The sequence below is a fragment of the Paenibacillus sp. R14(2021) genome (assembly GCF_019431355.1).
Lineage (GTDB): Bacteria > Bacillota > Bacilli > Paenibacillales > Paenibacillaceae > Paenibacillus_Z.
In genome coordinates this window covers 1,956,516-2,417,888 of sequence record NZ_CP080269.1, presented here as the reverse complement: position 1 = coordinate 2,417,888, position 461,373 = coordinate 1,956,516, and the positions used below count along the sequence as shown (strand labels likewise).

Here is a 461,373-nt window from a genome sequence, read left to right as displayed (position 1 = left end):
GTCGCGCTTGTCGGTTCGTCCGGAGCCGGGAAGACGACGCTGTGCTCGCTGATTCCACGTTTCTACGAAGCATCTGGAGGAGAGGTGCTGCTCGATGGGGTCAACGTCCGCCGGATCGATCTGCATGCCTTGCGAAGCAGTATCGGAATCGTTCAGCAGGATGTTTACCTGTTCTCGGGAACGGTGCTGGATAATATCCGCTACGGCAATCCTTCCGCAAGCGAAGCGGACGTCGTAGCGGCTGCCAAACATGCCAATGCCCATGACTTTATTATGAGCTTGCCGAGCGGCTATGAATCCGAGATCGGGCAGCGCGGCGTCAAATTGTCGGGCGGCCAAAAGCAGCGCCTTAGCATTGCCCGTGTATTCTTGAAGAATCCGCCCGTGCTTATCCTGGATGAAGCGACCAGCGCGCTTGATAACGAGAGCGAGAGCATCGTCAAGGAATCGCTGGAAGCATTGGCAAGAGGGCGTACAACGATCGTCATCGCCCATCGACTGTCTACGATTCGCGGTGCGGGGCGGATAATCGTGCTGACGGAAGACGGCATTGCCGAGCAAGGCACGCACGAAGGGCTGCTTGCGCGCGGCGGCGCATATGCGCAGCTGTACGCCAAGCCATTCGAATACCAAGTATAAGCGTTGATTAGATCGGCTCTCCCTTGAAGAAGGGGGAGCCGTTTTTTGCGGTCACCATGGTGCTTATTGATTCCAACAGGCGGGGCCCGCTTGACGAAATCGTCAGTAAGGATTAAATTTAAACTAAGTATAAAAAATGGGGAGGGAAACGCTTTGTCCCGTCAAAGTTTGACTACGCCAAGAAAGCTAATCCTTGATATCGTGAGCAATTCGCACGATCATCCTACTGCATCAGACGTGATCGACCGAATTAAGAGCCAAGGCCAAAGCGTTGCTTACGCGACTGTATATAATTCACTACGATATCTAACCGAGCATGGACTTCTGCGCGAGCTGAGGCTTGAAGGCGATGCGAGCCGTTACGATGCCAGGATAGAGGATCACCAGCACATTGTCTGCGTCGCCTGCGGCGCGGTGAACGAGATCATGACGCCCACGCCGCAGGAGTGGATTCATCGCATTGAGGCCGAGACCGGTTATTCCATTAAGGAAGAAGAATTCTTGTTCAAGGGGGAATGTGAAGCATGCAGAACATCGAAAAATCCAGTTCATTCATAACCCCGATAAGCGACGCATCATTCACGTCTCTCTTTCCGGAGGGCGAGTTTTGTTCGCAAACGAAAAGGGTCGTCGTCGTTAGTCCGTTCCCTGCACGTCTGCAGGCGCTCGTCTCGGAGCTGATGGCCCGCTGCTATGACGTTCTCATGTTCCATAGTGCCAAGGACCCGATACTTGCCATGCTGCAGTACGATCTGATCGTTGTCGACATGACGTGGGGCACCGACGAGGAGCTTTCGGCTGAAGCAGCTGCTGCCGAGTCCTTATATTTAATCGGCGACAAGTCGATCTCTCCGATGCCGGCTGGGCATGTCATGAATTGGCCGAGCGAGCTCGAACCGGCTGTTGCCAGAATCCAAGAGCTTGCAGACCGGAGCAAACCTGCGGCTTCTTCGGAAGCGGGGGCCGACCGGCTGCGCTTCAAGGACGTCGAGATCGACCTGAAGCGGATGATCGTTCTTCACAGAGGCTCGAAGATCGAATTAACGAAGACGGAATATGACTTGCTGCGCGTCCTGCTCGCTTCGGACGGCGTGATGACGCGTCAAGCCATCATGGAAGCGATCTGGGGCGATGGTTACTTCGGAGGGAGCAATTCCATTGACGTTCATATCCGCAGCCTGAGGCAGAAGCTCGGCGACGACCCGAAAAGACCGGCTTACATTACGACCGTGCGCGGCGTTGGCTATCGGATCGGGGAATAAGGAGAAGCGCGTCCCGCGGCTATTGCCGCGGGACGCTGCAATATAATGCGCTTCATCAGATCTTCATCTTCTCTTCATCATACATTCATGATCTCTTCATCATACCTTCATGCAGGTCTTTCGCATGGATGGTATGATTTTTTTGTAGCAAATATTTAAACTAAATCTAAATATAAAATGAAGCTGGAGGAACAAAATATGCGTAAAACAATCATTATCGGAACAGGCCCAGCTGGGCTGACTGCCGCGATTTATCTAGCAAGAGCGAACTTGAATCCGCTCGTGATCGAAGGACCCGAGCCGGGCGGTCAGCTGACCACGACTACGGAAGTCGAAAACTTTCCCGGTTTCCCGGACGGCATCCTCGGTCCGGAGCTGATGGACAATATGCGTAAGCAAGCCGAACGCTTCGGAGCCGAATTCAAGACGGGGTGGGTGAACGAGGTCGATATGTCCAAGCGGCCGTTCACGCTTAAAGTCGAAGGAATGGGCGAACTGCAAGCCGAGACGTTGATAATCTCAACCGGCGCTTCGGCGAAGTACTTAGGCATTCCAGGCGAACGCGAGAATGTCGGCCGGGGCGTAAGCACCTGCGCCACTTGCGACGGGTTCTTCTACCGCGGCAAGAAAATCATCGTCGTCGGCGGCGGAGACTCGGCGATGGAGGAAGCGGGCTTCCTGACACGCTTCGCTTCGGAGGTTGTCATCGTCAACCGCCGCAGCGAGCTTCGGGCTTCGAAGATCATGCAGGACCGTGCACGCGGTAACGCCAAGATCAGCTGGGCGCTCGGCCGTACGCCGCTTGAAGTGGTTGCGGACGAAGCCGGCGTGAAGGGTCTAAAGGTATTGAACAATGAGACCGGCGAAGAAGAACTGCTCGAGACACAAGGCATATTCGTAGCGATCGGCCATACGCCGAATACGAAGTTTCTCGGCGGTCAATTGACGACGGACGATCACGGTTATCTGGCCGTCATTCCCGGCACGACTGAGACGAATATCCCCGGCGTATTCGCCTGCGGCGACGTACAGGACAACCGGTATCGCCAAGCGATCAGCGCAGCCGGAACCGGCTGCATGGCCGCACTTGATTGCGAGCGATTCCTGGAGTCTGCCGAAGTTATTTCCGCCGAAGCGTCAGCGGTTTGATTCCCTGCCTAACCATTATCTATCGAAGGAGGAGAAGTACCATGTCGAATACGGATCCCGTTATTATTTACACCAGCACGCACTGTAATTATTGCAAGCAGGTGAAGTCGTTTCTGAGCGAGAACGGCGTCGAATACGAGGAACGCAACATTGACCTTGAAGAGAAGTATGCCGAGGAGCTGTGGAATACGGGGATGCGGTCCGTCCCCGTAACTGTAATCGGTAAGACCAACATTCTAGGCTTTAACCGTACGCAGCTGACACGCGCCGTTGCTGAACGCCAAGCGTAGCCCCACTACCCAAGCCAAACCAACTCAAATACCCAATCAGGAGGTTTTACCAACAATGAATAATGCTTTAACAACCGTCTATCCTTTCGCCAAAGTAGGTATGCCCGCACCGGAATTTACACTGCCGTCCACGAAGAACCTGGAAACCCTAGAAGAAACGGTCTCGCTTGCGGATTACCGCGGCAAGTGGCTGGTATTGTTCTTCTGGCCGTATGACTTCACCTTTGTCTGCCCGACCGAGATCGTCGGCTTCAGCGACAGCTACGAGCAATTCAAGAACCTCGACTGCGAGATTGTCGGCGCTTCCGTCGACAGCGTATATACGCATCGCGCATGGATTGAAACGCCGGTTGACCGCAACGGGATCGGCGCTATCCGCTTCCCGATCGCTTCCGATTTCACGAAGGAGACCGCGCACGCCTACGGTATTTTGGACGAGTCAGGCGCTGCCCACCGCGGCCTGTTCATTATCGACCCGGAAGGGATTCTGCGCTATCAAGTGGTTACGGACATGAACGTCGGCCGGAGCGTCGAAGAGACGATGCGCGTGCTCCAAGCGCTTCAATCCGGCGGCCTGTGCCCGGTCAACTGGAAGCCCGGCGATAAGACGCTTTAATTAAATCGACCGTACAGCGAACTTTTGAGGCTGCCCAGCACATACAGCGAGAAGAATTCCGCCTTGCGAGGCGGGGGGCTTCTCGCTTTCTGCGTTTACGCGCTGATCGCTCGTACCTTCAGGGATGCTCTGCCGGCGATAACGGTGAAGGCGATTTCTTTTTGACAAGCTCCTTGCCTGTGTACTAGGATAGAAATAAAATGCGCAGCAAACATAGGAGCCCTTAGATATGCATAATAAAGCAGAGCGATTGAAAAATGCGAAGGCGGTCGCATCCAATTCCAATTCGGAATGGCAGGATCGTATTCCGGCCGGCCAAACGATGACCGAGAAATTCCCCATTCTCCACGAGGGGGAAGTGCCCGTTTACGATCTGAACGATTGGACGCTGACGATCTGCGGCGAAGTGGAGGAAGAACGCACGTTTACCTATGATGACATTCTGGCCCTCCCCGTGACGAAGACGCAGTCGGACATTCACTGCGTGACGCGGTGGACCAAGCTGGATACGGAGTGGGAGGGCGTGCTGTTCCGGGACCTGCTTGCCTTGATTAACGTCAAACCCGGCGCGAAGTACGTCATGTTTCACGCGGATCCCGACTATGAGACGAATGTACCTTTGTCCGACTTGCTCATGGACGACGTCATGCTGGCCTACCGCTATGCGGGAGAGCAGCTGACGGCGAAGCACGGCTGGCCGCTGCGGACGCTCGTCCCGCACCGGTACTTCTGGAAGAGCGCCAAATGGGTGCGCCGAATCGAATTCATGACCGAGGACCGGCCAGGCTTCTGGGAGCGCAACGGGTTCCACAACGAAGCGGATCCATTCGCCGAGCAGCGGTTCTCCGAAGAAGGCATGCATATGCCGGAAGACGAGTGGACGAAGAAGGATTTTGATTAAGCGTACAGGAGAAGACCGGTTGAATTTATTCAACGGGTCTTTTTATGCATAATTATAGAACGCGAAGAGGAGTCTGATGATATGGGGAAAATAACATTCGGCATCATCGGGCACGGCTGGCGAGCGGATTTCTATCTGCGCATTGCGCAGGAGCTGCCGGAGCGGTTCGAAGTGAGCCGCATGCTGGTGCGCCGCGAAGAGACGGCAGACGAGCTTCGTGGGCGTTGGGGCGTTGAAACCTTTCACGATCTGGATACGTTTCTCGCGGATGGAAAGCTTGACTTCGTCGTCGTATCCGTGCCGTGGGAAAGCTGCCCGGTCTACATCGAAGCGCTGACGCAGCGCGGCGTGCCGGTTCTGGCGGAGACGCCGCCGGCCCCGGATCTGGCCGGCTTGACGAAGCTGTATCAAGCCGTCGGCGGCAAGGCGAAGGTGCAGGTGGCCGAGCAGCTGCTGTTTCAGCCCATGCATGCGGCGCGGATTACGCTCGCGCGGTCAGGTAAGCTGGGACTGATTACGCAGGCGCAGGTATCTGCTGCCCACGGCTATCACGGCATCAGCCTGATGCGTCACCTGCTGGACGTAGCCTTCGAGGAAGCGGTCATTACGGGACAACGATTTGTTTCCCCGATCGTGCAGGGGCCGGGCAGGAACGGTCCGCCGAAGGAGGAAATCGTCAAGGAATCGGCGCAGGATATCGTGACGTTCCGATTCGGGGACAAGCTGGGCTTGCTGGACTTCACCGGCGATCAATATTTCTCGTTCATCCGCCGGGAGCGGGTGCTCGTGCGGGGAAGCCGCGGCGAAGTATCGAACGACGAAGCGGCATGGCTGGCGGATTTCCAAACGCCATTGCTCGCGAAGCTGCGGCGGGTCGACAACGGATTCGAAGGCAACACGCTTGGCTTCACCTACGGCGGGATTTTGCTCGGGTCCGAATGGCTGTACCGTAACCCGTTCGTTCCCGCGCGGCTGTCTGACGACGAGATCGCTATCGCGACTTCGCTTGTCAAGATGGGTGAATACGTGCAGGGGGGACCGTCATTCTACAGCTTGGCGGAAGCGTCGCAGGATCACTACTTAAATCTGCTGATGCAGCAGTCGATAGCAGAAGGCACGGCAGTCGTATCCGGAAAGCAAGCCTGGCATTAAGACGCCTGCCCGCATAGGCGGCTTGAATCGGGGAACGCTGAATCAAGAAGGAGAGCGCGTATAGCAGATCTGAACGATAAGGAGGCGGCACCGGTATGGAAACCGTTCGGAAGCTGCTCGATCATATGTATAGGTCAGATGAAGGTATGCTGGAAGCCTTGCGAGCCGGCGGCGGCACGAATGCCGAGGCGATCAGGCTGTACGCGCATGTGCTGCGCGGTGAACAAGTCTGGATGGTGCGGCTGAAGGGACAGTCCATCGAGCAGCTGGAGATCTGGCCGGAAGACAATCTCGACGACTGCGCCAAGGCGGCGAAGGCGAACCGGGCGGCCTATACAGCTTACTTCGACGCGCTGTCACCGGAGCGGCTGGACGAGATGGTCATTTACGGCTACCCCGGCCGACCCTATCAAGCGTCGATCCGGGACATACTGACGCATGTCGCGATGCACGGCCAATATCATCGCGGTCAAATCAACGCGAAGATTCGCGCGGTCGGCGGCGAGCCTGTCAGCGTCGATTATATTAAATTGTTCAGATCCGTTCTGTAAATGCAAAGAACCCTCGGCATTAACATTAGCCGAGGGTTCTTTGCATCTTGGGGTCCAGCAGCTCGCCCGAGCGAGCGAATCGCTTGCATGCTATTCTTTAGTGTCCCATCATCATCGATGCATCCGGTGCATCCGATGCATCGCCGGACGACTTGACTTCCGCTTGCTGCTTCGGCTTGCGCAGAATCAGCGACAGCGCCACGCCGACCGTTGCGATGCAGGCGGACAAGAAGAACGTATCGCCGTAGCCGGCGACGACGGCGGTCAGCGGAATCGCGTCTTTTGCCGCTCCGGCCGCATGGGCGGAGATTTGCGAGGTCAGGTAGCCCGTCAGACCTGCTACCGCAAAGGAAACGACAACCTGTTGAGCGGCCGTCGTGAGCGGCGTTACGCGGCCGACCAAGTGACGCGGCGCCGAGTTCAAGACGTGGGTGTTAAGCGGCATCATGGAGAAGCCCATGCCGAGTCCCATCAGGCTGACGCAGACGATAATGACCCACAGGCTCGTATCGGTTGAGACGCCGGACAGCATGAACATTGCGGCCGCGACGACGGCGAGGCCGATGAAAGCGAGCGGTCTCGCACCGATTTTGTCGAACAAGCGTCCGCTGATCGGCATCCCGATGCCGGCACAGAGCGCCTGCGGCATGATAATCCAGCCGGTTTCAAGCGCGGAGTAATGCTTGACGCCCTGCAAGTACAGCGGCACGATCAGCATGGTGCCGAACAAGGAAAGCTGTACGATCCACACAAGAATAATGCTTCGCGTAAAGTCGGAGGATTTGAACACCTTCAGCTCCAGCAGCGGATACTTCTGTCTCAGCTCGACGAAGATGAACGAGAGCAGCGCGATGCCGCCGACCGTAAGGCCCGTGATCGCCGATGCCGACGACCAGCTCGTGCCGCCTTCGCTTACGCCGTAGGCCAGCATGGAGAAGGCGATCGGCGCGAGGCACATCCCGATGACGTCGAGATGAGGCGCTTTTTGCCGGTTGGACTTGGGCAAATATTTAACGCCGAGAATGAAAGCAATGATGCCGATTGGCAAATTGATGATAAAGATCCAGTGCCAGCTGACGGATTCTACGAGCCAGCCGGACAAAATCGGGCCGAAGGCCGGTGCCATCAGCATCGGTATGCCGAGTATGCCCATTATAGAACCGCGGCGTTCTTGAGGCGCGAGCCTGAAAACCATGGCCATCCCGATCGGCGATACCATCCCGCCGCCGAGACCTTGAAGAATACGGAAGATGACCAGCTGTTCCGGCGTTTGCGCGATGCCGCAAAGGAGGGAGCCGATCGTAAACAGCGTAATCGTGGTCAAGAAAATTTGCTTGGAACCGAATTTATCCGTCAGCCAACCCGCGAGCGGGATAACGGCGGAAAGGGCCAATGTATAGCCGGTTACCGTCCATTGAATGGTTTTTAGGTCGGTATCGAAATACTCGACCAGCTTGGGAATCGCATTATTGACGACCGTGCTGTCCAAAATAACCATGATCATGCCGACGACAATGGCCATGAGCGGCGGCATAATGGCTTTCAGCGAGAAGTTGTCGTCGCCGGCAGCGGGTTTCGTTTGTGTTCGGGCTGACATGTTGAGGCCTGCTTTCTGCTCATCGAGCGGTAAATTTGTGGAAGTAAAGCTCCAAGAAGAGATCGATCTGCTCTTCGACGGAGGCCGTCACATGGAATTGCTTATCCTTGTGCGCCCCGTTCTTCTCGGCAAAGCTAGCCTTGATAATCGGCGAGAGAATAGCTGCGAAGATCTGCTGGATCATGAGCAGCACTCTTTCCCGTTCGGCCGGGCCGATCATTTCGGTAATCGCGGCGCTTAGCTTCTCAATGCCTTGGCTCTTGAGAAACTCGACGTACTCGGTCTGCGACTCGAAGAGCTGCTCCTGCCCAAGCACCCGCTTGATTAGCTCGGGATGCGCTTGAATCGACGAGGTGTAGTTCATTAGAAAATTCTTCAGTCTGACAAGAGGCGGCAGGTCCATTTCGTCGAAAACGGAGAAGGCTTCCTGGAACGATTGCAGCTGGATTTTGAGTGTTTCGCTGATCAGCCGTTCCTTCGAGCCGAAGTAGTAATTGATCAACGCGACGTTGGTGCCCGCAAGCGCGGCGATCTTACGAATGGTGACGTGCTCGATGCCCTCGGATTTGATCAGTTCCAGGGAGGCGGCGAGAATTTTTTCTTTCGTCGAGGGAATCACTCCGATCCAAAAGGGTAGACGAAGGGTTAAACGATGTTTTAAACAGTGTTTAATATATCGCGTCATGACTTCCCTGTCAATTGCCAAACGGCGTTCCGCGGGGAAAAAGATGATGAAAGCCTTATCATGCTTCGATTCATGAAAAAACAAACTAGAACGGCTTCAAGTTTGTCGGCGAATGGTATGTTTATTCTCCCTAGCAACCGCGTGAAGTTAGACGGCAGCCAGAGCATTGCCAGTCCACTATTGACCTGATTGCAAGCGTAGATATGGCTTTGAAACCCTTGCCAAATCAAGGTATGATAGACGCAAGGGATTAGCTGCCATTCGGGAGAGATCCCGGCAGCCCCGGCTTTGCAACTTTCATTGCGGGAGGAATTCATATGGCTGAAATTGCAATTATCGGTGCAGGACCGGCTGGAGGCAGCGCGGCACTGTTCACGGCCAAGGCAGGGAAAAGCACGCTGCTGATCGACAGCAACCAGAGCGTGACACGGAAAGCATGGATCGAGAACTATTACGGCATCCTGGAGACGACGGGACCGGATCTCGTCGATATTGGCATTGGGCAAGCCAAGAAATTCGGCGCCGAAGTGGTGCAGGCGAAAGTCACCGAGATTCAGAAGACGGATGAGGGCTTCACCATCCTTACAGAGTCCGGCGACGCCTAAACGGCTGGCGTCGTCATTGTGGCCTCTGGCCTATTCCTCGATTTCGCCGAGAAATCAGGCCTGCAGACGAAGCCGGGTACGGAGCCGCGGATCAAAACCATCCTCGACACGGATGCTGCCGGCCGTACGAACGTGGCGGGCATCTGGGCCGCGGGTACTTGCGCAGGCGTAAGCATGCATGTGGTCATCACGGCCGGTGACGGCGCGAAAGTGGCGATCAACGTCATCAGCGAGCTGAACGGGGCACGTTATGTGGATCACGATATTTTGAAATAAGCCAAACGCTCTCCTTCCATCGGGTGAATCTCGCTCTTTGGAAGGAGAGTTTTTTTGTGCTTCGAAATGGAAGGAATAGCGGGGTGGAAGTGGAATCTATACGTGGAAACGGATTCATGCCTGTCTGGGCAACATGTAACAGAACATACTTAAGGGGATAACGGGAGGCTTCTATAAACATGGGAATGGAACAAAAGCTAATGCATAGTGATCGTATTCAGCTCGCGAATGAACAACTAAAGCAATCCTCGGCAGCCCAGCAGGAGGACAGGTACAGGCTGCGTTATCATTTGATGCCGCGCGCCGGCTGGATGAACGATCCCAATGGCCTTGTCTATTTCAATGGAGAATATCATGCATTCTACCAGCATGATCCCAGCCAGCCGTATAACGGGCCGATGCACTGGGGACATGCCAAGAGTGAGGATCTGGTCCGATGGGAGCATCTGCCGGTTGCGCTTGCGCCGTCGGAGCCCTTCGACCTGGGAGAATCGGGGTACGGCTGCTGGTCCGGCAGCGCGGTAGAGGATAACGGCCGATTGCTTCTGATCTATACGGGGCATGTGGACGGCAATTCGCCGGTCGAAGTGCAATGTCTCGCGGTAAGCAGCGACGGCGTCCGCTTCGAGAAGGCAGAGGCGCCCGTTATTTCGGCACCGCCGGAGGCGGGCTTGTCCGGGTTCCGCGATCCTAAAGTATGGAGGCACGGCGACAGCTGGTATATGGTAGTCGGCAGCGGCAAGGACGGCCGGGGCCAAGTATTCCTGTACCGATCTGCCGATCTGCGCAATTGGGCGTACATGGGCATCGCCGCGCAGAGCGACGGCACGATGGGCGATATGTGGGAATGCCCGGATATGTTCGCGCTCGGTGAGCAGCAGCATGTGCTCATCGTTTCTCCCATGAATATGGGAGCCGTGAAAACAATGTATTTGGCCGGGACGATGGATTACGAGAATGGGCAATTCAAGCCTGTCCGAGCCGAACGGCTTGATTACGGATTCGATTTCTATGCGCCGCAGACGCTGCTTGATTCGATGGGCAGGCGAATTCTGTTAGGCTGGATGAACATGTGGGGCGCGACCATGCCTGAGCAAGCGGATGGCTGGATGGGGGCAATGACGGTTCCGCGCGAGCTTAAGCTCACGGAGCAAGGGGAGTTGACCATGCAGCCGGTTGCTGAGCTGGCTCGGCTAAGAGGCAGACATACTGCATTGGAGCCTCAGCTGCTGGAGCGGGATACGATTCGGCCGCTGCCGGAGCTTCGGGCCGACGCGGTTGAACTCATAGCGGTATTCGAAGTGAGCGAGGCTCGCACCGAAGAGTTCGGTCTGCGTCTTCGCTGTTCAGAGGATGAGCGTCAGTATACGGAGGTCGCTTACCGGTCCGGCAGCGGACAGCTGCTCGTGGACCGGAATCAGGCGGGGCATGGCGACGGAGGCATCAGCGAGGTTATGATCGAGCCGATGGCGGATGGCAGATTGAAGCTGCATCTGCTGCTTGACCGTACTTCCGTCGAGCTGTTCGCGAACGACGGCCGAAGAACGATAACGAACCGGATCTATCCGGACCCGGACAGCCTCGGCATAAGTCTATTCTCGCGATATGGTGAGACGAAGTTGGTCGCGTTTGATGCGTGGATCTTGCAACCGATTTGGTAGAGAGCGACGATATTCATCATTTATGCGGTTTACGGCCTGCGCGGGAGGGTGATTTTTTCCCGCCGAGGCGTGTTCCAGATGCGCGCCCGCGCTTCTTTGTTCTTGACGCTGCTCGCGGCCGAGCCATAAGATTCACGCCGTTGCCCGGCGTATCCGTCTCGGCGTTGGTCTCCGCCTCGTCGGTATCGTCTTCGTCACCATCATCATCGAAGCTCGGGAAGGTATCGGCGTTGCCGAACAGAATCGTGCCCTTGTTGTTGACGATGATGCAGGTTCCGATCCAGCAGCACATACAATCATCAGCTTCCTCGTCATAGTCTAAGCAACTCTAGCTGCTATTCTATGATATGACTGCCCGGCAATGCCCGTATTGGCACATGTCCTGCAAGCCGGAAGAATCTCTAGAGAACCAATATGCGTGCCCCGTATTCCAAATGCTCCACCATGCGGCGCTTGGCTTCGTCCCCGTCGCCGGCAACGATAAGCTCGAAAATATAGACGTGGTTGCCAAACAATGTCGATTATTTCCGGGGAAATTTTAGACGGACTTACGCGTCTAGCCTTCATCAATTGACGATAAACAGAGTCGACCGGATTGCTCGTTGGCCGCAATTTCCGGCGGTTCTCTTTGTTTACCGGTTCGCACAGAAAAAATATGCAATCTCTGGAACATATTAGTAGGCGTTGTCGTCTATCCCTATAAGCAAGAGCATGATTCAAGAGAGGACGATGCTTACCTATGAACGGCTATCCAGCACGATTGTTAAGAAGAACCGGCTTAACCGCCGCGGCGGCCGTCATTGCGGCGGGCGCATGGCTCTTCGGCGGCGCAAGCGCGCATGCTAATGAGCTCAACGTCTATGACAAAGGGCAGCATCTGCTGTTTCCGGAAGGACCGATCCATCAGCATGGCGTGTGGATGATCCCGCTGCGCGTTGTCGCGGAGCGCCTCGGCTATTCCTTTACGAAGGTGACCGTGAACGAAGTGGAGCTGGCGGGTGGTTTTGGCAGCGTGACGCTGCATCCCGGACAGGCGACAATCGTGCTGAACGGAAGCGTCAAGCAAACGATAGCCGCGGAGCCTGAATTTATTCACGGCACGCTGTTCGTGCCGCTGGATTGTATCGGTATCCTAACCGATATCGGCTACACGGTCATCACAGGCTCGAACGGTAATCCGTCCGCGATTGAGCTCCGGCCGGGGGAGAAGGACGCGAAGACGATGCTGGAGGAGCAGTATTGGACCAGCGTGAACATCGGCTACGGCAAGACGGCTTACATAGACAGCAAGGGCGAGACGAGGCTGACGATGTCCAATCTCAGGTGGTCTGATTTCGGCTATGACGAGCTGACGCCGGTGTACAAGAACAACTTTGGACAGGGGTACGCGGATCGGACAGGGAAGATCGCCGTACCTGCAACGCATTACCGGCTGAGCGGTTTCAGCGAAGGGATGGCAGCGTATATGGACCTCGTCCCGGAAGGCGATTACGGGTACCGGGTCCGGTCCGGCTATGTGAACCGCGACGGTCAAATGCTTACAGACAAGGGAGCTCCAGCGCCAATCGTGTTCGATCGCGCCTACCCGTTCTCGGATGGGCTCGCCAAAGTCGTCAAAGGGAACAAAACCTTCTACATTGATCACAACGGACAAACCGCGATTCCGCCGATCAGCGGCAGCCTGCATACGCAATCGTTCTCGAACGGCCTGGCGGCCGTCGAAATGAGCGTCCGCGTCGACGGCAAGCTGACTGCGCGAACAGGCTTTATCGATACAAGAGGGAAGCTCGTCATTGCCCCGACATTGGTGTATTCGGACAGCTTTGCGGAGAACGGGCTCGCCTTGGCGGTGAAGGGCGGCAAGTGCGGCTATATCGACAAATCCGGCAAATGGGTTATTGCGCCGCAGTTCGACAGTGCGAATGCGTTCCGCGAGAACTTCGCCGTCGTCACTGCGAACACCGCTGGCGGCATCGTACTTTCGTTAATCAATGCCGCCGGAAACAAGGTTAAGCTGCCGCCGCACGGCTCGATGTACGGCGTGTCGCAGGGGCTGATCGCATACGAGTATAAAGGGCTGTGGGGGTATATGGATACGGCGGGCCGTATTGTCGTCGAGCCGCAATTCGAGAGCGCACGGGATTTTGAAGGCGGGCTGGCAAGCGTGCAGCTGAAGGAAGACGACGGAGGCCGTTCCCGCGAGGCGCTTATTAACCGAACGGGCAAGGTCGTGTGGAAGAGCGAATTCGTGAACTAACCGGGCAGCAGGCTCCTTGTCCTGCGCAGGATTTGAACGAGAGTAACGCGATAAGTAGATTAGGGAAGGAGCTGCTGCTCCTTCCCTTTTTCATTTGACGATAACGGAGAATACGAGTGCACTTTGCCATGGATTGTCGGATCGAATGCGATTGCCCCAGATGATTTTTCTGCGAAAAATCATAGCGCTTTCAATCGGAATCGGCTATATTGAATTCGACTTGCAAGCGTAAAGGATACGCACGGGGGGATCATGCTATGAAACGGCTGCGAAACATGTCGCTGCAAAAGAAAATTCTCGTCATGATGATATTTCTCTATATTCCGCTTCCGATTATCGGCTGGGTTTGGTACGAGAAGACGTATAACGTCATCGAGCGCAACGCCGTCGATTCCAGCATTCAAATGGTAAATCAGGTCAACACGCATCTCGAGACGTATTTCACCGAGGTGCAGCGAACGATGCTGCCGATGCTTGCGAGCGACTTGACGGGCGCTTTCCTGAATAATCAAGATGACGACCCCTATAAGCGGTACGAGCTGTCATACCGGATTGACAAGGAGCTGTTCTCGAACATTCTGATGAACCGCACGGATATTTACGGAATCTCGCTCATCTCGGACCGGATCAAGGCAACCTCCAGCTCCAGCTTTACGATGGCGGAGCAGCGATATACGTCTTATCTGGCCCGGCTGAAGGCTTCGGGGAAATTCCGGATCATGGGGCTTGAAGCGACGCCGAGCAATCAGGTCGTTGCCATGGCGATGAAATTCACGCCCCCGCAGAGCAACATGAAGGAAGGGATGCTGATCGTTGACATGAAGCGCGACGAGATGGTCCAAATCATACAGGACGTCCAGCTGGGGCGGACGGGCTTCGTCTGGGTCGCCGACGCGGAGAATCAGGTTATCTACCATCCGCAGAGCGAGGGGATGCCGAAGGTCGTTCCCGCCGATTATCTGCAAGAGATGGGAACGAAGCAAAGCGGCGCGTTCACCGTACGAACGGACGAAGGCCGGAAGCTGATCGTCTTCATCCGCTCCGACCGCACCGATCTGACGCTGATCTCCGAGGTGCTGCTCTCGGAGCTGAACCAGTCGATCGTGACCGTCAGCCGCATCTCGGTCGTGGTGCTGGTGCTGCTGTTTCTGCTCTCGATGCTGGCCGCGAGCGTCGTCGTCTATTCAATGACGAAGTCAATGGTGAAGCTGCTGCGGCTGATGAAGAGCGCCGAGATGGGCGACTTCAACGCCAAGGCGCCGGACGAAGGCGGTCAGGAAATCGGCAGTCTGTTCCGCGGTTTCAATAAGATGGTCGAGGAAATCAAACGGCTCGTCGAAATCGTGCACGTATCGGAGCTGCGCGAGAAGGAGCTTGAGGTAAAGCAGAAGGAATCGCTTCTGCATGCGATGCAGGCGCAGATCAATCCGCATTTTCTGTACAATACGCTTGAATTCATTAATTCCAATGCGATCGTGGAAGGCAATGACAAGATCAGCACGATGATCGGATCGCTCGGTGACATGTTCCGCTATAACGTGCAGCATCCGAGCGGGAACGTCTTCCTTGCCGACGAAATCCGGCATATCGAAGCGTACCTCTCGATTCAGGCCGAACGCTATCCTTCGTTCACGTACGCGGTCGAGGTCGACAGGGAACTGGCGGCTTCCGTACCGGCAGTTCGGTTCGCGCTGCAGCCGATCGTGGAGAACTGCTTCAAGCATGGGTATGACCGGCATAAGCTCCGCCCCGACCATATTCGGATTTCGGGCGGACGAGCGGACGGCAGGTTCGTGCTGGAAATTACCGATACGGGCAAAGGGATGCCGGGCGAGCGGTTGGCGCGCTACAATGCCGCTTTCGCGCGTGACGATGCGGAAGCGCCGAACGGATCGGAGCAAGGCGGGGACGGACCGCCGTCCATCGGCCTGCACAACGTGCATACCCGGCTGCGGATGATATTCGGCAAGCCGTACGGGCTTCATATCGCCCGTTCGGACGAGAGCGGGACGTCGGTTCTGATTGCGCTGCCGCTGCAAGTAGCGGAAGGGGAGGTTTAATATGATCAGCAACAATTATCGCATTTTGCTCGTTGACGACGAGCAGATGATTCATCGGAGCCTACGCAAAATTCTGACCGACGCGCATCCGGGCTTCGTCATTGCCGGCGAGGCGATGGACGGGCAGGAGGCGCTCGAGATCGCGGAGCGGGAGAGGCCCCATGCGATCATCACGGACATCAGCATGCCGGTCATGGGCGGGCTGGAGCTGATCCGCGCCGTTTACGAGAGGGGCTGGCGGCCGGAGATCGTCATTTTGTCCGGCTACGGGGAGTTCGATTACGCGCGGGAAGCGCTGCGGTACGGCGTCGCCGACTATATCCTGAAGCCGATGCGCGCCGCGGCCGTGAAGGAGCTGATGCTGGGGCTGTACGCGAAGCATCGGGAGCGTGCGGATGCTTCGCATGCGAAGAGCGAGCTGATGCTCAAGTGCCTGCATGCGGCCGATCGGCTCATGGAGCGGATCTGGATGGCGGACGAGCCCGGCGTTCTGGCGTTGGCCGAGGAGCTTGCCTCCACCGTGAGCAGCTTCGGCTTGCTGACGGAGGAGCAGAAGAAAGGCGCGCTGCTCGATACCGCCGCCGCGCTGCGGCATCAATCCGAGGAGCGCGGCACGCCGCTCGCCTTCGAGCTTGCCTGGCAGGAGCAGCTGGCCGACATGACGGCGCAGTTCGGCAGCATGCTTCTGCAGGCGATCGGCCATGTGCGAAGCAGCCGCAATTGGGGCAAGCTGACCGCGATGCAGGAGGCGGCGCTGGTCATTCAGGAGCGCTATGCCGATCCGGAATTCAAGCTCGAAGAGCTGCTGTCCAAGCTCCAGATGTCCGTCACGCATTTCTACAACCTGTTCAAGCAGGAAACGGGCAAATCGTTCATCGCTTACTTGATCGACTACCGGATCGAGCAGGCCAAGGCGCTGCTTGCGGAGCGCAGGGAGCTCAAAACCTACGAGGTCGGCGAGCGCGTCGGCTACCCGGACTACCCGCATTTTACGAAGGTATTCAAGAAGGTTTCCGGCGTCACGCCCAGCGAATACCGAAAGCTGTTCTTGTAGCGTATCAGTGATGAAAAAGACAATAACGTGAAGATATCTACATCCTCAATCTCGCGAATGTCCCCTAATATTAAGCATGTAAGCGTCACCAACAAGCGGAACACATATCAGTTAGGGGGATAACCAAATGAAGCTTCGCAAAAGCACGGCACTCGTGCTCGGCTCCGTACTGCTGACGGGCGGACTCTTGGCAGACTGCTCCAGCAGCGGCAATAATGCGTCCGACAAAAGTGGAAACAGCGGGACGAATACGGCGAACGAGCAGCAAGGTAAGACAGATACCGCTGCCGCGCCTAAGGTAAACGAATTCGGCTGGACCGTTCCGGACAAGACGATCACCGTCGACTATTTCACCGCGGACAAAGACAACCCGGACAAGGTCGCGAAGAAGTTCGCCGCTCTCCACGATTACTTCCTCAAAAACTTCAACGTCGACATCAAGAAGACCCAGTATGACGTTGACGGCAAAGAGAAGCTCAACCTGATGCTGGCGTCCAACGATTATCCCGGCGTCATCTCGGCGATCGACAGCGATACGATCGACAAATGGCGCACACAGGACAAGCTGGTGGACTTAGCGCCGCTCGTGGACAAATACGGGCCGAACATCAAGAAGGAGCTGGGGGCCAAATACAACTCGTACCTCGATAAGGACGGCAAGCTATGGGGCATTCCGAGAGGCTGGGGCTACCTGCCGATTCCCGATTACAGCGCGCATATCCGCTGGGACTGGTATCAGGAGATGGGTTCGCCGAAGATCGAGACGCCGGACGATTATTACAATGTACTGAAACAAATGGTTGCCGCGCATCCGAAGAGCGCGCAGGGCCAGAAGACGTACGCGATTTCGTGGAATGAGCAGGTCAGCGTAAACAATATTCTTGGCATCTGGGGTCTGAAGGACGGCTACAAGGAGGACGCGGACCACAACCTGACGCACTGGCTGAACACGTCCGAGGGGCTCGAAGCCGTGAAGTACTATAACCGCTTCTACCGTGAAGGGCTGATGGATCCGGACAGCTTCCTGAATAAATACGACGATTGGAAGCTGAAGTTCTCGAACGAGCAGATCATTGGCCATATCGGGCCGTGGTGGCAGTCCTGGAATGCCGGTCACGAGGTGTGGAAGACGACGATGAAGGGCTGGACGGACAACCAGCGCTATGTCCAAATCGCCTTGAAAGCGCCGAACGCGGAGACGGCCTACTTGTCGCCGAAAGATACGACGGGCTGGAACTACACCGTCATTACGGATAAGGAAGCGCATCCGGAGGATATCATTAAATTCCTGGATTTCGAAATATCGCCGATGGGCACGCGCCTTACCGGCTGGGGCATTCCGAACTTGCCGGATTCGCTCTGGACCTTGGGAACAGGCGGCAAATGGTCCTTCGTCGAAGCGCAGAAGCAGAAGCTGTTCGCGGGCACGTTCGACTACGACAAGGCTGACGAGGTAACAGGCCAGAACCAGCTGTGGCTGGACCACCCGCAGGGCTTGATGAGCGACGACAACAAGAGCACTGCCTGGTACGACCAGAACTTCAATGACGAAGACAAATGGAAAGCGCTCATGAACGCGAATCTCATGGATACGATCTATGACAACACGGCAAGACGCATCGTGTTCACGGCGGACAACCCGCTGACAATCGTCAACCAGCAAATCGAGGACCTCATCAAGACGGGCTTCGCGAAGGCGGTTATGAGCAAGACGGAGGAAGCCGCCGTGCAGGCGTTTAACGATATGCGCGACAAGGCGCTGAAGCTGGGCTTGAAGGACATCGAGACATTCCGCACGGGGGCGTATAAAGACAATTTGGCGAAATTGAAATAGGCGGCGGGCGGGGGATCGTTCCTGATGTGGACGGTCCCCCGATCGATTCAAGCCGACTGGAATTGGAGGCTGACGCAATGGCTGCATATTGGAAAAGAATGCGGCGCGAACGGCAAATCTGGCTGCTATGTCTGCCGATGATTGCCTGGGTGCTTATTTTCTCGTACTACCCGATGTACGGACTGTTGATCTCTTTTCAAAATTACAGCCCTGGACAATCCATGTTCTCGCACTGGATCGGATTCGATCATTTCGTTCGTTTCTTCCATGAGCCGGACTTTCTGCAAATCATGCGCAATACGCTCGTCATCAGCTTCTTAAATCTGCTGGTAGGCTTTCCGGCGCCGATCATCCTGGCTCTGCTGCTTCATGAAGTGAAGGGGCGCGTATTCAAGAAGACCATTCAATCGCTGTCGTACATTCCCTACTTTATTTCATGGGTGGTTGTCGCCAACATCCTCATTACGCTGCTGGGAAGCGACGGGATTCTGAACGATATATTGATGCGGCTTGGGTTTATCGATGCACCGCTGGAATTCTTGACGAACGGTAACTATTTCTGGGGCATTCTGGTCAGCAGCAACGTGTGGAAGGACATGGGCTTCTCCGCCATTATTTATTTGTCGGCGATTGCCGGCATCGACAAAGAGCAGTACGAGGCAGGCCGCGTGGACGGACTTGGCCGATTCGGGCTCATCCGCCATATTACGCTGCCGGGTATTCGCGGGACGGCCGTGCTCCTGCTCATTCTAGCGATCGGCGGCGTGCTGAATGCCGGATTCGAGCAGCAGCTATTGATCGGCAACCCGCTCACGCAGGATCATTACGAGGTGATCGATACCTACGTGTACCGCTTCGGCGTTCAGCTCGGCAACTATTCGTACGGAACGGCGGTCGGACTCATGAAGAGCTTTATCGGTCTGGTGCTCGTGTATATCGCGAATCGCTTGTCCAAACGCTATATGCAATCATCCATTTTCTAAGAGAAGGGGAGGGACTACGAGATGGAAACCGGATCGATGCGAACCTCACTGGCAAGCCGCGCGGCCGATGTCGCAATCATTACGGTGCTGCTGCTGCTTGGCTTCGTTGTTGTCTATCCGTTTATTAATCTGCTCGCGCTGTCCTTCAACGACGGCAGCGATGCGGCGCGGGGCGGGATTTACTTCTTCCCGAGGAAGGTTTCGTACGCGGCCTACGGGATGCTCTTCGAGAACAAGAAGCTGCTTGACGGTCTGGGCTGGTCCGTGCTGCGCGTCGTGGTCGGCACATGCACCTGCCTGTTCATGACGGGGCTCTTGTCGTACATCATCAGCATCCGGACGTTCTCCGGGCGCAAATTCATGCGAATCCTGTTCTTCATCACGATGTATTTCAGCGGAGGCATCATTCCGACTTACCTGCTGATGAATAATCTTCATCTGACGAATTCGTTCCAAGTGTACTGGATTCCCGGCTTGATCAACGCGTATTTCATGCTGCTTATGGCGTCCTACATCTCCGACCTGCCCGAGGCGCTGTTCGAGTCCGCGCGAATGGACGGAGCCAGCGAGCTGCGCATCTATTGGCGGATCGTCATTCCGGTGGCGATGCCGGTATTCGCGGCCGTATCGATCTATGCGGCGGTGGGGCACTGGAATTCATGGTTCGACGTGATCCTGTACAATTTCAACGGCAAGTTCGATACGCTTCAGGTCTACTTGCGGCGGCTGCTCCTCGAGGTGGAGGCGACGCAGCAAATCCGCGACCAGCAGCTTCTGATGCATAAGTTCCAAGGCTTATCGCCGATGACGCTGCGAGCGGCGACCACGATCGTCGTCACCGTCCCGATCCTGTGCGTCTATCCGTTTCTGCAAAAATATTTTATCGGCGGCATCACGCTGGGTTCCGTCAAAGGTTAATCACTGAAGTCACAGAAGGAGGCATGTCTGTCCATGTCCAAGCTAACGAGTCCTTTCAAGCTGCAATCCTCTTCCCGTTCACTCGAAGCGGCGGCCCGGTGGGCTGCTGAGCAAGCGCTCGCTTACGCCTCGGAGGGTGACCCCGTCGGTCCCTGGTATGAAGCGGCGCTTCCGAGGCGCGAAGCATTCTGCATGCGCGACGTGGCCCATATGAGTGCAGGCGCGGCCGTTCTCGGCTTAGGCGCGCATACGAAGAACATGCTGCTGCATTTCGCTTCCCAGATTAGCGCGTCCAAGGACTGGTGCACGTACTGGGAGATCACGAAGGACGGGCTTCCATGTCCGGATGATTATACGAGCGACGATGATTTCTGGTATAATCTGCCCGCAAACTTCGATATCATCGACTGCTGCTACCGGCAGTTCCTGTGGAGCGGCGACCGCGACTACCTGCAGGACGAGCGGTTTCTGCATTTCTACGAGCGGAGCTTGAACGATTACGTACGGCGCTGGGACCGCGACGGCGACGGCATTCCCGACCATGTGCAGGGCGAAGGCCGCCGGGGCATCGCGTCCTACGTGGAGGATTCGCTCACGCCGAAGGTCGGCGGGGATCTGATCGCTGCTCAATACGCCGCTTATTCCGCATACAGCGCAATCGCCCGGCTTCGCGGGGAGAACGATACGGCTGCGCATTACGGCGGTTTGGCCGAGCGGCTGCGGCTCATCTACGACGAGCAGTGGTGGGGCGAGCCAAATCAGCGTTTCAACGCAGCGATTTTGCAAGATGGCAACTATTATACGGCCTACTATCTGTCCGCGCATTATATGCCGATCTACTTCGGCCTTATTGCCTCTGGCGAGAAACGGGCGCTAGCGGTGAATGACATTAAGCGGAACGGTGTCTCGAACGTGGAGGAGCTCTCGCATTTGCCGGACGTGTATTACAAGACGGGCGAGAAGGATGCGGCATATGAGGCGTTACTCCAGCTCTGCAATGAGCAAACCGCACGCCGGGAATATCCGGAGGTGTCCTATTCCGTGATTGGCAATATCGTCACGGGACTGCTCGGCGTGAAACCGTTGGCTGACCGGGGATTTATCGAAATCGCGCCACAGCTGCCGAGCGGCTTGGAATGGGTCCGGGCGGAAGGGATCGCGGTGCTGGACAATCAGATCGCCATCGAGATCGGAGATGGTATGGCGAAGGTTACCAACGAGCATGGGCCGGAGATTCAGGTGCGTGCGGGTGACCGATTGCTTGCGATTGGCGAAGGCGCAGCGGCTGCGATGCGGCTGCCATAAGGAAGAAGGAGCCTCGCGGGGGATGCCCTGCGAGGCTCTTTGCGTTCGCTGCTGCGCGATTCCGGCAGCTGTCTATCTGCTGCGTAAAGCGAAACGGGCGGCTGCTTCATACATCGGCTGCCGATGCATGTGGGTGCGATACAGAACGAACTCGTCGACGTGCCAGCTTGGCGGCTTGTCTTCACGTCCTTCAGCCTGCTGCGGCATCGATTTGCCGGAGGGGTCGGGAGCGGGAATGCCTGCCGGCTGGCTGTTGAACCGGCCGCCTTGCAGCAGCGCGGGCAGTACGAATGCTTCTTCGCCTAGGTAGCTGCGGGCGATCGTTAAGTGCGGGCTGTATGGACGCGCTTCGGCAGCGAAGCCGAGCGGAGCCGTGGCTTGGGCGACCAGCCTCTGCAGGCGGTGCAGCTGCGTCGTTTCGCCGCCGAGGTCGGTCCAGAACACGCGCGGCTGCTGAGGCCTCCCGAAGGTTCCCGTGCCTTGAAGCGATAATTTGAAAGGCTGAACCCCGCCGGACTCGGCTGCGGCTGTCAAGGCGGCAATGAGCTCGGGGATCCGGCCGGGTGCCGTGTCACCAAGAAACTGCAGCGTCACGTGAAGGTCCGCTTCGTGCGTCCATTTGCGAAACGGAAACGAAGGGCGCAGACCAGCTGTCCAGGCGGCAACCGTCTGCTTCAACGCATCCGGCAGCGGAACGGCAATGAACAGGCGCTGGGCTGCCTCTGTCGATTCGGTCTTCGGTGTACGCATTGATCGTTTCTCCTCCTTCCCGGGTATGATTTGCCCTCTAATCTCGATTAATCCCAATAACGACGGTGTGTATACATGCAACCGAATGATAGCTGTATTCGTCTAAATTATGGAATTAATATAGCAGCGAGTATAGAGGGGGAGCGTATGCGGAATCTACTCGGGTATGTCTGTGTAATTGTCGTGCTGCTTCTTGGCGCCCTGTTTCTGTATCATAACCGGAAGCCTTCTGACGCGCGAGGCTTTGATGCGATTGTCCCGGGCGATGTGGCCAAGATTGAGTATCGGGACGACGGAAGCGGCTTGTTTTACGAGAGCAGTGACAAGTCGGAGATTGCTCCGTTCCTCCAGCTGCTGCGAACAACCGACTATCGTGAGATCAAGCCGGATCCTTGGACGGGAAGCGGCTATTTCCGATTGTATGATCAAGGCAGCCATAGAGTGGCGGGGGTGTCGTTCGGTCCGCGGCAAGCCATAGTCATCAACGACGTTTATTATGAGATGACGACCGATGTGAATGATCGCTTAGTGGCTTTCTTACGCGAATTTGTCAATGACAGGCACGTGGTTATGGGGAAATAATCCATGGCTGCGATCGAGGAGGGTTCAAGTTGTATGATCCCAGCCACGACATGCATGAAGTTTTCGCCAACTGAAACGAAGAAACTTTCTCGAAAATGACGGTTATCCGCTCGTGTTGGCAGTGGAACAAGTCGGTCCTGAAGTGACTCCTTGAAGTTAGACATTTTTAATTTAGGCAACCTGCTGGGCTGTATTTTACCTAGCTCATGCCTTTAATTTTGACTTGATTCGTTTATTATCGTAGTAATTCATACTATGCAAGCTTGCTTGAGGCTCTCCCGAGTCTCCTTTTTTTGGGGTTATTCCATGAAGTATTAGTGGGATTTTGAGGAAAAAGCCTGGGTTTTACCCGGTTTAGTTACTTTTTCTCTTGTTTTCTCGTTATTCCTTTGGTTGCCAATTGCCTTTTCTTTGAAGTATGATAGCGCTTTCAGGGATAACAGGATTATCCTGGAAAATATATAGAAGGAAGTGGGGTGGTGGCAGATAAGCAGTCAAAGATTTGCCGTCTAAGCGAGCACGAGTCGGAACAGCCCGTACAAGTCATTCAATTCGAGCGGGTAAACGTAAAGAAAAAGGAGACGGTAAGGTTGAAACTCAAATTGACAGAGCAAGAGTTGGCGAGCGGCCAATTGAACCCAGAACTGCTCGAACTGGCGGCTGAGCAGGTTCGCGTTAACGGTTATATCGTATTTGACAAAGTCATAAGCGAGGAGAAAATTACCCGGATTCGCCAAGCTTTCGATCCGATCTTCGATTCCTACATTGAGAAGCGCGGCTACAACACGGGAACGAACCGCGCGCAGATGTTCCTGCCGTTCATGGAGCCATTCATAGACAACGATGTCATTGCGCACCCGATTACGATGAGCGTCATCGACAAAGTATTGGGCCAAGGCCATCACTGCTCGTATTTCGCCTCCGATACGCCGATGCCAGGTTCGGACTATCAAGCCGTGCATTGCGACATTATGCCGCTATTCCCGGAGTTGACGGTCCCTCTGCCGGCATTTAGCCTTGTCGTGAATATTCCGCTTGTCGATGTAACGGAAGAGAATGGACCGCTCGAAATATGGCCGGGCGGAACGCATCTAAATCCGGACAACGCGAACCACGATACGCTTGACGGCAGTGTCAACCCGAACCTTCACATCGTCCGAGCGGCGGAGGGCATGCTTTCGGAGAAAGTATTCATGTCCGCAGGTTCCATTGTGATCCGCGATATCCGCATGTGGCACCGCGGCACGCCGAATCGTTCGAATTACCGCCGTACAAATCTTGCCATGATTTTCAACCGCTATTGGTACGGATCAAGCTCCCAAACGCCGATTCCGCAAGAAACCTACGATTCGTTGTCTGGTAAAGGAAAAGAAATTTTTCGCGGCGCTCGTATTGGTCAACCTGCGGCAATGCCTTGGGACTGAACGGCTTCTCTGCCAAAACAGGCATTTGGGGTGAACCCCCTTAAATGCCTGTTTTTCTTCATTTATCGAATCGTTTCACTGAAAACGTATATTGGAGTCGTTTCAGTTGAGAAATCCGCTCGATCGGAAATAAAAATAGTCTGATTTTCGGGGAATGAAAGCCTTTTCATATCTGGGAAATTATGCTATCATGTGTTTGTGAAACGTTTCTATAAATGAAATCGATTAAGGTGGTATCGGATACCCTTCTACGAAATATGAATGGATAATGATACGAAGAATTCGCTAAAAAGTCGAATTTAATACGATCTAGTGAAACGTTTCAACTGGCTAACTAAGGTGGAATTCATGATGGCTGCTACGATCAAAGATGTTGCGAAAATGGCCGGAGTTGCCGTGTCGACGGTTTCTTACGCCCTGAATAACTCTCCGAAAATCAGTGAAGGGACCCGGAGAAAAGTCATGCAGGCGGCCGAAGCTTTGAATTACCGGCCAAGCGGAGCGGCGCGGAATTTAAAGAAACGGAAAAGCGAAACGATCGGTTTGTTTTTGAACGATCTGGGCGGTCCTTTCTACAGTCAGGTTATCGAAGGCGTACAGGAGGTCGTTGCCTCCCATAATTACAATCTGATTGTATGCAGTACATATGGCGGCGAGAACAGCTCCGCGCACCGGTTTCTAAGAGAGAAGTTCGTGGATGGGGCCATTATAATGGGCACCTCCATACCGGATAGTCTCGTTCATCAGGTTGCTGCTGAATCGTTCCCGATCGTCGTTCTTGACAGGGAGCTTAAAGGGGATTACGTGCACAGCGTCCTCATCACGAACGAACAGGGGGCTTATGACGCCGTTTCGCATCTCATTAAATTGGGACGCCACAAAATTGAGTATCTCAGCGGGCCGCAAGCGAACAACGACAATATGCAGCGTTATGAAGGCTATAAGCGGGCGCTGATGGAACATAGTCTCCCCGTACCGTCGAGGGTCACCATGCAGGGCCGTTATTTGGAAGCCGGCGGCTATCAAGCCGTGAAGGTGATGATGGCAGGCAATCGGATGCCTGATGCGATATTCGCCGCCAACGATGAAATGGCTATCGGCGCTATCCGGGCTTTGCGCGAAGGTGGCATACGGGTGCCGGAGGATGTTGCGATCGTCGGCTTTGACAACATTAATCTTGCTCCGTTTGTCCGGCCTGCCCTAACAACGATAGGCCATTCTAAATATGAAATGGGCGCGATCGCAACGCAGCTTGTGTTCGATGTGCAGAAGGAAGGGAATTCCATCCTGCTGCCAACGCAGTTGGTTATCCGTCAATCCTGCGGTTTCAACACCATGTACGAAAATGAAGAATGGGAAGCGACCATACTCAATGAAGGGAGGCGAAAACAAATCTAAACGGACGAATCCGTAAGCCGGTATTTGCTTGTAAGCATGAATGCATCACCAAATTCACATTCCTGAGCTGGGGGAATCTCGAATGAAAAAGTCGATGAATATGCTGCTTTTGATGAGTCTTGCTTTAACGTTCATGCTCGCGGGCTGCGGAAGCAGTAACGCGAACAAGCCTGCAGATACAAACACGGGAAATACAGTGAAAACGAATAATGCAACACAGACGAATGCAAATAAGCAAGAAGAGCCGGCGGCTGAAGAACCGGCGCCGGCAGCGAACGAATTGGTCACCATTAAATATGCGACTTGGGCAGACCCGATAATGGAAAAGAAACGGATTGCGGCATTCGAAGCTGCTCATCCGAACATCAAAGTGGAAATCGACCCGTCCATTGTGTGGCCGTGGGACGAGAAGCTGGCAGCTGCAGCTGCTGCTGACAAATTGCCCGATGTATCTTTTCTCTTCAATGTGCCGCTTGCGGTCGGTAACGGGTGGGTTGAGGATTTGACGACGTACTTGTCCGAAGACCCGGACTATAATCCGGACAACATCTACGGCAACCTGAGCGACACCGGCAAATACGGCGGCAAGCAATTTGCACTGCCGCACGGCTTGTTCGCACAAGGCATCTACATTAATCTGGATTTGTTTGCGAAAGAAAACATTCCGGTGCCGTCCGCAAATTGGACGCTCGCGGAGTTCGAGGATATTTCAAGAAAGCTGACCAAGTTCAACGATCATCAGTTCGGTATTGACGGTGCAGCCGGCATGGCTGATGTGCTCATACCGCAATTCGATCCCTCCCTGGGCTGGGGCACATGGGACGGCACGAAATTCAATTTCACAAACGCGGCGTACGCGGACGCGGTCAACTGGTCGGTTAATTTCGGCAAAAAGGATAAGTCCTCGACGGAAAGCTATCCGAAAGCGGAGCGCGATAAATGGTTCGGTAAAGACAAGAGCGGCTGGTCGGTTGGCAAAGTAGGCATGGTGTTCGATGCGACCTGGAGTCTGGCCGGCTACAAGAGGGATCTGAAATTTAAATGGGATTTCCTTCCGCTTCCAGCTGTCAACGGTCAAAGAACGCCGCTGGTTACCGACTATGCCGGCGTCATGAAAAGCTCCAAGCATAAGAAAGAAGCATTCGAATTCTTGAAATGGATGACGTACTCCAAGGACGGCTGGATGGCGCGCATTCGAGACGAAGCGCCAATCGCTTCCATGCCGCTCGTGAACGACCGTGATGTATGGAGTGCCTACCTCTCCAGCGAGCATATTACGCCTGGCGTCAAGGAAATCGTGAAAACGATTCCAAACGGCTTCATTGACAGCTTCAAATGGTTGCCCGGTTATGCGGAGTTCCTTGCGAAAGTAAGAGATCCGTATGGAGATAAGTTTGCCAAAGGCGAAGCAAGGCCGGAAGATGTAGCTGCGGAATTCCAGCAAAAATCAACGGATATCTACAATGCGGCCATGGCTAAGATTACGGAAGCGACGAAGTAAACCAGGCATTCACGATATCCCCTCCCCGCCCGCGGGGAGGGGATACCGTTCAACTAGGAGTGAGAGTATGAAGCGCAAAGCATTTCTAACAATGTTGACGATCATGCTGCTTTTGACAATTGTGCCTGCGATGCAGGCAAGCCGCGCCGATGCTGCAGATGGGGCGCCCGTGGATAAGGGGAGCGACACCGACGATATTCTTGACAGCCTATTCGGAGACCCAACCAAAACCACGGACGGCATGTCAACGCCCGCACAGGGGGAAGAGGAACAAAGCGAGGAAACGGATACGCCGATTAAACGGGTAGTGGAAGATTCCTACTCCGACGTGCTGGGTCAATGGCATGCAGACGGAATCAAGGATGCAATAGGGACGGAGATCATTATCCATCCCGCAGACTTCTCGGTTCCGGGCGGAAAGACTAAGCTTGCTTCTGATTCCAAGGGATATGACGAACCGGTATTTTCTTGGGATGACAGCATTCCGTCGATCGATCTGAACGTGAATGCGCCTCAGGACGGTCTTTATACCATGCAGGTCGATTATTACTCCTTATCCGATAAGATTATTCCGATCGAGCGGGCCATTCAAGTCAATGGCAAGTATCCGTTTTTTGAAGCAAGGCGTTTCGTGCTGCCTAAGCTTTGGACGGATGAAACCGCAACATTTGCGCAAGATGCGCTTGGCAATGAACTGCCGTCCTCCCAGAAGCAAATCAAAGCATGGCAATCGATGCCGCTGTTGGATGCCAGTTATTTTACCGCCGAGCCGTTACGTTTGCATCTCAAGCAAGGTGCAAACAGCATCAAGCTCATCCATGTGAGAGAATCCGCGCTGATCGGGAGAATTGCGATCCGTGCTCCCGAAGCGCTGCCGTCATACGAGCAGTATCGGAGATCCAATGACGTTCCGCAGGCGGAACGCGCGTTAATCACCGTTGAAGCCGAGCATCCGCTCGCCAAATCAGAGCCATCCATCCGTGCGATTCCAAGCGGGGATACGACGGTACAGCCGCACCGGCTGGGTAAGATCACCCTGAATACGTTAGGCGGCGAAAGCGCTGCCAATGAACAGGCGTGGCAGCTGGGAGGCCAGCGCGTTACCTGGCAAGTGCAGGTGGAGCAAACCGGCAGCTATCAGCTGGCCTATAAGTATTTGCAGAACAAGAAAACGAATATGCCGGTATTTCGCACGTTGTTGATCGACGGCAAAGTGCCGTTCGCGGAAGTGCAAAGCTATCCGTTCACCTATACCAGCGACTGGCGAAATGAAGTATTTTCCAGCCAAGACGGGAAGCCGTTTCAATTTGCGCTCGGTCAAGGGCAGCACACCATTACGCTTGCGGCGAGCCCGGCGCCGTACGGATCGGTCGTGCAAACCATCCGCAGCATCATGTGGGATATCAATACGCTGACCCTTGAAATCAAGATGGCGACAGGCAATACCATGGATGCGAACCGCGATTGGGATGTTGAGGGGCAGATGCCGAATCTGGCCGATCAGCTCAAAGGCTACGCAGCCGCTCTAAGGAAGCAATACGATTTGCTGAAAGCGCTCTCGGGCAAGAAACCGGACGAGGCGGCCAACATGGTCGTCTCCGCGGAAATTCTGGAACGCTTGGCGGCATCGCCGGAGAAAATTCCCTACCAATACAACCGGCTGTCGGAAGGCTCCGGCTCCGTGCTGCAAATGCTTGGCGTTGTAAATGCGAAGCTGCCGAACCAGCCGCTGCAGATCGACCGGTTCTATGTGTATGCGGACAGCAAGCTGCCTGGAACGAAGACCGGCTTCTTCCGTTCGTTGATGGAAAACGTCCAGCTCTTCTTCCAATCCTTCACGAAGGATTACTCGAAGGTCGCGGCATCAGACGACGAAGATACGTTGCAGATTTGGGTAAACCGCTCGCGTCAGAACGTGTCGCTGATGCAGCAGCTGGCTAATCAGGAGTTTACGAAGAAGACCGGCATCAAAGTAGCGCTGTCGCTGATGCCGGATGAACAGAAGCTGAACCTTGCCGCGGCTGCCGGGAGATCGCCTGATGCTGCGCTCGGCGTGAGCAACTATATCCCATTCAGACTGGCCGCGCGCGGGGCGCTGGCGGATATGAACCAGTTTGAAGGCTACGAGGACGTTCATAAACAATTTTCGCCGGGGGCGTTTGCCTCCGTTATGTTTGACAATAAAGTATACGCTTTGCCGGAGACGCAGAACTTCTGGGTGCTGTTCTACCGGAAGGATATCCTGGATGGGCTGAACATTCCGGTGCCGGACACCATGGAAGAGGTCAAAGCGATCCTGCCGGAGCTGCAGCGGTTCGGGATGAATTTCTACAGTCCGCTATCTGCTACGGGCGGGTTCAAACCGTACACGTACACGATTCCGTTTATTAACCAAAACGGCGGCAAGCTGTATTCGGATGACGGTCTGCGCACGGAGCTCGACACCGATGAGTCGCTTGCCGGATTCAAGCAAATGACCGATCTGTTCACGGTTTACAGCGTACCGATGCAGGTGCCGAGCTTCTACAATCAATTCCGAGACGGCAGCTTGCCGATCGGCATCGCGGATTTCCCGACTTACGTGCAGCTGACGGCCGCGGCGCCCGAGCTGGCCGGCTGGTGGAAGATCGCGCCGTATCCGGGCGTGAAGAACAAAGAAGGCGAAGTCGTTCGCTCTGCTCCGGGGACCGGGGCGACGGGAATTATTTTCAAGTCCAGCAAGAAGAAGGAGCAGGCCTGGGCGTTTCTGCAATGGTGGACGTCGATGGAGACGCAGGTCCGCTTCGGCAACGACATGGAGTCCATCTACGGTCCAACCTACAAGTGGAATACGGCGAACCTGGCGGCCTTCGAGCAGCTGTCATGGCCGAAGGAAGATATCGAGGTCATCAAGGAACAGTGGAAATGGCTATGGGACGTGCCGCGTTACTTGGGCGATTACATGGTCGAACGCGAGATCAGCGACGCGTGGAATAAGATTGTCTTCGACGGGTACAACGCAAGGCGCGCGCTTGAGGATGCGGTCATTAACAGCAACCGCGAAATTAAAAAGCAGCTTACGGATTTCGGCTACATGAAGGATGGCAAAGCCGTCAAGATCCTTCCGGTTCCGGATGTGCAGCGCTTGGTCAAGGAAGGTGATCGGCAGTGAAACCGGCGACGGTCAAAGCTATCAAAAATGAGCTGAGCGCGTATGCATTCATCAGTCCGTTTCTCATCATATTCGCACTGTTTATCATCATTCCGGTCGCTGCCGCAATCGGGCTGTCCTTTACCTACTTCAATACCATCCAGGCACCGCGATTTATCGGCTTCGAGAATTTCGTCAATTTAATAACGCAGGATAACGCGTTTATGATGTACATCCTGCCCAATACGTTCAAGTTCGCGCTGCTGGTCGGTCCGGGCGGCTACGCCCTGTCCTTCTGGCTCGCCTGGCTGCTCGCGCAGATTCCGCGCAAATCGCGTACCCTTCTGACGCTGGCGATTTATTCGCCGTCACTGACCGCCGCGGTTGCGATGGCCGTCATCTGGCTTGTGATATTCAGCGGCAACGCTTCCGGTTATCTCAACCATTTCCTCATGAATCTGGCTTTTATCAACGAGCCGGTTCAATGGACGCAGTCCCCGCATTACTTGATGCCGATCATGGTTGTCGTCACGCTGTGGAACAGTATGGGCGTCGGCTTCCTGGCGATGCTTGCAGGCATCCTGAACATCAATTCGGAGATGTATGAGGCCGGCTATATCGACGGCATCAAAAACCGCCTTCAAGAGGTGTGGTACATTACCATTCCGAGCATGAAGCCGCAAATGCTGTTCGGGGCGGTGATGGCCGTCGTCGGTACGTTCCAGGCCGGCGCCATCGGCGTTCAGCTGTCCGGAGCGAATCCGACGCCTCAAAATGCCGGGCAGCTGATGATCAATCATATCGAGGACTACGGCTTCTTGCGTTATGAAATGGGATATGCCTCGGCCGTATCCGTAGTGCTGCTGATTATCGTGTATGGCTTCTCGAAATTGTGCTGGCGATTGTTCGGTGACAAAGACTAAACGCCGGCATTCATACCATCGGGAGAAGGAGATTGGGCAATGGCTTCTTTTCAAAGCAACAAGATTAACCCTGACCGTTTCAGCTGGGGGCAGCTCAAGTTTTTCGCCTTCTTGGGCGCCCTGTCCGTTTTCATGATCTTACCGATCGTGTTCATCTTCTCTCAGGCACTAAAGCCGATCGATGAGCTGTTTCTGTATCCGCCGAAGTTTCTCGTGCAGCACCCGACGTTCGAGAATTTCACGATGCTGTTCAAAGCGACGGACGTTACCGTCATTCCGAAGAGCAAATATTTGTTCAACAGTCTCATCGTAACAGGGGCTGTCGTATTTCTATCCATCGCCATCAGCGCCATGACGGGCTTCGCCTTGTCAAAGAAGGAGTTCAAGCTGAAGAAGGCCGTCTTCGAGGTCAATATCATTGCCCTCATGTTCGTTCCGGCAGCCGTGACGATTCCGCGGTACTTGGTTGTCCAGAAGCTGGGGCTGACGGACAATTTCCTGGGGCATATTCTGCCGATGCTTGCGCTGCCGGTCAGCGTATTCCTAGTCAAGCAGTTCGTGGATCAAATTCCGGATGCGCTGCTGGAAGCGGCACGGCTTGACGGCGCCAACGACTATTACGTGTTTCGTAAAGTCGTCGTGCCGATGATTCTGCCGGCACTGGCAACCGTCGCGATCCTGTCGTTTCAATTGGCATGGAACAATACGGAGACTTCCTCGCTCTATATGAATAAGGAAACGATGAAGACCTTTGCTTTCTACATGAGCACGCTGACTACGACGACGGCGATGGAAAACAATATTGCCGGCCAGGGACTTGCGGCCGCAGCCGCACTGCTTATGTTTATTCCCAATCTCGTTATATTCATTTTCATGCAAAGCAAAGTCATGGACACGATGGCGCATTCCGGGCTGAAGTGAGGGGGAGAACAATGCGAATCATGAAACGGGTTTTATTTCTCCTCCTCATTGCGCTGATGCTGAACGGCAGCACCGCGTATGCCGATGTCCCTTACAATACGTTTACGATTACCGATGACGGCCATGGCGTCATGATGCAGAATGCCTATGTGCCGCTCGGCGTCATGGACGGGAACAGCATTTTCGAGGGAGATTCGGAGAAAGCCGGATCGAAGCCGGAGCTTAAAGGGCCGGAAGATCTGTTTGTCGACAGCGACGACAACATCTATATCGCCGATACGGGAAATGCAAGGATCGTCGTCCTGGATTCCTGGGGCAACTATCTGCGTACGGTCGGGGAAGGCAAGCTGTCGCGGCCCACCGGCATCTATGTGTCGGAGAGCAAGGAGCTCTATGTTGCGGATTTCGGCAAGCAAAGCGTCTTTATCTTCGATAAGAGCGGTGCGCTGAAGAAAACGATCGGCAAGCCGAAGACGCAGCTGTACGGCAAAGATACGCCGTTTAAGCCGAAGAAGATTATCGCGGATAAACGCGGCAGCATTTACATCATCGGTGAAGGCCTCGTTCAAGGCCTCGTGCGGCTGAGCCCCGAAGGGGATTTTCTCGGATACTTCGGGGGAAACCGTGCAGGCTTCGATATCGTCCGAACGCTGCAGCGGATTTTCTATACGAAGAAGCAGTTAAGCAAGATTACGCGGGAACTGCCGCTCTCTCCGACGAACGTAGCGGTAGACAGCGAAGGGCTTATTTATACCAGTACCGTGGGCATCAACGGCCAGGCCATCAAGAAGCTAAACGTGGCGGGCAAGAATTTGCTTTCGAACGTGTGGTCCTTCGATCAAATTTCGGACATCACCGTAGATGCGATGGGCAATTTCTATGCGGTCGACGCCGTTCGCGGCCGGGTTCTGGAGTATAACCGGGACGGAGCGCTCATGTTTATTTTCAGTTATAAGGACACGGGCTACCAGCGCCTTGGCTTGCTGCAGTCGCCAACCGGCGTGGCCGTCAGCTCTGATGGCAGGCTGTTCGTGCTGAGCGGGGAACGGGCGAACGTTCAAGTGTTCAAGCCGACCGCGTTTACGCTGCTTGTCCATAAAGCGCTTTCGCTGTACCTCGACGGCAAATACGCGGAGAGCCGCGAGCCTTGGCATGAGGTGCTGCGGCAGAACAGTCTCTTCTCGCTTGCCCATACCGGCATCGGTCTTGCTTATTTTAAAGAAGGCCAGTACAAGGAGGCATTTGAAGAGTTCCAGTTCTCCAAGAACAAGAAGGAATACTCGAACGCTTATTGGGAAATCCGCAGAGAGTGGATCATGAAGCATGCGGCGGATGTGGCATTAACCGGCTTTATTCTGATCCTGCTTCTTGCCGCAGTGCGCTGGTCATACCGGCGATTCGGCTTCGGCCGCCAAATCGTGCATCGCATGAAGACGCTGAAGGAGCGCCGACTGGTCTTGCAGCTCCTGCACGCGTTCCGAATGCTTCGCCATCCCGTCGACGGTTATTACGAGCTGGAGCATAACGGCAAGGCTTCGGTGCTTTCGGCGACGATCCTGCTGGTCCTGCTGCTGTGCATCCGCATCTTCAGCCTGTACACGACCAACTTCCTGTTCGCGTCCGGGGACCCGAAGCGAATCAACCTGCTGTCGGAGCTGCTGATCTTTCTAATACCGTTGTTCGCATGGATGATTTCCAATTACTTGGTCAGCGTCATCAATGACGGCGAGGGCAGTTTCAAGAACATTTACAAAGGCACCGTCTACGCACTATCTCCCTATTTGGTGTTCGGCATTCCGATCGCCTTGCTTTCGCGGACATTGACGTTGATGGAGTCTGTGGTGTATACGTATGCGAACAATTTGGTCGTGCTGTGGTGCTGTCTGCTGATATTCATCATGGTCAAAGAAGTTCACGGATACGAGATCAAGGACACCGTCAAGAACATCATCATGACGATCATCGGCATGCTCATTATGGCGTTTGTCGCATTTATTCTGTTTGGTCTTTCCAATCAAGTCTGGGAGTTCGTCTACTCGCTGTACCAAGAGGTGAATTTGCGTGTCAGATAACAAGAAGACGGCAGTCCTGATCGCGGCTTCTCTTCTCGCTGTTTTCGGTATGTTCCGGTTCGTATACGGCGAAGAGGGACAGCCTGAGCCTTCGGCTTCGACTATCGAAGCTGCGAGTATTCTTAATCCGAAAGAAGGCACTTTTCCTTACCGTTCCAATAATTACACCATGCCGGAGCAGCAGGCGGCAGCGGTTCCCGTTCGGCCGATTCCTTCCGATTTCAAGCTGATCGGGGAGGGCGGCAAACTGGCGCTCTATATGTCCGAGAAAACGCTTGCGATGATGATCAAGAACAAGGCAACCGGCTATGTATGGTCTTCGGCTCCGAAGGAGGCAGATATCGAATCCGGCGGGCTGAATGGGGATTGGAAGACGGCGGTGAAGTCCCCGCTGCTCATTACGTATTACGATGAGAATAACATGCTCATTACCGGCAGCTACTTGTCGCTGGGCGGCAAAGTGGTTGCGGTCGAAGCCATTCCCCAAGGCTTGCGCCTCAAGCTGAACCTGACCAATATCCAAGCAGGGATGACACTTGAGGTGAAGCTGGACGGCGATTCGCTCGTCGTTTCGGTACCTCAGCCGTCCATGTGGGAGAAAGGCAAGAGCAAGCTTGCCTCGATCCAGCCTTATCCGTTCCTCGGTGCCGTGCATAAGGCCGATATTCCGGGCTATCTCTTCATTCCAGACCGGAGCGGCGCATTGATTCGGTTCAATAAAGCGCATACGCGCTTCGACGAGCCCTATGTCGGCAAGATTTACGGCATGGATATCGCCTCCGACAATATGGAGAGTTATTCGGGAGAAACGCCTGTGCCCGTATTCGGGGTTGTTCATGGGCCCGGTCAGAACGGGCTGCTCGGTATCGTGGAGGACGGCAGGTATAATGCCGAAATTACGGCTTATCCAAGCGGCCTGAATACGGATTTCTACTGGATATCGCCGAAGTTTACGATTCGTTACGGGTACTTCCAGCCGACCAGCAAGACGATGGGCGGCTATAATACCTTCCAGAAGGAAGCGATCGCGAGCGATCGGCAAGTACGTTATCTGTTCCTCGGCGGCGATCAGGCCGACTATGTCGGTATGGCCAAGTCATACCGTTCGTACCTGCAGGATAAAAGCGAGCTGGTCCGGACGACGAAGCCGGGCTCCGACATTCCGCTGCAGGTCCAGCTGTTCGGCGGCGAAACTGAGCCGGGCCTGCTGCATGCAAGCGTAGTTGCCATGACGACGTTCAATCAAGCCCGAACGATCATCGACCGGCTTGCAGCCCAAGGCATAACGCATGTGACGGCCGAGTATAAAGGCTGGTCGGACGGCGGAGCGAACGGTACGCGTCCGGCGGAATTCCCGGTCGAGTCCAAGCTTGGCGGACAAAGCGGCTTGAAAAAGCTGCAGCAGTACTTGACCAGCAGACGCATTCCGCTTTATTTGGCTAACGATTACATGAATGCTTTCGAAGGAACGGATCTGCTCAGCTTCCGCAAGGATGCGGTAAGGTCACTCAGCAACGAGATCGTCGAATATCCGTTCTTTGGCTGGAGTTCGGATGAAGCTTTCGAGGATATCATGACCCGGTTCATCAGCCCCGGCAAAGCGCGCGAAATCGGAGAAGCGGATACGAAGAAGCTTCGGAAGATAGGGATCGACGGGCTTGCGCTGGAAGGGATCGGACAGTTCCTGTTCTCCGACTATAATGCCAAGCATGCGTTTACGCGCGAGCAGGCTGCCGGCGAGTACCGCAAGCTCGCAGAGAAGATGTCCGGAAGCTTGAACCGTAATTTGGCCATGTATATGCCGAACGATTACATGTGGAAGTATACGAACGCGATATTCGGCATGTCGCTCGGCTCCTCTCAGTACATGTACGAGACGGACACCGTTCCATTCCTGCAGGTGCTGCTTCACGGCATCGTGGATTACTACGCGCGTCCCGTCAATTTCAATTCCAGTCCGCGCGAGGATATGCTCCGCATGGTGGAATTCGGCGCCTATCCTTCGGTGTTGATGACGCATGAGCCGTATTCCAAGCTGAGAGATACGCCGTCGACGGACTTGCTCGCCACGCAGTATACGGATTTGGAACAGCCGGCGATTGAGCTTTACGCCATGTCGAACGAAGCGCTGAAGCATGTGCAGGATGCGACGATCGAATCACGCGAAGTTCCGGCTTACGGCATCGTGAGGGTGACGTATTCGAACGGTGTGCAAATCATCGTCAACTATACGTCAAGCGACTACACGCTGGACGGCGTTATCGTCAAAGCGAAAAGCTTCGCGGTCAACGGAGGAGAGTAGATTGAAAATGTCCAAACGAATGAGGGAAGCGGTAACCGGCTACGTGCTTGTGCTTCCTTGGATCATCGGCTTCCTCTTGTTTATGGCGTACCCGATTTACTTCTCGCTATACATGAGCTTCAATCGGGTCACGATTACTTCAACGGGCATCGAAACCCAGTATATTCACGGGGACAATTACAAATACGCCTTCTTGTCCGATCCGGAGTTCGTCGAGAAGCTGCTGCTGTTCATTAAATCGGTTATCGGCATGATCCCGATCATTATCGTGTTCGCCATGCTTGTCGCGCTGCTCATCAATCAGCCGATCAAGATGAAAGGCTTCTTCCGGGCGATCTTCTTCTTGCCTGTCGTTATTACGAGCGGCGAGGTTGTCAACGAGCTGTTCAGCCAAGGTGCGACGTCGATACCGCTCGTAGAGAAGTACGGCATCGTGCAGATCATACAGGATAACCTGAGCCCCGCATGGTCGACGCCGATCATTGGCCTTATCCAGCAGCTGATCCTCATTCTGTGGTTCTCCGGCGTGCAAATTCTGATCTTCCTTGCCGGGCTGCAGAAGGTCAACAAGCAGGTGTTCGAAGCGGCATCCATCGACGGAGCATCGCCGTGGGTCATCTTCTGGAAAATCACGCTGCCCGCCATCAAGCCGTTCATCGCGGTAAATTTGATTTACACGACCGTCGATTTGTTCACGAACTCGTTCAGCGACGTCATCGTGCTGATCAAGGAAAATATGTTTCGGCTCGATACCGGCTTCGGCTATGCAACGGCTCTGTCCTGGATTTACTTCGGCGTCATCTTCGTCATGCTGCTGCTCATTCTGCTCATGTTCAGAAATGTCGATGATGTGCCCATGAAACGGAGGAAAGCTAGTGGAACACGTTAAACAGCTGCTGAACAAGGCGCTGCTCATCCGTCTCTTCTACCGCGGCAAACGTATTCTTCTCGGCAGGCAAGGCAACGACGGCATTATTTTTAAGCTGTTCGTCTACGGCCTGTTGATCAGCGTCGGCTTCGTCTACCTGTATCCGATCTTGTACTTGGTCTCCCAGAGCTTCAAGAGCCTGCCGGATTTGCTTGATCCGACGGTGCTCTGGATCCCGCAGAAGCTGTATGTTCAAAATTTCGTTCAAGCCTATAAGGTGCTCGACTTCATGACTTCGTTCTGGACGTCGGTCATGAATTCGGCGCTCCCGGCCATCGGCCAGACCGTCTCTTGCGCGATCATAGGCTATGGCTTGGCGAAATTCCGTTTTCCGGGCAAGCCGGTCATTTTCGGCCTTATGATGATTACCTTCATCATTCCGACGCAGGTGGTCATGATTCCGCTCTTCCTGCTCTTCCAGGAATACGGCATGCTTGGCTCTTCGCTCCCCTTTATCGTGCCGGCTCTACTGGGTCAAGGCATCAAAGGCGTGCTGTTTATCCTGATTTATACGCAGTTCTTCCGCACGATTCCGCTATCGCTGGAGGAAGCGGCGCAAATGGACGGCGCGGGCTTTATCCGCACGTTTTTCCGGATTATATTGCCGATCTCCGCTCCGGCGCTAGTCGTCGTGTTTCTGTTCTCGATGGTGTGGCATTGGAATGAGACCTATTTGACCTCGCTATATTTGGGCGAGAATTTAACGACGCTGCCGCTGAAGCTGAAAACCTTCAACGACACCTATTCGAGGATGTACTCGTCCGTTACGACGGCCGGGAAACAGCAGAATATTAACGAATCCATTCGGATGGCGGGGACGCTGCTCATTGTATTGCCGCTCCTCATCCTCTATCTGTTCGCGCAGAAGCGCTTTACGGAGGTTGTGGATAAGACAGGTATTACGGGGGAATAAGCCAAGGCTGCTCACCCATTAATTCTCCTATAAGGTGGTAATCAACATGTCAAAGAGACTGAAAGTTGCTGTAATCGGCGCCGGAGGAATTTTCCAATGGGCGCACTCGGAGCCGCTCAAGACGCATCCCGAGCTTGAAATCGCCGCAATCGTCGATCTTGATCTGGCTAAGGCGGAGGCCGCTGCCAAGCAGCACGGCATCCCGCTGGCGTTCAGAGACTACCGCGACGTGCTGGAAATGGAAGACATCGATATTATCGATATTTGTACGCCGAACCTGTTCCACTCCGAAATCGCGGTTGCGGCGCTGGAAGCCGGCAAACATGTCTTCTGCGAGAAGCCGGATGCGGTAAGCCCTGAAGAGGCGGTCAAAATGCAGCGGGCAGCGGAGAAGAGCGGCAAAGTGCTGATGGTTATGCGCAACAACCGGTTCCGCCCCGCTTCCAGGTTCATTAAGCAGTGGATTGAAGAAGGCGGAATGGGCGAAGCCTATGCGGGCCGCTGCGGCTGGACCCGCCGGCGGGGTATTCCGGGCAAAGGCGGCTGGTTTACGACGAAAGAGCTGTCCGGAGGAGGCCCGCTGATCGATCTCGGCGTCCATTTTATCGACTTGGCAATTTGGTTCATGGGCAATCCCAAACCGGTTTCCGTGACGGGCGCAACCTACACGAAATTCGCAGACAGTGACGACATTGCGGGCTCGGAGCATAGCAAGTTCGGCGAGAAGTCGGAGGATGAGGGCATATTCGACGTGGAAGACTTGGCGATCGGCTTCATCCGGTTCGATAACGGCGCTTCGCTGCAGATCGAATTCAGCTGGGCTTCCAATATCGACGAAGAGGCTAATTTCGTAGAGCTGCGGGGCACGAAAGCCGGCTTTAATTTCCGCAATGGCAAGCTTGGCATCTACGGCGAATCAAGCGGCGTCGTTACGGATCTGTTTCCGCATCTGGGCGAAGATACCGGCGGACACGGCGAGAACCTGTACCACTTCGTGGAAGTCGTAACAGGCCGCGCGAAGCCGATATTCACGATCGACCAGGGCGTGGATATGATCAACATCTTAACTGCAATCTATGAATCCGCCCGCACCGGCTCCGAAGTTAAACTGTAAGGGAACGCGCAATTGAAGTACCGGGGATGTAGCGAGGAATCCAATCACAACGATAATCGGGAGGCAGAACAAATGAAATATTCCATTCCGTCTTATTCGTTTCACGGGTTGCACAGCGAAGGCAAGATTGATCTCTTCGGGTATTTCGAAACGGTCAAATACCGTTATCATTTGGATTCGGCGGATATATGGAACATGATGTTCGTGAGCTTCGAGGAGGACTACCTGAGGAAATTGAGAGAAGCGCTCGATGAGAAAGGCATGTACGTGGCCAACCTGTGCGTGGATTATGCTGAGGTATGGGATACCGATCCGCAGCAGCGTGAAATATTCTATCAAAACGGGCTTAAAAATCTCAGAGCCGCAGCTGTTCTGGGCGCGCAAACCGTTCGGATCGATATGGGCGGGCGCGAGCTGGAAATGACGGAGGAGCAGTTCGACTATACGGTCAAGCGTTACAAGGAGTATGCGGCCTACGCGGCGGAGCACGGGTTTATGGTCGGTCCCGAAAATCATTGGGGATCTTCGAGAGTGCCTGCCAATATCAGAAAAGTATACGAAGCGGTGGATCATCCGAATTTCGGCATCCTGCTGCACTTTGACAACTGGGATGTCGACAAGGAGAACGGCGACCGGCTTTGTGCGAAATACGCCTTCCATACGCATTTGGCGGCATGGGTTATTCCAGATTGCGAAGAGAAGCTGTCGATCCTGCAGGAGGCGGGCTACAAGGGACATCTGGGCATCGAGCACCACTCCTCCAAGAACGAGTATTCGCAGGTGGCGTGGCAGTTCGCGACAGCGCGCAATACATGGAACTTGATGCAGTCGAAGTCGAAATAGGCGGGAATTACGATCAAATCCGGGGAGTGTGGCGTGTGAAGAAGATCAGAATCGGCATTATCGGAGCAGGTTTAATCGGTCGGCAGCATTTGGAGAACTATGCGAAACTCGAGGGCGCGGAAGTCGTAGCGCTATGCGATACCAACCAAGAGCAGCTGCGGAAAACGGCGGAGCAGTTCGGCGTCCCGCATACGTATACGGATTTTCGCGAGCTAATACAGCGCGAAGATCTGGACGGCGTGGACGTATGCTTGCATAACAACCTCCATGCTCCGATTACGATTGCAGCGCTGGAAGCAGGGAAGCATGTCTATTGCGAGAAGCCGATCGCGGGCTCCTATGCGGACGGCCAGCGGATGCTCGACGCGGCAAAGCAGCATGGCAAAATGCTGCATGTTCAGCTCAGCTTTCTCTATCATATCGAGACGCTAGCGGCGAAAACATTAATCGAAGAAGGCAAGCTCGGCAAGCTCTATCATGCACGTTCGACCGGCCATCGCAGACGCGGCCGCCCATTCGTGGACGGCTACGCGACGAAGGAATTCAATCGCAAGGCTGATGCATCCGGCGGCGCGTTGTTCGATATGGGCGTATACCGCATCTCGCAGCTACTCTATCTGATGGGCATGCCGAAAGTGAAAACGATTTCCGGCAAGACGTACCAAGAGGTAGCGATGGACGAGAAGCGCAGAGAAATCAGCGGCTTCGACGTCGAAGAGCTGGGCGTGGGCTTTGTCCGGTTCGAAGGCGGGCTAACGCTCGATATCATTGAAGCCTGGGCGATTCATCTGAACGGCTTTGAAGGCAGCAGCCTCGTCGGCAATACCGGCGGGGTCCGGTTCCCGGGTCATACGAGCCAGGGGGAAACGCCGTTCAGTTACCACACGCAGCTGAGCGATATGGATATGGATGCGACCTTTGATCTCGGGTATGCGAACTACCGCTGGCATGCGCTTCGCGAGAATACCGACGCCTACGATTCGTCGCAGCATCACTGGATTGCCGCGCTTCAAGGCAGAGTGGAGCTGCTGCCGACGGCAGAAATCGCGCTGCAAACGATACTGGTCAGCGAAGGCATCTACTTGTCCGATCAATTGGACCGGGAAGTAACGGTAGACGAAGTGATTGCATCGTCCAAATCGCTTGCCATTAAACTATAACGGCCAGCCACCGTCAGGAGAAAGGGATTCCTATGATTGAAATCATCCATAAGCAAATCGTGATCGACGGCAAGCCCCAACTGATCTTTTGCGGCGAATTGCACTATTACCGGCTTCCTCGGACGGAGTGGCAGGACCGTATCAATAAGCTGAAGGATACCGGGTGCAATGCGGTTGCTTCTTACGTTCCTTGGCTCTGTCATGAGCCGATTGAAGGGCAGTTCGATTTGGACGGCCATACCCGGCCGGAGCTTGATCTCGCCGGATTCATTGATCTCTGCCAGGCCAACGGGCTTTATTTCTTCGTCCGCCCGGGTCCGTTCATCATGGCGGAAATGAAGAACGAAGGCATTCCTTACTGGGTGTATGAGAAGCATCCGGAGGTGATCCCCCTGGGCTGGGACGGCGCCGCGGCGACGACGCGCACGCTCGATTATTTGGCGCCGGGCTTTCTTGCGGCTGCGCGCAGCTGGTATGCTGCAGTCATGGCGGTCGTTGCGCCCCGGCTGCATGGCAAAGGCGGAACGGTAATCGGCGTACAACTCGACAATGAGATCGGCATGCTATCCTGGGTCAGCAATTGTCCGGATTTAACGGAACATGTTGTTGCCGATTTCGCTGATTGGCTGGGCAGAACCTATGAGTCCGAAGTGCTGAAGGAGCGGTACCCATTCAGCTTGGAGGATGGTAATGTTCGCATTGAAGCAATACGTTCGCCCGGGGAAAGCTATGCCGCGGAGCTGCTGCATGATTTGGGTTATTACATGCGTAACCGGTTTGCCCGTTACGCGGCGACGCTTCGCTCCTATGCGGAGGAGTTCGGCGTTCGCGATGTGCCGTTCTTCATTAACATTCACGGAACCGGCGGTGGCAGGGGATTTACATATCCGATCGGTATCAGCCAGCTCTATGAAGCCTATACGCAGGCTCCCGGGTATGTGTCCGGCTCGGATATCTATCTTGGCGACTTGACGATAAGCAATTTCCAGGACTTATACCTGATCAACGGCTTCATGGATGCCGTCCATTTGCCGGACCAGCCGCTGACGTCGCTTGAATTCGAATGCGGCGACGGCAATTACGGCAACAACCTATCGGGCCGCTACGATGTGTCGGCAGCGGATTTTAAGACGCGCATGTGCATTGCGCAGGGCAACCGGATGATCAACTACTATTTGATGACCGGCGGATTCAACTATCGAATGGACATCAAAACCGGGGACGGCAATGACCGTGTCTCTTTTACCGGCGAACGTCACGGCTTCGCAGCCCCGATCAGTCCCGAAGGCGAGCTCAACTATACCTATCCGCGCATGACGCGCGCCATCAAGACGATGATGGCCGCGGGCGATAAGCTTGCGGTCATGAAAGAAGAACTCGACGACGTTGCGTTCGCATTTATCCCCGACTACTACATGACGGAGTATCGCTATCCGAAGAGCGGGAAGGTTGGCGAGATACTGGCGAACATTGAAGAAAACCGAGCAAACGGCGGATGGGAAATCATGGGCCGATCCATGCTGCTTGCAGGTTATCGGTTCGGTTCGGTGGATATTCAGCATAAGCCGCTCGATCCGGCAGCGACGCCGGTATTGGCTCTGCCTTGCGCACTTTATTTAAGCGCAGACATTCAGCGTAAGCTGGCGGACTATATAATTGAAGGAGGCGGTCTGCTGCTGTACGGCCAAGTGCCGCAATATGATATGGAAGGCAAACCATGCACGATTCTTAGCGATGTGCTTGGCATCCGGGTACAAGGGACGGTACAGAACAGTCACAACATGTCGCCGGCCGTCGTTGCCGCAGGCTGGGCTTCCGGCCGTCCGGAAGTGCACACGGCTGCCGCCCAGCTGCTGGAGTCAGGTCGGAATGAAGTGATCCTGCATATGTATGAAACGGGCGCGGCGTGCGGCGTTGAAGCAAGCGTCGGCAGCGGCCGTGCCATTTTTATTACGGCCGCATACAGCTGCGACGTAGCTTTGTTCCGAGAGGCGCTTGAGCGGTTAGGCGCCAAAGCCGGCTTGACGCATGATCATCGTGATCTGGGGCTGTTCACGACTTCGACCGTGAATAACGCCGGAGAACGATTCATTCATGTGCTTAATCTGGACGGCTTCGATAAGGAGTTCCATCTGACCGAGCATGGCGTTAAGCTGTTCGGCGGGCGGCCATTGACGATGTCCGGCAAGGACGGCGCGATGCTGCCGGTCGGCGTTGCGTTCGGCGATATTCGCATCGCTTACGCAACCGCAGAAATCACGTCTGTATCGGGCGACGCAATCTCGTTCCGATTGACGCAGCCGGAGGATGTCATCGCGTTTGAAACAACGCGCGTCATCACCCCAAGTGCGGATTACACGGTTGAAGATAAAGGCGGCATGAAGTTTGTCATGTCGCGTAAGCATGCTAAGGTGGATGACAGGCTGAAGGTCCGTTTTCAACCGTAATTCCTATCTATATAAGTTGATCTATGGATTTTGGGCTACGTCCGCAAACATAACCGAAAAGCATCGCATGGAGTAGGTTTTTCCAAACTCACGGCCGATGTAGTCTCCTATGAATCGATGTGTCCAACTAAACTTTGCTATAAAGCCGACTCAGTATGGATTAGTAGGCGAAGCAAATGCAAATAAGAAAAAACAAGTCAACGATTAGCTGACTTGTTTTTTCGTTTCTCTTAATTAAAGTCAATAAAGTGGATTTACTGTTCTTCCCTGCTGAAAAAGCTGGAATGGGAATTAAAAAAGATGACCGGCTGCCTTGTTCATGCGGCTTTTTCGCGCCATGCGATCCGTGTCAGCGTTCTACCATGGCGTCGGCGTACGGCGCGCGCCTCTCCAATTGAGCGCGTTCGTCAGCAGGAGCAGGACGAAGTACAGGCAGAGCGAACCGGCGATGGAGCTGACGGCGCTCCCGAGCAGCGGCACGCCATGGGCGATCAGGTAGTCGAAGGCCGAGCGTCCGCAAAGCGCCATGAGCACCATGCAGAAACCGATTTTGATATAAGGGGACATTTTCCAATAGAAGCCGATTGTGCTTGAAATAGACAAGAAGTTCAACAGCGCCTGCACGACGATGCCAATGCCGATGCCGAACGTAACGCCGGCGATGCCGAATTGGCTGCCGAAGACGAAGATCGAGGCCGCCCTGAGCGCGGTGGCTGCGACATAGTTCCATAACGTTGCACTCGCACGGCCAAGACCGAGCAGAATGGCATGCAGCGGCGCGTCGAAGTAGTGGAGGAAAAATAGCGGCGCCAATATTTTCAGCAATAGGCCGGCTTCCGGGGCGTTGTAGACGAGCGTGGTGAGGGGAACGGCCCAGACATACAGAATTACAGTTGCCGGAGCGCCGACCAGAAGCCCGAGGCCAAGCGCCTGGTTCATCCGTTCATGCATGAGCATACTGTTCTTGTTTGCCGATGCTTCGCCGATCGCGGGCACGAGCGCGGTAGACAAGGATTGCGTAATAAAGCTCGGCATAAAGAGCAGCGGAAACGCGTACCCGGCCAGCAGGCCGAATTGTTTCGTGGCTGCTGCCGTGCTGATGCCGGCCAGCGCGAGGCTCGTCGTAATAAGCAGCGGCTGAAACGCGCCGTATACCGATTGGATGACGCCTTGTCCGGTAGTCGGCAGGCCGATCCGCAGCAGCTCGGAGAGCGTGCTTCTTCCTTGCTTTAGATGGCTTGCCCATGTATCGCCCGGCATCTTGGTCTCTCCGCGCAGCTTGTAGCTGACGAGCAGAAAAGAAAGGCTGATCGCTTCGCTGACGACGGAGGCGGCCATCGCTCCGGCGGCTGCATAAGCAACGCCGTATGGCATCAGCAAATGGACCAATGCGAGTACGCAGGCAATTTGCACCGTATGCTCGAGCACGTCGGATGCAGCGATGGTCTTCATCTGCTGCATGCCGCGAAAATACCCTTTCAGCACGGCGGAGACGGCAATGATCGGCGCAATCGGAGTAATCGCGAGCATGGCGTAATAGGCGCGCTGGTCGCTCAGCAGGAGAGAGGCAATCCACTGGGAGCCGAGCAGCGAGGCGGTCGTAAGCAGCACGCTCAGGAAGCCGGTGACAACGAGCGAGACGTGCAGAATACGCCTTACTTTCATCCGCTCGCCGCGGGCGCTGGCCTCCGCTACCAGCTTGGAGATCGCAACCGGTAAGCCAAGCTCCGTGATGGTAATGACGAGCGGCACGAGCGGGTGGGCCATCATGAGGATGCCGATGCCCTCGGCACCGAGGACGCGCGCGACATACATGCCGCTGATAAAGCCGAGAATCCGGTTAATAAACGCAGCGACAGATAAGACTAGCGTACCCCTCATGAACGAATGTTCCGGCGAAGCCATATCTCACTTCCTCCTGATCTTGATCTTGGCATACTTAAATGTATTCATCATTCGGAAAAGCATGCGAACGAGCTTGGGATTGCAACTTGCCATGCTGCGTACCACCTGGATGATGATGGTATTCATAATACGAAGATCGACTACATTTTATAATTATTGAGCTAACGACATGGTCAGGCTGGCATTTCAGCAGCATCTGACGAATTATACGGCTTTATGCGCACGTGACTTCGCCGGCCAAGCAGGTCATCACAGAACATCTCGAGTACGCGCGGCAAAATATCGTCAACGTCATAGCTTCTGCCGGCGGAGAACAGACACAGGCTGCTGAGGATACGTGGCAGGCGGCGACTGTCGCTTGCTTCGCCGTGCAATGAAAGCTGGCGGAACGCGTGTTAACGTTGACGGATAAGTGAGCGTTTGCAATTATAAAACTGTGAAGGAATAATTATTCGATGTTAAATGGTCGCATTGCCATTATTACAGGATCGACAAGAGAGATCGGCCAAGCGACCGAATAGTCGGTTGTACAAATAGGCAGCCGATGGCTGCAGGTAAAGCTCCCGCCCGGCGCAGTCATCCGCCTGAAGGTTGTCATGACCGCTATGCCAACAAACCAACTTATGGCGATCCGTGGACGCCGCAGGCGGCGGAGCCGCTTATTAACGGACGGACGCAATACTAGCAGGAAGCGATATCCCTTCATAGCGGCAGAGTATAGGATGCACGGCATCCGATTCTGCCGCTGTCCGTTGCAATTCCAAATGAATTAAATGGGGGAATGAACGGTGAGAGACACTTTCGCTTCGAATCTTCCGAATCATGAGGTCTTAGATTGGTTTACGATCCAGTCGGCAGTTCCGCTGGGCGGGAGACTCAATAAGCACTGGCTTGTGAACTTGAAGGGCGAGCGCTTTGTTTTGCGCCAATGGTCGAACGGAACACCGCTTGAGGATGTCGAGTACGAGGTGAATTTGCTCGCAAGCATCGCGCAGCTGGGATGGCCGGTTGCGGCCGTCATCGAAGGACCGGTCATGCTCGCGGGGAATATATGGGGGCTCTTTCCATTTCTTCACGGCGAACCGCCGTCAGCAGCGGACGCGAAGACTGAACAGCGTGCAAGGGGGCGCCTTATGGCTCAATTTCACTATGAGCTGAGCAAGCTCAGTGGAATCGGACAGCGCAAGGATTGGCGGCGATGTGAAGAAATTCTCATTGATTACGAGCTAGATCGATTACTGTCGGCGCATGAACAGAGGAGACCCGAGGAAGTACGCATCTTGCGGTGGCATCTGGAGCGTGCCCGTAAGCGGGTGGAGAGGCTTGAGCTTCATTCCCGGCCGGGTATCGTGATCCATGGTGATTTTACACCGTGGAACTTACGCTTCCATGAAGGTAAGCTGTCCGGCCTGCTCGACTTCGAGCTTGCGCATTGGGATCATAGAGTCGGCGAATTTGCGCTCTCTTGGCGGGGGAAATACGACGAAGTCGTACTCGGTTATGACGAAGTATCACCCCTCGATCCTGCGGAGTGGGAACTCATCACTCCGATGTGGTGGGCAGGACTCATTGAAGGCGCCTGCAGGCATCTGAAGGAAGGCAAGCAAGACGACGGCTGGATCATCAAGAAATTGTTGGAGCGCTCGCCCTTGATGGGACAGGATGCCGTTCCATTTCGTTAATCGGCGGCTGCACTGCTGGAAGCTCCAACATGCAGGCCGCTATCCTTCATTTCTATTACGGGAGCGTGAGCACGGAAGATGACGACTAAGGCTTTGCAGCGGCTGCGGGTAAGCGGGAACAAACGATATTTGGTACAGGAGGACGGCACGCCCTTCTTCTGGCTGGGCGATACCGCATGGGAGCTGTTTCACAAATTAAGCCGCGAGGAAGCGGATCACTATTTGCGAACGAGGGCGGAGCAGCGGTTCAATGTGGTGCAGGCCGTCGCGCTGTCGGAATTCGACGGTGTCGCGACCGGATCCCATTACGGGCGGAGGCCGCTGAAGCAAAACGCGCTGGGCTTGTACGACCCGGCGCTGCCCGATGTTGATGCGGACGACAATTACTGGACGCATGTCGATTATATCGTGGACCGTGCCGCCGAATACGGGCTCTACATCGCGTTCCTTCCGACTTGGGGCGACAAGTACAATAAGGAATTATTCGGTAAGGGACCGGAAATCTTCAACGGCGACAATGCGCGGGTCTACGGACGATGGCTCGGCGAGCGCTACGGCAGCAGGTCCAATATCATTTGGGTGCTCGGCGGAGACCGCTCCCTAATTACGCGGAATCATTTTGAAGTCAACAATTCGCTCGCGGCGGGGATTCGGGAAGCCGTCGGCGATTTGCAGCTGATTACGTTTCACCCAAGCGGCAACACGTCTTCCTCGCGTCATATGCACGACGAGCCGTGGCTGGATTTCAACATGATTCAATCCGGGCATCACGAGCAGGTGCGCGAGAACTACAAGCATGTGAGCGCGGATTACGGCAGGCTGCCCGTCAAGCCGACGCTGGACGCGGAGCCTTGCTACGAGGACCACCCCGTTAATTTCAATCCGCTCAAAGGATATTTCGATCAAGCGGATGTGCGCCAAGGGGCTTATTATGCGGTATTCTCCGGCGCGTTCGGGCATACCTATGGCCATCACAGTATCTGGTCGATGACGACGGAGCCCGCGCCGTATTTCATCATGACCTGGCAGGATGCGCTGCATCGCCCGGGGGCATCGCAAATGTGGCATATTCGGCAATTAATCGAAGATCGTTCGTTCCTCGACCGGGTGCCGGACCAAAGCTTGATTGCAAGCCAATTCGAAGGCGCCAACTACATGGTTGCGACCCGCGGCGAGCATTATGGCTTGATCTACAGCCCGAACGGCATTCCGTTCCGGGCATCGCTCGGCAAATGGACGGGAGACGTCGTCCATGCATCCTGGTTCGATCCGCGCACCGGCGAATACAGCCGCATCGGCGAATTTCCGAACAGCGGAGAAGCCGCGTTCACGCCGCCGTCGAGCGGCCGGGGCAGCGACTGGGTGCTGGTGCTGCAGGCTGCGGAATAACGATATTAGGCGCGGCGCATTGCCGCGCGTTTTCAATTCATAGGTCATCATGACGCCCGGGTGTGAACGCTGTTCGCGCCTTGACGAACAATCGAACGATGGTCCCTTTACTTGTTATTAGTGAAAATTTGGGAACCAAGGTCAACTGGTCCGGTTCGGAAATTACGGTCGCAAAAAGCGATATGCAGGTAATCTAAAAACTGAAGAGCAATGCAGCGGTGAAAAACGGTAAAACGGTGCTGTTTGATGTCAAATCATATATAAAGGATAATCACACGATGGTTGATGTTAGGACTGTGCGAACAATCAAGGTCTTTAGATCGTTCATACGTTTAGGGGTATTGGGCGTGGAATTGTTCAGCATGTCACATAGGGCTACTAAGTCTTCTAGCTTGGATAGAATTTTCCAATTGTCGTTTAGAGCGGCTCCTGCCTCCTTATAGGCTTGGATAAAATGGGTTTCGTACGCGGACCCCGCTTCTTCATATCGTAACATTCCACCGATATCCGCATATCGACTCCAAGAAAACGCATCTTCCCAGTCTAGAACAGCTGAGACTGAGAAACCTTTTGCTTTTTGTTGAACCAATATGTTTAGACCGTTGTAATCGGAATGAAGGAGGACAGGAGGTTCGACGTTTTCGTTCAATAAAGAACTACATGTTTGGCAAAACGACCAAACCTTGCGTGTATACTCTTCCCCAAGCCAAAGACCGCAATTAGCGTGTAAACATTCGTCGATGTACGAGAGAAAACGTTCACCGTTCATGTTAAGATGGTCCCTGACTTTAAGGTTTTCCCCGAAAAATCCCGAATCCGTAAATGTAAACGCATGTATGTTAGCAAGCACTTTGCCAGCTGCTGCGGCAGCTGAAGTGATATCCTGAAGACTACCTGTTTTGATCACATCCCATAGCAGAACCCCCTCTTTCCACTCTAAGATGGACCAAGGCTTATCTATCAAACTGCAACTTGTATCAGCGAATATGAAATTGGCTATCGGTACACGTCCGTCTACTAATCGTGCGATGTCTATCTCCTTGTCTGCAACCCCCTTGTCACCCCTATATAAGCGAAGAACTAATGGTTCCGTAGAGCCATCCAGATAGATTTTGTAGTTGGAATTACTCAGTCCGACGCCAATTCGTTCAAAATATACGACTCGTTTATTCGGAAAAGCTGGTTTGACTAGCTCATTAATTTGTTTAGCATTCAAAGAAGAGGGCTGCTCAATTCGTTCCCAACTGTCTTTCATAGCTTCCTCCATTTTTCTTTAATCAATTATTTTTCACCTAAGTCAATTATACACCAAATGGAAAATGGAGGGAGAAGAGTTCAACATTAAGGCCACCATTGTAGGTCACAAATCGGTTTCATTAATCGTCGACAAAGGATCGCAGCCAGGAGGCCGAGCCGTTTCGGGAGCTCATGCTCTTTTTAAGAGTGCACAAATACACCACCAAAATAAAAAGTGGTCAATCAGTAATAACTGGCTCATAATACGACAGGTACGATAGTTCATTACAACCATGGGGGCAGCCGGTCAGGACGATCGGCATTACCTTTAAATCGGGGTGAACAAAATTAAAGGCGAATCAAAGCAGTTTATACTTCTAGTTGTCTTTATTTATTCTGATTTTGTTCTCAGGAGTATGTATTCTAATTTTCTATTTGTATCATTATTTAATAAAACCTGATTTAGGTGGTATCCATCCACAAGTCCAGAAGGTGCTTATACGTTTTCCGTGTGCCCAATCCTACGGATTTGCCTGCTAACTTCAAAGAGACGATACAGGAGCACACGGCATTCCTACCAGACTTGTCTTTTGTTCACTGTGCAGGGAAAGACCCTGCAGGATTGTGCACTAAATGTCGGGAAGGGAATTACCTTCTCTGCTATGCTTTGATTAACGAGGGGAGGCGATATCAGGGATATGCTGGCGCAACTGAACAAAGCTTTAAGCTATATTGAGGAGAATCTTACTGATCGTGTGGACTATCAGGAGGCAGCGAAAATTGCCTGCTGTTCGGAATATCATTTTACACGGATGTTCTCATTCCTTGCAGGCATTACTCTGTCGGAATACATCCGCCGAAGACGCCTAACTTTAGCAGCACTCGAGCTAAGCCACAGTGACATCAAGATCGTTGATGCTGCGATGAAATACGGATATACCTCGCCGGATTCCTTTACCAGGGCTTTCCAAAACATGCATGGGATTACTCCCTCGGAAGCCCGGATCCATGGACAGTCCCTCAAAGCCTTCCCGCGGATGACGTTTCAGCTGACTATCAAAGGAGGAAGTGAAATGAACTACCGAATTGAAGACAAAGAGGCTTTTCGCATAGTGGGGATTAAAAAAAGAGTGCCAATTGTATTTCAGGGGGTGAATCCGGAGATTGCGTCGATGTTTGAAGGACTCACGCCAGAAATGATTGATAAGATTAAGGGCTTTTCGAATGTTCAGCCTTCAGGATTAATCAGTGCTTCCACGAATTTCAGTGAAGGGCGGATGGGGGAGAAAGGAGAGCTCGATCATTACATTGGGGCGGCCACAACGAAAGAAGCAAGTGATGGCTTCGCCCATCTGGAGGTTCCAGCCTCTTAACCGACGGAAGTAAAACCGGTGAAACTCGAGCTTTCAGTGGCTCCTGAAGTTGAGCTTGGCAAGCAAATACTTCCGACACTTAAAGCTACCAATGCGTACGGCTCCGTCTACGCGCTCAATTTGAAAGACGTTGCCTTTAGCTTCAAAAACGGCAAAGTCGTACAAACTGCCGCTGGCGACTTAAAGGCAAACGAGCTCGGCGATGAAGAAATGACGGCGGCATTCGGCGGACTAAGAGCAGTAGCCCAACTGAAGATTACCGATACGATAGCGCCGGTAACAACGGCGGTGGCATCGCCAAACTTGGGTAATGGTTGGTCGAACACCGATGTGTCGGTCCAGCTGAACGCTACGGATGATGGGTCCGGTGTCGATAATACGCAATACCGGATCAATGACGGCGAGTGGCAAACCTATGCTGGAACGATCGTCATTTCAACCGATGGCGAGAATGTGATCGAGTATCGGAGCACGGACAAAGCAGGCAATACGGAAAAGCCGAAGAATCTGGTCGTTAAACTGGATAAAACGGCACCTGTGGTGAAATTAATACCGGATAAAAAAGAACTGTGGCCGGCCAATCATAAAATGGTCACCGTAACGATCGGCACGTCCGGCACGGTGGACCCGTTATCCGGCATTCAGTCCATCATCTTGAAATCCATTACCTCTAATGAAGCGGAAAACGGCACTGGCGACGGCAACACGTCGCAAGATATTCAAAATGCGAATTTTGGAACATCGGATTTTACGTTTGATTTGAGGGCGGAACGATCCGGAAACGGCAAGGGACGTGTATACACGATAACTTACATCGTTACCGATAAAGCAGGCAACAAAACAACGGCTGCCACGACGGTAACTGTACCGCAAACAGAAGGTTCCGAAAAACCTCCGCTATCAATGTGAAGTGACCCCAAAAAGTTAGATACTATGTAATTAGGCAGCCTTTAAGGCATGAGTACGGTATTCACCGGACTCATGCCTTTTAGTTTTAATTTGATTCGCTTGTGATTGTAGTAGAGGGGGCAGCATCGACTTCCGTTTGAGTAGCCCCCAACGATTTCCCACAGCTCCAAGGAACGGATCCCACTCCACGGCAAGTGCGGTTATAGTTTCTGACCAGTGGCCGACGTATCACGAAACCCGCAACCCGTGTCATATAAGGTGTCCAATGACACAAATGTACCTACATAAACCAGAGCGAAAAAGCTTGAGAAATCAAGCTTTTATTTTTTATGTAGGTGAATTTGTGTCATAGAAAAATGCACAAATTTCCCTACATTCTAGACACAGACCTCTATAGTGCTGGCTGTTTGTTTGGTTAGCGGCGCTTCTATGAAGCGCGGTGAATAAAAATACCGAGAAAGCGAAGAAAAGCGGCGTATCACACGGGATTTTCTGCCGTGGGACACCGGATCAATGTAGGCAAATTTGTGTCATTAGACATCTCCAAAAAGTAGTATGCACATTTGATGTCGGGTGACAAGAACATTATCTCATTAATCGCCGCGAAAATCGCGGCTTTTTGTATTTATGGGATCAAGTTCTTGTCAAAACCAAATGACAAGAGCTTGATCCCATTTCCGAAATTGACAAGAACGTGATCTCATTCCCGATGAAAGGCAGGGAATCGCATATTGAAGGCAGCCAGCATTGGCAGCCCGCAAGGCGGCGTAATCTATCCGCTTCTAGCCAACATCTATCTCAACTACCTCGATACGATATGGGATAAACGGTTTTCTCATCTCGGAAAGCTGGTAAGGTATGCCGACGATCTTGTCATTCTATGCCGATACAAACCGCAGGCGCTCAAGGCGATTCGTACCCTTAAAGCGATCTTTGGGAAACTGGAATTGAGCATGAACACGTCCAAATCAAAGCTAGTGTGTCTGTGGAAAAACCAGGACGGGTTCGATTTCCTTGGCTTTCATCATCGAAAGATGCCTTATCTCCATAAAAACGGGACAAAGTACCGACTGCGAAGCTTTCCATCGAAGAAAGCAATGAAGAAGATGCGCACTCGTGTGAAGGAAGAAACGGCATCTAGAGGGCGGCTACAATGGACGCTCAAATTGATGGTTGAGTTACTCAATCCCGTGATCCAAGGATGGCGCAATTACTACGCGCATCTGGATGTGGATCGAGGAATGGCAAACCGTTTCCTTGCCAAGGTCGACTGGTACGTCCTTAGGAGACGTAGACTTTTCTGGAACAACAAACACAGAAAGCGTAAGCAGAATTGGTCAGAGATGCACTGACTGCTTTAATGTACAGGGTTGAAAACATTATGCACATGGAAAAACCGTACTGCTCTGGATGAAGAACGTCGGAAAGCCGTATGCGGGAAAACTGCACGTACGATTTGATGAGGAGGGGCTGGGATCCCCAGCCCTTTACTCTTTAGCGCAACAAATTAGGTTGTCCTGAATTTCCTCTGAACACAATATGGAAATCTCATTATAGTTTCTGTGACCCCATCCCCATTTTCTTCAATAAATCAATGAGCTGCTCTTTCTCTTCGTTGCTCAAGTGGGAAAAATTTTGAGAGATCGTATCCATATGTTTTGGGAAAAATTCATTAAATAGTGCTTTTCCTTGTGCAGTTAGTACGGCATCATTTGCTCTTCCGTCTTGGGGGTTCGGCTGTCGTTCGACGAGTCCTTGCTTGACTAATTTGTTAACGACGAAGGTAATGCTTCCGCTCGGAATGGAAAATTTCTCACTGATTTTTTGAAGGGGATGAGGACCTTTATTATAAAGCAATTCCAGAATCCGAAAGGTTTCAGGATTAAGATTGTGCTTGGCGACATCTTTCTCGAGGTTGTTATGTAAAGCTTGGAAAGCGTTCCCGAAAATACGTAACAATCTTAAGTCCAATTTATGTTGTTCCTCGTTAAAATTCATAAAGCCTTGTCCTCCTTTTCAGGCTGAAGAGTCATCGTTCTCGAGATTAAGGATGACTACATGCTAACAATAGGAGGAATGGGTGTCAATTTCAGAACACCATTGACAATAAAAAATATTGTAATTATATTATATTTATATCCTAGTTATACAATAAATAAGGATCATCTTTATTGGAGAGGAGTGAATGGAGAGGAGTGAATACCGCGAAATTTCTCAAACAGCTGTTAAGTCGACGTCGTTCATATAGTCAAGAAGATTCGTAAGGAAACGTGAGTGCATCACTTAAATTAATTACAAATGGAGGAACTACAATGTTAAAAATTGCTGTTATTCTTGGAAGTACACGACCGGGACGCAATGGAGAAGCAGTAGCCCGCTGGGTGACAGACGTAGCGAAGAAACGAAACGATGCTTATTTCGAGCTTGTTGATCTTGCCGATTACAATCTGCCGTTATTGGACGAGCCGATCCCTGCATCAATGGGGCAGTATAGCAAGCCGCATACGATTGCTTGGTCAGAGAAAATCAATTCTTTTGACGGATTTGTATTCGTTACACCGGAATATAATCATGCAACCTCAGGCGCTTTAAAGAATGCCATCGATTTTCTATTTCATGAATGGAAGGATAAAGCGGCAGGCTTTGTCGGCTATGGCGGTAGCGGCGGGGCACGTGCAATCGAAAATCTCAGACTCATCGTCGGAGAACTTCATATGGCCGATGTGCGCGCACAAGTGGGACTTTCACTGATGATGGATTTTGAAAACTTCAGCCTCTTCAAGCCTGCTCCTCACCAGGAGGCTGCAGTCAATACGATGCTCGACCAAGTTATCGCTTGGAGCGGTGCATTGAAAACATTGCGTTAATCGATCATGTTAGCAAAGAATAAAGGAAGCGTTGAATAAATTGGAAAAAGCGGAGAGAGTACACAGGGTGTACCATACGAGCCAAAAACAAACAGAAGTCAGGAAGAGCATCCTATGGATTTATTACGTCTTTTTCTTCTCCCTCCTGAATGAATCCGTGTTTAATGTATCTATTCCTAATATCGCCAAGCAGTTCACGCTGAACCCATCCGAAGTCAGTTGGGTCGTAACTGTCTTTTTCATCGCCTTGGGAGTGGGGATGGTCGTTTACGGAAAACTGTCCGATATCTTCAGCATTAGGACACTGATGACGATCGGTATCGTTCTTTACAGCGCAGGTTCGATAATCGGCTTTGCCTTTCAAGCTTGGTACCCTGCTGTCATCGCGGCCAGGACGATTCAAGGATCCGGCTGCGCGGCGATTCCGTCGCTTGTCTTTGTAATCGTTGCCCGATATTTTTCGGCGGTAGAGCGGGGTAAGATATTCGGCATCATCACTTCGACAGGATCCTTCGCGATCGGAATCGGGCCGGTACTTGGCGGTTTTATCACCCATTCGTTCCAATGGGCTTATCTATTTTTCCTTCCTCTTCCCATCGCGGCGGCTATCCCTTTCTTCCTGAAATATTTTCCGAAGGAGGGACGCAAAGCAGGGAGTTTAGACATCTTAGGTGGGGTGTTGCTCAGCATTACCGTATCCGCGCTGATTCTTTTTACGACGGAAGGAGATTGGTTTTATTTGGCCGGAGCTATAGTCGGATTATACCTTTTCATTGTTCAAATCCGCCGGGCAATGGAACCGTTCGTGGATCCTTCCTTGTTCGCGAATTCGCGATATCGGAGCGGTCTCGTGATCGGATTTTTCATTTTCGGATCCGTGCTTTCCGTTTTGTTCGTCATTCCGATCATGCTGAATAAAACGTACGGTTTCGACGCGAACGTCATCGGTTTCGTCTTGTTTCCCGGAGCTTTCAGCGCTGTTATATTCGGCAAAGTCGCCGGTAATCTGACGGTCAAAAAAGGGAGCAACTTCGTTAATTATTTAGGGTTAGGTTTGCTCTCGTTTAGTTTTGTGGCGTTATCTTGTGTCATCGGGCTTTGGGTAGGGTATATGGGCGCAGCTCTTATCTTGATGTACATCGGATTTTCATTCGTACAGACGGCGTTGGCGGAGAGCGTGACGAAGATTTTGCCCGTTCATCAAATCGGCGTCGGGATGGGTTTTTTTAATATGACATCCACCATATCGGGTGCCATCATTACGGCTCTTGTCGCCAAAACGCTGGAAGAAAAGCTGCTCGCGTTTAGGTTGCATCCGTTTATCACGGATTCAAATGCTTATATGTACGGCAATTTGATACTCATTTTCAGTATTATTATTGCGACTAGCGTTCTGTTGTATTTCAACACCTTCGGCAGAAAATCGTTTTTAATAACAGTAAACAAAGGGGAATGACAATGAACGATCAAAAATTATTAAACCAACTTGAAGTGATTCGAGCGATGACGGTTAAATCCATTGAATCCATTACCGACGAAATAGCGGACGATATGCCGACGGGGTATAGAAACACCGTCCGTTGGCATCTCGGACATATCGCCGCTTTTACCGATGTTTTTCTTAGCAATTTCATTGGATTGCCCCCTTATTTGTCCGAAGAGCATATCGCCATGTTCAAATCCGGGACGAAGCCTGCCGATTGGCAAGCGTCGCCTCCAAGCTTGGAGCAGTTGGTTTCCTTGCTGAAAGGACAAATGGAGCATATTAAATCGCAGCTCGGAACGCGGAATCTCGAAGAGAAAACGAACAAGCCGTTGAGCCTGTTTGGCGCGGAAATGGACTCGATCGCAGAGATCTTGAATTTCAGCTTTTATCATGAAGGACAACATCTCGGGTATATCAAATGCCGTACGAATTCGAGTCCGTTAAAACGCGCATAAATTAACTCAGTGAATTACTAGTGTAAGAATCATATTTTATTAAATATTTATTAGGAGTCATGAAAACATGAAGTGGACTACACGTATTGTACAGGGATTGTTAGTTCTTGCTTTTATTATGTTCGGCTTTATGAAACTTACAGGGAATGCACAGCAAGTTGAACTGTTTACTGAAGACTTTGGATATTCAAAAGGCTTTATGTATCTTGTCGGAGCCTGTGAGGTTTTGGGAGCAATCGGTTTAGCAGTTGGATTTAGAAAGCCCAAAATCACTTTGCTTGCATCGTTTGGGTTCGTATTATTGATGGCAGGTGCAGTGTTCTCCCATCTACATGCAGGTCAAGGTATGTCTGAAGCAACTCCAGCAATTATTCTCTTTCTTTTAAGCTTATTTGTTTTGATTAGAAGTAGATCGACTATCAAATCAGTTTAATAAGATTTGGTTCCTTGTATTATATTAGATTCCGCAAGTTGCTAAGAGAGAACATACATTGTATAAAACCCGCGCTTAGTGCGGGTTTTTGTTTTAAGCATGTAATTTCGAATACATAAGCGTGCAATCTTCTCCGCAATATTCGTTTTCTCTGCTTTAAGAGTGAAGTTAGAAATGTACTATCGGGGAACGATAATTGAACAAGAAACATGGGGAACGATAATTGAACAAGAAACATAATGAGGCATGCGAAATTCGGCTACATTTTCCAATGCAAAGGGCTAATTATCACAAAAAATAATTTTGCCGATCGCGGGCGGGGCACTCAATTAAACAACTTTATTTTCACGATTTGGGTTGTGGCTTGACCTGTACATCGACCTCATTAAACAACTTTATATTTTCTTTGCATTATTCACCTCTTGAAAATTCTTTGATTTTACTGACCCCTAGTAAAGAACTGTTTTTTCTCTAATCAGACCAACTCATAATTGAAATAAAAACAGAGGAGGTCTGCAGAATTTGCGGCCGCTATTCAGTAGCAGCAGAACTCGACTCGCAGATATCTTACGCACGTTTGATGTGAGAGAAATCAATCTGGCATATCCCAAGAATAATAATTGTTCGCCGACACAACTCGTTTCGGCATTTGTTGAGCCGCAACAGAGTAGTGGTTGTAAGCGATGGATTTTATGAATGGAAAAATCAGATGGATAAGGTGAAGCAGCCGTACGGTTCCTCTTCCTCGTAATCAATACCGGGGACTGCAGTACCGCTGCAACTTGGCGGCGCGCTGAAGGAATGGGTGGAGGCACCAAGCATTTAGCCCTATCGTAAGATCGATGGGCGAGATATTGTAACCTCCACGATGAAAACTCTCGAGAGGTACACGCCTACGGAAGACGCCCTACAGGATTGTCTTGCGTCCTTCGAAGGTGAGTGCTTTGCCGAGTCTATGCGCTATGTGCGCAGCTACCCTGAACAGCTATCCATCCCTGCTACCCACGATCGATACGCCAGTGCTGATCATTAACGGAGCTCGTGACCGCGTAGTACCGCCTGTCAACGCGGAATATCTCCATGAGCACCTGCCGAAGAGCAAACTAAATCTAATCGATACGGGGCATTCTATCTGGGAAGACCCTGCTAATACTTATGCAGATCCGGTCACGAACTGGTGGGCTGACGGCGGCTACATGAAAAGTTGATTCTGACAACTGATCCAATATTCACATAGTCACTCACATTCGTACAAAGTTTTATCAGATCTGTGGATCTTTTGTAAAAAGCGGAGTTAACTTCTTTAAATATGATCATTATAAAAAAAACATGCATCAGTGAGAAGAGGAGAATTGAATCCATGAAAATTTCTAACCAAGTAGCTTTAGTCACCGGTGCCAATCGCGGTCTTGGAAAGCAGTTGGCTCAGGAGCTTTTATACAGAGGTGCAAAAGTGTATGCCGGAGCCAGAAATCCGTCTTCCGTTGATTTACCAGGTGCAGTTCCTTTGCAACTTGATATTACTGATTTGAACTCGATTGTTGCAGCCGTGAAGGCTGCAGGAGACGTCACTGTTCTGATCAACAATGCCGGTTCTGACACGGACGCTTCCTTTCTAACGGGTGAGCTTGAAGAAATTCGCATGGTATTCGATACGCACGTTTTTGGAACGTTAGCGACGATTCGAGCGTTCGCTCCATTGATCGAAAAGAACGGCGGCGGCACCATTCTTAATATTTTGTCCGTGCTTTCGTGGTTTAGCAGCGAAAGACATGGCCCTTATTCCTCTGCAAAATCAGCTGAATGGAGTTTAACCAATTCCTTACGTTTGAGTTTAGCGCCTAAAAACATCAAAGTAGCAGGTTTACATGTTGGTTACATGGATACGGACATGGTGGCTAACATCCAAGCTCCTAAGTCCAATCCAAAGGATATAGCGCGAATCGCCGTAGACGGAATCGAAGCTGAGAGCTATGAAATTCTCGCCGATGAAATGAGCCAAAACGTACAAAAAGGGCTTGCCGGAGGAGTGGCAACGTTGTATCCCAAATTATTCTAATAGCAGCCGTTTCCAGAAAAAAGACGGAGACTATGAGGTTCGACATAAATTGATTTATTGATGGCCTCTCTTCGGGATGGACATCGAACGGGAGACGAATATTGGTTGGATCACGAAGAAATCCTCCTAAACGCTGGAGCAGACCATCCGGTTCAGTCACAATCCGGAACGGATCCTTGGTTCAGCAAAGGATAACTCCCATGATTTTACGGTTGGAAATACCCATACTTTGAGTATATCTATATACTTGCATATGGCAGACACGGTCAACATGCAAAAATAGGTGATCATGACAAGGGTTATAGCATTTCCGACGAATTTACCGAAAACGATTCGATGCACTTCCTTAATAATGTTGGTTGCGCGTAAAAACAGTGTGGAGAAGATGAGTGAGGATGAAGTATCACTCGAACAATATTTTTACTCACAAAGCAAAGAAGCGCTTGATAAACTACATAAAAAGCTTGCCGCAGAAGGATATCAAGTTAGTGAGCAATTTCTTCTGGGTACAAGGGTAAAACGGAGTGGTCTTTCTTTACAACAAAAGAAGTAAAAAGAAGTAAAATATCTCAGAAGGACATGAAAGCTGAAAAATCCGCAAAGCAATTCGGAGTAAATTATGACGGCAATGGTTTTTCATTGGAGGATTAAAGAGACCTTTACTCTAAACATTCCTGTTGAGCCTAAGAAATGGGCTTTGTAAAAAAGGGAGCGCCTCGGTATGATGGGTTTGTCCACAACACATCAAGGAGGCGCTCTTACTATGAAGTTTAAGCAATCAGACGTACAAAATCAACGGATTGAACGAATTACCACCTCGCATCTCGTCGTAGGTATCGACATGGCCAAAGAAACGCATGTCGCGCAAGCTACGAATTTCCGAGGGATTGTAATTTCCAAACGGCATCTGTCATTCTCAAATAGCATGGAAGGCTTTGAAAAATTGAATCGCTGGATGACGGAGTTACAGCAGAAACACCGATTAATGAAGCTCATCATCGGCATGGAGCCAACCGGCCATTACTGGTTTAATCTAGCCAATGGTTAGCAGATCAGGGATTACACGTGGTCATGGTTAACCCTGCTACAACCAAGCGAAACAAAGAAAACCGAGATAACAGTCCATCAAAAAATGATCCCAAAGATGCTCTTGTCATAGCAGACGCTGTCAGTCGGGGCTTCTACTACGAGTACACGCGTCAACCACTTGAGTTTCAACGATTACGGACGATGATGAGTGATCGGGAGTTCTGGGTGACGAACAGTATTCGGCTGCAGAGTCGGATCGTACGTTGGCTAGATATTCGTTTTCCCGGAATATCCTTCTGTGTTCAAAGACTGGACCTGTAAGCGTTCATTGGCGACTCTCAAGACCTTCCCTTGTCCACGAGATTTGGAGACCTATACGGTACAGGACATCATCGATGCTTGGCGAGTCCATATGCAGCGCGCTGGTGGTTATACGGGGATAGAGAAGGCAGCGCAGCTCATTGCACAAGCGAAACGCAGTGTGGGAGAGCGAACTGCTGAAGAAGAAGCGAAAGCAGATTTAAAACGGCTCATTGAAGAATTCGAGCGTATTACCACCATGCTTGAACAGATTGAAAAGGACATTGAAGCGCTGTTTTCTGAGATTCCTATGGCGCAGCAACTTCGCACCATAAAAGGTCTCGGGACGATATTTACGGCCGCCATTTTAGCAGGCACTGGAGATTTAAGGCAGTATGCGCATGGACGCCAGGTATTACGAAAGGCTGGCCTGAATTTGGCCGAAAGTACATCTGGAAAGCGAAAAGGACGCATTGTTCTTTCGAAGCGAGGAGACTCTGCCTTGCGAAAATATCTTTATCTCGCGACGGTTCAACTCGTATGGAATAACCCCGTGTTCCGCCATCTGCATGAGCAGAATGTGCAAGAAAAGAAGATGAAAAAGCAGCAATCCATATTTAAGTTAATTGGAAAGCTCGCCCGAATTCTAGTCGGTATTGTTCAACGAGGAGAAAAGTTCATGCCAGAGAAAACCGTCCTGACTTGGACAGAAGCAGCTTAAGTTATGAAGATGCATCACGTATATTGACTCATTCGCGGGATTTCACAAAGAAAGCACGGAGGACCGAGTTCGTTTCCCATAAGGGCTCTAACCCATCCGCTAAACGCTATCGGTCTCCACACCTTGGACAGGTATAACGAAGGAATGTAAGGGCATTGACCCGTTGAGTCGTGGGAGGGTGAACCTCTAAGGTTAATGTGGAGTATGCGTGCATTAGAAGCTACTTGGGGAATAATTCCTGAGCATTCCTCTATTCCCGCATACCCAAGACCAAGCTCACCAGCATGAATGTCTTACATTCCTTTGAATTCTCCTGAATCCAAGGTGATGAAATCCTGCGAATGAGTGAGTATATGTGAGGTAAACCATTAAAACCGAGGGACGGGAAACGATAGCTCAACACAACAACACAACAACATGAAGGCTGCTGACCTAATGGATACGGCAGCCTTCATTACGCTGGACGAGACTTTTGTGTTTAATATTCCAATTAAGATTCTAATCAGGAAAAATTCTATAATAACCCCTAACACAAAACTATAATTCTATAGGGTGTGGTTTGGGCGGGGATACTTTTTGTGGCAGGACCGTAAATAACAATTAGATCTCGGTTCGCGGGGGTTCTTGAAAAGAGTTGCCCATTTGTTAATACGATTTGAGTATATGGAGTAATATTTAATCGTAATTGTCCATCGCTACTCATCAACTCACTATTAAAATAATCTACTTTTACATTCTGATATGGGTTATCTTTTACCATGACAAGTGCTTGATATTGTGGAGGGTAAATAAGAAGAGCAGGTGCATTTCCATCATAATATCCAGTCACGCGATCTCCTACTGCCACCATTACATGGTCTACAAAGTAAGTGGTGGGTGACACCACGAAATTTACTAATGCTCCCGATCCGTTTTCTACAGATATTAATTTATAACAGCCTTCTCCTTCACCATTTTGACCTGTAAAAAAATCACTAATCATAGTGACAGTCCCGTAAAAAGAATAAAAATTTGTCATACAATACCTCCATTGCATAAAGCGAGCTTTATATTTCGACATGATTAAAGGCTAATTAACTTTGTTCCAAGTATCGCTGTCGTCAATCTTATGGAGATAAATTAAGGGCCATTCCATGTTAAAAGGTCTCGACATGTCCTAATGTATCCGAATTAGAAATGCCAATAATAGTCCCTATTCGTAAAGTCAAATAACCTGTGTTTACAGTATGTAGGTTAATGACTATATGATTGTGCAGGTGCCCATAAAGGATATGAAGATACTTTATTTTCTCAAGACGCCCGACGCAGGCAATGGCTGAAAGGGTAATGCAGGCTGGTAGCGAATACTCCCTATATAAAAGAAATCACGACTTGCAGCAGCCATGCTCATCGAAAGAAGGGATGCTATGAGGATCAAAGCGGTTGTGTTCGATTTCGACGGCACGCTGGCCGACACGCTGCCGGTATGCTTCTATGCCTTTCGTCGCCTATTCAGTGAGATCGATCGCAGGGAACTGACCGACGACGAGATCGTTGGCATGTTCGGGCCGTCGGAGACGGGCATCATACAGGAGAACCTCGCCAACCAAGCTGCAGCGGAAGCGGCGATTGCGCAGTTTTATCAACATTATGATGCGATGCATGACGAGCTGGTGACACCAAACCCGGATATTCAGCGTTTGCTGATGCGTTTGAGAGGCGAAGGTATCGGGCTAGGCGTCGTCACGGGCAAGGCACGGCGAAGCTTGGACATCTCGATGCGCAAGCTGGGTATGGACAACGTGTTCGACATTATCGTCACGGGCGATGACGTCGAGCTGCCGAAGCCGCACCCGGAAGGGATCTTCAAAGCATTGGCGGCGCTCGGTTCGCAGCCGGACGAAGCGCTGTTTATCGGCGACAGTCATGCGGATATCAAGGCGGGCAAGGCGGCAGGTGTTCTGACAATCGGCGTTCACTGGCTGCCGACGGTGCAGTCGCAGGCCTTTGAACCGCAGCCGGATTATCTGTTCCGCTCGACGCGCGAGCTGGAAGCGCTGCTTGCACTGAAGCAGGACTAATTCGCATCGAGCGGACGGTGCACCAAGTCTAAAAGTCACAGCGTAGAGGGGATTAGACATGTTGTTTCGTTTCTTAAAGAGGAATACAAGTCCCAAACCAGCTTTGAGTTCGAAGTCCAAACGCATTCCTTTACAGGAACAAATAAAGAATTTCTCTGAACTAGGTCTGGAGCTGAATCCGTCGATCACGTTCGATTCGCTGCTGGAGATATTTACCGAAGAAGAATATGAACACGAGCCGTATCAGTTATTGGCGCTGGCTATGGGTGGGGAGATCGAACGGAATGGAGACTATACCGATATCTCCGAACCCGGACATCATACACCGCTTTAACGGCCTTCTCGTCCAACAGCGGTCGGATAAGCAGCTTGCGGTCTCGGTGCTGGGACAGGATATTCTGATCGGAAGCTTTGATGACCGTCAGCTTTACCAAATGAATCAATACGTAAAATACCCGTTCGAACGTTCTTTTGACGTTTACTAGCTGACGTCTCATGGACATCTCGTACTAATAATCAGGAGCTTCCGCATCGTAATTAATCTCCCGAGGGTCATTACCGCATGCTCATTGTTTGCTTGGATATTGTGGTATAATTGCCCTGTTTGGACTTGCTTAAATTGGAGGGTAACAACCATGAAAATAACCATTATCCGTGCCGAGATGACGCATGATAAGGAGAACGGCTACCGCGGGGCCGTGCAGTTCGAGGCGGAAGGGCACAAGCATCCGTACGAAATCACGCTGCAGCTGAACAGCTTGCGGGGAACGACGTGGGATTACAGCCTGCGTTTTGCCAAGGATCCGGGCTCGGAGGATCAGATCAACGAGATGGAAGCCGCAATCGAGAGCGATGACGATCTGTTCGACAGCCTCATCGACGCAGCGGCCGAAACGCTGCCGGAAGACATCGAGGAAGGGGAATAAACAATGCTGACGATGAATTTGACGGGCCGAACGGCCCTAGTAACGGGAGCGACGGGCGAATTGGGACGCGTCATGGTCCGCACGCTAGCGGCATGCGGCGCCGACGTCGCCATTCATTACAACAGCAATGAAACGCGCGCACAGGAGCTGGCGGATGAAATTCGGGCTGCCGGCCGACGTGCCGTTATCGTGCAGGCGGATATTACGAAGCTGGATTCTATTATGGCGATGCGGGATCAAGTGACGGCGGAGCTCGGCCATGTTCATATCGTCGTGGCGAATGCCGTCATCCAGTACCAATGGACATCCGTGCTGGAGCAGTCCGAGGACGACTATCGTAGTCAATTCGAATCATGCGTCCTGCAGAGTGTTCACTTAGCCAAGGCGTTCGTACCTGCCATGATCGAGAAGGGCGAGGGCCGCATGATCGGCATTAATACCGAATGCGCCATGCAGAACTTCCCGAACCAATCCGCATACGTGGCGGGTAAACGCGGCATGGATGGCGTCTATCGCATTCTGGCCAAAGAAGTCGGGAAGCATCAGATCACGGTCAACCAGATCGCGCCAGGCTGGACCATATCGGAGCGCGACCGTGCGAACGGAACGGAGCGCAACGCGGATTACGAACGCAGCGTCCCGCTGGGCCGCCGAGGCACCGATCAAGATATCGCGAATGCGGTCGCATATTTGGCTTCGGACTTAGCGGGCTTCATTACGGGCGCGTACATACCGGTTAGCGGCGGCAATGTCATGCCTACGATCTAATTTATTTCTAGTCTACTTATGTACGAAAAAGAGGCTCCCCTAAAGCTTAAGGGAGTCTCTTTTTCGTACGGACGTTATACGGCTGCTGGTGTAATGCTTCTTTTACTTAACTCGCAAATCTCGCTCGCATTCAGTCGCAATCTTGCAGTATGAATGTCGTTATTATTGTATTCATAATATTTTCCATATCAGGTAAAGTGAAAGGGAGAATGGAATCTTGATTTTTTAAGCAAAATTCACTATCGTTTGAAGAGCGATGATGGGATAAATGGAAGTAGATCGATAGAACAAGTCGTACAAGGAAGGTGACTTATCCATGGAAGCGGTACTCGTGATGCAGGAGCTTGAATCGCTCGGCAAAGAACGACTCAAGAAAATGTACGGATCCAATGGTGCGCATGAGCCGCTGTTTGGCGTGGCAACTGGCGAAATGAAGCCGATGGCCAAGAAGATCAAACGAGATCAGCCTTTGGCCGAGCAGCTGTACGCGACGGGAAACTACGACGCCATGTACTTTGCCGGCGTTATTGCAGATCCCAAAGCGATGACGGCAGCGGATTTCGAGCGCTGGATCGATGCGGCTTATTTCTACATGCTGTCCGATTATGTGGTCGCAGTAACGCTGGCAGAAGCGGATATTGCGCAAGAAGTCGCCGACAACTGGATCGCAAGCGGCGAAGAGCTTCGGATGTCCGCGGGCTGGAGCTGCTATTGCTGGCTGCTAGGCAGTCGGCCGGACAGTGAATTCTCCGCAGGCAAGCTTGCGACTATGCTTGATCAGGTCAAAGATTCGATTCACGATGCGCCTGAACGAGCCAAATACGCGATGAATCTTTTTATGTATACCGTGGGGTTGTCGTTTCTGCCGCTCCATGATCAGGCGGTTGAGACAGCGAAGGCTGTCGGCCCTGTCGAAGTCGGTCGAGACAAGGGAAAGAGCAAGTTCATAAATGCTGGCGTTAATATTCAGAAGGAAATAGACAAGGGCAGGATCGGCTTTAAACGCAAATATGTAAGATGTTAAACACAACCGAGAAAGCAGCGTGCATTCGTATTCTATAATCGAGCTCGCTGCTTTTTTGAGTCCGCTGCGTCATTATTCAATCATTTGAACGGTTGTATGAGTGGATTTTGAATCGTTTTTTAATTGGAAAATTATATATTGTTTTCCGTACGTTCCCATGTTACAAATGAACATGGGTAAATATCGCAAACGTCATTCGGATGACAGGGAGGATTATGAACAAGCTGCCTCAGGAGGTCATGGAAGCACTCGCGCAGAACGGTCTGGCCAATCAGGATATGGTGTATGGAATGGTGTGCGACCGAAGCATTGCCGGCGGCTACCGCGACACGTACGTGCTGCTCAGCCGGGAGAATCTAATCGTGCTGGCAGGTACCGAACCGGTCAAGGAGAAGGTATTCAAGGGCTTCGCCGGATCGGCTAAGCAAGGTGCAGATCCGCCGGCGGAGCGGAGGAGCAGGCTGCAGGTGGAGACATTTTCAATCGATCAGATTGAAACCGTTTCCATCGTCAATCTAGTCGCCTCCGGTATGATCGTCGTCCACGAAGCGGAGCCGCGTGCGGTAGCGGCGTTCACGAACGGCCATATGACGAAAGCCGCTAAGCTCGCGTCGATCTTCGAGAAGCTCAAGAAGCAGGAGCCAATCGATGACGACGAGCTGTTCATTGAACACGAGGGCATCTGCCCGAAATGCGGCATGGTCTATCCCGAGGAAGGCCGCGCGGTTTGTCCCAAATGTATGAAAAAGCATGCCATCTTCTTCCGGCTTCTTGCTTTCGCCGGCCAGTACAAGGGAACGCTTGCCATCATCGTCAGCTTCATGCTGCTGAATTCGGCAACGGGACTCGTTATTCCGTACTTGCAAGGAACAGTACTGTTCGATCAGGCGCTTGGCGGTAGCGGCAGGTTCGCCGGCCAAATCGGACTTGTGATCGCCCTGATCGTCGTCTTTCGCACGCTGTCGCTGCTGTGCGGGATCGTATTCGGCGTCTACAACGCGAAGATGTCAGCCTACGTGGTGTTTGACTTGAAGTCGAACGTATTTGCCGCCATGCAGCGGCTGTCGCTTCAGTTCTTCCAGAAGAAGCAGACGGGACAGCTGATGACGCGGGTGAACAACGACGCAAACGAGCTGCAATATTTCTTTGTGGATGGGGTTTCCTACTTTATCGTCAACGCGATGAATATTATCGGGATTGCAATCGTCCTGCTAGTGATGGACTGGAAGCTGACGCTGCTCTGTTTCTTCCCGCTCCTCTTCGTCGTCGCAACGCTGCGCAGGGTGTTTCCGAAGCTGTGGCGGCTGTCGTGGCAGCGGCATCGGGGCATGAGTACGCTAAATTCAATCATCAGCGATACAATTCGCGGCACGCGCGTCGTCAAGGCGTTCGGCAAAGAAAAGAACGAGATCGAGCGGTTCCAGAAATCGAACCTGACCTTCTCCGGCGCGGAGCAATCGTTTAACAAAATGATCGGCACCGTGTTCCCGGCACTGACCATCCTAACGCAAATCAGCGGTTTGATCGTCTGGGCATTCGGGGGCTGGAAAGTCATGCACGGCAGCCTGACGCTGGGCAAAGTAATCACGTTCTCAAGCTATATGTACATGCTCTATGGACCGATTCAGTTTATGAACAATATCGCGAACTGGTGGTCCTACTGCATGTCGGCGGCGCAGCGCATCTTCGAGATTCAGGATGCGGTGCCGGATGTGGCGGAGAAGCCTAATGCGGTGGAGATAGAAGCCTTGAAGGGCGACATCGAGGTGAAGAACGTCGTATTCGGCTACGAGCCGAACAAGGCGATACTCCGAGACGTATCGCTGCAGGTAAAGGCGGGACAGATGATCGGTATCGTCGGCCAGTCGGGTGCGGGAAAATCGACGTTCGTGAACCTGATCTCGCGACTCTACGACGTGAACGAAGGTGAAATTCGCATCGACGGCATTAACGTGAAGGAGCTGACTACGCGCTCCCTGCGGCGAAATATCGGCATTGTTTCGCAGGATGTCTACGTGTTCATGGGAACGATATCAGAGAATATTGCTTACGCCGACCCGGATTGCAGCCTCGCGGATATTATTAACGCCGCGAAGATCGCGAACGCGCATGATTTCATCGAGAAGCTGCCGGACGGCTATGATACGATCGTCGGCACGGGCGGACATAATTTATCCGGCGGCGAGAAGCAGCGGATCTCGATTGCCCGCGCGCTGCTGCACAATCCGCGCATTCTCATTCTGGACGAAGCAACCGCTTCGCTCGATACGGAGACGGAGCTGCAAATCCAGGAGGCGCTGGAGAAGCTTGCGAAAGGGCGGACGACAATCGCGATCGCCCACCGGCTGTCGACGCTGCGAAACGCCGATCATATGCTGGTCATGGAGGCTGGCAAAGTCGTTGAAGCGGGCACGCACGAACAATTGATGCAGGCGGAGGGCGTCTACTTCGGACTTGTGAAGAAGCACGACGAAGCGCTCAAGCTGAAGGGAGTCGGATGATGCAGCAGCAGGAAGAGAAGAAGGAAACGGCCGATCTGACCGATGCCGCGATGATCCGCTATTTGACCGCCGGAGAGGCGGTCTTTGCAAGGACGGCAGGCGGTCTGCTGTCGGTGAAGACGGGAGAGGCGTCATTTCCGGTCGTCTATCTGCACTGCTCGTTTCCGCACAGCAACCGCCGTGTCTACATCTCGGTGCGGACGGCAGATAATCAAGAGGTTGGCATGATCAGGTCGCTTGACGACTTTCCGGAGGAGACGACGGCACTGCTCGAGGAGCATACCCGCATCCGTTACTTTGCTCCGTCGATTACGAGGATCGTGAATATCCGCGAGGAGTTCGGCTACACGTACTGGGAGACCGAGACGACCGCAGGTCCTTGCCGGTTCACGGTGCGCAGCGGCGGCCATGTGAAGATTGTAGCGGACGTCAAGCTGCTCGTCCTCGACGTGGATGGAAACCGGTTCATGATCGAAGACGTGAGCCGTCTGAGCGACAGGGAATACAAACTAGTCGAGATGTGCCTGTAGGGGTGGGGGAACGCAGCGAATGAACCTGAATTTTGAGCTTGGCGAACAGAATCGGCAAGCGGCGCAGCAAGCGGCAGGAGAGGAAATCGACTACTGCGTGCCCGTCGATTTGTCGCTGGACGGCCGGCGCACGGAAGGGTTTCTCGTCATTGGAAAACGGGATTGGGCAATCGTGGAGAACGGCCGGATGATCGACAGCGGCTTGATCGCGGGTGGAACGGACTACCGGATCGTCCCGTTAGTCGGGAACGTTATATTAGAGGCCAATTACAGGGGCATGGCGCAGATCATTGCCCGCGTATCGATGCAGCATGCGGCTCGGCTCGCCTATATCGCGCAAATCTTGAACTATATCGCGAAGGACGACCCGATTCGAATTTATAACAACGAAGCGGAGCCTGTTTGCGTCAAGTGCGGCGGCCCGCTTATTCCGGGTACGCGGGTCTGCCCCAAATGCGTAAGCAAAGCGGCGGCGCTGAAGCGGCTGCTTGAGGTATCAAGAGCCCACTGGAGGCTGCTCGGCATCGGGCTGCTTATCCTGTTCGCCGCCTCCGGCGTCGCGCTGACAGGTCCTTATTTTCAAAAAATACTCGTCAATTCCGCGCTGAAGCCGCCTGAAGGGCAAAGCCCGGATATGCGCATCTTCGTCTTCGCCATTACGGGTCTGCTGCTGGGGCTTGTAATGGGGGAGCTGCTCAACATTTTCAAAGGCCGGATTATGGCTAGCGTCAGCTCTCGCATCGCTGCCGATCTGCGCAAGCTTGTCTACGAGCGCATTCAGCGGCTGTCGCTTGGCTTCCTCACCTCGCAGCGGGCTGGGGACATCATGAACCGGATTACGTCGGACACGGATAAAATCCGCAATCTGATTCAAGAGATCTTTACGACGGCGATTTATCAGCTCATTATTCTTGTATCCGTCGCGGTTCTGCTCTTCCAAACGGACTGGCGCCTTGCCTTGATGATCGTGCTGCCCTCGCCGTTCGTCGCCTATTTGCAGCTGTACATCTGGCGGCGGGTGCTGCATAAGCTGTTTCATCTTCAGTGGCGTGTCAATGACAGGGCCAATTCGTTCCTGCATGACGTGCTGAGCGGTATTCGTGTCGTGAAGTCGTTTGGCAAGGAAGACCGCGAAATCAAGCGATTCCGGCAATATAACGGTGATTTCGCTGCTGCGGCGATTAAGAGCGAGAAGGTGTTCAGCTACTTGGCGCCCATATCGTTCTATCTGATGCAGTTCGGCCAATATCTAGTGCTGCTCGTCGGCTGCCGCATGATCGTCAGCGGCAAGCTCGATATCGGAGAGCTGATTCAGTTTACCGGCTATGCGACGATGATCTACGGTCCGCTTGCCTGGCTGATGAATATGCCTAGATGGATCGCGAACGCGGTCGTCGCCATTGACAGGGTGTTCACGATCATCGATGAGCAGCCGGAAATCGTCGACCGCGAGAATGCCGAAGCACATCGCATTCGCGGCGATATTCAATTTCGCGATGTGACGTTCGGTTATAAGTCGTATGAGCCCGTGCTGAAGAACATCGCGTTCGAGGTGAAGCAGGGGGAAATGATCGGGCTGGTCGGCCACTCCGGCTCGGGCAAGTCGACGCTGATCAATCTCGTGTCGCGTTTCTACGATGTGAACGAGGGCGCGATTACGATCGACGGCATCGATATTCGGGGAATCAAGCAGGAGGAGCTGCGCTCGCAAATCGGCGTCGTACTGCAGGAAACGTTCCTGTTCAGCGGAACGATCCTCGATAATATCCGCTATTCCAAGCCGGAAGCGACGCATGAGGAAGTTATCGAAGCGGCCAAAACAGGCGGCGCGCATGATTTCATCGTTGCTTTCCCGGACGGCTACGAAACGAAGCTCGAGGAGAACGGGAACAACCTGTCCGGCGGCGAGCGGCAGCGGATCGCCATCGCAAGGGCGGTGCTGAACGATCCGCGCATGCTCATTCTGGATGAAGCGACCGCATCGCTTGATATCGACGCGGAGAAGGCGATTCAGGAAGCGCTTCAGCGGGTGACGCGTGGGAGGACGACGATCGCGATCGCGCACCGGCTGTCGACCCTTCGCAACGCCGACCGATTGCTTGTGCTGGAGAAGGGGCAAATCGCCGAGGTTGGCACGCACAGCGAGCTGATTGCGAAGCAGGGTATTTATTATAAGCTCATCATGGCGCAGCGCGACATGGCGAAGCCGAAGACCGAAGACGCGGTGCAGACCGCTACCGTATAATTCATTCGAAATGATAGAGAGAGAATCCCGGTAGACAGTCGCTGTCGACCGGGATTTTTTATGTGAAAATAAGCAGATCCCATTCAGAAGGATCTGCTTCACAAGCCAATGCAGGCTGCTTACATATTGGCCCGCTGCGCGACCGGCTGCGTCCGGTAGACGGCTCTGCGTTCCAAACGGGTGACGAGGCGGTATACGATATCGGCAAGCAGAATGCCGCTCGCCGCATCCAGCACGGTATGCTGCTTGATGAAGAACGTCGATACGATAATCAGTGTGGACATGCCGTAAATCAGTGTTTGATTAATACGGTTGCGGAACTTGCTTCCGTATAAGGCTTTCATGACCATGAAGCTTGAGAAGCAGTGGATGCTTGGGAAACAATTAAACGGCTGGTCGCGGTGATAGACGAATGCGAGCAGTCGCGTAAAGGGGTCATCTCCCGTTAACAAAGGCCGCGGAACCGTCGTCTGGAACACGAGATAAACGCCATAGCAAATCAGCGCGCAAACGACGTACGTAATGAGTGATCTCCGATAAACGGAAGGATCCTTGATGAAGAAATAGATGAGGCAGGCGTAGATATAGAAGATCCAAACGGAATAAGGCAGCACGAATATTTTGACGAGCGGAATCGCTCGATCCAAGTCCGTCATGAGGCTGTATACTTGCTGATTCGGATTATTTGTCCATGCGTAAAGCCAGCCCATCACAGGGAAAATAAGCATGCTGATCAATGGAAAAAATCGTTTCATGGGCTCCTCCCTCCCGAGAAAATACGAACCTAAGACTAGCAAGTCGTCTCGCAATCCTGTAATAATAAGTTATTGTGTACAAGAGTGCAAGCACCAAAGTCATACAAACTAGGCGAGGCGGCGAAAGCATGGCGAAAATTGCTGTTGTAGATGATGATGCGCATATTCGGGAGCTCGTAAAGCTCTATCTGCGCGATGAAGGTTTCGAGATTATCGAGTTCGCGAACGGCGAAGCGGCCTGGAGCTATATATCGGATCATTCGGTCGATATGGTGATTATGGATATCATGATGCCGCGCATGGATGGCTGGGAGCTGTGCCGAAGGCTGCGCGCATCGGGCGATATGCCGATACTCATGATTACGGCCAAAGGAGAATCCGAAGAGAAAATCAAAGGGTTTCAGCTCGGCACGGACGATTACTTGACGAAGCCGTTCGATCCCATGGAGCTTGTCGTTCGCGTCAAGGCGCTCCTGAAGCGATACCGGATTACTGCTTCCCAGAAAATCGCAGTCGGCGGCATCATTCTTGACCGGCTTGCTTATCAGATCATTCATAAGGATTCAGACGAAGTGGTGACGATCCCGCTGAAGGAATTCGAGCTGTTATATAAGCTGGCGAGCCATCCCGGGCAGCTCTTCACGCGGGCGGCGCTGATCGAGCAGATCTGGGGCTTTGAATACGAAGGCGACGAGCGGACGGTAGACGTTCATATCAAAAGATTACGTGAGCGCTTTGCAGCTTATGAAGAAAAGTTTCGAATCGTGACTCTCCGCGGACTCGGCTACCGGCTGGAGGTGCTCCATGACTAAGTCGCTGTACGTCAGGACGGTGCTTATTTTCATTGCGGCCGTCATGATCAGCCTCATCATGGCGTTCATTCTTGCGATCCATATGTACAGCAGCAACGTAAAGTCAATGGCGGAAGGGCAGATGATCGCCCTCGGCAAGAAAATGATCTCGGGCATGAACGAGGCGCCGCCCAGCAGCCTGCCTAACATCATCCGCAATATCGTGGATCTACCCGGCACGCGGGTCAAAATCCTCGACGAGAACGGCAAAACGATCGCTTACGGCGACGGAGGCAGCGGCAAGGAAACACCGATCTTACAAAAGCAGCTGGCGCTTGTGATTCAAGGCGGCGTCTACCGGGGCAAGGTCGCCTATAACAAAGAGCATTCCGGTCCGCCATCATTCCTGATCGGTTTGCCTTTCCAGATGGAAGGCAAGCCGTACGCGCTCTATATTTCGCCGGAAATCAACAAGCTGCTGGACGAGTTTCGCAAATTCACGCTAACCGTTCTTACGAGCGTACTAATTACCGGCAGTTTGCTCATCCTGCTGGCTGCCCGTTACATCGTAAAGCCGGTGCAGCGGCTGACGGAAGCGGCAAAACGGATGGCCAAGGGAGACTTCGGCATCGTGCTGCAATCCCGCCGCAGGGACGAGCTCGGCGCATTGACGGCAGGCTTTAACGAGATGGCGAGGTCGCTGCGCATGCTGGATAAGCTGCGGTCGGATTTTGTCAATAACGTCGCGCATGAAATCCAATCGCCGCTGACGTCCATTACCGGTTTCTCCAAGGCGCTGCGGACGAAGCAGATGTCGGAGGAAGAGCGCCGCCAGTACTTGACCATTATCGAGGAAGAGAGCCAGCGCTTGTCCAGGCTCAGCACCAATCTGCTCCAATTGTCGGTGCTCCAGCAGAATTCCAAGCTCCATCATCCCGCATATTTGCGGCTGGATGAGCAGCTTCGCCGCAGCATCATCGCCAGCGAACCGCAGTGGAGCGCCAAGGGGATCCAGCCGGAGCTTGAGCTGGAGGCTGTCACGGCATACGGGGATGCGGATAGTCTGGAACAGGTGTGGCATAATTTGATAAACAACAGCATTAAATTCTCGCCTGCCGGAGGCAGGATCGAAATTACGATGTCACGCGAAGACGGCTTCGCAATCGTGGGCATCACCGATTACGGGCATGGGATAGAGCCGGACGAGCTTCCGCATATTTTCACGCCGTTCTACAAAGCGGACAAGTCGCGCGACTACGCCGTCAAGGGCAACGGCCTTGGGCTGTCCATCGTGAAGGAAATCGTGGACATGCACCGCGGAACCATCGAGGCGAAGAGCCGCCCAGGCGTGCAAACCGTGTTCACCGTTCGCATTCCGGTTCAGCCGGTCGAAGAGATTGTATAATTTTGTAATGTTCAGTTCACGGTGAGTTCAAAAAACTCCGGTATAGTTCCTCTAGATAAAGAAGAGGAGAGAGATGCAGCATGAATGGTTTGACTCGATTTAGTTTGAAAAACAGCGTGGCTGTCATTATTCTGTGCGTGCTTGTCCTTGGCGTCGGATTTTATTCGTCGACGAAGATCAAGCAGCAGACATTCCCGGATGTGACTTTCCCAGCAATCTTCATCCAAACGGTGTACCCGGGAGCTTCGACGGAAGAAGTCGAATCCGAAGTCACGAAGCCCGTGGAGCAGAGCCTGCTTGGGTTTAAAGGCTATGATTCATTTACGAGCACAAGCTCGGAGAACTCGGCCAGCATCTTTATGATGTACCCGTTCGGCACCAAGATGGACGATAAAATCAGTGACGCGGAGGGCGCGATCGCGAAGCTGAATCTGCCGGACAAAGCCAAGGTTACGGTTCAGCGGCTGTCCTTCGGCCAAGCGCCGATCTATGAAGCGGCCGTATTCTCAAGCAAAGCAGATACCGCCGCGCTGCAGAAAACGCTCGAAGAGCAGGTCGTGCCGAAGCTGGAGAAGGTAAACGGCGTCAGCTCGGTGACGCTCAAGGGCGCCGTCTCCCAAGAACTGAAAATCGTCGTCGATAAGGATAAAGCGGCGCAGCATGGCATCTCGCTGAGCGCGATCCAGGGCGCGATCCAATCGCTCGATTACGCGCTGCCGCTTGGTTCGGTCAGCCAAGACGACAACACGATTCCAATCCGTCTCGTGGGCAAGATCGGTTCGCTGGATCAAATCAAGAGCCTGGAAATCGGCGGCGGCGCAGGGGCAGCCCAAAGCGCGGCGTTTGGCGGCGGGCAAGGTGCTGCCGGGCAGGGACAAGGATTTGGAGGCAAGGCTGGTCAAGGCGCCGGCGCGGGAGCCGCGGCCTCCGCCGGGCAGAGTATCCAGCCAGCGGCTAAAGTGAAGCTGTCCGATATCGCGGAAGTCACGACCGTCTCTTCGCAGGACGAAATTACGCGCTATAACGGCCAAGCCAGCTTCATCATCGGCGTCGTAAAGACGCAGGACGCCAATACGGCGGACGTGTCCGACGACGTGAAAGACGTGCTTGCCGGTTTCCAGAAGACTGCCGATCTGGATGTGCGCTTGATTCAAGACCAAGGTGCGGATATTAAGCATTCCGTCTCCTCGCTGATTGAAGAAGGCTTGTACGGCGCGCTCTTCTGCGTCATCATTATCTACCTGTTCTTGCGTAATATCCGCGCGACGCTCATTTCTATCATCTCGCTGCCGATTTCGATTTTCGCAACGATCGCACTGATGAATGAGATGGGCTACACGCTGAACATTATGACGCTCGGCGGGATCGCCGTTTCTATCGGACGAATCGTCGACGACAGTATCGTCGTAATCGAGAACATTTACAGATGGCGCCAAGAGAAGGGCAGCGAAATGAACGGCAAAGAACTGGCGTTCCGCGCGACCAGGGAAGTTATCAGTGCGGTCGGTTCTTCCACGATCGCGACGGTTGTCGTGTTCCTGCCGCTTGCGTTCGTTACCGGCATTATCGGCGAATTCTTCCGCCCGTTTGCCATCTCCGTCGTCATTTCAATTCTGTGCTCGCTCCTTGTAGCGATGATGCTCATTCCCGTGCTCGGGGCTAAGTTCTTCAACCGCATTAAGCCGCATAAGGAAGGCGGCCGTTTCATCGCTTCCTACGAACGTCTGATTCGCGGCGCCTTGAAGCGCAAAGCTTGGGTCCTTACGCTGGCGATCGTGCTGCTGCTCGCTTCGTTCGGCACGATTCCGCTGCTTGGCGTAGCGTTCCTGCCGGCAGGCTCCATCGCTTCCATCGCGGTTGACGTGAAGCTTCCGGCCAAGAGCGCGCTCGAGCAGACGAATGCAGTCAGCGAGAAAGTGGAAAGCTACCTGAAAACGCTGAAGGACGTCGACAATTACCAGGCGGTCATCGGCGGCATTGAAAATCCGTTCGTCCAGATCGCGGCCACGAATACCGCGACGTTCAAGGTGCAGTTCAAGGAAGACGCCGACATCGATACGAATGCCGTCATCGACAAGGTTGGCGCGGATCTGAAGGGCATCGTGACGAAGGAAGCGCCGGATGCGACGGTCAACGTCAAGGAAGGCGAACAGAACGGACCGCCTGCGGGCAACGAGGTGCAGGTAAGCTTGTACTCCGATGATCTGAACGCTCTATCCAAAGCGGCCGTCCAAGTTGAGAATTTGATGAAAGCAAACGGCGACGTCAAGGACGTTTCGAATAACTTGAAGGACGTCACGCCGAAATGGGTGCTATCGCTCAATCAGACGGCGAAGGATCTGAACGTTTCTTCGTTCCAAGTGGTTGCTGCCGTGAACGAGCGGCTGCGTCCGGTCGACGTTGGCTCCTACACGCTCGACAGCAAGAACTGGGATATTACGATGGCGTATAAACAGCAGATTACGTCCCAAGCGGAATTAGAGGACATTACGATCCCTACGGCCGCGGGCGTGAAGAAGCTGAGCGACCTGGTCGACGTATCCGTGGCCAATGCGCCCGTGTCGATTAACCACGAAGATGGCAAGACGTACGCGCAGGTCAGCAGTAACGTCAAGGATACAAGCAAGACCGGCGCCGTGACGAAGCGCATCACGTCCGATATCGACAGCCTGTCCCTGCCTCCGAACGTAGATGTGAAAATCGGCGGCGGCTCCGATATGATTAACAGCGGCTTCCAAAGCATCGGTATTGCGATGGGCGCAGCAATCGGACTCGTATTCCTTGTCATGAGCATGACCTTCGGCGGTCTGCGGACGCCGCTTATTATTCTGTCCTCGCTGCTCTTCGTACCGGTCGGTTCGCTTGGCGCGCTGCTCGTTACCGGTAACGCGCTCTCCATGAGTGCGATGATCGGGATGCTGATGCTGGTCGGTATCGTCGTGACGAACGCCGTCGTGCTGCTCGATCGAGTCGAGAAGAACTTCCATTCGGGCATCGAGCTGCGCGAAGCAATTGTCGAAGCTTCCAAGACAAGGCTGAGACCGATCTTGATGACGGCTTGCGCAACGGTTCTGGCACTGCTGCCGCTGGCCCTGTCGAAGTCGTCGACGAGTCTCATCTCCGGCGGCTTGGCCATTACGGTTATCGGCGGTCTCGTCACATCGACGCTGCTTACATTGGTCGTCGTTCCGGTTATTTACGAATTGACGGGCAAGAAGCGCAAGCCGAAGGCAGAAGTGAATTTCTAAGGTTGAACGGACGAATGGAATCGATTATCTGTTAGAAGAAGGACCTCACACTCCACGTCTTGCGGAAGTGAGGTCCTTTTCGTTTATAAGTAGAGATGGTGCCATTTATAAAAAAAACCAATTATTGCATGAGAATTAACGATTAACTATAATGAACTTATTTTATATTCACTGTTGGATGACCATTGAAGATGAATGGAGTGTCATTGACATGAAAGTACATTCACAACAGCCGGCTGATTTCATCGTTCAGAGGAACGATTCGCCGAAGCAGCTAAATTGGGGGCGAGTGAAGCAGTTTGCGGTTGCTCTCGAAACCTCAGGCATGACTGATGGGGATATGGCTGCAATAGCATCCCCGAGCGGTCCTAGGGTGCGCTTCTACACGGGAATATCGGCTGAAATGAAAGCGTTGTCTCTGATCGCTGAATTTCAAACGGATGCGAGGGATACGCCGCTGACGTTATCCATTCCTTGGTCACGCATCGGGAATACGGACCATTCGGTTCTGCTGCAATATGCAGGTTATGCTGTGCGGTTATACGTGGACGGTATCATGGTCGACGAGGATTGGCCGATGGGAGAAGTCGACCTGACCGAGGCTGTTATCCAGGTGAATGCCGGCATCGGCAGCGTAACGATCTGGAAGGAAACGGTCATGCCGGAAGAAGGGCTTCCCGAGCTTGCGGATCAATATCTGGGCGAAGAACCGGCAACCGTCCAGTATTGGCGTCCGCGCGGATTCAATACGGGCGTCGGCGACTGTATGCCGTATTTCGACGGAACAACGTTTAGACTCTATTATCTCTACGACCGCCGCGGCCATGCCAGCAAATGGGGGCTAGGCGCCCATCAATGGTCGCAAATCGCAACGAAGGATTTCCGGACATGGGAGCACCATCCTATTGCAGTCGGCATCACGGATGAAGAAGAAGGGTCGATCTGCACCGGCTCCGTTTTCTTCAAGGATGGCACCTACTATGCGTTCTATGCCGTCCGCGCCGTTGATGGATCTCCGGCCCGCCTGACGTATGCGGTCAGCGAAGACGGTATCCGCTTTGCGAAGACCGACGCCGATATTCGGCTGTCGGAGCGCTTCACGCTTGCGTCTGTCCGCGATCCGCATGTATGGCAGGATAAACAAGGATCGTATCATATGCTCGTCACGACAAGTCTCGTTGATGCGAACAGGCCGCGAGGCTGCCTCGTGCATCTCGCTTCGAACAACCTGACCGAATGGGAAGAGATTGGGCCGTTCATCATCCCGGGGTATCACGATGAACCGGAGTGTCCGGATTTCTTCGAATGGAATGGATGGTATTATCTTATCTTCAGCAATGACGGGCTGGCCCGTTACCGTTATTCGCGAACGATGGAGGGGCCATGGCTGCGGCCGGAGATGGACGTCCTCGACTGCGTGCAGTGGCGAGTGCCCAAGACGGCACCATTCCCGGAAGGGCGGCGGATTGCTGCCGGCTTCTTGTCTTCACCGGGCGTATACGCCGGAGAGCTCGTCTTTCGCGAGTTGGTGCAGCAAGCGGACGGTTCACTGGGGCTTGCATTCGTACCCGAGCTGAGGGAGGAGGCAGGTCCGGCCAACTCGTTTGACGCTTGCACGTTGGATGATTTTAATGGCTTCATCTCTCGAAATGTCGGGGCTTTTGGCTCGGGTTACGTGCTTACGTTTGATGTCACCGCTCAGTATGCGAACATGTATCTCGGTTTCTCTGTATCGGGCTCGGAGAGCTTCGCGGACGGGTACGATGTCAGGTTCGAGCCGTCGGCCCGCAAGGTCGGCATTCACCGTATCCATGCGCGTTCGCTGCTGGAGGACGAATCCTCGTCCATCTATCACGTAGCAGGGCTGTCCGAGAAGGTTTCCGTCGAAGCTGTCATCAAGAAGGGATGGATCGACCTGTGCGTCAATGGCAGCCGGACGCTTATTTCCAGAATCGACGGGGCACATCAACAGCTTCGGTTATTCGCTCAGTTCGGCTCGGCAGCCTTTGAAAACATGATCATCCGGCAGGTCGAGGAATAAGGAAAGAGGGCTTTTGCATGCCTATTAACCAACTGCGGGAAATTCGGGGTTAATGGGTAAACACAGTTTTCTTGGCAAAAGCGATTTTACATATTCAAAAAGGCGTGCCCGTTTTAATTGGGCACGCCTTCTATTCATTCTATCCCCGCAGCCGCTTCGCGAAGCTGACTGCCGGCAACCGGCTTCTGCCGATGCAGAACCGCATGCACGATGAACGTGGCAGTCGACAATGCGGCGGTCAGTACCGCCAGCCAAGCCACCGGCGTCAATCCGCCGCTATCGTAGAGACTGCCCATGACATAAGGGCCGATGACGCGGCCCGCGGATCCGATGCCGCCCGCAAGTCCAAGGTAGAACGGCGCTTGCTTGCCGCCGTTCTCGCTAAGGAACGCCGGAATAGCCGGGGCGATCAGCATCTCGCCGAAAGTCGTAAGCAGCATGCCGAGCACCATGCCGGGGAAGCTGTGCATCGCCAGAATCGCGGCATAACCGGCAAGATAGAGCAAGGCGCTCGCCGTTAGCTGCGACGTTATCGTTTTGGCCGCATTGCGCTTGATGAAGTTCGTGAGCGGCTGGGCAATGAAGATCAGAATGCCGTTGAATGTCCAGAGGAAGCCGAACATCTGCTTCGACATGCCATGCTCGATAATAAACGGCGACACGCCGGTGTTCCAGATGCTGTTGCCGAGATTAATGAGCATGCCGCCAAGCGCCATGAACAAGTAGAGGCGAACATCCTTGAGCAGCGTCCAAATCCCCGTATCCTGAGGAGCGAGTTTCTTCATGCGCACGGCCGCGCCGCTGTCGCTGCCGGTACCGACGCGTTTCAGATAGAAGAGGAAGAACACAGCGAATACGCCCGACGTCAAGCCGTTCATCACAAAGCTCAGCTGGTACGAGAAATCAGCCAGAAATCCGCTGAGCGCCGTACCGATGGCAACGCCGATATTGTTGGCAATATACACGACGTTGAACAGCTCGCCGCGCCGGTCGGCAAATCGGAAACCGATGAATGCTTGTATCGCAGGAAACGACAGGGCATTGAACAGCCCGATAAGTCCCATCATCACGATAAATACAGGCCAAGACTGGCTAAGCAGCGGCAGCAGCAGCAGCCCGCATGCATTGAGCGCCAACGCGCCGATAATCAGCTTCTTTACGCCGAGGCGATGATAGAGGCTGCCGCCCAGCAGTTGACCCATGATGCCGCCGAGCGATTGAATGAGAATGACGAGACCCGCGTCCGTCATGCTGCGTCCGAGCTCATCGAACACAAACATTGTGACGAGCGGCCACATCAATGCGCTGCCGATTGCATTGATCAGGCTGGCAAGCAAAAAGACTTTGATTTCTTTCGGATATGAAGCAAGCATTCGCATTATTGTAAGCTCCCGGTCGTTGTTCTTAATGGCAAGCTTTCATTATAACGCATTACATGCATGGAAAGGGATGTAGATCATTTCCAGCAGCTATGATTTTTTCAGAAGCTCAATCAGGCGAAGCTCGCCACTGCGTAGGCGAAACGCCGATATATTTCTTGAATACGGTGGCAAAATGCTGGCTGGTCTTATAGCCGAGATCCATGGCAACATTCGTGACGTTCGCTCCCGGCTGGCGGAGCAGCTCGCAAGCCCGGTTCATCCGCAGCCTGTCGATATAATTCGCCGGCGATTGCCCGTGCAAGTCTTGAAACAGCCGGTAGAAATGCGACTCGCTTACGCCTGCCTTGGCCGCCAGCTCCTTGTTCGCCCAGCGCCGCGCAGGCTCCGCTTCGATCGCACCCGTGAGTGCGAGCACCGCTTCATGCAGATCGACCGGTATTTGCCGCGCAACAGGCGGATAGAGCAGATGGAGCAGCAGGTCAAGCACATAATGGCGCACCCGGAACGCATCCGCTTCCGTACCCTGCGCAAGCAGCCCCCGGAGCTTCAGAAACTGCTCGCGAACGCGGACATCCGCTGAGACGATGCGAGGGAGGCAAGCGAGCGAGGCTTGCATCCGCTGCCGGTCCTCGTCGGCGAAGCCAAGCCAGTCCCGCCGTTCGGAAGGGGAGATGACGATCATCCACCAGATGCTGCATGGCTCGATAAAATTAAGCCGCGCTCGATGCCATTCCCCCGGCCGCGTATGAAAAAATTGACCCGTATGCGACGGATAGACGCCGTCTTCGACCTCCCACGTCACTTTGCCGTTCTCGACGTACACGAATTCATAGCAGCGCTCATGCCGATGATCGTAGAGCGGAGAGGCTTCCTGAAAGCGGTCAAAGCCGAGCATGATCAGCTCGGGTACTTGCCTGCCGAATGAGGCTGCATGCTCCTGATGGTATTCCCAGCGAACAGAATGATTTTTGCTGCGAGGAGGCACTTGGGATCAACGCCTTTCCGTGTGTCTAATTGTCTAGATGTGTCTAATCCTATTTGATAGATATACGGAAGTCAACGCTGCCACGTCTGTTCTACAATGGGGATAGTTGAAGCAACGAAACTAATGAAATATGTGAGAAGGCGGCGATGAGATGAGTGTAATTCCGTATCAGGTGACTGAAGAAGATAAGCGCCGATTCCAAGAGGACGGCTATTGGATCAGCCCGAAGCTGCTGGACGATGACACGATCGCGCGTCTGCGCGAAGCACATGAACGCATCTGGAACAGCAAGTACGACGGCTTCGGCCTGCCGATGCATCACTTTACGATGCCGGCGAACCCGCACGCGCTGCGCAAGTTCGATAACGGCTGGTGGATCAACGACGAGGTACACAGCGTCGTGACCGACCGGAACCTCGGCCATATGGCCGCCGAGCTGCTGAACGAAGACTCGATCCGGTTGTGGCATGATCAAGTGATCTACAAGCCCGGAACGAATGGGCAGGAGACGAGCGCGGGCAATGTAGGCTGGCATCAGGATTATGGCTATTGGCGGGTCAGCAGCACGACGAATATGGTTACGGTATGGATCGCACTGCAGGATACCGATCTGAACAACGGCGGCATGATGACGATTCTGGGCTCGCACAAATGGGGAGCGGTGGAAGGCAGCGACACGTTCTTCGAGCAGGACATGGGCAAGCTAAGGGCCAAATTCGCCACGCGGGATTGGGTCGAGGAGCCGTGCATCCTGAAAGCCGGCCAGGCGAGCTTCCATCATGCGCTGACATTCCACGGTTCGGGCACGAACTATTCCAGCGATCCACGCCTGTCGGTCGTCGCGCACCTCATGCCGGGCGACACCTACTTCCGGGAAGTGAGACAGCGGCATGACAACCTGAAATTGCTGGGGGCGCGTCCGCAGCCGGGGATGCGATTCGACCGGGAGGAATATTTTCCGACACTGTACACCCGATAACAGTTAACTTGCATCAAGAGACAATAAATTGTCCTTAACAAAACAGCGGCAGCCAGGGATAAGAAATAAGGTCCCGGGCTGTCGCTGTTTTGTAGAGTGATTTTGATGCTGAGACGACTCGAATAAGAACATAAGATAGAGCAACATCGAACGCAGGGCAGAGGAATATCGAGGCTTCGCCCGTCCGCTGTCGCAACTGGTGCTTATTGCTTCATTAGATACGCGCTGACATTATTGCCGCCGTACCCGTGCGCGGTGATCAGCACTTCCTTGACCGGGATGTTGGCCTCCGTCTCAAGCTGCACGTTCAAGCTCTCGTAACCCTTCATATTCGTCCGGTAAATACCAGGAATGAACTGGTGCTCGAAGCTTAGAAGCGATGCGGCCATTTGCACGAGGCCGCTGGATGCGAACGAATGCCCGATGATGCCTTTGATCGTCGTAACCTTGACTTCGTTCGCGTAGAGCTCTTGCGCATTGCGGTATTCAATGGCATCATTGGTTCGGCTTCCGAGCGCTTGACTGTTGATGTAATCCGGTTTTCTCCCTGCTGCCGCTTCTGCCATTGTCGCATGAATCGCTTGTCCCGAATCGTCCATGCCATTAATGTTCCTGCCGTCGTTGTTGCTATGGATCGCATCGATGAAGCCGTAGATCCGGGCGCCTCGTCGCAGGGCTTCGCTTTCATGCTCGATCATGATCGTGCAGGCGCCTTCCGATATGACGAAGCCCTTACTGTCCGTCGAGAAAGGCAGCGCACATGCTTCAATGTCATTTCCGAGCGGCAAGCTTCTTGTTTTGCTGAAGCAGTGCACAATCGATGTGCAAATCGCCCGATCGGTTCCGCCTACCACAGCGCGGTCGATCATCCCCGCTTTCATATAGACGATGGCGTCCTGGAGCGCTTCGAGCCCAGACGTACAGCCCGTAACGACCGTTTTGGTAATCCCCGGAAGATCAAAATAATGGCTGACCGCGGAAGAAGCGCTGTGATAATTAACGAGTCCGCACACATGGGTAGGGATGTCTCTGAAACGGGAATCCCGGGTCAGAAGGGCGGTTGCTTCCAAATCATGCGTGCCGCCAAGGCTCGTGCCGAAGAACAAGCCGCACCGCCGCGGATCCACGATCCGTCCGCTCAGAGCGAGCGCTTCTTGCGTAGATGCAAGCGCGAGCTTCACGAACCTCGGCAGAAAAGCATACTCTCGTTCGTCCCATTCCCCAAGGCTCCCCTTCACCAAACCAAGCGCGACGTTCTTGCCTCTCGGCGCATAGCCGGAATACAGCTCGAAAGCGGTCTTCCCCGTTAGAAGCGTATCCAGCAAATGCATATTGTTCTCGCCTCCTGCAGCTTTGACGCCAAATCCCGTAATTGCAATTCGGTCCGACATCGTTCTTTTGTCTCCTTTAAAATTGTATTTTTTACCTAACAAATAAAATTTCGGAAGATTTTGAAGATACAGTTAATAAAAAATAGGTCAAAGGTTGCGGGTCATTTCGGATGATTGTCTTTGTTTCCAAGACCGGCTGGCGGGAGATGGAGGGAAGGCGAAGGAGTTGTTCAAATTTCGACAAATTTATACAAGGAATGGAAGATGCTTCTTAATGAGGGCGATCCTAATCTTAACTGGCAGGTGTATCATGACGAATCGTTATAAGCTGCTGCCGCTTGTGATTCTGCTTCTCGCAATATCGGGATGCGGACGATCTGAAGCCAAGCTGACCGAAACCGAGCGAAGTATCGCTGCTGCTGCGGGCATCAACGAACAGGCGGCGCTCGAAATGAAACAATTTGCGAGGAAGGAAACGATCCAGCGATTGAAAGCTTCTGAGTACGCGTACGATCCGAAGCAAGAATTCGACGGCATAACCGTGGAGCTATCCGAAGACAAAGCCGACAAAGCGATTCAAGCATTCATAGACAAACCGGTACAAGGGCTGCTGCTGTTCAGAAGCGAGCGGAATTATGGCATAGACGCGGATGAACTGACGCTCATAAAGAGCGAGGATCAGTATGATATTTTACGAAGCCGCGGTACGGACGGGGCAAACTACGATATTTTGAATGCGGATGTCATCAGCAAGCTTCAAGAATGGGAGAAGGCGTACCTTTTCCGCATCACAGGGGCGGGACATGATTGGGTGGAGGCCAAGTTTACCGGCAAGCATCACCAATTAGCTAAGCTTGCGGACGAGGTGTATGCGTTCTGCCCCGACGTGGTCGACCAAGGCACAGAAACGGTCAGTGCACTGCGGTGGGAGATGGAGACCAGCGGTACGCTCTATCTCTGGTGGGATTGACTGCATGCGGACCTGACCTACTGGCGCCGGATGCCGAGGGAGATGGAATGGTTAATCGGTACGATAAGCTGGCGCAAAGGCGAGGTGTAGGCAGATGAAGGTAATGCTGTACCTTCTAGTCGGGGCATTCGTCGTCTTCTTCTTCGGTTCGATGCTGTATTCGGGAGATAAGAAGGTTGACGAGTTTGTCCGATTTGGAATGTACGTAGTTGGGGCGGGGACTGCATGGTTCGCTTTTCAAAAGCTGGTTTATATCAAACTCAGGCAGCGCATCTGGAAACGGACATCCGGATTGCTGCTTATGAATTTAGTGGATTGCGGTTTGATTACAATACTACTCGCGGTGGTGCTCGTCATGCGTAAAGAAGGCGATCGACCGGATTTCTATTTCGGTCTTGTCTTCTACGGCGGGATTTGCCTGTTTGCGATGTATCGCGCGATTACCGAAAATCGGTACCAGCGGGAGCGGGAAGCGCGGAAGCAGCTTCATATGGATGAGCCTAAACGTTAAAACTGCAGCGAAAGACCTGGATTTCGAATCAATCGGAAGCCAGGTTTTTGTTTTTGTCCGAAACAAACATTATATCTTTGTTTTTGTTTGAATTTATATATTCAAAAATAAACAAACATGATAGACTGAGTGATAAGCAATTATTAAACCTATTCGGAGGTAAACAGATGGTTCAGAGTTTATGGCAAAATGAGCAGGCAGCAGAACTGGAGGGCGGTCTTGCGCAGCTCGTCTACCGTTCGAACATCATCGGGAGCGATCGCCGCGTGTGCAACTGGGGCGGCGGCAACACGTCCAGCAAGACGACGGTTACGGATTTCCGCGGCCGCGAAATCGAGGTTATGTATGTCAAGGGAAGCGGATCTGACCTTGCCACGATGAAAGCCGCCAATTTCACCGGGCTCCGCTTGGAAGATATCCGCCCGTTGTTCGAGCGCGATGCGATGTCCGACGAGGAAATGGTTGGTTACCTGACGCACTGCATGATCGACAGCAAGCACCCACGCGCTTCCATCGAGACGCTGCTGCACGCGTTCCTTCCGTTCAAGCATGTGGATCATACGCACCCGGATTCCATCATCAGCCTCTGCTGCGCGGATAACGGCAGGCAGCTGGCGAAGGAGATTTTCGGCGACCGCTTCGTATGGGTGCCTTATGTACGCCCGGGCTTCACCCTGTCCAAAATGATCGCGCAAGGCGTGCTGGACAATCCGAACGCTGAGCTTGTGCTCATGGAGAAGCACGGTCTCGTTACTTGGGGCGACACGAGCGAGGAAGCCTATGCCCAAACAATCCGAATCATCTCGGAAGCGGAAGCGTTCATCGAGGCCCGCGTGAATGAAGCGAAGCTGTTCGGCGGCGTGAAGCATGCGGCGCTTGAAGCAGACGTTCGCCGAAGCATCGCCTCGCAAGTCATGCCGACGATCCGCGGGGCCGTAAGTGACGCGAAGAAAATGATCCTGACGTTCGACGACGAGGCGGACGTACTGGCCTTCGTCGGCGGGGCCGAGTCCGCCGCGTTGTCCCAAGTCGGCGCAGCCTGCCCGGACCACCTGGTGCACACGAAGGTCGTCCCGCTGTTCATTGATTGGACGCCGGATGCATCCGATATCGAGGGCTTGAAGGCCATTCTGAAAGAAAGCATCGCCGCGTATAAGAAACAATACGAAGCCTACTTCGAGCGCAACAAGAACGAAGGCGACGTCATGTTCGAAGCCGCTCCGCGGGTGATCCTTATTCCGGGAATCGGCATGATCAACACGGGCAAAAGCTGGTCCAATTCCAAAGTCAGCGGCGCGCTGTATCACCGCGCGATCGCCGTCATGCGCGGCGCAACGGCACTCGGCGAATTCGTCTCGCTGAGCGAGAACGAATCCTACAATGTGGAATACTGGCCGCTTGAGCTGTACAAATTGTCGCTTGCGCCAGCTGAAGCGGAATTCTCCCGCAAAGTCGCGTTCATTACAGGCGGCGCAGGCGGTATCGGCAGCGAAACCGCCCGCAGGCTCGTATCGGAAGGCGCGCATGTCGTGCTCGCCGACCTGAATCTGGAAGGTGCGGAGCGCGTCGCCGCCGAAATTAATGAGAAGTTCGGCGAAGGCCGCGCCGTCGCAGTGAGGATGGACGTCACGAGCGAGGAAGCGGTTATGAACGCCATCAGCCAGACATCGCTCGCTTACGGCGGTTTGGATATCGTCGTCAACAATGCGGGACTCGCAACATCGAGTCCGTTTGACCAAACGTCTCTGAAAGAATGGAATTTGAACATTAACGTGCTTGGAACGGGCTATTTCCTGGTGGCGCGCGAGGCGTTCAAGCTGATGAAGGAGCAGTCCGTGGGCGGCAATATGGTGTTTATCGGCTCCAAGAATTCCGTATATGCAGGAAAGAGCGCGTCGGCGTACAGCGCGGCCAAGGCACTGGAAGCACATCTTGCGCGCTGCATTGCGGCTGAAGGCGGCGAATTCGGCATCCGCGTCAATACGATTTTGCCGGATGCGATTCTGCAAGGCTCCGCGATCTGGAACGGCAGCTGGCGCAACGAGCGCGCGGCCGCTTACGGCATCGAGCCGGATCAGCTGGAGGAGTACTACCGCAAGCGCACGACGCTGCTCGTGAACATCTATCCGCACGACATTGCCGAGGGCGTAGCCTTCTTCGCTTCGTCGAAGGCGGACAAAACGACGGGCTGCATGCTGACGATCGACGGCGGCGTACCTGCTGCTTTCACAAGATAAGAGAGGATGGTGCGGAGCATGAATCAAGCAAGAGGCGAGAAGCATTGGATGATTCCGGACGGTTATATTCCGCCGACCAGCGCGGGAACGGGAACGCTAGCAAGCCATGAATCCATCTGCGTGCTTAATTGTGCATCGGAGGATGCACAGCTGCTCATTACGATTTTTTTCGAGGACCGGGCACCGATCGAAGGGATCGCGTACGTCGTGCCGGGCAGAAGAACGAAGCATATCCGTACCTCCACATTGGAGGCAAATGGGGAGTCGATTCCGGTCGGCGTCCCCTACGCCATCGAGGTAGCGAGCGACCTGCCGGTCATCGTGCAGTACAGCCGCTTGGATGCGACGCAAGCCGAGAATGCACTCATGTCCGTTATGGCTTACCCAATCAAATAACCGATAAAGGAGCATGAACATGGAGCAAAGTATTGCAGCGAATTACGAAGCAGCCAAGGCGTTGTACGCCCGTCACGGCATTAATGTGGATGCGGTGCTGGAGAAGCTTGCGGATATCAAAATCTCGATGCACTGCTGGCAGGGAGACGACGTCCGCGGATTTCTGAATAAAGATCAAGCGCTTACAGGCGGGATCTCGGTTACGGGCAACTATCCCGGCGCGGCGGGAACGCCTGCGGAGCTCCGCTCGGATTTGGAGAAAGCGCTCTCGCTCATCCCGGGCAAGCATAAGGTTAATCTGCATGCCATCTACGCGGATACGGAGGAGAAGGTAGAGCTGGACGCGATCGAGCCGAAGCATTTCGAGCGCTGGGTCGAGTGGGCCAAGGAGCAGGGGCTGGGCCTTGATTTCAACCCGACCTGCTTCTCGCACGAGAAATCCAAGGATGGCTTCACGCTGAGTCACCCCAATCCGGACATCCGCCAGTTCTGGATTGACCATTGCAAGGCGTCCCGGCGGATCGGCGCGTATTTCGGCGAGGAGCTGGGCCAAACCTGCGTTACGAACGTCTGGGTGCCGGACGGCTTCAAGGATACGCCGGTCGACCGTCTAGCCCCGCGTAAGCGTCTGAAGGCTGCGCTTGACGAAGTGTTCGCGGAAGAGCTGAACCCGGCTCACAACCTCGATGCGATCGAGAGCAAGCTGTTCGGCCTCGGCTCCGAAGCGTATGTTGTCGGTTCCCATGAGTTCTACATGGGCTACGGCATTCAAAACAATAAGCTGATCTGTCTGGATGCGGGCCATTTCCATCCGACGGAAGTCATCTCCAATAAGCTCTCATCGCTAGCTTTGTTTGCCGACGGCATTCTGCTTCACGTCAGCCGCCCGATGCGCTGGGACAGCGACCACGTCGTGACGCTCGACGACGAGCTGATCGATATCGGACGCGAGCTCGTCCGCGGTGATCTGCTGGGCAAAACGCATATCGGCCTCGATTTCTTCGATGCCAGCATCAACCGCGTAGCCGCTTGGGTCATCGGTACGCGCAATACGATCAAGGCGCTGCTTCGCGGCCTGCTGGATCCCGTCGAGGCGCTTCGCCAAGCTGAGCTTGCAGGCGACTACACGACACGCCTTGCACTGACGGAAGAGTTCAAGTCTTATCCATTCGGCGCCGTATGGGATTACTACTGCGCGAAGCAAGGCGTGCCGGTTCGCGAGGCATGGCTGGCCGAAGTGAAGGCGTACGAGAACGACGTGCTGCTACAGCGTGGGTCCGAAGCGGCAGTGGTGAAGAATGCCTAGTATTCTGGCGTATGATTTCGGCGCAAGCAGCGGCAGGGCGCTGCTTGGCCGTTTGAACGACCGGAAAATTGAAGTCGAAGAGATCCACCGCTTCGGGAATGATCCCGTCGCGGTGGGCGATCGGCTGCAGTGGGATATCCTGCGCTTGTTTCACGAAATCAAGCAAGGACTGCTGAAGGCTAAGATTGCCGGGGAGACGCCGACAAGCCTCGCGATCGATTCCTGGGCGGTAGACTTCGGCCTGATCGGCGGGAATGGCGAGCTGCTCGGGAATCCGTACCATTATCGCGATCATCATACGGACGGCGTCATGGAACGCACGATGGAGCGGCTGACGGCCGGCAAGATTTTCGGCCGGAGCGGAATCCAGTTTCTCCCGTTCAACACGATTTACCAGCTTGCCGCACTGAAGGAAGCGGGTTCGCCGCTGCTGGAGCAGGCGAAGCATTTTCTCATGATTCCGGATTTGCTGCGTTACTTCTTAACGGGCGAGATGCACAATGAATTCTCCAATGCGACGACTACGCAGCTGTACAATCCGCTGCAGGGCGGCTGGGATGCGGAGCTGATCCGCGATATCGGCTTGCCGCCTTCATTGTTCGGCAGCATCGTGCAGCCGGGAACGCAGGTCGGGCGCTTACGCGCGTCGCTGACGGAAGAGCTGGGCATCGGCAGCATACCGGTTTACGCGGTAGCAGAGCACGATACCGGTTCGGCGGTGGCGGCGGTACCGGCGCTGGAACGGGATTTTGCCTACCTGAGCTGCGGCACGTGGTCGCTGATGGGCACGGAAGTGGATCAGCCGGTCATGACGGAGCTCGCCCAGTCGCTTAATTTCACGAATGAAGGCGGCGTTTACGGCACGTACCGGCTGCTCAAGAACATTATGGGGCTCTGGATTTTGCAGGAAAGCCGCAGAACGTGGGAGCGCGCGGGACTCGCATATAGCTTCCCAGAGCTCGTCGCGCTTGCGGAGCAGGCTCCCGCGTTCCAATCGTTCGTCGATCCCGATCACCCGATGTTCCTTCGTGCCGGAGATATGCCTTCCCGCATTGCGCAGTATTGCGAGAGAACGGGGCAGCGGGCGCCGGTGACGCTGGGCGGATTCGTCCGCTGCATTCTCGAAAGTCTTGCGCTCAAATACCGATATGTGCTTGAATTAACAGAGCGGTTGTCGGGCAAAAGCTTTAGCGGCCTTCATATGGTCGGCGGCGGCATACAGAACGTGCTGCTGTGCCAATGGACGGCGAATGCGATTGGTAAACCCGTGTGGGCTGGTCCCGTGGAAGGAAGCGCGCTCGGCAATTTGGCCGTGCAATGGATTGCGCAGGTCGAGCTATCGGATATTTGGGAAGCGCGCCGAGTCATTCGCGAGTCGTTCCCGGTTCACGTCTATGAGTCGCAGGACGGATCGCAGTGGGAAGAGGCATACGGGAGATTTCTCGCGGTTATGAAATAGAAGCAGGTTGCGGAAAGAGGTTGGCTATGCTGGTTGCGGAGCGCTATGAGAGAATAGTTGAGCTGGTGAACGAACGAGGCAGCATTCGGGTCACGGAGCTGAGCGAACTGTGCCAAGTCACGGAGGAGACGATCCGCCGTGACTTGGACCGGCTTGAACAAGCCGGTCGTCTGCGCCGTTCTCATGGCGGCGCGGTCAGCGTGAAGGATGCGCAGATGCAGCCGGAAATTCCGTACGCGGAGCGGGAAATCACGCATGCGGAGGAGAAGCGAAGAATCGCCGAGGAAGCAGTGAAGCTGATTCAGCCGAAGGACCGCATCCTCCTTGATGCGAGCACGACCGCCTGGTACATGGCAGCGATTATGCCGGACCTGCCGCTGACGGTGCTGACGAATTCCATTAAAGTCGCGATGGAGCTGAGCGGCAAGGAACGCATCGAGGTCATTTCTACCGGCGGCATTCTTGCGCAGCGGTCGCTCTCCTTCGTAGGTCCATTAGCGGAGCGTTCTCTTGATGCGTATCACGTCGACAAAGTGTTCTTCTCCTGCAAAGGCGTGCATCTGGAGCGGGGCATCAGCGAGTCCAACGAGCTGCAAGCACGCATAAAGCAGAAAATGCTCGGCATGGCGGACGACGTCATCCTCTTGGCCGATTCCAGCAAATTCGGTGTTCAAGCTTTCACGCATGTAGCGGAGCTTGGCGACGTGCATACAATAATTACTGACCGGCGCGCGGCGCGGGAGACGCTTGCTGCTTTGCGGGAGCGGACCCTTTCGGTGCACACGGTTTGAGCTGACGGTTGGAATATATGCGGCTTACACGGAAGAACGGCATGACAGCCGCCCGTAGTCGCTTTTTTTGTTGCCAACATGTCTGATAACCTGATAAAATAATCATCATAGACCATCTGAGAAAGAGGTGAAGGGTACTGTGAAAGTGTCCTTATTTATTACTTGCTTGAGTGATGCCATCTACCCCCGCGTCGGGGAAGCCATGGTCCGTTTGCTAGCCAAATACGGCATCACGCTGGCGTTTCCGACCGTGCAGACCTGCTGCGGCCAACCCGCGTTCAACAGCGGCTACTGGGATGAAGCGCGTGCGACGGCTCGCACGATTATCGCAGCGTTCGAGGACTCCGATTTTGTCATTTCGCCTTCGGGCTCCTGTACCGGCATGATCCATCATTATCCCAAGCTGTTCGAGAACGACCCTGTTATGCTGGCGAAAGCACTTAAGCTGCAGGAGAAATCATACGAGTTCACGCAGTTCCTCGTGCAGGTACTCGACATTACGGATGTAGGCGCTTACTTCCCGCACAAAGTGACGTATCATCCGTCCTGCCACGGCAGCAGGCTGCTCGGCGTGAAGGAAGAACCGCTGCTGCTTATGGAGCAGGTGGAGGGGATGGAGCTGGTTCCGCTTCCATTTGCCAACGATTGCTGCGGCTTCGGGGGAACGTTTGCGGTGAAAATGTCCGATATTTCCGGCGCGATGGTGACGGAGAAGACGGATCACGTCCTGGAGACGGAAGCCGAGGTGCTGGTCGGCCTCGATATGGCCTGCCTCATGAACATTGCGGGCAATCTTCGGTATCGCGACAAGCCGGTGCGCGTGATGCATCTGGCGGAACTCTTGTATGAAGGGGTGAAAGGCGCATGAGCGGAACGGGAACTGCGGCTGGCGGCGCAACGGTCAAGGCGCGCGCGGAGCTGGCGCTGAACAATGATTTTCTGCGCAAGGCGGTCAAATTCACGACGGAGCGGCTGCGCAGCGGCAAGGAGAACGCGGCGGCCGATCATGGCAATTGGGACGAATGGCGCGAGCAGGGACGGCAAATCCGCCTGCATACCATCGCGCATCTCGATTATTATTTGAACCTGTTCGCGGACAATGCGCGGGCGAATGGCGTGAACGTGCATTTTGCCGACACGGCTGCGGAGGCCGTGCAGATCTCGCTCGATATTGCGAAGCGGGTGGAAGCGAAGTCGGTCGTGAAATCCAAGTCGATGGTCACCGAGGAGCTGCACTTGAATCATGCGCTTGAATCGATCGACGTCGAAGCGATTGAGACGGATCTCGGTGAATACATTATTCAACTGGCTGGCGAGACGCCTTCGCATATCATCATTCCGGCGATTCACAAGAACCGTTATCAGATCGCCGAACTACTCTCCGCCGACGCAGGCGAGACACTTGCGCCGGATACGCAAATCTTGGCGGGGTTCGTGCGCCGGAAGCTGCGGGAGAAATTTCTGGAGGCGGACATCGGCATGACGGGCTGCAACTTCGCCATCGCCGAGACGGGATCTATGGTGCTGTTCGAGAATGAGGGCAACGCGCGTATGGTGACAACCGTGCCGAAGACGCAAATTACGCTGATGGGCATGGAGCGGATCATTCCGTCTTGGACGGATCTTGAGGTCATGGCAACACTGCTGCCTCGCTCGGCAACGGGCCAGAAGCTGACGGTATACATGTCCGGCATCACAGGGCCAAGACGCGAGGCCGATGCGGACGGACCGGATGAAATGCATATAATCATTGTCGATAACGGACGCTCGCTGCAGCTTGGCGATCCGGAGTTTCAGGAGCTGCTCAACTGCATTCGCTGCGGCGCATGCCTTAACGCCTGTCCGGTGTACCGTCATATCGGCGGCCATGCCTACGGCGGCACGTACAGCGGTCCGATCGGTGCGGTGCTTACGCCTGCGCTGAAGAAGAACGTCGCCGAGTGGGATGACATCGCGAATGCGTCGAGCTTGTGCGGCGCCTGCTATGAGGCGTGTCCGGTCAAGATCCCGCTGCACGAAATGCTGATCTACCTGCGCCGCCGGAAGCTCGAAGCAGGACGAGGCGATAAGCTGGAGGCGCTCGGGATGAAGGGGTTCGCTGCGGTGATGTCGAACGCGAAGCGGTACAAGGCGGCCATCAAGATCGGGCAAATCGGGCAAAAGCTCGTCGTTCGTGACGGAGGCATCCGTCTCAAGGTTGGACCGCTGAAGGGCTGGAACACGTACCGGGTGGCACCGAGTTTGCCGAAGGAGACGTTCCGCAAGCAATGGAAGACGATGGAGGAAGAGCTCCGTCACGGCCTGCAGGAGATGGATCCTGCGATGAAGAGCCGCATGGAAGGGATTGTCCGCGATCGCGGCGGAAACGGCAAAGGCAAAGGAGGTCACGGGCATCATGGCTAAATCAGAGGAGCATCAGGCGTGGCTGGCCGAGATGGAAGCGAAGTCGCGCGCGAAGCAGGTCAGCTTCATTGACGGCATCTCCAGCAAATTGAAACGTCCGCGCGTACCTGCGCCGCCGGCGCATCCTTACCGAGGCGCGCCGGCGTTTTGGAACGAATTCGAGTGGCCGGTCGAGGAGCGGATCGCCAAATTCATGGCGAATTTCCGCGCGGTTGGCGGTCATTCGGAGCGGCTCGCTACGATGGAGGACGCGCGTACATTCATAGCAGGCAAAGCGGCGGATATGAGCGCGAGGTTCGTGATTCGGCAGAATCAGCCGGAGCTGAACGCGCTTGATCTGGAAGGCGCCATTCCGGGCGCTGCGTTCACGGTCTGGAACAGCGACCCGAATGAGCACTGGAAGGCGCGTGCCGCGGAAGCGGATTTCGGCATCGTGGTTGCGGACTACGCAGCGGCGTACACCGGCTCGGTCACGGTGCTGTCCGGCAAGGACAAAGGGCGATCCGTCAGCCTGCTGCCGACAGTGCTGATGGTCATCATCCCGGTGGAGCGCCTGCATACGCGGCTTGGCGAGATTTTGGTCAACTTCGACCAGGTTGGGCGCGAGCAGCTGCCGGCAGGCATTCACTTCATCTCCGGACCGAGCCGCTCGGCGGATATCGAGAACGACCTGACGATCGGCGTGCACGGTCCGGGCGTTGTGTATGCGCTCGTTGTCGGGTAGGCGGCAGACGGCGCGTGTGACGTTCCAGCCTTTCTAAGCGCTTCTCCCGGTTAGAGGAGCCGCCCGATGCGGAAACAGTTTCGCCGATTGCCGATTTCTGTTATATTGTAAGGCATAATTGACGGAGCGAAGCTGACTTCCGAAGTCATGCCTGCGCTGCGACCGGCCCTGAACGTGAGGGAGGTTGAGCCGAAGAAAGGAATAGAGGGATGGAAGTCACCCGTTTGTCCAAAAGAAACCACTACGAGGAAATCGCCGAGCAGCTTAAGCGGCTCATTACGGACGGTAAGGTGAAGGTCGGCGACAAGCTGCCGTCGACGAAGGAGATGTCGGAGCAGTTCGGCGTCGGCCGTTCCACGATGCGCGAGGCGCTAAGCGCCTTGAAGGCGATGGGCTTTATTGAAATTCGGCAGGGCGGGGGATGCACCGTCATTAGCAGCGCGCCGATCGAGGTCGAGCTGCCCGAGCTGCAGTCGCTTCGCATGAACCGCGAAACGCTGCTCGAACTGCTGGAGGCGCGGCAATCGCTGGAGGTTGCGAATGCGTCCATCGCCGCGGACAAAGCCACGGACGAGGATATTGCGATGCTTCGCGGCTTGGTGCACGAGATGGAAGCGTCAGTCGGCGACGATGCGGAGGGAGAGCGGACCGATCTGCTTTTTCATTTATCCTTGGCCAAAGCGACGCGCAACTCCATTCTGATACGTCTGTTCGAGTCCATTATCGGGCAGCTCGAGACGGCCATCCGCGAAATCCGGCGCGTCGAAATCTACGCGAACCGATCTGTTGCCGAGCGGCTGTACCGTGAGCATCTGGCGATATTTGAAGCCGTCGCCGCGCGGGATGCCGAGTTGGCAGGCCAGCGGATGAAGGCGCATTTAGCGCATGTCGTGAGCAACTTGATGTCCGTGTTGTAAAGACTGAGCCGGTTGTGGAAGCTGATGGCGATGGATAGCCGTGGCGCATCGGCCATAAGGTGCGCAACAAACCCAACAAACCCAACAAGCCCAACAATCCCCAACAAGCCCAATAAGCCCAACAAGCCCAACTAGGCCAACTAGTCGATTTAGCCGATTTAGTTATAAAACGAATAGCGTCCTGAAGCACAGGCTACTCTCCCGGTATGATCCCGGGCGGGCAGCCTATTTTATTTTTTGGAGGTCATAGAATGAAACAAGCAGAACACGTCAATCAGCGTTTCGAACAAGCCTATGCGGAGATGATGAAGCAGGCCATGATGCAAAGTTCCGAGGAACGCAAACGACGGCTGAAGGAACAGGATCAGGCTGCGAAATTGTTTTTAGAAAAGGTATGGTGGCCTGCCGTTGGCCAGTTAAATGATCTGCATCCGGAATACGAGCTTAAGGATATAAGGGGTGGTACGCGTTTTGCAGATTTTGCGTATCTGCCGAAGCACCCGCTAAAACTGATTGTCGAAGTGGATGGATTTGGCCCGCACTGGCGCGATATTAGCCGATGGAAGTTCGCGGATGATCTGTTTCGTCAGAATCATCTACTCATTGACGGCTGGCAGCTCCTGCGATTCGCGTTTGATGAAATGAATGAAAAGCCAGGGCGTTGTCAGCAGACGCTGCTGATGGGACTCGCAAAGTGGGGAGGAATGCTTCAGACGGAGGGTTCAATCTTAAATGTCTATGAACGGGCAATTTTGCAATTGATGCAGGAACGCTTGGACGAGATGTCATTAATTGAAATCACGAGAGCACTCGGCATACATAAGCAAACGGCAGCGGCAAATCTACGGTCGCTGGCCGATAAAGGCCTTCTGCACACCACGATTGCTAAATCGGGCAGAATTATGCGTTATCGATTATTTATCCAAATTGACCAAATGGGGTAGGAGGCGGATGTTGAGAAAAGGGTGAGTGCGCGTTAAAGGGTGACCTAGTAGCCTACATTGGTGGTCAAACGAGTAAAAACGGCTAAAAGGGTGATCCAGTAGCCTACATTGGTGGTCAAACGAATAAAAGCGGTTAAAAGGGTGATCCAGTAGCCTACATTGGTGGTCAAACGAATAAAAGCGGTTAAAAGGGTGATCTAGTAGCCTACATTGGTGGTCAAACGAGTAAAAACGGCTAAAAGGGTGATCCAGTAGCCTACATTGGTGGTAAAACGAGTAAAAACGGCTAAAAGGGTGATCCAGTAGCCTACATTGGTGGTCAAACGAATAAAAGCGGTTAAAAGGGTGATCCAGTAGCCTACATTGGTGGTCAAACGAATAAAAGCGGTTAAAAGGGTGATCTAGTAGCCTACATTGGTGGTCAAACGAGTAAAAACGGTTAAAAGGGTGATGCAGCAGCCTACATTGGTGGTAAAACGAGTAAAAACGGCTAAAAGGGTGATCCAGTAGCCTACATTGGCGATCAAACGAGTGAAAGCGGGTAAAAGGGTGATCCAGTAGCCTACATTGGTGGTCAAACGAATAAAAGCGGTTAAAAGGGTGATCTAGTAGCCTACATTGGTGGTAAAACGAGTAAAACCGGTTAAAAGGGTGATGCAGCAGCCTACATTTTCTCTTCTACCTCAGATAGGGTATACTTGTGCAAGAAACTCGGCTCGCGCGCAGCTCGCGAGCACGGCTTGCTCCGCTTCGCGCCGACCTAGCCGGCTCCGCGCGGTGGCGCAATCCGCTCCGCGCGGAGCCCAGGCGGCCGACGCGCACGCAGTCCGCACAGCGCAAGCCCTGTCCGCTCCGTGCTCAGCCTGCTTCACCCGGCGGGGCCCAGCTCGCCGAGCGGCACAGCCTGGGTCAGCCCGCTCGGCGCAAGCCCAGCCCGCTCGCGCCCAGCCTGTTTGTGCCCGGCGGCGCCCAGCTCGCAGCGGCACAGCCTGCGCTCGCCCGCGCGGCCATCACAACCTAAACGCAACTGAGGTGAAGCAGCATTGACGGACTTCGTCCTTTCGAACTTATTTTCCATTATAACGGTCATTAATATTCCACTCGCCATCGCGGTGATGTTCATGGAGCGGCGAAACGTCGGCGTGACGTGGGCTTGGCTGATGGTGCTGCTGTTTCTGCCGGCGGTCGGCTTCGTGGTCTATCTGGTGCTCGGCCAAAATTTGAGCAAGAAGAAGCTCTACAAGCTGAACAAACGAACCAAGGAAACGATGGCGGCACTCATTGAACAGCAGCGCAGGGAGTTTCGCGACCATCAAATTGTGTTTAATGATGATGCAGCGGAAAATTACGCGGACCTCATCTATATGAATTTGACGAGCGGCTTTGCCCTGTATACGCAAAACAACAACGTGGCGATTTTTACGAACGGACCAGACAAATTCGCGTCGCTGCTCGACGATATTGAGCATGCTTCGCATCATATTCATCTGATGTACTACATGGTTCACAACGATAAGATCGGCAACAAGCTCATCGATGCCTTAACAGTAAAGGCCAAGCAGGGCGTCAAGGTGCGGTTCCTCGTCGACGATATCGGCAGCTCCGCGTTGTCACGGGATTTCTTCCAACCGCTACTTCAGGCGGGGGGCGAGGTCGCGTACTTCTTCCCGTCCAAGATTCCGTACTTGAACATTCGCGTCAATTACCGCAACCACCGCAAGCTTGCTGTAATCGACGGCCAAATCGGCTACATCGGCGGCTTCAATGTCGGCGACGAATATATGGGCAGGAACGCCAGGTTCGGCTTCTGGCGCGACACCCATCTGCGCATTACCGGCTACGCCGTCCTGCAGATGCAGGCGCATTATATGATGGACTGGAATCTGGCATCGCATTCGCCGATGAGCCGGGAGGTGCTCGGATTGTATCCGCCGACGGCCAATTGCGGAACGACCGGCATCCAAATCGTCTCGAGCGGGCCAAACCAGACGACGGAGCAGATCAAGAATGCGTATATCAAAATGATTTTCTCCGCGAAGAAGTCGATTTATTTACAAACGCCGTATTTTATCCCGGATGAGAGCTTGCTGAACGCTATTAAGCTGGCGGTGCTGTCGGGAATCGATGTGCGCATCATGCTGCCCAGCAAGCCGGATCACAAAATGGTCTATTGGGCAACCTTCTCTTATTTGGGCGAGCTGCTCGCCGATGGAATGAAATGCTACTTGTACGAAAAAGGCTTCCTCCACGCGAAATCGATGGTCGTGGACGGCCATATTGCTTCGGTCGGGACAGCGAATGTCGACATCCGGAGCTTTAAGCTGAACTTTGAAGTGAATGCGATTTTGTACGATACGGAAACCGCCGAACGGCTGCAGCGTATATTTGAAGATGATATGTTGGATTGCACGGAGCTGACGTATGAGGACTACAAGCAGCGCTCCATGCTGGAGCGATTCAGGGAATCGTGCGTGCGTCTGCTTTCGCCGATCTTATAGAGAAATCAGGATGCATAGGAGGGTGACCTAACGATGATGGACAAGCAGATGGTCATGGAATGGGCCAAGATGCTCATGAGCTACAAATTTGCGCTGGATGAAGTGAGCACGAAGCTGACGATATTGAACGAAGAGCTGCAATTTATCCAAAATTACAATCCCATCGAGCATGTGAAGACGCGCATCAAATCGCCCGAAAGCATCGTGGAGAAGCTGCAGCGCAAAGGTGTGGAAGTATCGAAGGAAAATGCGGCTGCCCATATCCGCGACATTGCTGGCGTCAGGGTCATTTGCTCGTTCACAACGGATGTTTACCGCGTGTATGACATGATTCGCAGCCAAGGCGACGTGAAGGTACTGGAAGTAAAGGATTATATCAAGGAGCCCAAGCCGAACGGCTATCAGAGCCTTCATCTGATCATCTCGATACCGATCTTCCTGTCCGACCGGACGGAGCATGTGAACGTGGAGATCCAGCTGCGCACAATCGCGATGGATTTCTGGGCGAGCCTGGAGCATAAAATTTATTATCAATTTCATGACGACATGCCGGCTTCGATTCGCGAGCAATTGAAAGCGACCGCCGATATGATCGGGATGCTCGATCGCCGAATGCTGGGGTTGAAGGAAGAAGTCCAGAAGTTCAGCGACAGCAGCGAGGCTGCCAAAACGCTGGCGCTTCCGATGTTACCGACATTGAGCTGAGCGCACGGGAATAGGTAGAGTATGTAATTTGATATGAAAAACCACTAATTTTTATATGAAAATATCAAAAATTGTGGACTGGATTTGAAATGATCATTTGTTTACAATAACAAGTGATCATTTTTATTTGTTCAATATTGAAAGCGCTTCCAATTCACAAACAACAATCGCTTGCCGATAAGGAAGGACGCCCGCTTATGTTTAACTTTTTGATCCGCGGCATCAACGACCTGAAGCTCAGAACGAAGCTGGTGCTCTCTTTTATTTTCGTCGCTTTTGTCCCCGTCATTATGGTCGGCGCGTTTCTAACATCCGAGCTTCGGAATATGGCGCTTCACAATGCGCTGGAACAGACGGCAAGCAACGTGGAGCGGGTGAAGAAACGAACGGCAGAGGTCATCAACGTGTCTACGGATATTTCTTACCGGATGTCCAATGACAGCAGGCTGGATCTGCTTGCGAACCGGCAGTACGAGTCGGTCATCGAGGTTGTCCGGGCTTACAAGGAATACCCCGATATTAAAGACTATATCCGCTTGTATAAGGATATCGCCAACATTCGTCTGTACGTGAACAACCAGACGCTGCTTAACAACTGGGAGTTTCTGCAGCCGTCCCCGGAAATCATCGCGTCCGAATGGTACCAGACTGCGCTGAAGAGCAGCGGATTGACCGCCTGGTACTACATGGAGGACGAGCGCGACCATACCAATTATTTGAGCCTGGTGCGCAAAATCGATTTTCTGACCCAACATACGAACGGCGTGCTCGTCATCAATGTGAATGCGGACAAGCTGAACGCCATTCTCAGCCAGGAATCGTTCGAGACGTTGATCGTGGACGGGAATGACAATATCGTAGCGGCTAACCGGCCCCATCTCGAAGGCAAATCGCTGGCGGGCATCAGCTTCGATCCCAATGTTATCGATAAGCAGAGCGGCAGCTACCAAGCAGTCGTAGACGGCAACTCCTCGCAAATACAGATTGAGCCGCTGATCCCTGACTCCAGCCTGAACGGCATCCGGATCATATCGGTCTTCTCGATCGCGAGCATCGTGAAGGAAGCGAACGGCATAATCACGCTTGCGCTCACGGTCATTCTCATCAGTCTGGCGGTTGCGATCGCGCTTATTTACGCGTTCTCGGCGCTGCTGTCCAAGCGGATGCTGCGTCTCAGCAAGCAGATCACGAAGGTCGCGACGGGCAATTTGGACGTATCCATGGATATCGACGGGAGGGATGAGATCGGGCAGCTATCCAGGCAGTTCAACAGCATGGTCGCCAGCATCAACGAGCTCCTCGCCGAGGTGCAGGACACGAACAAGCAGAAGGTCGAGCTCCAATCGAAGCAGAATGAGATCAAATTCAAGATGATGGCAAGCCAGATCAATCCGCATTTTCTGTTCAATGCGCTGGAATCCATTCGAATGAAAGCGCATTTGAATGGCGAACGCGAAATATCGAACGTCGTCAGGCTGCTCGGCAAAATGATGCGCAAAACGCTCGAGGTCGGCAGCCGCACGGTCCTGCTCCGCCACGAGATCGATATGGTCCGCTGTTATTTGGACATTCAGAAGTTTCGCTACGAGGACCGGATGCAGTATGAGCTGCTAGTCGATCCCGAGATCGAGCAGGTGCCGATTCTGCCGCTTATTATTCAGCCGATCGTCGAGAACGCGGTCATTCACGGCCTTGAAAACAGGGAGGCCGGCGGGCGGGTTCGGATTACCGCAAGCCTCGTCGGACGGCAGATCCAAATCGAAGTGGCCGATAATGGCGACGGAATGCCTGCCGAGAAGCTCACATTTCTATATCAATCGATCGAAGAGGCTGAGGAGCGTGAAGGCAACCGGATTGGACTGCGCAATGTTCATATGCGCCTCAAGCTGATGTACGGTCAAGAATACGGGCTGCGTATTTGGAGCGAGCCGGGCTTTGGTACGAAAGTACAATTCATGATACCGATGGGAGATGGCGGCTATGTTTAAAGTGTTGATTACGGATGATGAACCGACGATTCGCGAAGGGCTGCGCACGCTGATCGACTGGGAGTCGCTTGGCTTCACGGTCGTCGATACGGCTGCGAACGGCAACGACGCGCTGCGTAAGATCGACATCCACCGCCCGGAGCTCCTTATTGTCGATATTCGCATGCCCGGCATGACCGGTCTGGAGCTCATCGAGCTCGTCAGGCAGAAGAACGAAGAGGTCCTTGTGCTTATTCTCAGCGGCTATGCGGACTTCGATTACGCGAAGAAGGCGATGGGACTGAATACCGAGGGCTACCTGCTGAAGCCGGTGGACGAGGATGAATTGATTGCCCACTTGGCGAAGCTCAATGCCGTGCTTACCCGGGAGCAGCAGAAGAAGATGGAGCACGGCTCCAGGCAGGATTGGGACAGGGAGAAGCTGGTACGGAGCGTGCTCTCGTCAGAAGGCGGACAGCGGAATGCTGCGGTTACGTCGACCGAGCTTGCGGCAGCAGGGATGCTGTGGGACAGCTACAGCGTTGTCCTGATTCAATTGCACGGGAGGGAGCATGGTATCGAGCCCGGTTATGTCAGTGTGATCCGGGACCGTATCGCGTCCGCATTCGGCGCGAAGAACAGAGCGGTCGTATTCATGCTGGATACCGCGATCGGCCTGCTGCTCAAGGACAAGCTGCAATCGGAGGGGATGGTCAAGCGGCTGTACGACGAAATCGCCGCCTTCATACCGGATCAGCAGATGGATATCGCTGCCGCATGCGGTTCCGCCGTATCCAGCTTCGGTGATATTCGGCGTTCCTTCGAAGAAGCGGCGCTGCTTCTGAGCCGAAGCTTCTTCTATGCCGGCGGGCAGCTCATCATGGCAGCAAGCGCACAATTGCATCACGGCTCGGAGAGTGCTTCCGATTCCGGGGAAGCAGCCGTGCCGGACAGCAACGAGCTCGCGGCGAAGCTGTATTTTGCCATTGATGTCGGAAATACCGATACGGTGAAGCAGCTCGTCACGAGCATGGGTAGAAAACTCCTCCGAAGCGGAGCGTCCGAGGAGGCCGTAAAGTCCACCTTCGCGGGGATTGTAACGGCCGTGATGAACAAGATGCCGCAGGGCAGCGACGAATGCAGGTCGGGGAGTCAACTATCGGCCGGGATACATGCAATCTATACGCAAAACCGCTACGACGTGCTCGAAGAACATATTTATGCGATTTTGTCGGCGGCTGTTAAAAGCTGTTCCACGGGCGGCACGGATAAGCAGATCAACAAAATGATCGATCTGATCCATCGCAGCTACGACGAGAATTTGAAGCTGGAGACCTTGGCGGAAGTATTCAATTACAACAGCGCCTACTTGGGCAAGCTCTTCAAGAGCGTGACCGGCGAGTACTTCAATACGTACCTGGACCAAGTGCGGATCGAGAAAGCGAAGACGCTGCTGGAGCAAGGCTTCAAGGTCTATCAAGTCGCGGAGAAAGTCGGCTATGCCAACGTGGATTATTTCCATAGCAAATTCCGCAAATATGTCGGAAGTTCGCCGTCCACATACCGCAAAAAATAGAGATGGAACTGAATTTCATTGCGGACGAGTGCAATTTTTGCATGATTTTACCCTCAATTGTAGTGGTATTGGAAGCGCTTTATTTTCGTTATCATAAGACCATACAGCAAGGAGGTATGACCAAATGAAAGCCGTTACAACGATGAAGTCCAAAACGTCGGCGAGACCCAAATCACGCTTCTGGCACATCTTCGCCCAGCAAAAGTATTTGTACTTGATGTCGCTGCCTTTCGTGCTCTGGGTGTTCGTTTTCAGTTATTTGCCGCTCTGGGGCTGGATGATGGCCTTTCAGAAATTCAAGCCCGCGAAGTCGTTCCTGCATCAGGACTGGGTCGGCATGAAGTACTTCAAGGAATTGTTTCATGACGATCAATTCTTCCAGGCGCTCCGCAATACGCTGGCCATGAGCGTAATGGGATTGATTGCCGGGTTCGTGATTCCGATTGTGTTCGCCGTTCTGCTGAACGAGGTTCGGCTCGGGCTGCTGAAGCGGTTCGTGCAGACGATCTCTTACCTGCCGCATTTCGTTTCTTGGGTCGTCGCAGCCGGTATCGTCACGAAGATGCTCTCAACGGACAACGGCGCCGTGAATGAATTGCTGGTCGGCCTTCATCTCATCGATGCGCCCATTCAGTTTGCGGGCAAAGGCAATCTGTTCTGGGGAATTGTTACCGCGTCCGACGTGTGGAAGGAAACGGGATGGAACACGATTATTTATCTGGCGGCAATCGCGGGCATTGGCCCCGAGCTGTATGAAGCAGCCAGGGTGGACGGAGCGAGCAGACTGCAGCAGGTGTGGAACATCACGCTGCCGGGCATTCGTTCAACGATTATCATCTTGGTCATTATCTCGATCGGTCATCTCATCAGTATCGGGTTCGAGAAGCAGTTCCTGCTCGGCAACAATTTGGTCCGCGATTACTCGCAAACGTTAGACTTGTATGCGCTTAATTACGGGCTTGGCATGGGACGCTACTCCTTCGGTACGGCGATCAACATATTCAATTCCGTCGTTAGTGTCATCTTGTTGTTCACGGCTAACGGCATTTTCAAAAAAATCACCAAAGAAAGCATTATTTAAAGGGAGGGTGCCAGATGAAAGCCGGATTAATTGCAAAAGGCACGCCCTGGTCTGACCGCGCCTTCGATATTGTCGTCTACGTCGTCATTACTATTGCAACCATCGTAACGCTCTACCCGTTCTTGAACGTGCTGGCGATCTCGCTGAACGATTCCACGGACAGCGTTCGCGGGGGCATAACGATCTTCCCTAGACAGTTCACGCTCAAAAATTACGAAACGATCTTCGCATTCTCCGGCCTTATTACCGGCTTGAAAATATCGATTCTGCGTACGATCACCGGCACGATTCTTGGCTTGATCAGCGCATCCATGCTGGCCTTTACGCTCAGCAGGGTTGATTTTCAGGGCAGGAAATTCGTCTCTACGTTCCTGGCGCTCACCATGTATGTTTCAGGGGGATTGATTCCCTCCTACATCCTGATCAAGGATTTGCACATGATGGGGACCTTCGCCGTCTACGTGCTGCCGGGTCTAGTCAGCGCCTTCAACGTTTTCGTTATCCGTTCCTTCATCGACGGCATTCCGTATGCGCTTCAGGAATCCGCCAAGCTGGACGGCGCCAACGACTTTACGATTTACTGGCGGGTCATTCTGCCGCTGACGAAGCCGGCGCTTGCGACCATCGCGCTCTTCCTGGCGGTCGGGCAGTGGAATTCCTGGTTTGATACGTATCTGTACAACGGATCCCAGGATCATCTGACGACCTTGCAGTACGAGCTCATGAAGGTCATTCAGAGCACGACGACGAACGCCGATAACTTCCGCGGCCGCAACATGGTCCAAGTGATGGCATCGATCTCGCCGGAATCGGTGAAGATGGCCATTACGATCATCGTGACCGTGCCGATCCTGGTTGTCTATCCGTTCCTGCAGCGGTACTTCGTGAAGGGTATGACGCTGGGTGCTGTGAAGAGCTAAGTGCTTGCATCTGCGGTCGATGTGGGTCTTCACTCGCTGTTGTATTTCGAATTTCTGATTATGTAAGACATGTAGAGGTTGAAATTCGAATACAAAGGCGACCACTAACGTTGTTCCGACTCCACATCGACGCTCCGATTGCTTATTCACTTGCTATGTTTGTAAAGAACAATCAACGGTATCTACAGGTTTCCTGTTTATACAATATAAATTACAGATCGAAATGGGAGGGTTTGCGGTATGCAACAACGTTTCTCGAAGAAAGCATCGATTGTACTTTCATTGGTTTTGCTCTCGGGTATGCTCGCAGCTTGCGGCGGTAATGACGGAGCGAATAATGCTGCTAATGCGAATAATGCCGGCAACGGCGGTAATGCTGCAACAACGGAAGGCACGAATAACGGCGGCAATACTGCGGAACCGGCAGCAGATGATTTGTCACCGATTACATTCTCTTTCTTCGGCGAAGACCCGAACCCGAACTGGAATAAGATGCAGGACGATGTGTCCAAGGAAATTACGAAGAAAACCGGCGTAACGCTGGATGCCGAGTTCGCCGTGGGCGATCCTGCGCAGAAAGTGGCTTTGATCGCGACAAGCGGCGAATACCCGGACATCATTTCGGCGAAGGGCGACATCGGTAAATTGGTGGATGCCGGCGCTGTTATCGACCTCACGGACCTCATCGACAAGTATGCGCCGCATATCAAGAAAGTGCTCGGCGACTATATGGTTCGCGCTAAATATACGAACGACGACCAAGCGATTTATGCCATCCCGACATGGGCGGCTGCCGATGAGCAGCGTTTTGTTGCAGGCGGCGGCTTCGAGCTTCAGCACCGTGTCGTGAAGGAAGCCGGCTATCCGGAAATCCGCACGGTGCAAGATTACGAGAAGGTCATCAAGTCGTACCTGGAGAAGCATCCGACGGACGATAACGGCAACAAAAACATCGGACTTTCCTTGAACGCTGATGACTGGCATATGTATATCTCCGTGACGAACCCGGCTTTCTTGACGACAGGCGGCTCCGATGACGGCGAGTACTTCGTCAATCAAGAGACGAACGAAGTGACCTATCACTTCCGCCGTCCGGAAGAGAAAGAATATTTCAAATGGCTGAATCACATGAACGATATCGGCCTGCTAGACAAGGAAAGCTTCGTTCAGAAGTACGACCAATACAAATCCAAAGTCGCAACCGGCCGTGTCCTTGGTCTGATCGATCAAGACTGGGATTACAACGATGCACAGCAAGCGCTGAAAACAGCAGGCAAGTTCGACGAGACGTACGGTCACTATCCGGTGACACTCACAAAGGACTACAAAGACACGTCGTTCTGGCCGACAGGCTTCATGGGCGGCTACGGGATCTCGATTTCCAGCACATGTAAAGATCCGGTTCGCGCGATTAAATTCCTGGACTTCCTCGCTTCCGACGAAGGTCAAATCCTGAATAACTGGGGTATCGAAGGCAAGCACTATACGATGGAGAACGGCAAACGCGTCGTACCGAAAGAAGTACAAGACCGTATCAACAACGACAATACGGCATTCACGAAGGAATCCGGCATTGGCTTCTATTGGAACATGATGGCGCATTACGGTGACGGCGCGAAAGATCCATCCGGCAACTACTACACGAAGAACTTCCCTGAGCAGCTGGTAACCGGCTACAGCGACGTCGAGAAAGAAACGTTGGCAGCGTACAAAGCAACAACGTGGAAGGACCTGTTCCCGAAAGAAGACGAGTTCAAGGTTAAATCTTACGGCGCAGCATGGAACATCTCCATCCCGGGTGAAGACGAAGTATCGATTCTGGGCACGAAGATGAGAGATATTACATGGAAACGCATTCCGGAAGCGATCTTGGCGAAGCCTGCTGATTTCGATAAGGTATGGGATGCATACATGAAAGATCTCGACAAAGCCGGCGTTGAGAAAATGGAAGACGGCTACGAGAAATACGTGAAAGACCGCGTAGAGCTGTGGAGTGCGAGTAAATAAAGAAGTAAGCCCGGACCTCAGGTCCGGGCTTTTTTCTCCCTTAAGGATTAGTTCGCTGCCCAATGAAGCAAATCTGCCAAGTTGATGGCTTGGAAAGCAAATGCGATGCATGGGGTGGACTTGTTTATTGGGATGCCGGCCTGGAGCGGTACTCCCTCGGGGTCAAGCCGGTATGCTTGCGGAACACGCGGTTGAAGAAACTCACGTCGCCGAAGCCGGTTTCGAGCGCGATATCAAGCACCTTTTTGTCCGTGGAGAGAAGCAGGGTAGACGCATGCCGAATTTGCACGGTATGCTTATAATCAAGCAGGCTCATGCCGGCTGCTTCCTTAAACTTGGCCGTAAACGACGAGACGCTCATGCCGCTTAGCTGGCTCAACTGCTGCAAGGTGAGCGGCTGGTGATAATGCCGCTCGACGAAATGAATGATGGAATCCATCCAGGCGCGCTCGCTGACACTGGGCTGCTTGACGGCTTCGCGGTTCTCTTGATGGTAGCGGCTGAGCCAGACGAGGCACTCGATCAGGCGGGTTTTGATCAGGAGCTGATACCCGTCGCGGCGCTCTGTGAACTCCTCATAAATCGCCGCCAAATGCGATTGGATCTGAAGCTTCTGCACGGGCAGCAGCGGATGATAGGGAACGAAAGAGTGGCTTTTGCGCAGGAAAGGCAGGAGGTAGAAGAAGTTGACGAAGGACGGCAGCTGCTGGAGCACATCCATTTCACGCTGCAGGAAGGCGGCCTCGAACAGGACGTTGTAGACGACGGTATCCTTCTCGGGGGCGCATCTATAGCTGTGGTATACGTTGGGCTCGAGCACGAATACGTCGCCGGCGGCAAGCTGGTAGGTATGACCGGACATATCATGTTCGGCGCTGCCTTCCACGACAAACACAAGCTCGATAAAATCATGGGTATGCGAAGGAATGTATTCGCCCCGCTTAATGGTGTAGCGGTCGATGAAGAAAGGAAAGTCTTCCTGCTTAAAGAACATATCGCCTTTGAAAACTGTCATAGGTCCAGCATCCTTCCCCTGCTCACAGAGCAATCAGGATGATTATGACATGGCTCAGGGCGACTGTCCATGCTCGGCGCAGGAATTATACATGGAGAATCGAGAGGAGCTTGAATATGACCGATCAACACTTGAAACCGCAGATCAAAGCCTATTTGGAACGAATCGGATACACGGGACCGCTCGACGGAAGCGCTGAGGCGCTCGCTGGTTTGCAGGAGGCTCATTTGCTTGCAGTGCCTTATGAGAACCTGGATATATTGAACGGCGTGCCGTTGTCACTGAATGTAGATGCCTTATGGGACAAAATCGTCCTGCGCCGCCGCGGCGGCTACTGCTTCGAGCTTAATGCGCTGTTCGGCTGGCTGCTGAGAGAGTTAGGTTACGAAGTAACGGATCTGGTTGCGCGGTTCTGGAGGGATGAGGTTGTTTTTCCGCCGATGAGGCGGCATCATGTGCTGAAGGTTGAAGCGGAGGACGCCGCTTATCTATGCGACGTCGGCGTCGGCGGCGTCGTGCCGCGGCGGTCGCTTGTGCTGGAGGCGGATATCGAGCAGAAGCGAGGGGACGAGACCTACTGCTTCCGGCGGGATGCGCAGTTCGGTTGGTTTCTGTGCGAGCTGAAGAAGGGCGAGTGGAAGCAGGTGTATTCGTTTACGGAGGAGCAGCAGTTTGCGAGGGATTATGCGTTCGCCAGCTATTGGTGCCAGTACGCGCCGGAGTCGCCGTTCCGCGAGGAAGCGAAGCTGTCGCTGTGCACGCCGGAAGGACGCCATACCGCGGCCGGCAGGGAGATTCGGATCTTCAAGAACGGCGAAGCGACGGTGCTGACGCCGGCCACGCAGGCGGAATTCGATGCCGCGGCGGAGAAATATTTTGGCATCGTCATTCCGGCGGCAGCCGCTAACGAAGAAGAAGCGCAAGGCGAGGGCCGAGTTTAAGCCTTCACTTTGCGCATCGCGATGAACAGACGGAAGCAGAGAATTACGAATGCACACGAGCAGATGATCAGAACCAGCGTAAGCCCGTTGTGATGGATGTAGGTTTTGACCGTCTGCCATTGATCGCCGAGCAGATAGCCGATATAGATGAAGAGCGTGCTCCACACGAGCGCCCCGGAATAGGCATAGAGCATGAACGTCCGCTTCTTCAGACGCGAAATCCCTGCCATATAGGCTGTCAAATGCCGCAGTCCGGGGACGAAGAAGCCGGCAAATAACAGGACGTTTCCGTAACGGTTCATCCAGGACTGCGCGCGTTCGATTTTGGCAGCGGAGAGTCGGATGCGCGGTCCGTATTTCAAGAGGAAAGGAAGTCCCAAGCGGAAGCCGATGACATAGCTGGCGCTGATGCCGACTGCTGCGCCGAGGAAGGCGCACAGGATAACGAACGGGACAAGCAGCGTGCCGTTGCCCACGAGATAGCCTGAATAGGTAAGGAGTGCTTCATCGGGAACGGGAACGCCGACGATGCCTAGCGCGAGTGCTAGCGTCAATCCAACGTAACCGTATCGGCTAATAAGCATTTCTAAGAGGTGTTCCAAATCAGCGGCCTACTTTCTGAGGTAGTGAACTGAATATATCGTATGTAAAGGTGGAAGACAAGCCGGAAGCGGCAGAATTGTTATATGAAAATGATGAGTTTTTATATTTCTTCCCACATCGGAATGGACTATACTAGGGACGAAATCAATTTATAGAAAAAGGTGGCAACCAAAGTGACCCAAAAACTGCGTTGGGGCGTAATCGGCTGTGCCGGCATCGCGATTCGTTCCGTTATTCCAGGCATTCAGGCTTCTGATACCGGAGAATTGACAGCGATTGCAAGCCGCGGAATCGCCAAGGCCGAGGAGACTGCGGCTAAACTTGGCATTGCTAAAGCCTACGGCAGCTACGAAGAAATTCTAGCTGATCCAGATATCGATGCGATCTATATTCCGCTGCCGAATCATCTGCATATGGAATGGTCGATCCGCGCTATGGAAGCAGGCAAGCATGTACTGTGCGAGAAGCCAGTCGCAATGAATGCGCAGGAAGCGCAGCGGATGGCCGATACTGCGGCTCGGACAGGCAAGCATCTGGCTGAAGCGTTCATGTACCGCCATCATCCTCGTTACGCAGAGATCAAAGCGATCATCGACTCGGGCGAAATCGGCGAGCTGCGCGCGCTTCACGGCACGTTTACATTCAATAACGCCAGCGATGCAGCGAATGTGCGTTACCGCAGAGAATGGGGCGGCGGTTCCCTCTATGACGTCGGCTGCTATCCCATCAGCGCCGCAAGATTAATTCTTGGCGCCGAGCCGGAAGCGGCGACCGTGCATGCGCTGATCTCGCCGGAGCACGACAACGTTGATATGATGGCGACCGGTATTCTTGAATTCCCGGGCAGCGTAGCGCTTTCCTTCGATTGCGGCATGTGGGCGGATTTCCGCAATACGCTTGAAATTCTCGGTACGAACGGACGTATCGAGGTGCCTAATGCTTTTGTCGGCGATGCCGCGTATTACGTCTTCACGAAAGATGGCAAGCGCGAAGTAAAACAGCCGGAGCTGAATCAATACGCACTGCAAGCGGATGCGTTTGCCCGCAGCGTATGGGGCGAGCAGGCCGAACGGTTTACGCCAGCCGATGCCGTAGCGAATATGAAGGTCATCGATGCATGCTTGGAATCCGCGTATTCCCGTCAACGCATTACACTTTAAGAATAAAGGATGGTGTACCAGCACGATGAAACATATTCAACTTCCCGGACTAAAGCAAGGCGTTTCCCAGCTCATCATGGGGTCTGACTATTTTGCGCCTGAAGTATATGAACTGGTATGCACGAATTTGGATGCGTTTACCGCTATTGGCGGCAATACGATCGACACGGCTTACATCTATTACGGCGGCAAGAGCGAGCAGGCCATCGGCATGTGGATGGAGGAACGCAAGAACCGCGAGTCTATCAATGTATGGACCAAAGGCGGTCACCCGTCTAACGGCGTGCCGCAGGTGAATAAGCAGGCGATCTACGACGAGCTGATGGTCAGTCTTGAGCGTCTTCGCACGGATTACATCGATGTTTATGCGCTGCACCGCGACGACACGAACGTGCCGGTCGGCGAAATCGTCGATATCTTGAACGAGCATATCGATGCCGGACGCATCCGCGCATTCGGCGGCTCCAACTGGACGACCGCACGATTGCAGGAAGCGAATGCGTACGCGGCTGCAAACGGGCTGCGCGGCTTCGAGTTCAGCAGTCCGAACCTGAGCCTCGCGAAAGCGCAGGAGCCATACTGGGCAGATTGCATCAGCATCGATGGCGAGGGGCTGGCGTGGCATGAAGCTAGCGGCCTGCCGCTATTCTCTTGGTCCTCTCAGGCGCGCGGCTTCTTCACGGGAAGATTTACGCAGGAGGACCGCTCGGATGCCGATCTGGTCCGTGTATTCTACAATGACGACAATTGGGAGCGGTACCGCCGCGCCGAGCAGCTCGGCCAAGAGAAAGGCGCCTCCACGATCCAAATCGCGCTCGCATACGTGCTCAATCAATCCTTCCCTACGGCAGCGATTATCGGTCCGCGCAACGAAGCGGAGATGAAGTCGTGTCTGGAAGCTACTACTATTTCGCTCACACCGGAGGAAATCAAATGGCTGGACCTCAGAACACCTTAATTAAACTATGGCCAGAAGGCGCGCCGAATGCGGCGGGGATGACAGATGAAGACCGTCCGGCGCTTACCCCGTATTTGGTTGAAGGAAGCAAGGGAGCGGTCATCGTTTGCCCGGGCGGCGGCTACGGCATGCGCGCGGATCACGAAGGCGATCCCATTGCGCTATGGCTGAACAGCCTCGGCATCTCAGCATTCGTGCTTCGTTACCGCGTTGCGCCTTACGGCTACCCGAACGCGCTGCTGGATGCGCAGCGGGCGATTCGCTACGTGCGGCTGCATGCAGGCGAATGGGACATCGACGCAGGCAAAATCGGCATACTCGGTTTCTCGGCCGGTGGTCACCTCGTGTCAACGGCGGGCACGCATTACGATGCCGGGCGTCCCGATGCGGACGACCCGATCGAGCGCATGTCGAGTCGCCCGGACCTGCTCGTGCTCTGTTATCCGGTCATTACGATGCAATCCGCGTACACGCATGAAGGCTCGCGCGAAAATTTGCTCGGCAAGCATCCGGAGCCGGCAATGATCGAGCTGATGAGCAGCGAGCTGCAGGTGACGTCGGATACGCCGCCGACCTTTATCTGGCATACATCGGATGACGGCGCTGTGCCTGTCGAGAACGCGATGCTCTTCGCTTCGGCGCTTCGCCGCTCTGGCGTGCCGTTCGATCTGCACATCTACGAGAAGGGCCATCATGGCATGGGGCTGGCCGAGAGCGACCCTCACGTGGCGTCCTGGTCGACGGTTTGCGGCCTGTGGCTGCGGCGGTATGGGTTCTAATCTTCGAAGCTAGCAATACCTCTCTGGGACGGAAGCTGCTGTCAGGAACTTGGCAGCGCTTTCGGTTCGGGAGGTTTTTTTGCGCGGCAGAGATGTTTCTTGCGAATACGATGTGGTAATCTTATGTAGGAGTCTGACGGAAATAACGAGCATGAAGTCCTTATTCTAGTTGAGGGAGAGTTGAAATTATAATGAGCAGCAATCAAGCGTATCAAGGCACGTATCAAGGCGAACCGGCGGTATGGCTGAAATTTGGCCGTTACGAAGCTGTTATGCTACCGGAGGTTGGCGGCAATCTGATCGCATTCCGCGACGTGGAGAAGGGTTATCAGCTTCTGCATGAGCCGACCCAAGAGGAGATGGAATCGTTCAAAGCAAGACCATTCATTCATGGGATTCCGGTGCTGTTCCCGCCGAACCGCTTTGATAATGGCAAATTCCCGTGGAACGGACGCACGCTGGAGTTCCCGGTCAACGAGCCGACGACCGGTAATCACCTGCACGGTTTCGTGCACAGCGAGACGTGGACGGTGGAGGAATTCGGCAGCACGGCTAACGAAAGCTATGTGACCGTCGCGCTTAAAGTGGACGAGCAGAGCGCCGTATACCGCTATCTGCCGTTCGACTTCACGCTTCGCCTGCGTTATGCGATCAGCGAGAACGGCTTGGAGCAGCAATTTACGGTCATTAATGACGGCAAAGAAACGATGCCGTGCTTGTATGCGTTCCATACGTCGGTTAACGCGCCGTTCGTACCGGGCAATTCCGCGAAGGATTACCGCCTCAAGCTGACGATCGGTGATCGCTGGGAGCTGAGCGAGCGCATGCTGCCTACGGGCGGGTACCAGCCGCTGACGCCGGACGAGCAGCTGATGAAGGGCGAAGGCGTGTATCCGTTCTTCACTTCGCTTGACAATCATTACACGGCGGTGCCGCAGAACGGCCGCAACCGGATGGAGCTGACCGATACGCAAGCGGGCTTGACGCTCGTGTACGATGCGGGTACGTCGTACAAGCAATGGATGATCTGGAACAATGGCGCGACGGAAGGCTTCTTCTGTCCGGAGCCGCAGATCAGCCTCGTGAACGCGCCGAACACGGAGCTTCCTGCAGATGAGATCGGTTTATTCAGCCTCGCGCCGGGCGAAATTTGGCAAGAGCGCGCACGCATCTACGTGAAGTAGAGCGATAGGCAATGACAAAAGTCCGCAGCCGTGCGGCCAGCTTCCCTTAAGGAGGCCGGCCGCGGGCTGCGGACTTTTGTTTGTAAGGCGATTCGTATATGGCGGAACGCTGCAAGCTAGGTGACTGGTCTGGTCATTGACCGACCCGTGCGAAGTTCGAGTTAAGGTCTGTCTGGCTCTGCTTACGTCTTCTGAATCTTGCTTGGGTTGTTGATTTTGTACGGAACGGGGTGCTTGGTCAATTTCTTCGCGACGATCTTCGCTTCGAATGCAATCGCATCGCCGACCTCAAGCTCGAACTTCTTGAGCGTCGTGCTGTTGCTGGACCAAGCGAGGCCAACGTCGATAACAGGCTCGCCGACGATCGCCACCTGCTCGTAGATGATAACCTCGTCCTCCTCGTCGGAGAAATGGTTCGGTACCGTCGTGAATTCCTGCACGACTGCTGTGAGTTTGACCTTCTCTTCCGGGAGCTGCAGCTTGGATGACTTTTTCTTCTTCTCTTCTTTTGGGAGAGGAGGGGATTGCTCCTTTTTCGCTACAGGCGCTGGTGCTTCTGCGGCCAACTTCGGCGCAGCTTCGGCATCAGCTGCGTTGTCTTGCTGCGGCTCGGAAGCTTCGAAAGCTTCAGCCGTCTGCGGTACGGCCGGTTCAGCTGCTTCAGCGACGTCGGCCGCATCAGTCGCCGTGTCAGTCGCTTCAGCCGCCGCTGCCGACTTCTGGCCGTAGTTGGCTGCCTGCATCTCCTTCAGCAGCGAAGGATGAATGCAATGCCGCTGCTTGTTGCCGAGCTCGATGACCGCGGTCATGTCGTCTACGAGGCCGATGATTGTGCATGGCAGGGTGCTTCCGTTCTTCTTATACACAAACGATTTCGATTTCAACGCTTTGTCGGACAACAAGCTCCACTGCTTGCATTGTTCGATTAACGCCGCTTCATCCGCAAACGGGTGATAGGCGGCCGGTTCGATCGTTGCTAGATGTTCCACCTGGGTTTCCAGCCTTTCCGTGTCATTTAAAATCAGTTTACCATGTTTTGTTCGCGGTGCGAATGGATGGGAGGTGTGTCATAGCTGGCTTTTCCATTCCAATTGTCCTTTGCGGACCATGGACGGCGCCATATTGCGTACTTTCTTGAACACCCGGCCGAAGTACGTCATGTTGGAGAAACCGACAAGATCGGCGATTTCGGTAATGGGATAGTCGGTATCGCGCAGCAGCCGTTCCGCTTCCTGGACGCGGAGCATGTGCATGTATTCAATTAAGGTTTTACCGGTTACCTGCTTGAAGATTTTGCAAAAATGATTCGGGCTCAAGTTCACCAGGCGAGCGGCTTCCCCGACGCTGATCGTTTCCTGATACCGCTCGCGCAGCGTCTGGAGCAGACTCGAGAAATCGTACGGCTTCTGGATGCGAGGCAGCGATTGGGATGTGCACTGCTGGGCGAAGCGGAAGTAGAGGCCGAAGATCCGAAGCAGCTCGGCCTTCACGAGCAGCTCGTAGCCGGGCATTTTGTTCTTGAATTCCACAAGCAGGCGCGAGAATGAAGCATTCATCTCATCGATGAAAGGATCGGACTGCCGCATAAGGCTCGGCCATTTCATGTGCTGGTTCAGATAGGGAACGAAATAGTGGTGTTCCGTTATGTCGAGGCCGCTTCCGCGCACCAAAGCTTCATTGAAGACGATGCAGATGAGCTCCGTATCGGGGACGAGTCTGACCGCACCATGCAGCTGTTTCGAATTGACGAAAGCAAGCTCTCCCTTATTCAGCTGCTCGTACGAGCCGTCGATTTGCACTCTTGCCTGTCCTTCCTTGACGTAAATCCATTCAATGTGATCATGCCAATGGGGGTGGATGCCTCCGACCATGAATACATTGATGGGAAACGTGCGATCGGGGATCTGCGTATTTTCTTTGAGCGGACTGACCGTCATGGGAGTGCCTCCTCATAAGTACGATTTTACGTCAAAGATGAATGAATTCTCGAATGGTACCGTTTTATTCAAGATAGAATCATAAGATTGTACGAATATAACACAATTTCGTCCCTAGTCTCAACGGCAATCTTTCAGTACGATAAGGGCAGTGCAAAATTGAACTGAAGGGTGAGAATGCAGCACATGCAAGCTATTCGAATCGGTACACTCGTAGGCGGCAGTTCAGCAGCCAAAATCATTCCCCAAATTATCCCGCACGGCTTCGAGTCGTTCGGATTGACGTTCTGGCAAACCACGGGCGAGACGAATTTGTTCGAGCTGGCGAAGTCGGTAAGAGAGCAAATCGCGGACCACGACGTCGTCATCTCGCATCTGGGCATCTTCGGCAACCCGCTTACGGGTGCCGGCGACAATGCGGACACGCTCGCCAGCTGGGAGCGGCTGATCGATGCGGCGGAAGCGTTCGGCACGAAGCTGGTGTCCGGCTTCTCGGGGCGGATGCCCGGCAGCATCGACGAATCCATGACGCGCTTCGGCGAGGTCTTCGGCGAGCTGGCGAAACGCGCGGAATCACGCGGCATTCGGCTTGCGTTCGAGAACTGCGACATGGGCGGCACTTGGAGCAGCGGCGACTGGAACATCGCGCATAACCCAACCGCATGGGAAATGATGTTCAACGCGGTGCCGATGGATAACGTCGGCCTGCAGTGGGAGCCCTGCCATCAGATGGTCAGCCTCATCGATCCGATTCCGCAGCTTCGCAAATGGGTCGGCAAAATTTTCAACGTGCACGGCAAAGACGCCACCATTGCATGGGATATCGTGAAGGAATATGGCATTCACGGACCGCGCGAATTCGTGTGGCACCGGACGCCTGGCTTCGGCGATACGAACTGGACCGACATCATTACGATTTTGCGTCAAGCGGGTTATGCGGGCAGCATTGATATCGAGGGCTGGCATGATCCGGTCTACCGCGGCGAGCTCGAGATGACAGGACAAGTACACGGATTGAATTACTTGAAACACTGCCGCGGCGGGAATTTCGTCCCGAACCCGGTCGAATAACAGACAAGGGAGCGAAGGATCATGACGCATAAAATCGTCGTCGCCGGCTGCGGCGGCATGTCGAATACATGGCTGGATTACGCAGTCCAGCGCGGTAATGCCGAGATCGTCGGCCTTGTCGACATCTATGAGGAAAGCGCTAAAGCCATGGCGGCGAAGCGCGGCCTGCAAGTGCCGACGTTCACGGATCTTGGAGCTGCACTGGTAGCAACGGACGCGAATCTCGTATTCGACGTCACGATCCCAGCCAGTCACAAGCAAATTGTCACGGCAGCTATGAACGCCGGCTGCAATGTATTCGGCGAGAAGCCGATGGCGGAGTCCTATGCGGATGCGCAGGAAATCGTCGCGCTGAGCCAGGCGACGGGCAAGCGATACTCCGTCATGCAGAACCGCCGCTATTTGAAGCAGATCCGTTCGTTCCGCGACATGCTGGCATCCGGCGCGGTCGGCACGGTTGGCGCGATCCACGCGGACTTCTTCCTCGGCGCGCATTTTGGCGGGTTCCGCGATGCCATGGACAGCCCGCTTATTATTGACATGGCGATCCATACGTTCGACCAAGCGCGGTTCATCAGCGGCGCGGATCCCGTATCCGTCTACTGCCACGAGTTTAACCCGCCGGGGTCGTGGTACAAAGGCAATGCGTCTGCAGTGTGCATTTACGAAATGAGCGACGGCTCTGTCTTCACCTACCGGGGCTCCTGGTGCGCGGACGGGCTGAACACCTCGTGGGAAGCGGATTGGCGCGTGAACGGAAGCAGGGGCAGCGCCCGCTGGGATGGCGCGTCCCTGCCGTACGGCGAAGTGGTCAATCCGGAGAAGCCGGAGGGCTTCATCCGCGAGCTGCTGCGCATCGAAGGCGAGTCGAAGTGGGAAGGGCAGGAAGGCCACTGGGGCTGCCTGGACGAGATGTTCACAGCACTGGAGGAAGGCCGTCCTGCGGAGACGGACAGCCTGGACAATATCAAGAGCGTAGCCATGGTTTTCGGCGCTATCGAGAGCGCACGGACGGGGCAGAAGGTCAAGCTGTAAACGAACAGGCAGCGTGTATATGTGCCTGCAATGAAGAAGAATCCGCGCGGGACGCGGATTCTTCTTCTGTTATGAACACTGCTCCTTCGAGCTCCGTTCAGAGCGGGCAAGTCTTGACGCTTCTGCGCTTCTATTCTAATGTTTAAGGGATAGCATGCGAACCCATGGAGAGTGAAGGAACCAATGGCAGTGAAAAAGCCTTATTCAAAGGAAATCAAGGATTACGGCAAACGCGTCAACACGCTCGTGGACGAGTTCGAGAAACAAATTCACGAGCACCTGAACGAGGAATATAACCAATCGACTACCTTCGCGAATAGGCTGGCCGATCGTATCGCTTCGTTCGGCGGCAGCTGGCGATTCATCCTGATTTTTTGCGGCATCCTGCTGTTATGGATCGTCGTCAATACCTTATCATTCACGAAGATCTTGCATTTCGACGAACCGCCCTTCATTTTGCTAAACCTTGTCTTGTCTTTTCTAGCAGGCTTTCAGGCCCCTATTATTATGATGAGCCAGAATCGGCAAGCCACAAGGGACAAAAGGGAATCCATAATCGACTACGCCATCAACTACAAGGCGGAACAAGAAATCGTCGACATACAGGCGCATCTGCACCGGCTGGAGGCCGGTTTTGGTATGTTCAGGCAAGAAGTGCAAACTGAACTCGCGGAGATCAAATCCTTGCTGCTAGAGAACTCGAGTAATAACTTGAAAGACGAATAGAATAGGTTCAATCTCTTACGCCATGCGCGATTAGCACTGTCTTTACTTCCTCGCTGCCCATTACATGATCAGGCAGCTTCGCCCCGGCCTCGATGAGGTTTCGCGTTACCGCTGCGTAGTCTCCGGCAGGATGCCGGAGATGTTGAGACCCCCAGATGCAGCTGCCGAGCGGCGTTCCGCCAAACTCATTGATGGCATGAACGGACGCGCCGTGCTGGAGCAGCAAGGCAACGATTTCTAGATTTCCTTGACTGGCTGCCATATGCAGGGCGGTCGCTGATTGCGGGCGGCGCCGTGCATCGACGGGGAATCCAACTTCCAGCATGATACGAACCGCGTCCAGCCGCCGATCGTCCGCCGCATCCACGATCACACTAGCATCGACGGGCTGCAGCGATGCAGCAAGATTCGGATGCTCAGCAGCAATCGCGTGGACGGCAGCCGTGTCGGCCTGGTAGCATGCCAGCAAGAACTGCTGCTCGGTCGAGCTGTAGCGCAGCATTAAAGCTAAGATTTCATCGCGTTGCAGGCGCTGTGCGAGAAACAAAGGACGCGTTCCAGCACCGATTTTGTAGAGATAGATATGTCCGCCGTCCGAATCGCCTGACGTGAATACGCCTTGCCCCACTTGGGCGTTCAGCACATCGGGATCGCTTGCCAAGAGACGCGATACGGCTTCGACGTCGTTCAGGATGCAGGCGATAAAGATATCCGTCTCGGCGCCGCGCTCTATGAGGTACCTGCACTTGTCCGGGTCATCTACCGCCCATTGTGCCGGCGTGCTGCCATGATCAATATCGCGTCGATCGATATCCGCGCCATGAGTAAGAAGGAAATCGATGATCCGGCGTTCTTTGGCAAAATGAAGAGGAACCTGACCGTCAGGCCCGCGCAGATTAACGACGGCAGGGTCCGCTTCCACCATCTCCGACAGCAGGTCCATCATGTCTAATGCAGCGGCCGCGTGAGTATCGACTTGCGCTCCGCGTTCGATCAGGTAAGGCGCAAGATCGCGTTGGTCATTGTGCAAGACGCCGAAACCTCCAGCCCACCACTGACTTTTCGCGTTGATATCCGCCCCGTTCGCAAGCAAGACATCGACCATCTCGCGACTTCCTCTAGAAGCTGCCACTACAATTGCCGGACTATCGAAAGCAAAGCAGGGGACATTGACGAAGGATGCCAGCCAAGCGTGCGTATGAAACAGTTGCGCTGCAGACGCTGCTTGGTCATCGCGAATCGCCTGCGTGATTTCCTTAATGACTGCTTTCTCCTGCTCGTTCAGTGACGCGAGCAAATCATCCCACTTGTTCTCGTTCATAGTCATTACCTCCAAATAAATGGTGTCCACTGCTGCTTTATCTGCGGGTTTGAACTATTTCGGCAGCGAGCGCTGATCTCCTCTTCCTATCGTTCTCTGACTGGAAGTATGTACATTGTAGGAGCTTCGCAACTTTCCAGTTTATGACATCGTTATAACGTATAGGAATGCGGACCAAGAGCTTGTTCGTAATGGGAGGGATGATGCAGGTTCTTGGGCATATGGGTTCGTTATCTGGGAGGGGACTACCTATATCATCAGCAATTCTGTCGTTCCGAAGGAAGAGATTGGACGAGAGCTCGGACAGGTGAAAAGAAACATGGTGAATTTTGATGCAACACCGCCGCCTGATGTTCATCCGAATGTCGAACAGGATGGGGACAGTAACAGCTTGAAAGCTGGCGATAAGATTTATGAGCGCAATGGCATAGATAAGAAGAGTGAGATCGTGGTGACTGATAATGGGTTGTATGTGAGAGCTTTGAATAAAGCTGGGCGATGAGCGGTTGGGATTAGCAGTGGCAGGAGATTGTTAATGAAGACGCTTCCCCTGGTGGGAGAAGCGTCTTTGCGCTGCATAGCTGTTCGCGGCATCTTATCGATAACGTCTTTTTAGTTCCAGGTATTCTTTTTCAATTTTATCTATTTCATTTGATAAATTGATGTTAGTTAAATTAAGATCCTTGAAGTAGGCTTCTAATCTTTCCTTGTGTTCTTCAATTACCTTTTTTTCGAATTGCAATAGGTATTCAAAATCACTATAAATGTTGTTTAATTGTCTAGTTTCAAAGTATATGTTGTCATTTACATGTGATGCCTTTTCAAAAAATTCATCCTGCTTTCCAAGCCACTCAAGTACTGCGGCTTGCATTTTATCATATTCCTTCTCTGCATAAAAACGTTTAGTTAATCGCCATGTATCCAGCGTGGCGTGCATGATGTCATCTGCTAACTTCCTTCTTCTTGGATACGTGTTAATCAATTCACGATTGTATGGGTAGCTAATTGAAATTCGAATACCGTAAAGCGTGATACCGCCTGTAATTAAAGTAGCCACAAACGCCAAGGCATCCCAATTAGCGCTTATTTTACCTAACGAGAACTTAAGTAAATCTTCAATTAGCTTTAATGATAATAAGATTGCAACGAATAGGATTAATAACACAGATAGGATTCGGACCCACTTCATAATTCGTTCTTCCAAAGGAATTTTCATGGTTGTCTCCGCTGATATTTTTTACTAATTCCTTTCGACGTTATGGAAGGAACATCCTGCAAAATCACAAATCGAACTCATCGGAATGCAACAGACACTGTGTCACTCCAATTGGAGTGGCCTTTTTTGTTGATGAAACCATCAACGAACGCAAGGCGAAGCGCTTCCATAAAAACGTTGATTTTTTATAAAAAGGGGTTAACGAATTGAAAAGATTTACGAGAATCGTTTTTGTATGCTAAATCTAGTAACACATACCATCTATCGATATGAGGGGGATTCACAAGAATGAAGAAATCACTTACGCTCATCGTCTTGTCTGTACTGGTACTGCTCCTTGCCGCATGCGGCAGCAGCACCAAGAACAATACGGAGCCGGCCAGCACGACGACGAATAACGCGAAAACGGACACGGACAGCGGCGGAAGCACGGATAGCAGCGCCAAAGGCAGCATCGGCATCTCCATGCCGACCAAGTCCTCCGAGCGCTGGGTAGGCGATGGCGCCAACATGAAAAAGGAATTCGAGACGCTCGGTTACAGCGTCGACCTCCAGTATGCGGAGGATGTGATCGAGAATCAAGTCTCCCAGATCGAGAACATGATTACTAAAGGCGCGAAGGTTCTGGTCATCGCAGCCATCGACGGCGAGTCACTGACGGACGTGCTTCAGAAGGCAGCCGACCAGAAGATTCAAGTCATCGCATACGACCGTCTGATCAAGAACACAGAGCATGTCACCTACTACGCCACGTTTGATAACTTCAAGGTCGGCGTGCTGCAGGCGTCATACCTGGAGAAGAAGCTGGGCCTGAAGGACGGCAAAGGACCATTCAATATCGAGCTGTTCGCCGGCTCTCCCGACGATAACAATGCTTACTTCTTCTTCGACGGCGCTATGTCCGTGCTTCAGCCGTACATCGACAACGGCAAGCTGGTCGTGAAGAGCGGCCAGACCAAGATGGAACAAGTAGCCACGCTTCGCTGGGATGGCGCGACGGCGCAAGCCCGCATGGATAATCTGCTGAGCGCGAACTACGCGAGCGACACGGTCCACGCGGTACTGTCTCCGTACGACGGTATCAGCATCGGCATCATCTCTTCCTTGAAAGGCGTAGGCTACGGATCTGCCGACAAGCCAATGCCAGTCATCAGCGGCCAGGATGCCGAGGTGGCATCGGTTAAATCCATTATTGCCGGCGAGCAAACCTCGACGATCTTCAAGGATACGCGCGAGCTGGCGAAAGTCGCGGTCGGCATGGCGGAGGCGATCATTGAAGGCAAGGAAGCGAAAGTCAACGATACGAAAACGTACAATAACGGCGTGAAAATCGTACCTTCGTTCCTGCTCGAGCCAGTGTCGGTCGACAAGGAGAACTACAAGCAAGTACTCGTCGATTCCGGCTATTACACAGAAGACGAATTGAAATAAGCCAGCGGTAAGCCGACTTGGCAAACCCTGATTTAGCGACGGCGCGGCGGCGCCGTTGCTAAATCATTTCAGGTTCCCGGCCGCTGTAGATTTTATATTAGTAAGGGCGTGTGATGGCTTTGACGGAGATCATATTGGAAATGAGAGGAATCACCAAAACCTTTCCGGGCGTTAAGGCGCTCGAAAACGTAAATTTCAAAGTGCGAGAAGGCGAAATTCATGCGTTGATGGGTGAGAACGGAGCGGGCAAATCCACATTGATGAAGGTGCTCTCCGGCGTATATCCGCACGGCTCTTATGAGGGCGACATTTTATTCAAGGGCAAAGCCTGCGAATTTAAAAATATTCGGAACAGCGAGCAGTTGGGCATTGTCATTATTCATCAGGAGCTGGCGCTTATTCCGCAGCTTTCCGTGGCGGAAAATATTTTTCTCGGCAACGAACAGGCAAGCGGGGGCATCATCGACTGGAACCAGACGATCTTGCGTACCCGGGAGCTGCTGGACATGGTAGGGTTGACTGAATCGCCAAACACGCAGGCCGGAACGATGGGCGTGGGCAAGCAGCAGTTGGTCGAGATCGCCAAGGCGCTGTCGAAGAAAGTGAAGCTGCTGATTCTGGATGAGCCCACGGCGGCGCTGAATGAAGAAGACAGCGAGAATCTGCTGCAATTAATGCTTTCGTTCAAGGCGCAGGGGATTACGTCGATTCTCATTTCGCATAAGCTGAACGAAATTATGAAGGTAGCCGACTCGATCACGATTCTGCGGGACGGCAAATCGATCGAGACTCTGAACGTGAAGGAAGACCGGATCACAGAGGACCGGATTATTAAAGGGATGGTGGGCCGCGACTTGACGCACCGCTATCCAGAACGCGTGCCGGCGATCGGCGACGTGCTGTTCGAGGTCAGAAACTGGCAAGTCTATCATCCCATGCAGGCGGATCGCAAAGTCATCGACAATGTGAACTTCAACGTCAGGCAAGGCGAAATCGTGGGAATTGCAGGCTTGATGGGGGCCGGACGCACGGAGCTTGCGATGAGTGTGTTCGGACAGGCGTACGGCAAAAAAATCAGCGGCCAATTGTTCAAGAACGGCCGCGAAATCAAGCTGCCCAGCATCGGCGATGCGATCGATCAGGGCATCGCGTACGTGACGGAGGACCGCAAGGAATACGGCCTGATCCTAATGGAGGACATCAAGCGCAATACAACGCTCGCGAACCTGGACGGCATTGCCAAGTGGTTCGTCGTGAATGACTACAGGGAGCATCACGAGGCGGAGAGCTTCCGGAAGAAGCTGAATATCAAGACGCCGAGCATTCATCAGAAGACGGGCAATCTGAGCGGTGGCAACCAGCAGAAGGTCGTGCTGAGCAAATGGATCTTTACGGGGCCGGATTTACTTATCTTGGACGAGCCGACACGCGGCATCGACGTCGGGGCCAAGTATGAAATCTATACGATCATCCACCAATTGGCCGCGCAAGGCAAAGGCATTCTGATGATCTCCTCCGAGCTGCCAGAGCTCCTAGGCATGTGCGATCGCATCTATGTTATGAGCGAGGGCAGCTTCACGGGCGAAGTTTCGAGAAAAGAAGCGAATCAGGAAACACTGATGAAATATATGACAACAAGCAGGAGGTAGCCTGGCATGGAAATGGCAGTTAAATTAGTCCGCAGCAATTTTCGGCAATACGGCATGTTCGTTGCATTAGTCTTGATCATGCTTCTCTTTCAATTCCTCTCGGATGGGATTTTGTTGAAACCGCTTAACATTACGAACCTCATTTTGCAGAACAGCTACATTCTGATTCTCGCGATCGGCATGCTGCTCGTCATTATTACAGGCCATATCGATCTGTCCGTCGGATCAGTTGCCGCCTTCGTCGGCGCAGTATCCTCGATCATGATGGTTAAGCACGGGATGTCGTTTGTGCTGGCCATGGTCCTGTCGCTGCTGTTCGGCGCGATCGTCGGCGCTTGGCAGGGATTCTGGGTCGCCTACGTGCGGATTCCGTCTTTTATCGTCACGCTGGCAGGCATGCTGCTGTTCCGCGGACTGACGATGCTGGTCCTAAACGGCAAGTCGGTCGCGCCTTTCCCCGATGCTTTCCGCTCAATCAGTACGGGATTCCTCCCGGATATCCCAGGACATTGGAATATGCATGCGCTGACGCTGCTCATCGGCGTTGTATTGTCCGTGCTCGTTGTCATGATGGATTGGCGTTCGCGCATCGTACAGCAGCGGTATAATCTAGAGGTTGTGCCCATATCGTTCTTCGTGCTGAAGCTGGCGGCGATTGCAGTCGTAATTAACCTGCTTTCGTACGTGCTCGCATCGTACAAAGGGCTGCCGAACATCCTCGTCTTGCTCTTCGTACTGGTCGCGCTGTATACGTTCATCATGCGCAAGACGGTCATGGGCCGCCATATATATGCGCTCGGAGGCAACGAGAAAGCCGCTAGGCTATCCGGCGTCAAGACGAAGAAAATGACGTTCCTCGTATTCGTCAATATGGGCGTGCTTGCGGCATTAGCCGGTCTCGTATTCGCAGCAAGATTGAACGCGGCAACGCCGAAGGCCGGCGTCAATTTCGAGCTAGACGCGATCGCGGCTGCATTCATTGGCGGGGCATCCGCGACCGGCGGCGTCGGCACGGTCATCGGGGCGATCGTCGGGGGCCTTGTCATGGGCGTTATGAACAACGGGATGTCGCTGATCGGACTTGGGATTGACTACCAGCAGGGGATCAAGGGGCTAGTGCTTCTTCTCGCCGTGGCATTCGACTTGTACAACAAGAACAAGTCGGCGTAAATCGATATCCATTCACATAAAACTTGTAGCGCGGAGCGGCACAACCCCTTGTGTCCCTTCGCGCTACTTGCTATGTTTGATGGGAACGAGTTTACGAGGCTGCGAGATTAATAGGGGGTACGGGCTTGAAGAAGCTGCTGATGGTGTACATCGTGCTGATTGGAACGCTGATGGTCTACTTGTACATGGCTTTCGTCCGGGGCGATGACAGCGGATTGTTGAACGAATCGGAAGGCTTGCATGGCTCGATGGATCAGAAATATGTCATGGTCAATTTCTTGACGGGGATCGACTATTGGAAGAATGGGCTCAAAGGGTTCGAGGATGCGGCGGAGGCGCTCGGCGTATCGGTCGAATACCGCGGTTCCACGCAGTACGACGTGCAGGAAGAAGTCATGGTGCTCGAGCAAGTCATCGCGCGGAATCCCGCTGGCATCGCCGTCAGCGCGATTAATTCGGAAGCGCTTAACGCGGCGATTAACAAGGCGGTAGATGCCGGCATTCCAGTCGTTATGTTCGATTCGGACGCGCCGGACAGCAAGGCATATTCGTTTCTCGGCACCGATAATTACAAGGCCGGTGTGACCGCCGCGCACAAGATGGCCGAGCTGACGGGCGGAATCGGCAAAATCGGCATCATAACGCATCCCAATCAATTGAATTTACAGGAACGCACGCGAGGATTCGAGGAAACGATCCGTGCCTCATATCCGGACTTGAAGCTGGCGGGAGTCGAGGACGGGAAGGGCGATCAATTGGTGTCTGAACAGAAAGCCGTCCAGCTGCTTGCGCGTAATCCGGATCTCAAGGGTATCTTCGTGACGGAAGCCAATGGAGGCGTCGGAGCGGGCAATGCCATTCTTCGAGGGGCCAAGCTGAATCAGGTGCGCGTCATCAGCTTCGATACGGACAAAGGGACGCTGGATATGGTAAAGAGCGGCACGATTGCGGCCACGATCGCCCAAGGTACGTGGAACATGGGGTACTGGTCGCTGATGCAGCTCTTCCATCTGCGCAACGATATCGTCGAGCCGAAGGCCAATTGGCGCGGGTCGAATATTTCTCCCGTACCGGTCTACGTGGACACGGGCGTAACGGTCGTTACAAAAGCCGATGTCGATCACTACTATGCCAAATAACGTGCCTGCATATCCGGCCCCAAGGTGAAGGTGAAGAAGGATGGTCATGAAACAGCTGCAGCGATGGTTTCAGCTTAATAATTGGTCGATTCGATACAAGCTCATTTTTCATTTTCTGCTGATCAGCATCGTTCCGTCTATGGGCATCGGTCTTCTAATGGGCTGGACGGCGAACGGCATCGTCGAGAAGCAGGTCAACAGCCATACGACGCAGCTGATTGACAGCGTTAACAAATCGCTGGATACCTACGCTGGCAACATTCAGAATATCTCGTACTTTATTGCGATGGATCCCGAAATCCAGTCCTTTCTGCGCGAGGGCGAATCCGCGATTGACGATGACGGCGAGCGGTATCGCATGTCCAAATTTCTGCAGAGCTTCACGACGCTGTATTCGGAAGTGGCCGGCATTATCGTCGTGCGAGCGAACGGGGATTATTTCAGTAATGAAATGTATGCGAGGACGGGCAAGAGCCTGACGGAGGAAAGCTGGTACCAGGAAGCCGTCCAAGCGAAGGGTATATTCAAAATCATCGGACATCCCGCCGGGCGTAATGTAACGACGCACGCGAATTACAAGGAGAGCGAGGTCGTCTCCGTCGTGCGGGCGATCCAGAATCCGGACACGCAGCGTACCGAAGGCGTCGTCTTGATCGATCTCAAGCTGCGGGTTATTGCCGAAACGGTCCGCGACGTGAGACTCGGCAAATCAGGTTTCCTCATGGTCGTCAACGACGAAGGGGAACGGATCTACATGCCGCGCAACGCGAATCTTGGATCGGCGGATCTGAAGCAGCTTAGCGGCCAGTCGTCCGGGACGTTCTCGCAGACGGTGAACGGCAGGCGCTTGCAGTTCACCTATCAGAAGTCTCCCTTTACGAACTGGACGACGGTCGGCGTATTCGCCGTATCGGACAGCGCTCAGGAAATCAAAGATATTAATTTGTATTTGGTCGCGTTCGTGTCTATCGTGTGCATGCTTGGCATCGCCGCTTCTTATTATTTGTCGCATTCGATCTCGCGGCCGATTTCACAATTGACCTCGTTCATGCGCAAGGTCGAGGAAGGCAATATGACCATTCGAATTCCCGTCGAACGCGAGGACGAGATGGGCGTGCTGGGTCGCAGCTTCAACAAGATGCTGTCGCAAATCACGCGGCTCATCTCGCAGGTCCGCGAGGAGCAGCAGCTGAAGAGGGAGGCGGAGCTGCGAAGCTTGCAGGCCCATATCCAGCCGCACTTCCTGTACAATACGCTCGACACGATTCAATGGCTCGCCCGTAAGGACGGTGCGCAAGAAGCGACGGAGATGGTGGAGACGCTGTCCAAGCTGTTTCGTCTCGGCCTTAGCAAAGGACAGGAATTTATCTCGCTTGCGGACGAGATCGAACATATTCGGAGCTATCTCAAAATTCAACAAACCCGCTACAAGGAGAAGTTGAATTACAGGATTGATATGGACGAGAACTGCGGCGACATGCCGGTGCTCAAGCTCATTCTGCAGCCGATCGTCGAGAACGCGATCTACCACGGCATCAAGGAACGAAGAGGGCCGGGGCTGGTCGAGGTTCGCGCGTCCGTAGCCGGCGGCATGCTGAACTTGACCGTCCGGGATGACGGCGCGGGCATGAAGGAAGAGCGTCTGGAAGCGCTGCGCGCGACGCTTGAGGCCGTATCGGCGCCTGCGGTCGCTGCAGGCAGCTCCGAAGCAACGGAGGCCGGTCGGCGCTTGAACGGCTTAAGCGCAAGCTATGGCTTGTGGAACGTGCAGGAACGGATCAGGCTGAGCTTCGGCGAAAGCTATGGCATCACGTTGGAGAGCAAGGAGAAGGCCGGCACGATCGTAACGATCAAACATCCCATTCAATTGCGGAAGGAGGAGACAGCGCATGGCAAGGACTTGGAAAGTAGTCATAGCGGATGACGAGCGGATCATTCGCGAAGGCATTCGCAGCTCGATTCCGTGGGAGGCGCTGAATCTGGAGGTCGCGGGGGAGGCCGAGGACGGCGAAGAAGCGCTGGAGCTGGCAATCGCGCATCACGTGCATCTCATCTTGGTGGATTTGAGCATGCCGATCATGAACGGACTGACCTTGATCAAGCGCCTGCGCGAGCAGCTGCCCAAGTGCAAAATCGTGATCATTACCGGGCATGATGAATTTGCCTATGCGCAGGAGGCGATTAAGCTTGAGGTCGATGATTACGTCTTGAAGCCGGTCAACCCCGGAGCACTGGAAGCACTGCTGCGTAAGCTCGTCCAGAAGCTGGAAGCGACGATGATCAACGACGATCTGCTGCACATGGCTTCCAAGCAAATCGAGAAGAATTTCGATCTGCTGCGCGAGCGCTTCTGTTTGGAGTGGCTGAAGGGCGAGCTGGAGGAGGAAGAAATTACGGGACAGCTTTCCTTTCTGCAGATGCCCGTCGAGCCGCCGGACATTGTGGGCGTGATCCGTTGGACCGAGCAGTCGAAAGGGAAGACGTTCTACAACGAGAAAGACCGGCAGCTGCTTCTGTTTGCGATCGAGAATATCGCAGAGGAGCTGCTGCGCGGCTTCCCGCTCGTGCATTTCAGGGATGAGGTCGGGCTGATCGTGCTGTTCATCTGGGGAGACGCAAGAGAAGCCGTCTTGAAGGAAATCGAGATCTCGGTCGCAAGATATCTTCGGATCACGATTGCGGCCAGCTACGATTCGGAAACCGGGGAGGGCATCGCATCGCGCTATGCCGAGGCGAAAGCGTGCGTGAACCGGGAGACGCGGCTCACGCCGTTCGTCCGCCGGACGAAAGAGGTGATCGCCGAGCGCTACGCCGACCAGAGCTTGTCGCTTGAAGGCGTAGCGGGCGAGATGAACGTATCCGCCGTGTATTTAAGCCGGCTGTTTAAACAGGAAATGGGTGCCGCGTTTATTCGATATTTGACACAAACGCGAATGAAAGAAGCCATCCGGCTGCTCAGCGAGACGGACCTCGCCATTCACGAAATTGCGGAGCGGACGGGCTATGAATCGCAGCACTATTTCAGTACGGCGTTTAAGAAAGCGACTGGACTGCCTCCGAACCAGTATAGGAAGAAGGTTAATTGAGGTCATTAGCGGATTTGGCGGAATATCGCTCACTCGGCGAAATAAGGGGAAGCAGGAGTAACGTAAAAAGGTGCCTCGATGGGCACCTTTTTGCGTTGAACCGCTTGCGTATACGAGCTTCGCTTTCAGTTATACTAAATAGCCGTCATAACGTTTTTCTCTCCAAAGCTCCCAATGTTTTTCTGACGCAAGCACCTGATGCGTATCGCTAACCTGATGAATCACAGCATCGGCATAATTAATATCATGCTTATTATAACGCTGGCGAACTCTCGTCTTTTCACGTATTGGATCGTGTGTTGGAATGGAAGATAGCAATGACCTCGTGTAAGGATGAACCGGGTTTTCATAGATATCCTTTACATTCCCGAGCTCAACAATATGACCCAGGTGCATAACGGCTACTCTGTCCGAAATGGATCGTACCATGGATAAATCGTGAGCAATGAACATATACGTGAGCTTGTATTGCTGCTGCAGTTTTTTCATGAGATTAATGACTTGCGCTTGAATAGATACATCCAAAGCCGAAATAATTTCATCAGCAATGATAAACTTAGGCTCCATGACTAAGGCTCTTGAAATGCCGATTCGCTGCCGCTGTCCGCCGGAGAATTGATGCGGATAACGATTGATGACGGAACCGGACAATCCAACGCTTTCCAAAACATCGATAACGCGCTGTTTTCTTTCCTCAGGCGTCCGGCTCAGCCCATTTACATCTAATCCGAATGCAACGATATCCAAAATGGTTTTCCTTGGATTCAAGGAGGCCATGGGATCCTGGAAGATCATCTGCATGTTTCTTCTTAGGAATTTTTCTTTATCCTTTTTCAGCGGACCGGATATCTTCTCGCCAAGAAAGGTGACTTCGCCCTGCTGATAGTCATAGATGCGGATCAATGCACGCCCGAGCGTGCTTTTGCCGCTTCCGCTTTCACCGACAATACTGAAGGTTTCGCCCTCATAAATTTCAAAAGACACACCGTTTACGGCGCGCACGGTCGTTTTCCGATCCACTCGAAAATGCTGATGTAAATCTTTAACGGATAGTATTACCTTACGGCTCATTTCTCCATCCCCTTTAATAATGCTAGCCTTTTCGCGAGGATTTCCGGTCGTTCTACTCTAGGGGCGCGTTCATCTAACAGCCAACTTTTGACGCGGTGCGTCGGTGTCACTTGAAAGTAGGGAGGCTCTTCTACGAAATCAATCTCCAGTGCGTAGTCGCTTCGGTAGGCAAATGCATCGCCAGGGGGCGGCTCCATAAGAATCGGCGGTGCCCCTGGTATCGAATATAGCGCTTCGTCAAGGTCGTCCGTTAGCGTAGGAAGCGATGAGAGCAGGCCCCACGTATAGGGATGCTGGGGGTTATAGAAGATTTCATTGACATGGCCTTCTTCTACAATTTGTCCTGCATACATAACCGCAACGCGATCGGCAACATTAGCGACAACGCCCAAATCATGCGTGATGAAAATGATGGCTACCCCGGTGCGCTGCTGAATGTCTTTAATCAAATCAATGATTTGAGCCTGAATCGTGACATCCAGCGCAGTCGTCGGTTCATCCGCAATCAATACATCCGGTTCGCATGCGAGTGCAATTGCAATCACGATCCGCTGCCTCATCCCGCCGGATAATTGATGGGGGTATTGTTTGATGCGTTTCGTGGGATTGTCGATGCCGACAAGCGCTAACAATTTCAGGGTCTGGGCAAGGGCATCTTTCTTGTTCGACACGACGCGGTGAATCAACATGCTCTCCATGATTTGCTTGCCCACCGTCATTGTCGGATTGAGACTTGTCATCGGGTCTTGGAAAATAATCGCAACTTTACTCCCGCGAATCGATGTCTCAAATTCCTTATCGCTCAGTTTGGTTAAGTCAACGATTCTTCCATCCTGATTGAAGAGAATGCTGCCCTCGATTATCGCATTTTTGCCAGCGAGCCCCAGGATGGATTTGGTTGTTACCGACTTCCCGCTGCCGCTTTCCCCTACGATCGCAAGCGTTTCCCCGCGCTTTAAATGAAAGGAGACGTCGCGAATAACATGGTTATACCCTTGCTGCATGTTAAATGTAATCGTTAAGTTCTGCACTTCCAGTACGTTGTTGTTATCCATATCATCACCTAAATATGTTTCATTTTTGTATCTAAAGCGTCGCGAAGCCCATCGGAAATCAAGTTGAAGCTAAGCATCAACAGCGAAAGTACGATGACAGGAGAAACGATAAGATAGGGCTGGGTCAACAGGCTCTGGTATCCTGTACTGATCAGAACGCCAAGCGAGGCTTGGGGCGGTTGAAGTCCTAAACCGACAAACGCTAGGAAGGATTCGTAAAAGATCGCGCTCGGGATCGAGAACATCGACATCACTAGAATTTGCCCAGCAATATTCGGCAGTAATTCCTTGACGATAATCTTGAAATGGGAAGCGCCTAATGTTTTTGCAGCCAGCACGAACTCTTGCTCTTTAAGTGCCATTACTTGTGAACGGACCACGCTGCTCATTCCGATCCAGCCCGTTATCATTATCGCGAGTATGATGGTGACGATCCCCGGTTTTAAAATAATCGCAAAGATGATGACGACAACCAAATTAGGGATGCCGTTGATAATCTCCACAAATCGCTGCATGACCATATCCATTTTTCCGCCAAAATAACCCGAGATAAGACCGAACGAAATGCCGATCAACACGTCGACCGCTACTGCGATGACAGCGATCAAAAACGAGATCTGGGTTCCTTTCCAAACCCGGGTCCACAAATCGCGGCCTAAGCTATCGCTGCCGAACCAATAGTAGACGTTCTCCAAGGCCGGCGTATCATACATATTGGTCCCGCTTATCTTCCCATCGAAAATACCGATGTTTTCCAATACCGGCGCTCTCGGAGGCAGATTCAATTGACGCTTCTCGACATGATCATACGCTCTGCCGCTGAGAAGGGGACCGATCAGGGCCAGCACAAAGATAATGGCAATGACAACAACGCCAAAAACCGCGCCTTTGTTCTTGCGAAAACGCACAAAAGCATCTTTGGAAAAGCTGCGCGCCTCAATCTGCGCGATGTCTTGTTCGAGCTGTTTACGACGTTTAGCTAATTTGAATAGATTCGTTCCAGTAATCAAGATGAACCTCCTTTTGCAACGCGGATCTTCGGGTTGATGACGCCATATAAAATATCAACGATTAAGTTCATGGCAATATACAATGCGCTGTACACGAAAGCGATCATGACAATGACGTTATAATCCTTGACTTGAATGGCATTAACCAATAGACTCCCGATGCCCGGAATGCCGTACACTTTCTCAATAACGAGCGATCCCGTCATAAGGTTAACGAGCAGCGGCCCGGCAATCGTAATGACAGAGATGAGCGCATTTCGTAGTCCATGTTTAAAGATAATCTGTTTGGATCGTACGCCTTTGGCACGAGCAAGCTGAATGTATTCCGAGTTCAGTACCTCGATGAGCTCCGATCGCAGAAAACGCGCGACTTGCGCAATGACAAACATCGACAAGGCGATTGTAGGAAGAATGGAGGAACTGTACGGTTTATCAATGGAATAACTAATGTCCGTCCATCCTAATCGATAGCCGACAAAGTAGCTGAGCAGCAGAGCGAACACATAAGAAGGGACGCTTACGCCAATGACGGAGACGATCGTAGCGGCGTTATCCTTCCACGTATTGTGTGCGATTACGCCAATGATGCCGAGAATCATCCCCAGAAAACTACCGATAACCATGGTCTGCAAGCCAATTCGCATGGATACGCCGAGTTCCGACCATACCAGCCCAGCAACAGGCTGGTTCTTGATAATCGAATAGGAAATGCCGAAATCGCCCTTTAAGGCGTTGACGAAAAATATGGCAGCCTTTTCAAAGAAAGGCTTATTTAATCCATAGTGCTCGCGCAATATCGCAATTTGGTCAACCGATAATCGTTCATCATTAAACGGCGACCCCGGTAAAAACTCCAGGAGCAGGAAAAGAACAAATAAAATGACCACTAATGTGACGATCGCCCAAAATATTCGCTTGAAAATATACGTTGTCATGATCATACCCCTTGGTAGACAAAAGAGCGCATAGCGCTCTTTTGTCTCTTACTATGCAATTGGAATCTGTCGATTTCTAATGATGTTTGGACGGCGTTGCTAATTATTTTGAATTGAAATATTTCGATAGGAGATGAGTCCTCCAACTACAAAGTATTCCACGCCTTTGACTTTCGGATTAATGAGAAGCGCTTCTCCTGCTTGATAAACCGGCAATGCACCGCCGTCGTCACCAAGAAGCAGCTTCTCCGCTTCTTTGAACGAGCTCCAACGACCAGCTTCATCGTTCGTGAACGCGCCTCCGGGAGCTGTTTTCTTCACGATTTCGTCATAGGCCGGGCTGTTGTATTTTGGATAATTGAAGCTGGATTTCGACTGGAACAAGGTACCGAGATAATCGTAGGGATCGCCATAGTTTGGGCCCCATCTTGTCAATCCAAGCTGATAATCGCCGGCTTTCATGCGCTTCAGGCGTTCAGCTTTCGTAACGGTAACCAGTTCAATGGAAATGCCGTCCAAAGCTTGCAGGTCTGCTTGAATGGATTCTGCGGTCCGTTTCACTTCGTTCGAATCTTCAATCAGCAATTGCAGCGAGATTTGATCGACGCCGAGTTCTTTTTTAGCCAGTGCTAAATATTCTTTCGCTTTGTCGACATTATAGGTTTGGAACCTTGGCGAAGTATCACGGAAGTCTTTCCCGTCTGCATCCGTAGCCAACCCTTTTGGAACGATGTAGTCTGCCGCAACGGAGCCGTCTTTCAAGATATCGTTTGCAATATGCTCGCGATCGATGGCGTAGCCTAATGCCAGCCTTAGATTTTTATTCTTGAGCGATTCGAATTGATTGTTTGGCGAGAGATACCAAACATAGCCGGATAGAACATTGGTATACGCTTTATTCGTGGCATATCTGGAAACAAGCTCCGATGAGATTTTGGTTGCATCCAGATCGCCTTTTTCAAATTCCAAGGCTGCTACCGAATAGTCCTGACGCTTAACAAAATCGATTTCATCGACCTTGATATCTTTTGCATCATAATAATTAGGGTTTTTCACGATTTTCCAACTATTGAGCTTATTCCATTCGGAGAAGATAAAAGGTCCGTTCGACAATAAGTTTTGCGGAGTCTCCGCGTATTTATCGCTTTGTGCGGTCACGAACTTCTCGTTTAAAGGATTGAAAATAGGAATCGGCAAAAACTTGATAAAAAATGGCACTGCCGTTTCAAGCGTAACTTCCAATGTGTAATCGTCGAGCGCTTTAACGCCCAGTTGTTCTAATGGCAGTTTGCCAGCGTTAACCGCAGCTGCGTTCTTAATTCCTGAATCGACGACGCTTCCCGCATACTCGCTTGCTGTTGCAGGATCAACGGCTCTGCGCCAGGCATAGACGAAATCCTTTGCGGTGACAGGATCGCCATTCGACCATTTAGCGTCTTTTCTTAAATTAAACGTATATACGGTGCCTTTGTCGTTCTTTTTCCAATCGGTTGCAATTCTCGGAACGATATTTCCGCTTTTGTCGTAGTCAACGAGTCCATCTGTAAACGTTTCAATCATTTCCAGCGAAAAGCCATCCGAAGCGCGACTGGTGTCCAAGCTGATAATGTCCACGTCTTTCGCGAATGTCACTACATTTTTATGACCTTCGGAAGCCTCGTTGCTTTGCGGATCGTTAGCGTTTTTGGTAGAATCGCAGGCTGTAAACAGAAGCAATGACGACAATGCAAGACCCATAAACTTGACTTTATTATTCATGTGTGATCTCCTTATGAAATGCTGAAAATTAGTATACACATAAATATTATAGGTGTAAATTATATAATATTCAGTGTAAATTAATCCTATAAGATTAATGAGTAAAATGTCTAGTATTATTTTTTTTTATGATATAATGCGAGCATAGAATAGCGAAGGAGGCAGAATGATGGCAGCAAATAACGGAGAATGGAAGACAGCTACGGTTGCAGGCGGTTGTTTCTGGGGCGTAGAGGAATATTATCGTCGGTTGAAAGGAATCGTGGATACTGAGGTTGGTCTTGCAAACGATGATGAGACTGTGGATCCGAACGACATTGATAACATGATTGAAGCGGTTAAGCTAACCTACGATCCTGCTGTCATTTCGCTTGAACACATTATTGACCATCTCTTTCGGATCGTAGATCCTACTTCTTACGATAAGCAGGGTCCGGATCAAGGTGCTCATTATCGAACAGGGGTATTCTATGACAATTCTTCCGATAAATTGTTGATTGAAAATACGATTGCCGAAAAATCGGTCCATTATAAGCAGCCGATCTATCTGCAAGCTAGAAACCTTCACCATTTTCAAGTTGCGGATGAGAAACATCAAGCGTATCTTGCCAACAACCCAAGCGCTCACTGCCACGTTGACTTCAGTCTGATCAAGGATGATGAGAAGAAGTAACTGGCCTCACCGGAGCGATTTCGAATTATGATCAGGTCAACCAGAGGTTTCTGGTTGGCCTTTTTGGGTTTATGTGCAGCATAGTTCCGACATCTGGTATTATTATTGGTAGGTTTTGGTCTAATACGCAGTATAAGGAGGGAATGCACTGAAGAAATCGTTGATATTCTGTCTGGTTAGGCGGCGCAATCCTTGCTGGACTCTACTATTTTAATGAAATTGCAGATCATAATCATTTTTATGGCGATCCTAGTCCTGTACCTATGTTCATTTACGCCGGTATCTCTGGAATAGGTTTCTGGGCAGCTATAATTTCATTCACTTTATACTTATTTAAGCGCTTTGGCGTACGACGGATAAGAGTGCACGTTGAACGACGGTGTCGAGGAGAGCTTCTTTGGCGTATTTCAACTCATGTATAAGGAGGAGGAAGGATGAAGAAACGAATCTGGCTGATAGTTTGTACAGCAGCGCTGTTAACGTTTAATTCGAATGCTTACGCGGCGAAACCGATTGCAATTCATGTGAAGGGAAAAGATATCCAGTCGACTGCTGCACCTATTATTGAGAAGGGGCGTGCGCTTGTACCTCTCCGAGTCGTTGCAGAAGCGTTAGGGGTAACGGTAGTCTGGGATGCCAAACAGCAAACTGCTTCGATCAGTAAATATACGAAATCGGTTAAATTAATGCTCGGACAAAAAGAAGTTCTTATCACGGACGGGTTAAATGAGTATACACTTCCGTTAGAGACAACATTAAGGCTGTTTAATGGCAAGGTCTATGTTCCATTACGATTACTGTCAGAAGTCTTTGGATATAAAGTCGCTATGGGAAAAGGCGTTGTCTCAATCGCCTCGCCACTGAATGATTCGCAGCGCAGCATACTTGACAAAGGCGACCTATTGAGTGCCCGAAAGATGGTAATGAACATGGTTTGGAATCAAGTGTTCTATGCCCATAAACCATTGCAGACGACGCATGCTATCGAAAACTATAGCAGAACGTTTATCTTCCCGGAAGGGAAAGCTTTGCGCTTCTACATGATTGACAGCGATGAGACTGTATCGCTTTTTGAACTGAGGGATGATTATCTCGTGGCTATTTGGCAGGCGCACATGGATATCTATGCGGGTGGAGATGGGGTCATGAAGTTCGCAGCTAGTACGCTGTTTGATGAGACAGGACCCAAGCCCACAATCGGCTCGGATTTTATTTTCTATAGCAATGGTTCTTCTGGAGATAGTTCTGATGAAAGCAGTGGCAGCATTGATGCGAACGGCCAAGTTACAACGCTCGGCTACATTCACAAAGTAGGCGGAGAAGTGACGAATTCAGATGGAACGGTCTCTCTCACACTGCCACATGAGACTCGGCTGGACTAGGTATAAGAATATGATAAAAAATAGGGAAAAACCCTGAAACGCATAATCAACTACATTGGTGAGAACAACAACTCAACGCCATTTCTACATGAGTTTGAGCATGCGTTAAGCGAAGGTAGCTCGATTGCGACTAAACATGAGTCTGGATGTGTCTTTTATCCATAGTGATTTCGGTGCACTTGATTTTTCTGAGGATTGGTTGAAAGGGTTTATGAATGAATCTAGAAAAACCAACCTTTTGTAGTCGTTATATCTAAGTTATTTTTATATGTCTCGAAGCTTACATAATCTTTTCCAGCCAGTATAATAGGGGTAGATGTACAAGAAAGGATGCTGATCCATAATGAAGTTTAACGAATATCGCTACGAACGACCAGATGTGGACCAATATAAACAGGCATTCACAGCTCTGCTTGGGCAATTAAATGACACCGCTGCATGGAAAGAGCAGCGAGCTGCCGTTATCGCCATGAATAAGCTTCGCAGCGAATTTGATACGATGCAAACTTTGGTCAGCATCCGGCATTCCGTCGATACGACCGATGCGTTCTATAAAGCCGAACAGGATTTCATGGACGAGACCGGGCCTGTCGTGCAGGAATACACAACGGAGTATTACAAAGCGCTTGTCCATTCCAAATTCAGAGCCGAGTTCGAGAAGGAATGGGGCGCGCAGCTGCTGCAGCTTGCTGAAATCTCGCTTCGCACGTTTAACCCGGACATCATCGAAGATTTACAACTGGAGAATAAGCTGTCCACGGAATATTCGCAGCTGATTGCTTCCGCCAAAATCCAATTCGAAGGCGAAGACCGCACCCTGCCGCAGCTGACGCCATTCGAGCTGTCAACGGACCGTACGATGCGCAAGCGCGCCTCGGAAGCCAGATATGGCTTTATGTCCGAGCATGAGTCTGCCTTCGACCGGATTTATGACGATCTCGTCAAGGTTCGCGTCCGCATTGCGAAGAAGCTGGGCTACAGCAGCTTTGTTGAACTTGGTTATGACCGCATGATGCGGACGGACTACAACGCCGAAATGGTGGCCAACTTCCGCAAACAAGTACTGGAGCATATCGTCCCTGCCGCTCAGAAGCTGAAGAAAAGACAAGCCGATAGGCTGGGTCTGGATCAGTTAAACTATTACGATGAAAACTTTAGCTTCGAAACCGGCAACGCGACGCCTAAAGGCGATCCCGATTGGATTGTCGCGAACGGAGCGAAGATGTACAAGGAGCTCTCACCCGAATCGGATGAATTCTTCACCTTTATGCAGGATAACGGCCTCATGGACCTGGTCAGCAAGAAAGGCAAGGAAGGCGGGGGCTACTGCACCTTTATCAGCGATTACAAAGCGCCGTTTATTTTCTCGAATTTCAATGGTACATCTGGCGATATTGATGTGTTGACCCATGAAGTGGGCCATGCCTTCCAGGTATTCCAGAGCCGTAATCTGGATGTGCCGGAATATGCCTTCCCTACCTACGAAGCATGCGAGATTCATTCGATGAGCATGGAGTTTATTTGCTGGCCATGGATGGAGCTGTTCTTCCAGGAGGATACCGCGAAGTACCGGTTCAATCATTTGGCGGACAGCCTGTTGTTTATTCCTTACGGCGTCGCGGTCGATGAATTCCAGCACTACGTCTATGATCACCCGGAGGCGACTCCTGCAGAGCGCAAGGGAGCATGGCGGGAGATTGAGAAAAAATATTTGCCTCACCGCAGCTATGACGGCAACTCGTACTTGGAACAGGGCGGATTCTGGCAAAAGCAGTCCCATATCTTCCGGTCGCCTTTCTATTACATCGACTATACGTTAGCCCAAATCTGTGCTTTCCAGTTCTGGAAACGTTCGAATGAAGATTTCCAATCCGCATGGAGCGATTATTTGCGACTGTGCAAGGCGGGTGGAAGCCAATCTTTCCTTAAGCTGGTCGAGCTTGCCGGACTCATCTCGCCGTTCGAGGATGGCTGCATTGGCTCCGTCATTGGAAACATCGAAGGCTGGCTGAACGGTATCGACGATAAAGCACTGTAAATAGTTAGGCAGCCTGAAGGGCATGAGTTTGGTATCTTATCGACTCATGCCTTTTGTATGGCGGCTACACTATCATTGTTTACTATGCGTCTTCGTCCGGCGTGTAAGCCAAGATATCGCCTGGCTGGCAATCCAGTGCCTTGCAGATCGCTTCCAAGGTAGAATATTACAACAGAGTTCAAAAGTAATATTTTAGATAGCCCCAAAGAAGTAAAATCGGAATTGCTGCAAGAAAACAAGCCATAGCCGTATTTTCCCTCTGTTTTTTATCGTTCCGATCCTCAATGCGGTCATTAGCTCTTTGACGGTCCCCAGATATCATCGCTCCACTTGTAATTACTGTGAAAACGATTAGGGCCAAACCAATGTAACCAGATACTCGTTGAATGACATCATGATTTGTAAAGAACTTCAGAACGAATAGAATGAATGAAAGCAAGACACCGGATAGGAATGAGTATTTAGCTAATTTCAAGATTTGCAGACCTCCATTAAGGGCTCCCAATAATTTATTACTTGTACGGAATGTAAGGAATTGGGTTTCATTTGTCTAAAACACTGTATTTTCACTAGATAACGGTATGATCAGTTCCGCCTCAGGCGATTCGGACGTGACTGTTAACTGTCGGCCTTCCGGCCAATGATAACGAACGGACTTGGATACGGGATCGATCTCGACCGTGTACAGCGTACCGAATGAATCTGAATACTGCCTGTTAAACAAAGGTTCTTGCAAGAAGTCCGCCGGAGATATGTTTCCCGCCATTTGAAATAGATGGTCAAACCTTTCCAACGTACGGATCTCTCCGTGGCGACTTCGACCACAGTTTCGGAAGCCGTGAGGCGGCTCCGCTCCATACCGCATCGCCTTGCTCAGAATATCTCTCTTCTAGACCTCGAGGGACATTACGCCGTCGTGTATGCCTCGCCGGAAGGAGTGACCGTGGAGCACGGACTTATCTGCTGCACGAATCATCAACGAGAGAGACCGGAATCCCAGTACGATTTTGTACAGAATCGTCTCAGTTTATCGATGTAACGGCTCTCCCCCGTCGCTAGGAACAGGTTCCAGCTGAAAAAACCTAAGCCTACGGCCGCGCAGGTTTCCAAGTAACCGTTAATCCTTCGCCCAAGTGCGATCCAGAACCGCATATCAATTAATTGTCATGTAAGCTGTCCGTCGATCTGATCGGGACGCATCCGAGCGTTACAACCCACGCGAACCGGGCTGCGATCAGGCGGGGACCGATGCTGTACTGCCTGGAGTCTATGGATAACGAGCGTTATGACGAAGGCGTCGTCCATTATGCGCGCGAAGCGTTGGATAAACAAGTGCGCCTGAACCGTAAGCTCCCTCAAGTGCCTGTATTCGAGACGCAGTACGATCCTGCTTTCTTCGATGGCGCCGTGATCATCCGAACGGAAGATGCAGCAGGACTTCCGCTTACAGCTATTCCGTATCCGTATTGGAATAACCGTTCACGGGGTACGATGGATATTTGGATTGCGTATGACTATGCGGCGAGCAAGGAAGGTTGGGACAACAAGCTCTATCGGAAAATCAAGCAAGATTAAGAAGAAGGCAATAGGTATAAGGCAGCGGTCCTAAGGGGCTTGCTGTCTTTTTTGATTTTATTTTCAAGCTATCGTTGCGTATATATGATAGGCGCGACGTGATACAACGCCAAAATGTGAGCCTTCGTAAATGAAAGAGTTGAAGACTGGCGGAGAGCGTTAAGCTAATAGGCAGCAGAGTTTTATTGCAAAAGGTATTTACGGGTTTACATGTGTTCAGTATCATTGGAAGCGAATGGAAAAGGGTAGAGACTGGGGGTTACTGTATGCAGAAAGCAAGTAGAAATAAAATGTTGTTCGTCATTTCACTATTGATCGTCTTTTCCGTATGGGTTGTCAATGAAAACTTCAAGTTAAAAGAAAAAGTGGATACTGTAAAGCATAGGCTGACACTTTCTCAAATCCAGTGGGATCTTGCCCAATTAGACGGGGCGATAGCTAATCAGATTGAAGCTCAATGGTCGCAGCCTTCCTATGTGAAGTCTCTATCACAGCCTAATTGATTATCCACATGATGATAGGATCGAACCGCTAAATAAATTAGATCAAAGCAAAATCGATAAATTTATTCAATTAAGAGAGGCATTACGAGATGTAGAATGGGGAATTGGATTTTCGAATTCAGGGAACTGGGAGTCTTTTGTCGAGAAGTTAAAGAAGTTATTACCCCAGATTTGAATGTTTGGATCCACTAACTTACAACTATAGTGAACTTGAAGAATGCGCGCACATCGAAGGTATAGGTGTTAAGGAAGTTAATAAACATCTTATGAAAGAAAGTAGGAGATAGAAATGATTAAAGGTAAAGTTATATTGTTAAACGGTGTCTCAAGTTCGGGTAAATCTACAATAGCAAAAATGTTATCGGAAAAATTACCAAATTATTTTGTATTGGGATTTGACGATCTAGGCTATTTAATATCAAAAATGCGTAACAATAAAAAAGAACCATCGACATGGGCCATTATAAACAAACAAAATTATGACCTGCATTTTACAACATTTATATTGCACAGACTGACAAAAGTTATCTCTGAATATTCTTTTAATATAATTATTGATACTGTTTTGGATTCGGAAAGCGATACTGAGGATTTTTTAGAGCAGTTCAAGGATGAAGATGTATTGTATGTCGGTGTACATTGTCCGCTCGAAGAATTGGAAAGACGTGAACGCATCCGTGGTGACAGGAATATCGGTATAGCAAAGGAACAATTAAATATTGTGCATAAGAGCATCATATACGGCGTTGAGGTCAATACATACGAAAATTCAACGGAAGAATGCGTATCAAAAATATTGAATGCATTACAAGTTAAATAAATTGACGAGTTGAGGTCGTAGATTATCAACCTGTGGCGATTTTGCAAAAAAAGCAAAGAAGCTTCCAATAACTTTTATTGTCAATGCAAGAAAACTATAGTATCTGTTGGGGAGGATTAGGGTGACAACTGCAGGCATTCTAGGCGTTGTTCATGACAACAATTTAAGACAACAGCATCATTTGACGTTGGAAGTCATAAAAGAATTAATTATCGAATTTCAACCAGAAGTGATATGCGGCGAAGTGCTCCCTAGCAGCTGGGATAAGTATAAAACGGATCCCGAAGAACGAGGCTATTGGGGCGAGCCTGCAAGTGAATATTGGAATTTGATTTTTCCTCTGTGTGAAGAAATGAACTATCATTTCGTACCCATTGACTGGGTAGAGCTTGATGTTTGGCTGGATTTTGATCCTTTTCATCCGTACGACGATCAGCAGAGACACGCGCTCAATATGGAGCTAGAACAGTGGTTTCAAAGGCAGCTGGACACATGCCGTACAAGTGTAATCCCGTTTAATTCCGTCGAATTTGACGCTGTCACGAAACAGAAGTACGAATGGTTAGAACGAATTAATCCTCAAGCGCATGTATTTAGATGGGTATGCAGACACCTTATTATGATTCAGCGCATCAAAAACGCCATGAAGGAACACAATGGAAAACGAGTATTGATTATTGTAGGCGCAGACCATAATCATGTGTTGCATGAAGGGTTAAGCGCAGAGAAGAATATTGAACTTGTCTATCCATTGAGGAAATAAATACGTCTGAAGGCTGCCGAGAACAGGGTTCCGGCAGCCTTCATTATGTCGGGGAAGGGGAAGTATAGGCAGAGATTAATATGAAATCAAATTTGAATAAGTTTCACTTTTTGGAAATCGGCAACTTATTTATTATAGTGGGGAGGCTGTAATCAGGAGGACATGCAATGGTTGAACGAATTGTTCTACTTTCATTACTTACACTGCTTATTCACGCAGCAGACACATTATCTTACGCGGTGAGAATGGCTGGCATTCGAACAGGGAAATTGGCGATATCCCTCTCATTAACAGGCATGATTGTACTTATTTCAAGAACGTCGAATATTGCACAAGGAACAATGACCGGGAAAATCGTAGATTTCGCTAAAGAACATGATGGGCTGAATCTACTAGCGAGTTTCCGAATTATTCTGCTCGGTGCATCGGCAGGAACGCTGATAGCTATAGCAGCTTTCCCAACTGTTGTTGCAATCTCCAGCCGAATGGTTGCTCATTTGGAACAGACGGGTTCAATTCCAAGAATGTTTAAGAAATTGGTTGGTTGCAATAGGTGCTTTAAAGTCTTTCATTATTTTCGACGCCCGAAATGGGAAATGGTTAGAAGGCTTCGAGTTAACGGTATGCCAATAATAATGATGCTTATGAACTGCTGTGTAACGGCCATCTATACGGCAGGTGTCTTGGCTGCTTTATATGCATCAAGCCTGCCAGGGGCGTACAGTACAGGGGCTTCACAAGCATCTGGTTTAATTAATGGATTGGCTACAATTCTGCTTACGTTATTAATTGATCCGCGTGTGGCAGTAATGACGGAAAAGGTGCTTAGAAGAGAAGCAAAACAAACGGCAATTAACAGTGTTTTTGGCGCATTAATGGCATCCAGGTTTTGTGGAACCTTAGCGGCACAATTGATTCTTCTGCCAGCCGCGTATTGGATTAAAGTAATCGTTCCCTATTTATAATCAGCTTGGCTATTGGTGAGCGTTTGTACGAAGGGTTAATGTTGTGAAAGCCGGAGGTAATGTGGCAATGAAGAACAAAGCGGTTATTCTGGGAACCAACTACTATATTGGACTCAGTGTCATTCGTTGTTTGGGAATGAAGGGTATCCATACTGTGGCGATGGACTATGAGCAAGTCAATACCTACGCCGCAAAATCCAAATATTTGACGGAGCGACATATCATGCCGCATTACCGGAACGAAGAAGAAGCAGCGCTTCGCTATCTCATCGATTACGGCAGGCGCCAGCTGACCAAGCCTGTTTTATTCCCTTGTGCGGACCCTTACGTAGAATTTATCGATCGGCATCTCGATGTCCTGCGGGCGTACTATCTCATTAACATGACGGAGCAGGGGTTCTGGAGCAGCGTGATGGACAAAGGCAATCTTCACAGGCTTGCGGTCCAGCACGGCGTTCGGGTGCCCGAGACAGCATATCCTGGAGAACCGGGCTTCGAGACGAACGTTTTGAATGAAATCGGATTTCCATGCATCGTCAAGCCGGCGGATTCGGCGATGTTCGTTAAGGCTTTCCGAGTGAAAATGTTCAAATGCCATACGTTCGAGGAGCTAGACGAGGCGATTAAGAAAGCCAAGAGCGCCGGATTAGAAGTAGTCGTTCAGCGAATCGTACCGGGCTTCGACGATCACATGTACACCTTTGATGCGTATGTAAATCAATCGGGAAAGGTAACCCACTGGATGACCTGCCAAAAGCTGCGTCAGTTTCCCATTAACTTCGGAGCGTCAACGTTTACGCGCCAAAAGCATGTGCCAGAACTATTCGAGATCGGTGCTCCATTTCTGGAAGCGATCGGTTACCTTGGGTTCGGAGAAGTCGAATTTAAGAAGGACGCGTCGAACGGGCAGTTTTATTTGATCGAAATCAATGTCAGAACGACGACGCTCAACGTGCTGTTGAACAAATGCGGCATTAATTTTCCGCTCCTCGCCTACATGGAGCTTACGGGCAGCGAGATCGGAGCGAAGGCCGTTCAGCAGGATACGGGGATCGTCTTCAATTACTTGTACGAGGACCTCTTGTCTGCGAGAGATTATGTCCGCACAAAACAGCTTAGCCGGAGGCAGGTGCTGCGTTCTTATTTCGTTCGACAGGCGCCTGCGATTTGGAGTATGGATGATCCGGCGCCGGCATTTCATTTCCTGCTAATGCTTATCCGTAAGCTGAAACGCAGACTCATCAGCTGAAGAAGAGTGTTCTATGGATAGAAGAAATAAGCGTACCTTGCAGCAGGCAACCTAAAATATTGGCAGCCTGCTCTTTGGCGTGGAAGGAAATGGTGAATACGGAACGAAAAGAAGCTATAGGATAGAATACCAGCGCAGCTTTGGACAACTTCGGATATTCAATATCAAGGGAGAGTGACGGAGTATGCATGCAAGGTATGTTTGTCTCGTGCTTCTGATGATTGCTGTTGGGCTTGCATTAACGGGCTGTGTGCCTGGCGACGGCGTCAATACTGATCAGCATCTGGCCGGCTTCTTCTGGGGAATTTGGCATGGCTGGATTGCGCCGGTATCCCTTGTGATCGGTTTATTCAAGCATACGATTCGTGTGTATGAGATACATAACTCCGGATGGTGGTACGACTTAGGCTTCTACATTGCGGTCATTAGCGGATTCGGCGGAATCTCGCTCAGCAGGCGGAAAAAAAGTGCCGCGCATCATCAATAAAGAATTGTCCTAAATGACATTTGAATATTTTCAAGAAAAATAAGCGATAAGGAGGTGCTGACCATGAATTACGATTTCACAAGTGAATTGGAGGCCTGATGATGTCAGTCATCGTATTTCGACGCTCGTTAAGCATATCGAAGGGAATATGCCTGAATGGAATATTGAAGCAAGCCGTTTCTAGGAATCGTGAGGCCGAATCAGTGCGCCGCGCATTACTCGGAGCATATGGGTCAAATTTTCTATATTGCAAAGCAATGCTTGAAGGAGAGGTATAGCTCCTCTTCCTTGTAGATATGGAGGCAGCCAGAAGGCTGTCTTTTTACATGTATTGCACCCGTAAGCGCAACAATTACGCACCAATTGCGTCAATTATTGGGAAAGATCCCCAGCATCATGTGAGGAGGTAAAGATGGCTTATACACGCTTGATTGTTCTGGTGATGGCGTTTGAGGTGCTGATCACGGTTATCGTTGGTTTTGGCATTTATTATGGATTTTCCGTCTTTCCGTTTATGTCTTCCTCCGTAACGCCAGCCGGAGCAGCTGTTCAAACGAGTGGAATTCACGCCACCATTCCCTTATATATGCCGTCGCTTATGGATTTGAAAATCCCGTACACCTATCTTCAGGCTGGCGCACAGGCTTGGGGGATTGCAGCTTTCTTGGTATCTGCGGCTGTAATGGGTCTGCAAAGCTTTATTCGAGGTATGTATCTGGGCGGTCTTCGTGGATGGATTGTGGATCGCAAGCGAGTATCGCTGCTGGCATGCGGACGCAGGTATTTCAGCACTATGCTGGTCTGGTCTATTTTTCAAAGCCTGTTTGGCTGGCTGACTGTTTTATTCACAGCAGCTTTTCTCCCGATGGGGCTGATCCTGATGATTGCGTTATTGTTTTATTCGCTTACGCCGTACTTAATCGTCCTGCAAAATAGTACGTTTACGGAGGCACTAGCCAAGGCGCCTCGATTGTTCAAACGCTATTTCGGCTCGCTGCTGCCGCTTGCATTGTTTGCCATGCTTTGCACGCTGGTGATCAGTTCTTTCCGGTCGCTGGCGGCACCGTGGAGCTACGGGATGCCGCTGCTTGCTCACGCTTGCGTGGGAACCTTCCTGATTGGCGCGGTGATGAGGCGTTTGAACGAGAAGCTGGCCTTGGATGGCGAGCAGGTTCCTGACCTGACCTTCAGCGAGATCCGTGACCGAAGAGCCATCCATGTGATCGTTGTGCTGCTCGTCCCGGTCATCGCATGGGCTGGTGTATATTCGGCAACCGGCAGACACTTAGGCTTGATTGATATTGGACATGAAACGCGGCTGGACGGGATCTCGTACCATACGGATTTCTCCGACGTGTTCTACGCGTCAGAGCAGAGGTACACGGCTTACGAATGGCAGTCGGGAGAATACCGTATAGCCATCAAGCTGCCAGACTTGTCCGGCGGAGAGAGGCCTGACGAGCTGCGTGGGATCGCGGAGATTACGTGGCAGTTGGACCAAGATATTCGTACCGTGTACAACAATTCTGTTCAAACGGAAGTAAAGCCGATTGGACACAAGAGCCGAATGATGTATAGACTCGTACGAGAGACGGCTCAGGATGGCAGCAGCTATTTCTCCAGCATGGGCGGCGGGACCACTTCGATTCTGCCGGGGAGCGAACGGCCGCGTGAGCCCTTGTCCGTTCAAATGATGGTAAGCGGAGACGGCAGCCAAGTCTTCGTCTTGCAATACCCGGCGCGTTTTGATAGTTCGCAGGTATTCCGCGTCTCGGGGAACGGGCAGTATTTCATACCGGCAACAAGCCAGATGAATCCGATGGATTTTCACGCGTACTGGTTTACCGCGGGTAAGCGCTCAGAGAAGCTGTTCGAATTGCTTGCTGCCAAGAACCAACTGAATTTCGTATCGACAATGAACCGAGCGTACTTCGCGCTTGCCTGCGCCATGCAGGAAGGAGATGGACGCATGGTTGCCAATCTGCTGCAGACGATGCGGCAGGCAGGCATAAGTGTGAAAGCGCCTGACTGGGACGAACAGAAGTGGACGGACAACTTGCACGGCAGATATAAGGGAGCAAGCTTACAGCAGACGTTGGAGCTGTTGTCGAAAGCCGGCATTCAGAGAGGCTATGAAAGCACGGAGCTATTGGATCGAAGCGATGAGCAGTACGGGGTGTACCGGTTCGATGTCCCATTCTTTCACGGCAGCATATCCGTTACGTATAAGGAAGTGAAGGCAGACGGCAAGCTGTTATCCATTGAAGTGACGGCGTAGTGTAGGAGGACATTCTCCTGTGCTAGGGTCTTGAAGTGCGGTTGGTTAAGTTCTATTCAGGTTTAACAAGGAGGCACATATGCGCGATATCAACTATAGCGACTATTTCTGGCAGGATGATGCGATTCGATTGCGAGCGATACAGCCAGAAGATTGGGAAGGCCATTATTTGAACCGGTTTGATACGGCAGCACGGCGCTTGGTGGATTGCCTGGTTGAATTGCCGCCAACAATAGCGGAAGCCAAGTCATTCGCCGAAACCTTCACAGACTTCTCGTCGAACCGGCTTATGTTTACCATCGACAACCTGCAGGGCGATAATGTCGGCGGCATTAACCTAAATAGTATAGATGAACGAAACGGCACGTTCAGCATCGGTATTCAAATCGACCGGGATCACCGAGGCATGGGCTACGGTACGAGGGCTGTACATATCCTCTTACGCTACGCTTTCTTCGAGCGCCGGCTTCATAAATTCAACGATCATGTACTAGAGGGAAACGAAGCCTCTGCTGCCATGCTGCGTAAAGTCGGGTGCAGGCAAGAGGGGGTTCGACGTCAGGTGTATTATATGAATGGCCGCTACATGGATTCCGTCCTGTTCGGGTTAACCAAGGATGAATACGTGGAACACCTCTCGAAGCTCAATTGAAGGTCGACGGCACGATCGGCAGTTTTGTTCGAGCGGTTTGGGCCCAATCGGTGAAGCCGAATTCTATAAAGCCTACCGGCGACCGAACAGTGATTAGGATTTGGATGAAGTGATTATTTTTGTTTGCTTTTCGCGGCAGGGAATCGAAGTTCAGAGGACGAATCAATGAATAGTCTGATATTCATTCCATTGGTCATGGGAGGGAATCACTTGCGAATTTCGCATGTACGCTTATTGGTGCCGGACGTAACAGCCTGTTTCTTGTTTTACCGCGATTGCATGAGACTTGAGGTTCGTTATGGCAATGAAGAGACGCCGTATGCCGAGTTTCAAACGGGCGATGTCAGTCTTGCGCTCGAGCCGCTGCTCGTGAACGCGGGAGAGGAAACGCTGCGCAGGCCGGTTGCATTCAGCGCCGAGGACCGGGCCGCGATTATTTTCAGCGTGAACGACGTGGATGCCGCGTATGAGGAATTGAAGGGCAGGGCGGTTACTTTGGTGAAAGAACCGCATGACACGCCGGAATGGGGCCACCGCGTCGCGTATGTGCGCGATCCTGCCGGGAATTTGATCGAGCTGAACGGCGGTATTTCCTAGTCTAGAAAGAGGAGACCCTACATGCAAGGTTACAACGTGCTTCTAGTCTACAACAACGAGATGGATCGGCTGCTCATGTGCAAGCGGCTCAAGGAACCCTATCTCGGATTAAGCAATCTGGTAGGCGGCAAAATCGAGAGCGGCGAGTCCGGCATGGAAGCCGCGTACAGAGAACTCTACGAAGAAACGAGCATTACGAGAGGCGCAATTACGCTCCATCACCTCATGGATTTCAAATACTATCTGCAGGATTGCTATGTAGAAGTTTATGCCGGCAAGCTGAACGGCGACGCAGCCGTCTCAGGGGATGAGAATGAATTATACTGGTCGGACTTGGACCGAAATTTCTTCGACATGACCTTATATGCAGGCGAGGGCAATATTGGGCATATGATTGAACAAGTGAAGATGAGCCTGCCGTTCTTGTTCGAACGGCAGGAAGCATAAAAAAATGATCCCCAAAGAGCGAATGGCTCTGAGGGGATCATCTTTTTTTGGTCATTATTTGACGGACAACAGGCTCGCAAGCCGCTCATGCAAAACTAAGGAAGGCCGAAGCCCCTCGATGAGAGGGATCCGGTTTTTGTGTTGTACCTTGACTTAGATTAGATGACGTTCGGAACGTCGACTTGAGGCTCGACATCCGCTTCATAGTCCACGCCGTCCGTCTCGAAACCGAACAGCTGGAAGAACTCCTTGCGGTAACCGGCAAGGTCAGTCAGCTGCTCGATATTCTCGGTCGTCACGGCCTCCCAGAGGCTCGCCACTTCAGCCTGTACGTCCTCGCGAAGCTCCCAGTCGTCGATTCGAATGCGTCCTTCGGCATCAACAGGCACTTCGCCGCCCGCGTACAGCCGCTCCGAGAAGAGGCGATAGGTCTGCTCGATGCAGCCTTCATGAATGCCTTTCTCCTTCATGACCTTATAGAGCGCGGAAATATAGAGCGGTACGACAGGGATCGCGGAGCTGGACTGCGTAACGAGCGCTTTGCTGACTGTGACGAAAGCACGTCCGCCGTTCGAGGAGAGCTGCTCGTTAAGTGATTTCGCGGTCGCTTCCAGATGGTCCTTGGCTTGACCGATCGTACCTTCGCGATAAATCGCCTGCGTAATTTGCGAGCCGATGTAGGAATACGAAATCGTCGTCGCGCCGTCTGCAAGCACGCCGCCCTCGCGGAGCGCGTCAATCCACTGCTGCCAGTCGTCGCCGCCCATAACAGCAACGGTTTCTTTCGTTTCCTGTTCCGTAGCGGGTTCAATCGAGATGCTCGTTACTTCGCCGCTGTGGAAATTGACGGTCTTGTTCGTGTACGTGCCGCCGAGCGGCTTAAGCACGGAATTCGATGTTTCGCCGGTAACGGGATCGGTTCTGCGCGCCGAAGCGACGCTATAGACGACCAAATCCACTTGTCCAAGCTCTTTGCGGATCAGCTCGATTGCTTTTGCCTTCGTTTCCGCGGAGAAGGCATCGCCTGTCACGCTGTACGACTTCAATCCTGCCTGCTGCGCGGCTTGCTCGAAGGCTGCGGAGTTATACCAGCCTGCCGAAGAGGTACGTCCGGCCTTGCTCTCGCTATGGCGGTAGATACCAACCGTATTGGCGCCTGCGCCGAATGCAGCCACGATGCGGGATGCCAGGCCGTAGCCTGCGGAAGCGCCGATTACGAGCACATTGCGCGGGCCTTGGATGGACGGATGCTCCTTGACGTAATTAATTTGCTCTTGTACCTGCGCGGCACAGCCTGTCGGATGTGCAGTCGTACAAATAAATCCGCGTGTTCTAGGTTTAATGATCATGATCGTTCATTCATTTCCTCTCCTGCGATAATCAAGGCAGCTTGCCCTTTGCTTAATGTTAAGATAGTACCCTGAATGCGGCCAAACCGCAACCTGGGCCATGTAAAAAGCCCGCGTTTCCGCGGGCTGAAGCGTATCATGTACGACGGCTAAGGCCGTTCTAAAGCGAAGATATCGCCGAGCTTGGCGTAGCTGGTGCCGGCAAGCCGGCTGACAGGGCGAAGCTTCTCCGCATCCACATGGCCGGCAGCATCATAGAGCTCGTCGGCGATATGGAACTGGACGACTCTGCCGATAATCAGATCGCAGCCGGGGCCATCGCCGGTTCCGCCCAGCGGAAGGATCTGTTCAACAACGCATTCCATGCGGATGCTGGCTTCGGCTAATCCGGGAACGCCTACTTTGCTGCTTGGCACGAGCGTCAAACCTGTGTATTCGACTTCGCTTGCTTCCGGTCCGAGCGAGGCGGCTGTCTGATTCATCTGCCGGACGTTGTGTTCGTTCGGGATGTGCACGACGAGCTCACCGGATGCCTCAGCGTTCCGTGCCGTATCTTTCATCGCGCCGTTCCTGCGCTGAACCGATACGGAGATCATCGGCGGATTGGAGGTTACGATGTTGAAGTAGCTGAACGGCGCCGCGTTGACGATGCCGGATGCAGTCTGTGTCGTTACCCAAGCAATCGGGCGCGGAATTATGCTGCCGATCATGAACTTGTAATTGTCGCGCTCCTGCTGCGTTAAAGGGTCGATCGAAATCATCTGCCTCACCATCTTCGCTTAGGATTGGAAAGCTGCCTTGAACCAAGCTGCCGCTTGATGAACCTCGGATGCGGACAGCTTGTGTCCGAAGCTCTCCCAGTGCACGGTCACGGAGGCTCCGGCTCCTTCGAGCAGTGACTGCAGCTCGTCTGTTTCAGCGGCTGAGCAGATCGGATCGTTCGTGCCTGCCCCGATGAAGATCGGCTTGCCCGTCAAGTCCGGCAGCGCGAGTCCGCGCAGCGGAACCATAGGGTGATGCAGAATCGCGCCTTGCAGGGCATCCGCGTAGTGGAACAGCAGGCTTCCTGCGATATTGGCACCGTTGGAATAGCCGACTGCAACGACATTTTGCCGATCGAAGCCGTATTTAACGGCAGCTTCGTCAAGGAAATCGTTCAGCTCCGTCGTCCGGAACTTCAAATCCGCTTCGTCGAAGATGCCTTCAGCGAGTCTGCGGAAGAAGCGGGGCATGCCGTTCTCGAGCACATTGCCTCTAACGCTAAGCACAGACGAAGAAGGAGAGATGATTTCGGCTAGCGACAGCAGGTCGTGCTCCGTACCGCCCGTACCGTGGAGCAGGAGTAATACCGGTGCGCTCGGATCGTTGCCTTCTTGGAAAATATGTTTCATAATTACGCCTCCTAATGATGGTTGGATGACGGGAACCGCTGCGTCCGCCGAAGACGATGGCCTGCGAACATTTTCCTCTAGATAGAGTATAGCCCAGGCTTGCATCAATTATCGTTCCTTGCCAAGATTAGCTCGTCACGAAGAATGCAGGTTGGGGATGCAGGAAGCAGCGAATAAGCTGACTGGCAGGTTCCCGTATGAGTTTCTTTTGTTTAATCATCTTTAATTCAAGATATTAGAGCAGAACCTGCGTACCGACAACAAACCAATGTGATCTAAAATATCTTTAATTAAAGATAATAATACGTGCAGATCAACGTGATGTCAATGGGACGATAGAAATTATCCGTTTCTACGGCAAAAGCAGCTATTCTCGAGCTTCCGCCCAGGCAATAGCTGCTTCTCTTCGTTTCGAGCCTTAGGATTTCTTCGTAACGACCGGCATCATCATGCCGTTGTCCATGCCCATCATACTGACGCTTCCATCTGTCTCGGCGCCGTCATACAAGTAAACTTCCGTTCCGAAGGCTGGTGCCGCATAGGGCAAGTGCGTACGGCCTCGGGCCAGAATTTGGCGGTAGTTGCCGGAGTCGCCTTCATAGCCGTCATGATCCCACGGTACCCACGAACGGGCATTGCAGTAATGGCAGACGTAGGAGCGCCTGAAGCGATCGGTTGTTTTGTTCGGGTACGAGCGATGGAATAGATGGGAATGGAAGAATAGGACATCGCCCGGCTGCATCGGTACCGAGATCGGAGCAGGATATTTGGCCACGATGCGCGAGAGCGTGTTGACCTCGTCGTCGAGATGGCTGACGTTCTGCACGCCGTTCAAATTCGAGAAAGCGTCCAGCGCATGCACGTTGCCGCCGCCGATTCCTGCGGGCGGATAGACCGGCTCATGATTGGAGCCGGGAACGACCCACAGGCAGCCGTTGTCTTCGTCGACTTCCTCGAGCGCGATCCAGGCGCCGATCAGCGTATCGGGATGCGTCTTGATGTAGCAGGAATCCTGGTGCCAGCCTTGTCCACCGCGGCCGGGCGGATTCAGGAACATCATGGACTGAACGGCATAGACATCCGGACCGATAAGCGCCTCGGTGACGTCAAGCACGCGGGGATGCAGCAAGCCGCGTTCGGCAGCCGCATTCAAACGGGAGAGCATGTGGATACGCGTTGCGGCGTTAAATTCTTCTTTCAGCGGATCCGTGCTGGTTGGTTTATAGGATTGTTCGGGTTTTGCACGTCCGAGACGTGTTTCTTCCGCGAGCGTGTAGAGCTCGGCGATGTCTTCTTTTGACAATAAGCCTCTAACGACTAGAAATCCGTTTCGCTGGTAGTGAACATAATCCTCGACGCTGACCAAATAACGGTCTTCTCTCGCGCGGGACTTAGGCGTATAGTACGTTGCCATATGAATTCTGCCTCCATAGTAGAAGTAGTTATGCTTCTATTTTGACGTATTTCAGGCAGCGTTTACAATGGATGGAAAGCGATAAACGATGTTACTTTTTGATTTCCGGATTGACGAAAACATGCCGGTTGACGAACGTGCGCCCCGGGTCGGTGCCGATCGACGTGTAACGGAAAATAGGTTCCTTGCAGCGCTCCATATATTCGGTCGCCGTCATGCCGCGGACGCGTTTGTACATTTTGGAGAAATGATGCTCGTCTCCGAAGCCGCAGCGGTACGCAATTTGCTTGACGGTGCCTTGGCCGCGCATCATCAGTTCTTCCGCGAGCCGGAGCCTGCGTTCGACGAGCATCCGCTTGGGCGACATGCCGACGGCGGCGACAAAGATTCGCGTGAAATGCTCATGCGTCCAGCCCGTTTGCTGGGCGACCTGCTCGATCGTAATGGACTCCGTCAGATGCTCTTCCATATACGTGATGGCGCGCACCACTTGAATCGGATAGCCGCTCACCGCAAATTCCGGCGTATGGTCCGCATAGGCAGCGAGCTCGCCAAGCGCCGCGGCCGTTAGGTCGGACAGCCGCTGTTTCCAATGATGCGATTGATAGCCCGCGACAACGACAAGCTGCTGCATAATGCCTGCAACGAGACTGCTGTGGCGGGCCGGTATGACATGAATCGCGGACTGCGTCAGCGAAGCGTAGCGTTCATCGGGGCGGCGGAGCGCCTCGAAGTTGAAATGAACGAATAGATGACGGGTCGTATGCTCCCGGTCGAACAAATAACGGTGGCTGACGCCGGGGCGCGTAAAGACGAAGCAAGGCGAACTGAGCTCATGTGCCGTCCCTTCCACCTCATAGACGGTGCCCGTGGCCTCGGGAAAATAGACAAGCTCGAAATCGTCGATGCTCCGCGTATCCAGCATCGAGCCCGGATTGACGATCACATCGCCGACGCTGTGCACGTACGGTGATTCGTTCAGGTACGCATTCATCTTGGCGATCTTCCTTTCCCCGTTCGATTACGAGCACTGCAGGCGCCGATCGTTGGCGTCATGCGCCTTTTCCTAATTATAGCAGTTCTATCAGCATCATCAACGTGGTGAATCGCTAGATGGCGACGGTTAATCTCTGCCGAGCTGTTCAAAATCATTCAAATGCTGACCGAGAAGATCAAGAACAGCATAGAGTTGCTCTTGTTTCTCGCGATACGAAAACACATTATGTAAATATATGCTACGATAATGGCGTTGGCTAGGTATCGTGTAAAGGAGAGCTTAGATGATGAGTATGAAGTATTCCATTTGCTTCATTTTTTACATACAAGAATGTCCAGACTCACGCAGAAAAGAATCAACGAACTGGAGAATGTTTGCAAGGAAAGTATGTTTGGGGCAGTGACATGATACTAGTGGATGAATGCAGTCGTAACCGCATTGAAGAAGTAGTTGAACATGTTTTTTGGAATTATAGCGTTCTAAAGTTCTAAAGAAGATACGAAGAATATACACGCTAGTTAGGATAACAAGGCAGTAGAGAAGACCTTATTGCTTATCCCAAATATATCGAAAGTGATGAGAAGTTAAAAGAGATGATCACGTTGCTTAAGCAGGTAATTGAATTTCTGGAAAAAGGAGAGACGTATTACATATAGGTCTCACATTTGTAAACCTAATATAAATAAAGCATTCATCGGAAGGGAAGTTCAAATGATGAAAAGTCGGTGGATAATGGGTGCTGTGCTATCTTTGTGTCTGCTGCTAGCCTCCTGCGACGACAACAAAGCACCGGCAGAGCCAGCCGCTGTTCCGATAACCGCGCCAACGGCGGCAATAGACTCGTCTTCGAACGACGCTCCAATCACCTACGAAGTAACCCGAAAAGATGCATCAGAGAAGGCCGATCTCCTCACGAAAACTTACGGCGCGAACAGTGTGCAGTACGCCATGATCGATCATGGCCGCATCGTCGTATCCGGTCAATCCGGCAAGAATGATGAGCAGGGACAGAAGCCGCTAACGAAAGACACGATGTACGGGATCGGCTCGACGAGTAAAATGTTTACTACCGTTGCCGTCATGCAGCTGGTCGACCAAGGGAAAATCGATCTCGATACGCCAGTCGTCCAGTATATCCCCGAGTTTACGATGAAGGATGAACGCTACAAGCAGATTACGCCGCGTATGCTGCTGAATCATTCTTCCGGTTTGAACGGATCGTCGGGGACAGACGCCGTTTTATTTGAAGATAATGATACTTACGCCCACGATACACTGCTGAAACAACTGAACGGACAGACCCTGAAAGCAGACCCGGGCGCTTATTCGGTTTATTGTAATGACGGATTTACGTTGGCCGAGATTCTGGTTGAGAGAGTCAGCGGCATGGACTTTACCGCTTATATCCATCGCTATATTACGGAGCCTCTGGGTATGGCTAATACGGTGACGCCGCTTGATTCTCCGAACGCAGCGAAGATGGCGGGACTCTATTATCCTACGTACCAAGGACAACTTCCCAACCAGACGTTCAACTTGATTGGAACGGGCGGCATTTATTCCACGGCGGAAGATTTGGTTCAATTCTCGCAAATTTTCACAGGGGAAGCGGAAAAAGTCTTGTCCGGCAAATCGGCTGCAGCCATGGCGCAAGACGAGTACAAGACGCCATTGTGGCCGGACGATGCGGACAATTCATTCGAATACGGTCTCGGCTGGGACAGCGTCAATCTGTACCCCTTCGGCGAATACGGAATGAAGGCGCTGACCAAAACCGGAGACACGCTGCTCTATCACTCATCGCTTGTTGTGCTTCCCGAGCAGGACATGGCGGCAGCTGTCGTCACTTCGGGCGGAAGCAGCACGTACGACCAGCTTCTGGCAAACGAAATTCTACTTCAGGTGATGAAGGAGAAGGGGACAATAGCCGCATTCAAGCCTGAGAAGTCGTACGGCGCACCGGTAAAGTCCAATATGCCGGAGGCCGTATTGAGGTATGCTGGTATTTATGGTGCGTCGGACACAACGATAAACATCGCTATTACCGAAGGCGGTGTCATGTCCATCACTTCGGAGCAATCCGAAATTCCAGTCCAGATCTACCAGTATTCGGCGGACGGCACGTTCCGGAGTGCGGATGGGAATGCGATGATCAGCTTCGTGACGGAGGAGAACGGCCGGAGCTATTTATGGATTCGTCAATACACTTCGTTGCCGGGACTTGGGCAGACGGCTGTGTCAGAGTACTCCGCCGAAAAGCTCCAGCCGCAAGATCTTCCGACAATGACAAAAGAAGCATGGATGCAGCGCGACGGCAAGAAGTATTATCTGCTGAATGAAAAGTATACGTCGCTTATTTATTTGGTGTTGCCGCCCAGCCTATTGAATGTGTCAAAACAATTGCCGGGTTACGTGTTGGATAAGCGAATAACAGGCCCGAATACGGCCGTCTCCGAATTGCAAATACCCGGAATGAACGGGCGGGATCTCTCAGGTTTAACGTTCTTTAAACAGGACGGGGTTGAGTACCTGGATAAAGGCGGAAGAATCTTAGTGAGCGAGGACGCCGTGAAGCCCATCAACGTCGCTAAGAAGTTAATCGTCACCATTCCGCCGAGCGGATTCGCCGAGTGGTATACGATAAGCGACAAAGACGGGGGCAAGATCGTTAAGGTGAACATGTCCTCGGACGCCTCCTTCGCCGTCTATAATGAGAAGGGAACATGCATCTACTTCAGTGTCATCGGAGACAAGAATCAAGTGGAACTGCCCCCTGGAGGATCTATTGTTTTCGCCGGGGATACCGGCACGAAGTTCGAGATTTCCGCGCAGTAACGTCGCACTTAACGCTATCGGATAAAGTTAGCGATACGTACAGTGGCAGTCTAAGACCTTATTCTCCAGGTCACGGTTTGCAACTGTGTCTTTATTAGGGTTTGCAGGAACGGCCTCCCTATACAATAATGAAAGCGAGAACTAGTAGAGGATGTGGAATTAGGGACTTTACACCATTGTCCCGGTTTATCGATCATATCACCGCCTGGCGCATTTCGTGGCGGAATAGGTAACCTCACGAAGGCGGTCGCCCCAGAGTAATTGACTGCCTATGTTCAACGGGGAATGATAGCATTTAATAAAAGAGTAGCAGTCTAGGACTTTATTTCTCGTCCATGTCTGCTGCTGTTTCGTTATTTGGATAAATGTATGTTATAGGAGGCGGTTCATGGAACACAATTACGAAGGTTTTCTCATAAGCGACGATAAAGCATTGCTGAAGATAGACGCGATCTGCGGCTTCTTATCTAGGAGCTACTGGGCGAATCAGCGTCCTGTTGAAACGATCCTGAAGTCCATCGCGAATTCGGAATGCTTCGGGATTTATGATGGTGATCGGCAGGTTGGCTTCGCCCGTATCGTCACGGACGGAGCAACGGTGTACTACCTGTGCGATGTTTACGTTGATGAAGCGTACCGGGGAACGGGCGTCGGGAAGAAGCTGATCGAAATTATCACGGAACACTATGAAGGCATGCTGGGGTTGCTAGGGACGCGGGATGCGCATGGATTATATGAGAAATACGGCTTCACGCGTAATGCGGAGCGGTTCATGCTGCGAAAGCCTCGTTAATAGGGGAGAGAGCAGGTGGTAAACGCAGACTTGCAGAGGCGAATATCGCGGCAGCTGCTTATAGCGGTCTCGCGGTAACCGATGAAAGCCCCATAGCCGCTCCGTCCGGCGAGGTGGTAGACTTGAAGGATGCATGTTCCCTTTCATAATAGGGCAGTCATGCAATGAAACGGACAGAAAGCAGCGTGACGCCCTTGAACCGAGACGACCAATTGACCGTACAAGAAGTGCTGGAGAGGCCTGTTTTTCGAGGCGCTTATCTTGCGGCAGGCAAAGCGGGACTGCACCGGCTTGTGCGCTGGGTGCACATCATCGAGGTCATTCATTTCGACCAACTGCTGCAGGGCGGGGAAATGATCCTCACGACGGGGGCCGCGTTCAAGAACGATACGGCGGCCTTCATGACGTACCTAAACCAGCTGGTTCATAATCAGGTGGCTTGTCTATGCATCGAGATGGGTCATCATCTAAATACGATCCCGCCTGAATGGCTGAATGCCGCGGAAGCCGTGGACCTGCCGGTCATCGTGTTTCCGCACAGCGTTCGGTTTATCGATATTACGCAGGATATCCATGCTTACCGGATTAACCAGCATCATCTGGCGTTGAAGGAATTGGAGAAGACCTCCCGCGCGTTCCATCGCATGACGCTGACCGCCCAAGGCGTGCATCAGGTATTGAATCTGCTGCATAGCAGCACGCAAGCGGCAGTTATCTATATGCCGCAGGACGGGCAGATCAAGTTCGTTCCGTCCGTATCCGAGCAGGATGCCGGCAGCTGGCTTGCTTTTCTGGCGGAGCAGCTGAGCTTGCAGCCGGGCCAGCCTGGCGAGGGGGATGGGGCTGCCCCTTTCATCGCCGCACGGAACGGGAACACCGTGATCATTCAGCCTATCGGCGCCATGGGCAAGACCTGGGCGCATCTTGTCCTGTCGCTCAGCCGGAAGCCGCAGGAATACGAATACCTGCTCATGGACTCGGCTTCCCTGTCGATCGCGCAGGATTTGCTGCGCAAGCGCTATGTCGAAGAGCGCAAATTGTATTCGCAGACGCTCTGGATGGATGAACTGCTGCATATGCGGATGCGGGACGAGGAGCAGGTCAAGCTGCTCATCGGTCACGCCTATAAGCAGCTGAACGAGCTGCCGTATCATGTCGTCGTCATCGCATTCGAGCAGAGCGAGAGCGCCGGGATGTCGGACGACGGCGCGGAGTCTGCGGGCATTCATCTCTCGCTCGCGGTACGCACGGTCTTCGAGCAGTCGACGTTCCATCCCTTAATTACGCTCAAGAACAACCGCCTCGTCATCGTCGCCTTCGATAAAGCGCCGAAGAGGCCGGTCAAAGAAAGGCTGCAGCAGGCCTTTCAAGCGCTGCAGCTGCTCAAAACGGGAGAGGACATCAAGCTGACAATCGGAATCGGCCAGGCGGGCCGCGGCTTCATGCAAGCGCATGTCGGCTACCAAGAGGCGCTGCAGGCGCTGTCGCTGTCGCCGATCTTGCGAACGAGCCCGCTGTTCTTCGACGATATCGGCGTGTTTAACCTGTTATTTCATATTGCCGACAAGCAAATATTAACAACCTTCGTACGCACGTATTTAGGTCCTATTCTCGATCATGACCAAGCGAAAGGCAGCGATCTGGTGCATACGCTGAAGGTATACCTCGACAACGACGGGTCGAAGCGGGCAGCGGCCGAGCAGCTGTTCATCGTTAGGCAGTCGCTGTACTACCGGCTGGACAAAATCGAAGAGCTGGTTGGCGCCGATTACATGCTGCCCGAGAAACGGTTGGCGCTGCAGGTTGCCATTCGCGCTTATCAGCTGCTTCACCCCGACACTGACATGTAAAAAGTTTGTCAGGATTTCTGACATAGTGTCTAATGGAACTGCTCCGAAATCGTCTTATAGTTGTCTCATCAACGACTAAGAATCCCGTTAAGGGGATCGAGGAGAGGCTGAGGACAATGCATATCGGGGTACCTAAGGAAATCAAAAATAACGAGTTTCGCGTCGGTATGACGCCAGGCTCCGTGCATGCGTATACGAAAGCGGGCCATGACGTTCGGGTAGAGACCATGGCAGGACACGGCATCGGGTTCGCGGATGCGGATTACACGGCTGCTGGCGCAACGATCGTGGCGACCGCGGCCGAAGCATGGGCCGCCGAGATGGTCGTCAAAGTCAAAGAGCCGCTTCCCGCAGAATACGGTTATTTCCATGAAGGGCTGATTCTGTATACGTACTTGCATCTTGCGCCTGAGGCGGAGCTGACCGAGGCATTAGTAAGCAAGCGGGTCACCGCAATCGCGTACGAAACGATCCAGCTGAGCAACGGCAGTCTTCCGCTGCTGACGCCGATGAGCGAAGTCGCCGGCCGGATGTCCGTGCAGATCGGTGCGCATTTCCTTGAGAAGGCGCATGGCGGCAAGGGCGTGCTGCTTGGCGGCGTTCCGGGCGTAGAGCCCGGCAAGGTGGCGATTATCGGAGGCGGTATCGTCGGCGCCAACGCGGCGAAGATGGCGGTTGGACTCGGCGGCGAGGTGACGATCGTCGATCTGAACCCCGACCGGCTGCGTCAGCTGGACGATCTATTTCAAGGCCGCGTGAAGACGGTTATTTCCAGTCCCTACAACATTGCCGAGGTCGTGCGCCGTGCCGATCTCGTTATCGGCGCCGTCCTCATTCCGGGTGCCCGTGCGCCGAGGCTCGTGACCGAAGAGATGGTGAAATCGATGAGTCCCGGCGGGGTCATTGTCGATGTGGCGATCGATCAGGGCGGTTCGATCGAGACGATCGACCGTATCACGACGCATGATGATCCAACCTACGTGAAGCACGGCATCATTCATTACGCGGTCGCGAACATGCCTGGAGCCGTAGCGCGCACGTCTACGCTGGCGCTCACGAATGCAACCACGCCTTACGGCTTGCAAATCGCGGACAAAGGCGAGCGCGCAGCCCTGCACAATCAGGCGATTGCCAAAGGAATCAACGTCATTGCCGGGCATGTGACGTATCAAGCCGTTGCCGAAGCGCATGGCTATGCTTATACGGATGTTTACGCGCTCCTGCGTTAGGTCATCCTGGGTTCTCGGACTTCCGCCGATGGCGGAAGTTCTTTTTTTCGCGCGCGAGTGGACGGGGATTCGCTTGAATCACCGAACGATTTGCCCGCCGGCGAATACTGTAATAGAACAGGCCGGAAGGGGGAACAGCATGTGGCAACCATTACGTTGGCAGCGGTCGGAGACTTGCTGATGAGGGGTGTAATTATCGAGTCCGCGAGGCGGACGAATCGAGCTGGTAAGAATGAAGGCTACGCGTTCGGACCGATTTTTGCGAAAGCTGCACCTTATTTGAAGAGGCCGGACGTGACGATAGGAAATCTGGAGACAACCTTATCAGGCAAGCGATGGTTCGAGCAAGGCGCTGGGAAACGTTACAAATACGAACGGGTGAGCCGCTTCGGTAACCCGATGTTCAATTGCCCGGATGAGCTGGCGCTGACGCTGAAGCGTATCGGCTTCGACGTTCTGACGACGGCGAACAATCACTGCATGGACGGCGGTACCGCCGGCTTGAAGCGGACGCTGGGCGTTCTTGACAGATATGGCCTTAGGCACACGGGCACGGCACGTTCGCCCGAGGAATCGAGGCGGCTTCTTATCGTTCGCGCCAAGGGAATCAAGCTGGGCATTCTCGCCTACACGTACGGGACTAATTCGCTTCCGGTACCGGAGCCGTGGCTCGTGAACGGAATCAAGCCTAATCAAATCATTGCGGATATGAAGCGATTGAAGGCGAGGACGGATGCTATTATCGTATGTATGCATTTCGGACAGGAATATAAGCGCATCCCGAACGACAGGCAGCGGAGCTTGGTCCGGCTGCTGCTGGAGCATGGCGCCAATGCGGTGATTGGCGCGCATCCCCATGTGATTCAGCCCGTCGTGAAGAGCAGGACGAAAGACAATTACGGCCAGGTTCGCACACGCGTCGCCGCCTATTCACTTGGCAATTTCGTCTCTGACCGGCTCTACGGAAACGCGCTTACGATCCGCGGCATGATCTTGACGCTGACCATTCGGAAGGACCGCAGCGGGAAGACCGATATTACGGGAGTCCATGTCCGTCGTACGATCGTTAAGCAGACCATGAGAAATGGCAGACCTGTATTCCGCATTGTCCCGCAGTAACGGCAGGCCTTCTATGGGACTGTCTAGTTGATCATGGGATTAATTTGCCGAAATTCCCCGGAGAACTGTGTCACAATGGCTTGAATTTCCTCGATTTTGTCCGGTTTTAAGATGCTGATCAACTTCGGGATAAACTGTTCGATATCATCGGTGGAGAAGGTGCCTTCATCTTGTTTTCTGAAGTTTCCCTCAAGGATGAATCTAGCTTCTTCCTCGTTGCCCTCTTGAACCCGTTGTAATATAAAATTCAAAAACATGTCTTGTCCTTGCTTGTCCATTCGTTTGGCCTCCTAAAGAGAATAAATATAACACCTTTTGGTTTTGTTTTTCATTATAACACCAATAGGTGTTATGTCAACTTGTCTTTATGGTGCTGATGGAACGTGCTATAGGCGTATTTCAAGTTCAATTTCATCATGAATGGGAATATCGTGATTTCCAATATGCGGGATGGTTGGCTTTAGCTTTCTGGCTTCATCCACTGTGTTTGGGTATACGGCGGTTATTCGATAGCCTTGCTTTTGATAAAACCTTAATGCGTTTATATTATCATTTGTTGTGATGAGCCAAATGCGATTCACGCCCAATGGCTGAACGGTCTGCGCTACAGCAGTCATTAATTTACTCCCGATCCCTAAGCCTTCTACGGTCGCATTCAAACTGATCAATTCACATTCTTCATCGCGTACATGATAAGCAACCGCTCCAACCCGTACACCTTCACACCAGGCTATGAGGGCAGCTGTATCCTGAACGTGGTACGTTTGGCCTTTGGATATGACGATTTCGCCTCCCCATTCTCTAAGCCATAGTTCTCTCAACCATTCCTTGTCATCGTCGGTCACTGAAGCGAGTATGCTAACTTCGTTCATTTTGTCCATCCATGTCGATCCCCTTTGCTTGTAGATTTACAGCTTGATTGCAACGATTTGATGCTTGACGAAACTAAACGTCGTTCGGCTTCCTCATTTTTTATTCACCGTCGTGTTATCGTATTCCTCGCTTACAAAATATCGGAACCAATCCTAGTTGACTTATGAAGCTGCGCGTCCGGGTCCGCATGACACCATTGACAATGTCGAAGGCGGCGTGTGACAATTAGAGCAGGATTGCAAACAACATATCGAAACGAGTGGGTCGCGATGAAGTATTGGCGAAAGCATGATACCGGACAATCGCATATTCCCCTGATCAAAAAGGGACCGCGTGGAAGCTAACAGCTTCTGCTCGGTCCCTTTCTTATGTTAAAGCAAGAAAGGGGATTCATGGAAATGGTTGTTGCACAGCATCAAGAGAGGAGGGTTGACATGACACCTGTCATCCTGGACGGAGAGAAGTTAACACCGGAATTGGTTATGGAGGTGGCTTATGAACATCGCGAGGTGATGCTCTGTCATGATGCCCGCGAGCGCGTGAAGCAGTGCCGCGAGATGGTGGAGGAGCTTGTTGCGGGCGGTAAGGTCGTGTATGGCGTCAGCACGGGATTCGGTAAATTCAGCGACGTGCACATCTCGCCGCAAGATACGGCAAAGCTGCAAGTCAACCTCATACGCAGCCATGCCTGTGCCGTCGGAAGCCCGCTGCCTGAAGAAACCGTACGGGCGCTCATGCTGCTTCGCGCGAATGCGCTTGCCAAAGGCTATTCCGGCATTCGCCTGGTAACGCTCAGCCTGCTCATCGATTGTATCAATCACGGTGTGCATCCGGTCATTCCCGAGCAAGGATCGCTCGGCGCGAGCGGAGATTTGGCGCCTTTGTCCCATCTTGCCCTTGTGCTGATGGGCGAAGGCGAAGCATTCTATCAAGGTGAACGGCTTTCTGGCGCCGAGGCGCTCGCCAAGGCGGGGCTCGAGCCGATCACTCTGCAGGCCAAAGAAGGGCTCGCGCTCATCAACGGCACGCAAATCATGACCTCGCTCGGCACACTAACCTTTGTTAAAGCGCGGAGATTAGCACGGATCGCGGATGTCATCGCTTCGCTTACGCTGGAGAGCCTGCGGGGAATCCCGGATGCCTTCGCTGAGGAAGTGCATCTTGCCCGACCGTACCCCGAACAAATCGGCGTAGCGAAGAATCTACGCGCCCTGCTGAAGGGCAGCCGATTAACGACGCGTCAAGGCGAAATTCGGGTACAGGATGCATACTCACTCCGCTGCTTGCCGCAGGTTCATGGCGCGACTCGCCAAGTTCTGGCTTATGCAGAGGACAAATTGACGATTGAAATCAATGCCGCGACGGATAATCCGCTCTTGTTCTTAGAGGATGGGAAGGTCATCTCTGGCGGTAATTTCCATGGTCAGCCGATTGCGTTTGCAATGGATTTTCTGAAGATTGGCATGAGCGAGCTTGCGAATATATCGGAACGGCGCACTGAACGCCTCGTGAATCCCGCGCTGTCCGGCGGTTTGCCCTCTTTCCTCAGCCATAATCCGGGCATCGGCTCAGGTCTCATGATCACGCAGTATGTAAGTGCCTCGCTCGTATCGGAGAACAAAGTGCTTGCGCATCCTGCGAGTGTAGATTCCATTCCGTCTTCGGCCAATCAGGAGGATCATGTGTCCATGGGCACGACTGCCGCAAGACATGCGGTTCAGGTGATCGATAACGTCTCCAAAGTGCTGGCGATCGAATTGCTGTGCGCGGCAGAAGCGGCCGAATTTATCGGCGTCGACGGGCTTGCGCCCGCAACCCGCGTGCTCTACGAAAGCCTGCGTGCCATCGTTCAGCCGGTTATTGAAGATCGTTCCACGTCCGGCGATATCGAGCGAATTGCGGCCGCCTTGCTGTCCGGCGATTGGCTGGATGCGATCGAAGCCGTTTCCGGTCCTTTGTATTAAACCCAACACTCCCTAGGAGGAATTTACAATGACGACGAAGCATGATGCCGAACCCAAACGCAACATTCGCGCCCCGCGCGGTACGACCTTATCCTGCAAAGGCTGGGTGCAGGAAGCTGCATTAAGAATGCTGATGAACAACCTGGACCCCGATGTCGCGGAGCGCCCGGAAGAGCTGGTCGTCTATGGCGGAATCGGGAAAGCGGCACGCAACTGGCCGTCCTACGACGCAATCGTACGCGAGCTGCAGCGGCTGGAAGACAACGAAACGCTGCTGATTCAATCCGGCAAGCCGGTCGGCGTATTCAGAACGCATGAACGTGCGCCGCGCGTACTGCTCTCCAATTCCGTGCTCGTGCCGAAATGGGCGACGTGGGAGTACTTCCGCGAGCTGGAGCAAAAGGGGCTGATGATGTACGGTCAAATGACTGCGGGCAGCTGGATCTATATCGGGACGCAAGGCATCCTGCAGGGGACATACGAAACGTTCGCCGAAGCCGCTCGCCAGCATGCCGGCGGAACGCTGAGAGGCACGCTGACATTGACAGCCGGCCTCGGCGGGATGGGCGGCGCGCAGCCGCTCGCGGTCACGATGAACGAAGGCGTCGTCATTGCGGTCGAAGTCGACCGGACACGAATCGAACGGCGTATTCAAACCCGCTACTGCGATGTGCTGGCCGAAACGCTCGATGAAGCGCTCGTCTTGGCGGAACAAGCCATTGCCGAGCAGCGGGCGCTTGCCATTGGGTTATTAGGCAATGCGGCTGATGTCTATCCGGAGTTCGTGCGCCGGGGCATCAAGCCGGATTTCGTAACGGACCAAACGTCCGCGCATGATCCGCTCGTCGGCTACATTCCGGCCGGCTTCGACTTGGAAGAAGCGGCCGGCTTGCGCACATACGACCCTGAGCGGTACATTCGCTTATCCAAGGCAAGCATGGCCGTACATGTTCAAGCCATGCTGGATTTGCAGAAAATGGGCGCGGTCGTATTCGATTACGGCAACAACATTCGTCAGGTCGCATTCGACGAAGGCGTAACGCAAGCCTTCGATTTCCCTGGCTTCGTGCCTGCTTATATCCGTCCCTTGTTCTGCGAAGGCAAGGGTCCGTTCCGGTGGGCAGCGCTATCCGGCGATCCGGAAGATATTCGCAAGACGGATGAGCTCGTCCTCCGGATGTTCCCGGAGAATGATCATCTTCGCCGTTGGATCGAGATGGCGAGCGAGCGCGTTGCTTTTCAGGGCCTTCCTGCGCGTATTTGCTGGCTGGGCTATGGCGAGCGGGAGAAGTTCGGTCTTGCGCTCAATGAAATGGTGAAGAGCGGCGAGCTCAAAGCACCGATCGTGATCGGCCGCGACCATCTGGACTGCGGCTCAGTGGCATCGCCGAACCGGGAGACGGAAGCGATGAAGGACGGCTCCGACGCGGTAGGCGACTGGGCGATTCTGAACGCGCTGATCAACGCGTCAGCGGGCGCATCTTGGGTATCCGTTCATCATGGAGGCGGCGTCGGCATGGGCTACTCCCTGCATGCAGGAATGGTTGTCGTGGCGGATGGCACCGACGAAGCGGCTGAACACCTGCGCAGCGTCTTGACCTCCGACCCGGGCATGGGCATCATCCGTCACGTAGACGCCGGGTACGATGAGGCGATCGACAGCGCGCAGAAGCACGGCATCCGCATACCTATGCGCGAGGAAGGCTAGGTGACCCTCATCGAACAGATGGATTTGTTATTGACGGGTATCGGTTGTTTGGCTACGCCTGCGGGGGACGTGCTGCGCAGCGGGAAAGAGATGCAGGAAATTCAAGAGATTAAGGATGCCGCAATCGCGATTCAAGGCGGCCGGATTGCGCTGTTCGGTGCAGAAGCGGATGTGCGGAACAAGCTGAAGGGCGCGGCCATAACGGAGACGCTGGACGCCGGGGGCCGCTTGGTTACGCCGGGCCTCATTGATCCGCATACGCATCTGGTGCACGGCGGGTCTCGCGAGCACGAGCTTGCGCTCAAACGCTCCGGTGTTCCTTATTTGACGATTCTTGCTCAGGGGGGCGGCATTCTAAGCACCGTGCAAGCTACCCGAGCGTCCAGTGAGCAGGCGCTGTACGAGAAAGCGTATCGCAGCCTCGATACGATGCTGATGCAAGGCGTCACGACGGTGGAGGCCAAAAGCGGCTACGGCCTTTCCTTGGAAGAGGAGTTGAAGCAGCTGCGCGCGGCGAAGCGGCTGAACGAAACTCATCCGGTTGACGTCGTGTCGACGTTCATGGGCGCTCATGCCGTGCCGTCCGAGTATAAAGGCCGGACGGACGCATACGTCGATCTCGTCTGCGCCATGCTTCCCGAGGTGGCGCAAGAAGGGCTTGCCGAGTTTTGCGACGTGTTCTGCGAGCAGGGGGTCTTTACGGTGGCGCAGTCGCGCCGGATCCTGCTCGAAGGCAGGCGGCTCGGCTTGATGCCGAAGATTCACGCCGACGAGATCGAGCCGCTGGGCGGCGCGGAATTAGCCGGCGAAGTCGGCGCCATATCTGCCGAGCATCTGCTCGCCGCTTCAGATGAAGGCTTGCGCCAGCTTGCGAAGGGCGGAGTCATACCGGTGCTTCTGCCGGGCACGTCCTTTAATCTGGGGATGAACAAACATGCGCGCGCCAGGGAAATGATTGACACCTATAACCTGCCGGTGGCGCTGTCTACGGATTACAACCCGGGTTCTTGTCCAACAGAATCCATGCAGCTGATCATCATGCTGGCTTCGTTGAATTTGAAAATGACGCCGGAAGAAATTTTGACAGCCTGCACGATCAATGCCGCGAACGCAATCGGACGAGGGCGGCAAATCGGTTCGATTGAAATCGGCAAACGAGCGGATCTATCGCTGTTCGACGCACCGAACCTGGCGTATTTACCGTACCACTTTGGCATCAATCATACATTTGGGGTTATTAAGAACGGCCAGCCCCTCGTATGGGACCGACAGATGATATATGCGCAAGCTGGGAAGGGGGAATCCGTGTCATGAACGAGAAGCAATCATTCCTAAAGCCCCCGGAACAGGCTGGTTTCCGAGATCATTTGGAAACCAAGGTTGCGCATTGGATTCGCCAATGGGATGGGCACGAGCAGTTGCTTGCAGGCATTGTCGGCGTGCCGCTCTCCAAGCCTTCGATTTCGATATCCAGCGCATCGACCACGCCTGCGGCAATCCGTACGGCATTCAAGTCGTTCACGACCTATTCCATGGAATACGGCGTAGATCTGCAGGAGATGGCCGTCCGCGATCTTGGCGACATCCACATGCACGTGACGGACATCGCGGAATGCCATCGGCGGATCGAGGAAAGCCTGAACGTGCTGTATCACGAACAGCCGTCGCTCGTTCCGATTATTCTGGGCGGGGATCATTCCATTACCTATCCGTCGATCCAAGCATTCTCGCGGCGTTATGAGGGAAAGAAAGTCGGGATCATCCACTTTGATGCGCATCACGATGTCCGGAATTTCGAAGACGGCGGCGTTACCAACGGCACGCCTTTCCGCGGAATATTGGAATCGGACCTTGTTGAAGGGCAGCACATCGTGCAAATCGGCATTCGCGGGTTTATGAATTCGAAGCCCTATCACGATTATGTGAAGAGCAAAGGCGTTCATGTGTACTCCGCGAGGGACGTAAGGCGGATGGGGATTGATCCTATTCTTGACCAGGCGATTGCGCTTGCTGGCAGCGGAACGGAAGCGATCTACGTCAGCTTCGATGTGGATGTCATCGATCAAGCTTTCGCTCCCGGCTGTCCGGCTGTCGGAACAGGAGGTATGCACCCTTGGGATGCGCTTGATGCGCTGCATCGTCTTGGCGCTCTGCCGCAGGTGAAAGGGATTGATTTTGTTTGCATCGATCCGTCCGTGGATGTGCGCAACGTGACGTCCCGGCTCGCGGTTCAGTTCATGCTCAGCTTCTTGGCCGGAATGGCGATTAGACCAGCTTGATTGTTATTGGTTTAATGTATGACAACTGGTTTGCCAAGACATTCGCATTAAAGAAGGATGGAATTCTGACCATCTATACCCCGCATGATATGGTTACGAAATGATTATCAGATAGATTGATTGATAAAAAATCAATGAAACAATCCATCCGATCGATCCGACAATTTTGGAAATTGAAATAGAAACGCTTGAAATACTTAATAAGGAGCCAAGCAACGGCTCCTATTTTTTTTCGACATTTTTCGGGTTTCAATTTTTTTGACTGACGAGTTTTCTGTTTTGTTAGCACTAAGGGGGAATATTAACATTCATATATCGGAAAAAGGCAGCCGGAGTGATACTGGTACCTTCAATCAACGGGGCCGGGCTATGTTTAAATGAAACCTGCTTTTGTGTGCTTCATATGGTCAACGTTTGCTAGTCTTTAGCCAGGTTTCGAAACTTGTTGTACCGCGAATGCTGGGATGCTCCATAGTTAAAGCTCCGGCTCGAAGTGCTCGGCCGAGTTTGCCTGGCAGAGGAACAGGCACAAGAAGCGCGCGTCGTCCGGTTAACAAGCGCCATGTAAGGGCTAACTCACGGGCCTCAATAATCTCTGGACCGGTGATACTAATTCGACCATTAAGTGGCCCAGATTCAACAACGTCGGAAATTGCTTGGGCGACCTCATCAACTGCGACGGTTTGCATCGGCATACGAATAGCTGGCAATATCCTCAAGTTGCCGGCTTTTGCAAGCAAGCCAGCGAAAAATTCATGGAACTGAGTCGCTTGCACGATACTCCATGGTACTGAGCCCTGTTCGGCTACACGTTCTTGCTCCGCCTTAACACGGTAATAGCATCGGCACACGCTCGCAGCCCACAATCGACACGCATATATGATGGCTGACACCTGCATTTTTTTCAGCCGCAAGCAGTCGACGTGAACCATCAACTAAGGTATCGGCTGCTTTCGATGTCGCATTATTGCTCGCATCAATAACCGTATCACAACCTTCCAAAGCGAAGTCCAGCCCTTCACCCGTCGTAAGGTCGACTCGGTACTTTGGCGAGGTTCGGCTGAGCACCCGCACCTCGTGCTTTTGCAATCGTAACTTATCAACAACTCGCCTTCCCAACGTTCCTGTTCCTCCAACTACAGCAATTCTCATAACAATCCCCCTATAATTAAAATTTAAATACCCTTGCACTTGAAACGAAATAAGCATTTGATTTGTGACATGGCCCAACCACATTATTTCGAGCTATATTCGTAAATCTCTAATCTGTCGAAACAAATCAGCTGCTTGTCCACGCAATCTTTCAATTGCTCCTTTACCCGTGCAAAAAGCGGTGGTCCTGTCTGGAGACTAATACTAGGCTGCCGTCACTTCGGCGGCTAGTTCGTCTTCTATCTGCAGGCAAAGAGGAATCTGATCATGAACAAGGATATTGGTATGACAAGGGGGGAATAGATGGTTCGGCTCGAGCCTGCCATATGCTTCTGGCGCGAAGTCATTGGAATTTACACGAATCAAGCTTATACCGAACAATATAGGGAAGATCGAAGGAAGTTCGTGCAATCCTTCAGTACGAAAAACCGTTCATAAAGCTTCTCTTGCGCGACAGCATGAACAATTCGGTTTTTTTTGATAAACTAGGATCAACAACATCATTTGGAGGCATCCATTCATGAGTCAACGCTATCGCATTACGAGAGAGTTTAAAGAAGGCGGGGATACGGGGCAAACGATCACGCTAGAGGAATGTAAGACATATTTCAGCACGAAGCCGGATTTCACGTATTCGTCGGTGTACACCGTGACAGGTTCTACCACCATGTCGATCGAGGGCGAGTTCTTCATGTGGAGCTTTGGCGAGACGCAAATTCCATTCCGATATTTTCAAGGTGATGTCTATGTTTCCGGCACGAATGAAGCCGTGATTCCCAAGATGCTTGAGGTAGCGAGCGATTTGGAAGCAGACGTGCAAGAAGGGTAATCGAAGACATATGCGGGCATGCATGCCGCGAAGGAGCGTGAAGCGATGGAGAACAATCGAAACTGGGCAGGCAACTACAGCTACGGCACCTCGGAACGCCATGTACCTGCAACGATCGAGCAAGTTCAAGATAGAGTAGCTCGCAGCAATCGCATCAAGGTGCTTGGCACGCGCCATTCTTTCAATAGTATCGCCGATTCGGCAGATAGCCATATCTTGCTTCAGAAGCTTAACCGCGTCATCGCCCTGGACAGCACGAACCATAAAGTAACCGCCGAGGCGGGGATTCGGTACGGCGAATTGTGCGAGTATCTTGACGACAATGGCTATGCGCTGCACAATTTGGCGTCTCTTCCTCATATTACGATTGCCGGAGCTATTGCGACGGCAACGCATGGCTCCGGAGATCAAAATGGTAATTTGGCAACGGCGGTTCATTCCCTTGAGATGGTTATGGCGGATGGCAGTATGAAGGTTTTCTCTCGCGACGATCAAGACGGGCTCGCTGCCGGCGCGATTGTTAGTCTTGGCGGATTGGGCGTCGTCACGCGCATCACGCTGGATGTGATCCCGGCTTTTCAAGTGAGCCAGCTCGTATATGACAACCTGCCGCTGTCGCAGCTTAGAGATCACCTGGATGACATTTTCTCCTATGCCTACAGCGTCAGTCTGTTTACGGATTGGAAGCAACCGGCTTTCAATCAAGTCTGGATTAAGCGGATAGCTGCGGATCTGGCAGCGACCGAAGCGGAGCCGGCGTTTTTCGGCGCGACATTAGCGGACGCCAATCGGCATCCGGTGCCGGGCTATACCGCGGAGAATTGCAGCCAGCAGATGGGCGTTCCGGGACCGTGGCATGAACGTTTGCCGCATTTTCGCATGGATTTTACGCCGAGCGCCGGAGAAGAGCTGCAAAGCGAATATTTTGTTCCCCGCCATGCGGCGTATGCAGCCTTATGTGCACTCGAACGGCTGCGAGAGCGGATATCGCCGCTCCTGTACGTCTCCGAGATTCGCTCCATCGCGGCAGATGATTTGTGGATGAGTCCTTGTTATAAGCAGGATTCCATTGCGATTCATTTTACGTGGAAGCCGGATTGGGAAGCCGTGAAGCAGGTGCTGCCGCTTATCGAGGAGGAGCTTGCTCCCTTCGATGCCCGTCCTCATTGGGGCAAGCTATTTACGATGACGCGCGAACGGATACAATCGCTCTACGAGAAGCTGCCCGAGTTCCAACAGCTACTCCTCCGCTGTGATCCGCAAGGTAAATTCCGCAACGCTTTCTTGGATACCTATATTATGTAGGATTTACTCTATATCGGCATTTCTTCGTCGCAGCGAGACCATGGAGGCATGCTGATGCTGGACAAAACAATTCCCTATTATAACGTCATTATGAAACGGCCGTCTGGTCTGCCGCTTCCTCGCTTTGACTTGCCGGCAGGCTTCTCCTTTGCCTGGTATGCGGCGGGTATGGAGCGGGACTGGGCGGTCATTGAAGCCTCCGTCGGTGAATTTGAAACGGCTGGCGAGGGCCTAGACTATTTCCTCCAAGAATACCTGCCTTACGTGGATGAACTGAAGCAGCGGTTATTGTTTGTCATCAATGCAGACGGGGAACCGGTGGGCACGATAACGGGCTGGTGGAATTATTCCGGGGAACGAAGGGACGCGGCGATCCATTGGTTTGCCGTACGTGAAGCCGATCAGGGTCAGGGGCTCGGGAAGGCCTTGGTTGCCGCATGCCTCCGAAATCTGCTGGCGCTTGACGGGGACCAGGCGATCTATCTGCACACGCAAACGTGGAGCGGCAAAGCCGTCGCTTTGTATAGGAAGCTTGGTTTTCAGATCGAGGAGCATGAGACATTCGCCCATTACCGCAACGATTACGCACAGGCGCTTCCTCTGCTGCTGGCTGCTCTAAATCGGAATTAAACCTGCATTAGAGGATTATGCAAAGCGCATGTTGAACTACATCTAGCAGGAAAAGCATTCGGGAGGTCAAGGTCTAATCATGTCGAAACAGCCGTCTCAAGCACACGGGGCAAGGGGCTCCCGCAATCCATCGTCCGGCACGGAACGCGAATCAAGCAAACCGGCTGCAAAAACCGATTCCTCCGGCGGCAGAATTCAAACCGGGCAAGGCCCCTTGTCTGCCGGTTCGATCATTCAGATGCAGCGGACCATGGGCAACCGGGCGCTAGGTCAGTGGCTGCAGAGTGGTCAAAGTGAGCGCGCCTCCGGCTCGGCTGCCCCGATTCAACGGAAAGAGAACCGGACCGGTATGCCGGATCATCTCAAATCCGGGGTAGAGCAGCTCAGCGGGATGTCGATGGACGATGTGAAGGTTCATTACAATTCGCAGAAGCCGGCCGAAGTGGAGGCGCATGCTTACGCGCAGGGAACGGATATTTTTGTCGGTCCCGGGCAGGAGAAGCATCTCCCGCATGAGGCCTGGCATGTTGTCCAGCAGCAAGAGGGACGCGTCGCCCCGACCATGGAGCATAACGGCGAAGCGATCAATGACGACGAATCGCTGGAATCGGAAGCCGATCAAATGGGGGCGAAGGCGCTGCAAGCGGACAGCGATACGTAGTCCGAAGAAGAACAGGGTACATACGCAATGAGTAGAGCTGCCGGCTCATAAGCCGGCAGCTCTTTGTTGTTCAATCCGACAGGCCGCCTGCTCTAAACTTCGATCTCAAAGATGGAATCAATGATTAGTGGCAGGCCGTCTCGAACGGAGATAGCGCCAAAGACAGAGCGGGCATGAATGCCCTTGTCTCCGAATACGTCCAGCATCAAGTCGGAGCATCCGTTAAGCACTTTGTGATGCTCGTCGAATTCGGGTGTCGCATGGACGAACCCTTGGAGTTTAACGACCCTCTTCACATTGTCGAGCGTGCCTAAGGCCGATTCCAGCACAGCCAATATTTCAATGCCGGTTAGCCTGGCGAACTGATAGCCCCCATCGGTCGTATAGTCCCTGCCCAGCTTTCCACGGAATCCCCCTGCTGGCCCTTTCCCCGAAACGAATAGAAGATTGTTTACTCTAACGCAGTTTGCGTATTTCGCCGCCGGCTCGCTGGCGCGGGGCAGGACAATCTGCAGGGCTGCTAATCTGGCTGCTGCGGTTTGTTCCGTCAACTTTTTCTCCTCCATTTTTTTCCTCGACTCCTCTTGTCGTTGCCCACATCGTATCGGATAATTGACATGATAATAAGGATCAGTTCATGACCATAATTAGAGGTCAGATTCGGAGGAGACACTATCGATCTCTCACCTGTATTTCATGCTAACGAACCCATGTATATGCAGCTGTACCGCTATATTAGAGCCTTAATTCAAGAGGGTTCGCTGGCGCATGGCGGCAAACTGCCCTCGATCCGCGCACTGATGCGCGAGTTGCAAATTAGCAAGACGACCGTAGAAACCGCCTATCATATGCTGCTTGAGGAAGGGTATGTCCAAAGCAAAGAAAGGTCAGGATTGACCGTCCTGAACCCGCAGCCGGGGCAAGCTCCGAATCCGCCGGGGAAACGATTTAACGACGAAAGGGTTCATACGGCGCTTGCGCAAGCATCCATAGGGGAGAGTGACAAGGAGGCCCTTGTTGATTTCAGCCTGCTGACGATCGATGGAGACTCGTTCCCCATTCGCCAATGGAAGTCCATCCTTGGCGAGGCGTTATCGAACCACAGCCAATCTGTTCATCAATATGGCGAGGCATATGGCGAACTCCCGCTGCGGGAAAGTCTGGCCGCTTATTTGCGGCACTCCCGCGGCGTGATGTGCGCACCGGAACAAATTATCGTAGGGACGGGCTTTTCCTCCAGCCTTCATTTGTTATCGAGATTACTAGGGGAGAATTGCCGCGTAGGCATCGAGGAACCCAGCATCGCCCAAGTCCGGCATATGTTTAATCAGCATCGGTTTCAAATCGTTCCGTTCTCAGTGGAAGCGCTGGAAACAGGGAGGCTGGATACGGACAAGCTTCAGATTCTCTATGCGACGCCGTCTCACCGTCCCGCGGGCGAACCCATGCCGTATGGGCTTAGGCGGCAGCTGCTCCAGTGGGCTTACGAGAACAAGGGGTATATTATCGAGGATGATTATGATGGGGAGCTACGCCTATCCGGCAAGCCGATTCCATCGCTTCAAGGATTGGATGCGCATGGCGCGGTTATCTATATCGGCAGCTTCTCGAAAGTGTTCACGCCGGCTGTGCGGATGAACTATATGGTGCTGCCTTCCGACCTCTTGGAGAAGCTGCATACGCTCAAGCCGCTAGTATCCAGTCCTTCACGGATTGAGCAATGGGCGATGGAGCTGTTTATTTCGCGCGGCCATTGGTATCGTCATTTAAGAAGGATGCGTAAGGTATATCGATTGAAGCAGGATGTGCTCGTGCAGCTCTTGCGCAGCGAGATGCCGGAGTCCGTACGAATCGAGGTTAGCAGTTCGGGCTTGCACCTAGAACTAACCGTTGAGACTGAAGTCGATGCAGCAGCTTTGATCGAATTGGCACGGCAAGCTGGCGTACTTGTGTATGGCAGTCAAGACTCCGGTGTGGACGCAACCGGCAAGGAAGCTCGGATCTACCTAGGCTTCGGCGGTATCAAAGTGAATGAAATGGAGCAGGGGATCAGGCTGCTGAAGCATGCTTGGTCAACCGTGCTTGGCGGGCGTTAAAGCATAATGCTCTTCTTGCATGCACGAATGAAATCTTCTGTAACTTCGGATGATCTGGAAACGTTCGGGAAGTGATGAAGGACACATCACGTATAAGGGAGTATTACTGGAGTTGAGAAATCAAACAGCGGCAGATCGTGGCATGTTTAAAAGTCACAGTCTGCCGCTGTTTGAATCTTATTGCTTCAATATTTTCCGATTGGATCATCCAGCTATAATCTTAAAGATCAAGGGTTGAAAATCAATCCGCAGGGAGCTATAGTAGGTGATAGAAGGTTTACTATACAGAAGTTGGTTTTATATAATAAACCAACTGCGATGGGGCGATGGATTGTCAGAGGAACGCAAATACTGGGTGCCTGCCCTGGAGAAGGCTGATAAAGTGCTTGCCGTGCTTGCTTCAGAGCCGGCCAGCCTTAAATTAATCGACCTGTCCAGAAGGCTGGAAATAAACAAGAGCTCCATGTTTTCGCTCTTGAATACGATGGAAGCGCTGCAATGGGTGAAGCGCGGTACAGGCGATACGTATTCGCTCGGCCATGCTTTCGCCGCATACGGCTCGTCGTACGTGAAGCATTACGATCTGAACCAATCCTTCCATGAGGAGGCCGCCTCAGCGCGCGATCGGCTGCAGGAGACGGTTCAATTGGCGAAGCTGGAAGGCAATCAGGTGCGCTACTTGGGCAAAGTGGAAGCGATCTCACCGGTCCGACTGCAATCCGAGCCTGGGATGCTGCTGCCGGCGCATGCGACGGCGCTCGGCAAGGCCATGCTGGCGCAGCTGAGCGAAGAAGAGCTGCTGAAGCTGTACCCGGAAGCGGAGCTGGCGAAATTGACGCCGCTTACGATCGACAACCGGGAAGCGCTCTTCCGGCAGCTGCGGATGATTCGCGAGCAAGGCTATGCCGAAGACGATCAGGAATCCGTCATGGGCTTCCGCTGCGCAGCCGCCGCAATTCACGGCGGGGAAGGTCATACGGCGGCGGTTAGCTGCTCCATGCTGCTGCATCAATGGGAAGTGAAGGCCGGAGAAGCTAGGGCGGAAATGATCGCGCTGGCGCGCCGCTTATCGGCGCAGCGTTCATAATGAAGAGGAGATGAGAGACATGCGGTTAAAGGATAAAGTCATTCTAATTACAGGATCCGGTTCCGGCATCGGCAAGAGCACGGCGCTGTTATTCGCAAGCGAAGGTGCGAAGCTGATCATTAACGACCTGTCCGAACAGCATGGTACGGATACGGTGAAGGAAATCGAAGCAGCTGGCGGCGAAGCGATATTCATCCGTGCGGACGTGACGAAGCCGGAAGAAGTTTCGGCCATGGTGGATGCCATTATCGCGCATTACGGCGTCATAGACGTGCTGTTCAACAATGCCGGCATCAGCGGCGTAGGGGTGCTGCACGAGATCGAGCCGGAGGCATGGGACCGCGTCATCAACGTCAACATCCGCGGCGTATTCCTGCCGAGCAAATACGTCATTCCGCATATGATGGAACGCCGTCAAGGCTCCGTCATCAACATGTCCTCCTGCATCGCGGAGATCGGCCTTGCACGCCGCGCATCCTATGCCGCGACGAAGGGTGCAGTCCTTGCGCTTACGAAATCGATGCAGGTGGATTACGCGCCTTACAACATTCGGGTAAACGCGCTTCTTCCTGGGACGATCATGACACCGTTCGTGGAGAATTATTTGAAGACCTCCTATGCCGATCCCGCGCAGGCTATCGAAGGGCTGAAGAAACGCCAGCTGAGCGAAGAGCTCGGTTTGCCGGAAGACGTGGCCAAGGCGGCGTTGTTCCTGGCATCGGATGAATCAACGTTCGTCATGGGCTCCCCGTTCTATGTGGACGGCGGCGTCGTATTCGGGAAGAACGCATAAACGTCTTTATACAAAAATTATTATTCTGGAGGTTGTAAACGAAGATGAAGCTGATCAGTATTTCCAAACAAGGACGCAATGTGCTGGGCGTAGTAACGGAGAATGGCGTCATTGACGTCGAGCTGGCTTTGACCCTTGAAGCAGGACGTGCAAATACGGAAGTGCCGTCTGAGGTAATGACGGTCATCGAAGGCGGAGAAGCTGCGCTTGGCGCGCTCCACGGATTTATCGGCTCGCTGCCGGCAACGGGCTCGGAAGCGTATATGACGAGCGAGAATGACATCGAGTGGGGTCCGTGCGTCACGGCGCCGAACAAAATCATCTGCGTCGGCCTCAATTACCGCAAGCATGCGGAAGAAACGAATGCACCGATTCCCGCGTATCCAATTCTATTTAACAAGTTCAACAATACGCTTACGGCCCATTTGAAGGACATCGCCGTCCCGAAGGTAACGGAGAAGCTGGATTACGAAGCGGAACTCGTCATCGTCATCGGCAAGAAGACGAAATACGTAGCGAAGGAAGACGCGCTGAACCATGTCTTCGGTTACTGCGCGGTGAACGACCTATCCGCGCGCGACCTGCAGCTGCGTACGCAGCAATGGCTGCTCGGCAAGTCCTGCGATGACTTCAGCCCGCTTGGCCCGTACCTGGTAACGGCGGATGAAGTCGGCAATCCGAACGACCTGTGGATCAAGTCCATCGTCAACGGCGAAGTTCGTCAAAACTCCAATACGTCGGATATGATTTTCCCATGCGACGAGATCGTCAGCTACGTATCCCAGCATATGACGCTCGTTCCGGGCGATGTGATTTTGACTGGCACGCCGGAAGGCGTCGTGCTTGGGCTGCCGGAAGACCAGCAGGTATATCTCAAGCCCGGCGATGAAGTCACGATCGAGATCGAGAAGCTCGGCAAGCTGACCAATCGTTTTGTCGCGGATCTCTCATAAATAAACACTGCTCGCCCGCCGCATGCTTCTAATAGAAACAGGCGGCGGGCGATTTTCGCGTGCAGAAGGACCATTACCTGCCTCTAGCTGGGGCGAGTAAGCGGCTGACCTCGTGATAAGGAAAGGGAAGGTGGCAAGGATGGCAAGAAGAATTGATGCTCATCAGCATTACTGGAAACTGGACCGCGGCGATTATGGCTGGCTGACGCCGGAGGCCGGACCGATTCTATACCGGGATTATGCGCCTGCCGATTTGGAGCCTGAGCTCGAACGCAGCGGCATGCAGCAAACGATCGTCGTGCAAGCGGCAGCAACCCATGCCGAAACGAAATTCATGCTGGAGCTTAGCCGTCAAACAGCCTCCATTGCGGGGGTTGTAGGTTGGCTGGATTTTCAAAATCCCAACTGGAAGAGCGTGCTTGAGGAATTCCGACTCTATCCCAAATTCGCCGGCGTTCGGGTCATGATTCAAGAGATGAAGGATGCGTTCGAGGTGCTGCACCCGCAGACGGTAGAAGCCCTGCAATATTTGGCGGAGATAAGGCTGCCTGTGGACCTGCTTATCGTGTCTCATCAATTGGAGGCAACGATCGAACTGCTGAAGCAGGTGCCGAATCTCCATGCCGTGATCGACCATATCGGCAAGCCGCGGATCGGCGAAGGCCTCTTCGAGCCGTGGGCGAGTCAAATGCAGGCGATCGCCGAGCAGTTCCCCGGCATTTATTGCAAGCTGTCCGGCATGCTGACGGAAGCCGATCACGCGTCGTGGACGCCGGAGCAGTTTACCGCTTACGTGCGCCATGTCGTCGGCAGCTTCGGCACTGGCCGCGTCATGTTCGGCAGCGACTGGCCGGTATGTCTCCTGGCGGGAAGCTATACGGACGTATGCGAGGTGCTGGAGGCGGCGCTTCCGGGAGGGCTGACGACTGCGGAGCTGGATGCCGTCTATGGCGGTAATGCGGCGGAATTCTATCAGCTGCAAGCAGAGTAGTAGTGTTGCTTTCTCTCAATCGAATGAAGCGGCAATCGGAACAGACTTCGGTCCAAGCGTTGGACTGGAGTCTGTTTTTTTTGTGCGGTCATGGTCAGCGAGTCGACGAAATTTTTCCAGTTCGTTACATCTCAAGACCGTTGACAACATTCATCCGATTCCGTATAGTCGAAATGGACTATATGATGTCAAATCGTTTTCGAAAGGAGCAAAGGGCAATGGCCAAACGAAAAGTATCGAATATGCTGGCTCTTGCCGTCTTGTCTCTGCTGAACGAGAAACCGATGCATCCGTATGAAATGTCCGCCACGATGAAGCAGAGGGGGATTCCCGACGTCATCAAGCTGAATAACGGCTCGCTCTATTCGGTGGTGGAGGCGCTGCTGAAGCAGCAATGGATTATGCCGCTGGAGACGCAGCGGGAAGGGCGGCATCCGGAACGGACGATTTATGCGCCGACGGAAGCGGGACGTACGGAGTTTCAGGCATGGATTCGCGAGCTGATCGGCGAGCCCGTGAAGGAATATCCTCATTTTCCGGCGGCGTTGTCCTTCGTGGGGCATATTTCGCCGCTTGAAACCGCTGATTTGCTGAAACAGCGAATCGAATCCGTACAACAGAACATCACGGAACGCCGTGCGGGCATGACGTATGCGACCGGACTCGGTCTGTCGCGCATTTTTGTCATGGAGGCGGAGTATATTCTGAACCAGCTGGAGGCTGAGCTGCACTGGCTGCGCGCGTTCCGGGACGACATCAAGAACGGAAGTCTGACCACGGAGCAGAATGGGGAAACGGTATGGCATTTCGCCGTGCCTGAAGGCATGGAGCTGCAAGAGAATGGAAATGAAACGGGAGGGATAGACAGACAATGAGTGCACAACGTAACAATGTAGGCATCGTGGTCGCCGGATTGCTGCTCGGCATTCTGATGGCATCCATGGATAACACGATCGTTGCGACCGCAATGGGAACCATTGTCGGCGAGCTCGGAGGCATGGATAAATTCGTCTGGGTAACATCGGCATATATGGTAGCCGAGATGGCCGGCATGCCAATCTTCGGCAAGCTGTCCGATATGTACGGCCGCAAGAAGTTTTTTGTATTCGGCATACTGACGTTCATGCTGGGCTCGATTCTATGCGGAACGGCGCATTCCATCGTCGAGCTTAGCATCTACCGCGCGATTCAAGGGATCGGGGGCGGCGCGCTTGTGCCGATTGCATTCACGATTATGTTCGATGCCGTTCCGGTGGAGAGCCGCGGCAAGCTGGGCGGACTGTTCGGCGCGGTGTTCGGCATGTCGAGTATTTTTGGACCGCTGCTTGGCGCGTACATTACCGACTATATCAAGTGGGAATGGATTTTCTACATTAATCTGCCGCTTGGTCTGATTGCCTTCGTGATGATTGCTTTCTTCTATAAAGAGTCGGTTCAGCATACGAAGCAGCGGATCGATTGGGGCGGTGCTGCGGCGCTGGTTGCCGGCGTCGTATGCCTCATGTTCGCGCTTGAGCTGGGCGGCAAGCAGTTCGCATGGGATTCTGGCATGATAATAGGCTTGTTTGCGGGGTTCGTCGTGCTGCTGATCGCGTTTATCTTCATTGAGCGAACGGTGAAGGAACCTATTATCTCGTTCGGCATGTTCCGCAAACGCCTCTACTGGACCAGCAACGTTATTGCCATGTTCAGCGGTGCCGCGTTCATTACGGCCTCGGTATACATCCCAATCTTCATTCAAGGCGTTCTTGGCGGGAAAGCGACAAACTCCGGCCTCGTGCTGCTGCCGATGATGCTCGGTTCCGTCGTTACGGCGACGATGGGCGGCTTCCTCATGACGAAGACGACGTTCCGTGTGCTCATGATTCCAACGCTGGCCTTGCTGGCGGTAGGCAATATTCTATTATCGACGCTCGGCGTCAGCTCTCATAAATTCACGATTATCGTCTTCATGATCCTGGTTGGCCTTGGCATCGGCGCCTCCTTCTCCGTGCTCAGCAACGCGGCGATCTTCTCCTTCTCGCCGCGGGAACGCGGCGCGGCAAGCGCAACGCTGAACTTCCTTCGCTCGCTTGGCATGACGATCGGAATTACCGTATTCGGCATTATCCAGAGCCATGCCATGACGAATAAGTTTGGGTCGCTGTTTACCGAAGCCGAACGCAGCCAGCTTCCGCAGGGGTTGGATCTGAGCGATCCTCGCGCCATTCTGACGCCGGAGCTGCGCAAAGCGATCCCGCAGCCCGTACTGGAGAAAATCACGTCAGGCTTGTCCTTCTCCATCACGCACGCGTTCGCTTGGGCGATCATCCCGTCCGTGCTCGCGCTGCTCTTCTCCTTCTTCATGGGCCGCGAGAAGCTGACCGAGATGGAACACAGCGGGGATTATACCAGTTCGCATTAATAATACCGCATGACAATCATCCGGCTGCCAAGCCTAACCGCTTGGCGGCTTTTTTGTATACAGGGTACCTAATCATGAAAATCGCTTGAATCGACGTCTCGAACCGACAGGATTAGCACGCCGCCTTTGGTACATTTGAACCAGAGGAGGAGATGTCATGTCAACGAATCCGATCATCGCGGGCGAGCCCGCAAACCCGGGACTTCCCGCACAGCCGCGCTTGCTGCTCCCGAATTCGCCGAATTGGAATTCGTTCAAGGTTGCGGCCGTTCTGGCGCTCGCCTGCGCAGGCGCTTTTCTCGGTGCATGGTATCTTCCGCGCGGCTATAATTTGGCCGCCGTACTAGCCATGGAAGCGATCATCGTCTTCGCCATCGGCAAAGGCAAAATGAACCACCCGCTCGGCATCCTCATTAATGAGCGGAATTTAATGAGCCTCTCTCGGCTCCAAATGACGATGTGGACGGTGCTCTTTACTTCCGTATATTTCACGCTTCTCGTCTCTTATCTTGCGGAGCATCCCGGGGAACAGCTTCATTTGACCTATGATTCTACCATTCTCGCATTGATGGGTGTAAGCGCGTTCTCCACGGTATTCAGTCCTATGATTCAAGGCGCGAAGAAGAATCGGACGATCGAACGAGACCTGAAGGAGCAGCTGATACAAAGCGCTGCCGACGTTTACAACATGCAGCCTGCGGAAATCGCTTCCTGCGTGCAGGGGACGCTTTATGCCAATCCTTCGTTCAAGGACGCGCAGTTCAGCGATATATTCGAAGGGGAAGAAATGCAGAACCACGCCTATATCGATGTTGCGAAAGTACAGCTGTTCATGTTCAGCGCAACCGTGTACTTAGCTTATGGCGCTATGCTGTTTACACTGATCATCACGAAAGATCCCGGAGAGATTACCAAATTCCCGGAACTGCCAAGCGAGGTCATAGGTCTGCTGGGCATTAGCAACGGCGGTTATTTGACAAGCAAAGTCATTAATTTCACCAAATCCACGCCGTAATCCGCCGAATGTCATAGGCGGATAAGAATATGTTTTTCCAAAATAGAGTCTTTCTTCCCGGGCTTTCCTCCGCAGGAAGAGAGACTCTATTTACTTTTTCGATTGGAAGACCTTAACAATACCTACACAATAGATTAACGGCCACTTAACAATAAGGCGGGGGTCGATTAACGACCGCTTAACAATGGGTTTATATAATCGATCTTGTACATAGCGAAGTGCGTTAAGAAACCATATCAGAAGGGTGATAAAGACAAATGTCCATGAAAAAAACGCTTTTGATTTCTGCGCTGGCAGCTGCGCTAAGCACGTCCGCAACGGGTGTCGTTTCGGCAGCATCTGCACAAAACGTGGTAGCAACTTCTTCGTTCAATCTGATGGTTAACGACGCATCCATCTCCGTAGGTTCGATTCAAAAGAACGGCACGACTTTTGTATCACTGCGTGACTTGGGCAAGGCAGCAGGCGTATTGTTTGTTGTTAACGTGAAGGCAGGCGTTACCGCTTATTTTCACGGCCATTCCGTTGAGCTGCACAAAGGTTCGAAAGAAGCTTTGGTAGACGGCGAGCAAACGGCAATGCAACATCCAATCGAAATCGTAGGAGCTTCTTACTATATCTCGGTTGAAGACTTCATTGCACTCTTCGATGTGGACGCGGCGAAAGACGCTCAAGGCCAAGTATGGATCGATGCAGTCGAGAAGGTCCACGCGGACAACGTAAGCTGGATCGACGCTGGTCACCTGCTTGCTTCGACGCTGACGGAAGACGGCCGCACGGACTACATCGTTGATGCCAAAACAGGCGCGTTCCAACAGCTGATGACTTCCTCGACGGCTTCCGAGCTGACGGTATCCCCGAACGGTACGAAAGCAGCTTACACCGACGAAGACGGTCTGGTTTACGTAATTGACCTGACAAGCAAGAAGTTTGATACGAAGACGGTTTCGACGGACAACTCCATCAAGCCCGAGCTTGTATGGTCCCCCGACAGCAGCTCGATCTTCTTCCTGCAAGGCGACAAAGGTACTGTGATCCAGAAGCTGAACATCGCTGACGGTACACTGACGAAAGTGCTTGACGACAAGCTGGATTACAAAACAAACCTGAGCGTATCCGCTGACGGCACGAAGTTCTACTATGTCGTGACGAAGCCGGGTGCAGTAACGGCTGATGCCACGAAGCCAGTGGAATCCGATGACGTGGCGATCGATATCAAGGGCACCGAGCCGCAAGTCTATTTCTTCGATGCTTCGGTGAAAGACGCAGTTCCAGTGAAACTGACGACTTCGACGGATGACAAAGTATTCGTAGGCGCAGCGGCTGACGGCAGCCAAGCTTACTACGTAAGCGTAGAAGACAACAAGCCTTCTTCCCTCGTTGCAGTTGCGAAAGACAAGAAGCTGACGACAATTATCGGCGACAAAGACGTGCTGCAAGCTACAATGGCAGGCGGCAAAATCTACGCGCTGACAGATGCGGGCGACAAAACAGGCGTGTACGAAGTTGATGCAGCTGCCGGTACTTCCAAATCGCTTGGCGACCTGGAAGGTAATGTGTCTGAAGTTGTAGCAGCAGCGGGCGCGCCGATCGCATTCGTAATTGACGATGCGACATATGTAGCTAATGGCGAAGTTCTCAAAAAAGTAACGAACTAATCTACTATAATCGTAAAATTCGAGAGGAGATTTACAACACAATGAAAACAAAATGGATCAGAAACATCGGTTTGGCAGTCATGGCTCTTTCCCTCACATTCGGAAGCGTATCTGCAGTTAGCGCATCCAGCAAACTTAGCGGCCGTATCGTAGTCAACGGTTCGTCGGCACTGCTTCCTTTGACGCTTCAAGCGGCAAATGAATTCAAGAAGCTGAACCCGAAAGTTAGAATTTCGGCATCTGCAGCCGGCTCCGTAACTGGACCGCAATCCGTACGTAAAGGCATTGCCGACATCGGCGCATGCGACTGGGATGCTTCCACAGACGTACCTGGCTTCAAGAAATTCGACGGCCAAGTCGCAAACAAAGTAGCGGTTATTCCTTTCGCGGCTGTTGCGAACAGCAACGTTGGCGTAAGCAGCCTGAGCACAGCTCAACTGCAAGGCATCTTCTCCGGTAAAATCACGAACTGGAAAGAAGTTGGCGGTTCCGATGCTGACATCGTCGTCGTTAACCGTGCATTCGGTTCCGGCACGCGCGTTAACTTCCAAGTCAAAGCATTGAACGGTACAGACTTCATGACGAAAGGCTCCAACTACAAAGAAGTTAAATCGAGCGGCGATATGAAAACAGCGATCGAAACGACGCCAAACGCAATCGGTTATATCGACCTTGTGTATGTAACTGCGAAAATGAAAGCTATGAAAATCAACAATGTTGCTCCATCTGAAGCAAACGTTATTAACGGTTCGTACAAAGTATGGGCTTACGGCTACTACATGACAAAAGGCCAACCTTCTGGCGTCGTTAAAGCATTCATCGATTATGTACAAAGCACGAAGTTCCAAACAGGTTCCCTGAAAAAACTTAAATTCATCCCGCTGTCCGCAATGAAAAACGCGTAAGACCTAACCGGACCAGCAAGTTACAAGTGAAGCCAGCTTCTGCATATTAAGCGGGAAGCTGGCTTCTCTCTTTTTGAAATGAGAGGAGAAGGGTCGTTATGAGTATGATGGAAGCACAAACTTCCGGGAGAGCTTACTCCGGCGAAGAGCTTGGAAGAAGCCTGGAAGCTTCGTCCGGCAAAATCTTCAGCCGCAAAGCAAGACTCTCGTTCTACAACCGCACGTTCAAAATAATTTGCATCGCCAGCGCGGTATTCGTTTGTTTAATCTTGTTCTCGATCTTGTTTCTAATGGGCCGCACGGGCGTGCTCACCTTCGAAACCGTATCGGTGAAAGATTTCTTCTTGTCCACTGACTGGGTGCCGGAGAACGAGCAGTACGGCGCGTTCGTGTTTATTTTCGGTACGTTTGCTTTGACGCTGCTAACCATGGTGATTTCGGTTCCGCTATCTGTCCTTATTGCTGTTTTTCTATCGGAAATGACGCCTACATGGCTGAAGACCGCTCTGCGTCCTATTCTTGATCTGCTCGTGGGTATTCCTTCCGTCGTATACGGTTTTCTCGGCTTGACGGTGTTGATTCCGATGCTGCGTGCAACGACGGGCACGAACATGGGTGATGGCATCCTGGCAGCCGCTATCGTGCTGACCATCATGGTACTGCCCACAATCAGCCGCATCACAGACGATTCCATCGTCGCAGTTCCTAAGAAATTTCGCGATGCTTCCTACGCGCTCGGTTCGACCCGTTTTCAAACGATTGTCCGTGTTGTGCTTCCTGCGGCTAAGAGCGGCATTATGTACGCCGTTATTCTCGGCATGGCCCGCGCGATCGGCGAAACAATGGCCGTCGTTATGGTTATCGGAAACACGCCGCAGCTGGCTGATGCGCTGTTCAAGCCAACTTCGGTACTGACGAGTAACATCGTCATGCAAATTGCGAATGTCCCGTTTGATTCCACTTGGAACTACGCGTTATATATGATGGGCTTCATCCTGCTGATTATCTCGTTGATTATGATCGTAATCGTCCGCATGATTCAAGGAAGAGGGGTAAAATAATGAGCGTAAATAAATCTGCAGCCCCTGCAATGAATCCATTTGCTTCTCGCAAAAGCCTGAACAGGTTTAACAATCGCCTGTTTACGGGTATTGTTTGGCTGATCGGCATCTGTACGATTTTATTCATTTGCGGGTTGCTGTTTATGATCCTCAAAAAAGGACTGCCGCAGCTGGATTGGGGATTCCTCTACGGCTTGCCGAGCGAAATGGACGAAGGCGGCGGGATCGGTCCCGTGCTGTTCAACTCGTTCTACGTTCTATTCATCTCGCTCGTTATTTCGATTCCGCTCGGTATGGCGGCAGGCATCTATTTGGCCGAATTCGCGCCGAATAACAAATTCATTACGTTCATTCGCATCTGCGTGGAAGGCTTGGCATCTGTGCCTTCTATTATATTCGGTCTCTTCGGTATCGCATTATTCGTCGAAGCGATGGATGTTGGACTTACAATCATCGGCGGAGCCGTCAGCTTGGCATTTCTGAACTTGCCGGTGCTTACCCGCGTTACGGAGGAAGCGATTCGTTCGGTGCCGCAGGAGATGAAAAGTGCATCCTTCGCCTTAGGGAGCACCCATCTGCAAACGATCCGCCGCGTACTTGTTCCTGTCGCGCTCAATGGGATTATCACGGGGATCTGTCTCGTTGCAGGCCGTGCTTTCGGTGAAAGTGCCGTCATTATCTTGACCGCGGGCGTCTCTTCTTCCGGTGTCATGTGGGACTTCAATCTGTTGTCCCCAGGCGCAACGCTGGCCGTTCACCTCTGGTACGTTCAGTCGGAAGCCATTGTGCCCGATGCGCAGCTGATCGCCGAGAAAGCAGCGGCTGTACTGGTCTTTGTCGTCCTGCTCATCAACATCGTGTTCCGGGTACCGCTCTGGGTTAATGCACGTAGAACACGCTAAACACAGCAATTCCGGATCGGAAATAAATTTTACGCTGCGTTTACAAAACAAACATATGACTTTGACAATTTAGGGCTACGATTAACCATAAGATTGACTCGGACGTATGTCCACCTATATGGAGGAGAACGATATGCAATCCATCGCTTCGCAAACCTTGATCGATATTCATAAATTAAATTTGTTTTACGGAAACTTTCATGCCCTCAAAAATGTAACGATGGATATTCCGGAGAAAGCAATTACCGCTTTCATCGGACCCTCCGGCTGCGGCAAATCAACGCTGCTTCGTACGCTGAACCGCATGAACGATATGATTCCGAACACGCGCATCGAAGGCAAGGTCCTCATCGGCGGCGCTGACATTTACTCCAAAGAGGTCGATGTGGAGACGCTTCGGAAGAAGGTCGGCATGGTCTTCCAGCAGCCGAATCCGTTCCCGAAATCGATCTACGACAATGTGGCCTACGGTCCGCGTCTGCATGGCATTCGCAGCAAACAGAAGCTGGATGAAATCGTTGAAACCAGCCTTCGTTCCGCAGTGCTGTGGGATGAAGTCAAGGATTATTTGAAGCGTTCCGCGCTCAGCCTGTCCGGTGGACAACAGCAGCGCTTGTGCATCGCTCGCGCGATTGCCGTAAATCCGGATGTCCTTCTCATGGATGAAGCGACTTCAGCTCTCGACCCGATCTCGACGCTCAAAATCGAGGAATTGGCACAGGAACTGAAGGACAAATACACGATTGTAATGGTTACGCACAATATGCACCAGGCAGCACGTGTTTCCAATCAGACTGTGTTCTTCCTAAATGGCGAAGTGGTGGAGTTCTCCGATACGGAGAAGCTGTTCTCGAACCCGCGCGACCAGCGTACCGAAGATTATATCAGCGGCCGGTTTGGCTAATCACCTGACATTTATGTGGAGAGGGAGAACGATGAAGGCATGATGACGAAGAGGAAAGAGTTTGACCATGGCCTTGAAGAACTGAACGAACTGATCGTTGATATGGGACGGCGGGTCGAAACGGCAATAGCCAATTCGATGGAGGCACTCGAGAAAGTCGATGCCGACGAAGCGAGACGGATCGTAAAGGAAGACAAGGAGCTTAATAGAATTGAAGAAAAAATTTCAGAGCTCGGAGCAACGCTTATCGCAACGCAGCAGCCGGTAGCGAAGGACCTGCGCCGCATCCTCGTCGCTTTCAAGATCGCAAGTGACTTGGAGCGGATGGGTGATTTGGCAGTCGACGTCGCCAAAGTCGTTATCCGACTGGAAGGCCAAACGCTCATCAAGCCGCTCATCGATCTGCCGCGCATGTCGCAAATCGTGCAGATGATGACTTACGAATCCATTCAATCGTTCGTTCAAGAGAACGTGAACATGGCGTACAAAATGGCCAAGGACGATGATTTGGTCGATGCGCTTTATGCCCAAATTATCCGGGAGCTCTTCTCGCTTATGATGGAGAACCCGACAACGATTTCCCAGGCTAACCTGCTCAGCTTCGTAGGCCGTTATATCGAGCGTTTCGCTGATCATGCGACCAACATTGGCGAGTCCGTTGTGTACCTGGTAACGGGTGCGCGCCCAGATTTGAACTCGTAGGACTTGACCAAGAGTAATAGCATGCCCAAAGAGCAGTCAATCGAAGCATATCGATTGACTGCTCTTTGCTTTGTTACACCTGCTGCTTATTCCATTCGTCCTCACGGAGCAGCGAGGCAACGCGCTGTACGACTTGCGAATTCCAATAGTCGCTGCGCCAAGCCGCTGTCCACTGCCAAGGCACAGACTGTCCAGGCAGCGGGATGAAGGTGACGCCTTCAGGAGCGCGTGCAGAAGTCCTAACCGGCAAAATGGCGAGCATGGAGCCGTCTGCAACCGCATTGAATACGAGATCGATTCGATCTGCCGCCCACGCCCGGGATAGGGTAACCTTCTCATGCGTTTCCCAATTGAGGATGCTTTCTTGGAGAGGGAGGTCGACCAGCTCGACGAGGGATTGACCTGCCAGCTTATAAGCCGGAATAGTCGGACCGGCAGCAAGTGCGTGGCCTGCACTCATGAAGAGTGCTAATCGGTCATCCGAAATGACTTCAAGCTGCAAGGCTGCTGCGGGGGTTATCAATCCACCGGCAGGCAGGCGCGGGTTACCGCTGATCATGAAATCGATAGATCCGGTCTGAAGCTGCTCAAGCAGTGCGGCATGCTGGCCGGTGATCAGCTTTAACTGCATGCCTGAAGACTGCGATGCTTGCGCGATCCAGTCGGTTCTGAACAATAGGGAGGAAGCAGTGTCGGTAATGCCGACCACTAAGCGATGCTCACCCGTTTGCCGGAAAGCTTGAAACCGTGACTGGGCTTCCTTGTAGATGCGGTCGATTTCCGCAGCGTACCGGTAGAGCAGCTGGCCGGATTCCGTAAGCAGCACTTTACCGGTTTTAATTTCGAACAGAGGTGCGCCCCATTCTTCTTCTAGCTTGCGCATATGAAAGCTGACAGTCGGCTGCTTGACGCCGATTTCCTCCGCGACAGTGGTGACTTTCTTCAGCTCGGAGAGCAGCACTAGGATTTGTAGTCTTAATATACTCATGACTTAAAATTCCCTTCAGGGTGATTTTATACAATAATTTTATATTACCTATATCATTTATTCAATAAATCTATGAAGTTTTAGCATTCCGTTAACACTAAGAAAATATCAAATTAATAAGGTCAACGTACAATAGGTCTTGTAAACAAATTAACCGCACGGATAGCGGAAGGAGAAACGAACTGAAATGAAAAAAGCATTACTCGTTGTAGTAGCACTCGTGTTGACGATCGGTCTGGCGGCTTGCGGCTCAAACAAAGGGGACAGCAGCAACACTACAAATAACGGTAAGACAAACAACGGCACTACAGCTAACGCAGGCGGTAACGCAGGCGGCGATGCGCTTAGCGGTTCGCTCCTGGCAGCAGGCTCCACGGCGCTTCAACCACTCGTTGATCAAGTATCCAAGAAATTCATGGAAGACTCGAAATACAGCGGCATCACAGTTCAAGTACAAGGCGGCGGAAGCGGTACTGGCTTGACGCAAGTACAAGGCGGCCAAGCAGACATCGGTAACTCCGATATCTTCGCTGAAGAGAAATTCACGGACGCTGACGCTGACAAAGCGAAAGAACTTGTTGACCACCAAGTGGCAGTCGTTGCAATGGCAACTGTCGTAAACAAAAGTGTTACTATCGACAACCTGACAAAAGAACAATTGGTTGCTATCTTCACAGGTAAAGTGAAGAACTGGAAAGAAGTTGGCGGCGAAGACGAGAAGATCACGATCATCAACCGTCCAGGCAGCTCCGGTACGCGCAAAACGTTTGAAAAATACGCACTTGGCACGAAATCCGAAGATGTACCAGGATCCATTCAAGAAGATTCGTCAGGTACGGTTAAGAAATACGTAACAGATACACCTGGAGCAATTGGTTACTTGGCACTGTCCTACCTGGATGACACAGTTAAAACGATTAAGTATAACGGTGTAGAACCAAAAGAAGAAAACATCGTGACTGGCGACTACCCAGTATGGGCTTACGAGCACATGTACACGAAAGGCGAACCAAACGCAGCAGCTAAAGCATTCCTTGACTACATGGTGAGCGACGAAGTACAAAACGCTGATGTTGTAGAGCTTGGTTATATCCCAGTTGGCAAAATGCAAGTAAAACGCGATGCTGCAGGCACTGTATCGAAATAAGCGATACGCCTAAAGCCGAAATAAATAAGCAGTCTTAAGAGGTGGATGAGTCCGCCTCTTCTTGACTGTCTAAGAACAGCATGATTGAAGGAGAGAAGAAGCGATGGAGCAGCCCGCTGTGAATGATAAACAACTCGTTCATCCAAGAACGACGCGTACCCTGGCCAAACCGCATGTCATGGAGGAATGGGTAGGCAAAGTATTTACGACGCTGTGTATTCTAGTACTCGTCGTTACGATCGGCGCAATCGTCTATTTCGTGTCTTCACGCGGTTTGACGACGTTCTTTGGAGATGGTGTCAGCCTCGGCGGGCTGCTCAGCGGACTCAAATGGGATCCTGAAGCAGATATTCCGCTGTATGGCGCACTGCCATTCATCTTCGGCTCGTTCAGCACCTCGCTGCTCGCCGCTCTTATCGCGGCGCCTCTTGGCTGCTGCGCGGCTGTATTTATGACGCAAATCATGCCTGGAATCGGTAGACGCATCCTCCAGCCGGTTATCGAATTGCTTGCGGGCATTCCGTCCGTTGTGTTCGGTTTTGTTGGTCTAAGCGTAGTCGTACCTGCGCTCCGCGCGATCTTCCCAGGACAAGGGATCGGGATCGCGGCAGGCGCAATTGTCTTGTCGATGATGATTCTGCCGACGATCACGACGATCGCGACCGATGCGCTCTCCGGCTTGCAGCGCGGCTTGAAGGAAGCGTCGTTTGCGCTCGGTGCTACGCGCTGGCAGACGATCTACCGCATCGTCATTCCGACTACGCTGCCTTCGCTGCTGACGGGTGTCGTGCTCGGCATGTCCCGTGCATTCGGTGAAGCATTGGCGGTTCAGATGGTTATCGGAAACTCGCCGCATATTCCGCACTCCTTGTTCGAATCGGCTTCGACGCTGACCAGCGTCATTACGCTTGACATGGGCAATACGGTCATGGGCTCGACGCATAACAACGTGCTCTGGTCGCTTGCGCTGATCTTGCTTGCCATGACGTTTGTCTTCGTCTTTATTGTCCGCTTCTTGGAAAGGAGAAATAACCGATGACAGCCAAAACCGCAGATCGCATCGCAACTGCCGTCATTATCGCCATATCCGGATTCATTGTTTTGCTGCTCGCAGGGCTGCTTGGTTACATTATTGTCCGCGGACTGCCGCACATCAGCTTCCATTTCCTAACCTCTGGACCGCAAACGATAAAAGCGGGAGGCGGTATTGGGCCGCAGCTGTTCAACTCCTTGTTCTTATTATTGTTAACATTGATTATTACCATCCCGCTCGGACTTGGCGCCGGCATCTACATGAGCGAATACGCCAAACCGGGAAGATTAACCGATTCCATTCGACTCATCGTCGAGGTACTCTCTTCCTTCCCGTCTATTGTCGTCGGTTTGTTCGGATTGCTTGTGATTGTCAACGTATTCGGTCTTGGATTCTCGCTCTTCTCCGGCGCGCTTGCGCTGACCGTATTCAATCTTCCGCTTATGGTGCGGATTACGGAGCAATCGCTTAAGGGCGTCCCCCGCGAGCAGAAGGAAGCGAGCCTCGCGCTCGGCTTGTCGCGCTGGAAGACAATTACTTCCGTCATGATGCCAATCGCAATGCCGACGATCGTGACAGGCACCATCCTTGCTTCGGGCCGCGTATTCGGTGAAGCAGCGGCACTGCTGTTTACGGCAGGAATGAGCTCGCCGAGACTGGATTTCACGAACTGGAATCCGCTCAGTCCTTTCTCGCCGCTTAATCCGTTCCGCCCTGCGGAGACGCTGGCGGTTCATATCTGGAAGATCAACAGTGAAGGCTTGGCTCCGGATGCAGCTCAAATCGGCGCAGGCGCTTCCGCTATACTTATCATTATGGTGCTGCTTTTCAACTTCACGGCCAGATGGTTTGGCGGGTATCTGCACCGTAAATTTACGGCAACCAAATAAGGGGAGTGACTAAAGCATGCAAACAACAGGACTAGCAGCCAAAGACCTCAGCGTATTCTATGGGGAGAAGGAAGCCATCAAGAGCGTATCGCTTCAGTTTGCTCCCCGGGAGGTTACCGCGCTCATCGGCCCGTCGGGCTGCGGGAAGTCTACCTTCCTGCGCAGCTTGAACCGCATGAACGATACGATTGGCGGCGTGCGTACGAAGGGTGAAATTTGGATCGACGGCGAGAACGTCAATGACGCCGGCGTAGACGTTGTTCTGCTTCGCCAGAAGATCGGCATGGTCTGGCAGCGTCCCAATCCGTTTCACAAGTCGATTTACGAGAATATTGCGTTCGGCCCCCGTTATCACGGGATTCGCAAGAAGCAGCAGCTCGACGAAATCGTGGAGGAGTGTCTCCGCAAGTCCGCGCTATGGGAAGAGACGAAGGATCGTCTGCATCAGTCGGCACTTGCCCTCTCCGGCGGACAACAGCAGCGTCTATGCATCGCCCGTTCCATCGCTGTAAAGCCGAAGGTCATTCTCATGGATGAGCCGGCATCGGCGCTTGATCCGGTATCGACCGCCAAGGTCGAGGAGCTGATCGCCGAGCTGAAGCAGGATTACAGCATCGTGATCGTGACGCACAACATGCATCAGGCTGCGCGCGTATCGGACAGAACCGCATTCTTCTACATGGGCAAAGTCGTCGAGCACGACAAAACCGAAAAAATCTTTACGAATCCTTCCGAGAAGGCGACGGACGATTATATTTCCGGCCGCTTTGGTTAAGGAACGAGGAGAGGGGCGCTTGCGTGTTGAAACGGAAAGAGCTGGATGAAGGCCTGGAGCAGCTGAAGAGCATGCTCATTGAAATGGGCAACCGCGTAGATAACGTACTTGGGGAAGCCATGTCGGCGCTGGAGAAATTGGACACCACCGCAGCCAGACGCATTATTGCGGCAGATATCGAGCTGAACCGGATTGAAGAAAGCATCGACCTGCTCGGTGCACGGATGATCGCGACGCAGCAGCCGGTTGCCAAAGATTTGCGCAGAATTCTAATCGCCTTCAAAATGGCGAGCGATCTGGAGCGTATGGGCGATCTATCCGTTGATATCGCGAAAGTCGTCGTCCGTTTGGATGGCCAGACACATATGAAGCCGCTTGTGGATCTGCCTCAGATGGCTGATATCGCAAGGCAGATGATTCGCGAATCTATCGAGTCGTATGTGCATGAGAACGTGAACCTGGCGTACAAAATGGCAAAAGACGATGATCAGGTAGATGCTTTGTTCAGTCAGGTGGTCGGTGACTTGTTCGCGCTCATGATGGACAATCCCAAATCGATCACGCAAGCGAGCCAGATCAGCTTCGTTGGCAGATATATCGAGCGCATTGCCGATTATGCCACCAATATTGGCGAGAGCGTCGTCTTTCTCGTAACCGGCAAGCGTGCCGAATTAAATGACTAAGTAAAGTGAGATCCGGTGTGCGGCGTATGGAGCTGTACGCTGGATTTTTTTACATAAATTTAACAATGCTCCAATGCTCTCTTCACAATCATCTCCTACAATAGAACGATAAGAGAGTCAAAACGACTGACGCCTAAGAGGGATTCTTGTGGATGAGATGGGATATGGACTATTAGACCGTACAATGATCCATCGGTTGACAGAGCAATGGCATTACGGCGGCATCGGCGTCATCGTCGTGCATGTGTCAGGAAACACATCGGCCTCCGTGCTTGAGGCATTGACAGAGTGGATGAATGAGCAGCGGCGTCTCGTCTGGCGGTATAGGATGGAGAACGACTTCTTCTACTTCCTTCAACGGGGCAAATCCGAAGATAAGCTGGACAAGCTGATCAAGCGAGCGGTGGACGCACTTCGATCGAAGCTGAAGCGCATTTACGCGGGCGAAGAAGAGCTTTCCGCCACTCATGCAGACCGCAGCGCTTTTGCGATTGGACATGCATCGGCATATCCTTCGAGTATCGGCCGCTCAGCGGAAGCGACAATTTACTATGCGATCAAGGATGCCATATCCGCGGTGATGCGGTATCGGATTCGCCAGGAGGATGCAGCGGCGGTGCTCGATTCACCGGCTGGCGCGGAGACGGACACGTGGGGCGGTCTAGCCTTGGACGAATCGCGAATATCCGGAACTGGCGGACAAGGACGGCAGATTGCACAGCCTGCAGCCGTTCCAAGCAGCGCGAAGACGCCTTTCCCCATTGGGATGCTGGCCAAATCGATTCCGACGCTGTCGCCGTCCGAGCGCGTGTCGGACCTCGCACGAATGTTCGAATCCAACCCGCATGTGCAGGGGGCGATCATCGCAAGCGAAGGCCGTCCCATCGGCTTGATCATGAAGGAAAACATGAACCAGCTGCTAGCTGGACAATTCGGACTTCCGTTATATTGGAATCGATCCGTATCGAAAATTATGGACGAAGAAGCGCTTGTCGTCGAAGCGGACCTGCCGGTGGAACATGTAGCGCAGCTGGCGATGGCCCGGGATATTTCGCGCTTGTATCATGTCGTCATCATTACCCGGGGAGGGAAGCTGATCGGCGCCGCTTCCATTCGTGCCATATTGGAGTGCATGACACAGCTGCGCACGGAGGAAGCCAGAACGGCCAACCCGCTGACCGGATTACCGGGGAATGCAGCCATACTCCGCGAGATGCAGAGCCGGATCGATACAGGCAAGAAATTCGCGATTATCTATGCCGATTTGGACTATTTCAAGTGGTTTAATGACTGCTTCGGCTTCAGCCGGGGGGATGAGCTCATTCGGTTCTTGTCTGCGGTACTGCAAGAAGTGGCCAGCCTTTCGGGAGCGAAGGACGATTTTATCGGCCATATCGGCGGCGACGACTTCATCGTCCTCTCGGATGCGGAGGACGCCGAGCAATTGTGCCGTCATATGATTACACGATTTAACGACGGCGCCAGGGCATATTACGGCGGTGTTGACGTATCAAGTGTCATGGATCGAAGCGGTAATACGGTTATACAGGATGGCGTGACACTGTCCTTGTCGCTGCTCACCTGGGACGGACTGCAAGTGGTAACGACAGCTGACATATCGGAGGCGGCTGCACGCCTCAAGAAACAGGCCAAATCCATTACAGGCAGCGCCTATGTTGCAGGAGACGTATTTGAAAAGCATCTGGGAGAGGGAAAAACAACGTGAACCTGAGAAGAGACAGCAATGGCATGGCTATCATTTATTTTGCCTGGCATGGAAGAGCCCAAGAGACAGCAGAGGTAAAAGGGCGGCTGCGGGCGAATTGGCGCCGATTTGCAGAGCAGGTCCTGGGCGAGAATAAGGTGGTTGGATTAAACGGGCTGTCCCGCATGTGGATGCGGGACGATCTTTTCGTTTGTCTGACGCTGCCATCTCAGCGGGAAGAGATGCTCGAGGAGCAGCTGCTGGAGATCAGCAGCCGGCTGCAGCACGACTGGGAGCCTCGGTTCATGGACGCGGCATTCGGCGGGCCTGTGCCTGAGCTGTACCTGCATGCGGGTGTGTCTTTCTTGGACGACGGCATTGTTTCAGAAGAAGAGCGCTTATACGACGGTATGAAGCGGGCGATCGTGCATGGACAATCGAACGGAGCCGCCAAGCGAAGCTTGAAGCGACGAGAACTGGAGCAGATCTTGCGCGAACGGCGCATTCAGCCGATGTATCAGCCGATTATGTCGCTGTCGCCGGATTCCCATTCCATATTCGGTTATGAGGCATTATCTCGAATTCCGGGCAGCCGTTGGTTTGACGGCCCGCTTGGTTTGTTTCAATTTGCCGATGAAGAAGGACTGACGTATGCGCTTGACCGATTGGCGCGCGAGCGGGCAATCGAAGGATCGACGGGTCTGCTGAAGGGACAGAAGCTGTTTATTAACATAACGGCGCGGATCATGAACGACCCATCGTTCTCCTCTGGGCAGACCTTGCTGCTGCTGCAGAGATTTGGCCTGTCGCCGCATCATGTCGTATTCGAAATTACGGAGCGGACCTCCATCGAGGACTTTGGTTCTGCCAAACGCATTCTGCAGCATTACCGTAATCAAGGGTATCAAATTGCCATTGACGACGCGGGGGCCGGCTATTCTTCCCTGCAGTCGATCGTCGAGCTGAAGCCGGACTTTATTAAAATCGACCGTTCCCTCACGAACGGGATTCACTTGGATGGGATGAAAGCGCATCTCGTGCAGACGTTTGCCGATTTGGCTGCCAAAATGGACATCAAGCTCATTGCCGAAGGCATCGAGGAAGAGGAAGAGCTTCAATTTATCCGCAGTCTCGGCGTTCAATACGCACAAGGCTACTTGCTTGGGCGGCCGCAGCCGTTCGACGAATAATAGAACAGCAGGCAATGCTACCGCGCAGCGCTTACGCAGCAGCAGCTTTCCCGATATTCGCAGCCGCGGATAAGTGGGAAAGCTTGTTTGCTTTATGCTATGATAGTGACTAGGAAAATAAGGTGAGGTGTGCCTTTCATATGGATAAATGGGTGTTAATTGACGGTAACAGTATCATCTACAGGGCGTTCTTTGCCATGCCGCCGCTGACGAATTCGGCTGGACTGCATACGAATGCGGTATACGGATTTACGACGATGCTGCTGAAGCTGCTGGAAGAAGAGAAGCCGACGCATATGCTGGTTGCTTTTGACGCCGGCAAGGTGACGTTCCGCCACGAAGGGTACACGGAATATAAGGGCGGACGCCAGAAGACGCCGCCGGAGCTGTCGGAGCAATTCCCTGTGCTGAAGGAACTGCTGAAGTCCTTTGGCATCGCGCAGTATGAGCTGGCGGGCTATGAGGCGGACGATATAATTGGCACGCTCAGCCGACTTGCGGACGAGAGCGGCGTCGAGACCGTCGTCGTCTCGGGCGACAAGGATATGCTGCAGCTGGCATCGGACCATGTTACGATCGCGCTGACCCGCAAGGGCGTCAGCGAGGTGGATCGCTATGATCCGGCTGAAATCAACGAACGATACGGGCTAACGCCGCTGCAAATCATCGACCTAAAGGGTCTGATGGGCGATACGTCCGATAATATACCGGGCATTCCGGGCGTCGGGGAGAAAACCGCGCTGAAGCTGCTGCACGACTACGGCTCCGTCGAGGGTGTTCTTGCGAATACGGCTGAGCTGAAAGGCAAGATGAAAGAAAAAGTAGAAATGCATCAAGACGATGCGGTCATGAGCAAGAAGCTGGCGACCATCTTCCGCGAAGTGCCGCTGGAAAACAAAACGGACGAGCTGCTGTACAACGGTTACGATGCGAATTCATTATCGGACATGTTCCGCAAGCTGGAGTTCAAATCGCTCATCGAGCGCTTGGCGCTGCCGGAAGCGGGGGGAGCAGGAGAAGTTGCCGCCTTGGCCGTACCGACATATAAAGTCGTATCTGCAGGTTCACTCGATGCAGGCGCGCTGACAGAGCTGTTGACTCAATCGGAGAGTCTCTATATTGAGGCGATCGGAGAGAATCCGCACATTGCCAGGCTGGTCGGCCTGGCCGTTGCGGGCGGTGACCGCATCGTTACGCTGACCTATGACGAACTGATGGATAAGGCTGTCTCCGCGCCGGTACGAGCATGGCTGGAGGACGAGCAGGCGCCGAAGCGGGGCTACGACCTGCACAAAGCGGAGCTTGCACTGAGCTGGCTTGGCATCGAGCTGCGCGGCGTCGTATTCGATGCGCTGCTCGCGGCGTATCTGCTGGATCCGACGGAGTCCAGCCAAACGCTTGCCTCGCTGATCCAGCGTCAAGGCCTCGCCTCGATCCAGACGGATGAAGCCGTTTACGGCAAGGGAGCGAAGCTGCAGGTGCCAGCAGGCGAGGTGCTCGCTAACCATCTGGCTGCCAAGGCCGATGCCGTGCGCAGGCTCGTGCCGCTGCTGTCGGCGGAGCTTGCGCAGGGGCATATGACAAAGCTGAACGAGGAGCTCGAACAGCCGCTTGCCGTCGTCCTTGCAGGGATGGAGAAGCAGGGCATTAAGGTGAATCCGGCCGTGCTTGAAGATCTGGGCACTGAGCTTGAGAAGGGTATCTCTCAATATATGAGCGACATCTATACCTATGCCGGCATGGAGTTCAACATCAATTCGCCGAAGCAGCTGGGCGACGTGCTGTTTGAGAAGCTGGGTCTTCCGGTTATTAAGAAGACGAAGACGGGTTATTCCACCGATGCGGAAGTGCTGGAGAAGCTGGAGCCATACCACGAGATTGTGAAGCTGATTCTGCACTACCGTCAGCTGGCCAAGCTGCAGTCCACGTACGTTGAGGGACTACTGAAGGAGATTCGCCGCGACACGGGCAAGGTTCATACCTACTATAGGCAGACGATTGCCGCGACGGGCCGGTTGTCGAGCCAATTCCCGAATCTGCAGAACATCCCGATCCGGCTGGAGGAAGGCCGCCGTATCCGCAAGGCGTTCGTTCCTTCGGAGCCGGGCTGGACCATCCTCGCGGCGGACTATTCGCAGATCGAGCTTCGCGTGCTGGCGCATATATCCGGCGACGAGAAGATGAAGGAAGCATTTATCGCGGATACAGACATCCATACGAAGACCGCTATGGACGTGTTTGGTGTTGCGGCTGAGGAAGTCGACGCCAACATGCGCCGCCAAGCAAAGGCTGTCAATTTCGGCATCGTGTACGGTATCAGCGATTTCGGTTTATCGAACAACCTGAGCATCTCGCGGAAAGACGCGGCGCGTTTCATCGAGCAGTACTTTACCGCATTCCAAGGGGTTCGCGCTTATATGGATACCATCGTGGCGCAGGCGCGCAAGGATGGTTATGTGACGACACTGCTTGAACGCCGCAGGTATCTGCCTGATATCAAGGCGTCGAACTTCAATCTTCGCTCGTTCGCCGAACGGACGGCGATGAACACGCCGATTCAAGGCACGGCAGCCGATATTATCAAGCTTGCCATGGTGAAGATGGACCGCGCGCTGCGCGAACGCGGGCTTCGAAGCCGCATGCTGCTTCAGGTACACGATGAGCTCGTCTTCGAGGTGCCGGCCGATGAGCTGGAGCTGATGAAGACACTGCTGCCCGAAGTGATGGAGAGCGCGCTTGCGCTGGATGTTCCGCTGAAGGCTGACGTCAGCTACGGTGACAATTGGTATGAGGCGAAGTAAGACAAAGCCGCCCTGCATGCGCTATAATGAAGGCTGAACATGGCAGGGGGGAATTAGGAAATGCCTGAATTACCGGAAGTTGAAACCGTTCGGCGAACGCTGAATGAGCTTGTTGCAGGCAAACGGATCGAGCGGGTAACCGTGTCGCTTCCGCGAATTATACAACGGCCAGCGGAGCCGGAAGCTTTCGCAGCCGCGCTGGCGGGACACACTATTCAAACCGTGGAGCGCAGAGGCAAATTTCTGCGCATCCTGCTGGACGGCCTCGTGCTCGTCTCCCATCTTCGGATGGAAGGGCGATACGGCGTTTACGCCAAGGATGAGCCAGTAGAATTGCATACGCACGTGAGATTTCACTTCGACGACGGCACGGAGCTGCGTTATAAGGATGTGCGCCAATTCGGAACGATGCATCTCTTCGCGCCAGGCGACGATCTTGTGCAAGCGCCGCTGAAGAAGCTCGGTCTCGAGCCGCTGGATGAGACCTTCACACTGGCGGCTTTCAAGCGTGTCGTCGCGCATCGCACGACCAAGATCAAGCCGCTGCTGCTGAACCAGGAATATGTGGTCGGGCTCGGCAATATTTATGTAGATGAGGCGCTCTTTACGGCCGGCATACATCCGGAGCGAACGGCAAACTCGTTGAAAGCGCCGGAATGGAGCAGGCTGTACGACGCGATTCGTTCTACGCTGGGCCGCGCGGTAGATGTCGGCGGCTCCTCGATCAAGTCTTACGTCAACGGACAGGGCGAGATGGGGATGTTTCAGCATCAGCTGCTGGTCTACGGCAGGGGCAGCGAGCCTTGCAGCCGATGCGGCCGCATTATTGAGAAAACGGTCGTGGGCGGACGCGGCACGCATATTTGCCTAGCCTGTCAGCCCCTTCCGAAGCTCCGCAGCGGCCAAGCCACGCGCCAAATAAGGCACGAGTAGTGAGAACCCGCATATGATGTACCATTCATGTTTCTAGGCGAGTGCACAGATTGCTGCATTATCGTCATCATGGGAGGGACATCAGGTTGCTCATTCATGCTGCATCATTGCTGCTGCTTGCTTTTGCCGTTAGTTTGGATGGTTTCGGCGTCGGTGTGACATATGGCCTTAGGCGGATTCGTATTCCGCTGCTGTCGATTATTATCATTGCGTTCTGCTCAGGTCTTGTTGTTTGGCTGTCCATGCAAATCGGCGCGGTGCTGTCCGGTTATATGCCGCCCATCACGGCGAAGTGGATCGGTGCCGTGCTTCTCATGCTCATCGGCGCCTACGCGTTATTCCAGCTATGGCAGCGCAGGCATGCCGAGGCGGAAGCCGAACCTGCTGAGCCGCCGGTTGAAGCGGAAGGGGAAGCTGGAGCGACTGCAGCTGAGCCGCTTACCGCTAAGCCTACGGCGTCGACGATCGTCATCCTGGAGCTGAAACGGCTCGGGATCGTCATCCAAATTTTGCGCACGCCGCAAATGGCCGACGTCGACCGTTCCGGCATTATCTCTTCGTCGGAGGCGATCCTGCTCGGTTTTGCGCTGTCGCTCGACAGCTTCGGTGCAGGGCTGGGTGCCGCGATGGTCGGTTTCAATCCGCTGCTAACGGCGCTTGTCATTTCTACGTCGAGCGGAGTGTTCCTGCTTGCGGGCATGCGTCTTGGGTTCAGGTTCGCGGCTTGGCGCGGGATGCGGACGTTATCGGTGCTGCCGGGCATTATGCTGATCATTATGGGTCTTATACGGCTTATGTAGCGCGCGTATTGGATGCGGGCTGTTCGGAAATGCTTACCATGAATGCTTGTTACTATTGAGGTGAAAGCTTGTGAAACTGGGATTGACCGGCGGGATCGCTTGCGGCAAGAGCACTGTATCTGCCATGCTTGTATCGCGCGGCGCCAAGCTTGTCGATGCCGACCAGGCAGCCCGGGAAGTCGTGCTTCCCGGCCAGCCTGCGCTGGCGGCGATTGTCGCCGAGTTTGGACAAGCCGTATTAAATGAGGACGGGACGATGAATCGGGCGGAGGTCGGCAAGCTGGTGTTCGGCAACCGCGAACGGCTGACGACATTGGAATCGATTCTGCATCCCGCGATTCGCAGCCATATGTGGGCCCAGATTCTTGCCTATGAAGCGGAAGATCGAGCGCAGCTGATCGTTGCGGATATTCCCTTGCTGTATGAAGCGGGACAAGACCAAGCCTATGAGGCTGTCATGGTTGTATATGCGCCGCGAGCTGTTCAGATCGAACGGCTGATGACGCGCAACGCGCTGACGGAGGAGCAGGCGGAGCAGCGAATCCGCTTGCAGATGGATATCGAAGAGAAACGAAGCCGCGCGGATTACGTGATTGATAACAGCGGCACGCTGGAGGAGACGAGCCAGCAGGTTGACCGGTTTTGGCAGGAGCAGGGATTGCCATGAAGAAGAGCAAGAAGAAGCGGCGAGCGCGCAAGCGTGTTTTTCTTATCCTCATTCTGGCCTTTCTCGTCTTGCTGTTCGTAAGGTCGGAGTGGATGAGCCGCTGGCTGTACCCGCTGCAATTCAGTGAGGATATTGCCATCAGCGCAGAAAATTATCAGCTCGACGCCCATCTGGTTGCAGCCATTATACGCGTAGAAACAAATTTCAAGCCCGGCGCCGTATCGAAGAAAGGCGCGGTTGGGGTCATGCAGCTGATGCCGGATACCGCTAATTGGATCATTCAGAAGGGCGGCTTCACGAACATCACGACCGAGGCGATTTCGCAAAGGCCGGATGTCAGCATTGAGATCGGGTCCTGGTATTTGAAGGCGCTGAACGATCAGTTCGGCGGAAATATGTACAAGGTCATCGCGGCTTATAACGCGGGGCCGGGCACCGTGAAGCGCTGGTTGTCCGACGGCACGTGGGACGGGAAACCGGATACGGTGGATCAGGTGCCTTATGGCGAAACAAGGCACTATATACAGCGGGTTATTTATTATTATAATAAGTACAAGGCCTTATATCCGGACCTGGCGCATGCATAGAAAAAAAACTTTGGCCGACTGCTTGTAGGCAGCCAGCCAAAGCTTGATGAAGCCCTAAAAATTAACGACCTGCGAGAGATTGCTCTGCGATTTGGACCAATTTACGAGTGATACTGCCCCCGATGGAACCGGCATCTTTTGTAGAGATGTTGCCATAGTATCCATCTTGCGGAAGGGAAATACCAAGCTCTTGAGCGACCTCGTATTTCATTTGGTCTAATGCAGCGCTAGCTTGTGGGACTACAAGTTGATTGCTTCCACTATTGTTCGCCATTTGTCGTTCACCTCCTTGCGGTTGGTAACTGTATTATTTGCGGTATTTCTTTTTTCATTACAGGTAACGAATGGGAATCAGGGGATTTGGAGAACAGCGCGTTCACAAAGTAATTAGACGGAGGACTATAAACCGATGAAATGTCCGTATTGCGACTATGCTGGGACGAAAGTGCTCGATTCCAGACCCGCTAACGAAAATAAATCGATACGCCGCCGCCGTGAATGCGAGAAATGCACACGGCGGTTCACCACTTTCGAAATGGTGGAGGAAACGCCGCTAATCGTCATTAAGAAAGACGGCAGCCGGGAGGAGTTCAGCCGCGACAAAATTTTGCGCGGTCTCATCCGGGCTTGCGAGAAGCGTCCCGTATCGGTGGATCAGCTAGAGATTATCGTATCCGAAGCGGAGAAAGAGCTGCGGACAACGGCCCAGGCCGAGGTCGAGAGCCGAGAAATCGGTGAATTGGTCATGTCGCAGCTGTATCCCGTCGATGAAGTGGCTTATGTCCGCTTCGCTTCGGTATACCGGCAGTTCAAGGATATTGACATGTTCATGAAAGAGCTGAACAGCATGCTGTCCAAGGATAATTAAACCCGAAAAACGGCTGAAATGCCGTTTTTTTATTTTCAATGCTGGTTAGGGTACTATTAGAAAAATAAGCTAAGAATAGGCTTGTATTACATGTGATGTCCGTGTTATAATCTTATTTGTCGTCACCGTAGTAACTGAATAAAACCAGCAATTGATTTAGTATGGGGAATTAGCTCAGCTGGGAGAGCGCGTCGCTGGCAGCGACGAGGTCAGGGGTTCGAGCCCCCTATTCTCCACCATAACAACACATCCAACACATCCAACGCAACCGAGCAGGGTTGCGTTTTTTATTTTTTTGGTGGAAGCCCCCAAGAGGGAGAACCCTGGGGTTCAGTCCGCGCGGATGGAGCGGGTGCCGAAGGAGCAGAGCGTCTGAGTCTCCGCTTTAAAAAATCCTCGGTCGAGTTAGCAGCTTCAACATACAATTGAGATCTATACATCCCCTCCTAGGCTCACCAAACACAACGCTAAACATGCCAACCAATGCGAACGCGGAAAACGTTACCTATACGGCTGTTGACACGACAGACAACGTGACGGTAACCCAGATTGCGCAAGTTACGTTTACTCCCGGTGCGGCGAGTGCAGGACAATCGACGCTGACACTTCGCCAGTCAGTGTCACAGCGAATGGCGCAGCAAGCACGTTGACGGTGACGATCAAGGAAGCGAATAATAACCCGATCCCAGGACATGCGGTAACCCTCTCACAGGACAGCGGAAACTCGACCATTACGGCAGCGAACGGTGGAGTAACTGATACGAGTGGTCAAGTAACCTTACCATACCTGTCATCGATCAGAACGGCGTATCACTGGACCCGGATAAAATCGACACCACAAAGGCATCCGTCATGCTTGAAGTTTTGCCTAAGAACGGAGTGGCGTGCGTCAGCATACCGGCTAGCATTTTAACCAGCTTAGAGGGTAAGAACCTGAAAGCCGATGATATCAGCTTCAAGGTTACACTAACCGACAAGTCCGATGATAAGAATATTCAGGTGGCATTTGCCAATGGCTTGCCAAGAGGTAAAGTGCTGGGCGCGATCGTGGATTTCAGCATAGAGATTGTAAACACGAAGACAGGGCAAATGATCGGAACAGCAGATAAGTTCACTAAGGCGCTGGCTGGAGTAATTCCAATGCCGAAGAACATGACCAACCTTCCGGAGCAATGGGGCGCGTTCCGCTTTAACGAAACGACGAAGAATTTTGAGTTTGTTGCTGCCAAAACGGTACAGATTGACGGTGTGTGGTATGTAATGATTAGCTCATATTCCAACAGCGTGTACGCGGTGGCAGAAAATTCGGTAAGCTTTGACGATGTACAAGGCCATTGGGGTAAGCAGTTCGTCATCTCGCTGCGGCAAAAAGTCTAGTTAACGGTATTGGCCATGGGCAATATGCACCTGACAAATCCGTAACTAGAGCCGAGTTTACGGTAATGCTCGTTCGAACTCTTGCACGCGGAACTGCTGTTACCGGCAGTGCAGCACCTTACGAAGATGTGAAGCAAGGCGCATGGTACTTTGGTGAAGTGGCAATAAGGAAGGAGCTTGGTCTGCTCAGTTTGCTGAAGGGAAACACCTTCAAGCCTAACCAACCGCTGACACGCGAGGAAATGGCGAGCATGCTGGCGGCCGTTGTTACGCTTGAAAAGCTGCCGATGACGAAAGAGCTTGTTAGTTTGGATGGTTATAAGGATGTAGCCAGCATTGATCCGGCTTACCTAGAAGCCATTCGCACGATGGTCAAACTTCAAATCATGACAGGCATCAATGTTGATAAGTTTAGTCCGAAAGGCACAACTACACGCGTGCAAGCTTCGACCGTGTTCATCCGAACCTTGCAAAAGCTTGGAAAGATAGATTAAAGGTCACGGCGGGAGCGCATCATCGGCAGCGACGAGGTCAGGGGATGCGATAACTGATTTTGCGATCTCGCATGCTGAGCTTGGCGGCGAAGCGGTCAGCATGAATACGTAAAATCCAGCTCAGCGACGTTAAAGTGAACTGGAGGGACGTCATTGACTTTTCGCGCAAATAAGAAGGGGCTGACCGAGCATACGACCGACCTGCCGGAAGCAAGGTCTGTCCGGCTGTGGATGACGAAGACGACCAGCACAACCGACATTGCGGCCCGGATCTACCGGGACACCGCTTTCCTCATCCAGCAGCAGCAGTAACTCGAATTGTGTTCAAAAGGAGACAGCTTCATCGCGAGCCACTGAAAAAACCTGTTTGATCAAACAAAGGCACAGCCCTCAGAATATTGAGGAGGCTGTGCCTCTTTTTTATATTAAAGCATCATGGAGAGCGGCTGAGCGCATGAAACGGAGGAAAGGCTAAGCATCAGCTTTCCTTGCCACTTCCCGGAGAGCAAACAGACCAGAAGAAGCAAGCCGCGCCATAGGGTGTCGGTATGTTAAATCCTAATGTTGATAGTTGAGCAAAGAAGTTTATTGTACTTATACAACATTTTACAAAATACATCTACGATTCAAGTATGTAATTTACTTTACATACCTTTTTTTTAGTTATGGGTATATTTAATTTATAAATTTATCCGGTTCACTTATAGTTCGAAGTAAATAGTACAAAGTTAATCTGCAAAACAAAAAAAAGTGAAGGTGAAAAATATGGTGAATTATAAGGCTTGGACATTTCTGATCGGGGCTAATCTGTTTTGGGCCGGTAATATCATTTTTGGAAAATTGATTGTAGATGAATTTCCTGCTGAATGGACAGTTTTTCTAAGGTGGGTTGTTGGACTAATTCTTCTTATTCCCATTGCCCAATTTATTGAGAAGCCTTCATGGTATCAAATCTGGAGGAATAACTGGGTGTTGATCATTCTGCTAGCTGCTTTATCCATTGTGCTCTACACCTATCTCTCTTATGCTTCATTGCAGTTCACATCTGCGACGAATAGTGCTTTATTTACTACCCTTGCACCTGGTTTGATTATGCTCTTTTCGTTGATTTTCCTGAGAGAAAAAGTAAGTGCCTTCCAGTTCATTGGATTAATCATCTCGTTTATTGGTGTTATGATTGTGTTAACGAGAGGTAACCTGCTGCAGTTGTTTCACACTCCGTATAACGAGGGCGATGCAATCATGCTATTCGCTGTCTTATGTTGGGCTGCTTATTCATTGCTTCTAAAAAAAGCAAAAGGTATTCCGCCTGTGACATTGGTTGCGATGATTGCGCTGGTCGGTGCTATTCTAATGATTCCTTTTTTATTTTTCCATCCGATTCACTCCGACAAAATCACTTCTTTGGGGATCGTAGGAGTTATATACATGGGGGTGTTCCCGTCAGTCGGTTCGTTTATATTTTGGAATCAAGGTGTTAAGAAGCTAGGTGCGAGCAAGGCCGGCATAACGATGAATCTGATTCCTGTCTTTACAGCAATTATTTCGGTTATCTTGGGACATGCTTTGGAGATGTCGCAGATGCTCGGGGGAGTCATGACGATTTCCGGTATGTTATTGATTGCAATAAAACGAAAAAAGGTATCTCCCGTCGCTCAACAGCTAGGCCTGAAGGAAACAATTTAAAATCCGTGACCAACTTCAATAATCACTTTTTATAAAAACTGAAGATCCTTGCCCACGGTTTAGGTTAGCGGCATGGACTATACGATGTCATTAACGAAGGAGATGAGCGGGTTTGAAAAATAATTTCATCGAATACTGTCTTAACAAAAAAGGAGCGATAAAGGATTATCCCTTGGGATCCGATCCACTCGCGATAAAAATTGAAGGTAAAATATTCGCTCTTTTTTATGAGGGAAAAGGGTTCTTGAACCTAAAATGCGATCCGGTGATTTCACAAAACTTGAGAGAACAGCATGAGGACGTTCGACCGGGGTATCATATGAACAAACATCACTGGAATTCGATTATTCTCGAGGGTTCTTTGCCAGAGTCGGATATCTTTGAAATGATTGACCACTCTTACAATTTGGTTGTTAAAAGCCTTCCTAAGAATATCCGGGAGTCTATTTAGATTAATATCGCGAGAAATCGATTGAGCTATTTCATTTCCTCTTCATCACCATGATTAAGTGCAGCTCAATGCGTAGGCGATTGCAAGTCTGAAGTGATGCGCTTGCAGGCTCATATAGCCTTTCATATATAAAAACGACCGGAGGCGCTCACTTCCGGTTTTTATATGCCTAAATTTGATGTTGAAAGCGGCCCCGCAAAAATTTCCTTTGATAAAACCGAATGAGGTACCATATAGAAACAAAAAAATTGTATTTAAAATGAAGGTGCCCCCTAAAGGCGTCCCTTATTCAATCACAATCGGACCCAAGGCCGAGGTCCATTCATCCCACAGTCCGGAATACCCGTAGACGGATGCTGAAATCGAAATGATTCACAACGATAGGGGCGTGTCTAATTGAAATTTTATTTATCTAAAAAGAGCGACTGCGTCTGCAGCCGCCCTTTGTTAAGGTTATTCGGATCGGGTTAGCATCGCGGCATCTACCTGAACAGACTTACGAGACGTTTTGATTACTCCATCCTTCACAAGCCCACTCATGACTCCACTGACGGCTTCCCGAGTTACACCAAGCATGTTGGCTATCTCTTGGTGCGTAAGAGGGAGATCGATTAAAGCATAACCATCTACGATGATACCAAATTTTGAACTAAGCATCGTCAACAGATGAATCACCCGTTCGCGGAGACCGTTAAATGCAATTTGTTCTAACTGTTCTTCTCTTTCCTTCAACCGTTCACTGACCGCTTTTAGAAACTTCAACGCCAGATTCGGTCTGCTTATCATTAGCCGGTCGAATTGTGCTTCGGATATTGAGCAAACCAGAGTTGGTTCTATGGCTTCAATGTAAACATCCTTAGTGCCAAAAGAAAAGGAATTGATTTCTCCAAACATGTTCCCATGAGTCAATATACCTAGAGTGAACTGTTTCCCACTGTCATTTAATTTATATACTTTTAGCTTGCCTTTTTTGACGAAAGAAAGACCTTCGAGAATAGTATCAGGTGTTTGAACCAATGCGTCTTTCGGTACCCAATTGAAATGGCGAATGGTATTTAGTAAATCAATTTCCTTCATTTCTTCATTGGTCATTTCTTCAAAAATGCTGATTTGAGATAAATACCATAATTTATTCATTTGGTATTCCTCCATTTAATAATCCTCCATTTTAGGGAAAATGATGTCCATCTTATAGAAGTCTTTGTCCATTCATCATGCTTTAAAAGACTAATGATGTCAAAATGTATCCTAGGCTTCTCAATTATAAAGACGTTTCGGTAACATGCTTAAAGCAAAAGTTATACATTTCAGTCACTTTGCACGGCAGCTGCGCGCAATGTTTGAGTTTATGTTCGCCTGAATTTCCAATTCTTATCCGCCTTCAATATTGGTTTCACCTATCGCTCCTTTATTTTTTAGTCTTTCATCGTAACAATGTAGCAAATATAAATTAATGATTCTGTAATATAGTTTACAGATGTCAATTGGTTATGTAGTTATGATCAACACGTACCGATCCTAAAATCATCCAATCCTCTATTATTCGGGTCCCGGCATCACCAAAGTTATCGAGCGAATTTTCTTCTGCCACCGTTATTTACATTACATTGTTCTACCGTCATTCACAATTTCAGGAGAACGGTAAACTACATTACAGAATTCCGATTTTTTTAGAATTACAATCTAGCTATCATTCGATATTGGCGGTTTCAGAACAATGAGCAACCAAAATTTAACCGAACACCTGGAAGCGGCGACATAGTAGTTTAAGGCCACTCCGAATGAATGGATGCAACAGCTTTTTTAGCTCTCGTAAAATCTCCGCGTATACGGCTTGAAGAGGTCAATGCGTTGGCGGAGCGTGTGGCTGAAGCGGATGTATGAGGTAGACACTGGAGGCTATCGACCGCGAATGGCGTGATTGACTCCGGAGAGATTGCCGCTTATTGGGATAGAGGACCGGTACGGCGAATGCCATCCGGTCCTCAGTAAAAACTTGCAATAAAATCATCATGCAATTAAAGCGAGGTCGTTCTCTATGAAGAAAATGTTATGGGTCATCTTCATGATGTCCACCGGAACTTCCTTTACGTCGCCTTTATTTCCGCTGTATCAGGAGCAGTACCGATTAAGCAGTCTGCAAATCACCATTTTATTCGCTATGTATGCGGTCTTGTTGCTGCCCACTTTGCTCATTGTCGGCTCCAGAGGAAGCGGTTGGGGATTGAAGCGGGTTCTTCGTATCAGCATCCTGTTGTCGATTCTGGCCACCCTTCTCTTTATGGCAAGCCAGCAGGCCTGGCTCGTTTACGGGGCGAGAATGCTGGAAGGAATCGCTTATGGAAGCTTTACGGGCACCGCAGTTGCGTTCTTGCTGAAGCAAACGTCCAAAGAGAAAGCGGGCAAAGCGATTCTGTTATCGGGTATGGCCGTTTCCGTTGGTTTCGGTCTAGGACCTGCCTTGGCCGGTTTGGTCATCGAGTATCTGCATCTGATGCCGCTGCGCGCGCCGTTTTGGCTTTTGACCGTTCTGCTGCTGAGCGCTTGGTTCGGCCTGGAAACGTTGCAGGACGAGGATTTTCAAGCCCGGAAGGAACGCCGTCGAGCGGCGACGGCATCGATCTCGCTCGGGGTGTCTAACGACATTAAGCCTCATTTCTGGTCGTTCAGTGCGCTGCCCGTTTTCACGCTGTTTACCTTGAACGGAACCATTCTCTCTCTGATTCCCTCGTTCGTGAAAAACGTGATTCACACTTCCAACCTTGCCGTGTCCGGTCTACTGATTCTGCTGCTTATGGGTGGCGGCACGATGATGCAAATGCTGCCTTTGTTCAAACAGCCGGTCGTACGCCTAAGGATCGGTATCGCTTTATTGGCTTGCGGAGCCTGGCTTGTCGTTCTCTCCGGGACGTCGGGAAGCATAAGCCTAATGTGGATCGGTGTGCTCGTTCAGGCGCTGGGCAGCGGTTGGACGTTCCAGATGAGCCTGCGACTGGCCGGCGAGCTTCCGAATGCATCGGAGCGGCCTAAGGTGATAACGACTTATTACTTTGCGGGTTACATCGGATTTATTGTTCCCATCGTGGGAGTCGGTCTCCTAAGCTACTTATTTGACTTGTACGTGTCCCTGATCGTCCTGAATGTTCTCGCTTCCCTGGTGGTTCTCTACATGTTGGGTTACTCCGTAAGGTTTGCTCGGTACTATGCTGCCAGAAACGGAACGCAAACTCAGGCGGAAGATCTTCCATCCAAGACGGGTTCGCAGGCCTTACAATCCTAACGGATGGGGCTATTTCGTCGGAACGTTCGAACGAACATGAAATCGTAGTTATGATCAAGCTTACAAACATACTGAGGAGTGGTTATCATGTACAAAACAATTGTAATCGGTACTGGCCCAGCCGGATTAACTGCAGCGATCTACCTGGCAAGGGCGAATCTGGAGCCTCTTGTTATCGAAGGTACCCAACCTGGCGGACAACTGACTACGACTACAGAAGTTGAAAACTTCCCCGGCTTTCCAGACGGCATTTTGGGAACGGATCTGATGGATAATATGCGAAAACAAGCGGAGCGATTCGGAGCCAAGTTTAAATCCGGTCGGGTGAGCCGAGTAGATCTGCAGAGCCGTCCGTTTCGTTTGTTCTTGGAAAGCGGTGAGACGCTTATCTCCGAGAGTGTCATCCTCTCGACAGGGGCGACCGCGAATTTACTTCACATACCGAACGAGCATGAATATGTCGGAAGAGGCGTGAGCACTTGCGCTACATGCGACGGCTTCTTCTTTCGAGGCAAAAAGGTAATCGTTGTAGGCGGAGGCGATTCCGCGATGGAAGAAGCGCATTTCTTGACGAGGTTCGCCAAAGAAGTCCGTGTCGTGCACAGAAGAAACCAACTGAAAGCTTCTCAAATCATGCAGGATCGAGCACGGCAAAATGAAAAAATCGAATGGAGTTTAGATCGAACACCTCTCGAGGTTATCCCGGGCGAGAAGGGAGTGTCAGGACTTAAGGTGCGCGATAACCAAACCGGCGACGAAGAAATCTTCGAAGCGGACGGAATTTTCGTTGCGATTGGCCATCATCCGAATACCGAGTTTCTTGACGGACAGCTTCTGACCGATAGACAAGGATACTTGATTGTAAAGCCCAGAACATCGGAAACCAGTATTCCAGGCGTATTCGCTTGCGGTGACGTACAGGATCCTCATTACCGGCAAGCGATTACTTCGGCCGGAAGTGGAGCAATTGCTGCGATGGACTGCGAACGATTTTTAGAAGAAATCTCCGATAGGTTGATCAGGAAATAGACGGGCATTATGCATGGATACGCTATGGACTAATTAAATAAGCAAAAGAATATTTTTTCCATTCTTGCTTGGAGGTGCCACATGGACGATGTTTTGCTGGACTCTCAATCTTTGTTTCTTCAGTTGTTCAGTATGTACAAAGGTGATCAGGAGTGGGAGAAAGGCAAGGCGCTGTTCGTTTCCATGAATTGCCGTGATCCGGAAACCGCGAATCATTCCCTGGTTGTTGCATTTATTGCCTACCACTTAACCATAAACATTCGTCTTCCCTCCTGTAATGCAGAACGGATGTTTCTCGCAGGTTTGCTGCATGACATAGGAAAGTTGTCAATGCCGGATAGTATTTTGAAATCATCACAACGTCTGAACGTTGAAGAAAGAACGTTGGTTGTTGAACATGTGAAGGTCGGGCATGACGCGTTAAAACAACTTGACTTCGGTTCGGATATCCTTCATTTTTGCTACTCACACCATGAAAGACTTGATGGCAGCGGCTACCCTCATGGCTCCGCGAATCAAAGTGAAATTGGGTGTATTGCGGCTATCTCCGATATCTATTCAGCATTAAGGTTGCCGCGAAGATACCGCTCAAATTGTCTAAGCGACAAAGAGATTATTGAATTTTTGCTTCAATACGATGATCAATTCAATAGAAATTACACATGCCTTCTCAAGTCCTTTCTCAATAATCGCTCAGATATCCCGAAGGAACGTAAGGTACTTATCGGCAATTCCAAGTAGGAGGCGATAGTAATGGGATCCGAGCTCAAGTCAATTGTTGAAAAAATTGAATCACTTAAAGAATCTCTCAACAACGCCGCGGCTCAAAACAGATTTAATTTAACAGACCATGCTTTGTTACAACTCTCTCAAAAACTAGATGAATTAATTATGGAATATCATCGGATACTTAAGTAAGCGTTATAAACCGCCATACTTGAGGTTATTACATACCGCTTAATGTGATTTTAATACGATTCTAGGGCAATTTTGGCATCTAGAGGATTAAAGCAGATTTGATGACTGTGTGGATTTTCTCCAGCCAGCCAGGACAAATTAAAATTGCATGATACTCAATGGTACTTGATGGTTTAGTTTACAAATTACCATGCCAACAGAATCGGCATCTGTCATCTATTTTACAGAACTCCGATTTCTTTAGAATTATAATCAAACTATGTGAGGAGCCAAGAAGGTGATTCACATTTGGGCCATGTCTTTGTCGATGGACCGCAGGATAGAGGCGGGTTGCGTTATTGCATGAACTCGGCAGCGCTTCTTATACCGAAGGAGGATCTGAAGAAGGTCCGCAGTATCCCAAAAATAATGAAGAGGGTGCGTGAAGAAATGGAAGCACGATTGAATTTAAAACACAAAATCGGTCAAGGGATTTCGCCGCAACAGTTCATTGATGGAATGAAGAATCGGAACATGGAAAACAGCAAAATCATGAATACCAAAGAAAAATTCATCTCCATCTACGATAATTTCACATGGGCGCAAGAAGATCAGAAATTATTCTTTACCAGTTTAGACAGTCGCTCCGACCTGCACTGTTTGATTCTATGCACAGATTGGTGCCCGGACGTCATCTGGAACGTTCCCTTACTGTTTCGAGTGATGGAGCAGAGCCGCATTTCCACTGAAGTGTTGCTCATGGAAGAGCATTTGGAGACCATGGACCTCTTTCTCACGGATGGCGGACGTAATCAACCGATCACGGTTTTCTTGAATGCGTCGGGAGATGTTCTAGGCAGATGGGGGGCGCGTCCAGCTTATATTCAAGCTGTGATGGATCAGTTTAAAAAGAACAATCCGAACAAACAGGCAGCCGATTATAAGGAAAAATTGAACCAAACATATGCGAAGATCGGTGAGCTCTATCAAGTTAGCAACGAATATCAGGAAGTTATCCTTCATGAATTAAGAGATTTATTTACTACCTTTCCTTTGTGAATCGAAATAGCAGCATAAAAAGAATGAGCCCTCATCATCTGAGAGGCTCATTCTTTATTGTAAATATATAACTTTGAGGTCCCGCTCGAATCGTGCCAGGAACAGAAGATCGAATGAAAATAGAATATGCTTGGTCAGTTATATTTGGAGCATTAAAATCGGATCCCGAAAAGGGAAGGCGAGAAGCGAAACTGACAATAAAATTATTGCTTATAACGAAGGATGATTTCTAATGCTTCTGTTGGCTCCATTCTTGTTCTGTGATTGAAATCGGAAACGCCCGCGACGATTCGACCATTCATATCGATGATGTACGTTGCAGGAACGGGTAGTTCAAATGAATCATCTTCATTGAATTGAGGAAGCATATTTACATTCTCCCGCATGAACTCGGGCAAAGTGATCTTTAAATTATAGGCTTCAGCCACTTTGTTATGACGATCACTCAATACAGAATAGCTCAACTCATGCTTTTCCTTTAGCGTTAGGGAATGATCGGGTGTTTGTGGACTGACGGCGATGAGCGTTGCACCTGCCAAATTGATGAGGCCCATAATACGCTCATAGGCTTTTAATTGCAGATTGCAGAAGGGACACCACTGACCTCTGTAAAAAATAAGAATTACCGGTCCTTTAATTAATTGCTCCGATAACGTAATCCAATTGCCAGTTGCATCTTCCAGCGTGAAATCTGGCGCAACATCACCAATGTTTAATCCCTTTCCAGCATCCTGGCTGCGAAGATACAATAAGTACTTTTCAAACGTTGCAGCTGCGTTCGGGTTGCTTGAATTGATTTTAGCTTGTGCTTCCAATTCCATTTTTAAAGTTAACCCCATCTTTTTTCACTCCTTCGAAATGTTGAATCCGACAACAATATATCATTTATAAATTCGTGCTTATGTAAAGAAGTTTACAGATGTTTAGTACATTCTGTTGCCATGTCATTTATAAATTTGACAGAACCAATGGACGCCGCGGAACAACAATACGACTTTAAGCGCAAATCAAGTTTGGACTGATGATATAGGAGTTGCAGAAAACCGGCACTGCTTCCGGACTGATGACCGGTCAAAAAGCTCGGGATTTTAAATTACCCAATGCTTTGGGCCAAAATATCGTGTACGATGAACTCGCTAAAGGGCTGGTTATTCTCATTTTTTATCCTGGTGGCTTTGCCCGCATACTTGTAAAATGTTTAAACGAAGCCAACCGCACATGGCAAACAAGGTACACACGGATTGTACACAAAAACAAACGACTTTTGGCGCGGCTAAAGACGAGCCAGACGTTCGATATTAAAGCGACCTGTGGTTTCCGCGCGACGACGCTCGTTTTTGACAGTTTGGTTTCGTTCAATTTGGTCATTATTCTTCGTTCCCTTCATTAGGTTTGAGGTTCGCAAATTTCCGAAGTATGAGACTATATCAATTCAAGTATGTAATTGACTTTACATAACTTTTTTTTGTAATGATTATAATAAAATTATGTGCATAAAGGACGACGCCCCTTTCAATAAACGGGGTCCCATGGACATAGGAACTTGGAAAATTGAAAATCAAAAAATACGGTAAGGAGAGGTATCATGAAAACCTTGGAGAAAGATTTATTTACAGCACTACGCGAACGGCGCTCGATTTATGGAATTAGCAAAGAATCACCAATTTCGGATCAAAGAATCCAAGAAATAATCGAGGAAACCGTTAAACATACACCATCGGCGTTCAACAATCAAACGACCCGAGTTGTTCTGCTCTTGGGTGAACAACATAACAAGTTATGGGATATTACGAACGAAGTTCTCAAAACAGTGGTTTCGGCCGAACGATTTTCTTCCACCCATGAGAAATTGAACGGATTTCGGAACGGATACGGTACAGTGCTTTTCTTTGAAGATCAGTCGGTTATTGATATATTTATGGAAAAATTCCCATCTTACCAAGAACACTTCCCGATTTGGTCACATCACACAAGTGGAATGCATCAATTGGTGATCTGGATGGCGCTGGAGGCTGAAGGGCTGGGTGCAAACCTGCAGCATTACAATCCATTGATTGATGAACGGGTAAAAGCAGAATGGAAGTTGCCGGAAAGCTGGAAACTGATCGCCCAAATGCCGTTCGGTAAACCGTCTGCCCCAGCAGGTGAAAAGAAATTTAATCCGGTACAAGAACGTATAAAAGTTTTTAAATAAAATTAACCCCCCCAAGGCCCGGTCATTTCTGGCTTCGGATGTGGGATTTAAATGGAAATTTTCGACATATGTCCTTAAAGTAAAAGCAAAGACCACCGGAAATCCAGTGGTCTTTGCTTTTTCAATGTGTAGAGTTTCGAAGAGTATTTTCTTCAAGTATTGTAACCGCAAGTTGAACTGGTATTCGAGATATCTTTACGTCACACTCCTTAGAAAGCTCGCTCATCGGCAAAATCGGACATTGTTACTACTGTAAACGACATTACAGAATTCCATTTTTTTAAAGATTATAATCAAGCTATCACATCATATTGGAGGTTTTTGAACGATGAGCAACCAAAATTTAACCGAACAGCTGGAAGCGGCTGCGCAGCAGTTTAAGGCCAATGCGCCGATTGAAGCGCAGATCAAGATCGGTCAGATGATTGAGGAACTTCAGAAATCGGGGATCGCTTCCGGGAAGCAACTAGGCGAAAAAGCGGTGGACTTTAAATTAACAAACGCACTAGGCCAGGATGTAATTTTATATGAAGAGCTCGCGAAAGGGCCGGTTGTGCTGGTATTCTATCGCGGTGGATGGTGTCCTTTTTGTAATATGCAATTAAAGGCTTACCAGCAGATATTGCCTGAAATCAAGGCGATTGGAGCGCAGCTTATAGCGATTAGCCCGCAAAAGCCGGATCATTCGTTATCCCTTCAGGAAAAGGAAGGATTGGAATTCCAAGTCCTTAGCGATCCGAACGGCTTGGTAACGGCCAAGTACAATCTGCTCTTCGATGTTCCGCAGGGAGTAAGGGAACTCATGGAAGGTATCGGAGTCGATCTTGTGGAGTACAACAATACCTCGAAATGGGTTTTGCCGGTTCCGGCTACGTTCATGATTGATGAGAGCGCCATTATTCGATCCTCCTATGTCAATCCGAATTTCATGCAGCGTCAAAGCCCGGAGGAAATTTTGCGAGAGCTGAAAAAGCTATAACGATTTTTGCGGCTATTGTACATGGGGCAGCTATGCATCTATATTAAATGTTAGTTAAGAAGGAGAATATATCATGACAATGACAATGACAATGACCAAGGAAGAAATTTTAAAAGCTTACCAGTTCAGACATGCTTGCAAGGCATTTGATACCAACAAAAAGATTTCGGATGAAGATTTTCACTTTATTTTGGAGACAGGAAGATTGTCCCCAAGTTCATTTGGCTTCGAGCCGTGGAAGTTTGTCGTGATCCAGAATGCAGCTCTTCGCGAAAAATTAAAACCTGTATCCGGCGGTGCCACGGGACAACTGCCAACTGCCAGCCATTTTGTAGTTATATTGGCCAGAAGAGAAGAAGGCTTACGGCCTGACTCGGTTCACGTGAACAAAATGTGGAAAGACATTCACCATATGCCTGAAGAAGTTGTGAAAGATTGGTACGATTTCTACAAATCTTTCGTCGAAACAGAACTCGAAGATAATGACCGTCTCATTTTTGAATGGTCAATCAGACAAACCTATATAGCACTGGGAAACATGATGACAGCCGCGGCTCAAATCGGTATTGATTCCTGTCCGATCGAAGGGTTTGATAGAAAGCAGGTGACCGCTATTTTACAAAATGAGGGTATCATTAACGGCGACGATTTCGGTGTAGCCTGTATGGCCGCTTTCGGATATCGTGAAAAGGATCCCAAACGTCCACAAACAAGACAACATCTCGATGAGATTGTTGAATGGCGATAAATTTAAGATGATATTTCTCAGCATCAGGGGACATATTCACTAACAGGTACTCAAGTTTAAGAAGGGGTTGCTGCGGGTGCGGCAACTCCTTTTTTATAGTGCTAACGGGTAGGATTCTTTGGGGAATTGCGAAAAGAACGTTTAGTACAAGATGTAACGGCCGCTCACAAGAAATGTCTGCGCCTTTGGGATTTCATCAATTTAAGAAAAGGGAGCGTTTGATTTAATATGGCACAAGTTCTATATATTACTGCTAATCCAAAATCAATTGAAAGCTCAGTTGGTCATCGAGTAGGACAAGCTTTTCTTAAAGCTTATTGCGAAACTCATGCAAACGATGAGATTCAGGAAATAAATTTATATGAAGAGGAATTTCCAATCGTGGATCGCGATATCCTTAACAGTTGGGAGAAAATGCGTCGAAGGGGAATGCCATTTTCAGAGTTGAGTCAAGTCGAACAGCAAAAAATGAATGCTTTAAATCAATTTATAGATCGAGTAACGAGCGCTGATAAATACGTATTTGTATCTCCTATGTGGAACTGGAGCATTCCACCACGATTAAAAGCATTTATCGATTCCATTGTGGTGGCCGGAAAAACATTTCATTACACCGAAAATGGTCCTGTCGGACATTTAATAGGTAAAAAAGCCATTCATATTCAAGTTAGCGGCGGTATTTACTCGCAAGGACCTTTAACGAAAATGGATCATAGTCACCCGTATTTAAAACAAGTGCTTAACATCATAGGTATTCATAATGTAGAAGTACTATATGTGGAAGGACATGATTTTGACCGAGAGCGAGCAGATGAAATTATTCGCAAGGGTATATCGGATGCAGAAAAGCATGCGATGACTTTTTAGTCACGATGTCGATTTCACCCCCCAGCTCGTGGCGCTGTTTCCAAACTTACCTACAGCATCTGTTTGAACAGTTGCCACAGCTTGCTGATCACCATCTTTTCCACTCATTTGCCGTTTATTCTCGAAATAACTTGAGCTAGCTGCCCTCCCTTACATAAAGGAGGGCTCTTTGGCATACCTAGCTTCTTTATCCGTATCTATCGCGCGAACGCTATATCCAACGGCCCGACTGAACGAGTACAGATCAATGCTCGCCGTCCTTGATCAGTCATTTTTATTGTGATTCCACCTATGTATAAAAAAAGATCTTTTTACAAAAAATAACACAGTGGCATAAAGAACATTTGGAGGCTTTATCCAGAAGGGGTTTATTCGTAATGAAAACAGAATTTAAAAACCTCGATCAATTATTAAAATTATCCGGACAATCGAGTGACTTTAAGACAACAGTGATTTTACTTGGTAAACAAGAAGTGAGTATTTTCTATTATAGTACCTTAATCGATGCGAAATGGATGCAGCAGCATTTGATTCTTGTGATGCAAAATCGCTCATTGGATTCCGAAATCAAAGTAATCGAGGATATAAAGGCCTGGATTCCCATTAATGATATAGAGATTACCGACGAGTTGACAAATATTCAATCCAAACTGCTGAAAGGTTATGCGATCGTTCAACTTCATGAGAACGATCAAAAGTGTGCATTGGTTAATTTAGCCGATAATCATGGATTGCGAGAAAACAATGATACGGAGAACGAGTTTAGCGTCGTCGGCCCTAAAGTCGGTTTCGTAGAGGACCTGGATACAAACATCGGTTTGCTCAGAAAACTACTCAATATTCCAAACTTGATCATAAAAGAAATTATCGTTGGAACAATTTCAAAAACAAAAGTCGCAATCATTTATATCGATGGGGTGACAAATGAACAGCATGTTCAAACTGTTGAGCAAAGGCTTACTGATATTGATCTCGATGTCGTGTTTGATTCGTCCATACTGGACCAAATGCTGTCAGACAATTCTTTGACACCATTTCCATTATTTGTATCCACGGAACGCAGGGACCGAGTGGTGTATTCACTTATTAGCGGGCAAGTCGCGGTCATAAGCGACGGATCACCTTATTTTGTTACGGGACCCTCTACGTTGTTTGATTTTTTTATTTCCGCGGAAGATTATTTTTTGCCATGGATATTAGGTTCTTTTTTTCGATTGATTCGAATCTTTGGTGTCATTTTTTCGCTGTTTTCCACGTCAATGTATGTTGCGATAACCACATTCCATTATGAAGTCATTCCAAAAGATTTGCTTGGCCCCCTTATTTTTTCCAGACAAAACGTTCCATTTCCGCCCTTCTTTGAAGTGCTTTTTTTAGAAATAACCATTGAATTTCTTCGGGAAGCAGGGGCCAGATTACCTACAAAAATTGGCCAAACTCTAGGTATTGTCGGAGGAATTGTTATCGGTCAAGCTGCGGTCCAAGCAGCTTTAACAAGTAATATTTTACTAATTCTTGTCGCGTTATCAGCTTTAGCTTCATTTACGACACCGATATATAAGATGTCAAACACGATACGTTTTTTACGCTTTCCTATCATCATGCTGTCAGCGATATGGGGGGGGATTGGCATATTTATAGGGGTGGGTTTTCTGTTCGTCCATATTATTCGTTTAAAATCACTAGGCGCTCCTTACGTTGTTCCGATTTTTCCTTTAAGGACTACGGAGCTTAAAGACAGTTTTATACGTTCATCCTTTCAAATTCTGAATAAAAGACCTCAACATTTAAGACCAAAATCTTCAGTTAAGTATTTGCCTAATAACCCAGTTAAACAGAAAAATGACTTAGATGAAGAATAAATGATGAAAGAGGACCATTATGTATAGGAGGAAAATTTATCTGGTTATCATTTTGTGTACAGTTTTATCGGCTTGTTCCGATCAAAAAATTGTGAATCAGATTTGTCTTATCCATGCAATTAGCTTTGATACCGTTGCGAATGGCAAAAAAACCGCTGCTCTAATTTCTCACTTTAAAGAACAGGGAAAAACAGAACTAGAAGTTTTACATACGGAATCCAACTCTTATATTTCTCTGCCACGACTAAATACGCGGACAAATGATCCCCTTGAAAGGGGACAGGCAAGGTTGGTGTTATTCGGAAAAACGAGTGCAGAAAAAGGGACTGGGACTGTAATTCATCATTTACTCCGCGATCCTAAAATTTCATCGCGGCTTCAGCTTGGAGTCGTGGAGCGGGACGCTTCGGAACTGTTGGAAATCACTACAAAAACCCAAGAACCGTTTTTTTTATCGGATATGATTGAGCAAAACATGAGAAGCGGGAATTTACCGTTAATGAACCTTCATGAATCCTTGTTTAATTATTATGGTGAAGGACGAGACATGTTTTTACCGTATTTTAAAATTGGGCGAGAAGGAGCTGCGGGAAGCGGCGGTCACGGAGAAGTAAAAATCGATGGTCTGGCTTTATTTAGAAGTGATCGAATGATAACCGAAATTAGCATGAAGGACGCTTTCTTATTAAAAATGCTTATTCAGAACTCGAAGAATGGAAACTACAGGGTTCCACTTGCAGGAAAAGCATCAAACAATCAGGGTGAAGATTTTATTTTATTGAGAAGCATGCATTCAAAGGCAAACTACATTGTGAACAACGTTCATCCAATCCCTTCTATTTCAATTCGGTTGAAATTGGTGACGGAACTTCAGAATGTCCCGGATTGGGTGGATTTGAGATCAGAAGAGCAGCTTACACAACTTGAAAAAACGATGGGTTCTTATTTAAAAAAAGAAATTGAAAAATTCCTTTCACTATTGAAGAAAAATAAGGTTGATCCGGTCGGCCTGGGCGACTTAGTAAGAAGTCGGTCTAAGGAATGGAGTGCCCAAGATTTTGAAAAAATTTATCAAGAAATAAAAACAACAGTAAACGTTCAGGTTAAAATCGGAAATGCTGGTAATGCTTGAATGATGTCTGGAAGTACAGTTTAGTGAGGTGTTTCGTATATGAAAAATGCTGTTGACGAAAAATACTTAATATCTCCCTTCTTAATCGTTCCTCTAATGTATGTCAGTATGGTCGGGGTCGGAGTTCTGAATTTCCAACGAGAAGTGGCCGAACATGCCGGATATAATGCTTATATTTCTGTTGTTTTAGTAGGGATTAGCATTCAATTAATCGTATGGATGATTTATAAAATTTTACGTTCCAATCAAGAAGGTCTAGATGTAACTGCAATCAACAAGACTTGTTTCGGGAAAATTGCAGGGAACATAATCAATTTCGCAATCGTTCTTTATTTTTTTTTCGGAGCTTATATTGAATTCGAAGCCTATATTGAAGTTATTCAAGTCTGGGTGTTTCCATCGATAAAAATTTTACTCATAAGCACCATTTTGGTGTCGTTTATATACTATACCGTTTCAGGCGGGTTTCGGGCCGTTACCGGACTAAGTTTTTTGGGATTCCTAATGGCGCTTATTTTTATAATTCCTGAGAATTTGTCAGTTTTGCCGTATACGCATCCGTTAAACTTGTTCCCTCTTTTTAACCATTCAATAACCGACATATTGCTCTCTTCTAAAAGCATGCTATATCAATTCCTGGGATTTGAAGCTCTTCTATTCTTTTACCCATTCATTAAATCACCGGCAAAGTCTCAAAAATGGGCACATTTGATGGTACTTTTCGTTACATTATTGTATTTGATGATAATAATTATAACGTTTATGTATTTCAGTGAAGGGCAGCTGCGCGAAATCTCTTGGCCAACGCTTAATATGCTCAAGATAATTGAGGGACCTGTGTTCCAGAGAGTAGAATATCTAGCGATTTCCTTGTGGTTGCTAAAAAATTTATCAGGCATATCTTTAAGCTTATGGAGTGCATGCCGTGGAATGAAAACCGTTTTTCAGATCAAACCGCGCGTGAGCTTGCTTGCTTTTCTGGTCGGATTTCTGATATTAGAATATTTTCTAAAGGACCATACCATATTTCGATGGACTTCCGAGGTTTATTCAGACGTCGGACTTTATTTTATTTATGGATATATCCCGATTCTGTTCGTAGTCACGCAGGTAAGGAAAAATTGGAATAAGGGGTAGTAGCACAGCTGATACCATCCGCAAACGAACTATGGCCCGTAAGATGGACACTTTGAAAAAAGTAACCGTCTTGTGGGTCATTTGTGTTTTAATCGAACTTTTAGGAATTGAACGAGGCTTGAACGCAATCCTAATGTGCTTCGTGTGAACACCAAAAAACGATGCACCCTCATGCATCGCTTTCTTTAGCCTGATTTTCAGGCGACAATATAATATTTGACAACCGACCATTTTACTTTCCGCAACGATTTCATCAGCTCCGGCGAAGCGTTCAGGTTGGACCTCACGAGCTGATACGGGGTGAGCGCGATCCATTGGTTGAGCGAGATGTCTTCAAAGCGCGGCGCTTTGAACATTTCCAGGAACCAGAGGGTATCCGTGCCCGTGTTCTGTACGTAATGCCCCATTGCGAACGGCACGTATCCGACGTCGCCGGCACGATAGTTGAATGTTCTGGCAACCCCGTTCCCGCCGAATACCGTCATGCGGCCTTGGCCGGAGAGATAATACTGCCATTCGTCGTTATTGGGATGCCAATGCAGCTCGCGCATCGCGCCGGGCTTGATCTCGACGAGCGCCGCTGCGATTGTTTTGGCGATAGGGAAATTGCTGGAGTCGGCTATTCGGACAGTGCCTCCGGGCGTGACGAGCGGTTCCTGCGAAAGAAGAGAGTGCTTGAACGAGAGCGGTATGGTGCCATAGGGCGATTGAACCTCCTGGCTTTCGATCGAGCCCGGCACTTGGTCCTGATAAATGTACACCTGCTCTGTGGGAATGCCGTTGAATGCAGAGATCGGAACACCGAAGTTCGCCGCAAGAACGTCCTTCGGCGTATGGGCGAACCAATCCGATATGGACAAGGTGTTCAGGTCGGAGAAGCTGCCGTCGTCGAATACGAGCAGAAATTCGCAGCCGTCGCTAAGAGTTTCGGTAATTCCATCCATTGCCGATACCCGGCGGAGGATAGGGAGGGTAGCTGTTTGCATGCTGTTCTCTGTGGCCGTAGGACTTATTCGGGTAAGGAGCACTATTGAAGGAAGGAGCGCTCCCTTGCGCAGGAGCGGTCATCGTAGCATGGCCTTGTTTATAGCCTGCGTACTGCGGAGCGGCAGCCGCTCCGGCGACTTGACCAGGCTTGCAGCCGAGAGGTGGTCCGATAACGACCGTATTCGTAATCGGCGCGACGGCTTCTTTCCATGTTACCTCGTCGAGGCAGTACGTATGCGCGTAGACGCTTGCCGGCGTTAAGCGGAGAAGATCGGAGCCTGGAATAAACTCCGGCGTCGGCGCGTCGAATATAGCCAGCAGATGCGTGTTGTCGACTGATGCGATTTCGTAGTGCCACCAGCCTTGAGGGACATTCGCCACTTGGCCGGGCTGGATCGCGAAGTTCAACAATTGCTTCGTAAACGGATTGATAAGGGAAACCACGGCCGCACCTGTAATGCAATAGACGAGCTCGGAAGCATTCTGGTGGATATGAGGCTCAATGACATTGCCCGTGCTTAGGAAGATGTCGAGCAGCGACACGTTGCCAAGGGTGTTCAGCTGTGCGATGCCAAGTGCGTTTATCAGATTGCGCGAATCCTTCGTGAAGAAATTGTTGTTCTTCAAATCGTAGGTGAACTGCACATTCGGCGACGAATAATCCATATATGAAACCGCCATATTGTTCTCCTGCCCTTCTATCTATTTAGGCGTTTGTCGTCGATTCTTGAAAAACAACGATCTCGTGGCATACCCTAAGCGTATTAATGAAGACGGCGAACTAGTACTCGAAACATCTCGAACAAGCTTGTAAAATGCAAAAAAAACATGAACGGACGGGCCGCTCACAGCGGCGGGATCCTTGTACAGGTCGTAGCCATCATGTGACAAGCTGCGCGTCGAATTAAGACATGTGGCCCAATGAATTCGGGAATTCTAACGCATTAAGCCAGCAAGGAGCGTCCGACAGCGAATGTGCGAGCGAAAAGGCGGCAGCAGGGTCTTGAACTCTGCGCCGCATTTTCACCTGGCTGGAAGGTCATGTAGAATTTGTCATTTTTGTACGCTATAATGGAGGGTATTCCTTAGACTATTAGTTGTAGGTGATGACGGTTGTATCTTTTCGATTACATTGTCAATCTATCCATTTTCTCCCTATTTGTTAACGCTCCTATGGTCATTCGCTCGTTCATGAATCTCAAGCCCCTGCAGCATCAGCGTATTTGGGCGGGTCTCTATGCTGGTGTCGTTTCTGTGCTTCTGGTTTTATTGTCCGTTAAGCAGCAAGGCTATGTATACGATCTGCGTTATGCGCCTGTTATTTTGATGTATGCTTATCTGGGACCGATTTCAGGTTTAATTACCGGCGGTTTTGCCTTGGTCATGAGGTTGTACTCAAGCGGAAATTGGCTTCCCGCCATCGGCGGCTGGGCCTTGATCATGTTGGTATGCTCCATTGTGCATGTCTATTTTAAGCGGCTTGGATTTACCCCGCTTAAGCGAAGCATCGCCTATTCTGGTGTTTATACGGTTCTTTATCTGGTCACTGTCGTTGTTTTTCACATTCTAGTGGATCGGCCATTCTTTCATTTTCAATATTTATTATTCGTGGTATTAGGCGTTATCCTAGGCGGAGTACTTATCGAGACCAACGAAAGACTCCTCAGAATCATTGCCGATCGAGAGCGTATGGAGAAGACGCTTGCTGCAAGCGAGTCCCAATATCGGTTAATTGCCGATCATACGTCCGACCTGATCATGGTGATGGACAAAAATAACATGATTCGTTATTGTTCGCCTTCCCATGAGCATGTTCTAGGCTATCCCAGCGAGGAATTAGGTTGTACGGCGCTGTATAGAATCGTATACCATGAGGACGCGCAGATTATTAAGGATACGATGAACAGCATGTTTAAGCGGAATAAGTCTCACGCCATGGAGCTCCGATTTCAACATAAGGATGGGCGTTTGATTGCATTTGATTCCCTGTGCAAGCCGGTTGAAGGCGAGCATGGAGAGATCGAGCATATCGTCATGATCAGCCGCGATATTTCCGAGCGCAAAAAAGCGGAAGAAATATTGCTGCAATCGGAGAAGCTGTCGGTCGTGGGGGAGCTGGCAGCCGGCATCGCGCATGAAATCCGTAATCCGCTCACGACGATCAAAGGGTTTCTTCAATTGTATAAAGCGGAGGATCCTTCCATGAAGTATAACGACATTCTTCTCGAAGAGCTGGAACGGATTGAAATCATTACGAGCGAGCTTCTGACCATGGCGAAGCCGCAGGCTGCTGCGCAATACATGACGGATGTGAAGGAATTGATCGAGCATACGGTTGCATTTCTAACGCCGCAGGCGCTGATGAACAATATTGTATTCAAACGCAATTACGGCGAGGACTCCTTACTGATTACTTGCGTTAGAACTCAAATGCAGCAGGTATTCCTCAATATTCTGAAGAATGCGATCGAAGCCATGCCAAATGGGGGAGAGATTGATATTTACCTTCGCCAGGAACCGAGCGGCGAGTGCTTGATCGCCATCCGGGACCAGGGCTGCGGCATACCGGATGAACTGTTTCATCGCTTAGGGCAGCCCTTCTACAGCTTGAAAGAGAAGGGTACGGGACTCGGACTGATGATCAGCCATAAAATCATCAAGCAATATCATGGCAGCATCGCGTATAAGAGCAAGCTCAATGAAGGAACGTTGGTCGAAATTCGACTTCCGCTGCACAGCCGAGCATAAGCAGTAAACATGGACAATTTTGATCCGGAGCGATGTCTGATATTTTTCGAAGGGATACTAGGTCAGTTCGAAGAAGGGGAAATTGTCAACAGCGGAACGTATGAAGAGACAATGCCGCACGAGACGCTGTTTATCGTTCCGGGCATGGTGCAGGACTAGGCCTGCCCATCAGCGCAAGCCGGACAATACCAGGACTCCTCTAGAAAAGAAGGAGAGCACACTTCCCCCAGCGGGGAAAGTCTGCTCTCTTTTTATTAGCTCACCATTTCGGCTCGGTTTTGGGATGCAATCTAAAATATTTGTAGTAGAAGGGCTGCTTCTTCTTCTCGGAAAGCAGCTTCTTCGCAAGCATCAAGACTTGTGCGGATCTTTCCTTTTCGATGTCGTTCGCGATTTTATTGAATACCAAAACGTGCACTCCGATCTGTTGTGATTAGAACAATGTTCCAGCCAAATTCAGTATCCGCATCGTATCATAAAACAGAGTAATTTGTCGAATTTTGGCGATGAACTATCCTATGCCGTATGAGTATGCATCACTGAATTCGGTGGCTCAGCGGTTCATACTCCGTTCATAATCATGCTTTACCATTCCTATTTAGTCAGTCATGTAGGAGGAATAACGATGGACCATGGATACAGAAAGGAACAACAGGCCGGCCAAGGAGAATGGGCCGTAGAAGCCCGCGGGCTCGTCAAGGCGTTCGGCGACAACCGCGCGGTGGATGGCGTGGATTTGAATGTACCGACAGGTTCGATCTATGGGGTGCTTGGACCGAACGGAGCGGGCAAGACCACGACGATCCGCATGCTGGCGACGCTGCTTCGGCCGGACGCCGGTTCGGCGCGCATCTTCGGGCATGACGTGGCGAAGGAGTCGCAGATCGTCCGCCAACTGATCGGCGTGACCGGTCAGTATGCTTCGGTTGACGAGTCGCTGAGCGCGACCGAGAATCTCGTCATCTTCTCCCGGCTGCTTGGCCTCGGACGCGCAGAGGCGAAGCGCAAGGCAGCGGAGCTGCTGGAGGAGTTCGGCTTGGCGGAGGCCGCGAAACGTCCGCTTAAGCATTTCTCCGGCGGGATGCGCCGCCGATTGGATTTGGCAGCGAGCCTGATCGCACAGCCGCCGCTCATCTTCCTGGACGAACCGACGACGGGCCTAGATCCGCGTACGCGTGCGCAAATGTGGGATACGATTCGCCGCTTGGTGAAGACGGGATCGACCGTTCTGCTAACGACGCAATATCTCGATGAGGCAGATCAGCTGGCAGACCGGGTCGCGGTGATCGATCAGGGCCGTGTCGTCGCGGAGGGCACGGTGGATGAATTGAAGGCTTCCGTCGGCTCCTCGTCGCTGCACTTGAGAGTCCAGCAGCCGCAGCATATCGAAGACGCACGGCGAATTATTGAGTCGGTGCTCCGCGTTCAGTCCAATGTATCGTCGGAAGCCGGGAAGATTACGGCGCCGATGACGAACGTTGATTTGGTCACGGACCTGCTTGTCGCTCTTCGTGAGGCGGGAATTCCATTGGACGAAATGAGCGTCCAGAAACCAACGCTCGACGAGGTGTTTCTGACGATAACCGGCCACGGCGTTAAGGACGAGGCGAATGGATCGCGCAATACCAAGGAGGTTACCGCATGAGAAGCATATCCATAATGCCGGGTGCGGACCGCAAGCTGAGGAATTACACGAGCTTCGGCCAGACCATACGCAATTCGCTCACGATGGCCTATCGGGGCATTCTCAAGATTCGGCGTACGCCAGAGCAGCTGTTCGACGTTACACTGCAGCCGATTATTTTCACGCTTATGTTCACGTACATCTTCGGCGGCGCCATCTCGGGAGATGTGCTGAGCTACTTGCCCGTCATCATTCCCGGTATCCTGGTGCAGACCGTCATTACGACTTCGATCGTTACGGGCGTCCAATTGCGCGAGGATATGGATAAAGGCGTATTCGACCGCTTCAAGTCGCTGCCGATCGCACGGATCGCACCGCTCGCGGGGGCGCTGCTCGCGGATACGGTCAGGTATACCATTGCGACGGTGCTTACCTTTACGATGGGCTTTATTATGGGTTACCGGCCCGAGGGCGGCTTCGTTCATGTCGTTATTGCGGGGTTGATCGTCATCGCCTGCGCGTGGGCAATCAGCTGGATCTTCGCCTTCTTCGGCGTCATTGGCCGCACCGCGGCAAGCGTGCAGGGGATATCGATGCTGGTGCTGTTTCCGCTGACGTTCCTCTCCAACGCGTTCGTGCCTGTCGATACGATGCCGAACTGGCTGCAGTGGTTCGTCAAAATCAACCCGATCTCGCATCTCGTCACGGCCGTTCGGGATTTGGCCAACGCTGGAACCGTAGGCTGGGATCTCGCTATCTCCCTCATCGGCGCGGCCGTCATCGTTGCAATCTTTGCACCAATTACAGTGCGCGCGTATATGCGTCGTACGTAACGGGGAACCTTGCTGTCCAAGCTTGCATGAAGCGTGCACCATGCATAGATTGTACCAGGAATCGTTTCACCTATGCCTTCACAGGAACGGGAATCAGTTGCATCTCTGGACAATGTATTCAAAGGAACGGTAAGCGCAAACAGCTCGGCGCAGCAAACGGTATTCAGCATGGCCGGCTTGAGCAGCGGCTCGCACACCATCAAGGTAATCAAAGGCACGGGAACGACCTTTACGTTCGATTATTTTTAGAATCATTCCGTAATGCATAGCTAAAACAGAACCCGGATATGGGATTTCCGCCTTGGCGGCTTCCTTCGTCCGGGTTCTATTTATAGGATCCGCTGTATCAAACTCTGCCCCCAGAATGGATACTTTCTTCTCCGAATTCTGCACCCAATTGTGAATTCTGTGAAAATGTTAATCCTGCGCGCATAAGGAGCTGTGCTATAATGTTGCCTTGAAGATGAATTCTGGTAGATTACACCAACTTTATGTGCGGGAGGTACGCATGATTAGTGAAGTCAAGCCAGTGTATAGGCTTATCATTACCATGGCTGTCGCATTGCTGCTGCTGTGCAGCGGACCGTTAGCCAATGTCTCCGCAGGGGAAGCAGAGTCCGCGAACGATATAACGATAAAGCTTGAAGGCAAGACCGTGAAGCTGTCCTTACCGGCTGTAACGAAGAATGGAAGAGTGTATGTGCCTGCGGCCCGCATGGCGGAGAAATTCGGCGCGGCGTCCAGCTGGGACAATGATAAAGAGGAAGTTACGATCCATACGGCGTTCGATGATACGCTCGTACTGGGCAACGGCGTGCCGGTCGTTTATTTTAACGAAGGACGTTATGTGATGGACGCGGCTCCTTTTCTAGAGAACGGCAGCCTATATGCGCCGCTGCGTCAATTATCTGAGATGCTGCATGCGAGCTTGAAGCTGAGCGCTGACGGCTCCGTGGTCGAGCTTAATGAGGTTCAGCCGGCCGTCACTTCGGACGGTTACGGCTTGGCTGAAATCAGCACGGCCGCCGGAATCAGCCGGGCTGAGCTGCTGAAGCGCAATGGGCTGGACAGCAAGGGCACTCTGCAGGCGGGAACGAAGCTCAAGATCGTCATTCCTTCGTTCTTCGATAACGCCGCCAAGCCGTTCACAGAAGCCGACCTCATGCTGCTTGCCAAAATCACGATGGTTGAAGCGGGCTACGAGTCCTACGAGGGGCGGCTTGCCTTGGCGAATGTGATCTTGAACCGGGTGAAGGATCCAAGCTTCCCGGATTCGATACATGATGTCATCTATTCCGGGAAGCAGTTCCCGCCGGCCCATAACGGCCTCTTGGATAGGACCAAACCCAATGCAGGCTCGCTGCGCGCCGCCAAGGATGCCTTGAATGGCAAGAATAATGTCGGGAATGCAGTGTATTTCTTCAATCCCGAGGTTTCCAAAGGCTCGTTCTGGTCCAGCTTGGATGTTATTGCTACGATAGGTCATCATCGGTTTGCCAGATAAAAAAAGTCCGTTATGGCGAATGCCATAACGGACTTTTTTCGAGCTTACCGGTGCGTGGATTTGCTCGGTAGAGGTAACAGCTCTTGCTGTATGCCCCCTACCACCGCACCGGATCAGCCGCCGTAATAAGCGCGAAGCACATCGGCGATGCCGAGCGGATTGCGCCGAAGATCCTTGGCGCTGAAGAACACATCGCCCGCCACTTCGGGATGCTGCTTATTATCGTCGAGCTGACGGGTAATTTCATGAGCATCTTGCCAGCCGGCTTCATTCGTTCCCAGCTTGTACGGTGAATGCCCGATGTAGAGCGAGACACCCGTCCCTCTCACTTCGTTCGACCACCAGCTGGTCAGCGTGTCGTATCTCGCGGCGGGGAAGGAGAGACTCCAGTAGATTTGGGGAATGACGTAGTCCAGCCAGCCGCTCTTGATCCATGTCCGCACGTCGGCATACATGTTATCGTACGCGGTCACACCGGCTTTCGTGGCCGAACCGGTGGGATCGACCGATTGATTGCGCCATACGCCGAACGGGCTGATGCCGAATTTCACGGCAGGCTTGGCGTCATGGATGGCGCTGCCCAGCTGCTGCACGAACAAATTGATGTTGTTTCTGCGCCAATCGGCCTTGTTCTTGAACAGGCCGTAAGTGAGGAATGCGGCATTATCGTCGAACGTGCCTCCTGATGGATAGAAATAATCGTCCAGATGAACGCCGTCGATGTCGTAGCGCGACACAACCTCCATCACGGCATCAATAATATGCTGACGCGCCTCGGGAATGCCGGGATTGATATAGATCGTACCGCCCGAATTCACGATCCATTCGGGATGCTGCTTCGCCACATGGTTGGCGGCAAGGGTGTCGATCTTGGCATCCGTATTCGCACGGAACGGATTAAACCAGGCGTGGAACTGCATGCCCCGCTTATGCGTCTCCTCGATCATGAATGCAAGGGGATCATAGCCAGGGTCTTTTCCCTGCGTGCCTGTCAGCACTTTGGACCACGGGACGAGCTGCGATGGGTAGAGCGCGTCGCCAGCCGGACGAACCTGTACGAATACAGCGTTCAGTCCCATATGCTGCAATTCGTCCAGCAGCTTCGTAAATTCCTGCTTCTGCTGATCCTGCTTGCCGTAAGACGCGGCAGTAGGCCAATCGAGATTGAATACGGTGGATACCCAAGCGCCGCGAAGCCCGCTGCTTGCACCGGGACCGCTTCCCGGATGGCTCCCGCCGTTTCCTTCGCCTGTGCCCGGCGAAGTGCCGCCGCTTCCGGGATTGCTGCCCGGGCTGCCGTCCGGTTCTGTCGGAGGCGCATAACCTGGGGACGTCAGGGAAATCGTACGGTCCGACTGGCTCCAGTCCACCAGCAGCCCCAGCTGCTCGCCGACGAAACGGAGCGGTACCATAATGCGGCCCTGTGTATTCTGAACGGATGCCTCAAGCGCAACCGAACTGCCGTTGACAAGCCCGTTCTTCGCACCTGCTTTCAATTCGATCGTCACGGACGAATCGTCAATCGTTACCGTCCTCGTTTGCGGCGTCCAAGCAACGGAAGCGCCTATGCCTTCGCTTATGACGCGAAGAGGCACCATGGTTACGTTCACCTTTGGTACGATGAACGGCGAGACGTCGCTCGCCAGTTTCCGGCCGTCCAAGTAAATGCCGATGCTTCGGTCCGCCGCATGCGCCGGCTGCGCAAGCGCAGTCAGCACGTACACAAGCAGCATCATCGTGAGGGCGGCCCATTTGCCCAATCTCATTCTGCAACATCCTTCCGCTAGCTGGTTCTCGGTAAAAGCTACCACTATTAGACGCGAAGAGAGACGGGTTTGTTGCTGGGCGAACGCAAAAAAAGAGAGCCGTCCGCGTTCGTGCGCGATCGACTCTGGCCGTATAGGGCTGTTGTGAATAATGCTGCAGCTATAATGCCTAACCTGACACGCTGCCTCAGCCTGTGCCCCACAGTGGCGCGGCGGGGACCCGCCGTCTAACGCAGGAGCTCGATAAACTTGCTGGCTGCGCCGGAAAGCGGCATGTTGCGCATCGTCATGAATCCGACTTGGGAAGGCGGCAGCTTGACGTCCAACTGAATTTCGAAGAGGGCGCCGCTCTCTAACTCCTTGCTGACGAATTCTCGGGTCACGTACGAGATGCCGAGTCCTTTTTTCGCGAATTCGATTAACAGATCGACGCTTCCGACCTCGATTTCGGGTTTGATTTCATGTCCGAAGCTTTGGAACAGCTCCGTGATGGCCATCCGTACCCGGCTGTTGCGTGAGAACAGAATAATGGGGTACTGGAGCAGCAGCTCGATCGACAGAATTTCGTCCTTCAGCTCGGAATAACGGGCTCCCGCCACGAAACAATCCTGCAGCTGAATGCCCCGCATCACTTTGAGCTGGGAATCGACGATGGGCATGCGGACGACGCCGACATCGATGCGTCCTTCCTTCAGGAAGGAAATGGTCTCCGGCGTCGTGCCGTGATTCAGATGCAGCTTAATGCCGGGATGCTTCTGATGATAGTCTTCCAAGAACGGAAGCAGATAATGCTTGAACAACGAATCACTGCCGCCGATTCTAAGCTCGCCGCTGTCCAGATTTTTGAGCGCGGCCATCTTTTCTTCCGCAAGCGTGATATAGATCTGCGACTGCTCGATATAGGAGTAGAGCACGGCCCCCTCCTGGGTAAGCGAGACGCCTTTGGAATTCCGATAAAACAAGGTAATGCCGAAGCTGTCCTCCAATTGCTTGATCGCATGACTGACGCTGGGTTGTGTGAGATAGAGCGCTTTGGCAGCCTGCGTCAGGCTTCCCGTTTTTGCAGCCCAATAGAACACCTTGTAAAGTTCGTAATTGTTGGTCATAGACATGGTCTATAGCTCCTGTGAAATATATTAATTACTCGTATAGATGATAATCGTATTATAGTGGAAATACGAAAGAGAAACCAGAGCTTACGGTTATGGAGACAGCGTGCTGATCACTCAGCGGCAGCTGCCATGCCGGAACATCAAGAGAAGCTCTGCTGGAAGGAGAAGAACAGCATGGAGGCAACCTCATTTGTTTTATTTGGTGCGACAGGGGATTTAGCGAAACGCAAAATCTACCCTGCCTTGTATAATTTGTTCATAGACGGCAAGCTTCCGCAATCCTTTTCCGTATTCGGACTTGGACGAAGAGAGCTCACGGACGAAGCCTTTCAGGCAAATGTCGAACAGTCTCTTCGTATCTTTTCCAGACGCCAAGGGAACGATGCCGATTCGGTGAAACAGTTCTTGCGTGTATTCCGCTATAGCGTGCTGGACGTTGGCCGCAAAGAGGATTACAAAACGCTGCTGAGCCGCATCGAAAAGCGTGAAGCTGAGCTGAGCGCAGCGCCTAACCGCCTGTTTTACTTATCCGTTGGACCTGAATTCTTCGAGCCGATCGCGGCCAACATCCAAGAAAGCGGCCTTGGCTCAGCGGATGCCTGGAAACGCCTCGTCATCGAGAAGCCGTTCGGCCATGATTTGCAATCGGCCCGGGATTTGAACTGGAAGCTGAGCAAATCGTTCGAAGAGCATGAAATTTTCCGTATCGATCATTATCTCGGCAAGCCGATGGTGCAGAAGCTCGAAGTGCTGCAGCAGACCAATCCGGTGCTTCAAGCGTTGTGGACCAACCGTTACATCGCGAACGTTCAGATTACGGCGAACGAAACGGTCGGCGTTGAAGAACGGGCGGGTTACTATGATCACGTCGGCGCTGTTAGAGACATGTTCCAGAACCATATGCTTCAACTAATGATGATGCTGGCGATCCACCTGCCGAGCAACAGCGGTTCGGATAAAGTCCGTCTTAAGAAGAAGAAGGTCATGGAGTCCGTAGAGCCGCTGCAGAAGGAGGACGTCGTATCGCAAGTCATCCGCGGTCAGTACGAAGCCGGCGTAATCGGCGGCAAGCCGGTTGTCGGTTACCGATCCGAAGCGGGCATTGCGGAAACGTCGATGAACGACACGTTCATTGCTGCTAAGCTGCAAATCGACGATTACTTCTGGCGCGGCGTTCCTTTCTATATTCGTACCGGCAAGCGCATGAACGAGAAATCGACGCGCATCGTCATCGAGTTCAAAGAACCGCTGCAGCAAGCGTCCACGTACGACGACACGAAGGTGCCTAACCTGCTTGTCTTCGAAATCAGTCCGAATGAAGGCATTTCGCTTCAATTAAACACGCGCGATCCGGAGCATAAAGGTGAATTCAAGCCGATCCACATCGACTTCCACGCGGATAAGAACGACAACGTGCCTGAAGCCTACGAGAACTTGATTCATGATGCGCTCAACGGCGATCCGACGTTCTTCGCGCACTGGGACGAAGTGGAATTGTCCTGGCAGTGGGTTCAACCGATCTTGAACGCATTCCAAGAGAATCTCGTTCCGCTTCGTTCCTATAAAGCAGGATCTTACGGTCCGGCCGAATCCGACGAGCTCTTGGCAAGAGACGGCTACCACTGGTGGTTCGACGCCAATCCTGTACAAGAAAATGAAACAAAAGAAGGAGAACATTATGCCTACCACACAAACAATTGATCAATTAGCTGTCGACACGATCCGAACATTATCCATCGATGCCATTAACGCGGCCAACTCCGGCCATCCGGGACTGCCGATGGGCGCGGCGCCAATGGCGTACGCCCTCTGGTCCAAATTGCTGAACCATAACCCGGGCCATGCCAAATGGTTCAACCGCGACCGCTTCGTATTGTCCGCAGGTCACGGCTCCGCACTTCTTTACAGCCTGCTGCACTTATCCGGCTACAACGTTTCGATCGATGACTTGAAGCAATTCCGTAAGCTGAACAGCAAGACGCCAGGACATCCGGAATTCGGCCACACAGACGGCGTAGACGCAACGACCGGACCGCTGGGTCAAGGGATTGCGATGGCAGTCGGCATGGCGATGGCAGAAGCGCATTTGGCTTCCAAATTCAATCAGGACGGTTTCCCAGTCGTTGATCATTATACGTATGCGCTTGTCGGCGACGGCTGCTTGATGGAAGGGATCTCTTATGAGGCGATGTCCATGGCTGGCCATATGAAGCTTGGTAAATTGGTTGTTCTGTACGATTCCAACGACATCTCGCTGGACGGCGCGCTGAACCTCTCCTTCGGCGAGAACATGCAGAAGCGTGCAGAATCGGCAAACTGGGAGTACCTGCGCGTCGAGGACGGCAACGACATCGAAGGAATCGCCAAAGCAATCGAAGCCGCAAAACGCAACGAATCGCAGCCGACGATCATCGAAATCCGCACGATTATCGGTTACGGCAGCAAGGTAGCCGGAACGAACAAAGCGCACGGCAATCCGCTGGGCAAAGAAGAAGCAATAGCGACGAAGAAAGCCTACGGCTGGGAATACGAAGAAGAGTTCACCGTACCGGCAGACGTAAGATCGCATTTCGAGCAGCTGAAAGCGAACGGCGCGGCCAAAGAAGAAGCTTGGAACCAATTGATCGCTTCTTATACAGCGAAGCATCCGGCGCTCGGCTCCGAGCTTGAGCAAGTGATCGGCGGGTCCGTTACGATCGATGCCAAGGACATCCTTACCTTCGATCCGTCCAAGACGGTATCGACGCGTATTGCAAGCGGCGAAGCGATCAATCATTACGTGAAATCAGTATCGTCGATTTTCGGCGGAAGCGCGGACTTGTCGCACTCCACGATGACGGACATTAGCGGAGAGCAGACCTTCGCCGTTGAATCCTATGCGGGCCGCAACATTTACTTCGGCGTTCGCGAACATGCCATGGGAGCAGCCGGCAATGGTATGGCGCTGCACGGCGGCGTTAAGCCTTTCGTCAGCACGTTCTTCGTATTCAGCGACTACCTGCGTCCGTCGATTCGACTGGCTGCGCTGCAGAAGCTGCCTGTCACTTACGTATTTACGCATGACTCTATCGCCGTCGGCGAAGATGGACCTACTCATGAGCCTGTCGAGCATCTGACTGCGCTTCGCACCATTCCGGGACTAACCGTTATTCGTCCTACCGATGCCAATGAAACGGCGAGCGCCTGGGCATATGCCCTGCAGCAAAACGAAGGTCCTGTAGCGCTTGTGCTGAGCAGACAAAACCTGCCTGTCTATGAAGCGACCAAAGGTAACGTTGAAGCGGTGGCCAAAGGCGCCTACGTCTTGACCGAGACGAACAGTCAGCCTGACGTTATTCTGATCGGAACGGGTTCCGAGGTTTCACTGGCCGTCAGCGCCAAAGCAGAGCTAGAGCGCGACAACCTCTCTGTCCGTGTCGTTGCGATGCCAAGCCGTGAGCTGTTCAATCGTCAGCCTGAAGCTTACAAGCAAAGCATTCTTCCATCAGCCATCACGAAGCGCGTAGCGATCGAAGCCGGCATCTCGCTTGGCTGGGAGCGTTACACGGGAGCCGAAGGCAGAATCATATCCATCGATACATTCGGCGCATCGGGTCCTGGCGGCGCAGTTCTGGAATACTTTGGATTCTCTGTGAAAAATGTTGTCGGCGTGACGAAAGATTTACTGAAATAATACACACATTAAACAAGAATGAGAGTAGACTCGGGAAGGATGCGCCTGCCGTAAGATGCAACTTGCGGCAGATCCTCCTGCAAGCGGCTCTTCATATAAACAAAAACAAAATAACACCAAAAAACGGAGGTAATAACCATGAAATTTTTTATCGATACAGCTAACCTGTCCGACATTAAGAAAGCTTACAAAATCGGCGTCCTGTCCGGCGTTACGACAAATCCGTCCCTGGTAGCCAAAGAAGGCGTGAAGTTCGAAGACCGCATCGCCGAAATTCTGCGCGAAGTGCCTGAGGTTGAATCTGTATCGGCGGAAGTTACGCCGGATGCCCTCACGGCTGAAGACATGATTGCACAAGCAAACGAACTGATCAAAATCAACAACAACGACAAAAACATCACGATCAAGCTGCCGATGACGCTGGCTGGTCTTGAAGCTTGCCGTTACCTGACGAAGAAAGGCGTAAAAACGAACGTAACACTCATCTTCTCCGTGAACCAGGCGCTTCTCGCCGCACGTGCCGGCGCTACTTATGTTTCTCCGTTCCTCGGCCGCTTGGACGACATTTCGGAAGACGGTGTTCTGCTTGTTGCGAAAGTCGCTGAGTTGTTCCGCACACATAACCTGGATACGCAAATCATCGCGGCATCCGTTCGCCACCCGGATCATGTAACTCGCGTAGCTATGGCCGGCGCGCATATCGCAACGATTCCGTTCTCGGTCATCGAACAAATCTCGAAGCACCCGCTGACGGATCAAGGCATGGACAAATTCGCTGCCGACTGGAAAAAAACAGCGCAACTTTAAGTTGCGCTTCACCATACACAGGTTCAAAGGAGAAATGAAGCCATGACGATTTCATTCGATTATTCCAACGCATTGTCGTTTATCCAGCAGCATGAAGTAGATTATTTCGGCGAGTTCGTGAATACGGCTCACCGGATGCTGCACGAGAAGCAAGGCCCGGGTTCCGATTACCTCGGCTGGGTAGATCTGCCGTTTAACTACGATAAAGAAGAGTTTGCGAGAATTAAAGAAGCCGCAGCGCGCATTCGCAGCAACTCCCAAGCCCTCGTCGTCATCGGCATTGGCGGCTCGTATCTCGGTGCAAGATCGGCAATCGAAGCGTTGTCCCATACATTCCACAACCAAATGAGCGGCACGACGCAAGTGTATTTTGCCGGCCAAAATATCAGCTCTACGTACATTACGCATCTGCTTGAGCTGCTCGAAGGCAAAGATATTTCCCTTAACGTTATCTCCAAATCGGGCACGACGACAGAACCTGCGGTCGCTTTCCGTATTCTGCGCGATTATATGGAGAAGAAATACGGTAAAGAGGAAGCGCGCAAACGGATTTACGCAACGACCGACCAAGCGAAGGGCGCGCTGAAGAAGCTTGCCGACGAAGAAGGCTACGAAACTTTCGTTATTCCAGATGATGTCGGTGGACGTTATTCCGTGCTGACGGCCGTTGGGCTTCTGCCAATCGCGGCTGCAGGACTTAACATCGACCAAATGATGGCAGGCGCTGCAGCTGCCGCGAAGAAATACAACAATCCGGACCTTGCCACCAACGAGAGCTACCAATATGCGGCTGTCCGCAACGCCTTGTACCGCAAAGGCAAAACAATCGAGCTGCTCGCTAACTTCGAGCCGTCGCTGCATTTCGTATCCGAGTGGTGGAAGCAATTGTTCGGCGAAAGCGAAGGGAAGGACCAGAAGGGCCTTTACCCGGCTTCGGTTGATTTTACGACTGATCTGCACTCCATGGGTCAATACGTTCAAGAAGGCCGCCGCGATCTGCTTGAAACTGTACTTGCGGTGAAGAAAGCCCGCATTGAACTGAACATCCAAGAGGATGCTGGCAACCTGGACGGCCTCAATTTCCTTGCAGGCATGACGATGGACGAAGTAAACAAGAAGGCGGCGGAAGGCACGCGTCTTGCACACGTCGACGGCGGCGTACCGAACCTGATTGTCGAGCTGGATGAGCTTAATGAATTCACGTACGGCGAAATGGTGTACTTCTTCGAGAAAGCATGCGGCATCAGCGGCTTGCTGCTCGGCGTGAACCCGTTCGATCAACCGGGCGTCGAAGCGTATAAAGTCAACATGTTCGCACTGCTCGGCAAGCCCGGCTTCGAAGCGCAGAAAGCAGAACTCTTGAAACGATTGTCAGCAACAGCAAAGTAATGACACGGAGGTAATGACAATGAAAAAACAACAAATCGGTGTGGTCGGTCTGGCCGTTATGGGTAAGAACCTGGCCCTGAATATTGAAAGCAAAGGGTTCTCGGTATCGGTTTATAACCGTTCCGCCGAAAAAACAAACGAACTGCTCGAAGAAGCGAAAGGCAAAGATTTCGTAGGCACGTTCAGCGTGGAAGAATTCGTTCAATCGCTGGAAACGCCCCGCAAAATTCTAATCATGGTTAAAGCAGGCGCGCCAACGGATGACACGATCAACCAGCTCGTGCCTTACCTGGACAAAGGCGACATCTTGATCGACGGCGGCAACGCGTACTTCCCTGATACACAGCGCAGAAACAAAGACCTTCAGGCGCAAGGCTTCCGCTTCATCGGAGCCGGCGTATCGGGCGGCGAAGAAGGCGCGCTGAACGGCCCTTCGATCATGCCGGGCGGGCAGCGCGATGCATACGAGCTGGTGGAACCGATCCTGACGGCAATCTCCGCTAAAGTTAACGGCGATGCTTGCTCCACGTACATCGGCGCAGACGGCGCTGGCCACTACGTCAAAATGGTGCATAACGGCATTGAGTATGGCGACATGCAGCTGATCGGCGAAGCCTATCACCTGCTGAAGGACGTGCTGAACGTCAGTACAAGCGAGCTGCATGACATCTTCACCGAGTGGAACAACGGCGAGCTGGACAGCTACCTGATCGAGATCACGGCCGACATCTTCGGCAAGACCGATCCGGAAACAGGCAAACCGATGGTAGACGTCATCCTTGACTCCGCTGGGCAGAAGGGTACAGGCAAATGGACGAGCCAAAGCGCACTGGATCTGGGCGTACCGCTGTCCATCATCACGGAATCCGTGTTCGCACGGTTTATCTCCGCGATGAAAGAAGAGCGCGTTGCTGCAAGCAAGCTGCTTAGCGGTCCTGCGACTTCGAGCTACGAAGGCGATCGTAAAGAATTCATCGAAGCTGTTCGCAAAGCATTGTTCGCAAGTAAAATTGCTTCTTACGCACAAGGCTTCGCACAAATGCGCGCAGCCTCCGACGCTTACGATTGGAACCTGGACTACGGCAGCATCGCAATGATCTTCCGCGGCGGCTGCATCATCCGCGCAGGCTTCCTGCAAAACATCAAGGATGCGTACGACCGTAACCCTGAGCTGAAAAACCTCTTCTTGGACGAACACTTCAGCACGATCGTTCAAAACTACCAGGATGCGTGGAGAAACGTCATCTCCGTTGCAGTAAGCAGAGGCATTCCGGTTCCTGGCTTCGCCTCCGCGCTGGCTTACTATGACAGCTACCGCTCCGAGCGCCTGCCGGCAAACCTGCTTCAAGCGCAGCGCGACTATTTCGGCGCACATACGTTCCAACGTGTGGATAAACCAGGAAGCTTCCACTTCCAATGGATGCAGGAATAACGCAATCCCCGTTCACTCGCATACAGCTATCATTTCTTCTGTAACGACCAAGGTTTATACGTACAAGGCGCCTGAGCAATCAGGCGTCTTTTTTGTACCTGCATATTCCCCTTCCGCGAAAGAAGTGATATGGTGTGAAGTATCGAAATCGCTTTCACCGGAAAGGTAGGTTGACTCGTCTTGCGTCTGAAGTTACTACCCTTCAACACGCTTCGCAATCAAATGCTGTTCGGGTTCCTGCTCGTCATGATGATCATTCTGGTGCTGGTCGGCGGCGTGACGTTCACCTCGGTATCGACGTTGCTCAAGAACAACGCGGAGAAGCATATCCAACAAACCGCGGTTCAGGCCAACGGCCGTCTTGAGAGTATTCTCGATCAGATCGATTCCTTAACGACGCTCGTGTCGACGAACGGATATGTGCAGCAGCTGCTGCTGAAGGAAATGAACGGGCATCCGTCAACGTTCACGGAACGGCAGGCGCTTCCGCCGATCATCAATCTCGTCCAGATGTATACGGACGGCATCAAATCAGTCGAGCTGTATAATAAGGACCGTGCGAGGCTCTATCCGCTGGATGACGGCAATCTCGGCGACAAGGTCAGCGAAGCATGGATCGAGCAGGCAGAGGCGCAGAAGGGCAGCATTGTCTGGTTCGGCATTGATCCGGCCGATTCGACGTCTCTCCTTGCCATTCGGCGAATCAGTCTTGTGGACAAGTATTTCTCGACCGGCGGCTATCTGCTCATTCGCGCCGACCGCAGCAAATTCGCGCTTAAAGGGCCTTTGTCAGGCGAGGGAGAATCGGAGACGATGCTGCTGCTCAGCAAAGACGGTCAATTGATCGCCTCCAACGACGACGCCATTTCGCAAGCCGAAGCGGCGGGATTGACCGTGGGACGCGATCAGACGGCGACGATCGGGAAGAGGTCGTTCATCGTCGTCAAGCAGCGGTCGCGCGTCACGGGCTGGACGCTGCTTATTCTAACGCCCGTCGATGCCATTACGAAGGGGATTTCGGTCGTTCGGACGACGATCGTCGTGTCGGCTTGCCTTGGCACGTTCCTGTTCGTGCTGCTCTCCTTCTTTCTCTCGACGATCATAACGCGGCCGATCTTCCGGCTGATCAAGACGATGCGAGGCACGCGAATGGGGATTCTGAAGCCGACGGATACGGTGTCCTCCACAATCGAGATTAAAGAATTGAATTACTCTTACAACCAGATGGTCGACAATATTAACGGATTGATCAAGCTTGTCTACGAGAAGGAGCTCTCGCAGAGTCGTACGGAATTGAAAGCGCTTCAAGCGCAGATCAATCCGCATTTCCTGTTCAATACGCTGGACGCGCTGTACTGGTCGCTGCTGGACAAGGATGAAGAACAGCTCGCGGCCTACGTCGTCGCCATGTCGGACTTGTTCCGCTATACGATAACCGGTCCGAATAAGGACGAATGGGTCGGCCTTCGCGATGAGTTGGAGCATATCGAACGCTATCTGCTCATCATGAAGATGCGCTTCGAGAATCGCTTGACCTGGCGCATCGAAGCCGCGCCGGTATTCGCGGATATCCGGCTCCCGAAGCTGCTGCTGCAGCCGCTTGTGGAGAATGCGATTCTGCACGGCGTTGAGAGCAAGATCGAACCGGGCCGGGTCACGCTGGAAGTCTCGCGCACCGAGGAGAAAATCACGATCGCGGTAGAGGACGACGGAGCAGGCATGGACGAGGACAAGCTGCGCGCGCTCATCGAAGGCTTGGAGAGCGGCACCGTGTCCTCTTCCAAAAATTCCGGCGTCGGCATCGCCAACGTGCAGCGGAGACTCCGGCTCTATTTTGCAGAAGAGGGCGTTCAGGCTCCTCGCATCGACATTGCAAGCGAGAAGGGACACGGGACACGGATCAGTATCTCGATTCCGACGAACAGGAGGGAGAACCTATGAGAATTCGTACGATTCTGATCGTCGACGATGAGCCGAGATCAAGAGAAGGCATGAAGAAAATGCTGGCAGCCTGGGCGGCTGGCCAATACGAGCTCTTGACTGCCGACAATGGCGCCGGTGCCCTGCGTATACTGGGAGAAACTACAGTCGATCTCATGATTACGGATATTCGAATGCCGGAGATTAATGGGCTTAACCTGGTTACCCGGATGAAAGAAACGCCCATGCAGCGTCAGCCTGCCGTGATTCTGATCTCCGGCCATGCCGAATTCGAATATGCCCAGCAGGCGATTCAGCTGTCGGTAGTCAATTATCTGCTCAAGCCCGTCAGCAAGGAGAAGTTAATCGCGGCGGTAGAAGAGGCGCTCAAGTCCGGCGAAGAGCGCGGCAGGATCGAGCTGCTGCAGAAAATGGCCGATCCGAGGCTTATGGACGTTACGGACGGCGAAGCCGCTTTCAGCGACCCCGTGCGTCAAGCGATTGTATATGTAGAAACGCATTTCGGCGCAGCGGTCAGCTTGAAGGAGGTCGCCGAGCATGTTCATCTTAACGGGAGCTATTTCAGCGCATTATTCAAAGAGCAGAGCGGCATGACCTTCAGCGAATACGTAGCCCGGCGGAAATTGCAGAAAGCGAAGGAGCTGCTGCTGAAGACGAAGCTGCCGATTGCCGAGATCGCAGAGCGCATCGGTTACCAGACCGCGAAATATTTCAATAAAGTGTTCAAGGAATACGAAGCCAGAAGTCCCGGGCAATATCGATCGGAAATGAACGGGGTACGCGAGGAAATCTAAAAATGGGAGAACTTTACCCAAACGTCGTACCCTTATCCGATTCGAGTACGGATGATAGACTACTTACAGTAGGAAAGCGCATACATGTTTCGCGCAGGTTTAAGGGGGAATTGATCCATGAAGAGCAAGGTTTTATCGACGGGGACCCTGCTTGCCGCTTTACTACTCGCTGCAACCGCTTGCGGAAGCAGTAATTCCGTATCGTCGAATCATGAATCCGATGGGGAAGCCGTAAGCGCCGATTTCGGCTCCGCAGAGAAAATCACGCTCAGAATGATGCATCTGTGGCCGGACAGCAATTCAGCTCAGAATAAAATGGTGCTGGAAATCATCAAGGAGTACGAAACGGCGAATCCGGACACGACAATCACCACGGAAGTGCTGGAGAACGAGCAGTACAAGAACAAGCTGAAGGTGCTGTCCGCTTCCAACAATCTGCCGGATGTCGGCTTCACTTGGGCAGCGGGCTTCATGGACCCTTACGTGAACGGCGGCATGTTCGCGCCGGTTGACGATCTGCTGCAGGGCGAGCTGAAAGATAAATTCGTAGCCGGCACGACGGAAGCCTTCTCTTTCAGCGGCAAAACCTTCGCGCTTCCGGTCGAGCTGAACATTGTGCCTGTCTACTATAACAAAGCGATTTTTGCCAGGTACGGCTTAAAGCCCCCGCAAACGACTGACGATCTGAAGAACATCATCAGAACGCTGAACGACAACAATGTGACGCCGATTACGCTCGGCGGCAAGGATGCTTGGCCGTCCTCATTCTGGTACATGTACTTGGCAGACCGCATTGGGGGTCCGGACGTGCTGGACAAAGCAGTCGCGAGCAGCAGCTTTACCGATCCTTCCCTGCTTGCAGCTGCGAAAGAAGCCCAAGAACTGGTCAACTTGAACGCTTTCGTCAAAGGCTACAACGGCCTATCCAATGACGAAGCGAAGGCGCTGTTCATGAACGAGAAGGCGGCGATGTTCGCAATGGGTACGTGGGAAGTGCCGAACTACACGACGGTTCAAGGCGTCCCGCAAACGTTTAAGGACAAGATCGGTTATTTCAAGTTCCCGGCTGCCGCAGGCGGCAAAGGCAGCGTAGACGATTGGGTAGGCGGGCCGGGGGTCGGCTTGTTCGTCTCCCAGAACTCCAAGCAGATCGACGAAGCGAAGAAATTCGTCAGCTTCTTCGTCCAGAAATGGGGCGAGCATTCCATTACGGATGCAGGCGTCATTCCGGCTACCAAAATCGACACCTCCGCAATCAAGCTGCCGCAAATGTTTATCGATCTGCTGAATGAGCTGAACAAAGCGAGCAAGGTCACCTTATATCTCGACACCCAAATGAAACCGGGCGCCTCTTATGCTCACCATAATCTGGTGCAGGCGCTGCTCGGCAAAGCCGCTACGCCGGAGGAGTTCATCAAGAAACAGGACGACGCGCTTAAAGCAGGCAAGTAATCCGACCAATTGAATGCCAAGGAGAGAGAAGCGATGTCCAATTCCGCCAATGCCAAGAAGCGCGCGGTGCAGAATGAACCATTAGTTACGCACATCTATACAGCTGATCCTTCCGCCCATGTCTTTGAAGGCAAGCTCTACGTGTATCCCTCGCATGACATCGACCATGACGGTCCAACCAACGATAACGGAGACCAGTATGCCATGGAAGACTATCATGTCTTATCCTTGGACGGCATAGATTCGCCCTGCATCGATCATGGCGAAGCGCTCCATGTGAAGGACGTGCCCTGGGCGTCGAAGCAGATGTGGGCGCCGGACGCCGCGTATCGCGGCAATACGTACTATTTGTTCTTCCCGGCAAGGGACAAGGACGGGATATTCCGGATCGGTGTCGCCAAAGGCGAGTCTCCGGCCGGTCCGTTCCAAGCGGAAGCGAATTATATGCCGGGAAGCTTCAGTATCGATCCGGCGGTATTCGTTGACGACGATAACAAGGCCTATATGTATTTCGGCGGCTTATGGGGCGGTCAGCTGGAGAAATGGCAGACCGGCGTCTTTCTACCGGATGCCGAGGGTCCGGATGCGGCGGAGCCGGCGCTTGGTCCCCGCGTTGCGGAGCTTAGCGACGATATGCTGACGTTTGCGGAATCGCCTGTGGAAATTTCAATCGTGGGCGGGGATGGCAGTCCGATTCTGGCAGGAGACGAGGACCGCAGATATTTCGAAGGCCCGTGGATGCATAAGTATAACGGTCTTTATTATCTGTCTTACTCCACGGGTACGACGCACAAGCTCGTTTACGCGGTAAGCGAGCATCCGCAGGGGCCGTTCGTCTTTAAAGGGACGATTCTGACGCCGGTTCTCGGATGGACCACGCATCATTCCATCGTGCAGTTTCAGGATAAATGGTACTTGTTCTACCACGATGCCTCCTTGTCCGGTGGCGTTGATCACAAGCGCAGCGTCAAATTCACCGAGCTTCACTATAACGAGGACGGCACGATTCAGACGATCGATTCGTATCTGTAAGCGAATTATAACGCAGCCGCGAAGGCTGCGTTTTTGTTTCGCGGAAACAACTCTAAACAGTAAAAAACCCGGGCGCGGCGGTTGACCGGGCTCGGGCTTACACGTCAATTACGCGGTTCGGCGTATTCAAGAACGGTGAGCTGTCCTTATTTGTCGATATAGGAATCGATGGTATTCAAGACTTTGATTAATTGCCAATGGCAAAATATAATCTCTTGATCATGATGGCTGACTGCATTGTACGTGTTCGTCTGCTGGTACACTTTAAACCCTCTGTAATTTTCATAAATCGTTCGCACGTTCGCCAGCTCCCTCTCTTCATAAGTAAACAATCAAGCGAGCCTGATGAAGGGGTTCATCGTATGTCTCGTCGATTTCCATTCCATCTCCTGCTGCCATACGGTCAGGAAGATATGGTTAACGCCCTCTGAAATCACTAAAATAGGTTTGTCGTAGACAGTTGTTAACGGGAGTTTATAAGGAACGGGCTCAGCTTCAATGATGCTTCTCGCAGCCTGCAGCAGGCTAATCGATAATCGGATACGTCCAAATACACGAAATTGGTTGCAGCATTCCGTGAATTCCGCGTCAAACCATTCCAGTGCCTCCACTTGCTGCACGGAAAAGGTGACGGATTCCCCCATGTCGTTTTGCAGCTTTAGCCGATCCAGGTGGACATTGTCCTTGTTTAATTCGAATGCGGCCATGTCGATCGCTTTCCTTCTTGTACAGGTAGGAACCAAACGGGAGATCTGTGCATCAAAAGTCGCCTGGGCATCAAATTCTTTTTTAATCATTTGTAAAGTCGATTTCTCCTTTTGATAGCATCATGTTTTTTATTTATCTGAATAATAAAATTGTATAGGGAAGTAATTAAAAAGTAAGTCGAACTGAAGAGGCGAGTAATAGTAGGTTTTGTCGAAAATTTTATATATTACATTGCTATTCATGTAAATAATTTACAATCCCTTTATTATTCCGCTTCTACGGAGGAGAGGGAAATTATGGATTATTATTGACATTGCCTTGCTAAGACAAGCGCCGCCATGGTATAGTTTTGAAATCGAATGTGAGGGAGGTGAGGTAGGTGAATCACGAATGGCTTAACAACCGCATTAGCCAGCTGCCGATTGCTATGGCTGGCATTACGCATGCATTTTCCGCGAACGGGATCCGTCTGTCCGATTTCGACCATACGTTTCAACCATTCGCGAGAAGACGCCTACCTTAACCACACGGATTGCTTGGTCATTCCTAAGGGTCGCGGGCTTGTTGCCGCGGCTCTTTTTTGTGCAGGAAGTTAGGGTCTTTATCAGCCAGGAGGCTCTTAAAGATGATTATTGTTAACATGCAAGAGGTAAAAAAATACTACGCGGCGAACCTAATTCTGGACGGTGTGACCCTTCAAATTCAGGAGGGAGAGAAGATCGGGCTGATCGGCCGCAACGGAAGCGGCAAATCAACGCTGCTGCGATTGATCGCTGGGCACGACCAGGTCGATGACGGCATGCTTGCGATCAAGAAAGAGCTGCACATCGGTTACTTACCGCAGATTCCTGCCGAGTTCGAGGATCTGTCCGTCTATGAAGTCTTATCCTACGGTTATCGGGCGTTGACAGCTGTGATGCAGGAGATGTCCCAGCTTGAAGCGCGGATGTCAGGAACGGAAGCAGCCGGCAGCCCCGAGCTCATGGAGCAGCTGCTCCGAATGTATGCGGCTCTGCAAGAACGGTATGAACGCGGCGGCGGCTATGATATGGATACATCGATCGATCAGGCGGCGAGCGGCCTGCAAATCGACCGGAGCGGGGATGAGCGCCGGTTCGGCAGCTTATCCGGCGGCGAGAAGACGCGCGTCGTGCTGGCGTCGCAGCTGGTGGTCCGTCCGGCGCTGCTGCTCTTGGACGAACCGACCAATCATCTGGACTTGAACGGCATCGAGTGGCTGGAGAAATTCCTTCAGCGCTACGAAGGCGCCTGCGTGATCGTGTCGCATGACCGGTATTTTCTGGATGCGGTCGGTACGAAAATGATCGAGCTCGAGGACGGCGAGGCGCATACGTATCTCGCCAATTACAGCGGCTACCTAAAGGAGAAGGAGGAGCGGCTGCTGCAGCAGTTCGCCCAGTACCAGGAGCAGCAGAAGGTCATCAAGAAGATGAAGGAGACGATCCGTCAGCTGGAGGAATGGGGGCGCATCGGAGGCAACGAGAAGTTTTTCAAGCGTGCCGCTTCGATTCGCAAGGCGCTGGAACGGATGGAGCGGGTCAAACGTCCGGTCCTGGAGCAGAAAACAGCCGATTTCGCGTTATCGCTGAACGACCGATCTGGTAAGAGGGTCATTACCTTTGAGGGCGTGACGAAGCGTTTCGGAGATCGGCAAATATTGAACGGGGCGGAAGGGAGCTTGTTGTTCGGCGAGAAAGTCGTGCTGCTCGGCGGCAACGGCTCCGGGAAGACGACGCTATTCAAGCTGCTGCTTGGCGCTCTCGAACCGGATGCAGGCGAGATCGCGCTCGGCGCCCGCGTGGAAGTCGGCTATTTGGCGCAGCAGGAGCCGGTGCAGGATCATCAAACGACGGTGCTGGACTATTTTCGTACGGAAGGCGAATATGAGGAAGGCGAAGCCCGGCATGTGCTCGCCGCGTATCTGTTCTATGGCGCGGACGTCTTCAAACCGCTGGCGCGTCTTTCCGGCGGGGAATGGACGCGGCTGCGGCTGGCGCTGCTCGTGAGGCGCAAGCCGAATCTGCTGCTGCTCGACGAGCCGACCAATCATCTTGACGCAGCTTCGCGCGAGGCGCTGGAGGAGGCGCTGCAGGACTATCCGGGCACGATTCTGGCGATCTCGCATGACCGTTATTTCATCAATCGCCTGGCGAAGCGCGTGTGGGAGTTGTCGGAAGGCAGCATCTCGGCTTATCTCGGTAATTACGACGCCTACAGAGCGAAGGATACTGAGCACTCGTCTCAGAGAACTGCGTCGCCAAACAAGCCAAAGAAAGAAGCAAGGGCAGGAGCCGATCGGGATCAACCTCAAAGCAGGGCGGCGAATCGCAGTATGGAGGAGCGCGCGAACAAGCGGACGGCGGAACAGCTCGAACGGGACATCGCAAGCGTTGAAGCCCAGCTGCTCCTAGCGGATGAACGGTTAAACGGGCTGGTTTCAACCGGCGGCGATACGGCTCAGCTTGAGGCGGGCTGGCAGGCGCGGGAAGCGCTGCAGGTGCGGCTGAATACGCTCATGGCGGCTTGGATGGAGCTTGCGGAGTAATAAGTAATTGCATCAACTCGGCGATGAACAAACAGGGAGGTCATTCTTATGAAACGAAATCGACTGGGACAATCGGACCTGTACGTCAGCGAGATCGGTCTCGGCTGCATGTCGCTCGGAACGGACGAGGCGAAAGCGGTCTCCATTATTAACGAAGCCTTGGAGCACGGCATCAATTTCCTCGACACCGCTGATCTGTATGATGAAGGCCGGAACGAGGAGCTGGTCCGCCAAGCGATACGACATCGACGCGCGGACGTCATCGTTGCCACCAAGGTCGGGAACCGCAGGGAGCCGGGCAAGCAGGGTTGGACCTGGGATCCATCGAAGGCGTATATACAAGCAGCCGTCAAAGAAAGCCTGAGAAGGCTCGGAACGGACTATATCGATCTGTACCAGCTGCACGGGGGAACCATCGAAGATCCGATCGGCGAAACCATTGAAGCGTTCGAGGAGCTGAAGCGGGAAGGACTGATCCGGCATTACGGGATATCGTCCATCCGTCCGAACGTGATCCGCGAATATGTCAGCCGTTCCGGCATCATAAGCGTAATGAACCCCTACAGCATGCTCGACAGGCGTGCTGAGGAGGAGGTTCTCCCGTTGATTGCGAGTCGGGAAATCGGCTTGATCGCGCGCGGACCGCTTGCCGGCGGCATTCTTACGGAAGGCGGAGAGCTCAAGGCGAATCGGGACTACCTGGATTACGGCCAGGAGGAGCTGCCTGCCCTGCGCCGGCATCTGCTGGAGCTCGCCGGAGATACGCGCACACTGGCGCAGACGGCAATTCGCTATGCGCTGAGCGATCCTGCCGTGAGCATGGTCATTCCGGGCGCAAGCAGCTTGGAGCAGCTCAGGAGCAATGTATCGGCCGCAGGTGCAGTGCTTTCAGACGGCGAACGGGATGCAATCCGCGCCGCAACCAGAGCGAACCAGTACGCATCGCACCGGTAAGCGGAAACGAATAAGCGGCAGCCGAAATTATTTTTAAAAAAATGTTTACCTCGCGACGGTTATTTGATACTATTATCGCAATATTCAAATGCGATGAAGAGAAGAGTAGGTAAATGGATTCTTTCGCAGAGAGCTCCGGCAGCTGAAAAGGAGCAAAGAGTGCTTTACCGAAAAAAGGCTCAGAGCAGCACATCAGGAACCCATGTAACGTGGAACAGGTGTGCCGGGAGCTCCTGTTACAGAGCTAGAGTATACGCATTGCCAGCCAATGCCGTACTCGAAGAGGTTGATATGGCGACATGTCAGCGAATCCGGGTGGTACCACGAGCATACAATCTCGTCCCTGAGACTGATTTCAGTCTTGGGGGTGGGATTTTTTTATTGCCGCTGACGTCGCAGGACGGCAAGCGGCATCCTGTAAACCATTACAGCCTGCTCTGAATAGTTTAGGGTAGACCATGTAAACCAGATGCGCACGATGACTGATTTCCCACTATTATGCCATGATGAAAGGATATGAATTTCGGATGACAGCAAAATTGAAGGTCGGCATTGTCGGAGGTACAGGTATGGTTGGTCAGCGGTTCGTACAGCTGCTGGATCAGCATCCTTGGTTCGAGGTAACAACGATTGCGGCTAGCGCAGGTTCGGCCGGCAAAACATACGAAGAGGCCGTGCAGGGCCGTTGGAAGCTGAGTTCGCCTATTCCCGAAGCGGTGAAAGGGATCATCGTTCAGGATGCTTCGAAGGTCGAGGCGGTAGCAGCTCAGGTCGATTTTATTTTCTGCGCGGTGGATATGGGCAAGTACGAAGTTCAAGCACTGGAAGATGCATACGCCAAGACGGGAACGCCCGTCGTCTCGAATAATTCGGCGCACCGCTGGACGCCTGATATCCCGATGGTCATTCCGGAAATCAATCCCGGGCATCTGGAAGTCATTGCCGCGCAGCGTAAGCGGCTTGGCACCTCGACGGGCTTTATCGCCGTGAAGCCGAACTGCTCCATTCAGAGCTATGTACCTGCGCTTCATGCGCTGCAGGCGTACAACCCGACCCAAGTGGTTGCATCGACATATCAAGCGATCTCCGGCGCCGGCAAGAACTTTACCGACTGGCCGGAAATGCTGGACAATGTCATTCCTTATATCGGCGGCGAGGAAGAGAAGAGCGAGCAGGAGCCGCTGCGCATTTGGGGCAGCGTCGTGAACAATGAAATCGTGAAAGCCAGCGCGCCGTTAATTACGACGCAGTGCATTCGCGTTCCGGTCACGGACGGCCATTTGGCTACCGTATTCGTCTCGTTCGAGAACAAACCTTCGAAGGAAGAAGTGCTGCATCATTGGCTGACCTTCAAAGGACGTCCGCAGGAGCTTGGCCTGCCAAGCGCTCCGAAGCAGTTCATCACGTATTTCGAAGAAGAGAACAGACCGCAGACGAAGCTGGACCGCGATATTGAGCGAGGCATGGGCGTATCGGTGGGTAGATTGCGCGAGGATTCGATTTACGATTATAAATTCGTCGGTCTCTCGCATAACACGCTGCGGGGCGCGGCTGGCGGGGCTGTATTGATCGCCGAGCTGCTTAAAGCTGAAGGCTATATTCAAGCGAAGTAGAAGAATAACGAGAATGGATCTGAACAAACAAGCTGCCGTGAAAAATCACGGCAGCTTGTTGTTGTTCAGCGAAATATTATTGCTGTGGAGCGGGCGCGTATTTTGCGATGGCAAGAAGGGCATTGCTTACTTCTTCGGCAGCGTTGCCGCGCGTCAGTTCAGCCTTCGGCTCGAATTTGCCTTCCGCGCTCAATTTCACAACGCCAAGGGAAAGCGCCGTTTGAACAGATCCGGAGTACAGCGTGTTGATTTGGTCTGCATCCTTGATGTCTGCAACAACCGGCTTAACCATCGGCAGCTTGCCGTTTGTTTGCAGGGATTTAATAAGCACATGCGTGAACGCTTCGCGCTTCAGCTTGCTGCTTGGGTCGATTTCGAAGCTCTTCAGGTCAACCGTAATGCCCAGTTCTTTGGCGATCAGCTGGACGCCTTGGTCTGCCGTGATGATTTCGTTCGCATCGGCGGAATGAGCTTTCAAGTACGATACGGCTTTGTTGATTGCATCCGTCGCATCTGCACGGGAGATTTCGCCTTTCGGATTGAAAGTGCCGTCTTCGCCAAGCTTAACGATGCCGTAGCTGATTGCACGTTGGATGGAACCGGAGTACACGACGTTGATTTGGTCCTGGTCCTTGATTTCAACAACGACCGGGTTGATCATCGGCAGCTTGCCTGCCGTTTCAATCGCATGCACGAGCAGGTCGGTGAAGGCTTCACGCGAAAGTGCTGCCTCAGGAGCAAGCTCGGCATCCAGCACCGGTGCAACGCCTACAGCGTCTTTAATCAATTGAACGGCTTGCGTGCCGGTAACTGTTGCGCTATCCGCAGGTGCTGGATGTGCTTTGATGTATTCCAGCGCATTGTAGATTTCTTCAGCTGCAGCGGAACGCGTGATTTGGGCTTTCGGATTCACTTTGCCGTCTGCGCTTAATTGAAGGACGCCGTAATTGAGGGCGCGTTGGATGGAGCCTGTGTAGTCAACGTTGATTTGATCTTGGTCCTTGATATCGACGACAACCGGTTTAACCATCGGCAGCTTGCCGCTCGCTTCGATGGCATGAATGAGCATATGCGTAAATTCTTCGAGGCTCAATTGTTTGTTCGGATCAAGATCCTTAGGAAGGTCAAGATTATTGACGGCAGCGATGATGAACGCGTTCGCGTACCAAGCGTTGTCTTTGGCATTCGTGAAGTAATCGGACGCTTTCGGTTCTTTAAAGAAGCGTACCAAATCAAGGTTCAGGTTCAATGCGTTCACGATGAGCTGTACGCCTTGTGCAGCCGTAACGGTTGCATGCGGAGCGAAGTGCTCGGCCGAAACGCCTTTTACAAGGCCTCTGTCGTGCAGCGAGATGATTTTATCCTTTGCCGCGTCGCCGTTCAGATCGGTGAAGGAGCCGGCAGCAGCGAAGCTTTGGCTTGCAAATGTAAGGGATAGAGCCGCAGTTGCGGTAAGTGTAAGCATTTTGAATGTTTTTTTCATTTTCTTTCACCTCATGGAGTTGTTTTGTAGTTATTCATTCATGAAGGTAGACGGGCCTATTTTATTAAAGGTTGCATAATATTGCTAATCTTTTTATTTTTGGCTATGAACCATTCATTGTAATCGTATTTATTATTGTTTATTTTATTGCGATTCAACGAAAGAAGGCCGCCTCAGCGTCAAATATGCTGAAGCGGCCTTATTGTTTACTTGAAAGCTATACCGTTATCTCCGCGAAACGGATGCATACCGGCTTGGATGCAGCAAATTCGCTTCCCGTCGGCTGCAGCTTCCCGCTTGCGGCATCGCGGCTGAAGGTCACGATGTTGTTTCCGTCACGGTTTGCAACGAGGACGAACCTTCCGTCCGGTGAAATCGCGAAGTTACGCGGGTGGCCGCCGAGTGTTGGCGCGTACTCCACCGGCGTAATCATTCCGGTTGCCGCATCGATGGCGCAGACCGCCAGGCTGTCATGCCCCCGATTGGAGCCGTAGAGGAATTTGCCATCCGGCGAGATGTGGATATCCGCGGTGGCATTGTCTCCCTCATAAGAATCCGGCAGCGTAGAGATCGTCTGAACGACGCTGAGGCTGCCTTCCTCCGCATCGTAAGCGTAGACCGTAAACGTGCTGTTCAATTCGTTAATGCCATAGCCGTAAGGAAGGTCCGGATGGAAGACGAAATGGCGCGGTCCCGAACCGGGGGCGATGCTCGTCTCGCTCTGAATACGCATGCTCTTATTCGGAAGATCCAGCCGATAAACGAACAGCTTGTCGAGTCCAAGGTCGGACGCAACGGCGTAGCGGCCTGCACGGTCCGGGATGACCGAATGGGCCCTGGCTTGGCTCTGAGCCGGGAGGATGCTGGATCCCTCGTGCCGGTGAATGTCTGCTGTAGGACCGATTCGTCCGTCATCCAGCAGGGGAGAGAGGCTGATCATACCGCCGTGATAGCTTGCCGTCATAGCGAAGCGGCGGGAAGGATCAAGCGAGATATGGCATGTCGTGGCAGGGAGCGTAATTTCTTCGTTCAAGCGCTCCAGAATGCCTGAAGCAGGGTCGAACCGGTACGCAGCAGCGGCTCCGCAGCGACGTCCCTCGGTGTCCGTGCCTTCGAGAATGGTGTACAGCGTTCGGTTAGCTTCGTTCGGAACGAGAAACGTGGGGTTCTGCAAGCCCTCCGCTTGACTTAGGAGCTTCAATGCACCTGTCTGATCGTCAAACGCGCAAGCATATAGTCCAGGCCCGTCCGCGTTCGCATAAGAGCCGATAAAAGCAAAGGTTGTCGTTGTCACCATCGTTAAATACCTCCAGATTCGCATGTCGTTCTAAGCATGCATTTTATCATTTTTCATAAGAAAAGGCATCTATTCGTCTCTATTATGCTAGAATACGACTAGTAAAACTTGGGGAGGAATGCTTCATGCTTGCAGCAATACTTGTCGGACTTGTAGCTTTGGAGCATTTGTACATTCTGGTGTTGGAGATGTTTCTGTGGACGACGCCGCGCGGAATGAAGTCATTCGGGATGACAAAGGAAGGGGCTGCAGCCACTAAATCGCTGGCCGCAAACCAAGGCTTGTATAACGGATTTTTGGCAGCCGGACTTGTTTGGGGGCTTGTGCATCCGAATGGTCAAACAGGACAATCCATCGATATCTTTTTCTTGATTTGCGTTCTCGTTGCAGCCCTGTATGGCGGAGCGACGGCGAAGCGTTCTATATGGCTCGTTCAAGGACTGCCCGCATTGATCGCGTTGGTGCTTGTATTGGCGCTTTAAAGATGAGGGAGCGAGCAGTAAAATGAAAATCGGGACAAACCTTCCTCGTCCATGCGGACGAGAAGGTTTGCCCCGATTGCGTTGCCGATTATTTCTTCGTGATCAATTCAAGCTCGACCGGAATGGATTTTTCGACATTCTCGCCTTTGCTGACTTTAACGGCGGTTTCGATGGCTTGCTTACCGATCAGCTCAGGTTTCTGGGCGACAGTTGCCGCCATTTTGCCAGCATTGACGGCTGCCACGGCGTCGTCCGTTGCGTCGAAGCCGACGACGATGACGTTTTTCTTGCCCGCAGCGTCAAGCGCTTGAAGCGCTCCCAGCGCCATTTCGTCGTTATGGGCGAACACGGCTTGAACGTCGCTGTTGCCTTGCAAAATGTTTTCCATTACGGATAATCCTTTCGCGCGGTTGAAATCGGCCGGCTGCGAAGCGACGACTTTGACACCTGATTTGCCGTCGACTGCTTTATGGAAGCCGTCGCCGCGGTCGCGGGCCGCGGAAGTACCTGCCTGGCCTTGCAGCTCGACAATGTTTCCTTTGCCGCCGAGCTCCTTCAGTATATATTCACCAGCCAGTTCGCCGCCCTTCACGTTATCGGACGCGATGTGCGTGACAACGGTTCCGCCGTTTGCCGCGCGGTCAACCGTAATGACCGGAATACCTGCATCGTTAGCCGATTGAACAGCGGAGACGACTGCGTCGCTGTCCGTCGGGTTAATGAGAATGACGCTGACTTTCTTCGAGATCAAGTCCTCGATGCCGCTGATCTGCTTGGCGGTGTCGTCCTGGGAATCCACGACGATCAGATCTGCGCCTGCCTCCTTAGCCGCTTTCTCGGCACCATCCTTCAGCGTGACGAAGAACGGGTTGTTGAGCGTCGAGAGCGATATCCCGATGGTAAGCTTGCCGTTGTTGCCTGCATTGTTTGCAGGGGCGTTACTGCCTGTATCGGTATTGCCATTGTTTTTTGTATTTCCGGACGAGCATGCAGCAAGGACGAGCATGGCTGCAAGCAGAAGCATCATGGTTCCGAGAATGTGTTTTTTCATGTGTGTAGTCTCCCTTGATATGTTTTTATTTATGGCCTTTCGACCGGTCAAACAAGACTGCGATAAGAATAACGACCCCTTTGACAACTTGTTGGTAGAAGGATGATACATTGAGCAAATTAAGTCCATTGTCGAGCACACCGATAATAATGGCACCGATTAGCGTACCGACAATCCACCCTTTGCCTCCTGATAGGCTCGTACCGCCCAGAACGACCGCCGCAATTGCGTCAAGCTCGTAGGAAACGCCGGCAGTAGGCTGAGCTGAGTTCAGCCGGGACGTTAGAATCATGCCGCTGATGGCAGCAAGTAGTCCGCTGATGGCATACACCCATATTTTGACCCTCGATGTGCTTATTCCTGAAAGCCACGTCGCCTCCTCGTTACTTCCGACCGCATAAACCCGCCGTCCGAAAGTCGTATGTCTCAAAATGATGTATGAAACTGCAAATGCAAGCGCCATCCAAATGATCGGCATCGGAATTTGCAGAAAATACCCTTTCCCCAGGAAACCGAAGCTTTCGCTCAAGCCGGTTACCGGTCTCCCGTTGGTGTAGACGAGCGTTAATCCGCGGAACACGGTTAAAGTACCCAGCGTGACGATGAAGGGAGCCAACCTTCCATGTGCGACCAAAATGCCGTTAATGGCTCCCATGACAAGACCGGCAGCGAGTCCGACGACGACGGATACGAACGTGCCAGAACCTGCGGCCATCATTCCCGCCGTCAGCGCGCTGGACAGTGCCAGAATGGACCCGACGGACAGATCAATGCCCCCGGTCAGAATGACGAAGGTCATCCCGAAGGCCATCAAGGCATTAATGGAAATTTGCCGGAACACGTTGAATAGGTTGTGCACCGTAAAGAAATTATCCGTCGCGATCGAAAGCGCGATAATAATAAGAACCAACCCGATTAACGACCCGAGTCCTTGGAGCTTGACTCGTTTTCCTTTACGAGCGCCGACTGCGTTAGCTTGCATGACGATCTCCTCCCCCTGTTGCGCTTAACATGATTTTTTCTTGTGTTGCCTCTTCACGGCTATATTGTCCCGAAATTTTTCCTTCATGCATGACGAGAATGCGATCACTCATGCCGAGTACCTCGGGAAGCTCGGAGGAGATCATCAAGATCGCGACGCCTGAAGCGGCCAGCTTGTTCATCAAGTCGTAAATTTCCTTCTTCGCGCCGATGTCGACGCCCCTTGTCGGCTCGTCCAGTATGAATACCTGCGGATTCGTGGCCAGCCATTTACCAATAACGACTTTCTGCTGGTTGCCTCCGCTTAGAGAGCCGACGGGCTGTGCGCCGCTTGAGGCTTTGATCAATAGCGATTTGATCATTGTGTCAGCCAATTCGCGTTCCTTAGAACCCTTCAGAAAGCCCATGCTGCCCGAAACCCGCTGCAGGTTCGGCATCGACAGGTTATCGCTGATCGACATCGGAAGGAGCAGTCCTTCATCCTTACGGTCCTCCGTCACGAGCGCCATACCGGCGCGGATAGCATCCATCGGCTTGCGGATGGAAACGGGCTTGCCGTCAATGGATATCGTTCCGGCATCGATGGCATCAACGCCGAACAGCGCCTTAGCCAGTTCCGTCCGCCCTGCGCCCATGAGACCTGCGAAGCCGACGATTTCGCCTGCGCGAACGGAGAAGGAGATATTATGAAGCACGCCTTTGCGCGAAAGTCCTTCAACCTTCAGCTTCTCTTCGCCAATCGTCAGCTCGACCTTTGGAAATCGGTCTTTAATCTCGCGTCCAACCATCATGCGAACGATCTGATCCATGCCGGTTTCTGCAGTTCGTTCTGTCCCGACGTAGTGGCCGTCCCGCATAACCGTAATCCGATCGCAAATTCGGAAAATTTCCTCCATGCGGTGCGAAATGTAGATCATGCCGACGCCGCTTTGCTTCAGGTTCGTGATGACGGTGAACAGCGCGTCGATCTCGCGGTCAGTCAGCGCCGCAGTCGGCTCGTCCAATACCAATATTTGCGTATTCATCGATAACGCCTTGGCGATTTCGACCATCTGCTGCTGGCCTACGGACAGCTCCCCGACGACTTTATCGGGATCGATGGCAAGCCCGAGCTGCGAGAGGTAACGGTTCGCTTCCTTCTTCATTTTGCGCCAATTGATCAGCTTCGGACCGAAGGTGAATTCGCGTCCAAGGAAGATGTTCTCCATAACCGTCAAATGCGGAATCAGATTCAGCTCCTGGTGAATCATGACGATGCCGAGCGCCTGTGCGGCGGAAGGATTCGAAATGTTTTGCTCGGTGCCTTTGACCGAGATCGTTCCCGTGTCCTTGGAATAAATGCCGTTCAATATTTTCATTAACGTCGATTTGCCTGCGCCGTTCTCACCCATCAGGGCATGCACTTCGCCCGTATCCAGCGAGAACTGTACTTCCTTCAGCACGCTTACTTCGGAGAAGCTCTTGCTAATTCCCTTCATTTCAAGCAGTTGCGCCGTCATGGAATGACCTCCTTTGTGTCGTTAGAATGTGACGCCAGCGTGCAGGATTATATTCGCGTAAGGCGTAAATTCGCCCGTACGGATGACCGCTTTGGCCTCGCGGGTTAATGCCTTGAACGCCTCATGGCTAATGCTGTCCGCCGCTGCTCCGGCAAGCAAGCGTTCCGTTGGTTCGAGCAACCCGGGGCTGACGTGCTTCATCTCAGAGGCAATCGTATATTTCTCGACCTGCATTTCCGTCAAGACCGTCTCCAGTGTTTCTAGAAAGCTGGGCACGCCGCACTTCAAGGCCAAATCGATTCGTTTCACGCCGGGCAGAATCGGAAGGCCGCTGTCCGCGATAACAATCATATCCGTATGGCCCAGCTCGCTGATCACGCGCGAAATTTCACTGTTGATAATGCCGATTTTCTTCATTGCTGCTCGCCTCCTGCCGAATACTGACGGCTGAACTGCTGTACCTCGTCAGCCGTTGGCATGCCGGTTTGCGCACCGAATTTGGTCACGGCGACGGCGGATGCGAGGGAGGCATACGCAACGGCTTGATCCAGGCTGCCGCCGCTCGCGATGGACAGCGCGAGCCCGGCATTATAGCAATCGCCGGCTCCAGTCGTGTCAACGACAGGCACCCGGTAGCTGTTAATAAAGCGCATGGTGCCGTCCGCACCGAGAAAAGCGGAACCATCGGCGCCTAGCGTTGTGACAACATGGGCGGCTCCCATGTCTTTCATGCGGCGCATGGCTGCTTCGAGGTGAATGCCCACTGTGTTCATGCCCGTGTATTCCGCAAGCTCCGTCCGATTAGGCGTCAAATAATCGATGCAACTGAACAGTTCATCGGGAAGCGGTTGGGCGGGAGCCGGATTAAGCACGACGGTCTTGCCGAGCTGCTTCGCTTTCTTGGCGGCATGGACGACGGTTTCAATCGGAATTTCGAGCTGAAGCAGTACGATGTCCGCCTCCCGCAGCTTCGCTTCGTTACGGTCGATGTCTGCCGGCTCGACCAAATAATTGGCGCCCGGCACGACGACGATGCTGTTGTCGCCCTCGGCCACGTAGATGGATGCGATTCCCGTTGCCGATCCGGCAGCGCGCTTAACGCCCGAGATGTCTACGCCGTCTTGTTGCAGCGAGCGGAGCAAATCGTCGCCGAACGAATCATCGCCCACAGCGCCGATCATCGCGGTCTCGGCTCCCAGTCGGGCAGCGGCGACCGCTTGATTCGCGCCTTTGCCCCCCGGAATGAAGCGGACGCTGCGGCCAAGCAGCGTTTCCCCAACCTGCGGGTAGCGGTCTGTTTCTACGACGATGTCCATATTCAAGCTGCCGATCACAACGAGCTTAGGTTTGTTCATGAGTGCTTGTCCTCCTTGAAGTCGAATCCCGGATAATGAGCTTCACGTCAAGCTCGTACAGCTTATCTTCATCCAGCTTGCCTTCGATCTTCTTAATCAATAAGCGGGATATGGTCGCGCCCATATCGTAGATCGGCTGCGCGACCGTGGTCAGCTCCGGCGACGTAATCTCCGTCGTCTGGATGCCGTCGAAACCGCAGACGGCGACTTGTTCCCCGACCGATATTCCCATGCGGTTCAGCGCTTTGAGCGAACCGATGGCCATTTGATCATTGCCTGCGAATATACCGTCGATATCGGGATGCCTGCTCATGAGCTCTTCGGTCGCCTTGATGCCCTCGGCAATTCGAAAGTTGCCGGGTTCGAGCAGGGATGGCGAGTACCAATCGGCATCAGCCAAAGCTTGCTCGTAGCCGATCAGCCGTTCCTTAGCCGTCACCAAATGCTGGGGGCCGTAAATATGCGCGATCTTTCTACAGCCGATTTCGAGCAGATGGCGGACGGCCATCACCGCGCCTTCCCGGTTCTTGGCTCTGACGATGCTCGATGTGGCCTCCGAAGGGCCGCGGTCGAGACAGACGAAAGGAATGCCGAGCTTCGTCAGCATATCCGCTTCGTCACGCTCGAAGGTGTAGGATGCGAAGATGATGCCGTCGATGTACTTATTTTTGAGCGTTTCGATATATTTTTTTTCTTTGAACCCCTGGTCATCCGAATTACCGAAAATAACGGTGTAGCCGTACATCGCCGCCACATCTTCCACGGCGCGGGCCAAGTCGGAGAAGAACAGGTTGGATATATCGGGCAGCAAGAGCGCGATCGTATTCGTTTTCTTGCCGGCCAGGCCGCGCGCGACATGATTCGGAACATAGTTCAGCTTGGAGATGGCGGAGCGGATGGTTTGCTCTGTTTCGGCGTTTACGTAGCCGCTTTTGTTAAGGTAGCGTGAGATGGTGGCAACGGAAACGCCTGCCAGCTTAGCTACGTCGCGAATCGTAGCGATGGAGAATCAACCTCCTTTATCATGTGGTAACGGTAACACATGAATAATATTCCTATATGAAATGCCCTTTATTTATTTGGTTTGAGTTTTAAATTAACAATGTGGTACCGGTTACATGTTGAAATATATCACGGCATGTATGGAAAGGCAATAGCTTGTTTCGTGCTGTAAAACATTACTAGATACTCGCTGTCCGATTTGGCTGGAAGAGCTATGGGTAATAAGATGGACATTTTAAGGCGCTTTAATTCTTCTCGTTGTTCGAAGTCGTATTGCAGATAGGGGGATTGAACTGCGGATGGCAGCATAAATCGAAGAGGCAATGGGGATGCATGCCTGGCATGAATGCATGGAGGAATAAAGTCTGGACAATGAAAGGAGGCAGCCCCGAGATGGGCTGCCTCCTTTCCGATTATTGCGTTATCGACAGCTCGTGAAGCAGGTTCTCGCTGCTTCGTTCGAGCTGCATGGGAAACAGCTCGACTTTACCCGGCGCAAGCAGGCCGAGCTCGGTGTAAACTGCTTCCGAAGCGTAAATTTTATCCCAGTCTTGAAGCGAGAGCGACAGCTGTTCGCGGCTGTCGAGACCCATGGAATGGCTGCGAATTTGATGAATGCCGGCTTCGCGGACGCGGTTTGCCATCCACTCGCCGCCGATTTTGCCGAGGCAGACGAAAGCGACTTTGGCGCCTTCTCGCAGTCTGGCAATCTCCAGCAGCAAATGCGTGTCGACAGAAGCTCCGATTACCCATATCTTGCGTTCACTGCGGGCGAATAGCGCTTTGACCTCTTCTGCATGGTTCAGTGTCGTTACGATGGCATGAACCCCTTGGACGGCTGCTCCTAGCGCCTGCTCATTCCCGACCAAATCCTCAAGGAAGAGGGTAGTGACGATGCCGCCAGCAGCCTGCTCGATGGACTGACGGTAGAAGGGATGGTCATGGCCTCTGCATTCCACAAGGAGAATGCGCAGCTGATCGGAAGGCTGCGGTTCACTTAGAAGGACATAGGCGAGACTGGCCTTGAGGAACGGCTTTGGTTCCTGTCCAAGCAGCTTGGCCTCGCGTAGTGTCTGCTCCAGCAGTTGTTGGAGCGGCTGGCGTTCCTTGCGCAGCAGCTGCGTTTCGCTGCCATCGGTTACCTGCGTGCCTCGTCCTTTCTGAATCGTAACAAGTCCCTCGTCGCGCAATTGCGAATACACCCAATTGATGGTATTGCGATTCAAGCCGAGCTGCTCCGCCAGTTGGCTGGCCGCAGGCAGCATATCGCCTGGTTTGATCTGTCCGATGCCTATGAGCCATTTCAGCTGCTCTTTGATTTGCGTGTTCACATTGAAAGTCAGATCGGGATCGACTTGCAGGAGCATTGGTTTATCTGACATGAAGATGCCTCATTTCATAGTTATCTAGCTCTATTATAGCGTTAAGGGGAAGTCAGGCAAAGATTAGCGATCAATAATCCACTGATAATATTTGCGTATTGACAGCCTATGAATTAAATAATATAACTAAATAACTAGTTAAATATGAATTATGAGGTGATTGGGTTTTGAAAGATTCAACAAGCGCGGGCTACTGGAAGAAGATGAAGGGCCAAGGGCGGAGTCCGCTGAAAGTCGTTCCTCGGAACGCAGGCATCGGAGCAGCAGGCGGGTTCATTGCAATCGCAATATTGGCGCTCTTGACGAATCTCACTTCTGCAGCTTGGATGATGGCCCCGTTCGGCGCAAGCTGCGTGCTTGCGTTTGGCCTCTGGGATGCGCCATTGTCGCAGCCTCGCAATATTATCGGGGGCCATTTGATTTCGACACTGGCCGGCTTGACGCTCTTCCATCTGTTCGGGCATGGAACTTGGGTCATGGCCGCGGGTGTAGGGCTGGCAATCGGCCTGATGATGCTGACCCGAACCACGCACCCGCCGGCCGGCGCCGATCCGCTTGTCGTTATATTGGCGGGAAGCAGCTGGACATTTCTCGTCTCTCCCGTGTTGATTGGTTCCGTCGTCATTGTGCTGGTCGCGCTGTTCGTCAACAATTTGGATCAGAAGCGCAAGTATCCGACTTTTTGGCTCTGATAATCATTCCTATATTCCTGGGGCGATAAAATGACGGCTTCAGGGGGCTCGTTTGGAGGAGATGATGCGCTTACGGGGGCTTATCTTCAATCTCTTGCTTGCAACCGTGTGCTTACCCAGCGCAGGCTGTTTACGATCAATCGCCGGTAAGACGCGGGTTGAAATGAAGCCGCGCAGTGTCCAGGCTGCAGATAGACGACTCTCCCGAGTCCGTAAGGATGCTCCCAGGCTGCCGGATATCGAGCGCCCTCATAGTCGAATTCCAGCAAAATACGGCGCGGCGTGAAGGTGTCCAATTCGAACCGATAGGGCTCTTCCTCCACAGTAAAGTCGCTGACGCCTTCCAGCAGCGGATGGTCGAATGCCGCTCTCACATAGGTTAACGGCTGGTAAGGCGGATGACCGATGAATTTGGCTCCGATCACCTGTGCCAGTTCATAGCTGACTTGCAGGGAAATGCCGTTATGGATCACGAGCAGACCTCCGCCCTGGGAGACAAAGCGCAGCAATCCAGCCGTTTGCTCCGGCGTCAGCTTGCTTTCCCAGCAGTCCGCGTAGGACAAGAGGGCGTCATAATCGCGCTCATGCAGCGACGCAAGGGCATCATAGTCCTCTGAGACAAATATATCGAAGGCGCTGCCCAGCATAGCGTCGAGCTGTTCCTTGACAGGCGCGAGCGGATGCCAGAGGGCGCGCGCATTGTCGCCGAGCAAGAGGAGCCTGGGGCGAATGCTTGCTTGCCCCTTCATTGGCGATTCCGATGTTTCCGAATCGATGGTATCTTGCATGACACATGTATCCTCTCGGTATAGAATGGAGTGGAAGCAAGCTTCATTAGGATTATAATTGGCGGGGGAGTGGAAAAGAAGCGTAAGTTTGCTCCGGCTGTTAGCCGATTCGATTCGTTAACCTCATACAAACAACCCGGAGCACTGATGCGTCCGGGTTGTTTGCTGTTCGCTGCAAAGCTAGCGATTATACGGAACCATATACCTTCATGCCTCGCGGCTGGCTGCCCCGATCGTCCGGCTCGAGCGTAATGCCGACGGCGTCGAAATCAAGCCCGTCTCCCTTGATCGGCATGGCCAGCAGACCAATGCCGCGATCGCTTGCGCCGATGCGGAAGGTGCCTGCGCTGCTTCGCTTGCCGTCCTTGATCAGCCATACCTGGTAAGCCTCGCTGCCGGTCGTCGCCGCGGCTCCGAAGATGTAAGTGACGAATTGCTTGCTGTGCCCGTTATCCACGATACAGGCTACGCCTGATGAATCGGTGGCTTCAGGCGTCTTGGACTGCAGCTTCACCAGGTGGGTGATTTGAGCTGCCGAGACGGACAAGGCCTCTTCGATCGGCAGCGGCGCATGGTTCTGCTCGCTCCGAAGCTGGATATTCCAGAGCGATAGCAGCAAAATGACTGCGGCAGCGGCCGAGAATAAGGCGGCCGCCGACTTGCGCCCGAACCATGGGCGGCGTGCAACGGCCGCGGCCTCTGCCGCTGGCAGCGGACGGCTATTGCTGCCGTTATCCGCACGCTTAACTTCCGCAGTTAATGCGGCATCCATGACTTGCTGCTTCAAATCGACAGGCGGTTCCATCAGTTCCATATGTGCAGGAAGTGCCTCCCAAACGAATCGCAGCTCTTCAAGCTCCTGCTGGCAGCTGGCGCAATGGGGGAGATGACGTTCGAAAACAAATTTATCTTCTTCGCTGCATAAGCCAGCCAAGTAGTCCAGACTGTGTTCGCAAGCCGGCAGCCGTCCACGTTCCGTCATCCCGTTCCCTCACCTTCAGCACATAGATGTCTGCGCAAGATTTTCAAAGCTTGATGAAGCCGATTCTTAACCGTGCCCAGCGGTTGATTATAAATCGCCGCGAGTTCGCTTAACGTATAGCCCTGCCAATAGAAATGCTCCAGCAGCAGAATCTGCTGCTTATTCAAGTGGCGGTAGGCGGTTCGAATTTGTTCTTTGACGAATTGATGCTCCACCAGAACGTCCGGGGACAAGTTACGCTGGTCCGGAATACGTTCGAGATCCTCCCGGAGAAAATGGACGATGCCTACATTGTCCCGCCGCCGCTTCCGCAGCAGGTCCGTGGTTAAATTACGCACAATGGTCAGCAGCCAGCTGGTAAACTTGCCCTTGGCGGGGTCATAGTCCGATTCCGTCGTCCACAGCCTGAGAAAGACAGACTGTACGATATCTCTGGCTGCCGGTTCTTCCTTCAGCGACTTCCACGCGAAGGAATACACGAGACTCGCATACCGGTCGTAGAGGGCGGAGAGCGCGGCATGCTGTTTGCCTTTGATGAGCAGCATCAGTTCGTAATCCGACAGGTTCTGCATTCCGACACCCTCCAGACAGGCATGTAATATGATTCTCATTGTATCAGAAGCAGCGGGGGCCAGCTGATATTTCTTGCGGGAGCCAGCACTATTTTGTAACCGTAACGGTACCCTTCATCGCCGGATGCGGAGAGCAAATATAGCTGAAGCTTCCCGCAGTCTCAAACTTCACTGTCTTGGAAGCGTCCTTTGCCAGCAGATCCGTGTCGAATACTTGATCAACGGAGGTCGCGGAATGCTTCACATCGTCTCGGTTAATGAAGGTCACGCTGTCACCGGCTTTAATATCAAGCGTGGCAGGCGAGAAAGCGAAGTCGACGATTTCAACGACATAGGTTTTCGGCTTCGCTGCCTTGTCGTCCGCGCCGGCGGCAGGTGAAGCGGGCGGCTTGCTGCCTTGAACAGGCTTAGCTCCGCTGTGCCCGGCCGATGTATGCGGCTTGACTGCACCCGTGCTTCCGGACTTGACGTCATCATTGTCGCTTTTTTTGCCTCCGCCTTTCGTATCCTTGCCCGTGTCTCCTGCGGGTTTGTCGTCCGTATGCGTGTCTTCCTTGACTGGGGAAGATGAAGCGCCGTTGCCCCCGGTTGGTCTGGAATCGTCGGGTTTCGAGGTTGGATCATCGGATGCGGCATCAGGGTCGCCGGCCGGTTTGACGTTATCGGATGCGTCATCCGCCTTTTTACCGCCGGCATTAACGCTTGTATTGGTGCCTGGATCGGCATTGGCTGCTTGCGAATTATTCGGTTCATTCTGTTTTGGTTCATTGCCTGCCGTATTGCCCGAAGTATCGGCTGTATTACCGCAAGCCGAGAGCAGCAGCATGAGTACAAGGAGGAGGAAGCCGAACCCGCGCAGCCGCAGTCGTGAAGCCGGTTGTTGTCGTTGTGCGCTCATTCTAGTCACTCTCCTATTTAACAATAATTTGACCTGTCATGAATTTCTTGTGCGGCACGCAGAAATAATCGTAAACACCAGGTTTGCTAAGCGTGATGGTGTAGCTGTCACCTTTGGACAAGAGCGGTGTGGCGAAGCTGCCGTCCACATCGACGGCGTTATGCTGCATATCGTCGAAATTGGTGAACACGATGCTTGAACCGGCTTCGACCGTCAGCGGTCCGGTCCCGAACGAGTATTCTTTAATGTCTACGTGGTAGGTTTTGGCCACCGGCGCGGTTGTGCCTGAGAAGGTCGCAGGATTCACAACGAACCAGACTTGGTTCACGTCTTGGCCAAGCGTATCGCCGTGGGCTTTGTCCTTGACGAAGTAATAGAGCGGATAGCCCTTGAACGTAGATTGCTGACTGCCGTCCGAGCGGGTAATCGTTCCCCAATCGGCAGCGGCTATGCCCGTCGGAACGGAAGTGCCTGCCGCATGGTAGGCTGGCCAATTGGCCAAGCATGTTCCTTCGCATACGCTCTTGCCGACGGTATCCTTGTCAAAATAGTATAGCGTCCGGCCGTTCGCATCCGTTAAGTAATTGCCGAGCGCAGCGGATGTGCCGAGCATCGCGGCGTAATCCGATTTGGCCGCGAACCATACGCCGCCGACACCTTCGCCGAGCGTATCTCCGGGCTTTTGGTCCTTCACGAAGTAATAGAGCGGCCAGCTCTTGTACGTTGTCTGTTCCGTGCCATCCGGGCGCTTCAGCACGCCGAAATCACCTGCATTAAGCGCCGCCGGAATTTGCAAATCCGTCGCATGGTAGATCGGCCATGCCTTCAGGCAGTCGCCCGTGCAGCTGTTCAAATCCGCTGCGTCTTTCGTAAAGAAGTACAGCGTGCGACCTTGTTTGTCTGTGAACAATGTACCGAGCTTAGCATCCTTATGAAGTCGAAGGCGTTCGCCGGTAGGTAGAACTGCGGAAGCCGGGATAACACCTCTCTCCTGCAGTTTTCCGAAGAAGCTTGCACCGTCCTTCGCGGATGCTGCCAATGCTTCAATTAGCGCCGTAGCGATATGCGCGTTCGTAATGGCGGTGGCGCCGGCAATTTGATCAAGTCCCTTGCCTGCGGCAAACGATTCGGTCGCAGCATACGTGAAATCCGTACCGGAGCGGAAGCCGAGCGCTTCAAGCAGCACTTTGTACAGCTGTTGGGAGCTGATCGGCTCAAGCGGAAGGAATTTGCCATTGCCCATGCCGTTCCAGCCGAGCTCCGGATGATCCTTCAAGTAGCCGAGCACGGCTTGATTGCCTGCGCCGACGGAAGCGGCGTCTGCAAAATTAGCCGAGCCTTTATAGGCCATGGCTTCCGTTAGATAACCTTGCAGACGCAGCGAGATGATCGCGGCTTGCAAGCGCGTCGCGGATTTGCTCAAGTAACTTTCCGATACGCCGCTTCCGTCGCCGAGCAGCAATCCCAGTTTCGCAGCGGTCTGCCCATCCGTGGTGACGGAGGCAGCATTATCCTCCGCGGCTGCGTTAATCGAAGGGATCAGCAAGGCGGCGCATAATAGCAGCAGGATCAAATAAAGGCCAAAACGTCGTTTTTTCATGTTCGTTCCTCCTTGTAATGGGTCATCCTTTAGAGGTAACGAACAAAAGCCGCAGGCGGTTTGATGGTTTTAAGAAAATTTTGGGCGAACTGTTTGCCGGCTGCTCAAATGACAAGGATTAACAATCAGCGGGCGGCTTGACCTGAAGTATAGTTCAGGTTGTACGATACGTTCTGCAAGGCCGCAGCGCGAATGGTTATCCGGGACGAGGAGGTCAATCGTGGAACATACCTATGCAATCGCGGATATTTCCGAGAAAACGGGTCTCAGCATTGATGTTATCCGTTATTACGAGAAGATTGGCGTACTGCCTGCCATTCAGCGCAAGGAGAACGGGCGCCGGGTGTATTCGCAGTCAGATCTCAACCGGTTCACGTTCATTACGCATCTGAAAAGGACGCAAATGCCGCTGAAGGAAATCGAGCGGTACATCCGCTGCTATAATGAGGGGCAATTCGAAGCCTGTTACGGCGTGCTGCATGAGCATAAGCTCAGAATCGAGCAGGAAATCAAGGATCTGAACAGCTCGCTAGAGACGCTGGTTTACAAGCTGGGCAATTTCCAGACGTTAATCAATAAGAAGGAGTAAGGAGGAGGGGTATCGTGCCGCATACGAGATCATATGAAACGACATTGCAAGCCCCCATTCCATCGGGCTATGGGAAAGAAACAACAGCGCGGGAAGCGCTAGGAGGAAGGGACTTGCACGGAAGAACCGCCATCGTAACCGGAGGCTATTCCGGTCTTGGTCTTGAGACGGTCCGTGTTCTGGCTGAAGCCGGTGCGGCGGTCATCGTGCCTGCGCGCACGCCGGACAAGGCAGCAGAGGCATTAGCAGGTATTCCGCGAGTAGAGCTGGAGTCGATGGATCTCCTGGATCCCTCTTCGATTGATGCCTTCGCGGCGCGTTTTATGAAATCGGGGAGACCGCTTGATATCCTCGTGAACGGAGCAGGCATCATGGCTGTTCCCTTCGTCAAGGACGTCCGCGGCTATGAATCGCAGTTTGCGGTCAATCATCTAGGACATTTTCAATTGACGGCTAGACTCTGGCCTGCTCTGAAGCAGGCTGGTGCGGCCCGCGTCGTGTCCGTTTCTTCGCGCGCGCTCCGCTTTGGCGGCGTTGATTTGGAGGATCCGAACTTTGAACGTCGGGTTTATGAGAAATGGCTCGCCTACGGTCAATCCAAGTCGGCGAACGCGTTGTTTGCGGTCGAGCTGGACCGGCGCGGTTATGCCTTCGGCGTTCGCGCGTTCTCGGTTCATCCCGGCGTCATCGTGACGGACTTGAGCCGTCATTTGTCGGATGACGAGATGCGCGCAATGGGCGCGCTGGACGAACAAGGGCGCCGCACCGCGTTCGATAATAGGCGCGAATTCAAGACGGTCGAGCAGGGAGCTGCAACCAGCGTATGGTGCGCGGCAAACATGCAGCTGGATGGACGCGGCGGCGTGTATTGCGAGGATGTCGATATCGCAGGGCCCGTATCTGCGGATGAGCCGCAGGGCGGCGGCGTATCGCCCTGGGCGACAGATCCTGACCTGGCAAGCCGATTGTGGCGGCTGAGCGAGGAAATGACCGGCGTGAAATTTTTGTAATAGGATAATGAATTGACAGTGGAGGTTGATCATGACAAACCTAAGCCAACCAACAGCTCAACTGCCCATCTCGTCGGGTTTTGGACCCAGAACAACAGCGCAGGAGGCGCTGGGCGCACAAGATCTGACCGGCAAGATTGCAATCATTACCGGAGGTTATTCCGGTCTCGGCCTCGAAACGGCCAAAGTTCTGGCTTCTGCGGGAGCAACGGTCATTGTTCCTGCTCGAACGCTTGAGAAGGCCCAAGCGGCTTTGAGCGCTATTCGCGGCATCGAGCTTGAAAGCATGGACCTCATGGATCCGGCATCGATCACTGCCTTCGCCAATCGTTTCCTGGACTCAAAGCGGCCTTTGCATATGCTGATCCATGCCGCGGGGACTATGGCGAATCCGCTCGGCAGAGATTCGCGCGGCTATGAATCTCAGCTGTCCACGAACCATCTGGGACATTTCCAACTAGCGGCACTGCTCTGGCCGGCATTGAAAGGCGCGAGTGGCGCAAGAATCGTTGCTGTCTCTTCGCGCGGACATCAAATCAGCGGCATCGATTTTGAAGACCTGAACTTTGAGAGCCGTCCCTATGACAAGTGGGTTGCATACGGCCAGTCCAAGACGGCCAATGCCTTGTTTGCCGTAGCAATGGACAAGCGGGGAAGAGCGCATGGCGTTCGAAGCTTCTCCGTTCACCCTGGCTCTATCGTAACGGATTTGTCGCGGAACTTGTCCGACGATGAGATGCGTGCCATGGGTGCGTTGAACGAGCAAGGGGAACGGGCATTTGCCGAATTCAACGACGAGTTCAAAACCGTCGAAGAAGGAGCGGCAACAATCGTATGGTGCGCAGCCAACCGTCAACTGGATGGTATGGGCGGCGTATACTGCGAGAACGCGGACATCGCCGTACCGACAGAGAATTTCTACTCGCCGGGCGTATTTTCTTGGGCGACCGATGCAGAGCAGGCAGAGCGGCTCTGGCATATAAGCGAGCAGCTTACCGGATTGAAATTCAACGTCTAAGCGGTATTAAACAATCATGACCGTTCCGCAATAAACTAACCTACCGCTCAGATACCGCGTCGTTCTTGCGCCTATGTCAAGAGATGGCGCCGAACCCAGTTGTCAAGGATTCGGAATTGCTTGAGGGTAATAGCAGTGAGGAAGAGGAGCAGCCCTTAGCGGGCCGCTCCTTCTTAGTGTGTGATGCTGGCAATCGAAATGAGAGCAACTGCAGGCCGCATTAATATTGCCCCGCACGGTTTCGCTTTAAGCGGACGCTGTAAATATAATGCTTCGCATATGCCAATCCGAGCGAGCCGTCTACGGACGTTTGAATCCCGAAGTAGTGTTCGCGCATAAAGTGATCTATGGCTTCGCGAAATGCGTTCGCTTCATAAGACGGCATGCCGAACGCGGCTTCAAGCTGCGTCATCGGGTAAGCGGGCTCCAGCACGCGCAGCTCATGATGGGCTTCCCCCGGAATAGAATAGAAATGATACGTTATGCCGTTTCGCTCAAATTCAAGCATATACGCGCCATCGAAAGGGACGATACGAGTGGTATTGGTAATTTGAACGAAAGGAAAAGGGCCGGCGGCTGCCATGAAGGCGGACCATTGCCGATTGATTTTGTCCAAATACACGGGCGTAAACCTCCAGGAATGAAGAAGTAACGCTAGTGTTTCCTGAATCGCAGGATGGCAGAGGCTGCGGCAGTGGTAAACATTTCAATAGGGTATTTACAAACCGCTGGTCGGTATGTACAATGGAGGCAATAGATACATCTGAAAGGTGACATTCCGAATCGAGAAACGACAGGGGGACAAGAATATGACGGGTTGGCTAGTTGTTCATTTCATTGGCGTGCTGCTGTTTCTGGGCAATATCATTACGGCGGCTTTCTGGAAGGTGCGTGCGGAAATCGGGAAGAATCCGACGGTCATTCACAGTACCGTCCGAAATGTCATGGTCGCGGATTATGTCTTCACGGTTCCAGGCTTGCTGCTCATTATCGTTTCCGGTGTGTCCATGGCGGTCCAAGCCAAGCTGCCCATGTATGGTTTGAATTGGCTGACAGTTTCGCTGCTATTGTTTGCCGTTACGGGCTTGATCTGGCTGACGCTGCTTATCCCGTTGCAGCGGGCGATGATCCGCCACAGTGCTGCTTCGGTCGAGAAGGGCGCAGTTACGAGCGCTTACCGCCGCGCATCGAGACTATGGGATATATTTGGCATTGCTGCTACGCTGCTGCCGCTCGTTATTTTGTATTTCATGGTATCGAAAAACTTCTGAGCTTGCTTGAAAATTGAATTTCGAACATAAGCTGTACCATGTTTGTATTCAAGTTACCAATGGCCGGCCCTCTGAGAAGAGGGCCATTTTGTATAACAAGATCTATTATTCGGTTGTACTCTTCCATTCATTTCGGTAACTGTAATCCCAGCCATTACCAATTACCGGTGTTTGCTGGGGGTAGCTGCTCGGCGTCGAATGGCGCTGCTGGTAGCCGACGGCGGCGCTCATGCTGTATGACTTCGCTGGCGCAGCTGTTGACGCACCGGCGACTGAGGCGGGTTTGCATTCGGCGGGCGGACTAATAATGACAGTGCCGTGGATCGGGGCAAGCGTATCCTCGACTTTGTCTTCGTTCAGGCAATAGGCGTAAGCAAATACGTTAGCGGGCGTCAATCGGAGAATGTCGGAACCGAAAATCACATTCGCTACCTGCGCATCGAAAATGGCTAGGAAATGGGTATGGTCAACCGTGGCGATATCATAATGCCACCAGCCTTGCGGGACGTTCACGACTTGCCCGGGCTTTGCAGGGAAATGCGTCAGCTGATTGGTAAACGGATTAAGGATGGACACGACGCCGGCTCCAGAAATGCAGTAAATAAGCTCGGAGCAGTTCGGATGATAATGCGGTTCGACGAGGCTGCCCGCGCTTAAGAAAACATCGAGCAATGAGTAATTGCCGAGTGTATTTAATTGGTTGATGTTAAGTACGTTAATATAATTTCTTGCGTCTTTCTTAAAGAACAGATTGTTCTTCAAATCACTCGTAAACTGAACCGTCGGCGAAGCGAAGTTCATGGTTGAGGGGGCCACATTGTTCCCTGCCTTTCATGTCGTAGGCTTTAGTCTATGCCATATCGTATGAAGCCGCTCAGGCAGGCGTGAGAGCTAATTTCTCGCCATAATAACGAACAATCCCGCTCATACTAGGAAATGGACGCAGCGGTCAAGTCAGCCCTGCAGAAAGAGGCGCACGATGAAACTCTTGCAAACCAATAAACGCGCTGCCCGTTGGATGCGGCTGGCGGCGATTATCATTGGAATCAGCGTTTTTCAGATTGGGTCGATACCGGCAATCGAAGCGGAGCCTCGCTTTCATCCAGATGAACAGGCGGCTTTCATTCGAGGCGGAGCGTTATGGGACAAAACGAACGAACGAGAACGCCAGCTAACCGAAGCAGGAATCACAGCTCGTAATCCGGCTTGGTCTTCGGACGGCCGCTATATTGCCTATACCCGCGGAGAAGACGAGCGGGGGCTGTGGCTGCTTGAGCGGCAATCGGGGAAGAGCCATCTGGCAGCCCCAGACGGCGGTAGACAGTTCCAATGGTCGCCGCTTCACAATCAGCTGGCTTACAGCAAGGAGGAGAAGCTGTTTGTCGTCGGGGTTGAAGAGGGGGCGGAGCCGATTGAGGTTGCATCAGCTATAGGGAGCTTCAGCTGGCTGCCGGACGGAAGCGGGTTTCTTGTCTCGTCCGCGGCGGAGCTGCTTCCTGACGGCTGGACACCTGTCGTGATCAGCCGCATTCTACTGCAGCCCGGGTCGGCCGATCCTGTTCAATCCGAACAGCTTCACGTGCTACCCAAACAGATCAACGAACTGATTGTCGTTGGAACAAGCCGTTTCAAGTGGTCGGCTTCAGGGCGCTGGATTGCATTTCTTGCGATGCCGACAGCCTCCTTATCGGCGGATAGCAACACATTATGCGTGCTGTCCGCCGACGGTAAACAGTTAATTACGTTAGACCAGATGGCTAAGAACGAGCAATGGTTTCAATGGTCTCCGGCTGGCGATCGATTGGCGAGCGAACGGCTTGCCTACATCGGCGGAATAGGAAGGGAGGCGGTCTCGAATAAACAATTGATCGTAACCGCCATTCCTGAACTGCGAAAGGTTAACTATACACCGGCAGGGTTCGTGGATCAGAGCTTGGCATGGTACGGCAATCGGGAAATAATCGTCTCAAGGGCTAAGGCGCAGGCATGGTCCAGCAATCCGCAGTTAAGATCGAGGCCATTTTTAACAATTGTCCATACAGGAAGCGAAGGACAGCGGCGGATCACGAAGCCGGCCGCAGGCTGGGGGGATTACAATCCCGTTTCATTGTCGGCGTCTTCCTTATCTTGGGTCCGATCGAATCGTGAATCTGCCGATGTCATGTTGGCTGCTGCTTCGGGCGGCTTGCATGCCGTGCCTTGGATTAAGAAAATCGACCTGGGGACCAATTTCTATGAACAGTGGAATTGGGAACCTGTTCTTCAATTTTATGTTAAACCGCAGAAATAGGCATAAATTCCTCTCCTTCCTGAATCCGAGGTCGGAGGGGAATTGGTTTATCTGAGTAAATCCGTCATTTTTTATACGGGAATGTCTTGATTAATATATGGGAATGTCTTAAATTTAGGTAAGATGGACAAGGCAGGTGATCGTTTGATTAAGGCTCTGAAGGACTACCGGGAAAGAGCGGCAGAGCTGGGTGGGGAAACGGAAAGATTGGTTCTTGATTTAGTGACGGAAATCGAAGATCTGCGTAGTGAATTGGCTGGTCAGAAGCTGCCTGCGCTTCTTGGAAGTACGGAGGTGGCGGAACGGCTCGGCATCGATTCCCGAAACATGCACCATAAGAAACGAACGAAATTTTTCCCGCAGCCCGCAGTGACTGTCGGTACCAGGCCTTTCTGGCTGGAACGGGATATCGTTGAATATAAAGTGAAATCCGATGATTGGCGGAAAAACGATTGACTCGCGTGATTACTACAAATTAGCTTTACTCTGTCGGGACGGTGGAATCTTGAGTTTCTTTTCCTTTATGTTTTTTTCAACGCTGGAAGGCTTGGCGATTTATGCGATGGCGCTTTATATTTTTAGATACGACTTCAGGCGTTTCATCTGGCATTCGCTTGTGATCATCGAGCTTATTAATCTTCAAAACTTCCTGACAAGAGAAGAAATTGCATCTTTATCCTACATAGCGCCTATCGTCAATTTGATTATCACCGTACTCTTCTTAAAGATCATCGCGCGAATTCCGTTGATCGGAGCATTGATTATGACCGCAGTCGGATATGCGGGGTTCATACTCATCCAAGCGACGCTTATCAATTCACTCTTCTCGATGCAGATTATTCAAACCAATCCCTCCAAGGCGCATCTCGTGCAGCTGTTGACAGGAGTAATCGGCACTTTCGTCGGTTGGTTTATATATAAGCAGGGCTACGGCTATACGAAAGATTTCGAGAAGCTTCGTTTTGAATGGGAGCACATGCTTGTTTTTGTTATGATTATCGCGTTCATGGTTTTTCTGGGCGTTATGATGTACTTCTTGAACGTGGTAGGCAGCTTGATTGGTTTTTTTGTTTCACTTGTCATTCTATTATTGTATGCTCTGAGGAAAGAGAGGGAGCCGGATTGATAGAAACGTTGTCGTTGAAGATCGCAACCGTCATCAAAGCAAAGGCTCCGGATCATCCAGCAAGCGTAAATGTTTTGAAATATTCGGTCTCGTTCTTGCTCAATACGGTTTCCATTGTGCTCCTCGCGATTGTGACTGCTTTCATCACAGGGAAAGTCGAGGAGACGTTCATTGCGCTAATTTCCTTTGCTTTGCTGCGGCAAGTTTCAGGCGGATATCATCTGAAATCAGGCATGCTTTGCATCACGGTCTCAACGGGTGTCATCATTCTGCTATCTTTTTCCACATTTTCAACCGCAGTTAATCACCTCTTACTCGCGCTGGCTTTTATACTTTCGCTGATTTATGCGCCGGCTCAAATTGAGAAACAGACCCGTATCCCGTTAAGGCTGCGGGAAAAGGTTATCTGGGGCCGCCCAGCCTATTATTTTATCCTCAAGGTAATCTCTCTTCTCCTCATTTTACTTGGTTACTTTTATGGAAACTCAGTCATTGCCGCTTCGTTTTTCGTACAGGCAGTATTGTTAATTCATAAAAGGAGGTGAGAAAACAATGAAGAAAAATTTCTTTTTCGTCCTGGCAACTGCATTAGCTTCGCTTGCGGTCGTAGTCGTGACAACGGCTAGCTGGGCATTCATCCACCAAGAACCTACACCTGAGGAACTGAAGTAATTATTGCAGGAGTTGGTTAGTATGGAATGCAATTATCTTTCTCTCTCGAAGGATAAAGACGGCAAATTGGGTCTCATGCAGGTTGAAATCAACCAGATCCTGTTTGCGCTCTACGACGGTATCGATAACAGAATCATTGTCCACACCATTGAAGGTACCTTTTACACGATGGGCACCTTGAAGTTTTTCACGGAATCGCTGAATGCGACCGGATACCATTTCAGAATTTGCGACCGAAACAGCACCGTTAACGTCGACAGAATCGTTTATCTGGAACCAAACAGCAAAATGGCTTTCTTCGAATGGCCGACAACGAGCAAATCGAAGAGATGCGCCATCTCCGGCGAGAATTTCAGGAAGCTTATCAAAGAATTGCCTGGAACACACACATCCTTGGCTTTCGGCTGACAGCGGTACATATTCATACGTGTTTCATAGAGGACTGCGCCCGTCTCGGGTGCAGTCCTTTTTAATGGACTCTGTTCCTATAAGAAAGGAGCTGCCGAATAATCAGCAGCTTCTTAAAGTAAGGTGCTGGTGAATCAGGATAAAAGTATAATCGTCAGTACCTGGAGGGTAGGAATATTGAGAGTTATGTGCCATAAAGTAGTAATATTCTTGGGGAAACAATGGTGATTGGAAGGTGACTTGACCGAAATGCACGGCCGATGACGGAAGGCAGCCCATGTGAGTTGTCCGACAAGTGCCCCGGCTCGGCAGCCAATATCGGCCGGACGATGCTTCCGTGCTGCATAATAAATCCTACCCCGAAACTGTGCTCTCCCCCGAGCTCAAGGGTGTAGAAGCCGTCAAACAGGAAGAGGAGGTGCCGCTATGAGCGCACGAACGGAAGAATCGGCTTCAGCCGCCCGATTTTTCACAGAATCGGACACGAGGGCGGACTCGTTTGTTTTTCCGCTCCCGGAGCCGTGGTGGAGCAGACCATACGAGTATGCGTGGTGCGCATCGTTTGCGAAACCGGATGACGTCGTACTGGATGCAGCCTGCGGGATTTCACATCCGTTTAAATTTCATTTAGCTTCGGTGTGCAAGGAAACGCACGCATGCGACTGGGATGGACGAATTATGTCCGATCCGGACGTTTATATGGATATCATCCGTGATTTCGGGAAGGGAGCGGCGGAATCCTTGATGCGAAGCGGCTGCTTAAATCGGGTGCGCCGGACGCAGGCAAGCATTTCCGCCATGCCGTATTCGGTTCGTTACTTTGATACGATATTTTGCATTTCGGTGCTTGAGCATTTGAATACCTCCGATCTGCGGGCGGCACTGCATGAGTTTTACCGAACATTGAAGCCTAGCGGCAAGGTTGTGTTGACCTTCGATTATCCGACGGTCAATTTGGAGCAATTTCGAGAGCTTGCGGATCAAGCTGGCTTCGAAATCGTTGGCGGCTATAGCGATACGCTGCCTGCGGATGCCATTAAATCGGATTTGTGGGGGAGGCTGTACTGCTACAGGGCGGTGCTGCAGAGACGATTGAACGTGTAAAAGGGTGCATCCAATGGCGGGAAAAGGAAGGAGTTACCCATGACGTTCGATTACATCCGTTATTGGGAGAAGCATTACAAGAACGGCGGTACGTCTGGCCAATGGTCTTACGGGCCACTAGCGATCTTTAAGGCGGAGGTCATCAATGGAGTGATTGAACGGTACGGCATACAGCGCGTCATGGAATTTGGCTGCGGGGACTGTTTATCTCGGACTCGATATTTCATCGACGGCGGTGCAGCTGTGCGCAGAGAAGTATAAGCAGGATGCAAGCAAGAGCTTCATGCTCTATAGGCCCAGAGCATTCTTCAACCGCGGCTTTCTGGAAGTGGAGCTGACCATTTGCTTGGATGTCCTCTATCACATTACGGAGGAAGACGATTTTCTAGCGACGCTGCACGATATTTTTAGTACGGGGCCGAACGTAGTCGTGCTATATACGCGGATAGCGCGCGGGACGGAGCCTCAAGTCGTGGAAACGATCAAGGACCGTGACATTTTCCGCTATTTGGCTGCGTTTCCTGCTTATTATGTTAACGAAATCATTCCCCAACGGCATAAGGAGCTGTCTTCCGCAGCGTTTATTATTCTTAGGCGCGGTGAGGCCTGAAGCTGTACCGTTGACATTCAAGCATCCTGCCGTAAGCTGCTAGAGCACCTCGTCGAAGATGACGGCGTGCTCTCTTTGCGCCGTCTAGCATGCAAGCGTGCTGAAGTAAACACGCAATACATTACCCAGGAAATAATACGAATCGTATTTGCTTGGCAGCAATAAACTGTGCTAATATTAGCACACTATGTACGACAGAGAGGCTTCGTGAGGGTATGGCGCAATTAAAACGATTCGGCTGGGGGCTTCAAGCGCTTATCGTGCTTGCATCTAATGCCAATCAATGCTCAAGCGCGGAAATCGCGGAGCAAATCCAATGCGAGCCGACGGCGCTTCGGAAGGTGTTGGCGCAGCTCGTTGAAGCCGGTATCATCGAGGTGAGGCAGGGCCGTTCAGGCGGTTACCAGCTTACGCGCGCACCGGTACGAATTACGCTGTTCGAGATTTATACATCCCTGCATGAAGAGCAGCCCCAATGGGACCGCATGCTGGATACGACAGGCAATCACTCGTTCGGCCAGATGGTGAATGAATCCTTCCAGAAAATCATGACGGATATCAATTCGCAAGTCAGGCTTGTCCTTGGAAACTACACCGTAGCGGATCTACTGAACCGCTAATTTTTTCGCCATAAATGTGCAAAAGTTTGCTCAAATTATGAGTTGTGCAGCAAACGGATGCAGCCAATCTAGAAAGGGAAGAGAGGGAAGTCAAATGAGTGGACGCAGGCACTTGTCCATCCGGTCTGTCATCACAATGCTTGCGATTACGCTTGCGGGAGCAGTGTTGTTCAAGCTTATCCATATTCCGCTGCCGTGGCTGCTCGGTCCCATGTTCGGGGCGTTAATCGGCATCAATGCCATTCCGCAGCGAATCGCTTGGCCGAGTCCGCTCCGAAGCACGGGGATGATCATCGTGGGCTATACGATCGGGCTCTCCTTGACAGCCGCAGCATTGCAGGAGATGGCGGGTCAATTGCCTTATATGCTGCTCATGACCGTCATCTTGCTCTTGTACTGCGGCGGCATCGCATACCTCGTGTCCAAAGTATCCGGCATGGGCTTCAAAACCGCGCTGATGGGCAGCGTTCCGGGGGGGTTATCGCAGATTCTCATCTTGGCGGAGGAGACGGAAGGCATTAACATCACGGCCGTGACCGTGACGCAGGTCATAAGGCTGATGATGATCGTGATTTGCGTGCCGCTTATCGTCTTCAGTCCTATACTCGGGCAGGTACAAGACGCTGCTGCCGTTGCGGCAGCAGCCGTTCATGCCGGTACGCCTGGCTGGGGCGGACTCTTTCCGAATCTGCTGCTCTTCATACCGGTCTGTATCGCGGGCGCATTCGTCGGTCAGCGCATCAAGCTTCCGACTGCGTATTTGCTCGGTCCGGCGCTGGGGACAACGGCACTGCAGCTAGCTGGCGTACATGGGCCGGCGCTGCCAGTCGCGATCATTAATATCGCGCAGCTGATGATCGGCACTTACGTCGGACTCATGCTGCGGCCGGCGCAGCTGCCCAATAAAGTCCGCACGCTGACGCTAGCGGTGATTAGCGGCTTGCTTCTCATTATCGGCGCACTAGGCTTCAGCCTGCTGCTGACGGTATTGGAGCCCTCGATCTCCCAATCCACCGGGCTGCTGAGTCTGGCACCCGGAGGCATGGATCAGATGGGTATCATCGCACACGCGATTCATGCGGATTTGTCGATCGTCGCCGGCTATCAGCTGTTTCGGATGTTCTTTATATTCTTTGTCGTTCCGCCGCTCCTGCGATTGATTTTCCGGATTAAACCCGGAGAAACGAAGCGGCGGGGAGCTGCCTAAAACTTGATTTGTAGGGAATTCCCAGATACTTTATCGGCGTGGAGATGACCGCGGAGCGGGGATAGGCACGAGGCGTTACTGTTCTCAAGCATCACTCACAAAGCTGCTAATAATGAAGGGTATGTATAAGTCCAATAAGCTACCAATTGCCTTCCAAATTTGAAAACCGATGGTCCGTATGTATAATGAAGAGAAGATTATTATACGGGGGCATAGCAGATGAGACAGGAAGAACGGCGCCAGCAAACTATCCGGCAGCTGCTCGACGCAACGAAAGCGCTTATACAAGAGAAAGGCTGTCATGAGATTACGATGAAGGATATTATGGAACGGTCGGAGCTGTCCAAAGGCGCGATTTTCCATTATGTGAAGAGTAAATTCGAACTGTTCGCTTGGGTGCTGGGAGAAAGCTTGGAGGAAACGAACAGCCGATTCGCCAGCGAGGTCGAGCGGCGCGGCGCGACGTTCGAGCAGCCCATGCAGATGATTGCACGCGGATTTGCGGATCTGGAAGCTGCCGGCAATCCGACTAACAAAGTGCTCATGTACTTGCTGGGCAAGGAGGATGAGCCTGCTGTGGCGGAGGTGCTGCAGCAGTTTTACGAGCGTTCCGTCCAATTCTCCAGGCATTGGATCGTGACCGGCCAGCAGCACGGCGTGATCGCGGATGCCGTCGACGCGGACAAAATGGCGGAGCTGTTCGTTGTACTCGCGCTCGGATTGCGCACAAGGTCGTCAATTCCAAATACGGCTCCGACGTTCACGGCGCAGGATTTTACTGCTTTCGTGAGCGGCAGCTTAAGAAGCGTAAAGTAAAGGCACGTACAACCCGGCGCCGCGATAATCGATTACAATCTGAGTTCCATCGTTACATGAGAAATGCGAAAATTGCAGCTAAGTCCCGTGCCATTGAAACGCAGCCGATCCGGCTGCGTTTTTTATTTTTCCATTCCTGGAAAGACTGATTAAGGATTGACGTGTCCTTGGATCAGCTATTGCACTAGATATATGTATGCGATATATTGGATACATATATTTCAGAAGATGATGTTTATATCCATGAAGCAGCGGGAGGAGCAGTTTATATGACGGAAAACAAAGATTTGAGGATTCGCAGCAAGGTGATCAGCGAAGGCGCGAACCGCGCGCCGAACCGTGCGATGCTGCGCGCCGTCGGGTTTCAGGACGAGGATTTCAAGAAGCCGATGATCGGGATCGCAAGTACGTGGAGCGAAGTCACGCCGTGCAACATGCATATCGACCGGCTGGCTGTCGCGGCCAAGGAAGGTGCGAAGCAGAATGGCGGAGCACCGCTTATTTTCAACACGATTACGGTATCGGACGGCATTTCCATGGGTCACGAAGGGATGACATTCTCGCTGCCAAGCCGCGAGACGATTGCCGATTCTATCGAAATCGTGACCGGTGCGGAGCGGTTCGACGGGCTGGTTGCCGTCGGCGGCTGCGACAAGAACACGCCTGCTTGTCTAATGGCGATCGGGCGAATGAATTTACCTGCCGTGTACGTTTACGGCGGAACGATACTGCCGGGCAAGCTGGACGGCAAGGACGTCGATATCGTCAGCGCCTTCGAGGCTGTAGGCAGCTATCACGACGGCCGGATAACGGAGGAAGAGCTGCATAAAGTGGAATGCAGTGCCTGTCCGGGACCCGGTGCTTGCGGCGGAATGTATACGGCGAATACGATGGCGGCCGCCGCGGAAGCCATGGGAATGACCCTGCCCGGATCCTCTTCGACGGCAGCAGTCTCGGCGCGGAAGGCAGAGGAGTGCAAGGAGGCGGGCCAGCAGGTGCTTGAGCTGCTCAAGCAGGGAATCTACCCGCGCGATATTATGACGAAGGAGGCCTTCGAAAATGCCATTACCGTCGTCATGGCGCTTGGCGGCTCCACGAACGCGTTCCTTCATCTCATTGCGATCGCGCATTCCGTCGAAGTCGAGCTGACCTACGACGATTTTGAAAGAATCCGGCAGCGTGTTCCGCATTTGGCGGATTTGAAGCCGAGCGGCAAGTACGTAATGGAGGACTTGAATCAAATCGGCGGTGTTCAGGGCGTGATGAAGCAGCTGCTGACGGCGGGACTGCTTCATGGAGACTGCTTGACGGTGACAGGCCGTTCTTTGGCGGAAACACTGGCGGATTCGGCGCCTCTCGCGGCGGACCAGACCATTATCCGTCCGATGGACAACCCGCTTAAGCCGCAGGGACCCTTGATTGTGCTTCGCGGCAATCTGGCGCCCGAGGGTGCAATTGCGAAGATGTCCGGGATCAAGAAGCAGCGGTTCACCGGGCCGGCACGCGTTTACGACAGCGAGACAGAAGCGACGGAAGCGATTATGAGGGATGAAATCCAAGCCGGCGATGTGCTCGTTATTCGTTACTGCGGGCCGCAGGGAGGACCAGGCATGCCGGAAATGCTGTCGGTGACCGCCTTGATTGTAGGCAAGGGACTCGGCGGCGATGTTGCGCTCATTACCGACGGCCGATTCTCCGGCGGCTCACATGGCTTCGTTGTCGGCCATGCAGCACCGGAAGCGCAGGCAGGAGGTCCGATTGCCCTGCTGCGCAGCGGCGACCTGGTTACCATCGACAGCGGGACACAGGAGATTTCCTTCGATGTGTCGGAGGCCGAGCTTGCGGTGCGCAGGGCAGGATGGACGGCGCCGCCGCTCAAGGTGAAGAGCGGTGTGCTCGCTAAATACGCGCGGTTGGTCTCTTCTGCTTCAAGAGGCGCGGTAACGGATCTGTTCTAATCAAAGCGAAGGCTGAAGAAGCAAACCACCCGCAGCTCCTGAGAGCCGCGGGCGGTTTGCTTCTTCATATATTCGCGCAATCGACTGCTGCGGCTTGGCGTGAACCGCAGCCAGTGACAATCATCACCGCTTGACTACAGCGCTTCTTGTGCGTTATCATTCGTTATACGAACGTAGAATGAAAAGGAAGCGAAGAGGAGGTGACAGTATTGAAGCGAGTTCCAAGAACAAGCCGCGATTATCAAGCCGCGGAGCGCAGAGACCAAATTTTGCAGGGCTCGAAGGAAATGTTCGCCGAACATGGGTTTCACGGCACGTCGATGCGCATGATCAATAAGCATGTCGGGATCACGGACGGATTGCTTTATCATTATTTTCCCGGCGGCAAACAGGAAATTCTTGAGACGATATTTAACGAAGCCCAGGAAGCCCGAGTAGCCGTCTTGGACAAGCTCATTGCATCCATCGGACCAGACCTGCCGCTCGAAACAGCGTTGACGCAGTTTCTGTTCGGCATGTTCAAGACGCTTACGGGAGACAGGGAGTTTATTAAGATTATGTTCCGCGATTCGGAATCTATTCTGTCGGACAATAAGAACTTTATGCTCGAGATCATACAGCAGCGGCACAAATCATTGACGGCCGTGCTGGAGAAACGCGCGGCATCTGGCGAAATTCACATGATGGACTTCGGTCTTGCAGCGCATCAAATTTTGTCCGTCGGACTCGTTTCTGTGCTGTGCGAAGTTTCCTTTATTAATTTGATTGGAACCAAAGATGAGACTGAAACCTACATTCGCAATATGGTCGCTTTCACCGTTGCACAATGGCGAAAGTGATTTCTTTTTATCCATTTCATTCACCAAACGTTGAATTAATTAAATGAAGGAAGTGTAAATTTCATGTTTCATTTTTTCAGGCAGCGACATCCGTTTTTGACGCTCATCATCGTTTTTGTCGTCATCCTGGTTCTCGGTTGGGCGCAGCTTGGATCATCCGTGAATCCTGTGCCCAAGGATCTGCCGGTCATTCTCGTGCAGCTGGACAGCGGCGCGAATACGCCGGACGGGCAAGAGATGAATTTCGGTAAATTAATCAGCGATAAAATAACGGCTGCCGAAGGCCCGAACGGCGTTCAATCGCCGCTTCTCTGGAATGAGGCTAAATCGGAGGAGGATGCCATTGCGGCCATGAATAATGAGGCAGCCTATGCAGCGCTGCTAATTCCGGCAGATTTCTCTCGGAAGCTGACAAGCTTGCTGTCGCCGAACCCGGAGCCCGCGAAGGTGACGCTGTTCATCAATCAAGGGATGAATTACAACGGTTCGACCATCACGAATCAAGTCATGACGCAAATTATGAGCGGGGTCAACTCGCAGATCCGCAATCAGATCCTGAATTTCGCAAGCGGACACGGGGGCACGTTAACGGTCAATCAGACGAAGGCACTGGCGCTGCCGGTGATGGTAGACAGCCGTAACGTGAATGCAGTAGGCACGGACAGCGCGAACGGCAACGCACCGGTCGTTCTGACGCAGCTGATCTGGTTTGGCGCGATGGTGGCGACGATGATGCTCTTCATTGCAGCTGGAAAAGCGACGCAGCACGGGCTGCGCATGCATCGGCTCGAAATCCGTCTCTCTCAAATCGCGATGGGCGCGGTAGCGACAGGCGTTGCTTCACTCAGCGTGGTCTATATTTCAGGCAAATGGATAGGGCTCTACATACCGGATTATTCGGATATCGGTTGGTTCCTGTTCTTTGCCGGATTCGTGTTCTTCCTGATCCAAACGACCCTTGTCAGCTGGATCGGCTTCGCTGGCGTACCGCTTATCGTGCTCGTCTTCTTCTTCGGTGCACCGATATTATCGATTCCGCCGCAGATGCTTCCGCAGTTCAGCCATCATTTCCTGTACTCGTGGCTTCCGATGCGATTCTCGGTCGAAGGCTTGCGCGACCTGTTCTATTTCAGCGGCTATCGCAATTTGAGTGCGCCGGCTTGGACGCTTGCGGTGATCGGCGCCGTCTGCATCGGTCTCATTGTGTTATCGGTGCTCAAGAAGCACAGCGCCGATTTGCCGGACAAAGAAACCGCATCCGCTTCCAGCGTCGCCCAATAGTCGCGAAATTTGACATGAAGGGGGCTCATCCTCTATTCTGACGAAGAGGTGATCGATAATGGGAGTTACATCTGGCAAAATATTCGTCAATTTACCCGTAAAAGATTTGAGCAAGTCTGTCGCATTTTTCAATTCTGTCGGTTTTGGATTTAACGACCAATTTACCGACGCGAATGCGGCCTGCATGGTGATCAGCGAGCATATCTACGTGATGCTGCTGTCCGAAGACTATTTCCGCACGTTTACGAAGAAACCGGTAGCCGACGCGGCTGCAAGCACGGAAGTTATTTTGGCCTTATCCGCAGCAAGCAAAGAAAGCGTGGATGAAATCGTCTATAAGGCGCTTTCGAACGGCGGTAAAATCTCCAATGATCCAATTGATCATGGCTTCATGTACGCTTGGAGCTTTCAAGATATCGACGGGCATCTATGGGAAGTTCTTTACATGGACGACAGCGCAGTGAATCAAGGCTAATCGCCGATTGAGTTGTCTGCTGCTAAACAAAGAGCGCATCAAGGCGTAATAGCAGGCAATATCAAGCCCCTGCAGACGGTTGCTCCGTTTGCAGGGGTTTTTCTGCGTTTATGTTCCTGCCCCCATTCGTGGTAAACTAAGGGAAAACGCAAGCAAGGGGGCTGCAGCATGAAATTCATCCGATACGTACTTCCGGCAGCGTTAGCCCTGTTCGTCGCGGGCTGTTCCACTCACACTTCTACCACGGCCTCCACGTCCAAGGTGGACAACTCTGAGGTGGAATGGGCATTCACCCAGGCGGAACAGCAACCGGATCAGCTGTTGATCGGGGTCATCGACGGCGCAGCGGACACGCTGGATATCGCGATATACAGTTTGACGAAGCCGGATATCGTGGATGCCATTAAACAGGCCAAGAAGCGGGGTGTCTCGGTCCGGATCATTACGGACCGTATTCAAGCGAGAGGCAAGAGCCAGAAGGAAGCGCTCAAGCTGCTGGGCAGCGCAGGTGTTCCGCTCAAGATAAACAAGCACAGCGGATTGATGCATCTCAAAATAACGATCGCGGACGGGAAGACGGCCACGACCGGCTCGTTTAATTATTCCAAGGCTGCGAGCACGGACAACGACGAGGTGCTCATGTTGCTGCATAACAGCGATATAGCCGCATCGTTCGAAAAACAATTTCAAGCGATGTGGGACGATACGGCTGCGTTCGAGGCCATCACGCCGATTATCGCCGAGGACGCAGTTGAGGTGAACGCCGCGAACGAGGGAGACAAAGCTGCGCCCGAGGAAGGTGCGGATTTGCCGGACGCATCCGTCAAATCCAGCACGTCTGGTGCATCCGGCTCGAAGGTGATCTACAGGAGCTGCGCAGAGGCGAAGGCCGCAGGGAAAGCGCCGCTCCGCAAGGGTGACCCAGGCTATAACGCCAAGATGGACGGAGACGGAGACGGAATCGCCTGCGAGAGATGAGTACGGAAGCTTGAAATGGAAGCGAAGGAAGCCCGCTGCATGCACGGGCTTTTTTGCTGTTTAGGCATCCGAACGAGTTCGGTGCGAATAGTAAACCGCAATAAACGACAAATATAGCCTTTTTATGAAGGAAAATGAGGGTTTTTGTCGAATTGGCAAGGGATAAAACTCCTTTACAGGAGCTGCAAATCAGGGAGTGAATGCAAATCAACTCGATTCCATTCATATTTGGCAAGGCAAGGACTTTAAATAACAAGCTGCGCACGCTCGGATTCGTTATCGTGCTCATTGTCGGGGCGGCATGTACGGCGATGTTCTCTTATATTGAATTGAATCATCAGGAGAAGAATATCCACCGGCAATTGGCGCAAACGCTTGTGCTGCAGCAGCAGTTTATAGATAAATGGATGAGTGATCGCATGTCCGACATTCGGCTGCTTGCGAATCTGCCAGAGACGAAGCATGGGCAGCAAGCGAAATTAGAGCAAATCATCGCACTGGCTAAGCGCAATCACAGCGAGTTTCGATCGGTCAACGTCATCGGCAAGAACGGCTTCAATGAAATTGGCATTTCCATACAGGACCGCCCTTATTTCCGCGCAGCGCAGCAAGGGAAGGAATCCGTATCCGATGTGCTTTTCTCGCGCGTCGACGGCAAGCGTATCATCGTCTTCTCTACGCCGATCGAGAACGAAGATCACTCATTCGGCGGAATCGTGATGGGCACGGTGGAGCTGACGACCATCGAGCGGTTCATGCAGCAGTTCTCGTACGGCGAGGATGGTCAGACCTACCTGGTCAGTAAGGACGGCCAATTGATTACTGGTGCGGGAAGCGGGACAGCGCAGCCGGCTAAGGTGAAGCCGTGGCTTCTTGAACGCGCGGCAGCCGGCTCCATATCTACGGATGCCTATGTCAACTACGCCGGCGTGACTGTGTACGGCGGCTATCGATGGGCGAACAACGGCAATTGGCTCCTTATCGGCGAAGCTGCCCGGCAGGATGTTCTGGCATCGCTGTACACCGAGTTGAAATACGCGGGTTTGTTCACTCTGCTGTCGGTGCTGGCAGCGATCCTCTTGATGCTACGCATCTCGAAACGGATCTCGCACGCGCTGCATCAGCTTCTGACGGGGGTTCGTATGATCAAGGACGGCGGTTATCATTACCGGATCGATCAGCGCACCCTGATGTCCTCCACATTGGAATTTCAGCAGCTGTGCCGGCTGTTCAATTCCATGGCGGACACGATCATGGAGCATACCGAAGCGCTGAGCAAAGAACGGAATTTTGCCGCTTCTATTATTGATACGGCTGCTTCCCTGATCGTGGTGCTCGATAAGGACGGGGGCATCCTGCAGTTTAATCGCAGCTGCGAGCTTGTCACCGGCTACACCTTCGATGAGCTGCAGCATGCTTCGATCTACAACTTTCTCATCCCGGAAGAAGAAGTGCAGAGCGTGAGCGGGCACTTTCAAGACCTGCTTGAGGCTGGGGGCAGTTACCGCAACGAGAACCACTGGCGCACGCGGTCCGGCGAGCTTCGTCTCATCGCTTGGAACAACTCGATTCATCTGGAAGCAAGCGGCGGAATCAAACATATTATCAGTATCGGTATCGATATCACGGAGCAGCGTCAAATCGAACAATCGCTTATCGATAACGAAGAACGGTTTCGGCTGCTCGTCGGCTCCATGGATGAGGTCGTATCCACGTTCGATTCCGATTTGAAGCTGATGGGCGTGTACGGCAGAGCTATGGACGGGTTTCTCAACGAATCGCAGGAGCTCTATTCCGGCAAGACGATTCACCAACTGCTCAATCCCGTCAATGCCCGCATGCACGAGAACGCGCAGCGCATAGCATTGGAAGGCAAGAACACGGTGCTTGATTGGTCGATCCAATCGCCGACAGGCGCTGCGTATTATCATCAAACCTCATACTCGACGCTTCGGAATAACGGAGGTGTCGTCAAAGGTGTTGTCTCTGTCAGCCGCGACATTACGCAGCTGAAGGCGGCAGAGGAGGCATACCGGGAATCCCAGGAGCGAATCGCGAATATCTTGGAAAGCATTACGGATGCCTTCATGGCGCTTGATAACGACTGGCTGTTTACGTACGTCAACAGCGAAGCGGAAGTCATTCTCGGCAGGGAAAGACCGCAAATCATGGGCAGGGCGCTGGCGGAGGTTTATCCGAGTATGCTGAATAGCCATATGCATGCTTGTTTCCGCAGGGCCGTGAAGGAACAGGTCCCGATATCTACGGAAGAGTATATGCCGCATCTGAACGCCTGGTATGAAGTGCATATCTATCCGTCCAAAGACGGTCTATCGGTCTATTTGCAAAATGTAACGGTGCGCAAGGAGCTGGAATACTTGGCTGCCATGAGCCAATCCAGGCTGAGCACGATCATCGAGACGGTACCGAACGGAATCGTCGTCGTTGAAGAGAACGGCATGATCTCCATGGCGAATCGGATGGCCGAAGAGATATTCGGGATGAATAAAGGGGATATTGAGAACCGGCCTTATGACGATGCCGCATGGGAGATTTATGATTTTGACGGGAAGCGCATGCAAGCCGAGGATTATCCCGTTACGATTGCGATTCGAACGCGGGACCGGGTATCGAATTCGGAATTCATCGTCAAGCGTCCGAACGGCACCCGCGTCATGATCTCGTGCAATTGCTCGCCGACCTTCGATCGCGAAGGCAGGATGCGAAGCGTGCTCATCTCGTTGTCGGATATTACGAGCCGGATTGCGATTCAGAACGAGCTTAAAGCAGCCAACAATGAGCTGATGAAGCTGTCCTCGCTGGATGGACTGACAGGCGTCTTCAATCGAAGATACTTCAACGAGCAGCTGCACGAGTATTGGCAGCTCCATGCGCATAAGCAGCAGCCGTTATCGCTGATCATGTTCGATATCGATTACTTTAAGTCCTATAACGACAGCTACGGTCATCTTAGAGGCGATACAGCCTTGAAATCAGTCGCTGCGTACGCGCGGTCCTCCTTGGTGGATCCGGAGGGGTTCGTCGCCCGTTACGGCGGCGAGGAATTCGGCATCGTGCTGCCGAATACGACGCTTCTGGAAGCAGCTGCGCTTGGGGAAGCCATACGAGCCGGAGTCGAGAACAAGTGCATCCCTCACAGCAAGTCTAAAGTCAGCTCGTATTTGACGGTCAGCTTTGGCGTCGCATCGGTTATTCCGGAGCCAGAAGTCAGCGAAGAAGCGCTTGTGTCTGCCGCCGACATCATGCTGTATCAGGCAAAGCGGACGCGCAATACGGTCGCGGTCCACAGCGGCGAAGGGATATTGGAATTAACGGAATTATCGGGATCATAAGGTTTAGCGCGTGCCGCGCAAGCGATCGGTTTAGATACTGACGCTTGCGCGGCTTATTTTATTGCTGCGGTTGTAATACTTACGCCATGTTCGCTTTCCGGCTTTTCCGCAATAATGAAGAAGCTCCAGTTGGAATGCCGGCTTACGCAAGCAGGGATGTCGATCATCCCGCAGCTTCGGGCACGCTGTGTCCCGGTGTACTGTCAGTTCGGGTTCCCTGCAGCTCCTTATCAGGGTTCGAATCCCGTCGCCTTCACTGCGACCCGCTCATGGTAGAGCACTCGACATTGGATCGAGCACCAAACAATTAAACGCGAGTCTGCACGAAGCACCCAGCCTGTCTTCCGGGCACCGGGCAAGAGCTTTGCAGCTGGGCAGATACCGGCCGGCCGAGCTTCGTAAGGAGCTGCAGCAGGATTCATGCCAGAAAGCCCGCTTGCATGACAAGCGCGCATTCGGCACTTGACCGCTTGCCGCCCAAACGAGGCCATCCCGCCTGAAGCGCAGCTCCGTTCGCAGCCCGCGGGGTTCCGCGCAGACTTGCAGCGTCATTTATCTTCTTTAGGAGGTTGATATACATGTTTAAGAAAATAACGATTCAGAACGATCAGCGCGGTATGCTTTTCCGCCGAGGGAGCTATATCCGATGCTTACAGCCGGGTACGTACCGATTGTCGTCTTTCTCGGTCGATAAAGTAGAGGTACTGAATGTTACCAAGCCATTTGCCGTGCAGGGGAAGGACCTGCATATTTTTCTGCAAGATCAGGCGCTGCTGCGGGAGCTGGCGGTTATCGATGTGCGGGACTACGAGTATGTGCTCTGGTACGAGGATGGCAAATATGCCGGGTTCCTCAAGCCCGGAAAATACGCGTTCTGGACTGTCTTCGCGAAGCAAGAATTCGTGCGCGCGGATGTACGCGAGCCGGAATTGTCAGCGTCACTTGACCGTTCTATCATTCCGAAGCTTGGCACGCATGTTCAGATCTGCGACGTTGGCGAGCAGGAAATCGGGTTATTGTATTTTAATCATGAGCTTCAGCGGCAGCTCCAGCCAGGACGTTATTACTTCTGGCGCGGCCCATCAGCTGTCGTCGTGAAGACCATCGACATGCGGAGGCAGCAGCTCGACATGACAGGTCAAGAAATGCTGACGGAGGATAAAATACCGCTGCGTCTTAATTTTGTCTGCCAGTATCAGGTGACGAATCCGCTGCAGACGATCACGATTGCCCAGATGAAAGACCAGCTCTATATTTTGCTGCAGCTGATCTTAAGGGAGTATGTCGGGACGATGAAGCTCGATGAGCTGCTGCGCGTGAAACGGGAGGTCGGCGACTACGTATTGAATCGGCTTCGCGAGAAGGAAGCGGAGTTTGGCGTGACTTTCAGCTCTGCGGGCGTGAAGGACGTCATTTTGCCGGGAGACGTGAAGGACATTCTGAACACGGTGCTGCTTGCGGAGAAGAAGGCGCAAGCGAATCTCATCACAAGAAGGGAAGAGACGGCCTCGACACGCAGCCTGTTAAACACGGCGAAGCTAATGGAGGAGAATGGAACGCTGTTCCGCCTAAAGGAGCTTGAATACTTAGAGAAGATGTGCGAGAAGATCGGTACGGTTTCGTTGATGGGCGGAGGAGGAGGGCTGCTCGAGCATATGAGCCTGCTGCTGAAATCCGGACAGGATCGCACATAGATAAAACAAAGGTCCGCTACATGCGTAAGGCAGCATGTCCAGCGGACCTTTGTTTTTATTAGACGCCATAGGAGACTTTACGAACCAGCTGCTCGATCCGCTCGGCCATGCCTGTATCGTCGAATTGGGCGTGGATATCCGGCTTAAACAGCTGAAGCTTCTTGATTTGATAATAATCTCCGATTGCGTTTCGAAGCGTCAGGTTATTTTTCATCAAATAGTGAGGATCGAGCAGGTTGCGGAACAGCAGTTCATCCTGCAGGACAATGAGCGTCGCATTAGTAAGATGCAAATATCCTTCTTCCATGCCCCGTTCGTAGAAAACACGCAGCCGCTCGTTCCGTTGGCTGATCGCCGAATCGATGTCTGCCATCAGCTGTGGATAAACTTCGCGGAAATCGTGAAATAAGATCTCGGTTCCGTAATTTGCGATCAACAGCGTTTGGATGAAGGAGGTTTTGAAGCCCTGGATGATCGCATCGCTGCTTCCTGTGCCGAGCGTTCCTTCGGTGCCGACAATATACGTCATGAAAATCCGAGCCAAATGCTCGATAATCTCGTCGCGAGAGGTGAAATATTTATAAAGCGTTGCTTTTGAAATGTCCATCGTCTTCGCGATGTCGTCCATGCGAAGTCCCTGAAAGCCGCTTAATTTAACCGGATGAAGCAGCTTTGCCACGTACTTGGATTTGATGGAGTCGTCGGTATAGCGGCAGTTTTGCGATTCATTGGTCGTGTCCATAAGCGTCGTCACACTCTCTTTCTATAACCATCAGTATACACAACTGAGCCATGAAAATAAACTAAATAGCCGAACTAAACTAAATTCATTGAAATGAGTTTACTTAATCTATTTTTTGGGTTATGATCAGTTCACTAAAGTGAGGTACCATCATTAAAGGAGAGACGAACTATTTATGAGTACGACGAACGTAGCGAACATCCGTTTCTGGCCCGTCATGACCGCGATCTTTTTTGGCGCATTTTTAAGCATTCTGGGGATCAGCACCATTAACGTGGCTTTGACTATTTTCATGCAGGATTTCCATTCGCAGATCAGCACGGTGCAGTGGACGCTGACCGGGTTCATGCTGTCGCTCGGCATTGTTGCCCCGCTGACCGGTTACTTGGGCGATAAATTCGGTTATAAAACCGTTTATTTGTACGCCATGATCGGGTTTGTTCTATTTTCCCTGCTGTGCGGATTTGCATGGGGAATTGAATCGCTGATTGTATTCCGGATTATTCAAGGCTTGTTTACCGGACTAATTCTCCCAACGACAATGACGATCATTTTCCAAGTGATTCCGAAAGAAAGACAGCCGTTTGCCGTCAGCATCTGGGGTTTGTCCGCCATGCTAGCCCCTGCGTTCGGACCTACGATCAGCGGCTTGCTCATTCAGCAGCTTAGCTGGCGCTGGCTGTTCTTCATCAACGTGCCGATCGGCATTATCGCGATTCTCTTCATTGCCGTGATGATTCCCGCTTACCGGATTGGCAGCGCCAAGAAGCTCGATATTCTGGGCTTGCTTTCCGTCGTCATCAGCAGCGCTTCGCTGCTTGTCGCGCTGAGCCAGGGCCGCCTATGGGGCTGGGATTCCGCCAGAACGCTCAGCTTGTTCATCATCGGGGGTATTTTCCTGATCGGCTTCATTATATGGGAGCTTCGAGCGAAGGAGCCGCTGCTGAATCTGCGCGTATTCGGCAACTTCCGCTTCTCCATTACGTTGGTCGCGAATACGATCATTACGATCAGCTTGTATTCCGGTACGCTGCTTGTGCCTTTGTTCCTGCAAAACGTTCAGCAAATGTCGCCGGTTAAGACAGGACTTATCCTGCTGCCGGCATCTCTAATCATGGCGCTGGCCATGCCCATCGCGGGCAAAATCTACCCGCGCGTCGGCGCGAAATGGATGACGATCGTGGGGCTTGCGCTCATTATTTACGGCAGCTTTGAAATGACGCACATGAAAACGGACAGTACGGACTTCTATATTATCTTGTGGATGTCAGTCCGCAACCTGGGCGTATCGTTTGCGGCTGCTGCGACAAGCACGGCGGGCATGGAGGAAATCGGGCCTTCGATGGTCGGTCATGCGTCGTCTGTGACCAACTGGGTGCGTAATGTCGGCGGTTCGTTCGCAATCGCGCTCTTCACCTCGCTGCTGGCATCGCATACGATCACGCATATCGCAGAGCTGACGAAGAGCGGTGCTGACAATCCGAAGCTTATCCCGCTGTCTTCCTTCACGATGAGCGTGAACGATGTGTTCCTGGTCGCCACTTACATTGCGGTTGCCGCCATCCCGTTCACACTGTTGATTCGCAGGAAAGGGAAAGCCGCCAAAGCGGCAGCAGTCGCTGCTTAAGCATCCTTAGGGTAAACAAAAGGCGTATGGAATGGAGTGATCCCTTTCATACGCCTCTTTTTGTCAGAAATGCGGCACATCCCTGTTCTTGAAGGCGCGGGGATTCATGCCGTAACGCTTGCGAAACTGGCCGGCAAAATGATTATAGTTCTGGAAGCCGACATCCAGCGCCACTTCAGCCGCCTGCCGGTCCGTATGCTCCAGCAGCAGCGCTGCTTGGCGAATGCGCATATCGTTAAGTGAATCGACGATGGAGGTGCCGGTCGATTCCTTGTAGAGATGCGACAGCCTGGAAGGGGACAGACCGACTGTTCGGGCCAGCTCATCGATTCGAACCGGCTCCTGCATGCGCGAGGACAGCAGATGCTGGATTTCATCGATGCGCGGATCGAGCGGCTTCGACAAACGGCGAGCCAGCAGCAGGAGAATTTCGCGCAGGGTGTTCTCGCACAGCTCGCTCCAATAGGCGCTCCGCTCGATGGAGTCGGCAACGATTCGCCGGAATGCACGGTGGATGCGCTTGCGGGCAGAATCGTTGTCGATCGTATGGACGAGCAGCTTCTCTACGGGCAACAGACTGGTCTCGGTTACGCGCGAGGTGAAATGCACCCACATAAACTGCCAATGGGTCCCGTTCGTACCGTATTGATGGGCAACGCCGGGCTGCAGCAGCGTCACGTCCCCTTTCCGGCAGAATCGTTCCTGTCCGTCGACCAGGAAGCAGCCGCTTCCGTCAAGCGTGTAGGTAATGAGCCAGTCGCTCATGCCGGACGGTCTCTTGGCAGCATAATTATCCGTCTCATAGAAATGACCGGCGATTACCGCCGTTTCGCCCCGTTCTTTAATGACCGAAGGCAGCTGTCTATCCGATGCGCTCATCGCGAATCCCCCTCGCCAGGTGCTTATAAGAACAATGGAATATAGCAGGATTGTTATTGTTTTTAGCATGATTCTTACTTCAGCAGTGTAGCATTCCTGCTTACAATAAAGCTATAGCGAACGATTGATAGGGGGAAGAACGAATGGCAAAGACATTGCGGGTGCTGACGGAAGAACAGAAGCGGCAGTTTGATACGGAAGGGTATTTGATCGTAAAAGGATTGTTCCAGCAGGAGGATCTGACGGCAATTGGAGATACGTTCGAGCAGATGAGCTATGAGACAATTCCCGGCTATTTCGAGCCGAATTTGAAGGGGGACTCCCTGGATCCGCTGAGGCGCTATCCGCGCGTAATGCATCCGCACCGATTCAACGAAACGGCGAAGAAATATATGCTGCATCAGCCGGTGCTTGCCGTGTTGGCGGATTTGTACGGCGAAGAAGCCTACGCGGCGCAAAGCATGTTCTATTACAAGCCGCCAGGCTCCAGAGGCCAGGCGCTGCATCAGGATAACTTCTATTTGAAAGTCGAGCCGGGCAACTGCATCGCAGCCTGGACGGCGATCGATGCCGCGCACGAGGATAATGGCAGCCTGCTCGTGGTGCCGAAGACGCAGGCGCATGAAATCACTTGTCCTGAGCATGCCGATACGACGGAATCCTTCACGAATCATTTTGTAAAGCCGCCCAAGGACGGCGTTGTCATGCCTGTCGTTATGGATAAAGGCGACGTGCTGTTCTTCAATGGCAACCTGATCCACGGCTCCTACCGGAACAAAACGAAGGATCAGTTCCGCCGGGCGTTCATCTGTCATTATGCCAACGCTTCGGCTGCCAGCATCAATGTGCACTACAATCCGCTCTACAAAGCGGACGGCACGGAAGTGGAGCTTGCGGGCAATCCCGACGGCGGTCCTTGCGGCATTGAAGTCGGGGAGTTCACCTATCACTAATCATGCTTGCCCTCGTTCATAACCGCAGCCGCCTTGAGCGGACTGCGGTTTTTTGAGGTCTGCCGAAAATAAGCATACTTTATCGGTGAAGAAGGTAAGCGCTTCCGCCGCCGCCGCGCGATAATACGAGTAGTAGCAGCGCAAAACTTAAGTAGATGCTTACGAAGCGAGTTTTGCTATCGCAAAACTTAAGCCGATGCTTACGAAGCGAGTTTTGCTATCGCAAAACTTAAGCCGATGCTTACGAAGCGAGTTTTGCTATCACAAAACTTTCAGGAGGTTTTTTCAATGTCGACTTTTCATGGGAAGTTACCGGAGGCGGACGTGGAGTTTTATGAGGAGAACGGGTATGCGATCTATAGGAATCAGCTCTTCAGCGCGGAGAAGCAGGCGGAGCTGACAGCGATTTTCGAAGAGCAGTGGGAACTGGTAGGCCGAAGGCTGAACAGCGAGCTGGATACGCCGCATTTTCGCGACGAGCGGCTGCTGAAGTTTCTGCTCAGCGATGAGGTGTTAGATCTGGTCGAGCCTATTCTCGGCCCTAATATCGGACTGTGGTCAAGCCATTTCATCTGCAAGGAGCCGCACATCGGCAAGCAGACCCCCTGGCATGAAGATTCCGCGTACTGGAACGGCCGGCTCAGTCGATTCGATAAAATCGCGACCGTTTGGCTCGCGATCGACCGAAGCTCGCAAGAGAACGGCTGCATGCGCGTCATACCGGGCACGCATAAGAACGGTTTCTCGCATTATGAGGCGGTTAGCGAGGACGACAATATTTTCGCCACCCAAATTAAGAATATCGATGCAACCAAAGCCGTTTATTTCGAATTGGAGCCGGGCCAATGCTCGATCCACGATTCTCGCATCATTCACGGTGCAGCAGCCAATTCGAGCCCTAATCGCCGATGCGGCTATACGATGCGTTATTTTGCCACGGACGCGAAGGTGTTTCCGGAGAAGAACCCGGGCTTCAAGGTCTGGCTGGCACGCGGGAAAGATATCGCAGGAAACAATTTCGTTAACGTATAGTTGACGTATAATAGTAAGAAAAGATGATAGCCTAGCGAAGGAGGCGGATCAATACGCATGGGCGCCGATAAAGAACCGCAAAGGCTGTTGAACGACAGCTATATGACGCTAGCGTCACCCGTCCGTCTCTTCCGGCATCGGATCGACGGTCGGATCGACACGCATTGGCACGAATTTTTTGAAATGGGCTTTGTCGTTGCCGGGAGCGGGACACATATTCTAAATGGGGTTGCCATGCCGCTTTCGCGGGGGAGTGTCTTCCTGCTGACGCCTGCCGATTTTCACAGCCTGGAGCCGCATCCCGGCGAAACGCTGCAGTTGTATGATTTGATCTTCAATGATCCGTTTATTCGTGAACCGCTGCTGGAGCTTTTGTTCGATTACCGGATGGTTTACGCCGCAGATTATGGGCTCGAGGACACCGAATACGCGGAGCGTGAATTCGCGCTCATCTGGCAGGAGGCTGAACATAGGGAGCCGGGAAGCGAGCTTCTCATTCAGGGCAGCGTCGAACGTCTGCTCGTTGAATTGTCCCGCAAGTGCCGTGCGGCGCAAAACTCAGCGTACCGAGCAACAGTGACCGGGCAGGCAATTCCCTCGGCGGTGCGCAAGGCGCTCATTTACATCCAGCATCATTTCCGCGAAACACTCTCGCTTCAGGAAACAGCCGCGTACTGCGGCTTGTCCGCCAACTACTTCAGCGAATGCTTCCGCAAAGGTACAGGCGCCACGTTCCAGTCATACGTGCAGGAGCTGCGGCTTCAGTTCGCGCGGTCATTACTGAGAACGACCCGGCTGCCGGTGACGGAAATCTGCTTTGCCTCCGGCTTCAACACGCTGCCGCACTTCGAACGGGTGTTCAAGAAACGGTTCCGTCTGCCGCCTAGGGATTATCGCATCAGCTAGAACCGCAGTCGCCTTGAGCGGACTGCGGTTTTTTTGCGATGTTCGGCTTCTTGGGGAGAGACCGGGGAGCATCGCATTTTAATCGTAAAATCGCTATACTGATAGGAGACTTGCTAGATTCGGAGCATCAACTTAAATCGAACATTCACGGGGGACATTCATGCGTAAATTACCGGCTCCTCTCAGAGTGCTGCTTATTCTGCTGCTGTTTACTTTCTTGCAGGCTTACGTCGGGTGGCATCTGCAGTTCTACCTCGAAGAAGCCACGGGAACCGGCATACTGGGAGCGGTTTTCTGGCCGCTCTATGTCCTGATTGCCTTCGGCTATTTGTTCGCAAGACTGCTTCGCAGGGTGCTGCCGGGTTTCTTGGTGACCGGACTCAAGAAGGCTGGCGCCTTATGGATCGCGGTCTTCGAGTACAGCGTGCTCATGCTGCCGCCGGCTGATCTGCTCGTATGGCTGCTGCGGGCGGCGTCTGTGCCGAAGGATACAGCGATTATGTGCGTCGGAAGCGCGGTTATTCTGCTGCTTGCTGCTATTATGCTGCGAGGCTCTTGGAATGCATGGAGCCCCGTCATTCGGAACTATGAGATTACGATCGATAAGGCAGCCGGCGAGCTGCAGCAGCTCCATATCGTCGTCGCATCGGACCTGCATTTGGGCACGACGGTCGGCCGCAAGCATTTGAACCGGCTCGTGGAGCGCGTAAATGGCCTGCAGGCCGACATCATGCTGCTTCCCGGCGACGTGCTGGATGACGACGTCGAGCCGTTCATCCGTCATGATTTCGGCAGTCAATTGGCCCAAATCCAAACCCGTTTCGGTACCTATGCCATCCTCGGCAACCACGAGTATTACGGGGGCGGCATTGAAACATATGTGAAGCGCATGCGAGAGCTCGGTCTTCCCGTGCTGCTGGACGAGACGCTTCTCATCGATGGCAGCTTCTACCTCATCGGGCGCAAAGACAAGACTGACCGCAACCGCGCTTCGGCGGCAGAGCTGAGCGCAGGCTTGGATGGGGCCAAGCCGATGATCATGCTGGACCATCAGCCGGGCGCGCTGCGCGAAATCGCTGAAGCCGGCATTGACCTGTCGCTGCATGGCCACACGCACCGCGGTCAAATGGCGCCTAATCATCTGGTGACCAAGCGAATTTTTGAGCTGGATTGGGGTTATCTGCGCAAGGGAAGCCTTCACGCGATCGTCTCCTCCGGGTACGGGACATGGGGACCGCCGATCCGAATCGGCAGCCGCAGCGAGATTTTGTCCATCATCGTGCGGTTTAACTGCCAGTAAAGACAACAAATGCGTATTGGTCGGAAGTCTGTTACGTCGTATAATTAATAGATTGATCGTTGTATACCGTTGTATGTTTAGGACGCATCCACTAGGGGAGCTGCTAATGGAACTTGAATGGATTGGACCGGAAGCGCCGCTGCCCCTGCCGCCTGCGCGCGAGCCAAGGTGGAGACGGTTCGCGGGCTGGCTGGCGAATCGCGGCAAGGCGACGCTTCATTTCGATACACCGCTTTGGCGCGCTGCCATCGCGGGGCTTTGGCTGATGAGCTGCGCGGTGCTCATCGTCACCGCGCTCGGCATGCCGACAGGGCTCGGAGCCGCTGTCGATGTCGTCATCGCCGCTCTGATCGGGACGCTCGCGATGACGATTGCCGGCTTCGCTGCGGCTTATATACTGGCACTTTGTTATGTGCCGATTCCTCGCCTAAGCACGGGCGTACTGACCTTCACGGGCTTAGTCAGCTGGTACGTGTTCGACGAAACGGACGTCGGTGATTCGTTGTCGATCGTGCTCGCGTCGGCTGTTGCCGCGATTGGTTTGATCGGCGGGCTATTCGTCGGCCTTCTCATTCATCGGCGCGTTTCCGCATGGGTCAAAATCACACTCATTGCCGCCATAACGATAGCTGCACTTAGCTTTAACAATTGGCCCATTAATGCATACGGCGATGTTCCGGCCGATGCAGTGCCGGCTGCGGCCGAACCGGAAGTTCCTTTGCTGCAGGCCGATAATCCGGCCGATACCGGGCTGTATCGGGTGCAATCCTTCACCTACGGCAGCGGGGGAGATACCAAACGGAATGAATTCTCGTCAGGAGCGGCGGTCACATCCCAATCGGTGGATGCTTCAGCGTATATCCACCGGTGGAAATGGCTGCGAAGCTTGTTCTGGGGCTTCGACGAAACGGCACTGCCGATTAACGGGCGAGTTTGGATGCCGGAAGGCGAAGGCATCTTCCCGCTCGTGCTGATGGTGCATGGGAATCATCTCATGGAGCAGTTTTCGGACGAAGGGTATGCGTATTTGGGCGAAATGCTTGCAAGCCGCGGCTTCATCGCCGTATCCGTGGACGCAAACTTCTTGAACTATTCCTTCTGGGGGAACATTCCGGATAACGACATGAAGGTTCGCGCCTGGATCTTGTTGAAGCATTTGCAGCAGATCGCCGACTATAACACACGTGCGGGCAACCCGTTCTACGGGCATGTGAATTTGGAGCAGGTCGCGCTAATGGGCCATTCACGCGGCGGGCAGGCCGTGGCGATGGCGGCGGACCGAACCAAATGGTTCGCGGACGACAAAACGCTCGCAAGTCTGTCCGGCATAGGCATTCAAGCAGTCATTGCCATTGCGCCGACGGATACGACAGTGGACAAGAAGAAAGCGGAGCTGAAGAACACCTACTACTTGTCCCTGCAAGGTGCAAGCGACGGCGACGTGGATACGTTTAACGGGGAACGGCAGTATATCCGTACGACCTTCTCGCCGGATTCCGGCCGCTTCAAATCTACGCTCTATATTGGAGAGGCGAATCACAGCCGCTTTAATACGTCATGGGGCACGATGGACGACAGCCTGCCGGGAGGATTGCTGCTCAGCAGCAGCGAAATGATGGACGCCGCGGATCAGCGGCAGATCGCCAAAGTGTACGTCTCTGCTTTCCTGGAAACCGCGTTTCACGGCAAGCAGGCATACGCCAAGCTGTTCGAAGACTATCGCACCGGCGCTGCCTGGCTGCCGAACGCGACATACATCAACCGCTATGAAGACGGCAGCTTCCTGCCGATTGCAAGACTCGACGAGGATTATGACAAGACGACCCTTAGCAACGGGGCGACAGCCAAGGCGGATAAGCTCCAATGGTCCGAGGCTTCCGCCGAAGACCGCGACGGCAAGGACAAGGGCACGCGCGGCGCCGTGCTGCAGTGGAAGCAGGGTGACGGCAGCTACACGCTGCAGCTGCCTGCTTCGATGGATGAGCTGCATCGCGGGACCTCGGCCAATTCGCAGCAATTTGTCTTCAATATGACGAATTTGGAGCGGGAATTGCCCGGCTTCGACAGCGATGATGACGAAGGCATGGCGATTCCGCTGCCTGAAGTCGAGATCGAGCTCCAAAGCCGAAACGGCGCTTCCGTGCGTCTGCCGCTTGCTCAGTTCAAATCCGTAACGCCTCTGCCGTATACGCATTTCACGCTTTTTCCTTGGATGGAGAAGCGCGTGATGAACGGCAAGTATAAGGAGCCGACGGAGCCGGTATTCCAGACCTACAGCCTGCCGTTCAAAGCGTTTCAAGCAGGCAGCGCGGAATTTGATCCGGCGCAGCTATCGCGCGTGACGTTCTACTTCATGAGCGACCAAGGCAAAGTGATGCTCGATGACATCGGCATCGCGAACGTGCTTGCGAATTAACGCGATCCATGATTTTCAAAATCGAGGAGGAGTAAGAATGCTGATCGGCATACCGCATGTGCTTTCCCCCGAACTACTCAAGTTATTGATGGAAATGGGACATGGCGACGAAATCGTGCTGGCGGATGCGAACTTTCCGGCGGCCAGCCACGCACAGAGGCTCGTTCGCAGCGACGGCCATGCCATCCCGGAGCTGCTTGACGCGATGCTGAAGCTGTTTCCGCTTGATTCCTATGTCGACAAGCCAGCCGCATTGATGCAGGTGGTCGCAGGCGACTCGGTGGAGACGCCGATTTGGGATACGTACGCAGCCATCATCCAAGAACGCTCTGGCGTGGCAGATCCGTTTGAAACCGTGGAGCGGTTTGCGTTCTATGAGCGGGCTCGTCGAGCTTATGCGATTATCGCGACAGGGGAGCGTGCGCCTTACGCGAATGTGATTTTGAAGAAAGGCGTTATCACCTGATCGCACCATGAGTGGCGCAGGCAGGCCGCATCCGATACGCAGTCGGGTGCGGCTGTTTTTTTGCAGCGCCAGAATATACGGGAGCATCCTACAAAAGTCCATATCATGGCTAAAAGCATCCATGCCATGCAGCGTGACTAAGACCTATACTTGTAGTCAACAATCGTAACGATGCAGCAATTTCAAGAGCGTCGTTTATTCCATAAGGGGGATTATCCGTCATGTCGATCGCGTATCACGCCGCAACCGGCCTATTTCATTTACAAACACGCACAATGAGCTATATGTTCCAAGCCCTTGAAGGTTATCCAGCCCATCTCTATTGGGGACGCAAAATCAGTGAAGGAAATGCAGCCCGCCTGCTGAAGCGCGTTGAACGCTGTTCGTTCAGCCCAAATCCGGTGCCCGAAGACCGAACAATCTCGCTTGACACGCTGCCGCAGGAATATCCGGGCTTCGGCTCCAGCGACTTCCGCACGCCTGCTTATGCCGTGCAGCTTGCCAACGGCACAACGGTGACGGAGCTGCTGTATGCTTCCCATGAGATTCGTGCAGGCAAGCCTGCGCTGGAAGGGCTCCCGGCCGTATACGCTGATAAGGGCAGCGAAGCGGAGACGCTCATTGTTACGCTTGAGGACAAGCTGTCCGGCTTGAAGGCGGAATTATCCTATACCGTATTCGAAGCCTTCGATGCAGTCATCCGGTCCGTTCGTTTTATTAACAACAGCGAAGACGTAATGCTATTGAACCGCGCGCTAAGCTTCAGCGTGGACCTCCCGAACGATCAGTTCGACATGCTGCAGCTGTCAGGCGCATGGGCGCGCGAGCGTTACGTGCACAAGCGCGAGCTTGTTCCGGGTCTGCAGGCGATCGAAAGCCGCCGCGGTTCCAGCAGTCACAATAACAACCCGTTCTTCGCGCTTCTTGCGAAAGGCGCAACCGAGGATCACGGCGACGTCTACGGCTTCAGCCTCGTCTATAGCGGCAGCTTCGCGGGCGGCGTAGAGGTTGATCAGTACCATACGGCGCGCGCCTACCTCGGGATCAACCCGTTCGATTTCTCGTGGCGCCTGGAAGCCGGCGAAGCGTTTCAGACGCCGGAAGCCGTTATGGTGTACTCGGCGGAAGGACTTGGCGGCATGTCGCATACGTATCATGAGCTGTACCGCACCCGTCTATGCCGCGGCGCGTTCCGCGATGCCGTGCGTCCGATTCTGGTCAACAACTGGGAAGCGACTTACTTCAATTTCAATGCAGACAAAATCGAAGCCATTGCCAAAGCGGGCAGTGAGCTCGGTTTGGAGCTGTTCGTGCTTGATGACGGCTGGTTCGGTCACCGCGACAGCGACAACAGCTCGCTCGGCGATTGGGTCGTCGACAAGAAGAAGCTTCCGAATGGGCTTGAGGATCTTGCGGAACGCGTTCGCAGCCAAGGGCTGGAATTTGGCCTCTGGTTCGAACCGGAAATGGTATCGCCGGACAGCGATTTGTACCGCGCGCATCCGGATTGGTGCCTGCACGTGCCGGGGCGCCGCCGTTCCGAGGGCCGCCAGCAGCTGATTCTCGATCTGTCCCGCAAAGACGTGCAGAATTATATCGTGGATGCGCTGAGCAGTATTCTTGGCAGTGCGCCGATTACCTATGTGAAGTGGGATATGAACCGGAACATGAGTGAAATCGGTTCCGCCCTGCTGCCTGCGAACCGTCAGCGGGAAACGGCTCACCGATACATGCTGGGACTCTACAATGTGCTCGAGCGGATTACGTCGGCATTCCCGCAAATTCTGTTCGAGAGCTGCTCCGGCGGCGGCGGACGCTTTGATCCGGGCATGCTCTACTACATGCCGCAAACGTGGACAAGCGACAATTCCGATGCCATCAGCAGGCTGAAGATCCAATACGGCACAAGCATTGTTTATCCGATCAGCACAATGGGCGCCCATGTATCAGCCGTGCCGAATCATCAAGTAGGGCGGAGCACCCCGCTGAAAACACGCGGTGACGTGGCGATGTCGGGCAATTTCGGCTATGAGCTGGATCTGACCGTATTCACCGAAGCGGAGAAAGAAGAAGTGAAGCGTCAAGTTGCAATGGTCAAGGAAGTTCGCGAGCTGGTGCAGTACGGCAAGTTTTACCGTCTGCTCAGCCCATTCGAGGGGAACGAGACGGCTTGGATGTTCGTCTCGCCGGATCAACGCGAGGCGCTGGTCGTGCATGTCGCCGTTCTGAACGAAGCGAATGCGCCGCTTGGACGTCTCAAGCTGAAAGGACTGAACAGCGGCTTGAACTACGAGTGGGTTGGCACGGGCGAACGGGTCGGCGGCGACGAGCTGATGTATGCCGGCGTTGCGAAGGAAAGAGCGCACGGCGATTACTTCAGCACGGTTCACCGCTTCATCGCGAAGTAGAAGCATGGGTTAGATAAACCTATTTCATAGGGACATTCGAACGGACAACCTGCCCCCCTTCCGAATATGCTGTACTGCAGCGTATTTTGAAGGGAGAGTGAGGTCGGTGCCGCATACCATTTACTGCAGCGTTTCGGCGATTTTCGGTTCCATACTGACCTTTTCTTTCGGGATGTGGCCTGAGTCTCTGACCTTACTGATTGTTGCCATGGGCATCGATTACGTGACAGGAATCACGGCTGCAATACGGGAGAAGCAGGGATTAAGCAGCACGATCGGATCGTGGGGACTCGCGCGCAAAGGCATGATGCTGCTTGTCATACTGCTGGCGCATCGTATAGATATTTTACTCGAATTGAGCAATATCGCGATGGGAGGAGCCGTGTACTTCTATTTGGCTAATGAACTGCTGTCCATTACGGAGAATTTAGGCCGTATTGGCGTTCCTATGCCCGATCGGCTCCGCGATCTGATACAAGTGCTTAAGAATAAGAAATAGCCGATGTATAGCTGCATGACTTAAGGGTCATCCTGAACGGGATGGCCCTTTTACTTCGTTTATGTACGGTACAGTACCATTGCGTTTTGTTAACTGCCTTGTTATAATAGGAACAAATGTTCTTATTTTTTGCGGTCTGGAGGGAATGCGCATGGTCTTGGACGTGGAAGAGGATTTGGATCCGGGAACGGCAGTTTCACCGCCCGTCCAGATGGGCAAGGAGCTGGAGCTTGTTAAGCGCTATGCGCTCCTTGGCATCGTGAACGTCATCCTTGAGCATGATATTCGTATCGTAGGGGCGACGGCCACGAAGCTGCCTCGTCTGTATGAATCCATGCTGCGCGGCCTCCAAGACCGGGTGCTGCTGGAGCTCGCCGCCATGCGCAAGCAATTCCGAGATAGCGGGATCGGCGTATACGAGGAGCACAGGGACAAGGTGCAGCTAACGGTAAGCTATCGGTGCATGGGGTACCAGCGCACGTTCTCAATGCCTTGGGCGTTTGTGAAGGCCGAAGCGGAGCGTGTACTGAAAACATATTTGACCAAATAACGTTCATTGATTTGTCAAAAAAAGAAAAAAGTTTATTTGTTCGCGAAGTTTAAGGTTGAGAATATCGGACGATCTTAGGTAATATAAGGAGTAGACATTTGACGAAAAGGGGAGCAAGATCAATGCATAAGTGGATTATGTTTGTCGTTTTCGCAGCAGCTTCGCTTTTGGGCGTATACTTGCTGACTACTCAGCTTCCGGGCAAGCCGGTTGATGAAGCCGCGTCGCTGCCGCCCGGCGTTACCTTGATGAAAGTGGAAGCTTCTGCCGACTTTGTATTTGACCAGAAGGAATACAAAGTGAAGAAAGGCGAGAAAGTAAAGCTGAAGCTGATTAACAAAAGCGGCGTTCACGGCCTTGCTATTCCTGAATTGGGCATCGAGTTGAAAGACGATAAGCTCGAGCAAGAAGTTACTTTCGATAAGCCGGGCACGTACGAGATGCATTGCGCCGTCATGTGCGGAGTTGGCCATGCGAATATGAAATCTGTACTGATTGTTGAATAAGAAAACAAAAGGAGCCCGCTGACGGCTCCTTTTTTAAATAGCAGCGCCATCGCTGACGGATTGGCTAGTAGGACCGACGGCGGTTTCTAGCAATAGCCCAGTCGCATATAAATCCGAGCAGCGCCCATGTAGCTACCGTGAGCACATACATGAGATATACGTTCACTTGATGAATATCGACGATCAGATCTGCAATCCAAGCAGGCACGCTGAACATAAAGAACACCATATTGTGCGGATCATAGCCCGTGGAGTTATATAGACAGAGCACCAGGCCGATCAATGTTGCCGTAATCGTAACCGGATAACGCATGGCTGTATCCCCTTTACTGAATGTTTGCCGAGTGGCGGCACCTTGGGTTATTATGTGACAAAAGGGTTATCCCCATCCCAACCACAATTTATGAAGGAGCGAATTTATCTTGATTACGCATATCGTCCTATTTAAACTGAAAGACGGCAGTCCGGAAAGCGTGGCCCACACGGCTCAAGTGCTAAGAGACATGGAAGGCAAAATCGATGAATTGAAGTACATCGAAGTGGGAACCGACATCGTTCATTCCGACCGTTCGTATCATATTGCGCTCGTCACTCGTTTCGAATCGATGGAAGCTTTGGCAGCGTACCAAGTTCACCCGGTACATAAAGTGGTTATTGCGCATATGACCGAAGTTCGCGAAGCATCTGCAAGCGTAGATTACGAATCGTAAGGGCGGCTGCGGATATGGGCGATGTGTTTGAAATGATGACGTATCTGCTGGTCGTCATCTTTAGTTTAGTCGTGATGACGGTCTGGCTGAAGCTTAAAGCACGTAAGAACAAACGGTCTTAACCGGAAACTGAGGTCATGCAAGATGTATTATGTGAATCGCGAGCAGTTATCTGTTCGTCTTACCGTTATTCCCGAGGTTGTTGAAGCGCTCCAATGGCTGCAGGCCAATTGGAACGGCAGTCTGATTCAAAGCATGGCGCAGGAGCGGGCGCTCCATCTGGCGATCGAAGCCGTAACCGATATCGGCAGCTGCTTAATCGACGGGTTTATTATGCGCGATGCCAGCAGCTATGAGGATATTATTACAATTATCGCCGGTGAGAAGGTGTTCCCTGAGGACTTGCAGGAGCCGCTTCTTGAACTGGTGCGGCTGCGCAGGCCGCTGGTTCAGGATTATTTCGAATGGGACAGGGGGCAGCTTCATCCGTCCGCTGCACAATTGCCCGCCGTTCTCACCGCATTCCGACAAGCAGTTGAATCGTATTTGATTCAAGAGCTTGGCGCTTAGCAGGGCAAGCTTGATGTCGATTTACGAAACGCTGAAAATGCGTTACAATTGACGACAAAAGCGGTCCTGGCGGCTGAAGGTGGTGAAGGCAATGGAACAGGATGGAAAGCCGTTTATGCAAAGAGAACAAGCGGCAAGGCAGGAAGGCTCTACCCGTCAGACGGTATTGACGCTGCTGAAGACGAACGGTCAGATGAATGCGGGCGAGCTGGCAAAACAGCTGCAGATTACGGAAATGGCAGTGCGCCGCCATCTTAACACGCTGGAACGCGACGGCCTGATCGCACCGACAATCGTACGTCAAGCGATGGGGAGACCGACGCATATGTTTAGTTTGACGGAGCAGGCCGAGCTGTTGTTTCCTAAGAATTATCATGTTCTTGCGCTGGATTTGCTGGAAGAGCTTGAGGATCCGGGGACGATTGACCGGTTGTTTGAAGGCCGCAAGCGCAAGTTGATTGAACGGTACGCGCATCGCATGGAAGGGAAATCACTGCAGGAGAAAGTATCGGAGCTTGCAGCGATCCAAAATGACGGCGGCTATATGGTTCAGGTGGAGAGCAGCGGAAACGATCTCGTTCTACATGAATACAATTGTCCGATCGCGCAGGTGGCGAACCGATATCAGCAGGCTTGTCAGTGCGAGCTGTCGCTGTTTCAGCAGCTGCTTGAAGCGAAAGTGGAACGAACGGAATGCCTGGCGAAGGGCGGGGGCAAATGCAGCTACCGCATTGCCGGCCTTTGAATAGATGGCGAATGAAGACATGGGCAGAGTGCCCGTGTCTTTTTTTGTTTTTTATTCAGTTTGTGTCAAGTCAAGCCCATGCTGTTTATACTACTAGTAAGAATTGGGCGATCGCCCGATCTTCCAGCAAGCGGAAACGGAGGTGTTTCTCAGATGGCAATTTGGTTTGAGGGAGCCGCGGCGGCTGCATTTGTCGTGTTAGTTATCGGCATATTAGGCTGGCTGCGCGCCATGGATCGAAGAATGGGAAAGCTGATGCAGCTCGCGGAATCGCTTGAACGCAGGGCCGAAACAGCCGCAGCTCAGGTCAGTGATTTACTTGATCCGGCAACGGAGACGGTTCGAACGGTTCAGAAGCAGCTGGAAAGCTTCGCGAAATGGACAGAAGCGACTCAGCGAATCGGCGAATCGGCCAACCAATTGTCATTCGCCGTGAATCGGGTGGCTGGCGAGCTGACGGACACGGTAGACCGCTACTCCAAAACATCGGGCGATAAAGTCAAGCATGGCATCACCGATGCACTGGGATGGGCTGAAGTAGGTTACGCAGTATGGCAATTTTGGAAAGACAAGCGGAAAGACAGCCATGAAACTGCATCTTCGGACTACCAACCAGGGCACGATAACAAATACCAACCGACTGGGCAGCCGTTCATGAAGGGCTGAATGGCTCGAACAGTTGAAATTTAAAAGCTGGCAGCGTGCAGGCCTCGGAGCAGGTATGGCTTTTCGCTGCAGCACAAACAAAGGAGTGTTTAATAAATGGCAAAGAGCAAAGCAAGCAAAGGATTTCTGTATGGTGCAATCGCTGGCGGTGTGCTAGGTTCCGTTACCGCGCTGCTTCTCGCTCCAAAATCAGGACGTGAGCTGCGCAAGGACATCGCTGATGGCGCGCATATGGTGTCGGATCATACGGTTCGCATCGCGGGTCAAGTGGGCGATTCCACGGCGCGTCTTGCGAAACAAGTCGGCGAAAGCGCATCGACCGCTGCATCCAAAGCAAAAGAAACAGCGACGAATGTGGTGGATTCGGTACGCAGCTGGCGCTCCAGCGGAAGCGATCAATTAGAAGACGTTAACGAGCGCATGATTGATATCGTCGAAAACGTCAAAGACAGCGGCGAGGAATTGATGGAGAAGCGTGAAAGCGAGCTTCATACGATTGGCAGCTAAGAAGTTGACGTGCAAAAGGCTTCACTTCCGGATTATGCCGGGAGTGAAGCCTTTTTTTCCTTAGGGTGACATTAGTGCGAAAGAGCGGTCGGATTCGCTTCGTCCTTCGCGTTCTTGGAGCGCTGCTTCAGCTTGACGTTGCCAATTAGCGCAGCAAGCAAAGCGCCTACAATAATGAAGACCAAACCGTAAAGGAATACGCCGTGCAGCGAGTCGACCAAGGTGGATTTCAGCACAGGCAGCATCGAGTCGACCGCTTCTTTCGGCATTTGCTTTAAGGCGTTCGCGTCTAGAAGCGAATTGTACAGCGCCTGCGGATCGGTATGGATGAGCCCGGTCATTTTCGTTTTGAAATCTGCTGCGTCAGCAGGCATGGCATTCACGATCGGCGTTAACTTGTCGTCCAGCTCATGGCTTGACGAGTGATTCATAATCGCGCCGAGAATGGTAATGCCGAACGTGCCGCCGATGGAGCGGAAGAATTGGCTGGACGACGTGACGACGCCAAGCTCTTCTTTGTTGAAGTTTTCCTGCAGCACGAGCGTGAGAAGCGGCATAACGAGGCCGATGCCGAGTCCGAGAACAACCATATAAATGGAAGCGAACGTACGCGTCGTACCGCCATCCATCGTTGAGAGCATGTAGAAGCTGACGGCTGCAATAAGCATGCCGATGATCATCTGGCGCCTTGCGCCCAGCTTATAAACAAACTGTCCGCCGATGACGCTGGCAGCAATCAAAGCGACCATCATCGGCATCATGACCGTACCGGATGCCGTTGCGCTTATGCCAACGATGCCTTGCATGAACAGCGGCACGAAGACGACCGCGCCGAACATGCCAAGGCTCATGAAGAAGCCGATGCCGTTAACCGTCGTGAACATCCGTTTTTTAAATAGATACATGGGCAGAATGGCTTCGCTTGTTCTCGCTTCGATCCGAACGAAGGCCGCTAAGGAAGCGATGGCGAGTACGAGCATGCCGATGATTTGCCAAGAGCCCCATGCATAATTTTTGCCGCCGAGGGAGAGGGCGAGCAGCAGACTGACGACGCCGACGATCATCGTGATGATACCGGCGAAGTCGATTTTCACCGCACCTTGGGAACGGTGCTTCGGCAACCCGCCCATAATGAACGCCAGTGCGAGGAAGCCGACCGGCAAATTAATATAGAAAACCCAGTGCCAGTTCCAGTGGTCAACGATCCAGCCGCCGATTTGCGGTCCGATGACGGAGGAAAGGCCGAAGATGCCGCCAAAAACGCCCTGCCACTTGGCACGTTCTTTACCGGTGAAAATATCCCCGATAATAATCATGGCCATCGGCATCATGACGCCGCCTCCAATGCCTTGAATACCTCGGAAAATAATGAGCTGCTCCATCGTCTGGGCAACTCCGCACAAGGCAGAGCCTGCAATGAAAATAACGATACCGGTCACATAAATGAGCTTGCGGCCGAATAAATCCGGTAATTTGCCGGCAATCGGCACGATGGTTGTCGAGGTCAGCATGTAGGCGGTGGTAACCCAGGTGATGAGACTCAGTCCGCCTAATTGACCAATGATCTTGGGCATGGCTGTACCGACGATCGTATTATCCAGAGCGGCGAACAGCATGGCGATCATGAGTCCAATGACTAAGATGCCCTTGCTCTTGCTATCAGGGGCGGCTGTTTCTTTCATTGCTGCTGCGGGTGAAGACATTGCGAATCACTCCTTAACATTCAGTTCTTGTTGGAATTAGGGATGTCGTCCATTTGGGTGACGGCATTCGTAATGCGCTCAAACGTAAGAATAAACGCCTCTGCTTCGCTCTGCTCCAGCGTTTGAAGAAGATGATCCAGAATAGACGTGTAGGTCTGCCGGACCTTGCCGAAAGCGACATCGCCTTTGTCCGTCAGTTTCAGCAGCATGACGCGGCGATCGTGCTCGTCGGGAATCCGGCTGACGAAGCCGTGCTGAACCAGCCGATCCAGCATGACGGTAATCGCGCTCGGCTTGACTTCCATTCGTTCGGCCAGCATAGAGGCGGTCGGGCGTTCTTCTTCGCGTATAAGCTTCATCAGATAACATTGCGGTCCCGTCAAACCGTCTTCTAAGCTTTGGCTGACGAGCATGCCGATCTTGCGGTTCGTGACGGAAATCGCCGTTTGAAACCGTTCGGAATAGGTTTTATTGGGTGTATCGGTCAAGAGGTATACCTCCTTTTTGTTTGAAATAAGTTTCACTATTTAATAGTTAAACAATTTAAGTAAATGATAATAAAAAATCCGCCTCTCGTCAAGACGGATAAATTGGGATAGCAAGTATCTAGTGCAAACCTTGAGCCTGCGCGCGGTATTCGGAAGGCGAGTAGCCGTATGTTTTGCGGAACTGCTTGGAGAAGTACAGCGCGTCAGCATAGCCGACGGATGAGGCCACTTGGTCGATGGAAAGCCGGTTCTGTTCGTTCAGCAGCTCCTTGGCCCGATCCATTCGGACCTTCAGCAGAAACTGCATCGGCGATACGCCCGTGAATTGCTTGAACATTTTGGACAGATGCGTACGATGATAGCCGAGGTTTCGCGACAGCTCTTCAATGGAAATCTGCTGGGCATATTGGTAGGACAGCCAGCGGACGGCATGCTTGATTTGGCGCTCGATATCGGGGAGGATGGCCAGTGAATTGAAGGCCAGCTTGCCTGCATTCAGCTGTCCTAGCTCCTTCAAGAAGACGCGCAGATGGCCGCCGGCCTCGAGGTCCGCAAGCTCCGGGAACGGATTCAGCTCAAGTGCCGCTCTCATTTTACGGTAAAGCGAGGTTAAGGGGCGGATATCGTCGGCATGAACGATGGGATTGGCAGCAGATAAGCCTAGGCTTGAGAGCAGATGCTCCGCGGCATGGCCCTTGAAGGCAACCCAAACATAATGCCATGGCTCCGAGATGTCCGCAAAATAGGAGAAGAGGTCATCCGGGAAGATGATGAAGGTGTCGCCCCGTGAGCAAGCGAAGCGCTGTCCATTAATCTCGAAGCTGCCTTGCCCCGAGAGAACCGTATGGACGAGGTAATAATTGTGGACGGCCGGACCGATGCCGTGACCGGGTACTGGCATGCCTTCCCCGCTGAACATGACGGACAGCTCGCCCTGGGCCGGCTGCGAATTGTTCATAACGGCGTATTTATAATGGTCGCTTGTCCGTTTCATACCGCGGATTCCTTTGGCTGACTGCTTCATGACCTAGGCCTGCTTTCTCTCGTTTTTGTGCATTTTTATTGTAAGGGAAATAACTACAAATGTACATATATATCATGCTTTATTTCCTACTCAAACCGCCTTTTTCTACTCTATATTAGTAGATAGAAGAAGACATTAATCCGCTTACATGCGGACTTATCTCAAGGAGGCTTACCATGCCGAAGATTACATTCATCGGAGCAGGAAGTACCGTATTCGCAAAGAACGTGCTGGGCGATTGCTTGCATACGCCGGCGCTGCAAGGGTTCGAGCTTGCGCTTTACGACATCAACCCGGAGCGCCTGTCCGAATCGGAAACGATGCTGAATCATATCAAGAACACTTGCGGCAGCACCTCTGTCATCAAAGCCTATTCGGACCGCAAGGAAGCGCTGCGCGGCGCCAAATATGTGGTAAACGCCATTCAAGTCGGCGGCTACGATCCTTGCACGATTACGGATTTCGAAATTCCGAAGAAGTACGGTCTGCGCCAAACGATCGCGGATACGGTCGGCATCGGAGGGATTTTCCGTAACCTTCGGACGATTCCGGTCATGCTCGATTTCGCCAGAGATATGCAGGAAGTTTGTCCGGATGCGCTGTTCCTCAACTACACGAATCCAATGGCGGTGCTGACGAATGTGATGAATACGCACGGCGGCATTAACACGGTCGGTCTCTGCCACAGCGTGCAGGGCTGCGTATCGGATCTCTTCAGAAGCCTCGGCATGGATGCAACGGGCGTGAAATCCAAAATCGCCGGCATCAATCATATGGCTTGGCTGCTTGAAGTATCGAAGGATGGCGTCGACCTGTATCCGGAAGTGAAGCGCCGGGCGCGCGAGAAGCAAAGCGAGAAGCATCATGACATGGTCCGTTTCGAAATGATGCTGAACTTCGGCTACTATATCACGGAATCTTCCGAGCACAATGCCGAATATCACCCGTACTTCATCAAACGCAGCTATCCGGAGCTGATCGAGCGGTTCAACATTCCGCTGGACGAATATCCGCGCCGCTGCATCGAGCAAATCGGCAATTGGCAGAAGATGAAGCAGGAGCTCGTCCACAATCCGACGCTGGAGCACAAGCGCACGCATGAATATGCATCGTTTATCTTCGAGGCGATCGAGACGAACGTTCCGTTCAAGATCGGCGGCAATGTAATGAATACGGGCGGCCTGATTTCGAACCTGCCGCGCGAAGCTTGCGTCGAGGTCAGCTGCCTCGTAGACCGGAACGGCGTAACGCCAACCTACGTCGGCGACCTGCCGCCGCAGTGCGCCGCGCTGAACCGCACGAACATCAACACGCAGCTGCTTACGATCGAAGCTGCGATTACGGGCAAGCGCGAGCATATCTACCACGCGGCTATGCTGGATCCGCATACCGGCGCGGAGCTGTCGATGGATGATATTAAATCGATGTGCGACGACCTGATCGAAGCGCACGGCAGCTGGCTGCCGGCATACAAATAAGCAGCGAAAACTGCGAACAACGTCCCATGTCCATGCTGGTTGCGACCGGCTCAGGGCATGGGCGTTTTTTTGTCGATTCTTGAACCTTGTCTCATTATGCGCTAAGATGTAGGTACCTTTTCGTCTAGCGATTCATATTGTATTGAAGTCCTGTCAAAATGTTCAAGAAAGCGGTGTGTCTGTGCAGCAACCGATCGCAATTTTGGATTCTGGCGTAGGCGGTTTAACCGTTGTTAAGGAAGTCATGCGTCAGCTTCCCCGGGAAAAAATCATCTATTTCGGCGATACCGCCCGCACGCCGTACGGCCCGCGGCCCGCTGAAGAAGTGACTCGGTTTACTAGGCAAATCGTTGATTATTTAATTCAATTTCGTCCTAAAATGATTGTCATTGCATGCAATACGGCAACAGCTGTTGCGCTTGACGATATTCGCTCCAGAGTGGCCGTTCCGGTCGTCGGCGTCATTCACCCGGGAGCCCGTGCAGCGAACGGACGCACCCAAACCGGCATCATCGGCGTCATCGGCACGGATGGAACGATCAAAAGCGGCGCATATGAGCAAGCGCTTAAGCAGCTATCGCCATCGATCGATGTGATCAGCTTAGCATGCCCGCGTTTTGTCCTGCTGGTGGAGCAGGGGAATTTTCGCTCGCCGGAAACGCAGGAGGTGGTGGAAACCTCGCTCAAGCCGCTCCAATCGCGCAATATCGATACGCTGATCCTCGGCTGCACCCATTATCCGTTTCTATCCGAAACGATCGGCTCAGTCATGGGCAAGGAGGTTGCACTGATCAGCTCTGCGGACGAAACCGCCCGCGAAATCAGTACCATCCTGCATGACCGCAATCGCTTGATGCGGGATGGCGAGCTGCCGGTTCATCAATTCTTCTGCAGCGGCGACCCTCGAATGTTCCGCATGATTGCCCAGCAGTGGCTGGGGGAACAAATTGAGCTGACGCCTGTCGTATGGCAGGTACCCAAAATTGTATAACAGCTGTCTCTGACCGCCTTCGTCCTAGCGACGAGGCGGTTCTTTACGCTTCTTGAGCATGCGGCATCATGCGCCGGCATAGCATGTAGCATGTAACGAGAGTATGTGACAGAGGTGATGACATGCTGCCTTATGTGGTGCAGACGGGAGATACGCTGCTGCGAATCGCGCGTACGTTCAATGTGAATAAGGAGTCGCTGCTTGCCGCGAATCCGGGCTTGTCGGCAATTGAACCCTTGATGAGCGGTCTGCTGCTATCGGTTCCCGTGCAGACGGCTTTCATTTATCGCGCCCAACAGGGCGATACGCTATTACAAATCGCGGGTAAATTCGGTGTTTCGCTTCTATCCCTTATGAAAGCGAACAGCCATCTGGATTTGAAGCAGCTGCAGCCGGGCTATCTGCTCACAATGCCTTGCATCTGCAGCGGCAGAATCGTCGACGGGCGGGCGGAATACGGCCACCGCGAGCTGCAAGGCGATATCGAAGCGCTATTGAAAGCTTATCCGTTTCTGCAAGCGGAGACGATCGGCACGAGCATCATGGGAAAGCCGCTGCATGCGCTGCGGCTCGGCGAAGGCCAGGCCAAGCTGCATGTGAATGCGGGGATGCACGCCAATGAATGGATTACGGCGCCGCTGCTGATGAGCTTTCTGGAGGATGCCGCGAGAGCGGCATCGCTTGGGGAGAAGCTGTGCGGCGTCGATATGCGGGCGCTGCTGCAGCAGGTAACGCTGTGGGCGGTTCCGCTCGTCAACCCCGACGGCGCGGAGCTGGTGCAGGAAGGTTTGCGGCCTGACCATCCGTATTACCGGGAGCTGCTGCATTGGAACCAGGGCTCACATCGTTTCCGGCGATGGAAGGCGAACGCGAGAGGCGTTGATCTGAACGATCAATTCCCGGCATTCTGGGAGGAGGAGTGCGCGAGGCGGGATGCGGACGGCCCCGGCCCCCGCGATTATCCCGGACCGTCGCCGCTATCGGAGCCGGAAGCGCAGGCGCTTGCCGAATTCACGCAGGCGCAGCAATTTAACCTGGTCGTCGCGCTGCATTCGCAGGGACAGGAGATTTATTGGAATTACCGCGGCTACGAACCGCCGCAAGCGGAGCGGATCGCCCGCAAGCTCGGAAGAGCGGCTGGATATAAGCCGGTCAAGCTGCAGGGCAGCGATGCCGGATATAAGGATTGGTTTATTTTGCAGTTCCGAAAGCCCGGCTATACGATCGAGGTCGGTTACGGCGTAAATCCGCTGCCTGTCGATGCGTTCCCCGATCTGTACGACGAAGTGAGGCCGCTGCTTATTTCCGCCATGGAGGCGGCTCACTCGCTTATGGTATAATAAGCGGGTAAAGGAGGCGGACTGCTATGCGTAAACTGCTCTCGCTCCGCCATTGGCGGATGGTGTTTGTCCGGATTTTCCGTTTGCTCGCCGCAAAGGAAGTCCGGCTGCTGGACAAGCTGCTTTATGTCGTCCCCGTGCTGCTGTATTGGGTCCTGCCGGATGTACTGCCTTTTCTGCCGATCGACGATATCGCGGTCACGATGCTTGCCGCGGAGGGGTATACCTGGTATATGGAGCGTAAATACGGCAAGCTTCTGAGGTAGCGGTTGAACTCTGGCCTCGCTTTCTATACAATAAGATAGAAAAAGTTGATGAATAAGCGATAAGCCATTCGAGCCCGATGGCTGCATCCATAAAGGAGATGAAGAAGCAATGAAAGTTAAAATTTCACGCAATGCCGCTAAAATGCTTCGCGAAGAATTGGACAAACCCGAGAACGAAGGGAAGTTTTTGCGCGTCATGATTACGCAAAACCACGGCGATCACGTCCACTACGGCATGGAAATCAGCGAAGCCGGTCCCAATGACGAAATCATTGAAACGGATAAGGATATCAAAGTTGTCCTGGAGAAGGGCGAAGAGCATCTTGATGGTGTCAGAATCGACTATTTCTACGTTCCGCAGGAAGGTTTTATGATCTCGAACCCGACCAAGGGCAACCACGGGGACCACTAAGAGAAACGGTTTGGGGAGAGGAAAATGGCGAACGACATCCGCATTTGCGACAAATGCAAGCATATTCGTACGAAGACGATGGTGCCGAAGCTTCAGCAGCTGGCACCTGAAGCGGACATTAAAGTCGCGTGCAAATCGTATTGTGGTCCATGCTCTCGATATGCGTTCATTTTCATAAACGGCCGTTATATTACGGCGCCGACGGAAGATGAAGCCATCGAAAAAGCCCGCAAATATGTGAAATAAACGAAGACCCCCGGCCGCTGGCCGGGGGTCTTCGTTTATTTGTCCGGATGCAGAATCGGTACGAGATCATGCTCCACAACAAGATCGGAAGCATGCAGCTCTTGGCGCGCTGCCTCCGCGCCGGCTTGACAGCCGCTTGTATCGGGGAGCAGTTCTCCGCTCGCGAAGCGGTAACATTTGCTATGCTCGGGAAGACCGTCCTCTGCGGGCAGATACAGCACCTTCCCGTCCGTGAAGGCTCCGTTCCGGAAGATGACCTCCTTGCCGCCGAGCGGCCGGGCCGTTACGAGCGGCGTGCCGATCATGACGTTATCGCTGCTTGGGATGCCAAGCAGATGAAGCACGGTCGGCGTCATGTCAAGCTGGCCGCCGACGTCGCCGTACGTGCCTGCACGCGCGCCGTCCGGCAAGTGGATGATGAACGGAACGCCCTTCAACAGACGGAATTGCTCCGTTTCGTTCGGCTTATGTCCGAGGAAGGTCTCGAATGGCGCCCATTCCTTAATGGAATTGTCATGGTCGCCATAGAACAGGAAGATCGACTTATCCCACAAACCGGCTGCTTTAAGCTCGTTAATCAGCTGGCCGACCGCAGCATCCACGTAGTGAACGGCTTCTAGATAATCGCCGAATATCGTACCCTTGAAGGCACCGACATCAAGCGTCTGTTCACTTGCCGGCAGCGTATACGGATGATGACTGGACAGTGAAATCAGGAACGAGTAGAAAGGCTGCTTCAGCTTCGTCATCATGTGGACGGATTGCTTGAAGAACGATTTGTCGCCCAGCGACCAGCCGAGCGGTTCGTCGATCGTAAATGCCGACTTGCTGTAGAAATGATCGTAGCCAAGCGTATCGTACATGATGTTCCTGTTCCAGAAGCCGCCGTCGTACGCGTGAAATACATTAGCCGTATACCCGTTATCCTTCAGCGTGCGGGCCATGCTGTCGTAGCTGTGCTGCGCAAAGCGGGTGAAGACGGACCCCGTCGGCAGCGGCTGCAGCGAAGCGTTCGCCGCCAAGTCGGCGTCCGAGGTGCGGCCCTGCGCCGTCTGATGATAGAAATTGCGGAAATACAAGGAGGATGCCAGCAGCTTGTTCATATTCGGCGTCACCTCCTGACCGCCGATTTTCTGCTCGATGACGAAGTTTTGGAACGCCTCGAGCTGGATTAAGATCACGTTCATTCCCTTGTATTGGCCGAAGAGCGGGTCGGCTTCCAGCTGCTTGCGCACCTTGCCCCGGTCTTCGAACCACTGCTTCGCTTCGGCAAGCTGCGCCTCGGATACGGAACTGCTATGCAGCCAGTGCTCATTCGCGTAACAATAGAGATCGTACACGTGAAAACCGAGCTCACCCGTGACATTGTAGAGCGACAAGCTCCACCAGTTGCGGGCGAACAGATTTGCGGCCCAGGTTGTCTTTGCTTTATGGATCGGAACGTAAGCTAGCGTATATCCGGTGGCAAACACAATGATGCCGAGAATCAGCCGTCTTGCAAACGTTTGGCTGCGGCGGGCAGAGGGCAAGCGTTCCATCCGCCGGCGCTTTCGTCGCATCCGCAAGAAGAGATAACAAGCGAAGGGCAGCAGAAGCAGCAAATCCGCCCCGAACCACAGGTCTTTCCATGCGAGGAGCGCATCGATGCTTTCGCCGAGCGCGCGGACTTGTCCTGCCTGCATGAGGACCGGGATAGTGATAAGGTCGCGAAAGTAACGAAAATAAATCAAGTCGCTGTAAATGATAGCAGTCAATACAAGATTCAGAAAGATCAGCGCAACCAGACGGCCGTTCCTTGGCAGCCAAAGCGTCCAGAACGACAGCAGGGCCAGCGTGCCGGCAGCAATCATGCGGTCGTCTTGATTCATATCCATATAAGGAACATGGATCAGCTGGTCGAACAAGTCGAGTTTGAACAGCATGAGCGCGATAAATAACGGCATATCGAGCCATAGCAGGATGTCAGCACGAAACGGCGCCCGAAGACGGCGCCGTTTCGTGAGTTGATCCGGAAGTGTCATGGATAAGTATTCCTTTCCAGGTTATGTTCAAGAAATTTACATCTTATCCAAAATATAGATGATTCGGCTTGCTAGATAAAGACTGGCAGCTTCTAGGGCTTCCGAACGGGAGGAAGCGGCCCGAAGAACTGATAGAACGTGCATTCGAGACGGCCGTTGAACAGCTTGCGCCGCTTGTCGGCTTGACGGCCGATCGTCTCCTCGAATGTCCGTGACTGCGTCAGCGCGAACATGGACCATGTCGGCAGATAGAGCGCGCTCAGACCAAGCTGTCTGACTGCTTTCTCGGCATCCGTCTCGTCGCCGAGCCTCGTTCCGTAGGGCGGGTTCGTGATGATGCAGCCGTAGTCGCCTTCCGGCTTGATGCGGGACACCGGCATCTGCGTCAGCTTGATTTCGCGGGCAAATCCAGCTTTCTTGACCGCAGCCGCGGCAACCTCAAGCGCGGCAGGATCAATATCGGAGCCTGAAATTTGCAGCGGAATATCATCCTTGACGGAGTCGATTGCTTCCTCGCGCGCCTGCTCCCAGAGATAGTCCGGTACGAGCGGCCAGCCCTCGCTGTTGAACGTCCGGCGAAGCCCAGGAGCGATATTCCAGCCGATCATCGCAGCTTCGATCGGAATCGTGCCGGAGCCGCAGAACGGGTCGTAGAGCGGCCGTTCCGGGCGCCATCTGCTGAGCAGCACCATCGCGGCGGCCATCGTTTCCTTGAGCGGCGCTTCCGTAACGAGCTTGCGATAGCCGCGTTTATGCAGGCCTGGGCCGGTCGTATCCAGGGTGATCATGGCGATATCGTTCAAGAGCCATACTTCAATGACGTACCGCTCCGCGTCCTCTGCAAACCACTCCGTGCCGTAGACGGTTTTCATTTTCTCGACGACGGCTTTCTTGACAATGCTTTGGCAGGCGGGCACGCTGCTCAGCTGCGATTTATGCGACCGGCCTTCCACCGGGAATTCGCCGTCTTCGGGAATCCAATCCGGCCAATTAATCGCCTTTGTTCCCTCGAACAGCTCTTCGAATGTGGTTGCGGGAAACTCCGCCATTTTGATAAGGACGCGGTCCGACGTTCGCAGCCATAGGTTGGCGCGGCAAATATCGGCGGGCCCGCCTCTAAAAACGACCCGGCCGTTCTCGACCTTCTGGTCGGTATAGCCAAGCTCCATTAATTCACGCGAGACGACCGCTTCGAGCCCCATAGGTGCCGTTGCGATCAGCTGCAGATTGTCCATGTATATAATCCTCCGCTTCAAGACGTTTGCTTGTTTTCGTTCTACAAAAAACATACAATCAAGTATAGGTCATCATAGGGATTAATTACAAACATTACATTCGCGGATCACGCGAAGAAGGAGCCGATCATGTCAACAGAAACTGCCACAGAGCAATATGTAGAACGTTTACTGGGAGACGATTCGGATTTGGCGCGCGTCCATGCAACGATCGGGGCGAATGACATGCCGCAAATTTCCATTGCCGCCGGTTACGGCAAGCTGCTGACCATGCTCGTTCAGCTGTCAGGTGCGAACAATGTGCTGGAGATCGGCGCATTGGGCGGCTACAGCGGCATCTGCTTAGCCAGAGGCTTGAAAGAAAGCGGCCGGCTAACCTCGCTTGAGCTGTTGCAGCAGTACGCGGATATCGCGAAGGGCAGTCTGGAAGCGGCGGGACTCGGCGATAAAGTGGAGTACCGGGTCGGCGATGCCAAAGCAAGCTTGGCTGTGCTGGCAGAGGAAGGACGTAAATTCGATTTCTTCTTCATCGACGCGGACAAGGAGAGCTATCCGGTTTATTTGGAGTGGGCGATCAAGCTGGGCAATCCAGGCGCGATCATTATTGGAGATAATGCGCTGCTTCACGGCAAGACGATCGATCCTGACAAAAACGGTCCATCCGTTATCGCCATGCGCAAGTTCAACGAAGCCATGGTGAGCGACGAACGGCTGATGGGCACGCTGCTGCCGGCTTATGATGGTCTGGCGATTGCAATGATTCGATAGCCTTCTTGCCTATGTAAGAACATAAGTGCTGGATAGCCCCTTCAATGGCGGCGGTCCGGCACTTTTTTGCGTTCCAGCAATTGCTGCTCACGGCTGAATTCCGGTAGTCCGCTTAGACACCAGCGTTTGCCTCACCCATACCGAATTCACGATAAACAAGACGGCAGAGATGAGGAAGACGCCGCCGATGCTCGTCCAGCCGGAAATGATGCCGCCGATGATGGGACCGACCATATTGCCTAGCGCCAGCATGCTGCTGTTCAAGCTGAAGGACCTGCCTTCCATGCCGTCCGGCGTGAAGCGCCTGACGAGCGAGTTGACGGACGGGATTAAACCGCCTATGAAGCAACCTTGCAGCAGCCTGAGCAGGAGCAGCTGCCAGACGGACGTCACGAATGCCTGCGGAATGAACATGAAGGCTACGCCGATCAGCGAGATGCTGAGCACCTTCTCTTGTCCGATCCGGTCGCTGAGCCGGCCGAGCAGCGGCGCGGCAATCATGTTTGTCAGGCCGGAGGCAGAGCTGACGAAGCCGGCCCAGAAGGCGAGATTGACCGCGGTGCCGTGCAGCTGCTGCACGTAGAGCGGCAGGAGCGGCATAGGACCAATCATCGCGAACTGGAGCAGGAAGGTTACAGCGAATAGGGACATGAGCTGCGGAACGCGGCTAAGCTGGCGGAAGCCGTCGATGATCGACATATTGCCCTGCGATGCGGCGGCGGCACGATCGAACCGTTCCCGTACGACGAAGAAGGCTAGCAAGGATGCAGCGAACAGCAGAGAGCCTGTTAAATAGAAAATTGGCCTATAGCCGAACGCATCTGCCAGCAAGCCGCCGAGGAACGGGCCGAGAATCGTGCCCGCGATCCCGCCCGACTGCAGCGTACCCATGGCAAAGCCCATCCGCTCCTTCGGCGTTGCCACGGAGACGAGGGATACGGCGGCGGGATTGAAGCCCGATATCGTCCCGTTCACCAATCGAAGCAGGAGCAGATGCCAGGGCGATGTGGCAAAACCCATCAGCACCATGACGATGGCCATGCCGAAGCCGGAGCGGAGCAGCATCATCTTGCGTCCATAACGGTCCGAGAGCTTTCCCCAAAGCGGTTGAAACAGAAACGAAGTCACGAAATTTCCGGCGAAAATAACCCCCGCCCACGTTGCGATCGCATGAGGATCCGTCAGTCCAATCCGCTCGCTTTGCAAATACAGCGACATGAAGGGGATAATCATGGTCATGCCCCCCATGACCAGAAACTGGCCAACCCAGAGCACGGCAAGATTTTTCTTCCATTGTTCCATTTGAATCTCCTGTTAATCGGCCTGGTTTGTACACGATAGAATAAGTATACCACTAGAGCTTCCCCTGTCCTACCCGGGAGGACGCGCGGATTTGAGCCGGACATTGTCATATGTTTGTCAATGATGAATTACGAGGGCGGTTGTTACACCTCTGCAAAAAGGGCATAATGATAACGTAGGGAAAACGATAGAAATGGGGAACTTCAATGAGCTACAACGACTTATTCATCCGGGCTTGCCGGGGAGAACACGTCGATCGCTTACCCGTTTGGTATATGCGACAAGCAGGACGGTACGATCCCGACTACCGTAAAATAAAAGAAAACTACTCGCTGCTCGAAATTTGCCGTCAGCCGGAGCTGGCTGCGGAAGTTACGATGATGCCGGTCAAGAAGCTCGGCGTCGATGCGGCGATTCTTTATTCCGATATTATGAATCCCGTGGCATCCATTGGGATTGATTTTGACATTGTGGCCAATGTCGGGCCTGTGATTCATAATCCGGTCCATACGGCAGCGGATGTTGCCAAGCTGAAGCCGATTGACGTCGAAGGTGATCTATCTCATGTGCTTGAAACGATCCGCATCCTGGACCGTGAGCTGGACGTACCGCTCATTACCTTTGCCGGCGCGCCTTTCACAATCGCAAGCTATTTGATTGAAGGCAGACCCTCGAAGTCGTATATTAAAACGAAAACGATGATGTACGCTGAGCCCAAGGTATGGTTCTCGCTGATGGACAAGCTGGGTGACATGGTCATCGCTTATTTGCGTGCGCATATGGCGGTGGGCGGCAAGGCGTTCCAGCTCTTCGACAGCTGGGTCGGCGCGCTCGCGCCGCATGACTTCCGCACGTATGTGCTGCCGACGATTGAGCGGATTTTCGACGAGCTGTCGGATTTGCCGCAGCCGAAAATCTACTTCCCGGGCGTGGCTTCGGGCGAGCTGCTGCCTGCACTTCGTAACGTGAAGGCGAACGTGATCGGTCTGGACTGGCGCGTATCGATTGCTGAGGGACGCAGCAGATTGGGCGGCGGCTTCGGCGTGCAGGGCAACCTCGATCCTTACGTGCTGACGGCACCGATTGAAGTCGTGAAGGCACATGCCAAAGCGATTATCGATGACGGCATCCAGGAGCCAGGCTTTGTTTTCAATCTGGGACACGGCTTATTCCCGGAAGCCTCGCTTGACAAGCTGCGCGAGCTGACGGCATTCGTACACGACTATTCCGCGGAAGCGATCGCAGCGGCGAAACCAAGCAAGCAGGAGGAAGTCGCGCATGGCTAATTCCAAAATCGGTGTACTCGTCATGTCTTACGGCACGCCGGAGAGCATGGACGGGATCGTAGAATATTACACGCATATCCGCAGGGGCCATGCGCCGACGCCGGAGCAGCTGGCCGAGCTGAGGGGCCGGTACGAAGCCGTTGCAGGGGGCGTGTTTCCGCTTCGCGAGAACACGAACCGTCAGGCCGAGGGTTTGCAGAAAGCGCTCGATGCCATGGCCCCGGGCCGATATGTCGTCTATCAAGGACTAAAGCATGCCCGGCCGTATATCGAAGACGGCGTGGAAGCGATGGCTGCGGACGGCGTTAAGCAGGCTGTCGGCATCGTGCTTGCACCGCACTACTCCACGATGAGCGTTGGGAGCTACATGCAGCGCGCGCGGGAGAAGGCGGAAGAGCTGAGCATCAAGTTCGCGTCCGTTGACAGCTACCATCTGCACCCTAAGCTGATTGAAGCGCTGGAGTCGCGGGTGAACTCGGCGTTCGCGGAACTGAGAGAAGCGGTAGGAGAGGACCAGCCGCTGAAAGCCTTATTCAGCGCGCACAGTCTGCCGGTTCGCATTCGCGAAGTGAACGATCCTTACGAGGAGCAGCTGCTCGCTACGTCAAGCCTGGTTGCGGAACGCGCCGGCGTGACGGACTGGGCATTTACGTGGCAGAGCGCAGGACGTACGCGCGAGCCGTGGCTCGGTCCCGACATCCTGGAAACAATGAAGGAAGTGGCGGAGGCCGGCTACAAGGGCGTGCTTTCGGCACCGATCGGATTTGTCTCGGAGCATCTCGAGGTGCTCTACGATATTGATATTGAAGCGCAGGCCGCCGCGAAGGAACTCGGCATGAAGCTGGTTCGCATCGACATGCTGGGCACGGATCCGCTCTACATGGAGACGTTGGCGGATTCCGTCGAGCAGGTCAGCCGCGCGGTATACATCTAAGATGGTTCACATGGGAAGAGGAGATGACCGATATGCGGAGTAGGGATCAGCTAGATCGTTTTGTCGTTATCGGCGGCGGGATCAGCGGACTAAGCTCCGCTTTTTATTTGTTGAAGGAGGCGGCGCAGCGCGGACGCGAAGCACACGTCACGATCGTTGATCCGTCCGAGCGAATCGGGGGCAAAATCAATACGTTAAGGAAAGCAGGCTTCGTCATTGAGCGGGGCCCGGATTCCTTCTTAGCCCGCAAGACGCCGATCATTGACCTAGCGTTCGATCTTGGCATCGAAAGCGAGCTGACCGGCACCAATCCAGCCGCCAAGAAAACCTACATTCTTCACCATGGCAAGCTGCATCCGATGCCGCCGGGTCTCGTGCTTGGCGTGCCGACGGAGATTGCGCCGTTTGCGCTGACGAATCTGTTATCCTGGGGCGGCAAGCTGCGGGCTATGATGGACTTCGTCCTGCCTGCCAGCAAGGCGCAAGGGGATGAATCCATCGGGGATTTCTTGGCGCGCCGCGTCGGAGCGGAAGTGATGGAGCGCGTGGCGGAGCCGCTTCTGGCGGGCATCTATGCCGGGGAGCTGCGGAAGCTTAGCCTTCAGGCAACCTTCCCGCAGTTCCGGGAAGCGGAGCGCAGGCACGGCAGCCTTATTCGGGGCATGCGCGCGAATAAACGCAAGAGCGCGTCTGCTCCGCCCGCGCCGAGCAGACTGCCCGCTAACCTGCGAAGCAGCATGTTCTTGACGTTTAAGGGCGGGCTCGCGACCATGCTGGATGCGCTGAACGAGGCGCTATCGGGTGTGGAGCGCAGAATGGGACGCAAAGCGGTTGCGTTCCGGCAGAACGATCCGCAAGAGGACGGGCCGGATTCGGCGCCTTATGAGGTGCTGCTAAGCGACGGAGAAATTCTGGAGGCGGACGGGATCGTTATTACGGCACCGGCCTTCGAAGCCGCGGACCTGCTGGAGCCGCATATTTCCGTGGCTGCGCTGCGGGCGGTCTCGTACGTATCGGTTGCGAATGTCGTGATGGCGTTCGACAAAGCGGAGCTTGGGATTCAGTTCGACGGGTCCGGATTCGTAGTTCCCCGTTCCGAAGGCACGACCATTACGGCGTGTACGTGGACCTCGGCCAAATGGCTGCATTCCAGCCCGGGCGATAAGGTGCTGTTACGCTGCTACGTGGGGCGTGCCGGCGACGAGGCAGTCGTTGACCTCCCTGACGACGAGCTGCATGAAGCGGTTCGGCGGGATATCCGCCAAGTGATGGGCATTACGGCGGAGCCGCTCTTTACCGAGATTACGAGGCTGCACCATTCCATGCCGCAGTATCCCGTCGGCCACGTGCAGGAGACGGCGAATATGCGAGCCAAGCTGCGCACGGCTATGCCGGGCGTTTGGGTAACGGGGGCGGCGTTTGACGGCGTCGGGCTTCCCGATTGCATCCGTCAAGGCAAAGAAGCGGCAGCGATTGTATACCGCGCGATTGAATAATCGTATTAGCAATACAGCAAAAGAGCGACCAATCAGGCCCTGTGCCTGCATTGGTCGCTCTTTTTTGTCGCTATCGTTAATCCAGCGGCGGCCCCATTGCGCCTTCACGCTCGGCTTGCTTGCGATGCGCGAGACGGCTGCTTGCCGAAGCAGCGATCGCGCCGACGATATCGTCGAGGAACGTATGACAGGCTGCATCTTCCTTATCGTTCAACTTCTTTAAGATGCCCGGCTTTAATTTATCGACATACCCGAAATTCGTAAATCCGATGCTGCCATAGACGTTTACGATGGACAACGCTAAGATCTCATCGCAGCCATATAGCCCTTCGTCGTTCTCGATCACTTCCTGCAGCGGCGACAGCAGCTTGCCTTCTTCTGCCAGCATATCCAGCTGAATGCCGGTCAGAACCGCATTCTGCACCTCGCGCTTGCTGAGCACGGCTTCGACGTACTGCTCGCATTCCTCCATCGTCAAGTCCGGAAAGTATTCTTTCTGCAGAAATATAACGAGTTCGGCGATTTGAGACGTGGTCACGCCGCGTTTCGCCAGCCATTCCTTGGTGGCCTCTGCGATTTTGGTGCTGTTCAAATGATAGGATTTGGACTTGGTCATGGTGGCACCTCTTGTCTTAATTTAGTGGACAAAACCTGGTCTAATTGAAAGGGACAGCTCGTATACATAGTACTACAAAAGCAGAACTTGTACCAAAACCGCGACAAGCCTGCATGTCTGCACGACAGCCGACTATTTATCCAATGGGGAGGAAGAAGGAAATGACTCATTATCGCCTGTTTCGCCGGGCAGCACTCGCCGGAGCGTTAGCGCTGCCTATTCTGACGACCGGCTGCGGATTGTTTTCGCAGCCTGCAAGCCAATCCATAGACCCGCCGCAAAACAGCACCGAGAACGTTAGCACGAACGTGGATCCGGGACAAGCAACCGCGCAAGGCGATCAATCCCAGATGACCCTGTATCTCCGGGACCGCAACGGACTGCTGGCGCCGGTAACGGTCATGGCCGCGCTCGGTCAGGACGAGAAGCCTGGACAGAAGGCACTCGAAATGATGGTCGACGGCGGCGCTTACGCAAGCGAAATCCCGGATGGCTTCCAAGCCGTGCTGCCGAAAGGGACAACCGTGAAGCAGCTGACGATCAGCCCGGACACGAAGACGGCCGTCGTTGATTTCTCCAAGCAGTTCGCGGATTACAATGCGGCGGACGAGCGCAAAATCGTTGAAGCCGTCACGTGGACGCTGACCGGACTGCCGGACGTGCGGAACGTGAAGATCTGGATGGAAGGCCAGGCGCTGGCGGAGATGCCGGTCGACGGCATGCCGATCGACAATAACCTCACCCGTGCCGTTGGTATCAATCTAGAAGCGGTCGACGGCGTGGAGTACAGCCAATCCACACCGGTTACGATTTATTTCTCGGCGCTCACGCCGGATAATGTCCCTTATTATGTGCCGGTGACAAGGTTGGTTAACCGTTCCAATAACAGGGCGAAGACCGCCATCGAGCAGTTGATCAGCGGCCCGATTAACGATCTTCCGCTCAAGGCGGTCATGACGCCGGATGTGGTCGTGAAGGACGTCACGAAGAAGAATGATGTCGTTACGGTTAATCTGCAGGATGACAGCTACCAAGCCGGCCAGCAGGAGCCTGCGGAGATGCTGGATGCGATCGTGCTCGCGCTGACCGAGAATACAGGGCTTAGCAAGGTGCAGATCAAGCTGAACGGCAAAACCGATTTCGTGGATACGAACAATCAATCGTACAGCAAGCCGGTCAGCCGGCCAGAGCATGTCAACGCGTTCAAATCCTAAACGATAACCGGGAAACCGCTTCTATAAGCGCAGGCCATGCGCGAGCAGGAGCGGTTTTTTGCTGCAAGCATTCGCTGGAGATGTTTTTCGGTCTTCATTTTGGTAAAATAGGCTAGATTGACGACAGGAGGCTTATCAAAATGAGAATTGACGGACGGCAGGCGGACGAGCTTCGCCCGGTCACGATTACGCTGCAACCTAACAAATATGCTGAGGGCTCTGTGCTCATTGAATTCGGCGATACGAAAGTGCTTTGCACCGCTTCCATTGAAGAGCGGGTGCCGCCTTTTATGAAAGGACAAGGCAAGGGCTGGATCAACGCGGAGTACGCGATGCTTCCCCGAGCTACTCAAGTCCGCAACATGCGTGAATCCGCGAAAGGCAAGCTGACGGGCCGCACGATGGAAATCCAGCGCTTGATCGGCCGCGCGCTGCGCTCAGTCGTGGATTTGCAAGCGCTCGGCGAACGGACCCTCACACTGGACTGCGATGTACTGCAGGCGGACGGCGGCACACGGACGACGTCGATTACAGGCGCGTTCGTGGCGCTCGCGCTCGCGGTTGACAAGTTGAACCGCAATCAGGCATTCGCCAAATATCCCATCACGGATTTCCTGGCTTCGGTAAGCGTTGGCGTTATTCAGGAGCGGACGCTGCTCGACCTGAACTATGAAGAGGACTCTAAGGCGAAGGTCGACATGAACGTGGTCATGACAGGCGCTCGCAAATTCGTTGAAGTGCAAGGAACCGGGGAAGAAGCGCCGTTCTCGCGTGAAGAGTTTAACGAGCTGCTTGCCATTGCGGAAGAAGGTATCGCAAGCTTAATCGCGAAGCAGCGGGATGCGCTTGGCGACAAAGGTAGCAGAATCGGAACGGCGCAGGCATGAAGCGGGGCGATACCATCGTCGTAGCGACGAAGAATGCCGGCAAAGTGCGCGAGTTTGCGCATGCTTTCGGCAAACTCGGCATGGAGGTTGTCAGCATGTTCGACTATCCGGACCTGCCGGATGTTGTGGAGGACGGGACCACGTTCGCGGAGAATGCTCGCAAGAAGGCAAGAACCGTAGCCGAAGCGCTCGGCTTGCCGGTACTGGCGGATGATTCCGGTTTGGAAACCGCAGCGCTCGGCGGCGAACCGGGCGTGTATTCCGCCCGCTATTCGGGTGAAGGCGCGACGGATGCGCGAAATAATGAGAAGTTGTTGACCGAGCTCGCCAGCGTCACGAATAACGGGTCGGAAGCCGAAGCTCTCGCGGACGGCACTAAGCTGCTCAGCGAGGCGCAGTTCGTATGCGCGCTTGCCTTGTACGACCCGTCAGATGCCTCCTTCATGGAAAGCACGGGCTATGTCCGCGGATTTATTATGGACAAGCCTCGAGGCAGCAGCGGCTTTGGCTATGATCCGCTTTTTTGGCTGAATTCGCATCATAAGGGAATGGCCGAGCTGTCGATTGAAGAGAAGCAGGCGATCAGCCACCGCGGACAAGCGTTAGCGGAGCTGCTCAGTCAGCTGGCATCCCGTTCGTAAGGAAGCCCGCAATCGTCGTAATCGATAGAACGAAGATTAGGTAACAAACGTGAACGAGAAAACCCCTGCTATCAAGCAGCTGCCGGCGAGCAACATCGCCGCTTAGCTGCATTGAGAATCAGGGGTTTTATTTGTTCCAGCCTGCAGGCGGAGGAAGTGACGGCTAACGGATTACAATTTTATAGTCACGCAGCCACATATCCATTTGAAGCAGGTAGGCAAATAGCTGCGGACCGGACATGAGCTGGCCGAACCATGGCAGATTGGAGCTGGCAGCTTCGGATTCCGCCAGCTGCCGGATTTTTTTGACGTTGATCAGCGGGAGCAGCGGCGAACTGCCTTCTTCGATGACCTCCAGCAGCTGTTTGCGCACGGCGTTCAAGTAATTCGGGTTATGTGTCTTCGGGTATGGGCTCTTCTTGCGGTAGAGCACATCGTGGGGCAGCACGCCCTCCAGCGCTTTGCGGAGAATGCCCTTCTCCCTGTCGCCTGCCGTCTTGATTGCCCAAGGAATATTGTAGACATACTCGATCAGCCGGTGATCGCAGAACGGAACCCGTACTTCAAGGCCGACCGCCATGCTCATACGGTCCTTGCGGTCCAGCAGCGTCGGCATGAAGCGGGTAATGTTCAAGTAAGACATCTGTCTCATCTTGCGCGTCGCCTCGTCTTCGCCGGCCAGATGGGGAACCTCGGCAACGGCGTCGAGATAGCGGTCGCCGATATATTCCATCGGTCTGATCCATGCCGCAACATCCTGCGACAGCAAATCCGCGCGCATGCCCGCAGCCAGCGACCAAGGGAATGTGCCGGCATTCAGCGCATCCTCCCGGTGAAACCAAGGATAGCCGCCGAAGATTTCGTCCGCCGCCTCTCCGGAAATCGCAACCGTAGCTTCCTTCTTAATTTCCCTGCAGAACAGCAGCAGCGAAGAATCCACGTCCGCCATGCCCGGCAGGTCTCTTGCCGTCATGGCTTCATGCAGAGAGGCAACAAGCTCCGGTGTATCGAACACCATGGCATGATGAACCGTGCCAAGATGGGTTGTCATCCGCTCGATCCAAGGGGCGTCCGCATTCGGCTGAAACGCATGACTTTTGAAATGCTTGTCGTTATCGACGTAATCAACGGAGAAGGTATGAATCATACCTTGCCCGGTTTCGTTATAGTAATTGACGGCAAGCGCTGTAAGTGCGCTGGAATCCAGGCCCCCGGAGAGCAGCGTGCACAGCGGCACATCGGAAACTAGCTGCCGCTCCACGGTATCCTTGAGCAGATCGCCGACCGTACGTGCGGTCTGCACGACATCCTCGGTGTGCGGGCGGCTCTCCAGCTTCCAATAATGCGAGACGTTCAAGCCGGAACGGTTGACAATCGCACACTGTCCCGGCAGCAGTTCGGTAATATCCCGGTAGACGCCGACGCCCGGCGTTCTGGCCGGACCGAGAATGAAGATTTCGGCAAGCCCTTCCGGGCCGACCTCCGGTTTGACCGCGGGATGGGCAAGGAGCGCCTTCGGCTCAGAGCCGAAGATGAAACGACCCAGCTGTTTGGAGAAGAAGAACGGCTTGACGCCGACGCGGTCTCTGGCAATGAACAGCTGCTCTTCGCGGGAATCCCACAGCGCGAAAGCGAAGATGCCGTTGAATTTCTCCACGCAGGACGGTCCCCATTCCATATAGGCAACCAACAAAACCTCGGTGTCGCAGGTCGTGGTGAACGTTCTCCCCCGGCTCTCCAGTTCTTTTTTCAGCTCTAACGCATTATACAGCTCCCCGTTATACACCAGGACATACATATCATCTTCGGCTGTACGAACCATCGGTTGTGCTCCGTTTGCGGGATCTATGACGGAGAGTCTCCGGTGGCCGAGTGCACAATGCGGCGAGATCCAGGTACCGGACGCGTCCGGGCCGCGGTTCGCGAGCGTGCCGGTCATTTTCTCCAGGATGATGGATTGTTGCGTCAGGTCAGCGGTCCAATCGATCCAGCCCGTGAATCCACACATGGTTCTCATTCCTTTCTGCTTACCAAGGGTAAAAACAGCGATACTAGGATGGTTATGCGGAAAATTTGGATAAAATGTCTGTCCCAAGGGGGATGCTAGGGCGATGAAGGAGGGAGTTTTTGAATGATGGCAAATGAACATGAGGAGTCCTATTACGCACGCAAAACGTATTATGTATCCGTCCAAGCCGGCTCTATATTGGAGGACCCTACGGTCACAGCCTATGAGCTTGTCATCACGGCGAACGAAGAAGAGCTGAGCAGGCTGCAGGAGCTGATGGAGGAGCTGTCCTCCATGGACGAAGCCCAAACGATACACTTTGCCAAGACGCCTTACAGTCCGGCTTCCGATCATGAGATCAATGCGGGCGTCGACGGCCTGCTGGTCGATATTTACCGGCTGCTTTACGAGCTTGGAACAGACGAAACGAAGCACCATGTTGCTACGATGGGGCTGTTTCCCGAGGGGAGCTTGAGATGATCGTGATTCAAGCGCATGTGAGGCGTGCGACGGATCGCGACGGCATTCACTGTGCGGAGGTCGAAGTGCAGACGAACGATACGCAGACACCGGAGCTGCTCGCTTATTTCGGCCAATCCCTAGACAACGATTACGATATGATCGCTGTCGTCAATAACGATGCCAGCAGTGAAATCGATTGGTATGACAACAATATGCACCAGGCATTTACGGATATCAGTGACGATCTGTTCGATACGCCAACGATGAAGACGGACTGGGGCGAGCGCGAATCGTTTAAGGAGCAGGTGCTTTCTTACCCGGGTATTCGGGCCGATATCAGAAGATTAATGGATTGGTCGTAATTTTCTGACGATTATGATCGCATCTGCGGCTTACCGTGGTACAATGTGAGCATACCTGACAAGGTGGTTGGTGATGACTTGCTGAGGAAGCGAGGGCGGCTATGGGAACGACACTATTGCGCAATGCGACTATTGTCACGATGAATGAACGGGATGATATTCTGACCGGCGACGTGCTGCTTCGAGATGATATCATCGCAGCTGTCGGCGGCCAAGCAGCGGATTACGATCTGTCGACGACCCGCATCATCGAAGCGCGGGGCAAGCTGCTGCTTCCGGGGTTTGTTCAAACGCATATCCATCTTTGTCAGACGTTGTTTCGGGGCCAAGCGGACGATATGGCGTTGATGGACTGGCTGCGGACACGCGTCTGGCCGCTTGAAGCGGCGCATGACGAGGAGTCCGTCTACTATTCGGCCTTGCTCGGAATCGGTGAGCTGCTGCGCAGCGGAACAACGACGATACTGGATATGGAGACAGTGAACCATACCGATTTTGCTTTCCAGGCGATGGCCGCAGGCGGAATCAGGGCGGTCTCCGGCAAGGTCATGATGGACGCAGGCGGCGATGTGCCGGCCGGCCTTCATGAGGATACGGACCGCTCTATTGCCGAGAGCACGGCGCTGCTGGAGAAATGGCACGGTTATGACAGCGGACGAATTCAGTATGCGTTTTGTCCGCGCTTTGTCGTGTCCTGCACGGAACGTCTGTTGACCGAAGTGCGGGATCTTGCGGCTAAAAATCAGGTGCTCGTTCATACGCATGCCGCGGAGAATCGAGAAGAGATCGAGCTCGTCATGTCCCAGCGGGGCATGCGCAATGTTGTTTATTTGGACCATATCGGCTTGACGTCGCCAAGGCTCGTCTTGGCCCACTGTATTTGGCTGGATGAACAAGAGCAAGAGATTCTAAGACGTACCGGTACCAAAATGACCCATTGTCCAAGCTCCAACCTGAAGCTGGCTTCCGGCATCGCTTTAGTTCCCGAGCTGCTGGAGCAGGGCATCGGCATGGGGATCGGGGCTGACGGCGCGCCGTGCAACAATACACTGGATATGTTCCAGGAGATGCGATTGACCGCGCTGCTTCACAAGGCTCGCTGCGGGCCGGAGTCCATGAATGCTCGGACCGTGCTGCGCATGGCGACGATCGGGGGGGCGCGGACGCTGGGACTAGACCATCTGGTCGGCAGCATTGAACCAGGGAAGAAGGCGGATCTGCAGCTGCTCGACCTGAATGATTTTCATACGTTTCCGTCTTACGACGCGGATCCTTACTCCAGAGTCGTTTATGCGGCTTCCAGAGGAAATGTCTCGCATGTGTGGGTGGACGGGAAGCCCGTCGTCGAGAAGGGTAAAGTCAAGACCGTCGACAAAACGGAGGTGCTTCGCGAAGCGGACCGCTCCATCGCGCGTCTGCTGAAGAGGCTATAGATTACAGGAAAGGCCGGGCTATTGCTGTCATGAGACATGACGCATGCCCGGCCTTTTGCCTATTCCTATTCGTTATCCATTCACGATTTCGCCGCCGTTCACGTGCAGCACTTGCCCGCTCATATACGAGGAATCTTCACAGGCCAGATAAACGTATGCCGGTGCGAGCTCTTCCGGCTGTCCTGCCCGTTTCATCGGCGTGTCAGAACCGAATGCAGCGACAGTCTGCTCATCGAAGGTCGAAGGGATAAGCGGCGTCCAGATCGGACCGGGCGCAACTGCATTGACTCGAATGCCTTGTCCGACTAGGTTCATAGAGAGGGAGCGGGTGAATGCGACTTGGGCTCCCTTCGTTGACGAATAGTCCAGCAGCATTGGACTTCCATGGTAGGCCGTGATGGAAGTCGTGTTGATGATGACGGCGCCTTGCTTCAAATGCGGCATGGCCGCCTGCGTAAGATAGAACATCCCGAACACATTGGTCTTGAACGTTCGCTCCAGCTGTTGTGGTGTAATCTGTTCAATCTTATCCTTGGGATGCTGCTCTGCCGCGTTGTTCACGAGGATATCGACGCCGCCGAGCTGGGCGACAGTGTCCTGCACGGCTTTACCGCAGAAAACGGGATCGCCGATATCGCCGGCCATTGTAAGGCATTTGCGCCCCAAGCCTTCGATAAGCGTTTTGATTTCGATGGCATCCTCATGTTCGTTCAAGTAGAGGACGGTTACGTCGGCGCCTTCCTTGGCGTAGATGAGAGAGACCGCGCGGCCGATGCCGCTGTCGCCGCCGCTGACGATCGCGACCTTACCGGCCAGCTTACCGGCCGGCTTGTAGGCAGCGGATTGGAACTGCGGCCGCGGGTTCATCACGTTTTCTATACCGGGTTGACGATTCTGATGCTGCGGCGGAAATGATGCCGGCCGCGATTGCTCTTGTGGCGTCATGGGCAAACCACTCCTTTCCAAGGATTAGCTTGCCTAGTTAGGCATCGGTTTACGCACGGGGAACGGAAATTTTCGAACAGCCAATTGAAGAAGGCAGCAACCGTTTGGAGCGGTGCTGCCTTCGATCGGAAATCAGTTATGCTTGGCGCTGCCGTTTGATACGGCGAGCAGCTTGTCGGTAAACTGATGCAGTTGGTGCAGCAGGACGCCGTTCTGCTGATCCAGCAGCTTGACTGCACCGTCGCCGAGCAAACCTGTGCGGTCAAGCATTGCCGTTTGTTTCAAATACAGCGCGCCGCCGTCCGGAAATACGCCGAACGAACCCAGCGGGAGCTGCAGATTAAAGGCTGCAAGCAGCGGATGGAGCTGGGCAGCTTGTGCTTCGTTCGTTTGTCCGGCGAGCACGGCGAACGCTTGGTACAAATAAACGCCCGCCTGATTGAGCTCCTCTAGACCTGGCAGGAAGCTCATTTCCAAATCGATGACCGAGCTGCGCTCGCCGATCTCGCTGAACCGGATAATAAGCGAAGTGTACGGCTCTTCCTCCGTCGGAGCGAGCAGCTTGGCTGGAATGGAGATCGATTCGTAATAGCGAAGCGCCCTTCTCAAAAAATCATTGCAAATGGAATCTTCTTGGATCAGCATGCCGTATCCATCTCCCTTGCTAGGTGTGGAGCTTCTTCGCGATCATTTCCTTCGTCGGTTTCTGCTTTGGACTGTCCACGCGCAGGCCGATGCTCTCAATGATAGACCGGCTTTCGGGATCGTCCCCGCGCACGCCAGTCTCGAACAGCATGCCGGCGAGATCCGTTACGATCTGCGTATAACACTGCGCCGTGCTGTTGAAGCCCTTTTCTTCAAGCAGCGACTGCCTGACGGTATCTTTGCCTTTGCCTTCGTTCTCGGGCTTGGCCATCGCCTCGTCAACCTTCAGCGCTTTGTCGACGAACGTTTCTTTGCGTTTGTATTTCTTATAAAATTTCACGATAGCCGCGACGCCGCCGACGATGGCGGCGAGCGCAAGCAAAATCGGGCCTGCTGGCGATGCAGCCGCGATGAGCATCGCGGCGCCGCCCATGACCATGAGCGCGCCTTTGGCAGCCGTATATTTGTTCTTGTCCTTGTTCATTTCCTGCGTGCTACCGCCTAGGTGGGCGGCTTGCTCTTGTTCGGCGGCATGCTCGCCGGTGCTGCTCTTCATGCGATCTTCGATGTCATGCAAATTGGCTGCGTTCTTCTTATTCTCGTAATAACCTGCCACGCCGCTAACCATGTAGGCGGCGCCTCCGACGATGCCTGCCGCGCCTGCTGCGACGGTCGCGCTGGCGTTCAGTCCCATGCCGGCCACGGTCCGCACGCTGTTCACCGTACCCGCGCCGAAACGAGTCAGGTCGGCTGCCCCGCCTGCACCTTCGCCGACGACGAGCTGGGCTTTGTCCGTCGTGCCGAGTGATTCATCGTAGTTCTGCGTGGCATTGTAGATTTGCGAGACGGAGGCGGCTCCGCTCAGAACGCCTGACGCCGGGGCGAAGCCTTCAGCGATCGGGAGTGCCTTGTGGGCGCCGAAAGCGTTGCTGATGGTTGCCGAGCCGCCGACGCCGCCGGACGTCGCGGAGGTACCGATTGCCGTGTAGCTGGCGTAATCGCGGTCTTGGTCGGCATTGTAATTGGTGGTATCTTTCTTCTTTGCTTCACGGGAGACGACGGAGAAACGGTCCCAATCCATGGACTTGCTGATGATGCCGCTGAACATCGTCTTTTTGACATTATCGACGTTCACGGAGTTTTTCGGACCGACCATGACTTGAATAGCGCCCATTTTCTGCTCTGGAGTCAGGCTGTCGAAGTAATTGAAGAGGGATGCTTTCTTGTCTTTGCCGGCCAGCTCTTTCAGCCAGCTGTAAATTTCGCCATAGCTTCCTTTACCTCTAAGATTCCCAGGAATAGCAGGCGCAGTTCTTGCTGAGGCAGGTCCGGCGGCAGCTGCGGCGGCGGGCGGTGCAGCGGGTGCCGAAACAGCCACCGGCGCTGCTGGTGCCGCCGGCGCGAGCGGCGCGGCTTCATGTTCGGCAGGCGCAGCGGCTGCGGGTGCCGGAGCGGCGGCCGGCGCTGCTGGGGGAGGACCACCCGAGACGGTTCCGCCGCGGGCACGGCCGCTGAATCCGTTCATTTGCATCACGGCTTGGTTGCCGGCCGCCCGCTGGAGCTGCAGCGCGCTTGAAGAAGCAATTGAGCGCTTGGCATGGAGCTGCATCGGCATAGATGCACGGCTGATGTCATGAGGGTTGATTTTGTCGGCTGTGGATGATGCAGGCTTGCGTGATGGACGCTGGGACTCAGCAAAGGTACTCATAATCGACATCCTCCGACAATATATTCGCAATATTGGTATGATAGTCCCATATTACCATATATTTCGAGCTAGGACGTACGACATTTTGCAGAATTTAGCCGAGAGCGACACGCTCGCAGAGCGGTTTACGCGTTATGAAAAAAGACGGGAATCGAATTCGCGCTTCTTGGGCGAATTCGATTCTGGTCTATTATTTTCAGCTCGCAGATTCGCCGTTTAAGTAGATCGTTGTCGAATCCGGATTATCGTGTCCCATGATTTGGGCCAATCGGTCCTGCGGCATTTGTTTGGCCGTCACATAGCCGAACCTGTGGCGCAGATCGTGAGCGCTTAGTCCCTCGATGCTAGCCGCGCTCATGTATTTTTGAATTAAGTGGCGCAATGCGCGCTCCGTTAAGCGTTCCCCGGTTTTCTCGGAAGGAAACAGATAATGGCTGCCTGGAGGGAGAATAGCCATATAGGTTTCCAACGAAGTTCTGCACAAGGCATTTAATGGCACTTCCCGCTGTTTATTTCGTTTACCGGACCGAACAGTGAGCTGTCCGCATCGATTGTCGAAACTGATGTCGTCGGGAATAAGGTCGCATACTTCCATGGTCCGCAAACCGGTGTGGAACATCACGATGAGAATCGTCAGATCCCTCAGGGATCCGCCATGTTCGGCTGCGGCGATCAGCGCGGATTCTTCCGTATCCGTCATCTGACGGGGACTTGACTTTACTTCCGGAACCAATTTGACGGGTTTGGAAGGATCGGATGGAATGAGGGACGAAGACTCCGCCCAGTCAAAAAAACGTTTCAGCGCAATCAGTCGCCGATTAATGGTCGCCGGCTTTAATGCCATGTTATTTTGCGCGGCATCCCGATATAGGGACAACTTTTGCGTGGTGACGGCCTCGATCTCGAAGGCAGCCGCTTCTTCTTGCTGCTCCCACCAACGTATAAATTGTCTAAGATCGCTTGCGTATTCTTTTAACGTTTTGGGATTCAGACCTTCATGGTCGAGAGCTTGAATGAATGCCTGTATGTACTGCGCGCCCTGAGCCGATATGCTGAGCGTCTCCTTCACTTGAGAACAGCCTCCTGTCTTGACTTACATTAGCGGACATGATATTCTTATTGTAGACGATACATTAGCGGACATCAAGAGCGATTTGATAACGCCTGTTAACGCCTAATGACAGCGATAAGAACGGCATTGCACGTGCACGACAATAGATTTTTTGGAGGAATTATATGCAAACAGGCATCGTGAAGTGGTTTAACGCTGAGAAGGGCTTCGGCTTTATTCAAATCGACAACGGAGATGACGTATTCGTTCATTTCAGCGCGATCGAAGGCGAAGGATACAAGTCGCTGGATGAAGGTCAACGCGTTCAGTTCAATATAGCCCAAGGCAATCGCGGACCGCAGGCCGAGAACGTTTCGAAACTTTATTAATCTTTTTAAGCTGCTCCTGAATATGACAGGAGCAGCTTTTTTTGAAAATAGGACAGCATCATGAAAAGGGGAAAAGCATGCACTCACTGCAAGAATACACCCGCTGGAAGAAAGACATGGATCGTCAAGGGAAATCGGACGTGAGGAAAAGTGTCTGGCAGCTGGTCAACAGTATTATCCCTTTTATCTTGTTGTGGGGCGCCGCTTATCTAAGTTTGACGATCTCGTTCTGGATGACGCTGGCTTTTGCCGTTCCGGCTGCAGGTTTCATGATTCGGATCTTCATCATTTTTCATGATTGCTGTCACCAGTCTTTTTTTGCCGGCAAGAAGACGAATGCGATCATCGGAGCGATCACGGGCATTTTAACGTTCTTCCCATATGCCAAATGGAAACACGATCATTCCATTCACCATGCGACCAGCGGGAATTTAGGACGAAGAGGCATTGGCGACATATGGACGCTGACTACGAGGGAATATGGAGGACTGTCGCCGTGGAGACGATTAGGGTATCGCTTATACCGCAATCCGTTCGTCATGCTCGGTCTCGGACCTGTATATATCTTCTTGATCGATAACCGGTTAAATCGGAAGAATGCCAGAAGCAAAGAGCGGGTAAATACGCTCATAACGAACGCGTCCTTAGCGGTATTAATGGGCGTGCTCTGCTTGACGCTGGGGTGGAAAGAGGCTGTGCTCGTTGAAGGACCGATTCTCTACCTATCCGGCGTTGCGGGCATATGGCTGTTCTATGTACAGCATCAATTCGAGAATACCTATTACGAGCAAGCGAAGGAGTGGGATTTCGTCAGCGCGGCGATGCATGGAAGCTCCTACTACAAGCTGCCAAGATTCCTGCAATGGATGACCGGCAATATCGGCTTTCACCATATCCATCATCTGGACCCTCTGGTGACGAACTATAATTTACAGCTGTTTCATGAAAGCAATGCGGCGTTTCGAAACGTGCCGGCCGTTGGATTTCGATTGAGTCTGCAGGCGCTCCGATACCGGCTGTGGGATGAAGGAAACAGAAGGTATGTCGGATTCAGGGACGCAGAAGGGTAACGGGGAGAGCATGCTGATTTATTTCTAAACATACAAAAAGAGCCTCAAATCCCAATGACACCAAGAGATTTGAGGCTCTTCCTATGTATAAGTCTGTTCCATTTTGGACGATATGGCGTCCCAGGAGGGATTCGAACCCCCGACAACACGCTTAGAAGGCGTGTGCTCTATCCAACTGAGCTACTGGGACACGTAGGAAATAATATATCATGAGGTTTAAGATAATGCAACCTTAATTTTCATTGTATTTGTTACCTCTGTCTGACTGCCAGTCTATGAAACGAAATGCAGGTTTCAAAACACCCTATTTCGGCCAAAATGGAAAAGGACGGCATGGAGTGTTATAATCGAACTCTACCTGCACATAAGCCTGCAAGCAGGTTGACAGATAAGGCGGTGATTCTATTACAATGACCCATTCCTCACAAGATGAACATAGAGAAAATGTGTATTTGTTTCCAAGCATGCTCGATCAATATCAGAATCAGTTAACGCGGATGCTGGAGTCCGAGCAGTACGGCGAGGCAAAGGAGCTTCTTCGGTTTCTGCTTCTTTGTCAAGGCGAAGAGAAGCGGCATTACGAAGAGTGGGGCAATTTACTGACATGGCTCGACGTTGCATTTCCTACATATGACAATGAAATGAACGGTGTACCTGCTTCAACCCACATAGAAGAGCAAGTGCTGGGCGAGGACGATTTCCGACAGGAAGCAATCAATCCTCCTGAATATGATGATGCCTACGTGCAGCAGGTTTTATATATCATGCAGCATCATCCTGTTGCCGACCAGCAAATATTGGCACTAGAGCGCGCGGCTTACTTAAAGCACCCGGATGTCGATGAAACCATCTTGCGATGGCTTTCGGGAAGCGATCTGCATCCCGCACTTCAGTTCAAGGCACTGCAATGCTTGAAGAAAAGAGGCGTAACGGGACAGATCAGACTGGAGCGGATGGGCGAATATGTGGATTTGGATATCGAATCGACACCGCTTTCCATGGATGAATTCCCGGTAGTCGTTGCCAGAGTGGTGGAGCGGGTGGAGGCCGTCACGGAGGTGATCGAGGCATCGCTTCCGCATTTTGCACGCGAATTGTGGAAAGAGTGCCTGCAGTGCATCTATGGTACGACTGCTTATACCCGCCTGCAAAGCGACGATGAGGAGACCGTTGACTGCTATTCCGCAGCTCTGCACCAGGTACTTGAATTGTCCTTATACGGCCGCGTCAACGACGATGATTTGCGCGATACATATGGCATAACGGACGCGCTGCGCTTTCGTTATGAACAAGCTTGCCGCTCCCTTCGCCAGATTGCACAGTTTAGTTTCGAGGACGACGGGAACAAGCCTTGATATTCATTTGATTGTAGAGTATAATAGAATGGTTTATTACGGGTAAGATCTGACGCAGAAGCGTTATTTAATTTGGAGGGGAAAGCATAACATGACAGCAACTTGGGAAAAAATAGACAAGAATCTTGTCTCCATCACCGTTGAGGTTGAGGCTGGACAAGTTAATGAAGCGATCGACAAAGCATTTAAGAAGGTCGTTCAGAAAGTAAACGTGCCTGGTTTCCGTAAAGGCAAAGTACCGCGGGGTATTTTTGAATCGCGCTTTGGCGTTGAAAGCCTGTACCAAGACGCAATCGACATCCTGCTTCCTGATTCCTACGCAGAAGCGCTGAAGGAAACCGGCGTATTCGCTGTAGATCGTCCTGAAATCGACGTTGAGCAATTCGCAAAAGGCCAAACGTTCAAGTACACGGCGAAAGTCATCGTTAAGCCTGAAGTTGAGCTTGGCGAGTACAAAGGCCTTGAAGTTCCTGCAGTTGAATCCGCAGTAACGGATGAAGAAGTAGATGCAGAGCTTAACCGTCTTCAACAACGTCACGCTGAACTCACTGTGATCGAAGAAGGCGCAGCTGAGAACGGCGACGTTACCGTTATTGACTTTGATGGTTCCGTTGACGGCGTGCCATTCGAAGGCGGCAAAGGCGAGCGCCACTCCTTGGAGCTCGGCTCCGGTTCGTTTATCCCAGGCTTCGAAGAGCAAGTAGTCGGCATGCAAATCGGCGATTTCAAGGACGTTGAAGTAACGTTCCCTGAGAGCTACCACGCGGAGAACCTGGCCGGCAAAGCTGCTGTATTCAAAGTGAAGCTGCACGAAATCAAACGTAAAAACCTGCCGGCGCTTGACGACGAGTTCGCAAAAGACGTCAGCGAGTTTGATACGCTTGAGGAATACAAGCAAGATCTGAAGGCTAAACTGACGGAGCGCAAAACAAAAGAAGGCGAATCCGCTCGTGAAGCGGCTATCGTAGATAAAGCGTCTGAAGTTGCGGTCGTTGACATTCCGGAAGCGATGATTGAATCCGAAACAACCTTCATGCTGCGCGATTTCGAGAACCGTCTGCGTGCGCAAGGCATGAACCTTGAGCTGTACTTCCAATTCTCCGGTCAAGACGAAGCAGCGCTTCGCGGTCAAATGCGCGGCGACGCTGAGAAGCGCGTTCGCAACAACCTGGTTCTGGAGCAAATCGCGAAGAACGAAGGCATTGTTGTCGGCGATGAGGATCTGAATGAAGAGCTTGAGAACCTGTCCAAACAATACAACCGTCCTGCTGAAGAGCTTCGTACGATTTTCGAAAGCAACGGTAATCTTGACAATATCAAGGAAGATCTTGTTCTTCGCAAGACGATTAAATTCTTGCTCGAGAACAGCAAGCCTGCACCTGTAGTTGCATAAAATCATTTACCCGATAAGGCACGTACCCACGTGCCTTATTTTATCCTCATCGGTTGTTGAACCGGTGCGGCGACAGTCACGTACATATGTATTTGCCCGTATCGTATAATGTAGTATTCAGAAAAATGACATTGCATTCGGAACATGTTAGAATAAGTATTGATTTACAAGTCGATAACGAAAGAAGGTTGGTCGCATGAATCTGGTACCAATGGTCGTTGAGCAAACGAATCGGGGAGAGCGTTCTTACGATATTTACTCCCGTTTATTGAAGGATCGGATTATCTTTCTAGGAAGTGCGATCGACGACGATGTTGCCAATGCCGTCATTGCGCAGCTGCTGTTTCTGGCGGCGGATGATCCGGAGAAGGACATTCATCTGTACATTAACTCACCGGGCGGTTCTGTAACTGCAGGAATGGGTATTTTCGATACGATGCAGTTCATTAAGCCGGATGTATCGACGATCTGTGTCGGTCTGGCTGCCAGCATGGGTTCGCTGCTTCTAACGGCGGGCGCCAAGGGCAAACGCTTCGCGCTGCCGAACAGCGAGGTTATGATCCATCAGCCGCTTGGAGGTGTGCGCGGTCAGGCTTCCGATATTGCCATTCATGCGGACTGGATTTTGAAGACGAAGAAGAAGCTGAACCAAATTTTGTCTGACCGTACGGGCCAGCCTTATGAGCGAATCGACCGCGATACGGACCGCGACAACTTTATGAGCGCCGAAGAAGCACTAAGCTACGGCTTGATCGATAAAGTTGTAACATCCCTGTAGGTCCTATATAGTCAGCCGAACCAACAAGAAGGGGTGAAAACTCATGTTTAAATTCAACGACGAAAAAGGCCAGCTGAAATGTTCATTCTGCGGCAAGTCGCAAGATCAGGTACGCAAGCTTGTTGCCGGACCGGGCGTTTATATATGTGATGAATGTATCGAGCTTTGCACGGAAATCGTTGAGGAAGAGCTCGGCCATGAAGAAGAGCTGGATCTGAAAGACATTCCGAAACCGCGCGATATCCGTAACATCCTTGATCAATACGTAATCGGCCAAGAGCAAGCGAAGAAATCGTTGTCCGTAGCGGTATATAACCACTACAAACGCGTCAATTCGCAGAACAAGCTTGAAGATGTCGAGCTCCAGAAGAGTAATATTCTGCTCGTAGGTCCTACGGGTTCGGGTAAAACCCTGCTGGCGCAAACGATGGCCAAAATCCTGAACGTGCCATTCGCGATTGCGGATGCTACATCGCTGACGGAAGCCGGTTATGTGGGTGAAGATGTTGAGAATATTTTGCTGAAGCTTATCCAAGCGGCAGATTACGATGTAGAGAAAGCCGAGCGCGGCATTATCTACATTGATGAGATCGATAAAGTAGCGCGCAAATCCGAGAATCCGTCCATTACTCGCGACGTATCCGGCGAAGGCGTGCAGCAGGCATTGCTCAAAATTCTTGAAGGTACGGTTGCATCCGTTCCTCCGCAAGGCGGCCGCAAGCATCCGCACCAAGAATTCATCCAAATCGATACGACGAATATCTTGTTCATCTGCGGAGGCGCATTCGATGGCCTGGAGCAGCTGATCAAGCGCCGGATCGGCAAGAAAGTCATCGGCTTTAATACGGCCGGCGACAGCCAGAAAGACCTTAAAGCAGGCGAATACCTGTCGATGGTGCTTCCGGAAGATCTGCTGAAATTCGGGCTTATCCCTGAGTTCGTAGGCCGTTTGCCGGTCATCTCGACGCTTGAGCCGCTTGATGAGAGCGCGCTTGTCCGTATCCTCTCCGAGCCGAAGAATGCGCTCGTGAAGCAGTACCAGAAGCTGCTTGAGATGGACAATGTGAAGCTTGAATTCGAAGCTGGAGCGCTTGATGCGATTGCCAAAGAAGCGATCAAGCGGAACACGGGCGCACGTGGTCTGCGTGCAATAATCGAGGGTCTGATGCTCGACGTGATGTACGAGGTTCCTTCCCGCGACGACGTCAGCAACTGCCTCATTACGGAGAAGGTCGTTCAAGACCGGATCATGCCTGAGCTTGTTTCCAAGAAAGGCAAGAAGAAGGAAGAAAGCGCCTGATCCACTAAATAAGACCTCAAATGCTTCCACCTCTGTCTGCCGCGATCAGTTTGACGCGGTATGCAGGGGTGGACTTTGACGTTCATGGGAGAGGTTACCTGATGTATTTGCGCAAGGATACGGTTCCGGTCAAGGTAGGTCCGCTCACGATCGGCGGCAATAATGAAGTCATCATACAGAGCATGTGCACCACCAAGACGGCAGACGTTGAAGCGACGGTCGCAGAAATTCTAAGATTGGAAGAAGCAGGCTGCCAGATTGTCCGTGTTACGGTCAACAACAAAGAAGCCGCCGAAGCCATTAAAGAGATCAAGAAACGGATTCATATTCCGCTCGTTGCGGATATTCATTTTGACTATCGGCTAGCCCTGGCGGCTATTGAGAATGGCGTCGATAAAGTCCGGATTAATCCCGGTAATATCGGCCGCAGAGAGAAAGTCGAAGCTGTCGTCAAAGCGTGCAAGGAGCATAACATTCCGATCCGAATTGGCGTCAATGCTGGCTCGCTGGAAAATCATCTGCTCGAGAAGTACGGTTATCCGACGCCGGAAGCGATGGTAGAGAGCGCTCTGTTCCATATCGGAATTCTTGAAGAGCTTAATTTCCATGACATTATCGTTTCGCTTAAGGCATCCGACGTTCCGATGGCGATCGAAGCCTATCGTATGGCAGCAGAAGTGATTCGATATCCGCTTCACCTGGGCATCACAGAGGCTGGAACGCTTCATACCGGAACGATTAAGAGCTCGGCAGGTATTGGCGCGCTGCTTGCGATGGGTATAGGCAATACAGTGCGTATCAGCTTAAGCGCCGATCCGGTCGAGGAAGTGAAGGTTGCGCGCGAGCTGCTCAAGACGTTTGGTCTCATTACCAACGCGGCAACGCTCGTGTCCTGCCCGACCTGCGGTCGTCTAGACATCGACCTCTTCTCAATTGCCAACGAAGTCGAGGAATATATCAGCAAGATTAAGGTGCCGATTAAAGTTTCCGTGCTTGGGTGCGCCGTGAACGGTCCCGGCGAAGCGCGTGAAGCGGATATCGGAATTGCGGGAGCTCGAGGCGAAGGCATGCTGTTCCGCTATGGAGAAATGATCCGTAAAGTGCCTGAAGCCGAGCTGCTTTCTGAGTTGAAGAAAGAAATAGACGAGATCGTACGTGTATTCGAGGCAACGGGCGAAATTCCGGGGCGCAAGCATCAGCCCGGTGCGCACGTATCGGCATAGGAACAAACTTTAGCTGAATAGAGCGATTATTCCATCCGGCCAGGGGCAATACTGAACAGTATACGCCCCGTAAAGCCGGATTTTTTATGTGCAGAATGTACGGTATAAGCCGTCGGATTCTGTAATGAGAGGAGTAATTGCAATGAGTTTGAGTGTGATTCTGATGTTTATTCAAGTGTTCTTCGCGATTGTGATCGGGCTGTACTTCTGGAATTTGCTGCGCAATCAGAAGACAAACCGGACGGCCGTAGACAGAGAGTCCCGCAAGGAAATGGATAAGCTGCGCAAACTGCGCTCCGTTTCCCTGACGAAGCCGCTGTCCGAGAAGACGCGTCCACAGACGATCAATGATATCGTCGGCCAGCGTGATGGCCTGCGGGCGCTCAAGGCGGCGCTCTGCAGCGCAAACCCGCAGCATGTAATCATTTACGGTCCTCCCGGCGTTGGGAAAACCGCTGCTGCCCGCGTCGTGCTGGAGGAGGCGAAGAAGAATCCGTCATCGCCTTTCCTGATGGATGCCAAGTTCACTGAAATCGATGCAACGACCGCCCGTTTCGACGAAAGAGGAATCGCGGACCCGCTGATCGGCTCTGTTCATGACCCGATCTACCAAGGGGCGGGAGCGATGGGGGTTGCTGGCATTCCGCAGCCAAAGCCCGGTGCCGTGACCAAGGCCCATGGAGGCATGCTGTTTATTGATGAGATTGGTGAATTGCATCCCATTCAGATGAATAAATTGTTAAAGGTGCTGGAAGACCGCAAGGTGTACCTTGAAAGCGCATATTACAACTCGGAAGACAACAATATTCCGATGTATATCCATGATATTTTTCAGAACGGCTTGCCAGCGGATTTCCGGCTCGTTGGCGCGACGACGCGTTCGCCGCAGGAACTTCCACCAGCCCTTCGTTCACGCTGCATGGAAATCTATTTCCGTCCGCTGCTGCCGGATGAAATCTCGCAGATCGCCGTCAACGCGCTTAAGAAGATCGGCCTTCCTCCATCGCAGGAAGCCATTGATGTCGTTACCCGCTATGCAACGAACGGGCGCGAAGCAGTCAACGTCATTCAATTGGCAGCAGGCCTGGCGCTTTCTGAGAAACGGGACACCCTCACGGCGGCGGATATCGAGTGGGTTGTAAACAGCAGCCAAATTCCGCCGCGTCCTGACCGTAAAGTGCCTGCCGCGCCGCAGATCGGATTTGTAAACGGACTTGCGGTATATGGGCCGAATATGGGGACGCTGCTTGAAATCGAGGTCAGCGCGATCGGAGCGCGGGCTGGCAAAGGCGTTTATACGATTACAGGCGTCGTCGACGAGGAAGAGCTGGGCGGAGGAAGCAGCCGGACGCTGAGACGCAAGAGCATGGCTAAGGGCTCGATTGAGAATGTGCTCACCGTGCTGCGCAGGATGGGTATGAAGCCCGAGAATTATGACTTGCATATTAACTTTCCCGGCGGCACGCCGATTGACGGACCGTCTGCAGGCATCGCGATGGCGACCGCCATCGCTTCTGCCATTAAAGCAGAGCCGATTAGCAACAAGCTGGCGATGACAGGCGAGATGGGCATCCACGGCAACGTGAAGCCTGTTGGCGGCGTGCTGGCTAAGGTAGAGGCGGCGTTCCAGGCAGGGGCCGATACGGTCATTATTCCGCGTGAGAACTGGCAGGCGATATTCGCCGATCTGCAAGGCGTTCAGGTGATTCCGGTCGATCATGTGGAGGAAGTGTTCCGCCACGTATTCGGAGCCGACGACCTTACGGTACCTGCCGCCGCACCGGCGCCGGCTGCCGATGTTTTTATCGCCAAGGGGCTGCCTTATTTGCAGGCGGATTCCGTTGAGTGATAATATGGAGAAAGGCGCTAAGACTTAAGGCCGAAGTTTTCGGTCACGATATGGTGAGCGTGGAACTTCAAAGACGGAGGTGCTGGAATGGGACCTGCTAAATGGAAAGGTCGTCGATTGCCCCTTTTACCGCTTAGGGGGCTTCTTGTATACCCCAGCATGGTGCTGCATTTGGATGTAGGCAGAGAGAAATCCGTGCGCGCGTTAGACCGCGCCATGCTGGACGATCATATGATTTTGCTGTGCTCGCAGTCGGAAGTGAATATTGAAGAGCCGTCGCAGGAGGATATTTACCGCGTCGGCACGGTTGCCCGCGTAAGGCAAATGCTCAAACTTCCGAACGGAACGATTCGCGTGCTCGTCGAAGGCGTAACCCGTGCGGAGATCGTCGATTATTTGCCGAACGACGACTATTATGAAGTGTCGATCCGCGAGCTGCCGGAATCGGAATCAACGGACTCCGAAATCGATGCGCTAATGCGAACGGTGCTGAACCAGTTCGAGCATTATATTAATTTGTCGAAAAAGGTGACACCGGAGACACTCGCCGCGGTATCCGATATCGACGAGCCGGGCCGGCTGGCGGATGTCATTTCGAGCCATCTATCGCTCAAGATCAAGGATAAGCAGGATATCTTGGAGACGGTTGATGTCAGGGAGCGTCTAGAGCGACTGCTCGATATTTTGAACAACGAGCGGGAAGTGCTGGAGCTTGAGCGCAAGATCAGCCAGCGCGTCAAGAAGCAAATGGAGAAAACCCAGAAGGAATACTATTTGCGCGAGCAAATGAAAGCCATTCAGAAGGAACTGGGCGAGAAAGAAGGACGAGCGGGCGAGGTGGAAGAACTCCGCACGCAAATGGCTGAATCCGGCATACCTGATAAGGTCAGAGAGAAGGTCGAGAAAGAAATTGACCGTCTTGAGAAGATGCCGTCCACGTCAGCGGAAGGCGGCGTCATTCGCAATTATATCGATTGGCTACTTTCCCTTCCTTGGAACAAGCAGACCGATGATGACCTCAACGTATCGAAGGCCGAGAGCATATTGAACGAGGACCATTATGGTCTGGAGAAGCCGAAAGAACGCGTACTTGAATATTTGGCCGTTCAACAGCTCGTGAAGAAACTGAAAGGCCCTATTCTCTGTCTCGTCGGACCTCCGGGTGTCGGTAAGACGTCTATGGCGCGATCCATCGCCAAATCGATGGGCCGGGAGTTTGTTCGCATCTCGCTTGGCGGCGTCCGTGACGAAGCCGAGATACGCGGCCACCGCCGTACGTATGTAGGCGCAATGCCTGGCCGTATTATTCAAGGCATGAAGACAGCAGGATCATTAAATCCCGTCTTCCTGCTCGATGAGATCGACAAAATGGCGATGGACTTTCGCGGCGATCCGGCCTCCGCGCTGCTTGAGGTGCTGGATCCGGAGCAGAACAACACGTTCAGCGATCATTTTATCGAAGTGCCGTTCGACTTATCTAACGTCATGTTCATTACGACGGCCAATGCGATTCACAATATTCCGCGGCCGCTGCTCGATCGGATGGAAGTGCTGTACATTCCCGGCTACACGGAGCTCGAGAAGCTTCAAATTGCTACAAGGTACCTGCTTCCTAAGCAGAAGCGGGAGCACGGCATTCAAGAGGGCCGGATGTTAATCAGTGAAAACAGCCTGCTGCAGGTCGTTCGCGAATACACGCGTGAGTCCGGTGTTCGTAATTTAGAGCAGCAAATTGCGGCGATTTGTCGAAAAGCCGCAAGGGCAATTGTAAGCGAAGAGAATGCGGAGACTGCAGAGCCTATTGAAGTCGATGCATCCAAAGTGAAGGAATGGCTCGGACCGCCGAAATTCCGCTATGGCATGGCGGAGGTCGAGGATCAGATCGGTGCTGTAACCGGACTTGCATGGACCGAAGTAGGCGGCGATACGCTGGTTATCGAAGTAACGGTGCTGCCGGGTAGCGGGAAGCTGACTCTGACCGGTAAACTAGGAGATGTCATGAAGGAATCTGCACAGGCTGCGTTCAGCTACACGCGGTCACGTGCAAACGAGCTAGGTATCGATCCTCAGTTCCATGAGAAGAATGACATCCACATTCATATTCCCGAGGGAGCGATTCCGAAGGACGGTCCTTCAGCAGGCATAACGATGGCGACGGCGCTTATATCCGCGTTAACGAACAGGTATGTATCGAAAGAAGTTGCGATGACGGGCGAAATCACGCTTCGTGGACGCGTGCTGCCAATTGGCGGCTTGAAAGAGAAATCGCTTGCCGCGCATCGTGCCGGCATTAAGAAAGTGCTTCTGCCGAAAGACAACGAACGCGACCTGCGCGACATTCCGGACAGCATTAGGAACGAGATGGAGTTTGTTCCGGTCAGTTCGATGGACGAGGTCCTTCAGCACGCGCTTACTCAAGCACAAGTGCATTCACCGGTAGAAACGCATTAGAAAGCAGGTTACTTAGACGTGAAGATTACCAATGTAGAATTTGTTATCAGTGCTGTACAGCCCCATCAATATCCTGACGATGCCTTGCCAGAGTTTGCTCTGGCAGGGCGTTCTAATGTCGGCAAATCATCGCTCATCAATCGTATGATTATGCGCAAAGGACTTGCTAGAACGAGCTCGCAGCCCGGCAAAACACAGCAGCTCAATTATTATCGCGTTAACGGTCAAGTGTATCTGGTCGACTTTCCAGGCTATGGCTACGCGAAGGTATCCAAGGTACAGCGCCAGCAGTTCGGAACAATGATTGAGACCTTCCTAAGCGACAGAGAGCCGCTGAAGATGGTGCTGCTCATCATTGATATTCGGCATGCTCCGTCCAAGGACGATGTACTCATGTACGATTGGCTGAAGCATTTTGAAATTCCGGTTTGCGTCGTTACGACGAAGGCAGACAAAGTGCCGCGCAGTCAATGGGATAAGCAGATCAAGCTCGTCAAGCAAACCTTAGGCTTCCAGACCGGTGACCATCATGTCCTGTTCTCATCAGAGACGGGGCTTGGCCGTGATGAGCTATGGGCCGTTATTAACAGCATGATTGAGGAAACAAGTGAAGAAGCGGAAGAAACAGCAGAAGTTTCAATCGAATAGCGAGGATTACGCACAATTTCACGGACTCATCGTAAAATCTCCTTAATTATTCAGAAATATGCGAGAATATCGCGGCTGGACGGCAGGAAGAAACAGCCGCGATGCGGTATAATAGACGTAAGCAATCGTTTTACAAACGCGTTACTTTAAAGAATTGAGGAGATTTTTATGGCTCAGCGGATAGCCACAGAGTATGTCAATGCTTCTCTGCAATTAACGGCTGAAGAGATGGCGGGATTTGTCCGGTTCTTCGAAGACCAGCATGTCAAGCATCAGGTGCGGGTGTTGGAGAACGGCAATCACGAGATGGTTCTCGAGGACGACGCAGGACGAGAAGAGGTCCGCTTAACTTTCGAGCGTCAGCAAGATCAGTTTGTTTGCCTGCTTTCCTGCCGAATGCTGCATCCGAAACTGACGAACGCAATGCGCAAGGCCGTGGCAGCATTTCGCGGCGATGCCGTCGTCAATCGTATTTATCCCAATTACACGATGACATATCATTACGTACAAGGCAACGTTCGCAAAATTGTTGAAATCAAGAACAATGAAGCGAGAGTGATTTTCGAATTCAAGGATACGATCGGTCAGCTCGAAGCTGCATTCCGTGTTATGGATATCGAGAATGAGATCGCGATCGTTCACGGCGCGGTTGATCAACTGCTGGATTTGCGTAATCAATGCAGCAACCAAGCACAAATTGCTATGATTGATGCACGTTTAGCCGCTTATACGAAGCAGCTGTTTAGGTTGGAAGCATAAGTCTTCAATGAAGGATATAATTGTCCAGAGCCGCATATACTGCGGCTTTTTTTATTTTAAACACAACAATTGGACGAACACATAAGCCTTTGTTCCAACATACGTTGGTAACTGGAGTTTGCAGTGTGTTCTCAAATCAAATTTGCCTAAAAAAAACTATTGCATTTATCCGCAATAGATGGTATTTTTATTTTCGTTGCAATGAATATTAGGAACCAGGATTCACTCAGGACATGGTAATGTTGCGAGAGGAAAGTCCCTCGGGCAGTGAATGACGTAGGTCCTAGCGGATGAAATTACAAAACATTTTATTCCTAGGAAGGGGGAACCGAGAGATGGAATATTCAACTTTCGGAAGACACGTTGCTGTTGACACTTGGGGTGTGGATTTTGACCTGCTCAACAACTCCGAATTTTTACAAGCCCAAATGGTAGAGGCGGCTGAAGCTTGCGGCGCTACCGTACTCTCCGTACAAGCCAAACAATTTGAACCACAAGGTGCGACGGTGCTCGTTATGCTGTCAGAAAGTCATCTTTCCATTCACACGTATCCTGAGAGAGGCTTCGCTGCTCTTGATTGTTACACTTGTGGAGAAACAGTGGATCCGCAGCTTGCGATCGACTACATGATGTCTGTATTGAAACCGAAAATGACACATGCTAAGAAGCTTGTCCGCGGCATGGGAGAATTACAAGTCGTTGAAGCAGATATGAAGCAAGCCGAGCTTGTGTAACATTTTTTTATAGGATGAGATAAAGGCCGCGAGTGCAATCGCGGCTTTTTTGTTACGATGAAACAGGGATGAGTATTTCAAATAATTTTCATAATTGCGGGGGTACAGGTTGTCGAACTGTGCTATACTAATTGTGAAAATCACGTTGAAGGGCAGGTGAACGCACATGCACATTATGGTTGTCGGACTTAATTATCGGACAGCTCCAGTTGAGGTTAGAGAACGGTTTACATTCGCTGACCGCGACTTGCCTGAGGCTTTGAAGCAATTGAAGCAAACCAAAAGCATTATGGAATGTGTCATCGTAGCGACCTGTAACCGTACAGAGCTTTATGCAGTTGTGGACCGACCACACTTGTGCGGTCACTACATTCGCAGTTTTATGGAGAAATGGTTTAAAACCCCGAGAGAGGATTTCACCTCGGATTTATATATGCATGAAGATGAGAAGGCAATCGAGCATTTGTTCCGAGTAACGAGCGGTTTGGATTCCATGGTCATCGGCGAGACGCAGATTCTGGGTCAAGTCAAAGATGCTTTCCTCCTAGCGCAGGAGCAGAAGACGACGGGAACGCTCTTTAACTCCATCTTCAAGCAGTCGGTTACGCTTGCGAAAAAAGCTCACTCCGATACAGCAGTCGGCGAAGCTGCAGTATCTGTCAGCTACGCGGCCGTGGAGCTCGGCAAGCGCATCTTCGGCCAATTTGGCGGCAAGACCGTCATGATTGTCGGTGCCGGCAAAATGAGCGAGCTGACGGCTAAGCATCTTTACTCGAGCGGCGTTAAGAAGGTTTTCGTCGTGAACCGCACGTATGACCGTGCCGTTCAGCTGGCAGACAAGTTTAATGGCACTCCGCTTGATATGAAAGAAGCTGTCGCGAGGCTGCACGAGACGGATATTGTCATCAGCTCAACGGGTTCGGATGGCTATGTTCTGACGCGTGAACAGGTTACTGCAGCGATGCAAAAACGTAAATCGCGGCCATTGTTCATGATTGATATCGCGGTTCCGCGAGATTTGGATCCGGCGATTGCTTCGGTCGAGAATGTATTCCTCTATGACATTGATGATTTAGAAGGCATTGTCGAGAGCAACATGGAGCAGCGCCGCCAGGAAGCAGCCAAGATTGAAGTGCTAATCGAGGCCGAGGTCGAAGCATACCGTCAATGGTACAAAACGCTCGGCGTCGCTCCGCTTATTCAGGCGCTTCAGACGAAAGCAGCTGCCATTCACGCAGAAACGATGGACAGTTTAACGAATAAGCTGCCTGATCTGGGCGATCGCGAGCTGAAGATCATTCACAAACTGACGAAGAGCATCGTTAATCAAATGATGCACGACCCCATTCTTCGGGTGAAGGAAATGGCTGGGGAGAAGCATGCGGATCAAGCGATGGATATGTTTGTGAAATTGTTCGCGCTTGAAGAAGAGCTTGAGCGGACGGCGGAAAAGGCCGAGAAATCGAAGCCGGTTATCGAGAAATCATCGCCGGCAGACACCTTAGCTAAGCTTGGCCAAGGTGCGATTGCGGCCGTTACGACCTAAATCAGCCAACGTTTGCGGAGGCGCCAATGGTTACACACAACTGGTTTTATGATGGAATGATGTACGTATACGCCCTGAGCCTCCTCTTTTACTTCTCGGATTTCGTGGATCGAAACCGGGAAGCGAAGCAGGTGGGAACAGGGCTCCTTGTTTTCGTCTGGATCCTTCAAACAGGCTTTCTAATTCATCGGATTATCTCCCATTTGGACATGACCGTATTGAATTTGTTTGAATATTTATTCGTTTTCTCTTGGCTGCTTATCACGGTTTCTTTAGTGATGAGCCGTTTTTTTCGAATGGAGTTTATCGTCTTCTTCGTGAACGTGTTCGGCTTTGCGATCTTGACGGTCAATTTGTTTCGGATCGGCAGCGGTGCTTCGTTGGCGCGCTGGGAGCTTGCCCATGACATGCTTTATGTCCATATTGGGCTTATGCTTCTTGCTTATACGGCTTTTACGGTCAGTGCGATTTTCTCGGGGATGTATATGTTTCTGTTCGCGCGTCTCAAGGGCAAGCAATGGACGAAGCGGATGCAGCGCCTGCCGAGCCTGGATGCGGCCGACCGTTTTATGTTTCGTGTCTCATTGATTGGAACACCGCTGCTCTTGCTGTCGTTAACGGTTGCGGTTACGTCCATCCTCATCGAAGGGCGATACGGGCTGCTGTTAGATTGGAAGGTGTTGACGTCGTTCGTCGCGTTGGCTCTCTATATATGGAACGTCATGAAGCACCAATGGTTTGACGGTACGGGCTGGAAGTTCGCGCGGTTTAATCTCATTAGCTATACCGTTCTGCTGTTGAATGTATTTATTAATCAGGCATCCAATTTCCATGGGTGGTCGTAGATACCGCGGACCTATTGCGAGGAGGAAGAAGCATTGCCCGGCTATTATCCTATGATGATGAAGCTCGCAGGCAAACGCTGTATCGTGGTCGGCGGCGGTACGGTCGCAGAGCGAAAGGTGCTCGGATTAATAGAAGGCGGAGCGGACACAGTCATTGTCATTGCACCTGCCTCGACCGAACGGCTTCAGGCACTTACCGGAAGCGGGTGTATTGCCTATGTACAAAGGGAATACAGAGAAAGTGACCTTGAAGGTGCCTTCTTGCTCATCGCCGCAACGAACGATCGTCAACTTAATGCGCGAATCGCAGCTGCTGCAGATGAACGTGGAATTCCCGTTAACACGGCAGATCGGTCGGAGCTAGGCAGTTTCATAACGCCTGCTGTCGTGAAACGAGGGGATTTAACTATCGCTTTGTCGACAGGCGGAGCCAGCCCTGCCTTGACGGCGCTGCTGAAACGAAGACTTGCAGAGCAATACGGACCCGAATACGAGGGGTTTCTTGAACGGCTGCATGCGCTTCGCAAACGAGTACTTGAAATCATAACAGAGCCAGGCTTGCGTACTGCGGTGCTGCGGCTTGCGGCCGAAGAACTGCCTCTGTTCACAGAAACGGCGGATAAGCAAGCACGTGCGAAGGATTCTTGGCCCTATGCCGATATGAGCGAATACCAGCTAGAAGAATGGATGAATAGGCTGCTGCAGGCGGCTGAGAGGGGATGTTAAACCATGGCATACATTATTAATGGGCGCCGGACCATCGTTGTCGGAACGAGACAGAGTGCGCTAGCGCTGACGCAAACCGGGCAAGTCATCGATCAATTGAAAGCGCTGAGCCAAGAGCATGGATTAACGTATGACTTCGAAATTCGAAAGATCGTGACAAAAGGCGACCAAATCCTGGATGTAACCTTGTCCAAGGTAGGCGGGAAAGGTCTTTTTGTCAAAGAAATCGAACAAGCACTGATCGATGGAGAAATCGACCTCGCTGTACATAGCATGAAAGACATGCCTTACGAGCTGCCTGAAGGCCTCATGAATGGCGCCGTGCCGAAGCGCGTCGACCCGAGAGACTGCCTCGTGACGGCTGGCGGGCTCTCATTCGAGAATCTCCCGCAAGGAGCGAAAGTAGGAACGAGCAGCCTGCGCCGTGCCAGCCAATTGAAATATGCCCGTCCGGATCTGCAAATTGAATCCATCCGGGGAAACATTGATTCCCGAATTAAGAAGCTGGAGAGCGAAGGCTTCGATGCCATCGTGCTGGCGGCGGCGGGTCTGCATCGGATGAGCTGGGAGTCCAAGATTTCGACGTTTCTGTCAGAAGAGGTTTGTGTCCCTGCGGTAGGCCAAGGCGCGCTAGGCATCGAATGCCGGGAGAACGATAAAGAGGTTCGTCACCTGCTGTCGCTCTTTAACGACGAGCTGACCGCGCTGACCGTGTCTGCCGAGCGAAGCTTCCTAGGTGCACTAAACGGCGGCTGCCAAATTCCGATCGGAGCGCATGCCGTCGTTGTGGAACAAGATGGCGAGGGTACAATAACGATGTCGTTGACAGGCATCGTCGGCTCGCCCGATGGAACGATCCTTCTGAAAGAAACGATGCGTGGAACTGATCCCGAAGCGCTGGGTGTTGAAGTTGCGAATTTGCTGAAAGCCAAGGGAGCTGACCGTATTTTATCGGAAGTAAGGGGATGATCGGTTTGCTTACGGAGAAAAGCAAAGGGAAAGTTTATTTGGTAGGGGCGGGTCCCGGCGATCCGAAGCTGATTACCGTTCGGGGCAGGGAATGCATTGGACTCTGCGATGTGATTGTTTATGATAGGCTTGCAAGTCCGAGGCTGCTTCGTTACTTGAAGCCAGGCGCTAAAAAAATATACGTCGGCAAGCTGCCCGACCGTCATACAATGAAACAAGAAGACATTAATCAACTGCTTGTCGATCTCGCCTTGGAGGGTAAAATCGTCACGCGGCTTAAAGGCGGCGATCCGACGATCTTCGGCCGAGTCGGCGAGGAAGCCGAGCTGTTGCAGCAGCACGGTATTGAATTTGACATCGTACCGGGCATTACCTCAGCCATTGCCGTGCCTGCTTATGCCGGCATTCCTGTGACGCATAGAGATTTGGCCTCTTCCTTATCCATCATTACCGGCCATGAGAGTCCGGACAAGCTGGACCAGTCTATTCACTGGGACAAGGTGACGCTCGCTACAGGAACGCTTGTATTCCTCATGGGGGTCGCCAAAATCGGCTATATCGCGGAACAGCTGGTCAAGCACGGCAAGCCGGCTTCGACGCCGGTGGCACTCATTCGCTGGGGTACGCGCGTCGAGCAGCGGACGATCACGGGGACGCTCGAGACAATCGAAGCAATCGTGAAGGCGGCGAAGTTTAAACCGCCTGCGGTTATCGTTGTCGGCGATGTCGTTCTGCAGCGCGAGAAGCTGCAGTGGTATGAGAACAAGCCGCTGTTCGGTACGCGCGTGCTGGTGACGAGAGCGAGGGCGCAGAGCAGCGACCTGGTGGAACGGATTGAGGAGTTTGGAGGCGAGCCTTGCGAATTTCCTGTCATTGAGACGCGTGAACCTCAGAATCTCGAGACACTCGCGCTGCTGCAGGCGGCGATGGCAGATGCGCCTTCATACGATTGGATCATGTTCACCAGCGTGAACGGTGTCGACTATTTCTTCGATTGGCTGAAGAAGCTGCGAATCGATATTCGTCAATTCCACCGTGCACGCATCGCCGCAGTCGGGCCGAAGACGGCTGAAGCGCTCGAGAAACACGGCATTCTTGTCGATATGCTTCCGGTCAAGTTTCAGGCCGAAGACCTGCTGGACAGCTTAGCGGAGAATCTGGTGCCAGGACAACGGGTCCTGCTGCCGCGGGGGGATCTGGCCCGTGAAGTGCTGCCGCGGACGTTGAAAGACAAAGGTCTGCAGCCGGTCGAAATCGATGTATATGAAACTGTTATCGCCCAAGACCAGGACGAAGATGTGCTTGACCTGCTGCGAAGCGGCGGCATACATGTCATTACCTTCGCAAGCTCGTCGACCGTTACTAATTTCCTTGAATTGCTGCGCCGCATGGGCGTAGAGAAACCACTTGACCTGCTGCAAGGCATTGATATTGCATGCATCGGTCCTGTGACGGCTCGCACAGCAGCTGACGCCGGACTGAACGTTACGATACAACCGGAAGATGCAACGATTGACGGACTCATTGAAGCTATTGCCGAATCCCGCTTGAAGCATCGCACGAAATAGGAGGCGTTTTGATTATGGCATTTCCGATTACGAGAAATCGCAGGCTTCGGAGAACGGCTGCGCTGCGGAGCTTAGTGCGCGAAACCCAGCTGACTGTAGACGATTTTATTTACCCGCTCTTTGTGACGCACGGCAAAGGCGTCAAAGAAGAAATTTCATCGATGCCCGGCGTTTACCATCTGTCGCTTGATCTTTTGAGAGCTGAAATCGACGCTGTCACGGCTTCAGGCGTGAAGGCCGTGCTGCTATTCGGGGTACCAGATTCCAAGGATGCAACGGGTTCATCGGCATACGATGCGAACGGCATCGTACAGCAGGCGACTCGTGCCGTGAAAGAATGGGCGCCTGAGCTGCTCGTCGTTGCGGATACGTGCCTGTGCCAATTTACCGATCACGGCCATTGCGGTATGATTCATCATGATCCGCGTACCGGTAATGCGGAGATCGACAATGATTCTTCCCTGGAGCTGCTGGTCAAAACGGCGGTTTCGCAAGCGGAAGCCGGTGCGGATATCATCGCACCTTCCAATATGATGGACGGGTTCGTCGGCGCAATCCGCGAAGGGCTTGACGCAGCGGGCTTTGAAATGGTGCCCATCATGTCCTACTCCGTCAAGTTCGCTTCTGCCTTCTACGGTCCATTCCGTGAGGCCGCGCATTCCACGCCGCAGTTCGGTGACCGCAAAACGTATCAAATGGATCCTGCAAATGCACGCGAAGCGATGCGCGAAGCGGAAGCGGATGTCATTGAAGGCGCCGATTTCCTCATGGTGAAGCCTGCGCTTGCTTATATGGACATCATTCGCATGCTGAAGGAGCATTTTGACTTGCCTGTAGCGGCTTATAACGTCAGCGCCGAATATTCCATGGTCAAGGCGGCTGCGGCAAACGGCTGGATTGATGAGCGTGCTGTCGTTCTTGAATCGTTGACCGGCATGAAACGCGCTGGTGCAGACCTCATCATCACCTATCATGCGCTGGATGCGGCCCGCTGGCTTAGAGGCGAGTAACGAAGCAGCTCTATCCCGAATAGGATTACAAAAGAACAGACTGGCGGTGTTACTTATGATAGATAAGAATCGTAAACGGACGGACGAACGATCCAGAGCGGCATTTGCAAAAGCGAAAACCGTAATTCCGGGCGGTGTCAATTCCCCGGTTCGCGCGTTTAAATCCGTTGGCTTGACGCCTGTATATATGGATCGCGGGGAAGGTTACCGCGTCTTCGATATCGATGGAAACAGCTATATCGATTATGTCGCTTCATGGGGCCCTCTCATCATGGGTCATGCGCACCCGGAGGTCATCGAAGCGGTGAAGAAAACGGCAGAGAAGGGGACAAGCTTCGGCGCGCCGACAGAGCTCGAGACGCTGATGGCCGAGCTTGTCTGCGAGCGCGTGCCGTCTGTTGAAGTGGTGCGGATGGTGAACTCCGGCACGGAAGCGACGATGAGTGCGCTGCGTCTTGCACGCGGCTATACGAAGCGGAGCAAGATTTTGAAATTCGAGGGGTCCTATCACGGTCATGCCGACAGCCTGCTCATTAAAGCCGGCTCGGGTGTCGCGACGCTTGGACTTCCCGATAGCCCTGGCGTGCCCGAAAGTGTAGCCTCGCACACGATTACAGTGCCATACAATGACTTGGATTCCGTAAAGCTCGCTTTCGAGCAGTTCGGCGAAGAAATCGCCTGCATTATCGTGGAGCCCGTTGCCGGTAATATGGGCGTCGTTCCGCCGCTGCCCGGCTTCCTTCAGGGACTTCGCGATGTGACGTCGCAATACGGCAGCCTGTTGATCTTCGACGAGGTCATGACCGGTTTCCGCGTCAACTATCACTGTGCGCAGGGACTTTTCGGTATTACGCCGGACCTGACCTGCCTCGGCAAGGTCATCGGCGGCGGCCTGCCTGTCGGTGCATACGGCGGCAAACGCGAAATCATGGAAATGATGGCGCCAAGCGGCCCGATCTATCAAGCGGGCACCTTGTCAGGCAATCCGCTTGCCATGGCAGCCGGCTACACGACCCTCAGCCTGCTTACGCCTGACATTTATGAGCAGATGGAGCGGATGTCCGTACGTCTTCAGCTTGGCTTTGAAGCGAACGCAGCGAAGCATGGCATTCCTAGCACGATCAACCGTGTGGGCTCCATGGTATGTCCGTTCTTCACGGAAACCCATGTCATCAACTATGATACGGCAAAAACAGCCGATCTGGAGCGGTTTAAAGCTTATTTTGGCGCTATGCTCGATTTAGGTATCAGCATTGCACCTTCGCAATTCGAAGGGATGTTCGTCTCCGGCATTCACGACGAGGCAGCGATTGATGCAACAATCGATGCGCATGACGAGGCGCTTCGCCGGTTATAGAACAGAACGTTCAGCAATCGATGATTTGAGGGGATGCGTGAATATGAATCTTCAACTTGAAGATTTGCGTTATGAGCGAAGCGGAGAGTGGCTCTTGCTGTCGGCTGAGAAGCTCTTCACGATTGCGAATAACGCTGGCAGGACATCTTCTCCGATAGAGGCCGGGAGCCATCCGCACCAAGTGCGGATTTGGCTGCTGGCCCTTGGTTTATTTCCGGAGAAATGGTTAAATCGGTTGTTCTCGGTCGGCGGCATTCAAATGGAGGGGCCTTACATCCGCCTGCAAACCTTCCTGCCCGGAGATTCGGTACGGGATGCGGCTTATCGGATGGCGCTTTCGGAGTCTCCAGGAGGCAATAAGCTTCAAGATACTTCCAGGGCATCAGTGCTATACGCCGACGATTGGTGCATGGTGATGAACAAGCCGGCGGGCATGCCCGTCCATCCGGCTGCGCCGGGACAACGAGGAACCTTGGACGAGCATGCAGCAAGGTTCAGCCTGCAGTCGAAAGATCCTCAGCCTGCGAAACACATTCATCGGCTGGACGACGATACGGCGGGGCCGGTGCTTTATGCGCGCAATGAGCTTGCACAGCTGCGGCTTGATGAAGCGATGCGCGGCAAAACCATCGGGAGACAATATGCCGCCATTGTTCAAGGCAGAATAAAGCCATCAAGCGGAATCGTTCATGTCCCTATTGGTAAAGACCGCCATCATCGATCCCGGCGCAGAGTGTCGCCGGAAGGCGACCAAGCCGTTACGCATTACGAAACGATTGAAGTCTATCAAGATGCGTCTCTAGTCCGCTTATGGCTGGAGACGGGAAGAACCCATCAAATACGTGTTCATATGAGCTATCTTGGTCATCCGCTGGTTGGCGATACGTTGTACGGCGGCCGTGATACGCGCTTGACGCATCAAGCGCTTCGAGGTGAGCAGTTAACGTTCCAACATCCTTGGACAGGCAAAGCGATGATCGTAGAGGCTCCTGAGCCGTCCTGGTTCCGTGAAGCCCGCGAACGGCGAGCTTCTCTGTGAAAATCGTAGTCATGCCTCTCCGCCCCATGCCATATAGATAAATAGGCAAGATGAAACAGCTGACGCTTAATGTCCGGCGCTGCAGGTTTCATCCCTTAGAAATACAAGAATGCAGATGGAAGCTTATCTTAACTTGGATGTGAAGAAAGCTGCAAACAAGCTTTTTTGAGAGGGGAAGGGAGGACGACAAGCGTGCCAAGCCAGTCAAACGGTTTGCGATTTGACATTTACGAACGGGTTCATTTGCCAGATGATGTGGCGGCGATCGACGAGCTCGACGAAATTGAGCTGGTCCCCCGCATAGGAATCGTGCAGCAAGAAGATCAAGTTTTACTGAAGGGCCACTTGCTGCTTACCGGCGTATACCGTGCGCCTGATGAACCGTTGGAGGAACAATCGCTGGAGCACTGGATTCCGGTAGAGATTACGCTGCCGCTGAATCGGATTCACCGGTTGGATGACATTTCCGTAGAAATTGATAACTTCGATGTGGATGTGCTGTCCGCACGAACCATCAACATTACAGGTGTGCTCTCCTTGTTCGGCATCGAAATCGAGCAGCCAAACCCGCCGCAGGAGGATTGGCAGCGGGAAGAACCGTTTACTGTCGTACATCGTAGAGAAGAGGAAGCTGTGCAGCCGTATTATCAGACCTACCGGCAGCAGCCGCAGTTTGCGGGCGAGAACCAGCATCGGCAAGCGGCCGAGCTGGAGCAGCAGGCCTTGTCCGCGGCACAGCTGCAGGCGGAGGAAGAGCATCAGATGCAGGCTCGCGCTGCGCAGCTTAGAGAACAGGCCTTACTTGAAGCCGCTCAACAGGAGGCGGTGCGTCAAGAAGCTGCTAGGCAAGAGGAAGCGCGTCTGCAGGCAGTTCGTCAGGATGCAATCCTGCTGGAGGCGATTCAACAGGAGGCACAGCAGTTAGAGCTTGTACGCGAAGCGGAGGAATTAGAGTCCGCCCAGAAACAGCCTGCTATTGAGCAGTCGGGAATCGTCGCCAACGAGCCCGAACCGTCCCAAACGGAGCCGATCATACGACAGCCTGCTACTGTGCAGTCGGCAATCGTCGCCAATGAGCCCGAACCGTCCCAAACGGAGCCGATCATACGACAGCCTGCTATTGAGCAGTCGGCAATTGTCGCCAATGAGCCCGAACCGTCCCAAATGGAGCCGGCCATACGACAGCCTGCTGCGCCGCCAGCGGCTAGCTTCACGGAACCTGCGCAATCGTTCAGCGAGGCAACGGCCTCCGACGCGGAAGCCGCCAGCAAGCCGATGCGCGTCGCGGTTGCGGGCAAGCCTGCCGAAGAGGATGCGGCTAAGCAGGGAGCAGGCAATGTCGGCTTCCGGTCGCTGCTGCAATCGAGCCAGCGTGAGCAGGAAGCTAGAGCTGCTGCAGAGCAGGTGGCGGAGCGCGCGGCAGCGGAAGCACGCAAATCGAGCGGTGACGAGATCGAGTGGAAAAATCTGTTCTACGGCAGGCCGAGCGAGGATCGATCGTTCCGCAAGCTTCGGATGTGCATCGTCCAGCGCGAAGAGACGCTTGATGTTATTGCGGGCCGTTATCAGTTGCAGGCACGGGAAATCGCCTTGTATAACCGGCTTTCCGACCAAAGCGTAAGCGAAGGGCAAGTGCTTTACATTCCATAAAAGTGAGAATAAGCCTGCTGCGGGTCTTTCCATGACCTGTCGGCAGGCTTTTTGCGCTGAGGCAGTTCCTTCTAAGGCATAGGCGGCTGACCTTCTGGGATTGACGGCAGTAAATAAGAACGTGTATGATAGTAAAAATAGGGTAATACTTTATTGTAAAATACGTTGATGGGGAAGAGTGGCAGGAATACCTTCAGAGAGCGGAACCGTTACGCTGTGAGGTTCTGCAGGATATGTACTGTGACTGGTCGCCCTGGAGTAGCTGGAATGAAACGATTGTTGTTTAGTTGCAGCCGGTTGCAGCCGTTATCTGTATTGAGTTGTCGAACCGGCGCATGCTGTCGATTCGGAACAAAGGTGGTACCGCGGAAGCCAAACCTTTCGTCCTTTGCTGATAAGGGCGAGAGGTTTATTTTTTTCGTTTATAAGGCGATTAATTACCGGCGGCGCGAGCAACCGTGTATCGACCGGATGAGGAAATATAATTGGAGGTAGGAACGATCATGTCGCAGAAACAAACTATGACCGAAATGCCGACGACCTATGATCCTAAGGCGGCGGAAACCAAATGGTATCCCTATTGGATGGAAGGCAAGTATTTTGAAGCGGGCAAGCGTCCTGACGCGCAGACGTATACCATCGTCATCCCGCCGCCGAACGTTACCGGTATGCTGCATATCGGGCATGCACTCGATTTTACGCTGCAGGATATTCTGATTCGAACGAAGCGGATGCAGGGCTTCGATACGCTGTGGCTTCCAGGCTCCGACCATGCGGGCATTGCAACCCAAACGAAGGTCGAGCAGAAGCTTCGCGAAGAAGGCGTATCCCGTTATGATCTGGGACGCGAGAAGTTTCTCGAGAAGGTATGGGATTGGAAGGAGCACTACAACGGAACGATTCGCGAGCAATGGGCCAAAATGGGCTTCTCACTCGACTATTCCCGCGAACGGTTCACGCTGGATGAAGGATTGTCCCGTGCGGTTCGTGAAGTCTTCGTTCGTCTCTACGAGAAAGGCTTAATCTACCGCGGCAAGAAGATTATCAACTGGGATCCAGCTGCGCGTACGGCTTTGTCGGATATCGAAGTTGAGCATAAAGAAGTGAACGGCCATCTGTACCACCTGGAGTATCCGCTGAAAAACGGCCAAGGCGTCATTACCGTGGCGACGACGCGTCCGGAAACGATGCTTGGAGATACGGCGGTTGCGGTTCATCCCGAGGATGAGCGCTACAAGCATCTGATCGGCGAGATGATCGTGCTTCCGATCATTGGAAGAGAGATTCCGATCATCGCGGATGAGTATGTCGAGAAGGAATTCGGGTCCGGCGCCGTTAAGATTACGCCGGCGCATGATCCGAACGACTTTGAAGTCGGCCTGCGTCATGATCTCCCGCAAATCGTAGTGATGGACGAGAGCGGCACGATGAATGCGGAAGCAGGTCCGTACAACGGCTTGGACCGCGCCGATTGCCGCAAGCGGATCGTAGCGGATATGCAGGCTAGCGGAGTTTGCGTCAAGATTGAAGACCATGTTCATCAAGTCGGCCACAGCGAGCGCAGCGGCGCCGTTGTCGAACCGTATTTGTCTACGCAGTGGTTCGTCGATATGAAGCCTCTCGCAGATGCCGCGATTGAAGCGCAGCGCAGCGGCAATGGCGTTAATTTCGTGCCGGACCGCTTCGAGAAAATTTATTTGCAATGGATCGAAAATGTACGCGATTGGTGCATTTCCCGTCAGCTGTGGTGGGGCCATCGCATTCCGGCCTGGTACTGCGAATCCTGCGGCGCGATGCATGTCGCCCTCGAGGATCAGAGCGCCTGTTCCGGCTGCGGCAGCACCTCGCTCCGTCAAGACGAAGACGTGCTCGATACATGGTTCAGCTCCGCGCTGTGGCCATTCTCGACGCTGGGCTGGCCGGAACAAACGGCGGATTTAAAACGCTTTTACCCGACCAACGTGCTCGTAACGGGCTACGATATTATCTACTTCTGGGTAGCGCGTATGATCTTCACGGCGCTGGAGTTCACGGAAGAGAAGCCGTTTAAGGATGTGCTGATGCACGGCCTTGTTCGCGACGAGAACGGCAAGAAAATGTCCAAATCGCTCGGGAACGGCGTAGATCCGCTCGAAGTCATCGAGAAGTACGGTGCGGACGCGATGCGCTTCATGATTTCGACAAGCAGCACGCCGGGCCAGGATCTTCGTTTCCGCTGGGAACGTGTCGAGCAGGCGCGCAACTTCGCTAACAAGATTTGGAACGCTTCCCGTTTCGCGCTCATGAATTTAGAGGGCGTTACGGCAGCGGATATCGATATTAACGTGAAGCTCGGTACGGCGGACCGCTGGATTCTGCACCGCTTGAACGCGGCGGTAGCCGATGTAACCCGATTGATCGACAGCTATGATTTCGGCGAAACGGGCCGCGTGCTGTACAATTTCATCTGGGACGATCTATGCGACTGGTACATTGAATTTGCGAAGCTGAATCTCAATGGCCAAGATGAAGCGGCTAAACGCGCCACACAGTCTGTTCTTGCCTATGTTTTGGACCGCACGCAGCGTCTGATCCATCCATTCATGCCGTTCATCAGCGAAGAAATTTGGCAGCATTTGCCGCATGAAGGCGAGACGATCACATTAGCGCCTTGGCCGGTATATGATGCGGCTTTCGAAGCGCCTGATGCTGTCGCGGAGATGGAGCTCCTAATGGAGATGATTCGTTCCGTTCGGAATATCCGCGCAGAGGTTAATGTACCGATGAGCAAGAAGGTTGAACTGCAGATCAAGCCTTCGAGCCCGAGTGAAGCAGCGATACTTGCTCGCAACGAAGAGTTCATCGTTCGTTTCTGCGGCACGTCGAAGCTCGAGATCAGCCTAGAGCTGACGCCGCCCGACAAAGCGATGACGGCGATTGTTACTGGTGCCGAGATGTACCTTCCGCTTGCCGGGCTGATTGACATCGGCCAGGAAATCGCGCGTCTGGAGAAGGAAATTCAGCATCTGGACAACGAAGTGCTTCGTATTGAGAAGAAACTGGGTAATGAAGGCTTCGTGGCGAAAGCACCGGCGAAAGTCATTGAGGAAGAACGCGCGAAGATGGCTGATTATGCCGAGAAGCGCGATAAAGTTAAAGCGCGGATCGCGGAACTGAGAGGCTGAGGAACATGAGCATGACGAATAACGATAACAACGTTCAGCCGCTCGCAACGTATGAAGAAGCACGTCAGTGGATTGAAGGGCTGGTTTCATTCGGCATTCGTCCCGGCATGGAACGGATCGAGAGGCTCATGGAGCTTACGGGGCATCCGGAACGCCGCCTGAAATTTATTCATATCGCTGGCACGAACGGGAAAGGCTCCGTCTGCGCCTATCTGACAAGTGTGCTGCTGCGCTGCGGCTACGATGTGGGGACGTTCACATCCCCCTATATTACGAAATTCACGAACCGCTTCCAATATAACGGTACTGATATTCCAGAAGAGACGCTGCTTGCGCTGGCTAATCGCTTGAAACCGTTGGTTGAAGAAATTGCTGACAGCGAGCTGGGCTCACCTTCCATGTTTGAAGTATCCACTGCGATCGCCATCCTTTATTACGGCACCGTGTCCTATCCAGATTTTGTCGTGTGGGAAACCGGTCTTGGCGGCCGCATGGACGTAACGAACATTGTGACGCCGATTGTTTCGGTCATTACGAACGTCGGTCACGACCATATGGATATTCTCGGCGATACCATCGAAGCCATAACGACAGAGAAGGCCGGAATCATTAAGCCTGGCGTTCCCGTTATTAGCGCGGTTGCTCAGCCTGAAGCTGCGGCAATTATCCGGGATACAGCGAAAGCGAAGAAAAGTTCCCTTTATCTTTTGGGCAAGCAATTCTCGGAGACGGCCCTGAAGGTCAGTGAAAACGAGCAATCCTTCCGGTTTGACGGCTTATTCCGCTCGATTGATGAGCTGCCGATCACGCTGAATGGCGCCCATCAGCGCACGAATGCCGCTGTTGCGGTCATGACGCTTGAGGTGATGCGGCAGTACTATGCGTTAATTCTAGAAGACGAGGACCTTCGTGAAGGCCTGCGCAGCGCGGCATGGCCTGGACGACTCGAGATGGTCAGCCAGTCGCCTCGCATTCTTATCGACGGTGCCCATAATCCTGAAGGTGCGCAATCGCTTGCGTTAGCCTTGACCGAAACGTACCGGTACGAGCGGCTTCATCTCATGGTAGGGATGCTGACGAACAAGAATCATCGTGACACATTGCGGCATATACTACCTCTAGTGGATACGCTTGTCGTGACTGAGCCGGACTTCCGCAAAGCAATGCCGTCTGCCGAGCTGGCGGAGCTTGTTCAAGACCTGCGTGAGTCTGCCGGTCGTTCTTTCGAGCTTATCGTTGAACCGAATTGGAGGCAGGCCCTCGAGCGGCTGCAAACATTGACTGAAGAAGCTGATTTGGCGGTCGTGACAGGTACACTCTATCTGATTGCGGACGTCCGCTCCCAATTGCTTTATAATAAGGATTCTGAAAAAGGTTGGTGAACCGTCTTTGAATACAGCAGAACACGTTCATTTCATCGGAATTGGCGGTTACGGCATGAGCGCAATCGCGCGTGTCATGCTGGAGATGGGCTATAAGGTGACCGGATCTGACGTTGCCCGTCAGGAGTTAACGGAGAAGCTGGCGGCTAAAGGCGCCCGTATTTTCATCGGTCATGAACCAGAGCATGTGAAGGGTGCCGACTTGGTCGTTTATTCGACGGCGCTGTCGCGGGACAATGTGGAACGTAGAGCGGCGGAAGAACTCAATATTCCGATTCTTCACCGTGCGCAAATGCTGGCAAGGCTGATGAACAACGGGAAAGGCGTAGCGGTGGCGGGCGCTCACGGCAAGACGACGACATCATCGATGATTGCGCTTGTTATGGAGACGTGCAAGCTCGATCCGACGTATATCATCGGCGGCGAAATTGTAAATGTCGGCACGAACGCGAAAGCGGGCAAAGGCGAATATGTCGTAGCTGAAGCGGACGAGAGCGACGGTTCGTTCCTGCAATACCACCCAGCTATTGCGATCGTGACCAATATCGAACCCGATCATCTCGAAAACTACGACGGTGATTTTAATAAATTAAAAGCTGCTTACGTGCAATTCTTAAGTCAGGTCAAGCAAGGCGGCAACGCAATTGTATGTGCCGACGATGAGAATATTCAAGGCATGCTGCCGGAGCTCGTATCCGGTCCGCTTGGCACAAGCGGCGTACTTACGTACGGCATCGACAACGAGGCTGTTTATCAGGCGAATAATATTAAGCTTGGCGACCGCAAGGTTTCCTTCGATATGAAGAAGCACGGACACCTGCTGGGCCGCATCGAACTGTCAGTTCCGGGCCGTCATAACGTGTACAACGCAATGGCGACCGTGATTACTTGCTTGGAGGCAGGCGTGCCATTTGTGTCCATTGCGGAGGCGATTGTTGATTTCCGCGGCGCGAAGCGCAGATTCCAAGTACTCGGAGAGGTCAATGACATTCTCGTTATCGATGATTACGCGCATCATCCCACGGAAATCCAGGCTACGATCAGTGCAGCCAAGTCGACGGGCAAACGAATCATTGCCGTCTTCCAGCCGCAGCGCTATACGCGGACCTTCTTCCTGCTGGAGCAGTTCAGCCGCGCTTTCGCCGAGGCAGACGAAGTGCTGATTACGGATATTTACTCGCCCGCCGGCGAGCAGCAGATCGAAGGGGTCAACTCCAAGAAGCTAGTGGAATTGATTATTAAGAATAGCAATGCCAACACGACTTATTACCCTTCGAAAGAAGAGGTTCTGACGGTCCTGACAGGCCGCGTAGCCCCGGGCGATCTCGTCATTACGATGGGAGCAGGCGATATTTGGAAGGTTGCTGATTCGCTCGCGAAGACGCTCCGGGCAAAAGCATAATTAGCGGTTACTCGGTTTGTGCTTATGCATTCAACAGGTCTTCCAATTCCAAAACGACTAGAAAAGGCCGCTTCCCGTTAGTTGCTCGGGACAGCGGCCTTTTGGCTGTAACGACAGGAATCAGAGAAAGCCGGGAGGTCCGAGAATCCCCACCATCTTTGAATGATTCGCGTGTTTCGTTCGTCATGATAACACCAAACAAGCCGACTCGTAGGAGCCGGCTTGTTTGTGATCTAGTATTGCCCGAATTTTTTTTACACAAGCGTTGCCAGATACTCATCGAGCTGCGCAAAGGTGCCTGCGAAGCCCTGCTGTACATTAGAACGATTGCTGTCGAACGTGTGAAGTTCTTCAACAGAGGCGTTAACGGGAATGCCGCGCATGGTCAGCTTCGTCTTGCCGTCCATTTCTTCGAATAGGAGCGTATTCATGACCTCGAGCGGCCATAAAGGACTAGCCGGGTGGCGCAGCGTGTTTCCTTGTGCATCCGAGAAAGAACTGATGAACACGAGACGCTCCGGCGCTGCGATTTCATGATAAACGAATTTACCCCACATTTCATGGCCATCTGGCGTCTTCATGCTGTAATGGAATAGTCCGCCGGGGCGAAGCTCGACTTTGGCTGCCTCCATCGTTAATCCTTTCGGTCCCCACCATTTCAGCAGATGCTCCGCTTCGGTAAATACCTTGAATACGAGCTCGCGTGGGGCGTTAAGCGTACGAGTAAGGACAAGTTCTTCCACATTTCCAGGTTGTTGCTGTGTCATTGTTAAATTCCTCCTTAGGTTGGTGAGATGCCGATACGGCGCCTCCTAATCGCCTTCCGGCTTGTCGTTCTTCTCTTGCAGGGCGTACAAGTAATCTTCCAGCTGATCGAGGCGAACCTCCCAGGAGCGGCGAAAGGAAGCCAGCCAAGCGTCCAACTCTTGAAGCGGACGCGTCTCCAGCTTGTAAAAGCGCCGGTTGGCAGAGGGCTGTACCTCAACGAGTCCGGCGTCATGGAGCACGCGCAGATGCTTGGAGACCTGCGGCTGCTGCAAACGAAGCCGTTCGGCGATATCGCCGACAGGCAGGGGACCATCCCGAAGAAGCTCTACGATATGCAGCCGGTTGGGTTCGGCAAGCGCGCTTAAAGTCGTTGGATTCATGCATTGAATATACCTCTTTGGGAATATTCCTGTCAAGGAATATTAGGTGACTGCGTAAACAAGACTCCGCTAGGTCATAATTCTCTCAACTATCTCATAGACTTTTACTAGAGTACGCGGACAAGGAGTGATCGCAATGGCGGCTAAAGGACGTATCACATACCGTTTCGATAAACAGAGCGGGGCTCGCGTGGAAGAGCAGGAAGGCAATCAGCGAGCAGCCGAGACGAATATCGGTTCATATTTTCAGGAGGAACTGAAGTTCACATCCGAAATCGGGACGTGGAACAGCCCTTTTCAAAATGATGCTCGCGCCTTGGAGCAGCTTATTCGAGAAGCGGACGGTCAACTGCTTAAGCAAGAGGAAAAAAAAGCGGTTAAACCGCAGGCTGTGCCGATCGTGCACGAAGAGGTGCGTGATAAGTTGGAGGCAGAAACCGCGATTCTTCTCGGAGATGAAGAAGCGTTTGAAGATGATATAGTGCCTGCAGCGCCTAGACGTGCAGGAACACCTCGCGTTATTGACATGTATCCGATTCTAGAAGTCGAAGAAGAGCTTTACCGAAACGACCAGCAGAACATAAAAAGGACTGCCTTCGGATCTTATCTATCAGGTTCGGGTCAGCGGCCGGCACGCGGACCTTCATGGTTCAAGGTGTTCGCATCGGTTGCTGGAGCGATCGCAACGGGTGCGTTATTCGGTTATTTCGTGCTGGCATTGTTTACGGGATCGCCGACGGATTCCTCTGACGTCTCGCCATCGAACACGGCTGTAAGCGGCAGTCCCTCGAGCGGTGACAAGACGGCATCGAACGGTAAGGATAACGCTGCTAACGCCGATAAAGATTCGGGAGCTGCTGCCGGAACCAAAGGAAATGAAGGAAAGGCTGCTAACGTCGGCAGTGGACAGTCGGCTTCCGCCGTGGTGAACGTCAACGTGCCTGCAGCCTCATTCTATATGCTGCAATACGGCGTATTCAGCAGCAAGGAGGGGTTAGACGCTGCTGCATCAGAGCTTCGTGCCAAAGGGCTTGCAGCCGCGTCGCTGACTTCACCGACTGATTACCGGATCTATGTGGGCATGTCCGCGGACAAAGACGGGGCACAGCGGCTCGGCCAAGCACTCAGCGGCATGGACGTATATGTGAAACAAATCGACGTACCGGCGGTTACTGCTATTGCCTATAAGGGCAGCGCCTCGGAGGTGCAGACATTCTTTGGCGATACGGCGGCCCTCGTGGCGAAACTAAGCCAGTTAACCGAAGAGAGCATGGACGGCGCCTCAGGTTCGGATGTAAATTGGAAAGAATTACATCAGCAGTGGACAGAATCCGGAGCACGTGTGGAAACAGGAATGACGGATAAAGTGAACAAAGCGGCGCTCTTGAAGCTTATGCAAGCGGTCAATTCAGCCGTGTCGGCTGCTTCCGAATATGCGAAGAAGCCGTCGGATGCCTATCTGTGGTCCATGCAGACATCATTGATGGAAGCAGTCTTCGTGCAGAAAGGCTGGTTTGCATCCATGGAATCATTGTAAAGCGTTCCTTAGGCGCGTATAATAAAGTGTGCGTGTCAAAAAATGGCGAGGGACGTTGGAAGATGAAGAAAAACTTCTGGATTTTGCTGCTGTTCATTCTGATCGGCCTGCTGGCCGGCGCGCTTATATCTCATTGGCTGGCTCCTGTCCCAGGGCTGTCATTTTTGACGCATACCTCAACAATTACTTGGTCGCCCGCTGCAGATTTACTTGTCCTCAGTTACGCATTCACGCTGCGGATACATATCAGTCTCCTTAGTATTGCAGGTTTCATTATAGCGATTTGGCTGTACCGCAAACTTTAGGGAGCTCTAACCTTGCGTGAAGGAGCTTTGTACAACGATGGGTACTTTCCTCCCAAATAACTCAGCACATATCCGCCAGCTCGTGCTGGCTTCGTCTTCTCCCCGCCGGCGGGAATTGGTCGCGTCACTCGGCCTTTCCTTGCCGGTTCTCATTTTGTCCAGCGATACGGACGAAGGTACGCCATCCCATTATACGCCGGTGCAAATCGTCGAACAGCTCGGTCTGCGCAAGGCCAAAGCGACAGCCGCGATGCTGCTGGGCGAAGAAGCGTCCGTCTCTCTAATTATCGGCGCTGACACAATCGTCGTGCTGGATGGCGAGGTACTCGGCAAGCCGAAGGATCGAAGAGATGCCATTCGCATGCTTACGCTGCTGCAGGGCAAAGCGCATGAAGTGTATACGGGCATCGCTTGCGTGGACCCTTCCGCCGGCCGTGAGCTTGCTTCGCATCGCATGACTAAGGTTGTCATGAAGCCGCTGACCGCTGCAATGATCGAACGTTATGTAGATTCAGGCGAACCGATGGACAAAGCCGGCAGCTACGGGATTCAAGGCCGCGGGGCGGTGCTTGTCGATCGGATTGACGGCTGCTACTTCAACGTTGTCGGTCTATCGCTTACGCTCTTTTCGGACATGCTTGCCGAATTCGGCATCGAGGTTATTTGATCCGATTTGTATGTACCATTATCGCTCATTCTTATTTGACATCCGGAAAGCAGGGAAGGACATGGAGGCAGAAAAGCCCTATGTGCTGAAGAATATCCCTAACGAAGACCGACCTAGAGAACGCCTGATGACCGTTGGGGCTGAGGCACTCAGTCACGCAGAATTGCTAGCGATCTTGCTGCGCACGGGAACGAGACGGGAGTCTGCTGTTCTCCTGGCATCGCGTATTCTTCATCAATGCGGCAGCCTTCGAGGGCTTGTTGATATGAGCATTGACGAAATGACCCGAATCCGTGGCATCGGCACAGCGAAAGCGGCGCAGCTTCGCGCCGGAATCGAGCTTGGCCGCCGCTTGGCCCGCAGCCAGCAGGGAGAGCTTCCGACAATACGCAAGCCTGCGGATGCAGCGGATTTGATGATGGAAGAGCTGCGCTATTTGAAGCAGGAACACTTCGTCTGTTTGTTTTTGAATACGAAGAATCAGGTTATTGGTACAGAGACATTATCGATCGGTACTTTGAACGCAACGCTCGTTCATCCGCGCGAGGTGTTTCGGGCAGCCATCAAATGCAGCAGCTCTTCACTGATCTGCATGCATAACCACCCAAGCGGCGATCCGACGCCGAGTCCGGAAGATATTGCGCTTACACGTCGTTTAATGGAGGCGGGCGAGCTGGTCGGCATCGATGTGCTTGATCATTTGGTAATAGGTGACAATCGCTTTATAAGTTTGAAGGAGCAAGGTCACATGTAATATAATAAGAGGGATTGTCTTACGAAAGAAAGGAAGATACAAACATGTTTGGTGGTTTTACGAAAGATTTAGGAATTGACCTTGGCACTGCTAACACACTCGTCTATGTAAAAGGAAAAGGGATTGTCGTGAGAGAGCCTTCGGTGGTTGCTCTTCGTACGGATACGAAAAAAATCGAAGCTGTAGGCGAACACGCGAAGAAAATGATCGGTCGGACGCCTGGCAATATTCGTGCCATTCGCCCAATGAAAGACGGCGTTATCGCGGATTTCGACACAACGGCTACCATGATCAAATATTTCATTCGTCAAGCGCAGAAGAGCCGCGGCTTGTTCACGCGCCACCCGAACGTCATGGTTTGCGTGCCGTCGGGCATCACGGCTGTTGAACAGCGCGCGGTTAAGGATGCGACCGTTCAAGCAGGCGCGCGCGAAGCGTTTACTATTGAGGAGCCGTTCGCGGCGGCGATCGGCGCTGACTTGCCGGTATGGGAGCCGACCGGAAGCATGGTTGTCGATATCGGCGGAGGCACGACGGAGGTTGCGGTTATTTCGCTCGGAGGGATCGTCACAAGCCGTTCCATTCGGATTGCCGGCGACGAGATGGATGAGGCGATCATTCATTATATTAAACGGATGTACAACCTGATGATCGGTGAGCGCACGGCAGAACAGCTGAAAATGGAAATCGGATCGGCGCTTGCGCTAGACCGCGCGGAGTCTATCGAAATTCGCGGCCGTGATCTCGTATCGGGCTTGCCGAAGACGCTTCCGATCTCCTCGGAGGAAATCTGCGATGCGCTTGCAGATACCGTCAATGCGATTGTAGATGCGGTAAAGATTACATTGGAGAAATGCCCGCCTGAGTTGTCCGCGGATATTATGGACCGCGGCATCGTGCTGACCGGCGGCGGGGCACTGCTTAAGAACCTGGACAAGCTGCTCGCGAGAGAAACCGGCATGCCGGTTATCGTGGCGGAGAACCCGCTGGATTGCGTGGCAATCGGCACCGGACGTGCGCTTGACAACATCGACCTGTTCAAAACTCGCGGAGGCCCGGTTTCCCGTTCCAAGAAATAATCCGGCAAGTAAAGGATTGGGGAATTCGGATGAGCGGAAATGGCGGGTGAAATGTAGTGTTTAACTGGATGCGCAACAGACGGATGTTTGTGCTCATGATCGTATTTATACTATTCGTTGCCGTAATGGGCTTCTCGATCGGCGACCGGAAGAAGCTGACGTGGCCGGAGTACTTCGCGCTTGACACCACGGGCTTCTTCCAGCAGTGGCTGTACAGGCCGGCCGGCTATATTTCGGACATGTTCAAGGATTTCTCCCACATGCGCGAGGTTTACAAGGAAAATGAACAGCTGCGGATCGCGGCGGCTGCTTACGCAAGAGACAGCATTAAATATAATTTCATGGAATCTGAGCTGAAGCAGCTTCAGGACGACTTGCATTTTACCGAGCGTCAGAAGCAGCTGAACAATTACAAGTACTTGATTGCGCAGGTCGTGGCGGTTAACAACGATCCCTACGACGAAACGATTCGTATCAATCTCGGTTCCAGAGACGGCATCAAGCCGAACATGGTCGTCGTGACGAACAAAGGCCTCGTCGGCCTGACGAGCCGAGTAGATCCTTTCTTCTCCTCGGTTATGCCGATTACGAAGCTGAATGTGAATTCGACGGATACGAAGCAAATTGCTGCGACCGTGCTTGGCAAGGAGAAGGAGTCCTTCGGTATCGTTGACAACTACGACACGGAAACAGGCAAGCTGTCCATGTCCAAGATTTCCGAGACCGATCCGCTCAAGAAAGGTGACACGATCATCACCTCCGGTCTAGGCAACGTGTTTCCGAGAGGCATGGTCATCGGCACCGTCGATTCCAGTCAGGTGGGGGACTTCGGTCTCACGTACACGGCAACGATCACGCCGGCTGCGGATTTCGACCATCTAACGGAAGTATTTGTCGTACAAACGCCTGAATCGGAAACGGGAGAAGTCACGCCATGAGCCTGCAGCGCATAATAGGGGTCATGCTGCTGTTCTTCCTTACAGAAGGCACGGTCTTCTACTGGCTGCTGCCGGATTCCATGGTCGGCCGGATCGTACCTCATTTTACGCTGGCGTTTGTCTTGTTTGCCGCCTTGTATCGTGGAAGGCATACGGCGCTTGTGCTGGGGATGGCGTTCGGCCTGCTGCAGGATCTCGCCTTTTACGGCCGTATTATCGGCGTGCATTCGTTCGCGATGGGACTAGTCGGCTATCTGACGGGCCTCCTCCTGGAACGCAAGCGCAGTACTTTGTTGATGGCGTTGTTCGTAATCAGCGTCTCTACTCTAGTGAATGACACGGTCGTTTATATTATTTATCGCGTATTCCGGCTCACCAATCAGAGCTTTCAATGGGCCTTATCGCAGCATATGATTCCGAGTCTGTTTCTTCAGCTTTTATTCGCACTGGCGATGTATATCCCGGTGAGACGTTGGTTTGAAGGCAGTTTGAAGCCCAAAACCGAAGAGGAAGAAGATTAACGCCGAACTCATGCAGGAATCGAAGCCTGTATGAAAGAATCGTATATAGAGAGGGGTGGGACGAGCGTGACCGAGAAGCAGCATATTACGATAAAAGGCGTCAAGGAAGGACTTATTTTCCTTCTCGACGACAATTGCGAATTTTCCGCATTGCTGGAAGAGCTGCAATATAAATTGGAAAAATCGCATCAACAGCTGCTGTCTGGTCCCATCGTTCACGTTCAAGTGAAGCTCGGCACCCGCCAATTGAATGAAGAAGAGAAGGATCGGATCAAATCGGCCATCCGTCAGCAGGGCAATTTGCTTGTGCAGTCCATTGAAAGTGAAGTACGTAACGAAACTAAGCCGGAAGACGGCAACAATATGAAAGTGCTCTCAGGCATCATTCGCTCCGGTCAGACACTTGAGCATGACGGAAATCTATTGTTATTGGGTGATCTCAATCCCGGCGGGACGCTGCTGTGCACTGGTGATATCTATGTGCTTGGCGCGCTTCGCGGATTGGCGCATGCCGGTTATAAAGGAAAGGAAGATGCTGTTATCGCCGCATCTCTCCTAAGACCGACCCAGCTTCGCATCCAGGAAGTGATCAGCCGTCCGCCTGATGAATGGATGACAGGGGATGCGATGATGGAGTTTGCGTACCTGAGCGAAGGCGTCATGAAAATCGATAAGATCACGCAGCTGCAGCGGCTACGTAAGCTGCCGGCTGTGTTTAGAGCTTGAGCGGGGAGTGTGTGGTCATGGGAGAAGCGATCGTTGTTACATCGGGTAAAGGCGGCGTCGGCAAGACGACGTCCTCGGCCAATATCGGCACGGCGCTGGCATTGCTGGGAAAAAAAATATGCATGGTTGATACCGATATCGGTTTGCGCAATTTAGACGTGGTCATGGGGCTGGAAAACCGCATCATCTATGATCTGATCGATGTTGCGGAAGGACGGTGCCGGCTCAATCAGGCGCTCGTCAAGGATAAGCGTTTCGAAGAGCTCTATATGCTGCCCGCCGCACAGACGAAGGACAAGAGCGACATCACGCCGGAGAAGGTCAAGGATATCGTGCTGGAGCTCAAGAAGGAATTCGATTATGTTATCATCGATTGTCCTGCCGGGATCGAACAGGGCTTCCGAAACGCCATAGCAGGTGCCGACCGCGCCATCGTCGTTACGACGCCGGAGAATGCGGCGGTCCGTGACGCTGACCGCGTTATCGGTCTGCTGGAGCAGGCGCAAGTACCGGCCAGACTCGTCATCAACCGGATTCGCGCTAACATGGTTCGAACGGGAGAAATGCTCGACATTGATGAAATTTGTCAAGTGCTTGCAATCGACCTGCTGGGCATTGTGCCGGATGACGAGAAGGTCATCCGCTCGGCGAATGCAGGCGAGCCGACTGTCATGGATCCATCGTCGCGTGCAGCGATCGCATATCGCAACATTGCGCGCAGGATGCTCGGCGATATGGTTCCGCTAATGCCGCTTGAAGAGAAATCGGGTGTAATCAAGCGGTTCCGCAAGTTCCTTGGAATAGGATGATTACGAAGTGTTCAATAAACTGAAAAAAATAGATGCCGGGATGATGATCATCCTTATGGCATTCACGGCGGTCAGTACGCTGCTCGTTCATAGCGCGACCTACGGTAACCCGGATTATGCCAATTACGATCTGAAGACGCTGATTTTCTATGGCATGGGCTTTTTCGTGGCCATTGTGTCCGCCCTCATTGATTACCGGCTGTTCCTGAAAGCGTGGTATGTTCTCTACGGCATCGGAATCGTGCTTCTCGTCGTCGTTTATTTCACGGCACCGGAAATCAACGGTGCCCGAAGCTGGTTCGAGCTGTTCGGCGGCTTGCTGCAGTTCCAGCCTGCGGAGATGGTTAAGATTATCTTGATCATTACGGTGGCCTACCTGATGGGCAGAAGGCAGGGCGATCCATTACGGGTGCGCAGCGATCTGTTTGTCGTGGCGGTGTTCTCGTTCGTTCCTTTCGCCCTCGTAATGATTCAGCCGGATCTCGGGAATGCCATTATCTATCTTGTGATTGTGCTCGGCATGCTGTGGATTGGGAACGTGAGGTACACGCATGTGCTGCTGGGACTGACGATTATCGTAGGCGGGCTGCTGCTATTCATATTCATGTTCAATACCTACAATAAACAAATTCATGATTATTTGTACGATCACAGCAAGGTGCACTGGTACGAGCGAATTAACGGCTTCATCAACCCAGAAACGGCTTCCGAGAAGGAAGTATATCAAGCCAGCAAGGCGAAGATCGCCATCGGTTCCGGCGGCTTGACCGGTGACGGTTATATGAAGGGCGAATCCAAGAACCGGAAGTTCATTCCATACCCATACTCGGATGCGATCTTTGTCGTGATCGGAGAGGAGTTCGGCTTCCAGGGCGCTGCGGTCGTGCTGATGCTGTATTTCCTCTTGATTTACAGGATGATTATTATTGCCTTCCAGTGTTATGACTTGCGGGGATCGTTCATCATCATCGGAATTGTTTCCATGTACGTCTTCCAAGTCTTCCAAAACATCGGCATGATGATTGGCTTGATGCCCATTACGGGAATTACGCTGCCTTTCATCAGCTACGGAGGTACCTCGCTTCTTCTTAACATGCTCTGTATCGGCCTTGTGTTCAGCGTCAAGGTGCATCAAGAGAAATACGAAATGGCAGCTTAGCCGTCCGGTCGATACCGGCGGCTTTTTTTTTGGATCTAGTCTGTTCCCTCTCCAGCGTTGGATAGAGCTGCCAGTCTCCCACTCATAACCCGTCCAGCCATCTCATATACTGGAGTGAACAAGCTGTATTGGTGGAGGGGATGGGCGATGGATACGCGAGACAGTATCCGCGGGCGCAGGCAGGAGCGGATACGCCGAATTATGGAGCTTAACGCTAAGCAGGCGCTGGAGCAGGTAAACAAGCCTCAGCTGCAATCACAGGCCGTTCAATCGGAAGCGCAGGGAAGGCATCCGCTTCCACACACACAGGTGAGTCAAGCCTTGCCGCAGCAGGCGAGCATGAACAGGTCAGCCTCATCTATGCCTGAATTATTGCCTTCTTTGTCAGCGCAGCAGCTGGGGGAGGAAGATCCTGAACGGCTCTGGAAATCGAATCCTAACCCGTGGGAAACGGCCGGTTGGCGAATTGCTCCGCTTCCAAGTAAGGAAAGGCGGGACGGCAAGCTGAATGGCCCGAAGCAGCCGGAACGGGATTATCCGTTTATTGCCAGAGGCTTATTCATACAAACGGTTATTTCAGCTGCAATTTTCTGCATCGTGTTTGGCATGTTCAAGCTGGATGTCCCCGCAGCTAAGCAAGGACGGGAAGTTGTAACGATCGCACTGACGGAGCAAATGGATTTTGATGCCGCGGCTGCGTTGTACAAGAAGTGGTTCGCGGGAGCGCCGTCATTCATTCCGCTCTTCGGCAATCATGGCGACGAGGAGTCGCAGCTTGCTGCAGGAGCTGTAGAGCTCCCGATTGTGTCTCCGCTTCCGGACGGCGCAGTCGTGCAATCGTTTGCGGCAACGCTAAGCGGCGTCGAAATGGCGGGCGAGCCGGGCCAGGCGGTGCTTGCAGCAGAGACGGGCCGCGTCATCGTGGTCTCGAAGGACGACGATAACATGGAGACCGTCGTAGTCCAGCATGCGAATGATCGTGTGACGATATACGGCCATCTCGCCAAGGTGATCGTAGCGGCGAATGATTGGGTCGAAGCGGGTAAATCGCTCGGTACATTGGCAGCAGCTGATGTCGATAAACAGAGCCTGTTATTTTTTGCGGTGAAGGAGAAAGGCCGATACGTCAATCCAGCGGACGTCGTCCCGCTTGATTAAACTTGGCGGCATCCGGTGGTCTATTCATCCGCTCTTCGTGCTCGTCATGCTCGCTTCTGTCCTGACAGGGTATTTCGTAGAGCTAATGACCTTGTTCGCAATTGTCATCGTCCATGAGCTAGGACATGTCGTCGCTGCTAGAGGTTACGGCTGGACGGTTCGCGAGGTGAAGCTGCTGCCTTTCGGCGGGGTGGCTGAGGTTGAGGACGGGAGCGGACTGCCGGCGAAGGAGGAGGCACTCGTAGCTATCGCGGGTCCCCTCCAAAATGCGTGGATGGCCGGAGCGGCTTGGCTCCTCGGCCAGCTTGGGATATGGAGCCATGAGTGGGCGGCGTATGTATGTCAGGCGAATATCATGATTGGCCTTTTCAATATGCTTCCAATTCTGCCGCTGGATGGCGGGAAGCTGATGCAGGCGGCCCTCAGCAGGACGCTAACCTTTCATGGGACATTGATATGGGGGACTAGAATGAGTCTCCTATTCAGTTCGATGATGATCGCGTATGCGTTCGTGCCGGCCATAATCAGCAGAAACGCGATTCATCTGCAGCTGAATCTCGCAGCTGTGGGATTCTTCCTCCTGTTCAGCAATTGGACAGCTTATCGCAATATCCCGTTCTTGTTCCTGCGTTTCTTGACGAATCGGGCGGTTTCGTCCTCTAGATCGGTGACTCAGGGCGTCTGGGCGCTGCCGATTATCGTTCCCAAGGGCTACGCCATTCTGGATGCACTGCGGCTGTTTAAGCGGGACAGCTACCACTTGATTGTCGTGATGGAAGAGAAGGGGGAAGTGCTCGCGGTATTGCCGGAGCAGCGGCTCGTTAACGGATTTCTGTCGGATGGCAAGGCCGATCGTGCAGTCTTAGAGCTTTTCATGTAAAATGTGTATCAGTGGGGACCGACTGGGACAGGAGGTCAAGATATGAAGAAAATGCTGGTGCACGGTCAAATAGATATGCTGCAAATCGCAATCGTGAACGATAGAACGCTTTATGAGTTTTATATGGAGAAGAAGGACAATGCAGGTCAGCTGGCGGGAAGTATTTACAAAGGCCGCGTCGTCAACGTGCTGCCGGGCATGCAGGCGGCTTTCGTCGACATCGGGCTGGCCAAAAACGCTTTTCTATACATCGATGATGTACTGCATCCGCACTTGGAGCGCCAAGCTAAGGAAAAGCCCCAAATCGGAACGCTGCTGAAAGCTGGTCAAGAGCTGCTCGTGCAGGTAATGAAAGAGCCGTTTGGGGGCAAGGGCGCCCGGGTAACGACTCATTTCTCACTGCCAGGCAGATTTCTCGTTTATATGCCGATTGCGGATTACGTCGGCGTTTCAAAGAAAGTTAGCACGGAATCGGTCCGCTCACGCATGCGCGTCATCGGCGAAGCGATTCGGCATCCGGGAGAAGGTGTCATTTTGCGGACAGCAGCCGAAGGCGAGAGTCACGAAGCGCTTCAGCAGGACGTGCAGCTTCTCCGCGAGCTCTGGCATGCCATCGAGCATAAAGGCTTGGAAGCGCCCGCGCCTTCACTCCTCCACAGGGACGCGGATCTCGTGCACCGGCTCGTACGGGATTTGCTGACAACGGAGATGGACGAAATCTGGATCGATGACCCCGCGGTCTATCAGAAGACGGAAGTCATGATGAGCAGCGTTGCGCCCGGCATGCTGCCGAGGCTGCGTTTATTCGATCCGCAGCAGAGCAGGGGCGTATCCTTGTTTCAGCAGTATCAGATCCGCGAGCAGCTGCATGTGGCTTGCCAGCGGCGTTACCGCCTGAAGTCCGGAGGCGATTTGGTTTGGGACCAAACGGAAGCGCTGACCGTTATCGATGTGAATACAGGCAAATACATCGGAACTTCTGATTTGGAAGACACGGTCTTTCGGACTAACCTGGAGGCAGCGGAGCAGATCGCAAGGCTGCTGCGTCTTCGCGACGCAGGCGGAATTATCATCGTCGATTTTATCGATATGGAAGAGGAAGGGCACCGGGAACAAGTGATGCAGCTGCTGGAGAGCCATGTTCGTTCTGATCGGACGAAATGTCAGGTTGTCGGCTGGACAAGACTTGGGCTGCTGGAAATGACACGCAAGAAAGTGCGCGAGCAAACGACAGCGCCTGTTAAGGATACGTTAAAAAATCCAGCTAACCCAATAGTATAGAATGACCAAGGTGAACAAGACGGTCGGCGGGATGACGATAATGGTAACCTTGGTGTAGTCCTTCCAGCTCACTTTGACTTTGTTTTTGCGCAGGACATGCAGCCAGATTAGAGAAGCAAGCGTACCAACAGGCAGAAGCAATGAGCCGATGTCGCTTCCGATGACATTTGCCAAGTAGGCGATTTTGAGCGTGAGCGGGTCTAGATTCATATCCGTCAATGTTAAGGTGCCGATCATTAGTGCAGGATGGTTATTGAAGAGCGTCGACATGGCACTTTGAATCATGCCCAGAATAAGGCTTGCGTTCAGCAAGCTGCCGCTTACGATCGGTTCGAAGACGTGGACAAGCCACGATGTAAAGCCGATATTATGGATCCCATAAATGATGACATACATGCCGAAGGCGAAGACGAGAATATGCCACGGCGTCTTTTTGATCATATCAACTGGCGGAATGCGCAGGTAATACCAGCGCCATCCTAGCAGGATTGCAGATCCCACAACCGAAACAAGCCAGATCGGGATAGCAAAATAAGAAGCGACGAACAAGCAGACGCGCATGAAAAATACGAAGAGCAGCACCTTTTGCATGAAGCGGGTCCTCGCTATCGGCGTGGAGAATGTAAGCCGGCTCACCGTCGGCGCATGCTTCAGCGGATGCTGCGACGTGTCCAGGCTCTTCATCCACAGCTTTCCGTTCATGGCGGGAAGCTTCTTCGGCAGGGATCGGTAACTGACCAGGAAAATGAGGAAAACCATGAACAAAAGTCCAAGGCTTGCGGGCACGAACATCATAAGCGTATGCATATAAAGCGTCATATGGACGATTTTGAGCGCGATTAAATTAACGATATTGCTTACCCCAATCGGTGCGCTCGACGCGGTTGCGACAAGGGCGCCCGAGAGCAGATAGGGAATCTTCTGATGCGGCTTGAGGCCTAAGTTTTGCAGCAAAATAAGCAGAATGGGCGTTGTAATGAGAATGCTGCCGTCATTGTTGAAGAAGAGCGTCATCAGAAAGCAGATCAGGTTGACATACCAAAAAAGTCGGATGCCTGAGCCTTTGGCCCGAGCAGCTAGTCCTTCCGCCGCCCAAATAAAAAAACCGAAGCTTTCCAGCACGACGGCCATGACGATGGTGGCCATGATCGTAATCGCCGCCCCGCTCACGGTTTTGGAGATTTGACCAAAATCATCCAGTGTGACGGTTCCGCTAAGCAGCACGAGCACAGCTCCGGCCATAGCCGGGATCGCTTCGTTGATTTCCTTCGGCCTCCATAGGATGAGAACGACAGTCATGACAAATGAGAAGATGGTTAACGTAGTCGCTAAAGTGCCATACATGGTTCCTATTCACCCCTTGCTGTGGCTTTAAGGCATTACAGTTGAATGTTGGTTATCGGCGGAGGCTCGGTCATGACTTCCGGCTGCGCCTTCTCCTGAAAGTCATATGCTGCTTCATGATTGGGCACGGGCGGCTGCAGCAAATAAAAGAGCAGCGATCCCGAAAAAGCAATAATAAGTAGAACAAGCAAATTGTTTCGCCTCCCTCGGCAAATATATCAAGCTTCCAAATGTCTCTGGCCTCTATTTATACTCCAGCATATGAGAGTTTTATAGATTTGGTATGGATGATGAACCAACAAAGTGAAGAAATAGATTGATATTGGGCAATATGTGTGCTATTCTATTATGGTGTCTGCGATTGAGTTATCTTTTGCAGGTAAATACCGCACCGAACAGGTACATAAGCTCGTACGGCTTTGCTGTCGCGGCACCTGCATCAGGCGAGTCTTCAATATAAGGAGGTGCAACACATGTTTGCGATTATTGAAACTGGTGGAAAACAATACAAAGTGCAAGAAGGCGACGTTCTTTACATCGAGAAATTGGATGCTGCTGAAGGCGGGAGCGTAACATTCGACCGCGTATTGGCTGTTTCCAAAGGCGCAGAGCTCGTAACTGGCGCTCCGCTTGTTTCCGGCGCTACTGTAACGGCTACAGTTGAAAAACACGGCAGAGGTCAAAAAATCATCGTTTATAAATATAAAGCGAAGAAAAACTACCGCCGTAAGCAAGGTCACCGTCAACCGTACTCCAAAGTAACGATTGGCAAAATCCAAGCTTAAGAGGTCAACGATGATTACGGTCACTATTGAGCGGCAATCAGCTGTTGATTCACGGATCGTATCGTTTGTAATCGAAGGACATGCTAAGTTTGCCAAGCCCGGCAAAGACATTGTATGCGCGGGCGTATCGTCTGTTTCAGTCGGTACGGTGAACGCGATCGAGGCACTGGCGGGCGTCGTGCTCCCGGCTTCGATGAAGAGCGGATGGCTCCGGTCGGAAATCCCAGTAGCTGATGACGCGGTCTCGAACGAGAAAGTGCAGCTTCTTCTGGAAAGCATGATCGTGATGCTTCAGTCGATTGCAGATGCATACGGAAAGTATGTTGGAATTCGTCAACAATTTCGTGAGTAAAGGAGGGAACATCCATGTTGAAACTGAATCTTCAGCTCTTCGCTTCGAAGAAAGGCGTAGGTTCCACAAAGAACGGACGTGACAGCCAATCCAAACGTCTCGGCGCTAAACGCGCTGACGGTCAAACGGTAACGGCGGGAAGCATCCTTGTTCGTCAACGCGGAACGAAAGTTCACCCGGGCAACAACGTTGGTATCGGTAAAGACGATACGCTCTTCGCGAAAATTGAAGGCGTCGTGAAATACGAACGTTGGGGACGCGACCGTAAGAAAGTCAGCGTTTACCCGGTTGCAGCAGCTGCTGTCGCTGCAGCGGAATAAGAAAAACTCCCCGGTCTGCCTGCAGACCGGGGTTTTCTTTTTTTTATAACGATACCTAAGCTCGGATGAACTTTCATCTTTCTCGTGCTATACTGTTTAAGGCTAGGAAAGAATAGGAAAGTAGGCTCGCAGATGAATCGCACCAGTTATTATGCTGCTTCATCCATCATTGTACCTGCAGCTGCAGTTCTTATTTGGCCTTCACAGCAGGGGCTGCTTGTCCTCTTCGTTATTTGGACCGTGCTAGCGGCATGGTTATGGTTCCGCAGCATACAGAACGAGCAGCAGCGTCGCTATTTACGCTTGGAACAGACGATGCAGGAGACGGCAATAACGACACTGAATCATCACCGCCATGATTGGATGAATGATCTTCAGGTTCTGTACGGTTATATTCGGATGGGTAAAATGGATAAGACGATTCCGTACGTGGAACAGATAAGAGAACGGATGATGAGCGAAAGCAAAATCGCGAAGCTTGGCGATCCTGCGCTCATTATGTTTTTGCAGTCCTTTCGAACGCAATGTAACACAATGGTCATTGATATGGACATCGACGGCGACGTGAATCTGGCCGATCTGCCGCTGGATGGCAGAAGGGCGGCGGAGACCGTCATGGCGCTGATTCAAGCCTATCGGTTTGCAACGGCGCCGAACTATGGTGAACCGGCAAAGCTGCTAATCGATCTATCAAGGGATGAGGACGAGCTTCATATTTCGTTTCATTTTGATGGGGACTTGAAGTCGCCTGAAGAGTGGAAGACGAATTGCGAGCGTGCGCTTCAGGGCTCGCCGCTGTTCCTGGCGGATACGGATTACGATGAAGGCAGCTTAGCGCTTGAGGCGAAGCTTGGGAAATAGACGGAGGCTGACAAGACATGTTTGTCGATAAGGCGAAAATATTTGTAAAAGGCGGCGACGGCGGCAACGGAATCGTGTCGTACCGCAGGGAGAAATACGTACCGCAGGGCGGACCAGCCGGCGGCGACGGCGGAAAGGGCGGCGACGTCATTTTTCGCGTCGATGAAGGCCTTCGCACGTTGATGGACTTCAGGTATCAGAAACACTTTAAGGGCGAACGAGGCGAGCGCGGCAAAGTCAAGACGATGCACGGCGCGAACGCGGAGAACACGGTCATTCGTATTCCGCCTGGAACGGTTATCCTAGACGAAGATTCACAGGAAATTATTGCGGACATGACGCAACAGGGCTCGGAAATCGTCGTTGCGAGAGGCGGACGCGGCGGACGGGGCAACACTCGTTTCGCATCGGCAAGCAATCCGGCTCCAGACTTTGCCGAGAACGGCGAAGAGGGTCAGGAACGCTGGATCGTGCTTGAGTTGAAAGTAATGGCAGACGTGGGTCTTGTCGGATTCCCAAGCGTGGGCAAATCGACGCTGCTCTCCATTGTATCGGCGGCGCAGCCGAAGATCGGCGCGTACCACTTCACGACGTTGTCACCGAACCTTGGAGTCGTCGACGTTGGTGATGGCCGAAGCTTCGTCATGGCGGACCTTCCAGGTCTGATCGAGGGTGCGCATGAAGGCGTCGGACTCGGACATGATTTCTTGCGGCATGTCGAACGCACGCGCATTATACTGCATGTGCTGGATATGTCCGGCTCGGAAGGGCGCGACCCTTATGACGACTGGGTGAAGATCAATCAGGAGCTGGAGCTCTATAACCCGATTCTGGCGGAGCGCCCGCAGATTATTGTCGCGAACAAGATGGACATGCCGGAAGCGGAAGAGCAGCTTGCGCTGTTCCGTGAACAGCTGGAAGCTAGGGAAGAAGAAGTCAAGCATGAGGTCGTCGCCATGTCTTCGCTGACGAAGAAGGGCGTTCAGGAGCTGCTCTACAAGGCAGCCGATCTGCTGGCGACCGTACCGGAGACGCGCATGATTGAGGAAGTCAGGGACGTCGCGGAACGTAAAGTGTACACGCTGGATAAAGAGGAAGACCGCTCGTTCAAGGTTGGCAGGGAGAACGAAGGCTTCTACGTCGAAAGCGCCTATATCGAGAAGTTCATGAAGCGCGTCAACTTGAACAACTCTTACGATGCGATTATGCGGTTCGCAAGAACGCTGCGGTTGATGGGTGTCGATGCTGAGCTTCGCAGCATTGGTGCCAAGGACGGCGATATTGTACGAATCGGGGACTTCACGTTCGAATTCTTCGAAGGAAGCGATTTTTATTATCACGATTAATAGGAGGGACAACTGCCGCGGCAGTGTTTGCAGAACGCTCTGCAAATACGGCTTGCGGCAGTTTTTCCTTTGAAGCGGGATGAGCTGCGCGCGGCGGTTGAAGGTTGTCCATGGATTTGCCTATTGCCAGAGCCGTTGTAATTGGTTATAATGTCCTCTATAAGAGAACAGATGTCTTTCTAAGGAGGACGGCTAAGTCAGTGGAAGAACGCTATTATGTCGTCCGTGAGGACATGCTGCCGGAAGCAATCGTGAAGACGATTCAGGTGAAAGAAATGCTCCGGCGCGGGGAAGCATCCACCGTTCATGAAGCTGCAGAACGCGTCGGATTAAGCCGAAGCGCTTTCTATAAGTATAAAGACGGCGTATTTACGCAGAACAACCTCCAAAGAGAAACGATTACGACCATTTCTATGGATTTGGATCATCGGTCGGGCATACTCTCGAAGGTGCTGGGACTCGTAGCCGGCTCTGAAGGAAACGTACTTACGATTCATCAGACGATCCCGCTGCAAGGGCTGGCGAATGTCGTTATTTCTGTCGATACATCATTAATCAGCGGCGCACTGTCTGAGCTCATGGATGCGCTTCGCAGACAGGACGGCGTACGCAAGGCGTCCATTATCGGGCAAGGATAGATTATATATTGGAGGTTATTGCATGAAGCCGATTAAAGTAGGATTGCTTGGATTAGGTACTGTAGGAACAGGTGTTGTTCGCCTTATTGAGGGACATCAGACTGATTTGGAGAGTCAAGTGGGGTCTCCGATTGTGATCGAAAAGGTGCTCGTTCAAAATAAAAGCAAAGTGCGCGCGGTGAGCGTATCCCCGGACAAATTAACGGAGGATGCTTGGGAAATCATCAATAACCCGGATATTGATGTGATCGTCGAAGTGATGGGCGGCATCGAAATCACAAAAAATTATATTCTTGAAGCCTTGTCCCGCGGCAAGCATATCGTTACGGCGAATAAGGATTTGATGGCGCTGCATGGTCCTGAAATTTTGGCGAAGGCGCAAGAGCATGGCTGCGACGTCATGTATGAAGCCAGCGTAGCCGGCGGCATTCCGATTATACGTACACTGGTTGAAGGCTTCTCTTCGGACCGTATTACGAAGATTATGGGGATCGTAAACGGCACAACGAACTATATTCTTACCAAAATGAGCAAAGAAGGCGCAGCGTACGGCGACGTACTGAAGGAGGCTCAGGATCTTGGTTATGCCGAAGCAGATCCGACGTCCGACGTGGAAGGCTTGGACGCGGCGCGCAAAATGACCATTCTCGCAACGCTCGGCTTCCGCGCGAACGTAGCGCTTGAGGATGTCGATGTCAGAGGCATTTCGTCGATCAGCCGCGAGGATATTCTCTATGCGAAGCGTCTGGGATACGAAGTGAAATTGCTCGGCATCGCGGAGCGTCAAGACGATTATATCAGCGTCAGCGTGCAGCCGACGATGGTGAAGCTGTCCCACCCGATCGCATCCGTGAACGGCGTGTTTAATGCGGTCTATGTCTACGGCGAAGCCGTCGGCGAGACCATGTTCTACGGCGCAGGCGCAGGCGAGCTGCCGACGGCGACCTCCATAGTGGCGGACCTGGTCGCTGTCGTGAAGAACCTGAAGCTGGGCGTAAATGGCAAGCAAGAGAAACTGGCTTACAAGGAGAAGAAGCTCAAGACCGACGAGCAGATCGCTTCGAAGTATTTCCTGCTGCTGCATGTGGATGACCGCGCAGGTGTGCTTGCCCGTATTACGCAGGCGTTCGCGGAGTATGAAGTCAGCCTGGAGTCCGTGCTGCAGCAGCCGAATCCGGACATTCCTGAGGCAGAAATTATTATCATCACGCATGACGCCAACAAGGCAGCCGTTAAGCGCGTATTGAAGTCGCTGGACAGCATGGATGTCGTGAAAGCAGTCAAGAGCGTGTACCGTGTAGAAGGCTAGAACGTTGGAGGGTGCTGTAAAATGATAAACGGCCAGGTATTGGTAAAGGTTCCGGCCAGCACGGCGAATCTCGGTCCGGGCTTTGATACGCTTGGCATGGCGCTGTCGCTTTACGCTTGGATTGAAATGGAAGCCGCGGATGGCGAGACCGTCTTCGAACTATACGGGGACGGTATGAAGGGCTTGCCCGAGGATAAGTCCAATTTGCTTTATCAAGTAGCGCAGATGGTCTTCGAGGAGGCCGGCGTGCATATACCGGAGCTTCGCATCGCGATGTATAGCGACATTCCGTTGACGCGGGGACTCGGAAGCAGTGCTTCCGCCATCGTCGGCGCGCTTGTTGCGGCGAATGCGCTGGCAGGCAGTCCGCTTAGCGAGGAGAAGCTGTTTCACATGGCTTCTGAATTGGAGGGTCATCCCGACAATGTAGGCGCCTCTCTATTCGGCGGCATCGTCGTATCCGCTTGGGACGGCAGCAGGGCCGAGAAAGTGCGGATTGCGCCGCATGCGGATCTTGAGGTGCTGGTCGCGATTCCGACTTTTCAGTTGGCAACGGAGAAAGCGCGTCATGCGCTTCCATCCATGATTGAGATGAAGGATGCGGTCTACAATGTGGCAAGCAGCTCCCTCTTGGTGGCTGCATTGGCCAGTGGCAGCCTGGAGCTAATCGAGTTCGCGATGCGGGACAAGCTGCATCAGCCTTATCGCGCGCCGCTCATCCCGGGCATGTCTGAAATTTTGGATAAGGCAACGGAGCACGGGGCGCTTGGAGCCGCGCTCAGCGGCGCAGGTCCGACGCTGCTTACGCTTGTCGACCGAAGAAGCACACGGAAAGCAGAGCTGGAAGCTTTCCTGATTGATACGCTGCAGCAGCACGGCATTCAAGCCGAGACAAGGTGGCTGATGCCGGATTTGAACGGACCCGAGCTGTCGATCGGGCAGACGGACAGATCCATTCCTTTCATGGAACGAATTAAAGGAGAAGTCAGGGCATGATAAGTGTAGCATGTTTGCCGAAAGGCTCCACATCCGATGAAGCGGCGAGATACTTATTAAACAACCAAGGCGCCGAAATTCAGTATCAATACCACCGCATGATTGCCGACGTGTTTCTGTCGACGGCCGAAGGCAAAACGTCGTATGCCATCATTCCGATTGAGAATACCATTGACGGCTCCGTCAGCTTACATACTGATTGGTTGGTCGATGAAGTGAATTTGCCGATTCAGGCGGAATGGGTCTATCCTTCCATTCAGCATTTGATCGGTGCTGCCTCCGAGCTTTCGGGAGCAGACGGATCACTAACGTTCGACCGGATTGTGAAAGTGATGAGCCATCCTGTCGCAATGGCCCAGTGCACGCAGTATCTCAAAAGCCGTCTTCCTCACGCCGAACTAGAGCATGTGGGCAGCACGTCCGAGGCTGTACGGATCGTTCGCGACAACCCCGGACGGGGCTGGGCGGCAATCGGTCAAATCTCGGCGGCGGCGGATAACGCTCTTGACGTGCTGGAAACCGCCATTACCGATCATGACAACAATTACACGCGGTTTCTGCTTATCGGGAACGAACCGTTCACGCTGCGCGAATCGGCCAAGCATAAGACGAGCATTCTCATAACGCTGCCCGAAGATTACCCGGGGGCGCTGCATCAGGTGCTGTCCGCCTTTTCCTGGCGGCGCATCAACTTATCTCGCATCGAATCGCGGCCGACGAAGAAGAAGCTGGGCAATTACTATTTTCTCATCGATATCGAAATGTCCATGGAAACGGTGCTGCTCCCATCCGCCATTGCCGAAATTGAAGCGATTGGGTGTCAAGTCCGTGTGCTGGGCAGTTACCCTAGCTTTACGTACGAGGCTCGTTAAGCGGCAACAATCCTAACCGGAGGTGCTGGAAAAGTCATGGCGGAACAAGTGATTTATCTCAACGGGGATTACGTCAGTAAAGAAGATGCCAAGGTTTCCGTATTCGATCATGGGTTTCTTTACGGAGACGGCATCTTCGAAGGTATTCGGATCTATAGCGGCAATATCTTTAAATGCAAAGAGCATTTGGAGCGGCTTTACGATTCAGCAAAGTCGATCATGCTGGACATTCCGCTCTCCTATGCCGAAATGGAGCAAGCACTCGTGGAAACCATCCGCCGCAACGGACTACGTGACGGATATATACGCCTCGTCGTATCACGCGGTCCCGGCAACCTGGGGCTAGATCCAAAACGCTGCCCCGCGGCATGGGTCATTATCATCGTCGAGCAGTTGGCAATCTATTCGCCCGAAGCCTACCGTGAAGGTTTGGTCTCGGTGTCGGTATCTCAGCGCCGTAACATCCCGGATGCGCTGAATCCGAAAATCAAGTCGCTGAATTACTTAAATAATATCCTGGTCAAAATTCAAGCGAACCTGGCCGGAGTCGGCGAGGCGATCATGCTGAATTCGCAGGGGTACGTGGCTGAAGGCTCCAGCGATAATATTTTTATCATCAAACGGGGTATCGTCTATACACCGCCTTGTTACATTGGCGCACTGGAAGGCATTACGCGTGCGACAATCATCGAGCTTTGCGCGAAACTTGGCTACACGATGAAGGAAGAGCCGTTTACGATGCATGACGTGTATGTGGCGGACGAGGTCTTCTTCACCGGTACAGCAGCCGAGGTCATCGCGGTCCGCGAGGTCGACGGCCGGACGATCGGCAGCGGCAAGGCCGGCCCGATTACGACGCATTTGCTGGAAGAATTCAGGAAAACAGTGGCTGTGGACGGCGTAAAGGTATACGAATAAACCGCGTAAAACGGAAATTGGAGTTCTGCTTGGGCATCGTACCCAGGGGACTCCAATTTTTTTTTATGAAGAAGGGTGACACTCGCCCATATCATGCATAGGATGTAGGGATTGATAACGGGCGTTTACTGCGTCTTCCCCAGACGTAAACGTGACAGGAGGTTATTGGCGGGTGAAAATCCATATTGTAAAAAAAGGCGACACGCTGTACTTGATTGCGCAGAAGTACAATGTTTCGCAGGAAGAAATTTTGCAGCTTAACCCTACCATTACAAATCCAGACCAGATTGAAATCGGCATGAAAATTAAAGTGCCGGCGTCTAACGGAGGGAACATGGAAATTATGCATCAGCATGTCGTACAGCAGGGCGATACGCTTTGGAAGCTGTCCAAAGCATGGGGAGTGCCGCTCGGAGATATGATTAAGGCGAATCCGCAGCTTAAAAATCCGAACGTGCTGCTTACCGGCGAAATTGTCAACGTGCCGAAACCAAGCTCACCGAGCTCAATGCCTGACATGAATGACGGTCAAGGCCATCACGAGGGGGGCGGCCACCACAAGCTGCACCCGACATCGGTGATGCAGAGCGTTCATGGCCTGATGGGTAAAATGTCGACGGCACCGCTGCCGCTTATTCCTGGCAAGAAGCCGACAGGTCCGAAAGCGAATACTGCGCCTGTACCGACACCAATGCCTATGCCGGAGTTTGAACTGCCGGTTGAGGAAGAAATTCCAGCTCCAGAGCCGACACCTGTACCGACGCCGCTTCCAGCACCTGCTCCGGAAGTCGTTCAGAAGCCTGCGGCGGTAGTGGAGAAGAAATACCCCGTTCACCAACATACCTATGAGCAAAACATCGATTTGTTTATACAATATGGCGTACCGGCAACGGAAGTCATGTCTTTGCATGACATGCCTTCGCCGGTTCACAGCGGCTACGGGTTCAGCCAGCCGACGGCAGTATCGCCGGTTCACAGCGGCTACGGCTACAGTCAGCCGACGGCGGTGTCGCCGGCAATGACGGGCGACTATGGAATGCCAACAGCGGTATCCCCGGCAATGACGGGCGGCTATGGAATGCCGACCGCGGTGTCGCCGGCAATGACGGGAGGTTACGGTATGCCGACGGCGGTATCCCCGGCAATGACGGGAGGTTATGGTATGCCGACGGCGGTATCCCCAGCAATGACGGGAGGTTATGGTATGCCGACGGCGGTATCTCCGGCAATGGCGGGCGACTACGGCATGCCGACAGCGGTATCTCCGGCAATGACAGGCGGCTACGGCATGCCGACGGCAGTGTCACCGGCAATGACGGGAGGCGGCTACGGGTATCCGCAGACGAATCCTACCGCGGTTAGTCCAGCCGAATCGACGGCCGGCTTGCCGTGGGGGGCTCCAAACTATGGCTGGGGATCGCCGATGGTAAGTCCAATCAGCGACGAAGACTGCGGACCTGATTGGGTATCGCCGGAGAGCATGGGTCCAATGGGCGGCTACGGCTACAATCCGTCGATGGTATCGCCGGAGAGCATGGGTCCAATGGGCGGCTATGGCTATAATCCGTCGATGGTATCGCCAGAGAGCATGGGTCCAATGGGCGGCTACGGCTACAACCCGTCGATGGTATCGCCGGAGAGCATGGGACCGATGGGCGGCTATGGCTATAATCCGTCAATGGTATCGCCAGAGAGTATGGGTCCGATGGGTGGCTACGGCTACAATCCTTCGATGGTATCGCCAGAGAGCATGGGTCCAATGGGTGGCTACGGCTACAATCCTTCGATGGTATCGCCGGCAAATGTTGGCCCGCAGTTCAGCTATGGCTACATGGGCAACGGTCAAGTATCGCCAGTAAGCACAGCGGCAATGCCAGGCAAGAAACCGTGCAAGTGCGGCTGCCAAGATAAGCGCGAGGATGAAGAAGAAGTACAGGAAGACGAAGAAAGCTTCGAGCTTCCGGAGCCGAGCAAGGCAGCGGCACCTCGCAAACCGGTAAAGAAAGTCGTCGTCCGGCAAACGCGTACCGTTAAGCAGAAACGGCGCGGCAGCCTGCCGTGGATTAACGGTTAATACACAGCTCCGTTCGCCATCGGATATCGATGCGGACGGAGCTTTTATTATGCAGAGGAAGCCATGCATATTTCTCCATTGTAAGAGACACAATAGCAGAAAAGGTAATAGGGGGGAGTCCAGCATGGCGGCATTCAGCCTATGGCGAAAGGTAAGACAGAAACTGCGGCGCAGCCGGCGTCCGATGTGGCAGCTTGGGTGTCTTCTAATCATGTTGGCGGCTATTGCTGCTAATATGAATCCGGCGAATGCAGCTGCGCGCAGCATCGATGCGGCAGTTCAAACGTACGACGCACTTCAAGGCAAGCCTGAAAGCGGCGCACGAAGCGTGATCGCCGCTTTGAGCGACCAGCGCGCGAAGGTAACGGTCAAGCTGCGCCGTATTTACATCTGCGGCATTGAAGCGGAGAACATCGGCGTCTTAAGTGCCAAAGACACGCTGGATATGATGAGGAAGCATCCGGAGTGGACGGCCGTGCTTGACGAGCAGGGTGGAGTCGTCATGGAGCAGCGTATCGACGATTTGTCGGAAGCTTGTAAGCGCAGCGCATATTTCGGATTGGACAAGGAGGGGAACCTGTCCTTGTTTGACGGCTCGCCGAAGCGCGAAAAGGTGCTGCGCACCTTCTTTCAGCTGGATGTGAACTACATGGAGAGCAGCCTGCCGCAAGAGCGGATCGATGAGCTCATGAGAGGCATCCGCATCTCGGACAAGGATGAATTCAACAGCGTGCTGTCGACGTTCGGCGATTACGCGCTGGATCGGACCGAGAAAGTCATGAAGCGCACGTTGTAACAAGCGCCGAGATAACATCTCGAATAGAAAGCTTCAGAGAGACGGCTTGCGCGCAGGCTGTCTCTTTTTGCGTTAGCCTGTACCTCAGGACAAAACGCGTGTTCTCATACGCCGCATCATTTGCTATAATGGGTGGAAGCCGATTTTTGACGATTACAGATTTTGGATGAGGAGAGAAGAGGCTTTGCGGGTACTAGGAATCGATCCGGGCATCGCGATCGTAGGCTTTGGATTCATTGACAAAATCGGGAGCAAGCTCGTTCCCGTCCAATACGGATGCATTACGACTGAAGCAAAGACGCCGCAGGAAGAACGGCTGAAGCAGGTTTACGAATCGGCCTGTGCCTTGATGGACCGATACAAGCCGGATACGGTTGCCGTGGAGAAGCTGTTCTTTAACCGCAACGTGACGACGGCTTTCTCCGTCGGCCAGGCACGGGGTGTTATCATTTTGGCGGCGGCGCAGCGCGGACTTCCGGTGACGGAATATACGCCCCTTCAAGTGAAGCAGGCCGTCGTCGGCTACGGGAAGGCGGAGAAGCGGCAGGTACAGGAAATGGTTCGAATGTTTCTGAAGCTGAGCGCGATTCCGAAACCGGACGATGTCGCCGATGCGCTCGCCGTAGCCATTTGTCATGCGCATTCATCCGTTCTAACGCAAAAAATAAATGAGGTGAACCGTTCGTGATCGATTACGTTAAGGGCCGAGTTGTCCATTTGGATACGGAATACGTGGTGGTAGACGTTCGGGACATCGGCTATCAGGTGTTTACGCCCAATCCGTATGCGTTTGCCAAAAGCGAAGAAATCATTACGATTTATACCCATCATCATGTCCGCGAGGATGCCACGCTGCTGTTCGGCTTTGCCAGCCGCGAGGAGCAGGCGATGTTCCGCAAGCTGCTTGACGTCTCGGGCATCGGACCGCGCGTTGCGCTCGGCATTCTTGCCGGCGGCAAGCCTGAGACGATTGCAGCCGCGATCCAGCAGGAGAATCTGACGTTCCTGACGAAGCTGCCCGGCATCGGCAAGAAAACCGCGCAGCGGATGGTGCTGGATTTGAAAGACAAGCTGGACGCCATTCCGGGCGGTTTCAGCTTTGCGGCAGCAGGCATCGTCTTGGAGGATGCTGGAAGCAAAGATATGTTCGCGGAAGGCGGACTGAACTGGCGGGAGGCGCGCGAAGCGCTTATGGCGCTTGGCTATACGGCTGCTGAGCTCGACCGTGCTTGGCAGGGAATGAAAGCAACGGAAGTTCCGAATGAAACAGTGGACGCCTTGATGAAGAGGGCGTTGCAGCAATTGTTTAAAGGCTAGCGGGAGAGGGGTAAGCGTGAATGGACGATCGGATTATTTCCGCCAACCTCATGATGGAAGATCAAGCGGTGGAGCTCAGTTTGCGTCCCCGCTATCTATCCGAATATATCGGTCAATCCCAGGTGAAAGAGAACCTGAAAGTATTTATCGAGGCGGCGAAGCTTCGTAAGGAAGCGCTGGACCACGTTCTGCTGTACGGTCCTCCGGGACTCGGCAAGACGACGCTGTCCAATATTATTGCGAATGAGCTGGGCGTGAATTTGCGCACGACAAGCGGCCCTGCGATTGAACGGCCAGGCGATCTTGCTGCATTGTTGACGAATTTGCAGGAAGGCGACGTCCTGTTCATTGATGAGATTCATCGGCTGCACAGGACGGTGGAGGAAGTGCTGTATCCGGCCATGGAGGACTTCGCGCTGGATATTATGATCGGTAAAGGCCCGAGCGCGCGCTCCGTGCGGCTTGAGCTGCCGCCGTTCACGCTGATCGGCGCCACGACCCGCGCTGGGCTGCTCTCAGCGCCGCTGCGCGACCGATTCGGCGTCGTCAGCCGGCTGGAGTTCTATTCCGTGGATGAGCTGTCTTACATTGTATCTCGCGCTTCGGAAATCCTCGGAGTCAGCGTCATCGGAGAGGCTGCGCGAGAGATTGCCATGCGCTCGCGGGGCACGCCGCGTATCGCGAACCGGCTGCTCAAGCGCGTGCGAGATTTCGCTCAGGTGCGCGGTGACGGCATCGTAACGCATGAACTGGCTCGGTCCGCGCTTGGCTTGATCCAAGTAGATCCGCTTGGTCTGGACAGCATCGACCATAAGATGCTTAGGGCGATGATTACGATCTATCGGGGCGGTCCTGTCGGACTTGATACCATCGCGGCGACCATCGGCGAAGAAGGGCAAACGATTGAAGATGTATATGAACCGTACTTGATGCAGATTGGATTTCTGCAGCGGACACCGCGCGGACGAATGGTCACGCCGCTTGCTTATCGGCATTTGGGACTACCCGTGCCTCAAGAGCAGGGGGCTGCAGCTGAGGCCGAGAGTGCGGAAGAAGGAGGCGGCATCGTCTGATGGCTGCAAAGCGGAAACAGGATGAAGAAGAGAGGCGCGAGAAGCTGATTGTGCTGTACGACGGCACGTGCAATTTATGCTTAGCCAGCGTGCGCCGGTTGAAAGAGCTGCAATCAACCGCTGTACTGCGGTTTATTCCCGTACAATCTTTAGAGGAAACGTATGAGACGATTCCCGTTCTTTCGGCTGTAACCAATGACCAGCTTCTGACGAAAATGCATGTCGTGGAAATGGACGGCACCCTCCATGCCGGAGCTGCCGGCGTCGTTCGCATTTTGCGTACGGTTAGAGGGCTGAAATGGCTGGCTCCCCTGTATCGGGTTCCCGGATTACGCGGGGCAGCTGACGCGTTATACCGGTTCATAGCGGCTAGACGCTATGATTGGTTCGGCAAGACGGACGAGAATTGTCATGAAGGTGTATGCACCTTGCCCGGAGCGAAAAAGCAATAGGAGGACGATCGAGCCGATGAATGGCGTAAGCGTTCAGGATAATGAGACGAAGTTGCGTGCGCCGGGTTTGTTCCGGCTGCCGAAGATGCTGCGAACGATTACGATTTTGGCGGTTGGCGTTACGGCTTTGTCCGTGTGGACGTCGCTTCCCTCGGAAGGCGCTGCCGTTCCGAGCATGGATACGATCCGAGTCGGCATTTTTCTCAATACGAGCAAATACAGCTTGAATACAACTGCGGCGACGTTCAGCTCCGCGGCATCCTTGCAGGTCGGCATTCGTCAGCCTGCCGGCGTTGTGCCAATATTTCAGACAGGCGCCGGGGAGACGATCCGGTTTACGCTGGATGACTATAAGCCGAAGCTGATGGAGACCGGCGATTACATGGCGGCGCTCTCCGTCATGAAGCGGCTGAAGGCGCTTGGCGCTTCCGGCATGATGACGACGGCCTATGACCCGCGAGGGAAAATCTATGCGGTCGCGGAAGGCTCTTATCCGACGGCTGCCGCAGCGAAGACGGCCGGCGACCGCTGGGCCAAGGACAGTGTAATCGCGGGCTTGATCGGCAAATCGGGCAAGATGGATCTTACCGGGCCGCTCCATTTGGACACAGGCGCTGTCTATCCGTCGAGCAGCGATGCGGTCGCCGCTGCGCAAGCCTTGAATGCTTCCGGCGTCGAGGCTTACGCGGCATTGAAGCAGACCGGCGCCGCTGCGGCGGTGTATACGGTAGTGGTCGGAGCGGAGAGTGATCAGACGGCGCTTAACGCGGTGAAGACCCAGGCGCAGCAAGCGAGCACAGGACTATCGCTCCGCCCAAGCGATGAAGGCACTGCTTACTTTCTCTTCCGCGATGACTACTCGACTGCGGAATCCGCTTCGAAGCCGCCGGTTACGCTATACTCCGTACCGCTTTCAGGAGCCAAGCTCTGGCTGTCGACGACAGCCGCGTCTGGGATCAAGCTGACCGAGCGTTACAATCGAAGTTACCGCGGCGCGTTCGAGGTCAGCGCGCTTGGCAGCAAGATGGCGGTCATTAACGAGCTCCCGTTCGAGCAGTATGTTTACTCCGTCGTCGGCGGCGAAATGCCGTCTTCTTGGCCGGCAGAAGCGTTGAAATCCCAAGCCGTTGCTGCGCGGACCTATGCCTTGTACCAAGGCTTCGGATTTCAAATTGCGCATGTCGTCGATACGACGCTCAGCCAAGCATACGGCGGCATAGGTGCGGAGAAGCCGGCTACGATCGCGGCGGTTGAAGCCACGCGCGGCGAAGTGGCCATGTATAACGGCAAAGTGATTAATACTGTCTTCGCCTCAAGTGCTGGCGGTTACACAGCAGCTGCCGAAGAGATCTGGGGAAGCGCCGTCGATTATTTGAAGAGCGTGTCAAGTCCGGACGAGTCGTCGGAGAAGGGGCTGTATAAATGGTTCCGCGTCGTCCTTCCGAACAGCCGTGTCGGCTATATTCGCGAGGATCTGCTGGAGGATACCGCACAGAAGAATGAAGTTGGACAAGCCATTCTGCGCGTGAAGACGGACGGCTCGAAGGTGCGGCCCATACCGCTTGTGCAGGACAATGTTCAAGTGGTCGATACCGTTAACCGCGGGACGCTCGTTGTCATGCTGGAGAAAGTGACGCAGTCTAATGAAATGTCCTGGGTTAGAGGCGCGTATTCGCCTGAAGCGCTGCTTGCGTTGACGCAGGGCAAGCTGACGAAGCCGATCGCCGGCCCGATCGCAACGCTTGAGATCAGCCAGTCGGGGCCGTCCGGACGGCCAACTGAAATTAAAGTTAATGGACAGAAGCTGGGCGTTAAGACGCCTGACGGCTTCCGGGCGGCATTCGGCGGGCTGCCTAGCACTTTGTTTACGATCGATGAGACAGCGCGGGTAACGATTGCCGGTGCCAATGGCGCCTCGAGAGAGCGGCCAGCCGACAGCAGCGCGATGTACGTGCTCGGCGGTGACGGTCAGAGCAAGGAATTAAAAGATGCCAACTTCTTTATTATGGATGGCAGCGGCAATGTCCGGGCAGCTACGAAGGCGCCATCGTTCCGCTTTGTCGGGCATGGCAACGGACATGGTGTGGGTTTATCGCAGTATGGAGCAAGAGGACTGTCAGAACTTGGGTATGACTACAAATATATTTTGCAATACTACTATAAAGACGCGAAGATCGTTAAGGAATGACAACTTATGAATGTAAATGATTTTGATTTTGAACTGCCGGAGCATCTCATTGCGCAGACGCCGTTAGCGGATCGTACTTCGTCGAGGCTGCTGACGTTGAGTAAGGAAAACGGCAAAGTGGAGCACCATGGCTTCACGAAGCTCGCGGACCTGCTGCAAGCCGGTGATACGTTGATATTGAATGATACACGCGTAATGCCGGCTAGATTGCTCGGCGTGAAATCCGATACGGGCGCGAAAGTAGAGCTGCTGCTGCTGAAGCAGCTGGCTGACGACCGATGGGAGACGCTGGTGAAGCCGGGCAAACGGCTTAAGATCGGCGCCCAGCTGGCTTTTGGCGACGATGGCACAGGCGAGCCTTTGCTCCGGGCTACGGTAGTCGGCGAAGGCGAGATGGGCGCGCGGGAAATCGCGTTTCATTATGCCGGGATATTCAATGAGCTGCTCGACAGGCTTGGCGAGATGCCGCTGCCGCCTTATATTAAAGAGCGATTGGACGACCGCGAGCGTTACCAGACCGTATATGCGAAGCATGAAGGCTCCGCGGCTGCCCCAACGGCAGGGCTTCATTTCACGAAGCCGTTCCTGGAACAGCTGGCAGCGAAAGGCGTTCGCATCGGTTACATTACGCTGCATGTGGGCTTAGGTACGTTTCGGCCAATGTCGGTCGATACGGTGGAAGAGCATACGATGCATACCGAGTATTATGAGCTGAGCGAAGAAACGGCCGCGCTGCTGCGGGATGCGAAGTCGCGCGGCGGCCGCATTATTGCCGTAGGAACAACTTCTGCGCGAACGCTTGAAACCGTTGCGACCCGGTTTGCGTATGAAGAGGTGCAAGCCTGCAGCGGCTGGACGGATATTTTCATATTTCCGGGCTACGAATTTAAGCTGGTGAACGCCCTGCTTACGAATTTTCATCTGCCAAAATCTACGCTTGTCATGCTTGTCAGCGCATTGGCGGGACAACCGGCGATCATGCGGGCGTACAAGGAAGCCGTAGAACGCGAATACCGCTTCTTCAGCTTCGGAGACGCAATGTTCATTTACTAGGAATAGAAAGAGGAAGAGTGCAAAGTGGCAATCACATACGAATTGATTAAGACCTGCAAGCAGACCGGCGCCAGATTGGGCCGCGTTCATACGCCGCATGGCGTCATTGAAACCCCGGCGTTTATGCCGGTTGGCACACAGGCAACGGTGAAGACCGTCAGCCCTGAAGAGCTGAAGACGATGGATGCTCATATTATTTTGAGCAATACCTATCATTTGTTTATTCGCCCTGGACATGAGATCGTCCGCCAAGCGGGCGGCCTGCATAAGTTCATGAACTGGGATCGTCCGATTCTGACGGACAGCGGCGGTTTCCAAGTATTCAGCTTGAGCAACATGCGTAAGATCAAAGAAGAAGGCGTTGAATTCCGCAACCACTTGAACGGTGACAAAATGTTCATCTCGCCGGAGAAAGCGATGGAAATCCAAAATGCGCTGGGCTCCGATATTATGATGGCCTTCGACGAGTGCGCGCCGTATCCTGCCGAATATGATTACGTGAAACAATCGCTCGAGCGGACGACACGCTGGGCAGAGCGCTGCCTGGCTTCGCATGCAAGACCGCATGATCAAGCCTTGTTCGCAATTGTGCAGGGCGGCATGTATGAAGACCTGCGCCGTCAAAGCGCGACCGAGTTGACTTCCATGGATTTCCCGGGGTATGCTATTGGTGGTCTCAGCGTCGGAGAACCGAAGGATTTGATGTACAATGTACTGGATTGTACGGTTCCGCTGCTGCCGGCGAACAAGCCTCGCTACTTGATGGGGGTCGGTTCACCGGATGCGCTGCTGGATGGGGCGATTCGCGGCATTGATATGTTTGACTGTGTCCTTCCGACACGTATTGCCCGCAATGGCACGACGATGACCAGCTCAGGCAGACTTGTGATCCGGAATGCGAAGTTTGCGGATGATTTTGGTCCGCTGGATCCGGAATGCAGCTGTTACACCTGCACCAACTACTCGCGTGCTTATCTTCGTCACTTGATTAAGGCAGACGAAACATTCGGCATTCGCTTAACAACGATTCATAACCTGCATTTCCTGCTTGAATTAATGAGAGGCGTTCGTCAAGCCATTATGGAAGACCGCCTGCTTGATTTCCGGAATGAATTCTTTGCGAAATACGGGTTGTTCGAGAATAGTAAAGGATTTTAAGGAAAGGGGTGAATTGAAATGTCAGGAGCAGCATCTATCCTTCCGTTTATTTTGATGTTCGCGGTATTCTATTTCTTGCTGATTCGTCCGCAGCAGCGTAAATCGAAACAGCGTAATTCCATGCTGAGCGGGATCAAGAAAGGCGACAAAATCGTAACGATCGGCGGTATGCACGGTACGATCGTTGAGCTTACCGACGATTCCGTCGTACTTCGCGTCAACGATTCTACTAAGATTACGTTTGACCGCAGTGCGATCAATACGGTGTCTTCCTCAAGTGCAGCCGTATCGTCGGCAACGCCAGTCATGGTGAAAGACGAGAAGGCGGAAGAAATCAAAGGCTAATCGCCTGAGATCAAAACAGCATGGAAGCCGGACAAGCAGAAGACCGAAATCTTCTGCTTGTCCGGCTTCTTTTATTTGCGAATTAAAGAACCGGCATTCATAGCTTCCATCATCGCGGCGAATACTATACGATGACAATGGAGCTGGAGGTGGAGCCGATATGGCTGGATGGCTGGAAATTACACTTCGGACGTTAACGGCGGTTATTTTTTTACTGTTGATGACGAAGCTGCTGGGCAAGAGGCAGGTAACGGAGTTGTCCGTATTTGAGTATATTACGGGTATTACGATTGGTAATTTGGCTGGTTATATTTCCTTGGATACGGATGCGAAATGGTACTTGGGCATGGTCTCCTTAGGCGTGTGGGTCGCGATCTCGCTCGGTATTGAGCTGCTGCAAATGAAGAGCAAGCGGGTGCGGAACTGGATTGACGGCAAGCCGACGGTTCTGATACAGAAGGGGAAAGTGCTGGAGCGCAATATGAAGAAGGAGCGTATTACGACGGACGAGCTGCTTCAGCAGCTCAGGAAGAAGGACGTGTTCAAGCCGGCTGACGTGGAGTTTGCGATTATGGAAGCAAGCGGAGCAATCAACGTGATGCTTAAGTCGGAGCATCAACCGCTTACGCCGAATCAGCTAGGTATTAAGGTTGCAACGGAGCATGAGCCGCAAACCGTTATCATGGACGGGAAAGTGCTGCTGGAGCCGCTGTCCTCAACAGGTTACAACGAGCAGTGGCTGACGAAAGAGTTGAAGAAATCGAACGTAAAGGTCGAGGAAGTGTTTTTAGCGCAAATCGATAACTTTGGTTCCCTCTATATCGATCTCTATGATGACAAGATAAAGCAGCCAAAGAGCCAGAATCAGGCTGCGCTGCTTGCAGCTCTGAAGAAATGCGAGGCGGACATGGAGATGTACGGTCTGCTAACGGACGACGAGAAGGAGAAGCAGCAGTATGCGGCTTGCTCCAAGACGCTGCAGCAGCTCATTGATGATGTACGGCCGCTTATCTATCAATAATAAAACGACCGTTATTCAACAGGCAGTGATGCCTGAGAACAACGGTCGTTTTCGTTTTGTTTATGCCTATTTCGCGTCCTCGCGCAGGTAATTGACGGGTGCTTGCGGAATGACATTTCCGCGTCGTCCCCGAAGGGACCACTGTATTGTACTGAGCCGGATGCCGACTGTGGAAGCGATCGTTGCGAGAACAAGTCCGCCGCACATGTCGATCAGCCAGTGGATGCCGAGATAGAAGATCGTGAAGATAATAACGACGGCGCTGATACAGCAGAACCAGGCCCATTTTTTGATGCCGGAACGTACCGCCAGAATTGCGAGCGTAACGGAAATAGAGGTATGCAGACTCGGGAAGCAATTGTCGAGACCAGAGAGGGCCCGATATTGATTCTCGAAATCCGGGAACACCTTCAGCATCAGGAAGCTGACATGCTGCGGATCATGGTACCAAACCTCGCTCACGGGAAGGAACAAGTAGAATGGTATGGCGATCAGATAGTTCATCATAATGGCGTAGCACGTCGCGTAGAACATGACCTTATTTTCGCTGCGCTTTGTATAAATACCGATGGAAGCAATGAGCAAGGCCTGAAAGACGACAACGTACATGAATGCGAGAATAGGCGTAAGCCATTCGCTCTGGAACGTATGCTGCAGATTCGCGACGAAGTTGCCTTCGATGGATTGGAATAGGTTGGCGTAATCATAGGTGTTGGTTATGTTTTTCTCGATAGACAGCTCAAACTTATTACAGAAAAGAATTAGAATCAAAGCTGCAAAATGGAACAGATATTTGCGGCTGAAAATCATCTCTTTTACAAATAAACCGCCGATTTTGAATGGATTGTAAGCAGCTCCGTACCAAATCAGCACAATGACGGTTAAAGTCGTATAAATCGCAACCGTCGTCATGTTGTCAAACAAAGTCATGATCCTTTATTTCCTCCTAAATGATGCTGCATGGTTTTGGCACGCCTTAGTATAACACACTTTGAAGGGAGGATTACAAATTCCAGGCATGCCGAATCCAATTAGGAGCGCTTCGTATTTACGCCAACCATGCCGCCGAAGGCGCCGCATAAGAAAGTTTCGACCAGCATGGTCAATGTTCTGCCGCTGAAGCCTGTATTGCTGGCAAGAAAGCCGATGAGCAGGACAAGAATGCCGTACGCGATGCCGAGCATGCCGCCGAAATACCAGCCGCGCTGACTCGAACGACGCCCCGAAACAAATCCGCCCGCAAGCGAGGCGCAGCCATGTACCATCATGCTGTACATCGGAAGCTCCGTTTCCTGCATACTTCCCCACCTTAGAAACGCAGCTAAGAGCAGCGCTCCGGCCGCCAGCCAAAAAGAGGCGTAAAGCATGCCTGAGAGAAGCGGCGAAGTAACGTGAACCTTGGGGACATTTTTGATCGCGTTAATCGGTTTCATGGGATCCCTCCAATTATTCGTTTCATGTTCATGATTATTACAACATATGGTCAAGCTGGCGGGATTAGTACAAGTTGGACGCCCCTCGCTAGGGTCCGTTATAATATGAAGACACATAAGGGAGGAGCTCAGCCATGCATGACATACTCGTTGTCAGCGAGAAAGCAAACTGGCAAATTATATTGACGGTCATTATTTTTCTCATTACTTACGCTGTTGTCATAACGGAGCGAATGAATCGAGCAGTCGTCGCGCTAAGCGGGGCCGCAGTGATGATGATTTTCGGAATCGTGGATGCGCGTACGGCTTTCTCGGAGCACGTGGAGTGGGGAACGATTTTTCTTCTGATCGGAATGATGATTCTGGTTGGAATTACGAATAAAACAGGCATTTTTCAATATGCTGCCGTTAAAGCGGCGCAAGCAGCTAAAGGTGATCCCAAGCGAATACTGGTGGCGCTGGGGCTGCTGACCGCGGTCGCCTCCGCTTTCCTGGACAACGTGACGACGGTATTGCTCGTCGTACCCGTGACGCTCTCGATTACCCGAATGCTGAGATTAAACCCGGTACCGTACCTGATTACTGAAATCATGTCCTCCAATATCGGAGGGACGGCAACATTAATCGGAGACCCGCCTAATATTATGATCGGTTCGGCCAATCCTGGGCTGACGTTTAATGATTTTCTGGTTAATTTGTCTCCGATTATCATCATCGTCATGCTGGTGACGATTCTCCTGCTCGTCTGGTATTATCGCAAGCAGCTCGTTGCCCAAGAAGCGGACAAAGCCGAATTAATGGCGCTCGATGCGAAATCGTATATCAAGCAGCCCGCCCTCATGCGCAAGTCCATTGCTGTCCTACTGTTAACCATTACCGGATTTGTCTTGCATTCCGTACTCCACGTGGAGGCCGCCGTTGTTGCGCTTTCCGGTGCCATGCTGCTCATGCTGATCGGCGTTAAGAAGGAGCAGGCAGAGGAAGCGTTCGACGCCGTAGAATGGGAGACGATTTTTTTCTTTATCGGATTATTTATCTTGGTCGGTGGATTAGTTGAAACCGGTGTGATCGAGAATTTGGCGGCTCGGACGCTGGAAATCACTTCCGGCGATATCCCCTATACCGCTATGCTCATCCTGTGGGTATCCGGCATCGCCTCCGCGACCATTGACAACATTCCATTCGTGGCTGCGATGATTCCGCTTATCCAGGACATGGGCAAGGAAATAAATGCAGCAGGGAATCCGGAGCTGATGAATTCGCTATGGTGGTCGCTGTCGCTTGGCGCGTGCTTGGGAGGCAATGGAACATTGATTGGCGCAACCGCGAACGTCATCGTGGCCGGCATGGCGGCGAGAGAGAATAAAGGGTTCAGCTACATGGAGTTTTTGAAAATCGGAGCACCGCTCACGCTGCTCGCACTCATGCTGTCCACCGTTTACGTGTATCTGTTCCTGTTACCATAAATTCGAATGAAGCCCTTCGTATGACGTCTTGTCCAGCAGGTGACAATAGGTGTACCTTACGTTGGGAGGGTGGTTCTGATGGAATACGGCGTTTACATGTTCCGTACGCTTCTCATCTATTTTGTCGTGTTTGTCATTATGCGGCTGATGGGCAAACGGGAAATCGGGAAGCTGTCCGTGTTCGATTTGGTCATCTCCGTCATGATCGCGGAAATCGCGGTTTTCGTGATCGAGGATACGAAGCGGCCGCTCCTTGAAGGCATCGTGCCCATGGCGGTTCTGCTTGTCGTTCAAATTCTTATTGCGATGGTTTCGCTTAAGAGCCGCAGGCTGCGCGTATGGTTTGACGGGAAGCCGACGGTCTTGGTTGAACGGGGAAAGCTCAACCGCGAGGCAATGCGCAAGCAAAGGTACAACTTAGACGACCTGCTTTTGCAATTCAGGGAAAACAAAACGAATATCGCCGATGTAGAATTCGCGATCCTGGAGACAAGCGGGAAGCTCTCCATCATTCAGAAGGACAAGAAGCAGGAAGATTTGGCGCAGGGCAGCAGCCGCTCATTAGAGCATAGGAGTGAGGGACTTCCGGGGGTTTTTCCCCGCAACTACCGGTTTGAATCTCTGCCGGTCGCGCTCATTATGGACGGGGAAATCCAGAAGGCGAATTTGGAACAGTTGGGAAAGGACCGTTTTTGGCTCAATAATCAACTGAAGCAGCACGGCATTCAAGATGTTAAGCAAGTGTTTCTGTGCACGATCGATCACCGCGGCAAACTCTATATGGACGCGAGGCGCGGAAGAGGCCCGTATAAATAGTAAGCTATGGAGGAAGGCATCGATCCATCACGGACCGATGCTTTTCTATTAGGGGCGAAACCATTTGCCGACCAAGGGCAGTCTTGCTGCATCGTAACGGTCGATAATGCGAAGCAGCACCATCAGAATCAAGTAGATGACGATGCCGGCGAAGCAAGCGGTCATTAAGTTTAGCCATAAAGCCGGCAGCGCTTTAAGATTCATAACGAACAATGATGCAGCACCCATGATGAGCATGGCTGCGCCAACCTTCAAGAAGTCGAGCGCATTCATTCGGAAGCCAACGAACCTTGCAACGCTGACCCAGTGGAGCACGGTTACGAGCACGATATTAACGTTGATAGCGATTAAGGCGCCGTAAATGCCGAGCGAAGGCATGGATGCGAGATTGATGATTAGCACCAGCTTCACGACGGCGCCGAGGAACGTGTTCATCAGCGCGGTAGAGGGCTTGTCAAGCGCCTGAAGAGCAGCCTGAAGCGGCGCCTGCATATAGATGAACAGGCCGGCAGGCGCCATCCACTGCAGCATCGGAGCGATTTCAACATGGTTATAGAGAACGCGGCAGATGGGTTCAGCGAACAGAAGCATGAAGACGACAAACGGCGCACCGGTCACGAGCGCGAGACGCATCGATTGATGAAGCCGCTTATGGATCGTAATCCGGTCGCCTTTGGCGGCCGCTTCGGACAAGGACGGCACAAGAGAAACGGCGAGCGAATAAGTCAAGGCGGTCGGAAGCAGCAGAATGGGAATAATCATCCCCTGCAGCGCTCCGTATTGAGCCGTAGCCGCTCCCGTGGCGATGCCAGCGGCTAGAAGCGCCCGGGCCGTAAGAATTGATTCCAGCAAATAAGAGAACGAACCGATCATCCGGCTTGCCGTTACCGGTACAGAGAGGCTGATCAGCTTGCGCATGACCGGAATACGGGCTGCTAAGGGAGTGAACGGGTTAGCGCCTGAATCCGTTACAGTTGAGGTTGACCCAACACTTTGAGTGCAGCTCGTATCGGGGTAGGCTGCCTCAGCCAGCTTTCTGCGATCGCTTGCAAATTGGAGCAACAGTACGGCAAGTCCGGCGATTTCGCCGGCAACAACGCCGAGCATCGCGCCGGCTGCTCCCCAAGCGAGTCCGAACGGCAGCAGCCACTGCGCGAACAGGAGGGCGAAAATAATCCGAACGACGGTTTCCAGCGTCTGCGACATCGCCGTTGGAATCATATTGTGCTTTCCTTGAAAATAACCCCGATAAACCGACGAGATGCCGATAATAAGCAGAAGCGGGCTCATCATACGAAAGGTTTGGAAAACGCGCGGATCGGTCATCAGATGCGTCGTTATCCAAGGCGTCAGCCAAACGAATAAGACGGTAAGCGCCAAGGATAAAGCGAATGTGAGCACCATGGCTGCTCGGAAGATTTGTTTCACGCGCTTCGCATTGCCTTGTGACTCGGCTTCGGCAATCCATTTGGCGACGGCAAGCGGAATGCCTCCCGTTATAAGTGTTAGCAGCACAATAAGGAAGGGATAGCCAAGCTGGTAAATCCCGACCCCTTCGGCCCCGATAATGCGGGGGAGCGCGATTCTGGGAACAAAAGCGAGGATGCGGTTCACGATGCCTGCCACCAGTAGAATTAATGCGCCTTTCATGAACGTTTGCTTGATCACGTCAGTTCCTCTCCCTTTGCCGCGAACATGTCCTATTCGTAATACTTATGCGCGGCATGTCCGCTTCCATGCTGTCAAATTTTTGTTTGGTCGTTTAAGCGGCAGGAATACGTTAGTGAAGAGGCGAATGAAAGTAACAGCAGCCGGAGATGGAGGAGGTCACGAAGATGACAAGCGAAGACGAGCCAATGACAGACGAACAATGGACCGCAACGATCGAACAGCTCTGCACCAGCAAAGCGGAAGAGTTCCGGTTAATCGGTTACGAGCATGTAACCGGGAACGAGGTCTGGCAGTGCGTGAATGATAAGTATGCCAAGACAGGCCAGCCGGCCAGGCATCAGGTGGTTAACGATATTTTGTCGCTGAAAGTGACAAAATTTATGAATTTTTTAACGCTGAGCGCGTATAAAGGAACCCATTTTTAAAAGATGGGCTCTTTTTTTTGACTCGATTTTGAGCCATCGGTATAATAGGAATATTGAACACAGTATTTAAGGGGGAACTGAGGGTATTATGAATCGTCGACTGTTAGCGTTTATACTCATCATCGCCGTGTCAATCGGCGTCGTTGCGGGCTTCTCGAAGTGGGTCGTTAACGATGTAAAGCTTGGCCTGGACTTGAAAGGCGGATTTGAGATTCTGTATGAAGCTCAGCCGATCGAAGCCGGAGGCAAAGTAACGAAGGAATCGTTGATCGAAACAGCCAAGAGCCTGGAGAGCCGTGCGAATGCTACAGGTGTCACAGAGCCGGAAGTAACAACGGAAGGCACGAACCGCATCCGGGTTAAGATCGCGGGTGTGACCGATGAGAACAAAGTTCGTGATGTCCTCAAGAAGCCTGCTGAGCTTACGTTCCGCAGCGCGCGGGGCTGCGCAGCCGACAAGGGCTATTGCAAGATCGAGCTTCACGGCAGCGACTTCAAGCAAAACGGTGCCGACGTTCGCCAAACGAACTTGAACGAATACGAAATTACGATCAAAATGAAAAGCGCGAGCAAATTCGCTGAAATCACGCGCGAAATCGCTAAACTGAGCGCATCGGGCACGAACCAGCTTGCGATCTACCTCGATGAAAAAATGCTATCCGCGCCGAATGTCTCGGGGGAGATCCCCAGCACGGACGCTTCCATTACGGGATCGTTCACGCGCGAAGAAGCATACGATCTTAAAAACACGATCAACCTCGGGGCACTGCCTTTGAAGCTGACGGAGAAATACTCCCAAAGCGTAGGCGCTACGCTGGGTAAGCTTTCCCTGCAGGAAACAGTGGATGCGGGAATCATCGGCACGGTGCTGATTCTGATCTTCATGATGGTTTTCTACCGTCTGCCGGGCGTTATCGCAAGCTTCTCGATCGCCGTTTATATCTGGCTGCTTCTGCTAGGGTTTAACTTGATTCATGCCACGCTCACGCTGCCTGGTATTGCGGCCTTCATTCTCGGTATCGGGATAGCCGTCGATGCCAATATCATTATGGCGGAACGGATCAGGGAAGAGCTGCGCAGCGGCAAGAGCATTATGTCTTCGCAGAAAGCGGGCTCCAAGAGCTCCTTCCGCACGATTATCGATGCGCACGTAACGACTGCAATCGCAGCGCTTGTGCTGTTCTTTATCGGGGTGGGATCGGTTAAAGGCTTCGCGGTCATCCTGCTTCTAAGTATCATCATCAGTATTTTGACGAACGTTTTCTTCTCGCGCCTGCTCCTCTCGCTGATTGTCCGAAGCGGCTTAGTTAAGAAGAAATCCTACCTCGGAGTGAAGGAGAGTGAAGTGCGTGCGCTATAGTGGGTTCGGTAATATTTCCGAGGGCAAGTTCAGTTTCGTTAAGAAAGCCCGTTACTTCTTTATTTTCTCGATCATCATTACAGCTCTCGGCATCCTGACGCTGGGAATTTTCGGATTGAACTATGGCGTCGACTTCAAGGCCGGCTCCAGCGTCGATATTTCCCTGAAGAAGGATTTGTCCAGCAAGAAGGCTGACATCGAGCAATTCCTGAAGGACAATGATTTCGGTTCCCCTGGCCTTACAGTAGGGGCCAGCCGAGTAACGCTTCGGTTCGATGACGTATTGTCTGACCAGAAAGAAAGAGCCTTGAAACAGGGCTTTACGGAGAAGTTCGACAAGAACGCTTCCATGGAAGTCAACACGGTCGACGTTGAGATTGCGAAGGAGCTCCAGACCAATGCGCTGAAAGCGGTCCTCGTTGCAAGCATCGGGATCGTCATCTATGTGAGTATTCGATTTGAGTGGCGCTTTGCCGTTGCCGCGATCGTGGCTTTGCTGCATGATGCGTTCATCGTTATCAGCTTGTTCTCAATCTTCCGATTGGAAGTGAACCTGCCGTTTATCGTGGCGGTATTGACCATTATCGGTTATTCCATCAACGATACAATCGTTATCTTCGACCGCATTCGAGAAAACCTTCGGTTTGCGAAGCTTAAGACGCATGAAGATATCGAGAAAGTGGTCAACGAGAGTATTTGGCAGACCTTAACACGTTCCGTTAACACGGTTATGACTGTAATCGTGGCTGCGCTCTGCTTGCTGATCTTCGGCAGCGTATCGATTAAGCTGTTCTCGCTTGCGATCCTGTTCGGTCTCATAAGCGGTGCGTATTCCTCGATCTTCATCGCGAGCCCGCTCTGGCTGTTGCTGAAGAGCAAACAAAAACCGAAGACCAATGTCAAGTCTTCGGCTGCTTCGTAGTAGAATAAGCTATAGTAAGATAGCCATGAAGTATCGCAAAAACTTAGCCTATGCTTTCGGAGTGAGTTTTTGCTCGCAGGCAGTCAATCAAAGAAGTATCGCAAAAACTTAGCTTATGCTTTCGAAGTGAGTTTTTTGCTCGCAGGCAGTCAATCATGAAGTATCGCAAAAACTTAGCCTATGCTTTCGAAGTGAGTTTTTGCTCGCAGGCAGTCATTCAAGAAGTATCGCAAAAACTTTTAGGAGGCGTCCATGACAGCGAACCAACGTTACGCCAAAGCGGAGTCTGCAGCATGGACCGGGCTTATCGGTAATGCCTGCATCGCAGCGGTTAAAGGCGGAGTCGGGATGTTAACGGGCAGCAAATCGCTGCTCGCCGATGCCTGCCGATCGGCTTCTGTTGCTGCCGCATCGTTCGTCTCCTTAACCGGCGTTCGCCGATGCAGGCAGCTTGGGTCACCGCACGCGCCTGTGCCGGCATCGCGGGGCCGCTCGGAAGCCGCGACAGGAGTAATGGCTTCGATTCTTCTTATGATCGTCGGCCTTGAAATCGGGATTTCCGCTATCAAGTCCATAGCGGACGGCATTGAGGAAGGCCCAAGCTGGCCGGCTGCCGTTGTCGTGTTTGCAGCGTTTCTGTTAAGGGAGCTTCGTTTTCCGGTTAAAGAACGGGGCGCAGATCTTTATGCATCGCTTGCCGCCCTCGTAGGTACGGGCGGCGCCATGCTGGGCAAGCCGCTTGATCTGCCGGTCTTATATTATTTTGATCCAGCAGCATCGCTAATCATTGTTGTTATCGTCTTCTCCAGCGGGTACCGCGTCGCATCGGCATCGGTCATGCGCAGCCGGTATCTCGAAGTGGAAGCCGGTGATCTGTCCGAGCTAAAAGCGGTCGTGCAGCGCATGGAAGGCGTCATCAACGTCGAAGTGCTGCGGGCGCGGGAACATGGGCATTATGCGGTGGCAGAGGTTGTCATCAGCGTTAACCCTCGTATATCCGTATTGGAAGGCAATGAAATCGCGAAACGGGTCAAATATTTCATCATGAAGCGGTTTAACCATATGACGGAAGTGACTGTGCACGTAGAGCCTTACGATCCCGGCTATCCGTACAAAACAAATCATGAAGCCAATCATGAACAACTTTCAACGCTACTGCAATAGCAGCAGCGTTCATTTTTTTGATAAGGAGGTGTCCGGTAATTGATGCAGTCGAAAACACGCTGGAGCCTCGCGTCGCTCGGCATTGAAGGCGAAGCACGCGCCGCCGCGCTCGCGCGTTCACTGTCGCTGACGCCGCTCATTGCAAGGCTGCTCGTACAGCGGGGCTATGACCGGATTGAAACGGCACGCCAGTTTTTAAACGGCGGCTTGGAATGCCTGCATGATCCATTTCTTCTGAAGGGCATGCATGAGGCCGTTGAGCGGATCAGGCTTGCCAAGGAACGCGGAGAGCGTGTGCGGATATATGGCGATTACGACGCAGACGGCGTTTCTTCCACAACGCTGATGACGTATCTTTTTGCCAAGCTGGAGCTGGATTTCGACTATTACATTCCGCACCGTACGCGGGAAGGATATGGCTTGAACAAAGCGGCTCTGCAAGCTGCGGCAGATGCAGGCTTCACGTTGATTGTGACCGTGGATACGGGAATCAGCGCGGTTGAAGAAATCGCTTTTGCCGCTGAGCTTGGTGTTGATGTGGTTGTCACGGATCACCATGAACCTCCGCACGAGCTTCCCGCAGCCTATGCAATCGTTAACCCGAAGCAGGAGGATTGTACATATCCGTTCAAAGGCTTGGCTGGCGTCGGGGTAGCCTTCAAGCTGGCAACGGCTTTGCTCGGAGAACCGCCGATTGCTTGGACGGACGTTGTGGCGCTTGGGACCATCGCCGATTTAATGCCTCTGACCGATGAGAATCGGGTGCTGGTCCGTTTCGGCCTCGAGCAGCTGCGGCAAACGGACAAACCGGGCTTTCGCGCCTTGGCAGAGGTGGCGGGTATCGACATGCCAGCTATGCTGGCGTCGAACGTCGCATTTGGAATGGCGCCTCGGATTAATGCAGCGGGACGGCTGGACCATGCGAACCTCGCCGTTGATCTCTTGACTGCCTCGAACGACGAGAAGGCGGCCGCAGGAGCGTTGCAGCTCGATGCGCTGAACCGGGAACGTCAGCAAATCGTAGACACCATCGTGGAGGAAGCCCAGACAATGTGGGCTTCCAAATGCCTGGCCGCACAAGAAGCAGGAAGGCCCGAGCCATCCGTTATCGTTCTCGCCGGAGAAGGCTGGAATCCAGGCGTCGTCGGTATTGTCGCCTCGAAGTTTATCGAGAAATTCTATAAGCCGACATTAATTCTGGGCATGGATCCAGGCAGCGGCAAGTGCAAAGGCTCCGCCCGCTCAATTGAAGGATACGACCTGCATGCGGCACTGACGGCTTGCGATGCGATGCTGGATCATTACGGCGGACATCAGGCGGCGGCAGGCATGACGCTCCATCGCGATCAGCTTGCTGCATTCGAAGAGAAGCTGTCGCAGCTGGCGGACGAGTGGTTGACGGAGGAAGACTGGATTCCGAAGACGACGGTCGATCTGACCTGCAAAATGGAGGATGCTACGCTTAAAGTCAGAGAGCAGCTGGCGCAGCTTGAGCCTTTCGGCATCGGCAACTCGGCGCCAAAGCTGCTGCTAACCGGCATTACGCTCGCCGAACGCAAAACGATGGGCAAGGAAAACAAGCATCTCAAGCTGTCGCTAAGCGGCCAAGGCAAACTGCTCGACGCTGTCAGCTTCGGAAGCGGCCATCTGGCGGAACGCATGTCGCATGGCGCCTCGATTGAACTTGTGGGCGAACTGGCCGTTAATGAATGGAACGGACAGCGCAAGGCGCAGTTCATGGTGAATGATTTACGCATTCCCCATATTCAGCTTTTCGATAAACGAAGGGAAGCCGGCGGCGAATCGTTTCGAACGCTGCAAGCGCTGCTCAAGCAGCCTGGGCTTCGGCAAGGCATCCTGCTTGTCCCGGATTCCGCCTGGCAGGAGGCCGTGGAGCAGAACGGAGAGCTCGCGCTTCCTGGCGAGATTACCCTCTTGACATACACAGCCTTGATCGGTCAAAGTGTACAGGGCTCCAACTTAATTCTATTCGGCAAGCCCCCTTCAACGGAGATGCTGTCCGATGCACTCACAGCGTGTCAAGGACTGGAGGCCGTATACCTCTTGTATGGCAGCAGCAAGGAAGATGGTGAGTTCCCAACGCGGGAGCAATTCGGCGCGCTTTATCAGCAGCTGAGACGCGAATGTCCAATTCCCGAAGAGGGCTGCAACGAGACGCTCTCATTGAAGCTGCATCGTTCTTCCGAAACGATAGGGCTTATGCTCGACGTATTCAAGGAGCTCGAGTTTATTCAATCATTTGACGGCATGATTATCTTAAATTCTGTAACGGGCAAGAAAGAGCTCTCGCACTCGCAAGCTTACCGAAAAGGACAACGAACCGCAGAATCCAATGCGCTGTTCAGCGCACCGGTCAAAGTGCTCTCCGACTGGATAACCGTTCAATCGACGCTCGGCCAACAACAACCAAACGAAGGAGCAAAATAACGATGAACTATAAAGACTATATCCGCATTATCCCAGATTTCCCGCAGCCGGGAATCCGCTTCAAAGACATCACGACGCTGACGAATAACGGTGCGGTTTACGCCTCGGCGATTCAGGAGATCAAGCAAGCAATTGCGGACAAGCAAATCGATCTGATTGCCGGTCCAGAAGCGCGCGGCTTTATTATCGGTGCGCCTCTTGCGATCTCGCTCGGCGTCGGATTCGTCCCGATCCGAAAGAGCGGCAAGCTGCCTGGTGAAGTCGTTGAAGCAAACTATGACTTGGAATATGGCAAAGACAAATTGTGCATCCATAAGGACGCTATCCAACCTGGCCAAAAAGTGCTGATCGCCGACGATCTCCTTGCAACAGGCGGAACGATCGCGACGACGATCAATCTCATTCGCCAGCTTGGCGGCGAAGTCATCGGATCTGCGTTCTTGATCGAGCTTGGCTACTTGGACGGCCGCAGCAAATTGGACGGCATCGACGTCTTCTCGCTCGTCACTTATTAAGCATAACCGCAAGCGCCGGACGCGGGAGCATGGGCTCCTGTCTTCCGGCGCTTGTGTGTAGCCGGAGCTGCTCGATGATCTGCTGCTAGGACGTTCGCAGCAGGAGGTTGACGGAAAGGCTCGAAAACAGGCATAATAGTAGGAAAAACTCGGGCTACACCGATTGTCTGCAGGTATTCAAATGATTTGGAGAGCATAGCGTGCCAGCAGCGCGGGCTTTTCCGGAAAGGGACATTCATGGGCATAGAGCAGCTACTCGATAAAGCGTCAACCTATATGAAGGAACAAGATCTGAAACGGATCACGGAAGCTTACGAATTTGCAGATCAAGCCCATCACGGGCAGGTGCGCAAGTCGGGAGAGCCGTATATTTTGCATCCGGTAGCCGTAGCGGAAATTCTCGTCAACATGCAGATGGATGTGTTGTCGATTATTGCCGCACTCCTTCACGATGTGGTTGAAGATACAACTGTCCCGTTGGAAGCCGTACGGTCCCGGTTCGGAGAAGCGTGCGCAGCCGTCGTCGACGGTCTGACCAAGCTGGAGAAAATTCAGTTTCGTTCCAAAGAAGAGCAGCAGAACGAGAATTACCGCAAAATGTTCGTTGCGATGGCACAGGACATCCGTGTAATTTTAATCAAGCTGGCTGACCGGCTTCATAATATGCGTACGTTGAAATATCAATCCGAAGAAGCTCAGCGCCGTATTGCCTATGAAACGCTTGAGATATTTTGTCCTATTGCGCATCGGCTCGGTATTTCCGCTATTAAGTGGGAGATGGAAGACATCGCCCTTCGGTACTTGAACCCGCAGCAGTATTACCGCATTGCGAATCTCATGAAGAAGAAACGCGCGGAGCGGGAGCAATACATCACCGACGTGATTGGACGGATTACGGAAAAGCTGGACGATATGGGCATTGAAGGCGACATTTCCGGCCGGCCGAAGCATATCTATAGCATTTATAAGAAAATGACGGCGCGCAGCAAGCAGTTTAACGAGATTTACGATTTGCTGGCGATCCGGATCATCGTCGAAAATATCAAGGACTGCTATGCGACACTGGGCATCATCCATACGCTGTGGAAACCGATGCCGGGCAGGTTCAAGGACTACGTCGCGATGCCGAAAGCGAATATGTATCAATCCCTCCATACGACGGTCATCGGGCCTACGGGCGAGCCGACCGAAGTGCAGATACGGACATGGGAGATGCACCGTACCTCGGAGTTCGGGATCGCTGCGCACTGGGCGTACAAAGAGGGCGGCGTCGTGCCGGCAGGCTCATTCGAGGACAAAATGACATTGTTCCGCGAAATTATCGAGCTGCAGCACGAAGCCAGCGATGCTTCCGAATTTGTCGAATCGCTGAAGATGGATTTCTTCTCCGATCTTGTTTTTGTATTTACGCCGAAAGGCGAAGTGTTCGAGCTTCCCGCTGGCGCGGTACCGCTTGATTTTGCCTATCGGATTCATACGGAAGTCGGTAACCGTACGATCGGCTCCAAGGTGAACGGGCGTATTGTTCCGCTGGATTACAAGCTCAAAACGGGCGATATCGTTGAAATCCTCACCTCGAAGCATTCCTATGGACCGAGCCAGGACTGGATCAAAATTGCGCAGTCGTCGCATGCACGCAGCAAGATCAAACAGTGGTTCAAGAAGGAACGCCGTGAAGAGAACGTCATCAAAGGCCGTGATCTCATCGAGCGTGAGCTGAAGCGTCTGGGGCTGGAGCCGCCGAGCTTCATGTCGGATACGCAGCTGCAGGAAGCCGCGTATAAGTTTACGTTCAATGACATCGAAGATATGCTGTCGGCTGTTGGATTCGGCGGCATTACCGCAGCCCAGATCTGCACGAAGCTGACGGAGAAAATGCGCAAGGAAGCCGAAGAAGCGAGTCAAATCGAGCTCTCCCATGAAATGAAGGAAGTTAAATCATCGACTACGCTTCGCAAAACGCGGCCGACGCACGGCGTATCGGTTAAAGGCGTTGACAATCTCCTCGTGCGCTTCGCGCGCTGCTGCAACCCGGTTCCTGGGGATGAGATCGTCGGCTACATTACGCGTGGCCGCGGAGTTTCCGTGCATCGTATGGACTGTACGAATCTCTCGGCCAGCTCCGAAGGCGAAGAAGCTGCGCGTGTGATCGAAGTGCACTGGGAAGAATCCGTCGAAGCGAATTACAGTGTCGATATTGAAATTACCGGTCATGATCGCCCCGGCATGCTCAATGAAGTGCTGCAGGCGGTTTCGGAGAGCAAAACAAACATACTGGCAGTTTCCGCTCGTTCGGATAAAAACAAAATGGCCATGATCCATATGACGGTGCTTATTCGGCACATCGAGCATTTGCAATCTGTCGTCGAACGTGTCAAACGTGTTAAAGATGTGTATTCCGTTCAGCGGATTATGCAATAACAACTTTCTTCGGGTAAGGAGTCTTTAGGGCAAATGAAGGTCGTCGTTCAACGCAGTAAGCGAGCATCTGTAGTGATAGACGATGCTGCAGTCGGTGCAATTGAGAAGGGACTCGTGCTGCTGGTCGGCATCACCCATACGGATACGGAATCGGATATTCGGTGGATGGCGGAAAAAATCGCGGGATTGCGAATTTTCGAAGATGACGGCGGGAAAATGAATCTCTCCGTTCAGGATATCGGCGGTTCCATCCTTTCGGTCTCGCAGTTTACGCTCTACGGTGACTGCCGAAAAGGCCGGCGCCCGAACTTTGTGGCGGCAGCAAGGCCCGAGCAGGCCGAAGGGCTGTATGATGCTTTCAATGCAGCGCTGCGGGCCAACGGCTTGCATGTAGAGACAGGCAAATTCGGCGCCATGATGGACGTATCGCTCATCAATTGGGGACCTGTGACGCTTATTATCGAAAGTCAGTCGTAACGAAGGACGGCATCTTTGATGCTGTCTTTTTTGTGTTAGAACGGCGAGAAGCGGGCAACACTAGACATATCTAACCCGCGCAGCCCGTCTGCGTCTGACATCGTGGAGGTCGATTACCCGAATGCACCAGTCTCGCAAAGAGCAAGGCGTTATCCGTACGTCCCATCGTTTGCTGCACGCCGAACGGCAGGAGGCTTTATTATTTGCTTTGGATGAGGGGGGGGACGACCCCCTAAATCCCCCTAGAAGGGGGACCCCAAGGGCCCCGGCCCTCTGGACACCCGGACAGTAGAACGAGTTGGGTGGCAGAGTGCGTTTGAGCTGCTGCTTGCCCGGCTCGTTTTCGTCCCTGTGGGACACACTTTACATTTGGAGCTGGGATGCGTGACCAGGCACTGCTTCGCAGTCGCGGTCACGTAACGGCCCGCGTGCGCTTGCGGGCAAGGGATTATAGTGCGTGACCAGGCACTGCTTCGCAGTCGCGGTCACGTAACGGCCCGCGTGCGCTTGCGGGCAAGGGATTATAGTTCGTGACCAGGCACTGCTTCGCAGTCGCGGTCACGTAACGGCCCGCGTGCGCTTGCGGGCAAGGGATTATAGTGCGTGACCAGGCACTGCTTCGCAGTTGCGGTCACGTATGGCCCGCGTGTGCCTGCGGGAGAAGTTGGTTGGAGGGATTTGGTTGTGACCGGGCACTGCTTCGGGTTGCGGTCACGTATGGCCCGCATGTGCCTGCGGGGAAGTGCTAGCGGACGACAAGAAATCGCTTTATTTTTTGTAATAAAACTGTAACTTATTTTCAATGATTCTCTAACATGGTCTGCCTATAATAAAAGTTGACCCCCTTTTTTGAATATATTATTGACGGACCTACAACTTGTTTGTAGGTTTTTTTCTGTCCTCTAAGCTCAAACTATAGCCATATCGAAATCGGTTAAGGTTGAGCGGGAGGAATGAAGCATGCGCAAATGGGTTGTTTTTATCGTCGTGGCCACTTCGATTACATTATTTGATATTTGGATGGACATATGGCTGGGAGAATCACTGCATACTTCCTTGCACCATATGCTGCGTCTGTTCCGCTCCATGTCTACACTTGAGGTTCTGTATTTAGTAATCATACTCGTGCCGTTCTTCTTTGGTCCTCTAATTCACCGAATGATCCAGCCTGGCGCCCAGCCTTCGCTTGCCGCAAGCGCTGCTGGGACACATTCTGGCAATGAACATTCCGGAAACTCTGCGCAGCGAAATCCCTTTGACTCTAATTCGAGGAATCAGACTGACTCGAATTCGATTGAGAGTCAGCGCTCTTCTTCGACTGATTCTGAACAAACTCCGAATCCTGACCGTTCGACGCAGCCGCAGAACTCTCCTGATTCGCCGGATTCTGCTGGTTCTGCTCAGCCTGAGAGTCAGTCGAATCCTGATCATTCGACGCAGCCGCAGAACTCTCCTGATTCGCCGGATCCTGCTGGTTCTGCTTCGCCTGAGGATCAGTCGAATCCTGATCGTTCGACGCAGTCGCAGAACTCTCCTGACTCACCGGAGCCTTCTGGTTCTGATTCGCCTGAGGGTCAGTCGAATCCTGATCGTTCGACGCAGTCGCAGAACTCTCCTGGCTCACCGGAGCCTGCTGATTCTTCTCCGCCTGAGGGTCAGTCGAATCCTGATCATTCGACGCAGTCGCAGAACTCTCCTGGCTCACCGGAGCCTGCTGATTCTTCTCCGCCTGAGGGTCAGTCGAATCCTGATCGTTCGACACAGCCTCAGAACTCTCCTGATTCACCGGAGCCTGCTGGTTCTGCTCCGCCTGAGGGTCAGTCGAATCCTGACCGTTCGACGCAGCCGCAGAACTCTCCTGATTCGCCGGATCCTGCTGGTTCTGCTTCGCCTGAGGATCAGTCGAATCCTGACCGTTCGACGCAGTCGCAGAACTCTCCTGGCTCACCGGAGCCTGCTGGTTCTGCTTTGCCTGAGGGTCAGTCGAATCTTGACCGTTCGACGCAGCCTCAGAACTCTCCTGGTTCGCCGGAGCCTGCTGGTTCTGCTCAGCCTGAGGGTCAGTCGAATCCTGACCGTTCGACGCAGCAACAGGGCTCTCCTGGCTCATCGGAGCCTGCTGACTCTGCTCCGCCTGAGGGTCAGTCGAATCCTGACCGTTCGACGCAGCAGCAGGGCTCTCCTGGCTCATCGGAGCCTGCTGACTCTGCTCCGCCTGAGGGTCAGTCGACTCCTGATCGTTTGACGCTGCCGTTTGATTCCCCGGTTCCGCCTTCGCAGAGCTCTGCGGCTGCCCTTGAGATATCGTCCCAGACGCGTCAGTTGACGCAGTCTGTTTCTGAACAGGCTGATGAATCCCGCCCTGTTGGCCCGATTGGGGTTCAGCTTTCGTCTGATTCTGAGTCTGCTCCGGTAGGTTCGCCTGCTGAGGTTCAGGCGAGCTCGACTTCGACGCGGTATCAGATGCCGAAGCCGGTTGCATTGGAGAACCAACATTTTCAGACGCCGACCCCGCTGTTGGAGCTGCATTCGCTGCAGATCCCGCGCCCGGCACAGATCCCGTTGCTGCAGAATTTGAGTTCGCCGAATAATTTGAATTTGCCTTCTGAACAGAACCAGCCGTTTTCCCCTGATCCTGCTGATCTTGTTCCTCCTGAGGGATTGTCATCATTTCCATCGGCGTCACGTCAACCTCTGCTTTAAGCGCGGCCGCAGCTTTCTTGCGTACTTTAAGGATCAGCAGAATGAGCAGCGGAATTCCGGCCTGGAACGGAAGGTGGAAGTATGGAGGGATGATGACTAGGCCTTCCTGCAGATGCTCGCTGATATTGCTCGCATTGATGATGGACGAGAGCAGGATGCAAAGCCCGATCGCATAAGCGAGCCTGGCATAGGATTCTTTGAATAAATCGGCTGCTGCGATGACCGCGGCAAAGTAAAACGTTCCAATTTTGAAGAAGCAGGTTACGATCATGGTTAGAAGCACAATTAGATCAAGACGCTGCAAAAACTCCGCAATGTTGATCTTGCTGATCGTCGTAAATAACGGAAACGTCGAGCGGCTGACGATATCCGTACCCAGAACGCCGATATTCAGAGAGGCCATGACGCTCAATATAATACCGCTCATGAGCATGCCGGCGAGTCCGGTGCGGATCGTTTTCCCGGATTTGGCGACGAAGGGCATCAGCATCAGGAAGGCGATCATTTCGCCGAACGGAAACGTGTATGTGAGCGGGAATACCGTGGACAAGACCGGCTTAATCCCTCGTCCAAGCAACGGCAGTAATTGATTGATGTCGAAGAGATCGGAGATGAAGATGAGGATGATGCAAAGCACGATCAGCACCATCGTGACGCCGAAGAAGAATTGTACGGTGCGCGCAAATACTTCTATCCCCCTTGAAACGGCATAGGCAATGCACACCATCATCATGGCCTGAATGGGCAGCAGTGGTGTTTGATCGTATGCGACGGAAGTCAGCAGCTCGCCGAAATCACGTAGATTACGGGACGATATATAGGCAAAATAAACGACATAAGCAAAGCCCAGCAGCCAGCCGACCCATTTGCCAAGCGCAGCGCGCATCATTTTTGTATAGACGACCGTCGGGAACATGCGGTAGAGCGAACCGTAAACAAGTCCGAATACAAGCATGCCGAGCAGCATCGCCATTAAGATGGCCATCCACGAATCCTGTCCCGCCTTAATGCCGATCGCGATGACGAGGGCGTTTCCAAATTCGTACATGACCACCCAAGTGAACAGTTCGCTTAAGCTGATTGTGTTTTTTTGCATACGTTCAGCCCTCCTTAGATTCATTTATTCTCGATTTTCAGAAATGTCGTGGAACGCATGCCTGTCCGAAGAATGGCCGAATCCACCGAATAGTCTACAACGGCGCTAGCGTATTTACGGTCCCAATCAACCTTCAAGGTGTTCCAGGCTTTTGGATATTTCCTGGAAAGCACGAGGCCAAAGCCGATGGAATCCATTTGCCTCTTCTGTGTTTCCTCCACAATGGCCCTCATCTCGTCCTTGATCGACTGATTCCATTTTGCCTGCAGCATGCCGATCGTGTCCGGCCTGTCGATGGGCAGCTTGCAGGTCATTTCGCTGATCACCCCTTCTTCCACGACATGAACGCGAAAATGCGGCTTGCCGCTTACGAGCTTGACCGTTATTTTCGTTTTGGACCGAAGCGTTTCGATGGAGACGCCGTTCTTTCGCTCCTCACAGTCAAGCATCGTGATCGTACTGTTCATTTGGTTGTTTAACCGAACCAGACCGCGTGCTTTGTTACCGTCGATCCAGCGTACGAGTTTCTCGTTCTTAAAGAGGCCGATGCCGCTGATTTCCATTGTTGCCGCCGGACGCGTCGTCTCCAGATTGGATTTCTTCGTTTCCATCGACTGATCGCCTTGAATCCGGATTCCGTTCAACGTTGGATTTTTGCCCGGGCTGATCAAATCCCGAATGATGTCGTCGATTTGCCAATCCAAATTATGAGACCAAACCTTCGTCGTTCTCTTCATTTCGCCGATTGCGGCATTGGCTTGAATAGGCTCGAGCGGCACGACCGCCGAAATAATATCCTGTGCTTTTCCGTTTCGGGCGATAAGCATGTTAGCCGTCATTCTCGTCTCATGCGACCGCTCAAAGAAATCAAAAACCTCGTTAATCCCTTCCCGTGCGACTTCTTCGCCTAGCACAACCAAGCGGACATGCGAGAAGAACAGCTGCCGCGGAACTTTCTTCGATGCGCTGCGGATCGCTTCGAAGATCGAGGAGCCCTTCGACGTATAGACCGTCGTCGTCGTTTCAAGCCCTGCTGGACCGCCGCTGACGCTTGAGATTTCCGTTGGATTCACGACCTGGAAGGACAGCACATATTGCGACGGGTCGTCTGCACGGTCGATGCCGATTGCGGTAATGATCGCAAGCTCCGTAATTTCTCGGTTGTTCCAGCAGCCCGTCAGCAGAATAACCGCCGATAACGAAACGATAAGCAGCCGGATCAGCCTCATGACAGCTTCCCTCGCTGTTTCGGCTGATTGAATCCTGCGAAGGAGGACTCACCTTTCAGGTGCTTGCGCTTGTTGAAGGGGAGTCGAACCAGGATATCCTTGTGCTGCTTCAGCTTAAACGGCGTAAACGGCGCGAGAAAGTGCTCTCCGATCGAACGGAGGCTGTTCAAATGGATGACAAGAACGATGATACCGAGCGAAATGCCGTAAAAGCCGAGAAATCCAGCAAGCAGCACGAACGAGAATCGCAGCAGCCGCGCAGAAATCGCAAGACTATAAGAGGGTGTCGAGAAGCTGGCGATCCCTGTTACTGCAACCACGATGACCATGAAATGAGAGACGATGCCCGCTTGAACCGCAGCCTCGCCCAGCACGAGAGCGCCGACGATTGATACAGCCTGACCAACGGTCCGTGGAAGACGGATTCCGGCTTCCCGCAGGATCTCAAAGCAGATCTCCATGACGAGCGCTTCCACGAGCGCAGGAAAAGGGACGCTCTCGCGGCTGCCCGCCAAGCTGATCAGCAGCGATGTCGGAATCATCTCCTGATGGAAGGTAATGAGCCCCACGTAGAAGGAAGGACCTAGCAGGGCAATGACGAACGACGTATATCGAAGCAGGCGCAGAAAAATTCCGATATCATACCGTTGGTAGTAATCCTCGGCAGACGTGAAGAATTGGGCAAGCACGGTCGGGACAATCAGGGCGAAGGGAGTACCGTCAATCAGAAGCGCAATGCGGCCTTCCAGAAGATTTCCAGCTACGACGTCAGGTCGTTCCGTATTGTAAACGGTAGGGAAAGGTGAATAGGAGGGATCCTCCAATACTTCCTCGATGTAGCCGGATTCCAAGACGGACTCGAGCGTGTTCTCTGCCAGGCGGCGCTTGACCTCGGCGACGACCTCTTCCTTCGCAACGTCTTTCATGTACATGAGAATAACGGACGTATTCGTGACGCTTCCCATCGAAATTTCTTCCAGCCACAGTTGTTTGTTGCGAATTCGGCGACGGACGAGCGCGATATTGGTACACAGCGATTCCGTGAAGCTGTCTTTCGGTCCCCGGATGACGACCTGCGTGCTCGCTTCCTGGATATCACGCATTTGGCCGCCTTTCGTACAGCAGCTCAATGCGAGCGGCACGCCGTCCAGCAGGAGAATGGAATTGCCGGCGAGCAGGGAGGCAATGACTTCATCGAATTGTTTCAATTCGAAAATCGAACCAAGCGTCAGCTTGTTCTTCATCTCCGACCAGGCTTGCAACATCTGCGAAGACACTGGTATCGTGCCGTTAGATGGCGAGTCACCGGGCTGCGGCTCCGATTGATGCGGGGCTTGTCCGTTCTCAGATTGGCTGGCTGCTTTTTGACCGTTATTCCGAGTCTCGCCCAGAAGCGTCCACAACACATTTTCGGATACGGATTGTATATCGCTGATGCCTTCTAAAAAGATCAACGAAGCGTTGACTGGGTTAGGGCAGGCATAAATAAAGTTGCGAACGATAATATCCGGACTGGAACCTAATTCGTTCAAAATTCCGGTTACATTGTCGGAAACAACGGAAAACAGCATTTCTTGCTGCTCCCCAGAACTGGATGAACTGGAGCTTGATTTGGCGTTTTCATTCGAATTCGAATTCGAATTCGGGCCTCCGTTGAATCCGATGATCGGCGGTGCATACATAGAAGCGTCCACTCCAGTCTTGAGAGATTTCCTTGTATTTTCTCCTTTTGGTAAATTTGTTATGCGGCATTCGAGTGATGAGCACGTATATTGACAGAATGAAATGAGAATGGTATTATATGTGATAATGTGTCGATCCGTTGAAGGGACCGATTCGTTCTATTCGCACCGATTCAGAGATGGATTCCTCGGCTGCAAGAATCCTTGGCGTGCTTGAACGAACAGACTTCCTGGAGGACATGCAGTGAACCTGCAAGCATTCTCTTTTAGCGAGAGAAGTTCTTGCTCACTAGCTGTATTGCGTAGCCCGGGCGTTAACCGGTTAAAGCGAAATAACGGCTGACAGCCGTTGCTTCGGAATGTGGGTGGTACCACGATTGACTTGTAACTTACAAGCTCTCGTCCCTTTTGCCTTGTTGGAGGCAGAGGGCGAGAGCTTTTTTATTCTCCGCGAAGCAGGGGCGAAGGAGAATTGCAAAAAACTTGGATGATGCTTCCGAAGTGAGTTTTTGCTCCCGAAGAAGCGTCTCAAGAAGCTATCGCAAAAAACTTAAGCTGATGCTTTCGAAGCGAGTTTTTTGCTCCCGAAGAAGCGTCTCAAGAAGCTATCGCAAAAAACTTTTAGGAGGAATCATCATGGCTTTTCAAAAGCCTCCGGGCACGCAGGATTTTTTGCCTGGCGCCGTGGAGAAATGGCAGTATGTTGAGCGGGTTGCGCGCGAGATTTGCCGGCGGTTTAATTTTCGCGAGATTCGCACGCCGATCTTTGAAATGACGGAGCTGTACAAACGGGGCGTCGGCGAGACGACGGATATCGTCGAGAAAGAGATGTATACGTTCACGGATCGCGGCGACCGCAGCTTGACGCTCCGTCCGGAAGGCACCGCGGGGGCTGTCCGCGCTTATGTCGAGAACAAGCTTTATGGCGAGCCGGATCTCACGAAGCTGTATTACATCGGACCGATGTTCCGCTACGAGCGCCAGCAGGCCGGCCGGTATCGGCAATTCCATCAGTTTGGCATCGAGGCGCTGGGCGCGGTTGATCCGGCGCTGGATGCCGAAGTTATCGCGCTTGGCTACACCTTTTATTCGGAAGTTGGCCTGACCAACGTGCGCGTCGAGATCAATTCTGTCGGTACGCCGGCGGTACGTGCCCTGTTCCGGGACCGCCTGCTGGGATTCTTGGAGCCGAAGCGGGAACTTCTGTGCAAGGACTGCCAATCGCGAATGACGCGAAATCCGCTTCGTGTGCTGGACTGTAAAGTGGATCAGCACCACTTTGAAGACGCGCCTTCAATTTTGGAAAGTCTTGACGAAGAGTGCCGGACGCATTTTGAAGCGCTGCAGGCGCACCTCACGGGGATGAATATTCCGTACACGATCAACCCGCGACTTGTGCGCGGTTTGGACTATTACACGCACACGGCGTTCGAGTACAAAGCCGAGGGCATTGGTGCGATTGACACGATCGGCGGCGGCGGCCGTTACAACGGCTTGGTTGCTGACATCGGCGGTCCGGATCAGCCGGGGGTAGGTCTCGGTCTAGGCCTTGAGCGTACCGTCATGCTGCTGGAAAGCCAAGGCGTACAGCTGGATAATCTGCATCAAGTCGATGTGTACATGGTAGGCTTGGGCGAAGCGGCTGACCGTGAAGTCACGCGCCTTCTCCATGGTCTGCGCCTGCGCGGCATCGCAGCGGAGCGTGATTACCAGGGCCGCAAGATGAAAGCGCAAATGAAATCAGCCGACCGCTTGCAGGTTAAATTCACCGCAATTCTAGGTGACGACGAGCTGCTGCGCGGTGAAATCGCCTTGAAAAACATGGCGACGGGCGAACAGCGTTTTGTGGCGCTGGACGGTTTGGCAGACGCGATTTTGAATAACTAAGTTTTCTCGTTTATTACCTAAATATAAGGAGTCGAACATTCATTATGACGATGCTCAAAACGCATGCTTGCGGAACACTGACGAAAGCGGAAGTAGGACAAACGGTTACGTTGAACGGCTGGGTACAGCGCCGCCGCGACCTTGGCGGGGTTCTGTTTATCGACCTGCGCGACCGTACAGGTATTGTACAAATCGTGTTTAACCCGGATTTCTCCGGCGATGCGCTGTCGATTGCAGACCGTGCCCGCAACGAATACGTGCTTGCCGTCCGCGGTCAAGTCGTTGAACGCGATCAAGAAACGGTCAACAACAACATAGCTACAGGACAAATCGAAATCCGCGTAACCGAAATCGAAATTCTGAACGCGGCCAAAACACCTCCGTTCCCGATCGAAGACGGCGTAGAAGTCGATGAGTCGCTTCGCCTGAAATACCGCTATTTGGATCTGCGTCGTCCAGAGATGCAGAAGACGCTTCTTCTTCGTTCGAAAGCGGCAAAAGTATTCCGCGACTACCTCGACGGCCAAGGCTTCATCGATGTGGAAACGCCGATCCTGACGAAGAGCACGCCGGAAGGCGCACGCGACTATCTCGTGCCTAGCCGCGTTCACCCGGGCGAATTTTTCGCGCTGCCGCAATCGCCGCAAATTTTCAAGCAGCTGCTGATGGTCAGCGGCATTGAGCGTTACTACCAAATCGCGCGCTGCTTCCGCGACGAGGATCTTCGCGCAGACCGCCAGCCTGAGTTTACGCAAGTGGACATCGAGACCTCTTTCTTGTCACAGGACCAGCTGCTGGATATCTTGGAAGAGCTCGTCGTGAAGCTGTTCCAGGAAACGGTCGGCATTGAAATTCCAAGACCGTTCCAACGCATCACGCATGCGGATGCCATGAACAAATACGGCTCCGATAAACCTGATCTTCGTTTCGGCATGGAAATGGAAGACATCACGGACATCGTATCGACGAGCGACGTGAAAGTATTCGCTTCCGTATCTGCCAGCGGCGGCGTCGTTAAAGCGCTGAACGCGAAAGGCTGCGCGAGCTGGAGCCGCAAGGAGCTTGACGATCTGCAGCCGTTCGCGGCGCGCTACGGCGGCAAAGGCCTTGCATGGGTAACTGTGAAAGAAGGCGAATGGCGCGGCCCGATCGTGAAGTTCTTTAAGCCGGAAGAAATCGCGGCGATGACCGAGCGTCTGGGCGTGGAAGAAGGCGACTTGCTGCTGTTCTCCGCCGACAAGAAGAAAGTCGTTGCGGATGTTCTCGGCAACCTTCGTCTGAAGATCGGCAAGCAGCTCGGCTTGATCGACGAATCCAAGTTCAAGCTGGAATGGGTCGTTGACTTCCCGCTGCTTGGCTACGACGAGGAAGCGAAGCGTTATGTGGCGGAACATCATCCGTTCACGCGTCCAAACGATGATGACGTTGAGCTGTTCGATACGAACCCAGGCGAGATTCGCGCGCAAGCGTACGACCTTGTCTTGAACGGCTACGAAGTAGGCGGCGGCTCCATGCGGATTTACAGACGTGACGTGCAGGAGAAAATGTTCAAGGCGCTTGGCTTCTCATTGGAAGAAGCGCATGAGAAGTTCGGCTTCCTGCTGGACGCGTTCGATTACGGCACGCCTCCGCACGGCGGCTTCGCCTTCGGATTTGACCGCCTGATTATGCTCCTTGCGGGCCGTACGAACCTTCGCGAGACGATCGCGTTCCCGAAAACGGCGAGCGCTACGGATTTGCTGAGCGATGCTCCATCCGAAGTGGATATTTCGCAGCTCCAGCAACTGCATATCCGTACGATTCAGAAAGCTGCGAAGCAGCCTGAAGCGGCGGCGGCAGGCGGAGCACCGACACAGCAAAACTAAACCTTCACCCGGCTTTCGTTCGCTTACAGCAAGCGGGCGGAAGCCGGATTCATTATCCATTACCTTTAGGAGGCACGAATAGATGCTGCATCAATTTTCCCGCACGGAGCTTGCGATCGGCCCGGAAGGACTCGAGCTTATGAAGAAAAGCACCGTAGCGGTGCTGGGCATCGGAGGCGTCGGCGCCATAGCGGCCGAGGCGCTTGCACGTACAGGCGTGGGACGGCTTATTTTGATCGATAAGGACGTCGTTGACATCACCAATATTAACCGTCAGGTGCATGCGCTCACGACGACGGTCGGCCAGCCGAAGGCAGACCTGATGCGGGACCGGATCAAGCTGATCAATCCGGATTGCGACGTCATTTCGCTGCGGATGTTCTATACGGAAGAGACGTATGAGAAGTTGTTCGAATACGAGCTTGATTATGTGGTGGATGCGTCAGATACAATTATTTACAAGGTGCACCTCATCAAGCAATGCTTAGACCGCAAAATTCCGATCATCTCGAGCATGGGCGCGGCTAACAAGATGGACCCTTCCAGATTCCAGGTCGCTGACATTTCCAAGACGTCCATGGATCCCGTTGCGCGGGTCGTTCGCCAGAAGCTTCGCAAAGATGGCATTAAGCGGGGCGTGAAGGTTGTATTCTCCACGGAAGAACCGATGAAGCCGCGTGAAGATGTAACGCAGCGCATCGTGCCGGAGAATGCGCCCGAAATCCGTAAGGCCAAGCAGCCGCCTGCAAGCAATGCCTATGTTCCGCCGGTGGCAGGATTAATCATGGTGAGCGTGGTCGTTAAAGATTTACTTGATTCAGGAGGTCAACCGATATGAACGCAGAACTCGTAAACAAGCTCAGACTCTCGCTGGATATGCGGATCGCAGTACTCGAATCACCGGACGATACGTATAAAGAACAGCTGGGTGTAGAAGGCGGCGAGCCATTCAGTGAAATGGACGCGGGCACGTATGATTTTGTCATGCTGTTCGCGAAGGACATCGCCAGCTTGACCGAGCACGCGCCTAAAGCGCTGAAGGCCGTTAAGAAGGACGGTCTGCTCTGGATTTGCTATCCGAAGGGCACAGCCAAGATCAGAACGGACCTGAACCGCGACCGCGGCTGGAAAGTCGTGAAGGAAGAAGGCTGGGAAGGCGTTTCGCTCGTATCCGTCGACGATACTTGGTCGGCTATGCGTTTCCGTCCTGTCGGCATGGTGCAGGCAGGCGCTAGGGCGAGCCGCGCAGCGGACGTAAGCCGCACCGTAGGGACATCGTCGGTGAAGGAGCTTGTCATTCCGGACGACGTGAAGGCTGCGCTCGGCAAGAAGCCTGAAGCGGAGGCATTCTTCGAAGCGCTTGCGCCATCGCACCGTAAGGAGTACATCCGCTGGATCAACGAAGCCAAGCAGGAAGTCACGCGCGCCAAACGGATCGGTGAGATGACGACGAAGCTGCAGCAGCACTTAAAGCGTCCGTCGGATAAGCCGCAAGCCTAATCGATATAGAAGCGTTATTGAAAGAATCCGCCAAAAGGTATGCAGGGAACTGCAGCCGTTTGGCGGATTTTTTTGTGCGGAAAGCAACGAATTTTGTCCCAATCAACAAAAGTTGCCTTTGACAAACTTTTTTGGTGGTGTACAATGAAAACAGGCAACAATAGATGTAGCCCTGCATACATGTAGGAAGTAGATTAATACGACAGATCAGAACGTTACGACATCAACGAAGAGGTGAACGGCTATGAGTAATCAATCAGCACCGCTGGTAAAGGAAAGCGGCTGGCGCCATCCAAGGAACCAGAACTCGCTGCCTGAAGTATATCGTTCCATGAAAATACCGAAGGGCGGATCGTGGTTTCGCAAGTTTCTTGCATTTGCAGGGCCAGGCTATCTGGTCGCTGTAGGCTATATGGACCCAGGTAACTGGGCAACCGATCTGGCGGGCGGCTCCCAGTTTGGCTACACGCTCTTATCCGTTATTTTATTATCGAATCTGATGGCTATATTGCTTCAAGCATTAGCCGGCAAGCTCGGCATAGTGACGGGACGCGATCTCGCGCAAGCCTGCAGGGATCACTTCAGCAAGCCTGTCGCGATGGGATTATGGGTACTCTGCGAGCTCGCAATCGCCGCATGCGATCTGGCTGAAGTCATCGGGTCTGCCATTGCGCTTAATTTATTGTTCGGCATACCGCTGTTAGCCGGGGTCATATTAACAACATTGGACGTACTCCTCGTGCTGCTGCTTCAAAATAAAGGCTTTCGTTTTATAGAATCGCTTGTTATTGTGCTGATTGTCACCATCGGAGGCTGTTTACTGATCGAAATTTTCTGGTCGCAGCCGCAGGTGAGCGCGGTAATGAAAGGCTTCATTCCAAGCGGGGAAATTGTTACAAACCCAACAATGCTTTATATTGCAATCGGCATTCTAGGCGCAACGGTTATGCCGCATAATCTGTATCTGCACTCCTCGATCGTGCAAACGCGGCAGTTCGAACAGACGGAGCTCGGCAAGCGCCAAGCGATTAAATACGCGACATGGGATTCAACGATTGCGCTGTTCTTTGCTCTATTTATAAACGCGGCGATTTTGATTATCGCGGCCGCGACGTTCCATACTTCGGGGCATACGAATGTTGCCGAAATCGGAGAAGCCTATCATTTGCTCGCGCCTGCGCTCGGTACGACTGCGGCAAGTATTTTGTTCGGCGTCGCGCTGCTGGCATCGGGGCAGAACTCCACCTTGACCGGAACACTGGCAGGACAAATCGTCATGGAAGGCTTCTTGAACATCCGTCTGGCGCCATGGCTGAGACGGTTAATTACAAGATTAATCGCTGTTGTGCCTGCGGTTATCGTCACCTGGCTTTACGGTGCGAACGGAACGACTCAGCTGCTCATTCTCAGTCAGGTTATCCTGTCGCTGCAGCTTTCATTCGCGGTCGTCCCGCTGGTGAAATTCACGAGCGACAAGAAGAAAATGGGTGCTTTCGCGAACCCGCTGTGGCTTAAAGTATTGGCTTGGACGGTTGCGGTCGTCATTGCCGGCTTAAATATTTACCTGTTGTATCAAACGTTCACAGGTATATAACAGGACAGTCAAAGGTCTTCTCCGACAGGAGAGGGCCTTTGCTGCGTTAATCGACGAACGAATAGCGAACGTGTGTGCTTGTATGATATGATAGGAGAGAAAGGAACGTGTTCAGGATGGATTTGTTTACATACAGCCAAGAGGAAGAAGCGCCGCGGGCGAAGCTGCTTGCGGATCGGATGCGGCCTCAAACAATAGATGAGTATATTGGCCAGCGCGACATTGTCGGACCAGGCAAGCTGCTGCGCAGGGCGATCGAAGGGGATCAAGTATCCTCTATTTTGCTATACGGTCCTCCAGGCTGCGGCAAAACGACGCTCGCACACATTATTTCTAAGCGTACGCAGGGGGATTTTGTGAAATTAAATGCAGTCGATGCGTCTGTGAAGGACGTGCGGGCCGTAATCGATCAGGCGCGCATGACCAAATCGATGTACGGCCGCAAAACGATTCTGTTCCTTGACGAGGTACATCGATTCAACGCCTCCCGTCAGGACGCACTGCTGCCAGCGGTCGAACAGGGCATTATTGTGTTTATCGGGGCAACAACGGAGAATCCATTTCATTATGTGAACGGGGCGCTGCTCTCGAGGTCAACGTTATTTCAATTGGAAGCGCTGACGCGTGACGATGCACTTGAGGCGATGCAGCGCGCGGTCTCTGATCAAACGCGAGGTCTCGGGTTTATGAGGCTCCGGGTCGAGGAAGAAGCGCTGCAGCACATCGCGAATATGGCGGGGGGCGATATTCGGCGCGCCCTTAATGCACTCGAACTAGCCGCCGTAACGACACCCTCCGAGCCAGATGGATCCGTAGCCATTACGCTTGCGGTCGCGGAGGAATCGATTCGCAAACCGACGATCAGGGCAGATGAGTCGACGCAGTACGATGTGCTCTCCGCATTTCACAAGAGCGTAAGAGGTTCAAGTGACGCAGCATTGTTCTGGTTTTTGTACGCTGTAGAGAAGCTTGGAATGGATCCGATGACGTTTTTGCGGCGTCTGATCGTAGCTTGCAGCGAAGATATTGGGCTTGCCAACCCGCAGGCGATGGTTCAGGCCGTGACGGCCATGGACGCTTATCATAAGATCGGCTGGCCGGAGGCTAAGTATAATATCGCGCAGGCGATTCTGTTTGCCGTCGAGAGTCCCAAATCCAATGCGGCGGCTCTGGCGATCGGGAGCGTTATGCAGACCATCGAGGGCATTGGCTCCGCCGAGGTGCCGCTTCATCTTAGGGATACGCATTACAGCGGGGCTGAGAGGCTGGGCCATGTCGGTTACCAATATCCCCATGACTTCCCTGGACATTATGTGAAGCAGGCGTATCTGCCTGAGCGAATCGCGTCCAAGAAGTTTTATAAGGCAACGGAGCAGGGCATGGAGGACAAGATACGTCAGAACCAAGAACGCCGAAAATAACCGTTTTTCGGCCTCGTTCCCCAAAAACCGTAGCTTGAGCTAGGAAATAGCGCATAAAGGCCGACCTTCTTGGAATAAACATGAGTAAAACCGGAATACGGGCCAGAGGGTGGGAGGACGGCATTTGACGGAAAGAGATGTCTTCGTCTAATGTATTATAAGAGAAGTTTATTATTTTCATTCCCTGAAGGAGGTGCACCTGTTGGTCGTCAATGCGGCATTAGGCGCGAACGGCAAACAGGGAATCGTTGAATAGTGACCCGTTACCCATATCTTTAAGCTTGGTTTTAATACTGGTGCTCGTCTTTTTGAACGGCTTTTTCGTTGCTGCTGAATTCGCGATGGTGAAAGTAAGAAGCAGCCGGATCGATACTCTTGTTCAAGACGGCAATCGCCGGGCCCGCTTTGCTTCCAAGCTGACCACGAATTTGGATGCCTATTTGTCAGCTTGTCAACTTGGAATTACACTGGCTTCGCTCGGTCTAGGCTGGGTAGGTGAGCCGACGGTCGCACATGTCATTGAACCGGTGCTGGAGAAGATGCATTTCGGGCCGATGGCGATTTCTACGATTGCCTTTATCATTGCGTTTTCATTTATCACGATTTTGCATATTGTACTCGGCGAGCTTGCCCCTAAGACCTATGCAATTCGCAAGGCGGAGGCAGTAACGTTATGGACGGCCATACCGCTGATCGGGTTTCACAAATTGATGTATCCGTTTATTTTCCTGCTGAACGGAACAGCAAATTTAATGCTTAAGAGCGTCGGAATCGAACCGGCTGCGGAGCATGAATCGGCGCATACCGAAGAAGAAATCCGAATTCTGATGAAAGAAAGCCACAAGTCCGGACTTATTGATAATACCGAACTTACATTGGTCGATAATATATTTGATTTTGCTGAAACTCATGCCAGAGAAATTATGATTCCGCGTACCGAGATGACCTGCTTATATTCGAATCTGTCCTTTGAGGAGAATCAGGCGATTGCCCTCAAAGAAATGCATACGCGTTATCCGGTCTGCGATAATGACAAGGATAACATTATAGGATTCATTCATATCAAGGATCTCCTCAAAGTTACGCAGCAGGGTCTGCATGATTTGAGACAGATTATGCGTCCCATGACAACGGTGCCCGATTCCATGCATATCAGCACGCTGCTGAAGCTTATGCAGAAGAAGAAGACGCAGATTGCCATTCTGATCGATGAATACGGCGGTACGTCCGGTCTTGTCACATTGGAAGATATTATGGAAGAAATTGTCGGGGAAATTCAGGATGAGTTCGACGAAGAACGCGCGGATATTGAAGTGAAGGAAGACGGCACACATTCCTTAAACGGCATGATGCTGATCCAAGAGGTTAACAGCTATTTCGGAACCGATATCGGCAGCGACGACTATGACACGATCGGCGGCTGGATGTATGCGCAGATTGAGAATCCGCCTACCCGAGGACAGCGAATCGTGCATCCGATCGGCTTTGAGTTCATCATTGAAGAAACGGACCACTTGCGAATCTCGAGGATTCAGATTCGCAAACGCAGTGTACACGAAGAAGAACTGCTAGAGGAAGTAATCCAAGCGGAAACGGGCTGACGGCCGTTGGCGCTTCGCATCCCAGAAGCACTCGATCCCTGATCGGGTGCTTCTCTTGCTATAACAAAACAAGCATGCCGGACTCCAAACGGAATCAGGCATGCTTGTTTTGTTGAAATCTTGCATGGATCTGTCACTTCTTCACAACGTCAATTGTACCTCCGCCTAAGCAAATCTCTCCGTCATAGAAAACAACGGCTTGACCCGGCGTAATGGCTTTCTGCTTCTGAAGGAACACGACATCTGCTGTCGTTCCGTCCGCCCTAAAGGTTACTTTCACTTGCTGATCGGCTTGACGGTAGCGGAATTTCGCCATACACGTGAATTCGCCCTCCGGTTTGACGGGCGAGATCCAGTTAATGCCAGACGCCGTTAAACCTTCGGAATACAAGCTCTCGTGTGCATCGCCTTGGACGACGTAAAGGATATTATCCTCTAAGTTCTTGTCGGCTACAAACCAAGGCTCGCCGTTGCCGGAGCCGCCGATGCCAAGTCCTTGCCGCTGACCGAGCGTGTAATACATAAGACCGTCATGCCGGCCCTTGGTTTCTCCCGAGGCAATATCGACCATGGGTCCGGGCTGTGCAGGAAGATACCCGCTTAGAAACTCTTTGAAGTTGCGCTCGCCGATGAAGCAGACGCCAGTGCTGTCCTTCTTCTTCGCCGTCGCAAGGCCGAACTCTTCGGCTATGCGCCTTACCTCCGGTTTGGGCAGATGCCCGATCGGGAACATTGCCTTCGCCAGCTGTTCTTGACTCAAGGCATGAAGAAAATAGGTTTGATCCTTGCCGGAATCGACACCGCGAAGCAGCTTGGATTCGCCATCTGCACTGCGCTCCAGGCGGGCATAATGACCAGTTGCCAAATAATCCGCGCCAAGCTCCAACGCTTTCTGCAGAAACTCACCAAATTTGATTTCGCGGTTGCACATGACATCGGGATTCGGCGTCCGGCCATTCCGGTATTCATCAAGAAAATAAGCGAATACTTTGTCGAAATACGCTTTCTCGAAGTTGACCGTATAATAAGGGATGCCGATCTGATCGCACACGCGCCTTACATCTTCCGCGTCTTCTTCCGCTGTGCAATGTCCGAACTCGTCGGTATCGTCCCAATTTTTCATGAAAATGCCGATTACATCGTAGCCTTGCTGTTTCAGGAGCAGAGCTGTTACCGATGAATCGACGCCGCCGGACATGCCGACGACGACTCGTATATTGGAATTGCTCATCTTATTGTCCACCACCTTGTAGATCAGGCTCGTCCTGTTACCGATAGGGCAGGAGAGCACTTAAGATTATATTGTATCACACTTATGTACTGGAGTTCATTCATCATTTTCATGAAACTTTCATGCTTTCTTCAACAATTCGATGCGCGGGTATGTTAACATAGATGTGAAATGGGAATACCATGAATTGTATCTTTACAAGTCAGCGATCATTATATATGATATCGTTTCGTCGGAGAAGAGGTGTTTGAGCTGAAAATATCAACGAAAGGCCGTTACGGCCTGACCATTATGATGGAATTGTCTTCCAAATTCGGCGAAGGACCAACATCGCTGAAAAGTATTGCGGAGCGCAATCAATTATCGGAGCATTATTTGGAGCAGCTCATCGCGCCGCTTCGGAATGCAGGACTTGTGAAGAGTATTCGCGGCGCTTACGGCGGGTACATTCTTTCGAAGGATCCACAGGAAATAACGTCGGGCGATGTTATTCGCATTTTGGAAGGCCCGATCTCGCCGGTTGATTTTACGGAGGAAGATGATCCTGCCAAGAGAAATCTGTGGCTCAGAATCCGCGACAGCATTGCGGATGTACTGGATTCAACGACACTTGCGGATCTGGTATCGTACAAGGAAGAGAGTCAACAAGACTCTTACATGTTTTATATATAAGGATGAATGTCAATGGAACGAATTTATTATGATCACGCGGCTTCTTCGCCTATGCATCCCGATGTCGCAGCAGCGATGCTGGAAGTGATGACAGGCATCGTAGGCAATGCATCCAGCGTTCACGGTTACGGTCGGAGCGCGCGTCAACTGCTCAATCAATCGAGGGATCGGATTGCCGAGGGCATCGGATGTACGGCGAGTGAGCTTGTTTTTACGAGCGGAGGCACGGAGAGCGATAACGCAGCCTTGTTCGGCGCGGCGAGAGCTGCCCGCAAGCGCGGCAAATCTCATATTATAACGACGGCTATCGAGCATCACGCGGTACTTCATACCTGTGAAGCACTGGAGCTTGAAGGATTTCAAGTTACTTTCCTTCCGGTAAATGAGCAGGGTGTCGTGTCGGCTGCGGATATCGAGAACGCGATAAAGGATGATACGGCGCTCATCAGCGTCATGTACGTTAACAACGAGACCGGTACGATCCAGCCAGTTGCGGAAATTGGCGAGATTGCCCGGTCTAAAGGTATTTTATTCCATGTGGATGCTGTTCAGGCTCTTGGTTCACTGCCTATTGATTTGAGACAATTGCCAGTTGACCTAATGAGCTTCTCCGCGCATAAAATCAACGGACCCCAAGGGGTCGGAGCGCTGTTTGTGCGCAAAGGGATTTCCATAACTACACTGCTTCATGGCGGTTTGCAAGAACGTAAGAGGCGTCCAGGGACGGAAAATGTCGCCGGCATTGTTGGATTTGCGAAATCGTTTGAACTTTCTGTGAATTCAATGGTAATTCGGAAACTTTCTTTGGACAAGCTTCGTTATACATGGATAGAACGGATGAAAAGCATTTTCGGAGAGGATCGTGTACTGCTGAACAGCCATGCGGAGCAATGCGTGCCGCACATCGTAAATCTCAGCTTTCTCGGAATCAGTTCCGAAACAATGCTTATGAATTTGGATTTGGCGGGCATCGCCGCTTCAAGCGGGTCCGCATGCACGGCTGGGGCGCTGGAGCCTTCTCATGTCCTGCAGGCAATGGGGCTGCCGCAAGAGCGGTTAGCATCATCGGTTCGGTTTAGCTTCGGTTTGGGGAATACTATGGAGGAACTCGAATCGGCTGCAAAAAAAGTTGAAACCTTTATGAGCCGCGTTCGTACTAATGCCTAGGAGGCTCCGCCAGACTGTGTTGAGACTACAGCATGTGATTGGATTGCCTGTTATTGAGATGAACGCCGGCAAGCATGTCGGTCATGTGAAGGATGCCTGGTTTGACGAACACTGGCAGCTCGGCGGCATCATATTGGATGCCGGCAGACGGTTCTTGACCTCGATGAAGTCAGTGTTGTGGAGCGATGTTCTTGTTTGCGGAGAAGATGCTGTCATTATTATGAATGAAGCGTCAGTGAAGCGGTCGAAGCAAGCCGAAATTCAGCGGTCTTTTCATACCGGATTGATTCGTTTAAAGGATTTGCCAGTCGTCACTGCAGATGGTGAGCAGCTTGGACGCGTATCGGATGTTTATTTTGATGAAATACAGGGTACACAAATAGTAGGCTATGAGCTGACGGATGGTTTCATAGCGGATATCATGGAAGGCCGCAAGTGGCTTCCTGCTCCGCTGCAGGCTGACGAAGTCATGCTCGGAAAAGATGTCATAATAGTACCGGCCGGCAGTGAGGATACACTCTCACCGGTCGTTGTTTCTGAGACGGATATAGGGAGAAATGAGCTATGAAATGCCCAAACTGCAGTTCAAAGGATATCGGAAAAATCGGTTCACACCAATACTACTGTTGGGGCTGTTTCATCGAATTGACAGTCAACGGCGAGAAGATGTCGGTCTACCAAGTGGAAGAAGACGGTACGCTGAGCTCGCTTGACGATTTGTTCTTTGAAGATGAAATGCCGCAAGTGCACGCCAACTAAAAGCGTTGAAAGGACGGCCTTACTGGGCCGTCTTTTTTGCGTTTACGGGATGATTCCGAGTACTTGTACATATACTGTAATACTAGCTATATCGGATGCGGCCTTCGGATATTGAAGGGCTGATACGTCGTAAAACAAGGGGGGTGAAGCCGTGGAACGGTTTACGAACAACCGTGTGTTTACATGGCTTGTCTATCTCATATTGGGACTGCTGGCGCTGTACCTGCTCCTGCTGCTCAAGCCGATTATGATCCATATTTATGTGTTCCTGCGCGCCGTACTTGCTCCGTTCTTCATCGCCATGATCATTTCGTACGTGCTGAATCCGATTGTCAGTCTGCTTAACGAACGCAAAGTGCCGAGGACGATGGCGGTGCTGCTTATTTATGCGGTATTTATCGCGGCGCTGACCGTCGTGCTGATGAATGCGATTCCCATGTTTCTCGAGCAGCTGCAGGAGCTTAACAGACATATGCCGGACTTTACGATGAGGGCGCAAAGCATCGTAAATGACTTGAACAATACGTCATTCCTGCCTGAGAGTATCCGGAATGGCATCGATAAATCACTGCTTAAGCTGGAAAAGCAGGGTTCTGACGCGATCTTTGGATTTATCAACAATATCGGTGCGATGATCAATGTAGTATTTATCGCATTCATTATTCCGTTCTTGGCGTTTTATATTTTGAAGGATTTCGACGTGTTCGAACGCACGCTTCTGACCTATGTGCCGAAGCCGCATCGCAAGCACGCAGTTAGACTGCTGAAGGATATCGATAACGCGCTTGGCAGTTACATCCGCGGCCAATTTCTCGTGTGCGTTATCGTCGGCACGCTTGCTTACATCGGCTATCTGATTATCGGCATGCCTTACCCGCTGCTCCTTGCGAGCGTCGTTGCCGTGACCAACATCATCCCTTACCTGGGACCGTTCTTCGGCGCCGCCCCAGCGCTTCTCATGGCATCGACCGTTTCGCTCAAAATGATGCTGCTTGTCGTCATCGTCAACACCGTTTGCCAGATTCTTGAGGGCAACGTCGTTTCCCCTCAGGTGGTCGGACGGACGCTGCACATGCATCCGCTGTCGATAATTTTCGCGCTGCTGGTCGGAGGCGAGTTAGCAGGCATTGTAGGCATGATTTTGGCCGTGCCGATCTTTGCGGCATTAAAGGTTATTTTTCAGCATATCTTTGCTTATTATGTTAGGCGAAAGACGATTTGACAACGCAAGGGGATTGCTGATATTCTAACTCTATATACGTCAATTGCATGAATGGAAAATCGTTGATGAAACCGAAGTAAGTCATAGACCGCCGTACAGAGAAAGAATTCCTTCGCGCAAGCGGATTGGTTTGCGTGTACAACCGCGAGGTTGGACATCCAGCATTCCACTATCCATACACCGCGTCGGCTGTGAGAATTCTAGAGGCGAAGGATGATTGAAAGCTGGTTTCGGAGTGTGAATAAACTTCACCGGTTGGACCCGTTAACGTCCGCTTAAGGAGATTGTTATGCAGTGCGGCGTCTGCTAGTCCAAGCAGGCAGCTAACGTCATGACAATAACCAGGGTGGTACCGCGAAATGATTCGTCCCTGTTTTCAGGGGCGTTTTTTTTGTTTTTATTTGAACCTATGGAGGCTGAATCGTAATGAAAGCAAGTGAAATTCGTTCCAAGTGGCTCGCTTTTTTCGAAAGCAAAGGGCACAAAATCGAACCGAGTGCTTCCCTCGTTCCGCATAACGATCCGTCCCTGCTGTGGATCAATGCCGGCATGGCTCCGCTGAAGCCTTATTTTGACGGGCGCATCATTCCGGAGAATCCGCGTATTGCGAACTCACAAAAATGCATTCGTACCAATGATATTGAGAATGTCGGCAAAACGCGCCGTCATCATACGATGTTCGAAATGCTCGGAAACTTCTCCATTGGCGACTATTTCAAAGAAGAAGTCATTACGTGGGCATGGGAATTTCTGACGAGTCCGCAGTGGATCGGCTTTGATCCAGAGCGCCTGTCCGTTACGGTATACCCTGAAGACGAAGAGGCATACCGGTTCTGGAATGAGAAGATCGGCCTGCCGGAGGCACGTATTTATAAGCTTGAAGAGAACTTCTGGGATATCGGCGAAGGCCCTTGCGGACCTTGTACGGAAATATTCTACGACCGCGGCGACGCATTCGGAGACTTGAATGACCCAGAATGCTGGCCTGGTGGTGAAAATGAAAGGTTCTTGGAAGTATGGAACCTCGTCTTTTCGCAATATAATCATAATAAAGACGGCAGTTATACCCCGCTGCCTAATAAAAACATCGATACGGGCGCCGGCTTGGAGCGGTTTACTTCCATTTTGCAGAACGTCGACTCCAACTTCGACACGGATTTGTTTCGTCCGATCATTGATCGTACTTGCGAAATCGCCGGCGTAACCTACCACACGAATGCGGATCATGACGTTGCACTTAAAGTCATTGCTGATCACATTCGTACGGTAGCCTTCTCAGTAGGCGACGGCGTTATGCCTTCCAACGAGGGACGCGGCTATGTCATCCGCAGGCTCCTCCGCCGCGCTGTCCGCTACGGCAAGACGCTCGGCGTGGACCGTCCATTCCTGTTCGAGCTCGTGCAGGTGGTTGCAAGCATCATGGGCGCCTACTACACGGAAATCGTGGAGAAGCGCGAATTTATCGAAAAAGTCATCCGTACGGAGGAAGAACGTTTCCACGAGACGCTGTCGGAAGGACTCTCGCTGCTAGGCGAACTGGTTAAGGCAGCTAAGGGGTCCGGTCAGACGCTGATCAGCGGCGCCGATGCGTTCAAGCTGTACGACACCTACGGCTTCCCGTTCGACTTGACGGAAGACTACGCGGTCGAGAATGGCATGACTGTAGACCGTGAAGGGTTCGATGCGTCCATGGAGGAGCAGCGGACTCGCGCACGCGCGGCACGTCAAGATACGGGCGGCATGAATGTGCAGGGAGGTCCGCTCGCTGACTTCACGACGAAGTCGGAGTTCGTAGGCTACCAAGACCTGAAGCTCGAAGGCGCGCAAGTGCTGGCGATCGTAAACGGCGATTCCATGGCTGAATCCGCCTCGGTAGGCAGCCGGGTATTGGTAATCTTGGATCGGACGCCTTTCTATGCGGAAAGCGGCGGTCAAGTCGGCGACAGCGGCACGTTAAGCGGCCAAGGCTTCACGCTGACAGTTGATAACGTAACGAAAGCACCTCACGGTCAGCCGGTCCATCATGCCGTCGTTTCTAGCGGCACGGTTAAAGTTGGCGACAGCGTGGAAGCGGCTGTTACGACCCAAACCCGCGAGGACACGATCAAGAACCATACCGCGACGCATCTGCTTCACCGCGCGCTCAAGGACGTGCTTGGCGAGCATGTCAACCAAGCAGGCTCTTTGGTCGAGCCGGACCGCTTGCGGTTTGACTTCTCGCATTTCGGCAGCATCAGCCAAGAGGAGCTAACGGAAATCGAGCGCCGCGTCAATGCGCAAATTTGGCTTGGGACGACGCTGCAGATCGATTACAAATCGCTTGCAGAAGCGAAAGCGATGGGCGCTATGGCACTGTTTGGCGAGAAGTACGGCGATGTCGTGCGCGTCGTGCGCGTCGGCGATTACAGCCTTGAGCTCTGCGGAGGATGCCACGTCGCGAACACGGCCCAAATCGGCTTGTTCAAGCTCGTCAGCGAGAGCGGCATCGGATCCGGCGTCCGCCGGATCGAAGCGGTAACTGGCCGCAACGCGTACTTGTACATGGAAGGTCAGCTTGATTTGCTCAAGCAGGCAGCTTCGCTGCTGAAAACCAACTTGAACGACGTGCCTAAACGCATCGATGCGCTGCATGCGCAGGTAAAGGAGCTTGTCCGCGACAATGAGTCGCTGCAAAGCAAGCTGAGCCGGATCGAAGCAGGGTCGCTGGAATCGCAAGCAAAGAGCGTTGGAGGCGTTACATTGTTGGCTGCAGAGGTCAACGCGCCATCCATGGATGCGCTGCGCGGCATTGTCGATGAGTTGAAAACGAAACTGACGAGCGCGGTTATCGTGCTTGGCGCGGCAGCCGAGGATAAAGTGAATTTGGTTGCGGCTGTATCGCCTGACCTTGTGAAGCAAGGCTTTAATGCCGGGAAAATCATTAAAGAAGCGGCTGCTGCTTGCGGCGGCGGCGGCGGCGGTCGTCCTGATATGGCACAAGCCGGCGGCAAGGACCCATCTAAACTGGGTGCTGCGCTCCAAATTGCCGAAGAACTGGTTCTCTCACAGGCAAATGTGATATGATAAGCGTATAAAACGGCTGTTAAGCGGCTTGGAAAGCGAGGTGCTGGCGATGAATTCGATGGACAAGACAATGAAATTCGATGTGAAGGCGGAAGGTGAGGCTTCTTCGCAGGAAATCATGCTGTCGGTCTATGACGCACTGCTTGAGAAGGACTATAATCCTATAAACCAGATTGTCGGTTATCTATTGTCCGGAGATCCCGCATACATTCCGCGGCATAACAATGCTCGAAGCTTAATTCGCAGGAAAGAACGAGACGAGTTGATTGAAGAGCTGGTACGTTCTTACTTAAGTCAGCACCGTAAATAAATTCGGTTGTAGGAAATGAGGCAGCCCGTCGTATGCGTCTAATGGGTTTGGATTACGGTGATCGCCGAATCGGCGTTGCCGTCAGCGATGCATTCGGCTGGACCGCGCAAGGCATTGGAGTCGTGGAGAAACGTCGTGACAACGGCGAAGACGAAGCGATAGCCAAGCTAATGCAGGAACATGAAGTATCCGAGATTGTAGTCGGTTTACCGAAGAACATGAATGGCACCATCGGACCGCGTGGCGAAATTTGCATCGCATTCGCAGAACATTTACAGCAGAAGCTAAATGTACCCGTACACCTTTGGGACGAACGGCTGACAACCGTTGCCGCTGAGCGTACGCTCAAGGAGGCTGAAGTCAGCCGTAAGAAGCGAAAGCTAGTGGTGGACAAAATGGCGGCAACGCTCATTTTGCAAAATTATCTCGATTCTAAAACGAAAAGGTGAGGGTAACGATGACAAAGGACAATATGCAGTACGAAGAGCCAGAAATCATCTACATTCCGGATGAAGAAGGCAACGAAGAAGAATTCGAGGTTGTCATGAAGTTTGAGGTAGACGGTTCCGATCAGAAATATATGATGGTCGTCCCGCTGAACGTCGATTCCGAAGACGAGCAGGATGAGGATGCAGATGAAGTGTATGCGTTTCGCTATGAAGAAGACGGCGATGATTTGAAGCTGTACACCATCGAAGACGAAGAAGAATGGAACATGGTTGAAGAAACCTTTAACACGCTTCTTGCTGAAATCGAGGAGAACGACTAAGTTAGAGCCAGCCATAAGTACCGAAGGGAGACTTTTCATTGCCAGAAGTAAAACGAATTTCCGTATTGAACCCCATCTACGGCACTGAAGTCGACCTCATCGGAGAAGACGGCGGAACAGAGCCTTTCCAAATTGTAGCTGAGTTTCAACTGGGAGAGCATGCATACGCGGGTCTGCAGTCGCAGAGCATGCAGCAGGAGGACGAAATCGCCTTTTTTCGGATCGCCTTGAACAGTGGTTCCGAACCTGAACTTGAGTCCATCGAAGATGACGAGGAATGGGAAGCCGTTTCTGAAGCGTATGATGACCTCTTGTTTGAAGGCGAAGAACAGCCTTAATGCACCTAGTATTAAACAGGGTGGCTTTCAGCCCTGTTTTATTTAAAGGAGTACGGGATGGGGCGGCGCTGACCGCCCTTTTTCCGCGCTAATACGCACACGTATCAGAAACGGAGGATACTCTCTTGAGTCCATCAGAGCACCAGCCGGGTGGCGAATGGCCGGCAAACGACGAAATGCTTTCTACTGGTCCGAGGCGGGGCCGCATTACGTTTTGGGTCATTTTCACGATTTTGGGACTTATGATTGTTTGTGCAGGCAGTGTATTCTTGTACATTTGGAATGGACTGCGGCCAGCGCCTGCAGGCGATATTGTGCAGGTGGAATTGAAGAAGGGAGCCTCGCCTTTTCAATTTGCCGAGGTGCTTGAGGATCAAGGGATTGTCCGCAATGCTTTTATTTTTAAATATTATTTGCGGTTAAAGCACGAAGGTCCGCGGTTTCAGGCGGGCGTATACGAGTTAAAGCAGGGCATGGATAAGCAGGCGATTATTGCCAAGCTGAATGCCGGCGAGACATTGAAGCAGGAAACGATTCGGTTCACGATTCCGGAAGGGTTCACCGTGAATCAAATTGTGGACACGCTGAGCAAAGACGGGTACGTCGATAAAGCGGCGTTTCTCGCTTTGGCAGATAAAGATCAAGTCTGGCCGGATACGGATGCATCGAAGCATATTCCGAAGGACGGCAAGTATATTCATCGCTTGGAAGGCTATATGTTCCCGGATACGTATGAGCTAGTCAAAGGCAGCAAGCCGGAAGACATCATTGCGCGCATGCTGCAGGAGCTTGACCGTAAGATGGACAGTTTGCCCGAGAATTGGGAAGACTCGCTTGCTGCGAACGGCGTTGATTTTCATGGTATGATGACGATCGCATCGTTAGTGGAACGTGAAGTCGTCGTGGATGAAGAACGTCCCATCGTAGCAGGGATCATATATAACCGTTTGAAGAAAGGCATGCCGCTTCAAATCGACGCAACCGTCCAGTACTTGCTGGATAAGCAAAAGGAGCGTCTGATGGCGTCGGATTTGCAGGTGGACAGCCCATTCAACACGTACAAGACCAAGGGACTTCCGCCGGGGCCGATTGCCTCGCCGAGCTTGAAGTCGATTGAAGCTTCGCTTTTTCCGAAGCAGACGAAGTATTATTACTATGTGACGAAAAAAGACGGCAGCCATGAGCATCTGTTTGCAGAGACGCTCAAAGGACATAATCAAAATATCGCGAAAAGCAATGCCACCGCAAAGCAATAGGAGGATTCACTAATGGCAACAAAGCCGGAGCTGCTCATCGATGCAGCTTCTCTTGCTGATATGGAACGGTTGATCGCCGCTGGCGCTGACGCTTTTATTCTAGGTGAGGCCAAGTACGGCATGCGTCTGCCGGGCGACTTCAATATCGAACAGATGGCTGAAGCCGTCAAGCTTGCGCACGCGCACGGAGCTTCGGTATATGCAGCTGTTAACAATGTAATGGATAATGCCGCGGTCGAGACGCTGCCCGCTTATATCCGGGCACTGGCTGATGCCGGTGTAGATGCCATCGTTTTCGGCGATCCCGCCGTGCTTATGGCGGCCCGGACCGCTGCGCCGGACATGAAGCTTCACTGGAACGCGGAGATGACATCGACCAATTTCGCTACTGCGAACTATTGGGGCCGCCGCGGGGCTTCCAGAGTCGTGCTGGCACGGGAGCTCAATTTGGAGCAGATTATCGATGCCAAGGCGAATACGTCGATGGCGATCCAAGTTCAGGTCCATGGCATGACGAATATTTATCATTCCAAGCGTCCGCTCGTCCAAAACTATTTTGAACATCAGAATAAGGATGGCAAGCTGTCGGAGGTTCCGGTGCACGGCAAACGCGAGGAAGGTCTTTATTTGATCGAGTCTGAGCGTCCCGAGGAGCGGTTTCCGATCTACGAGGATTTGAACGGCACGCATATTATGAGCTCGGACGATCTCTGCATGCTGGAGAACTTGCACGAGCTGATGGAAGTTAATATCGATAGCTTTCGGATTGAAGGGCTGTTAAAATCAATAGCATACAATGAAACGGTCGTACGTGCGTATCGGGCTGCAATCGATGCCTACTACGCTGATCCCGGTCATTATGTCTTTAATGACGAATGGCTGGAAGCGATCGTTCACGTTCAAGATGAGGCGCGCGAGCTGTCCTATGGATTTTTCTATAAAGAACAAGTGTATTAATGTCACCCTTGTAAGATTATGGAGGTGAGTATGGTGACAACGCAAACTGCCCCGCGCTTTAAGGGGAAACGAAACCGGCTCGATAAACCGGAGCTTTTGGCTCCTGCCGGTAATTTGGAAAAACTGAAATTTGCCGTGCATTACGGTGCGGATGCCGTCTACATCGGAGGACAGAAGTACGGTCTTCGTTCCAACGCGGACAACTTCAGCTTCGAGGAGATGAAGGAAGGCGTCGAATTCGCCAAGCAATATGGTGCCAAAGTATTCGTTGCGACGAACATTTATGCACATAACGAAGATATCTCCGGTTTGGAAGATTATCTACGGGAATTGGAGAACGCCGGGATTGCAGCGATTATTGCGGCGGATCCCATTATCATCGAAACTGCACAGCGGGTTGCGCCTAAGCTGGAAGTGCATCTAAGCACCCAGCAATCGACGATGAATTGGCAAGCTGTCCAGTTCTGGAAGGAAGAGGGCCTGCCGCGCGTCGTATTGGCTCGCGAAGCCAGTATTGAAGAAATCGCTCAAATTAAAGAGCATGTAGATATCGAGATCGAGGCATTTATTCACGGCGCCATGTGTTCTTCGTTCTCGGGACGCTGCGTGCTGTCAAACCATTTTACCGACCGGGATTCCAACCGCGGCGGATGCTGCCAGTCCTGCAGATGGAAATACGATATTTATGAGGACGATCTGCAAATGGTGAGCCCGGAAGCGGATAAATTCACGATGGGTTCCAAAGACTTGGGCATGCTCGAGCATATTCCGGATCTCATCGACGTCGGCGTAGACAGCTTCAAAATCGAAGGCCGGATGAAAAGCCTTCATTATGTAGCTACCGTCGTGAATGCATATCGCCAAGCAATCGATTCCTACATGGCCGATCCGGAGAATTACGAATTGAAGCAGGTGTGGCTGGACGATATTCAGAAAGCCGCGAATCGCCCGCTTAATACCGGATTCTTCTACGATACGCCGGGAGCCGAGGATCACATCTACGAGCCGGAGGATAAGGCGGCACCTTATGATTTCGCCGGTGTTGTTGTATCTTACGACGCGGAAGCGGGAACTGCAGTCATTCAGCAGCGGAACCATTTCAAGCCTGGCCAAGAGGTTGAATTTTTTGGGCCGAACGGCACGTTCTTCAAGCAAATCGTACCAGAAATCAAGGATGACAATGGCAGCGTGCTTGATGCCGCGAGACATCCGCTTCAACGAATCGTTATGAAAACAGACCAGCCCGTAAGAGCTATGGACATGATGCGCAAACGGGTGCGCTAAGTCTGCAGTCCCAAATAATCCTAATCGAGTTTAATCGATTAGGATTATTTTTTTGTGAATTTATTGCGAAGCGCGCTAACAAATCGATTTCCAAAAACCGATATTAAGTGTGTTGCAATTTTTTGTCGAAATTTGCTTTGAAATGCAGCTTTAGGCTTGAATCATAAGCATACGACACATTACCCGCAAACGAACCAACTCCGCATTTGGAATTCTATCCCTAGATCAGGTGGTGTCAAGCAATGAAGTTCAACTTGAAAAAAGACAAATTGAAGCCGCAGTCAGCCGGAGAAGGCCTGAATGCAAACGTAAAATCGCTGTACTCCTCATCCTTGAACGGGATGAAGAACGTGAAAATGACGAATCCCATTAAATCCGTAGGTCTCATGCTGTTTCTCATCATCTTCTGTGCGATTCTAGTCTGCGTGCTTGTCGTAGGGCTGTTCTCCTACTCGACTTCCAAGAGCATCATTAAAACGAAAGTGGCTGATTCAAGCGCGGTAGCCATCGGGCAATCGAAGGGCAAGTTGGATTTGATGTTCAAAAACTACGAGGCGCTCTCCATGCAGGTGCTGCTGGATAAGAACGTTCAAGATAACTTGCTTCAATATTCCCAAGCGAAAGACGATTACGATAAGTTCGACATTATGAAGAAGCTAAGCGATACGATTCAATCGTACGTGCTCGGCAACTCCACGATCGTCGGTGCAGCGATTATTCCGATTGCCGGCGACTCCACGGCAATTACGGTTGGGAGTACAAGTATGAGCTCCGAGGATGCTCAGAAATCCGATTGGATGAAATCGATCAAAGATGCCTCAGGACGTTTGGTGTGGCTGCCGTCGAAGGTCAAAGGCTACGGCGGATCTTCATCGGACCCGACAATTGCAATGGGCCGTGTCATGAAGAATACGGTAACAAATGAAGGTAATTTCGTGCTTCTGGTCGAAATCCATTTGAGCGAAATTGGGAAACAGCTAAGCGATTTGCAGCTCGGTAACGGCAGCGATATTACGATTGTCGATAACGCCAACAAAATCATGTTCAGCAAGGACGAGAAGCTGCTAACGCAGAACTCGCCGATCACGCTTCCGACGGAAGGGAAGGCGGCTAAATCCGGTTCCCTGACGACACAATCCAATGGCGTAGAAGTGCTGGCGATGTACAAACAGTTCGATACGACTGGCTGGAAGCTGGTTGGTGCCGTTCCTGTAGCAGAGCTGGTTAAGGATGCGAAGCAAATCCGCAACGCTACTTATATTATTGCTGCTATTGCGGCGCTGCTTGCGATCGGTATTGGACTGCTTGTCATCCGGATGGTTGCGATTCCGCTCGTGAATCTTCGCAACCTGATGAATGAAGGCGAACGCGGCAATCTGACCGTTCGTTCCACGATTAATAAGAAGGACGAAATTGGTCAGCTCGCGCAAAGCTTTAACCAGATGATGACGCAGATTACGGTGCTCGTGCAGCAATCCAACCAATCTGCGCAAGACGTGCTTGGCACTGCCGGCGAGTTGTCTGACGCCTCCAAAAAAACAGCGATTTCCGCGAAGGAAATTGCGGTTGCTACCGAAGAAATCGCAAACGGGGCAACGAGTCTAGCGGTTGAAGCGGAGAAGGGCAGCGATTTGACAAGCGAGATCAGCCAGCAGATGCTGCAGGTTATGAATGCGAACCAAGAAATGGGCTCCGCTGCGGCCGAAGTCGAGAAAGCAAGCCGTCAAGGTACGACCTATATGAACAGCTTGATCGAGAAGACAGGCATGACGGAAGAAATGACGCGTTCCATGGTCGAGAAGGTTGATCGACTCAAGGAAAGCACGCGTTCGATTCGCAAAATTTTGGATGTTCTGAACAACATGACGAAGCAAACGAACATTCTCTCGTTGAACGCTACGATCGAAGCGGCGCGCGCGGGTGCAGCCGGCAAAGGTTTCATGGTTGTTGCAGACGAAATTCGTAAGCTGGCGGATCAATCCCGTCAATCCATCGATGTTGTCGGACAAATTACCGAAACGATCCAGAAGGAAATTGACGAGACTGTCAATGTGCTCTCCAATGCATATCCGATCTTCCAGGAACAAATTCAGTCCGTTAAAGAAGCAAATCAAATCTTCTTGACCGTACAAGGACAAATGGGTGATTTCGTGGGCCGTCTCAATACTGTGACGGAATCCATCAGCGTATTGGAACGCTCGCAAGTCGTATTGTCCGAAGCGATGGGCAATGTGAGTGCGGTCGCACAGGAATCTTCGGCAACGTCCGAAGAAGTAGCATCCCTTAGCAATGAGCAAACGAACATCAGCGAAGGCTTGGTTCGTCTGTCGGACAAGCTGGAGATGGTATCCAGCGGCTTGAAAGAAACACTCAGCCGTTTCCGTACCTAATCATCAAGAATAAAAAACATCCGGTGCCCCTAAGGCGTCGGATGTTTTGTTTTTGTCTGACTGCTATGGATCCTAATAAAGGAGGCGTGCAGCTTCAGCTGCACGCCTCTTCGTAGATCGAATTATTCTCGGCTTTGCGTAAAGATCATGATGTACTTAATAAGCTCAAGCAGCGAAATCAATGCAGCCGCGACATAAGTCAGCGCTGCGGCATTCAATACTTTGGCGACGCCGCGTTCTTCTTCATTCGAGATAAATCCTTCAGCTACCATGATTTCACGAGCGCGGTTGCTGGCATTGAATTCTACCGGCAGTGTTACAAGCTGGAAGGCTACCGCACAGGAGAAGAAAATAATGCCGAGTCCGATCAATCCGGTTGCGTGGAACAAGAAGCCCGCAAGCAGAAGGAATGGTGCGAACCCAGAAGCGAAATTCACGACCGGGAAGATCCGGTGGCGAAGCGCCAGCATCGGATAATGTACTTTATGCTGGATCGCATGGCCGACCTCGTGACACGCGACGGAAATGGCCGATATGGAGTTCTCGTAGTAAACGTGCTCCGACAGCCTTACGACGCGATGAATGGGGTCGTAGTGGTCTGAGAGCGTGCCAGGCACGGCTTCAACGGGTACATCGTGCAAATCGTTTCGGTCAAGCATCATGCGAGCGGCTTGATAGCCGGTTAGACCGCTCATCGTCTGCACTTCCGCCCAGCGGTTGAACGTGCCCCGAACTCTGAACTGCGCCCAGAGCGATAGTAGAAAGGCGATAATGATTAGGAAATCCATTGGGTGAAAAAACATAGCGGTCCCTCCATTTTGATTATTGCATTGCCCTTACATAAATCCGCCCTTATTCAATAGCAGCATTAAAGCTTCGACGCATGCAGCTGTCTGAGGAACAAGCCGTTTAAAGACCTGTTTGGCCTGCTGAGGCTTTAATTGATTGAGGACCGGTTCAATGGCCTTCACTTCGCGCTGCAGCTGTTCTAAATGAATCTGAAGCTCCATGAGTTGACCGGATACTTGTTCCTCAGACGATACTTTGCTCCAACCGGTCATGCTGGCTTTTATTTCTTCGAGCGAATATTTATCTTTCTTCATTTGAACTATACGTTTGAGCCGCAGTAAGGTTTCATCGCTGTATAAGCGATAATTTTTCGGTGAACGCTTCTCTGGTTCGATCAATCCGGTCGACGTATAGAAGTCAATAGTACGCGGACTGACACCTGCTAACTTGGACAACTCACCAATCCGATAAAGCAGCGTTTCGGACAATGAAATCACCTCTTTCATTAATAAAGCAATTGTGTAACGACAACCATGAAAGCAAATAAAAACTCCCTAGTACCTATGATACAAATCCTGAACCATACAGTCAAACGTAATGCTTTGCCATTCCTTCATTTTACAAACCTAACATAAGACTTTGTGATCATTTTGTGAGCGGCTTGCAAAGTGCTGTGAAATGAATGCTGGGGCTGGGCGAGTTGGATGAAAACGCGAAGAATCGGACGTCGAATCGGTGGTTTTGAGGCACAAATTGTGAAAAAACTTAACATTACCATGTTTTAAGGACATGAATGTTAGATTATTTGAAGAGAAATGCAAAAACTATATTGTCAAATCAGGCACTTCTGACTATAATGACATTAAGTCTTTCCTAGCACGTCAAGAAACATTACATTGGGGAGTGGTCGTAGTGGTCAAAAAGTTGATTTTGTCTTTAGGTGCTCTATCGTTGTTATTTCCTGCAATGGTTTTTGCGGACGACCCATCAGCAGCAACGCTAAACATGGGGCTTAACTCGATTTGGGTACTCGTTGCAGCCATTTTGGTTATCTTGATGCAAGGCGGATTTATCCTTCTGGAATCCGGTTCGACACGGATGAAAAATGCGGGTCATATCGCAGGTAAAACCATTTTCACATTAGGTCTTTGTACCTTGATTTACTGGGCTGTAGGTTATGCTTTCGCCTTCGGTGCCGAAAACACGGGTACGGCAATCAGCCACGTGATCGGCTCTGGCGACTTCTTGTTCTCGCCTGCTAAAGCAGCCGGTGACGGCGTAGGTCTTCCACCGACGATTTTCTTTACATTCCAATTGGCTTTCGCAGCTGTATCGCTTTCCATCGCCTGGGGCGGTTTTGCAGAGCGCGCTAAGCTTTCCGCTTACCTCGTATTCACGGTATTGTTCACAGCACTAATTTATCCAGTTATTTCCCACTGGATTTGGAGTGCAGACGGTTGGTTGTTCACAAAAGGTGCGCAAGACTATGCAGGTTCGACGGTTGTTCACTTGACAGGTGCAATTGCGGCATTCGCAGCAACGGTATTGTTGAAACCGCGTATCGGCCGCTTCAATAAAGACGGCTCTGCAAACGAGATTCTCGGTCATAACCAAGTATTCGGTGCATTGTCCGTTCTGATTCTGTGGGTAGGTTGGTTTGGATTCAACGCAGGCAGCGCACTTGGCGTAGGCGACGGTTTCTTCGGTTACGTTGCGTTCAACACGCAGCTTGGCGCAGCAGGCGGCGCGGTTGCAGCGCTTCTGATCTCTTGGCTCGTAAACGGCAAAGCTGACATCACGACAACGTTGAACGGTGCGCTTGCCGGTCTAGTAGCCATCACAGCAACTTGTGCATTCGTAGAGCCTTGGGCTGCGGTAGTCATTGGTCTGCTTGCAGGTGTACTCGTATTCTTCAGCACGAAATTTTTCGAGAAAATTAAAGTCGACGACCCGATCTATGCGCTTTCGGTACACGGCGCTGCAGGCGTATGGGGTACACTAGCTAACGGAATCTTCGCAACAGATGAGCTGGCTGCGAAATTGAATGTTGGTAAAGGCGGTCTGATCGACACGGGCAGCTGGCACCAATTGTGGGTACAGCTTGAATCCGTAGTCGTTTGCGGCGGTTACGTGCTTGTGGCTTCCTTCATCCTGCTTGGCATTATGAAAGTGGTTATGGGTCTTCGCGTAACGGAAGAACAAGAGATCATCGGTCTTGACCTTTCCGAGCACGGAACGTTCGGCTACCCGGAGCAAATGAAAAAAGCACAACAAAACATGTAATAATCGGTGTTCGATATCCTAACACAGAGGTGAGCACAGCATGAGCGACCCGGTCCGTGCGAAGCTGCTTACAGACGTCGGCACTTGCGCCGATGTTGCAGCGCTACGCGGCTTGCGGGATCAAATCCACGCGCATATGAAAGCTCTGCTCTCCGAGCAACCGATTGAACAATTTTATACGGATCTGAATGAGGTGCATGACGCATTAATTCGGCGTGCTATCGCCCTCTCAGAAGAGCAAATGGCACGGATGGGGCTTGGTTCCCCACCCGTGCCTTATACGTATCTATTGTTCGGCAGCGGAGGCAGACAGGAACAAACGTTGTCCAGCGATCAGGACAGCGGCTTGATTTACGGCGATCCCCAGGATGAGACAAAGCGTCAGGAAACGTCTCATTATTATCGCAAGCTCTCGATGACGATTGTACAAACGCTGCAGGCAGTCGGTTATCCGCCGTGCGAGGGTGAAGTCATCAGCTCCAATCCCGTGTGGTGCCAATCATTATCGGAGTGGAAAGCGAAGCTGAACCTCTGGTTCAGCGATCCGGATTGGGAAAGGGTTCGTTATTTGCTCATCGTGGCAGACTGTAGATTGATTTCGGGTCAAGCATCGATGCTGCAGGAGCTGAAGGGTCATTTTTTCTCGGATATGCTCGAAAATCAACTCATCGTGCAGCACATGCTGAATAATACGATGCGCCACAAAGTATTAGTGGGGGTATTTGGTCAGCTGTTCAAGGAACAATACGGTGAGGACGCGGGAAGTCTTGATTTGAAATACGGCGCTTATATTCCCATGGTGAACGCCATTCGGTTGTTAAGCATACAAGCCGGCATCCGGGAAACGTCAACGTTAATGCGGATCCAGCAGCTGACGGTTAGTGGAGTTTTCACCGAAAGAGACGGTCTTGCCTATGCGGACGCTTTCCGGCTGATTCTTCGCTTAAGGCTGATGACAACGGCCAAGAACGACGAGGGGTTCTATTCCAACAATGGAAAGCTGCCGAACGCCAAGCTGACAAAGGAATTAATCGATGAGCTTAAGAACGGCCTTCGCGTCGTGAAGAAGCTTCAGAAACGGGTTCAAAGCAAACCATGGGCAGGCTCTAGGTAAGACGGAGGGGAAAACCATGAAAGAGCAAAAAGGCGTGGGCCGAATGTGGCATCTCTACAAAATGGGCGGGCTAACACCTGCGATTGCATCTATGATGGGCGCGCAGAACGCACAGCAAATGGCTTTCATCCGTTCCATGTCCAAAGAACAGCGTAAGGATTCCATTATGGAACAGCCGCTGCAGGAAATGGAAGTTGTCGTATTCGATTTAGAGACTACGGGGTTCTACCCAACGAACGGGGACGAAATCATCTCCTTCGGCGCTGTCTTGCTTAAGGGCGACCGATTGGTAGAGGATCAAACTTTCTACAGCCTCGTGAATCCGAAACGGAAAGTGCCGAAGCATATTACGGAATTGACGGGCATTACGAATGAGATGACGGAGGATGCCCCGGATTTGATGCAGGTGCTGCATGATTTTATGGAATTCGTGGGCAAACGTATGCTGATCGCCCATGCCAGCGGACATGACAAGCAATTTCTGAATACAGCCCTGTGGCGTACATCCAAAGTGAATTTAACGCATCGTGTTCTCGATACGATGATGGTCGCGAAATGGCTGGAGCCAGAACGGACCAATTATAATTTGGACGATCTGCTCGAACTGAGCGGTATCCCGATCACGCAGCGGCATCATGCGCTTGCAGATTCGCTGATGACAGCGAAGCTGTGGTTGAATTACTTGAAGCGGATGCTTCATCGCAATGTGGTCACGCTGGGCGATTTATACGCATATTTAAGCAAGCATTAGCGGAGTAAAGCCTCCGTCCTGGTACCAATAAGGCTGCAAGTTAACACTGCTTCCTCCAGGCTGAGGCGACAGAATCCAATAGGAAATCCCTTCAGCGCTGTAGACCATGCCCTTCAAATCCGAAGGACTAGGGACAGGGGTGGAATGCGGATGAGAGTGAAAGAAGCCGACAAGCGATTGTCGGTTTTTTTGTATGTCATACAGCGCGCGCACCCATTCCGAGGGGTCAAATACAAATTGCTTGCTTGGATCCGCTGCGGCGTTAGCGATCGAGATAACACCCGACACATGGAGTTCGAAGCCGGCATCTGCTTGTACACTGGAAACGGGGGCGAATTGACCGGATAGAGCGCCGCATATTTCATTGGGAAGAGCTTCTAGACAAAGTGTCGTTAGCTGAAGAAAAGATGCTGGTGTCAATACAACACGGTTGGGAGTGGTACTCTTACCTGGTACGTGCATCGTACAGCCTCACTTTACTGCTTAGGATAGGGAATCACACTGCCTACCTATTATAGCGTGAAAGTCATGGCGAAACGACGGCCTAGGAAGCGTCTCCGGCCTGCTTGGACGGATGCACGAGAAAAATAATAAGGAGCAATGCGCCAAGAGAGAGTGCCGATACGACGCCGTACAGAAGCGTATCCGAATTTTTGGCAAGCCAGCCGAACAGCGGGGGGCCAAATGCGACTCCAAGAAATCGAAGGCTGTTGTATAAGGAAGTCACCATGCCGCGTTGCTGGCGTTCCACGGAGCCAGTAATGAGCGTATTTAAACAGGGGAGCAGCAGGCCGGTGCCAACACTGCTGAGCGCGGCAAAGCCGATCAAAACATACAAGTTCTGATGCAAGAAGGCTGCTGCGGCAAGCGCGCCGCTCATGACAGCCAAACCGATGATCATTAAGGCGCGCATGAGGATACCGTTGTTCTTGATACGGCGGCCGGTTACATAGGCGGTGATGACGAGGAATAGCAGCGGAATCGCCAGTATAGCTCCTTTGGCGACGCCGTCAATCTTGTACGGCGGGTCCTCCAAGAGGTTAGACAGATGGAATAAGACGCCGAATAGGATGAAGAGGCCCAGTGAGCCCGATAAGTACGCAGCCAGCAGCCAGCGCCCCTTCTCACGAAACACCTTGAAAATGTCTTTTACGTATTGTTTTATGGGAAGCGACGGTTGCGTCTCATCTTTGGGAGGTTCTTTGATCAACCACAGCATAGCGGCGAATGAGGCTGCACAGAATAGCGGAAATGCAAATAATGGCGCATACCAGATAATAAGTGCGAGTAGTGAGCCGATTACGGGGCTTACCACTTTGCCTGCGCCGTTCGAGGCTTCAATAATTCCGAGGGCTTCGCTCTCGTTACCGTCCTTGTACATATCGCCGACCAGTGCCATTGCGATCGAAGAGGTTCCGGCAGCGCCTATCCCCTGCAGTGCCCTTGAGGCGATCAGGAATCCGTAATGATGCATGACGGCCGCGAATCCTGCGGCAATGCCGGCTAACCCATAGAGGGCAAGAGAAGGCAGGATGACAGCTTTGCGCGAGTAACGATCGGATAAATAACCGGAGACAGGGATAATGAGACCGGCTGCGACCGAAAATAGCGTAATGACGAGGCTTGCCTGAAAGCTGGAAATGCCGAGCTCTCGCTCCATATCCGGCAGGATCGGAACTAGCATAGAGTTTCCAAGCACGAGTACAAGTGGAACCGAGGCGAGAGCGCTGTATGCCAGCCACTTGCCTTTAGCCTTTTTCTGATTCTGCGCTTGTTTAGCGTTCGATACGCTGCCGGATTCTGTGGTGCGCAGCTTTCCTGGACGGCTTGCCGAACGCCGGGATTTGGTCGTCTGATGATTCATGTGGTCAGCTCCCATGCTATTAAGATGACCGCACGGGTCTCGAAGAGTAATGTACCCATGAACTTGAGCTTCCATTCTCAGACATGGTAACATGTAAGCAGGACCACACGAATTTCGACAATTGATTATGAAAGAAGGCGTATCATGAAACGTTCCATCGTTCTTCTTGTCATCGTGCTGATTTTGGCAGGTGCCGCGGTTTACCAAAATAAAGGAAAACATAGTGAAGTGTCCGCCGCTTCGTCCGACATGCTGCCGAAGCCGGGCTATACAGCCCCGACGCTTAATTTACCTGACTTAAAGGATCAGAATGTCGCCATCGGAGGAAAACGGGAGAAGCTGCTGCTCGTTAATTTCTGGGCTTCATGGTGTTATCCCTGCGAGATGGAAGCGCCCGATATGCAGGCCTTGTCCCAAGAATACGGCGATAAGCTTGAGATCTACGGTATTAATGCCACAAGCGTAGATAAAGAACGGCAGGCAAGAGCGTTCGTTGACGAGCAGAAGCTGACGTTCCCGATTCTCATGGACCGCGACGGTGATGCTCAGAAGCTGTACAAGATCAACTCGTTTCCGATCAGCTTGCTGGTGGACAGCAACGGCGTCGTGAGAGAGCGGATTGAAGGCGTGATCAGCAAATCGAAATGGCAAGGCATTATCGACAAGTGGATTACGGCTGATGTGCAAGAGAAGTCCGGCTTGTAGCTCATAACGAATTAAGGAGATTGAAAATGATAGCAAAACGCCAGCGCCCGAAAGTTACGGGTGCTGGCGTTTTGTTCGTTAATGGTTGACGAGTCCGAGCTGTTCGCGGGGTTCGTCCTGCATGCTGATCTTCAAGCTGTTCAGGAGCGCGTAGCGAATGCTGTCGACCAGCGCCTCCCAGCTTGCTTCAATGACGTTGCTCGAAACGCCCACGGTATTCCATGTATTCTTGAAGTCCGTCGACTCCATTAATACGCGGACCTTGGCGGCGGTGGCGTCTTTCTCGTCGATGACGCGAACCTTGTAATCCGACAAGTGGAAGTCGTTGATCACCGGATAGAACTGCTCAAGCGCTTTGCGAAGTGCGTTGTTCAGCGCATTGACCGGACCATTGCCTTCTGCGGCCATGTAGATGGTTTGTCCATCGACATTTACTTTGACGATCGCTTCGGCGTTCATGCTGCTGCCGTTTGTTTTCTCCACAATCATCTTCAAGGATTCGAGTCTGAAGATCTCCTTCATTTCGCCGAAGGCATCGCGGAGCAGCAGTTCGAGGGAAGCATCGGCACCTTCGAATTGATAGCCTTGATGCTCCAGATCCTTGATTTGCTCCATGATCTGTTTGGTTTTCTCGTTGTTAGCATTGATATCAAGGCCAAGCTCCTGCGCTTTGGAAATGATATTGCTTTGCCCGGCAAGCTCGGACACGAGGATACGCTGCTTGTTGCCGACCAGTTCAGGGCGAATATGCTCGTAAGTTTTGGAATCTTTCATGATGGCAGAGACGTGGATGCCGCCTTTGTGTGCGAATGCCGCGTTGCCGACATAAGGCTGAGCGACCGGCATATGCACGTTAGCAATCTCGCTTACATAACGTGCCGTTTGGGTGAGTGACTGCAGCTGCTCGTCGCTGACGCAGCGGTAATCCATCTTGATTTGCAGCGTGGGAAGAATCGAGCAAAGATTCGCGTTGCCGCAGCGTTCGCCATAGCCATTGATGGTGCCCTGCACCTGTCGGACGCCGGCTTGTACCGCGGCAAGCGTGTTTGCAACCGCCAGCTCGCAGTCGTTATGTGTATGAATGCCAAGCGGAGCGTGCAGCTCGGAAGATACGCGAGAGACGATCTCATGGATTTCAGAAGGCAGCGTGCCGCCGTTCGTATCGCAGAGGACGATCCAATCCGCGCCGGCATCCTGTGCTTTGCGAAGCACGGACAGCGCGTATTCCGGGTTATGCTTGTACCCGTCGAAGAAATGCTCCGCATCGAAGATCGCCTCGACGCCTTTGCTCTTCAGGAATGCAAAAGAGTCATAAATCATCGACAGGTTCTCTTCCAGCGTCGTCTGCAGCGCCGTATGCACATGGAAATCCCATGACTTGCCAACAAGTGTTGCTGCTGGGACGCCCGATTCGACGATCCGAAGCAGACTGCTGTCCTGCTCGGCGATGCTGTTCTTCCGTCTTGTGCTGCCGAAAGCCGTCAGCTTGGCATTCAGCTTAAGCCCCTTCGCGCGTTGAAAAAACTCAATGTCCTTGCTGTTGCTTCCCGGGTTTCCGCCTTCAATATAATGAACGCCAAGCAAATCAAGCTTCTGTGCGATTTTGATTTTGTCATCTGCGGAAAGACTGATGCCTTCTCCTTGTGTGCCATCTCGCAATGTCGTATCAAAAACGGAGATCGTATTTGCCATGATTGCAGAAGCCCCTTCCTTTGAACCATTTTATGCGTTGTCATAATTTTTTATTATAGCATTAGTTAGGCAGGCAGTAAATGTGCGGGAACCTTGCCGTGACGCGGGAAGTTGACGCTCCAGCCGCGTGATTGTATGCTGAATTTAGAAGTTGTATTTCCAGTAGAGAGGAGGCTGCTGCGATGACGAAGGAACAAGGGACTGCGGCTCCCAAGGGCCGTGTCATTCTTCATTTGGACATGAATGCTTTCTATTGTTCCGTTCATGAAGCGGAGGAGCCTCATTTATATAAAGG

At 52.6% G+C, this 461,373-nt stretch carries 427 protein-coding genes, 2 tRNA genes, 7 pseudogenes and 2 other annotated features (2 of these 438 running past the window's edge); of the genes and pseudogenes, 341 read left to right on the top strand and 95 right to left on the bottom strand.

Going from position 1 to position 461,373, the window contains the following annotated elements; all coding sequences use genetic code 11:
• The 9 genes from KXU80_RS11445 to KXU80_RS11405 form a co-directional block, all read left to right on the top strand.
• On the top strand, positions 1-639 hold the final stretch of the coding sequence (locus KXU80_RS11445; protein WP_219838296.1) for an ABC transporter ATP-binding protein. 1,104 nt of this gene lie to the left of the window's left edge; only the last 639 of its 1,743 coding nucleotides appear in the window; its start codon lies off the left edge, out of view; the stop codon is at positions 637-639.
• Positions 640-792: 153 nt separating this feature from the next.
• Positions 793-1,197, top strand: coding sequence for a Fur family transcriptional regulator (locus tag KXU80_RS11440; RefSeq protein WP_219838295.1), 405 nt, complete (start codon positions 793-795; stop codon positions 1,195-1,197).
• Positions 1,164-1,901, top strand: coding sequence for a winged helix-turn-helix domain-containing protein (locus KXU80_RS11435; RefSeq protein WP_219838294.1), 738 nt, complete (start codon positions 1,164-1,166; stop codon positions 1,899-1,901). Before KXU80_RS11440 ends, KXU80_RS11435 begins: the two co-directional genes overlap by 34 nt.
• A gap of 198 nt (positions 1,902-2,099) precedes the next feature.
• Complete coding sequence (gene trxB, locus KXU80_RS11430; protein ID WP_219838293.1) at positions 2,100-3,050, top strand: thioredoxin-disulfide reductase; 951 nt, start codon at positions 2,100-2,102, stop codon at positions 3,048-3,050.
• A gap of 41 nt (positions 3,051-3,091) precedes the next feature.
• Positions 3,092-3,340 (top strand): glutaredoxin family protein, encoded by a 249-nt coding sequence (locus tag KXU80_RS11425; RefSeq protein ID WP_219838292.1) that lies wholly within the window; start codon positions 3,092-3,094, stop codon positions 3,338-3,340.
• A 55-nt stretch (positions 3,341-3,395) separates the two neighbouring features.
• Positions 3,396-3,956: a peroxiredoxin gene (locus KXU80_RS11420; RefSeq protein ID WP_219838291.1), complete on the top strand. Its 561-nt coding sequence runs from the start codon at positions 3,396-3,398 to the stop codon at positions 3,954-3,956.
• 229 nt (positions 3,957-4,185) lie between these two features.
• Entirely contained in the window at positions 4,186-4,857 is a 672-nt protein-coding gene (locus tag KXU80_RS11415; protein WP_219838290.1) for a sulfite oxidase-like oxidoreductase, read from the top strand.
• Between the two features lie 81 nt (positions 4,858-4,938).
• Positions 4,939-6,009, top strand: coding sequence for a Gfo/Idh/MocA family protein (locus KXU80_RS11410; RefSeq protein WP_219838289.1), 1,071 nt, complete (start codon positions 4,939-4,941; stop codon positions 6,007-6,009).
• Between the two features lie 95 nt (positions 6,010-6,104).
• Positions 6,105-6,560, top strand: coding sequence for a DinB family protein (locus tag KXU80_RS11405; protein WP_219838288.1), 456 nt, complete (start codon positions 6,105-6,107; stop codon positions 6,558-6,560).
• 97 nt (positions 6,561-6,657) lie between these two features.
• Here KXU80_RS11405 and KXU80_RS11400 read toward each other — a convergent pair whose 3' ends face one another.
• Complete coding sequence (locus tag KXU80_RS11400; protein WP_219838287.1) at positions 6,658-8,157, bottom strand: MDR family MFS transporter; 1,500 nt, start codon at positions 8,155-8,157, stop codon at positions 6,658-6,660.
• A 19-nt stretch (positions 8,158-8,176) separates the two neighbouring features.
• Positions 8,177-8,776 (bottom strand): TetR/AcrR family transcriptional regulator, encoded by a 600-nt coding sequence (locus KXU80_RS11395; RefSeq protein WP_219838286.1) that lies wholly within the window; start codon positions 8,774-8,776, stop codon positions 8,177-8,179.
• 383 nt (positions 8,777-9,159) lie between these two features.
• Here KXU80_RS11395 and KXU80_RS11390 point away from each other — a divergent pair.
• Positions 9,160-9,723 (top strand): annotated as a pseudogene (locus KXU80_RS11390) (FAD-dependent oxidoreductase).
• Between the two features lie 179 nt (positions 9,724-9,902).
• Complete coding sequence (locus KXU80_RS11385) at positions 9,903-11,384, top strand: glycoside hydrolase family 32 protein (protein ID WP_219838285.1); 1,482 nt, start codon at positions 9,903-9,905, stop codon at positions 11,382-11,384.
• A gap of 16 nt (positions 11,385-11,400) precedes the next feature.
• On the opposite strand, the gene KXU80_RS11380 is transcribed toward KXU80_RS11385, so the two are convergent.
• Positions 11,401-11,676, bottom strand: a complete 276-nt coding sequence (locus KXU80_RS11380) for a hypothetical protein (RefSeq protein ID WP_219838284.1) — start codon at positions 11,674-11,676, stop codon at positions 11,401-11,403.
• A 447-nt stretch (positions 11,677-12,123) separates the two neighbouring features.
• Here KXU80_RS11380 and KXU80_RS11375 point away from each other — a divergent pair, with 447 nt between their 5' ends.
• The 7 genes from KXU80_RS11375 to KXU80_RS11345 all read left to right on the top strand — a co-directional run bounded on the left by KXU80_RS11375 (position 12,124) and on the right by KXU80_RS11345 (position 21,795).
• Positions 12,124-13,641, top strand: coding sequence for a WG repeat-containing protein (locus tag KXU80_RS11375; RefSeq protein WP_219838283.1), 1,518 nt, complete (start codon positions 12,124-12,126; stop codon positions 13,639-13,641).
• Between the two features lie 257 nt (positions 13,642-13,898).
• Entirely contained in the window at positions 13,899-15,701 is a 1,803-nt protein-coding gene (locus KXU80_RS11370; protein WP_219838282.1) for a cache domain-containing sensor histidine kinase, read from the top strand.
• Position 15,702: 1 nt separating this feature from the next.
• Positions 15,703-16,755 carry a response regulator transcription factor gene (locus KXU80_RS11365; RefSeq protein WP_219838281.1) on the top strand — a complete coding sequence of 351 codons (1,053 nt, stop codon included), beginning with the start codon at positions 15,703-15,705 and terminating at the stop codon, positions 16,753-16,755.
• Positions 16,756-16,882: 127 nt separating this feature from the next.
• On the top strand, positions 16,883-18,589 hold the full coding sequence (locus KXU80_RS11360) for a type 2 periplasmic-binding domain-containing protein (RefSeq protein ID WP_219838280.1): 1,707 nt from the start codon (positions 16,883-16,885) through the stop codon (positions 18,587-18,589).
• Positions 18,590-18,666: 77 nt separating this feature from the next.
• Positions 18,667-19,572 carry an ABC transporter permease gene (locus KXU80_RS11355; RefSeq protein WP_258171356.1) on the top strand — a complete coding sequence of 302 codons (906 nt, stop codon included), beginning with the start codon at positions 18,667-18,669 and terminating at the stop codon, positions 19,570-19,572.
• A gap of 21 nt (positions 19,573-19,593) precedes the next feature.
• Positions 19,594-20,490, top strand: coding sequence for a carbohydrate ABC transporter permease (locus tag KXU80_RS11350; protein ID WP_219838279.1), 897 nt, complete (start codon positions 19,594-19,596; stop codon positions 20,488-20,490).
• A gap of 33 nt (positions 20,491-20,523) precedes the next feature.
• Positions 20,524-21,795, top strand: coding sequence for a hypothetical protein (locus KXU80_RS11345; RefSeq protein WP_219838278.1), 1,272 nt, complete (start codon positions 20,524-20,526; stop codon positions 21,793-21,795).
• A 72-nt stretch (positions 21,796-21,867) separates the two neighbouring features.
• On the opposite strand, the gene thpR is transcribed toward KXU80_RS11345, so the two are convergent.
• Positions 21,868-22,545, bottom strand: coding sequence for an RNA 2',3'-cyclic phosphodiesterase (gene thpR, locus KXU80_RS11340; RefSeq protein ID WP_219838277.1), 678 nt, complete (start codon positions 22,543-22,545; stop codon positions 21,868-21,870).
• A gap of 147 nt (positions 22,546-22,692) precedes the next feature.
• On the opposite strand from thpR, the gene KXU80_RS11335 reads away from it, so the two are divergent.
• The 15 genes from KXU80_RS11335 to KXU80_RS11265 all read left to right on the top strand — a co-directional run bounded on the left by KXU80_RS11335 (position 22,693) and on the right by KXU80_RS11265 (position 44,203).
• Positions 22,693-23,127: a hypothetical protein gene (locus tag KXU80_RS11335; protein ID WP_219838276.1), complete on the top strand. Its 435-nt coding sequence runs from the start codon at positions 22,693-22,695 to the stop codon at positions 23,125-23,127.
• A 590-nt stretch (positions 23,128-23,717) separates the two neighbouring features.
• Positions 23,718-24,551, top strand: a complete 834-nt coding sequence (locus KXU80_RS11330; protein ID WP_219838275.1) for a phytanoyl-CoA dioxygenase family protein — start codon at positions 23,718-23,720, stop codon at positions 24,549-24,551.
• A gap of 348 nt (positions 24,552-24,899) precedes the next feature.
• A complete protein-coding gene (locus tag KXU80_RS11325) occupies positions 24,900-25,949 on the top strand; it encodes a LacI family DNA-binding transcriptional regulator (protein WP_258171355.1) in 1,050 nt (349 codons plus the stop codon).
• Positions 25,950-26,031: 82 nt separating this feature from the next.
• The gene (locus tag KXU80_RS11320; protein ID WP_219838274.1) at positions 26,032-27,450 is read left to right on the top strand and encodes an extracellular solute-binding protein; all 1,419 of its coding nucleotides are present in this window, start codon (positions 26,032-26,034) and stop codon (positions 27,448-27,450) included.
• 67 nt (positions 27,451-27,517) lie between these two features.
• Positions 27,518-30,601 (top strand): extracellular solute-binding protein, encoded by a 3,084-nt coding sequence (locus KXU80_RS11315; RefSeq protein ID WP_219838273.1) that lies wholly within the window; start codon positions 27,518-27,520, stop codon positions 30,599-30,601.
• Positions 30,598-31,503: a carbohydrate ABC transporter permease gene (locus KXU80_RS11310; protein ID WP_219838272.1), complete on the top strand. Its 906-nt coding sequence runs from the start codon at positions 30,598-30,600 to the stop codon at positions 31,501-31,503. Before KXU80_RS11315 ends, KXU80_RS11310 begins: the two co-directional genes overlap by 4 nt.
• 39 nt (positions 31,504-31,542) lie before the next feature.
• Positions 31,543-32,424: a carbohydrate ABC transporter permease gene (locus KXU80_RS11305; protein ID WP_219838271.1), complete on the top strand. Its 882-nt coding sequence runs from the start codon at positions 31,543-31,545 to the stop codon at positions 32,422-32,424.
• Positions 32,425-32,444: 20 nt separating this feature from the next.
• Positions 32,445-34,496, top strand: coding sequence for a YIP1 family protein (locus KXU80_RS11300; protein ID WP_219838270.1), 2,052 nt, complete (start codon positions 32,445-32,447; stop codon positions 34,494-34,496).
• Positions 34,486-36,798, top strand: coding sequence for a DUF5696 domain-containing protein (locus KXU80_RS11295; RefSeq protein ID WP_219838269.1), 2,313 nt, complete (start codon positions 34,486-34,488; stop codon positions 36,796-36,798). Before KXU80_RS11300 ends, KXU80_RS11295 begins: the two co-directional genes overlap by 11 nt.
• Positions 36,799-36,805: 7 nt before the next feature.
• Positions 36,806-37,687, top strand: a complete 882-nt coding sequence (locus KXU80_RS11290; RefSeq protein ID WP_219838268.1) for a carbohydrate ABC transporter permease — start codon at positions 36,806-36,808, stop codon at positions 37,685-37,687.
• Positions 37,674-38,639, top strand: coding sequence for a carbohydrate ABC transporter permease (locus KXU80_RS11285; protein ID WP_258171354.1), 966 nt, complete (start codon positions 37,674-37,676; stop codon positions 38,637-38,639). Before KXU80_RS11290 ends, KXU80_RS11285 begins: the two co-directional genes overlap by 14 nt.
• 46 nt (positions 38,640-38,685) lie before the next feature.
• Entirely contained in the window at positions 38,686-39,753 is a 1,068-nt protein-coding gene (locus tag KXU80_RS11280; protein WP_219838267.1) for a Gfo/Idh/MocA family protein, read from the top strand.
• A gap of 72 nt (positions 39,754-39,825) precedes the next feature.
• Positions 39,826-40,596 carry a sugar phosphate isomerase/epimerase family protein gene (locus KXU80_RS11275; protein ID WP_219838266.1) on the top strand — a complete coding sequence of 257 codons (771 nt, stop codon included), beginning with the start codon at positions 39,826-39,828 and terminating at the stop codon, positions 40,594-40,596.
• A 35-nt stretch (positions 40,597-40,631) separates the two neighbouring features.
• Positions 40,632-41,756, top strand: coding sequence for a Gfo/Idh/MocA family protein (locus tag KXU80_RS11270; protein ID WP_219838265.1), 1,125 nt, complete (start codon positions 40,632-40,634; stop codon positions 41,754-41,756).
• Positions 41,757-41,788: 32 nt separating this feature from the next.
• Positions 41,789-44,203 (top strand): beta-galactosidase, encoded by a 2,415-nt coding sequence (locus KXU80_RS11265; protein WP_219838264.1) that lies wholly within the window; start codon positions 41,789-41,791, stop codon positions 44,201-44,203.
• A gap of 357 nt (positions 44,204-44,560) precedes the next feature.
• Here KXU80_RS11265 and spoVB read toward each other — a convergent pair whose 3' ends face one another.
• Positions 44,561-46,108 carry a stage V sporulation protein B gene (gene spoVB, locus KXU80_RS11260; protein ID WP_219838263.1) on the bottom strand — a complete coding sequence of 516 codons (1,548 nt, stop codon included), beginning with the start codon at positions 46,106-46,108 and terminating at the stop codon, positions 44,561-44,563.
• 544 nt (positions 46,109-46,652) lie between these two features.
• Here spoVB and KXU80_RS11255 point away from each other — a divergent pair.
• The 4 genes from KXU80_RS11255 (at position 46,653) to KXU80_RS27980 (ending at position 49,376) form a co-directional block, all read left to right on the top strand.
• On the top strand, positions 46,653-46,793 hold the full coding sequence (locus tag KXU80_RS11255) for a hypothetical protein (RefSeq protein WP_219838262.1): 141 nt from the start codon (positions 46,653-46,655) through the stop codon (positions 46,791-46,793).
• 103 nt (positions 46,794-46,896) lie between these two features.
• Positions 46,897-47,790 (top strand): phosphotransferase enzyme family protein, encoded by an 894-nt coding sequence (locus KXU80_RS11250; protein ID WP_219838261.1) that lies wholly within the window; start codon positions 46,897-46,899, stop codon positions 47,788-47,790.
• Between the two features lie 78 nt (positions 47,791-47,868).
• Positions 47,869-49,179, top strand: a complete 1,311-nt coding sequence (locus KXU80_RS11245) for a glycoside hydrolase family 140 protein (protein WP_219838260.1) — start codon at positions 47,869-47,871, stop codon at positions 49,177-49,179.
• Between the two features lie 98 nt (positions 49,180-49,277).
• On the top strand, positions 49,278-49,376 hold the full coding sequence (locus tag KXU80_RS27980; RefSeq protein ID WP_258171442.1) for a copper amine oxidase N-terminal domain-containing protein: 99 nt from the start codon (positions 49,278-49,280) through the stop codon (positions 49,374-49,376).
• A 74-nt stretch (positions 49,377-49,450) separates the two neighbouring features.
• Here KXU80_RS27980 and KXU80_RS27975 read toward each other — a convergent pair whose 3' ends face one another.
• Positions 49,451-50,434: a phosphotransferase family protein gene (locus KXU80_RS27975; protein ID WP_258171353.1), complete on the bottom strand. Its 984-nt coding sequence runs from the start codon at positions 50,432-50,434 to the stop codon at positions 49,451-49,453.
• 679 nt (positions 50,435-51,113) lie between these two features.
• On the opposite strand from KXU80_RS27975, the pseudogene KXU80_RS11235 reads away from it, so the two are divergent.
• Positions 51,114-51,785 (top strand): annotated as a pseudogene (locus tag KXU80_RS11235) (helix-turn-helix domain-containing protein); the annotation flags it as partial.
• A gap of 21 nt (positions 51,786-51,806) precedes the next feature.
• The gene (locus KXU80_RS11230) at positions 51,807-52,697 is read left to right on the top strand and encodes an OmpL47-type beta-barrel domain-containing protein (protein WP_219838259.1); all 891 of its coding nucleotides are present in this window, start codon (positions 51,807-51,809) and stop codon (positions 52,695-52,697) included.
• A gap of 30 nt (positions 52,698-52,727) precedes the next feature.
• Here KXU80_RS11230 and KXU80_RS28435 read toward each other — a convergent pair.
• A pseudogene (locus KXU80_RS28435) lies at positions 52,728-52,810 on the bottom strand (IS3 family transposase); the annotation flags it as partial.
• A 618-nt stretch (positions 52,811-53,428) separates the two neighbouring features.
• Between KXU80_RS28435 and KXU80_RS11225 the strand changes: the two are divergent.
• The gene (locus KXU80_RS11225) at positions 53,429-54,049 is read left to right on the top strand and encodes a reverse transcriptase domain-containing protein (protein WP_219838258.1); all 621 of its coding nucleotides are present in this window, start codon (positions 53,429-53,431) and stop codon (positions 54,047-54,049) included.
• 199 nt (positions 54,050-54,248) lie between these two features.
• On the opposite strand, the gene KXU80_RS11220 is transcribed toward KXU80_RS11225, so the two are convergent.
• Positions 54,249-54,695: a MarR family winged helix-turn-helix transcriptional regulator gene (locus KXU80_RS11220; RefSeq protein ID WP_219838257.1), complete on the bottom strand. Its 447-nt coding sequence runs from the start codon at positions 54,693-54,695 to the stop codon at positions 54,249-54,251.
• A 314-nt stretch (positions 54,696-55,009) separates the two neighbouring features.
• Here KXU80_RS11220 and KXU80_RS11215 point away from each other — a divergent pair, with 314 nt between their 5' ends.
• The 7 genes from KXU80_RS11215 to KXU80_RS11185 all read left to right on the top strand — a co-directional run bounded on the left by KXU80_RS11215 (position 55,010) and on the right by KXU80_RS11185 (position 59,997).
• Positions 55,010-55,564: an NADPH-dependent FMN reductase gene (locus tag KXU80_RS11215; protein ID WP_219838256.1), complete on the top strand. Its 555-nt coding sequence runs from the start codon at positions 55,010-55,012 to the stop codon at positions 55,562-55,564.
• A gap of 40 nt (positions 55,565-55,604) precedes the next feature.
• On the top strand, positions 55,605-57,020 hold the full coding sequence (locus tag KXU80_RS11210; RefSeq protein ID WP_258171352.1) for an MFS transporter: 1,416 nt from the start codon (positions 55,605-55,607) through the stop codon (positions 57,018-57,020).
• A 2-nt stretch (positions 57,021-57,022) separates the two neighbouring features.
• Positions 57,023-57,505 carry a DinB family protein gene (locus tag KXU80_RS11205; RefSeq protein ID WP_219838255.1) on the top strand — a complete coding sequence of 161 codons (483 nt, stop codon included), beginning with the start codon at positions 57,023-57,025 and terminating at the stop codon, positions 57,503-57,505.
• Positions 57,506-57,572: 67 nt separating this feature from the next.
• Complete coding sequence (locus tag KXU80_RS11200; protein WP_219838254.1) at positions 57,573-57,938, top strand: DoxX family protein; 366 nt, start codon at positions 57,573-57,575, stop codon at positions 57,936-57,938.
• Between the two features lie 670 nt (positions 57,939-58,608).
• Positions 58,609-58,689: an SOS response-associated peptidase gene (locus KXU80_RS27970; protein ID WP_258171441.1), complete on the top strand. Its 81-nt coding sequence runs from the start codon at positions 58,609-58,611 to the stop codon at positions 58,687-58,689.
• A 211-nt stretch (positions 58,690-58,900) separates the two neighbouring features.
• On the top strand, positions 58,901-59,146 hold the full coding sequence (locus KXU80_RS11190; protein ID WP_219838253.1) for an alpha/beta fold hydrolase: 246 nt from the start codon (positions 58,901-58,903) through the stop codon (positions 59,144-59,146).
• 152 nt (positions 59,147-59,298) lie between these two features.
• Entirely contained in the window at positions 59,299-59,997 is a 699-nt protein-coding gene (locus KXU80_RS11185; RefSeq protein WP_219838252.1) for an SDR family oxidoreductase, read from the top strand.
• Between the two features lie 156 nt (positions 59,998-60,153).
• Here the strand turns inward: KXU80_RS11185 and KXU80_RS28430 are convergent, their stop codons facing one another.
• A complete protein-coding gene (locus KXU80_RS28430) occupies positions 60,154-60,339 on the bottom strand; it encodes a GerAB/ArcD/ProY family transporter (RefSeq protein ID WP_219838251.1) in 186 nt (61 codons plus the stop codon).
• A 43-nt stretch (positions 60,340-60,382) separates the two neighbouring features.
• On the opposite strand from KXU80_RS28430, the gene KXU80_RS11175 reads away from it, so the two are divergent.
• Together KXU80_RS11175 and KXU80_RS11170 are read left to right on the top strand one after the other, a co-directional pair.
• Positions 60,383-60,550, top strand: coding sequence for a hypothetical protein (locus KXU80_RS11175; RefSeq protein WP_219838250.1), 168 nt, complete (start codon positions 60,383-60,385; stop codon positions 60,548-60,550).
• A 210-nt stretch (positions 60,551-60,760) separates the two neighbouring features.
• Positions 60,761-62,047: pseudogene (locus KXU80_RS11170) on the top strand (IS110 family transposase).
• A 526-nt stretch (positions 62,048-62,573) separates the two neighbouring features.
• On the opposite strand, the gene KXU80_RS11165 reads toward KXU80_RS11170, so the two are convergent.
• Positions 62,574-63,065: a hypothetical protein gene (locus tag KXU80_RS11165; RefSeq protein ID WP_219838249.1), complete on the bottom strand. Its 492-nt coding sequence runs from the start codon at positions 63,063-63,065 to the stop codon at positions 62,574-62,576.
• A gap of 388 nt (positions 63,066-63,453) precedes the next feature.
• Here KXU80_RS11165 and KXU80_RS11160 point away from each other — a divergent pair, with 388 nt between their 5' ends.
• From KXU80_RS11160 to KXU80_RS11125, 8 genes are all read left to right on the top strand, one after another.
• The gene (locus KXU80_RS11160) at positions 63,454-64,107 is read left to right on the top strand and encodes an HAD family hydrolase (protein WP_219838248.1); all 654 of its coding nucleotides are present in this window, start codon (positions 63,454-63,456) and stop codon (positions 64,105-64,107) included.
• 284 nt (positions 64,108-64,391) lie between these two features.
• On the top strand, positions 64,392-64,592 hold the full coding sequence (locus tag KXU80_RS11155; protein WP_219838247.1) for a hypothetical protein: 201 nt from the start codon (positions 64,392-64,394) through the stop codon (positions 64,590-64,592).
• 150 nt (positions 64,593-64,742) lie between these two features.
• Positions 64,743-65,033, top strand: a complete 291-nt coding sequence (locus tag KXU80_RS11150; RefSeq protein ID WP_219838246.1) for a hypothetical protein — start codon at positions 64,743-64,745, stop codon at positions 65,031-65,033.
• Between the two features lie 3 nt (positions 65,034-65,036).
• A complete protein-coding gene (locus KXU80_RS11145; protein ID WP_374987762.1) occupies positions 65,037-65,801 on the top strand; it encodes an SDR family NAD(P)-dependent oxidoreductase in 765 nt (254 codons plus the stop codon).
• 316 nt (positions 65,802-66,117) lie between these two features.
• Positions 66,118-66,825 carry a DNA alkylation repair protein gene (locus tag KXU80_RS11140; protein WP_219838245.1) on the top strand — a complete coding sequence of 236 codons (708 nt, stop codon included), beginning with the start codon at positions 66,118-66,120 and terminating at the stop codon, positions 66,823-66,825.
• 215 nt (positions 66,826-67,040) lie between these two features.
• The gene (locus tag KXU80_RS11135; protein WP_219838244.1) at positions 67,041-69,326 is read left to right on the top strand and encodes an ABC transporter ATP-binding protein; all 2,286 of its coding nucleotides are present in this window, start codon (positions 67,041-67,043) and stop codon (positions 69,324-69,326) included.
• A complete protein-coding gene (locus KXU80_RS11130) occupies positions 69,323-69,856 on the top strand; it encodes a DUF1854 domain-containing protein (RefSeq protein ID WP_258171351.1) in 534 nt (177 codons plus the stop codon). Before KXU80_RS11135 ends, KXU80_RS11130 begins: the two co-directional genes overlap by 4 nt.
• A gap of 19 nt (positions 69,857-69,875) precedes the next feature.
• The gene (locus tag KXU80_RS11125; protein WP_219838243.1) at positions 69,876-72,101 is read left to right on the top strand and encodes an ABC transporter ATP-binding protein; all 2,226 of its coding nucleotides are present in this window, start codon (positions 69,876-69,878) and stop codon (positions 72,099-72,101) included.
• 119 nt (positions 72,102-72,220) lie between these two features.
• Here KXU80_RS11125 and KXU80_RS11120 read toward each other — a convergent pair whose 3' ends face one another.
• On the bottom strand, positions 72,221-72,856 hold the full coding sequence (locus tag KXU80_RS11120) for a phosphatase PAP2 family protein (RefSeq protein ID WP_219838242.1): 636 nt from the start codon (positions 72,854-72,856) through the stop codon (positions 72,221-72,223).
• A 128-nt stretch (positions 72,857-72,984) separates the two neighbouring features.
• Between KXU80_RS11120 and KXU80_RS11115 the strand changes: the two genes are divergently transcribed.
• From KXU80_RS11115 to KXU80_RS11100, 4 genes are all read left to right on the top strand, one after another.
• Positions 72,985-73,668, top strand: a complete 684-nt coding sequence (locus KXU80_RS11115) for a response regulator transcription factor (RefSeq protein WP_219838241.1) — start codon at positions 72,985-72,987, stop codon at positions 73,666-73,668.
• Complete coding sequence (locus KXU80_RS11110) at positions 73,661-75,052, top strand: sensor histidine kinase (RefSeq protein ID WP_219838240.1); 1,392 nt, start codon at positions 73,661-73,663, stop codon at positions 75,050-75,052. Before KXU80_RS11115 ends, KXU80_RS11110 begins: the two co-directional genes overlap by 8 nt.
• Before the next feature lie 80 nt (positions 75,053-75,132).
• A complete protein-coding gene (locus KXU80_RS11105) occupies positions 75,133-78,300 on the top strand; it encodes an efflux RND transporter permease subunit (RefSeq protein WP_219838239.1) in 3,168 nt (1,055 codons plus the stop codon).
• A 211-nt stretch (positions 78,301-78,511) separates the two neighbouring features.
• On the top strand, positions 78,512-80,341 hold the full coding sequence (locus tag KXU80_RS11100) for a glycoside hydrolase family protein (RefSeq protein ID WP_219838238.1): 1,830 nt from the start codon (positions 78,512-78,514) through the stop codon (positions 80,339-80,341).
• Positions 80,342-80,475: 134 nt separating this feature from the next.
• On the opposite strand, the gene KXU80_RS11095 is transcribed toward KXU80_RS11100, so the two are convergent.
• On the bottom strand, positions 80,476-81,720 hold the full coding sequence (locus KXU80_RS11095; protein ID WP_219838237.1) for an MFS transporter: 1,245 nt from the start codon (positions 81,718-81,720) through the stop codon (positions 80,476-80,478).
• A gap of 109 nt (positions 81,721-81,829) precedes the next feature.
• Positions 81,830-82,708: a helix-turn-helix transcriptional regulator gene (locus KXU80_RS11090; protein ID WP_219838236.1), complete on the bottom strand. Its 879-nt coding sequence runs from the start codon at positions 82,706-82,708 to the stop codon at positions 81,830-81,832.
• Between the two features lie 151 nt (positions 82,709-82,859).
• Between KXU80_RS11090 and KXU80_RS11085 the strand changes: the two genes are divergently transcribed.
• Positions 82,860-83,687: a phytanoyl-CoA dioxygenase family protein gene (locus KXU80_RS11085; protein ID WP_219838235.1), complete on the top strand. Its 828-nt coding sequence runs from the start codon at positions 82,860-82,862 to the stop codon at positions 83,685-83,687.
• 203 nt (positions 83,688-83,890) lie between these two features.
• Here KXU80_RS11085 and KXU80_RS11080 read toward each other — a convergent pair whose 3' ends face one another.
• Positions 83,891-85,078, bottom strand: a complete 1,188-nt coding sequence (locus tag KXU80_RS11080; protein WP_219838234.1) for a beta-ketoacyl-[acyl-carrier-protein] synthase family protein — start codon at positions 85,076-85,078, stop codon at positions 83,891-83,893.
• A 250-nt stretch (positions 85,079-85,328) separates the two neighbouring features.
• Here KXU80_RS11080 and KXU80_RS11075 point away from each other — a divergent pair, with 250 nt between their 5' ends.
• From KXU80_RS11075 to KXU80_RS10985, 19 genes are all read left to right on the top strand, one after another.
• On the top strand, positions 85,329-85,988 hold the full coding sequence (locus KXU80_RS11075; protein WP_219838233.1) for a DUF4253 domain-containing protein: 660 nt from the start codon (positions 85,329-85,331) through the stop codon (positions 85,986-85,988).
• Between the two features lie 94 nt (positions 85,989-86,082).
• The gene (locus KXU80_RS11070) at positions 86,083-86,499 is read left to right on the top strand and encodes a hypothetical protein (RefSeq protein WP_219838232.1); all 417 of its coding nucleotides are present in this window, start codon (positions 86,083-86,085) and stop codon (positions 86,497-86,499) included.
• Between the two features lie 167 nt (positions 86,500-86,666).
• Positions 86,667-88,736 (top strand): bifunctional aldolase/short-chain dehydrogenase, encoded by a 2,070-nt coding sequence (locus KXU80_RS11065; RefSeq protein ID WP_219838231.1) that lies wholly within the window; start codon positions 86,667-86,669, stop codon positions 88,734-88,736.
• 18 nt (positions 88,737-88,754) lie between these two features.
• Entirely contained in the window at positions 88,755-89,132 is a 378-nt protein-coding gene (locus KXU80_RS11060; protein ID WP_219838230.1) for a sensory rhodopsin transducer, read from the top strand.
• A gap of 19 nt (positions 89,133-89,151) precedes the next feature.
• Positions 89,152-90,438: an L-rhamnose isomerase gene (rhaA, locus tag KXU80_RS11055; RefSeq protein ID WP_219838229.1), complete on the top strand. Its 1,287-nt coding sequence runs from the start codon at positions 89,152-89,154 to the stop codon at positions 90,436-90,438.
• Complete coding sequence (locus KXU80_RS11050) at positions 90,431-91,897, top strand: rhamnulokinase (RefSeq protein ID WP_219838228.1); 1,467 nt, start codon at positions 90,431-90,433, stop codon at positions 91,895-91,897. The genes rhaA and KXU80_RS11050 overlap by 8 nt, the downstream gene beginning before the upstream one ends.
• A gap of 26 nt (positions 91,898-91,923) precedes the next feature.
• Positions 91,924-92,688, top strand: coding sequence for a DeoR/GlpR family DNA-binding transcription regulator (locus tag KXU80_RS11045; protein ID WP_219838227.1), 765 nt, complete (start codon positions 91,924-91,926; stop codon positions 92,686-92,688).
• 139 nt (positions 92,689-92,827) lie between these two features.
• Complete coding sequence (locus KXU80_RS11040; protein ID WP_219838226.1) at positions 92,828-93,556, top strand: (Fe-S)-binding protein; 729 nt, start codon at positions 92,828-92,830, stop codon at positions 93,554-93,556.
• Positions 93,553-95,091 carry a LutB/LldF family L-lactate oxidation iron-sulfur protein gene (locus KXU80_RS11035; protein ID WP_219838225.1) on the top strand — a complete coding sequence of 513 codons (1,539 nt, stop codon included), beginning with the start codon at positions 93,553-93,555 and terminating at the stop codon, positions 95,089-95,091. Before KXU80_RS11040 ends, KXU80_RS11035 begins: the two co-directional genes overlap by 4 nt.
• Positions 95,084-95,815, top strand: a complete 732-nt coding sequence (locus KXU80_RS11030; protein ID WP_219838224.1) for a LutC/YkgG family protein — start codon at positions 95,084-95,086, stop codon at positions 95,813-95,815. Before KXU80_RS11035 ends, KXU80_RS11030 begins: the two co-directional genes overlap by 8 nt.
• Positions 95,816-96,024: 209 nt before the next feature.
• On the top strand, positions 96,025-96,732 hold the full coding sequence (locus tag KXU80_RS11025; protein WP_219838223.1) for a FadR/GntR family transcriptional regulator: 708 nt from the start codon (positions 96,025-96,027) through the stop codon (positions 96,730-96,732).
• Between the two features lie 251 nt (positions 96,733-96,983).
• A complete protein-coding gene (locus KXU80_RS11020; protein WP_219838222.1) occupies positions 96,984-97,676 on the top strand; it encodes a winged helix DNA-binding protein in 693 nt (230 codons plus the stop codon).
• Between the two features lie 1,115 nt (positions 97,677-98,791).
• Positions 98,792-100,174 (top strand): cardiolipin synthase, encoded by a 1,383-nt coding sequence (cls, locus tag KXU80_RS11015; protein WP_258171440.1) that lies wholly within the window; start codon positions 98,792-98,794, stop codon positions 100,172-100,174.
• A gap of 33 nt (positions 100,175-100,207) precedes the next feature.
• Entirely contained in the window at positions 100,208-100,879 is a 672-nt protein-coding gene (locus KXU80_RS11010; protein ID WP_219838220.1) for a GTP pyrophosphokinase, read from the top strand.
• 197 nt (positions 100,880-101,076) lie between these two features.
• Positions 101,077-102,867, top strand: a complete 1,791-nt coding sequence (locus KXU80_RS11005) for a sensor histidine kinase (protein ID WP_219838219.1) — start codon at positions 101,077-101,079, stop codon at positions 102,865-102,867.
• Positions 102,860-104,422 carry a response regulator transcription factor gene (locus KXU80_RS11000; RefSeq protein WP_219838218.1) on the top strand — a complete coding sequence of 521 codons (1,563 nt, stop codon included), beginning with the start codon at positions 102,860-102,862 and terminating at the stop codon, positions 104,420-104,422. Before KXU80_RS11005 ends, KXU80_RS11000 begins: the two co-directional genes overlap by 8 nt.
• Positions 104,423-104,546: 124 nt before the next feature.
• A complete protein-coding gene (locus KXU80_RS10995; RefSeq protein ID WP_219838217.1) occupies positions 104,547-105,503 on the top strand; it encodes an ABC transporter permease in 957 nt (318 codons plus the stop codon).
• A 14-nt stretch (positions 105,504-105,517) separates the two neighbouring features.
• Complete coding sequence (locus tag KXU80_RS10990; protein WP_219838216.1) at positions 105,518-106,423, top strand: carbohydrate ABC transporter permease; 906 nt, start codon at positions 105,518-105,520, stop codon at positions 106,421-106,423.
• A 240-nt stretch (positions 106,424-106,663) separates the two neighbouring features.
• Entirely contained in the window at positions 106,664-108,430 is a 1,767-nt protein-coding gene (locus KXU80_RS10985) for an ABC transporter substrate-binding protein (protein WP_219838215.1), read from the top strand.
• Between the two features lie 124 nt (positions 108,431-108,554).
• Here KXU80_RS10985 and KXU80_RS10980 read toward each other — a convergent pair whose 3' ends face one another.
• A complete protein-coding gene (locus tag KXU80_RS10980) occupies positions 108,555-109,445 on the bottom strand; it encodes an AraC family transcriptional regulator (protein ID WP_219838214.1) in 891 nt (296 codons plus the stop codon).
• A 116-nt stretch (positions 109,446-109,561) separates the two neighbouring features.
• On the opposite strand from KXU80_RS10980, the gene KXU80_RS10975 reads away from it, so the two are divergent.
• Complete coding sequence (locus tag KXU80_RS10975; RefSeq protein ID WP_219838213.1) at positions 109,562-110,386, top strand: arylamine N-acetyltransferase family protein; 825 nt, start codon at positions 109,562-109,564, stop codon at positions 110,384-110,386.
• Here KXU80_RS10975 and KXU80_RS10970 read toward each other — a convergent pair.
• Positions 110,383-110,970 carry a DedA family protein gene (locus KXU80_RS10970; protein WP_219838212.1) on the bottom strand — a complete coding sequence of 196 codons (588 nt, stop codon included), beginning with the start codon at positions 110,968-110,970 and terminating at the stop codon, positions 110,383-110,385. The two genes, KXU80_RS10975 and KXU80_RS10970, sit on opposite strands and share 4 nt — an antisense overlap.
• A gap of 192 nt (positions 110,971-111,162) precedes the next feature.
• Here KXU80_RS10970 and KXU80_RS10965 point away from each other — a divergent pair, with 192 nt between their 5' ends.
• From KXU80_RS10965 to KXU80_RS10950, 4 genes are all read left to right on the top strand, one after another.
• On the top strand, positions 111,163-112,149 hold the full coding sequence (locus tag KXU80_RS10965; RefSeq protein ID WP_219838211.1) for a Gfo/Idh/MocA family protein: 987 nt from the start codon (positions 111,163-111,165) through the stop codon (positions 112,147-112,149).
• Between the two features lie 25 nt (positions 112,150-112,174).
• Positions 112,175-113,107: an aldo/keto reductase gene (locus KXU80_RS10960; RefSeq protein ID WP_219838210.1), complete on the top strand. Its 933-nt coding sequence runs from the start codon at positions 112,175-112,177 to the stop codon at positions 113,105-113,107.
• Positions 113,083-113,886 carry an alpha/beta hydrolase gene (locus KXU80_RS10955; RefSeq protein ID WP_219838209.1) on the top strand — a complete coding sequence of 268 codons (804 nt, stop codon included), beginning with the start codon at positions 113,083-113,085 and terminating at the stop codon, positions 113,884-113,886. The genes KXU80_RS10960 and KXU80_RS10955 overlap by 25 nt, the downstream gene beginning before the upstream one ends.
• Before the next feature lie 191 nt (positions 113,887-114,077).
• The gene (locus KXU80_RS10950; protein ID WP_219838208.1) at positions 114,078-115,070 is read left to right on the top strand and encodes an aldose 1-epimerase; all 993 of its coding nucleotides are present in this window, start codon (positions 114,078-114,080) and stop codon (positions 115,068-115,070) included.
• 182 nt (positions 115,071-115,252) lie between these two features.
• Here KXU80_RS10950 and KXU80_RS10945 read toward each other — a convergent pair whose 3' ends face one another.
• Both KXU80_RS10945 and KXU80_RS10940 read right to left on the bottom strand, forming a co-directional pair.
• A complete protein-coding gene (locus tag KXU80_RS10945) occupies positions 115,253-116,059 on the bottom strand; it encodes a hypothetical protein (RefSeq protein ID WP_219838207.1) in 807 nt (268 codons plus the stop codon).
• A 78-nt stretch (positions 116,060-116,137) separates the two neighbouring features.
• Entirely contained in the window at positions 116,138-117,007 is an 870-nt protein-coding gene (locus KXU80_RS10940; RefSeq protein WP_219838206.1) for a helix-turn-helix domain-containing protein, read from the bottom strand.
• A gap of 186 nt (positions 117,008-117,193) precedes the next feature.
• Between KXU80_RS10940 and KXU80_RS10935 the strand changes: the two genes are divergently transcribed.
• The 3 genes from KXU80_RS10935 (at position 117,194) to KXU80_RS10925 (ending at position 119,839) form a co-directional block, all read left to right on the top strand.
• The gene (locus KXU80_RS10935; protein WP_219838205.1) at positions 117,194-118,078 is read left to right on the top strand and encodes a sugar phosphate isomerase/epimerase family protein; all 885 of its coding nucleotides are present in this window, start codon (positions 117,194-117,196) and stop codon (positions 118,076-118,078) included.
• Positions 118,079-118,096: 18 nt separating this feature from the next.
• A complete protein-coding gene (locus tag KXU80_RS10930) occupies positions 118,097-119,113 on the top strand; it encodes a Gfo/Idh/MocA family protein (protein ID WP_374987784.1) in 1,017 nt (338 codons plus the stop codon).
• Between the two features lie 183 nt (positions 119,114-119,296).
• Positions 119,297-119,839, top strand: coding sequence for a DUF1003 domain-containing protein (locus KXU80_RS10925; RefSeq protein ID WP_219838203.1), 543 nt, complete (start codon positions 119,297-119,299; stop codon positions 119,837-119,839).
• Between the two features lie 7 nt (positions 119,840-119,846).
• Here the strand turns inward: KXU80_RS10925 and KXU80_RS10920 are convergent, their stop codons facing one another.
• A complete protein-coding gene (locus tag KXU80_RS10920) occupies positions 119,847-121,160 on the bottom strand; it encodes an ankyrin repeat domain-containing protein (protein ID WP_219838202.1) in 1,314 nt (437 codons plus the stop codon).
• A 319-nt stretch (positions 121,161-121,479) separates the two neighbouring features.
• On the opposite strand from KXU80_RS10920, the gene KXU80_RS10915 reads away from it, so the two are divergent.
• Complete coding sequence (locus KXU80_RS10915) at positions 121,480-121,662, top strand: hypothetical protein (protein WP_219838201.1); 183 nt, start codon at positions 121,480-121,482, stop codon at positions 121,660-121,662.
• Between the two features lie 93 nt (positions 121,663-121,755).
• Here KXU80_RS10915 and KXU80_RS10910 read toward each other — a convergent pair whose 3' ends face one another.
• Entirely contained in the window at positions 121,756-122,376 is a 621-nt protein-coding gene (locus tag KXU80_RS10910) for a hypothetical protein (protein ID WP_219838200.1), read from the bottom strand.
• A 288-nt stretch (positions 122,377-122,664) separates the two neighbouring features.
• Here KXU80_RS10910 and chvE point away from each other — a divergent pair, with 288 nt between their 5' ends.
• The 6 genes from chvE to KXU80_RS10880 all read left to right on the top strand — a co-directional run bounded on the left by chvE (position 122,665) and on the right by KXU80_RS10880 (position 130,851).
• On the top strand, positions 122,665-123,807 hold the full coding sequence (chvE, locus tag KXU80_RS10905; RefSeq protein WP_219838199.1) for a multiple monosaccharide ABC transporter substrate-binding protein: 1,143 nt from the start codon (positions 122,665-122,667) through the stop codon (positions 123,805-123,807).
• 119 nt (positions 123,808-123,926) lie between these two features.
• Positions 123,927-125,456: a multiple monosaccharide ABC transporter ATP-binding protein gene (mmsA, locus tag KXU80_RS10900; protein ID WP_219838198.1), complete on the top strand. Its 1,530-nt coding sequence runs from the start codon at positions 123,927-123,929 to the stop codon at positions 125,454-125,456.
• Between the two features lie 6 nt (positions 125,457-125,462).
• Positions 125,463-126,626 carry a multiple monosaccharide ABC transporter permease gene (mmsB, locus tag KXU80_RS10895; RefSeq protein ID WP_219838197.1) on the top strand — a complete coding sequence of 388 codons (1,164 nt, stop codon included), beginning with the start codon at positions 125,463-125,465 and terminating at the stop codon, positions 126,624-126,626.
• Between the two features lie 125 nt (positions 126,627-126,751).
• Positions 126,752-127,765: a substrate-binding domain-containing protein gene (locus KXU80_RS10890; protein ID WP_219838196.1), complete on the top strand. Its 1,014-nt coding sequence runs from the start codon at positions 126,752-126,754 to the stop codon at positions 127,763-127,765.
• Between the two features lie 46 nt (positions 127,766-127,811).
• Entirely contained in the window at positions 127,812-129,689 is a 1,878-nt protein-coding gene (locus KXU80_RS10885) for a cache domain-containing sensor histidine kinase (protein WP_308858237.1), read from the top strand.
• The gene (locus tag KXU80_RS10880) at positions 129,655-130,851 is read left to right on the top strand and encodes a response regulator (RefSeq protein ID WP_219838194.1); all 1,197 of its coding nucleotides are present in this window, start codon (positions 129,655-129,657) and stop codon (positions 130,849-130,851) included. The genes KXU80_RS10885 and KXU80_RS10880 overlap by 35 nt, the downstream gene beginning before the upstream one ends.
• A 129-nt stretch (positions 130,852-130,980) precedes the next feature.
• Here the strand turns inward: KXU80_RS10880 and KXU80_RS10875 are convergent, their stop codons facing one another.
• From KXU80_RS10875 to KXU80_RS10855, 5 genes are all read right to left on the bottom strand, one after another.
• Positions 130,981-131,922 (bottom strand): ABC transporter ATP-binding protein, encoded by a 942-nt coding sequence (locus KXU80_RS10875; RefSeq protein ID WP_219838193.1) that lies wholly within the window; start codon positions 131,920-131,922, stop codon positions 130,981-130,983.
• Positions 131,919-132,977, bottom strand: coding sequence for an ABC transporter ATP-binding protein (locus tag KXU80_RS10870; protein WP_219838192.1), 1,059 nt, complete (start codon positions 132,975-132,977; stop codon positions 131,919-131,921). Before KXU80_RS10870 ends, KXU80_RS10875 begins: the two co-directional genes overlap by 4 nt.
• A gap of 8 nt (positions 132,978-132,985) precedes the next feature.
• Entirely contained in the window at positions 132,986-133,987 is a 1,002-nt protein-coding gene (gene opp3C / locus KXU80_RS10865) for an oligopeptide ABC transporter permease (RefSeq protein WP_258171350.1), read from the bottom strand.
• A complete protein-coding gene (locus KXU80_RS10860; RefSeq protein WP_219838191.1) occupies positions 133,984-134,922 on the bottom strand; it encodes an ABC transporter permease in 939 nt (312 codons plus the stop codon). Before KXU80_RS10860 ends, opp3C begins: the two co-directional genes overlap by 4 nt.
• 99 nt (positions 134,923-135,021) lie before the next feature.
• Positions 135,022-136,680, bottom strand: a complete 1,659-nt coding sequence (locus KXU80_RS10855; protein ID WP_219838190.1) for a peptide ABC transporter substrate-binding protein — start codon at positions 136,678-136,680, stop codon at positions 135,022-135,024.
• 166 nt (positions 136,681-136,846) lie between these two features.
• On the opposite strand from KXU80_RS10855, the gene msrA reads away from it, so the two are divergent.
• The 3 genes from msrA (at position 136,847) to KXU80_RS10840 (ending at position 140,773) form a co-directional block, all read left to right on the top strand.
• The gene (msrA, locus tag KXU80_RS10850) at positions 136,847-137,353 is read left to right on the top strand and encodes a peptide-methionine (S)-S-oxide reductase MsrA (RefSeq protein ID WP_219838189.1); all 507 of its coding nucleotides are present in this window, start codon (positions 136,847-136,849) and stop codon (positions 137,351-137,353) included.
• Between the two features lie 434 nt (positions 137,354-137,787).
• A complete protein-coding gene (locus KXU80_RS10845) occupies positions 137,788-138,735 on the top strand; it encodes a copper amine oxidase N-terminal domain-containing protein (RefSeq protein WP_219838188.1) in 948 nt (315 codons plus the stop codon).
• Positions 138,736-139,078: 343 nt separating this feature from the next.
• The gene (locus KXU80_RS10840) at positions 139,079-140,773 is read left to right on the top strand and encodes a M3 family oligoendopeptidase (RefSeq protein WP_219838187.1); all 1,695 of its coding nucleotides are present in this window, start codon (positions 139,079-139,081) and stop codon (positions 140,771-140,773) included.
• Positions 140,774-140,855: 82 nt separating this feature from the next.
• Here the strand turns inward: KXU80_RS10840 and KXU80_RS10835 are convergent.
• Positions 140,856-140,939 (bottom strand): annotated as a pseudogene (locus tag KXU80_RS10835) (helix-turn-helix domain-containing protein); the annotation flags it as partial.
• 12 nt (positions 140,940-140,951) lie between these two features.
• Entirely contained in the window at positions 140,952-141,248 is a 297-nt protein-coding gene (locus tag KXU80_RS10830; protein ID WP_219838186.1) for a DUF5316 domain-containing protein, read from the bottom strand.
• A gap of 300 nt (positions 141,249-141,548) precedes the next feature.
• Between KXU80_RS10830 and KXU80_RS28425 the strand changes: the two genes are divergently transcribed.
• The 12 genes from KXU80_RS28425 (at position 141,549) to KXU80_RS10770 (ending at position 151,109) form a co-directional block, all read left to right on the top strand.
• Positions 141,549-141,812, top strand: a complete 264-nt coding sequence (locus tag KXU80_RS28425) for a carcinine hydrolase/isopenicillin-N N-acyltransferase family protein (protein WP_374987761.1) — start codon at positions 141,549-141,551, stop codon at positions 141,810-141,812.
• Positions 141,813-141,934: 122 nt separating this feature from the next.
• Positions 141,935-142,348 (top strand): hypothetical protein, encoded by a 414-nt coding sequence (locus tag KXU80_RS10820; RefSeq protein ID WP_219838184.1) that lies wholly within the window; start codon positions 141,935-141,937, stop codon positions 142,346-142,348.
• 266 nt (positions 142,349-142,614) lie between these two features.
• Positions 142,615-142,851, top strand: coding sequence for a hypothetical protein (locus KXU80_RS10815; RefSeq protein ID WP_219838183.1), 237 nt, complete (start codon positions 142,615-142,617; stop codon positions 142,849-142,851).
• A gap of 289 nt (positions 142,852-143,140) precedes the next feature.
• The gene (locus KXU80_RS10810; protein ID WP_219838182.1) at positions 143,141-143,671 is read left to right on the top strand and encodes a phosphotransferase-like protein; all 531 of its coding nucleotides are present in this window, start codon (positions 143,141-143,143) and stop codon (positions 143,669-143,671) included.
• 121 nt (positions 143,672-143,792) lie between these two features.
• Positions 143,793-144,434: a DUF5694 domain-containing protein gene (locus tag KXU80_RS10805; RefSeq protein WP_219838181.1), complete on the top strand. Its 642-nt coding sequence runs from the start codon at positions 143,793-143,795 to the stop codon at positions 144,432-144,434.
• A 167-nt stretch (positions 144,435-144,601) separates the two neighbouring features.
• A complete protein-coding gene (locus KXU80_RS10800) occupies positions 144,602-145,399 on the top strand; it encodes a lipid II flippase family protein (protein ID WP_219838180.1) in 798 nt (265 codons plus the stop codon).
• A gap of 67 nt (positions 145,400-145,466) precedes the next feature.
• Positions 145,467-146,648, top strand: a complete 1,182-nt coding sequence (locus tag KXU80_RS10795; protein ID WP_219838179.1) for a carboxylate--amine ligase — start codon at positions 145,467-145,469, stop codon at positions 146,646-146,648.
• Between the two features lie 184 nt (positions 146,649-146,832).
• Entirely contained in the window at positions 146,833-147,135 is a 303-nt protein-coding gene (locus KXU80_RS10790) for a hypothetical protein (protein ID WP_219838178.1), read from the top strand.
• Between the two features lie 412 nt (positions 147,136-147,547).
• Positions 147,548-149,413 (top strand): hypothetical protein, encoded by a 1,866-nt coding sequence (locus tag KXU80_RS10785; protein ID WP_219838177.1) that lies wholly within the window; start codon positions 147,548-147,550, stop codon positions 149,411-149,413.
• Between the two features lie 79 nt (positions 149,414-149,492).
• Complete coding sequence (locus tag KXU80_RS10780) at positions 149,493-150,065, top strand: GNAT family N-acetyltransferase (protein WP_219838176.1); 573 nt, start codon at positions 149,493-149,495, stop codon at positions 150,063-150,065.
• Positions 150,066-150,275: 210 nt separating this feature from the next.
• Positions 150,276-150,662 carry a VOC family protein gene (locus KXU80_RS10775; RefSeq protein ID WP_219838175.1) on the top strand — a complete coding sequence of 129 codons (387 nt, stop codon included), beginning with the start codon at positions 150,276-150,278 and terminating at the stop codon, positions 150,660-150,662.
• Positions 150,663-150,683: 21 nt separating this feature from the next.
• Positions 150,684-151,109: an NUDIX hydrolase gene (locus tag KXU80_RS10770; RefSeq protein ID WP_219838174.1), complete on the top strand. Its 426-nt coding sequence runs from the start codon at positions 150,684-150,686 to the stop codon at positions 151,107-151,109.
• Between the two features lie 158 nt (positions 151,110-151,267).
• Here the strand turns inward: KXU80_RS10770 and fabV are convergent, their stop codons facing one another.
• From fabV to KXU80_RS10745, 5 genes are all read right to left on the bottom strand, one after another.
• The gene (gene fabV, locus KXU80_RS10765) at positions 151,268-152,458 is read right to left on the bottom strand and encodes an enoyl-ACP reductase FabV (RefSeq protein ID WP_219838173.1); all 1,191 of its coding nucleotides are present in this window, start codon (positions 152,456-152,458) and stop codon (positions 151,268-151,270) included.
• Between the two features lie 149 nt (positions 152,459-152,607).
• Entirely contained in the window at positions 152,608-153,219 is a 612-nt protein-coding gene (locus KXU80_RS10760; protein ID WP_219838172.1) for a flavin reductase family protein, read from the bottom strand.
• 18 nt (positions 153,220-153,237) lie between these two features.
• Positions 153,238-153,849, bottom strand: a complete 612-nt coding sequence (locus KXU80_RS10755) for an alpha/beta hydrolase (RefSeq protein WP_219838171.1) — start codon at positions 153,847-153,849, stop codon at positions 153,238-153,240.
• Between the two features lie 418 nt (positions 153,850-154,267).
• The gene (locus KXU80_RS10750; RefSeq protein ID WP_219838170.1) at positions 154,268-155,263 is read right to left on the bottom strand and encodes a phytanoyl-CoA dioxygenase family protein; all 996 of its coding nucleotides are present in this window, start codon (positions 155,261-155,263) and stop codon (positions 154,268-154,270) included.
• A 91-nt stretch (positions 155,264-155,354) separates the two neighbouring features.
• On the bottom strand, positions 155,355-156,257 hold the full coding sequence (locus KXU80_RS10745; RefSeq protein WP_219838169.1) for an AraC family transcriptional regulator: 903 nt from the start codon (positions 156,255-156,257) through the stop codon (positions 155,355-155,357).
• Between the two features lie 714 nt (positions 156,258-156,971).
• Between KXU80_RS10745 and KXU80_RS10740 the strand changes: the two genes are divergently transcribed.
• The 5 genes from KXU80_RS10740 (at position 156,972) to KXU80_RS10720 (ending at position 164,086) form a co-directional block, all read left to right on the top strand.
• Complete coding sequence (locus KXU80_RS10740; RefSeq protein WP_219838168.1) at positions 156,972-159,095, top strand: serine hydrolase domain-containing protein; 2,124 nt, start codon at positions 156,972-156,974, stop codon at positions 159,093-159,095.
• 388 nt (positions 159,096-159,483) lie between these two features.
• Positions 159,484-159,888, top strand: coding sequence for a GNAT family N-acetyltransferase (locus KXU80_RS10735; protein ID WP_219838167.1), 405 nt, complete (start codon positions 159,484-159,486; stop codon positions 159,886-159,888).
• Between the two features lie 164 nt (positions 159,889-160,052).
• On the top strand, positions 160,053-161,738 hold the full coding sequence (locus KXU80_RS10730) for a PucR family transcriptional regulator (protein WP_219838166.1): 1,686 nt from the start codon (positions 160,053-160,055) through the stop codon (positions 161,736-161,738).
• Between the two features lie 116 nt (positions 161,739-161,854).
• On the top strand, positions 161,855-162,967 hold the full coding sequence (ald, locus tag KXU80_RS10725) for an alanine dehydrogenase (RefSeq protein ID WP_219838165.1): 1,113 nt from the start codon (positions 161,855-161,857) through the stop codon (positions 162,965-162,967).
• A gap of 141 nt (positions 162,968-163,108) precedes the next feature.
• Entirely contained in the window at positions 163,109-164,086 is a 978-nt protein-coding gene (locus tag KXU80_RS10720; protein ID WP_219838164.1) for a CapA family protein, read from the top strand.
• A gap of 23 nt (positions 164,087-164,109) precedes the next feature.
• On the opposite strand, the gene KXU80_RS10715 is transcribed toward KXU80_RS10720, so the two are convergent.
• Together KXU80_RS10715 and KXU80_RS10710 are read right to left on the bottom strand one after the other, a co-directional pair.
• Positions 164,110-164,364 (bottom strand): hypothetical protein, encoded by a 255-nt coding sequence (locus tag KXU80_RS10715; RefSeq protein ID WP_219838163.1) that lies wholly within the window; start codon positions 164,362-164,364, stop codon positions 164,110-164,112.
• A 108-nt stretch (positions 164,365-164,472) separates the two neighbouring features.
• On the bottom strand, positions 164,473-164,967 hold the full coding sequence (locus KXU80_RS10710) for a GNAT family N-acetyltransferase (protein ID WP_219838162.1): 495 nt from the start codon (positions 164,965-164,967) through the stop codon (positions 164,473-164,475).
• 426 nt (positions 164,968-165,393) lie between these two features.
• Between KXU80_RS10710 and hutH the strand changes: the two genes are divergently transcribed.
• From hutH to hutG, 4 genes are read left to right on the top strand one after another with little or no spacing between them, the layout of a single operon-like run.
• Positions 165,394-166,923 (top strand): histidine ammonia-lyase, encoded by a 1,530-nt coding sequence (hutH, locus tag KXU80_RS10705; RefSeq protein ID WP_258171349.1) that lies wholly within the window; start codon positions 165,394-165,396, stop codon positions 166,921-166,923.
• Between the two features lie 28 nt (positions 166,924-166,951).
• Positions 166,952-168,631 carry a urocanate hydratase gene (hutU, locus tag KXU80_RS10700; RefSeq protein WP_219838160.1) on the top strand — a complete coding sequence of 560 codons (1,680 nt, stop codon included), beginning with the start codon at positions 166,952-166,954 and terminating at the stop codon, positions 168,629-168,631.
• 9 nt (positions 168,632-168,640) lie between these two features.
• The gene (gene hutI / locus KXU80_RS10695) at positions 168,641-169,945 is read left to right on the top strand and encodes an imidazolonepropionase (protein ID WP_308858300.1); all 1,305 of its coding nucleotides are present in this window, start codon (positions 168,641-168,643) and stop codon (positions 169,943-169,945) included.
• Complete coding sequence (gene hutG, locus KXU80_RS10690) at positions 169,942-170,910, top strand: formimidoylglutamase (protein ID WP_219838159.1); 969 nt, start codon at positions 169,942-169,944, stop codon at positions 170,908-170,910. Before hutI ends, hutG begins: the two co-directional genes overlap by 4 nt.
• A gap of 825 nt (positions 170,911-171,735) precedes the next feature.
• Here the strand turns inward: hutG and KXU80_RS10685 are convergent.
• A complete protein-coding gene (locus KXU80_RS10685; RefSeq protein ID WP_219838158.1) occupies positions 171,736-172,062 on the bottom strand; it encodes an SDR family oxidoreductase in 327 nt (108 codons plus the stop codon).
• Between the two features lie 520 nt (positions 172,063-172,582).
• On the opposite strand from KXU80_RS10685, the gene KXU80_RS10680 reads away from it, so the two are divergent.
• The 4 genes from KXU80_RS10680 (at position 172,583) to KXU80_RS10665 (ending at position 175,487) form a co-directional block, all read left to right on the top strand.
• Positions 172,583-172,891: a hypothetical protein gene (locus tag KXU80_RS10680; RefSeq protein WP_219838157.1), complete on the top strand. Its 309-nt coding sequence runs from the start codon at positions 172,583-172,585 to the stop codon at positions 172,889-172,891.
• Positions 172,892-172,936: 45 nt separating this feature from the next.
• Positions 172,937-174,196: an FAD-binding protein gene (locus KXU80_RS10675; protein ID WP_219838156.1), complete on the top strand. Its 1,260-nt coding sequence runs from the start codon at positions 172,937-172,939 to the stop codon at positions 174,194-174,196.
• Between the two features lie 54 nt (positions 174,197-174,250).
• On the top strand, positions 174,251-174,826 hold the full coding sequence (locus KXU80_RS10670; protein WP_219838155.1) for a GNAT family N-acetyltransferase: 576 nt from the start codon (positions 174,251-174,253) through the stop codon (positions 174,824-174,826).
• A 79-nt stretch (positions 174,827-174,905) separates the two neighbouring features.
• Positions 174,906-175,487 carry an eCIS core domain-containing protein gene (locus tag KXU80_RS10665; protein ID WP_219838154.1) on the top strand — a complete coding sequence of 194 codons (582 nt, stop codon included), beginning with the start codon at positions 174,906-174,908 and terminating at the stop codon, positions 175,485-175,487.
• Between the two features lie 92 nt (positions 175,488-175,579).
• Here KXU80_RS10665 and KXU80_RS10660 read toward each other — a convergent pair whose 3' ends face one another.
• Complete coding sequence (locus KXU80_RS10660) at positions 175,580-176,053, bottom strand: RidA family protein (RefSeq protein WP_219838153.1); 474 nt, start codon at positions 176,051-176,053, stop codon at positions 175,580-175,582.
• Between the two features lie 150 nt (positions 176,054-176,203).
• On the opposite strand from KXU80_RS10660, the gene KXU80_RS10655 reads away from it, so the two are divergent.
• The 14 genes from KXU80_RS10655 to phoU (KXU80_RS10590) all read left to right on the top strand — a co-directional run bounded on the left by KXU80_RS10655 (position 176,204) and on the right by phoU (KXU80_RS10590) (position 190,958).
• Positions 176,204-177,583 (top strand): MocR-like pyridoxine biosynthesis transcription factor PdxR, encoded by a 1,380-nt coding sequence (locus tag KXU80_RS10655; protein ID WP_219838152.1) that lies wholly within the window; start codon positions 176,204-176,206, stop codon positions 177,581-177,583.
• Between the two features lie 331 nt (positions 177,584-177,914).
• Positions 177,915-178,670, top strand: a complete 756-nt coding sequence (locus tag KXU80_RS10650; protein ID WP_219838151.1) for an IclR family transcriptional regulator — start codon at positions 177,915-177,917, stop codon at positions 178,668-178,670.
• A gap of 19 nt (positions 178,671-178,689) precedes the next feature.
• On the top strand, positions 178,690-179,463 hold the full coding sequence (locus KXU80_RS10645) for an SDR family NAD(P)-dependent oxidoreductase (RefSeq protein WP_219838150.1): 774 nt from the start codon (positions 178,690-178,692) through the stop codon (positions 179,461-179,463).
• A 44-nt stretch (positions 179,464-179,507) separates the two neighbouring features.
• Positions 179,508-180,416, top strand: a complete 909-nt coding sequence (locus tag KXU80_RS10640; RefSeq protein ID WP_219838149.1) for a fumarylacetoacetate hydrolase family protein — start codon at positions 179,508-179,510, stop codon at positions 180,414-180,416.
• Positions 180,417-180,555: 139 nt separating this feature from the next.
• Positions 180,556-181,407: an amidohydrolase family protein gene (locus tag KXU80_RS10635; RefSeq protein WP_219838148.1), complete on the top strand. Its 852-nt coding sequence runs from the start codon at positions 180,556-180,558 to the stop codon at positions 181,405-181,407.
• Positions 181,408-181,625: 218 nt separating this feature from the next.
• A complete protein-coding gene (locus tag KXU80_RS10630) occupies positions 181,626-182,282 on the top strand; it encodes a PadR family transcriptional regulator (RefSeq protein WP_219838147.1) in 657 nt (218 codons plus the stop codon).
• Positions 182,279-183,811 (top strand): MDR family MFS transporter, encoded by a 1,533-nt coding sequence (locus KXU80_RS10625; RefSeq protein WP_219838146.1) that lies wholly within the window; start codon positions 182,279-182,281, stop codon positions 183,809-183,811. Before KXU80_RS10630 ends, KXU80_RS10625 begins: the two co-directional genes overlap by 4 nt.
• Positions 183,812-183,968: 157 nt before the next feature.
• Complete coding sequence (locus tag KXU80_RS10620; protein ID WP_219838145.1) at positions 183,969-184,826, top strand: hypothetical protein; 858 nt, start codon at positions 183,969-183,971, stop codon at positions 184,824-184,826.
• Between the two features lie 257 nt (positions 184,827-185,083).
• Positions 185,084-186,484, top strand: coding sequence for a stalk domain-containing protein (locus KXU80_RS10615; RefSeq protein ID WP_219838144.1), 1,401 nt, complete (start codon positions 185,084-185,086; stop codon positions 186,482-186,484).
• Positions 186,485-186,525: 41 nt separating this feature from the next.
• A complete protein-coding gene (locus KXU80_RS10610; RefSeq protein ID WP_219838143.1) occupies positions 186,526-187,389 on the top strand; it encodes a phosphate ABC transporter substrate-binding protein in 864 nt (287 codons plus the stop codon).
• Between the two features lie 104 nt (positions 187,390-187,493).
• Positions 187,494-188,450 carry a phosphate ABC transporter permease subunit PstC gene (pstC, locus tag KXU80_RS10605; protein ID WP_219838982.1) on the top strand — a complete coding sequence of 319 codons (957 nt, stop codon included), beginning with the start codon at positions 187,494-187,496 and terminating at the stop codon, positions 188,448-188,450.
• Positions 188,450-189,352 (top strand): phosphate ABC transporter permease PstA, encoded by a 903-nt coding sequence (gene pstA, locus KXU80_RS10600; protein WP_258171348.1) that lies wholly within the window; start codon positions 188,450-188,452, stop codon positions 189,350-189,352. Before pstC (KXU80_RS10605) ends, pstA (KXU80_RS10600) begins: the two co-directional genes overlap by 1 nt.
• Before the next feature lie 133 nt (positions 189,353-189,485).
• On the top strand, positions 189,486-190,256 hold the full coding sequence (pstB, locus tag KXU80_RS10595; RefSeq protein ID WP_219838142.1) for a phosphate ABC transporter ATP-binding protein PstB: 771 nt from the start codon (positions 189,486-189,488) through the stop codon (positions 190,254-190,256).
• A gap of 42 nt (positions 190,257-190,298) precedes the next feature.
• On the top strand, positions 190,299-190,958 hold the full coding sequence (gene phoU / locus KXU80_RS10590; RefSeq protein WP_219838980.1) for a phosphate signaling complex protein PhoU: 660 nt from the start codon (positions 190,299-190,301) through the stop codon (positions 190,956-190,958).
• Between the two features lie 73 nt (positions 190,959-191,031).
• On the opposite strand, the gene KXU80_RS10585 is transcribed toward phoU (KXU80_RS10590), so the two are convergent.
• Positions 191,032-191,946, bottom strand: coding sequence for a LysR family transcriptional regulator (locus tag KXU80_RS10585; protein ID WP_219838141.1), 915 nt, complete (start codon positions 191,944-191,946; stop codon positions 191,032-191,034).
• Between the two features lie 187 nt (positions 191,947-192,133).
• Here KXU80_RS10585 and KXU80_RS10580 point away from each other — a divergent pair, with 187 nt between their 5' ends.
• The 12 genes from KXU80_RS10580 (at position 192,134) to KXU80_RS10525 (ending at position 205,157) form a co-directional block, all read left to right on the top strand.
• Complete coding sequence (locus KXU80_RS10580; protein WP_219838140.1) at positions 192,134-193,093, top strand: phosphate ABC transporter substrate-binding protein; 960 nt, start codon at positions 192,134-192,136, stop codon at positions 193,091-193,093.
• 103 nt (positions 193,094-193,196) lie between these two features.
• On the top strand, positions 193,197-194,132 hold the full coding sequence (gene pstC, locus KXU80_RS10575; RefSeq protein WP_219838139.1) for a phosphate ABC transporter permease subunit PstC: 936 nt from the start codon (positions 193,197-193,199) through the stop codon (positions 194,130-194,132).
• Positions 194,129-195,016, top strand: coding sequence for a phosphate ABC transporter permease PstA (gene pstA, locus KXU80_RS10570; protein ID WP_219838138.1), 888 nt, complete (start codon positions 194,129-194,131; stop codon positions 195,014-195,016). The genes pstC (KXU80_RS10575) and pstA (KXU80_RS10570) overlap by 4 nt, the downstream gene beginning before the upstream one ends.
• A gap of 16 nt (positions 195,017-195,032) precedes the next feature.
• On the top strand, positions 195,033-195,791 hold the full coding sequence (gene pstB / locus KXU80_RS10565) for a phosphate ABC transporter ATP-binding protein PstB (protein WP_219838137.1): 759 nt from the start codon (positions 195,033-195,035) through the stop codon (positions 195,789-195,791).
• A 23-nt stretch (positions 195,792-195,814) separates the two neighbouring features.
• Positions 195,815-196,474: a phosphate signaling complex protein PhoU gene (gene phoU, locus KXU80_RS10560; RefSeq protein WP_219838136.1), complete on the top strand. Its 660-nt coding sequence runs from the start codon at positions 195,815-195,817 to the stop codon at positions 196,472-196,474.
• A gap of 157 nt (positions 196,475-196,631) precedes the next feature.
• Complete coding sequence (locus tag KXU80_RS10555) at positions 196,632-198,200, top strand: GGDEF domain-containing protein (RefSeq protein WP_258171438.1); 1,569 nt, start codon at positions 196,632-196,634, stop codon at positions 198,198-198,200.
• Positions 198,197-199,369 carry an EAL domain-containing protein gene (locus tag KXU80_RS10550; RefSeq protein WP_219838134.1) on the top strand — a complete coding sequence of 391 codons (1,173 nt, stop codon included), beginning with the start codon at positions 198,197-198,199 and terminating at the stop codon, positions 199,367-199,369. Before KXU80_RS10555 ends, KXU80_RS10550 begins: the two co-directional genes overlap by 4 nt.
• A 140-nt stretch (positions 199,370-199,509) precedes the next feature.
• Positions 199,510-202,170 (top strand): DNA polymerase I, encoded by a 2,661-nt coding sequence (polA, locus tag KXU80_RS10545; RefSeq protein WP_219838133.1) that lies wholly within the window; start codon positions 199,510-199,512, stop codon positions 202,168-202,170.
• Between the two features lie 60 nt (positions 202,171-202,230).
• Positions 202,231-203,103 (top strand): DNA-formamidopyrimidine glycosylase, encoded by an 873-nt coding sequence (gene mutM / locus KXU80_RS10540; RefSeq protein ID WP_219838132.1) that lies wholly within the window; start codon positions 202,231-202,233, stop codon positions 203,101-203,103.
• A gap of 86 nt (positions 203,104-203,189) precedes the next feature.
• On the top strand, positions 203,190-203,903 hold the full coding sequence (locus tag KXU80_RS10535; protein ID WP_219838131.1) for an MntP/YtaF family protein: 714 nt from the start codon (positions 203,190-203,192) through the stop codon (positions 203,901-203,903).
• Between the two features lie 70 nt (positions 203,904-203,973).
• Entirely contained in the window at positions 203,974-204,570 is a 597-nt protein-coding gene (coaE, locus tag KXU80_RS10530; protein ID WP_219838130.1) for a dephospho-CoA kinase, read from the top strand.
• Positions 204,567-205,157 carry a lytic transglycosylase domain-containing protein gene (locus KXU80_RS10525; protein WP_219838129.1) on the top strand — a complete coding sequence of 197 codons (591 nt, stop codon included), beginning with the start codon at positions 204,567-204,569 and terminating at the stop codon, positions 205,155-205,157. The genes coaE and KXU80_RS10525 overlap by 4 nt, the downstream gene beginning before the upstream one ends.
• 61 nt (positions 205,158-205,218) lie before the next feature.
• Here KXU80_RS10525 and KXU80_RS10520 read toward each other — a convergent pair whose 3' ends face one another.
• Complete coding sequence (locus KXU80_RS10520; RefSeq protein WP_219838128.1) at positions 205,219-205,431, bottom strand: alpha/beta-type small acid-soluble spore protein; 213 nt, start codon at positions 205,429-205,431, stop codon at positions 205,219-205,221.
• Between the two features lie 135 nt (positions 205,432-205,566).
• Between KXU80_RS10520 and nrdR the strand changes: the two genes are divergently transcribed.
• The 8 genes from nrdR to KXU80_RS10475 all read left to right on the top strand — a co-directional run bounded on the left by nrdR (position 205,567) and on the right by KXU80_RS10475 (position 210,033).
• Positions 205,567-206,025: a transcriptional regulator NrdR gene (gene nrdR / locus KXU80_RS10515; RefSeq protein ID WP_219838127.1), complete on the top strand. Its 459-nt coding sequence runs from the start codon at positions 205,567-205,569 to the stop codon at positions 206,023-206,025.
• A 163-nt stretch (positions 206,026-206,188) separates the two neighbouring features.
• A tRNA-Ala gene (locus tag KXU80_RS10510) sits at positions 206,189-206,264 on the top strand.
• A gap of 413 nt (positions 206,265-206,677) precedes the next feature.
• Entirely contained in the window at positions 206,678-206,938 is a 261-nt protein-coding gene (locus KXU80_RS28420) for an Ig-like domain-containing protein (RefSeq protein WP_374987783.1), read from the top strand.
• The gene (locus KXU80_RS10500; RefSeq protein WP_219838125.1) at positions 206,878-207,402 is read left to right on the top strand and encodes a hypothetical protein; all 525 of its coding nucleotides are present in this window, start codon (positions 206,878-206,880) and stop codon (positions 207,400-207,402) included. Before KXU80_RS28420 ends, KXU80_RS10500 begins: the two co-directional genes overlap by 61 nt.
• 65 nt (positions 207,403-207,467) lie before the next feature.
• Entirely contained in the window at positions 207,468-207,896 is a 429-nt protein-coding gene (locus tag KXU80_RS10490; protein ID WP_219838124.1) for an S-layer homology domain-containing protein, read from the top strand.
• 153 nt (positions 207,897-208,049) lie between these two features.
• A complete protein-coding gene (locus tag KXU80_RS10485; RefSeq protein ID WP_219838123.1) occupies positions 208,050-208,208 on the top strand; it encodes a hypothetical protein in 159 nt (52 codons plus the stop codon).
• 453 nt (positions 208,209-208,661) lie between these two features.
• On the top strand, positions 208,662-209,582 hold the full coding sequence (locus tag KXU80_RS10480; RefSeq protein ID WP_258171347.1) for a DMT family transporter: 921 nt from the start codon (positions 208,662-208,664) through the stop codon (positions 209,580-209,582).
• 112 nt (positions 209,583-209,694) lie between these two features.
• Positions 209,695-210,033 carry an MmcQ/YjbR family DNA-binding protein gene (locus KXU80_RS10475; protein WP_219838122.1) on the top strand — a complete coding sequence of 113 codons (339 nt, stop codon included), beginning with the start codon at positions 209,695-209,697 and terminating at the stop codon, positions 210,031-210,033.
• A 453-nt stretch (positions 210,034-210,486) separates the two neighbouring features.
• Here KXU80_RS10475 and KXU80_RS10470 read toward each other — a convergent pair whose 3' ends face one another.
• Complete coding sequence (locus KXU80_RS10470) at positions 210,487-211,170, bottom strand: Crp/Fnr family transcriptional regulator (RefSeq protein ID WP_219838121.1); 684 nt, start codon at positions 211,168-211,170, stop codon at positions 210,487-210,489.
• Positions 211,171-212,071: 901 nt separating this feature from the next.
• Between KXU80_RS10470 and KXU80_RS10465 the strand changes: the two genes are divergently transcribed.
• The 6 genes and pseudogenes from KXU80_RS10465 (at position 212,072) to KXU80_RS10445 (ending at position 216,298) form a co-directional block, all read left to right on the top strand.
• The gene (locus KXU80_RS10465) at positions 212,072-213,313 is read left to right on the top strand and encodes an MFS transporter (RefSeq protein WP_219838120.1); all 1,242 of its coding nucleotides are present in this window, start codon (positions 212,072-212,074) and stop codon (positions 213,311-213,313) included.
• Between the two features lie 87 nt (positions 213,314-213,400).
• On the top strand, positions 213,401-214,342 hold the full coding sequence (gene trxB / locus KXU80_RS10460; protein ID WP_219838119.1) for a thioredoxin-disulfide reductase: 942 nt from the start codon (positions 213,401-213,403) through the stop codon (positions 214,340-214,342).
• A gap of 81 nt (positions 214,343-214,423) precedes the next feature.
• Positions 214,424-215,083, top strand: a complete 660-nt coding sequence (locus tag KXU80_RS10455) for an HD-GYP domain-containing protein (protein WP_219838118.1) — start codon at positions 214,424-214,426, stop codon at positions 215,081-215,083.
• A gap of 12 nt (positions 215,084-215,095) precedes the next feature.
• The gene (locus KXU80_RS10450; protein WP_219838117.1) at positions 215,096-215,260 is read left to right on the top strand and encodes an aspartyl-phosphate phosphatase Spo0E family protein; all 165 of its coding nucleotides are present in this window, start codon (positions 215,096-215,098) and stop codon (positions 215,258-215,260) included.
• A 261-nt stretch (positions 215,261-215,521) separates the two neighbouring features.
• Positions 215,522-215,575: pseudogene (locus KXU80_RS28415) on the top strand (hypothetical protein); the annotation flags it as partial.
• A 27-nt stretch (positions 215,576-215,602) separates the two neighbouring features.
• A complete protein-coding gene (locus tag KXU80_RS10445) occupies positions 215,603-216,298 on the top strand; it encodes a thioredoxin family protein (RefSeq protein ID WP_308858232.1) in 696 nt (231 codons plus the stop codon).
• 203 nt (positions 216,299-216,501) lie between these two features.
• Here KXU80_RS10445 and KXU80_RS10440 read toward each other — a convergent pair whose 3' ends face one another.
• The gene (locus KXU80_RS10440) at positions 216,502-217,137 is read right to left on the bottom strand and encodes a peroxiredoxin-like family protein (protein ID WP_219838115.1); all 636 of its coding nucleotides are present in this window, start codon (positions 217,135-217,137) and stop codon (positions 216,502-216,504) included.
• Between the two features lie 194 nt (positions 217,138-217,331).
• Here KXU80_RS10440 and KXU80_RS10435 point away from each other — a divergent pair, with 194 nt between their 5' ends.
• From KXU80_RS10435 to KXU80_RS10400, 8 genes are all read left to right on the top strand, one after another.
• Positions 217,332-217,688, top strand: a complete 357-nt coding sequence (locus KXU80_RS10435; RefSeq protein WP_219838114.1) for a thioredoxin domain-containing protein — start codon at positions 217,332-217,334, stop codon at positions 217,686-217,688.
• A gap of 204 nt (positions 217,689-217,892) precedes the next feature.
• Positions 217,893-218,492 (top strand): nitroreductase family protein, encoded by a 600-nt coding sequence (locus KXU80_RS10430; protein ID WP_219838978.1) that lies wholly within the window; start codon positions 217,893-217,895, stop codon positions 218,490-218,492.
• A 328-nt stretch (positions 218,493-218,820) separates the two neighbouring features.
• Positions 218,821-219,471: a peroxiredoxin-like family protein gene (locus tag KXU80_RS10425; protein WP_219838113.1), complete on the top strand. Its 651-nt coding sequence runs from the start codon at positions 218,821-218,823 to the stop codon at positions 219,469-219,471.
• Between the two features lie 73 nt (positions 219,472-219,544).
• Positions 219,545-220,219, top strand: a complete 675-nt coding sequence (locus KXU80_RS10420; RefSeq protein ID WP_219838112.1) for an NAD(P)H-dependent oxidoreductase — start codon at positions 219,545-219,547, stop codon at positions 220,217-220,219.
• Between the two features lie 228 nt (positions 220,220-220,447).
• Positions 220,448-221,086: an FMN-dependent NADH-azoreductase gene (locus KXU80_RS10415; RefSeq protein ID WP_219838111.1), complete on the top strand. Its 639-nt coding sequence runs from the start codon at positions 220,448-220,450 to the stop codon at positions 221,084-221,086.
• Between the two features lie 377 nt (positions 221,087-221,463).
• Complete coding sequence (locus tag KXU80_RS10410; RefSeq protein WP_219838110.1) at positions 221,464-222,948, top strand: spore germination protein; 1,485 nt, start codon at positions 221,464-221,466, stop codon at positions 222,946-222,948.
• A 19-nt stretch (positions 222,949-222,967) separates the two neighbouring features.
• Positions 222,968-224,080, top strand: coding sequence for a Ger(x)C family spore germination protein (locus KXU80_RS10405; protein ID WP_219838109.1), 1,113 nt, complete (start codon positions 222,968-222,970; stop codon positions 224,078-224,080).
• A 39-nt stretch (positions 224,081-224,119) separates the two neighbouring features.
• On the top strand, positions 224,120-225,217 hold the full coding sequence (locus KXU80_RS10400) for a GerAB/ArcD/ProY family transporter (RefSeq protein WP_219838108.1): 1,098 nt from the start codon (positions 224,120-224,122) through the stop codon (positions 225,215-225,217).
• 197 nt (positions 225,218-225,414) lie between these two features.
• Here KXU80_RS10400 and KXU80_RS10395 read toward each other — a convergent pair.
• Positions 225,415-226,140, bottom strand: a pseudogene (locus tag KXU80_RS10395) (cupin domain-containing protein); the annotation flags it as partial.
• Positions 226,136-226,885, bottom strand: coding sequence for a cupin domain-containing protein (locus KXU80_RS10390; RefSeq protein ID WP_219838107.1), 750 nt, complete (start codon positions 226,883-226,885; stop codon positions 226,136-226,138). The pseudogene KXU80_RS10395 and the gene KXU80_RS10390, both read right to left, overlap by 5 nt.
• Before the next feature lie 432 nt (positions 226,886-227,317).
• Here KXU80_RS10390 and KXU80_RS10385 point away from each other — a divergent pair, with 432 nt between their 5' ends.
• Together KXU80_RS10385 and KXU80_RS10380 are read left to right on the top strand one after the other, a co-directional pair.
• Positions 227,318-228,952, top strand: coding sequence for an ATP-binding protein (locus tag KXU80_RS10385; protein WP_219838106.1), 1,635 nt, complete (start codon positions 227,318-227,320; stop codon positions 228,950-228,952).
• A gap of 9 nt (positions 228,953-228,961) precedes the next feature.
• On the top strand, positions 228,962-229,111 hold the full coding sequence (locus tag KXU80_RS10380) for a hypothetical protein (protein ID WP_219838105.1): 150 nt from the start codon (positions 228,962-228,964) through the stop codon (positions 229,109-229,111).
• Between the two features lie 100 nt (positions 229,112-229,211).
• Here KXU80_RS10380 and KXU80_RS10375 read toward each other — a convergent pair whose 3' ends face one another.
• The gene (locus KXU80_RS10375; protein ID WP_219838104.1) at positions 229,212-229,361 is read right to left on the bottom strand and encodes a hypothetical protein; all 150 of its coding nucleotides are present in this window, start codon (positions 229,359-229,361) and stop codon (positions 229,212-229,214) included.
• Between the two features lie 216 nt (positions 229,362-229,577).
• On the opposite strand from KXU80_RS10375, the gene KXU80_RS10370 reads away from it, so the two are divergent.
• The 4 genes from KXU80_RS10370 (at position 229,578) to KXU80_RS10355 (ending at position 232,913) form a co-directional block, all read left to right on the top strand.
• Positions 229,578-230,597 carry an ATP-binding cassette domain-containing protein gene (locus KXU80_RS10370; protein WP_219838103.1) on the top strand — a complete coding sequence of 340 codons (1,020 nt, stop codon included), beginning with the start codon at positions 229,578-229,580 and terminating at the stop codon, positions 230,595-230,597.
• A complete protein-coding gene (locus KXU80_RS10365) occupies positions 230,594-231,409 on the top strand; it encodes an ABC transporter permease (RefSeq protein ID WP_219838102.1) in 816 nt (271 codons plus the stop codon). Before KXU80_RS10370 ends, KXU80_RS10365 begins: the two co-directional genes overlap by 4 nt.
• Positions 231,410-231,481: 72 nt before the next feature.
• Entirely contained in the window at positions 231,482-231,658 is a 177-nt protein-coding gene (locus tag KXU80_RS10360; RefSeq protein ID WP_219838101.1) for a hypothetical protein, read from the top strand.
• Between the two features lie 259 nt (positions 231,659-231,917).
• Positions 231,918-232,913: a cell wall hydrolase gene (locus KXU80_RS10355; protein ID WP_219838100.1), complete on the top strand. Its 996-nt coding sequence runs from the start codon at positions 231,918-231,920 to the stop codon at positions 232,911-232,913.
• 113 nt (positions 232,914-233,026) lie between these two features.
• Here KXU80_RS10355 and KXU80_RS10350 read toward each other — a convergent pair whose 3' ends face one another.
• A complete protein-coding gene (locus KXU80_RS10350) occupies positions 233,027-234,679 on the bottom strand; it encodes a family 10 glycosylhydrolase (protein WP_219838099.1) in 1,653 nt (550 codons plus the stop codon).
• A gap of 227 nt (positions 234,680-234,906) precedes the next feature.
• On the bottom strand, positions 234,907-235,785 hold the full coding sequence (locus KXU80_RS10345; RefSeq protein WP_219838977.1) for a LysR family transcriptional regulator: 879 nt from the start codon (positions 235,783-235,785) through the stop codon (positions 234,907-234,909).
• Positions 235,786-235,965: 180 nt separating this feature from the next.
• Here KXU80_RS10345 and zwf point away from each other — a divergent pair, with 180 nt between their 5' ends.
• The 9 genes from zwf (at position 235,966) to KXU80_RS10300 (ending at position 248,311) form a co-directional block, all read left to right on the top strand.
• Positions 235,966-237,492: a glucose-6-phosphate dehydrogenase gene (zwf, locus tag KXU80_RS10340; protein WP_219838098.1), complete on the top strand. Its 1,527-nt coding sequence runs from the start codon at positions 235,966-235,968 to the stop codon at positions 237,490-237,492.
• Complete coding sequence (tkt, locus tag KXU80_RS10335) at positions 237,470-239,464, top strand: transketolase (RefSeq protein WP_219838097.1); 1,995 nt, start codon at positions 237,470-237,472, stop codon at positions 239,462-239,464. Before zwf ends, tkt begins: the two co-directional genes overlap by 23 nt.
• A gap of 138 nt (positions 239,465-239,602) precedes the next feature.
• Positions 239,603-240,271, top strand: coding sequence for a fructose-6-phosphate aldolase (gene fsa, locus KXU80_RS10330; RefSeq protein ID WP_219838096.1), 669 nt, complete (start codon positions 239,603-239,605; stop codon positions 240,269-240,271).
• 42 nt (positions 240,272-240,313) lie between these two features.
• Entirely contained in the window at positions 240,314-241,660 is a 1,347-nt protein-coding gene (locus tag KXU80_RS10325; RefSeq protein ID WP_219838095.1) for a glucose-6-phosphate isomerase, read from the top strand.
• 19 nt (positions 241,661-241,679) lie between these two features.
• Positions 241,680-243,092, top strand: a complete 1,413-nt coding sequence (gene gndA, locus KXU80_RS10320) for an NADP-dependent phosphogluconate dehydrogenase (RefSeq protein ID WP_219838094.1) — start codon at positions 241,680-241,682, stop codon at positions 243,090-243,092.
• Between the two features lie 180 nt (positions 243,093-243,272).
• Positions 243,273-245,033: a sensor histidine kinase gene (locus tag KXU80_RS10315; protein ID WP_308858230.1), complete on the top strand. Its 1,761-nt coding sequence runs from the start codon at positions 243,273-243,275 to the stop codon at positions 245,031-245,033.
• Positions 245,030-245,827 (top strand): response regulator transcription factor, encoded by a 798-nt coding sequence (locus KXU80_RS10310; protein ID WP_219838093.1) that lies wholly within the window; start codon positions 245,030-245,032, stop codon positions 245,825-245,827. Before KXU80_RS10315 ends, KXU80_RS10310 begins: the two co-directional genes overlap by 4 nt.
• 117 nt (positions 245,828-245,944) lie before the next feature.
• Positions 245,945-247,279, top strand: coding sequence for an extracellular solute-binding protein (locus KXU80_RS10305; protein WP_219838092.1), 1,335 nt, complete (start codon positions 245,945-245,947; stop codon positions 247,277-247,279).
• 33 nt (positions 247,280-247,312) lie between these two features.
• Positions 247,313-248,311, top strand: coding sequence for a glycoside hydrolase family 43 protein (locus tag KXU80_RS10300; protein ID WP_219838091.1), 999 nt, complete (start codon positions 247,313-247,315; stop codon positions 248,309-248,311).
• A gap of 146 nt (positions 248,312-248,457) precedes the next feature.
• Here KXU80_RS10300 and KXU80_RS10295 read toward each other — a convergent pair whose 3' ends face one another.
• Together KXU80_RS10295 and KXU80_RS10290 are read right to left on the bottom strand one after the other, a co-directional pair.
• Complete coding sequence (locus KXU80_RS10295; RefSeq protein WP_219838090.1) at positions 248,458-248,610, bottom strand: hypothetical protein; 153 nt, start codon at positions 248,608-248,610, stop codon at positions 248,458-248,460.
• Positions 248,611-248,643: 33 nt separating this feature from the next.
• Entirely contained in the window at positions 248,644-249,108 is a 465-nt protein-coding gene (locus tag KXU80_RS10290) for a hypothetical protein (RefSeq protein ID WP_219838089.1), read from the bottom strand.
• Between the two features lie 290 nt (positions 249,109-249,398).
• Between KXU80_RS10290 and KXU80_RS10285 the strand changes: the two genes are divergently transcribed.
• The 4 genes from KXU80_RS10285 to asd all read left to right on the top strand — a co-directional run bounded on the left by KXU80_RS10285 (position 249,399) and on the right by asd (position 254,152).
• Complete coding sequence (locus KXU80_RS10285; RefSeq protein WP_219838088.1) at positions 249,399-249,542, top strand: RAxF-45 family protein; 144 nt, start codon at positions 249,399-249,401, stop codon at positions 249,540-249,542.
• 102 nt (positions 249,543-249,644) lie between these two features.
• Positions 249,645-251,585 (top strand): ribosomal protection-like ABC-F family protein, encoded by a 1,941-nt coding sequence (gene abc-f / locus KXU80_RS10280; protein WP_219838087.1) that lies wholly within the window; start codon positions 249,645-249,647, stop codon positions 251,583-251,585.
• Positions 251,586-251,633: 48 nt separating this feature from the next.
• Positions 251,634-252,539 (top strand): aldo/keto reductase, encoded by a 906-nt coding sequence (locus tag KXU80_RS10275; protein WP_219838086.1) that lies wholly within the window; start codon positions 251,634-251,636, stop codon positions 252,537-252,539.
• 84 nt (positions 252,540-252,623) lie between these two features.
• Positions 252,624-252,887: a binding site (T-box leader), on the top strand.
• A gap of 179 nt (positions 252,888-253,066) precedes the next feature.
• Positions 253,067-254,152, top strand: a complete 1,086-nt coding sequence (gene asd, locus KXU80_RS10270; protein WP_219838085.1) for an aspartate-semialdehyde dehydrogenase — start codon at positions 253,067-253,069, stop codon at positions 254,150-254,152.
• 76 nt (positions 254,153-254,228) lie between these two features.
• Here the strand turns inward: asd and KXU80_RS10265 are convergent, their stop codons facing one another.
• Positions 254,229-255,635: an S-layer homology domain-containing protein gene (locus tag KXU80_RS10265; RefSeq protein ID WP_219838084.1), complete on the bottom strand. Its 1,407-nt coding sequence runs from the start codon at positions 255,633-255,635 to the stop codon at positions 254,229-254,231.
• Between the two features lie 217 nt (positions 255,636-255,852).
• Positions 255,853-256,932 (bottom strand): lactonase family protein, encoded by a 1,080-nt coding sequence (locus tag KXU80_RS10260; protein WP_219838083.1) that lies wholly within the window; start codon positions 256,930-256,932, stop codon positions 255,853-255,855.
• 125 nt (positions 256,933-257,057) lie between these two features.
• Between KXU80_RS10260 and KXU80_RS10255 the strand changes: the two genes are divergently transcribed.
• On the top strand, positions 257,058-257,414 hold the full coding sequence (locus KXU80_RS10255) for a DUF1304 domain-containing protein (RefSeq protein ID WP_219838082.1): 357 nt from the start codon (positions 257,058-257,060) through the stop codon (positions 257,412-257,414).
• An 88-nt stretch (positions 257,415-257,502) separates the two neighbouring features.
• Here KXU80_RS10255 and rbsB read toward each other — a convergent pair whose 3' ends face one another.
• The 7 genes from rbsB to KXU80_RS10220 form a co-directional block, all read right to left on the bottom strand.
• Entirely contained in the window at positions 257,503-258,465 is a 963-nt protein-coding gene (gene rbsB, locus KXU80_RS10250) for a ribose ABC transporter substrate-binding protein RbsB (protein ID WP_219838081.1), read from the bottom strand.
• Positions 258,466-258,490: 25 nt separating this feature from the next.
• On the bottom strand, positions 258,491-259,447 hold the full coding sequence (locus tag KXU80_RS10245) for an ABC transporter permease (RefSeq protein ID WP_219838080.1): 957 nt from the start codon (positions 259,445-259,447) through the stop codon (positions 258,491-258,493).
• Positions 259,437-260,945, bottom strand: a complete 1,509-nt coding sequence (locus KXU80_RS10240) for a sugar ABC transporter ATP-binding protein (RefSeq protein WP_219838079.1) — start codon at positions 260,943-260,945, stop codon at positions 259,437-259,439. The genes KXU80_RS10245 and KXU80_RS10240 overlap by 11 nt, the downstream gene beginning before the upstream one ends.
• Before the next feature lie 21 nt (positions 260,946-260,966).
• Positions 260,967-261,362 carry a D-ribose pyranase gene (gene rbsD, locus KXU80_RS10235; protein ID WP_219838078.1) on the bottom strand — a complete coding sequence of 132 codons (396 nt, stop codon included), beginning with the start codon at positions 261,360-261,362 and terminating at the stop codon, positions 260,967-260,969.
• On the bottom strand, positions 261,359-262,300 hold the full coding sequence (gene rbsK, locus KXU80_RS10230; RefSeq protein ID WP_219838077.1) for a ribokinase: 942 nt from the start codon (positions 262,298-262,300) through the stop codon (positions 261,359-261,361). Before rbsK ends, rbsD begins: the two co-directional genes overlap by 4 nt.
• Entirely contained in the window at positions 262,287-263,303 is a 1,017-nt protein-coding gene (locus tag KXU80_RS10225) for a LacI family DNA-binding transcriptional regulator (protein WP_219838975.1), read from the bottom strand. The genes rbsK and KXU80_RS10225 overlap by 14 nt, the downstream gene beginning before the upstream one ends.
• A 412-nt stretch (positions 263,304-263,715) precedes the next feature.
• On the bottom strand, positions 263,716-264,684 hold the full coding sequence (locus KXU80_RS10220; protein WP_219838076.1) for a GntR family transcriptional regulator: 969 nt from the start codon (positions 264,682-264,684) through the stop codon (positions 263,716-263,718).
• Positions 264,685-264,887: 203 nt separating this feature from the next.
• Here KXU80_RS10220 and KXU80_RS10215 point away from each other — a divergent pair, with 203 nt between their 5' ends.
• Entirely contained in the window at positions 264,888-265,376 is a 489-nt protein-coding gene (locus KXU80_RS10215; RefSeq protein ID WP_219838974.1) for an HPP family protein, read from the top strand.
• A gap of 86 nt (positions 265,377-265,462) precedes the next feature.
• Here KXU80_RS10215 and KXU80_RS10210 read toward each other — a convergent pair whose 3' ends face one another.
• The 5 genes from KXU80_RS10210 to KXU80_RS10190 all read right to left on the bottom strand — a co-directional run bounded on the left by KXU80_RS10210 (position 265,463) and on the right by KXU80_RS10190 (position 270,216).
• On the bottom strand, positions 265,463-266,164 hold the full coding sequence (locus tag KXU80_RS10210; RefSeq protein ID WP_258171346.1) for a ThuA domain-containing protein: 702 nt from the start codon (positions 266,162-266,164) through the stop codon (positions 265,463-265,465).
• Between the two features lie 187 nt (positions 266,165-266,351).
• Positions 266,352-267,146: an anti-sigma factor gene (locus tag KXU80_RS10205; RefSeq protein WP_219838075.1), complete on the bottom strand. Its 795-nt coding sequence runs from the start codon at positions 267,144-267,146 to the stop codon at positions 266,352-266,354.
• Positions 267,143-267,718 carry an RNA polymerase sigma factor gene (locus KXU80_RS10200; protein ID WP_219838074.1) on the bottom strand — a complete coding sequence of 192 codons (576 nt, stop codon included), beginning with the start codon at positions 267,716-267,718 and terminating at the stop codon, positions 267,143-267,145. The genes KXU80_RS10205 and KXU80_RS10200 overlap by 4 nt, the downstream gene beginning before the upstream one ends.
• Before the next feature lie 88 nt (positions 267,719-267,806).
• Positions 267,807-268,616 carry a cupredoxin domain-containing protein gene (locus KXU80_RS10195; RefSeq protein WP_219838073.1) on the bottom strand — a complete coding sequence of 270 codons (810 nt, stop codon included), beginning with the start codon at positions 268,614-268,616 and terminating at the stop codon, positions 267,807-267,809.
• A 13-nt stretch (positions 268,617-268,629) separates the two neighbouring features.
• Positions 268,630-270,216: a plastocyanin/azurin family copper-binding protein gene (locus tag KXU80_RS10190; protein WP_219838072.1), complete on the bottom strand. Its 1,587-nt coding sequence runs from the start codon at positions 270,214-270,216 to the stop codon at positions 268,630-268,632.
• A 220-nt stretch (positions 270,217-270,436) separates the two neighbouring features.
• On the opposite strand from KXU80_RS10190, the gene KXU80_RS10185 reads away from it, so the two are divergent.
• The 3 genes from KXU80_RS10185 to KXU80_RS10175 are packed head-to-tail and all read left to right on the top strand — an operon-like array spanning position 270,437 to position 272,833.
• A complete protein-coding gene (locus KXU80_RS10185) occupies positions 270,437-270,805 on the top strand; it encodes a MerR family transcriptional regulator (protein WP_219838071.1) in 369 nt (122 codons plus the stop codon).
• Between the two features lie 14 nt (positions 270,806-270,819).
• Complete coding sequence (locus tag KXU80_RS10180; protein ID WP_219838070.1) at positions 270,820-271,815, top strand: oxidoreductase; 996 nt, start codon at positions 270,820-270,822, stop codon at positions 271,813-271,815.
• A 31-nt stretch (positions 271,816-271,846) separates the two neighbouring features.
• Positions 271,847-272,833, top strand: coding sequence for an oxidoreductase (locus KXU80_RS10175; protein ID WP_219838069.1), 987 nt, complete (start codon positions 271,847-271,849; stop codon positions 272,831-272,833).
• 220 nt (positions 272,834-273,053) lie between these two features.
• Here the strand turns inward: KXU80_RS10175 and KXU80_RS10170 are convergent, their stop codons facing one another.
• Positions 273,054-273,455, bottom strand: coding sequence for a hypothetical protein (locus tag KXU80_RS10170; protein ID WP_219838068.1), 402 nt, complete (start codon positions 273,453-273,455; stop codon positions 273,054-273,056).
• Between the two features lie 187 nt (positions 273,456-273,642).
• On the opposite strand from KXU80_RS10170, the gene KXU80_RS10165 reads away from it, so the two are divergent.
• The gene (locus tag KXU80_RS10165; RefSeq protein ID WP_219838067.1) at positions 273,643-274,104 is read left to right on the top strand and encodes a DUF2269 family protein; all 462 of its coding nucleotides are present in this window, start codon (positions 273,643-273,645) and stop codon (positions 274,102-274,104) included.
• A gap of 105 nt (positions 274,105-274,209) precedes the next feature.
• Here KXU80_RS10165 and KXU80_RS10160 read toward each other — a convergent pair whose 3' ends face one another.
• Positions 274,210-274,905 (bottom strand): cupin domain-containing protein, encoded by a 696-nt coding sequence (locus KXU80_RS10160; protein WP_258171345.1) that lies wholly within the window; start codon positions 274,903-274,905, stop codon positions 274,210-274,212.
• A gap of 178 nt (positions 274,906-275,083) precedes the next feature.
• Between KXU80_RS10160 and KXU80_RS10155 the strand changes: the two genes are divergently transcribed.
• From KXU80_RS10155 to KXU80_RS10070, 18 genes are all read left to right on the top strand, one after another.
• Positions 275,084-276,394, top strand: coding sequence for a TolB-like translocation protein (locus KXU80_RS10155; protein ID WP_219838065.1), 1,311 nt, complete (start codon positions 275,084-275,086; stop codon positions 276,392-276,394).
• Between the two features lie 144 nt (positions 276,395-276,538).
• Positions 276,539-276,850: a hypothetical protein gene (locus tag KXU80_RS10150; RefSeq protein WP_219838064.1), complete on the top strand. Its 312-nt coding sequence runs from the start codon at positions 276,539-276,541 to the stop codon at positions 276,848-276,850.
• Positions 276,828-277,520 carry a hypothetical protein gene (locus KXU80_RS10145; protein WP_219838062.1) on the top strand — a complete coding sequence of 231 codons (693 nt, stop codon included), beginning with the start codon at positions 276,828-276,830 and terminating at the stop codon, positions 277,518-277,520. Before KXU80_RS10150 ends, KXU80_RS10145 begins: the two co-directional genes overlap by 23 nt.
• Positions 277,517-278,065 (top strand): accessory gene regulator B family protein, encoded by a 549-nt coding sequence (locus KXU80_RS10140; RefSeq protein ID WP_219838061.1) that lies wholly within the window; start codon positions 277,517-277,519, stop codon positions 278,063-278,065. Before KXU80_RS10145 ends, KXU80_RS10140 begins: the two co-directional genes overlap by 4 nt.
• A 7-nt stretch (positions 278,066-278,072) precedes the next feature.
• Positions 278,073-278,192, top strand: a complete 120-nt coding sequence (locus tag KXU80_RS10135) for a cyclic lactone autoinducer peptide (protein WP_219838059.1) — start codon at positions 278,073-278,075, stop codon at positions 278,190-278,192.
• A gap of 21 nt (positions 278,193-278,213) precedes the next feature.
• Positions 278,214-278,600 (top strand): LytTR family transcriptional regulator DNA-binding domain-containing protein, encoded by a 387-nt coding sequence (locus KXU80_RS10130; RefSeq protein WP_219838058.1) that lies wholly within the window; start codon positions 278,214-278,216, stop codon positions 278,598-278,600.
• 426 nt (positions 278,601-279,026) lie between these two features.
• Positions 279,027-279,704 (top strand): class I SAM-dependent methyltransferase, encoded by a 678-nt coding sequence (locus KXU80_RS10125; protein ID WP_219838057.1) that lies wholly within the window; start codon positions 279,027-279,029, stop codon positions 279,702-279,704.
• Positions 279,705-279,858: 154 nt separating this feature from the next.
• A complete protein-coding gene (locus KXU80_RS10120) occupies positions 279,859-280,314 on the top strand; it encodes a class I SAM-dependent methyltransferase (RefSeq protein WP_258171344.1) in 456 nt (151 codons plus the stop codon).
• Positions 280,315-280,529: 215 nt separating this feature from the next.
• Positions 280,530-280,934, top strand: a complete 405-nt coding sequence (locus KXU80_RS10115) for an Rrf2 family transcriptional regulator (RefSeq protein ID WP_219838056.1) — start codon at positions 280,530-280,532, stop codon at positions 280,932-280,934.
• A gap of 94 nt (positions 280,935-281,028) precedes the next feature.
• Positions 281,029-282,141, top strand: coding sequence for an AbrB family transcriptional regulator (locus tag KXU80_RS10110; protein ID WP_219838055.1), 1,113 nt, complete (start codon positions 281,029-281,031; stop codon positions 282,139-282,141).
• A 219-nt stretch (positions 282,142-282,360) separates the two neighbouring features.
• Positions 282,361-282,957 carry a TetR/AcrR family transcriptional regulator gene (locus tag KXU80_RS10105; RefSeq protein ID WP_219838054.1) on the top strand — a complete coding sequence of 199 codons (597 nt, stop codon included), beginning with the start codon at positions 282,361-282,363 and terminating at the stop codon, positions 282,955-282,957.
• Between the two features lie 269 nt (positions 282,958-283,226).
• Positions 283,227-284,915 (top strand): dihydroxy-acid dehydratase, encoded by a 1,689-nt coding sequence (gene ilvD / locus KXU80_RS10100; protein ID WP_219838053.1) that lies wholly within the window; start codon positions 283,227-283,229, stop codon positions 284,913-284,915.
• A gap of 209 nt (positions 284,916-285,124) precedes the next feature.
• The gene (locus tag KXU80_RS10095) at positions 285,125-285,754 is read left to right on the top strand and encodes a TetR/AcrR family transcriptional regulator (RefSeq protein WP_219838052.1); all 630 of its coding nucleotides are present in this window, start codon (positions 285,125-285,127) and stop codon (positions 285,752-285,754) included.
• A 63-nt stretch (positions 285,755-285,817) separates the two neighbouring features.
• A complete protein-coding gene (locus KXU80_RS10090; protein WP_219838051.1) occupies positions 285,818-287,035 on the top strand; it encodes a YhgE/Pip domain-containing protein in 1,218 nt (405 codons plus the stop codon).
• 58 nt (positions 287,036-287,093) lie between these two features.
• Positions 287,094-287,510, top strand: a complete 417-nt coding sequence (locus KXU80_RS10085; protein WP_219838049.1) for a VOC family protein — start codon at positions 287,094-287,096, stop codon at positions 287,508-287,510.
• Between the two features lie 168 nt (positions 287,511-287,678).
• Positions 287,679-288,488, top strand: a complete 810-nt coding sequence (locus tag KXU80_RS10080) for a phospholipase D-like domain-containing protein (RefSeq protein ID WP_258171343.1) — start codon at positions 287,679-287,681, stop codon at positions 288,486-288,488.
• A 200-nt stretch (positions 288,489-288,688) separates the two neighbouring features.
• Positions 288,689-291,841, top strand: coding sequence for a PAS domain S-box protein (locus tag KXU80_RS10075; RefSeq protein WP_219838048.1), 3,153 nt, complete (start codon positions 288,689-288,691; stop codon positions 291,839-291,841).
• 578 nt (positions 291,842-292,419) lie between these two features.
• Positions 292,420-293,535 (top strand): slipin family protein, encoded by a 1,116-nt coding sequence (locus tag KXU80_RS10070; RefSeq protein WP_219838047.1) that lies wholly within the window; start codon positions 292,420-292,422, stop codon positions 293,533-293,535.
• A gap of 58 nt (positions 293,536-293,593) precedes the next feature.
• Here the strand turns inward: KXU80_RS10070 and KXU80_RS10065 are convergent, their stop codons facing one another.
• A complete protein-coding gene (locus tag KXU80_RS10065; protein ID WP_219838046.1) occupies positions 293,594-294,277 on the bottom strand; it encodes a TetR/AcrR family transcriptional regulator in 684 nt (227 codons plus the stop codon).
• A gap of 175 nt (positions 294,278-294,452) precedes the next feature.
• Here KXU80_RS10065 and KXU80_RS10060 point away from each other — a divergent pair, with 175 nt between their 5' ends.
• Entirely contained in the window at positions 294,453-295,904 is a 1,452-nt protein-coding gene (locus KXU80_RS10060) for a DHA2 family efflux MFS transporter permease subunit (protein ID WP_219838045.1), read from the top strand.
• A gap of 63 nt (positions 295,905-295,967) precedes the next feature.
• On the opposite strand, the gene KXU80_RS10055 is transcribed toward KXU80_RS10060, so the two are convergent.
• Positions 295,968-296,783, bottom strand: coding sequence for a helix-turn-helix domain-containing protein (locus KXU80_RS10055; protein WP_219838044.1), 816 nt, complete (start codon positions 296,781-296,783; stop codon positions 295,968-295,970).
• 143 nt (positions 296,784-296,926) lie between these two features.
• Between KXU80_RS10055 and KXU80_RS10050 the strand changes: the two genes are divergently transcribed.
• The 10 genes from KXU80_RS10050 (at position 296,927) to KXU80_RS10005 (ending at position 307,819) form a co-directional block, all read left to right on the top strand.
• On the top strand, positions 296,927-297,736 hold the full coding sequence (locus KXU80_RS10050; protein WP_219838043.1) for a phytanoyl-CoA dioxygenase family protein: 810 nt from the start codon (positions 296,927-296,929) through the stop codon (positions 297,734-297,736).
• A 288-nt stretch (positions 297,737-298,024) separates the two neighbouring features.
• Positions 298,025-298,768, top strand: coding sequence for a phytanoyl-CoA dioxygenase family protein (locus KXU80_RS10045; protein WP_219838041.1), 744 nt, complete (start codon positions 298,025-298,027; stop codon positions 298,766-298,768).
• Positions 298,769-298,825: 57 nt separating this feature from the next.
• A complete protein-coding gene (locus tag KXU80_RS10040; RefSeq protein ID WP_219838040.1) occupies positions 298,826-299,674 on the top strand; it encodes a helix-turn-helix domain-containing protein in 849 nt (282 codons plus the stop codon).
• Positions 299,675-299,834: 160 nt separating this feature from the next.
• Positions 299,835-300,974 (top strand): metallophosphoesterase, encoded by a 1,140-nt coding sequence (locus tag KXU80_RS10035; RefSeq protein ID WP_219838039.1) that lies wholly within the window; start codon positions 299,835-299,837, stop codon positions 300,972-300,974.
• Positions 300,975-301,080: 106 nt separating this feature from the next.
• On the top strand, positions 301,081-303,390 hold the full coding sequence (locus tag KXU80_RS10030; protein ID WP_219838038.1) for an alpha/beta hydrolase family protein: 2,310 nt from the start codon (positions 301,081-301,083) through the stop codon (positions 303,388-303,390).
• A 37-nt stretch (positions 303,391-303,427) separates the two neighbouring features.
• Positions 303,428-303,856, top strand: a complete 429-nt coding sequence (locus tag KXU80_RS10025) for an RbsD/FucU family protein (protein WP_219838037.1) — start codon at positions 303,428-303,430, stop codon at positions 303,854-303,856.
• Positions 303,857-304,077: 221 nt separating this feature from the next.
• A complete protein-coding gene (locus KXU80_RS10020) occupies positions 304,078-306,264 on the top strand; it encodes an alpha-galactosidase (RefSeq protein WP_219838036.1) in 2,187 nt (728 codons plus the stop codon).
• 106 nt (positions 306,265-306,370) lie between these two features.
• A complete protein-coding gene (locus KXU80_RS10015; RefSeq protein ID WP_219838035.1) occupies positions 306,371-306,763 on the top strand; it encodes a phage holin family protein in 393 nt (130 codons plus the stop codon).
• A gap of 151 nt (positions 306,764-306,914) precedes the next feature.
• Entirely contained in the window at positions 306,915-307,313 is a 399-nt protein-coding gene (locus KXU80_RS10010; RefSeq protein ID WP_219838034.1) for a YhjD family protein, read from the top strand.
• Between the two features lie 122 nt (positions 307,314-307,435).
• Positions 307,436-307,819, top strand: a complete 384-nt coding sequence (locus KXU80_RS10005) for a cupredoxin domain-containing protein (protein WP_219838033.1) — start codon at positions 307,436-307,438, stop codon at positions 307,817-307,819.
• A 64-nt stretch (positions 307,820-307,883) separates the two neighbouring features.
• Here KXU80_RS10005 and KXU80_RS10000 read toward each other — a convergent pair whose 3' ends face one another.
• Entirely contained in the window at positions 307,884-308,132 is a 249-nt protein-coding gene (locus KXU80_RS10000; protein WP_219838032.1) for a hypothetical protein, read from the bottom strand.
• A gap of 109 nt (positions 308,133-308,241) precedes the next feature.
• Here KXU80_RS10000 and KXU80_RS09995 point away from each other — a divergent pair, with 109 nt between their 5' ends.
• From KXU80_RS09995 to KXU80_RS09975, 5 genes are all read left to right on the top strand, one after another.
• Complete coding sequence (locus tag KXU80_RS09995) at positions 308,242-308,529, top strand: Dabb family protein (protein WP_219838031.1); 288 nt, start codon at positions 308,242-308,244, stop codon at positions 308,527-308,529.
• Positions 308,530-308,673: 144 nt separating this feature from the next.
• Complete coding sequence (locus KXU80_RS09990; protein ID WP_219838030.1) at positions 308,674-309,099, top strand: DUF86 domain-containing protein; 426 nt, start codon at positions 308,674-308,676, stop codon at positions 309,097-309,099.
• 91 nt (positions 309,100-309,190) lie between these two features.
• The gene (locus KXU80_RS09985) at positions 309,191-309,844 is read left to right on the top strand and encodes a helix-turn-helix transcriptional regulator (protein ID WP_258171342.1); all 654 of its coding nucleotides are present in this window, start codon (positions 309,191-309,193) and stop codon (positions 309,842-309,844) included.
• Between the two features lie 153 nt (positions 309,845-309,997).
• Positions 309,998-310,510, top strand: a complete 513-nt coding sequence (locus tag KXU80_RS09980) for a DUF948 domain-containing protein (protein WP_219838029.1) — start codon at positions 309,998-310,000, stop codon at positions 310,508-310,510.
• Between the two features lie 96 nt (positions 310,511-310,606).
• Positions 310,607-311,017 (top strand): YtxH domain-containing protein, encoded by a 411-nt coding sequence (locus KXU80_RS09975; RefSeq protein WP_219838028.1) that lies wholly within the window; start codon positions 310,607-310,609, stop codon positions 311,015-311,017.
• A 71-nt stretch (positions 311,018-311,088) separates the two neighbouring features.
• Here KXU80_RS09975 and KXU80_RS09970 read toward each other — a convergent pair whose 3' ends face one another.
• The 3 genes from KXU80_RS09970 to KXU80_RS09960 all read right to left on the bottom strand — a co-directional run bounded on the left by KXU80_RS09970 (position 311,089) and on the right by KXU80_RS09960 (position 314,232).
• The gene (locus tag KXU80_RS09970; protein ID WP_219838971.1) at positions 311,089-312,699 is read right to left on the bottom strand and encodes an MDR family MFS transporter; all 1,611 of its coding nucleotides are present in this window, start codon (positions 312,697-312,699) and stop codon (positions 311,089-311,091) included.
• A 41-nt stretch (positions 312,700-312,740) separates the two neighbouring features.
• The gene (locus KXU80_RS09965; RefSeq protein WP_219838027.1) at positions 312,741-313,208 is read right to left on the bottom strand and encodes a MarR family winged helix-turn-helix transcriptional regulator; all 468 of its coding nucleotides are present in this window, start codon (positions 313,206-313,208) and stop codon (positions 312,741-312,743) included.
• A 118-nt stretch (positions 313,209-313,326) separates the two neighbouring features.
• A complete protein-coding gene (locus KXU80_RS09960) occupies positions 313,327-314,232 on the bottom strand; it encodes a helix-turn-helix transcriptional regulator (protein WP_258171341.1) in 906 nt (301 codons plus the stop codon).
• A 176-nt stretch (positions 314,233-314,408) separates the two neighbouring features.
• Here KXU80_RS09960 and KXU80_RS09955 point away from each other — a divergent pair, with 176 nt between their 5' ends.
• From KXU80_RS09955 to KXU80_RS09930, 6 genes are all read left to right on the top strand, one after another.
• Positions 314,409-315,710 carry an alpha-glucosidase/alpha-galactosidase gene (locus KXU80_RS09955; protein WP_219838026.1) on the top strand — a complete coding sequence of 434 codons (1,302 nt, stop codon included), beginning with the start codon at positions 314,409-314,411 and terminating at the stop codon, positions 315,708-315,710.
• Positions 315,711-315,891: 181 nt separating this feature from the next.
• Positions 315,892-316,701, top strand: a complete 810-nt coding sequence (racE, locus tag KXU80_RS09950) for a glutamate racemase (RefSeq protein ID WP_308858225.1) — start codon at positions 315,892-315,894, stop codon at positions 316,699-316,701.
• 122 nt (positions 316,702-316,823) lie between these two features.
• Positions 316,824-318,041: a M14 family metallopeptidase gene (locus KXU80_RS09945; RefSeq protein ID WP_219838024.1), complete on the top strand. Its 1,218-nt coding sequence runs from the start codon at positions 316,824-316,826 to the stop codon at positions 318,039-318,041.
• Positions 318,042-318,067: 26 nt separating this feature from the next.
• The gene (locus tag KXU80_RS09940; RefSeq protein ID WP_219838023.1) at positions 318,068-318,307 is read left to right on the top strand and encodes a hypothetical protein; all 240 of its coding nucleotides are present in this window, start codon (positions 318,068-318,070) and stop codon (positions 318,305-318,307) included.
• Positions 318,308-318,416: 109 nt separating this feature from the next.
• Complete coding sequence (locus tag KXU80_RS09935) at positions 318,417-318,719, top strand: iron-sulfur cluster assembly accessory protein (protein ID WP_219838022.1); 303 nt, start codon at positions 318,417-318,419, stop codon at positions 318,717-318,719.
• Positions 318,720-318,743: 24 nt separating this feature from the next.
• Complete coding sequence (locus KXU80_RS09930; protein WP_219838021.1) at positions 318,744-318,965, top strand: YuzB family protein; 222 nt, start codon at positions 318,744-318,746, stop codon at positions 318,963-318,965.
• A gap of 35 nt (positions 318,966-319,000) precedes the next feature.
• Here the strand turns inward: KXU80_RS09930 and KXU80_RS09925 are convergent, their stop codons facing one another.
• The gene (locus KXU80_RS09925; protein WP_219838020.1) at positions 319,001-320,986 is read right to left on the bottom strand and encodes an LTA synthase family protein; all 1,986 of its coding nucleotides are present in this window, start codon (positions 320,984-320,986) and stop codon (positions 319,001-319,003) included.
• A 92-nt stretch (positions 320,987-321,078) separates the two neighbouring features.
• Complete coding sequence (locus KXU80_RS09920) at positions 321,079-322,221, bottom strand: THUMP domain-containing class I SAM-dependent RNA methyltransferase (RefSeq protein WP_219838019.1); 1,143 nt, start codon at positions 322,219-322,221, stop codon at positions 321,079-321,081.
• A 129-nt stretch (positions 322,222-322,350) separates the two neighbouring features.
• Between KXU80_RS09920 and KXU80_RS09915 the strand changes: the two genes are divergently transcribed.
• Positions 322,351-322,989, top strand: coding sequence for an O-methyltransferase (locus KXU80_RS09915; RefSeq protein WP_219838018.1), 639 nt, complete (start codon positions 322,351-322,353; stop codon positions 322,987-322,989).
• Between the two features lie 87 nt (positions 322,990-323,076).
• On the opposite strand, the gene KXU80_RS09910 is transcribed toward KXU80_RS09915, so the two are convergent.
• Positions 323,077-324,291 carry an MFS transporter gene (locus KXU80_RS09910; protein WP_219838017.1) on the bottom strand — a complete coding sequence of 405 codons (1,215 nt, stop codon included), beginning with the start codon at positions 324,289-324,291 and terminating at the stop codon, positions 323,077-323,079.
• A gap of 206 nt (positions 324,292-324,497) precedes the next feature.
• On the opposite strand from KXU80_RS09910, the gene hemE reads away from it, so the two are divergent.
• Genes hemE through hemG form a run of 3 tightly spaced genes read left to right on the top strand, consistent with a single transcriptional unit; the run spans position 324,498 to position 328,007 of the window.
• Positions 324,498-325,577: a uroporphyrinogen decarboxylase gene (hemE, locus tag KXU80_RS09905; RefSeq protein ID WP_219838016.1), complete on the top strand. Its 1,080-nt coding sequence runs from the start codon at positions 324,498-324,500 to the stop codon at positions 325,575-325,577.
• A complete protein-coding gene (gene hemH / locus KXU80_RS09900; RefSeq protein ID WP_219838015.1) occupies positions 325,570-326,511 on the top strand; it encodes a ferrochelatase in 942 nt (313 codons plus the stop codon). Before hemE ends, hemH begins: the two co-directional genes overlap by 8 nt.
• A gap of 32 nt (positions 326,512-326,543) precedes the next feature.
• A complete protein-coding gene (hemG, locus tag KXU80_RS09895; RefSeq protein WP_219838014.1) occupies positions 326,544-328,007 on the top strand; it encodes a protoporphyrinogen oxidase in 1,464 nt (487 codons plus the stop codon).
• Between the two features lie 76 nt (positions 328,008-328,083).
• Here hemG and KXU80_RS09890 read toward each other — a convergent pair whose 3' ends face one another.
• On the bottom strand, positions 328,084-328,623 hold the full coding sequence (locus KXU80_RS09890) for a phosphatidylglycerophosphatase A family protein (RefSeq protein WP_219838013.1): 540 nt from the start codon (positions 328,621-328,623) through the stop codon (positions 328,084-328,086).
• A 161-nt stretch (positions 328,624-328,784) separates the two neighbouring features.
• Between KXU80_RS09890 and KXU80_RS09885 the strand changes: the two genes are divergently transcribed.
• The 3 genes from KXU80_RS09885 (at position 328,785) to rdgB (ending at position 331,365) form a co-directional block, all read left to right on the top strand.
• Positions 328,785-329,837, top strand: a complete 1,053-nt coding sequence (locus tag KXU80_RS09885) for a GerMN domain-containing protein (RefSeq protein ID WP_219838012.1) — start codon at positions 328,785-328,787, stop codon at positions 329,835-329,837.
• Between the two features lie 140 nt (positions 329,838-329,977).
• Positions 329,978-330,724, top strand: coding sequence for a ribonuclease PH (rph, locus tag KXU80_RS09880; protein ID WP_219838011.1), 747 nt, complete (start codon positions 329,978-329,980; stop codon positions 330,722-330,724).
• Positions 330,721-331,365, top strand: coding sequence for an RdgB/HAM1 family non-canonical purine NTP pyrophosphatase (rdgB, locus tag KXU80_RS09875; RefSeq protein ID WP_219838010.1), 645 nt, complete (start codon positions 330,721-330,723; stop codon positions 331,363-331,365). The genes rph and rdgB overlap by 4 nt, the downstream gene beginning before the upstream one ends.
• Positions 331,366-331,528: 163 nt before the next feature.
• Here the strand turns inward: rdgB and asnB are convergent, their stop codons facing one another.
• Entirely contained in the window at positions 331,529-333,373 is a 1,845-nt protein-coding gene (gene asnB, locus KXU80_RS09870) for an asparagine synthase (glutamine-hydrolyzing) (RefSeq protein ID WP_219838969.1), read from the bottom strand.
• Between the two features lie 123 nt (positions 333,374-333,496).
• Here asnB and KXU80_RS09865 point away from each other — a divergent pair, with 123 nt between their 5' ends.
• From KXU80_RS09865 to KXU80_RS09855, 3 genes are all read left to right on the top strand, one after another.
• Positions 333,497-333,853 (top strand): hypothetical protein, encoded by a 357-nt coding sequence (locus tag KXU80_RS09865; RefSeq protein WP_258171340.1) that lies wholly within the window; start codon positions 333,497-333,499, stop codon positions 333,851-333,853.
• Positions 333,850-334,197: a hypothetical protein gene (locus KXU80_RS09860; RefSeq protein ID WP_219838009.1), complete on the top strand. Its 348-nt coding sequence runs from the start codon at positions 333,850-333,852 to the stop codon at positions 334,195-334,197. Before KXU80_RS09865 ends, KXU80_RS09860 begins: the two co-directional genes overlap by 4 nt.
• 101 nt (positions 334,198-334,298) lie before the next feature.
• Positions 334,299-335,630 carry a 5'-deoxyadenosine deaminase gene (locus tag KXU80_RS09855; RefSeq protein ID WP_219838008.1) on the top strand — a complete coding sequence of 444 codons (1,332 nt, stop codon included), beginning with the start codon at positions 334,299-334,301 and terminating at the stop codon, positions 335,628-335,630.
• Positions 335,631-335,702: 72 nt separating this feature from the next.
• Here the strand turns inward: KXU80_RS09855 and KXU80_RS09850 are convergent, their stop codons facing one another.
• The 4 genes from KXU80_RS09850 to KXU80_RS09835 all read right to left on the bottom strand — a co-directional run bounded on the left by KXU80_RS09850 (position 335,703) and on the right by KXU80_RS09835 (position 339,997).
• A complete protein-coding gene (locus KXU80_RS09850) occupies positions 335,703-336,575 on the bottom strand; it encodes an SDR family oxidoreductase (protein WP_219838007.1) in 873 nt (290 codons plus the stop codon).
• A 132-nt stretch (positions 336,576-336,707) separates the two neighbouring features.
• On the bottom strand, positions 336,708-337,220 hold the full coding sequence (locus tag KXU80_RS09845) for a hypothetical protein (RefSeq protein ID WP_219838006.1): 513 nt from the start codon (positions 337,218-337,220) through the stop codon (positions 336,708-336,710).
• A 19-nt stretch (positions 337,221-337,239) separates the two neighbouring features.
• Entirely contained in the window at positions 337,240-338,928 is a 1,689-nt protein-coding gene (locus tag KXU80_RS09840) for a hypothetical protein (protein WP_219838005.1), read from the bottom strand.
• A gap of 196 nt (positions 338,929-339,124) precedes the next feature.
• Positions 339,125-339,997, bottom strand: coding sequence for a tyrosine-type recombinase/integrase (locus KXU80_RS09835; RefSeq protein ID WP_219838004.1), 873 nt, complete (start codon positions 339,995-339,997; stop codon positions 339,125-339,127).
• Between the two features lie 167 nt (positions 339,998-340,164).
• Between KXU80_RS09835 and KXU80_RS09830 the strand changes: the two genes are divergently transcribed.
• Both KXU80_RS09830 and KXU80_RS09825 read left to right on the top strand, forming a co-directional pair.
• Positions 340,165-340,368 carry a cold-shock protein gene (locus KXU80_RS09830; protein ID WP_219838003.1) on the top strand — a complete coding sequence of 68 codons (204 nt, stop codon included), beginning with the start codon at positions 340,165-340,167 and terminating at the stop codon, positions 340,366-340,368.
• A 77-nt stretch (positions 340,369-340,445) separates the two neighbouring features.
• Positions 340,446-341,438: a Delta(5) desaturase DesA gene (locus tag KXU80_RS09825; RefSeq protein WP_219838002.1), complete on the top strand. Its 993-nt coding sequence runs from the start codon at positions 340,446-340,448 to the stop codon at positions 341,436-341,438.
• Positions 341,439-341,551: 113 nt separating this feature from the next.
• Here the strand turns inward: KXU80_RS09825 and KXU80_RS09820 are convergent.
• Positions 341,552-341,628: transfer RNA gene (locus tag KXU80_RS09820), tRNA-Arg, on the bottom strand.
• A gap of 256 nt (positions 341,629-341,884) precedes the next feature.
• Between KXU80_RS09820 and KXU80_RS09815 the strand changes: the two genes are divergently transcribed.
• From KXU80_RS09815 to murC, 22 genes are all read left to right on the top strand, one after another.
• Positions 341,885-342,793, top strand: a complete 909-nt coding sequence (locus KXU80_RS09815) for a hypothetical protein (protein WP_258171436.1) — start codon at positions 341,885-341,887, stop codon at positions 342,791-342,793.
• 91 nt (positions 342,794-342,884) lie between these two features.
• Positions 342,885-344,186, top strand: coding sequence for a trigger factor (gene tig / locus KXU80_RS09810; protein ID WP_219838001.1), 1,302 nt, complete (start codon positions 342,885-342,887; stop codon positions 344,184-344,186).
• A gap of 196 nt (positions 344,187-344,382) precedes the next feature.
• Positions 344,383-344,964, top strand: a complete 582-nt coding sequence (gene clpP, locus KXU80_RS09805) for an ATP-dependent Clp endopeptidase proteolytic subunit ClpP (RefSeq protein WP_219837999.1) — start codon at positions 344,383-344,385, stop codon at positions 344,962-344,964.
• Between the two features lie 43 nt (positions 344,965-345,007).
• Entirely contained in the window at positions 345,008-346,264 is a 1,257-nt protein-coding gene (gene clpX, locus KXU80_RS09800; RefSeq protein WP_219837998.1) for an ATP-dependent protease ATP-binding subunit ClpX, read from the top strand.
• A 101-nt stretch (positions 346,265-346,365) separates the two neighbouring features.
• The gene (gene ispG, locus KXU80_RS09795; RefSeq protein WP_219837997.1) at positions 346,366-347,487 is read left to right on the top strand and encodes a flavodoxin-dependent (E)-4-hydroxy-3-methylbut-2-enyl-diphosphate synthase; all 1,122 of its coding nucleotides are present in this window, start codon (positions 346,366-346,368) and stop codon (positions 347,485-347,487) included.
• A 142-nt stretch (positions 347,488-347,629) separates the two neighbouring features.
• Positions 347,630-349,336, top strand: a complete 1,707-nt coding sequence (lonB, locus tag KXU80_RS09790) for an ATP-dependent protease LonB (protein ID WP_219837996.1) — start codon at positions 347,630-347,632, stop codon at positions 349,334-349,336.
• 87 nt (positions 349,337-349,423) lie between these two features.
• Entirely contained in the window at positions 349,424-351,787 is a 2,364-nt protein-coding gene (gene lon, locus KXU80_RS09785; RefSeq protein WP_219837995.1) for an endopeptidase La, read from the top strand.
• An 18-nt stretch (positions 351,788-351,805) separates the two neighbouring features.
• A complete protein-coding gene (gene yihA, locus KXU80_RS09780) occupies positions 351,806-352,435 on the top strand; it encodes a ribosome biogenesis GTP-binding protein YihA/YsxC (protein ID WP_219837994.1) in 630 nt (209 codons plus the stop codon).
• 168 nt (positions 352,436-352,603) lie between these two features.
• Positions 352,604-353,194, top strand: a complete 591-nt coding sequence (locus KXU80_RS09775; protein WP_219837993.1) for a non-ribosomal peptide synthetase module — start codon at positions 352,604-352,606, stop codon at positions 353,192-353,194.
• A 335-nt stretch (positions 353,195-353,529) separates the two neighbouring features.
• Complete coding sequence (gene speD / locus KXU80_RS09770; protein ID WP_219837992.1) at positions 353,530-353,928, top strand: adenosylmethionine decarboxylase; 399 nt, start codon at positions 353,530-353,532, stop codon at positions 353,926-353,928.
• Between the two features lie 166 nt (positions 353,929-354,094).
• A complete protein-coding gene (hemA, locus tag KXU80_RS09765; protein ID WP_219837991.1) occupies positions 354,095-355,474 on the top strand; it encodes a glutamyl-tRNA reductase in 1,380 nt (459 codons plus the stop codon).
• 26 nt (positions 355,475-355,500) lie between these two features.
• A complete protein-coding gene (gene ccsA / locus KXU80_RS09760) occupies positions 355,501-356,319 on the top strand; it encodes a cytochrome c biogenesis protein CcsA (RefSeq protein ID WP_219837990.1) in 819 nt (272 codons plus the stop codon).
• Positions 356,320-356,352: 33 nt separating this feature from the next.
• Positions 356,353-357,045, top strand: a complete 693-nt coding sequence (locus KXU80_RS09755; protein WP_219837989.1) for a precorrin-2 dehydrogenase/sirohydrochlorin ferrochelatase family protein — start codon at positions 356,353-356,355, stop codon at positions 357,043-357,045.
• Positions 357,046-357,048: 3 nt separating this feature from the next.
• Positions 357,049-358,014, top strand: a complete 966-nt coding sequence (hemC, locus tag KXU80_RS09750; RefSeq protein WP_219837988.1) for a hydroxymethylbilane synthase — start codon at positions 357,049-357,051, stop codon at positions 358,012-358,014.
• Positions 358,011-359,582, top strand: a complete 1,572-nt coding sequence (cobA, locus tag KXU80_RS09745; protein ID WP_219837987.1) for a uroporphyrinogen-III C-methyltransferase — start codon at positions 358,011-358,013, stop codon at positions 359,580-359,582. Before hemC ends, cobA begins: the two co-directional genes overlap by 4 nt.
• Before the next feature lie 14 nt (positions 359,583-359,596).
• Positions 359,597-360,592, top strand: a complete 996-nt coding sequence (gene hemB / locus KXU80_RS09740) for a porphobilinogen synthase (RefSeq protein WP_219837986.1) — start codon at positions 359,597-359,599, stop codon at positions 360,590-360,592.
• 55 nt (positions 360,593-360,647) lie between these two features.
• Positions 360,648-361,949, top strand: a complete 1,302-nt coding sequence (gene hemL / locus KXU80_RS09735) for a glutamate-1-semialdehyde 2,1-aminomutase (protein WP_219837985.1) — start codon at positions 360,648-360,650, stop codon at positions 361,947-361,949.
• Positions 361,950-361,992: 43 nt separating this feature from the next.
• A complete protein-coding gene (locus KXU80_RS09730) occupies positions 361,993-362,988 on the top strand; it encodes an RluA family pseudouridine synthase (protein WP_219837984.1) in 996 nt (331 codons plus the stop codon).
• A gap of 192 nt (positions 362,989-363,180) precedes the next feature.
• The gene (locus tag KXU80_RS09725; RefSeq protein ID WP_219837983.1) at positions 363,181-364,638 is read left to right on the top strand and encodes a LysM peptidoglycan-binding domain-containing protein; all 1,458 of its coding nucleotides are present in this window, start codon (positions 363,181-363,183) and stop codon (positions 364,636-364,638) included.
• Between the two features lie 156 nt (positions 364,639-364,794).
• Positions 364,795-365,030, top strand: a binding site (T-box leader).
• Positions 365,031-365,141: 111 nt separating this feature from the next.
• Positions 365,142-367,802: a valine--tRNA ligase gene (locus tag KXU80_RS09720; RefSeq protein WP_219837982.1), complete on the top strand. Its 2,661-nt coding sequence runs from the start codon at positions 365,142-365,144 to the stop codon at positions 367,800-367,802.
• Between the two features lie 5 nt (positions 367,803-367,807).
• Entirely contained in the window at positions 367,808-369,184 is a 1,377-nt protein-coding gene (locus KXU80_RS09715) for a bifunctional folylpolyglutamate synthase/dihydrofolate synthase (protein ID WP_219837981.1), read from the top strand.
• 7 nt (positions 369,185-369,191) lie between these two features.
• Positions 369,192-370,586, top strand: coding sequence for a UDP-N-acetylmuramate--L-alanine ligase (gene murC, locus KXU80_RS09710; protein WP_219837980.1), 1,395 nt, complete (start codon positions 369,192-369,194; stop codon positions 370,584-370,586).
• 254 nt (positions 370,587-370,840) lie between these two features.
• Here the strand turns inward: murC and KXU80_RS09705 are convergent, their stop codons facing one another.
• Both KXU80_RS09705 and KXU80_RS09700 read right to left on the bottom strand, forming a co-directional pair.
• Positions 370,841-371,353, bottom strand: a complete 513-nt coding sequence (locus KXU80_RS09705) for an SRPBCC family protein (protein WP_219837979.1) — start codon at positions 371,351-371,353, stop codon at positions 370,841-370,843.
• Between the two features lie 45 nt (positions 371,354-371,398).
• Complete coding sequence (locus tag KXU80_RS09700; protein WP_219837978.1) at positions 371,399-371,734, bottom strand: ArsR/SmtB family transcription factor; 336 nt, start codon at positions 371,732-371,734, stop codon at positions 371,399-371,401.
• 136 nt (positions 371,735-371,870) lie between these two features.
• On the opposite strand from KXU80_RS09700, the gene KXU80_RS09695 reads away from it, so the two are divergent.
• The 13 genes from KXU80_RS09695 (at position 371,871) to KXU80_RS09635 (ending at position 383,548) form a co-directional block, all read left to right on the top strand.
• Positions 371,871-373,271, top strand: a complete 1,401-nt coding sequence (locus tag KXU80_RS09695) for an SPOR domain-containing protein (RefSeq protein WP_219837977.1) — start codon at positions 371,871-371,873, stop codon at positions 373,269-373,271.
• Between the two features lie 62 nt (positions 373,272-373,333).
• Positions 373,334-373,576 (top strand): DUF4321 domain-containing protein, encoded by a 243-nt coding sequence (locus tag KXU80_RS09690; RefSeq protein ID WP_219837976.1) that lies wholly within the window; start codon positions 373,334-373,336, stop codon positions 373,574-373,576.
• Between the two features lie 37 nt (positions 373,577-373,613).
• Positions 373,614-374,243, top strand: a complete 630-nt coding sequence (locus KXU80_RS09685) for a Maf family protein (RefSeq protein ID WP_219837975.1) — start codon at positions 373,614-373,616, stop codon at positions 374,241-374,243.
• A 61-nt stretch (positions 374,244-374,304) separates the two neighbouring features.
• Positions 374,305-374,997 (top strand): RadC family protein, encoded by a 693-nt coding sequence (gene radC, locus KXU80_RS09680; protein WP_219837974.1) that lies wholly within the window; start codon positions 374,305-374,307, stop codon positions 374,995-374,997.
• A 44-nt stretch (positions 374,998-375,041) separates the two neighbouring features.
• Positions 375,042-376,076 (top strand): rod shape-determining protein, encoded by a 1,035-nt coding sequence (locus tag KXU80_RS09675; RefSeq protein ID WP_219837973.1) that lies wholly within the window; start codon positions 375,042-375,044, stop codon positions 376,074-376,076.
• 95 nt (positions 376,077-376,171) lie between these two features.
• Positions 376,172-377,014 (top strand): rod shape-determining protein MreC, encoded by an 843-nt coding sequence (gene mreC / locus KXU80_RS09670; protein ID WP_258171339.1) that lies wholly within the window; start codon positions 376,172-376,174, stop codon positions 377,012-377,014.
• Positions 377,011-377,535, top strand: coding sequence for a rod shape-determining protein MreD (mreD, locus tag KXU80_RS09665; protein WP_219837972.1), 525 nt, complete (start codon positions 377,011-377,013; stop codon positions 377,533-377,535). The genes mreC and mreD overlap by 4 nt, the downstream gene beginning before the upstream one ends.
• Positions 377,536-377,601: 66 nt before the next feature.
• On the top strand, positions 377,602-378,261 hold the full coding sequence (locus tag KXU80_RS09660; RefSeq protein WP_258171338.1) for a septum site-determining protein MinC: 660 nt from the start codon (positions 377,602-377,604) through the stop codon (positions 378,259-378,261).
• A gap of 17 nt (positions 378,262-378,278) precedes the next feature.
• Positions 378,279-379,070, top strand: coding sequence for a septum site-determining protein MinD (gene minD, locus KXU80_RS09655; RefSeq protein ID WP_219837970.1), 792 nt, complete (start codon positions 378,279-378,281; stop codon positions 379,068-379,070).
• Between the two features lie 7 nt (positions 379,071-379,077).
• Positions 379,078-380,229 (top strand): FtsW/RodA/SpoVE family cell cycle protein, encoded by a 1,152-nt coding sequence (locus KXU80_RS09650; RefSeq protein WP_219837969.1) that lies wholly within the window; start codon positions 379,078-379,080, stop codon positions 380,227-380,229.
• Between the two features lie 147 nt (positions 380,230-380,376).
• The gene (locus tag KXU80_RS09645; protein ID WP_219837968.1) at positions 380,377-381,387 is read left to right on the top strand and encodes a M23 family metallopeptidase; all 1,011 of its coding nucleotides are present in this window, start codon (positions 380,377-380,379) and stop codon (positions 381,385-381,387) included.
• A complete protein-coding gene (locus KXU80_RS09640) occupies positions 381,380-382,267 on the top strand; it encodes a site-2 protease family protein (protein WP_219837967.1) in 888 nt (295 codons plus the stop codon). The genes KXU80_RS09645 and KXU80_RS09640 overlap by 8 nt, the downstream gene beginning before the upstream one ends.
• 42 nt (positions 382,268-382,309) lie before the next feature.
• A complete protein-coding gene (locus KXU80_RS09635; RefSeq protein ID WP_219837966.1) occupies positions 382,310-383,548 on the top strand; it encodes an Rne/Rng family ribonuclease in 1,239 nt (412 codons plus the stop codon).
• On the opposite strand, the gene KXU80_RS09630 is transcribed toward KXU80_RS09635, so the two are convergent.
• Both KXU80_RS09630 and KXU80_RS09625 read right to left on the bottom strand, forming a co-directional pair.
• On the bottom strand, positions 383,519-384,892 hold the full coding sequence (locus tag KXU80_RS09630) for an arsenic transporter (RefSeq protein WP_219837965.1): 1,374 nt from the start codon (positions 384,890-384,892) through the stop codon (positions 383,519-383,521). The two genes, KXU80_RS09635 and KXU80_RS09630, sit on opposite strands and share 30 nt — an antisense overlap.
• Before the next feature lie 35 nt (positions 384,893-384,927).
• Positions 384,928-385,083 carry a hypothetical protein gene (locus KXU80_RS09625; protein WP_219837963.1) on the bottom strand — a complete coding sequence of 52 codons (156 nt, stop codon included), beginning with the start codon at positions 385,081-385,083 and terminating at the stop codon, positions 384,928-384,930.
• A gap of 282 nt (positions 385,084-385,365) precedes the next feature.
• On the opposite strand from KXU80_RS09625, the gene rplU reads away from it, so the two are divergent.
• The 21 genes from rplU (at position 385,366) to KXU80_RS09520 (ending at position 404,766) form a co-directional block, all read left to right on the top strand.
• Positions 385,366-385,677: a 50S ribosomal protein L21 gene (gene rplU, locus KXU80_RS09620; RefSeq protein ID WP_219837962.1), complete on the top strand. Its 312-nt coding sequence runs from the start codon at positions 385,366-385,368 to the stop codon at positions 385,675-385,677.
• Between the two features lie 10 nt (positions 385,678-385,687).
• The gene (locus tag KXU80_RS09615) at positions 385,688-386,029 is read left to right on the top strand and encodes a ribosomal-processing cysteine protease Prp (RefSeq protein ID WP_219837961.1); all 342 of its coding nucleotides are present in this window, start codon (positions 385,688-385,690) and stop codon (positions 386,027-386,029) included.
• Between the two features lie 14 nt (positions 386,030-386,043).
• Positions 386,044-386,349: a 50S ribosomal protein L27 gene (gene rpmA, locus KXU80_RS09610; protein WP_219837960.1), complete on the top strand. Its 306-nt coding sequence runs from the start codon at positions 386,044-386,046 to the stop codon at positions 386,347-386,349.
• A gap of 132 nt (positions 386,350-386,481) precedes the next feature.
• Positions 386,482-387,210: a Spo0B domain-containing protein gene (locus KXU80_RS09605; RefSeq protein ID WP_219837959.1), complete on the top strand. Its 729-nt coding sequence runs from the start codon at positions 386,482-386,484 to the stop codon at positions 387,208-387,210.
• A gap of 17 nt (positions 387,211-387,227) precedes the next feature.
• Entirely contained in the window at positions 387,228-388,556 is a 1,329-nt protein-coding gene (gene obgE / locus KXU80_RS09600) for a GTPase ObgE (protein ID WP_219837958.1), read from the top strand.
• Positions 388,557-388,756: 200 nt separating this feature from the next.
• Positions 388,757-389,194: an ACT domain-containing protein gene (locus tag KXU80_RS09595; RefSeq protein ID WP_308858220.1), complete on the top strand. Its 438-nt coding sequence runs from the start codon at positions 388,757-388,759 to the stop codon at positions 389,192-389,194.
• Between the two features lie 22 nt (positions 389,195-389,216).
• A complete protein-coding gene (locus KXU80_RS09590; protein WP_219837956.1) occupies positions 389,217-390,503 on the top strand; it encodes a homoserine dehydrogenase in 1,287 nt (428 codons plus the stop codon).
• Positions 390,504-390,524: 21 nt separating this feature from the next.
• Positions 390,525-391,499 carry a homoserine kinase gene (gene thrB, locus KXU80_RS09585; protein WP_219837955.1) on the top strand — a complete coding sequence of 325 codons (975 nt, stop codon included), beginning with the start codon at positions 390,525-390,527 and terminating at the stop codon, positions 391,497-391,499.
• Entirely contained in the window at positions 391,496-392,371 is an 876-nt protein-coding gene (pheA, locus tag KXU80_RS09580; RefSeq protein ID WP_219837954.1) for a prephenate dehydratase, read from the top strand. The genes thrB and pheA overlap by 4 nt, the downstream gene beginning before the upstream one ends.
• 36 nt (positions 392,372-392,407) lie before the next feature.
• A complete protein-coding gene (ilvE, locus tag KXU80_RS09575; RefSeq protein WP_219837953.1) occupies positions 392,408-393,289 on the top strand; it encodes a branched-chain-amino-acid transaminase in 882 nt (293 codons plus the stop codon).
• A gap of 172 nt (positions 393,290-393,461) precedes the next feature.
• Complete coding sequence (locus KXU80_RS27965) at positions 393,462-395,363, top strand: LysM peptidoglycan-binding domain-containing protein (RefSeq protein WP_258171337.1); 1,902 nt, start codon at positions 393,462-393,464, stop codon at positions 395,361-395,363.
• Between the two features lie 124 nt (positions 395,364-395,487).
• A complete protein-coding gene (locus KXU80_RS09565; RefSeq protein WP_219837952.1) occupies positions 395,488-396,159 on the top strand; it encodes a BofC C-terminal domain-containing protein in 672 nt (223 codons plus the stop codon).
• Between the two features lie 184 nt (positions 396,160-396,343).
• Positions 396,344-396,847 carry a crossover junction endodeoxyribonuclease RuvC gene (gene ruvC / locus KXU80_RS09560; RefSeq protein ID WP_219837951.1) on the top strand — a complete coding sequence of 168 codons (504 nt, stop codon included), beginning with the start codon at positions 396,344-396,346 and terminating at the stop codon, positions 396,845-396,847.
• Positions 396,844-397,476: a Holliday junction branch migration protein RuvA gene (ruvA, locus tag KXU80_RS09555; RefSeq protein WP_219837950.1), complete on the top strand. Its 633-nt coding sequence runs from the start codon at positions 396,844-396,846 to the stop codon at positions 397,474-397,476. Before ruvC ends, ruvA begins: the two co-directional genes overlap by 4 nt.
• 20 nt (positions 397,477-397,496) lie before the next feature.
• Positions 397,497-398,549: a Holliday junction branch migration DNA helicase RuvB gene (ruvB, locus tag KXU80_RS09550; RefSeq protein ID WP_219837949.1), complete on the top strand. Its 1,053-nt coding sequence runs from the start codon at positions 397,497-397,499 to the stop codon at positions 398,547-398,549.
• A complete protein-coding gene (locus tag KXU80_RS09545) occupies positions 398,549-399,001 on the top strand; it encodes a thiol-disulfide oxidoreductase DCC family protein (protein ID WP_219837948.1) in 453 nt (150 codons plus the stop codon). The genes ruvB and KXU80_RS09545 overlap by 1 nt, the downstream gene beginning before the upstream one ends.
• A 16-nt stretch (positions 399,002-399,017) precedes the next feature.
• The gene (locus KXU80_RS09540) at positions 399,018-401,189 is read left to right on the top strand and encodes a SpoIID/LytB domain-containing protein (RefSeq protein ID WP_258171336.1); all 2,172 of its coding nucleotides are present in this window, start codon (positions 399,018-399,020) and stop codon (positions 401,187-401,189) included.
• 6 nt (positions 401,190-401,195) lie between these two features.
• Positions 401,196-402,242: a tRNA preQ1(34) S-adenosylmethionine ribosyltransferase-isomerase QueA gene (gene queA / locus KXU80_RS09535; protein ID WP_219837947.1), complete on the top strand. Its 1,047-nt coding sequence runs from the start codon at positions 401,196-401,198 to the stop codon at positions 402,240-402,242.
• A gap of 24 nt (positions 402,243-402,266) precedes the next feature.
• Positions 402,267-403,400, top strand: coding sequence for a tRNA guanosine(34) transglycosylase Tgt (tgt, locus tag KXU80_RS09530; protein ID WP_219837946.1), 1,134 nt, complete (start codon positions 402,267-402,269; stop codon positions 403,398-403,400).
• Positions 403,401-403,418: 18 nt separating this feature from the next.
• A complete protein-coding gene (gene yajC, locus KXU80_RS09525; protein WP_219837945.1) occupies positions 403,419-403,745 on the top strand; it encodes a preprotein translocase subunit YajC in 327 nt (108 codons plus the stop codon).
• Positions 403,746-403,905: 160 nt separating this feature from the next.
• The gene (locus tag KXU80_RS09520) at positions 403,906-404,766 is read left to right on the top strand and encodes a DUF421 domain-containing protein (RefSeq protein ID WP_219837944.1); all 861 of its coding nucleotides are present in this window, start codon (positions 403,906-403,908) and stop codon (positions 404,764-404,766) included.
• Between the two features lie 66 nt (positions 404,767-404,832).
• Here KXU80_RS09520 and KXU80_RS09515 read toward each other — a convergent pair whose 3' ends face one another.
• The gene (locus KXU80_RS09515) at positions 404,833-405,696 is read right to left on the bottom strand and encodes a phosphatase PAP2 family protein (protein WP_219837943.1); all 864 of its coding nucleotides are present in this window, start codon (positions 405,694-405,696) and stop codon (positions 404,833-404,835) included.
• Positions 405,697-405,797: 101 nt separating this feature from the next.
• Complete coding sequence (locus KXU80_RS09510; protein ID WP_258171335.1) at positions 405,798-406,199, bottom strand: TIGR04086 family membrane protein; 402 nt, start codon at positions 406,197-406,199, stop codon at positions 405,798-405,800.
• A 134-nt stretch (positions 406,200-406,333) separates the two neighbouring features.
• Between KXU80_RS09510 and KXU80_RS09505 the strand changes: the two genes are divergently transcribed.
• Entirely contained in the window at positions 406,334-407,665 is a 1,332-nt protein-coding gene (locus tag KXU80_RS09505) for an ArsB/NhaD family transporter (protein WP_219837942.1), read from the top strand.
• A 78-nt stretch (positions 407,666-407,743) separates the two neighbouring features.
• A complete protein-coding gene (locus tag KXU80_RS09500) occupies positions 407,744-408,481 on the top strand; it encodes a DUF421 domain-containing protein (RefSeq protein ID WP_219837941.1) in 738 nt (245 codons plus the stop codon).
• A 48-nt stretch (positions 408,482-408,529) separates the two neighbouring features.
• On the opposite strand, the gene KXU80_RS09495 is transcribed toward KXU80_RS09500, so the two are convergent.
• A complete protein-coding gene (locus tag KXU80_RS09495; protein ID WP_219837940.1) occupies positions 408,530-410,149 on the bottom strand; it encodes a putative polysaccharide biosynthesis protein in 1,620 nt (539 codons plus the stop codon).
• A 167-nt stretch (positions 410,150-410,316) separates the two neighbouring features.
• Between KXU80_RS09495 and KXU80_RS09490 the strand changes: the two genes are divergently transcribed.
• The 8 genes from KXU80_RS09490 to dtd all read left to right on the top strand — a co-directional run bounded on the left by KXU80_RS09490 (position 410,317) and on the right by dtd (position 419,884).
• Positions 410,317-410,577: a post-transcriptional regulator gene (locus tag KXU80_RS09490; RefSeq protein WP_219837939.1), complete on the top strand. Its 261-nt coding sequence runs from the start codon at positions 410,317-410,319 to the stop codon at positions 410,575-410,577.
• Positions 410,578-410,665: 88 nt separating this feature from the next.
• Positions 410,666-411,937 carry a protein translocase subunit SecD gene (secD, locus tag KXU80_RS09485; protein ID WP_219837938.1) on the top strand — a complete coding sequence of 424 codons (1,272 nt, stop codon included), beginning with the start codon at positions 410,666-410,668 and terminating at the stop codon, positions 411,935-411,937.
• Entirely contained in the window at positions 411,927-412,859 is a 933-nt protein-coding gene (gene secF, locus KXU80_RS09480; protein WP_258171334.1) for a protein translocase subunit SecF, read from the top strand. Before secD ends, secF begins: the two co-directional genes overlap by 11 nt.
• A 252-nt stretch (positions 412,860-413,111) precedes the next feature.
• Complete coding sequence (locus KXU80_RS09475; RefSeq protein ID WP_219837937.1) at positions 413,112-414,023, top strand: cation diffusion facilitator family transporter; 912 nt, start codon at positions 413,112-413,114, stop codon at positions 414,021-414,023.
• A gap of 42 nt (positions 414,024-414,065) precedes the next feature.
• Entirely contained in the window at positions 414,066-416,471 is a 2,406-nt protein-coding gene (gene recJ, locus KXU80_RS09470) for a single-stranded-DNA-specific exonuclease RecJ (RefSeq protein WP_258171434.1), read from the top strand.
• A gap of 2 nt (positions 416,472-416,473) precedes the next feature.
• Positions 416,474-416,986, top strand: a complete 513-nt coding sequence (locus tag KXU80_RS09465) for an adenine phosphoribosyltransferase (protein ID WP_219837935.1) — start codon at positions 416,474-416,476, stop codon at positions 416,984-416,986.
• A 237-nt stretch (positions 416,987-417,223) separates the two neighbouring features.
• A complete protein-coding gene (locus KXU80_RS09460; protein ID WP_219837934.1) occupies positions 417,224-419,407 on the top strand; it encodes a RelA/SpoT family protein in 2,184 nt (727 codons plus the stop codon).
• Positions 419,408-419,440: 33 nt separating this feature from the next.
• Positions 419,441-419,884 (top strand): D-aminoacyl-tRNA deacylase, encoded by a 444-nt coding sequence (dtd, locus tag KXU80_RS09455; protein WP_219837933.1) that lies wholly within the window; start codon positions 419,441-419,443, stop codon positions 419,882-419,884.
• A gap of 1,261 nt (positions 419,885-421,145) precedes the next feature.
• Here the strand turns inward: dtd and KXU80_RS09450 are convergent.
• From KXU80_RS09450 to KXU80_RS09440, 3 genes are read right to left on the bottom strand one after another with little or no spacing between them, the layout of a single operon-like run.
• On the bottom strand, positions 421,146-423,683 hold the full coding sequence (locus KXU80_RS09450) for a GerAB/ArcD/ProY family transporter (protein ID WP_219837932.1): 2,538 nt from the start codon (positions 423,681-423,683) through the stop codon (positions 421,146-421,148).
• A gap of 20 nt (positions 423,684-423,703) precedes the next feature.
• A complete protein-coding gene (locus KXU80_RS09445; protein WP_219837931.1) occupies positions 423,704-424,912 on the bottom strand; it encodes a Ger(x)C family spore germination protein in 1,209 nt (402 codons plus the stop codon).
• A complete protein-coding gene (locus KXU80_RS09440) occupies positions 424,909-426,483 on the bottom strand; it encodes a spore germination protein (protein ID WP_219837930.1) in 1,575 nt (524 codons plus the stop codon). Before KXU80_RS09440 ends, KXU80_RS09445 begins: the two co-directional genes overlap by 4 nt.
• A gap of 747 nt (positions 426,484-427,230) precedes the next feature.
• On the opposite strand from KXU80_RS09440, the gene hisS reads away from it, so the two are divergent.
• The 7 genes from hisS (at position 427,231) to KXU80_RS09405 (ending at position 436,462) form a co-directional block, all read left to right on the top strand.
• Entirely contained in the window at positions 427,231-428,481 is a 1,251-nt protein-coding gene (hisS, locus tag KXU80_RS09435; protein ID WP_219837929.1) for a histidine--tRNA ligase, read from the top strand.
• 50 nt (positions 428,482-428,531) lie between these two features.
• On the top strand, positions 428,532-430,346 hold the full coding sequence (aspS, locus tag KXU80_RS09430) for an aspartate--tRNA ligase (RefSeq protein WP_219838962.1): 1,815 nt from the start codon (positions 428,532-428,534) through the stop codon (positions 430,344-430,346).
• An 82-nt stretch (positions 430,347-430,428) separates the two neighbouring features.
• Positions 430,429-431,184, top strand: a complete 756-nt coding sequence (locus KXU80_RS09425) for a tRNA threonylcarbamoyladenosine dehydratase (protein WP_219837928.1) — start codon at positions 430,429-430,431, stop codon at positions 431,182-431,184.
• Positions 431,181-431,846 (top strand): YdeI/OmpD-associated family protein, encoded by a 666-nt coding sequence (locus KXU80_RS09420; RefSeq protein ID WP_219837927.1) that lies wholly within the window; start codon positions 431,181-431,183, stop codon positions 431,844-431,846. The genes KXU80_RS09425 and KXU80_RS09420 overlap by 4 nt, the downstream gene beginning before the upstream one ends.
• A 244-nt stretch (positions 431,847-432,090) precedes the next feature.
• A complete protein-coding gene (locus KXU80_RS09415) occupies positions 432,091-433,440 on the top strand; it encodes an Nramp family divalent metal transporter (protein ID WP_219837926.1) in 1,350 nt (449 codons plus the stop codon).
• Positions 433,441-433,556: 116 nt separating this feature from the next.
• The gene (locus KXU80_RS09410) at positions 433,557-434,861 is read left to right on the top strand and encodes a replication-associated recombination protein A (RefSeq protein ID WP_219838961.1); all 1,305 of its coding nucleotides are present in this window, start codon (positions 433,557-433,559) and stop codon (positions 434,859-434,861) included.
• Positions 434,862-435,109: 248 nt separating this feature from the next.
• Entirely contained in the window at positions 435,110-436,462 is a 1,353-nt protein-coding gene (locus tag KXU80_RS09405; RefSeq protein WP_219837925.1) for a hemolysin family protein, read from the top strand.
• 133 nt (positions 436,463-436,595) lie between these two features.
• On the opposite strand, the gene mnmA is transcribed toward KXU80_RS09405, so the two are convergent.
• Positions 436,596-437,693, bottom strand: coding sequence for a tRNA 2-thiouridine(34) synthase MnmA (mnmA, locus tag KXU80_RS09400; protein ID WP_219837924.1), 1,098 nt, complete (start codon positions 437,691-437,693; stop codon positions 436,596-436,598).
• 252 nt (positions 437,694-437,945) lie between these two features.
• Here mnmA and cymR point away from each other — a divergent pair, with 252 nt between their 5' ends.
• The 14 genes from cymR to KXU80_RS09330 all read left to right on the top strand — a co-directional run bounded on the left by cymR (position 437,946) and on the right by KXU80_RS09330 (position 451,880).
• Positions 437,946-438,365, top strand: coding sequence for a cysteine metabolism transcriptional regulator CymR (gene cymR, locus KXU80_RS09395; protein WP_219838960.1), 420 nt, complete (start codon positions 437,946-437,948; stop codon positions 438,363-438,365).
• 12 nt (positions 438,366-438,377) lie between these two features.
• Complete coding sequence (locus KXU80_RS09390; RefSeq protein ID WP_219837923.1) at positions 438,378-439,532, top strand: cysteine desulfurase family protein; 1,155 nt, start codon at positions 438,378-438,380, stop codon at positions 439,530-439,532.
• A gap of 16 nt (positions 439,533-439,548) precedes the next feature.
• On the top strand, positions 439,549-440,100 hold the full coding sequence (locus KXU80_RS09385; RefSeq protein WP_219837922.1) for a PRC-barrel domain-containing protein: 552 nt from the start codon (positions 439,549-439,551) through the stop codon (positions 440,098-440,100).
• Positions 440,097-440,291, top strand: coding sequence for a hypothetical protein (locus KXU80_RS09380; protein WP_090641631.1), 195 nt, complete (start codon positions 440,097-440,099; stop codon positions 440,289-440,291). Before KXU80_RS09385 ends, KXU80_RS09380 begins: the two co-directional genes overlap by 4 nt.
• Before the next feature lie 151 nt (positions 440,292-440,442).
• A complete protein-coding gene (locus KXU80_RS09375) occupies positions 440,443-441,513 on the top strand; it encodes an AI-2E family transporter (RefSeq protein ID WP_219837921.1) in 1,071 nt (356 codons plus the stop codon).
• A 426-nt stretch (positions 441,514-441,939) separates the two neighbouring features.
• The gene (alaS, locus tag KXU80_RS09370; RefSeq protein ID WP_219837920.1) at positions 441,940-444,576 is read left to right on the top strand and encodes an alanine--tRNA ligase; all 2,637 of its coding nucleotides are present in this window, start codon (positions 441,940-441,942) and stop codon (positions 444,574-444,576) included.
• Between the two features lie 49 nt (positions 444,577-444,625).
• Positions 444,626-444,886, top strand: a complete 261-nt coding sequence (locus tag KXU80_RS09365) for an IreB family regulatory phosphoprotein (protein ID WP_219837919.1) — start codon at positions 444,626-444,628, stop codon at positions 444,884-444,886.
• A 32-nt stretch (positions 444,887-444,918) separates the two neighbouring features.
• Entirely contained in the window at positions 444,919-445,335 is a 417-nt protein-coding gene (gene ruvX / locus KXU80_RS09360) for a Holliday junction resolvase RuvX (protein WP_219837918.1), read from the top strand.
• A gap of 8 nt (positions 445,336-445,343) precedes the next feature.
• Entirely contained in the window at positions 445,344-445,655 is a 312-nt protein-coding gene (locus tag KXU80_RS09355; protein WP_219837917.1) for a DUF1292 domain-containing protein, read from the top strand.
• Positions 445,656-445,693: 38 nt separating this feature from the next.
• Entirely contained in the window at positions 445,694-445,993 is a 300-nt protein-coding gene (locus tag KXU80_RS09350; RefSeq protein ID WP_258171333.1) for a DUF1292 domain-containing protein, read from the top strand.
• A gap of 125 nt (positions 445,994-446,118) precedes the next feature.
• On the top strand, positions 446,119-447,249 hold the full coding sequence (mltG, locus tag KXU80_RS09345; protein WP_258171332.1) for an endolytic transglycosylase MltG: 1,131 nt from the start codon (positions 446,119-446,121) through the stop codon (positions 447,247-447,249).
• A gap of 12 nt (positions 447,250-447,261) precedes the next feature.
• Positions 447,262-448,206, top strand: coding sequence for a peptidase U32 family protein (locus KXU80_RS09340; RefSeq protein ID WP_219837916.1), 945 nt, complete (start codon positions 447,262-447,264; stop codon positions 448,204-448,206).
• 30 nt (positions 448,207-448,236) lie between these two features.
• Complete coding sequence (locus KXU80_RS09335; protein WP_219837915.1) at positions 448,237-449,490, top strand: peptidase U32 family protein; 1,254 nt, start codon at positions 448,237-448,239, stop codon at positions 449,488-449,490.
• A gap of 242 nt (positions 449,491-449,732) precedes the next feature.
• Positions 449,733-451,880: a methyl-accepting chemotaxis protein gene (locus KXU80_RS09330; protein WP_258171331.1), complete on the top strand. Its 2,148-nt coding sequence runs from the start codon at positions 449,733-449,735 to the stop codon at positions 451,878-451,880.
• A 122-nt stretch (positions 451,881-452,002) separates the two neighbouring features.
• Here the strand turns inward: KXU80_RS09330 and KXU80_RS09325 are convergent, their stop codons facing one another.
• Positions 452,003-452,683: a zinc metallopeptidase gene (locus tag KXU80_RS09325; RefSeq protein ID WP_219837914.1), complete on the bottom strand. Its 681-nt coding sequence runs from the start codon at positions 452,681-452,683 to the stop codon at positions 452,003-452,005.
• A gap of 33 nt (positions 452,684-452,716) precedes the next feature.
• Positions 452,717-453,175 (bottom strand): MerR family transcriptional regulator, encoded by a 459-nt coding sequence (locus KXU80_RS09320; RefSeq protein WP_219837913.1) that lies wholly within the window; start codon positions 453,173-453,175, stop codon positions 452,717-452,719.
• A 406-nt stretch (positions 453,176-453,581) separates the two neighbouring features.
• Here KXU80_RS09320 and KXU80_RS09315 point away from each other — a divergent pair, with 406 nt between their 5' ends.
• From KXU80_RS09315 to KXU80_RS09305, 3 genes are read left to right on the top strand one after another with little or no spacing between them, the layout of a single operon-like run.
• Entirely contained in the window at positions 453,582-454,952 is a 1,371-nt protein-coding gene (locus KXU80_RS09315; protein ID WP_258171330.1) for an ammonium transporter, read from the top strand.
• A gap of 40 nt (positions 454,953-454,992) precedes the next feature.
• On the top strand, positions 454,993-456,066 hold the full coding sequence (locus tag KXU80_RS09310; RefSeq protein WP_219837912.1) for a DUF294 nucleotidyltransferase-like domain-containing protein: 1,074 nt from the start codon (positions 454,993-454,995) through the stop codon (positions 456,064-456,066).
• Between the two features lie 16 nt (positions 456,067-456,082).
• Positions 456,083-456,817 (top strand): 3'-5' exonuclease, encoded by a 735-nt coding sequence (locus KXU80_RS09305; RefSeq protein WP_219837911.1) that lies wholly within the window; start codon positions 456,083-456,085, stop codon positions 456,815-456,817.
• Here KXU80_RS09305 and KXU80_RS09300 read toward each other — a convergent pair.
• Both KXU80_RS09300 and KXU80_RS09295 read right to left on the bottom strand, forming a co-directional pair.
• The gene (locus KXU80_RS09300; RefSeq protein WP_219837910.1) at positions 456,803-457,279 is read right to left on the bottom strand and encodes a M67 family metallopeptidase; all 477 of its coding nucleotides are present in this window, start codon (positions 457,277-457,279) and stop codon (positions 456,803-456,805) included. The two genes, KXU80_RS09305 and KXU80_RS09300, sit on opposite strands and share 15 nt — an antisense overlap.
• An 82-nt stretch (positions 457,280-457,361) precedes the next feature.
• Positions 457,362-458,681: an MFS transporter gene (locus KXU80_RS09295; protein WP_219837909.1), complete on the bottom strand. Its 1,320-nt coding sequence runs from the start codon at positions 458,679-458,681 to the stop codon at positions 457,362-457,364.
• Between the two features lie 144 nt (positions 458,682-458,825).
• Between KXU80_RS09295 and KXU80_RS09290 the strand changes: the two genes are divergently transcribed.
• Positions 458,826-459,386, top strand: a complete 561-nt coding sequence (locus KXU80_RS09290) for a TlpA family protein disulfide reductase (RefSeq protein ID WP_219837908.1) — start codon at positions 458,826-458,828, stop codon at positions 459,384-459,386.
• Between the two features lie 78 nt (positions 459,387-459,464).
• On the opposite strand, the gene cimA is transcribed toward KXU80_RS09290, so the two are convergent.
• Complete coding sequence (gene cimA, locus KXU80_RS09285; protein WP_219837907.1) at positions 459,465-461,078, bottom strand: citramalate synthase; 1,614 nt, start codon at positions 461,076-461,078, stop codon at positions 459,465-459,467.
• Between the two features lie 182 nt (positions 461,079-461,260).
• On the opposite strand from cimA, the gene KXU80_RS09280 reads away from it, so the two are divergent.
• Positions 461,261-461,373: the start of a DNA polymerase IV gene (locus tag KXU80_RS09280; protein WP_219837906.1), read on the top strand. Its footprint extends 1,174 nt past the window's final position; only the first 113 of its 1,287 coding nucleotides appear in the window; its start codon is at positions 461,261-461,263; its stop codon lies off the right edge, out of view.

Coding starts and splice junctions, on each gene's coding strand:
- KXU80_RS11435 (WP_219838294.1), top strand. CDS start 1,164: ATGCAGAACATCGAAAAATCCAGTTCATTCATAACCCCGATAAGCGAC.
- trxB (WP_219838293.1), top strand. CDS start 2,100: ATGCGTAAAACAATCATTATCGGAACAGGCCCAGCTGGGCTGACTGCC.
- KXU80_RS11425 (WP_219838292.1), top strand. CDS start 3,092: ATGTCGAATACGGATCCCGTTATTATTTACACCAGCACGCACTGTAAT.
- KXU80_RS11420 (WP_219838291.1), top strand. CDS start 3,396: ATGAATAATGCTTTAACAACCGTCTATCCTTTCGCCAAAGTAGGTATG.
- KXU80_RS11415 (WP_219838290.1), top strand. CDS start 4,186: ATGCATAATAAAGCAGAGCGATTGAAAAATGCGAAGGCGGTCGCATCC.
- KXU80_RS11410 (WP_219838289.1), top strand. CDS start 4,939: ATGGGGAAAATAACATTCGGCATCATCGGGCACGGCTGGCGAGCGGAT.
- KXU80_RS11405 (WP_219838288.1), top strand. CDS start 6,105: ATGGAAACCGTTCGGAAGCTGCTCGATCATATGTATAGGTCAGATGAA.
- KXU80_RS11400 (WP_219838287.1), bottom strand. CDS start 8,157: ATGTCAGCCCGAACACAAACGAAACCCGCTGCCGGCGACGACAACTTC.
- KXU80_RS11385 (WP_219838285.1), top strand. CDS start 9,903: ATGGGAATGGAACAAAAGCTAATGCATAGTGATCGTATTCAGCTCGCG.
- KXU80_RS11380 (WP_219838284.1), bottom strand. CDS start 11,676: ATGTGCTGCTGGATCGGAACCTGCATCATCGTCAACAACAAGGGCACG.
- KXU80_RS11375 (WP_219838283.1), top strand. CDS start 12,124: ATGAACGGCTATCCAGCACGATTGTTAAGAAGAACCGGCTTAACCGCC.
- KXU80_RS11370 (WP_219838282.1), top strand. CDS start 13,899: ATGAAACGGCTGCGAAACATGTCGCTGCAAAAGAAAATTCTCGTCATG.
- KXU80_RS11365 (WP_219838281.1), top strand. CDS start 15,703: ATGATCAGCAACAATTATCGCATTTTGCTCGTTGACGACGAGCAGATG.
- KXU80_RS11360 (WP_219838280.1), top strand. CDS start 16,883: ATGAAGCTTCGCAAAAGCACGGCACTCGTGCTCGGCTCCGTACTGCTG.
- KXU80_RS11355 (WP_258171356.1), top strand. CDS start 18,667: ATGGCTGCATATTGGAAAAGAATGCGGCGCGAACGGCAAATCTGGCTG.
- KXU80_RS11350 (WP_219838279.1), top strand. CDS start 19,594: ATGGAAACCGGATCGATGCGAACCTCACTGGCAAGCCGCGCGGCCGAT.
- KXU80_RS11345 (WP_219838278.1), top strand. CDS start 20,524: ATGTCCAAGCTAACGAGTCCTTTCAAGCTGCAATCCTCTTCCCGTTCA.
- thpR (WP_219838277.1), bottom strand. CDS start 22,545: ATGCGTACACCGAAGACCGAATCGACAGAGGCAGCCCAGCGCCTGTTC.
- KXU80_RS11335 (WP_219838276.1), top strand. CDS start 22,693: ATGCGGAATCTACTCGGGTATGTCTGTGTAATTGTCGTGCTGCTTCTT.
- KXU80_RS11325 (WP_258171355.1), top strand. CDS start 24,900: ATGATGGCTGCTACGATCAAAGATGTTGCGAAAATGGCCGGAGTTGCC.
- KXU80_RS11320 (WP_219838274.1), top strand. CDS start 26,032: ATGAAAAAGTCGATGAATATGCTGCTTTTGATGAGTCTTGCTTTAACG.
- KXU80_RS11315 (WP_219838273.1), top strand. CDS start 27,518: ATGAAGCGCAAAGCATTTCTAACAATGTTGACGATCATGCTGCTTTTG.
- KXU80_RS11305 (WP_219838271.1), top strand. CDS start 31,543: ATGGCTTCTTTTCAAAGCAACAAGATTAACCCTGACCGTTTCAGCTGG.
- KXU80_RS11300 (WP_219838270.1), top strand. CDS start 32,445: ATGAAACGGGTTTTATTTCTCCTCCTCATTGCGCTGATGCTGAACGGC.
- KXU80_RS11290 (WP_219838268.1), top strand. CDS start 36,806: ATGTCCAAACGAATGAGGGAAGCGGTAACCGGCTACGTGCTTGTGCTT.
- KXU80_RS11280 (WP_219838267.1), top strand. CDS start 38,686: ATGTCAAAGAGACTGAAAGTTGCTGTAATCGGCGCCGGAGGAATTTTC.
- KXU80_RS11275 (WP_219838266.1), top strand. CDS start 39,826: ATGAAATATTCCATTCCGTCTTATTCGTTTCACGGGTTGCACAGCGAA.
- KXU80_RS11265 (WP_219838264.1), top strand. CDS start 41,789: ATGATTGAAATCATCCATAAGCAAATCGTGATCGACGGCAAGCCCCAA.
- spoVB (WP_219838263.1), bottom strand. CDS start 46,108: ATGGCTTCGCCGGAACATTCGTTCATGAGGGGTACGCTAGTCTTATCT.
- KXU80_RS11255 (WP_219838262.1), top strand. CDS start 46,653: ATGGCTGCAGGTAAAGCTCCCGCCCGGCGCAGTCATCCGCCTGAAGGT.
- KXU80_RS11245 (WP_219838260.1), top strand. CDS start 47,869: ATGACGACTAAGGCTTTGCAGCGGCTGCGGGTAAGCGGGAACAAACGA.
- KXU80_RS27980 (WP_258171442.1), top strand. CDS start 49,278: ATGGTCCCTTTACTTGTTATTAGTGAAAATTTGGGAACCAAGGTCAAC.
- KXU80_RS27975 (WP_258171353.1), bottom strand. CDS start 50,434: ATGAAAGACAGTTGGGAACGAATTGAGCAGCCCTCTTCTTTGAATGCT.
- KXU80_RS11220 (WP_219838257.1), bottom strand. CDS start 54,695: ATGAATTTTAACGAGGAACAACATAAATTGGACTTAAGATTGTTACGT.
- KXU80_RS11215 (WP_219838256.1), top strand. CDS start 55,010: ATGTTAAAAATTGCTGTTATTCTTGGAAGTACACGACCGGGACGCAAT.
- KXU80_RS11205 (WP_219838255.1), top strand. CDS start 57,023: ATGAACGATCAAAAATTATTAAACCAACTTGAAGTGATTCGAGCGATG.
- KXU80_RS11200 (WP_219838254.1), top strand. CDS start 57,573: ATGAAGTGGACTACACGTATTGTACAGGGATTGTTAGTTCTTGCTTTT.
- KXU80_RS11190 (WP_219838253.1), top strand. CDS start 58,901: ATGTGCGCAGCTACCCTGAACAGCTATCCATCCCTGCTACCCACGATC.
- KXU80_RS11185 (WP_219838252.1), top strand. CDS start 59,299: ATGAAAATTTCTAACCAAGTAGCTTTAGTCACCGGTGCCAATCGCGGT.
- KXU80_RS11175 (WP_219838250.1), top strand. CDS start 60,383: ATGAGTGAGGATGAAGTATCACTCGAACAATATTTTTACTCACAAAGC.
- KXU80_RS11165 (WP_219838249.1), bottom strand. CDS start 63,065: ATGACAAATTTTTATTCTTTTTACGGGACTGTCACTATGATTAGTGAT.
- KXU80_RS11160 (WP_219838248.1), top strand. CDS start 63,454: ATGAGGATCAAAGCGGTTGTGTTCGATTTCGACGGCACGCTGGCCGAC.
- KXU80_RS11155 (WP_219838247.1), top strand. CDS start 64,392: ATGGAGACTATACCGATATCTCCGAACCCGGACATCATACACCGCTTT.
- KXU80_RS11150 (WP_219838246.1), top strand. CDS start 64,743: ATGAAAATAACCATTATCCGTGCCGAGATGACGCATGATAAGGAGAAC.
- KXU80_RS11145 (WP_374987762.1), top strand. CDS start 65,037: ATGCTGACGATGAATTTGACGGGCCGAACGGCCCTAGTAACGGGAGCG.
- KXU80_RS11140 (WP_219838245.1), top strand. CDS start 66,118: ATGGAAGCGGTACTCGTGATGCAGGAGCTTGAATCGCTCGGCAAAGAA.
- KXU80_RS11135 (WP_219838244.1), top strand. CDS start 67,041: ATGAACAAGCTGCCTCAGGAGGTCATGGAAGCACTCGCGCAGAACGGT.
- KXU80_RS11130 (WP_258171351.1), top strand. CDS start 69,323: ATGATGCAGCAGCAGGAAGAGAAGAAGGAAACGGCCGATCTGACCGAT.
- KXU80_RS11125 (WP_219838243.1), top strand. CDS start 69,876: ATGAACCTGAATTTTGAGCTTGGCGAACAGAATCGGCAAGCGGCGCAG.
- KXU80_RS11120 (WP_219838242.1), bottom strand. CDS start 72,856: ATGAAACGATTTTTTCCATTGATCAGCATGCTTATTTTCCCTGTGATG.
- KXU80_RS11115 (WP_219838241.1), top strand. CDS start 72,985: ATGGCGAAAATTGCTGTTGTAGATGATGATGCGCATATTCGGGAGCTC.
- KXU80_RS11110 (WP_219838240.1), top strand. CDS start 73,661: ATGACTAAGTCGCTGTACGTCAGGACGGTGCTTATTTTCATTGCGGCC.
- KXU80_RS11105 (WP_219838239.1), top strand. CDS start 75,133: ATGAATGGTTTGACTCGATTTAGTTTGAAAAACAGCGTGGCTGTCATT.
- KXU80_RS11100 (WP_219838238.1), top strand. CDS start 78,512: ATGAAAGTACATTCACAACAGCCGGCTGATTTCATCGTTCAGAGGAAC.
- KXU80_RS11095 (WP_219838237.1), bottom strand. CDS start 81,720: ATGCGAATGCTTGCTTCATATCCGAAAGAAATCAAAGTCTTTTTGCTT.
- KXU80_RS11085 (WP_219838235.1), top strand. CDS start 82,860: ATGAGTGTAATTCCGTATCAGGTGACTGAAGAAGATAAGCGCCGATTC.
- KXU80_RS11080 (WP_219838234.1), bottom strand. CDS start 85,078: ATGTCGGACCGAATTGCAATTACGGGATTTGGCGTCAAAGCTGCAGGA.
- KXU80_RS11075 (WP_219838233.1), top strand. CDS start 85,329: ATGACGAATCGTTATAAGCTGCTGCCGCTTGTGATTCTGCTTCTCGCA.
- KXU80_RS11070 (WP_219838232.1), top strand. CDS start 86,083: ATGAAGGTAATGCTGTACCTTCTAGTCGGGGCATTCGTCGTCTTCTTC.
- KXU80_RS11065 (WP_219838231.1), top strand. CDS start 86,667: ATGGTTCAGAGTTTATGGCAAAATGAGCAGGCAGCAGAACTGGAGGGC.
- KXU80_RS11060 (WP_219838230.1), top strand. CDS start 88,755: ATGAATCAAGCAAGAGGCGAGAAGCATTGGATGATTCCGGACGGTTAT.
- rhaA (WP_219838229.1), top strand. CDS start 89,152: ATGGAGCAAAGTATTGCAGCGAATTACGAAGCAGCCAAGGCGTTGTAC.
- KXU80_RS11050 (WP_219838228.1), top strand. CDS start 90,431: ATGCCTAGTATTCTGGCGTATGATTTCGGCGCAAGCAGCGGCAGGGCG.
- KXU80_RS11045 (WP_219838227.1), top strand. CDS start 91,924: ATGCTGGTTGCGGAGCGCTATGAGAGAATAGTTGAGCTGGTGAACGAA.
- KXU80_RS11035 (WP_219838225.1), top strand. CDS start 93,553: ATGAGCGGAACGGGAACTGCGGCTGGCGGCGCAACGGTCAAGGCGCGC.
- KXU80_RS11030 (WP_219838224.1), top strand. CDS start 95,084: ATGGCTAAATCAGAGGAGCATCAGGCGTGGCTGGCCGAGATGGAAGCG.
- KXU80_RS11025 (WP_219838223.1), top strand. CDS start 96,025: ATGGAAGTCACCCGTTTGTCCAAAAGAAACCACTACGAGGAAATCGCC.
- KXU80_RS11020 (WP_219838222.1), top strand. CDS start 96,984: ATGAAACAAGCAGAACACGTCAATCAGCGTTTCGAACAAGCCTATGCG.
- cls (WP_258171440.1), top strand. CDS start 98,792: ATGTTCATGGAGCGGCGAAACGTCGGCGTGACGTGGGCTTGGCTGATG.
- KXU80_RS11010 (WP_219838220.1), top strand. CDS start 100,208: ATGATGGACAAGCAGATGGTCATGGAATGGGCCAAGATGCTCATGAGC.
- KXU80_RS11005 (WP_219838219.1), top strand. CDS start 101,077: ATGTTTAACTTTTTGATCCGCGGCATCAACGACCTGAAGCTCAGAACG.
- KXU80_RS11000 (WP_219838218.1), top strand. CDS start 102,860: ATGTTTAAAGTGTTGATTACGGATGATGAACCGACGATTCGCGAAGGG.
- KXU80_RS10995 (WP_219838217.1), top strand. CDS start 104,547: ATGAAAGCCGTTACAACGATGAAGTCCAAAACGTCGGCGAGACCCAAA.
- KXU80_RS10990 (WP_219838216.1), top strand. CDS start 105,518: ATGAAAGCCGGATTAATTGCAAAAGGCACGCCCTGGTCTGACCGCGCC.
- KXU80_RS10985 (WP_219838215.1), top strand. CDS start 106,664: ATGCAACAACGTTTCTCGAAGAAAGCATCGATTGTACTTTCATTGGTT.
- KXU80_RS10980 (WP_219838214.1), bottom strand. CDS start 109,445: ATGACAGTTTTCAAAGGCGATATGTTCTTTAAGCAGGAAGACTTTCCT.
- KXU80_RS10975 (WP_219838213.1), top strand. CDS start 109,562: ATGACCGATCAACACTTGAAACCGCAGATCAAAGCCTATTTGGAACGA.
- KXU80_RS10970 (WP_219838212.1), bottom strand. CDS start 110,970: ATGCTTATTAGCCGATACGGTTACGTTGGATTGACGCTAGCACTCGCG.
- KXU80_RS10960 (WP_219838210.1), top strand. CDS start 112,175: ATGAAACATATTCAACTTCCCGGACTAAAGCAAGGCGTTTCCCAGCTC.
- KXU80_RS10955 (WP_219838209.1), top strand. CDS start 113,083: ATGGCTGGACCTCAGAACACCTTAATTAAACTATGGCCAGAAGGCGCG.
- KXU80_RS10950 (WP_219838208.1), top strand. CDS start 114,078: ATGAGCAGCAATCAAGCGTATCAAGGCACGTATCAAGGCGAACCGGCG.
- KXU80_RS10940 (WP_219838206.1), bottom strand. CDS start 117,007: ATGACGGTCAGTCCGCTCAAAGAAAATACGCAGATCCCCGATCGCACG.
- KXU80_RS10935 (WP_219838205.1), top strand. CDS start 117,194: ATGCAAGCTATTCGAATCGGTACACTCGTAGGCGGCAGTTCAGCAGCC.
- KXU80_RS10925 (WP_219838203.1), top strand. CDS start 119,297: ATGGCAGTGAAAAAGCCTTATTCAAAGGAAATCAAGGATTACGGCAAA.
- KXU80_RS10920 (WP_219838202.1), bottom strand. CDS start 121,160: ATGAACGAGAACAAGTGGGATGATTTGCTCGCGTCACTGAACGAGCAG.
- KXU80_RS10915 (WP_219838201.1), top strand. CDS start 121,480: ATGGTGAATTTTGATGCAACACCGCCGCCTGATGTTCATCCGAATGTC.
- KXU80_RS10910 (WP_219838200.1), bottom strand. CDS start 122,376: ATGAAAATTCCTTTGGAAGAACGAATTATGAAGTGGGTCCGAATCCTA.
- chvE (WP_219838199.1), top strand. CDS start 122,665: ATGAAGAAATCACTTACGCTCATCGTCTTGTCTGTACTGGTACTGCTC.
- mmsB (WP_219838197.1), top strand. CDS start 125,463: ATGGAAATGGCAGTTAAATTAGTCCGCAGCAATTTTCGGCAATACGGC.
- KXU80_RS10885 (WP_308858237.1), top strand. CDS start 127,812: ATGAAACAGCTGCAGCGATGGTTTCAGCTTAATAATTGGTCGATTCGA.
- KXU80_RS10880 (WP_219838194.1), top strand. CDS start 129,655: ATGGCAAGGACTTGGAAAGTAGTCATAGCGGATGACGAGCGGATCATT.
- KXU80_RS10875 (WP_219838193.1), bottom strand. CDS start 131,922: ATGAGCCGTAAGGTAATACTATCCGTTAAAGATTTACATCAGCATTTT.
- KXU80_RS10870 (WP_219838192.1), bottom strand. CDS start 132,977: ATGGATAACAACAACGTACTGGAAGTGCAGAACTTAACGATTACATTT.
- KXU80_RS10860 (WP_219838191.1), bottom strand. CDS start 134,922: ATGACAACGTATATTTTCAAGCGAATATTTTGGGCGATCGTCACATTA.
- KXU80_RS10855 (WP_219838190.1), bottom strand. CDS start 136,680: ATGAATAATAAAGTCAAGTTTATGGGTCTTGCATTGTCGTCATTGCTT.
- msrA (WP_219838189.1), top strand. CDS start 136,847: ATGATGGCAGCAAATAACGGAGAATGGAAGACAGCTACGGTTGCAGGC.
- KXU80_RS10845 (WP_219838188.1), top strand. CDS start 137,788: ATGAAGAAACGAATCTGGCTGATAGTTTGTACAGCAGCGCTGTTAACG.
- KXU80_RS10840 (WP_219838187.1), top strand. CDS start 139,079: ATGAAGTTTAACGAATATCGCTACGAACGACCAGATGTGGACCAATAT.
- KXU80_RS28425 (WP_374987761.1), top strand. CDS start 141,549: ATGGTCAAACCTTTCCAACGTACGGATCTCTCCGTGGCGACTTCGACC.
- KXU80_RS10815 (WP_219838183.1), top strand. CDS start 142,615: ATGCAGAAAGCAAGTAGAAATAAAATGTTGTTCGTCATTTCACTATTG.
- KXU80_RS10810 (WP_219838182.1), top strand. CDS start 143,141: ATGATTAAAGGTAAAGTTATATTGTTAAACGGTGTCTCAAGTTCGGGT.
- KXU80_RS10800 (WP_219838180.1), top strand. CDS start 144,602: ATGGTTGAACGAATTGTTCTACTTTCATTACTTACACTGCTTATTCAC.
- KXU80_RS10795 (WP_219838179.1), top strand. CDS start 145,467: ATGAAGAACAAAGCGGTTATTCTGGGAACCAACTACTATATTGGACTC.
- KXU80_RS10790 (WP_219838178.1), top strand. CDS start 146,833: ATGCATGCAAGGTATGTTTGTCTCGTGCTTCTGATGATTGCTGTTGGG.
- KXU80_RS10785 (WP_219838177.1), top strand. CDS start 147,548: ATGGCTTATACACGCTTGATTGTTCTGGTGATGGCGTTTGAGGTGCTG.
- KXU80_RS10780 (WP_219838176.1), top strand. CDS start 149,493: ATGCGCGATATCAACTATAGCGACTATTTCTGGCAGGATGATGCGATT.
- KXU80_RS10770 (WP_219838174.1), top strand. CDS start 150,684: ATGCAAGGTTACAACGTGCTTCTAGTCTACAACAACGAGATGGATCGG.
- fabV (WP_219838173.1), bottom strand. CDS start 152,458: ATGATCATTAAACCTAGAACACGCGGATTTATTTGTACGACTGCACAT.
- KXU80_RS10760 (WP_219838172.1), bottom strand. CDS start 153,219: ATGATTTCGATCGACCCTTTAACGCAGCAGGAGCGCGACAATTACAAG.
- KXU80_RS10755 (WP_219838171.1), bottom strand. CDS start 153,849: ATGAAACATATTTTCCAAGAAGGCAACGATCCGAGCGCACCGGTATTA.
- KXU80_RS10750 (WP_219838170.1), bottom strand. CDS start 155,263: ATGGCAACGTACTATACGCCTAAGTCCCGCGCGAGAGAAGACCGTTAT.
- KXU80_RS10745 (WP_219838169.1), bottom strand. CDS start 156,257: ATGAATGCGTACCTGAACGAATCACCGTACGTGCACAGCGTCGGCGAT.
- KXU80_RS10740 (WP_219838168.1), top strand. CDS start 156,972: ATGATGAAAAGTCGGTGGATAATGGGTGCTGTGCTATCTTTGTGTCTG.
- KXU80_RS10735 (WP_219838167.1), top strand. CDS start 159,484: ATGGAACACAATTACGAAGGTTTTCTCATAAGCGACGATAAAGCATTG.
- KXU80_RS10730 (WP_219838166.1), top strand. CDS start 160,053: ATGAAACGGACAGAAAGCAGCGTGACGCCCTTGAACCGAGACGACCAA.
- ald (WP_219838165.1), top strand. CDS start 161,855: ATGCATATCGGGGTACCTAAGGAAATCAAAAATAACGAGTTTCGCGTC.
- KXU80_RS10715 (WP_219838163.1), bottom strand. CDS start 164,364: ATGGACAAGCAAGGACAAGACATGTTTTTGAATTTTATATTACAACGG.
- KXU80_RS10710 (WP_219838162.1), bottom strand. CDS start 164,967: ATGGACAAAATGAACGAAGTTAGCATACTCGCTTCAGTGACCGACGAT.
- hutH (WP_258171349.1), top strand. CDS start 165,394: ATGACACCTGTCATCCTGGACGGAGAGAAGTTAACACCGGAATTGGTT.
- hutU (WP_219838160.1), top strand. CDS start 166,952: ATGACGACGAAGCATGATGCCGAACCCAAACGCAACATTCGCGCCCCG.
- hutG (WP_219838159.1), top strand. CDS start 169,942: ATGAACGAGAAGCAATCATTCCTAAAGCCCCCGGAACAGGCTGGTTTC.
- KXU80_RS10685 (WP_219838158.1), bottom strand. CDS start 172,062: ATGAGAATTGCTGTAGTTGGAGGAACAGGAACGTTGGGAAGGCGAGTT.
- KXU80_RS10680 (WP_219838157.1), top strand. CDS start 172,583: ATGAGTCAACGCTATCGCATTACGAGAGAGTTTAAAGAAGGCGGGGAT.
- KXU80_RS10675 (WP_219838156.1), top strand. CDS start 172,937: ATGGAGAACAATCGAAACTGGGCAGGCAACTACAGCTACGGCACCTCG.
- KXU80_RS10670 (WP_219838155.1), top strand. CDS start 174,251: ATGCTGGACAAAACAATTCCCTATTATAACGTCATTATGAAACGGCCG.
- KXU80_RS10665 (WP_219838154.1), top strand. CDS start 174,906: ATGTCGAAACAGCCGTCTCAAGCACACGGGGCAAGGGGCTCCCGCAAT.
- KXU80_RS10660 (WP_219838153.1), bottom strand. CDS start 176,053: ATGGAGGAGAAAAAGTTGACGGAACAAACCGCAGCAGCCAGATTAGCA.
- KXU80_RS10655 (WP_219838152.1), top strand. CDS start 176,204: ATGCAGCTGTACCGCTATATTAGAGCCTTAATTCAAGAGGGTTCGCTG.
- KXU80_RS10645 (WP_219838150.1), top strand. CDS start 178,690: ATGCGGTTAAAGGATAAAGTCATTCTAATTACAGGATCCGGTTCCGGC.
- KXU80_RS10640 (WP_219838149.1), top strand. CDS start 179,508: ATGAAGCTGATCAGTATTTCCAAACAAGGACGCAATGTGCTGGGCGTA.
- KXU80_RS10635 (WP_219838148.1), top strand. CDS start 180,556: ATGGCAAGAAGAATTGATGCTCATCAGCATTACTGGAAACTGGACCGC.
- KXU80_RS10630 (WP_219838147.1), top strand. CDS start 181,626: ATGGCCAAACGAAAAGTATCGAATATGCTGGCTCTTGCCGTCTTGTCT.
- KXU80_RS10625 (WP_219838146.1), top strand. CDS start 182,279: ATGAGTGCACAACGTAACAATGTAGGCATCGTGGTCGCCGGATTGCTG.
- KXU80_RS10620 (WP_219838145.1), top strand. CDS start 183,969: ATGTCAACGAATCCGATCATCGCGGGCGAGCCCGCAAACCCGGGACTT.
- KXU80_RS10615 (WP_219838144.1), top strand. CDS start 185,084: ATGTCCATGAAAAAAACGCTTTTGATTTCTGCGCTGGCAGCTGCGCTA.
- KXU80_RS10610 (WP_219838143.1), top strand. CDS start 186,526: ATGAAAACAAAATGGATCAGAAACATCGGTTTGGCAGTCATGGCTCTT.
- pstC (WP_219838982.1), top strand. CDS start 187,494: ATGATGGAAGCACAAACTTCCGGGAGAGCTTACTCCGGCGAAGAGCTT.
- pstA (WP_258171348.1), top strand. CDS start 188,450: ATGAGCGTAAATAAATCTGCAGCCCCTGCAATGAATCCATTTGCTTCT.
- pstB (WP_219838142.1), top strand. CDS start 189,486: ATGCAATCCATCGCTTCGCAAACCTTGATCGATATTCATAAATTAAAT.
- phoU (WP_219838980.1), top strand. CDS start 190,299: ATGACGAAGAGGAAAGAGTTTGACCATGGCCTTGAAGAACTGAACGAA.
- KXU80_RS10585 (WP_219838141.1), bottom strand. CDS start 191,946: ATGAGTATATTAAGACTACAAATCCTAGTGCTGCTCTCCGAGCTGAAG.
- KXU80_RS10580 (WP_219838140.1), top strand. CDS start 192,134: ATGAAAAAAGCATTACTCGTTGTAGTAGCACTCGTGTTGACGATCGGT.
- pstC (WP_219838139.1), top strand. CDS start 193,197: ATGGAGCAGCCCGCTGTGAATGATAAACAACTCGTTCATCCAAGAACG.
- pstA (WP_219838138.1), top strand. CDS start 194,129: ATGACAGCCAAAACCGCAGATCGCATCGCAACTGCCGTCATTATCGCC.
- pstB (WP_219838137.1), top strand. CDS start 195,033: ATGCAAACAACAGGACTAGCAGCCAAAGACCTCAGCGTATTCTATGGG.
- KXU80_RS10555 (WP_258171438.1), top strand. CDS start 196,632: ATGGGATATGGACTATTAGACCGTACAATGATCCATCGGTTGACAGAG.
- polA (WP_219838133.1), top strand. CDS start 199,510: ATGGATAAATGGGTGTTAATTGACGGTAACAGTATCATCTACAGGGCG.
- mutM (WP_219838132.1), top strand. CDS start 202,231: ATGCCTGAATTACCGGAAGTTGAAACCGTTCGGCGAACGCTGAATGAG.
- KXU80_RS10525 (WP_219838129.1), top strand. CDS start 204,567: ATGAAGAAGAGCAAGAAGAAGCGGCGAGCGCGCAAGCGTGTTTTTCTT.
- KXU80_RS10520 (WP_219838128.1), bottom strand. CDS start 205,431: ATGGCGAACAATAGTGGAAGCAATCAACTTGTAGTCCCACAAGCTAGC.
- nrdR (WP_219838127.1), top strand. CDS start 205,567: ATGAAATGTCCGTATTGCGACTATGCTGGGACGAAAGTGCTCGATTCC.
- KXU80_RS10500 (WP_219838125.1), top strand. CDS start 206,878: ATGCTTGAAGTTTTGCCTAAGAACGGAGTGGCGTGCGTCAGCATACCG.
- KXU80_RS10490 (WP_219838124.1), top strand. CDS start 207,468: ATGCTCGTTCGAACTCTTGCACGCGGAACTGCTGTTACCGGCAGTGCA.
- KXU80_RS10480 (WP_258171347.1), top strand. CDS start 208,662: ATGGTGAATTATAAGGCTTGGACATTTCTGATCGGGGCTAATCTGTTT.
- KXU80_RS10470 (WP_219838121.1), bottom strand. CDS start 211,170: ATGAATAAATTATGGTATTTATCTCAAATCAGCATTTTTGAAGAAATG.
- KXU80_RS10465 (WP_219838120.1), top strand. CDS start 212,072: ATGAAGAAAATGTTATGGGTCATCTTCATGATGTCCACCGGAACTTCC.
- trxB (WP_219838119.1), top strand. CDS start 213,401: ATGTACAAAACAATTGTAATCGGTACTGGCCCAGCCGGATTAACTGCA.
- KXU80_RS10455 (WP_219838118.1), top strand. CDS start 214,424: ATGGACGATGTTTTGCTGGACTCTCAATCTTTGTTTCTTCAGTTGTTC.
- KXU80_RS10450 (WP_219838117.1), top strand. CDS start 215,096: ATGGGATCCGAGCTCAAGTCAATTGTTGAAAAAATTGAATCACTTAAA.
- KXU80_RS10445 (WP_308858232.1), top strand. CDS start 215,603: ATGAACTCGGCAGCGCTTCTTATACCGAAGGAGGATCTGAAGAAGGTC.
- KXU80_RS10440 (WP_219838115.1), bottom strand. CDS start 217,137: ATGGGGTTAACTTTAAAAATGGAATTGGAAGCACAAGCTAAAATCAAT.
- KXU80_RS10425 (WP_219838113.1), top strand. CDS start 218,821: ATGAGCAACCAAAATTTAACCGAACAGCTGGAAGCGGCTGCGCAGCAG.
- KXU80_RS10420 (WP_219838112.1), top strand. CDS start 219,545: ATGACAATGACAATGACAATGACCAAGGAAGAAATTTTAAAAGCTTAC.
- KXU80_RS10415 (WP_219838111.1), top strand. CDS start 220,448: ATGGCACAAGTTCTATATATTACTGCTAATCCAAAATCAATTGAAAGC.
- KXU80_RS10410 (WP_219838110.1), top strand. CDS start 221,464: ATGAAAACAGAATTTAAAAACCTCGATCAATTATTAAAATTATCCGGA.
- KXU80_RS10405 (WP_219838109.1), top strand. CDS start 222,968: ATGTATAGGAGGAAAATTTATCTGGTTATCATTTTGTGTACAGTTTTA.
- KXU80_RS10400 (WP_219838108.1), top strand. CDS start 224,120: ATGAAAAATGCTGTTGACGAAAAATACTTAATATCTCCCTTCTTAATC.
- KXU80_RS10390 (WP_219838107.1), bottom strand. CDS start 226,885: ATGGCGGTTTCATATATGGATTATTCGTCGCCGAATGTGCAGTTCACC.
- KXU80_RS10380 (WP_219838105.1), top strand. CDS start 228,962: ATGGACAATTTTGATCCGGAGCGATGTCTGATATTTTTCGAAGGGATA.
- KXU80_RS10370 (WP_219838103.1), top strand. CDS start 229,578: ATGGACCATGGATACAGAAAGGAACAACAGGCCGGCCAAGGAGAATGG.
- KXU80_RS10365 (WP_219838102.1), top strand. CDS start 230,594: ATGAGAAGCATATCCATAATGCCGGGTGCGGACCGCAAGCTGAGGAAT.
- KXU80_RS10360 (WP_219838101.1), top strand. CDS start 231,482: ATGCCTTCACAGGAACGGGAATCAGTTGCATCTCTGGACAATGTATTC.
- KXU80_RS10355 (WP_219838100.1), top strand. CDS start 231,918: ATGATTAGTGAAGTCAAGCCAGTGTATAGGCTTATCATTACCATGGCT.
- KXU80_RS10350 (WP_219838099.1), bottom strand. CDS start 234,679: ATGAGATTGGGCAAATGGGCCGCCCTCACGATGATGCTGCTTGTGTAC.
- KXU80_RS10345 (WP_219838977.1), bottom strand. CDS start 235,785: ATGACCAACAATTACGAACTTTACAAGGTGTTCTATTGGGCTGCAAAA.
- zwf (WP_219838098.1), top strand. CDS start 235,966: ATGGAGGCAACCTCATTTGTTTTATTTGGTGCGACAGGGGATTTAGCG.
- tkt (WP_219838097.1), top strand. CDS start 237,470: ATGCCTACCACACAAACAATTGATCAATTAGCTGTCGACACGATCCGA.
- fsa (WP_219838096.1), top strand. CDS start 239,603: ATGAAATTTTTTATCGATACAGCTAACCTGTCCGACATTAAGAAAGCT.
- KXU80_RS10325 (WP_219838095.1), top strand. CDS start 240,314: ATGACGATTTCATTCGATTATTCCAACGCATTGTCGTTTATCCAGCAG.
- gndA (WP_219838094.1), top strand. CDS start 241,680: ATGAAAAAACAACAAATCGGTGTGGTCGGTCTGGCCGTTATGGGTAAG.
- KXU80_RS10310 (WP_219838093.1), top strand. CDS start 245,030: ATGAGAATTCGTACGATTCTGATCGTCGACGATGAGCCGAGATCAAGA.
- KXU80_RS10305 (WP_219838092.1), top strand. CDS start 245,945: ATGAAGAGCAAGGTTTTATCGACGGGGACCCTGCTTGCCGCTTTACTA.
- KXU80_RS10300 (WP_219838091.1), top strand. CDS start 247,313: ATGTCCAATTCCGCCAATGCCAAGAAGCGCGCGGTGCAGAATGAACCA.
- KXU80_RS10290 (WP_219838089.1), bottom strand. CDS start 249,108: ATGATTAAAAAAGAATTTGATGCCCAGGCGACTTTTGATGCACAGATC.
- abc-f (WP_219838087.1), top strand. CDS start 249,645: ATGATTATTGTTAACATGCAAGAGGTAAAAAAATACTACGCGGCGAAC.
- KXU80_RS10275 (WP_219838086.1), top strand. CDS start 251,634: ATGAAACGAAATCGACTGGGACAATCGGACCTGTACGTCAGCGAGATC.
- asd (WP_219838085.1), top strand. CDS start 253,067: ATGACAGCAAAATTGAAGGTCGGCATTGTCGGAGGTACAGGTATGGTT.
- KXU80_RS10265 (WP_219838084.1), bottom strand. CDS start 255,635: ATGAAAAAAACATTCAAAATGCTTACACTTACCGCAACTGCGGCTCTA.
- KXU80_RS10260 (WP_219838083.1), bottom strand. CDS start 256,932: ATGGTGACAACGACAACCTTTGCTTTTATCGGCTCTTATGCGAACGCG.
- KXU80_RS10255 (WP_219838082.1), top strand. CDS start 257,058: ATGCTTGCAGCAATACTTGTCGGACTTGTAGCTTTGGAGCATTTGTAC.
- rbsB (WP_219838081.1), bottom strand. CDS start 258,465: ATGAAAAAACACATTCTCGGAACCATGATGCTTCTGCTTGCAGCCATG.
- KXU80_RS10245 (WP_219838080.1), bottom strand. CDS start 259,447: ATGCAAGCTAACGCAGTCGGCGCTCGTAAAGGAAAACGAGTCAAGCTC.
- KXU80_RS10240 (WP_219838079.1), bottom strand. CDS start 260,945: ATGACGGCGCAACTGCTTGAAATGAAGGGAATTAGCAAGAGCTTCTCC.
- rbsD (WP_219838078.1), bottom strand. CDS start 261,362: ATGAAGAAAATCGGCATTATCAACAGTGAAATTTCGCGCGTGATCAGC.
- rbsK (WP_219838077.1), bottom strand. CDS start 262,300: ATGAACAAACCTAAGCTCGTTGTGATCGGCAGCTTGAATATGGACATC.
- KXU80_RS10220 (WP_219838076.1), bottom strand. CDS start 264,684: ATGTCAGATAAACCAATGCTCCTGCAAGTCGATCCCGATCTGACTTTC.
- KXU80_RS10215 (WP_219838974.1), top strand. CDS start 264,888: ATGAAGGGCCAAGGGCGGAGTCCGCTGAAAGTCGTTCCTCGGAACGCA.
- KXU80_RS10210 (WP_258171346.1), bottom strand. CDS start 266,164: ATGCAAGATACCATCGATTCGGAAACATCGGAATCGCCAATGAAGGGG.
- KXU80_RS10205 (WP_219838075.1), bottom strand. CDS start 267,146: ATGACGGAACGTGGACGGCTGCCGGCTTGCGAACACAGTCTGGACTAC.
- KXU80_RS10200 (WP_219838074.1), bottom strand. CDS start 267,718: ATGCAGAACCTGTCGGATTACGAACTGATGCTGCTCATCAAAGGCAAA.
- KXU80_RS10195 (WP_219838073.1), bottom strand. CDS start 268,616: ATGAGCGCACAACGACAACAACCGGCTTCACGACTGCGGCTGCGCGGG.
- KXU80_RS10190 (WP_219838072.1), bottom strand. CDS start 270,216: ATGAAAAAACGACGTTTTGGCCTTTATTTGATCCTGCTGCTATTATGC.
- KXU80_RS10175 (WP_219838069.1), top strand. CDS start 271,847: ATGACAAACCTAAGCCAACCAACAGCTCAACTGCCCATCTCGTCGGGT.
- KXU80_RS10165 (WP_219838067.1), top strand. CDS start 273,643: ATGACGGGTTGGCTAGTTGTTCATTTCATTGGCGTGCTGCTGTTTCTG.
- KXU80_RS10160 (WP_258171345.1), bottom strand. CDS start 274,905: ATGAACTTCGCTTCGCCGACGGTTCAGTTTACGAGTGATTTGAAGAAC.
- KXU80_RS10155 (WP_219838065.1), top strand. CDS start 275,084: ATGAAACTCTTGCAAACCAATAAACGCGCTGCCCGTTGGATGCGGCTG.
- KXU80_RS10145 (WP_219838062.1), top strand. CDS start 276,828: ATGATTGGCGGAAAAACGATTGACTCGCGTGATTACTACAAATTAGCT.
- KXU80_RS10135 (WP_219838059.1), top strand. CDS start 278,073: ATGAAGAAAAATTTCTTTTTCGTCCTGGCAACTGCATTAGCTTCGCTT.
- KXU80_RS10130 (WP_219838058.1), top strand. CDS start 278,214: ATGGAATGCAATTATCTTTCTCTCTCGAAGGATAAAGACGGCAAATTG.
- KXU80_RS10125 (WP_219838057.1), top strand. CDS start 279,027: ATGAGCGCACGAACGGAAGAATCGGCTTCAGCCGCCCGATTTTTCACA.
- KXU80_RS10115 (WP_219838056.1), top strand. CDS start 280,530: ATGGCGCAATTAAAACGATTCGGCTGGGGGCTTCAAGCGCTTATCGTG.
- KXU80_RS10110 (WP_219838055.1), top strand. CDS start 281,029: ATGAGTGGACGCAGGCACTTGTCCATCCGGTCTGTCATCACAATGCTT.
- KXU80_RS10105 (WP_219838054.1), top strand. CDS start 282,361: ATGAGACAGGAAGAACGGCGCCAGCAAACTATCCGGCAGCTGCTCGAC.
- ilvD (WP_219838053.1), top strand. CDS start 283,227: ATGACGGAAAACAAAGATTTGAGGATTCGCAGCAAGGTGATCAGCGAA.
- KXU80_RS10090 (WP_219838051.1), top strand. CDS start 285,818: ATGTTTCATTTTTTCAGGCAGCGACATCCGTTTTTGACGCTCATCATC.
- KXU80_RS10085 (WP_219838049.1), top strand. CDS start 287,094: ATGGGAGTTACATCTGGCAAAATATTCGTCAATTTACCCGTAAAAGAT.
- KXU80_RS10080 (WP_258171343.1), top strand. CDS start 287,679: ATGAAATTCATCCGATACGTACTTCCGGCAGCGTTAGCCCTGTTCGTC.
- KXU80_RS10075 (WP_219838048.1), top strand. CDS start 288,689: ATGCAAATCAACTCGATTCCATTCATATTTGGCAAGGCAAGGACTTTA.
- KXU80_RS10070 (WP_219838047.1), top strand. CDS start 292,420: ATGTTTAAGAAAATAACGATTCAGAACGATCAGCGCGGTATGCTTTTC.
- KXU80_RS10065 (WP_219838046.1), bottom strand. CDS start 294,277: ATGGACACGACCAATGAATCGCAAAACTGCCGCTATACCGACGACTCC.
- KXU80_RS10060 (WP_219838045.1), top strand. CDS start 294,453: ATGAGTACGACGAACGTAGCGAACATCCGTTTCTGGCCCGTCATGACC.
- KXU80_RS10055 (WP_219838044.1), bottom strand. CDS start 296,783: ATGAGCGCATCGGATAGACAGCTGCCTTCGGTCATTAAAGAACGGGGC.
- KXU80_RS10050 (WP_219838043.1), top strand. CDS start 296,927: ATGGCAAAGACATTGCGGGTGCTGACGGAAGAACAGAAGCGGCAGTTT.
- KXU80_RS10045 (WP_219838041.1), top strand. CDS start 298,025: ATGTCGACTTTTCATGGGAAGTTACCGGAGGCGGACGTGGAGTTTTAT.
- KXU80_RS10040 (WP_219838040.1), top strand. CDS start 298,826: ATGGGCGCCGATAAAGAACCGCAAAGGCTGTTGAACGACAGCTATATG.
- KXU80_RS10035 (WP_219838039.1), top strand. CDS start 299,835: ATGCGTAAATTACCGGCTCCTCTCAGAGTGCTGCTTATTCTGCTGCTG.
- KXU80_RS10030 (WP_219838038.1), top strand. CDS start 301,081: ATGGAACTTGAATGGATTGGACCGGAAGCGCCGCTGCCCCTGCCGCCT.
- KXU80_RS10025 (WP_219838037.1), top strand. CDS start 303,428: ATGCTGATCGGCATACCGCATGTGCTTTCCCCCGAACTACTCAAGTTA.
- KXU80_RS10020 (WP_219838036.1), top strand. CDS start 304,078: ATGTCGATCGCGTATCACGCCGCAACCGGCCTATTTCATTTACAAACA.
- KXU80_RS10010 (WP_219838034.1), top strand. CDS start 306,915: ATGGTCTTGGACGTGGAAGAGGATTTGGATCCGGGAACGGCAGTTTCA.
- KXU80_RS10005 (WP_219838033.1), top strand. CDS start 307,436: ATGCATAAGTGGATTATGTTTGTCGTTTTCGCAGCAGCTTCGCTTTTG.
- KXU80_RS10000 (WP_219838032.1), bottom strand. CDS start 308,132: ATGCGTTATCCGGTTACGATTACGGCAACATTGATCGGCCTGGTGCTC.
- KXU80_RS09990 (WP_219838030.1), top strand. CDS start 308,674: ATGTATTATGTGAATCGCGAGCAGTTATCTGTTCGTCTTACCGTTATT.
- KXU80_RS09985 (WP_258171342.1), top strand. CDS start 309,191: ATGGAACAGGATGGAAAGCCGTTTATGCAAAGAGAACAAGCGGCAAGG.
- KXU80_RS09980 (WP_219838029.1), top strand. CDS start 309,998: ATGGCAATTTGGTTTGAGGGAGCCGCGGCGGCTGCATTTGTCGTGTTA.
- KXU80_RS09975 (WP_219838028.1), top strand. CDS start 310,607: ATGGCAAAGAGCAAAGCAAGCAAAGGATTTCTGTATGGTGCAATCGCT.
- KXU80_RS09970 (WP_219838971.1), bottom strand. CDS start 312,699: ATGAAAGAAACAGCCGCCCCTGATAGCAAGAGCAAGGGCATCTTAGTC.
- KXU80_RS09960 (WP_258171341.1), bottom strand. CDS start 314,232: ATGAAGCAGTCAGCCAAAGGAATCCGCGGTATGAAACGGACAAGCGAC.
- KXU80_RS09955 (WP_219838026.1), top strand. CDS start 314,409: ATGCCGAAGATTACATTCATCGGAGCAGGAAGTACCGTATTCGCAAAG.
- KXU80_RS09945 (WP_219838024.1), top strand. CDS start 316,824: ATGCTGCCTTATGTGGTGCAGACGGGAGATACGCTGCTGCGAATCGCG.
- KXU80_RS09940 (WP_219838023.1), top strand. CDS start 318,068: ATGCGTAAACTGCTCTCGCTCCGCCATTGGCGGATGGTGTTTGTCCGG.
- KXU80_RS09935 (WP_219838022.1), top strand. CDS start 318,417: ATGAAAGTTAAAATTTCACGCAATGCCGCTAAAATGCTTCGCGAAGAA.
- KXU80_RS09930 (WP_219838021.1), top strand. CDS start 318,744: ATGGCGAACGACATCCGCATTTGCGACAAATGCAAGCATATTCGTACG.
- KXU80_RS09925 (WP_219838020.1), bottom strand. CDS start 320,986: ATGACACTTCCGGATCAACTCACGAAACGGCGCCGTCTTCGGGCGCCG.
- KXU80_RS09920 (WP_219838019.1), bottom strand. CDS start 322,221: ATGGACAATCTGCAGCTGATCGCAACGGCACCTATGGGGCTCGAAGCG.
- KXU80_RS09915 (WP_219838018.1), top strand. CDS start 322,351: ATGTCAACAGAAACTGCCACAGAGCAATATGTAGAACGTTTACTGGGA.
- KXU80_RS09910 (WP_219838017.1), bottom strand. CDS start 324,291: ATGGAACAATGGAAGAAAAATCTTGCCGTGCTCTGGGTTGGCCAGTTT.
- hemE (WP_219838016.1), top strand. CDS start 324,498: ATGAGCTACAACGACTTATTCATCCGGGCTTGCCGGGGAGAACACGTC.
- hemH (WP_219838015.1), top strand. CDS start 325,570: ATGGCTAATTCCAAAATCGGTGTACTCGTCATGTCTTACGGCACGCCG.
- hemG (WP_219838014.1), top strand. CDS start 326,544: ATGCGGAGTAGGGATCAGCTAGATCGTTTTGTCGTTATCGGCGGCGGG.
- KXU80_RS09890 (WP_219838013.1), bottom strand. CDS start 328,623: ATGACCAAGTCCAAATCCTATCATTTGAACAGCACCAAAATCGCAGAG.
- KXU80_RS09885 (WP_219838012.1), top strand. CDS start 328,785: ATGACTCATTATCGCCTGTTTCGCCGGGCAGCACTCGCCGGAGCGTTA.
- rph (WP_219838011.1), top strand. CDS start 329,978: ATGAGAATTGACGGACGGCAGGCGGACGAGCTTCGCCCGGTCACGATT.
- rdgB (WP_219838010.1), top strand. CDS start 330,721: ATGAAGCGGGGCGATACCATCGTCGTAGCGACGAAGAATGCCGGCAAA.
- asnB (WP_219838969.1), bottom strand. CDS start 333,373: ATGTGTGGATTCACGGGCTGGATCGATTGGACCGCTGACCTGACGCAA.
- KXU80_RS09865 (WP_258171340.1), top strand. CDS start 333,497: ATGATGGCAAATGAACATGAGGAGTCCTATTACGCACGCAAAACGTAT.
- KXU80_RS09860 (WP_219838009.1), top strand. CDS start 333,850: ATGATCGTGATTCAAGCGCATGTGAGGCGTGCGACGGATCGCGACGGC.
- KXU80_RS09855 (WP_219838008.1), top strand. CDS start 334,299: ATGGGAACGACACTATTGCGCAATGCGACTATTGTCACGATGAATGAA.
- KXU80_RS09850 (WP_219838007.1), bottom strand. CDS start 336,575: ATGACGCCACAAGAGCAATCGCGGCCGGCATCATTTCCGCCGCAGCAT.
- KXU80_RS09845 (WP_219838006.1), bottom strand. CDS start 337,220: ATGCTGATCCAAGAAGATTCCATTTGCAATGATTTTTTGAGAAGGGCG.
- KXU80_RS09840 (WP_219838005.1), bottom strand. CDS start 338,928: ATGAGTACCTTTGCTGAGTCCCAGCGTCCATCACGCAAGCCTGCATCA.
- KXU80_RS09830 (WP_219838003.1), top strand. CDS start 340,165: ATGCAAACAGGCATCGTGAAGTGGTTTAACGCTGAGAAGGGCTTCGGC.
- KXU80_RS09825 (WP_219838002.1), top strand. CDS start 340,446: ATGCACTCACTGCAAGAATACACCCGCTGGAAGAAAGACATGGATCGT.
- tig (WP_219838001.1), top strand. CDS start 342,885: ATGACAGCAACTTGGGAAAAAATAGACAAGAATCTTGTCTCCATCACC.
- clpP (WP_219837999.1), top strand. CDS start 344,383: ATGAATCTGGTACCAATGGTCGTTGAGCAAACGAATCGGGGAGAGCGT.
- clpX (WP_219837998.1), top strand. CDS start 345,008: ATGTTTAAATTCAACGACGAAAAAGGCCAGCTGAAATGTTCATTCTGC.
- ispG (WP_219837997.1), top strand. CDS start 346,366: ATGTATTTGCGCAAGGATACGGTTCCGGTCAAGGTAGGTCCGCTCACG.
- lonB (WP_219837996.1), top strand. CDS start 347,630: ATGAGTTTGAGTGTGATTCTGATGTTTATTCAAGTGTTCTTCGCGATT.
- lon (WP_219837995.1), top strand. CDS start 349,424: ATGGGACCTGCTAAATGGAAAGGTCGTCGATTGCCCCTTTTACCGCTT.
- KXU80_RS09775 (WP_219837993.1), top strand. CDS start 352,604: ATGGCTCAGCGGATAGCCACAGAGTATGTCAATGCTTCTCTGCAATTA.
- speD (WP_219837992.1), top strand. CDS start 353,530: ATGGAATATTCAACTTTCGGAAGACACGTTGCTGTTGACACTTGGGGT.
- hemA (WP_219837991.1), top strand. CDS start 354,095: ATGCACATTATGGTTGTCGGACTTAATTATCGGACAGCTCCAGTTGAG.
- ccsA (WP_219837990.1), top strand. CDS start 355,501: ATGGTTACACACAACTGGTTTTATGATGGAATGATGTACGTATACGCC.
- hemC (WP_219837988.1), top strand. CDS start 357,049: ATGGCATACATTATTAATGGGCGCCGGACCATCGTTGTCGGAACGAGA.
- cobA (WP_219837987.1), top strand. CDS start 358,011: ATGATCGGTTTGCTTACGGAGAAAAGCAAAGGGAAAGTTTATTTGGTA.
- hemB (WP_219837986.1), top strand. CDS start 359,597: ATGGCATTTCCGATTACGAGAAATCGCAGGCTTCGGAGAACGGCTGCG.
- hemL (WP_219837985.1), top strand. CDS start 360,648: ATGATAGATAAGAATCGTAAACGGACGGACGAACGATCCAGAGCGGCA.
- KXU80_RS09730 (WP_219837984.1), top strand. CDS start 361,993: ATGAATCTTCAACTTGAAGATTTGCGTTATGAGCGAAGCGGAGAGTGG.
- KXU80_RS09720 (WP_219837982.1), top strand. CDS start 365,142: ATGTCGCAGAAACAAACTATGACCGAAATGCCGACGACCTATGATCCT.
- KXU80_RS09715 (WP_219837981.1), top strand. CDS start 367,808: ATGAGCATGACGAATAACGATAACAACGTTCAGCCGCTCGCAACGTAT.
- KXU80_RS09705 (WP_219837979.1), bottom strand. CDS start 371,353: ATGACACAGCAACAACCTGGAAATGTGGAAGAACTTGTCCTTACTCGT.
- KXU80_RS09700 (WP_219837978.1), bottom strand. CDS start 371,734: ATGAATCCAACGACTTTAAGCGCGCTTGCCGAACCCAACCGGCTGCAT.
- KXU80_RS09695 (WP_219837977.1), top strand. CDS start 371,871: ATGGCGGCTAAAGGACGTATCACATACCGTTTCGATAAACAGAGCGGG.
- KXU80_RS09690 (WP_219837976.1), top strand. CDS start 373,334: ATGAAGAAAAACTTCTGGATTTTGCTGCTGTTCATTCTGATCGGCCTG.
- KXU80_RS09685 (WP_219837975.1), top strand. CDS start 373,614: ATGGGTACTTTCCTCCCAAATAACTCAGCACATATCCGCCAGCTCGTG.
- radC (WP_219837974.1), top strand. CDS start 374,305: ATGGAGGCAGAAAAGCCCTATGTGCTGAAGAATATCCCTAACGAAGAC.
- KXU80_RS09675 (WP_219837973.1), top strand. CDS start 375,042: ATGTTTGGTGGTTTTACGAAAGATTTAGGAATTGACCTTGGCACTGCT.
- mreC (WP_258171339.1), top strand. CDS start 376,172: ATGATCGTATTTATACTATTCGTTGCCGTAATGGGCTTCTCGATCGGC.
- mreD (WP_219837972.1), top strand. CDS start 377,011: ATGAGCCTGCAGCGCATAATAGGGGTCATGCTGCTGTTCTTCCTTACA.
- minD (WP_219837970.1), top strand. CDS start 378,279: ATGGGAGAAGCGATCGTTGTTACATCGGGTAAAGGCGGCGTCGGCAAG.
- KXU80_RS09645 (WP_219837968.1), top strand. CDS start 380,377: ATGGATACGCGAGACAGTATCCGCGGGCGCAGGCAGGAGCGGATACGC.
- KXU80_RS09635 (WP_219837966.1), top strand. CDS start 382,310: ATGAAGAAAATGCTGGTGCACGGTCAAATAGATATGCTGCAAATCGCA.
- KXU80_RS09630 (WP_219837965.1), bottom strand. CDS start 384,892: ATGTATGGCACTTTAGCGACTACGTTAACCATCTTCTCATTTGTCATG.
- rplU (WP_219837962.1), top strand. CDS start 385,366: ATGTTTGCGATTATTGAAACTGGTGGAAAACAATACAAAGTGCAAGAA.
- KXU80_RS09615 (WP_219837961.1), top strand. CDS start 385,688: ATGATTACGGTCACTATTGAGCGGCAATCAGCTGTTGATTCACGGATC.
- rpmA (WP_219837960.1), top strand. CDS start 386,044: ATGTTGAAACTGAATCTTCAGCTCTTCGCTTCGAAGAAAGGCGTAGGT.
- KXU80_RS09605 (WP_219837959.1), top strand. CDS start 386,482: ATGAATCGCACCAGTTATTATGCTGCTTCATCCATCATTGTACCTGCA.
- obgE (WP_219837958.1), top strand. CDS start 387,228: ATGTTTGTCGATAAGGCGAAAATATTTGTAAAAGGCGGCGACGGCGGC.
- KXU80_RS09590 (WP_219837956.1), top strand. CDS start 389,217: ATGAAGCCGATTAAAGTAGGATTGCTTGGATTAGGTACTGTAGGAACA.
- thrB (WP_219837955.1), top strand. CDS start 390,525: ATGATAAACGGCCAGGTATTGGTAAAGGTTCCGGCCAGCACGGCGAAT.
- pheA (WP_219837954.1), top strand. CDS start 391,496: ATGATAAGTGTAGCATGTTTGCCGAAAGGCTCCACATCCGATGAAGCG.
- ilvE (WP_219837953.1), top strand. CDS start 392,408: ATGGCGGAACAAGTGATTTATCTCAACGGGGATTACGTCAGTAAAGAA.
- KXU80_RS09565 (WP_219837952.1), top strand. CDS start 395,488: ATGGCGGCATTCAGCCTATGGCGAAAGGTAAGACAGAAACTGCGGCGC.
- ruvB (WP_219837949.1), top strand. CDS start 397,497: ATGGACGATCGGATTATTTCCGCCAACCTCATGATGGAAGATCAAGCG.
- KXU80_RS09545 (WP_219837948.1), top strand. CDS start 398,549: ATGGCTGCAAAGCGGAAACAGGATGAAGAAGAGAGGCGCGAGAAGCTG.
- KXU80_RS09540 (WP_258171336.1), top strand. CDS start 399,018: ATGAATGGCGTAAGCGTTCAGGATAATGAGACGAAGTTGCGTGCGCCG.
- queA (WP_219837947.1), top strand. CDS start 401,196: ATGAATGTAAATGATTTTGATTTTGAACTGCCGGAGCATCTCATTGCG.
- yajC (WP_219837945.1), top strand. CDS start 403,419: ATGTCAGGAGCAGCATCTATCCTTCCGTTTATTTTGATGTTCGCGGTA.
- KXU80_RS09520 (WP_219837944.1), top strand. CDS start 403,906: ATGGCTGGATGGCTGGAAATTACACTTCGGACGTTAACGGCGGTTATT.
- KXU80_RS09515 (WP_219837943.1), bottom strand. CDS start 405,696: ATGACTTTGTTTGACAACATGACGACGGTTGCGATTTATACGACTTTA.
- KXU80_RS09510 (WP_258171335.1), bottom strand. CDS start 406,199: ATGAAACCGATTAACGCGATCAAAAATGTCCCCAAGGTTCACGTTACT.
- KXU80_RS09505 (WP_219837942.1), top strand. CDS start 406,334: ATGCATGACATACTCGTTGTCAGCGAGAAAGCAAACTGGCAAATTATA.
- KXU80_RS09500 (WP_219837941.1), top strand. CDS start 407,744: ATGGAATACGGCGTTTACATGTTCCGTACGCTTCTCATCTATTTTGTC.
- KXU80_RS09490 (WP_219837939.1), top strand. CDS start 410,317: ATGACAAGCGAAGACGAGCCAATGACAGACGAACAATGGACCGCAACG.
- secD (WP_219837938.1), top strand. CDS start 410,666: ATGAATCGTCGACTGTTAGCGTTTATACTCATCATCGCCGTGTCAATC.
- KXU80_RS09475 (WP_219837937.1), top strand. CDS start 413,112: ATGACAGCGAACCAACGTTACGCCAAAGCGGAGTCTGCAGCATGGACC.
- recJ (WP_258171434.1), top strand. CDS start 414,066: ATGCAGTCGAAAACACGCTGGAGCCTCGCGTCGCTCGGCATTGAAGGC.
- KXU80_RS09465 (WP_219837935.1), top strand. CDS start 416,474: ATGAACTATAAAGACTATATCCGCATTATCCCAGATTTCCCGCAGCCG.
- KXU80_RS09460 (WP_219837934.1), top strand. CDS start 417,224: ATGGGCATAGAGCAGCTACTCGATAAAGCGTCAACCTATATGAAGGAA.
- dtd (WP_219837933.1), top strand. CDS start 419,441: ATGAAGGTCGTCGTTCAACGCAGTAAGCGAGCATCTGTAGTGATAGAC.
- KXU80_RS09450 (WP_219837932.1), bottom strand. CDS start 423,683: ATGCAAAAAAACACAATCAGCTTAAGCGAACTGTTCACTTGGGTGGTC.
- KXU80_RS09445 (WP_219837931.1), bottom strand. CDS start 424,912: ATGAGGCTGATCCGGCTGCTTATCGTTTCGTTATCGGCGGTTATTCTG.
- KXU80_RS09440 (WP_219837930.1), bottom strand. CDS start 426,483: ATGCTGTTTTCCGTTGTTTCCGACAATGTAACCGGAATTTTGAACGAA.
- hisS (WP_219837929.1), top strand. CDS start 427,231: ATGGCTTTTCAAAAGCCTCCGGGCACGCAGGATTTTTTGCCTGGCGCC.
- aspS (WP_219838962.1), top strand. CDS start 428,532: ATGCTCAAAACGCATGCTTGCGGAACACTGACGAAAGCGGAAGTAGGA.
- KXU80_RS09425 (WP_219837928.1), top strand. CDS start 430,429: ATGCTGCATCAATTTTCCCGCACGGAGCTTGCGATCGGCCCGGAAGGA.
- KXU80_RS09420 (WP_219837927.1), top strand. CDS start 431,181: ATGAACGCAGAACTCGTAAACAAGCTCAGACTCTCGCTGGATATGCGG.
- KXU80_RS09415 (WP_219837926.1), top strand. CDS start 432,091: ATGAGTAATCAATCAGCACCGCTGGTAAAGGAAAGCGGCTGGCGCCAT.
- KXU80_RS09410 (WP_219838961.1), top strand. CDS start 433,557: ATGGATTTGTTTACATACAGCCAAGAGGAAGAAGCGCCGCGGGCGAAG.
- mnmA (WP_219837924.1), bottom strand. CDS start 437,693: ATGAGCAATTCCAATATACGAGTCGTCGTCGGCATGTCCGGCGGCGTC.
- KXU80_RS09390 (WP_219837923.1), top strand. CDS start 438,378: ATGGAACGAATTTATTATGATCACGCGGCTTCTTCGCCTATGCATCCC.
- KXU80_RS09380 (WP_090641631.1), top strand. CDS start 440,097: ATGAAATGCCCAAACTGCAGTTCAAAGGATATCGGAAAAATCGGTTCA.
- alaS (WP_219837920.1), top strand. CDS start 441,940: ATGAAAGCAAGTGAAATTCGTTCCAAGTGGCTCGCTTTTTTCGAAAGC.
- KXU80_RS09365 (WP_219837919.1), top strand. CDS start 444,626: ATGAATTCGATGGACAAGACAATGAAATTCGATGTGAAGGCGGAAGGT.
- ruvX (WP_219837918.1), top strand. CDS start 444,919: ATGCGTCTAATGGGTTTGGATTACGGTGATCGCCGAATCGGCGTTGCC.
- KXU80_RS09355 (WP_219837917.1), top strand. CDS start 445,344: ATGACAAAGGACAATATGCAGTACGAAGAGCCAGAAATCATCTACATT.
- KXU80_RS09340 (WP_219837916.1), top strand. CDS start 447,262: ATGGCAACAAAGCCGGAGCTGCTCATCGATGCAGCTTCTCTTGCTGAT.
- KXU80_RS09335 (WP_219837915.1), top strand. CDS start 448,237: ATGGTGACAACGCAAACTGCCCCGCGCTTTAAGGGGAAACGAAACCGG.
- KXU80_RS09330 (WP_258171331.1), top strand. CDS start 449,733: ATGAAGTTCAACTTGAAAAAAGACAAATTGAAGCCGCAGTCAGCCGGA.
- KXU80_RS09325 (WP_219837914.1), bottom strand. CDS start 452,683: ATGTTTTTTCACCCAATGGATTTCCTAATCATTATCGCCTTTCTACTA.
- KXU80_RS09320 (WP_219837913.1), bottom strand. CDS start 453,175: ATGAAAGAGGTGATTTCATTGTCCGAAACGCTGCTTTATCGGATTGGT.
- KXU80_RS09310 (WP_219837912.1), top strand. CDS start 454,993: ATGAGCGACCCGGTCCGTGCGAAGCTGCTTACAGACGTCGGCACTTGC.
- KXU80_RS09305 (WP_219837911.1), top strand. CDS start 456,083: ATGAAAGAGCAAAAAGGCGTGGGCCGAATGTGGCATCTCTACAAAATG.
- KXU80_RS09300 (WP_219837910.1), bottom strand. CDS start 457,279: ATGCACGTACCAGGTAAGAGTACCACTCCCAACCGTGTTGTATTGACA.
- KXU80_RS09295 (WP_219837909.1), bottom strand. CDS start 458,681: ATGAATCATCAGACGACCAAATCCCGGCGTTCGGCAAGCCGTCCAGGA.
- KXU80_RS09290 (WP_219837908.1), top strand. CDS start 458,826: ATGAAACGTTCCATCGTTCTTCTTGTCATCGTGCTGATTTTGGCAGGT.
- cimA (WP_219837907.1), bottom strand. CDS start 461,078: ATGGCAAATACGATCTCCGTTTTTGATACGACATTGCGAGATGGCACA.